Origin of the sequence: Dechloromonas denitrificans (genome assembly GCF_020510665.1) — a bacterium.
GTDB lineage: Bacteria > Pseudomonadota > Gammaproteobacteria > Burkholderiales > Rhodocyclaceae > Azonexus > Azonexus denitrificans_B.
In genome coordinates this window covers 230,687-692,059 of the sequence record NZ_CP075187.1, presented here as the reverse complement: position 1 = coordinate 692,059, position 461,373 = coordinate 230,687, and the positions used below count along the sequence as shown (strand labels likewise).

429 protein-coding genes, 8 tRNA genes, 1 other RNA gene, 1 pseudogene and 2 riboswitches (2 of these 441 only partly in view) are annotated in these 461,373 nt (G+C 58.9%); of the genes and pseudogenes, 158 read left to right on the top strand and 281 right to left on the bottom strand.

All coding sequences use genetic code 11. The features are described 5' to 3' along the window. Positions 1-142, top strand: partial view of an OsmC family protein gene (locus tag KI614_RS03290; RefSeq protein ID WP_226407867.1) — the 3' portion only. Its footprint begins 287 nt before the window's first position; the window shows 142 of its 429 coding nt (coding positions 288-429); its start codon lies off the left edge, out of view; the stop codon is at positions 140-142. 11 nt (positions 143-153) lie between these two features. Here KI614_RS03290 and coq7 read toward each other — a convergent pair whose 3' ends face one another. The 3 genes from coq7 to KI614_RS03275 are packed head-to-tail and all read right to left on the bottom strand — an operon-like array spanning position 154 to position 1,848. After that, entirely contained in the window at positions 154-777 is a 624-nt protein-coding gene (gene coq7 / locus KI614_RS03285) for a 2-polyprenyl-3-methyl-6-methoxy-1,4-benzoquinone monooxygenase (RefSeq protein ID WP_226407864.1), read from the bottom strand. 4 nt (positions 778-781) lie between these two features. Continuing rightward, complete coding sequence (locus KI614_RS03280; protein ID WP_226407862.1) at positions 782-1,300, bottom strand: CNP1-like family protein; 519 nt, start codon at positions 1,298-1,300, stop codon at positions 782-784. A 2-nt stretch (positions 1,301-1,302) separates the two neighbouring features. After that, positions 1,303-1,848 carry an RNA pyrophosphohydrolase gene (locus KI614_RS03275; RefSeq protein ID WP_226407860.1) on the bottom strand — a complete coding sequence of 182 codons (546 nt, stop codon included), beginning with the start codon at positions 1,846-1,848 and terminating at the stop codon, positions 1,303-1,305. A 111-nt stretch (positions 1,849-1,959) separates the two neighbouring features. Here KI614_RS03275 and KI614_RS03270 point away from each other — a divergent pair, with 111 nt between their 5' ends. Continuing rightward, positions 1,960-3,690: a proline--tRNA ligase gene (locus KI614_RS03270; protein WP_226407858.1), complete on the top strand. Its 1,731-nt coding sequence runs from the start codon at positions 1,960-1,962 to the stop codon at positions 3,688-3,690. Further along, the gene (locus tag KI614_RS03265) at positions 3,678-4,289 is read left to right on the top strand and encodes a lytic transglycosylase domain-containing protein (RefSeq protein WP_226407856.1); all 612 of its coding nucleotides are present in this window, start codon (positions 3,678-3,680) and stop codon (positions 4,287-4,289) included. The genes KI614_RS03270 and KI614_RS03265 overlap by 13 nt, the downstream gene beginning before the upstream one ends. On the opposite strand, the gene ffh is transcribed toward KI614_RS03265, so the two are convergent. Continuing rightward, the gene (ffh, locus tag KI614_RS03260) at positions 4,290-5,648 is read right to left on the bottom strand and encodes a signal recognition particle protein (protein ID WP_203468691.1); all 1,359 of its coding nucleotides are present in this window, start codon (positions 5,646-5,648) and stop codon (positions 4,290-4,292) included. It abuts the gene before it with no gap. Between the two features lie 29 nt (positions 5,649-5,677). Here ffh and KI614_RS03255 point away from each other — a divergent pair, with 29 nt between their 5' ends. The 14 genes from KI614_RS03255 (at position 5,678) to slmA (ending at position 17,957) form a co-directional block, all read left to right on the top strand. After that, positions 5,678-6,517, top strand: coding sequence for an inner membrane protein YpjD (locus KI614_RS03255; RefSeq protein WP_226407853.1), 840 nt, complete (start codon positions 5,678-5,680; stop codon positions 6,515-6,517). Between the two features lie 3 nt (positions 6,518-6,520). Continuing rightward, positions 6,521-7,792 carry an HlyC/CorC family transporter gene (locus KI614_RS03250; protein WP_226407851.1) on the top strand — a complete coding sequence of 424 codons (1,272 nt, stop codon included), beginning with the start codon at positions 6,521-6,523 and terminating at the stop codon, positions 7,790-7,792. Between the two features lie 78 nt (positions 7,793-7,870). Beyond that, on the top strand, positions 7,871-9,586 hold the full coding sequence (gene pilB, locus KI614_RS03245) for a type IV-A pilus assembly ATPase PilB (RefSeq protein WP_226407848.1): 1,716 nt from the start codon (positions 7,871-7,873) through the stop codon (positions 9,584-9,586). 15 nt (positions 9,587-9,601) lie between these two features. Next, complete coding sequence (locus tag KI614_RS03240) at positions 9,602-10,828, top strand: type II secretion system F family protein (RefSeq protein WP_226407846.1); 1,227 nt, start codon at positions 9,602-9,604, stop codon at positions 10,826-10,828. Beyond that, positions 10,828-11,676 carry a prepilin peptidase gene (locus KI614_RS03235; RefSeq protein ID WP_226407844.1) on the top strand — a complete coding sequence of 283 codons (849 nt, stop codon included), beginning with the start codon at positions 10,828-10,830 and terminating at the stop codon, positions 11,674-11,676. The genes KI614_RS03240 and KI614_RS03235 overlap by 1 nt, the downstream gene beginning before the upstream one ends. Before the next feature lie 70 nt (positions 11,677-11,746). Then, the gene (locus KI614_RS03230; RefSeq protein ID WP_226407842.1) at positions 11,747-12,001 is read left to right on the top strand and encodes an FmdB family zinc ribbon protein; all 255 of its coding nucleotides are present in this window, start codon (positions 11,747-11,749) and stop codon (positions 11,999-12,001) included. Continuing rightward, positions 12,001-12,615, top strand: coding sequence for a DUF502 domain-containing protein (locus tag KI614_RS03225; protein ID WP_203469305.1), 615 nt, complete (start codon positions 12,001-12,003; stop codon positions 12,613-12,615). The genes KI614_RS03230 and KI614_RS03225 overlap by 1 nt, the downstream gene beginning before the upstream one ends. Positions 12,616-12,632: 17 nt before the next feature. Next, entirely contained in the window at positions 12,633-14,432 is a 1,800-nt protein-coding gene (gene aspS, locus KI614_RS03220; RefSeq protein WP_226407840.1) for an aspartate--tRNA ligase, read from the top strand. Positions 14,433-14,438: 6 nt separating this feature from the next. Continuing rightward, the gene (locus KI614_RS03215) at positions 14,439-14,795 is read left to right on the top strand and encodes a ribonuclease domain-containing protein (RefSeq protein WP_226407838.1); all 357 of its coding nucleotides are present in this window, start codon (positions 14,439-14,441) and stop codon (positions 14,793-14,795) included. Positions 14,796-14,798: 3 nt separating this feature from the next. Further along, on the top strand, positions 14,799-15,227 hold the full coding sequence (locus KI614_RS03210; RefSeq protein WP_226407836.1) for a barstar family protein: 429 nt from the start codon (positions 14,799-14,801) through the stop codon (positions 15,225-15,227). Beyond that, complete coding sequence (nudB, locus tag KI614_RS03205; RefSeq protein WP_226407834.1) at positions 15,224-15,676, top strand: dihydroneopterin triphosphate diphosphatase; 453 nt, start codon at positions 15,224-15,226, stop codon at positions 15,674-15,676. Before KI614_RS03210 ends, nudB begins: the two co-directional genes overlap by 4 nt. Before the next feature lie 65 nt (positions 15,677-15,741). Further along, positions 15,742-16,629, top strand: coding sequence for an acetylglutamate kinase (gene argB / locus KI614_RS03200; RefSeq protein ID WP_226407832.1), 888 nt, complete (start codon positions 15,742-15,744; stop codon positions 16,627-16,629). A gap of 38 nt (positions 16,630-16,667) precedes the next feature. Next, on the top strand, positions 16,668-17,309 hold the full coding sequence (locus KI614_RS03195) for a pyrimidine 5'-nucleotidase (protein ID WP_226407830.1): 642 nt from the start codon (positions 16,668-16,670) through the stop codon (positions 17,307-17,309). A 39-nt stretch (positions 17,310-17,348) separates the two neighbouring features. Beyond that, positions 17,349-17,957 carry a nucleoid occlusion factor SlmA gene (slmA, locus tag KI614_RS03190; RefSeq protein ID WP_226407828.1) on the top strand — a complete coding sequence of 203 codons (609 nt, stop codon included), beginning with the start codon at positions 17,349-17,351 and terminating at the stop codon, positions 17,955-17,957. A 48-nt stretch (positions 17,958-18,005) separates the two neighbouring features. Here the strand turns inward: slmA and hemB are convergent, their stop codons facing one another. Then, the gene (gene hemB / locus KI614_RS03185) at positions 18,006-19,007 is read right to left on the bottom strand and encodes a porphobilinogen synthase (RefSeq protein WP_226407826.1); all 1,002 of its coding nucleotides are present in this window, start codon (positions 19,005-19,007) and stop codon (positions 18,006-18,008) included. 130 nt (positions 19,008-19,137) lie between these two features. Continuing rightward, positions 19,138-19,818, bottom strand: a complete 681-nt coding sequence (yihA, locus tag KI614_RS03180) for a ribosome biogenesis GTP-binding protein YihA/YsxC (RefSeq protein WP_226407824.1) — start codon at positions 19,816-19,818, stop codon at positions 19,138-19,140. 109 nt (positions 19,819-19,927) lie between these two features. Here yihA and KI614_RS03175 point away from each other — a divergent pair, with 109 nt between their 5' ends. The 4 genes from KI614_RS03175 to KI614_RS03160 all read left to right on the top strand — a co-directional run bounded on the left by KI614_RS03175 (position 19,928) and on the right by KI614_RS03160 (position 22,660). Then, positions 19,928-20,563, top strand: a complete 636-nt coding sequence (locus tag KI614_RS03175; RefSeq protein ID WP_226407822.1) for a c-type cytochrome — start codon at positions 19,928-19,930, stop codon at positions 20,561-20,563. 126 nt (positions 20,564-20,689) lie between these two features. After that, positions 20,690-21,121 carry a CBS domain-containing protein gene (locus KI614_RS03170; protein ID WP_226407820.1) on the top strand — a complete coding sequence of 144 codons (432 nt, stop codon included), beginning with the start codon at positions 20,690-20,692 and terminating at the stop codon, positions 21,119-21,121. After that, positions 21,090-21,965 carry an HDOD domain-containing protein gene (locus KI614_RS03165; RefSeq protein ID WP_226407818.1) on the top strand — a complete coding sequence of 292 codons (876 nt, stop codon included), beginning with the start codon at positions 21,090-21,092 and terminating at the stop codon, positions 21,963-21,965. Before KI614_RS03170 ends, KI614_RS03165 begins: the two co-directional genes overlap by 32 nt. A 5-nt stretch (positions 21,966-21,970) precedes the next feature. Beyond that, positions 21,971-22,660, top strand: a complete 690-nt coding sequence (locus tag KI614_RS03160; protein ID WP_226407816.1) for a sulfite oxidase heme-binding subunit YedZ — start codon at positions 21,971-21,973, stop codon at positions 22,658-22,660. On the opposite strand, the gene KI614_RS03155 is transcribed toward KI614_RS03160, so the two are convergent. Further along, positions 22,661-23,539: a methyltransferase domain-containing protein gene (locus KI614_RS03155; protein ID WP_226407813.1), complete on the bottom strand. Its 879-nt coding sequence runs from the start codon at positions 23,537-23,539 to the stop codon at positions 22,661-22,663. Further along, on the bottom strand, positions 23,536-24,519 hold the full coding sequence (gene bioB / locus KI614_RS03150) for a biotin synthase BioB (RefSeq protein ID WP_226407811.1): 984 nt from the start codon (positions 24,517-24,519) through the stop codon (positions 23,536-23,538). Before bioB ends, KI614_RS03155 begins: the two co-directional genes overlap by 4 nt. An 80-nt stretch (positions 24,520-24,599) precedes the next feature. On the opposite strand from bioB, the gene KI614_RS03145 reads away from it, so the two are divergent. Together KI614_RS03145 and trmL are read left to right on the top strand one after the other, a co-directional pair. Next, entirely contained in the window at positions 24,600-25,319 is a 720-nt protein-coding gene (locus KI614_RS03145) for a ComF family protein (protein ID WP_226407809.1), read from the top strand. Positions 25,320-25,372: 53 nt separating this feature from the next. Beyond that, entirely contained in the window at positions 25,373-25,837 is a 465-nt protein-coding gene (gene trmL / locus KI614_RS03140) for a tRNA (uridine(34)/cytosine(34)/5-carboxymethylaminomethyluridine(34)-2'-O)-methyltransferase TrmL (protein ID WP_226407806.1), read from the top strand. Here the strand turns inward: trmL and KI614_RS03135 are convergent. From KI614_RS03135 to KI614_RS03110, 6 genes are read right to left on the bottom strand one after another with little or no spacing between them, the layout of a single operon-like run. After that, positions 25,834-26,823, bottom strand: coding sequence for an NAD(P)H-dependent glycerol-3-phosphate dehydrogenase (locus KI614_RS03135; protein ID WP_226407804.1), 990 nt, complete (start codon positions 26,821-26,823; stop codon positions 25,834-25,836). The two genes, trmL and KI614_RS03135, sit on opposite strands and share 4 nt — an antisense overlap. After that, positions 26,820-27,266: an SH3 domain-containing protein gene (locus KI614_RS03130; RefSeq protein WP_226407802.1), complete on the bottom strand. Its 447-nt coding sequence runs from the start codon at positions 27,264-27,266 to the stop codon at positions 26,820-26,822. The genes KI614_RS03135 and KI614_RS03130 overlap by 4 nt, the downstream gene beginning before the upstream one ends. Before the next feature lie 3 nt (positions 27,267-27,269). Continuing rightward, complete coding sequence (gene secB / locus KI614_RS03125) at positions 27,270-27,731, bottom strand: protein-export chaperone SecB (RefSeq protein ID WP_226407801.1); 462 nt, start codon at positions 27,729-27,731, stop codon at positions 27,270-27,272. Between the two features lie 33 nt (positions 27,732-27,764). Beyond that, positions 27,765-28,025 carry a glutaredoxin 3 gene (grxC, locus tag KI614_RS03120; protein WP_226407800.1) on the bottom strand — a complete coding sequence of 87 codons (261 nt, stop codon included), beginning with the start codon at positions 28,023-28,025 and terminating at the stop codon, positions 27,765-27,767. Continuing rightward, positions 28,022-28,441: a rhodanese-like domain-containing protein gene (locus tag KI614_RS03115; RefSeq protein ID WP_226407799.1), complete on the bottom strand. Its 420-nt coding sequence runs from the start codon at positions 28,439-28,441 to the stop codon at positions 28,022-28,024. Before KI614_RS03115 ends, grxC begins: the two co-directional genes overlap by 4 nt. Positions 28,442-28,451: 10 nt before the next feature. Further along, a complete protein-coding gene (locus KI614_RS03110) occupies positions 28,452-28,721 on the bottom strand; it encodes an ArsR/SmtB family transcription factor (protein ID WP_371810513.1) in 270 nt (89 codons plus the stop codon). A gap of 195 nt (positions 28,722-28,916) precedes the next feature. Between KI614_RS03110 and KI614_RS03105 the strand changes: the two genes are divergently transcribed. The 4 genes from KI614_RS03105 to KI614_RS03090 are packed head-to-tail and all read left to right on the top strand — an operon-like array spanning position 28,917 to position 33,024. Beyond that, positions 28,917-30,290 (top strand): murein hydrolase activator EnvC family protein, encoded by a 1,374-nt coding sequence (locus KI614_RS03105; RefSeq protein ID WP_226407798.1) that lies wholly within the window; start codon positions 28,917-28,919, stop codon positions 30,288-30,290. Further along, a complete protein-coding gene (locus KI614_RS03100; RefSeq protein WP_226407797.1) occupies positions 30,287-31,714 on the top strand; it encodes a S41 family peptidase in 1,428 nt (475 codons plus the stop codon). The genes KI614_RS03105 and KI614_RS03100 overlap by 4 nt, the downstream gene beginning before the upstream one ends. A gap of 17 nt (positions 31,715-31,731) precedes the next feature. Next, a complete protein-coding gene (locus tag KI614_RS03095) occupies positions 31,732-32,136 on the top strand; it encodes a hypothetical protein (RefSeq protein ID WP_226407796.1) in 405 nt (134 codons plus the stop codon). A 60-nt stretch (positions 32,137-32,196) separates the two neighbouring features. Continuing rightward, positions 32,197-33,024 carry a HesA/MoeB/ThiF family protein gene (locus tag KI614_RS03090; protein ID WP_226407795.1) on the top strand — a complete coding sequence of 276 codons (828 nt, stop codon included), beginning with the start codon at positions 32,197-32,199 and terminating at the stop codon, positions 33,022-33,024. On the opposite strand, the gene ribD is transcribed toward KI614_RS03090, so the two are convergent. Genes ribD through KI614_RS03070 form a run of 4 tightly spaced genes read right to left on the bottom strand, consistent with a single transcriptional unit; the run spans position 32,939 to position 36,441 of the window. Continuing rightward, a complete protein-coding gene (gene ribD, locus KI614_RS03085) occupies positions 32,939-34,027 on the bottom strand; it encodes a bifunctional diaminohydroxyphosphoribosylaminopyrimidine deaminase/5-amino-6-(5-phosphoribosylamino)uracil reductase RibD (protein ID WP_226407794.1) in 1,089 nt (362 codons plus the stop codon). The two genes, KI614_RS03090 and ribD, sit on opposite strands and share 86 nt — an antisense overlap. Continuing rightward, positions 34,024-34,488 carry a transcriptional regulator NrdR gene (gene nrdR, locus KI614_RS03080; protein ID WP_203468657.1) on the bottom strand — a complete coding sequence of 155 codons (465 nt, stop codon included), beginning with the start codon at positions 34,486-34,488 and terminating at the stop codon, positions 34,024-34,026. Before nrdR ends, ribD begins: the two co-directional genes overlap by 4 nt. Positions 34,489-34,494: 6 nt before the next feature. Beyond that, complete coding sequence (glyA, locus tag KI614_RS03075; protein ID WP_226407793.1) at positions 34,495-35,745, bottom strand: serine hydroxymethyltransferase; 1,251 nt, start codon at positions 35,743-35,745, stop codon at positions 34,495-34,497. Positions 35,746-35,784: 39 nt separating this feature from the next. Beyond that, positions 35,785-36,441 carry a histidine phosphatase family protein gene (locus KI614_RS03070; protein ID WP_226407792.1) on the bottom strand — a complete coding sequence of 219 codons (657 nt, stop codon included), beginning with the start codon at positions 36,439-36,441 and terminating at the stop codon, positions 35,785-35,787. A 102-nt stretch (positions 36,442-36,543) separates the two neighbouring features. Here KI614_RS03070 and KI614_RS03065 point away from each other — a divergent pair, with 102 nt between their 5' ends. The 3 genes from KI614_RS03065 (at position 36,544) to KI614_RS03055 (ending at position 39,316) form a co-directional block, all read left to right on the top strand. Further along, complete coding sequence (locus KI614_RS03065) at positions 36,544-37,137, top strand: TRAP transporter small permease subunit (protein ID WP_226407790.1); 594 nt, start codon at positions 36,544-36,546, stop codon at positions 37,135-37,137. Beyond that, positions 37,134-38,627, top strand: a complete 1,494-nt coding sequence (locus tag KI614_RS03060) for a TRAP transporter large permease (RefSeq protein ID WP_226409216.1) — start codon at positions 37,134-37,136, stop codon at positions 38,625-38,627. The genes KI614_RS03065 and KI614_RS03060 overlap by 4 nt, the downstream gene beginning before the upstream one ends. 218 nt (positions 38,628-38,845) lie before the next feature. Continuing rightward, positions 38,846-39,316, top strand: coding sequence for a Dps family protein (locus tag KI614_RS03055; protein ID WP_226407788.1), 471 nt, complete (start codon positions 38,846-38,848; stop codon positions 39,314-39,316). Between the two features lie 99 nt (positions 39,317-39,415). Here the strand turns inward: KI614_RS03055 and KI614_RS03050 are convergent, their stop codons facing one another. Both KI614_RS03050 and pmbA read right to left on the bottom strand, forming a co-directional pair. Then, complete coding sequence (locus KI614_RS03050; RefSeq protein WP_226407786.1) at positions 39,416-40,504, bottom strand: TRAP transporter substrate-binding protein; 1,089 nt, start codon at positions 40,502-40,504, stop codon at positions 39,416-39,418. 96 nt (positions 40,505-40,600) lie between these two features. After that, positions 40,601-41,944: a metalloprotease PmbA gene (gene pmbA, locus KI614_RS03045; protein WP_226407785.1), complete on the bottom strand. Its 1,344-nt coding sequence runs from the start codon at positions 41,942-41,944 to the stop codon at positions 40,601-40,603. A gap of 61 nt (positions 41,945-42,005) precedes the next feature. Here pmbA and yjgA point away from each other — a divergent pair, with 61 nt between their 5' ends. Further along, on the top strand, positions 42,006-42,530 hold the full coding sequence (gene yjgA, locus KI614_RS03040; RefSeq protein WP_226407784.1) for a ribosome biogenesis factor YjgA: 525 nt from the start codon (positions 42,006-42,008) through the stop codon (positions 42,528-42,530). Then, positions 42,520-43,107: a molybdopterin adenylyltransferase gene (gene mog / locus KI614_RS03035; RefSeq protein ID WP_226407783.1), complete on the top strand. Its 588-nt coding sequence runs from the start codon at positions 42,520-42,522 to the stop codon at positions 43,105-43,107. Before yjgA ends, mog begins: the two co-directional genes overlap by 11 nt. 15 nt (positions 43,108-43,122) lie before the next feature. Here mog and KI614_RS03030 read toward each other — a convergent pair whose 3' ends face one another. Next, positions 43,123-44,652 carry a hypothetical protein gene (locus KI614_RS03030; RefSeq protein WP_226407782.1) on the bottom strand — a complete coding sequence of 510 codons (1,530 nt, stop codon included), beginning with the start codon at positions 44,650-44,652 and terminating at the stop codon, positions 43,123-43,125. A gap of 126 nt (positions 44,653-44,778) precedes the next feature. On the opposite strand from KI614_RS03030, the gene KI614_RS03025 reads away from it, so the two are divergent. From KI614_RS03025 to KI614_RS03015, 3 genes are read left to right on the top strand one after another with little or no spacing between them, the layout of a single operon-like run. Then, on the top strand, positions 44,779-45,573 hold the full coding sequence (locus KI614_RS03025) for a thymidylate synthase (RefSeq protein ID WP_226407781.1): 795 nt from the start codon (positions 44,779-44,781) through the stop codon (positions 45,571-45,573). A gap of 1 nt (position 45,574) precedes the next feature. Beyond that, positions 45,575-47,170, top strand: coding sequence for a glucose-6-phosphate isomerase (gene pgi, locus KI614_RS03020; RefSeq protein WP_226407780.1), 1,596 nt, complete (start codon positions 45,575-45,577; stop codon positions 47,168-47,170). A gap of 5 nt (positions 47,171-47,175) precedes the next feature. Then, on the top strand, positions 47,176-47,664 hold the full coding sequence (locus KI614_RS03015; RefSeq protein ID WP_226407779.1) for a dihydrofolate reductase: 489 nt from the start codon (positions 47,176-47,178) through the stop codon (positions 47,662-47,664). A 51-nt stretch (positions 47,665-47,715) separates the two neighbouring features. Here the strand turns inward: KI614_RS03015 and KI614_RS03010 are convergent, their stop codons facing one another. The 7 genes from KI614_RS03010 to KI614_RS02980 form a co-directional block, all read right to left on the bottom strand. Further along, complete coding sequence (locus KI614_RS03010) at positions 47,716-49,032, bottom strand: FecR domain-containing protein (RefSeq protein ID WP_226407778.1); 1,317 nt, start codon at positions 49,030-49,032, stop codon at positions 47,716-47,718. A 17-nt stretch (positions 49,033-49,049) separates the two neighbouring features. Continuing rightward, positions 49,050-50,366: a tetratricopeptide repeat protein gene (locus tag KI614_RS03005; protein ID WP_226407777.1), complete on the bottom strand. Its 1,317-nt coding sequence runs from the start codon at positions 50,364-50,366 to the stop codon at positions 49,050-49,052. A 30-nt stretch (positions 50,367-50,396) separates the two neighbouring features. Next, complete coding sequence (locus KI614_RS03000) at positions 50,397-51,158, bottom strand: FecR domain-containing protein (RefSeq protein WP_226407775.1); 762 nt, start codon at positions 51,156-51,158, stop codon at positions 50,397-50,399. 3 nt (positions 51,159-51,161) lie between these two features. Beyond that, a complete protein-coding gene (locus KI614_RS02995) occupies positions 51,162-53,393 on the bottom strand; it encodes an arginine/lysine/ornithine decarboxylase (protein WP_226407773.1) in 2,232 nt (743 codons plus the stop codon). Between the two features lie 71 nt (positions 53,394-53,464). Next, on the bottom strand, positions 53,465-54,031 hold the full coding sequence (gene dcd / locus KI614_RS02990; protein WP_226407771.1) for a dCTP deaminase: 567 nt from the start codon (positions 54,029-54,031) through the stop codon (positions 53,465-53,467). A 77-nt stretch (positions 54,032-54,108) separates the two neighbouring features. Further along, positions 54,109-55,200, bottom strand: a complete 1,092-nt coding sequence (gene apbC / locus KI614_RS02985; RefSeq protein WP_226407768.1) for an iron-sulfur cluster carrier protein ApbC — start codon at positions 55,198-55,200, stop codon at positions 54,109-54,111. Between the two features lie 79 nt (positions 55,201-55,279). Next, a complete protein-coding gene (locus tag KI614_RS02980) occupies positions 55,280-55,966 on the bottom strand; it encodes a response regulator transcription factor (protein ID WP_226407766.1) in 687 nt (228 codons plus the stop codon). Between the two features lie 164 nt (positions 55,967-56,130). Here KI614_RS02980 and metG point away from each other — a divergent pair, with 164 nt between their 5' ends. Both metG and KI614_RS02970 read left to right on the top strand, forming a co-directional pair. Next, positions 56,131-58,227, top strand: a complete 2,097-nt coding sequence (metG, locus tag KI614_RS02975; RefSeq protein ID WP_226407764.1) for a methionine--tRNA ligase — start codon at positions 56,131-56,133, stop codon at positions 58,225-58,227. 391 nt (positions 58,228-58,618) lie between these two features. Then, complete coding sequence (locus tag KI614_RS02970) at positions 58,619-59,890, top strand: FAD-dependent oxidoreductase (RefSeq protein ID WP_226407762.1); 1,272 nt, start codon at positions 58,619-58,621, stop codon at positions 59,888-59,890. On the opposite strand, the gene KI614_RS02965 is transcribed toward KI614_RS02970, so the two are convergent. Beyond that, positions 59,887-60,390, bottom strand: a complete 504-nt coding sequence (locus KI614_RS02965) for a DUF411 domain-containing protein (RefSeq protein ID WP_226407760.1) — start codon at positions 60,388-60,390, stop codon at positions 59,887-59,889. The genes KI614_RS02970 and KI614_RS02965 overlap by 4 nt on opposite strands. After that, positions 60,390-61,541 carry an ABC transporter substrate-binding protein gene (locus KI614_RS02960; protein ID WP_226407759.1) on the bottom strand — a complete coding sequence of 384 codons (1,152 nt, stop codon included), beginning with the start codon at positions 61,539-61,541 and terminating at the stop codon, positions 60,390-60,392. Before KI614_RS02960 ends, KI614_RS02965 begins: the two co-directional genes overlap by 1 nt. Before the next feature lie 52 nt (positions 61,542-61,593). Here KI614_RS02960 and KI614_RS02955 point away from each other — a divergent pair, with 52 nt between their 5' ends. Beyond that, positions 61,594-61,929: a hypothetical protein gene (locus KI614_RS02955; protein WP_203468634.1), complete on the top strand. Its 336-nt coding sequence runs from the start codon at positions 61,594-61,596 to the stop codon at positions 61,927-61,929. Here the strand turns inward: KI614_RS02955 and KI614_RS02950 are convergent. Continuing rightward, positions 61,926-62,120 carry a CopG family transcriptional regulator gene (locus KI614_RS02950; protein WP_226407758.1) on the bottom strand — a complete coding sequence of 65 codons (195 nt, stop codon included), beginning with the start codon at positions 62,118-62,120 and terminating at the stop codon, positions 61,926-61,928. The two genes, KI614_RS02955 and KI614_RS02950, sit on opposite strands and share 4 nt — an antisense overlap. 102 nt (positions 62,121-62,222) lie before the next feature. Between KI614_RS02950 and KI614_RS02945 the strand changes: the two genes are divergently transcribed. Together KI614_RS02945 and KI614_RS02940 are read left to right on the top strand one after the other, a co-directional pair. Beyond that, a complete protein-coding gene (locus tag KI614_RS02945; RefSeq protein WP_226407757.1) occupies positions 62,223-63,914 on the top strand; it encodes a SulP family inorganic anion transporter in 1,692 nt (563 codons plus the stop codon). A gap of 12 nt (positions 63,915-63,926) precedes the next feature. After that, positions 63,927-64,268: a zinc ribbon domain-containing protein YjdM gene (locus KI614_RS02940; RefSeq protein ID WP_203468631.1), complete on the top strand. Its 342-nt coding sequence runs from the start codon at positions 63,927-63,929 to the stop codon at positions 64,266-64,268. A 44-nt stretch (positions 64,269-64,312) separates the two neighbouring features. On the opposite strand, the gene KI614_RS02935 is transcribed toward KI614_RS02940, so the two are convergent. The 6 genes from KI614_RS02935 to KI614_RS02910 all read right to left on the bottom strand — a co-directional run bounded on the left by KI614_RS02935 (position 64,313) and on the right by KI614_RS02910 (position 74,459). Then, positions 64,313-65,413: an FIST signal transduction protein gene (locus KI614_RS02935; RefSeq protein WP_226407756.1), complete on the bottom strand. Its 1,101-nt coding sequence runs from the start codon at positions 65,411-65,413 to the stop codon at positions 64,313-64,315. An 86-nt stretch (positions 65,414-65,499) separates the two neighbouring features. Continuing rightward, positions 65,500-66,957, bottom strand: coding sequence for a complex I subunit 4 family protein (locus KI614_RS02930; RefSeq protein WP_226407755.1), 1,458 nt, complete (start codon positions 66,955-66,957; stop codon positions 65,500-65,502). Further along, entirely contained in the window at positions 66,954-68,453 is a 1,500-nt protein-coding gene (locus tag KI614_RS02925) for a complex I subunit 4 family protein (RefSeq protein ID WP_226407754.1), read from the bottom strand. The genes KI614_RS02930 and KI614_RS02925 overlap by 4 nt, the downstream gene beginning before the upstream one ends. Next, the gene (locus KI614_RS02920) at positions 68,453-69,991 is read right to left on the bottom strand and encodes a proton-conducting transporter membrane subunit (RefSeq protein WP_226407753.1); all 1,539 of its coding nucleotides are present in this window, start codon (positions 69,989-69,991) and stop codon (positions 68,453-68,455) included. Before KI614_RS02920 ends, KI614_RS02925 begins: the two co-directional genes overlap by 1 nt. Beyond that, complete coding sequence (locus tag KI614_RS02915; protein WP_226407752.1) at positions 69,988-72,996, bottom strand: DUF2309 domain-containing protein; 3,009 nt, start codon at positions 72,994-72,996, stop codon at positions 69,988-69,990. Before KI614_RS02915 ends, KI614_RS02920 begins: the two co-directional genes overlap by 4 nt. Positions 72,997-73,013: 17 nt before the next feature. Further along, the gene (locus KI614_RS02910; RefSeq protein WP_226407751.1) at positions 73,014-74,459 is read right to left on the bottom strand and encodes a complex I subunit 4 family protein; all 1,446 of its coding nucleotides are present in this window, start codon (positions 74,457-74,459) and stop codon (positions 73,014-73,016) included. 187 nt (positions 74,460-74,646) lie between these two features. Here KI614_RS02910 and KI614_RS02905 point away from each other — a divergent pair, with 187 nt between their 5' ends. The 3 genes from KI614_RS02905 to KI614_RS02895 all read left to right on the top strand — a co-directional run bounded on the left by KI614_RS02905 (position 74,647) and on the right by KI614_RS02895 (position 77,601). Then, positions 74,647-75,246 carry a peroxiredoxin gene (locus KI614_RS02905; RefSeq protein WP_203468624.1) on the top strand — a complete coding sequence of 200 codons (600 nt, stop codon included), beginning with the start codon at positions 74,647-74,649 and terminating at the stop codon, positions 75,244-75,246. A 138-nt stretch (positions 75,247-75,384) separates the two neighbouring features. Further along, positions 75,385-75,972 carry a response regulator gene (locus KI614_RS02900; protein WP_203468623.1) on the top strand — a complete coding sequence of 196 codons (588 nt, stop codon included), beginning with the start codon at positions 75,385-75,387 and terminating at the stop codon, positions 75,970-75,972. Between the two features lie 111 nt (positions 75,973-76,083). Then, the gene (locus KI614_RS02895; protein ID WP_226407749.1) at positions 76,084-77,601 is read left to right on the top strand and encodes a methyl-accepting chemotaxis protein; all 1,518 of its coding nucleotides are present in this window, start codon (positions 76,084-76,086) and stop codon (positions 77,599-77,601) included. Positions 77,602-77,653: 52 nt separating this feature from the next. Here the strand turns inward: KI614_RS02895 and dnaE are convergent, their stop codons facing one another. After that, entirely contained in the window at positions 77,654-81,127 is a 3,474-nt protein-coding gene (dnaE, locus tag KI614_RS02890; RefSeq protein WP_226407747.1) for a DNA polymerase III subunit alpha, read from the bottom strand. Positions 81,128-81,271: 144 nt separating this feature from the next. On the opposite strand from dnaE, the gene KI614_RS02885 reads away from it, so the two are divergent. The 5 genes from KI614_RS02885 to KI614_RS02865 all read left to right on the top strand — a co-directional run bounded on the left by KI614_RS02885 (position 81,272) and on the right by KI614_RS02865 (position 88,291). After that, positions 81,272-84,079 carry an ABC transporter substrate binding protein gene (locus tag KI614_RS02885; protein WP_226407745.1) on the top strand — a complete coding sequence of 936 codons (2,808 nt, stop codon included), beginning with the start codon at positions 81,272-81,274 and terminating at the stop codon, positions 84,077-84,079. A 47-nt stretch (positions 84,080-84,126) separates the two neighbouring features. Further along, a complete protein-coding gene (locus KI614_RS02880) occupies positions 84,127-84,930 on the top strand; it encodes an enoyl-CoA hydratase (RefSeq protein ID WP_226407743.1) in 804 nt (267 codons plus the stop codon). Between the two features lie 78 nt (positions 84,931-85,008). After that, on the top strand, positions 85,009-86,616 hold the full coding sequence (locus tag KI614_RS02875) for an ArnT family glycosyltransferase (RefSeq protein ID WP_226407741.1): 1,608 nt from the start codon (positions 85,009-85,011) through the stop codon (positions 86,614-86,616). Further along, on the top strand, positions 86,613-87,746 hold the full coding sequence (locus KI614_RS02870; RefSeq protein WP_226407739.1) for a sialidase family protein: 1,134 nt from the start codon (positions 86,613-86,615) through the stop codon (positions 87,744-87,746). The genes KI614_RS02875 and KI614_RS02870 overlap by 4 nt, the downstream gene beginning before the upstream one ends. Then, positions 87,743-88,291 carry a hypothetical protein gene (locus tag KI614_RS02865; protein WP_226407737.1) on the top strand — a complete coding sequence of 183 codons (549 nt, stop codon included), beginning with the start codon at positions 87,743-87,745 and terminating at the stop codon, positions 88,289-88,291. Before KI614_RS02870 ends, KI614_RS02865 begins: the two co-directional genes overlap by 4 nt. Here KI614_RS02865 and KI614_RS02860 read toward each other — a convergent pair. The 3 genes from KI614_RS02860 to KI614_RS02850 all read right to left on the bottom strand — a co-directional run bounded on the left by KI614_RS02860 (position 88,269) and on the right by KI614_RS02850 (position 90,475). Next, the gene (locus KI614_RS02860) at positions 88,269-89,072 is read right to left on the bottom strand and encodes a response regulator (RefSeq protein ID WP_226407735.1); all 804 of its coding nucleotides are present in this window, start codon (positions 89,070-89,072) and stop codon (positions 88,269-88,271) included. The genes KI614_RS02865 and KI614_RS02860 overlap by 23 nt on opposite strands. Positions 89,073-89,172: 100 nt before the next feature. Then, complete coding sequence (locus KI614_RS02855; protein ID WP_203468614.1) at positions 89,173-89,727, bottom strand: flavodoxin family protein; 555 nt, start codon at positions 89,725-89,727, stop codon at positions 89,173-89,175. 43 nt (positions 89,728-89,770) lie between these two features. Then, complete coding sequence (locus KI614_RS02850; RefSeq protein ID WP_226407733.1) at positions 89,771-90,475, bottom strand: pirin family protein; 705 nt, start codon at positions 90,473-90,475, stop codon at positions 89,771-89,773. Between the two features lie 104 nt (positions 90,476-90,579). Between KI614_RS02850 and KI614_RS02845 the strand changes: the two genes are divergently transcribed. Together KI614_RS02845 and KI614_RS02840 are read left to right on the top strand one after the other, a co-directional pair. Further along, entirely contained in the window at positions 90,580-91,491 is a 912-nt protein-coding gene (locus tag KI614_RS02845; RefSeq protein ID WP_226407731.1) for a LysR family transcriptional regulator, read from the top strand. A 102-nt stretch (positions 91,492-91,593) separates the two neighbouring features. Next, positions 91,594-94,788 carry an ABC transporter substrate-binding protein gene (locus KI614_RS02840; protein WP_226407729.1) on the top strand — a complete coding sequence of 1,065 codons (3,195 nt, stop codon included), beginning with the start codon at positions 91,594-91,596 and terminating at the stop codon, positions 94,786-94,788. Between the two features lie 42 nt (positions 94,789-94,830). Here KI614_RS02840 and KI614_RS02835 read toward each other — a convergent pair whose 3' ends face one another. From KI614_RS02835 to KI614_RS02820, 4 genes are all read right to left on the bottom strand, one after another. After that, complete coding sequence (locus KI614_RS02835; RefSeq protein WP_226407727.1) at positions 94,831-95,457, bottom strand: ParA family protein; 627 nt, start codon at positions 95,455-95,457, stop codon at positions 94,831-94,833. Next, positions 95,454-96,779 (bottom strand): TAXI family TRAP transporter solute-binding subunit, encoded by a 1,326-nt coding sequence (locus tag KI614_RS02830; RefSeq protein WP_226407725.1) that lies wholly within the window; start codon positions 96,777-96,779, stop codon positions 95,454-95,456. Before KI614_RS02830 ends, KI614_RS02835 begins: the two co-directional genes overlap by 4 nt. Then, positions 96,776-97,750 (bottom strand): quinone oxidoreductase family protein, encoded by a 975-nt coding sequence (locus tag KI614_RS02825; RefSeq protein ID WP_226407723.1) that lies wholly within the window; start codon positions 97,748-97,750, stop codon positions 96,776-96,778. Before KI614_RS02825 ends, KI614_RS02830 begins: the two co-directional genes overlap by 4 nt. 132 nt (positions 97,751-97,882) lie before the next feature. Then, on the bottom strand, positions 97,883-100,033 hold the full coding sequence (locus KI614_RS02820; protein WP_226407721.1) for a UvrD-helicase domain-containing protein: 2,151 nt from the start codon (positions 100,031-100,033) through the stop codon (positions 97,883-97,885). A 242-nt stretch (positions 100,034-100,275) separates the two neighbouring features. On the opposite strand from KI614_RS02820, the gene KI614_RS02815 reads away from it, so the two are divergent. After that, entirely contained in the window at positions 100,276-100,629 is a 354-nt protein-coding gene (locus KI614_RS02815; protein ID WP_226407719.1) for a hypothetical protein, read from the top strand. Between the two features lie 10 nt (positions 100,630-100,639). Here KI614_RS02815 and KI614_RS02810 read toward each other — a convergent pair whose 3' ends face one another. Next, complete coding sequence (locus KI614_RS02810; protein ID WP_226407718.1) at positions 100,640-101,515, bottom strand: FecR family protein; 876 nt, start codon at positions 101,513-101,515, stop codon at positions 100,640-100,642. Positions 101,516-101,581: 66 nt separating this feature from the next. Here KI614_RS02810 and leuS point away from each other — a divergent pair, with 66 nt between their 5' ends. From leuS to holA, 3 genes are read left to right on the top strand one after another with little or no spacing between them, the layout of a single operon-like run. Next, complete coding sequence (gene leuS / locus KI614_RS02805; protein WP_226407717.1) at positions 101,582-104,284, top strand: leucine--tRNA ligase; 2,703 nt, start codon at positions 101,582-101,584, stop codon at positions 104,282-104,284. A 12-nt stretch (positions 104,285-104,296) separates the two neighbouring features. Then, a complete protein-coding gene (gene lptE / locus KI614_RS02800; RefSeq protein WP_226407716.1) occupies positions 104,297-104,821 on the top strand; it encodes an LPS assembly lipoprotein LptE in 525 nt (174 codons plus the stop codon). Continuing rightward, complete coding sequence (gene holA / locus KI614_RS02795; RefSeq protein ID WP_226407715.1) at positions 104,821-105,828, top strand: DNA polymerase III subunit delta; 1,008 nt, start codon at positions 104,821-104,823, stop codon at positions 105,826-105,828. The genes lptE and holA overlap by 1 nt, the downstream gene beginning before the upstream one ends. On the opposite strand, the gene KI614_RS02790 is transcribed toward holA, so the two are convergent. Next, positions 105,829-105,996: a hypothetical protein gene (locus KI614_RS02790; RefSeq protein ID WP_226407714.1), complete on the bottom strand. Its 168-nt coding sequence runs from the start codon at positions 105,994-105,996 to the stop codon at positions 105,829-105,831. Between the two features lie 200 nt (positions 105,997-106,196). Between KI614_RS02790 and KI614_RS02785 the strand changes: the two genes are divergently transcribed. From KI614_RS02785 to KI614_RS02760, 6 genes are all read left to right on the top strand, one after another. Next, positions 106,197-107,453 (top strand): glutamate-5-semialdehyde dehydrogenase, encoded by a 1,257-nt coding sequence (locus KI614_RS02785; protein ID WP_226407713.1) that lies wholly within the window; start codon positions 106,197-106,199, stop codon positions 107,451-107,453. A gap of 64 nt (positions 107,454-107,517) precedes the next feature. Next, positions 107,518-108,009 carry a methylated-DNA--[protein]-cysteine S-methyltransferase gene (locus tag KI614_RS02780; RefSeq protein ID WP_226407712.1) on the top strand — a complete coding sequence of 164 codons (492 nt, stop codon included), beginning with the start codon at positions 107,518-107,520 and terminating at the stop codon, positions 108,007-108,009. After that, the gene (xerD, locus tag KI614_RS02775) at positions 107,975-108,895 is read left to right on the top strand and encodes a site-specific tyrosine recombinase XerD (RefSeq protein WP_226407711.1); all 921 of its coding nucleotides are present in this window, start codon (positions 107,975-107,977) and stop codon (positions 108,893-108,895) included. Before KI614_RS02780 ends, xerD begins: the two co-directional genes overlap by 35 nt. A 54-nt stretch (positions 108,896-108,949) precedes the next feature. Next, a complete protein-coding gene (locus KI614_RS02770) occupies positions 108,950-110,194 on the top strand; it encodes a porin (protein ID WP_226407710.1) in 1,245 nt (414 codons plus the stop codon). Between the two features lie 24 nt (positions 110,195-110,218). Then, positions 110,219-110,710 (top strand): Cys-tRNA(Pro) deacylase, encoded by a 492-nt coding sequence (ybaK, locus tag KI614_RS02765; RefSeq protein ID WP_226407708.1) that lies wholly within the window; start codon positions 110,219-110,221, stop codon positions 110,708-110,710. A 91-nt stretch (positions 110,711-110,801) separates the two neighbouring features. After that, positions 110,802-111,677, top strand: coding sequence for a ZIP family metal transporter (locus KI614_RS02760; protein WP_226407706.1), 876 nt, complete (start codon positions 110,802-110,804; stop codon positions 111,675-111,677). Between the two features lie 33 nt (positions 111,678-111,710). On the opposite strand, the gene KI614_RS02755 is transcribed toward KI614_RS02760, so the two are convergent. Beyond that, positions 111,711-112,061: a dihydroneopterin aldolase gene (locus tag KI614_RS02755; protein ID WP_203468595.1), complete on the bottom strand. Its 351-nt coding sequence runs from the start codon at positions 112,059-112,061 to the stop codon at positions 111,711-111,713. Positions 112,062-112,128: 67 nt separating this feature from the next. Between KI614_RS02755 and plsY the strand changes: the two genes are divergently transcribed. The 3 genes from plsY (at position 112,129) to KI614_RS02740 (ending at position 116,089) form a co-directional block, all read left to right on the top strand. Further along, positions 112,129-112,725 carry a glycerol-3-phosphate 1-O-acyltransferase PlsY gene (plsY, locus tag KI614_RS02750; RefSeq protein WP_226407704.1) on the top strand — a complete coding sequence of 199 codons (597 nt, stop codon included), beginning with the start codon at positions 112,129-112,131 and terminating at the stop codon, positions 112,723-112,725. A gap of 100 nt (positions 112,726-112,825) precedes the next feature. Then, the gene (locus tag KI614_RS02745) at positions 112,826-114,298 is read left to right on the top strand and encodes an IS1182 family transposase (protein ID WP_226406905.1); all 1,473 of its coding nucleotides are present in this window, start codon (positions 112,826-112,828) and stop codon (positions 114,296-114,298) included. 351 nt (positions 114,299-114,649) lie between these two features. Next, positions 114,650-116,089: a catalase gene (locus tag KI614_RS02740; RefSeq protein WP_226407702.1), complete on the top strand. Its 1,440-nt coding sequence runs from the start codon at positions 114,650-114,652 to the stop codon at positions 116,087-116,089. A 443-nt stretch (positions 116,090-116,532) separates the two neighbouring features. Here the strand turns inward: KI614_RS02740 and tsaD are convergent, their stop codons facing one another. Then, complete coding sequence (tsaD, locus tag KI614_RS02735; protein ID WP_226407700.1) at positions 116,533-117,567, bottom strand: tRNA (adenosine(37)-N6)-threonylcarbamoyltransferase complex transferase subunit TsaD; 1,035 nt, start codon at positions 117,565-117,567, stop codon at positions 116,533-116,535. A 138-nt stretch (positions 117,568-117,705) separates the two neighbouring features. On the opposite strand from tsaD, the gene rpsU reads away from it, so the two are divergent. The 6 genes from rpsU (at position 117,706) to KI614_RS02705 (ending at position 123,434) form a co-directional block, all read left to right on the top strand. Then, positions 117,706-117,918: a 30S ribosomal protein S21 gene (gene rpsU / locus KI614_RS02730; protein ID WP_011286295.1), complete on the top strand. Its 213-nt coding sequence runs from the start codon at positions 117,706-117,708 to the stop codon at positions 117,916-117,918. A gap of 93 nt (positions 117,919-118,011) precedes the next feature. Further along, positions 118,012-118,458 (top strand): GatB/YqeY domain-containing protein, encoded by a 447-nt coding sequence (locus tag KI614_RS02725; RefSeq protein ID WP_226407698.1) that lies wholly within the window; start codon positions 118,012-118,014, stop codon positions 118,456-118,458. A 6-nt stretch (positions 118,459-118,464) separates the two neighbouring features. Further along, positions 118,465-120,201 (top strand): DNA primase, encoded by a 1,737-nt coding sequence (gene dnaG / locus KI614_RS02720; protein ID WP_226407696.1) that lies wholly within the window; start codon positions 118,465-118,467, stop codon positions 120,199-120,201. Between the two features lie 46 nt (positions 120,202-120,247). Next, the gene (rpoD, locus tag KI614_RS02715) at positions 120,248-122,224 is read left to right on the top strand and encodes an RNA polymerase sigma factor RpoD (RefSeq protein WP_371810505.1); all 1,977 of its coding nucleotides are present in this window, start codon (positions 120,248-120,250) and stop codon (positions 122,222-122,224) included. Positions 122,225-122,230: 6 nt separating this feature from the next. Then, positions 122,231-122,307 (top strand) — tRNA-Ile (locus tag KI614_RS02710). An 89-nt stretch (positions 122,308-122,396) separates the two neighbouring features. Continuing rightward, positions 122,397-123,434 (top strand): IS630 family transposase, encoded by a 1,038-nt coding sequence (locus tag KI614_RS02705; RefSeq protein ID WP_226407694.1) that lies wholly within the window; start codon positions 122,397-122,399, stop codon positions 123,432-123,434. A 281-nt stretch (positions 123,435-123,715) separates the two neighbouring features. Here KI614_RS02705 and KI614_RS02700 read toward each other — a convergent pair whose 3' ends face one another. Further along, entirely contained in the window at positions 123,716-124,213 is a 498-nt protein-coding gene (locus tag KI614_RS02700; protein ID WP_226407692.1) for an RDD family protein, read from the bottom strand. A 235-nt stretch (positions 124,214-124,448) separates the two neighbouring features. Continuing rightward, positions 124,449-125,768, bottom strand: coding sequence for an IS4 family transposase (locus KI614_RS02695; protein WP_226405684.1), 1,320 nt, complete (start codon positions 125,766-125,768; stop codon positions 124,449-124,451). Positions 125,769-125,961: 193 nt separating this feature from the next. Here KI614_RS02695 and KI614_RS02690 point away from each other — a divergent pair, with 193 nt between their 5' ends. Beyond that, positions 125,962-126,180, top strand: a complete 219-nt coding sequence (locus KI614_RS02690; RefSeq protein ID WP_203468583.1) for a YdcH family protein — start codon at positions 125,962-125,964, stop codon at positions 126,178-126,180. Positions 126,181-126,285: 105 nt separating this feature from the next. Here the strand turns inward: KI614_RS02690 and KI614_RS02685 are convergent, their stop codons facing one another. Further along, on the bottom strand, positions 126,286-126,540 hold the full coding sequence (locus KI614_RS02685; protein ID WP_226407690.1) for a hypothetical protein: 255 nt from the start codon (positions 126,538-126,540) through the stop codon (positions 126,286-126,288). A gap of 121 nt (positions 126,541-126,661) precedes the next feature. On the opposite strand from KI614_RS02685, the gene KI614_RS02680 reads away from it, so the two are divergent. Next, positions 126,662-127,465 (top strand): substrate-binding periplasmic protein, encoded by an 804-nt coding sequence (locus KI614_RS02680; RefSeq protein ID WP_226407688.1) that lies wholly within the window; start codon positions 126,662-126,664, stop codon positions 127,463-127,465. A gap of 58 nt (positions 127,466-127,523) precedes the next feature. On the opposite strand, the gene KI614_RS02675 is transcribed toward KI614_RS02680, so the two are convergent. From KI614_RS02675 to KI614_RS02660, 4 genes are all read right to left on the bottom strand, one after another. Further along, entirely contained in the window at positions 127,524-128,327 is an 804-nt protein-coding gene (locus KI614_RS02675) for an anti-sigma factor family protein (protein WP_226407686.1), read from the bottom strand. Next, positions 128,324-128,824 carry an RNA polymerase sigma factor gene (locus KI614_RS02670; protein WP_226407684.1) on the bottom strand — a complete coding sequence of 167 codons (501 nt, stop codon included), beginning with the start codon at positions 128,822-128,824 and terminating at the stop codon, positions 128,324-128,326. Before KI614_RS02670 ends, KI614_RS02675 begins: the two co-directional genes overlap by 4 nt. A gap of 9 nt (positions 128,825-128,833) precedes the next feature. Then, positions 128,834-129,220: a hypothetical protein gene (locus KI614_RS02665; protein WP_226407683.1), complete on the bottom strand. Its 387-nt coding sequence runs from the start codon at positions 129,218-129,220 to the stop codon at positions 128,834-128,836. Between the two features lie 78 nt (positions 129,221-129,298). Then, positions 129,299-130,441: a 50S ribosomal protein L11 methyltransferase gene (locus KI614_RS02660; protein WP_226407682.1), complete on the bottom strand. Its 1,143-nt coding sequence runs from the start codon at positions 130,439-130,441 to the stop codon at positions 129,299-129,301. Positions 130,442-130,596: 155 nt separating this feature from the next. Here KI614_RS02660 and KI614_RS02655 point away from each other — a divergent pair, with 155 nt between their 5' ends. Then, positions 130,597-133,803, top strand: coding sequence for a Cache 3/Cache 2 fusion domain-containing protein (locus KI614_RS02655; RefSeq protein ID WP_226407681.1), 3,207 nt, complete (start codon positions 130,597-130,599; stop codon positions 133,801-133,803). 21 nt (positions 133,804-133,824) lie between these two features. Here KI614_RS02655 and rnpB read toward each other — a convergent pair. Continuing rightward, positions 133,825-134,221: RNase P RNA component class A (gene rnpB / locus KI614_RS02650), an RNA gene on the bottom strand. Between the two features lie 25 nt (positions 134,222-134,246). Further along, positions 134,247-134,714 carry an Lrp/AsnC family transcriptional regulator gene (locus tag KI614_RS02645; RefSeq protein ID WP_226407680.1) on the bottom strand — a complete coding sequence of 156 codons (468 nt, stop codon included), beginning with the start codon at positions 134,712-134,714 and terminating at the stop codon, positions 134,247-134,249. Positions 134,715-134,885: 171 nt separating this feature from the next. Here KI614_RS02645 and leuA point away from each other — a divergent pair, with 171 nt between their 5' ends. The 3 genes from leuA (at position 134,886) to infA (KI614_RS02630) (ending at position 138,043) form a co-directional block, all read left to right on the top strand. Further along, complete coding sequence (gene leuA, locus KI614_RS02640) at positions 134,886-136,580, top strand: 2-isopropylmalate synthase (RefSeq protein WP_226407679.1); 1,695 nt, start codon at positions 134,886-134,888, stop codon at positions 136,578-136,580. A 295-nt stretch (positions 136,581-136,875) separates the two neighbouring features. Next, positions 136,876-137,754, top strand: a complete 879-nt coding sequence (locus tag KI614_RS02635) for a transglutaminase-like domain-containing protein (RefSeq protein WP_226407678.1) — start codon at positions 136,876-136,878, stop codon at positions 137,752-137,754. A gap of 31 nt (positions 137,755-137,785) precedes the next feature. After that, on the top strand, positions 137,786-138,043 hold the full coding sequence (gene infA, locus KI614_RS02630; RefSeq protein ID WP_203468571.1) for a translation initiation factor IF-1: 258 nt from the start codon (positions 137,786-137,788) through the stop codon (positions 138,041-138,043). Here the strand turns inward: infA (KI614_RS02630) and KI614_RS02625 are convergent. From KI614_RS02625 to rsmI, 6 genes are all read right to left on the bottom strand, one after another. Then, entirely contained in the window at positions 138,040-138,666 is a 627-nt protein-coding gene (locus KI614_RS02625; protein ID WP_226407677.1) for a DUF1294 domain-containing protein, read from the bottom strand. The genes infA (KI614_RS02630) and KI614_RS02625 overlap by 4 nt on opposite strands. Positions 138,667-138,694: 28 nt before the next feature. Beyond that, entirely contained in the window at positions 138,695-139,492 is a 798-nt protein-coding gene (locus tag KI614_RS02620; protein WP_226407676.1) for a DUF3025 domain-containing protein, read from the bottom strand. Continuing rightward, positions 139,489-139,929, bottom strand: a complete 441-nt coding sequence (locus KI614_RS02615) for a hypothetical protein (RefSeq protein WP_226407675.1) — start codon at positions 139,927-139,929, stop codon at positions 139,489-139,491. Before KI614_RS02615 ends, KI614_RS02620 begins: the two co-directional genes overlap by 4 nt. 11 nt (positions 139,930-139,940) lie before the next feature. Continuing rightward, positions 139,941-140,972 carry a dihydroorotase gene (gene pyrC / locus KI614_RS02610; protein ID WP_226407673.1) on the bottom strand — a complete coding sequence of 344 codons (1,032 nt, stop codon included), beginning with the start codon at positions 140,970-140,972 and terminating at the stop codon, positions 139,941-139,943. A 99-nt stretch (positions 140,973-141,071) separates the two neighbouring features. Next, entirely contained in the window at positions 141,072-141,569 is a 498-nt protein-coding gene (locus KI614_RS02605; protein WP_226407671.1) for a hypothetical protein, read from the bottom strand. 106 nt (positions 141,570-141,675) lie between these two features. Further along, positions 141,676-142,527 carry a 16S rRNA (cytidine(1402)-2'-O)-methyltransferase gene (rsmI, locus tag KI614_RS02600; RefSeq protein ID WP_226407669.1) on the bottom strand — a complete coding sequence of 284 codons (852 nt, stop codon included), beginning with the start codon at positions 142,525-142,527 and terminating at the stop codon, positions 141,676-141,678. 9 nt (positions 142,528-142,536) lie between these two features. Between rsmI and KI614_RS02595 the strand changes: the two genes are divergently transcribed. From KI614_RS02595 to KI614_RS02580, 4 genes are read left to right on the top strand one after another with little or no spacing between them, the layout of a single operon-like run. After that, on the top strand, positions 142,537-142,908 hold the full coding sequence (locus KI614_RS02595) for a YraN family protein (protein WP_226407667.1): 372 nt from the start codon (positions 142,537-142,539) through the stop codon (positions 142,906-142,908). Beyond that, positions 142,886-143,248 (top strand): HIRAN domain-containing protein, encoded by a 363-nt coding sequence (locus tag KI614_RS02590; protein ID WP_226407665.1) that lies wholly within the window; start codon positions 142,886-142,888, stop codon positions 143,246-143,248. Before KI614_RS02595 ends, KI614_RS02590 begins: the two co-directional genes overlap by 23 nt. A gap of 40 nt (positions 143,249-143,288) precedes the next feature. Further along, positions 143,289-143,879 (top strand): phosphoheptose isomerase, encoded by a 591-nt coding sequence (locus KI614_RS02585; RefSeq protein WP_203468563.1) that lies wholly within the window; start codon positions 143,289-143,291, stop codon positions 143,877-143,879. Beyond that, positions 143,876-144,544, top strand: a complete 669-nt coding sequence (locus KI614_RS02580; RefSeq protein ID WP_226407663.1) for a BON domain-containing protein — start codon at positions 143,876-143,878, stop codon at positions 144,542-144,544. Before KI614_RS02585 ends, KI614_RS02580 begins: the two co-directional genes overlap by 4 nt. Before the next feature lie 87 nt (positions 144,545-144,631). Here the strand turns inward: KI614_RS02580 and KI614_RS02575 are convergent, their stop codons facing one another. The 3 genes from KI614_RS02575 to KI614_RS02565 are packed head-to-tail and all read right to left on the bottom strand — an operon-like array spanning position 144,632 to position 148,342. Next, positions 144,632-146,449, bottom strand: coding sequence for a TRAP transporter large permease subunit (locus KI614_RS02575; protein ID WP_226407661.1), 1,818 nt, complete (start codon positions 146,447-146,449; stop codon positions 144,632-144,634). Positions 146,450-146,452: 3 nt separating this feature from the next. Further along, on the bottom strand, positions 146,453-147,457 hold the full coding sequence (dctP, locus tag KI614_RS02570) for a TRAP transporter substrate-binding protein DctP (protein ID WP_226407659.1): 1,005 nt from the start codon (positions 147,455-147,457) through the stop codon (positions 146,453-146,455). A gap of 24 nt (positions 147,458-147,481) precedes the next feature. After that, positions 147,482-148,342 (bottom strand): TRAP transporter TatT component family protein, encoded by an 861-nt coding sequence (locus tag KI614_RS02565; RefSeq protein WP_226407657.1) that lies wholly within the window; start codon positions 148,340-148,342, stop codon positions 147,482-147,484. A 268-nt stretch (positions 148,343-148,610) separates the two neighbouring features. Here KI614_RS02565 and KI614_RS02560 point away from each other — a divergent pair, with 268 nt between their 5' ends. Then, positions 148,611-150,476, top strand: coding sequence for a potassium transporter Kup (locus KI614_RS02560; protein ID WP_226407655.1), 1,866 nt, complete (start codon positions 148,611-148,613; stop codon positions 150,474-150,476). Between the two features lie 14 nt (positions 150,477-150,490). On the opposite strand, the gene KI614_RS02555 is transcribed toward KI614_RS02560, so the two are convergent. The 12 genes from KI614_RS02555 to KI614_RS02500 form a co-directional block, all read right to left on the bottom strand. Continuing rightward, entirely contained in the window at positions 150,491-152,557 is a 2,067-nt protein-coding gene (locus KI614_RS02555) for an ATP-binding protein (protein WP_226407653.1), read from the bottom strand. A gap of 9 nt (positions 152,558-152,566) precedes the next feature. Continuing rightward, the gene (locus KI614_RS02550; RefSeq protein ID WP_226407651.1) at positions 152,567-153,418 is read right to left on the bottom strand and encodes a phosphate/phosphite/phosphonate ABC transporter substrate-binding protein; all 852 of its coding nucleotides are present in this window, start codon (positions 153,416-153,418) and stop codon (positions 152,567-152,569) included. 74 nt (positions 153,419-153,492) lie between these two features. After that, on the bottom strand, positions 153,493-153,915 hold the full coding sequence (locus tag KI614_RS02545; RefSeq protein ID WP_226407649.1) for a nuclear transport factor 2 family protein: 423 nt from the start codon (positions 153,913-153,915) through the stop codon (positions 153,493-153,495). Position 153,916: 1 nt separating this feature from the next. Further along, positions 153,917-154,672 (bottom strand): SDR family NAD(P)-dependent oxidoreductase, encoded by a 756-nt coding sequence (locus KI614_RS02540; RefSeq protein WP_226407647.1) that lies wholly within the window; start codon positions 154,670-154,672, stop codon positions 153,917-153,919. Further along, a complete protein-coding gene (locus KI614_RS02535; protein WP_226407644.1) occupies positions 154,669-155,202 on the bottom strand; it encodes a DUF3833 domain-containing protein in 534 nt (177 codons plus the stop codon). Before KI614_RS02535 ends, KI614_RS02540 begins: the two co-directional genes overlap by 4 nt. Further along, complete coding sequence (locus tag KI614_RS02530) at positions 155,199-156,422, bottom strand: MFS transporter (RefSeq protein WP_226407642.1); 1,224 nt, start codon at positions 156,420-156,422, stop codon at positions 155,199-155,201. The genes KI614_RS02535 and KI614_RS02530 overlap by 4 nt, the downstream gene beginning before the upstream one ends. 1 nt (position 156,423) lies before the next feature. After that, positions 156,424-157,029, bottom strand: coding sequence for a chalcone isomerase family protein (locus KI614_RS02525; RefSeq protein ID WP_226407640.1), 606 nt, complete (start codon positions 157,027-157,029; stop codon positions 156,424-156,426). Next, on the bottom strand, positions 156,998-158,191 hold the full coding sequence (locus KI614_RS02520) for an SAM-dependent methyltransferase (RefSeq protein ID WP_226407637.1): 1,194 nt from the start codon (positions 158,189-158,191) through the stop codon (positions 156,998-157,000). Before KI614_RS02520 ends, KI614_RS02525 begins: the two co-directional genes overlap by 32 nt. Then, positions 158,188-158,955 carry a DUF1365 domain-containing protein gene (locus KI614_RS02515; RefSeq protein WP_226407635.1) on the bottom strand — a complete coding sequence of 256 codons (768 nt, stop codon included), beginning with the start codon at positions 158,953-158,955 and terminating at the stop codon, positions 158,188-158,190. The genes KI614_RS02520 and KI614_RS02515 overlap by 4 nt, the downstream gene beginning before the upstream one ends. Positions 158,956-158,965: 10 nt before the next feature. Next, positions 158,966-160,276, bottom strand: coding sequence for an NAD(P)/FAD-dependent oxidoreductase (locus KI614_RS02510; RefSeq protein ID WP_226407633.1), 1,311 nt, complete (start codon positions 160,274-160,276; stop codon positions 158,966-158,968). A gap of 10 nt (positions 160,277-160,286) precedes the next feature. After that, on the bottom strand, positions 160,287-161,087 hold the full coding sequence (gene folE2 / locus KI614_RS02505) for a GTP cyclohydrolase FolE2 (protein ID WP_226407631.1): 801 nt from the start codon (positions 161,085-161,087) through the stop codon (positions 160,287-160,289). A gap of 30 nt (positions 161,088-161,117) precedes the next feature. Then, positions 161,118-161,675 carry a glutathione peroxidase gene (locus KI614_RS02500; RefSeq protein WP_226407629.1) on the bottom strand — a complete coding sequence of 186 codons (558 nt, stop codon included), beginning with the start codon at positions 161,673-161,675 and terminating at the stop codon, positions 161,118-161,120. A 104-nt stretch (positions 161,676-161,779) separates the two neighbouring features. Here KI614_RS02500 and KI614_RS02495 point away from each other — a divergent pair, with 104 nt between their 5' ends. Beyond that, positions 161,780-162,724, top strand: coding sequence for a MerR family transcriptional regulator (locus tag KI614_RS02495; protein ID WP_226407627.1), 945 nt, complete (start codon positions 161,780-161,782; stop codon positions 162,722-162,724). Here the strand turns inward: KI614_RS02495 and KI614_RS02490 are convergent. After that, positions 162,721-164,181 (bottom strand): metallophosphoesterase, encoded by a 1,461-nt coding sequence (locus KI614_RS02490; protein WP_226407625.1) that lies wholly within the window; start codon positions 164,179-164,181, stop codon positions 162,721-162,723. The two genes, KI614_RS02495 and KI614_RS02490, sit on opposite strands and share 4 nt — an antisense overlap. Positions 164,182-164,194: 13 nt before the next feature. Further along, positions 164,195-164,770 (bottom strand): DUF4337 domain-containing protein, encoded by a 576-nt coding sequence (locus KI614_RS02485; RefSeq protein WP_203468544.1) that lies wholly within the window; start codon positions 164,768-164,770, stop codon positions 164,195-164,197. A gap of 123 nt (positions 164,771-164,893) precedes the next feature. Here KI614_RS02485 and rfaE2 point away from each other — a divergent pair, with 123 nt between their 5' ends. Beyond that, entirely contained in the window at positions 164,894-165,382 is a 489-nt protein-coding gene (rfaE2, locus tag KI614_RS02480) for a D-glycero-beta-D-manno-heptose 1-phosphate adenylyltransferase (RefSeq protein WP_226407623.1), read from the top strand. 105 nt (positions 165,383-165,487) lie between these two features. On the opposite strand, the gene KI614_RS16355 is transcribed toward rfaE2, so the two are convergent. Next, entirely contained in the window at positions 165,488-165,622 is a 135-nt protein-coding gene (locus KI614_RS16355; RefSeq protein WP_256435914.1) for a hypothetical protein, read from the bottom strand. Positions 165,623-166,052: 430 nt separating this feature from the next. On the opposite strand from KI614_RS16355, the gene KI614_RS02475 reads away from it, so the two are divergent. Together KI614_RS02475 and KI614_RS02470 are read left to right on the top strand one after the other, a co-directional pair. Then, entirely contained in the window at positions 166,053-167,789 is a 1,737-nt protein-coding gene (locus KI614_RS02475) for an L-lactate permease (RefSeq protein WP_226407621.1), read from the top strand. 14 nt (positions 167,790-167,803) lie between these two features. Next, positions 167,804-168,253 carry a universal stress protein gene (locus KI614_RS02470; protein WP_226407619.1) on the top strand — a complete coding sequence of 150 codons (450 nt, stop codon included), beginning with the start codon at positions 167,804-167,806 and terminating at the stop codon, positions 168,251-168,253. Between the two features lie 100 nt (positions 168,254-168,353). On the opposite strand, the gene KI614_RS02465 is transcribed toward KI614_RS02470, so the two are convergent. The 12 genes from KI614_RS02465 to KI614_RS02410 all read right to left on the bottom strand — a co-directional run bounded on the left by KI614_RS02465 (position 168,354) and on the right by KI614_RS02410 (position 181,788). Then, a complete protein-coding gene (locus KI614_RS02465; protein WP_226407617.1) occupies positions 168,354-170,249 on the bottom strand; it encodes a potassium transporter Kup in 1,896 nt (631 codons plus the stop codon). 87 nt (positions 170,250-170,336) lie between these two features. Beyond that, positions 170,337-171,185, bottom strand: a complete 849-nt coding sequence (locus tag KI614_RS02460; RefSeq protein WP_226407615.1) for an HDOD domain-containing protein — start codon at positions 171,183-171,185, stop codon at positions 170,337-170,339. Positions 171,186-171,516: 331 nt separating this feature from the next. Beyond that, positions 171,517-172,284, bottom strand: a complete 768-nt coding sequence (locus KI614_RS02455) for a WecB/TagA/CpsF family glycosyltransferase (RefSeq protein WP_226407613.1) — start codon at positions 172,282-172,284, stop codon at positions 171,517-171,519. Continuing rightward, positions 172,277-173,440, bottom strand: coding sequence for a glycosyltransferase family 4 protein (locus KI614_RS02450; RefSeq protein ID WP_226407611.1), 1,164 nt, complete (start codon positions 173,438-173,440; stop codon positions 172,277-172,279). Before KI614_RS02450 ends, KI614_RS02455 begins: the two co-directional genes overlap by 8 nt. Further along, entirely contained in the window at positions 173,437-174,597 is a 1,161-nt protein-coding gene (locus KI614_RS02445) for a glycosyltransferase family 4 protein (RefSeq protein ID WP_226407609.1), read from the bottom strand. The genes KI614_RS02450 and KI614_RS02445 overlap by 4 nt, the downstream gene beginning before the upstream one ends. Before the next feature lie 40 nt (positions 174,598-174,637). Further along, positions 174,638-175,690: an alpha-2,8-polysialyltransferase family protein gene (locus tag KI614_RS02440; RefSeq protein WP_226407607.1), complete on the bottom strand. Its 1,053-nt coding sequence runs from the start codon at positions 175,688-175,690 to the stop codon at positions 174,638-174,640. Continuing rightward, positions 175,683-176,906 carry a hypothetical protein gene (locus KI614_RS02435; protein WP_226407605.1) on the bottom strand — a complete coding sequence of 408 codons (1,224 nt, stop codon included), beginning with the start codon at positions 176,904-176,906 and terminating at the stop codon, positions 175,683-175,685. Before KI614_RS02435 ends, KI614_RS02440 begins: the two co-directional genes overlap by 8 nt. Then, on the bottom strand, positions 176,899-178,098 hold the full coding sequence (locus tag KI614_RS02430) for a hypothetical protein (protein WP_226407603.1): 1,200 nt from the start codon (positions 178,096-178,098) through the stop codon (positions 176,899-176,901). The genes KI614_RS02435 and KI614_RS02430 overlap by 8 nt, the downstream gene beginning before the upstream one ends. Before the next feature lie 43 nt (positions 178,099-178,141). Next, on the bottom strand, positions 178,142-178,606 hold the full coding sequence (locus tag KI614_RS02425; RefSeq protein WP_226407602.1) for a serine O-acetyltransferase: 465 nt from the start codon (positions 178,604-178,606) through the stop codon (positions 178,142-178,144). 81 nt (positions 178,607-178,687) lie between these two features. Continuing rightward, positions 178,688-179,839 carry a GDP-mannose 4,6-dehydratase gene (gene gmd / locus KI614_RS02420; RefSeq protein WP_226407601.1) on the bottom strand — a complete coding sequence of 384 codons (1,152 nt, stop codon included), beginning with the start codon at positions 179,837-179,839 and terminating at the stop codon, positions 178,688-178,690. A 21-nt stretch (positions 179,840-179,860) separates the two neighbouring features. Then, the gene (locus tag KI614_RS02415) at positions 179,861-180,679 is read right to left on the bottom strand and encodes a KilA-N domain-containing protein (RefSeq protein WP_226407600.1); all 819 of its coding nucleotides are present in this window, start codon (positions 180,677-180,679) and stop codon (positions 179,861-179,863) included. Then, positions 180,676-181,788 carry a GDP-L-fucose synthase family protein gene (locus tag KI614_RS02410; protein ID WP_226407599.1) on the bottom strand — a complete coding sequence of 371 codons (1,113 nt, stop codon included), beginning with the start codon at positions 181,786-181,788 and terminating at the stop codon, positions 180,676-180,678. The genes KI614_RS02415 and KI614_RS02410 overlap by 4 nt, the downstream gene beginning before the upstream one ends. A gap of 423 nt (positions 181,789-182,211) precedes the next feature. Between KI614_RS02410 and KI614_RS02405 the strand changes: the two genes are divergently transcribed. Both KI614_RS02405 and KI614_RS02400 read left to right on the top strand, forming a co-directional pair. Next, the gene (locus KI614_RS02405; protein WP_226407598.1) at positions 182,212-182,832 is read left to right on the top strand and encodes a DUF6088 family protein; all 621 of its coding nucleotides are present in this window, start codon (positions 182,212-182,214) and stop codon (positions 182,830-182,832) included. Further along, positions 182,829-183,815: a nucleotidyl transferase AbiEii/AbiGii toxin family protein gene (locus tag KI614_RS02400; RefSeq protein ID WP_226407597.1), complete on the top strand. Its 987-nt coding sequence runs from the start codon at positions 182,829-182,831 to the stop codon at positions 183,813-183,815. The genes KI614_RS02405 and KI614_RS02400 overlap by 4 nt, the downstream gene beginning before the upstream one ends. A gap of 62 nt (positions 183,816-183,877) precedes the next feature. Here KI614_RS02400 and ssb read toward each other — a convergent pair whose 3' ends face one another. Then, on the bottom strand, positions 183,878-184,351 hold the full coding sequence (ssb, locus tag KI614_RS02395; RefSeq protein ID WP_203468522.1) for a single-stranded DNA-binding protein: 474 nt from the start codon (positions 184,349-184,351) through the stop codon (positions 183,878-183,880). A 12-nt stretch (positions 184,352-184,363) separates the two neighbouring features. Beyond that, positions 184,364-185,572 (bottom strand): MFS transporter, encoded by a 1,209-nt coding sequence (locus KI614_RS02390; RefSeq protein ID WP_226407596.1) that lies wholly within the window; start codon positions 185,570-185,572, stop codon positions 184,364-184,366. A 157-nt stretch (positions 185,573-185,729) separates the two neighbouring features. Between KI614_RS02390 and KI614_RS02385 the strand changes: the two genes are divergently transcribed. The 3 genes from KI614_RS02385 (at position 185,730) to KI614_RS02375 (ending at position 189,658) form a co-directional block, all read left to right on the top strand. After that, positions 185,730-186,347, top strand: a complete 618-nt coding sequence (locus tag KI614_RS02385) for a hypothetical protein (RefSeq protein ID WP_226407595.1) — start codon at positions 185,730-185,732, stop codon at positions 186,345-186,347. 105 nt (positions 186,348-186,452) lie between these two features. After that, the gene (gene uvrA, locus KI614_RS02380; RefSeq protein WP_226407594.1) at positions 186,453-189,281 is read left to right on the top strand and encodes an excinuclease ABC subunit UvrA; all 2,829 of its coding nucleotides are present in this window, start codon (positions 186,453-186,455) and stop codon (positions 189,279-189,281) included. Next, the gene (locus KI614_RS02375; protein WP_226407593.1) at positions 189,278-189,658 is read left to right on the top strand and encodes a diacylglycerol kinase; all 381 of its coding nucleotides are present in this window, start codon (positions 189,278-189,280) and stop codon (positions 189,656-189,658) included. The genes uvrA and KI614_RS02375 overlap by 4 nt, the downstream gene beginning before the upstream one ends. Here the strand turns inward: KI614_RS02375 and KI614_RS02370 are convergent. The 12 genes from KI614_RS02370 to KI614_RS02315 form a co-directional block, all read right to left on the bottom strand. Next, complete coding sequence (locus KI614_RS02370) at positions 189,599-190,333, bottom strand: phosphatase PAP2 family protein (protein ID WP_226407591.1); 735 nt, start codon at positions 190,331-190,333, stop codon at positions 189,599-189,601. The two genes, KI614_RS02375 and KI614_RS02370, sit on opposite strands and share 60 nt — an antisense overlap. Before the next feature lie 9 nt (positions 190,334-190,342). Then, positions 190,343-192,214 (bottom strand): LTA synthase family protein, encoded by a 1,872-nt coding sequence (locus KI614_RS02365; protein WP_226407589.1) that lies wholly within the window; start codon positions 192,212-192,214, stop codon positions 190,343-190,345. Positions 192,215-192,300: 86 nt separating this feature from the next. Beyond that, complete coding sequence (locus tag KI614_RS02360) at positions 192,301-193,611, bottom strand: sensor histidine kinase (RefSeq protein WP_226407587.1); 1,311 nt, start codon at positions 193,609-193,611, stop codon at positions 192,301-192,303. Further along, on the bottom strand, positions 193,598-194,266 hold the full coding sequence (locus KI614_RS02355) for a response regulator transcription factor (RefSeq protein WP_226407585.1): 669 nt from the start codon (positions 194,264-194,266) through the stop codon (positions 193,598-193,600). Before KI614_RS02355 ends, KI614_RS02360 begins: the two co-directional genes overlap by 14 nt. Before the next feature lie 3 nt (positions 194,267-194,269). After that, entirely contained in the window at positions 194,270-195,565 is a 1,296-nt protein-coding gene (locus KI614_RS02350) for a sensor domain-containing diguanylate cyclase (protein ID WP_226407582.1), read from the bottom strand. A 9-nt stretch (positions 195,566-195,574) separates the two neighbouring features. After that, the gene (locus KI614_RS02345; protein WP_226407580.1) at positions 195,575-196,342 is read right to left on the bottom strand and encodes a substrate-binding periplasmic protein; all 768 of its coding nucleotides are present in this window, start codon (positions 196,340-196,342) and stop codon (positions 195,575-195,577) included. Continuing rightward, positions 196,342-197,004, bottom strand: coding sequence for a substrate-binding periplasmic protein (locus KI614_RS02340; protein ID WP_226407578.1), 663 nt, complete (start codon positions 197,002-197,004; stop codon positions 196,342-196,344). Before KI614_RS02340 ends, KI614_RS02345 begins: the two co-directional genes overlap by 1 nt. 195 nt (positions 197,005-197,199) lie before the next feature. Next, positions 197,200-200,607, bottom strand: a complete 3,408-nt coding sequence (locus KI614_RS02335; protein WP_226407576.1) for a UvrD-helicase domain-containing protein — start codon at positions 200,605-200,607, stop codon at positions 197,200-197,202. After that, positions 200,604-203,279: a PD-(D/E)XK nuclease family protein gene (locus tag KI614_RS02330; protein ID WP_226407574.1), complete on the bottom strand. Its 2,676-nt coding sequence runs from the start codon at positions 203,277-203,279 to the stop codon at positions 200,604-200,606. The genes KI614_RS02335 and KI614_RS02330 overlap by 4 nt, the downstream gene beginning before the upstream one ends. Positions 203,280-203,305: 26 nt before the next feature. After that, positions 203,306-203,992, bottom strand: coding sequence for a ComEA family DNA-binding protein (locus tag KI614_RS02325; RefSeq protein WP_226407571.1), 687 nt, complete (start codon positions 203,990-203,992; stop codon positions 203,306-203,308). Positions 203,993-204,047: 55 nt separating this feature from the next. Beyond that, a complete protein-coding gene (locus KI614_RS02320) occupies positions 204,048-206,240 on the bottom strand; it encodes a patatin-like phospholipase family protein (protein WP_226407569.1) in 2,193 nt (730 codons plus the stop codon). A gap of 65 nt (positions 206,241-206,305) precedes the next feature. Then, a complete protein-coding gene (locus KI614_RS02315) occupies positions 206,306-206,959 on the bottom strand; it encodes an OmpA family protein (protein WP_203469296.1) in 654 nt (217 codons plus the stop codon). Positions 206,960-207,134: 175 nt separating this feature from the next. On the opposite strand from KI614_RS02315, the gene KI614_RS02310 reads away from it, so the two are divergent. From KI614_RS02310 to KI614_RS02300, 3 genes are read left to right on the top strand one after another with little or no spacing between them, the layout of a single operon-like run. Continuing rightward, entirely contained in the window at positions 207,135-209,198 is a 2,064-nt protein-coding gene (locus KI614_RS02310) for a site-specific recombinase (protein WP_226407567.1), read from the top strand. Positions 209,199-209,205: 7 nt separating this feature from the next. Beyond that, on the top strand, positions 209,206-210,900 hold the full coding sequence (locus tag KI614_RS02305; RefSeq protein ID WP_226407565.1) for an autotransporter assembly complex protein TamA: 1,695 nt from the start codon (positions 209,206-209,208) through the stop codon (positions 210,898-210,900). A 1-nt stretch (position 210,901) separates the two neighbouring features. Further along, positions 210,902-214,576, top strand: coding sequence for a translocation/assembly module TamB domain-containing protein (locus tag KI614_RS02300; protein WP_226407563.1), 3,675 nt, complete (start codon positions 210,902-210,904; stop codon positions 214,574-214,576). On the opposite strand, the gene KI614_RS02295 is transcribed toward KI614_RS02300, so the two are convergent. From KI614_RS02295 to KI614_RS02260, 8 genes are all read right to left on the bottom strand, one after another. Then, a complete protein-coding gene (locus KI614_RS02295) occupies positions 214,556-217,615 on the bottom strand; it encodes an efflux RND transporter permease subunit (protein WP_226407561.1) in 3,060 nt (1,019 codons plus the stop codon). The two genes, KI614_RS02300 and KI614_RS02295, sit on opposite strands and share 21 nt — an antisense overlap. After that, positions 217,612-218,748 (bottom strand): efflux RND transporter periplasmic adaptor subunit, encoded by a 1,137-nt coding sequence (locus tag KI614_RS02290; protein ID WP_226407559.1) that lies wholly within the window; start codon positions 218,746-218,748, stop codon positions 217,612-217,614. Before KI614_RS02290 ends, KI614_RS02295 begins: the two co-directional genes overlap by 4 nt. A 115-nt stretch (positions 218,749-218,863) precedes the next feature. Then, on the bottom strand, positions 218,864-220,867 hold the full coding sequence (locus KI614_RS02285; RefSeq protein ID WP_226407557.1) for an acyl CoA:acetate/3-ketoacid CoA transferase: 2,004 nt from the start codon (positions 220,865-220,867) through the stop codon (positions 218,864-218,866). A 33-nt stretch (positions 220,868-220,900) separates the two neighbouring features. Next, positions 220,901-222,298 (bottom strand): GntP family permease, encoded by a 1,398-nt coding sequence (locus tag KI614_RS02280; RefSeq protein ID WP_226407555.1) that lies wholly within the window; start codon positions 222,296-222,298, stop codon positions 220,901-220,903. A 160-nt stretch (positions 222,299-222,458) separates the two neighbouring features. Then, positions 222,459-223,895 (bottom strand): sigma-54 interaction domain-containing protein, encoded by a 1,437-nt coding sequence (locus KI614_RS02275; RefSeq protein WP_226407553.1) that lies wholly within the window; start codon positions 223,893-223,895, stop codon positions 222,459-222,461. Between the two features lies 1 nt (position 223,896). Then, positions 223,897-224,481, bottom strand: a complete 585-nt coding sequence (locus tag KI614_RS02270; protein WP_203468500.1) for a hypothetical protein — start codon at positions 224,479-224,481, stop codon at positions 223,897-223,899. A gap of 232 nt (positions 224,482-224,713) precedes the next feature. Beyond that, positions 224,714-224,971, bottom strand: coding sequence for a hypothetical protein (locus tag KI614_RS02265; RefSeq protein ID WP_226407551.1), 258 nt, complete (start codon positions 224,969-224,971; stop codon positions 224,714-224,716). Positions 224,972-225,562: 591 nt separating this feature from the next. Further along, positions 225,563-227,575: an MBL fold metallo-hydrolase gene (locus tag KI614_RS02260; RefSeq protein WP_226407549.1), complete on the bottom strand. Its 2,013-nt coding sequence runs from the start codon at positions 227,573-227,575 to the stop codon at positions 225,563-225,565. Between the two features lie 162 nt (positions 227,576-227,737). Between KI614_RS02260 and KI614_RS02255 the strand changes: the two genes are divergently transcribed. Then, the gene (locus tag KI614_RS02255; RefSeq protein WP_226407547.1) at positions 227,738-228,211 is read left to right on the top strand and encodes a phage regulatory CII family protein; all 474 of its coding nucleotides are present in this window, start codon (positions 227,738-227,740) and stop codon (positions 228,209-228,211) included. Positions 228,212-228,272: 61 nt separating this feature from the next. Here the strand turns inward: KI614_RS02255 and KI614_RS02250 are convergent, their stop codons facing one another. From KI614_RS02250 to KI614_RS02185, 15 genes and pseudogenes are all read right to left on the bottom strand, one after another. Then, positions 228,273-230,222 carry a PIN-like domain-containing protein gene (locus KI614_RS02250; protein WP_226407545.1) on the bottom strand — a complete coding sequence of 650 codons (1,950 nt, stop codon included), beginning with the start codon at positions 230,220-230,222 and terminating at the stop codon, positions 228,273-228,275. 73 nt (positions 230,223-230,295) lie between these two features. Further along, entirely contained in the window at positions 230,296-230,967 is a 672-nt protein-coding gene (locus tag KI614_RS02245; RefSeq protein WP_226409214.1) for a restriction endonuclease, read from the bottom strand. Positions 230,968-231,017: 50 nt separating this feature from the next. After that, a pseudogene (locus KI614_RS02240) lies at positions 231,018-231,227 on the bottom strand (transposase); the annotation flags it as partial. Between the two features lie 213 nt (positions 231,228-231,440). Further along, complete coding sequence (locus KI614_RS02235; RefSeq protein ID WP_226407543.1) at positions 231,441-233,174, bottom strand: DUF2326 domain-containing protein; 1,734 nt, start codon at positions 233,172-233,174, stop codon at positions 231,441-231,443. Continuing rightward, positions 233,165-233,392: an ABC-three component system middle component 6 gene (locus KI614_RS16430; RefSeq protein WP_413464169.1), complete on the bottom strand. Its 228-nt coding sequence runs from the start codon at positions 233,390-233,392 to the stop codon at positions 233,165-233,167. Before KI614_RS16430 ends, KI614_RS02235 begins: the two co-directional genes overlap by 10 nt. Next, complete coding sequence (locus KI614_RS02230) at positions 233,379-234,344, bottom strand: ABC-three component system protein (protein WP_226409212.1); 966 nt, start codon at positions 234,342-234,344, stop codon at positions 233,379-233,381. Before KI614_RS02230 ends, KI614_RS16430 begins: the two co-directional genes overlap by 14 nt. 250 nt (positions 234,345-234,594) lie before the next feature. Next, positions 234,595-234,670 (bottom strand) — tRNA-Phe (locus tag KI614_RS02225). Between the two features lie 88 nt (positions 234,671-234,758). After that, the gene (locus KI614_RS02220; protein WP_226407542.1) at positions 234,759-236,246 is read right to left on the bottom strand and encodes a sensor histidine kinase N-terminal domain-containing protein; all 1,488 of its coding nucleotides are present in this window, start codon (positions 236,244-236,246) and stop codon (positions 234,759-234,761) included. Next, positions 236,239-236,910 carry a response regulator transcription factor gene (locus KI614_RS02215; protein WP_203468498.1) on the bottom strand — a complete coding sequence of 224 codons (672 nt, stop codon included), beginning with the start codon at positions 236,908-236,910 and terminating at the stop codon, positions 236,239-236,241. The genes KI614_RS02220 and KI614_RS02215 overlap by 8 nt, the downstream gene beginning before the upstream one ends. A 302-nt stretch (positions 236,911-237,212) precedes the next feature. Then, complete coding sequence (locus KI614_RS02210; RefSeq protein ID WP_226407541.1) at positions 237,213-238,892, bottom strand: cation acetate symporter; 1,680 nt, start codon at positions 238,890-238,892, stop codon at positions 237,213-237,215. A gap of 1 nt (position 238,893) precedes the next feature. Beyond that, on the bottom strand, positions 238,894-239,202 hold the full coding sequence (locus KI614_RS02205; protein WP_226407540.1) for a DUF485 domain-containing protein: 309 nt from the start codon (positions 239,200-239,202) through the stop codon (positions 238,894-238,896). 179 nt (positions 239,203-239,381) lie between these two features. Further along, positions 239,382-241,034: a chaperonin GroEL gene (gene groL, locus KI614_RS02200; protein WP_226407539.1), complete on the bottom strand. Its 1,653-nt coding sequence runs from the start codon at positions 241,032-241,034 to the stop codon at positions 239,382-239,384. Between the two features lie 99 nt (positions 241,035-241,133). Then, a complete protein-coding gene (locus KI614_RS02195; RefSeq protein WP_028994852.1) occupies positions 241,134-241,424 on the bottom strand; it encodes a co-chaperone GroES in 291 nt (96 codons plus the stop codon). Positions 241,425-241,628: 204 nt separating this feature from the next. After that, the gene (locus KI614_RS02190; RefSeq protein WP_226407538.1) at positions 241,629-242,333 is read right to left on the bottom strand and encodes an EF-hand domain-containing protein; all 705 of its coding nucleotides are present in this window, start codon (positions 242,331-242,333) and stop codon (positions 241,629-241,631) included. Positions 242,334-242,524: 191 nt separating this feature from the next. Beyond that, positions 242,525-242,896 carry a Spy/CpxP family protein refolding chaperone gene (locus KI614_RS02185; RefSeq protein WP_226407537.1) on the bottom strand — a complete coding sequence of 124 codons (372 nt, stop codon included), beginning with the start codon at positions 242,894-242,896 and terminating at the stop codon, positions 242,525-242,527. Between the two features lie 263 nt (positions 242,897-243,159). Between KI614_RS02185 and KI614_RS02180 the strand changes: the two genes are divergently transcribed. The 5 genes from KI614_RS02180 (at position 243,160) to KI614_RS02160 (ending at position 246,997) form a co-directional block, all read left to right on the top strand. Continuing rightward, the gene (locus KI614_RS02180) at positions 243,160-243,843 is read left to right on the top strand and encodes a response regulator transcription factor (protein WP_226407536.1); all 684 of its coding nucleotides are present in this window, start codon (positions 243,160-243,162) and stop codon (positions 243,841-243,843) included. A gap of 3 nt (positions 243,844-243,846) precedes the next feature. Continuing rightward, complete coding sequence (locus tag KI614_RS02175; RefSeq protein ID WP_226407535.1) at positions 243,847-244,938, top strand: ATP-binding protein; 1,092 nt, start codon at positions 243,847-243,849, stop codon at positions 244,936-244,938. A gap of 93 nt (positions 244,939-245,031) precedes the next feature. Next, positions 245,032-245,406 (top strand): response regulator transcription factor, encoded by a 375-nt coding sequence (locus tag KI614_RS02170; RefSeq protein WP_226407533.1) that lies wholly within the window; start codon positions 245,032-245,034, stop codon positions 245,404-245,406. A 2-nt stretch (positions 245,407-245,408) separates the two neighbouring features. Next, a complete protein-coding gene (locus tag KI614_RS02165; RefSeq protein ID WP_226407531.1) occupies positions 245,409-246,023 on the top strand; it encodes a chemotaxis protein CheC in 615 nt (204 codons plus the stop codon). Further along, a complete protein-coding gene (locus tag KI614_RS02160) occupies positions 246,020-246,997 on the top strand; it encodes a diguanylate cyclase domain-containing protein (RefSeq protein WP_226407528.1) in 978 nt (325 codons plus the stop codon). The genes KI614_RS02165 and KI614_RS02160 overlap by 4 nt, the downstream gene beginning before the upstream one ends. Positions 246,998-247,007: 10 nt before the next feature. Here KI614_RS02160 and KI614_RS02155 read toward each other — a convergent pair whose 3' ends face one another. After that, positions 247,008-249,164 carry a diguanylate cyclase domain-containing protein gene (locus KI614_RS02155; RefSeq protein WP_226407526.1) on the bottom strand — a complete coding sequence of 719 codons (2,157 nt, stop codon included), beginning with the start codon at positions 249,162-249,164 and terminating at the stop codon, positions 247,008-247,010. A gap of 150 nt (positions 249,165-249,314) precedes the next feature. Here KI614_RS02155 and KI614_RS02150 point away from each other — a divergent pair, with 150 nt between their 5' ends. The 5 genes from KI614_RS02150 (at position 249,315) to KI614_RS02130 (ending at position 257,104) form a co-directional block, all read left to right on the top strand. Further along, entirely contained in the window at positions 249,315-251,399 is a 2,085-nt protein-coding gene (locus tag KI614_RS02150) for a methyl-accepting chemotaxis protein (protein ID WP_226407524.1), read from the top strand. Positions 251,400-251,482: 83 nt separating this feature from the next. Further along, positions 251,483-252,919: a D-alanyl-D-alanine carboxypeptidase/D-alanyl-D-alanine-endopeptidase gene (gene dacB / locus KI614_RS02145; protein WP_226407522.1), complete on the top strand. Its 1,437-nt coding sequence runs from the start codon at positions 251,483-251,485 to the stop codon at positions 252,917-252,919. Further along, complete coding sequence (locus KI614_RS02140; protein WP_226407520.1) at positions 252,916-253,638, top strand: hypothetical protein; 723 nt, start codon at positions 252,916-252,918, stop codon at positions 253,636-253,638. Before dacB ends, KI614_RS02140 begins: the two co-directional genes overlap by 4 nt. Before the next feature lie 32 nt (positions 253,639-253,670). Then, on the top strand, positions 253,671-254,279 hold the full coding sequence (locus KI614_RS02135; RefSeq protein WP_226407518.1) for a YitT family protein: 609 nt from the start codon (positions 253,671-253,673) through the stop codon (positions 254,277-254,279). A 101-nt stretch (positions 254,280-254,380) separates the two neighbouring features. After that, positions 254,381-257,104, top strand: coding sequence for a CHASE domain-containing protein (locus KI614_RS02130; RefSeq protein WP_226407516.1), 2,724 nt, complete (start codon positions 254,381-254,383; stop codon positions 257,102-257,104). Here KI614_RS02130 and KI614_RS02125 read toward each other — a convergent pair. From KI614_RS02125 to ubiA, 6 genes are all read right to left on the bottom strand, one after another. Beyond that, on the bottom strand, positions 257,101-257,505 hold the full coding sequence (locus tag KI614_RS02125) for a DUF4870 family protein (protein WP_226407514.1): 405 nt from the start codon (positions 257,503-257,505) through the stop codon (positions 257,101-257,103). The genes KI614_RS02130 and KI614_RS02125 overlap by 4 nt on opposite strands. A 3-nt stretch (positions 257,506-257,508) precedes the next feature. After that, positions 257,509-258,006: a GNAT family N-acetyltransferase gene (locus KI614_RS02120; protein ID WP_226407512.1), complete on the bottom strand. Its 498-nt coding sequence runs from the start codon at positions 258,004-258,006 to the stop codon at positions 257,509-257,511. A gap of 62 nt (positions 258,007-258,068) precedes the next feature. Further along, a complete protein-coding gene (cbpB, locus tag KI614_RS02115) occupies positions 258,069-259,442 on the bottom strand; it encodes a peptide-modifying radical SAM enzyme CbpB (protein WP_226407510.1) in 1,374 nt (457 codons plus the stop codon). Beyond that, positions 259,439-259,606 carry a modified peptide precursor CbpA gene (gene cbpA, locus KI614_RS02110; protein WP_226407508.1) on the bottom strand — a complete coding sequence of 56 codons (168 nt, stop codon included), beginning with the start codon at positions 259,604-259,606 and terminating at the stop codon, positions 259,439-259,441. Before cbpA ends, cbpB begins: the two co-directional genes overlap by 4 nt. 84 nt (positions 259,607-259,690) lie before the next feature. Further along, a riboswitch (cobalamin riboswitch) is annotated at positions 259,691-259,880 on the bottom strand. Between the two features lie 31 nt (positions 259,881-259,911). Continuing rightward, positions 259,912-261,387 (bottom strand): 4-hydroxy-3-polyprenylbenzoate decarboxylase, encoded by a 1,476-nt coding sequence (gene ubiD / locus KI614_RS02105; RefSeq protein ID WP_226407506.1) that lies wholly within the window; start codon positions 261,385-261,387, stop codon positions 259,912-259,914. After that, positions 261,384-262,268 (bottom strand): 4-hydroxybenzoate octaprenyltransferase, encoded by an 885-nt coding sequence (gene ubiA, locus KI614_RS02100; RefSeq protein WP_226407503.1) that lies wholly within the window; start codon positions 262,266-262,268, stop codon positions 261,384-261,386. Before ubiA ends, ubiD begins: the two co-directional genes overlap by 4 nt. Before the next feature lie 225 nt (positions 262,269-262,493). Between ubiA and KI614_RS02095 the strand changes: the two genes are divergently transcribed. Continuing rightward, positions 262,494-264,158: a methyl-accepting chemotaxis protein gene (locus tag KI614_RS02095; protein WP_226407501.1), complete on the top strand. Its 1,665-nt coding sequence runs from the start codon at positions 262,494-262,496 to the stop codon at positions 264,156-264,158. A 39-nt stretch (positions 264,159-264,197) separates the two neighbouring features. Here the strand turns inward: KI614_RS02095 and KI614_RS02090 are convergent, their stop codons facing one another. Beyond that, a complete protein-coding gene (locus KI614_RS02090; RefSeq protein WP_226407499.1) occupies positions 264,198-265,556 on the bottom strand; it encodes an MFS transporter in 1,359 nt (452 codons plus the stop codon). Between the two features lie 55 nt (positions 265,557-265,611). Here KI614_RS02090 and KI614_RS02085 point away from each other — a divergent pair, with 55 nt between their 5' ends. Together KI614_RS02085 and KI614_RS02080 are read left to right on the top strand one after the other, a co-directional pair. Next, positions 265,612-266,544: an alpha/beta fold hydrolase gene (locus KI614_RS02085; RefSeq protein ID WP_226407497.1), complete on the top strand. Its 933-nt coding sequence runs from the start codon at positions 265,612-265,614 to the stop codon at positions 266,542-266,544. Beyond that, the gene (locus KI614_RS02080; RefSeq protein WP_226407495.1) at positions 266,526-266,993 is read left to right on the top strand and encodes a glycine zipper 2TM domain-containing protein; all 468 of its coding nucleotides are present in this window, start codon (positions 266,526-266,528) and stop codon (positions 266,991-266,993) included. The genes KI614_RS02085 and KI614_RS02080 overlap by 19 nt, the downstream gene beginning before the upstream one ends. A 27-nt stretch (positions 266,994-267,020) precedes the next feature. Here the strand turns inward: KI614_RS02080 and recG are convergent, their stop codons facing one another. Together recG and KI614_RS02070 are read right to left on the bottom strand one after the other, a co-directional pair. Continuing rightward, complete coding sequence (recG, locus tag KI614_RS02075) at positions 267,021-269,045, bottom strand: ATP-dependent DNA helicase RecG (protein WP_226409209.1); 2,025 nt, start codon at positions 269,043-269,045, stop codon at positions 267,021-267,023. Between the two features lie 38 nt (positions 269,046-269,083). Next, positions 269,084-269,464: a RidA family protein gene (locus KI614_RS02070; protein WP_226407493.1), complete on the bottom strand. Its 381-nt coding sequence runs from the start codon at positions 269,462-269,464 to the stop codon at positions 269,084-269,086. A 53-nt stretch (positions 269,465-269,517) separates the two neighbouring features. On the opposite strand from KI614_RS02070, the gene KI614_RS02065 reads away from it, so the two are divergent. The 4 genes from KI614_RS02065 (at position 269,518) to KI614_RS02050 (ending at position 271,298) form a co-directional block, all read left to right on the top strand. Continuing rightward, on the top strand, positions 269,518-269,862 hold the full coding sequence (locus tag KI614_RS02065; RefSeq protein ID WP_226407491.1) for a hypothetical protein: 345 nt from the start codon (positions 269,518-269,520) through the stop codon (positions 269,860-269,862). Between the two features lie 69 nt (positions 269,863-269,931). Continuing rightward, positions 269,932-270,369: a hypothetical protein gene (locus KI614_RS02060; protein WP_226407489.1), complete on the top strand. Its 438-nt coding sequence runs from the start codon at positions 269,932-269,934 to the stop codon at positions 270,367-270,369. Then, on the top strand, positions 270,370-270,882 hold the full coding sequence (locus KI614_RS02055; protein ID WP_226407488.1) for a hypothetical protein: 513 nt from the start codon (positions 270,370-270,372) through the stop codon (positions 270,880-270,882). A gap of 89 nt (positions 270,883-270,971) precedes the next feature. Beyond that, on the top strand, positions 270,972-271,298 hold the full coding sequence (locus tag KI614_RS02050) for a hypothetical protein (protein WP_226407486.1): 327 nt from the start codon (positions 270,972-270,974) through the stop codon (positions 271,296-271,298). On the opposite strand, the gene KI614_RS02045 is transcribed toward KI614_RS02050, so the two are convergent. Genes KI614_RS02045 through KI614_RS02030 form a run of 4 tightly spaced genes read right to left on the bottom strand, consistent with a single transcriptional unit; the run spans position 271,299 to position 274,378 of the window. After that, positions 271,299-272,159 carry an SPOR domain-containing protein gene (locus KI614_RS02045; protein ID WP_226407484.1) on the bottom strand — a complete coding sequence of 287 codons (861 nt, stop codon included), beginning with the start codon at positions 272,157-272,159 and terminating at the stop codon, positions 271,299-271,301. It lies immediately after the preceding gene. 8 nt (positions 272,160-272,167) lie between these two features. After that, positions 272,168-272,692, bottom strand: coding sequence for a DUF2802 domain-containing protein (locus tag KI614_RS02040; protein WP_226407483.1), 525 nt, complete (start codon positions 272,690-272,692; stop codon positions 272,168-272,170). A gap of 21 nt (positions 272,693-272,713) precedes the next feature. Continuing rightward, positions 272,714-273,919 (bottom strand): OmpP1/FadL family transporter, encoded by a 1,206-nt coding sequence (locus tag KI614_RS02035; RefSeq protein WP_226407482.1) that lies wholly within the window; start codon positions 273,917-273,919, stop codon positions 272,714-272,716. Positions 273,920-273,979: 60 nt separating this feature from the next. After that, on the bottom strand, positions 273,980-274,378 hold the full coding sequence (locus tag KI614_RS02030) for an acyl-CoA thioesterase (RefSeq protein WP_203468466.1): 399 nt from the start codon (positions 274,376-274,378) through the stop codon (positions 273,980-273,982). A 93-nt stretch (positions 274,379-274,471) separates the two neighbouring features. On the opposite strand from KI614_RS02030, the gene KI614_RS02025 reads away from it, so the two are divergent. The 8 genes from KI614_RS02025 to KI614_RS01990 all read left to right on the top strand — a co-directional run bounded on the left by KI614_RS02025 (position 274,472) and on the right by KI614_RS01990 (position 285,401). Continuing rightward, positions 274,472-276,292 (top strand): ABCB family ABC transporter ATP-binding protein/permease, encoded by a 1,821-nt coding sequence (locus KI614_RS02025; protein ID WP_226407481.1) that lies wholly within the window; start codon positions 274,472-274,474, stop codon positions 276,290-276,292. Between the two features lie 24 nt (positions 276,293-276,316). Beyond that, positions 276,317-279,820 (top strand): PAS domain S-box protein, encoded by a 3,504-nt coding sequence (locus tag KI614_RS02020; RefSeq protein WP_226407480.1) that lies wholly within the window; start codon positions 276,317-276,319, stop codon positions 279,818-279,820. Further along, positions 279,813-280,721 (top strand): response regulator, encoded by a 909-nt coding sequence (locus tag KI614_RS02015; RefSeq protein WP_226407479.1) that lies wholly within the window; start codon positions 279,813-279,815, stop codon positions 280,719-280,721. The genes KI614_RS02020 and KI614_RS02015 overlap by 8 nt, the downstream gene beginning before the upstream one ends. Before the next feature lie 36 nt (positions 280,722-280,757). Further along, positions 280,758-282,278, top strand: a complete 1,521-nt coding sequence (locus KI614_RS02010) for a SpoIIE family protein phosphatase (protein WP_226407478.1) — start codon at positions 280,758-280,760, stop codon at positions 282,276-282,278. A gap of 20 nt (positions 282,279-282,298) precedes the next feature. Further along, entirely contained in the window at positions 282,299-283,195 is an 897-nt protein-coding gene (locus tag KI614_RS02005) for a glutamate/aspartate ABC transporter substrate-binding protein (RefSeq protein WP_226407477.1), read from the top strand. Positions 283,196-283,262: 67 nt separating this feature from the next. Next, positions 283,263-284,000, top strand: a complete 738-nt coding sequence (locus KI614_RS02000; RefSeq protein WP_226407476.1) for an amino acid ABC transporter permease — start codon at positions 283,263-283,265, stop codon at positions 283,998-284,000. A gap of 1 nt (position 284,001) precedes the next feature. Continuing rightward, positions 284,002-284,676, top strand: a complete 675-nt coding sequence (gene gltK / locus KI614_RS01995) for a glutamate/aspartate ABC transporter permease GltK (protein ID WP_226407475.1) — start codon at positions 284,002-284,004, stop codon at positions 284,674-284,676. After that, the gene (locus KI614_RS01990; RefSeq protein ID WP_226407474.1) at positions 284,673-285,401 is read left to right on the top strand and encodes an amino acid ABC transporter ATP-binding protein; all 729 of its coding nucleotides are present in this window, start codon (positions 284,673-284,675) and stop codon (positions 285,399-285,401) included. Before gltK ends, KI614_RS01990 begins: the two co-directional genes overlap by 4 nt. Positions 285,402-285,450: 49 nt before the next feature. On the opposite strand, the gene rplQ is transcribed toward KI614_RS01990, so the two are convergent. The 49 genes from rplQ to ilvD all read right to left on the bottom strand — a co-directional run bounded on the left by rplQ (position 285,451) and on the right by ilvD (position 320,635). Continuing rightward, the gene (rplQ, locus tag KI614_RS01985; RefSeq protein WP_226407472.1) at positions 285,451-285,849 is read right to left on the bottom strand and encodes a 50S ribosomal protein L17; all 399 of its coding nucleotides are present in this window, start codon (positions 285,847-285,849) and stop codon (positions 285,451-285,453) included. Positions 285,850-285,907: 58 nt separating this feature from the next. Next, positions 285,908-286,882 carry a DNA-directed RNA polymerase subunit alpha gene (locus tag KI614_RS01980; protein WP_203468457.1) on the bottom strand — a complete coding sequence of 325 codons (975 nt, stop codon included), beginning with the start codon at positions 286,880-286,882 and terminating at the stop codon, positions 285,908-285,910. Positions 286,883-286,906: 24 nt separating this feature from the next. Continuing rightward, entirely contained in the window at positions 286,907-287,536 is a 630-nt protein-coding gene (gene rpsD / locus KI614_RS01975) for a 30S ribosomal protein S4 (RefSeq protein ID WP_226407470.1), read from the bottom strand. A 12-nt stretch (positions 287,537-287,548) separates the two neighbouring features. After that, a complete protein-coding gene (rpsK, locus tag KI614_RS01970) occupies positions 287,549-287,938 on the bottom strand; it encodes a 30S ribosomal protein S11 (RefSeq protein ID WP_066880003.1) in 390 nt (129 codons plus the stop codon). 12 nt (positions 287,939-287,950) lie between these two features. Next, positions 287,951-288,313, bottom strand: a complete 363-nt coding sequence (rpsM, locus tag KI614_RS01965; RefSeq protein WP_203468455.1) for a 30S ribosomal protein S13 — start codon at positions 288,311-288,313, stop codon at positions 287,951-287,953. A gap of 48 nt (positions 288,314-288,361) precedes the next feature. Further along, complete coding sequence (gene rpmJ, locus KI614_RS01960) at positions 288,362-288,475, bottom strand: 50S ribosomal protein L36 (protein WP_028994206.1); 114 nt, start codon at positions 288,473-288,475, stop codon at positions 288,362-288,364. A 73-nt stretch (positions 288,476-288,548) separates the two neighbouring features. Next, positions 288,549-288,767, bottom strand: a complete 219-nt coding sequence (gene infA / locus KI614_RS01955; protein WP_226407468.1) for a translation initiation factor IF-1 — start codon at positions 288,765-288,767, stop codon at positions 288,549-288,551. A 14-nt stretch (positions 288,768-288,781) separates the two neighbouring features. Beyond that, complete coding sequence (gene secY, locus KI614_RS01950) at positions 288,782-290,095, bottom strand: preprotein translocase subunit SecY (RefSeq protein ID WP_226407466.1); 1,314 nt, start codon at positions 290,093-290,095, stop codon at positions 288,782-288,784. A 21-nt stretch (positions 290,096-290,116) separates the two neighbouring features. Then, on the bottom strand, positions 290,117-290,551 hold the full coding sequence (gene rplO / locus KI614_RS01945; RefSeq protein WP_226407464.1) for a 50S ribosomal protein L15: 435 nt from the start codon (positions 290,549-290,551) through the stop codon (positions 290,117-290,119). Positions 290,552-290,554: 3 nt separating this feature from the next. Next, positions 290,555-290,737: a 50S ribosomal protein L30 gene (rpmD, locus tag KI614_RS01940; RefSeq protein WP_203468451.1), complete on the bottom strand. Its 183-nt coding sequence runs from the start codon at positions 290,735-290,737 to the stop codon at positions 290,555-290,557. A gap of 3 nt (positions 290,738-290,740) precedes the next feature. Further along, positions 290,741-291,268 carry a 30S ribosomal protein S5 gene (rpsE, locus tag KI614_RS01935; protein ID WP_203468450.1) on the bottom strand — a complete coding sequence of 176 codons (528 nt, stop codon included), beginning with the start codon at positions 291,266-291,268 and terminating at the stop codon, positions 290,741-290,743. A gap of 26 nt (positions 291,269-291,294) precedes the next feature. Further along, the gene (gene rplR / locus KI614_RS01930) at positions 291,295-291,651 is read right to left on the bottom strand and encodes a 50S ribosomal protein L18 (protein ID WP_203468449.1); all 357 of its coding nucleotides are present in this window, start codon (positions 291,649-291,651) and stop codon (positions 291,295-291,297) included. A 9-nt stretch (positions 291,652-291,660) separates the two neighbouring features. Beyond that, a complete protein-coding gene (rplF, locus tag KI614_RS01925) occupies positions 291,661-292,191 on the bottom strand; it encodes a 50S ribosomal protein L6 (protein WP_226407463.1) in 531 nt (176 codons plus the stop codon). A gap of 10 nt (positions 292,192-292,201) precedes the next feature. Next, positions 292,202-292,597, bottom strand: coding sequence for a 30S ribosomal protein S8 (gene rpsH, locus KI614_RS01920; RefSeq protein ID WP_203468447.1), 396 nt, complete (start codon positions 292,595-292,597; stop codon positions 292,202-292,204). Between the two features lie 14 nt (positions 292,598-292,611). Then, on the bottom strand, positions 292,612-292,917 hold the full coding sequence (rpsN, locus tag KI614_RS01915; protein ID WP_203468446.1) for a 30S ribosomal protein S14: 306 nt from the start codon (positions 292,915-292,917) through the stop codon (positions 292,612-292,614). A 7-nt stretch (positions 292,918-292,924) separates the two neighbouring features. Then, a complete protein-coding gene (rplE, locus tag KI614_RS01910; RefSeq protein WP_226407462.1) occupies positions 292,925-293,464 on the bottom strand; it encodes a 50S ribosomal protein L5 in 540 nt (179 codons plus the stop codon). Positions 293,465-293,473: 9 nt separating this feature from the next. Then, entirely contained in the window at positions 293,474-293,794 is a 321-nt protein-coding gene (gene rplX / locus KI614_RS01905) for a 50S ribosomal protein L24 (protein WP_239003248.1), read from the bottom strand. An 8-nt stretch (positions 293,795-293,802) separates the two neighbouring features. After that, positions 293,803-294,171 carry a 50S ribosomal protein L14 gene (gene rplN / locus KI614_RS01900; RefSeq protein ID WP_028994194.1) on the bottom strand — a complete coding sequence of 123 codons (369 nt, stop codon included), beginning with the start codon at positions 294,169-294,171 and terminating at the stop codon, positions 293,803-293,805. A 152-nt stretch (positions 294,172-294,323) separates the two neighbouring features. After that, the gene (gene rpsQ, locus KI614_RS01895; protein ID WP_203468443.1) at positions 294,324-294,590 is read right to left on the bottom strand and encodes a 30S ribosomal protein S17; all 267 of its coding nucleotides are present in this window, start codon (positions 294,588-294,590) and stop codon (positions 294,324-294,326) included. Beyond that, positions 294,587-294,781 carry a 50S ribosomal protein L29 gene (rpmC, locus tag KI614_RS01890; RefSeq protein ID WP_203468442.1) on the bottom strand — a complete coding sequence of 65 codons (195 nt, stop codon included), beginning with the start codon at positions 294,779-294,781 and terminating at the stop codon, positions 294,587-294,589. The genes rpsQ and rpmC overlap by 4 nt, the downstream gene beginning before the upstream one ends. Before the next feature lie 2 nt (positions 294,782-294,783). Then, positions 294,784-295,197, bottom strand: a complete 414-nt coding sequence (gene rplP, locus KI614_RS01885; protein ID WP_226407461.1) for a 50S ribosomal protein L16 — start codon at positions 295,195-295,197, stop codon at positions 294,784-294,786. Then, on the bottom strand, positions 295,198-295,983 hold the full coding sequence (gene rpsC / locus KI614_RS01880) for a 30S ribosomal protein S3 (protein ID WP_226407460.1): 786 nt from the start codon (positions 295,981-295,983) through the stop codon (positions 295,198-295,200). A gap of 9 nt (positions 295,984-295,992) precedes the next feature. Next, a complete protein-coding gene (gene rplV / locus KI614_RS01875; RefSeq protein ID WP_203468440.1) occupies positions 295,993-296,322 on the bottom strand; it encodes a 50S ribosomal protein L22 in 330 nt (109 codons plus the stop codon). 9 nt (positions 296,323-296,331) lie between these two features. Beyond that, on the bottom strand, positions 296,332-296,607 hold the full coding sequence (gene rpsS, locus KI614_RS01870) for a 30S ribosomal protein S19 (protein ID WP_066879986.1): 276 nt from the start codon (positions 296,605-296,607) through the stop codon (positions 296,332-296,334). Positions 296,608-296,617: 10 nt separating this feature from the next. Further along, a complete protein-coding gene (gene rplB / locus KI614_RS01865; RefSeq protein WP_226407459.1) occupies positions 296,618-297,445 on the bottom strand; it encodes a 50S ribosomal protein L2 in 828 nt (275 codons plus the stop codon). Then, entirely contained in the window at positions 297,445-297,747 is a 303-nt protein-coding gene (gene rplW / locus KI614_RS01860; RefSeq protein ID WP_203468438.1) for a 50S ribosomal protein L23, read from the bottom strand. Before rplW ends, rplB begins: the two co-directional genes overlap by 1 nt. Then, positions 297,744-298,367, bottom strand: a complete 624-nt coding sequence (gene rplD / locus KI614_RS01855; RefSeq protein WP_226407458.1) for a 50S ribosomal protein L4 — start codon at positions 298,365-298,367, stop codon at positions 297,744-297,746. Before rplD ends, rplW begins: the two co-directional genes overlap by 4 nt. A 9-nt stretch (positions 298,368-298,376) precedes the next feature. Next, the gene (gene rplC, locus KI614_RS01850; protein ID WP_226407457.1) at positions 298,377-299,015 is read right to left on the bottom strand and encodes a 50S ribosomal protein L3; all 639 of its coding nucleotides are present in this window, start codon (positions 299,013-299,015) and stop codon (positions 298,377-298,379) included. Between the two features lie 110 nt (positions 299,016-299,125). Further along, positions 299,126-299,437 (bottom strand): 30S ribosomal protein S10, encoded by a 312-nt coding sequence (rpsJ, locus tag KI614_RS01845; protein ID WP_027456678.1) that lies wholly within the window; start codon positions 299,435-299,437, stop codon positions 299,126-299,128. 62 nt (positions 299,438-299,499) lie between these two features. Further along, positions 299,500-300,690, bottom strand: a complete 1,191-nt coding sequence (gene tuf / locus KI614_RS01840) for an elongation factor Tu (RefSeq protein WP_226407447.1) — start codon at positions 300,688-300,690, stop codon at positions 299,500-299,502. 17 nt (positions 300,691-300,707) lie between these two features. Continuing rightward, positions 300,708-302,801 carry an elongation factor G gene (gene fusA, locus KI614_RS01835; protein WP_226407456.1) on the bottom strand — a complete coding sequence of 698 codons (2,094 nt, stop codon included), beginning with the start codon at positions 302,799-302,801 and terminating at the stop codon, positions 300,708-300,710. A gap of 18 nt (positions 302,802-302,819) precedes the next feature. Next, positions 302,820-303,290 carry a 30S ribosomal protein S7 gene (gene rpsG, locus KI614_RS01830; RefSeq protein ID WP_226407454.1) on the bottom strand — a complete coding sequence of 157 codons (471 nt, stop codon included), beginning with the start codon at positions 303,288-303,290 and terminating at the stop codon, positions 302,820-302,822. A gap of 110 nt (positions 303,291-303,400) precedes the next feature. Then, on the bottom strand, positions 303,401-303,778 hold the full coding sequence (gene rpsL / locus KI614_RS01825; protein ID WP_066879509.1) for a 30S ribosomal protein S12: 378 nt from the start codon (positions 303,776-303,778) through the stop codon (positions 303,401-303,403). A gap of 158 nt (positions 303,779-303,936) precedes the next feature. Then, positions 303,937-308,148 (bottom strand): DNA-directed RNA polymerase subunit beta', encoded by a 4,212-nt coding sequence (rpoC, locus tag KI614_RS01820; protein ID WP_226407453.1) that lies wholly within the window; start codon positions 308,146-308,148, stop codon positions 303,937-303,939. A 22-nt stretch (positions 308,149-308,170) separates the two neighbouring features. Then, positions 308,171-312,454 carry a DNA-directed RNA polymerase subunit beta gene (gene rpoB / locus KI614_RS01815; protein WP_226407452.1) on the bottom strand — a complete coding sequence of 1,428 codons (4,284 nt, stop codon included), beginning with the start codon at positions 312,452-312,454 and terminating at the stop codon, positions 308,171-308,173. A 207-nt stretch (positions 312,455-312,661) separates the two neighbouring features. Continuing rightward, the gene (gene rplL / locus KI614_RS01810) at positions 312,662-313,033 is read right to left on the bottom strand and encodes a 50S ribosomal protein L7/L12 (protein ID WP_226407451.1); all 372 of its coding nucleotides are present in this window, start codon (positions 313,031-313,033) and stop codon (positions 312,662-312,664) included. Between the two features lie 37 nt (positions 313,034-313,070). After that, positions 313,071-313,568, bottom strand: coding sequence for a 50S ribosomal protein L10 (gene rplJ / locus KI614_RS01805; RefSeq protein ID WP_226407450.1), 498 nt, complete (start codon positions 313,566-313,568; stop codon positions 313,071-313,073). A gap of 227 nt (positions 313,569-313,795) precedes the next feature. After that, complete coding sequence (rplA, locus tag KI614_RS01800; RefSeq protein WP_226407449.1) at positions 313,796-314,491, bottom strand: 50S ribosomal protein L1; 696 nt, start codon at positions 314,489-314,491, stop codon at positions 313,796-313,798. 2 nt (positions 314,492-314,493) lie between these two features. Further along, on the bottom strand, positions 314,494-314,925 hold the full coding sequence (gene rplK, locus KI614_RS01795; RefSeq protein WP_203468428.1) for a 50S ribosomal protein L11: 432 nt from the start codon (positions 314,923-314,925) through the stop codon (positions 314,494-314,496). Positions 314,926-315,032: 107 nt separating this feature from the next. Continuing rightward, complete coding sequence (gene nusG, locus KI614_RS01790) at positions 315,033-315,566, bottom strand: transcription termination/antitermination protein NusG (RefSeq protein ID WP_203468427.1); 534 nt, start codon at positions 315,564-315,566, stop codon at positions 315,033-315,035. Beyond that, on the bottom strand, positions 315,563-315,916 hold the full coding sequence (secE, locus tag KI614_RS01785; protein WP_226407448.1) for a preprotein translocase subunit SecE: 354 nt from the start codon (positions 315,914-315,916) through the stop codon (positions 315,563-315,565). Before secE ends, nusG begins: the two co-directional genes overlap by 4 nt. Before the next feature lie 24 nt (positions 315,917-315,940). Then, a tRNA-Trp gene (locus KI614_RS01780) sits at positions 315,941-316,016 on the bottom strand. A gap of 62 nt (positions 316,017-316,078) precedes the next feature. Then, positions 316,079-317,269 carry an elongation factor Tu gene (gene tuf, locus KI614_RS01775; RefSeq protein WP_226407447.1) on the bottom strand — a complete coding sequence of 397 codons (1,191 nt, stop codon included), beginning with the start codon at positions 317,267-317,269 and terminating at the stop codon, positions 316,079-316,081. Positions 317,270-317,322: 53 nt separating this feature from the next. Beyond that, positions 317,323-317,397: transfer RNA gene (locus KI614_RS01770), tRNA-Thr, on the bottom strand. Between the two features lie 30 nt (positions 317,398-317,427). Beyond that, positions 317,428-317,501, bottom strand: a tRNA-Gly gene (locus tag KI614_RS01765). Between the two features lie 41 nt (positions 317,502-317,542). Then, positions 317,543-317,627, bottom strand: a tRNA-Tyr gene (locus KI614_RS01760). A gap of 99 nt (positions 317,628-317,726) precedes the next feature. Beyond that, entirely contained in the window at positions 317,727-318,035 is a 309-nt protein-coding gene (locus KI614_RS01755) for a c-type cytochrome (RefSeq protein ID WP_203468424.1), read from the bottom strand. Positions 318,036-318,158: 123 nt separating this feature from the next. Beyond that, positions 318,159-318,782 (bottom strand): LysE family transporter, encoded by a 624-nt coding sequence (locus KI614_RS01750; protein ID WP_226407446.1) that lies wholly within the window; start codon positions 318,780-318,782, stop codon positions 318,159-318,161. Continuing rightward, complete coding sequence (ilvD, locus tag KI614_RS01745) at positions 318,779-320,635, bottom strand: dihydroxy-acid dehydratase (protein ID WP_226407445.1); 1,857 nt, start codon at positions 320,633-320,635, stop codon at positions 318,779-318,781. The genes KI614_RS01750 and ilvD overlap by 4 nt, the downstream gene beginning before the upstream one ends. Before the next feature lie 87 nt (positions 320,636-320,722). On the opposite strand from ilvD, the gene lgt reads away from it, so the two are divergent. The 3 genes from lgt to KI614_RS01730 all read left to right on the top strand — a co-directional run bounded on the left by lgt (position 320,723) and on the right by KI614_RS01730 (position 322,814). After that, a complete protein-coding gene (gene lgt, locus KI614_RS01740) occupies positions 320,723-321,511 on the top strand; it encodes a prolipoprotein diacylglyceryl transferase (protein ID WP_226407444.1) in 789 nt (262 codons plus the stop codon). A gap of 71 nt (positions 321,512-321,582) precedes the next feature. Next, the gene (locus tag KI614_RS01735) at positions 321,583-322,059 is read left to right on the top strand and encodes a VOC family protein (RefSeq protein WP_203468420.1); all 477 of its coding nucleotides are present in this window, start codon (positions 321,583-321,585) and stop codon (positions 322,057-322,059) included. An 8-nt stretch (positions 322,060-322,067) separates the two neighbouring features. Then, positions 322,068-322,814: a hypothetical protein gene (locus KI614_RS01730; protein WP_226407442.1), complete on the top strand. Its 747-nt coding sequence runs from the start codon at positions 322,068-322,070 to the stop codon at positions 322,812-322,814. 23 nt (positions 322,815-322,837) lie between these two features. Here KI614_RS01730 and KI614_RS01725 read toward each other — a convergent pair whose 3' ends face one another. The 5 genes from KI614_RS01725 to htpX are packed head-to-tail and all read right to left on the bottom strand — an operon-like array spanning position 322,838 to position 329,593. Beyond that, positions 322,838-323,179: a P-II family nitrogen regulator gene (locus KI614_RS01725; protein WP_226407440.1), complete on the bottom strand. Its 342-nt coding sequence runs from the start codon at positions 323,177-323,179 to the stop codon at positions 322,838-322,840. Further along, positions 323,176-326,286, bottom strand: a complete 3,111-nt coding sequence (locus KI614_RS01720) for an efflux RND transporter permease subunit (protein ID WP_226407438.1) — start codon at positions 326,284-326,286, stop codon at positions 323,176-323,178. Before KI614_RS01720 ends, KI614_RS01725 begins: the two co-directional genes overlap by 4 nt. Continuing rightward, positions 326,283-327,422, bottom strand: a complete 1,140-nt coding sequence (locus tag KI614_RS01715; protein ID WP_226407436.1) for an efflux RND transporter periplasmic adaptor subunit — start codon at positions 327,420-327,422, stop codon at positions 326,283-326,285. The genes KI614_RS01720 and KI614_RS01715 overlap by 4 nt, the downstream gene beginning before the upstream one ends. Further along, positions 327,419-328,657: a TolC family protein gene (locus tag KI614_RS01710; protein ID WP_226407435.1), complete on the bottom strand. Its 1,239-nt coding sequence runs from the start codon at positions 328,655-328,657 to the stop codon at positions 327,419-327,421. The genes KI614_RS01715 and KI614_RS01710 overlap by 4 nt, the downstream gene beginning before the upstream one ends. 60 nt (positions 328,658-328,717) lie before the next feature. Beyond that, the gene (gene htpX, locus KI614_RS01705) at positions 328,718-329,593 is read right to left on the bottom strand and encodes a protease HtpX (protein ID WP_226407434.1); all 876 of its coding nucleotides are present in this window, start codon (positions 329,591-329,593) and stop codon (positions 328,718-328,720) included. Between the two features lie 103 nt (positions 329,594-329,696). On the opposite strand from htpX, the gene KI614_RS01700 reads away from it, so the two are divergent. Genes KI614_RS01700 through lipA form a run of 6 tightly spaced genes read left to right on the top strand, consistent with a single transcriptional unit; the run spans position 329,697 to position 334,510 of the window. Then, entirely contained in the window at positions 329,697-330,605 is a 909-nt protein-coding gene (locus KI614_RS01700) for a LysR family transcriptional regulator (RefSeq protein WP_226407433.1), read from the top strand. A gap of 39 nt (positions 330,606-330,644) precedes the next feature. Beyond that, positions 330,645-331,784, top strand: a complete 1,140-nt coding sequence (locus tag KI614_RS01695; protein ID WP_226407432.1) for a D-alanyl-D-alanine carboxypeptidase family protein — start codon at positions 330,645-330,647, stop codon at positions 331,782-331,784. A 4-nt stretch (positions 331,785-331,788) separates the two neighbouring features. Continuing rightward, the gene (locus tag KI614_RS01690) at positions 331,789-332,664 is read left to right on the top strand and encodes a D-amino acid aminotransferase (protein WP_226407431.1); all 876 of its coding nucleotides are present in this window, start codon (positions 331,789-331,791) and stop codon (positions 332,662-332,664) included. 1 nt (position 332,665) lies between these two features. Then, entirely contained in the window at positions 332,666-332,935 is a 270-nt protein-coding gene (locus KI614_RS01685) for a YbeD family protein (protein ID WP_203468410.1), read from the top strand. A gap of 2 nt (positions 332,936-332,937) precedes the next feature. Continuing rightward, complete coding sequence (gene lipB / locus KI614_RS01680; protein WP_413464187.1) at positions 332,938-333,549, top strand: lipoyl(octanoyl) transferase LipB; 612 nt, start codon at positions 332,938-332,940, stop codon at positions 333,547-333,549. Next, on the top strand, positions 333,542-334,510 hold the full coding sequence (lipA, locus tag KI614_RS01675; protein ID WP_226407429.1) for a lipoyl synthase: 969 nt from the start codon (positions 333,542-333,544) through the stop codon (positions 334,508-334,510). Before lipB ends, lipA begins: the two co-directional genes overlap by 8 nt. A 39-nt stretch (positions 334,511-334,549) precedes the next feature. Here lipA and KI614_RS01670 read toward each other — a convergent pair whose 3' ends face one another. The 7 genes from KI614_RS01670 to KI614_RS01640 all read right to left on the bottom strand — a co-directional run bounded on the left by KI614_RS01670 (position 334,550) and on the right by KI614_RS01640 (position 340,543). Next, positions 334,550-335,473 carry a diguanylate cyclase domain-containing protein gene (locus tag KI614_RS01670; RefSeq protein ID WP_226407428.1) on the bottom strand — a complete coding sequence of 308 codons (924 nt, stop codon included), beginning with the start codon at positions 335,471-335,473 and terminating at the stop codon, positions 334,550-334,552. Between the two features lie 95 nt (positions 335,474-335,568). Continuing rightward, positions 335,569-336,135, bottom strand: coding sequence for a YMGG-like glycine zipper-containing protein (locus KI614_RS01665; RefSeq protein ID WP_226407427.1), 567 nt, complete (start codon positions 336,133-336,135; stop codon positions 335,569-335,571). A 1-nt stretch (position 336,136) separates the two neighbouring features. Continuing rightward, complete coding sequence (locus KI614_RS01660; RefSeq protein WP_226407426.1) at positions 336,137-336,544, bottom strand: hypothetical protein; 408 nt, start codon at positions 336,542-336,544, stop codon at positions 336,137-336,139. A 146-nt stretch (positions 336,545-336,690) separates the two neighbouring features. Then, on the bottom strand, positions 336,691-337,986 hold the full coding sequence (locus tag KI614_RS01655) for an acetyl-CoA hydrolase/transferase family protein (RefSeq protein ID WP_226407425.1): 1,296 nt from the start codon (positions 337,984-337,986) through the stop codon (positions 336,691-336,693). Between the two features lie 120 nt (positions 337,987-338,106). Next, positions 338,107-339,252 (bottom strand): THUMP domain-containing class I SAM-dependent RNA methyltransferase, encoded by a 1,146-nt coding sequence (locus KI614_RS01650; RefSeq protein ID WP_226409207.1) that lies wholly within the window; start codon positions 339,250-339,252, stop codon positions 338,107-338,109. Further along, a complete protein-coding gene (locus KI614_RS01645; protein ID WP_226407424.1) occupies positions 339,249-339,665 on the bottom strand; it encodes a CopD family protein in 417 nt (138 codons plus the stop codon). Before KI614_RS01645 ends, KI614_RS01650 begins: the two co-directional genes overlap by 4 nt. Further along, a complete protein-coding gene (locus KI614_RS01640) occupies positions 339,659-340,543 on the bottom strand; it encodes an SDR family oxidoreductase (protein ID WP_226409204.1) in 885 nt (294 codons plus the stop codon). Before KI614_RS01640 ends, KI614_RS01645 begins: the two co-directional genes overlap by 7 nt. 33 nt (positions 340,544-340,576) lie before the next feature. On the opposite strand from KI614_RS01640, the gene KI614_RS01635 reads away from it, so the two are divergent. Continuing rightward, a complete protein-coding gene (locus KI614_RS01635; RefSeq protein WP_226407423.1) occupies positions 340,577-341,590 on the top strand; it encodes a CDP-6-deoxy-delta-3,4-glucoseen reductase in 1,014 nt (337 codons plus the stop codon). Here KI614_RS01635 and KI614_RS01630 read toward each other — a convergent pair whose 3' ends face one another. The 6 genes from KI614_RS01630 to KI614_RS01605 all read right to left on the bottom strand — a co-directional run bounded on the left by KI614_RS01630 (position 341,591) and on the right by KI614_RS01605 (position 347,173). Beyond that, positions 341,591-342,223 (bottom strand): COG3650 family protein, encoded by a 633-nt coding sequence (locus tag KI614_RS01630; RefSeq protein WP_226407422.1) that lies wholly within the window; start codon positions 342,221-342,223, stop codon positions 341,591-341,593. A 90-nt stretch (positions 342,224-342,313) separates the two neighbouring features. Beyond that, entirely contained in the window at positions 342,314-343,018 is a 705-nt protein-coding gene (locus tag KI614_RS01625; protein WP_226407421.1) for an ABC transporter ATP-binding protein, read from the bottom strand. Then, a complete protein-coding gene (locus KI614_RS01620; RefSeq protein WP_203469287.1) occupies positions 343,011-343,772 on the bottom strand; it encodes an ABC transporter ATP-binding protein in 762 nt (253 codons plus the stop codon). The genes KI614_RS01625 and KI614_RS01620 overlap by 8 nt, the downstream gene beginning before the upstream one ends. Next, positions 343,772-344,830 (bottom strand): ABC transporter permease subunit, encoded by a 1,059-nt coding sequence (locus tag KI614_RS01615; protein ID WP_203468400.1) that lies wholly within the window; start codon positions 344,828-344,830, stop codon positions 343,772-343,774. The genes KI614_RS01620 and KI614_RS01615 overlap by 1 nt, the downstream gene beginning before the upstream one ends. After that, positions 344,827-345,750: a branched-chain amino acid ABC transporter permease gene (locus KI614_RS01610; protein WP_203468399.1), complete on the bottom strand. Its 924-nt coding sequence runs from the start codon at positions 345,748-345,750 to the stop codon at positions 344,827-344,829. Before KI614_RS01610 ends, KI614_RS01615 begins: the two co-directional genes overlap by 4 nt. Positions 345,751-345,820: 70 nt before the next feature. Further along, positions 345,821-347,173: a branched-chain amino acid ABC transporter substrate-binding protein gene (locus tag KI614_RS01605; protein ID WP_319002681.1), complete on the bottom strand. Its 1,353-nt coding sequence runs from the start codon at positions 347,171-347,173 to the stop codon at positions 345,821-345,823. 113 nt (positions 347,174-347,286) lie between these two features. Between KI614_RS01605 and KI614_RS01600 the strand changes: the two genes are divergently transcribed. The 5 genes from KI614_RS01600 (at position 347,287) to KI614_RS01580 (ending at position 357,053) form a co-directional block, all read left to right on the top strand. Next, entirely contained in the window at positions 347,287-348,705 is a 1,419-nt protein-coding gene (locus KI614_RS01600; protein ID WP_226407420.1) for an FAD-binding oxidoreductase, read from the top strand. 30 nt (positions 348,706-348,735) lie between these two features. Beyond that, positions 348,736-350,604: an ATP-binding protein gene (locus KI614_RS01595; protein ID WP_226407419.1), complete on the top strand. Its 1,869-nt coding sequence runs from the start codon at positions 348,736-348,738 to the stop codon at positions 350,602-350,604. A 98-nt stretch (positions 350,605-350,702) separates the two neighbouring features. Beyond that, positions 350,703-354,197 carry an indolepyruvate ferredoxin oxidoreductase family protein gene (locus KI614_RS01590; RefSeq protein WP_226407418.1) on the top strand — a complete coding sequence of 1,165 codons (3,495 nt, stop codon included), beginning with the start codon at positions 350,703-350,705 and terminating at the stop codon, positions 354,195-354,197. Positions 354,198-354,221: 24 nt separating this feature from the next. Next, on the top strand, positions 354,222-354,956 hold the full coding sequence (locus KI614_RS01585; RefSeq protein ID WP_226407417.1) for a class I SAM-dependent methyltransferase: 735 nt from the start codon (positions 354,222-354,224) through the stop codon (positions 354,954-354,956). A gap of 6 nt (positions 354,957-354,962) precedes the next feature. Further along, positions 354,963-357,053 (top strand): ATP-binding protein, encoded by a 2,091-nt coding sequence (locus KI614_RS01580; RefSeq protein WP_226407416.1) that lies wholly within the window; start codon positions 354,963-354,965, stop codon positions 357,051-357,053. On the opposite strand, the gene KI614_RS01575 is transcribed toward KI614_RS01580, so the two are convergent. After that, positions 357,023-357,685: a response regulator gene (locus tag KI614_RS01575; protein WP_203468392.1), complete on the bottom strand. Its 663-nt coding sequence runs from the start codon at positions 357,683-357,685 to the stop codon at positions 357,023-357,025. The genes KI614_RS01580 and KI614_RS01575 overlap by 31 nt on opposite strands. An 89-nt stretch (positions 357,686-357,774) precedes the next feature. Here KI614_RS01575 and KI614_RS01570 point away from each other — a divergent pair, with 89 nt between their 5' ends. After that, on the top strand, positions 357,775-358,230 hold the full coding sequence (locus KI614_RS01570) for a PhaM family polyhydroxyalkanoate granule multifunctional regulatory protein (RefSeq protein ID WP_226407415.1): 456 nt from the start codon (positions 357,775-357,777) through the stop codon (positions 358,228-358,230). Here the strand turns inward: KI614_RS01570 and KI614_RS01565 are convergent, their stop codons facing one another. The 10 genes from KI614_RS01565 to KI614_RS01520 form a co-directional block, all read right to left on the bottom strand. Further along, positions 358,231-359,127: an AEC family transporter gene (locus KI614_RS01565; protein WP_203468390.1), complete on the bottom strand. Its 897-nt coding sequence runs from the start codon at positions 359,125-359,127 to the stop codon at positions 358,231-358,233. It abuts the gene before it with no gap. A gap of 53 nt (positions 359,128-359,180) precedes the next feature. Continuing rightward, positions 359,181-360,338, bottom strand: a complete 1,158-nt coding sequence (locus KI614_RS01560; RefSeq protein WP_226407414.1) for a CaiB/BaiF CoA transferase family protein — start codon at positions 360,336-360,338, stop codon at positions 359,181-359,183. Then, on the bottom strand, positions 360,335-360,835 hold the full coding sequence (locus KI614_RS01555; RefSeq protein WP_226407413.1) for a hypothetical protein: 501 nt from the start codon (positions 360,833-360,835) through the stop codon (positions 360,335-360,337). Before KI614_RS01555 ends, KI614_RS01560 begins: the two co-directional genes overlap by 4 nt. 14 nt (positions 360,836-360,849) lie before the next feature. Next, positions 360,850-362,079: a phenylacetate--CoA ligase family protein gene (locus KI614_RS01550; protein ID WP_226409202.1), complete on the bottom strand. Its 1,230-nt coding sequence runs from the start codon at positions 362,077-362,079 to the stop codon at positions 360,850-360,852. 155 nt (positions 362,080-362,234) lie between these two features. Next, positions 362,235-363,065: an ABC transporter ATP-binding protein gene (locus tag KI614_RS01545; protein ID WP_203468387.1), complete on the bottom strand. Its 831-nt coding sequence runs from the start codon at positions 363,063-363,065 to the stop codon at positions 362,235-362,237. A 69-nt stretch (positions 363,066-363,134) separates the two neighbouring features. After that, positions 363,135-364,457: an ABC transporter substrate-binding protein gene (locus KI614_RS01540; protein ID WP_226407412.1), complete on the bottom strand. Its 1,323-nt coding sequence runs from the start codon at positions 364,455-364,457 to the stop codon at positions 363,135-363,137. 45 nt (positions 364,458-364,502) lie between these two features. Further along, positions 364,503-365,579, bottom strand: a complete 1,077-nt coding sequence (locus KI614_RS01535; RefSeq protein WP_226407411.1) for a branched-chain amino acid ABC transporter permease — start codon at positions 365,577-365,579, stop codon at positions 364,503-364,505. 14 nt (positions 365,580-365,593) lie between these two features. Further along, positions 365,594-366,508, bottom strand: a complete 915-nt coding sequence (locus tag KI614_RS01530; RefSeq protein WP_226407410.1) for a branched-chain amino acid ABC transporter permease — start codon at positions 366,506-366,508, stop codon at positions 365,594-365,596. 12 nt (positions 366,509-366,520) lie between these two features. Further along, positions 366,521-367,303 (bottom strand): ABC transporter ATP-binding protein, encoded by a 783-nt coding sequence (locus KI614_RS01525; protein WP_226407409.1) that lies wholly within the window; start codon positions 367,301-367,303, stop codon positions 366,521-366,523. A 1-nt stretch (position 367,304) separates the two neighbouring features. Further along, the gene (locus KI614_RS01520) at positions 367,305-369,272 is read right to left on the bottom strand and encodes an AMP-dependent synthetase/ligase (protein ID WP_203468382.1); all 1,968 of its coding nucleotides are present in this window, start codon (positions 369,270-369,272) and stop codon (positions 367,305-367,307) included. A 185-nt stretch (positions 369,273-369,457) separates the two neighbouring features. On the opposite strand from KI614_RS01520, the gene KI614_RS01515 reads away from it, so the two are divergent. After that, the gene (locus KI614_RS01515; protein ID WP_203468381.1) at positions 369,458-370,132 is read left to right on the top strand and encodes a Crp/Fnr family transcriptional regulator; all 675 of its coding nucleotides are present in this window, start codon (positions 369,458-369,460) and stop codon (positions 370,130-370,132) included. 69 nt (positions 370,133-370,201) lie between these two features. Here KI614_RS01515 and KI614_RS01510 read toward each other — a convergent pair whose 3' ends face one another. The 3 genes from KI614_RS01510 to icmF form a co-directional block, all read right to left on the bottom strand. Then, positions 370,202-373,384 carry a cache domain-containing protein gene (locus tag KI614_RS01510; RefSeq protein WP_226407408.1) on the bottom strand — a complete coding sequence of 1,061 codons (3,183 nt, stop codon included), beginning with the start codon at positions 373,382-373,384 and terminating at the stop codon, positions 370,202-370,204. A 147-nt stretch (positions 373,385-373,531) separates the two neighbouring features. Further along, positions 373,532-374,875 (bottom strand): M48 family metalloprotease, encoded by a 1,344-nt coding sequence (locus tag KI614_RS01505; protein ID WP_226407406.1) that lies wholly within the window; start codon positions 374,873-374,875, stop codon positions 373,532-373,534. A 115-nt stretch (positions 374,876-374,990) separates the two neighbouring features. Beyond that, the gene (icmF, locus tag KI614_RS01500; RefSeq protein ID WP_226407404.1) at positions 374,991-378,254 is read right to left on the bottom strand and encodes a fused isobutyryl-CoA mutase/GTPase IcmF; all 3,264 of its coding nucleotides are present in this window, start codon (positions 378,252-378,254) and stop codon (positions 374,991-374,993) included. 194 nt (positions 378,255-378,448) lie between these two features. On the opposite strand from icmF, the gene KI614_RS01495 reads away from it, so the two are divergent. Next, positions 378,449-379,462: an AraC family transcriptional regulator gene (locus KI614_RS01495; protein WP_226407402.1), complete on the top strand. Its 1,014-nt coding sequence runs from the start codon at positions 378,449-378,451 to the stop codon at positions 379,460-379,462. 19 nt (positions 379,463-379,481) lie between these two features. Here the strand turns inward: KI614_RS01495 and KI614_RS01490 are convergent, their stop codons facing one another. From KI614_RS01490 to KI614_RS01475, 4 genes are all read right to left on the bottom strand, one after another. Then, positions 379,482-380,240, bottom strand: a complete 759-nt coding sequence (locus KI614_RS01490; protein ID WP_203468376.1) for a TerC family protein — start codon at positions 380,238-380,240, stop codon at positions 379,482-379,484. 129 nt (positions 380,241-380,369) lie between these two features. Next, on the bottom strand, positions 380,370-381,122 hold the full coding sequence (locus KI614_RS01485) for an amino acid ABC transporter ATP-binding protein (protein ID WP_226409200.1): 753 nt from the start codon (positions 381,120-381,122) through the stop codon (positions 380,370-380,372). 4 nt (positions 381,123-381,126) lie between these two features. Further along, entirely contained in the window at positions 381,127-381,780 is a 654-nt protein-coding gene (locus tag KI614_RS01480; RefSeq protein ID WP_226407400.1) for an amino acid ABC transporter permease, read from the bottom strand. 68 nt (positions 381,781-381,848) lie between these two features. Next, a complete protein-coding gene (locus KI614_RS01475; protein ID WP_226407398.1) occupies positions 381,849-382,646 on the bottom strand; it encodes an amino acid ABC transporter substrate-binding protein in 798 nt (265 codons plus the stop codon). Here KI614_RS01475 and KI614_RS01470 point away from each other — a divergent pair. Further along, positions 382,645-382,824: a hypothetical protein gene (locus tag KI614_RS01470; protein ID WP_226407396.1), complete on the top strand. Its 180-nt coding sequence runs from the start codon at positions 382,645-382,647 to the stop codon at positions 382,822-382,824. The two genes, KI614_RS01475 and KI614_RS01470, sit on opposite strands and share 2 nt — an antisense overlap. 1 nt (position 382,825) lies before the next feature. Here KI614_RS01470 and gpmI read toward each other — a convergent pair whose 3' ends face one another. Further along, complete coding sequence (gene gpmI, locus KI614_RS01465; protein ID WP_226407394.1) at positions 382,826-384,466, bottom strand: 2,3-bisphosphoglycerate-independent phosphoglycerate mutase; 1,641 nt, start codon at positions 384,464-384,466, stop codon at positions 382,826-382,828. 187 nt (positions 384,467-384,653) lie between these two features. Between gpmI and KI614_RS01460 the strand changes: the two genes are divergently transcribed. After that, positions 384,654-385,484, top strand: coding sequence for a substrate-binding periplasmic protein (locus KI614_RS01460; protein ID WP_226407392.1), 831 nt, complete (start codon positions 384,654-384,656; stop codon positions 385,482-385,484). A 24-nt stretch (positions 385,485-385,508) separates the two neighbouring features. On the opposite strand, the gene KI614_RS01455 is transcribed toward KI614_RS01460, so the two are convergent. Beyond that, the gene (locus KI614_RS01455; protein ID WP_226407390.1) at positions 385,509-387,494 is read right to left on the bottom strand and encodes an ATP-binding protein; all 1,986 of its coding nucleotides are present in this window, start codon (positions 387,492-387,494) and stop codon (positions 385,509-385,511) included. Between the two features lie 189 nt (positions 387,495-387,683). On the opposite strand from KI614_RS01455, the gene minC reads away from it, so the two are divergent. The 3 genes from minC to minE are packed head-to-tail and all read left to right on the top strand — an operon-like array spanning position 387,684 to position 389,586. Then, on the top strand, positions 387,684-388,478 hold the full coding sequence (gene minC, locus KI614_RS01450; protein ID WP_226407388.1) for a septum site-determining protein MinC: 795 nt from the start codon (positions 387,684-387,686) through the stop codon (positions 388,476-388,478). A 33-nt stretch (positions 388,479-388,511) separates the two neighbouring features. Next, positions 388,512-389,327 carry a septum site-determining protein MinD gene (minD, locus tag KI614_RS01445; protein WP_226407387.1) on the top strand — a complete coding sequence of 272 codons (816 nt, stop codon included), beginning with the start codon at positions 388,512-388,514 and terminating at the stop codon, positions 389,325-389,327. Between the two features lies 1 nt (position 389,328). Next, positions 389,329-389,586 carry a cell division topological specificity factor MinE gene (gene minE / locus KI614_RS01440; RefSeq protein ID WP_203468367.1) on the top strand — a complete coding sequence of 86 codons (258 nt, stop codon included), beginning with the start codon at positions 389,329-389,331 and terminating at the stop codon, positions 389,584-389,586. A gap of 61 nt (positions 389,587-389,647) precedes the next feature. Here the strand turns inward: minE and KI614_RS01435 are convergent. The 9 genes from KI614_RS01435 to KI614_RS01395 all read right to left on the bottom strand — a co-directional run bounded on the left by KI614_RS01435 (position 389,648) and on the right by KI614_RS01395 (position 401,160). Then, positions 389,648-390,891, bottom strand: a protein-coding gene (locus KI614_RS01435; protein WP_226407386.1) for an IS3 family transposase whose coding sequence is annotated in 2 segments (ribosomal slippage) — positions 389,648-390,535 and positions 390,538-390,891 — 1,242 coding nt in all. Because the reading frame shifts where the segments join, the coding sequence is not laid out codon by codon here. Between the two features lie 104 nt (positions 390,892-390,995). After that, the gene (locus tag KI614_RS01430) at positions 390,996-392,066 is read right to left on the bottom strand and encodes a GGDEF domain-containing protein (RefSeq protein ID WP_226407385.1); all 1,071 of its coding nucleotides are present in this window, start codon (positions 392,064-392,066) and stop codon (positions 390,996-390,998) included. 188 nt (positions 392,067-392,254) lie between these two features. Continuing rightward, entirely contained in the window at positions 392,255-393,922 is a 1,668-nt protein-coding gene (locus KI614_RS01425) for a cation acetate symporter (protein ID WP_226407384.1), read from the bottom strand. Continuing rightward, the gene (locus KI614_RS01420) at positions 393,919-394,233 is read right to left on the bottom strand and encodes a DUF485 domain-containing protein (protein WP_203468364.1); all 315 of its coding nucleotides are present in this window, start codon (positions 394,231-394,233) and stop codon (positions 393,919-393,921) included. The genes KI614_RS01425 and KI614_RS01420 overlap by 4 nt, the downstream gene beginning before the upstream one ends. A 97-nt stretch (positions 394,234-394,330) precedes the next feature. Continuing rightward, positions 394,331-395,974 carry an electron transfer flavoprotein-ubiquinone oxidoreductase gene (locus tag KI614_RS01415; protein ID WP_226407383.1) on the bottom strand — a complete coding sequence of 548 codons (1,644 nt, stop codon included), beginning with the start codon at positions 395,972-395,974 and terminating at the stop codon, positions 394,331-394,333. A gap of 2 nt (positions 395,975-395,976) precedes the next feature. Then, positions 395,977-397,755: an acyl-CoA dehydrogenase C-terminal domain-containing protein gene (locus KI614_RS01410; protein WP_226407382.1), complete on the bottom strand. Its 1,779-nt coding sequence runs from the start codon at positions 397,753-397,755 to the stop codon at positions 395,977-395,979. Positions 397,756-397,780: 25 nt separating this feature from the next. Beyond that, entirely contained in the window at positions 397,781-398,710 is a 930-nt protein-coding gene (locus KI614_RS01405; RefSeq protein ID WP_226407381.1) for an electron transfer flavoprotein subunit alpha/FixB family protein, read from the bottom strand. A gap of 2 nt (positions 398,711-398,712) precedes the next feature. Beyond that, positions 398,713-399,462, bottom strand: a complete 750-nt coding sequence (locus tag KI614_RS01400; protein WP_226407380.1) for an electron transfer flavoprotein subunit beta/FixA family protein — start codon at positions 399,460-399,462, stop codon at positions 398,713-398,715. Positions 399,463-399,519: 57 nt separating this feature from the next. Continuing rightward, a complete protein-coding gene (locus KI614_RS01395; protein ID WP_226407379.1) occupies positions 399,520-401,160 on the bottom strand; it encodes an acyl-CoA synthetase in 1,641 nt (546 codons plus the stop codon). Positions 401,161-401,317: 157 nt separating this feature from the next. Between KI614_RS01395 and KI614_RS01390 the strand changes: the two genes are divergently transcribed. Both KI614_RS01390 and KI614_RS01385 read left to right on the top strand, forming a co-directional pair. Beyond that, positions 401,318-403,339: a PAS-domain containing protein gene (locus tag KI614_RS01390; RefSeq protein ID WP_226407378.1), complete on the top strand. Its 2,022-nt coding sequence runs from the start codon at positions 401,318-401,320 to the stop codon at positions 403,337-403,339. Continuing rightward, positions 403,336-404,058 carry a response regulator transcription factor gene (locus KI614_RS01385; RefSeq protein WP_203468357.1) on the top strand — a complete coding sequence of 241 codons (723 nt, stop codon included), beginning with the start codon at positions 403,336-403,338 and terminating at the stop codon, positions 404,056-404,058. Before KI614_RS01390 ends, KI614_RS01385 begins: the two co-directional genes overlap by 4 nt. A 21-nt stretch (positions 404,059-404,079) precedes the next feature. Here the strand turns inward: KI614_RS01385 and KI614_RS01380 are convergent, their stop codons facing one another. The 16 genes from KI614_RS01380 to KI614_RS01305 all read right to left on the bottom strand — a co-directional run bounded on the left by KI614_RS01380 (position 404,080) and on the right by KI614_RS01305 (position 426,223). After that, entirely contained in the window at positions 404,080-405,636 is a 1,557-nt protein-coding gene (locus KI614_RS01380) for a response regulator (protein ID WP_226407376.1), read from the bottom strand. Then, positions 405,633-407,060 carry a hemerythrin domain-containing protein gene (locus KI614_RS01375; protein WP_226407374.1) on the bottom strand — a complete coding sequence of 476 codons (1,428 nt, stop codon included), beginning with the start codon at positions 407,058-407,060 and terminating at the stop codon, positions 405,633-405,635. Before KI614_RS01375 ends, KI614_RS01380 begins: the two co-directional genes overlap by 4 nt. Before the next feature lie 5 nt (positions 407,061-407,065). Beyond that, a complete protein-coding gene (locus KI614_RS01370) occupies positions 407,066-408,595 on the bottom strand; it encodes an ATP-binding protein (RefSeq protein WP_226407371.1) in 1,530 nt (509 codons plus the stop codon). Between the two features lie 48 nt (positions 408,596-408,643). Beyond that, positions 408,644-410,695, bottom strand: a complete 2,052-nt coding sequence (gene fusA, locus KI614_RS01365) for an elongation factor G (protein ID WP_226407369.1) — start codon at positions 410,693-410,695, stop codon at positions 408,644-408,646. Positions 410,696-410,732: 37 nt separating this feature from the next. Further along, positions 410,733-411,038: a hypothetical protein gene (locus tag KI614_RS01360; protein WP_226407367.1), complete on the bottom strand. Its 306-nt coding sequence runs from the start codon at positions 411,036-411,038 to the stop codon at positions 410,733-410,735. After that, positions 411,038-412,396: a bifunctional UDP-N-acetylglucosamine diphosphorylase/glucosamine-1-phosphate N-acetyltransferase GlmU gene (glmU, locus tag KI614_RS01355; RefSeq protein ID WP_226407365.1), complete on the bottom strand. Its 1,359-nt coding sequence runs from the start codon at positions 412,394-412,396 to the stop codon at positions 411,038-411,040. Before glmU ends, KI614_RS01360 begins: the two co-directional genes overlap by 1 nt. Before the next feature lie 39 nt (positions 412,397-412,435). After that, a complete protein-coding gene (locus KI614_RS01350) occupies positions 412,436-413,107 on the bottom strand; it encodes a YEATS-associated helix-containing protein (RefSeq protein WP_226407363.1) in 672 nt (223 codons plus the stop codon). A 199-nt stretch (positions 413,108-413,306) separates the two neighbouring features. Next, complete coding sequence (locus KI614_RS01345; protein ID WP_226407361.1) at positions 413,307-414,773, bottom strand: glutamate synthase subunit beta; 1,467 nt, start codon at positions 414,771-414,773, stop codon at positions 413,307-413,309. Next, positions 414,773-419,407 (bottom strand): glutamate synthase large subunit, encoded by a 4,635-nt coding sequence (gene gltB / locus KI614_RS01340; RefSeq protein ID WP_226407359.1) that lies wholly within the window; start codon positions 419,405-419,407, stop codon positions 414,773-414,775. The genes KI614_RS01345 and gltB overlap by 1 nt, the downstream gene beginning before the upstream one ends. A 183-nt stretch (positions 419,408-419,590) precedes the next feature. Continuing rightward, positions 419,591-420,685 carry a 3-dehydroquinate synthase gene (gene aroB / locus KI614_RS01335; protein ID WP_226407357.1) on the bottom strand — a complete coding sequence of 365 codons (1,095 nt, stop codon included), beginning with the start codon at positions 420,683-420,685 and terminating at the stop codon, positions 419,591-419,593. Continuing rightward, positions 420,673-421,164 carry a shikimate kinase gene (locus KI614_RS01330; RefSeq protein ID WP_264178090.1) on the bottom strand — a complete coding sequence of 164 codons (492 nt, stop codon included), beginning with the start codon at positions 421,162-421,164 and terminating at the stop codon, positions 420,673-420,675. The genes aroB and KI614_RS01330 overlap by 13 nt, the downstream gene beginning before the upstream one ends. A gap of 116 nt (positions 421,165-421,280) precedes the next feature. Then, positions 421,281-423,440, bottom strand: coding sequence for a type IV pilus secretin PilQ (locus KI614_RS01325; protein WP_226407353.1), 2,160 nt, complete (start codon positions 423,438-423,440; stop codon positions 421,281-421,283). Then, on the bottom strand, positions 423,437-423,901 hold the full coding sequence (locus KI614_RS01320; RefSeq protein WP_226407351.1) for a pilus assembly protein PilP: 465 nt from the start codon (positions 423,899-423,901) through the stop codon (positions 423,437-423,439). Before KI614_RS01320 ends, KI614_RS01325 begins: the two co-directional genes overlap by 4 nt. A gap of 77 nt (positions 423,902-423,978) precedes the next feature. Further along, entirely contained in the window at positions 423,979-424,653 is a 675-nt protein-coding gene (locus KI614_RS01315; RefSeq protein WP_226407349.1) for a type 4a pilus biogenesis protein PilO, read from the bottom strand. Next, positions 424,653-425,219, bottom strand: a complete 567-nt coding sequence (locus tag KI614_RS01310; RefSeq protein ID WP_226407348.1) for a PilN domain-containing protein — start codon at positions 425,217-425,219, stop codon at positions 424,653-424,655. The genes KI614_RS01315 and KI614_RS01310 overlap by 1 nt, the downstream gene beginning before the upstream one ends. Continuing rightward, on the bottom strand, positions 425,216-426,223 hold the full coding sequence (locus tag KI614_RS01305) for a pilus assembly protein PilM (protein WP_239003153.1): 1,008 nt from the start codon (positions 426,221-426,223) through the stop codon (positions 425,216-425,218). The genes KI614_RS01310 and KI614_RS01305 overlap by 4 nt, the downstream gene beginning before the upstream one ends. Positions 426,224-426,463: 240 nt before the next feature. Between KI614_RS01305 and KI614_RS01300 the strand changes: the two genes are divergently transcribed. Then, positions 426,464-428,779 (top strand): penicillin-binding protein 1A, encoded by a 2,316-nt coding sequence (locus KI614_RS01300; RefSeq protein ID WP_226407347.1) that lies wholly within the window; start codon positions 426,464-426,466, stop codon positions 428,777-428,779. Here KI614_RS01300 and cyaY read toward each other — a convergent pair whose 3' ends face one another. Next, on the bottom strand, positions 428,780-429,097 hold the full coding sequence (gene cyaY, locus KI614_RS01295; protein WP_226407346.1) for an iron donor protein CyaY: 318 nt from the start codon (positions 429,095-429,097) through the stop codon (positions 428,780-428,782). 224 nt (positions 429,098-429,321) lie between these two features. Between cyaY and lysA the strand changes: the two genes are divergently transcribed. The 3 genes from lysA to KI614_RS01280 are packed head-to-tail and all read left to right on the top strand — an operon-like array spanning position 429,322 to position 431,800. After that, positions 429,322-430,581, top strand: coding sequence for a diaminopimelate decarboxylase (gene lysA, locus KI614_RS01290; protein WP_226407345.1), 1,260 nt, complete (start codon positions 429,322-429,324; stop codon positions 430,579-430,581). 3 nt (positions 430,582-430,584) lie between these two features. Further along, positions 430,585-431,451 carry a metallophosphoesterase family protein gene (locus tag KI614_RS01285; protein ID WP_226407344.1) on the top strand — a complete coding sequence of 289 codons (867 nt, stop codon included), beginning with the start codon at positions 430,585-430,587 and terminating at the stop codon, positions 431,449-431,451. Then, positions 431,384-431,800, top strand: a complete 417-nt coding sequence (locus tag KI614_RS01280) for an RNA-binding S4 domain-containing protein (RefSeq protein ID WP_226407343.1) — start codon at positions 431,384-431,386, stop codon at positions 431,798-431,800. Before KI614_RS01285 ends, KI614_RS01280 begins: the two co-directional genes overlap by 68 nt. Before the next feature lie 29 nt (positions 431,801-431,829). On the opposite strand, the gene KI614_RS01275 is transcribed toward KI614_RS01280, so the two are convergent. The 17 genes from KI614_RS01275 to KI614_RS01195 all read right to left on the bottom strand — a co-directional run bounded on the left by KI614_RS01275 (position 431,830) and on the right by KI614_RS01195 (position 446,179). Further along, entirely contained in the window at positions 431,830-432,717 is an 888-nt protein-coding gene (locus tag KI614_RS01275) for an AEC family transporter (protein WP_226407342.1), read from the bottom strand. Positions 432,718-432,762: 45 nt separating this feature from the next. Next, on the bottom strand, positions 432,763-434,109 hold the full coding sequence (hslU, locus tag KI614_RS01270) for an ATP-dependent protease ATPase subunit HslU (RefSeq protein ID WP_413464168.1): 1,347 nt from the start codon (positions 434,107-434,109) through the stop codon (positions 432,763-432,765). Further along, complete coding sequence (gene hslV, locus KI614_RS01265; protein ID WP_226407341.1) at positions 434,106-434,642, bottom strand: ATP-dependent protease subunit HslV; 537 nt, start codon at positions 434,640-434,642, stop codon at positions 434,106-434,108. Before hslV ends, hslU begins: the two co-directional genes overlap by 4 nt. Positions 434,643-434,657: 15 nt before the next feature. Further along, a complete protein-coding gene (locus KI614_RS01260; RefSeq protein ID WP_226407340.1) occupies positions 434,658-435,944 on the bottom strand; it encodes an STAS domain-containing protein in 1,287 nt (428 codons plus the stop codon). 45 nt (positions 435,945-435,989) lie between these two features. Beyond that, complete coding sequence (locus KI614_RS01255; RefSeq protein ID WP_226407339.1) at positions 435,990-436,754, bottom strand: metal ABC transporter permease; 765 nt, start codon at positions 436,752-436,754, stop codon at positions 435,990-435,992. Beyond that, the gene (locus KI614_RS01250; RefSeq protein ID WP_226407337.1) at positions 436,744-437,292 is read right to left on the bottom strand and encodes an ATP-binding cassette domain-containing protein; all 549 of its coding nucleotides are present in this window, start codon (positions 437,290-437,292) and stop codon (positions 436,744-436,746) included. The genes KI614_RS01255 and KI614_RS01250 overlap by 11 nt, the downstream gene beginning before the upstream one ends. A 26-nt stretch (positions 437,293-437,318) precedes the next feature. After that, a complete protein-coding gene (locus KI614_RS01245; protein ID WP_226407334.1) occupies positions 437,319-438,212 on the bottom strand; it encodes a metal ABC transporter substrate-binding protein in 894 nt (297 codons plus the stop codon). Positions 438,213-438,221: 9 nt separating this feature from the next. Then, complete coding sequence (locus tag KI614_RS01240; protein ID WP_226407332.1) at positions 438,222-439,634, bottom strand: TonB-dependent receptor; 1,413 nt, start codon at positions 439,632-439,634, stop codon at positions 438,222-438,224. A gap of 86 nt (positions 439,635-439,720) precedes the next feature. Next, a complete protein-coding gene (locus KI614_RS01235) occupies positions 439,721-440,002 on the bottom strand; it encodes a hypothetical protein (RefSeq protein ID WP_226407330.1) in 282 nt (93 codons plus the stop codon). A 9-nt stretch (positions 440,003-440,011) separates the two neighbouring features. Continuing rightward, the gene (locus KI614_RS01230; protein ID WP_226407328.1) at positions 440,012-441,202 is read right to left on the bottom strand and encodes a class I SAM-dependent rRNA methyltransferase; all 1,191 of its coding nucleotides are present in this window, start codon (positions 441,200-441,202) and stop codon (positions 440,012-440,014) included. A gap of 73 nt (positions 441,203-441,275) precedes the next feature. Further along, complete coding sequence (locus KI614_RS01225) at positions 441,276-441,425, bottom strand: hypothetical protein (protein ID WP_226407327.1); 150 nt, start codon at positions 441,423-441,425, stop codon at positions 441,276-441,278. A 75-nt stretch (positions 441,426-441,500) separates the two neighbouring features. Next, positions 441,501-442,394, bottom strand: coding sequence for a tyrosine recombinase XerC (gene xerC / locus KI614_RS01220; RefSeq protein ID WP_226407326.1), 894 nt, complete (start codon positions 442,392-442,394; stop codon positions 441,501-441,503). After that, on the bottom strand, positions 442,391-443,062 hold the full coding sequence (locus KI614_RS01215) for a DUF484 family protein (RefSeq protein ID WP_203468328.1): 672 nt from the start codon (positions 443,060-443,062) through the stop codon (positions 442,391-442,393). The genes xerC and KI614_RS01215 overlap by 4 nt, the downstream gene beginning before the upstream one ends. After that, positions 443,059-443,889, bottom strand: coding sequence for a diaminopimelate epimerase (dapF, locus tag KI614_RS01210; RefSeq protein ID WP_226407325.1), 831 nt, complete (start codon positions 443,887-443,889; stop codon positions 443,059-443,061). The genes KI614_RS01215 and dapF overlap by 4 nt, the downstream gene beginning before the upstream one ends. 60 nt (positions 443,890-443,949) lie before the next feature. Beyond that, a complete protein-coding gene (locus KI614_RS01205; protein WP_203468326.1) occupies positions 443,950-444,456 on the bottom strand; it encodes a GNAT family N-acetyltransferase in 507 nt (168 codons plus the stop codon). Beyond that, positions 444,453-445,328 (bottom strand): lysophospholipid acyltransferase family protein, encoded by an 876-nt coding sequence (locus KI614_RS01200; RefSeq protein WP_226407324.1) that lies wholly within the window; start codon positions 445,326-445,328, stop codon positions 444,453-444,455. The genes KI614_RS01205 and KI614_RS01200 overlap by 4 nt, the downstream gene beginning before the upstream one ends. Further along, entirely contained in the window at positions 445,325-446,179 is an 855-nt protein-coding gene (locus tag KI614_RS01195) for a lysophospholipid acyltransferase family protein (RefSeq protein WP_226407323.1), read from the bottom strand. The genes KI614_RS01200 and KI614_RS01195 overlap by 4 nt, the downstream gene beginning before the upstream one ends. Before the next feature lie 159 nt (positions 446,180-446,338). Here KI614_RS01195 and metK point away from each other — a divergent pair, with 159 nt between their 5' ends. The 6 genes from metK to metF all read left to right on the top strand — a co-directional run bounded on the left by metK (position 446,339) and on the right by metF (position 452,277). Further along, positions 446,339-447,502: a methionine adenosyltransferase gene (gene metK / locus KI614_RS01190; protein ID WP_226407322.1), complete on the top strand. Its 1,164-nt coding sequence runs from the start codon at positions 446,339-446,341 to the stop codon at positions 447,500-447,502. A 64-nt stretch (positions 447,503-447,566) separates the two neighbouring features. Continuing rightward, a complete protein-coding gene (locus tag KI614_RS01185; RefSeq protein ID WP_226407321.1) occupies positions 447,567-448,772 on the top strand; it encodes an HD-GYP domain-containing protein in 1,206 nt (401 codons plus the stop codon). Positions 448,773-448,792: 20 nt separating this feature from the next. Continuing rightward, a riboswitch (S-adenosyl-L-homocysteine riboswitch) is annotated at positions 448,793-448,866 on the top strand. Between the two features lie 81 nt (positions 448,867-448,947). Continuing rightward, positions 448,948-450,360: an adenosylhomocysteinase gene (gene ahcY / locus KI614_RS01180; RefSeq protein WP_226407320.1), complete on the top strand. Its 1,413-nt coding sequence runs from the start codon at positions 448,948-448,950 to the stop codon at positions 450,358-450,360. Position 450,361: 1 nt separating this feature from the next. Next, positions 450,362-450,712, top strand: coding sequence for a phage holin family protein (locus KI614_RS01175; RefSeq protein ID WP_226407318.1), 351 nt, complete (start codon positions 450,362-450,364; stop codon positions 450,710-450,712). Next, entirely contained in the window at positions 450,713-451,456 is a 744-nt protein-coding gene (locus KI614_RS01170) for a TlyA family RNA methyltransferase (RefSeq protein WP_226407316.1), read from the top strand. Further along, positions 451,453-452,277 carry a methylenetetrahydrofolate reductase [NAD(P)H] gene (gene metF, locus KI614_RS01165; protein WP_226407314.1) on the top strand — a complete coding sequence of 275 codons (825 nt, stop codon included), beginning with the start codon at positions 451,453-451,455 and terminating at the stop codon, positions 452,275-452,277. The genes KI614_RS01170 and metF overlap by 4 nt, the downstream gene beginning before the upstream one ends. A 65-nt stretch (positions 452,278-452,342) precedes the next feature. Here metF and KI614_RS01160 read toward each other — a convergent pair whose 3' ends face one another. Continuing rightward, positions 452,343-453,167, bottom strand: coding sequence for a mechanosensitive ion channel family protein (locus KI614_RS01160; protein ID WP_226407312.1), 825 nt, complete (start codon positions 453,165-453,167; stop codon positions 452,343-452,345). Positions 453,168-453,345: 178 nt separating this feature from the next. On the opposite strand from KI614_RS01160, the gene KI614_RS01155 reads away from it, so the two are divergent. From KI614_RS01155 to KI614_RS01145, 3 genes are all read left to right on the top strand, one after another. Further along, a tRNA-Lys gene (locus tag KI614_RS01155) sits at positions 453,346-453,421 on the top strand. A 16-nt stretch (positions 453,422-453,437) separates the two neighbouring features. Then, positions 453,438-453,513: transfer RNA gene (locus tag KI614_RS01150), tRNA-Lys, on the top strand. A 120-nt stretch (positions 453,514-453,633) separates the two neighbouring features. After that, positions 453,634-453,882 (top strand): transcriptional regulator, encoded by a 249-nt coding sequence (locus KI614_RS01145; RefSeq protein ID WP_203468317.1) that lies wholly within the window; start codon positions 453,634-453,636, stop codon positions 453,880-453,882. A gap of 19 nt (positions 453,883-453,901) precedes the next feature. Here the strand turns inward: KI614_RS01145 and KI614_RS01140 are convergent, their stop codons facing one another. The 4 genes from KI614_RS01140 to rng all read right to left on the bottom strand — a co-directional run bounded on the left by KI614_RS01140 (position 453,902) and on the right by rng (position 457,576). Beyond that, positions 453,902-454,690, bottom strand: coding sequence for a class I SAM-dependent methyltransferase (locus tag KI614_RS01140; protein ID WP_226407310.1), 789 nt, complete (start codon positions 454,688-454,690; stop codon positions 453,902-453,904). Positions 454,691-454,715: 25 nt separating this feature from the next. Beyond that, positions 454,716-455,150 carry a ProQ/FINO family protein gene (locus KI614_RS01135; RefSeq protein WP_203468315.1) on the bottom strand — a complete coding sequence of 145 codons (435 nt, stop codon included), beginning with the start codon at positions 455,148-455,150 and terminating at the stop codon, positions 454,716-454,718. A 74-nt stretch (positions 455,151-455,224) separates the two neighbouring features. Next, the gene (locus KI614_RS01130; protein WP_226407308.1) at positions 455,225-456,103 is read right to left on the bottom strand and encodes a dienelactone hydrolase family protein; all 879 of its coding nucleotides are present in this window, start codon (positions 456,101-456,103) and stop codon (positions 455,225-455,227) included. 21 nt (positions 456,104-456,124) lie between these two features. Continuing rightward, positions 456,125-457,576, bottom strand: a complete 1,452-nt coding sequence (rng, locus tag KI614_RS01125) for a ribonuclease G (protein ID WP_203468285.1) — start codon at positions 457,574-457,576, stop codon at positions 456,125-456,127. A gap of 36 nt (positions 457,577-457,612) precedes the next feature. Between rng and yegQ the strand changes: the two genes are divergently transcribed. Together yegQ and KI614_RS01115 are read left to right on the top strand one after the other, a co-directional pair. Next, positions 457,613-458,884: a tRNA 5-hydroxyuridine modification protein YegQ gene (gene yegQ / locus KI614_RS01120; RefSeq protein ID WP_226407306.1), complete on the top strand. Its 1,272-nt coding sequence runs from the start codon at positions 457,613-457,615 to the stop codon at positions 458,882-458,884. Between the two features lie 69 nt (positions 458,885-458,953). Continuing rightward, positions 458,954-460,072 (top strand): acyltransferase family protein, encoded by a 1,119-nt coding sequence (locus KI614_RS01115; RefSeq protein ID WP_226407304.1) that lies wholly within the window; start codon positions 458,954-458,956, stop codon positions 460,070-460,072. Between the two features lie 15 nt (positions 460,073-460,087). Here the strand turns inward: KI614_RS01115 and KI614_RS01110 are convergent, their stop codons facing one another. Further along, positions 460,088-461,373, bottom strand: the 3' portion of a protein-coding gene (locus KI614_RS01110; protein ID WP_226407302.1) for an acetoacetate--CoA ligase. The gene runs 673 nt beyond the window's last position; the window shows 1,286 of its 1,959 coding nt (coding positions 674-1,959); the start codon falls outside the window, past its right edge — the gene reads right to left on this strand; it ends in the stop codon at positions 460,088-460,090.

The following is a 461,373-nucleotide window of genomic DNA, read 5'->3' as shown; positions in this document are numbered from 1 at the left end:
CCGGGTAAAAGGCAAAAACCTCAAGCCCGATGCGGTGGCACGGGCGATTGAACTATCCAAGGACAAATATTGTTCTGCCTCGATCATGGTCGGCAAAACCGCCACGATCACCCACGACTTTGAAATTATCGAAGAAGCCTGAGGCAGCCAGGCTTAGATTCGATAGGCAGCCGTAGTCATCACTTTGGCTGCCAATCGCATCGCACCTTTGACCGGCGCAGGCAGTTCTGCGGCACCAAGATTGACCGCCGCCTCGGCATGCCGGATTTCGTCGAGGCGCATTTGCGCAACAATGGCTCGCGACCGCTGATCCTGCGCCGGCAATTCACGCAAGTGACCATCAAGATGTGCCTCAACCTGGCGCTCGGTTTCAGCCAGGAAGCCAAGATTCCACTCATCTCCCAGGACTCCAGCCAACACACCAAAAGACAGTGCGCCTAGATACAACAAGGGATTGAGGGCACTCTTGGTACTCCCCAACTCAGCCAATCGCTGCTCGGTCCAGGCCAGGTGCTCGGTTTCCTCATGCGCCGCTTCGCGCAAGGACTCACGGATCAATGGATCGCGCGAGGTCAGCGACTGCCCCTGATAGAGCGCCTGGGCACACACTTCACCACAATGGTTGATCCGCATGAGGCCCGCAGCGTGGCTGCGCTCACTAGCATCAAGAGGCGCCTCGGACAAAGTCGCACCGGGGGTAGCCCGGACGCTTCGCGCCGATGCAAAGACCGTTTTTAATCCTCGATCAAACTCAACAATTGCCTGATCCAGAAACATGTCTTCAATATCCTCTTATATCGGTATGGCCGCCGCGCCGAAGCGCCCTTACTGCCTCATCTGCGTTGCGAACAATCGCTCCGTCAGGACAGAAATAATCGCCAAACAAGGCTGCGTACTGTCGATTGCTGGCCGCATCACGAATTGATGACCACTGGTTGTTGCGCGACTTCGACCACGATCCGTCGCTACGTCCGGAAGCATAGATTCGGCGCTCCCTGGTTTCACAGCGCATTCCTTCAAAACTGACCGTTACAGCCCCTTCTGAAGAAACCACCTTGAGGACATAACGCACCACACCGTCGCTTGCCACGGTCAACGTTGCTGCATCGACAAAAAACCGATTCTCGGTTGCGGCACTGACATAAAACGGCAACAAGGACTCACGCGCAGGGGCCGCAGGCAGGGCCACTTCTATTTCCTGCCACGGCTTTGCCTCGTAATCCTCCTCGAAGCTTGCCCCCGCTGCGCTGGCAAAAAGTAGCCCACACCCGACAGCAAACATTCTGAGCAGAAAAACCACGATTACTCCTCGTCGACCGCAGCGGACTCACCCTCGTCCGCCAGCGTACCCGGACGCTTATGTCGCACTCGCCGATCAAGATCGACAAAGCGCACAAGCTCGTTCAAAGCCTGCTCATACACCATGCGCTTGAACTCGATGACCGCATCAAGCGGAATCCAGTAGTCGTTCCAGCGCCAGGCATCGAACTCCGGCTTGTTGGTTGCACGCAAACTGATATCGCTGTCACGCCCAGCCAGGCGCAACAAAAACCATATCTGCTTCTGCCCCTTGTAAGACCCGCGCCATTCGCGCTTGATCCAGTGTGTCGGCACCTCATAACGCAGCCAGCCTTTGGTTCGCCCAAGGATACGCACATGCTCGGGACGCAGCCCGACCTCTTCATACAGCTCACGGTACATGGCCTCTTCGGGCGTTTCGCCACGCTTGATGCCACCTTGCGGAAACTGCCAGGAATGCTCCCGAATGCGCTTACCCCAGAAAACCTCGTTCTTTGCGTTACAGAGGATGATGCCGACGTTCGGGCGATAGCCTTCACGATCGAGCATAGAAATCCTGCAAAATTTTAAGTTGGCGCAATTCTTTCACAAAGGTGCCCCGCATGCAAAGAACACGCTGCGTGTAAAATCCGACTTTTGCAACGAATTCAAGAGCATCCCATGCGCACTTCGCAGTTCTTTTTCACCACTCTCAAAGAAGCCCCGTCCGACGCCGAAGTCATTAGCCAGAAAATGATGTTGCGCGCCGGCTATATCAAGCGCGCAGCAACCGGCATTTACACCTGGATGCCGCTCGGCCTGCGCGTTTTGCGCAAAGTTGAAAACATCGTCCGCGAAGAAATGAACAATGCCGGGGCGCTCGAATTGCTGATGCCGGCGGTACAGCCCGCCGAACTGTGGCAGGAATCCGGCCGCTGGGAGCAATACGGTCCGGAGCTGCTGCGCTTCAAGGATCGCCACCAGCGCGAATTCGTCATTGGCCCGACACACGAAGAAGTCATTACCGACGTGGTGCGCCGCGACGTAAAGAGCTATCGCCAGTTGCCGATTCATCTTTATCAGGTCCAAACCAAATTCCGCGATGAGATCCGTCCGCGCTTCGGCGTGATGCGTGGCCGCGAATTCCTGATGAAGGACGGCTACTCTTTCCATACGTCGTTCGATGACCTGAAGCGCGAATACGGCAATATGTACGCGACCTACAGCCGAATTTTCACCCGCCTCGGCCTGAAGTTCCGTGCCGTCGCCGCCGACACAGGCTCGATTGGCGGTACCGGATCGCATGAATTCCACGTTTTGGCCGATTCCGGTGAAGACGACATCGCCTTCTGCCCGAATTCGGATTACGCCGCCAACGTTGAACTGGCCGAAGCCCTGGCTCCGAGCACGCCCCGCGCAGCAGCCTCGGCCAGCTTGGCAAAGATTCACACCCCGGGCAAGATGGCTTGTGCCGATGTCGCCAAGTTTCTCGCGGCCGACATCAACAAAATCGTCAAAACGATTGCGGTCGTCAATGACAGCGAAGATGGCAAGCAAACCTTTGCCCTGCTGCTGGTTCGCGCCGACCACGAAATCAACGAAATCAAGGCGAGCAAGATTGCCGCCTTGAGCACCTTCCGCTTTGCAACGGAAGAAGAAGTCATTGCCCAACTGAACTGCAAACCAGGTTTTATCGGTCCTGTCGCGGTCGACCGCAGCAAGGTAGCGGTTTTTGCCGACCGTACCGTAGCCGCCATGAGCGACTTCATCTGCGGCGCCAACGAAGCCGGCTACCACCTGAGCGGCGTCAATTTCGGCCGTGACCTGCCGGAACCCGAAGTGTTCGATATCCGCAACGTTGTTGCCGGCGACCCGTCGCCTGATGGCCAAGGCCAACTCGGCATTTGCCGTGGCATCGAAGTCGGTCATATTTTCCAGCTGCGCCAGAAATACGCCGAAGCGCTCAACTGCAGCTACCTCGATGAAAACGGCAAGAGCCAGATCATGGAAATGGGCTGCTACGGTATCGGCGTGTCGCGCATCGTCGGCTCGGCGATCGAACAGGGCAACGATGAACGAGGCATCATCCTGCCGCCGGCCATCGCCCCCTTCGAGGTCTGCGTGGTGCCGATGGGCTACTTCAAGAATGATGCCGTCAAGGCGGCCGCCGACCAGTTGTACGCCGACCTCAAGACAGCCGGTATCGACGTTCTGCTGGACGATCGCAATGAACGCCCCGGCGTGATGTTTGCCGACATGGAACTGATCGGCATCCCGCACCGCCTGGTCATTGGCGAGCGCGGCCTGAAGGAAGGCCAGATCGAGTACAAGGGCCGCCAGGAAGCCGAAGCCAGCATGCTGCCGCAAGGCGAGGCGCTCAGCTTCATTCAAGGGAAACTGTGCACCGGTTAATCGCTGCACTGTATTTGCTCTGCGCGTCGGCCGCCTATGCCGGCGCGCAAAAATACGAGCCGCTTGCTGCCAGCGCGCAGGCGGCGCTGCACAAGGCGGTTTCAGACTCACGGCCGCCCGGCAGCTCCTTTCGCAACCCGATCGATGCCGCCGACTGGCTGGGAGAAATGTCCCGACGCTTGGAAAAACGTATTCCGAGCAGGGAGTATCGGATCGACCTGCTGCGCAGCGTGCACTATGAAGCGACGCGCGCCGGACTCGATCCGCAGCTGGTTTTAGGATTGATGCAGGTTGAATCCGGATTCCGGAAATATGCCGTGTCATCAGCCGGCGCACGCGGCTACATGCAGGTCATGCCATTTTGGCTGAAATTACTCGGTCGACCGGAAGACTCACTGTTCGACCTGCGCACCAACCTGCGCTATGGCTGCACCATTCTGCGCCACTACCTGGATATCGAGAAGGGCGACCTGTATCGCGCCCTTGGCCGCTATAACGGCAGCCTCGGCAAGCCCGAATACCCCAACATGGTCCGAGCTGCCTGGCAAAACCAGTGGGCTTACGACAAGCCCACCCGGCCGACCGAAACAGGACGCTGATCAGCGTCCCATACCGGGAATCATCCCCTTCATGCCGCGCATCAACTTGCCGATGCCGCCCTTGGTCATCATCTTCATCATTTTCTGCGACTGCTCGAACTGGGTCAGCAGACGATTCACTTCCTGAACCTGAACCCCCGCCCCCATGGCGATACGACGCTTGCGGCTGGCCTTGATCAGTTCCGGCTTCGAACGTTCGAGCGGCGTCATCGAGTTGATAATCCCCTCGACCCGCCCAACCATCTTGTTTTCTGCACCGGCCGGCAACTGACCCGCCATCTGGGCGATCTGGGCCGGCATCTTGTCCATCAATGCCGACAAGCCACCCATGTTACGCATCTGGCCGATCTGCTCCTTGAAGTCATTCAGATCGAAGCCCTTGCCGGATTTCAGCTTCTTGGCAAATGCCACCGCCTTTTCTTCGTCCAGCCCCTTGCGCGCATCCTCGATCAAGGACAGCACGTCGCCCATGCCAAGAATGCGGGAAGCCATCCGCTCCGGGTGGAAAGCTTCCAGCCCGGTCAGCTTTTCGCCGACACCGGAGAACTTGATCGGCTTGCCGGTGACATGACGCACCGACAAGGCCGCACCACCGCGCGAATCACCGTCCAGCTTGGTCAGCACAACGCCAGTCAGCGGCAAGGCTTCGTTGAAGGCCTTGGCCGTATTGACCGCATCCTGACCCAGCATCGCATCGACAACGAACAAGGTTTCGATCGGATTGATTGCCGCATGCAACTGCTTGATTTCGGCCATCATGGCCTCGTCGACCGCGAGACGACCGGCCGTATCGACCAGCAGTACATCATGGTAATGACGCTTGGCCCAGTCTAGGGCCGCCAGGGCGATCGCCTCCGGTTTCTCGCCAACAGCAGACGGGAAGAAATCAACGCCGGCCTGCCCTGCCACCGACTTCAACTGCTCGATTGCCGCTGGACGATAAACGTCACATGACACAACCAGCACTTTTTTCTTGAAATTCTCTTTCAGGAACTTGCCCAGCTTGCCAACCGTCGTCGTCTTGCCGGCGCCCTGCAAACCAGCCATCAGTACGATTGCCGGCGGCTGGGTGTTGAAATTGATGCCCTCATGAGCATCACCCATGATCTTGGTCAACTCGGCATGCACCACACCAACCAGCGCCTGCCCTGGGCTGAGTGAGCCGATCACTTCTTCGCCCACGGCCTTTTCTTTCACCGCCGCCACAAAATCCTTGACAACGGGCAAAGCCACATCGGCCTCAAGCAAGGCCATGCGCACTTCACGCAACGCATCGGCAATATTTGATTCAGTCAGGCGAGCTTCGCCCTTGAGCGTCTTCATTACGCGGGCAAGGCGATTGGTCAGGTTATCGAGCATGTGATGTAGGCTTCTAGTAGAATCATCGAATGGTCGACATTGTAATTCAGCTTATGCCGCACATTCTCGCCACCCTGATATATGGTGCGCTTGGATTTCATTTCTGGAACACCCGCTGGCGCGAGGGCGAGCATCAGTGCGTCGCCTGCCCGATGCAAGCCTGGGAACGCGGGGCCATTGCCGTCGCGCTGCTGATCCATGCAAGCGGGCTGTACAGCGCCCTCTTCTCAGAAGCCGGCATGCGCTTCTCTTTCAGTTTTGCGCTCTCGCTGATGATGTGGCTGGCCGTATTGATCTACTGGCTGGAAAGTTTCATGGCCCGCATGGAAGGCATGCAACCCATGGTCCTGCCGCTGGCAGCAGCCTGCGCCATTCTGCCGACGCTGTTCCCCCAGGTTCACCTCGTCGCTCACGCCGCAGCAACCGGCTTCAAACTTCATTTCCTGGCTGCGATGCTGGCCTACAGCCTGCTGACACTGTCTGCACTGCATGCAATTTTCATGGGCTTTACCGAAAACGCCCTGCACAAACGCTCACTGAAGCGCAGCCTGAACAGCCTGCCGCCACTTATGACGATGGAGCGGCTGCTTTTCCGCATGCTCCTTCTCGGATTTATTCTTCTGACACTCACCGTCGGCAGCGGCGTCCTGTTCTCCGAAGTCCTGTTTGGCAAGCCGCTCAGCATTGACCATAAAACACTCTTCGCATTTGCCTCCTGGGGCATTTTTGCGACATTGCTGGTTGGCCGCCACGCCTGGGGCTGGCGAGGCAAACGCGCCCTGCGCTGGACCCTGGCCGGTTTCTCCCTGCTGATTCTGGCTTATGTTGGCAGCCGCTTTGTGGCTGAAGTCATCCTCGGACGCGTTTAAGTCGTGAATGACATCCCTTTGTCAGCGATGCTGATAACACTGGTTGTACTGCTTGCCCTGTCCGCCTTTTTCTCGCTGAGCGAAACAGCGATGATGGCGTCAAACCGCTTCCGTCTGCGTCACCTGGCTCAGTCTGGCCACCGTGGCGCCCGAAAAGCACTCGACCTGCTCGCCAGAACCGACAAAATGCTGGGCGTGATCCTGCTCGGCAACAATCTGATCAACTCAGCAGCAGCCACGCTGGTCAGCCTGATTGCCATAGAGCTGTTCGGCGAAGAAAAATGGGCGCTTGGTGCAGGAACGCTCGGTGTCACCTTTGCCATTCTGGTTTTTTCCGAAATCACGCCGAAGATCATTGGTGCAAACCATGCTGACCGGCTAGCCCTTTTACTCGGCCATATATTGACGCCGCTGCTGCGCCTTTTTTATCCGATCGTCTGGTTCATCAATTTATTTGCCAGCGGACTACTGCGCCTGCTCCGACTCACGCCGCAAGAAACAGATGAGTCGGCCAAACTTTCTCCCGAAGAACTGCGCAGCCTGGTCCTCGAATCTGCGCGGCTGATGCCGCAAAAGCACCAGACCATTCTCTCCAGCCTGTTTGAGCTGAACAAGATCACGGTTGAAGATGTGATGACGCCACGCAGAAGCATCGAGATACTCGATATTGAGCGGCATTGGGAAGAGGTTCTGACGCAGCTCGCAACCAGCCATCACAGCCGCCTGCCTGTCTGCAGGGAGTCTCTCGACCAACTGGTCGGCGTGCTGCCGGTTCGGCGCCTGATTGGCGACATCGGATCTGCCGACTTTGGCGAAGCCACTTTGCTAAGTCAGCTTCAGTCCCCGTACTACATCCCCTCCGGCACCCCGGTGTTTTCGCAACTTGCCTTTTTTCAGGAAAATCGGCAGCGCATCGGTTTTGTCGTTGATGAATACGGTGAAATTCTTGGCCTGCTGACACTCGAGGACATCATTGAAGAATTTGTCGGCGATTTCACAACCTCCCTGCCAGGCTTGGGAACCTCCCTGACCTGGTCGCCAGAAGGTTTTGCGATTGTTGAAGGCTCACGCTCGTTGCGCGAAATCAACCGGATGCTTGAACTTGACTTTCCGCTGGATGGCCCAAAAACCTTGAACGGCCTGATTCTCGACTATTTGCAAGATATTCCTGAATCAGATTTGAGTCTGAAACTGGGCGGCATTCCTGTCGAGATACTTCAAACCCAGGACCGAAGTGTGGTCACTGCACGGATATACCGCCCGGAAACGCACTGACGAGAAGGCTCCAGCCTTTACAAAACCCGCTTCCTCGTAGCATTATCAGACGATCTATAAGGCATTTGACACTATCCAATGGCTGCAACTCCTCAAACACAACCCCTCAGTGGTCTGGCCCGCGCGCTGGTACAAGCCGGACGACTCAAGGAGGCGGAGGCAGAGCAACTGCTGGCCCAGGCGAATACTGAAAAACATTCGCTGATCGAACAAATCATTGCCAGCCAGAAGGCATCCGCCATTGAGATCGCACGATTTGTCGCTGACACATTCGGCTACCCGCTACTTGATCTTGCCGCCTTCGACGAAGCACACATTCCGGAAACAGCAATTGATCGCAAATTAATTGCGACCCACAAAGTCATTCCGCTCAACAAACGCGGCAATCGTCTTTCTGTGGCCATTGCCGACCCGACCAATTTACGTGCGCTGGACGAAATCCGCTTCCAGACCGGCCTGGCCGTCGACCCCATTGTTGTCGAACATCCCAAACTTGCACCGCTTGTCACGAAATACTCGGAGTCTGCGTCAGAAACCTTGAAAAATCTGGCCAGCGACGACATCAACCTCGATTTCCTCGACGAAGACACCAGCGCAAAAGCCGATGAGGCTGCAGGGCAAGAAATCGACGACGCCCCCGTTGTCAAATTCATCCAGAAAATGCTGCTTGATGCGATCAATGAGGGGGCGTCGGATATTCATTTCGAGCCCTATGAAAAGTACTACCGGATTCGTTTCCGGGTCGACGGCATACTCCGCGAAATCGCCACCCCCCCGTTGGCCATCAAGGAAAAGATCGCTTCACGCATCAAGGTCATTTCGCGTTTGAACATTGCAGAAAAGCGCGTCCCGCAAGACGGTCGCATGCGCTTGGTCCTGTCAAAAAATCGGGCCATCGACTTTCGGGTCAGCACGCTGCCCACCCTTCAGGGCGAGAAAATCGTCTTGCGTATTCTCGACCCAACGTCTGCCACGCTTGGTATTGAAGCACTGGGTTACGAGCCGGAGCAGAAAGCCGCTCTGCTTGATGCGGTCAACCGGCCATACGGCATGGTTTTGGTCACAGGTCCTACCGGCTCCGGCAAGACAGTCTCGCTATACACCTGCCTAAACATCCTCAACAAGGATGGCGTCAACATTTCCACGGCCGAGGACCCAGCTGAAATCAATTTGGCGGGTATCAATCAGGTCAATGTGGACGACAAAGCCGGACTCACCTTTCCTGTCGCCCTGAAAGCCTTTCTCCGCCAGGATCCGGACGTCATCATGGTGGGTGAAATTCGGGATCTCGAGACCGCTGAAATCGCCATCAAGGCCGCTCAGACAGGGCATATGGTGCTCTCGACGCTACACACCAACGATGCACCACAAACACTGACGCGACTGATGAATATGGGTGTTCCCACATTCAACATCGCGTCGAGCATCTTGTTGATTACCGCACAGCGCTTGGCACGCAGGCTTTGCACCTGCAAGAAACCAATGACCGTCCCCGAGCAGGCAATGCTCGATGCAGGCTTTAAGCCAGAAGAACTGGATGGTTCATGGACGCTTTATGGGCCGGGTGGCTGTGATCGCTGCAAAGGCAGCGGCTATAAAGGCCGGGTCGGCATTTATCAGGTCATGCCGGTCTCGGAGGCCATGCAGCGCTTGATCATGAGCGGTGCCACGGCGCTGGATCTGGCCCTCCTGGCTAAAAATGAGGGGGTCAAGGATTTGCGTCAGTCCGGACTGCTCAAGGTCAAGCAAGGAGTTACGTCGCTTGATGAAGTATTGACCACGACCAATTTATAAAAGGAACAGTGGATTATGGCTACCGCCGCCAAACCGAAAGCCTCGGCAGTCAAGGAGTCCCCTTTTTTATGGGAAGGCAAGAACCGGGACGGAAAAACCGTGCGCGGAGAAATGCGCGCAGCTAGCGAGTCGGTTGTCCAGACCACGCTGAGACGCCAAGGCATCACGAATGCCAAGATCAAAAAAGTCCGCTTCAAAAGTGGCGGCCGGATTACTGGCAAGGATATCGCGCTATTTACTCGGCAACTGGCGACCATGATGAAGTCAGGCGTCCCCCTGCTTCAGTCATTTGATATTGTCGGAAGAGGGCACACCAATCCAGCGGTTGGCAAATTGCTGCTCGACATTAAAGCAGATGTCGAAACGGGCAGCTCACTGTCACAAGCCTTTCGCAAGTATCCACTCCAATTCGATCCGCTCTACTGCAACCTAGTTGCAGCGGGCGAACAGGCTGGGATTCTTGACAGTCTTCTCGACCGCTTGGCGACCTACCAGGAAAAAATTATCGCGATCAAGAGCAAGATCAAGTCAGCCTTGTTCTATCCGATCGCAGTCATAGTCGTGGCATTCATTATTACTGCCGTGATTATGATTTTCGTCATTCCAGCATTTAAAGACGTTTTCAAAAGCTTCGGCGCAGACTTGCCGGCCCCTACGCTGGTCGTGATCTCCATTTCCGACTTTTTCGTTGCTTATTGGTGGGCAATATTCGGCATACTGGGTGGAGGAATTTATGGATTCCTGGAAAGCTGGCGCCGCTCCGAAAAAATCCAGATCGTCATGGACCGCCTGCTTTTACGCGCACCGGTTTTCGGGGAAATTGTCCGAAAATCGGTCATTGCCCGGTGGACCAGAACGTTGGCAACCATGTTTGCTGCAGGCGTTCCCTTGGTTGAGTCGCTCGAGTCGGTCGGTGGAGCAGCCGGGAATCATGTGTATAAAATTGCAACGAAACAAATTCAAAGTGAAGTCTCGACAGGCACCAGCCTGACTTCTGCGATGCAGAACGTGAACATTTTCCCGAACATGGTGACCCAGATGGTTGCGATCGGCGAAGAATCTGGTGCGCTTGACTCGATGCTTTCCAAGGTCGCCGACTTCTTCGAACAGGAAGTCGATGATGCAGTCGAGGCCATGTCCAGCCTGATGGAGCCGATAATCATGGTTGTTCTCGGCACGCTGATTGGCGGCATGGTTGTATCCATGTACCTGCCCATTTTCAAGATGGGCTCAGTCGTCTGATGCTTCCTGACTCACTTGTTGTTCTTGTCGGTATGGCGGCCGTATTGGGTCTGTGTATCGGCAGCTTCCTTAACGTCGTGATTCACCGACTCCCCAAGATGATGGAGCACGATTGGCACGCACAGTGTGCCGATTTGCAGGGGAAACCAGTGTCGACCGGGAAAACGCTCAGTTTGTCAAAACCAGGCTCCCGTTGCCCGGCCTGCGGTCATTGCATTACGGCCAGTCAAAACATTCCGGTTATCAGCTATCTGTTGCTCAAAGGAAAGTGCGCGTCCTGCCACACGAAAATCTCGATTCGCTATCCTGTTATTGAATTCATCACCGGAGCCCTTTCCGCCTTCGCGGTTTGGCACTTCGGCCCCAGCCTGCAGGCTCTGGGGGCTCTGTTTCTGATCTGGATGCTGATCGGGCTGGCCGCGATCGACTTTGATACACAACTGCTTCCTGATTCAATGACGCTTCCGCTGCTCTGGTGCGGACTGGCGCTGAATATCACAGGCACATTCACTGATCTGCCATCTGCCGTCATTGGCGCCATGGCTGGCTACCTGGCTCTCTGGTCTGTTTTCTGGCTATTCAAGCTGGCGACCGGCAAAGAAGGAATGGGATATGGCGACTTCAAACTGCTCGCCGCCCTCGGTGCTTGGCTTGGCTGGCAGATGCTGCCGACCATCATTCTTCTCTCCTCCGTGGTTGGCGCCGGCGTCGGCATTACCTTGATCATTGCAGCACGACATGGACGTAACGTCCCCATCCCATTCGGCCCTTACCTGGCCGCGGCTGGCGGCATCGCCCTGTTTTGGGGAACGGAGTTGACACACCGTTACCTTGAACTGATCTATTGAAATATCAGTCTCAGCCCTGACATTGGCACTAGCATCTCTCGGTTATAATTCAAGGTTTTGGAGGAATCACATGCCGATTTACGAGTATCGCTGCGACTCCTGCGGCGCCCAGAAAGAACATCTTCAAAAGATGAGCGATCCGCAGCTCACCACATGCCCGGCCTGCGGCAAGGAAAATTACAGCAAGCTGTTGTCAGCCGCTGGCTTTCAGCTCAAGGGCAGCGGCTGGTATGCCACAGACTTCAAGGGCGGCAGCAAGCCTGCTGACAGCACCCCACCCTGCCAGGGCGGGTCGGGAGCATGCACTCCGTGCGGGGCCAATTGATCAAACGTTACTTCATTACCGGGCTACTCATCTGGGTCCCCCTGGTTATTACCGGGTGGGTGCTGTCGACCATAGTCAGCGCACTCGACCAGTCACTGCGCCTCCTGCCTGAGTCAATTCACCCACAACACCTCTTCGGCTTCGCCATCCCTGGTGCTGGCGCGCTGTTGACGTTGGGCATGATCCTGCTGACCGGACTGCTGGCAGCCAATTTCATTGGCCAAAAACTAGTTGTCTGGTGGGAAAAGCTTCTGGCCCGCATCCCGGTCGTGAATTCGGTCTACAACAGCGTCAAGCAGGTTTCAGACACGCTCTTCTCGCCTAATGGCAATGCTTTCCGCAAGGCAGTCCTGGTTCGCTACCCGCACCAGGGAAGCTGGACCATTGCCTTTCTGACGGGGCAGCCCGGCGGTGACGTTGTCAATCACCTCGATGGCGACTATGTCAGCGTTTATGTCCCGACGACCCCCAACCCGACCTCCGGCTTCTTCCTGATGATGCCATCCAGCGAAGTGCAGGAACTCGACATGACGGTCGACGAAGCCCTGAAATACATTATCTCGATGGGGGTCGTGGCACCGCCACCAAACCCGCGCGTTATCACCAACACCTGAATCAACCGGAAAGCTTCATGCGTACCCATTACTGCGGACAACTCAATGCCGCCCTCGACGGGCAAATCGTCACCCTGTGCGGCTGGGCCCACCGTCGGCGCGACCACGGCGGCGTCATCTTCATCGACCTGCGCGACCGTGAAGGCCTGGCTCAGGTTGTTTGCGATCCGGATCGCCCCGAAATGTTCGCCATTGCCGAATCGGTGCGCAACGAGTTCTGCCTGAAAATTACCGGCAAGGTCCGTCCGCGCCCGGCCGGCACGACCAACGCCAACCTGGCATCCGGCGAAATCGAAATTCTCTGCCAGGAAATTGAAGTTCTGAACGCCTCGGTCACCCCACCGTTCCAACTCGACGAAGACAATCTGTCGGAAAACGTTCGCCTGACCCATCGCGTCATCGATCTGCGTCGTCCGCAGATGCAGAACAACCTGATGCTGCGCTACAAGACGGCTCGGGCTTTCCGCCGCTTCCTTGACGACAACGGTTTCATCGACATCGAAACCCCGATGCTGACCAAGTCGACCCCGGAAGGCGCCCGCGACTATCTCGTTCCGTCGCGCGTCCATGATGGCCAGTTTTTCGCACTGCCGCAGTCTCCGCAACTCTTCAAACAGCTGCTGATGGTCGCTGGTTACGACCGCTACTACCAGATCGTCAAGTGCTTCCGCGACGAAGATCTGCGTGCCGACCGCCAGCCCGAATTCACCCAGGTCGATATCGAAACCTCGTTCATGAGCGAGGCAGAAATCACCGCCCTGATGGAAAAGCTGATCCGCACCGTATTCAAGGAAGCGATCGACGTCGACCTGCCGGAATTCCCGCGCATGACCTACGCCGAAGCCATGCACCGCTTCGGTTCGGACAAGCCGGACCTGCGCGTCACACTTGAGCTGACCGAAGTCACCGACGCCTTCAAGGACGTCGCCTTCAAGGTCTTCGCCGGCGTCGCCAACAGCGCCGGTGGCCGTATCGCGGCCATGCGCATCCCCGGTGGCGCCACGCTGACGCGCGGCGAAATCGATGCCTACACCCAGTTCGTCGGCATCTACGGCGCTCGCGGCCTGGCCTACATCAAGATCAATGACGTTACCCAGATCAACGAAACCGGGTTGCAGTCGCCGATCGTCAAGAATCTCTCCGAAGCCTCGCTCAAAGCCGTCATCGAGCGCACCGGCGCACAATCCGGCGACCTGATCTTCTTCGGCGCCGACAAGGCCAAGATCGTCAACGACGCTCTTGGCGCACTGCGCATCAAGATCGGCCATGAAAAGGGCTTCGTCACCGGCGCTAAGTGGGCTCCGCTGTGGGTCATCGACTTCCCGATGTTCGAATACGACGACGAATCGAAGCGCTGGACTGCCTGTCACCACCCGTTCACCAGCCCGAAGGACGAGCACCTGCAGTTCCTCGAAACGGATCCGGGCAAGTGCCTTGCCAAGGCCTACGACCTGGCGCTGAACGGCTGGGAACTGGGTGGCGGCTCGGTACGTATCCACCGCTCCGAAGTGCAGGAGAAGGTTTTCTCGGCCCTCAACATCGGTCCAGAAGAACAGCAGGCCAAGTTCGGCTTCCTGCTCGACGCACTCAAGTACGGCGCCCCACCGCACGGCGGCCTGGCTTTCGGTTTGGACCGCATCGTCACAATGATGACCGGCGCCGAGTCGATCCGTGACGTGATCGCCTTCCCGAAAACCCAGCGCGCCCAATGCCTGCTGACCGACGCACCATCACCGGTCGACGAGAAGCAACTGCGCGAATTGCACATCCGCCTGCGTCAAAAGATGGAAACGCAAGTCGACGTCCCCAAGGCCTAAAGCAGCATGATGATCTGGATGCGCTTCCTGCTGGTTGCCTGGCTGGCCATTGGAAGCGCATTTGGTTTCACCTGGGGCAATACTGCGGTCGACAGTATTCCTGTTGGCGATTTGCCTATCGAGGCTCGCCAAACGCTGCGTCTGATCAAGGATGGGGGGCCTTTCCCCTTTCCCCGTGACGGCATTGTTTTCGGCAATTTCGAAAAACGCCTGCCGCTGCAAAAACGCGGTTATTACCGTGAATACACGGTCAAGACACCGGGCGTCCGCAGTCGCGGAGCACGCCGGATCATTGCCGGAAACAGCGACGAGTTCTACTACACCGAGGACCACTACGCGTCCTTCCGGCGCATACGGGAGTAAGCGATGACCCAGCCTCTCGCCCTGCGGGCCGAGCATAACGGGGTGTATTACCTCTCCGCCGAACGTCGCCCCGCCTTCGAAGCTCAGGCCCAAGCCGACCAGCAAAGCATCCAGACCATTGACCTGGCACGCCACGCAACGCTTTCCAGTGCACTCAAGAAAATCGGCAGCACCCTGCATTTTCCTGCCTGGTACGGCGCCAATCTGGATGCATTGTTCGACTGCCTGACCGACGCCGAGTGGCTGACAGAAAGTGGGCGGATCATCTCGATATCCGGCACGCAACGACTCAGCGCCGCCCAGCCGGAAGCTTTCGCGACACTACTCGAAGTACTGCAATCGGCCGCCGAAACGTTGCGTGCGGACAGCATTCTCTTCCGGGTTCTGCTCGACACCCCCAACCCGGCCCTGAATCCCCTGCCCGAGGCATGAGCGAGTACAAGCAACCGGTCTCGGTGCTCGTCGTCATCTACACCCCGGCGCTCGATGTACTGCTCCTTGAGCGGGCGGCTCACCCTGGCTTCTGGCAATCGGTAACCGGCAGCCGGGAAGGCGATGAAGCGCTGATCGACACCGCCCGCCGGGAAGTTGGCGAAGAAACCGGCATCAATACCGACCTTCACCAGCTGACCGACTGGCAACAGACCAACATCTTCGAGATTTTCCCGCAGTGGCGGCATCGCTATGCCCCTGGCGTCACCGAGAATACCGAACATGTCTTCGGCCTCCTGGTTGCCGGCAAACCGGACATCACCATTGCGCCGAATGAACACCGTGCCTGGACCTGGATGCCCTGGCAAGCCGCGGCCGAACGCTGCTTTTCGTGGACCAACCGCGACGCCATCCAGGCGCTGCCGACACGCCTCAACCTGAAACCCTGATTCGCCTTCCACCGCTGCGGCATTTTTCTTTGTACAATCCGCGGCGATTCCAACCGGAGCCCGCCATGAGCATTGAAAACCTCACCCCAGGCACCAAGGCCGCCGTCCTGGCCGAAGCCCTGCCTTATATCAAGCGTTTCCACGGCAAGACCATCGTCGTCAAATACGGTGGCAACGCGATGACCGACGAACACCTGAAAAGCTGTTTCGCACGCGATGTCGTGCTACTCGAACTGGTCGGCTTCAACATCGTCGTTGTCCATGGCGGAGGACCGCAAATCGAGAACCTGCTCGGCCGCGTCGGCAAGAAAGGCGAGTTCATCCAGGGCATGCGCGTCACCGATGCCGAGACCATGGAACTGGTTGAAATGGTCCTCGGCGGCCAGGTCAACAAAGACATCGTCAACCTGATCAACCAGCATGGCGGCAAAGCCGTCGGCCTGACCGGCAAGGATGGCAATTTCATCCGCGCCAAGAAGCTGATGCTGGAAAACAAGGATCATCCGGGCGACCTGATCGACGTCGGCCAGGTCGGCGAGATTACCTCGATCGATCCCTCGCTGATCGATCACCTCGACAAGGGCGCGTTCATTCCGGTCATCGCCCCGATCGGCGTTGGTAAGGATGGGGAGACCTACAACATCAATGCCGACGTTGTCGCCGGCAAGATTGCCGAAGTCCTCAAGGCCGAAAAACTGGTGCTGCTGACCAACACTCCTGGCGTACTCGACAAGGAAGGCAATTTGATCACCGGCATCACGCCGAAGCAGATCGATGAAATGGTCGATGATGGCACGCTGTCGGGCGGCATGCTGCCCAAAATCGGCTCGGCACTGGATGCCGCACGCAATGGTGTTAAAGGCGTGCACATCATCGATGGCCGCGTCGAACATGCCTTGCTGCTCGAAATCCTGACCGACCACGGCGTCGGAACAATGATCAAGTCGCACTGACCCCCAAGCCCGCCCAGCGGGCTTTTTTATTGCCTACCATGATGCACAACCCCGTTTGGCTGTTCGACCTCGACAACACGCTACACAACGCCTCGGCGCACATTTTCCCGCATATCAATCTGTCGATGCGGCAATACATTGAACGCCATCTGAGCGTCGATGAAGATGAAGCGAACCGCATTCGCCAGGACTACTGGACACGCTACGGCGCAACCATGCTCGGCATGATGCGACACCATGGCACCAACCCGCAGCACTTCCTGGCGGAAACCCACCAGTTTCCCGAACTTCAACGCCAACTTGTCTTTCAGCGCGCCACCTTGCACATGCTGCAGCGACTACCTGGCAAGAAAATTCTCTTCTCCAATGCTCCCGGGCAATACGCCCATCAAATCCTTCGCCTGACCGGGCTGGACAAGTATTTTGCTGCGGTCTACACGGTTGAGAACCTTAAATTCAAACCCAAACCGATGCTTCAGGGATTTCGCACCCTGCTGCGCCAGGAGCACCTGAATCCGCGTCGTTGCATCATGGTCGAAGACAGCCTGGCCAATCTGGTCAGCGCCAAAAAGCTGGGCATGAAGACGGTGTGGGTGAGTGCTGGCTCACGTCACTCACCTTTTGTTGACGTCAAGATTCGTTCCGTCCTGCAGTTGCCGCAACGTTGCGGTCGACTATAATTTCCGGACAAAAATCAAGGAATCGAGAGGGGATGATCGATGGCCGTCAAACCGGGCGAACGCCGCCTGCAAATTCTGCAAACACTCGCCGGGATGCTGGAAGTCCCCAAAGGCGAAAAGATCACCACGGCAGCACTGGCCGCCAGGCTTGACTGTTCGGAAGCGGCGCTTTACCGCCACTTCGCCAGCAAGGCTCAGATGTATGAAGGCCTGATCGAGTTCATTGAACAAAGCCTTTTTGGCGTCATCAACCAGATTACGGCCGAAGAAAGCCAGGGCTTCAACCAGGTGGAGCAGATTCTCAGCCTGCTGCTGCGCTTTGCCCAGAAAAACCGCGGCATGACCCGCGTCCTGATCGGTGATGCATTGGTCAATGAAAACGAACGCCTGCAACAACGGATCAATGCCCTGCTCGACAAACTGGAAGCAGCGCTCAAGCAGGCACTGCGCATTGCCGCCACCCAGGACAACCTGAAAGCCGATGCCGACTTCGCCTCATTGGCCAACCTGCTGCGCTGTTACGCGGTTGGCCGCTGGGAACAATACGCACGCAGCGGTTTCACCCGCGAACCGCTGGCCCAGTGGCAACAGCAGTGGCCAATGCTTTATTTCGCCTGCCTGTCGCAGTCAGGCGCACCTGGCGGGTAAACGCAAAAAGGGCGGCCCAGGCCGCCCTTTTTAAATGCTGCCGACCACTCAGCGCTGCAGATACTCTGCCGCATCCAGTGCAAAGTAGGTCAAGATGCCATCGGCACCGGCTCGCTTGAAAGCCAGCAAGCTTTCCAGTACACAAGCCTTCTCGTCCAGCCAGCCATTCTGGGCTGCCGCCTTGAGCATCGCGTACTCACCGCTGACCTGATAGGCATAGGTCGGCACCTTGAACTCCTCTTTGACCCGACGAACGATGTCGAGATACGGCATGCCAGGCTTGACCATGACCATATCGGCACCTTCCTCCAGATCCAGCGCCACTTCCTTGAGCGCCTCGTCGGTATTGGCCGGATCCATCTGGTAAGTGTACTTGTTGCCTTTGCCCAGATTGCCCGCCGAACCGACGGCATCGCGGAAGGGGCCATAGAAGGCCGAGGCATACTTGGCAGAATAAGCCAGGATGCGGGTATAGATTTGTCCGGCCTGATTCAACTCGGCACGAATACGGCCGATACGCCCATCCATCATGTCGGAAGGCGCAACCACATCAGCTCCAGCCTGGGCATGGCAAAGCGCCTGGCGCGCCAGCACCTCAAGCGTTTCATCATTGAGAACATAACCGCTCGCATCGATCAGACCATCCTGCCCGTGACTGGTGTAGGGATCGAGCGCCACGTCAGTAATGATGCCCAGTTCAGGGAATTCACGCTTGAGCGCCTGGACGACGCGCGGCACCAAGCCACTGTCGTTATAAGCCTCTTCGGCACCAAGTGACTTCAAGGATGCATCAATCACCGGGAACAGTGCCAGGGCGGGCACTCCCAGCTTGGCCGCACGTTCAGCCGTCTTCAGCAGGATATCCAGCGATTGACGCTCGACACCGGGCATCGAGCCGACCTTCTCGATCCGCCCTGCACCTTCCAGTACGAAAACAGGATAAATAAAGTCGTCGACCGTCAGAACAGACTCCCGCATCAAGCGGCGGGAAAAATCATCGCGCCGCATCCGGCGCATGCGTGTGGCAGGAAATTGTCCGGTAGCACTCATGTTTGAACCTCGAAAAAATCAGCAGATATTTTTTAACAGCGCGGAACTTTTAGCGTTGACCCACGTCAGAGTCTGCAGATAGCACGCGCTGTCTCCCGCTTCACCTCCCTGAGCGGGTGCCTTGACCACGTCAGTGCATTTTTGCCCCCGGCCCCCCCTTAGCCGGGGGCACTTTGTTTTGCGGTTTGGGCGCAACGACCGGGCGCTTGTATTCCATCCCCAGCCAGCCAGCCAGCACCTCCTCGGCATCCTCAACCCCCGTCTTCTTGAGACTGGAAAAGAGCTGCACGGAGTACAGGGCGGCATCGCCCCAGGTCGCCACTTCGGCCTTCACCGAACGCAGCACCTTGGTTTGCTCCTGCCGACTAAGCTTGTCTGCCTTGGAAAGCAGAATATGAATCGGGCGACCGGTCGGCCGGAACCAATCGATCAACTTCAGGTCGAGGTCCGTCATCGGACGACGGATATCCATGATGACCACCAAGCCAGCCAGTTGGTCGCGCTCGCTGAGATACGGCCCGATCAGCCCTTCCCACTGCGAACGAATCGCTTCAGGCGCCTTGGCATAGCCATAACCAGGCAAGTCGACAAAATACTTGCCCTCGGCCAAGGTAAAATAATTCAGGTGCTGGGTTCGCCCCGGCGTCTTGCTGACGAAAGCCAGACGCACGCGACCGGCCAGGGTGTTGATGGCAGAAGATTTACCGGCATTGGAACGGCCTGCGAAGGCTACTTCCCGAACAGAGTCGGCGGGTAAATCACGGAGATTGGCAACGGTGGTTAAGAAAACCGCCTTTTGGAACAGAGGCATAAAAAACTCGGAAGACCCGCCAACGCGGCGGAGAACTGCTATAGAATAGCAGGTTTGTAACTTCAGTCCCGGTCAAAAGCGCCTCGAGATGCGCACAAGGAGTTCGAAAATGATCCGTACAGCGGCAATGGCAGTCCTTCTCGCCACCAGTTTCATCGCCAACGCTTCCGAAGAAGCCAAAACCAAAGCCGACCCTGCCAAAGGCAAGGTTATTGCCGAGACCGTTTGTGTCGCCTGTCACGGCGCCGACGGCAACAGCGCCGCTTCAGCCAATCCGCATCTGGCTGGCCAGGTTGAAGAGTACATCTACAAGCAACTGAAGAATTTCAAGGCTGCCGATGGCAAGCCGGCTGCCCGTAACAACCCGATCATGGGTGGCATGGCCGCCCCGCTTTCTGACGAAGACATGAAAAATGTCGCCGCCTGGTTTGCCAGCCAGAAAGCCAAGCCGGCATCTGCCAAGGATGAAACCAAGATTGCTCTGGGCCAGAAACTGTGGCGCCAAGGCGACTACAAGAAGGGCGTTCCTGCCTGTGCAGGCTGTCACGGCCCGGCTGGCGCAGGTCTGCCGGCACAATATCCAAAGCTGGCCGGCCAGTTCCCGGAATACACCGAAGCCCAACTGAAGGCATTCCGCGCTGACGAACGCGCCAATGACCCGGAAAAGATGATGCGCACGATCGCCGCCAAGCTTTCGGACGTTGAAATCAAGGCTGTATCGGAATACGCCGCCGGCCTGCGTTAAGCCAAGGCAGAAAACCCAATGCAAAGGCAGCTTCGGCTGCCTTTTCTTTTTTGACCTTGGCAGGCAGAACACAGCGGGATAGACTGCAGAAGCAAAAACAAGCTCACCCGACAGAGGAGACACCCCGTGAAAACACTCAAGCAAATGCTCGCCAACAAAGACCGCCCTCTGGCTGTCGTAGCACCAAGCGATACTGTTTTTCACGCGCTCAGCGTGATGGCCAAGCACGATGTAGGCGCCCTCCTCGTTCTGGATGGCGAACAACTGGTCGGCATCTTCTCGGAACGCGACTACGCTCGAAAAATCATCCTCCAGGGCAAGACATCGAAAGACACCCAAGTACGCGAAATCATGAGCGACAAGGTGGCTTACGTGACACCAGCGGCGAGCCTGGATGAATGTATGGCCTTGATGACCGAGAAACATTTTCGGCATCTGCCCGTGCTGAATGACGATAGCAGCGTCGCCGGCATGATTTCGATTGGTGACCTGGTCAAGGAAACCATCAGTTCCCAGCAATTTCTGATTGCCGAACTGGAACGCTATATTTCAGGCTGAAATGGACGTCGACCGCAGCAAGCATTTCTCGATCCTGGACGAAATCGCCCGCAACCTTTGTGGGCACCTCAATTTCCCAACCTGCCTTGACGCTGCGGTACTCGTCCGCAATGTACTGAACGACCCGAATGCCACCACGGAACGGGTCGCTCAGGTGGTCAGTGTCGAGCCCCTGATTTCGAGCAAACTTCTGCGGCTGGCAAATTCGGCAAGCTACAACACCAGCGGCCGGCAAATCAGCGACCTGGCCAGCGCCATCAGCCGCCTGGGTTTTGAAGTTGTACGCACAACCTCGCTGGCCGTGGCACTGGACCAGATGCTGCGCTCGAGAAACCTGGCCAGCTTTACCGACATCGCCCGAAATGCCTGGGAACACTCGCTGCAGGTTGCAGCGATCGCCCGCGTACTGGCTCGCCGCCTTGGTCGCATCAATCCGGATCAGGCAATGCTGGCCGGGCTGGTACACGATATCGGGATTTTTTATCTCCTGTACTGCGCTGCGGAATTTCCCGAATACAGCAACGACAGAAGCCACATGATCGAATTGCTGATCGGCTGGCATGACAGCATTGGCGAAAGCCTGTTGCACGTTCTTGGCCTGCCAGAGACCATCACCACCGCTATCCGCGAGCATGATCGACTACAGAACGTCGAAAACCCCTGCACCGTCAGCGATGTCTTATATTTTGCCAACCTGCTTGCCGGCTGCGACCACGACTGGCTCGAAGCCGGCCTCCCCCCGGAGGAATCGGCACTCCGTAAAATCGACCGAGAACGCTTTGCCGATTTGATCGAAGATGCAGAAGAAGACATCAGGGAACTAAAACAGGCTCTTGCAGCCTGAACCGGATGACCGCAAGAGAACACCGGGCGATTGCCTGGCACCCCGATAGCCAACAACTCAGCTGGCTCAAAGCCCTGCTTTTTTCCCTCGCCCTGATCCCTTTTGGATGCTTGGCCCAGGCAGCATGGGCTGGCGACCTTGGCGCACAGCCGGCCGAATTTATCCAACGTCGCACCGGTTTCTGGACCTTCAGCTTCTTGCTGCTGACGCTAAGCATCTCGCCACTACGCAGCATGACACAGTGGCATTGGCTGCTTCGCTTGCGCCGCATGCTGGGCTTGTTCGTCTTTTTCTACGCAGTGCTGCACGCTCTTTCATTCGTCGGGTTTCAGCACGCTTTCGCGGTCGACGAGATCGCCGGGGATATTTTGAAGCGACCATTCATCGCCATTGGCTTCGCTGCCTTCGCATTGCTGATTCCTCTGGCCGCCACCTCAAACCAGCTGGCCATACGGCGACTGGGCGGTCGCCGCTGGCAGGAGTTGCACCGCAACATCTATCTGATCGGAATTCTGGCCGCCATCCATTACCTCTGGCAAAGCAAGGCAGACACCCTGATCTGGTCACTCGCCGGCAGTGCTACGCTGATCGCATTGCTTGGCTGGAGAATCAGGGAGCGACAGCGCAAGGCCATACCCGCGACTACGCCGATCACCAGCAAGCCGCTACATTTTTTCAGGCAGCGGCCCAAGTAGTCATTTAGTGCGTGGCAGGTCGAAGCGAACGATCGCACGGCCGTCCGGTGCCTGCTTGGGCTCCGGCTTCCACGCGTGGCCGTAAACCACCTCGAAAGTCGCCGGCAGCTTGCCATCCCGGCGCATTGTCTCGTACGCCTGACGCGCCTTACTCAAGACTTCCCGGCCAGTCAGGCCATGCCGCCGGGCTTTCATCGCACAACTGGAGCCAGCCGCCCTTAATTCGGCAAACATGGCATCGAGATCGTCATAAGTCAGCGTGATCACTTCCATGTCCATCACCGGGTCGCTAAAACCGCAGCCAACCAGCATGTCACCCAGATCATGCATGTCGATGAAACGCTGGGTGTGTGCGTAACCATCACCGAATGCCGTACGCAACTCCTTGAGCGAATCAGGCCCCAGCGTCGAAAACATCAGCAAGCCGCCCACTTCGAGCACACGGTGCGCTTCAGCCAGCGCCGGCAAAGGATCATCTAGCCAGTGGAGCAGCAGATTTGACCAGATCAGCGCGGTCGACCGCGACTTGATGGGCAAATGGGCTGCATCCGCCGCCAGAAGGGCTGGCTGATTCGATGCGCCCATCCCCAACCAGCGCTGCCAGCTCACGCGGCGCGGTTGGGCGGCCTGCAGCATGGCCGGCGAAAGATCCAGCCCGAGCAAATGCGCGTCCGGATAACGCGTCGCCAGAGCCGCGAAGCTGCCACCGCGACCGCAGCCGAGATCTAGGATTTGCCGGGGCGCAAGCTTGACGTAGTCAAGCCGGTCCTGCATCCGACGATCGATCTCGCGGACGAAAAAATCGGCCTGATCGTAATTCGCCGCAACGCGGGAAAACCGTCGACCGACTTGCTGCCGGTCGACGAAAGTGGCGCTCAAACCGCCTTGACGCCCAAGCGGGCAAACAATGCGTCGTCGCGGTCGGCTTCCGGGTTATCGGTAGTCAACAGACGGTCACCGTAGAACATTGAATTAGCGCCAGCCAGGAAGCACAGCGTCTGGAGTTCGTCGGTCATTTCCTGACGACCGGCCGAGAGGCGCACCCAGGAGGATGGCATGGCAATGCGGGCGGCGGCGATGGTCCGGACGAACTCGAATGGATCAAGACGCTCGTTGGCGGCCAGCGGCGTCCCCGGAATCGGTACCAGGTTGTTGATTGGCACAGACTCGGGCGGCTTCGGCAGATTGGCCAGCTGGACGATCAGTGCAGCGCGATTCTTGCGCGATTCGCCCATGCCGATAATCCCGCCGGAACAAACATTGATCCCGGCATCACGCACCTGCTCGAGCGTATCGAGACGATCGTCGTGCGTATGGCTCTTGATCACCTGACCGTAGAACTCCTTGTCCGTATCGAGATTGTGGTTGTAGTAATCCAGGCCGGCTTCTTTCAGCCTCTCAGCCTGACCGTCCTTGAGCATACCGAGCGTGACACACGTCTGCATGCCGAGAGCCTTGACCTCACGCACCATGTCGAGCACGCGGTCGAGATCGTTGTCTTTCGGCCCCTTCCAGGCGGCGCCCATGCAGAAACGGGAAGCGCCCTTGTCCTTGGCGGCCTTGGCAGCAGCAACGACCTCGTCGAGCGGCATCAGGCGTTCGCGCTGGGTATCGGTTTCATAGCGCGCCGACTGCGAGCAGTAGCTGCAATCCTCGGAACAGCCACCGGTCTTGACCGAAAGCAGCGTCGAGCGTTGAATGGCATTTGGATCGAAATTTTCACGATGCACGCCTTGGGCGCGCCAGATCAGGTCCATGAGCGGCAGCTCGTACAGGGCGAGCACCTCCTCGGCCGTCCAGCGACGGGCAGGAGCAGACTGCGGAGTGGAAGAAACGGCGGCGAGAGTGCTTGCTTGCATGAGTGGCCTTGCGAAAATAAACGATAAAAATCAGATACGAAAACAACGGTAATTATGGATTATCGAGGACGCTCTGAATCATGTCAATTTTACCCCAGCCCCTGCGGCAAGCGTTAAAGCATGTTGTGCAGGGACTTTCGAATGCACTTCCCGGCAGTTGCCTGCTCTGCGCAGAAGACAGCGGCAGCCGCGTGATCTGCGCCGACTGCCTTGCCGAACTGCCCGGCATGCCACCCCAATGCTGCCCATCCTGCGCCGAGCAGACCAGCTACGGCGAACGTTGCGGCGCCTGCCTCCACAAAGCACCGCACTTCGACAAGGTCGTCGCCGGATTTCGCTACGATTTCCCGGTCGACCGCATCATTCACAGCCTGAAATACGGCCACCAGTTATCTGTCGCGGAATGGCTCGGCGAGCGGCTATCCACGCAGCTGACAGCAAGCGACCACGACTTGATCATTCCTCTGCCACTGCATCCGGCCCGCTTGCTCGAACGCGGCTTCAATCAATCCATGGAAATAGCGCGCGCACTGGGCAAGGCGCTCAACCGACCGGTCGAATATCACCATCTGCAACGAACGCGCTCCACCCGGCCACAAGCCGATTTGCCGCACAAGGAGCGCCATAAAAACGTGGCCGGCGCGTTCGAATGCCGCAAAGACTACACCGGGCAGCGCATTCTGCTGGTTGATGACGTGATGACAACCGGCTCAACCCTGAACGAATGCGCTCGCATTCTGAAAATACATGGCGCGGAAACAGTCAGTGTCGCCGTTGCCGCGCGCACCCTGAAACACTAAGCGCAATCAATTCGTGCTTTAATCCGCCCCCTCCGAACCCAGCCAATTACATCGTGGTCGCCGTCGTCCTCTACCAGCCCGAAATTCCGCCCAATACCGGCAACATCATTCGTTTATGCGCCAATACCGGCGCCGAACTGCATCTTGTTGAACCGCTCGGCTTCAATATCGACGACAAGGGCTTGCGCCGGGCCGGACTGGACTATCACGAATACGCCCGCGTCGTTCGCCACCCCGACTGGGCAGCCTGTCGTCAGGCCCTGGGGCATCGCCGGATGTTTGCAATGACCACCAAGGGTCATGCCAGCCCGTTCTCAACCACACTGAATGACAATGACGTGTTTGTTTTTGGACGGGAAACCAGCGGCTTGCCGCCCGAGATACTGGCCGAATTCTTGCCGGAAAACAGACTCCGCCTGCCCATGCAGGCAGATCAGCGCAGCCTGAATTTATCGAATGCCGCTGCCGTGACCGTGTTTGAAGCCTGGCGTCAGAGCGGCTTCAAGGGCGCGACTTAAGCCAGCTCTTCCTTCGGGTCGCGCGCCATCAACTGCTCGACCGCCTGCGCAGCATTCAGGCGGCCATCAAGTACGGCAGCCACAGCGGCACTGATCGGCATATCGACCGAATACTGGCGAGCCAGACGATCGACTTCGCGTGCCGTATAGACCCCCTCGGCCACATGTCCGAGTTCTTCAAGAATTTGCGGCAGGGACTTGCCCTCCGCCAAGGCCAGCCCGACGCGGCGGTTGCGCGACAGGTCGCCGGTGCACGTCAGAATCAGATCCCCCATGCCGGCCAAGCCCATGAAAGTCTCGCGCCTGGCACCCAGCGCCAACCCAAGACGGGCAATTTCAGCCAGGCCACGCGTCATCAGCGCAGCGCGGGTATTCAGGCCCAGGCCCAAACCATCGCACGTCCCTGTCGCAATCGCCATCACATTCTTGACCGCCCCGCCGACTTCGACGCCCACCAGATCATCATTGGCATAAATGCGCAAACGACTGGTATGCAGCTGACGGGCTGCTTCGCGGGCAAACTCGGGGTGATTGGTGGCCAGCGCCACGGCGGTTGGCTGACCGGCAGCCACTTCCTCGGCAAAGCTGGGGCCGGACAGTGCGCCACAAACGGCCTCCTGCCCCAGCACATCAATGACGACTTGGTGCGGCAACAAGCCCGTCCCTGCCTCAAAGCCTTTGCACACCCACAGCAATGGCAGAGTGCAATTCAGGGTTTTGAGGCGCTCAGCCGTCGGACGCAAACCGGCAATCGGCGTCGAGACGACCAACAACTCGGCCGAGGCTACTGCCGCAGAAAAATCGGTCGACACAGCGACCGAGTCGGGCAAGCGATAGCCCGGAAAGAAGCGTTTGTTTTCACGGGTATCCAGCAAGTCGACCGCGACATCCTCTTCGCGCGACCACAACGTGACATCATGCTTGCCGGCAAAGGCAATCGCCAATGCCGTGCCCCAGGCGCCTGCGCCGAGCAACGTAATTTTCATAGACCCCAGACCTGCGTCGAACGAATATAGCCGGTCACGCCATCACGATGGCGCACCTTGGCCCATCCCGGCGAAGCCGGCTCGACCAGTTCAACCGCCACCCATTTGTCGAGTTCGAGCAAAACAGGAGCGTCAGCCTTGTCCGATTGACGGATTTCAGCCTTCAGCGCTGTGACGACGAGCGTCCGGCGATCACCGAGATAGCGCGACTCAACCCAGGCCAGCGAGCCTTCGGCATCGCGAATCTTGAACCATCCCTCAAGGCGGACAATCACCTCGACCGGCGTCTGCGCCTTGATCAGATAGAGCTTCTTGCCCTTCTGCGAAGGTGAATCGTAAAGCACGGCTGCCGGTACATCGACCGAACGATATTCGACAGCCGGTGCTGCACCTGCAGCACCGAGCAATGCAATGAAGGGCAGTGCCCGGCGCCAGATGGTCATGGCTTATTGCAGCGTTGCTTCTGGTTGCTCTGCAGCAGCCTGCTCTTGCAGACGCTGCATGTACATCGATTCGAAATTCACCGGCTGGAGCACGATCGGCGAGAAACCGGCGCGGGTTACCGCCGTCGAAATGGCTTCGCGGGCATACGGGAACAGCAGGTTCGGGCAAGCAACGGCAATCAGCGGCTCGATTTGCTCATCCGGCACATTCATGATGCGGAAAACACCGGCCTGACCGACTTCAACCAGGAAAACCGTCTTTTCGCCCAGCTTGGCAGTCACCGTCACCGTCAGCACGACTTCGAAAACACCTTCGCCAACGCCACGACCACCGGTATTCAGGCTGATTTCAACCTGCGGAGCTTCGCTCGCCAGGAAGATTTCCGGCGCATTCGGCACTTCGATGGAGAGATCCTTGACGTAGAGCTTTTCAATACCGAAGACGGGCTGTTCGTTTTGTTCCATGATTTTCTTTCAGTAAATTAATGGTTATCGGGTTCAGGCGCCAAGCAAGGGTTTGAGCTTGCCTGCCGCATCGAGCGCAATCAGGTCGTCACAACCACCGACATGCGTCTCGCCAATATAAATTTGCGGCACGGTACGCCGCTGCGTGCGCTGCATCATTTCCTCGCGACGCGCCGGATCGAGATCAACCCGAACCTCTTCGATGCCCGTCACACCCCGTGCCGCCAGCAATTGCTTGGCTCGCACGCAGTAAGGACAAACAGCGGTCGTATACATCAGGACATGCGCACTCATTTGTTGCGGTTACCCTTCTTGACCGGGTAACCGGCGCCCACCCAGGCATCAACCCCACCTGCCAGGCTGTACACCTTGGCAAAACCAAGCTTGCCCAGTTCGCCACACCCTTTGGCCGAACGCATACCGGCGGCACAGCAAATGATGAGCGGCTTGTCCTTGAATTTTTCGAGCTCGCCGGCCCGCTCAGCCAGTTTGGCCAGCGGAATGTGCCTGGCTTCCGGCAAGTGGCCGGCAGCAAATTCATCAGCCTCGCGCACATCGACGATATGCGCATCTTCCCGATTGATCAGCTGGGTCGCCTCGGCGGGACTCAACTCGTTGGCGCGACGCCCCTTGAGCAAGGGCATGAGCAAACCAAAGGCGCTCATGGCCACCAGCGAAATGAGCAGGATATTCTGATTAATAAAATCCATCGGCATTCAACTATTCCTCTACACCACAAAACACTTCGCGCATCATACCGACGAGCTGCAGGGTACGCTGATCGCCTACCCGATAAAAAACACGATTCGCATCCTTGCGCGTCAACAAAACGCCCTTCTCACGCAAAATCGCCAGATGCTGGGAAATATTGCTTTGCGAGGTTCCGACCGCTTCGACGATCTCCTGCACACAGGCTTCCTGATCCCCCAGGACACACAGAATTTTCAGACGCAGCGGATGCGCGATGGCTTTGAGCGCACGCGCAGCCATTTCGATGTGTTCCTGCTTGTCGATCAGATTGACGGAAGGAGCTTCCAAGATAAAACCTCGTTATCGGTGAATGGATCATTATAAAATAATGGTTTCGGTTTCGCCGACCTTAATCAACATCAATCAGGGAAATCCGTGCGTGCAAATTCGTTCGCTTCGCCCGCCCCAGACACCCACCCAAGGCCGTTGAAATATTTGCCGAAAAAAATCTCCATTTGCGCCCCGGCGCTGCGTGCTGCAGCGACATGCGTTCTGGCCTTGTCGGCACTGACCCTGACGCCAGCCCATGCTGCCAAGAAAGCCGCGCCATCGCCGACCGCCACGCCTGAAATCGCCGAGCGTCAGGCCGACCTTGGCGAACTGCGCGGCAGGATCGAGGGACTGCGCAAGGACCTCAACACCAGTGAAGAAAACAAGGCAGACGCTGCTGATCGCCTGCGCGAATCCGAACGCCAGATATCCCGGCTGCAACGCGAGCTTCACGAACTGACCGACCAGCGCGGTCGACTGCAAAAGAGACTCGAAAACCTTGAGCAGCAGTCAAAGGAACTGGCAGTCACACTCAACCAGCAACAAAGCCAGCTCGAAAAGCTGCTCTACAAGCAATACCTGCGCGGCACCCCGGACTCTCTCCAGCTACTGCTCAACGGCGACGACCCCAACCAGGTCGCGCGCGATCTCCATTATTTTTCGGCCATTGCCTTGACCCGGGCCGAGTTGATGGGCGAGATCAACGCCACACTCGACAAGAAGCGCGCCCTGGCAGCAGATGCCAAGGAACAAGCGGCAGAACTGAAAGAAGTTGAAGCACAGCAACAGGTTCGCGTCGCCGAACTCAACAAGCAGCGCGAAGAGCGCAAACGTCTGCACGCCCAGATATCGGACAAGGTAGCCGCCCAGCGCAAGGAAATCGGCAATCTTCAGCAGAATGAAAAACGCCTGACCAGCCTGATCGACCGACTGTCGAAAATACTCGCCGCACAGGCCGCCAAGGCAGCAGAAGCGGCTCGCGCGGCGGAGGCAGCAAAAATAGCCGAGGCGGCGCGCCAAAAAGCAAAACAGCGTACCGAGCCGGAATCGAAAACCCCGCCCCGCAGAGAAGAAACCGCCGAAGCGCCACGCCAGAAACCCGTCGAAGCCGAAAACAACTACGAACCGGTTGCCAGCAACGGTAATTTTGCCCGCCAGAAAGGCAGCCTCCGCCTGCCTGTGCGCGGCACGGTCAGCGGCCGCTTCGGCTCGCCGCGCGATGGCGGCGGCACCTGGCGCGGACTCTTCATTCGTGCCGCTGGCGGCAGCGAAGTCAAGGCCGTGGCCAGCGGCCGCGTGGTCTTTGCCGACTGGATGCGCGGTTTTGGCAATATCCTAATCGTCGACCACGGCGATGCCTACCTCTCGATCTATGGCAACAACGAGTCCTTGCTCAAACAGGTCGGCCAGAACATCAAGGGCGGAGAAACCATCGCCACCGCAGGCAACAGCGGAGGCAACCCGGAATCCGGTTTATACTTTGAACTCCGCCACCAAGGGCAACCGATCGACCCGATGAAATGGGCCAGTTTGAAATGAGCAAAACGAAAACAATCAGTTTGGTTGCGGGCGCCTTTGTCGCCGGCGCACTCATCAGCCTGAATCTCCCGGCCTTCGCCGACAAGGAGAGTAAAGCAGGCTTGCCGATCGACGAATTGCGCACCTTTGCGGAGGTGTACAGCGCAATCAAGCAAGGCTATGTCGAGCCGGTCGAAGACAAGAAGATGATCACCAATGCCATTTCCGGCATGCTTTCCAACCTCGACCCACACTCCACCTACCTTGATGCCGACGCATTCAAGGATCTCCAGGTCGGCACTCAAGGCGAATTCGGGGGGCTGGGCATCGAAGTCGGCATGGAAGACGGCCTGGTCAAGGTGGTTTCCCCCATCGAAGATACACCGGCTTACCGGGCCGGCCTGAAAGCGGGCGACCTGATCTTCAAACTCGATGACACCCCGGTCAAGGGCCTGACCCTGGCCGAAGCCGTAAAGAAAATGCGTGGCAAGCCGAAAACACCGCTCAAAATTTCGATTTTGCGCAAAGGCGAAACCAAGCCGATCGAAGTCACGCTGATCCGCGAAGTCATCAAGGTCCAGAGCGTCAAGTCGAAACTGGTTGAGCCGGGCTATGGCTGGGTACGCATCACCCAGTTCCAGGAAAACACAACGGCGGATATCGCCCGTCACGTTGCCGGCCTGTACAAGGAAAACGGCAACAAGCTGCAAGGCCTGGTCCTCGATTTGCGCAATGATCCGGGTGGTTTGCTGAACAGCGCCATTGGCGTCTCTGCAGCCTTCCTGCCACCCGATGTCAAAATCGTCTCGACAGACGGCCGCACTCCCGACGCCAAGCAGGAGTTCCGGGCCCGTCCGCAGGACTATCTGCGCGGCGGCAAGGAAGACCCGCTCAAGGTGATGCCGGTCGAGGCCAAAAAAGTAGCCATGGTTGTTCTGGTCAACAGCGGCTCGGCTTCGGCCTCTGAGATTGTTGCCGGCGCACTGCAGGACCACAAACGTGCAGTCATCCTCGGCACGCAGACCTTCGGCAAGGGCTCGGTCCAGTCAGTCCTGCCGCTGCCGGGCAACACGGCGATCAAGCTCACCACGGCGCGTTACTACACGCCGGATGGCCGTTCGATCCAAGCCAAGGGCATTGTTCCCGACATCCTCGTTGAAGAAACCGCGAACGGCAGTGGCGGCGGCATGCGTATCCGCGAAGCAGACCTTGACCGTCACCTGATCAACGACAAGGAAAAAGAGACGCCCAAGGAAGTGGCCAAGCCGGAACCCAAGCTCCAGCAAAAAGCCCCGGCCAAGACGACCAAGGACAAGAGCAGCAAGGACGAGAGCGACGAGGACATGCCGCCCCGCCTGGAATATGCCTCGAAGACCGACTATCAGTTCCAGCAAGCCCTGAATCTTCTCAAGGGGCTTCAGATCATGCAAAATAAGGCTCAGTAATTCAGCCACCGGGAGGGATGATGACTAACGCGGATCTCAAGAAAAAGCGCGAAATCCTGTTTGCAAAATTCCCCCCCGGCCAAGTGCCGGAAGCGGCTGACGACCTGCTGACTCTCGATGAGGTTGCCGTCGAACCAAAACATGAAAAACGGGTGGTCGGCGTCAGCTACGAGCTGACCCAACATACGCTGGAAGAGCTTGAAGGCCACCTGGAAGACAAGGGTTTCCACCTCGACAACACCTTGATGAGCAAGCTGACGCGTGCGCTCATCCACTACGTCGAAGATACTCAGCTACATAACATTGGCGCCCCCGAGCGGCGCATCAAGCGCTCCTCGCAGGAAGCCTACGTCAAGGCTTGGGAGCATCACCCGCACGGCGACCACGACGACACGCCGCCGGAGTGGCGGGAATATAAATAGAACGGGATGCCTCGTGTCGGCGCAAGTCGGCAGGTGGAAAGCCCCTTCACGCAAGCACGAATGAACGACAACCAACTTCTCCGCTACAGCCGCCACATCCTGCTTGATGCCATCGGCATAGATGGACAAGCCCGTATTCTTGCCAGCCACGTCCTGATCATCGGCGCTGGCGGCTTAGGCTCACCCGCCGCCCTTTATCTCGCCTCTGCCGGGATTGGAAAAATCACTCTGGTTGATGACGACACGGTTGATTTCACCAACCTGCAACGGCAGATCATGCACACCCAGGCCCGTGTCGGCACCGACAAAGTACGCTCTGGACAAGAGGCGCTGACGGCAATCAATCCCGAGATCGAGATCGTTCCCCTCAAGCAGCGTCTGTCAGGCAGCGATCTGGACAACCTTGTGGCCAAGGCTGACATCGTGCTCGACTGCACCGACAATTTCGCCACACGCCACGCGATCAATCGCGCCTGCGTACACCACAGGAAACCACTTGTTTCAGGTGCTGCCATCCGTTTTGACGGGCAGATCAGCGTCTACGACCTGAGAAGTGACGATGCACCGTGTTATCACTGCCTCTTCCCGGAAGGGGAAGATGTTGACGAAACCCGCTGCGCCATCATGGGAGTCTTTGCGCCGCTCACCGGGATCATCGGCACCATGCAGGCTGCCGAAGCACTCAAACTGGCAGCCGGCATCGGCCAGACGCTAGGCGGTCGCTTGCTGCTGCTCGACGCACTGGATATGGAATGGCGCACCATCAAGTTCAAGCAGGATGCCGCCTGCGCTGTTTGCGGCCCTAGCGGAAACGTGCGATCAGGCGAATATCTTCGCCAAGCTGACGCAGATCGCGCACCTGCAGCAAGCGTTTGCCGCTCAGGCTAGTCAATTCCGGCAAGTTGAACAGGCCGCTGGCTGCATCGCCAATCAGACAGGGCGCCAGGTAAAGCAGCAGCTCATCGACCAAGCCTTCGCGCACCAGGGACCCGTTGAGTTTGAAGCCCGCCTCGGCGTGCACCTCGTTGATGCCGCGTCGCCCCAGCTCTTCAAGCAAGGCCTTCAGCTCAACCTTGCCTGCCGGATTGGGCAAAATCACGACTTCTGCCCCGGTCGACCGCAGCAAAGCTGCTTTTTCCGGATTATCGACCGCGCCAGCCACAAGCACCGCGCCGCCTTGCAGAATACGCGCCGCAAGCGATATTTCCAGACGACTATCAACAATCACCCGCAAGGGCTGACGCGTCGTTGCCACCTCTCGCACATTGAGTTGCGGATCGTCATCGCGCACCGTACCGATGCCCGTCAGGATGGCACATGCCCTGGCCCGCCAGCAATGTCCGTCACGCCGCGCTTCCGGCCCGGTAATCCACTGGCTGACGCCGTTATTCAACGCTGTCTTGCCATCCAGACTAGCCGCCGCCTTGAGGCGCAACCACGGCCGGCCACGCGTCATGCGCGAGACAAAACCGATATTGAGTTCGCGCGCCTCGTTTTCCAGCAGGCCGCTCGCCGTTTCGATGCCTGCTGCCTGCAACATGGCCAGGCCCTTGCCGGCAACCAGCGGATTCGGATCGGTCATCGCCGCCACCACGCGCGACACGCCCGCGGCGATCAGCGCCTCGGCGCACGGCGGGGTACGCCCGTAATGACTGCACGGTTCAAGCGTGACATAGGCCGTCGCACCGCGCGCCTTGTCGCCAGCGGCGCGCAAGGCATGCACTTCGGCGTGCGGCTCACCGGCCTTTTGATGCCAGCCTTCACCGACAATCAGACCATCGCGCACCAGCACGCAGCCAACACGCGGATTGGGCGAAGTCGTCCACAAGCCCTGCTCGGCCAATTGGAGCGCACGGGCCATGTTGCCGTGGTCGACGGCAGAAAAACTCATTTTTTCTTTTCGTTGGGAGAAACTTCGCGGATAGCCCGGGAAAAGGCATCCACGTCTTCGAAGTTGCGATAAACCGAGGCAAAGCGAATATAAGCCACCTTGTCGAGCTTCTTCAGCTCGCGCATGACCAATTCACCGACCTGTTGCGAGGTAATTTCACGCTCACCGGCCGTCAGCAGTTTTTCTTCGATTTCAGCAATCGCCGCATCAACCGAATCGGTCGACACCGGACGCTTGCGCAACGCCAGCTCCAGGCTGGCGCGCAGCTTGTCGCGACTGAACTCTGTGCGCGAACCATTCTTCTTGACCACCTGCGGCAAGCGGATTTCCGCCCGCTCGTAGGTTGTAAAGCGTTTGTCGCAAACATTGCACTTCCTGCGGCGACGAACGAGATCGCCTTCGTCATTGAGACGGGTATCAGCGACCGCCGTTTCATCAGCACCGCAGAAAGGGCATTTCACGGCTGCTTACGCCCCGTAGACCGGGAAGCGCTTGCACAGCTCGGCCGCCTTGGCACGAACCGTTGCTGCCACCGCCTCATCGTTCGGCGCATCGAGCACGTCGGCGATCAGGTGAGCAATCTGCTCAGCTTCGATCTCGGTGAAACCACGCGTCGTCATGGCCGGCGAACCGATACGGATACCAGAGGTAACAAACGGCTTCTGCGGATCGTTCGGGATGCCGTTCTTGTTGACCGTGATGTGGGCACGACCCAGCGCAGCTTCGGCTTCCTTGCCGGTGATGTTCTTGGAACGCAGGTCGACCAGAAAAACGTGGCTTTCAGTGCGACCGGAAACAATGCGCAGACCGCGCTCTTCGCCCAACACACGCGCCATGACGCGGGCGTTGTTGATGACCTGTTCCTGGTAATCCTTGAACTCCGGCGTAGCGGCTTCCTTGAAAGCAACAGCCTTGGCTGCGATGACGTGCATCAGCGGACCACCTTGCAGGCCCGGGAAGATGGCGGAATTGATCGCTTTCTCATGCTCGGCCTTCATCAGCACCACGCCGCCGCGCGGACCACGCAGGGTCTTGTGGGTGGTGGTGGTGACGACATCGGCGAACGGCACCGGGTTCGGGTAGAAGCCAGCAGCGATCAAGCCGGCATAGTGGGCCATGTCGACCCAGAAAATGGCGCCGACTTCCTTGGCAATCTTGGCAAAACGCTCGAAATCGATGCGCAGGGCGTAAGCCGAGGCGCCAGCGACGATCAGGCGCGGCTTGTGCTCGCGGGCCAGCGCTTCCATCTTGTCGTAGTCGATTTCTTCCTTTTCGTTCAGGCCGTAGGAAACGACGTTGAACCACTTGCCGGACATATTGAGCGGCATGCCGTGGGTCAGGTGACCGCCTTCGGCCAGGCTCATGCCCATGATCGTGTCGCCCGGCTTGCAGAAAGCCATCAGCACGGCCTGGTTGGCCTGCGAACCGGAGTTCGGCTGGACATTGGCGGCATCGGCACCGAACAGTGACTTGATGCGATCGATGGCGATCTGCTCGGCGACGTCAACGTGCTCGCAGCCACCGTAGTAGCGCTTACCCGGATAGCCTTCGGCGTACTTGTTGGTCAGCTGGGAGCCTTGGGCTTCCATCACGGCCTTGCTCACGTAGTTTTCAGACGCGATCAGTTCGATGTGGTCTTCCTGGCGCTGGACTTCTGCCTGGACGGCCTGCCAGAGTTCGGAATCAACTTTTGCGAGGGTATCTTTCGCGGAAAACATGGGGATTGCCTCAAGCCATTGAAAAGGGCAGGAATTTTATCACGACGGGAGTTCATCAAGGGCACCGGCTTCAAGATGCCCGGTTTCGCCCCAGGTTTCGATGTGCCAATGGCCGTCGACCGTGGCAATCCAGTTCAAACCCGCGTTCGGAATGAGAAAGTCACGCTGGACGTCCAAGCCTCGCCCCCGAACAAATCGGTTGATGATGTCGAGTACGCCGCCATGCAACACGATGACGACTTCTTGCCCGACATGCGCCGCAGCAATCTCGACCAGCTTGCCGGTGACGCGGGCATACATCTCGCGCAGACTCTCCCCGTTTTCGAAGTTGTAATCGGCGTTACGCCCTTCGAACGCGGCATAGCCATCCGGGAATCGTGCCTGCGCCTCGGCATAGGTCAAACCTTCGAACACACCGTAGCGTCGCTCACGCATTTCCGGCAGCAGCGTCGGGACAAGCCCCAGATGTGCGCCGATCGCCTCCGCTGTCGTACGCGCACGCTTGAGGTCGCTGCTATAAAGCGCGGAGATACCGGCCGAGCCTAGCCACCGCCCTGCGGCCTCCGCCTGGCGCATGCCGGTTTGATTCAAGCCGATATCGATTTGCCCCTGAATCCGTCGCTCGGCATTCCACTCGGTTTCGCCGTGCCGGACAAGACAAATCCGGGTAGGCTGATTTGTAGGGATTTCCACCATGGATCAACGACTCCCTTCGTTGTAAATTTCAGTCAGTGGGATTTTCCATTGACCCCGGACATTTCAGAAGCCGGCATTTTATCAACCCGAGGAGGACTTTTCGTGACCCTTCTGCTCAAGCTATCGCAGCTTATCGACAGACTCATCGAGCGCGTCGGCAAAGGTGCATTCTGGCTGGTGCTGGTGATGACCATCATCAGCGCCAGCAATGCCGTGATTCGTTTCACTTTCAACTACAGTTCGAACGGCTTGCTGGAAATCCAGTGGTACCTGTTTGCTGCTGTCTTCCTGCTCTGCTCGCCCTACACCCTGCAACGCAACGAACACGTTCGCATCGACGTACTCTCGGGCAAACTTTCGCCGCGCGGTCTCGCTGTAATCGACATTATCGGCACCATTTTCTTCCTGCTGCCGATGGTTGTTCTGGTGCTCTGGCTGTCGATCCCGCTAGTTGCCGACTCGATGAAGATCAATGAAATGTCGGCCAATGCCGGTGGCCTGCTGCGCTGGCCGGTCAAGATCCTTCTGCCGATCGGCTTTGCCCTGCTGGCCCTGCAAGGGGTGTCCGAACTGATCAAGCGCATCGCCTTCCTGGCAGGCCTGATCGAAGACCCGAACAACAAGGAAAAGGGTCCGACGCCCGAAGAAGAACTGGCTGCCGCCATCGCTGCCGCCAAAGCCAAGGAGGCCAAATAATGGAATTTATTATCGCCAACATGGCGCCGCTGATGTTCGGCTCCCTGGTCCTTTTCCTGCTCTTCGGCTACCCGGTGGCATTTGCCCTGGCTGCCAACGGCATCGTCTTCGGCTTGATCGGCATGGAAGTCGGCCTGCTCACCCCGGCCATCTTCCAGGCACTTCCCGAGCGCATCTTCGGCATCATGGCCAACGACACGCTGCTCGCCATCCCCTTCTTCACCTTCATGGGGCTGATTCTTGAACGCTCCGGCATGGCCGAAGACCTGCTCGACACCATCGGCCAGCTGTTCGGCCCGATGCGTGGCGGCCTGGCCTACGCGGTCATCTTCGTCGGCGCACTGCTCGCAGCAACGACCGGCGTGGTTGCCGCATCGGTCATCTCGATGGGCCTGATCTCGCTGCCCATCATGCTGCGCTACGGCTACGACAAGCGACTGGCAGCAGGCGTCATTGCTGCCTCCGGGACATTGGCCCAGATCATCCCGCCATCACTGGTGCTGATCATCATGGCCGACCAACTCGGCAAGTCGGTTGGCGACATGTACGAAGGCGCCATGGTTCCAGGCCTTGTCCTGACCAGCCTCTACGTCGGCTATGTGGCCCTGCTCAGCATCATCAAGCCCAGCCACTGCCCGGCCCTGCCGCCGGAAGCACGCACCCTGCGCGGCGGCAAGCTGATGCTGCGCGTGCTGACCACCCTGGTTCCGCCGCTGGTCCTGATCTTCCTGGTACTTGGCACAATCTTCCTCGGCATCGCAACGCCGACCGAAGGTGGCGCCATGGGTGCAGCCGGCGCACTGATCCTGGCTCTTGGCCGCAAGCGGATCACCTTCAAGCTGCTCAAGCAGGCCATGGAAACCACCGGCAAGCTGTCCTCGTTCGTGGTCTTCATCCTGGTCGGCTCGACGGTATTCGGCCTGATCTTCCGCGCCGTGAATGGCGACCTCTGGGTTGAACACCTGCTGCTCGGCTTGCCGGGCGGTCAGTTGGGCTTCCTGATCGTGGTCAACATCCTGGTCTTCGTGCTCGCCTTCTTCCTCGACTTCTTCGAACTGTCCTTCATCATCGTACCGCTGCTTGCACCGGTCGCTGACAAGCTGGGCATCGATCTGGTCTGGTTCGGCGTCCTGCTCGCGGTCAACATGCAGACCTCGTTCATGCACCCACCGTTCGGCTTCGCGCTGTTCTACCTGCGCTCGGTGGCACCGGCCTCGGTCAAGACGACGGATATCTACTGGGGCGCCATCCCCTTCGTCTGCATCCAGATCATCATGGTGGCAATCATCATCATCTTCCCGGACATCGTCAGCTATGGCGACGAAGCCCAGAAGGCCCAAGCCCAGATGGAACGTGACGGCACCGCGCCGCCGGCCGTCGATCTGGACAGCCTGATGAAGCAGGATGAAGCCAGCAGCGACGCAGAAGACAAGGAACGCGAAGACAACACTGCCGCCAACCTGCTCAATAACCTGCAGAGCGACAAATAACCGAACACCTCTTCGACAAGGCCAAGGCGGGGTTTCGACCCCGCCTTTTTTATTGCCCTGAATTCAGTCGAGGCAAGAAAAAAGCAAAAAGATTAATCGAAGCGATGCACAGAATGCATTGGCACTGCCCCGACATTCACTGCAAAATAAAACCCTGTAGCGTTTGCTTCATCAACCACGATGAGCCTTTCAAACCCACACCACAGGGAGCATGCATCATGACCATGGATATCGGCATCAGCAAAAAAGATCGTGAAAAAATCGCCGAAGGACTGTCCCACCTTCTTGCCGACTCTTACACGCTGTACCTCAAAACACATAACTTCCACTGGAATGTGACAGGCCCGATGTTCAACACCTTGCACGTGATGTTCATGGACCAGTACACCGAACTGTGGAACGCCCTCGACCTGATCGCCGAGCGCATTCGGGCGCTTGGCTTCCCCGCTCCCGGCACCTATCGCGAGTTTTCCAAACTGACGGTCATCAAGGAAAGCGAAGGCGTGCCCAATGCGACCGAAATGCTCAAGCAACTCCTTGCCGGACAGGAAGCCGTAACCAAGACCGCACGCAGCATTCTGCCAATTGTGGACAAGGCCAGCGATGAGCCAACGGCCGACTTGCTGACTCAGCGCATGCAAGTCCACGAAAAAAATGCATGGATGCTGCGTAGCATGCTTGACGTTTAAGCCGAACAAATCCGGCCCATAAAAAAACCCGCGAAATTCGCGGGTTTTTTACTGTTGACCGCAGCACCGGCAAGCAGCCGGACTGCGCAACCAAACGACTTACTTGTGCGACTGCAGGAACGAGTCCATGCGTGCTTCAGCAACGCTGAACCAGGCATTTTGCGTTTTGCGATACTTGTCGTACTCGGTGTAAATCTTCTTGAACGCAGGATTCTTGCCAGCTTCATCGGCATAGAGCTCCTGGGCAGCCTTGTAGGCGGCTTCCATGACGTCCTTCGGGTAAGCCTGAAGCTTGACACCGTTTTGCAGCAGCTTGGAAAGCGCAGCCGGATTCTTGTGGTCGTATTCGGCCATCATCGTCACGTTGGCTTCATAAGCGGCCGCCTGGAAAGCTTCCTGGTATTCCTTCGGCAGCTTGTCCCATTCCTTCTTGTTCACGAAGAAGTTGATCATCGGGCCCGGTTCCCACCAACCCGGATAGTAGTAATGCTTGGCAACCTTGTAGAAGCCGAGCTTTTCGTCGTCGTACGGACCAACCCACTCTGCCGCATCGATCGTGCCTTTTTCCAGTGCCGGATAGATGTCGCCACCGGCGATCTGTTGCGGCACGGCGCCAAGCGCAGCAAAAACGTTACCGCCCAGACCGGCGATACGCATCTTCAGGCCCTTGACGTCTTCAAGGCTCTTCAGCTCCTTGCGGAACCAGCCACCCATCTGGGTACCCGTATTGCCACCCGGGAAATGAACGACGTTGTAATTGGCGTAAAAATCATTCAGCAGCTTGTCACCGCCGCCGTAGTAGACCCAGGCATTCATCTGGCGGGCATTCATGCCGAACGGAATCGAGGTGCCGAAACCGAAAGCCTTGTCCTTGCCAACGTAGTAGTAAGAACAGGTGTGGCAGCACTCGACGGTACCCTGCTGCACGGCATCCAGCGCCTGCAAGCCGGGAACGATTTCACCCCCCGGGAAAACACGAATATCGAACTTGCCGCCGGTCATCGCGCGCAGGCGGTTGGCCAGAACTTCAGCGCCACCGAAAATGGTATCCAGGCTCTTCGGGAAGCTGGAAGTCAGACGCCATTTGATGGTCGGCAGGGATTGGGCGATCGCCGGGGCGGCAACCGTAGCGGCAGCACCAGCAGCAGCACCGATAGATGCTTTTTTCAGGAAATCACGACGTTGCATATTGTCTCCTCCAAGTAGTTGGGCACGTCAGGCGGGTTACAGCTTTATTCTAACTAAAGGAATAGGTTTGACGAGTGGTGGAAAACCCTTAGAAAATCATTCGCCAGCCACGATCATTCGGTCCAGAAGAATTGAACCCGTCTGCTTTGAGCCACGAACCTGCACATCGTTCCCAACCGCAACGATACCGGCCAGCATGGCCTTGAGATTTCCGGCAATCGTGATCTCCTCGACCGGATAGGCGATTTTCCCGTTTTCCACCCAATAGCCCGCCGCACCGCGGGAATAATCCCCGGTGACATAGTTCACGCCGTGACCGAGCAGCTCCGTCACCAGCAGCCCCCGATCCATTTTGGCCAGCAGGGCGGTAAAATCGAGATCGCCCGGCTTGATCATCAGGTTGTGGCTGCCGCCAGCATTGGCGGTCGTCTGCATCCCCAGCTTGCGCGCCGTGTAGGTACTCAGGAAATAGGCCTGCAAAATACCGTCCGTCACCACATCTCGATCACGCGTTGCCACGCCGTCACTGTCGAAGGCCGAAGACCCCAGGCCACGCTTGATGTGCGGACGCTCACTGATCTGGACAAACTCCGGCATGACACGCTTGCCAAGATGATCCAGCAGGAAAGAAGCCTTGCGATACAAGGCGCCCCCACTCACGGCATGAACCAGGCTGCCCAGCAGGCCGGCGGCCAGAGGCGCCTCGAACAACACAGGAAACTCACCGGTTTTAACCTTGCGCCCACCCAGTCGGGCCACTGCACGCTCGGCAGCCATGCGCCCCACCAGTGCGGGGTCTTCCAGCTCATCGGCGCAGCGGCGAGTGGTATACCAGTCGTCACGCTGCATCGCATCCTGCTCCCCGGCGATCACCGAACAGGAAATGTAATGCCGCGAGGTGGGATAACCGCCCATGAAACCAAGGCTGTTGGCGGATACAAAATGAGCTTGCTGCGTAGACACCGAAGCGCCCTCGGAGTTACTGACCTGCGGGCTGCTGTCAAAGGCGGCCTGCTCACAACGGCGGGCCATCTCAATAGCGTCTTCCACGGTCAACGCCCAGGGATGATACAAATCCAGATCAGGAGAATCCTTGGCCATCAAGGCCGCATCAGCCAGGCCGGCGCAGTCATCTTCGGCCGTAAAGCGGGCGATGTTCAGCGCCGCCTCGACCGTTTCGCGCAACGCCTGCGCCGAAAAATCGGAGGTGCTGGCGTATCCCTTGCGCTGGCCGGAATAAACCGTGATGCCGATGCCCTTGTCGCGATTGAACTCAATGGTTTCAACCTCGTCGCAACGCACGCCGACCGACTGCCCGAAGCCCTCGGAAACATCAACCTCGCAGGCCGTGGCCCCTTTTGTACCTGCATGTTTGAGCACATCCTCGGCCAGTTGCTGCAAGGTGGCAAAGGGATAAGAAAAGCGTGCGACTTCAGGCATGAAAACGGCGTCCGGGGAGGAAAGCCGCTATCATAGCAGCCCCAAGCAAACGGCTTTTGACATGCACGACGAAGATTTTACAGAGAGTACCGGCCGCCCTTCCAAAACCAAGAAGAAGGAAGCGATGCACGCGCTTCAGGACCTTGGCGCAGAGCTGGTCGAGCTGACCGTGGGTCAGCTCAAGCGCATCAAGCTGGAAGAAAACATTTACGACGCTGTCCGCGAGTGCCAGAAAATCACGGCCCACGGCGCACGTCGCCGGCAAATGCAATACCTCGGCAAGCTGATGCGCAACGCCGACGAAGAACCCATTCGTGCCGGACTGGCTCTGCTGCGTGGCGAGTCGATGGCTGAAAACGCCCGCCTGCACCGCCTCGAACGCATGCGTGTTCGCCTGCTCGAAGATGAAACCGTGCTTAACGAGATCGCCACAACCTGGCCCGGCGTCGACCTTCAGCAACTCCGCCAGCTGCGTCGCAATGCGCTCAAGGAGCAGGAACAGAACAAGCCGCCGAAAAATTTCCGGGCTATTTTCCAGATCCTGCAGGACCTCGACAAAAACGGAGCACCGAAGATTGAAGAGTGAAGAACTCGTCATCGGCCTGGTTTCGATCAGCGACCGGGCATCGACCGGCGTTTATGAAGACAAGGGTATTCCAGCCTTGCAGGAGTGGCTAGCCAGCGCCCTGACGACCCCGTGGCGGGCGGAAACCCGCCTGATTGCCGACGACCAGCCAAGCATCGAAAACACCCTGATCGAGCTGGTCGACCGCAGCAACTGCCACCTGATCCTGACCACCGGCGGGACCGGCCCGGCTCTGCGCGATGTCACCCCAGAAGCCACCCTGGCAGTCGCCGACAAGGAAATGCCCGGCTTTAGCGAGGAAATGCGCCGGATCAGCCTGAATTTCGTCCCGACGGCCATTCTGTCGCGGCAGGTTGCCGTCATTCGCAAGCAAGCCTTGATCATCAACTTGCCGGGCCAACCGAAATCGATCAGGGAAACACTGGAAGGCGTCCGCAATAGCGCAGGCGAATGCACGCACCTCGGCATTTTTGCGGCAGTCCCCTACTGCATCGACCTGATTGGCGGCCCCTACGCCGAAACCAACGAAGCTGTGATCAAGGCCTTTCGGCCAAAATCCGCCATCCGCCCCCGCTAAAGCCGTACGGCAGGCTTACCCGACCTCGCTGATACGATAGCGAGCCAGTTCGTAGTCTGCCGTTTGCTCGACCAGGGCAATCGGCATCAACCTGATACGTTTGCCACCCCGGCTGTATTCGAGAGACTCATTCATGTCGAACGATGCCGGGGCACGCACCAGCCGCACCTCTCCGGCCAGATTGATTCCCTCGATCAGCAAACCGGGTTCGCCCGACAACGCAGCGTAACTCGATGCCATTCGCGGCTTCAGTTCGACCGCCGCCGCCTGATGCGCCAAGACCTGAATGCCGATGCGCGCTTCGTGCTCGGCTTCCCGGAAGTAACGCCGAATCACGCCCAGCACCCAATTGTCACCCCCTTGCGGCTGCATGGCGAGTAACGCCCCGACCTTGATCCACTCACCGGGAATGTTGTTCAACACGGCACCAAAGCCCCCCCGACTCACGTTCTCGACCACCCAGCTTTCGACCGGCAGCCCGGTCGTCCGCCCGGCAGACTCGCCTGGAAAAACCGCAAAAGCATTCGCCAGCCCACTCAATACCGCCATCCGGTGCTTGACCTGATGCCGATCGTGTTGACGCTGAGGCGGCACAGGGGCCAGATGCAAGGAAAGGTGACGCAAGACGGGAAGCAAGGTACGAGCGTAGTACTGGCCGCCTAGATTGAGCGCCGCCGGAATATCCCCGCCACGCTCCAGGTCTTCCAGCAAATCGATAAGCGCCACATGACTTGTTCCCGGCTTGTAGAAACGCTGGGAGTGCACGGCCTCCTCGGGCATCCAGAACAGGCGTTGCGGCGCATGATCCAGGGCCAGGTCAACCCAATAGACACTGTCTTCCATGACCTCGGCGGCAAAACTGAAGCCCGAGAGGAAATACGCAATCAGATGCTCGGCCAGATCAATCTCAAGCGGCAAAAGGCTATCCATCGAGGCAATCTGAAAAACCATGACCCGGAGATACTCCGCCCGTGGCGTGCCCAAGCCGGAAACAGCCTGATTGGCCACGCCCTGTTGCTCGGCGAGCAGCAAAGGCTGCCCGATGCGTCGCCAGAGCCCGGGGCTGGGCGGCCCATAATGAAACGCATCCCATTTCAACAAACCGCCCAAGGCAACGATGTTGCGAGCACACAGCTCGGCAAGCTCGCCTTTCAGCGCATCTGCACCGCGCCCCTTTTCCTGCACAGCCGCCAGGCAGCGCTCATAAGCTTCGGCTAACAAGGCCCAGAAAGCGCGATTGATCGACCAAAGACGGCGCTCGTCCGCCCGCGCCAGGCGAATATTGTGCAAATACTCTCGGGTCAGTCGTTTGAGATGCGGTTGCGCCGCCTCATCCAGCTGTCGTGCCGCCTCGAACAGACGCTCGGCAGAAAACTCATGCACCGTCTGCAAGGACTCAAGCCAGCCAACAATCTCGTCAAGCGCACGAAACGCGTTATCCTTGGGCAACTCGTTGATTGTCTTGCGTAACTCGCGTGCATCAAGCAAGGGATGGATGTCCTTCGGTGAAAAAACACCGCGCAGCACCCCTAGTTTCTCCAGCATTCCCCTCTCCTCTATAACCCGCCGATCGCAGCGACAGTGCAATAACGAACTGTTCGATAATGGATGCGGGATGTAAAATCCTACATCAAAAAATACCAATTTCATTTTTTAGCTGATCAAAATACCATGCAGCCTTACCTTGACCTGATGCGCCACGTGCTGGAAAACGGCAATGACAAATCCGACCGGACCGGCACCGGCACACGCTCGGTTTTTGGCTGGCAAATGCGCTTCAACCTTGCCGATGGTTTTCCGGTGGTTACCACCAAAAAACTACACCTGAAGTCGATCATCCACGAACTGCTGTGGTTCATTCAGGGCGATACCAACATCCGCTACCTGCAGGAAAACGGCGTCCGCATCTGGGACGAATGGGCCGATGAAAACGGCGATCTGGGGCCGGTATACGGCAAACAGTGGCGCCGCTGGGAATGCCCGGACGGACGGCTGATCGACCAACTCAGCCAATTGGTCGACAGTTTGAAAAATAATCCCGACTCACGCCGCCACATCGTTTCCGCTTGGAATCCGGGCGACGTCGACAACATGGCGCTACCGCCTTGCCATTGCCTGTTCCAGTTTTACGTCGCCGATGGAAAATTGTCGTGCCAGCTTTATCAGCGCAGCGCCGATATCTTTCTTGGCGTCCCGTTCAATATTGCCTCTTACGCACTGTTGACCGTGATGCTGGCCCAGGTTTGCGGTTATCAGCCGGGTGAGTTCATTCACACCTTTGGTGATGCCCACATTTACTCGAACCACTTCGAGCAAGCCAGATTGCAGCTTTCCCGCCCTCTCCGCCCCTTGCCAAAACTGTGGATCAATCCGGAGATCAAGGATCTGTTCGCCTTCCGTTTCGAGGATTTCCGCCTCGACGGATACGATCCGCATCCGCACATTCCTGCGCCGGTTGCCGTCTGATATGGATACGCGCCTGATCGACAGTACGGCATGGCGAGCGCTGACCCGCCATGCCGAGGCGATCAAGGATCGCCACTTGCGGGATTTGTTTGCCTCCAACCCGCAACGCTTTGACGACCTGTCGCTAAGCCACGGCTCGCTACTGGTCGACTTTTCCAAGCAACGCGTCACCGGCACCACCCTTCAACTGCTGCGTAACCTGGCAGAGCAGTCTGACATCGAGGGCTGGATGAAGCGAATGCAGGCTGGCGAAGCAATCAACCATACCGAAAACCGGGCAGTCCTGCACACCGCCTTGCGTGCCGGCAATGATGCGCCGGACGAAGTCAAAGACGTGCTCGCCCGGATGGCTGCATTCTGCGAACAGATTCATACCGGCCAATGGCGTGGCTACTCCGGCGAGCGGATCACCAATATCGTCAACATCGGCATCGGCGGGTCCGACCTCGGGCCGCGCATGGCGGTCCAGGCACTGGCTGGCAGCCAGCATCCCGACCTGAATGTGCACTTCGTCTCCAATCTGGATGGCGCAGACCTGGCCACGACACTCTCACGCCTTAATCCACGCAGCACCTTGTTTATTGTTGCCAGCAAGACATTTACCACGCTGGAAACCATCACCAACGCACGCACGGCCCGCCACTGGCTATTGGCCGCCGCCAATGATGAACGAGCCGTTGCGCAGCATTTTGCCGCGGCATCGAGCAACCTGACCGCAACCTGCGAATTCGGTATTGCCCCGGCCAATGTCTTCGAATTCCGCGACTGGGTCGGCGGCCGCTTCTCGCTCTGGTCGGCAATCGGCCTCCCGATTGCACTGGCGATCGGTTATCGTAATTTCGAACGTCTGCTGGCAGGCGCCCACGACATCGACACGCATTTCTTTACCTCCCCGGCCGAGAGCAACCTGCCACTGACCCTTGCCCTGCTCGCCGCCTGGAACACCAACTTCCTGAACGCGCACAGCCACGGTGTCTTCCCGTATAGCCACTCCCTGGCGCTGCTACCCGCCCATTTGCAGCAACTGGAGATGGAGAGCAACGGCAAGCGTGCCGATCGTCAGGGTCGCACGGTCGACATCGCCACCAACCCGATTTTGTGGGGCGCGGCCGGAACCAACGGACAACACTCCTTTTTCCAGCTGCTGCATCAGGGCGGTGCGCTGGTTGCCAGTGACTTCATTGCGCTGGGGCAATCCGACTTTGCACTCCCCGGCCATCACAGCGGCCTGCTCGCCAACTGCCTGGCCCAATCGTCGGCCCTGGCCTTCGGCCAGACCGAAGCCGAAGCACGTTCCGCCGGCATTCCGGATGCCCTGCTGCCCTATCGCAGCTTCCCCGGCAACCAGCCATCAACGACGATCATCCTGCCCGAACTGACCCCGTTCAGCCTCGGCCAGCTGATTGCACTCTATGAGCACAAGGTCTTCTGCCTCGGTGTCCTGTGGAACCTGAATTCCTTCGACCAGTGGGGCGTTGAACTCGGCAAGCAACTGGCTGGCCGGCTTGCCCCGTGCATCAAGGGCGAAGCCAGCAGCGAAGCACTGGACAGCTCGACGCGCGGACTGATCCACCATCTACGCCAGTTCAGAAACTGAAAACCATGTCAGAAATCATCATCATCGCGGCCGTTGCCAAGAATCGTGTCATCGGCCGCGACAACCAGCTGCTCTGGCACATCCCGGAAGACATGTCTCATTTCAAGGCATTGACGGCCGGCCATACGGTCATCATGGGACGTAAAACCTGGGAGTCGCTGCCCGAGCGTTTCAGACCACTGCCCAGCCGCAGGAATATTGTCATCAGTCGCCAGGCGGACTACCCAGCCACTGGTGCCGAACTGGCAGGTTCGCTGGAAGCAGGCCTGGCATTGTGCGCAGCGGACAGCAAAGCGTTTGTCATTGGCGGCGGAGAAATCTATCGCCAGGCCATGAGTTTCGCAGACCGCCTCGAACTGACCGAAGTAGATCTGGAACCCGCCGGAGATGCATGGTTTCCCGAATTTTCCCAGCAAGGCTGGCAGGAGTCAGCACAACGCCCCATGACCAACGCCGCCGGACGTTTCGTCACCTACCTCCGTAACTCGCATTAAAAAATCCGCGGGGCCTGCACCTCCGCGGATTTTTTCTGATGCTTGCGCTACTCAGCGCTTGAAGGCTGCTGTACCCGATATGTTGTTGCCACCAACGTAGTTATTGTACGAAGCCCCCGCATGCGAGGCGTTGGGACCGGAGAAGAACCCTGCGCCGGTAGAACCACTGGCCCACGTGAACGTTGACGACACCGGCACCGTGCCGGTAGAAGCATTAATGGCATAGTTAACGTTAGAGTAAGGCACTTGCAAAGCCATGGAAACATTCATGGTCGCAGCACCAAAAGAGGCTGTCAGCGTCCCTGTGACCGGGCCAGTCGAAGAGCCCGTCGAGGCAGTCGGTGTTGTATAGCCGATCAGCTGATAAGTTGCGGTAATGCCGCTCAAAGCGGACAGCTGACTCAGCGCTGTTTCGCGACCAACCACATAATGGAAGTTGGCCAATGGTCCACCGCCAGAAGCCGGCGGCACTACAACAGAAGTTCCCGTAGCCCAGCGGCCCCAGCCAATCACTCCATCCGCCGAAGCAGACTCTCCTAGCGTCTGACCATAAAACGTGCCGTTCGAATTGCTTGCCACAATCAACTGGCTCGAACTGCCAAATACCGTAGAAGCATTTGGAGCCAACCCTCCATTTACCCCATGGGCCCAGGCAAGCGCATAACCGGCCCCTGAAGTCAGTTGATTCCCATTCAGCAACAGACTACCATCCTGGTTGCGAAATTCACTGCTCGAAAACTGGGGCAGCAATTGCTCGCCAGGCTGCGCCGGCCGCAGTTGAGGCCGGAAATCGACGCGCTTCGGAGCGGCCTTTGGCCCTTCGACGACCGCTGAGTCACCACTGACCAATACCGTGCAACCTGAGCCATTACAGACCTCAATAGCCCCCTCTCCTGTCGCGATGACAACGGTCTCCGAATCAAGATAGGTGAGGGTATATTCGGTCCCGCGTATGCCTATGGTTGCGACCGAGGTTGTGACTTTGTAGTTACCCTTGTTAACCTTGCCAACCAGCCCGGTCAGCGTGCGCAGCCCGCCCCTCAGCAGGCTGAAAAAGCCGCGCTCCTTGCCATCCTGCTGACCGCTGAACTGGTAGTCGTCAATCCGGAAATCCGTATTCGGCTGCAGGGAAACCATCGCACCGTCGTCAAAACGCAATTGGGCGCGACCATCACCGACCCGCACGGTATCGCCGGCAACGATTCGCCCGCCTTTACCCAGCGAACGTGTACCGCCTGCCGCACTGACGGCCTGGACATCACCAATGACGAAGTCGAGACTGGCAGCGGCCAGTCCGGTGAGAGGAAAGGCTGCAACGAGCAACAACAGGAGTTTTGATGAATTATTGAAAGTATTGGAAACGGTCATCACGCGGGCTCCTGCGGTCAGAATTCACGGCGGATGGCCACTGAGACCATTTCACGGTGATAGTCGTTAAGGGCTGTATTCGACTCATTCAGGCTCAACGAAAGCTGAGGCGTGATTGTCCAGTCCTTTTCAAAAGCGTAGCTGGCGCCAAGCAGCAAAGCATATTGCTCATCGCGCCTTTTGGTCAGGAATGCAGGGTCGACCGCGACATGGCGGCGCTGCTCAAAAGAAAAATTCCCGAAAGCAATGGTCTTTTGAGTGACATTGGCCCGTGCACCGAAACGCACACCCAGACCATTGAAGCCGAGAAACTCGACGTGCGCGGTCTGCGGGCTTTCCCGAACGAGATAAACACTGGCATACCCGACCGCATTGTCGCGCCAGAGATGCGCATAGGCTGCGCCACCGACCCAGCGGTCCGCATCCCGGACATCCTGCGTCAAATAATGCAAATCGCTGTACTGGGTGTACAGGCTGAACTGATTGCGCGAATCATGGTTGTACTGCCACTGGCCGGTCAGGCCGGTCGCCATGCGATAGCGGTCCTTGTCGACGACAAGATGGCTGGACTGCCCCATCAACGTATAGACACTCTTGCCATCGGTCAGCACTGCGCCCAGATTGGCGTCGGCGTTGCCGAGATCGAACTGATCGGTGTGACCATTGAACCGCTCGGTACCTGAGACGCCGGCAAGAACAGCCACTTGCCTTGAAACGGGAATGCGTACATTCGCCCCGGCGCCCAGCTGGCCAAAATTATCCTTGTTGGCCTTGCTGTCCTTGGAAAGCGTTGCCGGGGCAGAACTGATGCCCGGAATCACTACCGTGCTCTTGTTTGGCCCGAGATTGAGATTGGTGTCGTAACCCAGGGTCAGTTCCAGATAGCCATTGGCCGATACCTTCGATTGATCCTGAACATTTCTGGCTGCCGCGATATAGCGCTCCAGCGTCAGCGAAACGTCGGCCGGCACGCCTTGCTTCTGGACAGTTTCGAACTCCTTGCGAGCCGTGTCTGCCTCCCCCAAAGCCAGATAGGCACGGGCAATCTCGGCACGCGCTCTGACGTGATTCGGATCCATCGCCAAAACACGCTCCAGCGCAAACACCGCTCGCGTATTCTGGCCAACATCAAGTGCTGCCAGGCCGAGCAGGAAGTCAAACAGCGGCTCCCCCGCCCGCGTGCTTTCCTGCGTATCCAGCAAGGCAAACGCCTGGGCCGATTTGCCGCGTTCAAGTAACTCTCTGGCCTGATCGGTCAATGTATCGGCGTGCGCGGCCGGCTGGAACGCCAGCATCAGCAGACTGGCAAGACAGATGGTTTTCTTGAAGTGCATGGGCGGCCTTCCCTCTCAAGCCTTGATTTTTTACCTGCCACTCGGACTCGTACTGGGCCCCTGGTTCACCGACATCGGACTGGCTGTGTTCGTTGGCAAATTCGACGCCGGCGTTGACGCTGCTGGCAATTGTACGGGCAAGCCAACATTTGTGGGGGGCTGAGGCAAATCCGGCTGCAGTTCTCCCCCCTGGATACCGAGCGAACGCGGCTGCATCTGCGGACGCTCGCCACGATCGTAAACCCAGACGGTCTGGCCTGGAGCGATCTGCTGGCAAGCCATGTCACTACACACTTCAACCAGTCCGGCATAGGTGGTAACCGACAACCCTGTACCGTCAAAAGTTGCCCCATATTCGGTCCCACGCACGCCGATGGTCGCCACCGTCGTACCAACCTTGTACTGGTTGTAATCCTCTTTGCCAAGCAAGCCGGTTACGGTGCGCAACGCCCCTTTGATCAGGGTCATCACCACACCATCACCGGGGGTGGCCCGGTTGCCACGGTCGACGAAGTCAAATGCATCAATCCTGAACTGGGTACCGGGCTGCAGCGACATGCTCGCTCCATCCGAAAAGCGCAGCTGGACCCGCCCATCCGCCGTATTGATCGAGTCGCCGGGGAACAGGTCGCCACCGCGCAGCAACGGCCGAGAAACACCGTTTACCGCGACGACTACCGGCGAACCGGTGGCAAAAACCACCTTGGCAGCAATTTCAGCCAAGGCAAGTGCCGGCCATAGCAAAAGCAGCAGCGCCCATAGACAGCTCCAGCGTTTCGCCATATCCGGCATGGTTTATTGCCTCACACAATCAACGTAGTAACGGCCATCGCCACCCTTGACCAAGCCATGGACATCCGTCTCGAAGCCGGGGAAGGCAGCATTGAATTCACGGGCAAACTTCAGATAGCTACAGATTGTCTTGTTAAACCGTTCCCCCGGAATAAGCAAGGGAATACCCGGCGGGTAAGGCGTCAGCAAGACTGCCGTTACACGGCCTTCAAGCTCGTCGACCGGGACACGCTCGATTTCCCGGTGCGCCATCTTGGCAAAGGCATCGGCCGGACGCATCGCCGGCACCATGTCCGAAAGATACATTTCGGTCGTTAGACGGGCGACGTCGTTTTGCTTGTAGACACTGTGAATCTGGGTGCACAACTCGCGCAGACCGACACGCTCATAACGCGGATTTTTCTGCACGAACTCGGGCAGAGCGCGCCACAGTGGCTGATTCTTGTCGTAATCATCCTTGAACTGCTGCAGTGCGGTAACCAGCGAATTCCAGCGGCCCTTGGTGATGCCGATGGTAAACATGATGAAGAAGCTGTACAGGCCGCACTTCTCGACGATCACACCGTGCTCGGCCAGGTACTTGGTAACGATGGCGGCGGGAATGCCGAATTCGTCGGCGAAGTCGCCATCGACGTCGAGGCCCGGGGTGATGATCGTCGCCTTGATCGGGTCGAGCATGTTGAAGCCGTCGGCCAGGTTGTTGAAACCGTGCCAGCGTTCACCCGGCTTGAGCATCCAGGCGTCACGCTCTTCGATACCTTCTTCGGACAGGTCGTCCGGCCCCCAGACCTTGAACCACCAGTCGGCGCCCCACTCTTCATCCACCTTGCGCATCGCGCGGCGAAAATCGAGCGCCTCGGTGATCGACTCTTCGACCAGCGCGGTACCGCCCGGTGCTTCCATCATCGCGGCAGCCACATCGCAGGACGCGATGATCGAGTATTGCGGCGAGGTCGAGGTGTGCATCAAGTAAGCCTCGTTGAACAGATCGCGGTCAAGCTTGCGGTTCTCACAATCCTGGACAAGAATTTGTGAGGCCTGCGACAAGCCGGCCAGCAGCTTGTGGGTTGATTGCGTCGAGAAGACCATCGACTCCTTGCAGCGCGGCCGATCGGCACCGATGGCGTGGTAATCGCCATAGAAATCATGGAAAGCAGCGTGCGGCAACCAGGCTTCGTCAAAATGCAGGGTGTCGATCTTGCCGTCCAGCTCTTCCTTGATGTCCTCGACGTTGTAGAGAATGCCGTCGTAGGTCGATTGCGTAATCGTCAACACGCGCGGCTTGGCCGTCTTGTCGGCAATGAAGGGATTGGCGGCAATCTTCTTCTGGATGCTTTCCCAGGCAAACTCGCTCTTCGGGATTGGCCCGATGATGCCGAAGTTGTTGCGCGTCGGCATCAGGAAGACCGGGATTGCGCCAGTCATCATGATGGCGTGCAGAATGGACTTGTGACAGTTGCGGTCGACCACCACGATATCACCGGGCGCCACCGTCGAGTGCCAGACGATCTTGTTCGACGTCGACGTACCGTTGGTCACGAAATAAAGATGATCGGCATTGAAAATGCGTGCCGCGTTGCGCTCGGAAGCGGCAACCGGGCCGGTGTGATCGAGCAGTTGACCCAGTTCTTCGACGGCATTGCAGACGTCGGCACGCAGCATGTTTTCACCGAAGAACTGGTGGAACATCTGACCGACCGGGCTCTTCAAAAAGGCGACGCCACCCGAATGGCCGGGGCAGTGCCAGGAATACGAACCGTCTGCGGCATAGTGGGTCAGCGCACGGAAGAAGGGTGGCGGCAGGGAATCGAGATAGGCCTTGGCTTCGCGCTTGATGTTGCGGGCGATGAATTCCGGCGTGTCCTCGAACATGTGGATGAAACCATGCAATTCGCGCAACACGTCGTTCGGGATATGACGCGAGGTCCGCGTCTCGCCATGCAGGAAGATCGGAATCTCGGCGTTGCGGTTGCGGATTTCAGAAACAAAGGCACGCAGTTCGGCCATCGTTTCTTCCGGCTCCAATGCCAGCTCTTCATCGTCGATCGACAAAACAAAGGCACTGGCCCGCGATTGCTGCTGGGCGAACGAGGTCAGGTCGCCGTAGCTGGTGACCCCCAGCACTTCCAGGCCTTCTTTCTCGATGGCTTCGGCGAGCGCCCGGATACCCAGGCCAGAGGTGTTCTCCGAGCGAAAATCTTCGTCGATGATGATGACGGGGAAGTGGAAGCGCATGTTGGATCCTTGAAAAGCGGCGACCCGCCGCAGCGGGTCACAGAATAAGACAGTTTTGTTTCAGTCTTGCGTCAGATCTTGGGGAGCGTCACGCCGACCTGCCCCTGGTATTTGCCACCGCGATCCTTGTACGACGTTTCACAAACTTCGTCGGACTCGAAGAACAGGACCTGGGCGCAACCTTCGCCAGCGTAGATCTTGGCCGGCAACGGGGTGGTATTGGAAAATTCCAGCGTCACGTAACCTTCCCATTCCGGCTCGAACGGCGTCACATTGACGATGATGCCGCAGCGGGCATAGGTCGATTTGCCGAGACAGACGGTCAACACTGAACGCGGAATGCGGAAGTACTCCATGGTGCGGGCCAGCGCAAAGGAATTGGGCGGAATGATGCAGACGTCGGACTCGATTTCGACAAAGGATTTCGGATCGAAATTTTTCGGATCCACCACCGTCGAATTGATGTTGGTAAACACCTTGAATTCGCGTGCACAGCGAATGTCGTAACCGTAGCTCGAAGTCCCGTAGGAGACGATTTTCTCGCCATTCGCCTCGCGGACCAGTTCCGGTTCGAACGGCTCGATCATGCCGTGCTCTGCCGCCATACGGCGAATCCACTTGTCTGATTTGATAGCCATTTTTCCCTGCTGCGGTCGACAAAAATAAAGGCGGGATTTTACCCGCCTTTGTGTGGGGTTTTGGCAAAAACTTGGGCTCAGGTGTTCTGCACAACGATGTTCGGGAACTTGGAGGTCATGTCCTTGGCCTTCTCGCCCACCTTGACCGCGACACGGCGGGCAATGCCGCGATAAATCTCGGCAGCGCGGGAATCGGGCGCCCCGACCACGGTCGGCTTGCCGCTATCGGCCATCTCGCGAATGGCCAGCTCAAGCGGCAGGCTGCCGAGAAACTCGACGTCGTAATCCTGGCACATCTTCTGGCCGCCGCCGGTGCCGAAGATATGCTCTTCGTGACCGCAGTTCGAACAAATGTGAATGCTCATGTTTTCAACGATACCGAGGATCGGCACATTGACCTTCTCGAACATTTTCAGCCCCTTGCGAGCATCGATCAGGGCAATATCCTGCGGTGTGGTCACCACGACTGCGCCGGTCAACGGGACTTTTTGCGACAGCGACAACTGGATGTCGCCAGTACCCGGCGGCATATCGACGATCAGATAATCGACATCGCGCCAGTTGGTCTGGCCGAGCAACTGGTCGAGCGCCTGGGCGACCATCGGACCACGCCAAACCATCGGAGTTTCGACATCGACCATGAAGCCGATCGACATGGCCTGTACGCCATAAGCTTCGAGCGGCTCCATGCTCTGCCCATCCTTGGATTCGGGCTGCTGCCCGGCCAGACCGAGCATTTGCGGCTGCGACGGGCCGTAGATATCGGCATCGAGAATGCCGACCGAGGCGCCTTCCTGGGCCAGCGCCAGGGCCAGGTTAACCGCAGTCGTGCTCTTGCCGACGCCGCCCTTGCCGGAAGCCACGGCGATGATGTTCTTCACGCCGGGCAGCAGCTTGACGCCCAGTTGCACCGAATGAGCAACAATCTTGGAATAAACATTGGCCGAAACATTGCCCACCCCGGGCACCGCACGCACGGCAGCAATCACCTGCTTGCGGATAGCATCGATCTGGGTTTTTGCCGGATAAGCAAGCTCGATATCGAAGGCAACATCATCACCATCGAACTTGATGTTCTTCACCGCCTTGCCGGCGACGAAATCCTTGCCTGTATTGGGGTCGACCGCAGCAGTGAGGGCCGTTTTGATCTGCTGTTCTGAGAGACTCATGGATACTCCGGTTGGGGTTGGGCTGCACAGGAATACCTGAGCAATTTTGTACAGTATACCCCAAACCGGAAAAGCGGAATCAGTTCGGCTGAACCGTATCCAGGCGATACCCCTGACCGTACACTGAGGTCAGCATCAAGCCACTTTCACCCGCCAGTCCGAGCTTCTTGCGCAAGCGGCTGGCGTGCGTATCGACCGTTCGCGTATCGACTTCGGTTTCCTTGACCCAGACGCTGGCCAGCAATTCTTCACGCGGCAAGACCCGGCCGACGTTGCGCAGAAAGATCACGGCGAGGTCGAACTCGCGCTGGGTCAGATCGATATCGAGGCCAGCCAGACGAATCCGTCGCCCATCGAGATCGACCTCGATGTTGCCGAAACGCATTGCTCGCGGGCGAACATGCTGGCGCCGCCGCAGCAGAACTTCGATGCGCGCCATGAACTCCATGTAGCGAATCGGCTTGGGAATGAAGTCATCGGCCCCCAGACGCAGAATATCCGCGGCATTCTCTTCCTCGGCACGAGCGGTACAGAAGAGGACAGGAACATCCCAGCCACACACTTCGCGTACGTGCCGGAGCACCTCGTCGCCACCGATGTCCGGCAGAGTCCAGTCAATGATGAAAAAGTCGAAGGTACGGGTTTTCAGCGCCTCGATACAAGCGCGGCCTTCGGCAAACACTTCGACCTGATACCCCTCGCTTTTGAGCAGGGCCTTGATGACTTCAGACTGGCTGCGACTGTCTTCCACGACTGCGAATAGCATATTGACTCCTTATTTGGGCGGATTCTCGCGCCTTCGCCCCAATCCGGCAATACAACCTTTGTCTATTTTACAAAGCCCACACACTCATCAACTTGTGCACACAAACGACGAAGCGCTTCCGCTCGCGGTAAAATTGCGTTTTATTTTCAAATTTGGCCACTGCGATGTCGCGCAAGATTCTCGTTACCTCTGCCCTGCCCTACGCCAACGGCGCCATCCACCTCGGCCACCTAGTCGAATACATTCAGACCGACATCTGGGTGCGCTACCAGAAAATGAGCGGCAACGAATGCTGGTACGTCTGCGCCGACGACACCCACGGCACGCCGATCATGCTGCGCGCCGAGAAGGAAGGCATCACCCCGGAGCAACTGATCGCCCGCGTGCATGGCGAGCATTTCCGCGACTTCACCGGCTTCCATGTCGGCTTCGACAATTACTACAGCACCCACTCCGATGAAACCCGCGAGTGCGCCAACACCATCTACGGTCGCCTGCGCGATGCCGGCCTGATCGAAACGCGGACCATCGAACAGTATTACGACCCGGTCAAGTCGATGTTCCTGCCTGACCGCTTCATCAAGGGCGAATGCCCGAAGTGCCACGCCAAGGACCAGTACGGCGACAACTGTGAAGTCTGCGGCGCCGCTTACGCACCGACCGACCTGATCGAACCGTTCTCCGCCGTTTCCGGCGCCAAGCCGGAACTGCGCACCTCGGAACATTATTTCTTCAAGCTTTCCGATCCGCGCTGTGAAGCTTTCCTGCGCCAGTACACCAGCCGCGACAACGGCGTGCTGCAAAGCGAAGCGGCCAACAAAATGCAGGAATGGCTGGGCGCACCGGGCGAAAACAAGCTGACCGACTGGGACATTTCGCGTGACGCGCCCTATTTCGGTTTCGAAATTCCGGACGCGCCGGGCAAGTACTTCTATGTCTGGCTCGACGCCCCGATCGGCTACATGGGTTCGTTCAAGAACCTGTGCGGCAAGAACGGGCTCGATTTCAACGAATACTTCAAGCCAGACTCGACCACCGAGCTCTACCACTTCATCGGCAAGGACATTCTCTACTTCCACGCACTGTTCTGGCCGGCCGAACTGGCGCATGCCGGCTACCGCACGCCGACCAAGATCTTCGCGCACGGCTTTCTCACGGTCGACGGCGCCAAAATGTCGAAATCGCGCGGCACTTTCATCACCGCCCAGAGCTATCTCGACACCGGCCTCAACCCGGAGTGGCTGCGTTACTACTATGCGGCCAAGCTGTCGGCCAGCATGGAAGACATCGACCTCAATCTCGAAGACTTCTGCGCCCGCGTCAATTCCGACCTGGTTGGCAAGTTCGTCAATATTGCCAGCCGCTCGGCTGGTTTCATTACCAAGCGCTTCAATGGCCAGCTCGCTCCGGCCGATGCAACATTGCCGGCGATCAAGGCCATCCAGGAAGCAGCAAGCCGGATTGCCGAGCTGTACGAAGCACGTGAGTTCGGCAAGGCGATGCGTGAAATCATGGCGCTGACCGACGGCGCCAACCAGTACGTCGATAGCGTCAAGCCATGGGAACTGGCCAAGCAGGAAGGCAAGGAAGTTGAACTGCATGCGGCCTGCAGCAATGCACTCAACCTGTTCCGCCTGCTCACCGTGCTGCTCAAGCCCATCCTGCCGATCATCGCCGGCAAAGTCGAAGCCTTCCTCAACATTGCGCCATTGACCTGGAACGACACCGGAAGCCTGCTCGCAGCCGGCCACGGCATCAACGCCTACGAACACCTGATGACCCGGGTCGATCCGAAGCAGATCGAAAAACTGATCGCCGCCAACAAGGAATCTCTCGCCCCCGCCGCCGAAGCAGCACCGGCCAAGGCGGCGGCCAAGCCTGCCGAGAAACCGGCCGCCAAGGTTGCCGAAGTGCCCGAGAGCGGCCTGTGCAACATCGACGACTTCATGAAGATCGACCTGCGCATCGCCCTGATCGCCAACGCCGAACATGTCGATGGCGCCGACAAGCTGATCCGCCTGACGCTCGACATCGGCGAAGAGAAACCGCGCCAGGTATTTGCCGGCATCAAGTCGGCCTACGATCCGGCCACGCTGATCGGCCGGCTGACCGTTATGGTCGCCAACCTGGCCCCACGCAAGATGAAATTCGGCCTGTCGGAAGGCATGGTCATGGCCGCCTCAGACCCGGCCGGAGAAACGCCGGGAATCTTCCTGCTGTCGCCTGACAGCGGCGCCCAGCCCGGCATGCGAGTCAAATAAATCCATGCCAACCGCAACGGCCTGCACTGCAGGCCGTTTTTTATTGCGCCGCAACAAAATGGCAGCAAACCTCATGTATTACATTAAGTTACACAGCCAATACACATCCCCGTTTCAGGCTTTTTGAACTATCCACAAAATCTGTGGATAAGTCTGTGAATGAAACCGGGGTTAAGTGGCTAAGTAGCCGTTCCACAAGGCTTTTTCTTACCCTGCCAGAACTTTGAGCTAAATCATAAGTCATTGATTTAACTAGTGATAAATTCAATTCGTCGAATTTGTCAAATCCATCAAGCAACATCCCGAAGAAACACGAAATAAAATGCTTACTGTGCATAAGTCAAGTCTTGACAGGCGCTTTTTTGCATTTTAAAACCCACAAGGTCAGCCAATGAAACGGCGCACATTATTCAAAGCCGCCCTCGCGCTGGGCGCGACAAGCCTTATTCCGCAAGCACACGCCGCGCGGGGACGCGCAATCATTGTCGGCGGCGGCTGGGGTGGCCTGGCGGCCGCTTTCCGGCTCCGGCAACTGGCCCCGGATATCGAGACCATCCTGATCGAGCGCAATGCAGCCTTCTGGTCGCGCCCGCTGTCGAATCGCTGGCTGGTCGGTCTGGCCGACGACAAGATGCTGACCCATGATTACCGGGCGGCAGCGCAAAGGCATGGCTATCAGTTTCTGCACAGCGAAGTCCACGAGATTGACCGCGAACGACGCACGCTGACCACTCAGGCCGGAACGCTGACCTACGACTGGCTGATTCTGGCGACCGGCATCCGCGAGGATTTTTCGGCCTGGTACGGCGTTGACCGCGACGCTGCCAATTTCACGCGCCAGCACTTCCCCAGCGCCTTCTGTGACAGCGATGGGCACCTGCGCCTGAAAGCCAAACTGGCTGCCTTCACGGGCGGCAACCTGGTGATGAGCGTACCGGCCGCCCCCTACCGATGCCCCCCAGCGCCCTACGAACGAGCCGGGATGATTGCCTGGTGGATGAAGACCCGCGGCATCAAGGGACGCCTGACCATCCTCGACCCCAACCTGCCGGCGCTGGGTTTTGACCGTGTCTTTCGGGACAGTTACCGCGACCAAGTGACGTATGTGCCGCAAGCCCAGGTCAAACAGGTCGATCCCTACAAAAAGCAGATCGTTACCGATTTCGACACCATCGACTTCACGGATGCCATCCTGATGCCGCCGCAACAGGCATCAGGCCTGATCTGGCAGGCCGGGCTGATCGCCCGGAACAAGGATGGAACACCCACGGGCTGGGCGGCGCATGACCCGGTCAACCTGCATGTGCCGGGCGATGAGCGGGTTTTCCTGGTTGGCGACCTGCTCGACAAAAGCTCGCCGCTCTTCGGCTATTACCCGAAAACCGGTCAGCTGGCGGCACGCCTGGGACAAATTGCAGCAGCCCAGATTGCCGCCCGGGCCAGCGGCTCGATGCCGGCCCAGATGCTGCCCGACAGCACCTGCCACGTACTGAACCGGGTCGAGCCGATGGAAATTGCCCGGCTCGATGCCAGCTTCCGCCTGCGCGGCGACGGACTGATCCAGCAAACCGTCAAGCAAGGCTATGACCCGCAGCCCGACAACAACGACGTTCGCTGGGCCAGTGCCATGTTCGCCGAACTCGGCTTGTCACCCAGCCTTTAGTGACGAGCCCAGATGCTGGTCGAACCATCGGGTTTGACCAGCATGGTGTTGTACAGATCACGCCGGACATCGCGCTCACCATTCGCCGTATCGAGCATCGTGCACGCCGTTTCGCAGGTCGGATTGGATAACTCCCGACCCGGCGCGCCGCGCGGCAAACCGGGCACCGCAATGCCGCGCGCCTTGGGTTTGTCACGCAACAGCTCGTGAATATCCTCGGCGTGGACATGCCCCTCGACGAAATAGCCGCCGACCACCGCAGTGTGAATCGACTCGACATCCTTCGGCACCTTCATCCGCCGCTTGAATCCGGCCATGTCGGCGGTTTCCTTGTAGCTGACGCGAAAGCCGTTGTCGGCCAGGTAGGAACCCCAGTCAAGACAGGCCAGACACGGGGACGGCATGTGAATCTCGACCAGCGGGGCCAGCCCCGGCTCCGCCGCCGCGAGCGAACTGACCAACCCGCAGCAGCCAAGCACCAGCCAGCGTCCCCGCCGCATCACTCCTTGAGCAAAACCCATTTTCCACCTCTGACAGTCATCATCACGCGCGCCCGCTGATCCATGCCGTTATGATTTTGCGCCGACATGTTGAAGACACCTTGCGCGCCCACGACCTCTTTCGAAGCCTCAAGAGCATCGCGCAAGGCAATGCGGAACTCGCTGGAACCCGGCTTGGCTTTTTTCAGCGCATCCGGAATCGCCTTCTGCAACAACAAGCCTGCATCATAAGTATTGGCGCCGAAGGTCGACATCGTGCCGGCGCCGTACCTGGCTTCGTAATTCTTGATATAGCCCTGAGCCACGGGCTTGATCGGATTGCCGGTCGCCAGATCGTCAGCCACCAGCATTGGCCCGCCGGCCATCAGGGTACCTTCCACCGTTTTTCCACCGAGGCGGATGAAATCGTTGGTCGCCACGCCATGCGTCTGGTAAATGCGGCCCTTGTAGCCTTTTTCCTGCAGTCCGGCCTGCGGCAAGACGGCGGGACCGCCGGTTGCGGCAATGAATACGGCATCCGGACGTGCCGCGATAACCTTGAGCACCTGGCCGGTGACCGACTGATCGGTACGATTGAAGCGCTCATTGGCCACCAGCTTGATGCCGGCCTTTTCGGCCATGGCACTGAACACCTTGAACCAGTTTTCGCCGTAAGGGTCGTTGAAACCAATGAAGCCCAGCGTCTTGATGCCAGCCGTTGCCATATTGGCGAGCACGGCCTCGGCAATCAGATCATCGTTCTGGGTAGTCTTGAAAACCCACTTTTTCTTGTCATCCATCGGCAAGACCACGGCGGACGAACCCACGGTCGTCAGCAATGGCGTTTTCGACTCAGCGACAAAATCAAGAATCGCCAGCGCTGCCGGCGTCGTGGTCGGCCCGATCAGGGCATCGATCCGGTGTTCGCCAAGCAGCTTCTTGACGCCCGTCACGGCATTGGTCGGATCCGAAGCATCATCGAGCACGATGTACTCGATTTTCTGGCCGGCGATTTCGCTCGGCAACAGTGCCACCGTATTTTTCTGGGGAATCCCGACCGCAGCCGTTGGCCCGGTCGACGAGGCAATCACGCCAATTTTGATCTCTGCACGGACCAGGCCGGCCGAGAGCAGCAAGACAGCAAGCAGGGAATACTTTGAAAAACGCGGCATGGACAAACCCCTTCAGGCAAAATGCAAACTTTCCGGATTATAGCGGCCTCCCATGCTCTCACCGATTCGCCCACCACGCCCCAGCCTGACAGGCCCGATTTTTCTTTTCGCCATGGTCGATGTCTTTGGCTTGTCCTGCGTCGGTATCGGTGCCAGCTGGTTCGCCGCCGGCAAGGGCGCCATTTTGGCCAATTTCCCGACGTCGACCGCGGAAGCCGTGGCCTGCACCGCAGGCGGTGCCGTGGTCATGGTCTGGGCCGTTGGTCGCATCCTGCGGGAAATCGCCAAACAGGCTCCGCAGATGCAAGCCAAATACGATGCCTATATCGCGGCACACCACCCGGACAAAGCCATTCCCCGGACCAGCGACGACGAAAGCCGGGGTTAATCGCCGGATCGACCGCCCGGCTTGAGCCATTCGGGCAACTCCCGATTTCCGGCATGCTCGATGATGTACTGGCGGATCATTTTGCGCACGACCTGCGATGGGGTCAGGTCATTGGCAGCACAGATTTCCTCGAAAATCTGCTTTTTCTGCGGGTCGATCAACAAGGTCAGACGTGCGGTTCGCTTTTCCATGCGGCCTCCTAGCACTCAGATCGCATCATATTAACATGTGATTAACATTGACGAATAAGCGCATGTTCATATAATCAAGGACTTCCCTCCCGAGCGAGCGCCATGAAGATCGCCTTCCGCCCCAAGCTGCTGGATTGCCTGCCGACTTACAACCGCACGCAATTCGGCAAGGATCTCGCCTCGGGCATTACCGTTGGTGTGCTCGCCCTGCCGCTCGCCATGGCCTTTGCCATCGCCTCGGGCTGCTCGCCGGCAGCCGGCATCTGGACAGCCATCATCGCCGGCTTGATCACCTCCGCCCTGGGTGGCTCCCGCGTTCAGATCGGCGGACCGACCGGCGCTTTCATCCCCATCGTCTACGGCATCGTCGCGATGCATGGCTTCGCCAACCTGATGGGCGCCACGATTCTGGCCGGCATTTTTCTGCTCGCCATGGGGCTGGCCCGCATGGGGCAACTGATCCGTTTCATTCCGGTCACGGTCGTCATCGGCTTTACCAACGGCATTGCCGTCGTCATCTTCCTCGCCCAGATCAAGGATTTTTTCGGGCTCAAGATCGACAACCTGCCGGCCGAGTTTTTCGGCCGGATCAAGACCCTGGCCGCCTACGCCCATACGGTCGACCTGCCGACGCTGGCACTGGCGACGGCCTGCTTCATCTTTCTGCTGTCCTACAACCGCCTGGCCCAGCACATCAGCGTGTTGCGCCGCGCCCCTGGGCCGCTCGTCGTGCTGCTGCTCGGCACGCTGATTTCTTTCATTTTCAGTCTGCCGGTCGAAACCATCGGCAGCCGCTTCAACGGCATCCCTCAGGAACTGCCGAATATCGGCCTGCCCAATCTGTCGATCCACGATTTCGGCAAGCTGATTTCCCCGGCGATCACCATCGCCCTGCTCGGCGCCATTGAGTCGCTGCTCTCGGCTCGGGTCGCCGATAGCCAGATTGATGACCGCCACGATCCGAACCAGGAGTTGATCGCCCAGGGGCTGGCCAATATTGCGGCGCCGATGTTTGGTGGTTTCGCCGCGACGGGCGCCATTGCCCGGACAACGACCAACGTCAAGACCGGCGGACGCACGCCGATCGCCGGCATCATCCATGCACTGGTCCTGCTCAGCATCGTTCTCGTCGCCGCCCCGCTGGCCTCCTACGTACCGCTCGCCACACTCTCGGCAATCGTCATGGTGGTCGCGGTCAACATGGGCGAATGGCATCATTTCAAGGAGCTGCGGCGCTACACCTACAACTACCGGGTGATCCTGCTGGCCACTTTTTTCGTCACCGTCGTTTTCGACCTGACCATCGCCGTCGAACTCGGCATGGTGCTGGCCAGCCTGTTCTTCATCTACCGCATGTCCGAACTGACCCGGATCGAGCGCCTGCCGCTCGGCGAACTGGCCGAAGAAGCCCACTACCTCTACCCGGATGGCACAATGCGCGTCGCCGCCTGGCAGCTGTTCGGTTCGCTGTTCTTTGGCGCGGTGAACAAGCTGGAAGAGCTGCTTGATCCGGCCGCCGGGCATCCGGAAGTTGTCATCCTCGACATGACCCGCCTGATCCAGCTCGACACGACCGGGCTGGAAGGACTGGAAAGCCTGCGCGACAAGCTCGACAAACGCGGTTGCAAACTGCTGCTCTGCGGCCTCAACTCACAACCCGGCTCGCTGCTGTTCCGTTCCGGCTTCATCGACCATCTGGGCGACGACAACGTCTGCGCCGATATGGACGAAGCCTTCCAGCGTGCCTACATTCTGCTGCCCAATCTGATGGGTAGTTTTGACGAAGATTACTAACAAGGAAACACCATGAGCAGCTTGCCCAAATGCCCCCAATGCACGTCCGAATACACCTACGAACAGGGAAACATGTATGTTTGCCCCGAATGCGCCCACGAATGGAGCCAGGACGGTGCCGCGGAAACGGCTGAAGAAACCAAGGTCTGGAAGGACGCCAACGGCAACATCCTGCAGGATGGCGATACCGTCACCGTGATCAAGGACCTGAAAATCAAGGGCTCGTCATCAGTCGTCAAGGTCGGCACCAAGGTCAAGAACATCCGCCTGATCGACGGCGATCACGACATCGACTGCAAGATCGACGGTATCGGTGCGATGCAGCTGAAAACCGAGTTCGTCAAAAAGGTATAAGCGGACAAGGCGCCGCCCATCTCCGTGCAGGCGTGAGCCTATGCTTACGCCTGCGACAGACAGACCAGCGCCGCGTTGTGAAAACGCGGAATGCTGAGATCTTCCAGCTGATCGATTTCGCCCAGCGACAAAGCGCCATAAACGAGCGGTGCTGCGGTCAACGCCTTCAAATGGGCGATTTCACGCTCGGCAGCTTCACCCAGATGCATGCGACGCCCTGCGCAGTAGAAAGTCAGCAAGGGCATCGGCTCGCTGCCCGCCTGGGGCAGGCCCAGTGACTGGGCAAGCCCGGTGACACAAGCCTCATCGCCCGCTTCCGCCGCTTTCAGCAGGCGCAGCATCGAATTGGGCGGCACTTCCCCGACGCAAAACAAAGAACCATCCGCATTGAAGGCGACCGGAATCCGCACCAGCACGTCCACGGCCGTCACCAGTCCAAAAGGAAAATGCACGGCATAGTCGTAGAAATTCTCCTGCGTCAGGGCAATGCCGTACTCGGCGGCGATCACGTCGCGGTAAACCTCGAAAGCCGGGCGATTATCAATTCGGTCGATCCGATTGCCCTGGGCAGACGTCGAACGCATCAAGGTTTTTGAGACGGGATAGGCATGCTTGACGGCCACCCGGCTCACCTCGGGCAGGAACAAGCCGAGCGCCCCCTGGCCGACCAACTGCGTGGCGTCGAACAGGCAGGGCATTGGCTGGAAGGTTTCGCTGCCGGCATTCACACCGGCATAGCCGACACAATTGCCAATGCTCTGGTGCAGGCGATGCAGAATGCTGGCGACATTTGGCTGCATGCTATCAAAAATGAGGAACAACGTCGGCTGCCCCTCCGGCCGGCCGGCCTTGATGGCTTGTGCCAGCTTGTCGACCGCAGCGGTCCCCAGATCGGGAATCAGGAAGTGATACGGCATGCGCGCGAAGCCAACCAACCAGACTCCCGTCGAAACAAAGCGGTCGTCGACGATCAGGGCGGGAAAAACAGCCCCAGCCAAGGTCACGGAGCGCTCCCGGCAAGCAGACTGCAGGACCGGCAAGGCGGCTCTCTCCGCCTCGGGCAGCAAGGCCAGCACACCCAGCGCCGGCCATTGCTCACGCCACGCTTCAAGCTGTTGAGAAACCGCATCGGGTGTCAGAGGCACCCATTTTTGACAGACAATCATCAGGCAGGACAAGGACGATTCATGGTGGCGCTTACTTTAGCATGGCCCGAACAACCCGGGCCGGCTCAACGCCCCAACCCGGCAGCCCAGGCTTCGGCCGAGGGACGCACGATTTCAATCCAGGGACCGGGGAAAATCCCGATCAGAACGACCATCGCAATCAAGGCGACCAGCACCAGCCATTCGCGCGGCCTGAGATCATCCGCCTGGGTCACCGCCGGCCAGCGGGCCGGACCGAAAAATGCCTGGCGATACAAGGCCAGAAAACCGGCCGCGGCAATCGACAAACCGAACAGCGCGGCCATCCCGGCGCCGGTATGCACCTGCAAGGCTGCAATGATCAACATGAACTCACCCGGAAAGCTGCTCGTTCCCGGCATGCCGACACCGGCCAGGCCGCAGATCAGAAAACCGGTCGCCAGCAGCGGCATGGTTTTCGCAGCGCCGCCCAGCGCGTGAATATCGGTCGAACCGGTGCGCTGGCGAAGAAATTCGAGCAACAGGAAGGCGCCACCGGTTGCCACTGAAAAGCTGAGCAACAAGGACACCGCTCCTTGCGCCCCCTGAGCGGTGAACGATGCCAGCCCGAGCACGGCGAGTCCGACATGGCAAATACTGGCCAACGCCAGGGCAACGCGCAGATTGCTTTGCGCCAGCATGCCGACCGCACCATAGAGGATGGCCAGCGTCCCCAGACCGGCCAGCAGCCAGTGCAAGTCCTGTGCCGCCTGCGGGGCCAGCGGCACGGCAAAGCGGATCAGGCCGAAAGCCCCGATCTTCAAGCCGACCAGCAGGGCCGTGAGCGAACCGGGGGCAGCCAGTGAAAACTGGACCAGCCAGGTATGCAGGGGAACCAGCGGCACCTTCAATCCGAAGCCGACCAGCAACAGCAGGAAAACCGTCGTCTGCGAGGCCCGCGGCAAAGGGGTCGCCAGCAGGGCGATCAGGTCAAACCCGGCAGCCGGCAGGCTACTTGCCAGCAGGATGAAGGCCAGTAGCAAAGGTACGCCGCCGGCCAGCATGATCAGACAGTAGCGCGCGGCCACCTGCGGACTGCCGGCATGCGCCCCCCAGCGGGCGAGCAGGAAATAAAGCGGGATGAGCGTCAGTTCCCAAAAGACGAAGAAAAGAATCGTATCCAGCGCGCAGAAAATACCCAGCGTTGCGCTCTGCAGCAGCAACAGCAAGCAGTAATGCAGACGTGCCGCCTCCCGCACGGCATTCCAGCCAGCCACCAGCGAACCGAGAAACAGCAGGGCCGTCGCCGGCAAAAAGAGCACGGATAGCCCGTCGACCGCGACAAGATACTGAATTTTCAATCCGGCAATCCAGGACCAACGCTCGACCATCTGGAAACGCTCTCCAGCCGGCAGGTAAACCAGCAGGACCGCCGTCGAAAGAATCAGCGTCACCAGCATGCTGCCGGCGACGGCAAAACGCACGCGTTGCAACGGTAGGAACCATAACAAGCCGGCCGCCAGCAAGGGCAGGAAAATCAACAGGGAAAGCAGCGGAAGATTCATCGGGCCAGCCTCTCGGCCATGCTTTGGCTCGCCGTTTCGGTCAGATAGAGCCAGGGTTCGGTGAAAAAGCCGATGGCCAGCATCGCCGCCAGCGCAATGCCGCAGACCAGGTACTCCATCGTCAGGGTGCGGTCGACCTCGTGCCCCCCCTGTTTTTGCTGCGACAGGAAGGCGCGCTGAAAAGCCCAGAGCAGGAAGCCGGCGGCGGCCACATTGCCAAGCGCGGCAGCGACGGTCGACAAGGCGCCGAAACTGTCGATCGAAGCTTCAAGGATCAGGTGCGCGGCATCGAATCCGGGGGTGCCTGGCATGCCGACGATGGCCAGGCCAAAACTGAGGAAAGCGATCGCCAGAAAAGGAATCCGCTCGAACAGACCGGAAAGCTCGTGCAGTTCGGTCGTTCCTGTCCGCCGAAAAACAAAACCGACGATGAACCACATGCCGGTCACGGCCAACCCGAAGTTGGCCGCCAGCAATACGGCTCCCTGGATGCCGGCCTGATGCAGGCTGAACACGCCGATGACCAACAGGCTGGTGTGGCTGACCACGGCAAAGGCCAGCAAACGACGCAGATTGGTTTGCTGGAAGGCCAGGGCCGCAGTGAAGAAGATGCCAGCCATGGCAAAACCGACGACATAGGGTTGCCAATAGTGCACCGCCCCCGGCGTCAGGGGCAGGACGAAACGCAACATGCCGTAGATGCCGACCTTGACCCCGACCATCAGGGCCGGAGCAACGGCGATCAAGCCGTGCTGGGCCATGTTCGGCAGCCAGCCATGCAGGGGGAAAAGCGGCGTGCGGACCGCCAGCCCATAGAACAGGAGATAGAAAGCTGCCGTCTGGAATTTGCCGACCGGGATAGCGCCCAGCAGATCGAACAGGTCGAAACTCCAGCGCCCGTTGTTCACATCGGCATGCCCCCAGCCGAGAACGACGCAGCCGGCGGCAAAGAGCAGCCAGCCAAAAGCCTGGTACTGGACAAAGCGGGCCAGCGCCTGAATTTCGGCGCGCGACGAGGCCCAGCGCCGCAAGAGAAAGACAACGGACCATAATTCCAGCGCCGAAAATGCAGCAAACCAGGCAATGTTCACCGTCACCAGCATCCCGACCAGCCCGGCCTCGGCAAGCAACAGCACGGCGAACAGGCGGCCTGGCGAGATCATCCCCCGGCTCATGCCGTACAAGGTCATCAGCAGAGTCAGCAAGGCGGCGAGTAGCAGGAAAACCAGGCTCAGGCCATCGACGGCGACGTGATAAGCCAACGGCGCAAATCGCTCGGCCAGCTGCAAAGCCGGAGAAAGTGGATCGATCCGGCTGGTAGCCAGCCCGGCCAGCAGCAACTCAAGCAGCGCAAAAATCTTTCCGGTCCAAACTGCGGTCGACCGCTCGCGCAGGGCAAAAACGACCGCAGCCCCGAGCAGCGGCAACAACTGCAACAGCAGCAGGAGCGGCGCGGCGGCCTGCTCGTCCCAAAAAATCTCGCTCAGCCCGCTCATCAGAGAATCACCACGAAAGTTGCCATCACCGCCATCATCAAATAACGCGGCTGCTCCAGCAGGTTTTCCAGCGTCCGCAAATAAGCACTGACGCGATGCAGCAGTTGCTCGGCCATGCCGCCGCGACCGCGCAGCAACAAACGGTTTTCGACCTGTTGCAGCAGCTCTGCCATCCCGGCCAGGGCTCGCCCCGGTAGACCATCGCCAACGATCAGCGGCCGCCCCTCGGCCAGCGACACGCCCCGCCCCGGCTCGCCCAGCGCCCGATCGATGAAATGTTCTTCCAGAGCGCGAACATCGCGGGCAAACGATTCGGTCGGATGGACAAACAAGGCATGCGCCAGCTTGTCGAGCCAGAAACGCTGCACCGCGGCGGTATATAACACTTGCCGGTCGCGCAGCCAGGCCGGTGGAGGTGCCGGCGCATGGCGGACCAGCGCCAGCCAGGAAGGCGCCAGCAAAAACTGCCAGGCACGCCAGCCGGCATGCAGGCAAAGGTGGATCAAGGCCAGCGTCGTCCAGCCCAGGCCGATGGCAACGAACATCAAGGCCACCTGAAACAGCGTGGCAAAGATCAGCGCCGACTTCACATCGGTCTGCACCAGCCCGCATAACCAGGCATAGGCCGCCGTCAAAAGACCGATCACGACCAGCGCCAGCATCAGATCGGGCACCTGGCTGAGCAACGGCGAGAGGCGCAGCATCAGATATACCCCGGCGTGAACCATGATCGCCCCATAAAAAACGGCCGACGAAGGCGTCGGCCCTTCAAGGGCGCGCAGTATCCACGGGCTGAAAGGCAACTGGGCCGATTTGGCCAACGCAGCCAGTACGAAACCGAGCAGCAACAGGCGCGCATGGACCTGCGCCAAAGCCCCCGGCGCAGTCATCGCCGACCATTCAAAGCTGCCCAGCCAGGCCAGCGCGAAGCCGAGCCCGAGCAGGAACCCGGCATCGCCCCCCCGATTAGTAACAAAGGCGAATAGCGCATTTCCGGTGGCCACCGGGCGATGCCAGGCGTAACCGATCAGCAGGAAGGACGCGACACCGCACATTTCCCAGCCAACAAAGGCCAGCAGCCCGTTGCCGGCCAGCAGGACGAGTTGCATGCCGGCCTGGAAGAAGCCGAGGATGATGAAAAAACGGTGGAAACCAGCCTCCCGGTGCAGGTAATTGGCCGAAAAACGCATCGCCAGCCAGCCGATCAGCGCGGTTAACGTCGCCAGCGGCAAGGAAACCCCGTCGAGCAGGAAGGAAACGTTGACCTGCCAGTTACCGCTGCCAAACCAGACACCCAGCACCCGGTGTCCCGGCACGACATCGAGCAGCGCGGCGGCATCGATCCCGATCAGCAGCAGCAGGCTGCCCAGTGCGGCCAGCGAAGACAACCCGGCGGTCAGCGGTTCGCTGGCATCGCCTTGGGCGCGGCCCAGCAAAACACGCGCCGCATTGAGCACGACCGCCAGCAGTGACAGCGCCGGAACCAGCCAGACCCAGTCAGCCAGTTGAACAAGAAACGAGAACGGGAATGGCGTCATTTCATCGCTCCGAGCAATTGGGCCGGCGCCAGCGCCTCGCTCTGCCCGGCAAACCAGTCGGCAGAGCGAGCCACCTGCGGCAGCACGCTGCTCCCCGACCACGGCAACCAGCCGCGGCGCGGGCAATATTGGGCCATTGCCCCGGTCGACGGGGCCTTGGCCACCAAAACGATCCAGGCATTGTTGATCAACTCCTGCAACGGCGGCTGGCGCTGCAGAATCTCGGCCAGAACCTTCGTACTCTGCTCGACGACGACCAGCAAACGCATCGGCTCGTGGATCTCGACCATCTGCCAGGGCAGGCCGGTGCGCAGATCGGAATCGGCCCCCTCCATCACCCCGAACTGGCCGGTGATGTTGTGCGTGACTTTCGACCCGCAGCCGAAATATTCGTTATTCACCGTCGAAAAATAGTACTCAAGCGCAATGCCGGCCCCCACCGGTCCGGCAGCGAGCAGGATGCCCTCGGCAATGCTGCCGGCCGGGTCGTTCAGCGGATCGTAGGAGATCAGGAAAACACGTCGATCGAGAAACAATCCGCGGCTCATTGCGCGCCGACCGATGAAAGCGGCCGCATTGGTCGCGTGCCCAAGCTCCGGGCGCACCTGTGAAAGATCCTGGGCACGCCCGCCGACATGCTGCCGCCCCTGCCAAGGCGTCGGATTGCGCGGGGCCGACACCAGGCGGCGGCAACGTTCGGCCGCATGCGCCCGACAGGCCTCGCTCAACTGCACGACCAGACGATCAAGTGCCGGTTGCCAGTTGGCCGGCACCGCCTCAAGGTCATACCAGGCGATGCTGTCATCGCAGGTATTGTGCTCCGCGGCGACAAACCAGACGGAGTCGGGAATCGTCAATCCGCGCTCGGCCAAACCAGCACGGACCTCACGACGATTGGCCATGGCGGCGAAAACCCGCGCATTGGGGCCGCCGTGCCGACCAGAGCAGGCGCCACAATCGTAGGCCGACAAATGCGGATTATTCAGGCTGCCCGAACCATGGCCGAACATCAGGATCAGCGGCGCAAAGTCCTGCGTCAGGCCGATCATGCGCAGGAATGCAGCGACGCGGTCGACCTGCTCCTCATCGGTAAATCCATGCTGCGGGTTTTGCCCTGTCGCCAGCGCCGGCGCTTCGGCCGTCAACGCAAGACGGCTGGGCAAAGCGCCATCGAACCATTGGCGCCAGCGCTGCAATGTTCGGCCGAACCCATTAGGCGACAGGCTGGCTGCGCACAGGGCAAGCAGGGCCGGCAATCCGGCCAGTGCGGTCAGCAACGGGCCGGCCAGCACGCTGCTCGCGGTTTTCTGGAACAGGCTTTCGCGCCAGCCAAGACGCTGCCTGTGCCGAGCGGCGTGGGCGGCCAAGGCAGCCTCCTGGCCGAACGCCGGCTGTTCGCGAACCAGGTGTTCCGGCGTCACGACAACCGGGCACAGCGCCGTCGGGGTCGCATCATTCAGGCCCTGCCAGTACATCGCCACGCCAAAGAATCCGGCCGCGCCATAGGTCACGACATCCGGGGCAATTTCCTCCAGGTGACGGCGCGTCCCCTCCTCGCGGTCATCCATGCACATGATGACCTGGGCCGATGGCCGGGTGACGGCTTGCTGGCGTGAATGGTTGGCCGCCAGCGCCGTCAGCAGTTGTTCCCGATAGTGCCGCTCGTAAGCCTCCAGCCAGATTTGACCACGCTGCGGGGGACTCAAGCCGCCTGCACAGTCAAGCAACTGCGCAGCCTCTGCCGCACTGGGCGCCGCCTGGTCGGCGCCGCCCAAGTCCAGTTCAAGCAGCAAACCGGCCAAATACCAGACCTTCGAGTCATCGGCCTGCGCTGAATCGGCAATCGCCTCGGCCAGCGTAATCCATTCGCTTTCATCCACTCGAATACTCTCGGCCGGTGCGCTCAAATAGGCCGCACGATTTTGCAAATCTTCGGGCAAATTTCCGCGCCGCAGGGCATCGCGTACGAAAAACTCAGCCGGACAAGCGGCGAAATAACCGACCAGTTCAGCGAAATTCAGCGGCGAGCCGGTCAGACGACGAATCAGGTCGTCAGCCAGCAGACGCTCAAGCACCACGCGGACGGCCAGGTAATCCAGCATGGCAACCGGCGTTCCATCGCCGCCTGCCGGGTGATCGTCGCGCCACAGGAACATGCCGGACCAGCCGGGCATGTCGAGTGCCAGTCTTTCCAGATAGGCCGGCCATCGCGTTTCATCCGGCAACAAGCGCGGCAGTTCATCGAGCAAGGTATCGAGCGGGTCGGAAGGCAGATGTACGATCTCTTCGTGCACGGCCGGCAAGTCATCGAGTTCCCAGCCGACATCCAGACCAGCACTGGCTCGCCAGGCCGCATAAAAGCCATCGGCCCGGGCCGGGTTGCGCCAGGCGGCGATACCGAGATCGAGATGTGCCGCGACATGGCGCTGCAGCATCGAGCGCACGCGTTCGAGAATATTTTCGCCGCTCAGATGTTCAAGCAACTGACGCAAAGTCCAGTCACCGCCGACCCGCTGACAAAGCACCGACCAGCGCTGGCTGGCAACGTTCTGCCACGCCGCGTCAGCCATCGGCGATGCCACGGTCAACGTCCGGCACAAGGCCAGAATCGCTGCTTCGGGCGGCTGCGTTTCCCGACGCAGCCAGGCCTGGCGTTGGGCGGAAATCTCTTCGGGTGGCACAAGCAGGCTGGCCCGCAAAATCTCGCGACGACGGCACCGTCCCACCAGAGGCTGATCGAGTTGATCCAGCCCCGCAGCATCGAGCGCCGCATCGAGATCGTCGCGGTTGATCCGGCCCTGTTCAAACGCAGCCCGAAAACGCGCCTCCGGCCAGTAGGTCGCCGCACCGGTCAGTTGCGTTGCCGCAGTCAGCGCATCGGCAAAAGGGAGATGCTGGAAACCATGCAGGGTATTGTGATGGACGAAATCGCGAATCGGCGCCTGGGCTGGCAAGACATGGCGCAAATGCGCCACCAGTTCGCCCAGGCGCTGACGGAGGGGCATGTCGCGCTCAGCCATCATCACGAACCGAACCACTGGCTGACCTGAGCGACGCTGCCGGCAACCAGATCAAGCAAGGGAGCCGGCCACAGCCCCAACCCCAGGATAACCAGCACCAGAATGGCAGCAGCAACCGTTTCGGTACGCGTCATGTCGACCAGTTCCATTGGTCGACCAGGCAGACACAGCCGACCGATCACCCGAAAGCTGTATGCCGCACCGATCAGCATGCCGAGACAGACCAGGGCAACCCAGCCCCCCCACCGTCCGAAACCACCGACGACGGCATGCAATTCAGCCACAAAACCAGCGCTACCCGGCAGGCCGATCGCCGCCAGCAAGCCGAAAGCACAAAAAAAGGCAAAGCGCGGCGCCTTGCCGAGCAAGGAGCCATAATCCGCCAAATCGCGCTGGTGCGTCCGCTGGTAGAGCAAGCCAACCACCAGGAAAAGTAAGCCGGCCGTCAAACCATGCGCCACCATCTGCATCACGGCACCGGTCAGGCCGGTGACATTCAAGGTGGCGATACCGAGCAGGACGACGCCCATGTGCGAAATCGACGAGTAGGCGACCATCGCTTTCAGGTCCTGCTGACGCCAGGCCAGAATGCCACCGTAAAGCAGGCTGATGAAAGCCAGCAAGGCCAGCCAGTCCTGCGTGGCCAGCAAGGCCGCCGGCAAGGTTTCGGCTGCCCGGATCAGGCCGTAGGCTCCCATTTTCAGCAACACGCCGGAAAGCAGGATAGAAACCGGGCTCGGCGCTTCGACATGAGCCAGCGGCAGCCAGCCATGCAGGGGAAAAACCGGCATCTTGACGCCAAAGCCAATGAAAAACCCGGCAAAGATCAACAACTGGGTATGCAGCGGCAAGCCACGCCCGCCTTCCGCCATATCGGCCATCGCAAAGCTGTGGCCTGGTGCCGCATCGTACAAAAACAGCAGCGACACCAGCATGAATACCGAGCCACCCAGCGTATACAGGAAGAAATTGAGTGCCGCTTTCTGCCGATTGGCGCCCCCCAGGCGCTCGATCAGGAAGAACAGCGGGAGCAGCGTAGCTTCCCAGAAAACGTAGAACAACGACCAGTCCCTTGCGGTGAACACGCCAAACATGGCCGATTCGAGGAGCAGCACCAATGGAAAGTAAAGCCGGGCGCCGCTTTCCATCCGGCGTGATACCAATACTGCAATCAGGCTGAGCAGCGCGGTCAACAGCACCATGGCCAGCGAAATGCCATCCATCCCGAGGGAAAAATAAGAGCCCAGCCGAACGTTCCAGGCCCGGCTTTCGGCCATCTGGATCGCCGCACCGGCCGGCTCGAACTGACCAGCCAGCCACAGCGCATAGCCCAGGGCGGCGACCGAAAAAAGCATCGCCACCTGCCAAAGGTGTACAGGACGGCGGGCAGGTAACACCGCCAACACGGCAGCCCCCACGACAGGCATGAAAACCAGCACTTTCAGCATGTCCCGACCCCTCCGCCGGCTAGCCAAATCATTGTTATTTTCATACTGCGATTATGCCAGCCAGAATGAGATTCATGGCAAGCCTGCCCAATCCGTGAAGCACGGACTCCGGTTTGACAGTCCCTGCCCGCTTGGTTAAATTCCGCCTTTACCCCAACCTTCAGATAAACATTAAAAGGAGCACACCATGGCCGTTCTCGTTGGTAAACAAGCCCCCGACTTCACCGCAACCGCTGTCTATGGCAACAATGAAATCAAGGACCTGAAGCTATCCGATTTCAAGGGCAAGCCGGTTGTCCTGTTCTTCTACCCGCTCGACTTCACCTTTGTCTGCCCGTCCGAACTGATCGCCTTCGATCATCGCCTGGCTGAATTCAAGGAACGCGGCGTCGAAGTCATCGGTGTTTCGATCGACTCCCAGTTCACCCACCTGGCCTGGAAGAACACCGCCATCAAGGACGGTGGTATCGGCCAGGTCGGCTACCCGCTGGTTGCCGACATCAAGCACGACATCTGCCGCGCTTACGACGTTGAACTCGAAGGCGCCGGTGTGGCTCTGCGTGGCTCGTTCCTGATCGACAAGAACGGCGTGGTCATGCACCAGGTCGTCAACATGCTGCCGCTCGGTCGCAACATCGACGAAATGCTGCGCATGGTCGACGCTCTCCAGTTCTTCGAAGAACACGGCGAAGTCTGCCCGGCAGGCTGGAACAAGGGCAAACCAGGGATGGTTGCCTCGACGGAAGGTGTTGCCGCCTATCTCTCGAAAAACGCCAAAAAGCTGTAATCCGGCTCACTGCCTGCCTTGTGCAGGCAAACCCCAAGAAATCCCGGCCCCTTGCGGATAGCCGGGATTTTTTATTTTACAAATCCCATTGATTACCCTGCTAAAATTTAACGAATTTGTTATTTCTCAGAAACAACCATGGCAGACTCAGAATTTCTCAGCACTCGTCAAGCCGCCGTCAAATTGGGTGTATCGCTCGGCACGGTCCAGAACATGGTCGAAAGCGGTGCGCTTGAAGCCTGGAAGACAACCGGCGGTCATCGTCGCATTCCGCTTGCTTCGGTCGAAGCCCTGCTCAACCGACGGAAGAATCTGATCCCCAGCGCCAGCGAAGCAGGCGGCCAGATCAACCTGCTGATCGCCGAAGACGACCCGACACTGCAGAAACTCTACGAACTGACCATCGAAAGCTGGAATCTGCCGATCAAGGTCCGCATGGTTGCCAATGGCTTTGACGGCCTGCTGCAAGTCGGACAATCAACACCCGATATCCTGATTGCCGACCTGATGATGCCCGGCATGGATGGTTTCGAAATGATCCGTCGCCTGCGCGCCAACCCGGAACTGGCCCGCATGGACATTATCGTGGTCAGCGCCATCGAGGACGACGAAATCGCCCAGCGCGGCCTGCCGCCCGATGTCACCGTATTCGGCAAACCGATTCCGTTCCACGAAATCAAGGGCTTCCTTCTGGGCCGACTTGCGGCCCGCCAGCGCACGACCTGAGTTTTCGTAAGCAAGGCGTAAGGGGTGCCATAGTTAATTTCACGGCGTACTATCTGCCCACCCCTTGCCCTATCCCGGTAAGTCATAAGAACTAGATGCAGGAGACATCTGATGGGATTTTTCGGAAATAACAACGCTCTCGACAAAATCGACCGTGACATTGCCGCCATTGCCGATGGCAATGCCGACCTGTCGCACTCGGTCGGCACATCCGGCGGTGATGCTGCAGGCCGGATTTCGTCGAACATCAACCGTTTCTTCAGCCGGGTTCGCGGCCTGATCTCGCACGCACGGGAACGCAGCGTCAGCATTGCGGCCGATGCGGCAAAGATGAATCACCTGGTCCAGCTCACCGGCGACGCCGTGCGCCGGCAGGAATCGCTGGCCAGCGACGTATTCGAGTCGAGCAACCGGGTAAACCAGGCGGTCGGCGAAGTGGCGATGAACTCCGACGCCATCCAGGCATCCACCCGGAACAATCTCGATCTGGCCCAGCGCTCGCTGGAGCAAATGGAAACCGTTGCCTCGACCATGCGCTCGACCAACCAGCACATCGAGCATTTCTCCTCGACGGTCAGCGAGTTGCATACCAGTTCGATGAAGATCAACGAGATCGTTTCGCTGATCAACGACATTTCCGACCAGACCAATCTGCTGGCCCTCAACGCAGCCATCGAAGCTGCCCGTGCCGGCGAAGCCGGGCGTGGTTTTGCCGTCGTTGCCGACGAAGTCCGCAAGCTGGCAGAAAAGGTAAAGACGGCCACCCAGGTCATCGGGCAGAACACCCAGTCGATGATCAACCTGGTTTCAGACACCTCGGCCAAGACGCAGACCATTGTCGGCGAGGTCACCAAGGCCAACGAATACATCGAAACCTCGGCCAGCGACCTGAGCACCATGGTTGGCGACTTCAAGCAGACCACCGAGCAATTGAGCACCATTTCCGGGGCCATCTACAACCTGCGCGAGAGCAATCAGTCGATTCACCGCGAAGTTGAAGAAATTCGCAATCACTCGGTGGACATTTCAGGGCGCATGAAACAGTGCCTGGACTCCGCCAAGACACTGCGCGAATCGACCGAGGACCTGCAATGCACGCTGGCCGACTTCCGTACCGGCAACAGTGCATTCGACAACCTGCACGACAAATGCATCGGCTTCCGCAACAGCGTCGCAGCGGTATTCCAGAAAATGGCCGACCGCGGGGTTAACGTTTTCGATCAAGCCTACAAGGACATCCCCGGCTCGAACCCGAAGCGCTTCACGACGGCCTATGACGGCCAGTGCGACGCCGAACTGACACGCATCTACGACGACCTGTTGCGCGACGTCCCCGGGCTGACCTACTCGCTGTCAGTCGATACCAATGGTTATGCGCCGGCCCACAATGGCGTGTTCTCGAATGCCCCAAGCGGCGATCCTGCGGTCGACCTGCTCAAATGCCGCCATAAGCGGATCTTCAACGATCCGGTCGGCCTCAAGCTGGCCAAGAACCAGAAATCTTCGCTCTTCCAGACCTACGTCCGGGATACCGGTGAAATCCTCAACGACCTGTCGATGCCGATCATCATCAATGGCCGTCACTGGGGTGCCGTGCGGATTGGTTTCAAGACCGACATGGTGGTCTGAAGGCGGCCGGGATAGCGCCGCATGGCGCTATCCGCCTGGCCTCAGCCCCTGCCTAATAGATGATTTCGACGTTTTCCGGCTGCAGCCAGCCGGTCAGCGCCTCAAGTAGCAGATCATCGAGCCTGACGCGGAATTTCTCACCCAGCACCAGTTCGCACTCAGCGTCCTTGTTGCGATAGCGGATACGAACCTGAGCCGTTCCCGGCACAAACGGCTGCAGCAGTGACTTCAACTTGCGGGCATCTGCCGCCGCGCCCATCCGCAACTGCAAGTGTTTGGCAAAACGCGCCCGCGCCTCGCCCAAAGTCATCAGCTTGTCGGCCGTCACGCTGTTGCTGCCTGAAAACTCGTCGTAGCGCACGCGCCCCTCGATGATCAGCACCTCATCGGTAACGATCTTGGCTCGTTCAGCCTCGAACAATTCGTTGAAGACGGTGACTTCGATCATCCCGGTACCATCATCCAGCTGAACGAACAGCATCTTGCCGCGCCGGGTCATCTGGGTCCGCACGCCAACCACCACACCGGCCAGCGCCGTCGTTTCCTTGGCCGGTTCCAGACGGTTCAGCGGCCGGCGGATGAAGCGCGACAACTCTTTTTTGCAGGTGTTGTAGGGATGACCGGAGAAGAAGAAGCCAAGCGCTGTCTTCTCCTGCATCAGCTTTTCCTTTTCATCCCACGGCTTGACAGTGAGATATTGCGGCGCGTGCTCCTCGGCCACATTCCCGATATCAAACAAACTCGTCTGCATTGCATTGCGTTCGGCCTGATCGGCGAACTCCATCGCCACACCGACGGAGGCCAGCAAGCGATAGCGATCCGGCACTTCGCTGCCGGCAACCTTCGGAGCGATACCATCGAAGGCCCCGGCCTTGATCAGCGCCTCGGTTGTTCGGCGATTGACCATGCGCTTGTCGCAACGCTTGCAGAAATCGAACAGATCCTTGAACGGCCCGCCCTCTTCGCGAGCCTTCAAAATAACGTTCACGGCCTGCTCGCCAGTACCTTTCACGGCCCCGAGACCATAGCGGATCGTGCTGCGGTCGACCGGCTCGAAACGGTAATTCGAGGCATTGACGTCCGGCCCGAGCATCTTGAGCTTGTTGGCCGGCCCGACGGCATCTTCGTAGAAGATCTTGACCGAATCGGTGTTGTCCATGTCGGACGACATGGTCGCGGCCATGAAGGCGGCGCAGTGGTGCGCCTTGAGCCAGGCGGTGTGGTAAGTGACGACGGCATAGGCAGCGGTGTGCGACTTGTTGAAGCCGTATTCCGCAAACTTGGTCATCAGGTCGAACAGTTGCTCGGCCAGCGCCGGATCGTAACCTTTCTTCTTGGCACCTTCGGCAATCGTCGCCCGGTGAGCGGCCATTTCCTCGGCCTTCTTTTTGCCCATCGCGCGACGCAGCATGTCGGCACCACCGAGCGTGTAGCCGCCGATGATCTGCGAAATCTGCATCACCTGTTCCTGATACACGATAACGCCGTAGGTCGGCGACAGGCAGGCGGTCAGGTCGGGGTGGAAATAGTCGATTTTCTGCTGGCCTTTTTTCCGCAGAATGAAGTCATCGACCATCCCGGAACCCAAGGGACCGGGACGATAGAGCGCCAGCACAGCGATGATGTCTTCGAAACGGTCGGGCGCCAGCTTCTTGAGCAGCTTCTTCATGCCCTCCGATTCAACCTGGAAGATTGCCGTCGTATTGGCATCTTTCAGAATCTGGTAGGCCGCCGGGTCCTTGAAGCCGAGCGACATGAGGTCGAGCTTCTCGCCGGTCATCCGGCGGATGTACTCGACGGCCAGCTCGATAATGGTCAGATTTCGCAGACCGAGGAAGTCGAACTTGACCAGCCCGGCCTTTTCGACGTCATCCTTGTCGAACTGCGACACGGGCGAAGCGTCAGCACCGGTCGCCTGGTAAATCGGGCAGAAATCGGTGATTTTGCCCGGTGCGATCAAAACGCCCCCGGCGTGCATGCCGACATTTCGGGTCAAATCTTCGAGTCGACCGGCGAGGTCGAACAGTTCGCGCACGGTTTCACCGTCGCCGTCGCCTTCCATCATTTCCTTGAGCTGCGGCTCCTGCTCCAGCGCCTCGGCCAGCGACACCGGCTTGTTCTGGACGATAGGAATCAGCTTGGAAATGCGGTCGCACATCGAATACGGCAGGCCGAAGACGCGGCCGACGTCGCGGATTACCGCCTTCGACGACATCGTACCGAAGGTGGCAATCTGCGAAACCGCCTGCGGGCCATAGTGTTCGCGCACGTATTCGATAACGCGCCAGCGGTTGTCCTGACAAAAGTCGATATCGAAGTCGGGCATGGAAACCCGTTCCGGATTCAGGAAGCGCTCGAACAGCAGCGCGTATTCCAACGGGTCGATGTCGGTAATGCGCAGCGAGTAGGCGACCAGCGAACCGGCACCGGAACCCCGGCCCGGGCCGACCGGCACGCCGTTCTGCTTGCCCCAGTTGATGAAGTCCGCGACGATCAGGAAGTAACCGGGGAAGCCCATCTGGAGAATGGTTTTACACTCAAAAACCAGACGCTCATCGTATTCCGGCCTGCGCTGCTGGCGTACCTCCGGGTCCGGATATAGCTCGGCAAGACGGACTTCCAGCCCCTTCTTTGCTTCTTCAACCAAATATTCACCGTCGGTCATACCCGGCGGAATCGGGAAGTCAGGCAGAAAATTCTTGCCCAGCGTCATCTCGATATTGCAGCGCCGGGCGATTTCCAGGGTGTTTTCCAGCGCCTCCGGCAGGTCGGCAAACAGCTCGACCATTTCGGCCTGGTTCTTGAAATATTGCTGGTCGGTATAGATTTTCGGCCGGCGGTGATCGCCGAGTACATAGCCCTCGGCAATGCAAACCCGCGCCTCGTGCGCCTGGAAGTCATCCTGATCGAGAAACTGGATGGGATGCGTTGCCACCAGCGGCAGCCCCAACTCGCCAGCCAGATCGGCTGTTGCCTGAACAACGGCCTCTTGCTGCGGTTGACCGTAGCGCTGCACTTCGAGGTAGAAAGCCCCGGGGAAAATCGCTTCCCAGGCTCTGGCCCGCTCACCCGCCAGTTCAAAATTGCCGTTAACCAGGGCTTCCCCGACATCGCCGAGATGCGCGCCGGACAAAGCAATCAAGCCATCGCAACCCAGTTCGGCAAACCACTCACGCCGAATTTCGGCACGATCGCGCCGGCCTTCGACCAGGTAAGCCCGCGTCAACAACTCGCACAACTGCTGATAACCGGTGCGGTTTCTGACCAGCAGCAGCAAGCGCGAGGCATCATCCGGCGCTTCCGGGTTGGTAATCCAGACATCGGCACCGGCAATCGGCTTGACGCCCTTGCCCCGCGCCCCGGAATAAAACTTGACCAGCCCGAAGAGATTGCCAAGGTCGGTCACTGCCATCGCCGGCATGCCATCGCCGGCTGCACGTTTGACGGCATCACCGATCCGGACGATGCCGTCGGTCACTGAATATTCGGAATGGAGGCGAAGAGGAACGTAGCGCGGGGGAGTCATGGGCGCAATTTTACCTTTTGCCGCGAGCGCCCGCTCGGCCCGCGTTGCTTCGATCAGGAAAACAGCAGCCAACAAAGCCGTGCGAGCTTAGACAAAGTATGTCGGGCGCGTTAATCTAGCCAAAAACCAGAATGGAACGAGACAATGAGCCTACCGGCAAAGCGACGGGGAATGAGCGTTACGCGCTTCGCGCTTCCCATCGCAACCTGGGCACAGCTTGCAGTCGCCTGCCTGTGCCTGGCCGGATTATGGCAAACCGCATTTGCGGCCGCCGAAACACGGCAGGATATCCTGGTCATCTCGTCCTACCACACCGGCCTGCCATGGACGGATGGCCAAGTGGCCGGTTTGCGCGACGGCTTTGCCAATGCCTCGCCGCCGCTTGAACTGCATATCGAATTTCTCGACACCAAGCGGACGCCCCCGAGTCCAGCCTACCTCGCCCAGACGGCGCGCCTGTTCGACGGGAAATACCGCCAGAGCAAACCGGTACTGATCGTTGCGCAGGATGATGACGCGCTCGACTTCGCTCTTCAGTTGCGCAAGCCCGGTCAGCTATTCCACGGCATTCCGCTGGTGTTCAGTGGCGTTGCCGGTGAGAGGGCAGCATCGCTGAAAACGGAAAGCGGCATTACCGGCGTATTCGACGATGCCGACATCAGCAGCAACATTGCGCTGCTACGCCGACTGATTCCCGGATTGCAACGGGTCGTTTTCATTCACGACCAGAGTCGCACCGGCCAGGCACAAGCACGCGGCGCAGCCATGCTGGCGGCGGAGAACAGCGATCTGGCCTTTGAATTCCTGACCGACCAACCGGTGCCGTCGATTCAACATCGGCTGGCACAACTCGATGCACGCAGCGGTGTTTTCCTGCTCACGTTCAACCGCGACAGTGAAGAGCGCAACCTGACACATGCCGAAGCCTCGCAGTTGTGGGCGGCAGCCTCAGCTGCACCGGTGCTGGCCAAGGAAGATGGCATGGTCGTACCCGGCATCCTGGGTGGGCAGGTGGTCAGCAGTCATCGTCAGGGCTTCCAGGCGGCCACCTTGGCACAGCGCATCCTGGCTGGAGAAAATCCGGCGACCATTCCGCCCGCCGGAGGCCAGACGGAAGCCATTTTTGAATATCCGGCACTCGTCCGTTTCGGGATTGACGAACAAAACCTGCCGCCCGGTGCCGAAATCAGAAACAGGCCACAATCCCTGCGCGAGACGCACCCGCGTGAATTCTGGCTGAGCACCGCCCTGATCGGCAGCCTGGGGCTGATCGTCATTTTGCTGATCAGCCTGACCCGTCGCTCGCATCGCGCCCAACTCGCCCTGGCCCGCAGCGAACGGAATTACCGGGAAATCCTGGCGGCGACCAATGAAGCCATCATCATCCAGGCCGCCGATGGCCGCCTGATTGAAGCCAACGAAAGTTTTTGCCGGCTTTACGGCTACTCGACCAATGAGGCGCATCAACTCAGCATCGGCGACCTCAGCAGCAACGCACCACCCTACACCCAGACTGATGCCGCCCGCTGCCTTGAACAAGCACGGCACAACGGCGTGCATATTTTCGAATGGCACGCCCGGCACAAAAATGGCCATTTGTTTTGGGTTGAAGTTGCCTTGCGCACCGCCGAGATCGGTGGCGAATTCCGTCTCGTTGCTGCGGTACGCGATATTGAAGAGCGAAAACAGGCCGAATCCGCCCTGCGTGCCAGCGAAGAACGCTACCGGCTCTTGCTCCGCCACTCGCCGGTCGGCATTGTGCACTTCGATCTCGATCTCAAGATCACCTACGCCAACGACCGCTTTTCCGACATCCTGCAGGCCCAGCGCGACCGGATGATCGGGCTGAATCTCAATCTGGTACGCGACCAGTCGCCCATCCCGGCCTGCCGGAAAGCGACGACCGGCATTCCCGGTTACTACGAGGGCGAATACCAAAGCACCTTGTCCGGCCACACCACCTGGGTTTCCTTCCGCACCGCACCTGCCATCAACTCGCGCGGCACCGTCATCGGCGGCATCGGGATTGTCGAGGATATTTCCGCCCGGATTGCCGCCGAAAAAGCAGTCTTGCGCTTGAACGAAGATCTCGAACAACGCGTCGTGGAGCGGACCAATGCCTTGCTCAAGGCCAATGCCGACATCCAGGCAGCGATGAAACAACTGGCCCAGTCGGAACGGCTTGCCGCCCTTGGCAATCTGGTTGCCGGCGTCGCCCATGAACTGAACACGCCCCTGGGCAATGCCAATACGGTCGCCAGCACCTTGCGCGACCGGATCAAGGAATTGGGCGCAAGCATCGACAGCGCCAAACTGACCAAAAACGGACTGCAACGCTTCATGAGCGACAGCAGCGATGCCGCCGCCCTGATCGAACGCAACATCGAGCGTGCCGCTGAATTGATCAACAGTTTCAAGCAGGTGGCCGTAGACCAGACCAGCATCCGCCGCCGGCGATTCGATCTGGCCCAGGCCATGGAGGAAATGCTGTCGACACTGCGCCCGCGCATCAAGCGCACTGCACATCGGGTGCAGGTCGATATTCCGACCGGCATCATGCTCGACAGCTACCCCGGGCCACTCGAACAGATTGTCTCGAACCTGGTACTCAACTCGCTGATCCATGCATTCGGCGACCAGCCAGACGGCAAAATCCACCTCGCCGCCCATTGCGACGGCGATCAAGTGATCATCGAATATCGCGACAATGGGCGCGGCATGGACGAAGCAGAAGCATCGCGTGCCTTCGATCCATTTTTCACCACTCGCCTGGGTACCGGCGGTAGTGGGCTGGGCCTGTACATCACACGCAACCTGGCCAGCGACGTACTAGGCGGCAGCATCGAACTGGAAACGGCGCGCGGCAGCGGCATCCATTTCACGCTGCGCCTGCCGCTGATTGCCCCCTTCGCGCTCAGCGAACCCGGCGCCGACAGCCCGGACAGGCAGTGAACGCGGTACATTAACAAGCCCTAATAAAACCATAGAGGAGACTGCCGATGACACTACCCGCCGCTACCGATTTTGCCCCGCTGGTCCTGCGCGACGACCGGGCCGATGGCCTGACCACGCTGACCCTGAACCGGCCCGGCCAGTTCAATTCCCTGTCCAGGGACATGTTGACCGCGCTGAAGGCCGAACTCGATGCGATTGCTGCCTGCGACGAGATCCGTGTCGTCGTCATTGCCGGGGCCGGCAAGGCTTTCTGCGCCGGGCACGACCTCAAGGAAATGCGCGGCAATCACAGCAAGGAATTCATGCAGGCGCTGTTCAGGCAATGCGGCGAACTGATGCTCGCCATCACGCAGATGCCGCAACCGGTCATCGCCCGCGTGCACGGCATCGCCACCGCGGCCGGTTGCCAGCTGGTCTCGATGTGCGACCTGGCGGTCGCCGCCGATGTCGCCAAGTTTGCCGTCTCGGGAATCAACGTCGGATTGTTCTGCTCAACCCCGGCCGTCGGACTGGCGCGCAACCTCGGCCGCAAGACGGCGCTCGAAATGCTGCTCACCGGCGACTTCATCGACGCGCTGGAAGCCAAGGCCAAGGGCCTGGTCAACCGCGTGGTCCCGGCCGATGCCCTGGATGCCGAAGTGGAACGTCTCGCCCAATCCATCCTCGCCAAGAGCGCGGTCGCCATCCGCATGGGCAAAGGCATGTTCTACCGGCAACTGGAGATGGGGCTGAGCGAGGCGTATGACTACGCCGGTGAAGTCATGGCCTGCAACATGATGAGCGAAGATGCCGGCGAAGGAATCGATGCCTTCATGCAAAAACGGAAACCGGCTTACAAAGGCTGTTGACCGCAGCACGGCCAAGCTCGGCGAAAGGCCGGACCAAACTCCGGCCAGCCGACCTGAAGCGGGTTAAAATCCCGCCCCATGCACGCCCACTCACCTGCTCGCCAGACCCTGCTGCTTTTCTTGCTCGCCCTTGCCGTGCTGCTGCCCGGCATCTGGGAAGCGACCGGCCTGAGCGGCAAGGACGAGTTTTTCCTCGGCCTGCGCACGCCGATGGAAATGATCGAAGGCAATCACTGGCTGGTTCCCTTTCTTGACGGTGCGCCGCGCATCCGCAAACCGCCGATGCTTTACTGGCTGGGCCGGGCCAGCTATGAACTGTTCGGCATTTCGATCGTCAGCACGCGTCTGGTCGGCGCTCTTTTTGCCGCCCTCCTGGTGGTCTCGGCCGCCGGGATTGCCCGGCGCCTGTCCGGACGCCACGAAAGCGGCTGGCTGGCCGGCTGCATCCTGCTCGGCTGCCTCGGCATGGCGACAGAAGGCCGGCGGTTCATGCTCGACGTACCGGTTGCCGCACTGTCGAGTGCCGCCTTCTGGACTTTCCTGATCTGGTTCGATTCCCGTCGTCTGGCCTGGTTGACCGCGACAACGCTGCTGCTCGCCGCCGGCTTCATGACCAAAGGCCCGATCGTCGCGCTGGTTTTCGGCGGCGGCGCACTGGCGCTGTGGCTCAACGGACGGCTGCGCCTCGCCGAACTATCCCGGCACCGGCTGGCCCTGTTCGGCCACGCAGCACTCTGGGCAGCCCTCTCGCTCCCCTGGTTTTTCATCGTCCGGGCGCTTTACCCCGAAGCGGCCAACCTGGTGCTGGCCGATGAGCTGGAGTCGCGCCAGTTTTTCAACCTGTCGCCCGGCATCTTCCTCGGCCTGCTCAACATTGCGCTGCCCTGGGTCATCGTATTTATCTACGCTGCCTGGAAAATGCGCCACGAAAATGGTGCACCGCGCGTCGCCCTGCTCTGGTTCGCCGCCACTTTCCTGCCATTTCTGCTGATCAAGAGTTTCGATCGCTACCTGATCGGCTCGCTCGTGCCCCTGGCCATCTTTCTCGCCCTGGCGCTGCCGCAGGTCAAGGCTCGCTGGCCATTCCGGGTCGGCGCCTTGCTCGCGCTCCTGTTTGGCACTTTGCTGGCCGGTTTCTGCTTCTGGTTCAAGCTGGGCGGCTGGTACTGGCTGCTGCTGCCGGCCACCTACCTCACCTGGGCCTGGTGGCAGGAACGTGGCCGCGGCCACACGCTGGCGGCCCCCGCCATTTTCTGGATCGCCGTGCTGTGGGGCGTTTTCCCGGCAATCGGCGTCAACGCCGTACCGGGCGATGTGGTCGCCCTCGGCAAGAGCCGCCCGGTCGCCATGTTCGACGGCCCGCAACCGGCCATGCTGCCGACCCTCAGTGCCCAGGCACATCGTCACCATGCTCGTCTGGATGCAGCCGACCTGGCCGAAATCAGCGCCCAGAAAACACCCGTTTTCGTTGAAGACAAAGACATTTCGCGCTTCCAGCAAGCGTTGACCGCAGCAGGCTACAGCGCAAGGGAACTCGGCCGCTACGAGACGCTGGCTTCGCACGGCTCCGGCCTACGCTTCGCCCGCGTCGGCAGCAACCGGGCCGACTGGCAAAATGCATTCGCCAGCCGCAGTCTCACCCCCTTGCTCACTCGTGTTTTCTGGTTCGAGATCAGCCGGCCATGAGCAAGGAGTCACCCGCCCTGCCACGCTGGCTGCCTGTTCTGCTCTTTGCGCTCGCACTGAGCGCCGCATTCTGGCGCATCCCCAAACCCGAGATGCCGGCCTTCGTCCCGCCGCCGCCCGCGGCAGCTTCAACGCTGCCGGCCACGTTCTCGGCTGAAATGCTGCCGAGCGCCGGCGAATCGGCACATGCCGCCGCGCTGGCCCAATTGCCCGACGGCCGCCTGGTTGCCGCCTGGTTTGCCGGTAGCCGCGAAGGCGCCGCCGACGTCGCCGTCTGGTTCAGCACGCAGGGCAAAGAGGGCTGGAGCCGACCACAAGCCATTGCCACCCGTGAAACAACCGCTGGCGGCACTTTCGCTTACGTACGCAAGGTCGGCAACCCGGTACTTTACGCAGAAGGCGGCTGGCTACACCTTTGGTATGTCAGCGTAGCCGTTGGCGGCTGGGCCGGCAGCTCGCTGAATCACAGCGTGTCGACCGATCACGGCAAAAGCTGGTCGAAACCGGAAAAACTGCAGACTTCGCCATTCGCCAACATCAGCACACTGGGCCGCACATCGCCGATGGCGCTGGCCGATGGCGGCCTCGGTCTGCCGGTCTACCATGAATTCATTGCCAAACACGGCGAATGGCTGCGCCTTTCGGCCACCGGACAAATCATCGACAAAGTGCGCATGAAGCACGATGTCCGCACCTTGCAACCGGCGGTCGTGGCGTTCGATGCACAACGAGCCATCGCTTTTTTACGCGATGCCGGCTCCGGCAACAACAAGGTTCAGGTGGCGCAAACAGACAATGGCGGCCTGTCATGGCAAGCCGGCGAGGCTTTGAACGTGCCCAATCCGAACGCCTCGGTCGCCGCACTGCGCCTGCGCAGCGGTCGCCTGTTGCTGGCCGGCAACCCACCGAATGGTCGGGAAGCGCTGTTGCTCTGGATTTCAGCCGATGACGGCAAGACCTGGCAAGCCAGCCGAACAATAGAAACCGCACCGGATGCCGGTGCCGAATTCTCCTACCCGGCCCTGCTGCTCGGGCGCGATGGACGAATTCACCTGGCCTACACCTGGCGCCGCCTGGGCATCAAGCATGCCGCCTTCAGCGAAGCCTGGCTGGACGAGGAAAAACCATGAACCCGGTGGCTTCCTACGGTCTACTCGCCCACAGCCTGATTTTTGGTGCGCTGATTGCCCTGCTCCCACTCGGCCCGCTGCGCGCCCGTGCTGCGCTGGCCGCAACGGCGCTGGCCTTGCTCACCGGCATTGCGCCGGCCATGCACGGTTTTTTCGGTACGCCCTCGGTCACCCTGCTGCAACTGGCCATCCTCCAGCTGGCAGGCAGAACGCCATCGCCACTCGGCGACCGCCCGGCGCTGGGCCTGGTGATTTTTGCCCTGTTTTTCTATCCAGCCGCACTCGGCTGGGGGCCATTCGACCCGTACGCCAGCGGTTACCAGCCATGGATGCTGCTCGCAGCCTGCATCCCGGTGGCAGCAGCGTTGAGCTGGCGACGACTTGATCGCTGGCTGCTGATCCTGGCCATCGATCTGGCTGCTTACGCCAGCGGAATCTTTGCCAACCTCTGGGATGTGTTGATCGACCCGCTGCTGGTCCTCGGCGCGCTGGTCGTCGTCCTGCTGAATGTCCGGCGACGGTTTACCGGACCAGGGAATCGCTGATCAGCTTGCGAATGCTGCCAGCCTCGAAAGGCTTGTCGCAAATGGCCGACACCCCGGCCCGCTCGACGGCCGCCAGACGCCCCATGTTTTGCTCGCTGGTCACCATCAGCACCGGCACATTGTTCTGCCAGCTTTGCGTGCGGATATATTCGGTCAATTCACGACCATCCATTTCCGGCATGTTGTAATCGGTAATCACCAGATCGACCATGGTGTCCTGCAGCAAGGCGACGGCCTGTTTGCCGTCGGCTGCTTCGGTAATGCGCTCGATGCCCAGCTCGCTCAGCAAGCGGTGCAGATGGCGACGTGAGGCAAAACTGTCATCGACCAGCAGGACCCGGAGATTTTCGATTTCCGACACATCCATGTCGTCCGGTGGATTCAGGTAATCCGCCGCGGCATAAAGCGCCCGGGACAATTGCTGCTCATTGAACGGCTTGGTGACGATACTGCAGGCACCGGACTGGCGAACCGGCTCGAGCACCTGGGGACGCGTCTCGCTGGAAACCAGAATGAAGGGAATCGATTCCAGCTCGGGATCGTCACGCATGGCAGCGACCAGCTCGGTCCCGGCCATGTCCGGCAGGTAAAGGCTGCTGATCACGATCTGACCACCGGCCGCCTTGCAGGTCAGGGCCTGCAGCGCAGCGCTCCCGGTATCGACCGTTTCGATCGACTGGATGCCCTGATGCTGAAGCATGCGTCCGACCAGATTGGCCTGCATGCTCGAAGGTTCGACGAGCAGGACGGAAAGATCAGCCAGCGAGGTAGTCAGGGCCATGCGGTCACTCCGGATTGAGCAGTAATAACCGCACTATAGCAGTGCACCGCGATTCCGTAAGGCGATGCACTGCGAATGGACCTTTCGGCCCATCTCGGGCTTAGCCGCGCAGGCGGGAAGCGACCTCGGCAACACGTTGACCGTAACGCTTGGCGGTATCCAGATCGCCTTGCGGAATTTCATCGACACTGGCGTCGGACGGCGACTGAACCAGCAGGCCGACCGAGCCGCCCAGGTTGTTGATGTCGGTACGCGCGGCCGCCTTGCTGTTGCTCGGCAACAGGCCGAGGCTGACCCAGATGCCGCCATGCTGCGAAGCCAGGGTCTGCAGGCCGATCAGCGTGACCTGCTTGTCGCCGTTCAGGCTGGCGCTGTTGGTGAAACCGCCGAACACCTTGTCCTGCCAGGCGCGCGTAAACCATGCCTTGGACGAGGCATCGGCAAATTTCTTGAACTGCCAGCTGGCACCGCCCATATAGGTCGGCGTGCCAAAGATGATGGCATCGGCCGCTGCCAGTGCGTTCCAGTCGGATTCGCCGATATTGCCTTCAGCATCAATGGCGATCAGCTGGGCGGCGGCGCCTTCGGCAACTTGTTGGGCAACGCGCTGGGTATGGCCGTAACCGGAGTGATAGACAACAACAACTTTGCTCATGGTCTTTCCTTTCAAAGGCTTGAATAAAAATTGAGGGTAAAAATCAGAAGGGTGGCAAATCGAAAAGCAGGAATTCGGTGTCGGCCGTCGCCTGGAAAAGCAGCTGGCTTTCATCGGCAATCTTGGCGGCATCGCCGCCTGCCAGGGATTGGTCGTTCAGGGTCAGTTGACCGCGAACAACATGCACATAGGCCGCACGTCCGGTCGCCAGCCGATAATCAATCGACTCGCCGGCGGCCAGCACCGAGGCGTACAAGCAGGCGTCCTGGCCGATCGTCGTGCTGCCCTCGGCGCCATCCGGCGAAGCAACCAGGCGCCAGCGGCCCCGCATTTCATCGACCGGCAAAGGCTGCTGCTCGTAACTGGCCGAGGTACCGCGCACCGCCGGCTCGATCCAGATCTGCAGCAGATGCGTCTCGACGTCGGGCGAAGGATTGAACTCGCTGTGCATGATGCCCTTGCCGGCACTCATGCGCTGCACCTCGCCACGCCGGATGACGCCGCCGTTACCGAGGCTGTCCTTGTGTTCGAGCGAACCGGCCAGAATATAGGTCACGATCTCCATGTCGCGATGGCCGTGCATGCCAAAGCCCATGCCCGGCGCCACACGATCTTCATTGATCACACGCAGCGCACCCCAGCCCATTTCGGCCGGATCGTAGTAATCGCCGAAAGAAAAACTGTGCAGTGCCTTAAGCCAGCCGTGATCGGCCCGACCCCGCTCGGCAGATAATCTTGGAACAATCATGGCAACTCCTTGTGAACAATCGGTATGGCTTTGTCAGCATACTAGGCGTAGAGTTCAGGCATATCCAGCGAATTATTCCGGCACTATCGTTCAATAAAATTCACATGAAAATATCGCTCGAATTACTGCACATTCTCGATGCCATCGACTGCCACGGCAGCTTCACTGCCGCAGCCAGCGCGCTGCACCGCGTTCCCTCGGCGCTGTCACACGCCGTCGCCAAGCTGGAAAGCGACCTGAATGTTGCGCTGTTCATCCGCGAAGGGCGACGCGCCAGCCTTACCCCGGCAGGACGAACCTTGCTTGACGAAGGGCGCCACCTGCTGCGCGCCGCCGCCGAACTGGAGCGCCGCGTCCAGCGCATTGCCACCGGTTGGGAAGCCGAACTGCGCATCGCGGTCGACATGATCATTCCGGTCGAACGCCTGTTCCCATTGCTTGAACGCTTTTATGCCGATTGCCCGGTGACACAAATCCGCCTGTCCACCGAAGTGCTGGGCGGCAGCTGGGATGCGCTGGCCACCGACCGGGCCGATCTTGTGATTGGCGCACCGGGCGACATGCCGGCGCGCAGCGGGATCAACAGCCGCCTGCTCTGCATGCGCACCCAGCAACTTTTTGTCGTTGCGCCGACCCACCCGCTGGCCAGTCACCCAACCCCGATCCCCAGCAGCGAGTTGCGCCGTCATCGGGCCGTGGTCATCGCCGACACCTCCCGCGAACTGGCCGCACGGACCATTGGCCTGCTCGAAGGGCAGGACATCCTGCGCGTGCCGAACATGGCCGCCAAGGCTGGAGCGCAGATTGCCGGCCTGGGCGTCGGGCACCTGCCGGTCTGGCTGGCCGGACCGGAAATCGCTGCCGGCCGGCTGGTCGAAAAAACACTGGCCGACCCACGCTCGCCGATGCCCTGCCACATTGCCTGGCGAACCCGGCAGGTCGGCAAGGCGCTCGGCTGGTTTCTCGCCGAACTTGAGAAAAATGAACAAATCGACCTGTTGACCGCAGGACTGTAGGGCGCGAAAAGCCGGACTGGAGACAAAACCGGCAAACATGCGTTTTTCGCCCTAGACTGTCGTTACCTGTCTAGCCAAGATGTTTTCGTAGCCCGACAAATCATGCCCACCAAACTCATCCGCGCCTTTGCCTTTCTCGCTGCACTGATCCTGCTTTCACCAACTCAGGCCGCAGAAAACGTCACCCTGCAACTGAAATGGACGCACGCCTTCCAGTTCGCCGGCTATTACGCCGCCAAGGAGCTGGGTTACTACGAAGAGGCGGGGCTCAACGTCGAGATCAAGGAAGCGCGGCCCGGGCTTGATGTAGTCGATGAAGTCGTTTCCGGCCGAGCCGAATTCGGCGTGGGCACCAGCAGTCTGCTGCTCGAACGCAAAGCCGGCAAACCGGTCGTCGCCCTGGCAGTCATATTCCAGCACTCGCCGCAGATCATCATCGCGGCCCAGCAAAGCCGGACGCAAAGCGTGCACGACATCAGCGGCAAGCGCGTGATGATCGAACCACTGGCCGAGGAGCTGTTCACCTACCTCAAGCGCGAGGGCGTTCCGCTCGATAACATCAAGCAGCTCGAACACAGTTTTTCACCCGGCGACCTGTTGACCGGGAAAGTCGACGCGATTTCGGCCTACATCACCAGCGAGCCTTATTTTCTCGACAAAGCTGGCTTCGATTATCAAATCCTGACGCCACGCTCGGCAGGTATCGATTTCTACGGCGACAACCTGTTCACCCGCAGCCAGGAGGTGGAGCAGCACCCGGCCCGCGTCCGTGCCTTCCGCGATGCCAGCCTGCGCGGCTGGCAGTACGCCATGGCTCACCCGCAGGAAATCATCGAGCTGATCACCCGCCAATACAGCTCGCCGACGATGGCAGAATTCCTGCGCTTCGAACACGCCCGGATGGAGCCACTGATCCGGGCAGATTTGTTGCCCATTGGCTATATGAACAACGGCCGCTGGCAACACATTGCCGACACTTACGCTGAAAGCAGGATGCTGCCGAAGGATTTCAGCCTCAACGGTTTCATCTACGAAACCAATCCCAAAATAGATCTTGAGCGCCTGTACACCTACCTCGCGCTGGCGCTTGGCATCATCGCCCTGATTACCGGCGCGGCACTGCACGCCATCCGGACCAACCGGCAACTGAAACACAGCAAATCCGAACTGATGGTGCACAACCAGGTACTGCACCTGATCAGCCAGGGAACCCCGTTGCCCAGAGTGCTCGACGAACTGGCCCGGCGCGTCGAAATACTTCACCCCGGTGCGCTCTGCTCCATTCTCCTGCTCGATGAAAGTGGCAAGCACCTGCAGCACGGCGGAGCGCCCAGCCTGCCTGATTTCTACAACGCAGCGGTCAACGGCCTCGCCATCGGCGATGGCATCGGCTCATGCGGCACTGCGGCTTTCCGTGGCGAACGGGTGATTGCCGAGGATCTTCAACAGCACCCGTACTGGAAGAATTTCCGTGAAATCACGCGCCGTGCGAACTTGCACTCCTGCTGGTCGCAACCATTCCTTGACCGCAACGCCAAGGTACTGGGCACCTTTGCGATTTACCACCGTCACCCGAGCAAACCCTCAGAGACAGAAATCCAGCTGATCCAGGACTATGCCAGCCTGGCCAAAATCGCGGTCGAACGAAAACAGACCGAAACGACCCTGGCACAAACCGAGGCCAACTACCGGCTGATTGCCGACAACAGCAGCGATGTCATCTGGCTGATGAATCTTGACGATCTCCGTTTCACCTACATCAGCCCCTCGATTGAGCGCCTGCGTGGCTGGACGGCCGCCGAAGTGATGGCACAACCACTTGCCGCGGCACTGACCCCCGAATCGGCCGAGCGGGTCAACGCCACGCTGCGCCACAGCCTGCAGCGTATCGCCGAAGGTGACCTGCAAGCCCGTTTCGCCACCACCGAAGTCGACCAGCCCTGCAAGGATGGCCGGATCGTCAGCACCGAAGTTGTCACCAGCATCCTGCTCGATGCCGCCGGACAACCGCACCAGATCCTCGGCATTACCCGCGACATTACCGAACGCAAGCGCAATGAAGCCGAACTGGCGCGACATCGGGACCACCTCGAAGCGATGGTCAGGGAGCGTACCGTCGCCCTGTCGATTGCCAAGGAAGCTGCCGAAGCAGCCAGCCGGGCAAAGAGCACCTTCCTGGCCAACATGAGCCACGAACTGCGCACCCCGATGAACGCCATCATGGGGATGACCGACCTGGCGTTGCGCCGGGCCAGCGATGCCAAGCAAAGCGACCAGTTGAACAAGGTGGCCCAGGCATCGCAGCACCTGCTGGCCGTGATCAATGACATTCTCGACATTTCGAAAATCGAAGCCGAACAGCTCAGCCTCGACAATATCGATTTCTCGCTCGACAGCGTAATGAGCAACCTGCGCGGCCTGGTCGCGCCACTGTTCAGCCGCAAGGGACTCGAATTCCTGATCGACCTGCCCGATGAACTCAACCATCTGCCGCTCAAGGGCGATCCCTTGCGCCTGGGCCAGATCCTGCTCAACCTGAGCAGCAATGCGATCAAGTTCACCGACCAGGGCAGCATCGTCGTGCGGGCCCATGTCGCCTATTCGGACGATGAGGGAGTCCTGGTCCATTTCTCGGTCAAGGACACCGGCATCGGCATTTCGCTGGAAGATCAGCAGCGCCTGTTCATGGCTTTTGAACAGGCCGACAGCTCGACCACACGTCACTACGGCGGCACCGGCCTGGGACTGGCGATCAGCAAGCGCCTGGCCCAGATGATGGGCGGCACGATCGGCGTCGAAAGCAAACCCGGCGCGGGTAGCCTGTTCTGGTTCTCGGCCCGCTTCGCCAAAGTCGACCGGCTTTCCGGGCAAATGCCTGCGGCACCGGCAATGCCTGCAGAAATGGTGCTGCGCACGCGTTATGCCGGCAAACGCGTGCTGCTCGCCGAGGACGAACCGATCAACCAGGAAGTCTCACGCGGCCTGCTCGAAGAAGCCGGCTTGCAGGTTGATCTGGCTGAAAACGGGATGATCGCGGTCGCCCTCGCCGAGCAAACCCCTTACGCCCTGATCCTGATGGACATGCAAATGCCGGAACTGAACGGGCTCGACGCCACCAAGGCCATCCGCAGCCAGCCCGGCCACGCCAAGACGCCGATTATTGCCATGACCGCCAACGCTTTCGGCGAAGATCGCCAGCGCTGCCTGATGGCCGGCATGAACGATCACATCGGCAAGCCGGTGGATCCCGACCTGCTGTTTGCCACCTTGCTGCGATGGCTGCAGGCATCATCCTGAGCAAAAAGGCCTGAATGTCGCGGTCGACCGCGCAAGCGGGGATTATTCGGCTTCCGCCCAGTCAATGATCGCCCGCCACTGCTCAAGATCGCGCTCGGCGCGCGAGGGTGGCAAATCGAAAATCGTCATTCCCGCCGCAGTTGCCTGGACATAGGTTTGCGTATCGCGCAAATAGGCCAGGACAGGCAGATCGAAGGTTGCAAAGAACCTCTCCAGTTCGCCGGCGGCCCGTGTCCTGGCATCAACCCGCATGCCAATTACGGCAACGTCGGCCTTGCCCTTGCGGACCGCCTTCTCGGAAAGCAGCTCGGTCAGGAAATGACGCGTCGCCAGCATATCGAACATCGATGGCTGGACAGGGACGATAACGCGGGTTGATAACTTGAGTACCTTCTCAAGCATCTTGCCGTGCAGGCCGGCCGGGGTATCGAGGACGACGTGCGTCGTCCCCTTGGGCGGCCGCGCGATATTGTCATGGCCGATATCCCAGGTATCGATGCTGGGCAACTCAAACGGCCGGATCGCCAACCATTCGCGTGAAGATTGCTGACGATCGATATCCCCCAGCATCACATCGTGACGTTTCGAGGCGAAATACCCGGCCAGATTGGTGGCGAGCGTACTTTTCCCCGAGCCGCCCTTCGGATTGGCGACGAGAAAGGCTTTCATGCGGATTGTTCCAGTTTACTCAAGGTCCGGCGCACCAGATTGACGTGTTCCCGCAAGGTATAAACCAGATCGGTAAAACCAAGCGGCACATGCAACTGGCTGGCTTCATCATCGAGGGCATCAAGACGGCTGCGATACTCTCCCAGCAAGGCCATGTCGAAATGGTTCTTGAGATCATCCTCAAGAAACTTCAGCTCGCCGTAACAACGGAAAATCTTGGAGCGCACCCGCCACGTATAAATTGCCGGCGCAATCTTGAGCAAGGGAATAAGCAAGGCAACAATCGGGACAAGCAGGACGATCAGACGATCAATCAGGACCGCCAGCCAGAACGGCAGGTAGCGTTGCAGGAAAGGCGAGCCGGACTTGAAATAACGGGTTGCCTCGGAGGAGGCCGGCAGCATGTGATCCTTGTAGGCAGGAAATTCGCCCGCCCGCTGGAAAAAGCCCGATTTGCCATGCACTTCGCTGGCCGCCTGGAGCAGCAGCGTCTGCAAGGCCGGATGCAGGTCGTCGCGGACAATCAGGTTGGCAGTCGGCGCCAGCAAGGTGACATCGGCCGGCGGAAAATCACGAACCAGATCAGCCACGCCGTGCGGCATGGTCAGCTTGGTCAGGAAACCAAAGCGCCGCTGATAAGCATCGGCCTGCGCAAAGCTCATCACCTTGATGCCCGGCGAACGGAGCAGCAACTGGACCACAGGAGCCTTCTCGGAAGCGATGACAAAAACAGCGTCGACCCGCCCCTGCTGCAATTCCTCTGCCGCCTTCAGGCCAGAGAGTGGAACCAGGTGATCCCCAGCCGGAATTTCATTGGCTTTCAGCAATTGCTGCGCCAATTGACGAACGCCCGACCCTTCCTGACCAATGGCCAGACGCTTGCCCCGCAGATCGGTCAAGCGATCGAGGTGCTTCTCGCCACGATAAAAGACCCAGACCGGCTCGTAAAACATGCTGCCGAGCGAAAGCAGACCGGAATCGTCTTCGGCATCGGGATCATCCTTCGGCTCGACAACGCCGCCCTGGACAAACCCGAGTTGTGCCTCATCCTTTTTCAAGCGCTCGAGATTCTCCAGCGAACCGGCAGAAGCCCTGACTTCAAGCGTCACGCCATCTCTGGCCAGAATGGCCGCGTAGCGTTGCGCAAACTGGTAGTACGCCCCGCTTTCGCTGCCGGTTGTGATGACGATCTTCTTGGGCGGCGCCGGTTCGACAAACTGGTAGGCAACCACAAAACCGATGCCGACAATCAGGAATATCCACCAGGCGGTGGCAAAGAGATCGCGTAGAGAGAGTAGCCCTGCCTTGATCTTGGCCATCATGGAATCAGAATCGTCGAACCGGTGGTTTTGCGCGCTTCCAGATCGCGGTGCGCCTGGATGGCATCTTTCAGGGCATAACTCTGATTCACCTCGATGCGCACCTTGCCGGAAGCCACGACCTCAAACAACTCAGCCCCGAGCGCCTCCAGATCGGCCCGTTTCGCGGTGTAATTCATCAGTGTCGGCCGGGTCACGAAAAGCGAGCCTTTTTGCGACAACAACAGCAAGTCGAGCGGCTCGACCGGGCCGGATGCATTGCCGTAGCTGACCAGCAAGCCCATCGGCCGAAGGCTGTCGAGCGAGCCCATGAAAGTATCCTTGCCAACGCCGTCATACACCACCGGCACCCCCTCGCCACCGGTAATCTCGCGCACACGCGCAACAAAGTCTTCGCTGCTGTAATTGATCACGTGATCGCAACCATGAGCACGGGCGATATCGGCCTTGGCCGCCGAGCCGACCGTACCGATCACCGTCGCCCCCAGTGCCTTGGCCCACTGACAGGCAATCAGGCCGACACCGCCGGCGGCGGCATGGATCAGCACAGCATCGCCGGCCTGCACACGGTAAGTACGCCGCAACAGGTAGGCCGTGGTCAGCCCTTGAAGCATCATTGCAGCCGCCGTATTGAACGCAATACTGGCCGGCAGTTGCAGCAGACGGTGCGCCGGAATGTTGCGAACTTCAGCATATGCCCCGACCGGGCCACCAGCATAGGCAACACGGTCGCCTACCTTGACTTCGGTCACGCCGGCCCCGACCGCTTCGACGACACCGGCGCCTTCCAACCCGATACCACTGGGCAAGGCCAGCGGATACAAGCCGGTCCGGTGATAGGTATCGATGAAATTCAGGCCAACCGCATGATGGCGAACCGTTGCCTCACCGGCGGCAGGAGAGGGAAGATCGACCGTTTCCCAGGCAAGCACCTCTGGCCCCCCGGTTTTATTAAGACGAATCGCGTGAACCATCAGAGTCTCCTGTCAGCCGTGATCAGTGGTCGTAAAAACCTGAGCGTACCATCTGCCCGGCATTTCGATCCACCGTATCGCGCGATCCCGGCGGGCTTCCGTACTTCAGCCCACCTCAAACCCTCCCGGTCGCTAGACCGGCGTCAACTTGGCATATTCCAGTGCCAGCCATTTCATCCCGGCACCGCCAAAGTTGACCTGGACGCGAGCGTCGGCGCCGCGCCCCTCGGTTGACACGATGACGCCCAGACCAAACTTGGCATGCTCGACACTTTGTCCGATGCGCAATCCCCCGGCCACTGGCGCAGCGGCATAACCGCCGCCCCCGAAGGACGAAACAGCGGGCGCCGCAGCCACCTTCTTGTTCAGCCGAAGCAGCAACTCCGGTGGAATTTCCTCGAAGAAGCCGGACGGCACGCAATAGCGGGTCTGGCCGTGCAACATGCGGGTCTGGGCCGATGAAAGATAAAGCCGCTGACGCGCCCGGGTTACCGCGACATACATCAGCCGACGCTCTTCCTCCAACCCTTCGCGCCCTTGATTCACCGAATTTTCATGCGGGAACAACCCCTGCTCCAGGCCGCTGATGAAAACCACATCGAACTCCAGGCCCTTGGCGGCGTGCACCGACATCAGCTGGACAGCCTCCTGGCCTTCGCCAGCCTGATGCTCACCGGCTTCGAGCGAGGCATGGGTCAGGAAGGAAACCAGCGCCCCACCTTCCGCCTGATGACCGAGCACCACACCGTCGTCATCGACGAAGGTCGCTGCGGCATTGATCAGCTCATCGAGATTTTCCAGCCGCTCCTGCCCCTCTTTCTCGGTCCGGTAATGCTGGGCCAGCCCAGATTTCTCAACGATATGCTCGACAATTTCCGGCAGCGGCAGATTTTCCGTTTTCTGACGCAGGGTTTCGATCAGGCGGATAAATGCACCGACCGTCTGCCCGGCCTTGCCAGTCAGCGAAGCTGCTGCGTTGTAGAGGCTGGAATTGAACTGATGCGCGGTCGCCTGGAGATTCTCCAGCGAGCGCGCCCCGATGCCGCGCGTCGGGAAGTTGACGACGCGCAGGAAAGCCGTGTCGTCATCCGGATTGCCGAGCAGGCGCAGATAGGCCAGCGCATGCTTGATTTCCTGCCGCTCGAAGAAGCGCAAGCCGCCATAGACCTTGTACGGCACGCCCTTGGCGAACAGTTCGTGTTCCAGCACGCGGGACTGGGCGTTCGAGCGATAAAGGATGGCGCACTGCGTTGGCGCCGTGCCTTCGCGCACCAGATCGCGGATTTCATCAACCACGAAACGCGCCTCGTCGAGGTCGGAATAGCCTTCGAAAATGCGAATCGGCTGACCTTCGCCGGCATCGGTCCACAGATTCTTGCCGAGGCGTTCGCGGTTGTGCTTGATCAGCGCATTGGCGGCAGCCAGGATATTGCCGTGCGAACGATAGTTTTGCTCCAGCCGGATGATGTTGTCGCCGGCGTAGTCGCGCTCGAAATCGCGCATATTGCCAACTTCCGCACCGCGAAAGGCGTAAATGCTCTGGTCGTCGTCGCCCACCGCAAAGACCTTGGCACCGCCGCCGGCCAGCAACTGCAGCCAGGCATACTGGAGCTTGTTGGTGTCCTGCACCTCATCGACCAGCACGTAGCGGAAACGCTCCTGATAATGCTTGCGCAGCGGCTCGTTGCGCTGCAGCAGCTCATAGCAACGTAACAGCAGCTCGGCAAAATCGACCACGCCTTCACGATTGCACTGGTTTTCGTACTCGGCGTACAGCTCGACACGCTTCTGCGTGTAGTTGTCGTAAGCCTCGGCCTGTGCCGCACGGACGCCCTGCTCCTTGTGCGCGTTGATGAAATGGCAAAGCTCGCGGGGCGGATATTTTTCGTCGTCGATATTCAGGTTTTTCAACAGGCGCTTGATCATCGCCAGCTGGTCGGCCGTATCGAGAATCTGGAAAGTCTGCGGCAACCCGGCTTCGCGGTAATGTGCCCGGAGCATGCGGTTGCACAGGCCGTGAAAGGTGCCAATCCACATGCCACGCGTGTTGATCGGCACCAGCGACGAGAGACGAGCCGTCATTTCCTTGGCCGCCTTGTTGGTGAAGGTGACGGCCAGGATGCCGTGCGGCCCGACCTGCCCGGTCGACATCAGCCAGGCGATGCGCGTCGTCAGCACCCGGGTTTTGCCGCTACCGGCACCGGCGAGGATCAGGGCATGCACATGCGGCAACGTGACCGCCTGTAATTGCGGAGGATTCAGATTGGCAAGCAGATCAGACATGGACTCTCGACGATAAAAAACAGGGCGTCATATGACCCCGGCAAAACAGGAAAAATGGTCAGACCAATCTGTTGCAATGATGCAACGCAGCAATTGGTTTTGAACATTTATTTACAAGCGGGCAAATGGCTCAGCAGTATACTTCCCAAAAAATATATTGCGGTGCACAAAACTTTTTGCCCACAAGGCAGTCATAGCATTCGAGTGGTTACCACCACCCGGTACCAAAACGGAGAAACAGCATGAAAAACAATATGTCAGCCCCAAAGATCCTGCCCTGGATTGCCCGGAAAGCAGGCATCAGTGACGAACTGGCCCTTAAACTCTGGCGCCGCGCCGTATCGGAAGCCGAGCATCTGACCGGTAACGCCAGCGGTGCCGAATACTATGGCCTGGCCGTCGAACGCTTCCTCGCCATCGTGGAAGATGAAGTGGGCGGCACCCCGGCTTACCGCCTGGACCCAGCCCCCCGCATTTCCTGGATGTGGCACCACCAGACCCGGATGTCGCTGCTTTCCCTGATGGCTGCCCAGAACGCTTACCGCTACTGGCAAACAACCTGGGAAAACATGAATCCGGCAAAAAAAGCCGCGTGACCGGGCAACGCTAATGCCGACGAACGGTCGGTGCGGGCAAGAGCAGATCCCGCGCCAACCGGTCGGCCAGCGCCAGCGCCTCGCGCTCAGTCACAAGACCTCCCAGGCGCAATCCGTAGCGATACTCGCCTGAAACACGGACAGGCACAATCCGGCTCGCGTAACCGGCCGCAACCAGCTGGTCGTAGAGCGCCAAGGCATCATCCTTGCCATGCTGCCCGAAATGCAAAGCCCAGCGGCCATCCCGCCGCTGGCTGGGCATGCCGTAAGCCAGTTCGGTTTCCAGTGCCCACAAAGCGACCTGCGCCTTGTCAGCAAAAGCCACTGCGCCCGGCGCCATTCCCTTTTCCGCGCCATAAAACTGCAACGGCTCGCTCAACTCGGCCGGCTCACCCAGCGGATGAGTGACCGAAATACGGCCTTCAAGCAGGCAGACAAAATCCTTTTCATCGCTCGCCCGGCCCCACAAGTCGGTGCCACGAATGCCGATCGTCACCGTCCCGCTGCGCACATTGATCGCGCGCTTTGTCTGGTGCTTGCGAAAGATATCGGTCGTCAGCCGGAAAGCCCCTTTGGCGATATCGAGGGCGGCTGTGAAAACACCATTTTCAGGCTGCTTGAGGGCGTTGACCGCGACATTCGTGTTCTCGCCCAATTTGATGGCACTGCCATCGGCCAGTTGAACGATGGCTCGCGCCTGCTTGCCGGTCAGGATGCGATCCCGGTTTTCCAGCACCATCCCCGGCGCCATGGCCAGTCGACGCCCGTCGCGCTCAACCCAGGCCGGCGCCTGAACGACATCGACCACGGCATTCGGCACAGCGGCTGCGGTCAACGTCGAAAACAGGCCCAAAATCGCCAGCGCCACACCAAGCTTTGTTCTCATCGCCTCTCCAGACAGGTTCAACCGGTATAATTCCGGGCTCATTTCACGATTTTTCAGCGGAATCCCATGCAGGACAAATACACCCCGGCCGACATCGAACGCGCAGCCCAGAGCCACTGGGACAAAACCGGTGCCGCGCGCGCCGTGGAAGACGCCACCAAGCCGAAATACTATTGCCTTTCCATGTTCCCTTACCCCTCGGGCAAGCTGCACATGGGGCACGTCAGAAACTATACCATCGGCGACGTCCTCTCCCGCTTCCACAAGATGCAGGGCTTCAATGTCCTGCAACCGATGGGCTGGGACGCTTTCGGCATGCCGGCCGAGAATGCCGCGCTGCAGAACAACGTGCCGCCGGCCGGGTGGACTTATTCGAACATCGACTACATGCGCAAACAGCTGCAGTCGCTCGGCTTCGCCATCGACTGGGAACGCGAATTCGCGACCTGCACGCCCGAGTACTACCGCTGGGAGCAATGGCTGTTCACCCGCCTCTATGAAAAGGGCCTGGTGTACAAGAAGCTCGGCACCGTGAACTGGGACCCGGTCGATCACACCGTTCTTGCCAACGAACAGGTCATCGACGGCCGCGGCTGGCGTTCCGGCGCGCTGATCGAGAAGCGCGAGATCCCCATGTATTACATGAAGATCACCGCTTACGCCGAAGAACTGCTGACCGAACTCGACAACCTGCCGGGCTGGCCCGAGCAGGTTCGCCTGATGCAGAAAAACTGGATCGGCAAGAGCACCGGCGTACGCTTCGCCTTCCCGCTGGCCGACAATCCGGATGAAAAGCTGTGGGTCTTCACCACCCGCGCCGACACCATCATGGGCGTCACCTTCGTTGCCGTCGCCGCCGAACACCCGCTGGCCACGCGTGCTGCGGTCAACAACCCGGAACTGGCCAATTTCATCGAGGAATGCAAGAAGGGCGGCGTCGCCGAAGCCGACATTGCAACGATGGAAAAGAAGGGCCTGCCGACCGGCATTTTCGTCACGCATCCGCTGACCGGCGAACAGGTCGAAGTCTGGGTCGGCAACTACGTGCTGATGAGCTATGGCGACGGTGCCGTGATGGCCGTGCCGGCGCACGACGAGCGCGATTTCGCGTTTGCGCTGAAGTACAACTTGCCGATCAAGCAGGTAATCCAAGAGTACTTGCCACAGGAAACAATTTCCGCAATGGAAGCCGGCATACGCCGATTGGTACCCGACCTTTCAGAAGCGCAAATTGCAGAGGAAGCAAGCAATTGGAATAATGTTTTCGTCGACGCCATCTGGAACGAATGGTACGCAACTAAAAATGGCGTTTGCGTAAACTCTGGCAAATACGATGGCCTCGGCTACGAAGCCGCCGTCGACGCCATCGCCGCCGACCTCGCCGCCAAGGATCTCGGCGACAAGAAAGTCCAGTTCCGCCTGCGCGACTGGGGCATTTCCCGCCAGCGTTACTGGGGCTGCCCGATTCCGATCATCCACTGCAAGACCTGCGGCGACGTGCCGGTGCCGGACGAGCAACTGCCGGTCGTGCTACCCGAGAATGTCGAGATCACCGGCGCTGGCTCGCCGCTGGCCAAGATGCCCGAGTTCTACGAGTGCAAGTGCCCGAAGTGCGGCGGCGACGCCCGGCGCGAAACCGACACCATGGACACCTTCTTCGAGTCGTCCTGGTACTTCCTGCGCTACGCCTGCCCGGACAACACCACTGCCATGGTCGACGAGCGCGTCGCCTACTGGTGCAAGGGCGGCATCGACCAGTACATCGGCGGTATCGAGCACGCCATCCTGCACCTGCTGTACTCGCGCTTCTTCACCAAGCTGATGCGCGACGTCGGCCTGATCGGCGATCTTGGCGAACCGTTCGCCAACCTGCTGACCCAGGGCATGGTCGTCGCCCCGACCTTCTACCGCGAACTCGACGGCGGCAAGAAGCAGTGGCTCAACCCGGCCGATGTCGATGTCGTGACCGACGAAAAGGGCCGCCCGACCGGCGCCACCTTGAAGGCCGACGGCCTGCCGGTGGTGATCGGCGGTACCGAGAAGATGTCGAAGTCGAAGAACAACGGTGTCGATCCGCAGGCCCTGATCGACCAGTACGGCGCCGACACGGCACGTCTGTTCATCATGTTCGCCTCGCCACCTGACCAATCACTGGAATGGTCGGATGCCGGCGTCGAAGGCGCTTACCGTTTCCTGCGTCGTTTGTGGAAGACGACCTACGATCACGTTCAGGCCGGTCTTGTGCCCGCCTTTTCGGGCACCGGCAGCCTGTCGACCGCGCAAGCCGACCTGCGCCGCAAACTGCACCAGACGATGGGCAAGGTGGCCGACGACTACGGCCGCCGCAAGCAGTTCAACACCGCCATCGCCGCCGTGATGGAGCTGTTGAACGCCTACGACAAGTGCGACCTCGCCGACGCTACCGGCCGTGCGCTCGCCCAGGAAACCCTGGAAAGCGTCGCGCTGCTGCTCTTCCCGATCGTGCCGCACATCGGCCAGGCGCTTTACGCCGAACTGAAACCGGGCCTTGATGCCGGCAACCAGGCCTTCCCGAAAGCCGATCCGGCTGCCCTCAAGCAAGATGAAATCGAGCTGATGGTGCAGGTTAACGGCAAGCTGCGCGGCTCCATCCGCGTCTCGGCCGAAGCCGACAAGGCGAGCATCGAAGCCGCTGCGCTGGCCTCGGAAGGCGCCGTCAAGTTCATGGAAGGCAAGCCGGCCAAGAAGGTTGTCGTCGTGCCGGGCCGCCTGGTCAACATCGTCGTTTAAGGAAAAACCGCCATGCGCGTCCCGTTCAAGCTATTGCTCGCAGTGATCTTCGCCGCCGCCCTGACCGGTTGCGGCTTCCATCTGCGCGGGACGCTCAGCGGCAGCCTGCCGTACAAGACGATGCACATCGCCCTGCCCGAGACGGCTGAAGTCCGGATCTGGCTGGAGCGTTACATCAATGCGGCAGGCAGCACCGAAATCATCGAAGAGGCGGGCCAGGCCGATGCCACCTTCCAGCAACTGACCGATGGTCGCCAGAAGACCATTCTCAGCGTCAACGCCCAGGGCCGGGTGCGCGAATACCGCCTGCAACTGACCTACACTTTCCGTGTGGTCAACAAGAAAGGGCAGGTCCTGGTTCCGCCAAATGAAATCAGCCTGACCCGCGACATCACCTTCGATGATTCGAACGTGCTCGCCAAGGATCTCGAAGAAGGCCTGCTCTGGCGCGACATGAATAATGACCTGGTGAACCAGATCATGCGCCGGCTGAGCATCATCAAGCCGAAGAACCCCGACGCCGAAGAAGACGAGTAATGCTGCTCAAGGGCGAACAGCTGGCCGCGCATCTCGACCGCGAGTTGCGCCCGCTCTACGTGCTCTACGGCGATGAACCCTTGCTGGTCATCGAGGCGGCCGATGCCATTCGGGCCAAAGCCAGAAAACAGGGCTATAGCGAACGTGAAGTACTGACGGTTTTGCCGCAATTCGACTGGGGCACGCTGCTCGCCGCTGGCGGCAACATGTCACTGTTCGGCGACAAGAAGCTGATCGACCTGCGCATTCCGACCGGCAAACCCGGCAAGGAAGGCAGCAGCGCCCTGCAGCAGTGGTGCCAGAACCTGTCGCTGGACAACCTGCTGCTGATCACGCTGCCCGAGCTCGATTGGCGCGAGGAAAAAGCCGCCTGGTTCACGGCGCTGGTCAATGCTGGCGTGGCGATCAAACTGATGGCACCGCCGCTGGCCGAACTCCCCGGCTGGATCGCCGGTCGGCTGCGTCGCCAGCAGCAAAGTGCCGACATCGACAGCCTGAAATTCATCGCCGAGCGGGTTGAAGGCAACCTGCTTGCCGCGCATCAGGAAATCCAGAAACTGGGCCTGCTTTATCCGGCCGGCCAGCTCACCGAGGCCCAGGTCCGCGATGCGGTGCTCAATGTCGCCCGCTACGACATCGATGGTCTGCGCGAAGCCCTGCTCTCCGGCGATATCGCCCGGCTGACGCGCACATTGGATGGCCTGATGCAGGAAGGCGAAGCGCCGCCGCTGGTACTCTGGGCGATGAGTGAGGAAATCCGGACGCTGACCTTGATCCGCGCCGGCATGGATGCCGGCCGCCCGATGGATCAGTTGCTCAAGGATGCCAAAGTCTGGGGGCCGCGCCAGAGCCCGGTGAAAAAAGCCTTGCAACGGATGTCGACCGCGAAACTCGAAGCCGCGCTGCAGCATGCCGGAAAAATCGACCGACTGGCCAAGGGCATCGGCCAGGGCAATATCTGGGAAGAATTCCTGCGGCTCGGCCTGCGCCTCACCGCCGCCGGCTGATCAACTGCCGGCAGATTCACCAGCGGATTCGTCGGCCGGTGGCGCGTCCGGTTCGAGGTCTTCCCACAGGCAGACGCACTCGTTGCGAATATCGTGCAGGCAGTGTTTTGGCGTTTCCTGAACCAGGCATTCACCCTGACATTCTTCGGAAACCACTACCAGTTTCATCTCTGCATCCACGTGACGTTCGCCGTCCCAATAGCTGCATGTTGCGCAGACCTTAACCTCGGTCGGCAATATCAATTTTTCTGCCATCTTGTCCTCGATGGAAAACCCTGTTTTCGTTGTGGATCAGAGTTTACCCGCTTCCGGAAGTTCCCTGTAAATTTGCTGGCTATAATGTTTCTTTAAGTTGAAGCGCACCGATCATGGATATCAAGAGTTACATGCAGACCGTCGGCCGTCAGGCACGTGCCGCGTCGCGCCGCCTGGCCACCGCCAGCACGGCTGAAAAGAACGCCGCCCTGCTGGCCATTGCCGCCGCCATCCGCCGCGAATCGGCCACGCTGGTCGCCGCCAACCAGGAAGACCTGGCTGCCGCCCGTGCCGCCGGCCTCGAACCGGCCATGCTCGACCGCCTGACGCTGTCGGCCAAGGGCGTTGAAAACATGGCTGAAGGCGTCGAACAGGTCGCCAAGCTGCCGGACCCGATCGGAGAAATGGGCGAGTTCAAGTTCCGCCCGTCCGGCATCCAGGTCGGCAAGATGCGTGTTCCGCTCGGCGTTATCGGCATCATTTACGAAGCACGCCCGAACGTTACGGCCGATGCTGCAGCGCTGTGCCTGAAATCCGGCAACGCCGCCATCCTGCGTGGCGGCTCGGAAGCCATCCGGTCGAATCGCGCCATTGCGGCGCTGGTCCAGGAAGGTTTGCAAACGGCCGGTTTGCCGGCTGAGAGTGTCCAGGTCATCGAGACGACCGACCGCGCAGCGGTTGGCGAACTGATCACCATGCGCGAATTTGTCGACGTCATCGTACCGCGCGGCGGCAAGGGCCTGATCTCGCGCCTGCTGGCCGAATGCCGTGTGCCGATGATCCAGCACCTCGACGGCAACTGTCACGTCTACATCGACGACCAGGCCGATGCGGCCAAGGCCCTGAAGATTGTCGAAAATGCCAAGACTCAGCGCTACGGCACCTGCAACACCACCGAATCGCTGCTCGTCGCACGCTCGGTTGCGGCGACGCAGTTGCCGGCCATCGCGGCAATGTTGAGCGAAAAGGGCGTCGAAATCCGCGGTTGCGCCGAAACCCGGGCCATCCTGCCGAATGCCGTTGCGGCCACGGAGGAGGACTATTTCACCGAATTCCTCGCGCCGATCATCTCGGTCAAGGTGGTCGCCGATATTGATGAAGCGATTGCCCACATCAACCACTATTCGTCGCACCACACCGAAGCCATCGTCACGGAAAATCATCCGAAGGCCATGCGCTTCCTGCGCGAAGTCGACTCGGCTGCGGTGATGATCAATGCCTCGACCCGTTTTGCCGACGGTTTCGAATTTGGTCTGGGCGCTGAAATCGGCATCTCGACCGACAAGATCCACGCTCGTGGCCCGGTCGGTCTGGACGGGCTGACCAGCCAGAAATGGATCGTGCTCGGCGACGGCCACGTGCGCGCCTGACCCGGATAGCCCCGGAGCAATTTCCGGGGTTTTTTCATGTTGACCGCAGCAAGGAGGAATTGCCATGTCGAACGCTGATTATCAGGCTATCGTCGCCGCCCCCGGTTTCGCGCTGGGCGTGCGCTGTTCGGCCGATGACGTGATTGCCGTCGAGTTCCTGCCAGCGCAGGCCGAGCAAGCCCCCGAACTGCCCCTGGCGGCTGAAACCTGCCGCCAGATCAGGGCTTACCTGAACGATCCCGATTTCACGTTCGGCCTGCCGCTGCGCCCGGTCGGCACGCTTTTCCAGCGCCGGGTCTGGGAACAGATTTCCGCCATTCCACGCGGCCGGACAGAAACCTACGGTCAACTGGCCAAAAACATCAAAAACGCCCCACGTGCCGTCGGCCAGGCCTGCGGTGCCAACCATTTTCCGCTGATCATTCCCTGCCACCGGGTGATCGCCACCGGCGGCGGCCTTGGCGGCTTCAACCGCCAGGGCGGCGGCTTCCTGCTCGATATCAAACGCTGGCTACTGACCCATGAAGGCTGCGCCCCCGCTGCTCCGGCCGGCTGATCTCGGCGAAATCGACAATTTCTGCGACGCACTGTGGCTTGAGGACGGTCTCGCCAAGGCAACGCTGGACAGCTACCGCTCCGACCTCGGGCGTTTTGCGCGATGGCTGGCCGAGCAGAACGCCGAGCCGCTGCTCGACGTCCGCGAAACAACGCTGACGGCGTTTATCGCCAAGATTTCCCGCGAAATCCGTGCCAGTTCGCAAGCCCGACACTTGTCGACGCTGCGCCGCTTCTACCGCTGGCAGGTGACGCGCGGCCGGCTGGTCGTCGATCCGACCCAAAAACTGCTCAGCCCCAGCCTGCCTTCGCGCCTGCCCAAGGTGATGTCCGAAAAACAGGTCGACGCCCTGCTCAATGCGCCGAATCTCGATCATCCGCTCGGCCTGCGCGACCGGGCCATGCTCGAAACGCTTTACGCCACCGGCCTGCGCGTTTCGGAACTGGTCAATCTCAAGCAGCATGAGATCGGCTTCAACGAAGGGGTGCTGCGCGTCATGGGCAAGGGCAGCAAGGAGCGCCTCGTGCCGCTCGGCGAAGTGGCACTCGACTGGCTTGGCGAGTATCTGAAAAACGCCCGGCCGGAAATCATCAAGGGCCAGTTGAGCGATGCCATGTTCGTCACCGCCCGGGGCGGCGCAATGACTCGTCAGGCGTTCTGGCAGTTGATCAAGCGCTACGCCGCGCTGGCCGGCATCGATCCGGCCCGCCTGTCGCCGCACGTGCTGCGCCATGCCTTTGCGACGCACCTGCTCAACCACGGCGCCGATTTGCGTGTTGTTCAGCTGTTGCTCGGCCATTCAGACATCTCGACCACGCAGATCTACACCCACGTCGCCCGCGAGCGGCTGAAAACCCTGCATGCGATTCACCATCCGCGCGGCTAAGATAGCGATTCGACGCGCCCATTTATCCACCCAGGCCTTCAACGGGATATCGCCATGCTCAGGACCCGCCTCGCCCCTTCGCTGATTTTCGCCCTGTTGATGCCGTTGACCGCGCCAAGCCAGGCCGGCGAACTGGAGGAAATGCGCGCCACCCTCGGCGAAATGCAGAAACTGCTCCAGCAACAGCAAGCACGTATCGAACAACTCGAAAAACAGGCAAGCACCAAGCCGGAAACGAGCCGCACGGATAGCGGGCCAACTGGCGGGCCGATTGTTCTTGTGCCGGCGACACCGTCCGGTGCGACGCAGAACGAACCTCCGCTGGCCACGCTTTACGGCCGGTTGGACCTATTTGCCGAAACCAACTGGGGCGGCTCGAAAGGCTCCCGCGTCTCGATCGAATCAGGCGGCATGAATGGCAGCCGGCTCGGCCTCAAGGGCGGCAAGGCAATCGCGCCGGAAACCAATTTCATCTACCAGATGGAAGCCGGCTTTTTCGCCAACAACGGCAAGCTCGGCCAATCCGACAGCAACAACACCCGTCTTTTCGGCCGCCAGATGTATGCCGGGGTCGAAGGACGCTACGGTCGACTGACCGTTGGACGCCAATATTCGCCCTTCTTCATGGGCATGATTCAGTTCGACGCCTTTGAAAACGGCTATGGCTCGCCGACCAATTACGGCACGGTCGAACCCGGCCCGGTGCGCTACGACAATGCCGTGGTCTACGCCACGCCCCGCCTGTACGGCCTGACCAGCACACTGTTCGCGGCCCTTGGCGGGAGAACCGGCGGCGCCGAGCAGAACACGCTGGGGCTCAATCTCGACTACAGCAACGGCCCGCTCGGCCTTGGCCTGGCTTATCAGTACGACAACCACAACGCCGTGCTCGACAAAACCACGCGCCACCTGTTCACCGGTGCCAGCTACCAGCTTGGCCCGGTCAAGCTGATGGGCGGACTGGCGGGTTACGACCGACAGCCGGATGTTGGGCCGCTGGTCGAATGGCGCAGCTGGTTCCTCGGCTCGCGCATCGACGTGACGCCGAGCGGCCAACTCCGCCTCAACTACGGCGAAGGCCACAGCCTGGCAAGCAGCAACGACCGCGGCCGGATTTTCTCGGCGGCCTGGATGGAAACGATCAACGCCCAGTTCAAGGCCTACCTCGCCTGGTCGCGCAACCTGAATCAACCGGCCTCGGCCCTGGCGCCCTCCGGCACCAGTGCCAGCGGCTATTACACGATCAACCCCGGCGATACGGCGAATGGCCTGGCCGCCGGTATCCAGTACGTCTTCTGACCCGAAACTGCCAGCACATCGACCATGAGTAAAAACGAACACGCCCCCGAAACCCAGGCCACCAAATTCCTCAAGGCACAGAAAATAGCCTTTTCCAGCCACCTCTATGCTTATGAGGAACATGGTGGAACCAAGGTCTCGGCCCGCGAACTCAACGTCGACGAACACGCCGTGGTCAAGACGCTGATTTTCGAAGACGAGAATGCCAAGCCGCTGGTCGTGCTGATGCACGGCGACCGCAAGGTGTCGACCAAGGAACTGGCCCGCCAGATCGGCTGCAAGAAAGTCGAGCCTTGCAAACCGGAAGTTGCCAACCGCCATACCGGCTTTCTGGTTGGCGGAACCAGCCCGTTCGGCACCAAAAAAGCCATGCCGGTCTACCTTGAAAAGAGCATCCTCGATTTGCCGCTGATCTATATCAATGGCGGCAGGCGCGGCTATCTGGTCGGCGTGCACCCGCACGATATCGTGCATAGCCTGCATCCCAAGGTCGTCGAAGCGGCGCTCAAGGACTGATTGATCAAAACAATCGGTACGATCCGATCAATCAATTAGCCCTATTTAAAGCCTCCCCGTAAAGTGGGCTCCAGATACAAGGAGAGCCCACATGACCCAACTCGTCATCCACCACTACGCCAAACCGGCAGCCCGCCGCCACCTCTGGGCCGGCGTGATCATGAGCATCGTCGCCGCAGCCTTCGTGGTCGATCTGGCCACGGCATGGCTGGCGGCCAACCCGATGGCCGCCCAAGGCTTGCAGGCCAGCCTACTGGCCGGACTGGCAACCGGCATCGGCGCAATTCCGGTGCTTTTCATGCGTCGACCGGCGGAACGCCTGATGGCCCCGATGCTCGGCCTGGCTGGCGGCATGATGCTGGCAGCCAGCCTGTTTTCGCTCCTCGCCCCGGCGCTCCAGCATGTTGCGGCAAGCCCTGCACCGTGGGCGCTCGGCATCCTGACGGCTGCGGCACTCCTTGCCGGTAGCCAGTTCATGCAGCAGATGGATCGCCAATGGCCGCATCACCACGTTGAAAGCATCGAGGCCGACCCGATGTTGCCCAGGGTCAGTCTCGTGGTAGCGGCCATTGCCTTGCACAATCTGCCGGAAGGGCTGGCGGTGGGAGTCGCGGCGGCATCGGGCGCCGATCACGGGATGACACTTGGCATCGCTTTGCAGAACATTCCGGAAGGCTGGATCGTGGCCAGTGCCATGGTCGCGCTCGGTGCCGCACCGTTACGTGCCACAGTGATCGCCCTGGGGACCGGGTTGGTCGAGCCGGTTGGCGGCTTTATCGGCGTCATCGCCAGCAGCCTTGCCGGCCCGGCACTCCCGCTGGCCTTGGCGGCGGCGGCCGGGGCGATGCTCTGGGTCGTCAGTCATGAGCTGATTCCGGCCTCGCACAAGGCTGGACGGGAAGCCGCCGGCACGACGGGCCTGGCGAGTGGCTTCGCAATCATGACGCTGCTCGCGGCACTGGCCTGATCCGGGTGCCCGGCAAAGCAGCGCCGGGCGAGCTTACACGGAGCGTTCGATGATCACGCCAACGCGCTTGACGCCGGGCATCATCCCCAACTTGGCAATTGAGACGCGGACCCACTGCGCCGCAAAATTCTCAAGCAACCAGGTGGCGACATGCTCGGCCAGCTTTTCAAGCAGATTGAAATGGCTGCCCGACAGATCACGGCGCAGGCGCTCGACCACGACGGCGTAATCCACGGTATCGCGAATATCGTCGCTGGCGCCGGCCGATGCGGTCGACACGCCAATTTGCAGGGAAATCTCGACCACCTGCGACATGGCTTTCTCACGCGGATAAATGCCAATCCACGTTTCTGCACGCAGTTCTTCGATGAAAATGATGTCCATAAGGCGGTCGACCGTAGTCCGGGGTGTAAAATTCGCCGCGATTGTACTCCAGCCGGAATAAAGCCCCATGCAAACTGTCCTCGCTATCCTTGCCGCCTACCTGCTCGGCTCGCTGCCCTTTGCCGTGATCGTCTCCAAAGCCTTCGGCCTGGCTGATCCGCGCACTTTCGGCTCAGGCAATCCCGGCGCCACCAATGTGTTGCGCAGCGGCAACAAAAAGGCCGCCTTGCTGACGCTGCTGGGAGATGCGCTGAAAGGTTGGGTCGCCGTTTTCATCGCCCAGCAATTTGGATTCGCCGACAAGGTGATCGGCCTGATTGCCCTGGCGGTCTTTCTGGGCCATCTTTACCCCGTCTTCCTCAAATTCAAGGGCGGCAAAGGCGTTGCCACGGCCGCCGGCGTGCTGATTGCACTTTCCCCACTGCTCGGCCTGGCCGTGCTCGGCACCTGGTTGCTGGTTGCCTACGTTTCGCGCTACTCCTCGCTGGCCGCCGTCATTGCGGCGGCACTGGCCCCGGTTTACCAAGTGCTGATGGCAGGCGGCAACAGCCAGACCCTGGTTGTCGGCCTGATTGCCATGGCCCTGGTCGGCAAGCATTGGCAAAACATTCAGCGCCTGATGGCCGGACAGGAATCAAAAATCGGCAGTAAAAAGAAAGCCTGACCCCGTCTTTTTGCTCCAATTAAACGACGCCGGTTTGCCGGCGTCAGACTGCTGACAAAGCCTCCAAGCGATTGGGGGCTTTATTTTTTATAATGCAGGCATGCTCAAGCCTGTCTACCCCGCCCAAACGGAACTGGAGATGGTGACGTTGGAGCAATTGGTCCCGAAAGACCACTTGCTCCGGCTGCTCGACCAGCACATCCGGTTTGATTTCATTCGTGAAGCGACCCAGCACCTGTATTGCGAGAACAATGGCCGACCAGCGATTGATCCGGTGGTGTTGTTCAAGATGTTGTTCATTGGCTACCTGTTCGGGATTCGCTCCGAGCGACGGCTGGTGAAGGAAATCGAGGTCAATGTGGCTTACCGCTGGTTTCTCGGCTTTCGACTGACGGACAAAGTGCCGGATGCCTCGACGCTGTCGCAGAATCGGCGTCGCCGCTTTGTCGGGACGGACATTGAGCAACGCATCTTCGACGGGATTGTCGAGCAAGCCATTGAGCATAAGCTGATTGGCGGGCGGGTGCTTTACACGGACAGCACGCATCTGAAGGCGAATGCCAACAAACGGCATTTTGAGGTGCATCAGGTCGAGCAAACCCCTGCGGCCTACCTGGCCGAACTGGATGCAGCCATCGAAACGGACCGAGCCGCCGCGGGCAAGAAGCCGCTCAAGCGTGATGACGATGATTCGACACCGCCGATGAAGGAGGTCAAGGTCAGCACGGTCGATCCCGACGCAGGTTTCATGGCCCGCGACAACAAGCCGACCGGCTTCTTCTATCTGGATCACCGGACTGTCGATGGCGTGCATGCTTTGATCGTCGATACCCATGTCACGCCGGGCAATGTCCATGACAGCCAGCCCTACCTTGCCCGCCTGGATCGGGTCATGGAGCGCTTTGATCTGGCCGTGGGCGCCGTCGGGCTGGATGCCGGGTATTTCACCCCGCAAGTCTGCAAGGGCCTCCTCGAGCGGGCACTGTTCGGGGTGATGGGCTACAAGCGACCCACACACCGCGATGGCTATTTCTACAAACGGGACTATCTCTACGATGCGGTCCAGGACTGCTACCGCTGCCCGGCCGGGGAGGTTCTACCGTACCGGACGACCAACCGGCTGGGTTATCGCGAATACGCCTCGAACCCGGCGCGGTGTGCCGATTGCGGCGTGCGCGGGCAATGCACGCAGAGCCGGAACCATCAGAAGCTCGTGACCCGACATCTCTGGGAAGGTTTCAAGGAAGCGATCAACGCCAATCGCCTGAGCGACCTGGGCAAACGGCTGTACGCCCGGCGCAAGGAAACGGTGGAGCGCAGTTTTGCCGATGCCAAGGAGTTGCACGGCCACCGTTACGCCCGTTTCCGTGGCTTGGCCAAGGTGCAAGCGCAGTGCCTGCTCTCGGCGGCCTGTCAGAACATGAAGAAGATGGCCCTGTTGCTGGCCCGCAAGGCGGCAGCCTTATTGGCCAAAATCCTCGCACGAACCCGTTTTGCCGCCCCATTCGCCCGCCATCTTTGGCAGATCGGGGTTCCTAACCTGAATTTCAGAATCCGCCTCGCTTCGGCTTGAAGCCAGGAGTCTCCCTGATTTCCAACCAGAAAAACAAAACCCCCGAAAAATCGGGGGTTCGTCAGCAGTCTGACGCCGGCTTGCCGGCGTTTTTTTTTGGCCAAAGCGATAGCAAAAAGGTATTCGTTACATTTGTTTAGTTGATTGGATAAATCGGCCTGCGCTGCCTACACTGCCTTCATCAGGTCAGCACGACCTGCTTTGAGACAGAGGAGGCAAGGCATGATTTCCCGCTTCATTGATCGCTGGTTTGATGAACTGGTCGCATGGGATTCCTGCATCGACGTTCTGGCCAACCTGCCCGACAACTTTTGAATCGCCCATTAGCAAACTAACGAAGGAGCAATCTCCATGAACGGCAAAAAACTGACTACTGCCGCCGGCTGCCCGGTGGTCGACAACCAGAACACGATGACCGCCGGTCCACGCGGCCCGGTTTTACTGCAGGATGTCTGGCTGCTTGAAAAGCTCGCCCACTTCGACCGCGAGGTCATCCCGGAGCGCCGCATGCATGCCAAGGGATCGGCCGCCTACGGCACCTTCACCGTCACCCACGACATCACGAAATACACGCGTGCCAAGTTGTTCAGCCAGATCGGCAAGCAGACGCCGCTGTTTGCACGCTTCACCACCGTTGCCGGCGAACGCGGCGCGGCGGATGCGGAGCGCGACATCCGCGGCTTTGCGCTCAAGTTCTATACCGAGGAAGGCAACTGGGACATGGTTGGCAACAACACCCCGGTCTTCTTCCTGCGCGACCCGCTGAAATTCCCGGACCTCAACCATGCCGTCAAACGCGACCCGCGCACCAACATGCGTTCGGCCAAGAACAACTGGGATTTCTGGACTTCGCTGCCGGAAGCGCTGCACCAGGTCACCATCGTCATGTCCGACCGCGGCATCCCCGCCAGCTATCGCCACATGCATGGTTTCGGCTCGCACACCTTCAGCCTGATTAACGCGGTCAACGAGCGTTTTTGGGTCAAATTCCATTTCCGCAGCCAGCAAGGCATCAAGAATCTGAGCGATGCCGAAGCAACGGATATCATCGGCCGGGATCGTGAATCGCATCAGCGCGACTTGCTTGAAGCCATCGACCGGGGCGATTACCCGAAATGGACGATGTTCATCCAGGTCATGCCGGAAGCCGATGCCTCGAAAGTGCCCTACAACCCGTTCGACCTGACCAAGATCTGGCCGCACAAGGATTACCCCTTGATCGAGGTCGGCCAGTTCGAGTTGAACCGCAACCCGGAAAACTTCTTTGCGGAAGTCGAGCAATCCGCATTCAACCCGGCAGCCGTCGTTCCCGGCATCAGCTTTTCGCCGGACAAGATGCTGCAGGCACGGCTGTTCTCCTACGGCGATGCGCAACGCTACCGGCTCGGCGTCAATCACCACCAGATTCCGGTCAATGCCCCGCGCTGCCCGGTGCACAGCTATCACCGCGACGGCGCCATGCGCATCGATGGCAACCACGGCGCCACGCTCGGTTATGAGCCGAACAGCGAGGGTCAATGGCAGGAGCAACCTGATTTCCGCGAACCGCCGCTGTCGATCGAAGGCATGGCCGATCACTGGAATCATCGGGAAGACACCGACTACTACTCACAACCTGGCGCCCTCTTCCGTCTGATGACGCCGGCCCAGCAGCAGATTCTGTTCGACAACACCGCCCGTGCCATGGGCGATGCGCCGGATGAAATCAAACGCCGCCACATCTGCAACTGCTCGCGTGCCGATGCAGCTTACGGTGCCGGTGTCGCCAAAGCACTGGGGGTTGCGATCTAAACACAAGCCATTGATTATTAATCAAACAAAATCCATCAACGCAAAATAACGAGGCTTGTTACAGAACGATACAAATAAATTGCTGCAATGCAGCAAGTTTTTTGGCAGAATGGAATCTGTCTCCTCCATCTCCTCCAAGAAATGGATTTAAGCCCGCCTTGTGCGGGCTTTTTTTTGCCCTGAATTTGCGCTGAATACAGGCTGCCCCGACTTGGCGCCGCTGATTTTTCGGGCAAAAAACAAGCCCGTCTGAGCGGGCTTTGTTTTTTTATTCGGGTTGTCTCCTCCCCCACCTCGGTGAGTTCGGTTTGGTGCATTCGCAACCAATGCTGCAAATCATAGCATAGTGAATTGATTACGGCTTGTTAAATTTAAATCCTGGCGGATGCATTCAGCCCGCCGTCTTCCTGGCCCCCGGATGACAGCACTTTCCCGATCAACGACTATCCGTTGGCGTGGGTCGAAATATCCATCAATGGCCAGCGCGGTTGAACGGCAAAGGAACCCGCCGGTTTCGCCAAGGCCCCCGACTGCAGACGCAAACAACCCGCCAGGGCAATCATCGCGCCGTTATCGGTACAAAACTCCAGCTCCGGGTAATAGACACGGAAACGCTTTCGTTTTGCCTCGTCATCGAGCGTCGACCGCAACTGCTTGTTGGCACCGACGCCCCCCGCCACGACCAACTGCTTGAGGCCGGTCTGCTTCATTGCCTTGAGCGACTTCTTGACCAGCACCTCGACAATGGCTTCCTGAAAAGCCCGGGCTGCATCTTTTCTGAACGCATCGCTGAGCGGCTGCGGCTGCTCGCGAACCAGCGTCAAGACCGCTGTTTTCAGGCCGGAAAAACTGAAACTGAGGTCGCCAGAATGCAGCATCGGCCGAGGTAGCTTGTACTTTTCCGGATCCCCCTGCTCAGCCAGCTTCGAGAGTAAGGAGCCACCGGGATAAGGCAGACCGAGCAGTTTGGCGCTTTTATCGAAGGCCTCACCGGCCGCGTCATCCAGCGTTTCGCCAAGCAATTCGTACTCACCAACAGCGGTCACCTTCATCAATTGCGTGTGCCCGCCGGAAACCAGCAGGGCGACAAACGGGAAGGTCGGCGGGGTGCTGGACAGCAGCGGTGACAGCAAATGCCCTTCCAGGTGGTGCACCGGAACGGTCGGCCTATCAATCGCCAGCGCCAGCGCTTCGGCAAAGGCGCAGCCGACCAGCAGCGCACCGGACAGCCCCGGACCGCGCGTATAAGCTACGGCATCGACTGCATCGAGACTGCGCCCGGCACGAGCCAGGGCCTCGTGCAACAAGGGAACGACGCGGCGAATGTGGTCACGTGAAGCCAACTCGGGAACAACGCCACCGTACTCGGCGTGCATGGCGACCTGCGAGTGGAGAGCGTGCGACAACAAGCCGGCTTCGCTGTCGTAGAGCGCAATGCCGGTTTCGTCGCAGGAGGATTCAATACCAAGGATCAGCATGGGATCGATTTTAACACTTGGAACTAAAAGGTTTTTTGCAATATACTGGCTGGCTACCCGCAAGCATGCGGAAACAAAATTTGCGCGCACTGCCTTTTACTTGACCTGGCAGGCGCCTTACGGAAGGGGGTGATTTATATGCCGAACATTCGTGTCAAGGAAAATGAGCCGTTCGAAGTTGCTATCCGCCGCTTCAAGCGCACGGTTGAGAAGACTGGTCTCCTGACCGAACTGCGTGCCCGTGAGTTTTACGAAAAGCCCACGACCGAACGCAAGCGCAAGGCTGCCGCTGCCGTCAAACGCCAGCACAAGCGCCTCCGTAGCCTGACCCTGCCGCCGAAACTGTACTAATCCAGTACACTTCGCCGCAGAATAAAAGCCGCCCGCCCTCAAAAGCTGGCGGCTTTGTCTTTTTTCCACAGCATTTCTCCTGATGAAAACACCATGAGCCTCAAAGCACGTATCTCGGAAGACATGAAAGCGGCCATGAAGGCCAAGGAAGCAGCCAAGCTTTCGGCCATTCGCCTGCTGCTCGCTGCCATCAAGCAGAAGGAAGTCGACGAGCGCGTCGAACTCGACGACACAGCGGTCATCGCCGTCATCGACAAGCTGACCAAGCAACGTAAGGACAGCGTCACTCAATACGAAGCCGCCGGCCGCCAGGAACTGGCCGATGCCGAGAAATTCGAAATCGGCGTACTGGCCGTGTACTTGCCGGAAAAAATGGGCGCCGATGAAATGGCTGCCGCCGTTGCCACCGCCGTCGCCGAAACCGGCGCCAAGGGCCCGGCCGACATGGGCAAGCTGATGGCCGTGCTCAAGCCGATGCTGGCCGGCAAGGCCGACATGGCGGAAGTGTCGAAACTGGTCAAGGCCGCGCTGGCCGGCTAAAGCACCTTGATCCCTGATTCATTCATTCAGGATCTGCTCGCCCGGGTCGACATTGTCGACCTGGTCGATGGCTATGTGCCGCTCAAAAAAGCGGGCGCCAATTACGCGGCCTGCTGTCCGTTCCATAACGAAAAATCGCCTTCGTTCACCGTCAGTCCGACCAAGCAGTTCTATCACTGCTTCGGCTGCGGCGCCCACGGCACGGCGATCAGTTTTGTCATGGAATACCAGGGCATGGGTTTCGTCGACGCGATCAAGGAGTTGGCCAGCCGCGCCGGCATGCAGGTGCCGGAAAGCGACAACCGTGGCTTCAGCGACGAAAAGCCGGGACAAACGCGGACGCTGATCGAAATCATGGCGCGCGCCGCCCAGTACTACAAAGACCAGCTCAAACGCTCGCCCAAAGCCATCGAATATTGCAAAAAGCGCGGGTTGACCGGGGAAGTGGCTGCCCGCTACGGCATGGGCTACGCCCCTGATGGCTGGCAAAACCTGCAGGAAATTTTCCCGGACTACAACGCCGACGAACTGAAAGTCGCCGGACTGGTGATCGAGAATGAAGCCGGCCGTCGTTACGACCGCTTCCGCGACCGACTGATGATCCCGATCATCAACCAGAAGGGCGACATCATCGCCTTCGGCGGGCGCGTCATCGACCAGGGCGAACCGAAATACCTCAACTCGCCGGAAACACCGCTGTTCGAAAAGGGACGCGAACTGTTCGGCCTGCCGCAAGCCCGCCAGGCACTGCGCGAAACCGACACAGCCATCGTCACCGAAGGCTACATGGACGTCATCGCGCTGGCTCAGAACGGTGTCGGCAACGCCGTCGCCACGCTCGGCACGGCAACCACGGCAACCCATGTCAGCAAACTACTCAAGCAGGTCGACCGCATCGTTTTCTGCTTCGACGGCGACAATGCAGGCCGCAAGGCCGCCTGGCGTGCGCTGGAAAATTCGCTTGAGGCACTGGCCGACAACAAACGCCTCGGCTTTATCTTCTTGCCGCAGGAAGACGACCCGGACAGCTACATCCGCGCCAATGGCAAAGCCGAGTTCGACAAGCTGGTCGTCCAGGCCATGCCGCTCTCCGACTTCCTGCTGCGCGAACTGGCCCAGCGCTGCGACCTGACCAGTTCGGAAGGCAAGGCGCAGCTGATCTACGAAGCCAAGCCCCTGCTGCTCAAACTGCCGACCCCGCTGCTCCGCCTGCAACTGGTCAAGCGCCTGGCCGAGGCCAGCGGTTTTGCCCAGAGCGAAGTCGAACGCCTGTGCGAGTTGAAATCCTACACCCCCGCCGCCCCGGCGCGTGCCAAGCGCACCGCCCCCTCGCTGACCCGCAACCTGCTGCGCCTGGTATTGCAAAAGCCACAACTGGCCGCATCGGTACCCATCGACTTGTTGCCGGACACCCCGGAGCAACCAGCCCTGGCCAGACTTCACCAGTTGGTCAGCGCCAATCCGGAAGCAAGCACTTACGCTTCGCTGCGCGAACGTCTACGCGGCCTGCCGGAAGAAAGCCTGATTGAAACAGCAGCGGCGGAACTTCTGGGCTTGCCATCGGACGAAGCAGAGTCCGCCGCCGAATTCCGCGACACCCTGGAAAAACTCCAGGCCGGCGGACAGAAAAAGCTGTTTGACGAACTACAAATCAAAGCCCAGAGACTGGGCGTCGCCGGCCTGACCCCGGAAGAGAAGCTGGCCTACATACAGCTCCTCGCCAAACGGGGAAATCGTGGCTAAGTTATGGTAGAATTTGAGGTTTTCCGCAATTCAAGGGATCGTGTTCATGGCCAAGGCAAAAGATACTGCTAAGGAAGCCCCCAAGGCTCGCACCAGCAAAGCCAAGGAGAAGGCCGCCGAAAAGGCGCTGCTCGAAGGCGCAATGGCAGAAACTCCGGAACCGCTCGACGCCGAAGCGCGCAAGATGCGCCTCAAGAGCCTGATCAAGCTCGGCAAGGAGCGCGGTTACCTGACCTACGCCGAAATCAACGACCATCTGCCGGATGATGTGGTCGATGCCGAAAGTATCGAAGCCATCATTTCGACTTTCAGCGAAATGAGCATCCAGGTTTTCGACGAAGCCCCGGCTGCCGAAGACCTGCTGATGTCCGACACCGCCGCCGCTGCGACGGATGACGAAGAAGTCGAAGCCCAGGCCGAACAGGCACTGTCCACCGTCGATTCCGAATTCGGCCGCACCACCGACCCGGTCCGCATGTACATGCGTGAAATGGGCACGGTCGAGTTGCTGACCCGCGAAGGCGAAATCGAGATCGCCAAGCGCATCGAAGAAGGCCTCAAGCACATGGTCCAGGCAATTTCCGCCTGCCCGACCACGATTGACGACATTCTCGAAACGGTTGCCAAGGTCGAAGCCGACGAAATGCGCATCGACGAACTGATCGATGGCCTGATCGACCCGAATGCCGTCGAAGCCGCACCGCAAGCCGATCTTCCCGAAGAAGAGGAAGAAGAAGACGAGGATGCCGACGACGACGCAGACGGCGACGCCGGTGGCGCAGCCGTTTCCGCTTCGCTGCTGCAACTGAAGGTTGACGCCCTGGAGCGCTTCGCGACCATTCGCGCACTTCACGTCAAGATGCAGAAGGCGCTGTCGAGCAAAGGCTCGCAGGACAAGGCCTACCTCAAGCTGCAACAGCAGATTTCCGACGAGCTGATGAACATCCGCTTCACTTCGCGCACCATCGAGCGCCTGTGTGACAGCGTGCGCGGCATGGTTGAATTGATCCGCAGCTCCGAGCGAAAAATCCAGCAAATCTGCGTCGACCGCGTCAAGATGCCGCGTCCGCACTTCATCCAGTCCTTCCCGGGCAACGAAGTCAATCTTGAATGGGCCGACGCAGAAATCGCCGCCGCCCCCAAGACCTACGTCGCCATCCTGACCCGCAACGGCCCGGCCATCAAGGAAGAACAGAAGAAGCTGATCGCCCTCCAGGACCGCACCGGCATTCCGCTCAAGGACCTGAAGGACATCAACAAGCAGATGTCCACCGGCGAAGCCAAGGCCCGTCGCGCCAAGCGCGAAATGACCGAAGCCAACCTGCGTCTGGTTATCTCGATCGCCAAGAAATACACCAACCGCGGCCTGCAGTTCCTCGACTTGATCCAGGAAGGCAACATCGGTCTGATGAAGGCGGTGGACAAGTTCGAATATCGTCGTGGCTACAAGTTCTCGACCTACGCTACGTGGTGGATTCGTCAGGCCATCACCCGCTCGATCGCCGACCAGGCACGCACCATCCGTATTCCGGTTCACATGATCGAAACGATCAACAAGATGAACCGGATCAGCCGCCAGATCCTGCAGGAAACGGGTGCCGAACCCGATCCGGCAACGCTGGCCAAGAAGATGGACATGCCGGAAGACAAGATCCGCAAGATCATGAAGATTTCCAAGGAACCCATCTCCATGGAAACCCCGATCGGCGACGACGACGACTCCCACCTCGGTGATTTCATCGAAGACCAGACCACCCTGGCCCCGGCTGACGCAGCGATGTACTCCAGCCTGCGCGGCGTAACCAAGGAAATCCTGGACACGCTGACCACGAGGGAAGCCAAGGTCCTGCGCATGCGTTTCGGTATCGAAATGAATACCGACCACACGCTGGAAGAAGTCGGCAAGCAATTCGACGTTACCCGCGAACGTATCCGCCAGATCGAAGCCAAGGCCCTGCGTAAGCTGCGTCACCCGAGCCGTTCCGACAAGCTGCGCAGCTTCATCGACAGCAACGGCAACTAAGCTTTCGGGCCCGTAGCTCAGTTGGTTAGAGCAGAGGACTCATAATCCTTTGGTCCACGGTTCAAGTCCGTGCGGGCCCACCAATAAAACAATAGGTTACTGGGAATACCCAGTAACCTATTTTTACTATTAACCCGGCAAATTGATAGGGCGTTTGTGGTATGATATTGACATGAACAAAGAAGATGCCCGCAAGCTCAAGCCAGAGCAACAGAAGGAGAAGCGCAAGATAGCGCTTCGGATGAGAATGAACGGACGCGAATTTGCCGAAATTGGAGAAACGGTCGGGGTGCATCCCCGCACGGTCCAATACTGGTGGTCGCGCTATCAGGCAGAAGGCCTCAAGTCAGCGGTAGAGGGCGGCAAGCGTGGCACCGAGGTGGGCGAGCGACGCACGCTGAGTGTGGAACAGGAGTGGGTGGTGCAGCAGTTGATCAGCGAGAAGATGCCCGACCAACTCAAGCTGTCATTTGCGCTCTGGACACGGGCCGCCGTTCAGGAGTTGATCTATCGTCGTTTCAAGGTCGACATGCCGATTCGGACGGTAGGTGAGTATCTCAAGCGCTGGGGTTTTACGCCGCAGAAGCCACTGAAGAAGGCGTACGAGCAGAAACCTGAATTGGTGGATGCCTGGCTCAAGGAGAGCTACCCAGGCATTGCGCAGCGCGCCAAGGAAGAAGGGGCAGAGATTCACTGGGGCGATGAAACGGGCATCCGTAGCGATTGCCAGCACGGTCGAAGCTATGCGCCGGCAGGGAAGACGCCTGTTCAACGAATGCCCGGGAGTCGATTCGCCACGAACATGATCTCGACGGTCACCAATCAGGGGAAAGTTCGCTTCATGCTCTACCAGGAAACGATGACGGCCCCGGTGCTGATTCGCTTCCTGGCACGCCTGGTTCGGGAGGCCGGGCGCAAGGTGTTTTTGATTCTGGACAACCTGCGTGTGCATCACAGCAACAAGGTTCGGGACTGGCTGAAAAAGCACAGCGAACACATTGAGGTGTTCTTTTTGCCCGCCTATTCTCCAGAACTCAATCCGGACGAATATCTTAACTGTGACTTGAAGGCATTGGTCCATGGCGGGAAACCAGCCAAGAATCGGGATGAACTGGAATCAAAGGTGCGAGGCGCAATGATGAAAATACAGAATCGTCCAAAACGGGTTATGTTCTATTTTAGACATCGGAAAATCCAATATGCTGCCTAATGAACCTATTGTATTGCCGGGTTAATAATCGGTATTAAACCAAGAAACTGCTGTGCACTCAAAATGCATTTAACACAAAATCCGCACGCTCAATTTTTCTCATAAATTCTCACAAAAACATGGACAAGGCCAGTTTTCAGTTTAATGGGCCTTTATCGAAGCAATTCGGCCAGAACTTGGAGAGCGTTCACCAAGCCGGCTTAAACAATCAGCGGTCAAAACGTTTTCGCCCCCTAAGCGAACATTAGAAATACTATTCATCGGGTTCAATGTTGCGCGTATCAGAAGATTTTACGCTTGCACTGAGCAGCACAAAAGAGGGGACTAAGCTGAACAACCATTGTGCCAGCAACCAAGTCATGTAAGCAGCGACGGTTTTTATTAAGAATAAAAAGGCAATCAGCTACCCCAAATGCCCAGCCAAGGTAGGGGATAAGATAGAGCAAGCTTGGCAACCACCATCGCTTAAAGACAGCCCTAGCGAACCCTGCATTGCTTGCATTGGGAAAAGTCACGACTCGCAACTTCAGCATTTTTTTCCCGATAGTCTGCCCTGTCAATGAGAGCGACACTGCTTGATAAACAGACACCCCTAGCACTATCGCAATAGCTACGAAGATACCAAAAATGGATAGAAGATTTGTAGGATCCAAGGTTTTAATAATTTGAGCACTTAGAAACAAGGCAGCGATTGCGACCAATAAATCAATTAAATAGGCAAGCACTCTTGATTTTATGGGTGCAAGGCAATTTGATGCAGGCAATATAGGGGGTGCCATTAACTACTCCTCTGCTATTGCGTAAAATTATATGGCATATAAAACCAAAAGCACCTGGCTGATTGGAGAATGTGACAAAAAAACCGCCTTTCGGCGGCTCCTAGCGAGCATTGGCGAGCTAATTTGTTGATTAAATTGGTTATTTATACAAACTCACAATCCTTTGGTCCACGGTTCAAGTCCGTGCGGGCCCACCAAGTTCAAAAAGCCATCCTTCGGGGTTAATGCAGTTCAGTTAAGGCTCTTTTAGGTGACGAACGGCGTAACGAGCCGGTCTGGCTTTGACGACACGGGGGCATTTTCGCCCCCGTCGTTTTTCCACGATAGCCATCTGCAACTGCAAACGCAGGCGCGCCAGATGGGACGGCAGTTTCCCCGGACTCATTCCCGCCGCCCAGATCAGTTCGTGCTGGATGATGTGCAGTGCGCGCAGGAAGCTCAGATCGGTCGGAGCGACGCGCGCTTCAGTGGCCGCCTTGGCGATTTCAAGTCTGATCAGGTTGTAGGCAATTAAGGCCCCCCAGATTTCCTGATTGACCCCTTCGGGCAAACGCGAGCGCAAGGTCAGCGCTTCGCCCAGCATCGATTGCTTGAGCTCGCGGTAGCTGGTTTCAATTTCCCAGCGCCGGCGATAGCAGTCCGCCAGATCCTGCGCTTTGAAGCGGCGGCGATCGAACAATGAGGTCAGCAGTACCCGGCTTTGACCATTGGCCGACTCGACTCGAATGGCACGGGCCTCCCAGGCCTCGGGCAGATCAGGGGCCTTGACGCGCGCTTGAGGAGATATACGCAAACGAACCCGACAATCCTCGGGCGTTCCCGACAGGACTTCGTATTGCGTGTTGGACTTGGCGGGGATCAGGTAATGCCGCTCGGTGCCCGCAGCACTCAAGCCCAACAATATTTCCGCAGAAACAAAGCCCTTGTCGAAGACGGTCAGGGAATGGTCCTCGATCCGACCGATCAGCGCCTTGGCGTAAAGCATTTCGTTCTGGCCGTATTGGCCAAACTCGATGGCCGAGACCAGATGGGTGGGCAGTGCCGTCAGGCTGACGGCACGCACCTGAGGATAGGAGGCCACTTTGCCGCTGGCGTAGCGTTGGGCACCAAAGAATTCGCGGTTCTCGGGGCTGTCCGGCACCCGAAAGGTGGTGCCATCGACCGCCCATAGCGAAAGTCCCTTCCACTGATTCGCGACCTTCTCCTGTGCGCACCAGGCTTGGGCCGTTTGCTCGAACAACCATTGCAGCGGGGCTTGGCCAAGGCGAGCCCGCGCCTGCGTGATCGCACTCTTGCAGACCGCCTCGATTCGGGTGTCGGGCAAGGCCAGATCCAGGGTGCTGAGTACTTCTTCCATCGACTGGCGACGAAACAACGCCAGGGCGATCACCAGCCAGACCACTTGCTCCGCCGGCAAACGACGGCGGCGAACACTCGCCACCCCATGCGCGCTGAGCGCCTGCTCAATCCACTCATACGGCAAATGAGCCGCCAGACGATCGAATCCGATCGTCGGCATGACATCTGTCGTAATGGAGAGCTGGCTGGACAACATCGTTCGCCACGTTAACCATTCGGCGAACTGTCCACAAGCCCCAAAATGAAAAATGCCGCTCACCTAAGTGAACGGCATTAATCCTTCGGGGTGGCTTTTTGCTGCCTGCAAACCGCTGGAGACTGGAGTCGCTCCTGCATTGCTCGTACAATCGAGTGGCAAGTTATTAAGAAGTCACTTTTGGAGTAAGAACATGTTTCCCGAATACCGCGATCTGATTACCCAACTCAAGACGACTGACCGCCACTTCCTCAACGTCTTCGACAAGCACAACGAGCTGGATCAGAAGATCAAGAATATGGAAGCTCGCCTGGAGCCGGCGACGCACGATGAAATCGAAGTACTGAAGAAGGAAAAGCTGTCGCTCAAGGATGAGGTTTACGGCTTGTTGCGTAAAGCCAGCGCCGCCTGAAACACAGCTTCTGCGGTCGTCGACCGCAACACGTCGCACACTGTAGCCCCGGCCACGATGCCGGGGTTTTTCATGGGTGGCCAGAAGAAGTTCGAAGGGTCGAGCCTAGTCCTGAACCTTGCGCCAGCCCCGGCTTTCCATGCAGGAAAACATGCGGCGCACGGTTTCGTTGGTCACTGCGCCGGATGATCCGGCATAAGTCTTGGCCTTGCATTGCTGCAGGTCGAACTCATAAAGCTCATTGCTGGCCCCGGCCTTTTCCCAATGCCACGACTGGCGCAAGGCACACGCCCCCGGCGCGAGCAATACGATGCACAGCATGCCGAACAATATCGGTTGATGGCGGTTGAGCGAAGGCACGAACAGCTCCATGAATAGTTGAGGCGACGAATAATAGCTGACCGGCAAAGCAAACCCGCCCTTTGACCTGGCAAGCCGTTTGTGCAACATTGAGCAATCGATTGCATCAGATGCCCGCGCCTTGAAACCTCTCTCTGCCGCTATCTGCACTTTCCGCAAGCAACTGGCCAATGTTGTGCTGGCACTGGCATGCGTCAGCGGCGCCATGGCGAGCGAACTGACGATTCTCAGCGAGGAATGGCCGCCAATCACGTTTTCAAACAACAAAGTCCCTGACGGCATGGCCGTCGAGGTCGTCAACGCAATTCAAGCGCGGCTTGGCAATCCGCAAGCCATCGCCATGGTGCCATTTGCCCGGGCTTACTCACTGCTGCTTTCAACCCCCAACATCATGCAGTTCACGATCGGGCGCAGCGATGAACGGGAAAAGCTGATGACCCTGCTTGGCCCGATTGCCATTGCCAAGACACAAGTATTCACGCGCAAGGGCAATGCCGCCCGACTGATCGCCCTGGGCGATGCCATTCACAAACTGCCGATCGGCACCTACCGCCACAGCATTTTCTCCAAAACAGCGGAAAGCCAGGGGTTTACGGCCATTGAACTGGCTGCGACACCGCAAATCACGGCCAACATGCTGATGCGCGGACGCGTCGAAATGTGGGTCGACGGCAGTCTGGCGATCCCGGCCATACTCAAGGAAGCCGGCTATTCGATCGACGATGTCGAACCGGTGATGACGCTCGACAGCCTTGAGCTCTATCTGGCTTTCTCACCCGGCACCAACGGCCAGACAATCAACGCCTGGGAAAAGGCCCTACGTGACATGAAGCAGGATGGCACCTTCGGGCGCATTCACCAGAAATGGCTGGGCCGCGAACCGGTGCCGCTGGAAACCCGACGTCTCGGCCTGAACCCACGCTGAAAGACTGCCGCGGTCAACGGGGCCGCAACCCCCAAAACCACCGCCCGCATCAGCAACCCTATTTTTTCTCCAGCTGATCATAAACAGCCGTCGCAACGCGGGCCAGATCGCCCTTGGCAATCCCACCCGACAAGGCATAACCGAACTGTCCATCAACCCAGTAAAAGACGTTGACCGCGCCCTCCTCGGCAAAGCGGAAACCGGTGTCGTGCCGGGCCTGGCTTTCGGTCGTGACATACAAGGTCAGACGCTGGCCGCTGGCCTCCTGGTACATGAACTGGGCGACCGGCCCGCTATTCCCCGGCAACAGACGTCCGCCAATCAATTCGTAACCCAGACTGCCCAGCTTCGGGGGCTGGACCGGCTGGCCCAAGCGCTTCGACAGCCACTTGACCAGTTGCTCCTCCTGCTCAGCCGCAACCTCGACCGGACGCCGCACATCCGGGCTGTAAACAACGTGGGCAACGGCCGCCTGACGTGGCAACGGCACCATCTGAGCACTTAATTCCGGCGCCCGGTACTGGGCATGCCCCAGCCAGCCGCCAAGACCGCCGAGCGCAGCAATCAGCAAGCCGGCCGCAATGCGATCGAGCGACCAGCGCGTCAAAAACGAGGGTTTGGCGAGGTCGACCGCGACAACCGCCGGCGCGCTCAAAGCCTGCAAATGTGCCGGCACGGGCTCGTCGAGTAGCGGATCAAACAAGGCCTTGAGCGCCTGGTTCTGAGCCCGATAGAGCCGCACACGCTCGGCCTCCTCCGGGCTGGCCGCCAGATACGCCTCGACCGCCTGACGCCGGGACTCGGGTAAAGCACCGTCGACATAAGCGTGCACTTCGCTTTCGTGTATTGAATCCGTCTTCATCGCACCAGCCTCAAGGCCCCTCCCGGCATATCGCCGGCCATCAGCAAGCGCAGACGCTCGCGACCACGCGACAAACGCGACATGACCGTGCCCAATGGAATGTTGAGCGACGCAGAAATCTCGGCATAACTCATCTCCTCCAGAGCGACGAGCAGCAGGATTTCACGCTGTTCGTCAGGCAACAGTTGCAGTGCCGCGGCAATATCCATCACTTCCAGCTTGTCGGTCTGAGTCGGGCGCGTCGCCACCTCATGCGCCGCATCGTCGATCGAATCGGTCGGCAATCCGGGCCGGCGCAACTGATCGACCCGCAAGTTGTGCATGATGCTGAACAGCCAGGCCCGCAAATCACTGCCGGAACGCCACTGCGCCAGCCGCGACCAGGCGCGTTCCAGCGTGTCCTGCACCAGATCATCGGCGGCCGCACGATCACGCAACATGGCCCGCGCGTAACGGCGCAGACGGGGCAGTTCGGCAAGGATCGCGCGGCTATCCACGAAATTGACTCAGGGCCGGGCAACACGCCAGACGTTGTTGAAACCATCGCCGGTCATATCTCCCGGCTTCTGGTCCTTGACCCAGTAGTAAAGCGGCTTGCCTTTCACGGCCCACTGCTTCTTTCCGTCATCGCGATTGATCAGGGTGTAGTCACCACCGGCGACTTCACCCTCGGCGGCATACAGCGGCGGCCAATTGCCGGCGCAGGGACCATTGCAGACCGACTTGCCGCTCCCGACCTGATCTTTGTCGAAGGTATAAAGCGTCATGCCCGTGCTGCCAGTCAACACGCCATTGGCCACCATCACCGGCGCGCCAGGACGAGCGTCGAGAACCGAGCAAGCCGTCAACCAGATCGGGACGGATAAGGCGCACATCAGTTTTTTCGTGTTCATGATCATCTCCGTGTGTTTTTTGGGGGCTACACCGGGATAAACGGCAGGCGGGCAGCTTTTATTCCCGCCGGCACAAAATCATGCGGCCCCCAGCCGCCACAGCGAAGTAATCTCGGCTGCGCGAGCCGCATGCAAAGGATCATTCGGGTCACGCGCCTTGGGGTGCTTTGGGCGGGTATCCAGGCGGCCGAGCACTTTCAGCCCGGCGGCGGCAATCCAGCCCAGCAACTGCTCGCGAGAACGCAGGCCAAGATGCTCCGCCAGATCGGAAATGATCAACCACCCCTCGCCGCCCGGCGCCAGATACGCGGCCAACCCGTTCAGGAAACCGCGCAACATCTGCGAATCGGGATCGTAAACCGCATACTCGACCGGCGAACTCGGCTGGGCCGGCACCCAGGGCGGATTGCAGACAATCAGCGGCGCACGTCCGGCCGGGAAAAGATCGGCCTTCAACACCTCGATGGCTGCGGTCAACCCGAGATTTTGGGCATTTTCGCTGGCACAGGCCAACGCCCGCTCATCCATGTCGGTGGCGACAACGCGCGCAATGCCGCGTCGGGCCAGCACGCAAGCCAGAACGCCGGAGCCGGTACCAATATCGAAGGCCAGCTGACACCCGGCCGGCAGCGGCGCTTTGGCCAGCAAGTCGACGTACTCGCCACGCACCGGCGAAAAAACACCAAAATGCGGATGAATCCGGGCCCCGAGCGCCGGCACCAGCGCGCCTTTCTTGCGCCACTCCCAGGCGCTGACCAGCGCCAGCAGGCCGCGCAGGGAAATCAGCGAATCGACGCTTTCCGGCCCCAGTGCGGCGCGGCAAGCGTCACGCACATCCTGCCCGCGGCGCAGCGCAATTGAATAATCGGCCCGCAAGGGGACCAGCACGGAAGCCAGAATGGCAGCTCGCCGCCCCTGGTTCTGCCGATGCTGTTCAAATGCCTCGGCCAAGGTCGGCGGTTTTTTCGTTGCCCCTTCACGCGGTTTACGGTCAGCCCGCCGGGCAAGCGCCTGCAGCAAATTACGCGCATTCTGGTAATCGCCCCGCCAGAGAATCGCCGTTCCCTGAAGCGCAAGGCGATAGGCTGCATCGGCCGTCATCGTATCGTCTCCCGGCACGATGCATTCAGGGGGAGGTAAGGCCGCCTCGGAACGCCAGCGGGCTGCGTGTTCAACACCGTCCTCAAGCCAGCGCGCGACAGGAAAATTAGTCTCGGTCATGCCGCATTGTAGGGGAGAAAACAAACGGCCGCGCAGCCTTGGCCGAAAGCTGCCAACAATCTGGTGGCGGCGATTCACGGAACTTCAACAAGAGTATTGAATTGCCCAAAACTCAGGTAACCTGTGCCAGCCCGATTCATTCCAACTCGATAAAAATGCGCACCAATCTTCCGGTCACCCACAGAGAAATCGCGATTACCGATCAGCATCGGATTGTTTCCAAGACTGACCTGAAAGGGCGAATTACTTACATCAACAAAGATTTTGTCGAGATCAGCGGCTTTTCAGAGCAGGAGCTGATCGGGCAAGCCCACAATATCGTTCGCCACCCCGACATGCCGGAGGCCGCCTTTGCCGATCTCTGGCGCGACCTGAAAGCCGGGCGCCCATGGATCGGACTGGTCAAAAACCGCTGCAAGAACGGCGATCACTACTGGGTCGAAGCACATGTATCCCCGGTACTTGAGGATGGGCAAGTCACCGGCTACCTGTCGGTACGCCGCCGGGCCAGCCAGGCGGCAATTGAAGCAAGCCACCAGGCTTACCAGGCACTCCGCGAAGGGCGCATGCCGGGCAAGACGATTGCGCACGGCAAACTGGCCGGCACCGGCCTGCTCGCAGCCTGGAAAGACCGCTTGTCGCACATGCCGATCTCCCTGCGTTTCCTGCTCCCGAGCATTGCCGCACTACTCCTTGTGATGGCCGCGACGACCTTCTTTGTCGGCCAGCAAATCCGGCAGCAACTCAGCGCAGCCGGTGAAGATGATTTGAAGCAACGCGTCCAACTGGTGCATGCCATGATGGAAAGTACGGTCGATGCCGTCGAACGCGAGGCAAGTCGCCTGCTCGACATCTATGCCGCGCGCTATAGCGGAAGTTTCACGGTCGACGAGGGCAACGGCACGGTTCCGCTGTTGCGCCACAACAAGATCGTGGTCAATGACCGCCATGACGAAGAAGATGCCTTCGCCAGAATTACTAACGGCCCGACCGCCACGGTACTGGTCCGGCGCGGTAACGAATTTGTCCGGATCGCCACCTCGCAGAAAAACGACAAGGGCGAACGGATGATTCTTACCGCGCTCGACAAGGAAAGCCCAGTCACCGAAAAACTCCTTGCCGGCAAAACCTATATCGGGCGCACGACCAGCCAGGGCAAGGACCGTGTTTCCGCCCTGAAACCGATCAAGGATGAAAACGGAAAAGTCATCGGGGCATTCGGCATCGGCTATTTCATCACCCAGGAAATGACCACCCTGCGCGATCGCATCAAGGCGATCAGGATCGGTCAATCCGGTTACGTCTACGTCATCGACGCCCAGCCCGGAAAACGCCAGGGCGAACTGTTCATCCACCCGGCCAAGGAAGGCAGCAATGTGCTGGACGCCAAGGATGCCGGCGGCCATGCCTTCATCCGTGAAATGCTGGAGCGCCGCGAAGGGACGATTCGCTATCCATGGCAAAACACCGAACTGGGTGAAACATCAACGCGCGAAAAGATCGTTGCCTTCCAGACCCTGTCCAAATGGAACCTGCTGATCGGCGGCGGCACCTATCTCGACGAATTCGACCAGGTTTCGAAGCGGCTCTACATCAGCCTGATCATCGCCGGCGCTCTGGTCGTCACGGCACTGACCCTGATCATGCTCTGGATTTCGCGCCAGGTCATTGTCCGCCGCCTCAACGCCTCGCTCGATTGCCTGCACGCCCTGTCCACCGGCCGCTACGACTCGGTCATCGACATTTCGACCAATGACGAACTGGGCAAGGTCATGCAGGGCCTGGAAAGCATGCAAAACCGGATGGGCTTCGAAGTCTCCGAGGCGCGTCGCCAGGCCGATGAAATGACACGCATCAAGATCGGCCTGGACAACGTCGCGACCAATGTCCGCATTGCCGATAACGAAGGCACCGTCCTTTATATCAACCATGCGCTGCACAAGACCTTCAGCGCCGATGCGGCTGCCTTCAGGAAGATGGACCCGACCTTTGACCCGGAAAAACTGATCGGCTACGACGTCTGCCGTCTTTATGCCGACCCGCAGGCTGCCCGGCAACGGCTGCGCAACCTGTCAAGCAGCACCCAGGCACAAATGGTACTGGGCAGCCGGACCTATCGGGTAACCACGACCCCGGTCATCAGCGATGCCGGCGATCGTCTTGGCTCGGTCGGCGAATGGCTGGACATTACGGATCAGTTGAATGCCGAGACCAAACTGACCGAAGTCATCCAGCAGGCAGCCGACGGCAATTTCTCGGTGCGCCTCGACCTGGCCAGCAAGGAAGCCTTCTTCACCCAGGTCGAAGCCCTGATCAACAAGCTGCTGAGCAATGGCGAAAGTGCCTTGAACGAACTTTCCTCGGTGCTCTCATCGATTGCCGCGGGCGATCTGACCCGCCAGATCGCGTCGGACTACCACGGCGTTTTTGGCGAACTGAAAACCGACACCAACACGACTGTCAGCCGACTGAAAGAGATCGTCGGGCAAATCAAGGAGGCTGGCGACGCGATCAATCTGGCCTCGCAGGAAATCGCCAGCGGCAACAACGATCTTTCGCGCCGTACCGAAGAGCAAGCCAGCAGCCTGGAAGAAACCGCCAGCTCGATGGAGGAACTCAACACCACCGTCCGGCAAAATGCCGACAGTGCCAACCAGGCCCACCGACTGGCCAGCAACGCCAACCAGATTGCGTCGCAGAGCGGTGAGATGGTCGGTCGAGTGGTTGCCACCATGAGCGACATCCAGAAAAGTTCGCACAAGATTGCCGACATCATCGGCGTCATCGACAGCATCGCCTTTCAAACCAACATTCTGGCGCTCAACGCAGCGGTCGAGGCAGCTCGCGCCGGCGAACAAGGGCGCGGCTTTGCCGTCGTGGCCACCGAAGTGCGCAACCTGGCCCAACGCAGCGGACAAGCCGCCAAGGAAATTCGCGGCCTCATTTCGGAATCGGTCGCCAAGGTCGATGGCGGCGTCAGCCTGGTACGGGAAACCGGCGAAACGATGAACAGCATGGTCACCTCGTTCCAGCAGGTTGCAGACCTGGTGACCAACATCGCCGAGGCCAGCAAGGAGCAAAGCACCGGGATCGATCAGGTAACCAACGCCGTGAGCCAGATGGACGAAGCCACCCAGCAGAATGCGGCGCTCGTTGAGCAAGCGGCAGCGGCGGCCGAGGCGCTTGAAGAGCAAGCCGGTGTCCTGGCCGGCACGCTCGGTCGCTTCAAGCTTTCTGCCGCCGACGGCAAGCCGAGTCCCAAACTGGCTCATGTACAACGGGCGCCGGTAGCGGCACCTCGCCGTCCGACCGTTCGCGCCCTGCCCGCCGCCCTCCAGGAAGATGAATGGGCCGAGTTCTGAGCAGATAAAACAGGGGTGTGAGTGGAAAGCCGGCCGATAAGCCGGGTTCTGTTCCCCCCTTGCGGGGTTCGGCAATCATTCCTCTAGGCCTGCCGTTACCGACAGGCTCAAGCAACCTACCCGGAAGCAGCGCGGGCCACGCCTCAGCTTCCCTATTTGGTCTTGCTCCGGATGGGGTTTGCCATGCCGCTGAACGTTACCGCCAGCGCGGTGAGCTCTTACCTCGCCGTTTCGCCCTTACCTGATCCCCTTGCGGGGCCATCGGCGGTTTATTTTCTGTTGCACTTTCCGTTGCCTTGAGTCGCTCGACTTTCGTCTCGCGACCGTATAGCACCCAGCCGTTAGCTGGCATCCTGCCCAATGGAGCCCGGACTTTCCTCCCGATACTTGCGTATCCAGCGATTGCCTGGCCGACTTTCCGGGGCGGATTATACGCTGCGTTTTCAGGGCGCGACGGGAAGGCTGCTGCGGTCGACCACCTTGCGCAGCACAAAACTGGTGTGCACCCCGGTCACGCCCTGGATTCGGGTAATTTTATTGAGCAGCAAATCCTGATAGGCGTCCATGTCGCGCACCACCACTTTCAACTGGTAGTCGGATTGCTGGCCGGTAATCAGCAGGCATTCGAGGATTTCCGGTATTTCCCCAATGGCCGCTTCGAGATTGGCAAAACGCTCCGGCGTGTGCTGATCCATTGAAATACCAATCAGCGCCATCAGCGACAAGCCCAGCTTTTTGGCATCGAGCATGGCCCGGTAGCCGGTAATCAAGCCCGACTCCTCCAGCACACGCACCCGGCGCAGACAAGGCGAGGCGGACAAGCCGATACGGTCGGCCAGGTCCTGGTTGCTGATCCGGCCATCCTGCTGCAGCACCCCCAGAATCAGGCGGTCATAACGGTCGATTTCCATTAAATTTCTCGAAAAATTAATACCCGGAAATTTTACGCCACAAACCGAACAAAAGACGGCATAAAATTGCTAAATCAACGCATTTCAAAGACAAATACGCAAGCACCTGCCGGCCATCTTTGCGTAATATTCGTCCATCGAATCAACGCCGTCTGCCCAGGAGTCCGCATCATGTCGCAAGCATCCACCGCCAAGTACACGCCCTTCCCGCCCGTGCAAATCACCGACCGCCAATGGCCGGGCCGCACCATCACGCAGGCGCCGATCTGGATGAGTACCGACCTGCGCGACGGCAATCAGGCGCTTTTCGAGCCGATGAATGGCGAAAAGAAGATGCGCATGTTCAAGACGCTCTGCACCATCGGCTTCAAGGAAATCGAAATCGCCTTTCCGTCAGCCTCCGAAACCGAATTCGGCTTCGTTCGCGGCTTGATCGAAGGCGGCCACATTCCCGATGACGTCACCATCGAGGTTCTCACTCAGGCTCGCGAGCACCTCATCCGCCGCACCATGGAGTCGATCAAGGGCGCCAAGACGGCCATCGTCCATGTCTACAACGCGACGTGCAAAACCTTCCGCGAAAACGTTTTCGGCATGAGCAAGGCCGAAGTCGTCGCCATGGCAACCGACGCTGTGCGCCTCATCCGCACGCTTGCCGACGAAATGCCGGAAACGAAGATCACGCTCGAATACAGCCCGGAGCTTTTCACCGCGACCGAGCTCGATTTCGCCAAGGAAGTTTGCGATGCCGTCACCGCCGCCTGGGGTGCGACGCCGGAGCGCAAGGTCATCCTCAATCTCCCGACCACCGTCGAAATCGCCACGCCCAACATCTACGCCGACCAGATCGAGTGGATGCACAAGAATCTTGCCCGCCGCGACAGCGTCCTCATCAGTCTCCACCCGCACAACGACCGCGGCACCGCGGTCGCCGCCGCCGAACTCGGTCTCATGGCCGGCGCCGACCGCGTCGAGGGCTGCCTCTTCGGCAATGGCGAACGGACCGGCAACGTCGACCTCGTCACCCTCGCCCTCAACATGCACACGCAAGGCGTCGATCCGCAGCTCGATTTCTCGGACATCAACGCTGTTGCCCGCACCTACGAACACTGTACCCAGCTCCCGATCCATCCACGCCACCCGTACGTTGGGGATCTCGTTTTCACGGCCTTCTCCGGCTCCCACCAGGACGCCATCAAGAAGGGGTTTGCCGCTCAAAAGGCGGATGAGCAGTGGGCGGTGCCTTACCTTCCGATCGACCCGGCCGACGTTGGCCGCAGCTACGATTCGGTCATTCGGGTAAACAGCCAGTCGGGCAAGGGCGGCATTGCCTACCTTATGGAAACCGAGCACGGTATCGTCATGCCGCGCCGACTCCAGGTGGAATTCTCGGGCGTTGTCCAGCGACACACCGACACCCACGGCGGCGAAATGAGTGCCGACGACATCTGGGGCTTGTTCTCGAAGACCTACCTCGAAGCCGGCAGCCCGATTCTTTACCGCGAACACCATCTCTTCGAGCACGGCGGCGCCCAGGGCATCCGCATCAGTCTCGACATCGGCGGTACGTCGCACATCCTCAGCGGCGAAGGCAACGGCCCGATCAATGCTGCGGTCCACGCCTTCCAGAGTGCCGGAATCAATATCCAGGTCCGCAGCTATGAAGAACGCTCGATGGTGCCGATGGGCGAAGACGGCAATGCCCGGGCCTGCGCCTTCATGGAAATTGCCAGTACCGGGCGCGGTGAATGCTACGGTGTCGGGGTCGACAGCAACATCGTCACCGCCTCGATCAAAGCCTTGATCAGCGGCGCCAACCGCATCGGTGCCGCACAGGCCGACGCGCCGGGCGAGCAGGCTGCCTGAGCCGGAAAACCCGCTTCAACCCCTTGCGGCCAATACCACAAAAAAGCAGGCAAGGGGTTGAATATCCGGACATTTTCCTTGCCACACCGAAACTGCCCGCGTAAGATGCGGGCAGCGTTGAACCGCAAGGTTTCAGCCTAATCGTTCTGCCCGCGTAAATGCTGTCTCCCTGCCGTGCCTTCGACTGACGAACTGCCGGCATCCCGAACTGCTCATTTCCCCGTCGCAAAGCGCCTTAAACGGTCAGCAGACCGGCCTCGCCGAGGCTGTATGCTGGCCACACCACAGGGAATTCATGGTTCGCATCCAGTTCGCAATCGATCTTCAATATGAACTGAGCTATCCCGGCGCCGATTTTGTCTTCAATATCCACGCCGCCCAGACGAAATCCCAGTCCATCGTCAGCGAGCAGCTGCAAATCAGCCAGCCGGTTGCCAGCGACATCCAGACCGACCCGGTCACCCGCGCCCGCTACCTTCGCCTGAACGCAGCCCCCGGCCCGTTGCACATCAGCTACCAGGCCACCGTCGATATCGACCAGCATGTCGGCGATCCGGCAAATATTCCGGAAATCCCCATCGCGCAACTGCCGCTTTCAGCACTGGCCTACATCTACCCCAGCCGCTATTGCCAGTCCGATCGCCTGGCCAATCTCGCGATGCGCGAATTCGGCCTGCTCGACAAGGGCTACCGCCGCGTCGAAGCGATCCGCAACTGGGTTAACCAGCAGGTCACTTTCCGTGGCAACACCAGCAACTCGGCCACGTCGGCGCTCGACACCCTGACCGACCGCGTCGGCGTCTGCCGCGACTTTGCCCACCTGATGATCGCCATCTGCCGAGCCCTGAGCATTCCGGCACGCTTTACGACCGGCATCGACTACGGTGCCGATCCGGCACTCGGCCCGACCGATTTCCATGCCTACGTCGAGGTCTTCCTCGGCGACCGCTGGTATCTGTTCGACCCCTCCGGCACGGCCATGCCGATGGGCTTCATCCGTCTCGGTACCGGACGCGATGCAGCCGACGTTTCCTTCGCCACCATTTTTGGCGGCGTCACCTCACTGCCGCCGCTCATCGCGGTGAGCGCCATTACCGAACCCGGCCAGGCATGGGAACTACCCCGCCACCGTCCGGAAGCCTTGTCGACCGATAGCGCGGTCGACGCCGGCTGAAACCCGAATCACATTTACAGGAGAACTACCCTTGGCAAAAGAAGAACTGCTTGAAATGCAAGGCGTCGTCAATGACGTGCTACCCGACACCCGCTTCCGCGTCACGCTGGAAAACGGTCACGAACTGATCGCCTACACCTCCGGCAAGATGAAGAAGAACCACATCCGCATCCTGGTCGGTGACAAGGTCACGCTCGAACTCTCGCCTTACGATCTGTCCAAAGGCCGCATCACCTTCCGTCACATCGAAAACCGCGGCGCACCGGCTCCGCAGCGCCGCCGCTACTAAGCGCCGGTCAGACGTGACAGAAAGGCCCGCCCGAACGGCGAGGCCAGCCAGACCAAACCTGCCACGTTGAACAGTACTGTTGCCCAGAATGCCGAGCGAAACTCGGCTTTCACCGATTTATGGCGCAGCAGTTGCTGGGCGAGCAAGGCCCCCGGCCAGCCGCCGATCAAAGCCAGGATGTGCAGCGTATCCTCGGGCGTGCGTCGCCCGCCGCGTCCGGCTGCCTGTTTGTCGGCGGCGTAAGCCACAAAGCAAACCAAACTGGCGACAAGATAGAAACCTGCAACCTTCCCCGACAAGCGCAAGAAGAAGGTTAACCCGGCGAAAAGCAAGATCAGGGCGACAATGGCTAACAGGGAAAATCCCCCCCACTGAGCAGCTTCTGGCGCCCGAACACCACGCCCAAGCCGTGCCGCTGCCTGCCGGCGAACATTGACCGCCCGCTTTCGGCCATCCGAAGCAAGCTGTATTGAAAATGTGAGCCGTTCATTTAATTCAGGACGACGCACTGCACCTTCAAAAGCCTTGATATGGACAAATATCTCAGCACCACCATCATGAGGCGAAATAAAACCGAAACCGCGATCATCATTCCAACGCGTAAGCCTGCCTTCGATTCTCATTGCGCACCTCAAAAAAATGAAGTTGGCATTATATAGAGGATTCGGTCATACCTGAGCGCAGTCGCCCCGGCCGGAATTGCCAGGTATCGTCGTAGTAAGCCGGATCTTCACTCTCGGCGGTTACTCCGGGAATGCCGAGCAGCGGAAGGGGCTGGAAGTCGCGCGGGCGGGTGTAGCGGCTGCTGGCCAAATCGGCCGCCAGACGCGTGTCGACCGCAGCAATCAAGTCTTCCGAGTGATATTGAAGCCAGTCCTCACTCACCTCGTAAAGCACGGCCTTGGCGGTCAGGCCACGAAATGGCTGGAGCAATTGCTCGTAAGTCGCATGGCCGAAAATAACGAAGCGCATGTACTTTTCAACGTCGGCACGATGCTCGACAAACAATGCCTTCCAGGAAAACTGGCGGAGCATTTCGAGCAAGGCCGGCCGAGTCGACAGCACGACAATGCCGCACTCGTCGAAGTGCGTCAGTGCATCGCGCATCGTGCCGCGCAACTCGCCAACCGGCGTCATCGCCTGGACGTGCGAAGCACTGACCGCATTCTTGGTTTTCGGGAAAGTCAGCCAGACCAGGGCGTTGAAGAAGTCATGCCAGTGATTGACGCGCGTCGCGACCTGTCCGGTTTCCCAGATGCGGCATTCGTAGACCGCGCCATCCATCGGCGGCGGGACGAAGCGCACCGGATGCGAACAACCGTCGACCAACACCGGAAAACGTTCTGCCAACTCAGCAACCGCGGCGGTATCCGGGGCGGAAGGCAGGAGATCGAGCCAGCGCCGCACGGGAAAAAAGAGCGGCGAGGCACAAGGGTGGCGCTCGCTCACTCGGCCGGCTTGTCTTCCGCCTCGGCCTCTTCCTTGACGAAGACCAGCTGGCCATTTTTCGGACGGAAAGTCCCGATGAACTTGCCCATGCCTTCTGGCGGTTCGGCATCCATCTTGATGAAGTTTTCGCAGGTTTGCGTTTCGGTCACATAGAGGCGCTTGCCGACCTTGACGATGAACGCGCCGGACGGCACCTGATAAATTTCGACCTTGCCGTTCGGCGAACCGCTGCCCATCGGGTGGCGCCGCATGCAGGTCGGCATGCGCGAGACGACCAGATAGAAATTGACCTTGTTTTCCCAGAAATAGGGCTGCTCGCGAATCAGCGACAGGACATGCTCGCGGGTATTGTCGATCTCATAGGTCGCGCCATCATTGACGCAGGCGCTCAGCAAGGGAACGGCCAACAGCGGCAGGAGAAGATGGCGCAGACGCATGATGATTTTCCTCAGAGCATTTTCCAGGGCAGCGTTTCACCGGCCCGCAGGGGCACGATGCTGTCGCTGCTGATGTACGGATAGCTGTCCGGCACCAGCCAGTCCTGCCTGGCCAGCGTAATTTTCTCGCTGTTGCGCGGCAGACCGTACCAGTCCGGGCCGTTGAAGCTGGCGAATGCCTCCAGTTGGTCGAGCGCCCCGGCCTGCTCGAAGGCTTCGGCATAGAGTTCGATCGCGGCATAAGCGGTGTAGCAACCGGCACAGCCGCAGGCCGCTTCCTTGGCGCCCTTGGCATGTGGCGCCGAATCGGTGCCGAGGAAGAATTTCGGACTGCCCGAAATCGCGGCGGCAAGCAGCGCCTCGCGATGCGTTTCGCGCTTGAGCACCGGCAGGCAATACCAGTGCGGCCGCACGCCGCCCTGGAAAATGGCATTGCGGTTGTAGAGCAGATGATGCGCCGTGATCGTGGCGGCCACGGTCGACGGTGCTGCCGCGACAAATTCGGCGGCATCCTGGGTGGTGATGTGCTCCATCACGACCTTCAATTTCGGAAAACGCTGGGTCAGCGGCAGAAGCACTGTGTCGATGAACATTTTCTCGCGATCGAACAGGTCGACCGCAGGATCGGTCACTTCGCCATGCACGAGCAACGGCAAACCGACGCGCTCCATTTCGGCCAGCGTGTCGTAAGCCTTGGCAATATCGGTCAGGCCGGCATCGGAATTGGTCGTGGCCCCGGCCGGGTACAGCTTAACCGCCTTGACGAAGCCGGAAGCCGCGGCTTTGGCGACTTCAGCGGCGGGCGTGTTATCCGTCAGATAAAGCGTCATCAGCGGCTCGAAGTTCATGCCGGCCGGCACAGCAGCCAGAATGCGCTGGCGATAGGCCGCCGCCTGCTCGACCGTCGTAACCGGCGGTTTCAAATTGGGCATGACGATGGCGCGGCCGAACTGGCGGGCGGTATGCGGCAGCACGGCGGCAAGCGCCTCGCCATCGCGCAGATGAAGGTGCCAGTCGTCGGGTCGGGTGAGGGTAATTTGCATGCTTTTTCTCGATGGCTATTTACAGGATTTTAACAGGGAGAAGAAAAAGCCACCGCGACATTCTGGCTTTGCCGCGGCCCATCGCCCCCGGGATTGCGCTTAATTGAGGCGTTTGGCCGACTGCATCAAGGCGGGAGGCACATCCTCAAGCAAGACGATATTCAGGCGCCCCTCGGCGGCACTTTGATCGCCTCCCCAAGGCGGCAGTTTTTCGTCGATCTGCTCAGGCAACAAGGTATACATCGCACCGGTCAGAGGATCGATGATCAACATCCCCCAGAAACCGCCAAACATCGCAAAATTGGCGAAGAACCAGCCACTGACGCGCGGCGTCAGATAAATCTCGGTCGTCTCGCAATATTCTTTTTCAATCCTGACCTTGTAGACCTCGGACTTGAAATAGCCCCGGCCTCTTGCCAGGGTTACGCTACCGGGACTCCTGCCGGCATACACCTGCTTGCCGGCTCGATTGGTAATCGTGATCCTGGCGTCGCTTGGCGTTGTATTGATCGCGAACGTCTGTGTCGACCCGTTGAAAATACTGGCACACCCCTGCAGCAGGATGGCGGCAAAACAAGCGATAAAAAACGATTTCACGGGCGGCATCCCTTGCAAAAGGGCTCCAGGCAAACAAAACCGAATTATACCGAATGAATTTCCGTCTCCGGACTCAGTCGCTCAGTGCAAAGCCGAGGTCAGGAAATCAGGTATCAGCCGCCGCTTGCTTGAGCGCCAGCGCACGTTCATAGAGCGCGTTCTTGGCGGCGCCGGTGATCGCCGCAGCCAGTTTGCTGGCCTGCTTGACCGGCAGCCCTTCGGCCAGCAGCAGGCCGAGAACCCGCTCACCTTCGCCGTCATCGGCATCGGCCGGCGCCCCGGAGACCATCAAGACGAATTCACCGCGCTGCCGATTGCTATCTTCCTTCAGCCAGTCGAGTGCTGCGGTCAACGGGCCGGAATGGATCGATTCGAACATCTTGGTCAGCTCACGGCCAATCACCAGCGTCCGCTCGCCGAGCACGGCCGCGAGGTCGGCCACCGTTTCGAGGATGCGATGCGGTGCCTCGTAAAAGACCAGCGCACAAGGATATTCGCGCAGCGCCTCGATGGCCTGGCGGCGCTGACCGCCCTTGCTGGGCAGAAATCCGTAAAACAAAAAATGCTCATCAAGCAGGCCGGATGCCGACAGCGCGGTCGTCGCCGCGCACGGCCCCGGCAAAGGCACGACCTTGCACCCCGCTGCCCGCACTGCCGCAACGACGCGAGCCCCCGGATCGGAAATACCTGGCGTGCCGGCGTCGGAAATCAGCGCCACGGCTTCGCCGGCCTGCAAGCGTTCGACAATCCGGGCGGCAGCCTCATGTTCATTGTGCTGGTGCGCTGGCAACGTCCGGGCCTGCGAGCCCAGTTGCTTGAGCAGGGGGCCGCTGTGCCGGGTATCTTCGGCGGCAACCCAGGGCACCGTGCGCAAAATCTCTTCGGCTCGACGCGTCAGATCGGCAAGGTTCCCAAGCGGGGTCGGGACGACATACAATGCGGCATATTCTTTTGTCATTTTTCCGGCATGCGGGCAAAAACAGACGATACCACCACCCAGCGAGGGCGCGAAGCCGAAACACTGGCGGCGCGCGTGCTGGAACGCCGCGGTCTACGCGTTCTCGAACGCAATTTCCGGATTCGCGGCGGCGAAATCGACCTGATCTGCCGCGACGGTTCGACACTGGTCTTTGTCGAAGTCCGCCTGCGCAGCCGCAGCGATTTCGGCGGCGCCGGTGCCAGCATCACCCCCAGCAAGCAGCGGCGCATCATTCTGGCGGCCCGGCATTACCTCGCCGGCAAGCCCGAGTGCGACTGCCGCTTCGACTGCATCCTGCTCGACCGGCTCGACGAGAGCCATCTTGAATGGATCCGCCATGCGTTTTCTGCTGACGCTTAACCTCCTCTGGCTTGGCATGGCGCATGCCGACCCACTGCACATGCTGATCCAGAGCTCGCCGCTGGCCGGCAGCCAGTATTACGCGGTCGACGAACGCTGGCGCGAGATGAAGATCGGCGACCGACTGTCCCTGATCCGCGAACCGGGCAACCGGCACGACCCCAACGCCATTCGGGTTGAATGGCGCGGCCACAAGCTGGGCTACGTCCCGCGAGCCGAAAACCGTCCGGTCGCTGCGGCGATGGACCAGGGTGATTCGCTGACTGCCCGCATTTCGCGCCTGCGCGACGAAGCCGATCCATGGCGCCGGGTCGAGTTCGAGGTCTTCGTCGAGCTGTGATGTAGAATGAGCCGGTTACCAGCCCCAACCAGCTAAAAATATGGATCTCATCGCCCGCGTTGCCAAGCATTTCGAAGACAGTGCCCACACCAAGCTCGACGCCATCGAGATGATGGCCGCCCCGATTGCTGCCGGCATCGAAACCCTGTTCAACAGCCTGATCAACGGCGGCAAGATTCTCGCCTGCGGCAACGGCGGCTCGGCGGGAGACTCCCAGCATTTCGCAGCCGAACTGATCGGACGTTTTGAAGCGGAGCGCCAGGAGCTGGCAGCCATCGCACTGACCACCGACAGCTCGATCCTGACGGCCGTCGGCAACGATTATTCGTTCAACCAGATTTTCTCCAAGCAAGTACGCGGTCTCGGCCATGCCGGCGACGTGCTGCTCGCCATTTCCACCTCCGGCAATTCGGCCAACGTGATCGAAGCGATCAAGGCGGCACACGATGCCGACATGATCGTCGTCGCACTGACCGGCAAAGGCGGCGGCCTGATCGGCGAAATGCTGCGCGACGACGACATCCATCTGTGCGTTCCGGCCGACCGGACGGCACGCATCCAGGAAACCCACCTGCTGGTCATCCATTGCCTGTGCGATGGGATCGACGCCCTGCTCCTCGGAGGTGAATGATGCATAAATTCAAACTCGGCCTCGGCGCCGCCGCCCTGATTCTGGCCCTGCCGATGCTCCAGGGCTGCATTCCGGCGGTCATCGCCACCGGTGCTGCAGCCAGCGTGATGAGCGCCCACGACCGCCGCTCGACCGGCACCCAGACAGACGACGAAACGACCGAATGGAAGGCCGCCCAAGCCGTTCCCGAAAAGTACAAGGCCCTGGCCCACATCAACTACACGGCCTACAACCGCCGTGTGCTGATTACCGGTGAAGTTTCAAGCGAAGAAGCCAAGGCCATCGTCGGAGAACAGACCGGCAAGCTCGAAGGTGTGCGCGAAGTCTTCAACGAACTGGCCATCGCACCGGCCTCGGCCCTCGGCAATCGCAGCAACGACGCCTACATCACCTCCAAGCTGAAAGCTCGCCTGGTCGACTCGAACCAGCTCTCGGCCAACCACATCAAGGTTGTCACCGAAGCCGGCGTCGCCTACCTGATGGGCATCGTCACCGAACGTGAAGCCAAGGTTGCCGTCGCCATCGCCCGCACGACCGACGGCGTACGCAAGGTGGTCAATGTGATGGAAGTCGTCAGCGATGCCGACGTACGCAGGATCGACAGCAGCGCCCCCGGCGGCGCCCGCACGGCACCGGCCCAGACGGCGCCGGTTGAAACGCGTTAATCAACCGTAGAAACTCATTGCGAGCCGCGCGCGGCAATCGGGCAAGCCCCTTGCCGCGCAGTTCGCAATGAAGACCCCGGCCTTGCGCTAACGCATGCCGGCCAGCCCCGGCAGCCAGGTTGCCAGCCCTGGCACCAGCGAAATCAGCAGCGCCCCGGCAAACATGGCAGCAACAGCCGGCAGGACGGAAGCCGCCACGTAGCGAATCGGCTTGTCGAACATGGCCGAAGCAAAATAAAGATTCATCCCGGCCGGCGGACAGAGAAAACCCATCTCGATATTGGCCAGGAAAATCACCCCGAAGTGCACCGGGTCAATCCCGTAAGCCAGCGCAACCGGCAAGAGCAGCGGGACCAGCACGATAATCGCGGCATAGATTTCCATCAACGCCCCGGCCAGCAACAGGAACAGGTTCAGCGCCACCAGAAAGGCCAGCTTGTTCGGCAGCATCGATTGAACCCAGTCGATCGCCGCATCGGGAACGCCGGCATCAACCAGGAAATTGGTCAGCCCCAGGGCCATGCCCAGAATCAGCATGATGCCGCCGATCACTTCGGCACAATGGGCCAGCGCCTGGCGCAAGAGCGGCCAATCAAGCTCGCGATGCGCCAGCGATTGGGTCAACAAGGCGTAAAGCGCTGTCAGGGCAGCACTTTCGGTCGGTGTAGCCACCCCACCGACGAGCGAACCGATCGCCACGAAGGGAGCCAGGATTTCCCATTTGGCGGCCCAGGCCGCGGCTCGAATTTCTGCGAAACCGGCACGCGGAACGGCGTTGACCGCGACAGTCCCGGTTTTCAGATAACCGCCAATCAACAACAGGCAGCCGACCATCACGACCGCCGGCAACAGACCGGCGAGAAACAGGGTGTTGATCGGTACACGGGCGATAATGGCGTACATGATCAACGGCACCGATGGCGCCAGCAGGACACCCAGCGCACTGGCGCTGGTCACCAGGCTGATGCCCCGGCGCTCGGGGAATCCAGCCTGGTTGAGCAAGGGCAAGAGCAAGCCGCCTAGCGCCAGGATGGTCACCCCGCTACCGCCGGTAAAGGCGGTGAAAAACGAGCAGAGGACCGCCGCCGCAATGGCCGTACCACTGACCCCGCTACCGAACAGCGAGCGGAACAGATGACCGAGCCGCCCGGCCGCACCGGTCCGGGCGAAGAGCAAGCCGGCCAGCGTAAACAGGGGCAGCGCCGGCAACGACGGATTGACGGTAATCTGATAATGACTCAGCGGGACCGAGGCCAGCGGCTGGCCATCCATCCAGAAAAGTGCCAGCGCCAGCCCACCCAGCACGGCAAAGACGGGAGCTCCGCACCAGAGAATCGCCAGCAGCCAGCAGACAAACGGCCAGACCGGCAGGGTCGTGCCGTCAAAATAGCGGGCGAAGCAGAAGCCGGCGAGTGGCAGAAGCACCGCCCCCAGGGCGCGCGGAACGGTTTTTGACGACAGGCGCGCGGCCATTCTCAAACCGAGCCAGGCAAAGCCGAACGGCATCGCCAGCTGAACCAGCCAGCCGGGAATGCCGTATGCCAGGTCGCGGGGCGCCTCCATTTCGCTTGCCACGAAACGCCAGCACGCTTCGCTCAGCATCCCGCAAAGGAGCGCAGAACTGACCCGGGCAAAAGCCTGTGCGGAGGCCTGCACGCGGCGGTTGCCCGAAGCCGCCAGTCCGCTGCCGAGCGTACTGAGATGTCCACCGCGTTCGGCCAGCAAGGCGCCGAACATGGCCAGCACCAGGCCCAGATGCTGGACCAGCGAAGGCGCATTCTCGATCCCCTGGCCGAAAACCGGGCGCAGCCCCATTTCGAGCAGGGGAATCAGCAACATCAAGCCGAGCGCAGCCGAGGCCAGCCATTCGTCAAAACGCCCCAGGCGAGGCAAGATGCCGGGCATCGCTTACTTGCCCTTACTGTTGCGATAGGTTTTAAGGTGGCCAACGACCTCATCGAAAGTCTCGGCCGGCACCATCTTGCCCCGCACCTTGGGATACAACTGGGCCGCCAGCGCCTGCCATTCCTTCATTTGTTCCGGATTCGGGGTGTTGACCGCAAGACCCCGCTTTTTCATCGCCTCGACCGCCTCATCAACCTCCTGACGCGCCCGGGCCCGGATTTGCGCACCGGCCTTTTCACCGGCCTCACGCACCTGGGCCTGCACCTCGGGCGACATTTCATCCCAGGATTTGCGAGTCACCACCAAGGCCCCGACAATCGGCGCCCAGTTGAGGTCGAGCATGTTCGGCGCGCTGTTATAGATCTGGGTCGCCAGCGCGAAATAAGGCGTCGATGGCACCGCGTTGATCATGCCCGTCTGGATGGCCGGCAAGATATCGCCGGTTTCCAGCGGCACCGGCGTATAGCCGAGATTTTTCATGATCTCCTGCTGCTCCAGTTCGCTGCCCCAGGCAAAGAACTTCATCTTCTTGTAGTCATCCGGACGCAACCCCGGCGCCTTCGAGAAAAACCTGACCCAGCCGGCATCGCCCCAGGCCAGGACGACAAATCCTTTGTCGAAAAACTTTTTCTCCATCGACGGGCGCATTTTTTCGCGCACATAATCGACCTCATCCCAACTGTTGAACATCAGCGGCATGGCCTGCAGCGCAGCAATCGACGGCTCGATCTCGCGCAACCCCACCACCGACAGCAGCCCGCCCTGCAACTGGCCGATGCGCATCCGGCGCACCATGTCGGTTTCCCCACCCTGACTGCCATCGGGATAAACCAGATACTTCGCCCCGCCGCCCTGGGCCGCCCGCCAGGTTTCGCCCAAAGTCATCAACTGGCGGTGATAGAGCGAATTCTTCGGCGCCAAAGTGCCGATTTTCAACTGTTTGTCGGCCGCCCATGCATGGCATGCCAGCAATCCGCCCAGAAGCAGCGCAATCCATTTGTTGTTCATTTTCTCTCCGCTTGTTTTCGTCATTCAGAACAGATCGTCAGCCTTGCTCAACAACCAGGCTGCCCGCTGCCGCATCACTTCGTTTTGCACGGCCAGCGGGCTGCCCGCAGCCTCCCGGATGGCCAGCGCCTGCCGGAGCAAGGTTTCGAACATCGGACGATCGCCGCCCGGCAAGGCATAGCCCTCGGCTTTGGCGACCAGCGCCGCCGCACCGGCGCCGCCGGAATCGCGAATGGCCTGATCGAAATAGCGCAAGGCCAGCGCCGGGCTCCCACCCGGACGGGCCGCCTCGAAGCTGCCCATCAGACCGCTCAGCGCCCCCTGCCCCCAGGCGGGATCGACACGCCAGGCGGCCTCGGCCAGACGAATGGCGAGCGGCAAATCAGCTACGACATCAGGCTCATCCTTGCTCAAGGAAATCCAGCCGCCCCAGGAAGCCGCCGCCCAATAGGCCAGGCCGACCTGGGCCGGCTCGATGCGCAAGGGGCTGCCCGGCGTACTGCCAGCCAATGCCGCAGCCAAACCGGGCTGGCTGGTTTCAAGCGCCGTCATCGCATGGCGATGGGCTCGAGCATAAAGCCCGGCGGCCCGACGGCGCAGTCGCTCGGCGGCAGCGGCATCGGTCGCCTCGATCCGGTCGGCGTCAAACGCCAGGAATGCATAGGCGTATTGCGTGAATCCGGCCGCCACGGCTTCGGCCAGGGCGCGATGCCCGGGTTGCTGGCGTAAAACCGTTTCCGACAACTTGAGATGAAACGGCGCCGCATCGCGCAGCAGGATCAGGTCGGTTTCATTGCCCAGCGCCGGGCTGGCCAGTTCATCCGCCAGGCTGCCAACGACCAGCTGGCGCGGCGAGCAGGCAGAAAGCCCGATCCCGACCAGCACCGCAAGCACTCCCCGCCTGAACCAAGGTGTCTGTAAGCGCACTTTCATCCCGCCGTAACATGCCAATGGGCAGGCACACTAGCCGGCCGATGTTACAACGCCGTGAAAGCTGCGTTTTACGCAAATCCGCTCACTTTAATGCCCCGTCATAGCCGCCCGGCGATATCAAACATTCCGGCAAAGTGCTAGATTCTTTGACTGACCTGAAAGCCGGCAGAAGCGGGCGGACGGGCAGCAAAAATAGCGCCCAAGGCGCATCGGGGAAATCATGACAGCACATTCAAAAGCAGCACTTCCGGCAATCACCGTTGCCGCCATCGGCGTGGTCTTCGGCGACATCGGCACCAGTCCGCTCTATGCCCTGAAAGAAATCTTCAACGGCCACCACCCGATTCCAGTCACCCCGGAAAACATCCTCGGCATCCTGTCGATGGTCTTCTGGTCAATCGTTGCGCTGGTCTCGGTCAAATACGTCGCGATCATCATGCGGGCCGACAACCGGGGCGAAGGCGGCTCACTCGCCTTGCTGGCGCTGATTACCGAACGGGCGAAAAATCCCCGCGTCTCCTGGGTGATTACCCTGCTCGGCATTTTTGCCGCCGCACTGTTTTACGGCGACAGCATGATCACCCCGGCCATTTCAGTACTTTCTGCGGTCGAAGGAATGGAACTGATCACGCCGAAACTGACCCCTTATGTCATCCCGATCACGCTGACCATCATCACCGTCCTGTTCTTCATCCAGAAACGCGGCACCGGCACTGTCGGCATGTTCTTCGGCCCGATCATGGTCGCCTGGTTCGGCATTCTCGGCGTGCTCGGCGCGCTGGAAATCCTGCACAACCCAAGCGTGCTGCTGGCCCTGCTGCCAACCTACGCTTTCCACTTCATCCAGACCCACCCGGCCCTGGCCTTCCTCGCCCTCGGTTCAGTCGTGCTGGCCGTCACCGGCGGCGAAGCGCTGTATACCGACATGGGGCATTTCGGGCGCTTCCCGATTCGCCTGGCCTGGTTTGGTTTCGTCATGCCGGCCCTGGTCCTCAACTACTTCGGCCAGGGCGCACTGCTGCTTGCCGAACCGGAAGCGATCGCCAGCCCCTTCTTCCACCTGGCACCCGACTGGGCCTTGATCCCGATGGTCATTCTGGCCACGGCAGCCACCGTCATTGCCTCGCAGGCCGTCATTTCAGGCGCCTTCTCGGTCGCCCGCCAATCGATCCAGATGGGGCTGCTGCCACGCATGCAGATCGTGCACACCTCAGGCCAGGAAGAAGGCCAGATCTACGTTCCGTTCACCAACTGGACGCTCTATCTCGCCGTCGTCGCCCTGGTCATCGGCTTCAAGAACTCGTCCAACCTGGCTGCGGCGTACGGCATTGCCGTCACCGGCACCATGCTGATCGACACCATTCTCGTCGCTTTCGTGATGGTCCTGATGTGGCGCTGGAACATGCTGGTCGTCGGCCTGGTCGCCGGCCTGATGCTGGCCGTCGATATCGCCTTCTTCGCCGCCAACGCCATCAAGATTCCCGAAGGCGGCTGGTTCCCGATTGCCATGGGCATCATCTCCTTTACCGTGCTGACCACCTGGCGTCGCGGTCGACGCCTGGTTTCGCTGGAAATGGCCAAGCAAAGCATCCCGATGGACGATTTCATCAATGCCATCGACGATGTGCACCGGATCAACGGCACCGCCGTCTTCATGACCAGCTCCAAGGAAGGCGTGCCGGCTGCCCTGCTGCACAACCTGAAGCACAACCAGGTACTGCACGACCGCGTCATCCTGCTGACCATCCAGACCACCGACACGCCTTACGTCAACGACCTGGACCGCATCTTCATCCACGACATGAGCAAGGGCTTCAAGCGCCTGATCGTGCGCTACGGCTTCATGGAAAGCCCGGATGTACCGGGCGCGCTGGAGCAGTGCAAACGCTTTGGAGAGCGCTTCGACCTGATGGAAACGACCTTCTACCTGTCGCGTGAAACCATCGTCCCGGCACTGACCCGGAAATTCTCCCAGCCACGGGCGCGCCTGTTTGCCGTGATGTCGAAGAATGCGACCAGCGCCAGCGACTTTTTCAAGATCCCGACCAATCGTGTCGTCGAACTCGGTACGCAGCTGGTGATCTGAGCGCCGCCCGGCGCTCAGGACGATGCGCCGGGTCGCGTCCAGTGACTCAGGCGCTCGAACAACTGCTCGGCCCTGATCGGCTTGGTAATGTAGTCATCCATGCCGGCCTCGATACAACGCTCCCGGTCGCCCTGCATGGCATTGGCCGTCATCGCGATGATCGGCACCGGCGGGCGATGCCCGGCACGCTCGGCCGCCCGAATCAGGCGAGCCGCTTCAATGCCGTCCATCACCGGCATCTGCATGTCCATCAGGACCGCTGCGAACGATTGCCCGGCCAGCGTTTCAATCGCCTGCAAGCCGTTTTCGGCCAGCGTCACGCAGTACCCCCGGCGCTCAAGCAACATGATCGCCAGCTTCTGGTTAACCGGATTGTCCTCGACCAGCAGCACCGCCAGCCCAGGCAAATCCGGCGCCCCGACCTGCGGCTCGGATGCCACCGCCAGCTCGGGCAAGGCCGGTGACGACACACTCGCCCCTTCCCTGGCTGGTGCCGGCAAGGTGAAATAAAAACGACTGCCGACCCCGGGCGTACTCTCCACCGCCAGCTCGCCGCCGAGCAACTCGACCAGGCGGCGCGTAATGCTCAGGCCCAGCCCCGTCCCGCCATACTTGCGTGTTATCGAACCATCCGCCTGGGTAAAGGGATCAAAGACATGCGCCACTCTTTCCGGCGCAATCCCGATCCCGGTATCGCGCACGGCAAAACACCACAGACGCGGCGCACCGGCCGGTTCAAGCATCGAAACCGAGAGGACAACCTCGCCCTGCTCGGTGAACTTGATGGCATTGCCCAGCAAATTGACGACGATCTGGCGAAAACGACCCGGGTCGGACACGAAATCCTCCGGCAACTGCGGGCTGAGCTCGGTCCGCAAGACCAGCCGCTTTTCACTGGCGCGCAAGGCCATCGACTGAATCGTCTCCTGCACCGCCTGCTGCAAATTGCAGGGAATCAGTTCAACCGACAGCATGCCGGCCTCGATTTTCGAAAAGTCGAGAATGTCGTTGATGATGGTCAGCAGCGACTCGGAAGAAGCCTTGACGATATCGAGCAACTCCCGCTGCTCGGCATCCAGCCGCGACTCAAGCACCAGGCCGGTCATCCCGATGATGCCGTTCATCGGCGTGCGGATTTCGTGACTCATGTTGGCGAGGAACTCGCTCTTCGCCCGATTGGCGAACTCGGCCGCCTCCTTCGCCTGCTCCAGCTCCAGGCGGCTGACTTCGCGCTCGGCAATCACCCGGGCAATGACACGCGACAGCGCGGCAATATCCTCCGAACCATCCCGCCCCTCCACTTCGCTGACATGCAGCAGGCTGGCCACAATTTCCCGCAGCGACTTCAAAGCCTGTTCCCGAGCCGCCAACTCACTGCGCAAGCTGTTCGCCGTCCGCTGCAGCAACTCGAACGCGGGGCGGAATTCAAGCGGCACATCATCGATCAAAGCCGCCTCCGCCGCATTGCCGGCAGCATTACCCGCCGACGGAAAGTCGCGTTCGAAAGTACCGACCCGCTTCAACGCCCCGAGCCAATGGCGAAGCGGAAACCAGATCAGCAACAAGCCGCCCAGCAAGCTGACCAGGGCAAGTCCCATGGCCGCCTGAATCAAGTGCCACAAGCCATCGGCGATCAAATCGACGGAAAACGCCAGGCGCAACACGCCGTAATCCGCCCCGCCGACTGAAATGGTCCGATTGACATCGTAAAGCTGCTCGGCAATCCCCTGCTGCAGCCAGCCCGGCGCATGCGTCGGCGGAATCGAGGTGTTTTCACTCTTGATCACCCCGCCCTCCAGATCGATGAACTTGGCGAAAGAAAACTGCGAACGCATGATCGATTTATCCAGCGTACGCTGGATGGTGTCGTAATCGCCGATCACCACGCTGTCCGAGACAACCTGCGCCGCCACCTCGATCAGCATCGTCGCCGAACGCTGCGCCTCTTCGATGGCCTCGTTGTACTGGTATTGATAGAACAGGATCAGCCCGCTGCCGACAAAAAGCAGCAAGGTCGCCGAATACAAGGCATAGACCCGCGCAATCAGCGATCTCGGCAAGCAGTAGCGCAGCAGCTTCATGATCCGAACTCAGCGCGGGGTGGCTGGCACCGTCTGATAGAACCGGCGGTAGGAGGCATAGTCGGCGCCCGTGGCAGGCAGGAAATAGGCTTGCGGATCAAGCCCGACCTCCTGCGAAGACTTGAGCAAAATCGCCTTGCCGACCGGGTCGCGGTGCATGCCGATGAAGGCCGAGGCAACCGCCTTGAGATCTTTCTCCGGCACCTTGCTCGAAGCCATCAGAGCCAGGTCGTGATAGCTGTCGGAGGTCCACAAAACGCGGAATTTCTTGCCTTCCTTGGCGGCATAGCCATCGATCAAGGCTGAATTGCTCCCGACCGCCTTGGCCTTGCCGGCAAACATCTGGGCGAACGCCGCATTCTGGTTACCGGCAAAAAGCGCCTTGACCTCGATATTCCGGGCCTGCAGATAACCCTGCGTCACCTTGTAGCCGATGAACGCCTCCGGCCCGGCAAACGCAACCTCCTGGCCTTTTAGTTCTTCCACCCGGGTGATCGGCGAATCGGCCGGCACCGCAATCTGCCCTTGCAGCGGCGGCGTCCAGCGCCGGCCGAAAACCTTCCAGCCCAATTTCTCGCGTTCTGGGCTGAACAAGTGGTTGGAAAAGACGAATTCAACTTCCTTGGCCAGCACATAAGCCGTCGTATCAGCCGATGTCCGGCCGATTTTCAGCTCAAGCCTGACCCCGCTTTGCTCGCTGACATACTTGATGATCGGATTCCAATATGCTGCCGTCTTGTTGATATCCCACTGATTGACCGGAGAAAATCGATAAACCGCATTTTGCGCCAAGGCCAATGCCGGAAGCAGACCGATAAGCGCCACAAGCAGGGAGCGACCGAACATGTTGGAACTTTCCATGAAAATGGATGATTTGTAGATTTTACAACATTGTCGTCGTTTCATCCTGACAGCATTTCATGGCCGCTCACCGCTCAGGCCGCCAGCGCCCGCCGCAAACCGCGCATCAGCAGGCCGATGGCCGGCAATTTGACATACAGCTCTTCGGCCGTATCCCAGTAGTCGCGGTGGTAATTGACCCGCCCATCCGGATCGAAACGCAGATGTGAAACACCGCGCATCATCTGCGTTTCACCCTTGCCCCAGAGACGCACCCGAAAGCAGAATTCCCAGACCAACATCGCGCCACCTTCATCAACCACCTGCTCGGTGACCACGAAACGAGGCTCATCAACCTGCGTGAACATGTGGCTGAAAATGTGCTGGATGGCCGGTAGACCGCGCACTTCGTTGAACGGGTCCTTGAAAAAGGCGTTCTCGGTGTAGAACGCCGGAAAATCGGCCACGCTTTCCGGCGACAGCGTCTGGAAAAAGGCAATCAAGGCCTCGTGTTTCATTTCAACCTCCGGTCAAGCGGCGAATCAGCGGGAAATACCAGCAGTAAGGCAAATGGGCCAAAAACTTCATGATCAGGGTGAAGCGTTTCGGGAAATGGATTTCGAAATGTCCGCTACGAAACCCGTCGACCGCGGCAATCGCGGCTTGTTCCGGCGTCAGCAAGGCGGGCATGGCGAAATCGTTTTGGGCCGTCAATGGGGTGGCGACAAAGCCCGGATTGATCAGCCAGACGCCGATACCCCGCGCCAGCAGGTCGAGATGCAGCACCTCGGCAAAATGGATCAAGGCGGCCTTGCCCGGCCCGTAGCACAAAGCCTTGGGCAAGCCGCGATAACCGGCCACACTGGCGACGAAGGCGATCCCGCCGCCAGCGCGGAGATCCGGCAAGACCGTCGCCGCGAGGCGCAGCGCGGCGTTGAAATTGACCGCCAGCACCCGCTCGGCAACCGCCAGATCGAAATTATCGACCCGCATCGGCACATAATCACCGGCCAGATAAACCACCAGATCGACGCCGCCCCAGCGCTCGATCAGTGTTTGCCGGGCCTGGGCCAGCGCCTCCCGGTCGGTCGCATCGCACGGCAGCAGCAGCGCACCGGCCACGCCGAGCGCCGTCAGTTTATCGAGGCTGCGGGACGAGACGGCAAGCTGCGCCCCCCGCCGCGCCAGCTCATGCGCCATGGCCGCCCCGATACCGCTCGACGCGCCGACCAGCCAGACGCGCTTGCCCTGCCACTGGCTGATTTTCGGGTTCATTGCCGGGCCTGCCGCTTGACGAAACTGAGCGTCACCTCACCGAGGTTGAAGCCCCATTTCGTCATGTAGGAACGGTTGAGCATCACCGTGTCGTCGATCAGGAACATCCAGTCGTCAAAATCGACGTGGATCACCTTGCCATCGACCGGCAAGGCCAGCACATAGCGCCAGCGCAAGGCGTTGCCGGCCAGCTCGCCGATTGCCTCGCCAACGACATCGTCAGCCGTGCCGCGATAACTGCCATCCGGCTGCCGCTTCAAGGTCCACACCCGGCGCGAGACGGTGCCGTCCGACCACGTGAAATTTTCATCGAGCACACCGGTATCGCCGCGCCACTGGGCGTCGATCACCACATGGAAGCGTTTCTTGACCTCGCCGGAGCGCCCCTGAAAGACACCCCAGGCATCGAGCGTGCCGTTGAGGTAGGTTTTCAGGTCGAGCACCGGCTGTTCGCTGCGGTATTGCTCGACACCGGTCGAGGCGCAGCCGCTCAGGCCGAGGGAAAGAAAAAGGGCGGCCAGTAGTTTCATGATGCGATCTCCAGTGAATGACGCCAGCGCCACAACAGCAGCCCGGCCAGTGATTTGAAAGCCAGCGGCAGCAGCGCATAGGCAAGGCTCAGGGCGGCAAGCCCGGTGCCGCGGCCCGGTTGATAACCCAGCATTGCCAGCAGGGGCAGGGAAAGGCCGGCGGCCAGTGCGAGATTCAGCTTGGCAACAAAATTCCAGACGCCGAAGCAAGCGCCCGCCTGCCCCTGGCGTTCGCCGAGATCGGCCGCCATCGCCGCCGGCAAAGCCAGGTCGGCACCCAGCGCCAGCCCGGAGGCAACGCAGATCACGGCAAAGCCGGCCAGGTCGCCCGGCCCGATCAGGCTGGCCCCGGCAAAAGCCAGGATCGACAACAGCATCGCCCCCAGCCAGGCGGCAACCCGTCCGAAATGGGCGGCCAGCCGGACCCACAGGGGCAAGGAAAGCGCCCCGGCAACGAAATAAACGGCCAGCAAAGGGCCGCCCGCCTGGGGCTGCTGCAGGATATCGGCGACGAAAAACAGGAACAGCGTGGCCGGCAAGGCGGCGGCAATGCCATTGGCGACAAAGACCAGCAGCAAGCGACGGAAAGGCTGATCGGCAAAGACACGGCGCAGGCTGGGCAGCAAGGGCTGCGCGGCAGCGGGTTGCGGACGGGCCGCCGCATGCGTGGCAAAGGTGATCGCGGCGGCGACCAGTAACAGCGGCAGAAAAACCCAGACCAGCCGGGCAACGCCCTGGCTCGAATCACTGGCCAGCAGTGCCGGCAGCGCCGCCGCCAGGACAACGCCGAGCAGGCCGAATCCCTCGCGTGCTGCGGTCAACCGGGTACGCAGCGCAGAATCGGTCCCGACATCCGTCCCCCACGCCTGGTAGGCCACGCTGGCCGCCGAAAAACCCAGGTAGGTCAGGGCCAGCGATGCGAGCAGCCATAAGGCCGGGGCGATGCCCGGCGGATTGAGCAAGGCGACGAAGCCGAGGGCGAAAGGCAGCAGCGCGATAGCCACCATGCGCGGCCGCGAAACACGGTCGGCCAGCCAGCCGAGCCAGGGATCGATGCCGGCATCGAGCAAGCGGGCGGCCAGCAGGATGGCGCCGAGCATGGCGAGCGACAGCCCGGTTGTCTCGGCATAGAAATGCGGCACATGGACATAAACCGGCAAGGCGGCAAAGGCCAGCGGCAGGCCGAGCAGACCGTACGACAGGACGCGGCCGCCATGCATCTCAGTCAGCCGGCGGCTTGAGCAACGCCGTGCGCAGTTCCGGCGCGCTGGTTCCGGCATCCAGCCAGATACCGAAAAAGGCACGCGCGAAGAGCGGCTCATCGATTTTCCCGATCAGGCGTTCGTTGAAATAGAAGCGGGCCGCATCCGGCTGGTAATGGCCGACAATCCGGTCGCCCGGTTTGACATCGGGGAACAGCGCGGCCAGTTGCTCGCCCCAGCGTTTCAGGGTCGGCACATCGCCGATGCCGAGATTGCGGATTTCCTTGATGCTCGCTTCGGCAATCGCCAACCCGGCGATATTGCGCTTGTAGGTCAGGCGCAAGGCGAGCGGCGGCTGGAGCGGATCGGCGGCGGCCCACAAGGTAGCCTCGTAGACCAGGAAACCGAAGCGGCGGAACTCCCCGCTTCCCCAGCGCTTCAGCCCGGCCGTCGGATCGCTCGCGGCAAAACCGGCCAGCGGCGCGGCGGCCAGCGCGAGCAGCAGGCTGCGCCGCACGGCCGAGAAGCTGCGGTTTTGCCGGCTAACCAGCAGTTGACCGCGACAGGACATGTCAGCCATGACCGGCGGCGGCTCAGCGATGGGCCAGTTCAAACTGGACGACATCGACATTCCCGGCCAGGAAACCGGCCTCGCAATAGCAGAGATACATCCGCCACAAACGACGGAAAGGCTCGTCGAAACCGAGTGCGGCAATCTGCGGCCAGTGGGCTTCGAAGGCATGACGCCACTCGGCCAGGGTTCGGGCGTAATCCTCGCCGAACGCGTATTCACCGCGCACGACCAGCCCGGCACGCGCCGCCGCGCGACGAAAAGCGCTGCGCGAGGGCAGCATGCCGCCGGGGAAAACGTACTGCTGGATGAAATCGGTCCCCTTGCGGTAGCTGGCAAACAAGTCGTCGCGAATCGTGATGCTCTGGATCACCGCCCGGCCACCCGGCTTGAGCGCAGCGGCCACGGTTTTGAAATAGCCCGGCCAGAAACGCTCGCCGACGGCCTCGAACATTTCGATCGACACGACATGATCGAAACACTCATTCGTATCGCGGTAATCCTGCAGCCGGAGATCGGCCTGCGGCACGCGCTTTTGCGCCCACGCCAACTGGGCCGGCGACAGCGTCAGGCCGGTCACGGCCAAGCCGTCAGCCACGGCCATCTCGGCAAAACCGCCCCAACCGCAGCCGATTTCGAGCACCCGCTGGCCGGGTTCGGCATGCAGGTGCTGCAGGATGCGGCGGTACTTGGCCTCCTGCGCCGCTTCGAGATCATCGATGCGGTCGACCTCACCGGCCCGGAACAATGCGCTCGAATAGCTCATGCTCGGGTCGAGCCAGAGCTTGTAGAAATCGTTGCCGAGATCGTAATGCGCCATGATGTTGCGCTTGCTGCCCGCCTTGCTGTTACGGTTCAGCCAATGCCGGATACGCGCCGCCGCCAGACCGCGCCACGAGCCGTAAACCGCCTTCTTGAGCACATCGCGGTTGCGCGCCAGCAGGCCGAGCAGGCCGGTGATGTCGGGCGAATCCCAGGCGCCGTCGAGATAGGCTTCGGCCAGCCCGATATCGCCCCTTGCCAGAATCTGACCGAACATCGCTTCATCGTGCACCTGCATCGTCACACCCGGCTCGCCCTCGCCGAACAGGGCGCAGGAGCCGTCCGGCAAACGGATTTCAAGCAAGCCGCCGCTGATCTTTTCGAGCAATTCGAAAACCAGTCGGGTATCGCGGTTCAGGCTGCTGCTGCGGCCCAGCGTCAGGGTTTGGTTCATTTCAGCGGCTCCTGCAAGGGAGGTTGGACAGGATGGGCGCCAAGGAAAGGCACCCCTTTCAACCAGAGTTTCAAGGCTTGCCAGTGGATGCGCAGCATCACGCCCAGCGTCAGAAAAGGCATGCGCAGACAGGCCCCGAGCAAAGCCGGGGCAGACCAGCCACGCGACTTGCCGGAAATCGAGGTGAGCAGCAATTCACCCTCGGCATCGTCGTAATCGATGCGTATCAGCGGCACCGGACGGTCGAGATGAAAACGGAAGCGATAAGCGCCTTCGATATCGCAGAAAGGCGACACATGAAACGCCTTGCTCGCCGTGATTTCCTGGCCATCGAGCAAGGGCGAGCCATCCGCGTTGTGCAGCAGGTATTCATGGCGCCCGCCGAAGGTATTGCGCACCTCGGCCAGAACGGCAACCAGCGCCCCACTGCGGTCGCGGCAAAACCAGAAACTGACCGGATTGAAGACATAGCCCATCAGGCGCGGGAAACATTGCAGCGTGATCTCGCCGTCATCCGGCAAACCGCGCTGACGCAGCAATTGCTGAATCCACGGCAGCAGCTCGCTGCCATCGCGCGGGCCATGGTCCTGGCGCCGGAAACTGAGCAGATTGCTGCGGTCGACCGCGAAAAACCGGCTATTTGCCGCCGCCAGGTCGCGCACCGGCAACTGCACGTAGAACACCGGATAGACGAAGGCATTGACTGCCGGACGCAAGCGCCGGTGCATCACGTGGCCGATGAACAATTGCGGAAGCGGTGCCATGGTCGTCAGCTCAAACCGTATCGAGTTCGCGCTCGACCGTTTGCGGCGCCATCTGCCACGGCGCGGCAATGCCCATGCTGTTGGCGACCCGCAAGGCCGATCTCAAACCGTCTTCATGGAAGCCGTAGCTGCCCCAGGCACCGGCCAGCCAGATTCCGTTTTCACCCTGGACATGCGTCAGGCGCTGCTGGGCGGCAATCGCCGGCCCATCGAAAATCGGGTGGGCATAATCGAACTCGGCAATGATTTTGGCCGGATCGGGCTCGCGCGCCGGATTGAGCGTCACGACAACCGGCGTCTTGAACGGCAGGGGCTGCAGCTTGTTGATCAGGTAGGAAACGCCCACCGGCTGCTCGCCCGGCGCACCGCTGCCGGAAAAATAATTCCACGCCGACCACAGCTTTTCATCGCGCGGCAGCAAGGCGCGGTCGGTATGCAACACGGCGCGGTTCGGCTGGTAACGAATCGCCGACAATATTTCGCGCTGCATGTCGCTCGCCGCCATGCCGAGAATGGCCAGCGCCTGGTCGCTGTGACAGGCCATCACCACCCGGTCGAACAACTCGCTGCCGCCGGCATGCACAACGCGCAACTGGCCGGCCTCGCGACTGACGGCGCTGACCGGGCAGGCCAGGCGCACATCGTCGAGTTGTTCGGCCACTTTCCTGACGTAAGCCCGCCCGCCACCCTGCACCGTGCGCCACGCCGGGCGGTCGAAGACCTGCAGCAAGCCGTGGTTGCGACAAAAACGGATGAAGGTGGACAACGGCATGTCGAGCATCTGACCGGTCGGACACGACCAGATCGCCGCGGCCATCGGCAGCAGATACCAATCCGAAAAAGCCGACGAATAACGGCCTTCGGTCAAAAAATCGCGCAGGCTGCGTTGTTCGCCCTGGAACGAGACAAGCCAGGCCTGGCTCTCGCGGTTGAAGCGCAGAATATCGGCCAGCATGGTCCAGAAAGAGCGTCGGAGCAGATTGCGCTTCTGCCCGAAAACGGTCGCCAGATTGCTCCCGGCCCATTCCAGATCCGGCGTTTCCAGACTGACCGCAAACGACATTTCAGTTTCGACGCTCTCCACCCCCAGCAACTCGAACATGGCGATCAGGTTGGGATAGGTCTTGTCGTTGAAGACCAGGAAACCGGTATCGACCGGATGCGTTTTACCCTCCAGCGTCACGTCGACCGTGTTGGTGTGACCGCCGAGGTAGTCCGCGGCCTCGAACAGGGTCACTTCATGCTTCTGGCTGAGCAGCCAGGCGCTGGCCAGGCCGGAAATGCCGGCGCCGACCACGGCGATACGATGCTTGCGGGTCATGGCGCGCCTCTCAGTCGTTCGTGCCGGACAACTCGGCATAGGCCGAATGGTTGTGGATCGATTCGAAGTTCTCGGAAATCACCTTCCACTGCCCGATGCGCGGCTCGCGCATCAAGCGCAGCGCGATGTCGCGCACCAGATCTTCGACAAACTTCGGATTGTCGTAGGCCCGTTCAGTCACCCACTTTTCATCCGGCCGCTTGAGCAAGCCGAAAACCTCGCAGGAAGCCTCCTCTTCGGCCAGGCGAACCAGTTCCTCGATCGCCATCGGCGTCCGCAAACGCGTCTCCAGCGTGATGTGCGAACGCTGGTTATGCGCGCCGTAATCCGAAATCTTGCGCGAACACGGACACAGGCTGGTCACCGCCGCAACGACCCGCAGCGTCAGGCTTGGCGGCTGCCCGGCCAGTTGCTCGGCAATCAGCGTCGCATCGTAATCAAGCAGGCTTTCAACGCCGGAAACCGGCGCTTTCTTCTTGATGAAATACGGGAAAGCCAGTTCGATGCGACCGCTCGCGGCATCGAGCCGGAGCAGCATTTCGTCGAGCATGCCGAACAAGCCGGCCTGGGTCAGCGCGCTACTGCGGCTTTCAAGCAGTTCGACGAAGCGCGACATGTGCGTGCCCTTGACCTCGGGCGGCAAGCCGACCGTCATCGTCAGGTTGGCGACGGTGCTCTGCGTTTCGCCGCTGGCCGTTTCCAGTTGCAGCGGATAGCGCAAACCCTTGACGCCGACGCTCTGAATGGCCAAACGGCGCGTGTCTGCGGTCGACTGCACGTCGGGCAGGAAAAAGTTATCGGGGGCATTCATGGTCGGGGCTCCGGGAAAGGATGGGGATGCTTATTTGAGAAATGCGTCGATTCTGGCCAGCAGTTCCTTGTCATCCGGCGTGGTCATGCTGCCGAAGGAAAGCACCTGCGTCGCATCGCGGTTGATCAGGTATTTATGGAAATTCCAGCGCGGCCGGCTGCCGGTGATTTCAGCCAGCTTCAAATAAAAGGGATTGGCCGCCTTGCCCTTGACCGACGACTTGGCCAGCATCGGGAAATCGACGCCATAAGTCAGGCGGCAAAAATCGGCAATCTCCTTGCTGCCGCCCGGCTCCTGCTCGCCAAAATCGTTCGACGGAAAGCCCAGCACGACCAGCCCCTTGTCCTTCAGCCGGGCATAGAGTTTTTCCAGGCCGTCGTACTGGCTGGTGAAACCGCAGTAACTGGCGGTATTGACCACCAGGATGACCTTGCCCTGATACTGGCAAAGCGACTGCGGCTTGCCATCCTGCAGGCCGGCGAAACTGTGGTTGAGCAAATCAGGGCACTGGCCGGCACCCGCCGCGGGCACCACACCAACCGACAACAAGCCGGCAATACCCATCCAGCGCTTGAGAACTGAGATCATCGACAACTCCTTGCTTTGTCCTAGACAAAATTAAGATTTGTTCGTAAGATAGGGCCGAAAATTTGATTTGTCAATGCTTTGTCTAACATTTGTTCAGGACAAATATGAATCCCCTGGATTTCAATATCGCCGCCGTCGAGCGCGAAACCGGCCTCTCCAAAGATGTTCTGCGGATGTGGGAAAGACGCTATGGCTTCCCGACGCCGAGCCGTGACGGAAACGGCGAACGCTGCTATCCGGGCGAACAGGTCGAACGCCTGCGCCTGATAAAACGCCTGATGGATCAAGGGCATCGCCCCGGCAAGCTGATTCCGGCGAGCAGCGAAGAGCTGGCCACGCTAAGCCCGCGCCGGGCCAAGGAACAGCACCGGACGACGCAGGCCGACAGCGCGGAGCTGGCCGAACTGCTCGCCCTGATCAAACAGCACGACGGTATCGCCTATCAGCAGGCGATGCAGCAGCGCCTCGGGCGGCAAGGTTTACAGCGTTTTGTCCAGGACACGGTGGCACCGCTCACCTGTCGCGTCGGCGAAGCCTGGGAAGACGGCAGCTTCGAGGTCTTCGAGGAACACCTGTTCACCGAACTGACCAAGCGCCTGTTGCGCCAGGCCATCGCCGGCCTGCCGAGCAGCCGGCTGGCACCGCGCGTGCTGCTGACCAGCGTGCCCGAGGAGCAGCATGTGCTCGGCCTGCTCATGGTTGAAGCCCTGCTCGCGCTGGAAGGGGCCGAATGCATTCCGCTCGGCACCGAAATGCCGCTTTCCGAAATCAGCCGTGCGGCGGCGGCCCATCGGGCCGATATCGTGGCGCTGTCGTTTTCGATTGCCTATCCGGCCCGCCAGACGCCCGCCCTGCTGCAGCAACTGCGCCATCTGCTGCCCGGCACGACGGCGCTCTGGGCCGGTGGTGCGGGCGTTGCCCGATTACCGAGCCAGGCGGGGATCGAACTGCTGGCCAGCCTGGAAGCTGCCGTGCTTGCGCTCCAGGCATGGCGGGCGGCGAATTCAGCGGCGAATTCAGCGGCGAATCTGGCGCCGAATTCGGCTTAATTCGCCGGTTGACCGGGGAAATTGCAAGCCACTTCCTTGCCCCCGCCGCTCAAGCGGCAACGGCTGATCAGGCCGCCCTGCGTATCCAGCACGCGCCCGGCCCAGCCCTCGGCATCGCGTTCGAGCACCAGAAAGCTGTAACGGTTGAGCAGGATGCCGCTTTGCGCCGGCACCCCGTCGTAGGTACGGCCATCCGGCCGCATCCGTTCCCGGCTGCCAGCCCCGCTGCGCCCCTCGAAAAACGGGGACTGCGGATCGAGCGCTTCGAGTTGCGTGCCGCCGCCCCCGACAATCACCTGTGCCGGTCGCCCGGCTGGATATTGCGGATCGCTGGCCGGCGCAAAGTTGTAGGTCGCAAAAGCATGCTGGTGGCCGGCAAAAGAAACCTGCAGATTGGCCGGCAAGCTGTTCTTGAGCACCGTCTGGAAAGCATTCGGCTGCACCGCCGGGCCGAGCAGGTCGTACCACACCGGCTTGTGCGAAAGCAGCCAGATTTTCTGGTCGACCGGGGCAGCCCGCAGCACCTTGAGCGTCTGCTCGAAAGTTGCCACATCTTCCGGCGTGGCACTGGCCGGGCGGTAATCCTCATGGCCCGAATTGTCGGCCACGACCAGCGCCAGCTCGGGCGACAGCGGAATCCGGTAAGCCTCGGCCGTGAAATTATTGCCCAGCACCGAGCGCGAGGCCGAGCGGAAACGCTGGTTGGCGCAGGCGACATAAGGCAACGGCGAAAGAAAACGCATCCAGCCCTCACCGGCCCGATCGCAATTTTCGTGGTTGCCACGCACAAAGACCCACGGCGCCGCCGCCAGCAAAGGCGCCGCCGGCTTGAAGAAATCGGCATTCCAGCCGGCCCAGCCGTAGGTCACGACCACACCCTTGTCGCGCAGGGGCTGGCAACGTTCCGGGTCATCGCAGACTTCGCGGTAATGGTAATCGCCGACGTGAATCACCAGATCCGGCCGGGTGGCAGCCGCTGCGGCAGCAATATCGGCCCACGGCCAGGCCTGCGGATCGGTGCAATCCTGGATCGGATCACCCTTGCCGTTGGCCGGTACCTTGATCCGGCAACCGGTATCGCCGAGCACGACAATGCGCTGCGGCGAAGCAACGGGCAAGGCAACCGCCTGCCCGGCGACCCGCACCTGGCGCGCCCCCGGCGGCAAGACCAGCTCGCAGGCCGCAACGGCAAACGGCGGATCGAACGCCGGATTCGCCGCATCGCCCTGCCCACCGCCGGGACGCGCCCGCCAGTGCATAGTGCGGATGCTGCGGTCGACCTCGGCTGAAGGGCAATTTTCATTCGCCGCGACAATCGCCCGCAACGAAACCTCGCCCTCCGGCCCCAACTGCGTCCAGACACGCGGCAAGCCGCCCGCCCCCTCGCCCGGCAAACTGGCACAGCCGCCGAGCGCAAGCAGCGCAACGGCCCCCAGGGACAACAACGTCCGGCGCATCGGCATCACGCCGTCAAAGGTGGAGATAACCCATCACCCCGACCACCAGCCCGAGCGCGGTCGAGCCATAAACGCCGACCAGCAGCCAGCGCTTGCGCGTCAGCAGGGTAATGGCCGACAGCGCGATGGCGATCTGGAGCAGCGTCGTGGCCAGCGCCCAGCGCTCATGCACGTGCATTTCGGCCTCGCTCTTCTTGTCGGCTTCCTTGGCGGCATCTTCCAGCTTGTCGGCCTCGGCCTTGATCTCTTCCTTTTCCTTCTTGTAACGCTCGACCGCCGCCTTGAACTTCTCCTGATTCTCGCCGGTCGTCAACGTGATCGAAAGCTCGGCCAGATTCTGCTTGTTGCTCTTGGCCTGGTAATAGTTCCACTGGTTCGAGGCCGAGGTTTTCTGGATCGCCGCCTCATTCTTGTAGAGCAGCGCCGAATTCTGCGAATGCCCGCCCATATAGCCAAAAATGGCACCCACCGTAGACAGCAGCGCGGTCAACACCGCCAGCCGGGAAGTAAAGCTGTCGCCGCCATGCTGGGCAACGTGTTCGACTTCGTGATCGTGCGGGCCGTGAACATGAAAACCATGACCGGACATAGATGAACCTCCTTCAAAACAAGGAACTGCCGTTAAAAATGATGCGCGATTCTAACGTGACTCTGCGCCGCAGCGGGGTCGAAGCCTCTAAAATGGCGGCCTGTTCACACTGCCGGACTCGCCATGACCTACGCCGCCCCGAATTTCGAATCGAAAATCTGCCCGCCCGGCGAGTTGACCGCGCGAGCCGCCCAAATCGCCCGCCCGCTCGTCTTCACCAACGGCTGCTTCGACATCCTGCACCGCGGCCATGTCACCTATCTGGCGCAAGCCGCAGCCCTCGGCACCAGCATGATCGTCGCACTGAACAGCGACGCCTCGGTCAAGCGCCTCGGCAAAGGCGACGACCGCCCGGTCAACGCGCTGGAAGACCGCCTCGCGGTAATGGCCTCGCTCGGCTGTGTCGCACTGGTCACCTGGTTCGACGAAGACACCCCGCTCCAGCGCATCCTCGAATGCCGCCCGGAAATCCTGGTCAAGGGCGGCGACTGGCCGGTCGACAAAATCGTCGGCTGCAACGAAGTTCGCGGCTGGGGCGGCAGCGTCCACTCGATTCCCTTCATTCACCAGAAATCGACCACCGCCCTGCTCGAAAAGATTCGCCGGCTGTAAGCCTGGAGGGCGATTGGGCGATGGTGGGTGACTGACCCACCGACCTGCCGGGCGGCGGCTAGATGGCCCGGTAGGGCATGGCCGGGGTGCGGCCATGCTGCTGGCTCAGGGCTTGCGAGCGGAGTGCGGCGCGGGCCTTGGCGTATCCAGCGGCGCGCGCAGTTTTTTGTCGCGCAACGATAGCCAGACAATGGCAACCACGACGACAACGCCGGCCAGCGTAATTAAAACAATATTCATGATGAATTGAACCTAAAGCCCGGTAACGCTCAAGCAGCAAGCATTCGCGCACTTTAGACCAATTGCTGACGCACTCCACGTGGGGTTTTCCCGCAAGGGTTTCCCCTCCTGCGTCGCAACCATTCGGGCCGGATCGGTCGCCCGCCAGCATCGCCGCCCCATGCCTCCCCTGCGGGTTCCGCCGACGATCAAAACATCGGGCAATCCCTAATTCAAAGCCTGGCCAACCTTCGGTAAGCTTCTGGTCGCCCGGATTATTGGTATGACCAATTTACCGTTTTCCGAATTCGCAGGTAGCAGATAAAGATTCTTTCGTAGCAAATTTTTGAAACACCCGCAGCAGCCAATAAAAACGGGTGATTTTATTTAATGCACACATACCAGGATGGCTTTCACAACAGCCGATTGGTATGACCAAAGGGGTTAAAGAATGGTTTGGCAACAAATTTACGATCCATTGGGCAGCATCGGGCTGTCCGCGCTTCTGGCGTCCGTTCCGGTCGTCGTCATGCTCGCCGCACTGGCTTTCTTCCACGTCAAGGCGCACGTCGCCGCCATCCTTGCGCTGGTTTCTGCGCTGCTCATCGCCGTTTTCGGCTTCCACATGCCGGCCAACATGGCGGGCGATGCCGCGCTGTTCGGCGCTGTTAACGGCCTCGTGCCGATTGGCTGGATCGTCCTCAACATCATCTTCCTGCACCGTCTGACCACGGAAAACGGCTCCTTCAAGGTGCTGCAGGATTCGATCGCCGGCATCACCGACGACCGTCGCCTGCAACTGCTGCTGATCGCCTTCTGCTTCGGCGCCTTCTTCGAAGGTGCGGCCGGCTTCGGCACCCCGGTTGCCGTGACCGGCGCCGTGCTGATCGGCCTCGGCTTTTCGCCGCTCGCCGCCTCCGGCCTGGCCCTGATCGCCAATACCGCACCGGTGGCCTACGGCGCGCTCGGCACGCCGATCATCACGCTGGCCAAGGTGACCGGCCTCGATGAAATGCTGCTCTCCTCGATGGTTGGCCGTCAGTTGCCCTTCTTCTCGCTGCTCGTTCCGTTCTGGCTGATCTGGGCCTTTGCCGGTCGCAAGGGCATGATGCAGATCTGGCCGGCGATTTTCGTGGCTGGCGGCTCCTTCGCCATCACCCAGTTCCTGGTTTCCAACTACCACGGCCCGATGCTGGTCGACGTGATCGCCTCGCTGGTTTCGATGGGCGCCCTGGTCAGCTTCCTCAAGGTATGGAAGCCGAAGAAGGTCTGGACCTCCGCCAAGCTGGTCGGTCACGAAGATGACGGCGGCGAAGCCCACCCGGAAGCCGGCGACATCCCGCAAACGCATGCCGCCGCCGCTGTTCGCCGCGCCTGGATGCCGTGGATCGTGCTCACCGTGTTCGTCTTCATCTGGGGCCTGCCGGAATTCAAGAAAGCGGTCGACACCGTGCCGGTGCTTGAAAACGGCCAGCAAGTGCTCGACGCCAAGGGCTTGCCCAAGGTAGCCAACAACAACTTCCTGGCCCCGATCTTCAAGTTCGAGGACATTCACGAGAAGATTGAAAAAGTGCCGCCGGTCGTCCCGAAAGTGAAGAAGGAAGAAGCCGCCTACAAACTGAACTGGTTCACCACCACCGGCTCCGGCATTTTCCTCTCCGCCATCCTGGCTGGCCTGCTGATGGGCTACGGGCCGCTGCAACTGGCCAAGCAATACGGCAAGACAATCTGGATGGTGCGCTACTCGCTGACCACCATCGTCGCCATGCTCTCGCTCGGCTACCTGACCCGCTTCGCCGGCATCGACGCCTCGCTCGGCCTGGCCTTCGCCTTCACCGGCGTGTTCTACCCCTTCTTCGGCACCTTCCTGGGCTGGCTGGGTGTAGCGCTGACCGGTTCTGACACCGCCTCCAACGTGCTCTTCGGCGGCCTGCAACGGACCACCGCCGAACAACTCGGCATCTCGCCGGTCCTGATGGCAGCTGCCAACACCTCCGGCGGCGTGATGGGCAAGATGGTCGACGCACAATCCATCGTCGTCGCCTCCACCGCCACCCACTGGTACGGCCATGAAGGCGAGATCCTGCGCTACGTCTTCTTCCACTCCATTGCACTGGCAGGCCTGATGGGCATCTTCATCACCCTGCAAGCCTACGTCTGGCCCTTCACGGCCATGATTCCCCACTGATCCGGAGACGCAACATGTATCAGAAAATCTTCGTCGCCATCGACGACAGCCCGACCTCGCAAAAGGCGCTGGACGAAGCCATCCAGTTGGCCAAGACCAGCAACGCCGCGCTGTGCATTGCCCACGCGGCCGATGAAAGCCTGCTCGCCCAGCACGGCATGGGATTAGGCAGCTATATCGACGTCGACCGCACCAAGCAAGCCATTCGCGACAGCTCGCAAGCCCTGCTCGACAACGCCGGCAAACAAGCTGCCGCCGCCGGCGTCAACAGCGAAACCCGCCTGCTGGAAGCAACCGACCTGCGCGTAGCCGAACAAATCGCGCATGGCGCCGAAGCCTTCGGTGCCGACCTGATCGTTGTCGGCACCCACGGCCGGCGCGGCTTTGCCCGCCTGCTGGTCGGCTCGGTGGCTGAAAACCTGGTACGGATTGCCCACACCTCGCTACTGATGGTGCGGCTGTAATCCTGTAGCCAGATGCTAAAAATCAAAAAGGCGCCGCAAGGCGCCTTTTTGTTGTGCTGCGAACGGTCATCGTCCTGAAGCAGCTCCGCGAAAGACAGAACTACAAAACCACCTGCGTTCCCAGTTCGACCACCCGGTTGCTCGGTATCTTGAAGAAGGCGGTTGCCGAGCCGGCGTTGCGGAACATGGCGATGAAGATCTTTTCGCGCCAGAAGGCCATTTCGGAGCCCAGGCGCGGGATCAGCGTTTCGCGGCCGATGAAATACGAGGTTTCGAGCGAATTGAACTCCAGCCCGGAATCGGCACAGAGCAGCAGCGCCTCGGGAATATCCGGCTCATCCTTGAAGCCGTACTGGATCACCACGCTCCAGAAATTCTCCTTCAACTGGCGCACTTCGATCCGGTCGATATCCGGCACGTAAGGCACATCGAAGAACTGCACCGAAACGAGCACCACGCGCTCATGCAGCACCTTGTTGTGCATCAGGTTGTGGAGCAAGGCATGCGGCACGCCCTTGGGGTCGGCATTGAGAAAGACCGATGTGCCAGCGACACGCGTTGGCATTGACGATGCCAGCGACTCGATGAACATCGACAGCTCCAGCCGCTCGCCCTTGAGGCGGTCGGCCAGCAACTGACGGCCGCGCTTCCAGGTGGTCATCAGGATGAACACGCCCATCCCGGCAACCAGCGGGAACCAGCCGCCATCGGGAATCTTGAGGATATTGGCCGCCAGGAACACCAGCTCAACCGCCAGAAAGCACGAGAACAGCAGCACGGCGCGCGTCCAGCCCCACTTCCACGAGCGGGCGACGACCACCGTGGCGAGCAGCGAGGTGATCACCATGTCGCCGGTCACCGCAATGCCGTAGGCTGCGGCCAGATTGTTCGACGACTTGAAGCCGAGCACGAGGATCATCACCGCCGCCATCAAGCCCCAGTTCACCGCCGGCAGGTAGATCTGGCCGGCTTCCTTGTCGGACGTATGCTGAACCTCCATGCGCGGCACGAAGCCCAGCTGCATGGCCTGGCGCGTCACCGAGAAGGCGCCGGAAATCACCGCCTGCGAAGCAATCACCGTGGCCACCGTGGCCAGGCCGACCAAAGGCACCAGCGCCCAATCCGGCGCGAGGTGGAAGAACGGGTTGGCGGCGGCTTCCGGCTCGGCCAGGATCAGCGCGCCCTGACCAAAATAATTGATCACCAGCGCCGGCAGCACAAAGGCAAACCAGGCACGCTGGATAGGCTTGCGGCCAAAATGCCCCATGTCGGCATACAAAGCCTCGGCGCCGGTCACCGCCAGCACCACATTACCCATCGCCACCAGCGCCATCGCCTTGTTGGCGAACAGGAACTCCAGCCCGTAAGCCGGATTCATTGCCGAGAGAATGGCCGGATGATCAACGATGCTGTTGAGGCCGAGCAAAGCCAGCGTTGAGAACCACAGCACCATGATCGGCCCGAAAAACGCGCCGACCACCGCCGTACCGCTGCGCTGGACAAAAAACAGGCCGAATAGCACCAGCATGGTGATCGGAATCACAAAAGACTTGAGCGCCGGGGTAATCACCTCCAGCCCCTCGACCGCCGAAAGCACCGACATGGCCGGCGTGACCATGCCGTCGCCGTAGAACATTGCCGCCCCGAGAATGCCAACGATCATGATCGCCTTCATCTGCCACGGTTTGCCCTGCGCATCGTGCAAGGCCAGCGCGATCATCGCCATCACCCCGCCTTCACCCCGGTTGTCGGCCCGCATGATGAAGATGACGTACTTGATCGAAACAATGATGATCAGCGCCCAGAAGAAGAGCGACAGACTGCCGAAGATGTTGGCCTCGGTGACCGGAATCGGATGATTGCCGGCAAAAACCTCTTTTACGGCATACAACGGGCTGGTGCCGATGTCGCCATAAACCACACCCAGGGCGGCCAGCGCCAGTACGGCAAGGCGCTTGCCGGTCGCATCGACGGCGGAATCGTGACTGCTGCTCATAAAACCCCTTGAAACACCGGCGACTCAAGTCGCTCTGAACATGGTGCAAACTGCGGCCCGCCGAAGATCGACAGTGCCGCCAAAACGTTAACCACCCAGCGCCGACTTCAGCGACTGAACTTCTTCCTGCGACTCTTCGATAATCTCGGCCAGCATGGCCGGATCGAAGATTTCATCCAGCATCGAGGTGTCGACCGCGCCACTCAGCGAAGTATCGCGCCAGCACGCCGAGCGATTGGCGATCTTGTTGGCGACATACAGCACCTCGGACAAAGTCTTGATCTCGGTGATCGGCCGATCCGTTTCGTGTTCCTGCACCGCCGTCACCACCGATTCCGGCAGACCCAGCGCCGAAAGCAGCGCGTGGCCGATGTTGTCGTGCCAATCGACCAGCAGCGCGTGCAGCTCGGGGCGATCGTTGGCGATCTCGGGGAAATTGGCCGCCCGCGACATCAAATAGAAGACGCCGAGGTCATGCACCAGGCCGGCGAACATTGCCTCGTCACCATTGATCTTGGCCAGCTTGCGCGCCAGCACGCGGCACAGCGCCGCAACATGCGAAGAATGCTCCCAGAGCTTCTTCGAAATATCCTCAAAGGGATGCATCTGCTTGGACTTGAGTAACTGCTCCATGGCCACCGCAAACGACACCGTACGCACCGCCTCCATCCCCACCCGGACAATTGCGCTCTTCACATCGGCGATCTCGCGCCCGGAAGGATTGAGCGCCACCGAATTGGACATGCGAATGATCTTGGCGCTCATCAGCGGCTCGGCCCCGACCAGCTTGGCCAGTTGCTCGACACTCAGATTCTGATCCTTCAGCGCGGTGCGCACCTGGAAGGTGATATCGAGAAAAGTCGGGAAGGTAATTTCATCCCCCGACAAATCGCGGGCGATGTCTTCGAGAATCTTGAAAGTAGTAGCGTTGGACATGTCTTTATCCTTGACGGCAATCGGTGCGATGCAAGCTGCATCGGCAGCTTGACCCTGAGCCACCCGCAAAGAACGCGGGCGCAGGATCAGGGCGCATTTTAGCCCGAAAATTTCTCCGGGCAGGCCACAGAATCGGCGGCGGAACACCCCGCCGCCCAAGCCACACACAACGCGCGGCACAACGATATGCCGCAGTATTTCATTCCAACAGAGCCGGCTTGCGGTTTTTAGCCGATTGCTGCGGTCGACCGCGACTTTTGGGCCAATTTGATCAACTCGGCCTCGAAGCGGCGCAGGACGGTTCTGTATTCAAACCAATTAGAAGACCGGGCTAACGATCAATACGCTTTGCCTTGAACCCGCTTTTAGCCATACCAATGATAAAGAGCGTGTTCGTAACCAGATAACGCTTCCACAAGCGCCGTGGCTCGGAACATAGGCGATGGAACCACTCCAGTCCGTAACGCTGCATCCATAGTGGAGCACGCTTGATCGTTCCTGCGTGGTAATCAAATGCCGCACCCACACCAACCATAACAGCCTGAACAGCCCCTTTATGAGCAGCCATCCATTTTTCCTGCTTAGGGCACCCTAAACCAACAAATAACACAGCCGTATTTGCCGAGTTAATTTGATTGACGAAATCTGCATCCTCTTCGGGGGTCAGATCACGAAATGGCGGTGAGATCATTCCACCAATTTTCAAATTTGGATAAGTAGCCAACATTGCTTGTCGCAGTCGGTTCAGTGTTTCTTCTTGACCGCCATAGAAGAACACAACCTGTCCCAAACGTTCGGCTTCAGCCAAGTACCGCCACATCAAATCAGGGCCATTAATTCGCTCTTGAGAAGTAAACCCAGCACGTCGAATTGCCCATGCAATAGGCGCACCGTCCGGAGTAACTATGTCAGCATCCTCGAGAACGCCAGCCAAATCTGAATCCTGCCCTGCGGTCACAGTCATGTGCACATTACAAATGCACACAACAGAACTTCTTCTTTGGTATCCCCACTCAATCAAACGTGCGATCACTTCATCCCAAGCCATCAATCCAAGAGGGACATCTAATATTCGCACTCCACCTTTTAAATTAGGCACCCATATCTCCAATTGCCGAATTATATATATCAATAAGCTTTGAATAATTTTTTTCTGCTGTTAAATCGCGTAAATAGACTTGGCGCGCCTCTAGCCCCATACGTGCCATTTCTTCAGGATGCTCACTGGCCCAACGCATTTTTTCAGCAAGATCACTTGGGTTATTTGGCTCAAATAACAACCCAGTCACCCCATCAATTACCAATTCCTCCAATGCACCAATACGACTCGCTATCACAGGCAATCCGCACGCATAGGCCTCCACAATAGTCCTAGGAAAGTTTTCATACCAAATACTAGGAACAATTAAGGCCATTGCTGCATTCATTTCCGCATGAACACGGCCACTATCCAGCAACCCCAACAAAGTCACACCCGAGACACCATCAAGTTCACTGCGCAACGGACCATCACCAGCTATGCGTATTAAAGGCAATCTAAAACTGGTTAAGGCTTTTGCTAAAACAGAAATCCCCTTTTCAAGTGACAAGCGCCCAACAAATAAAAATCCGGACCTAGAACAATTACTCAATGTAGGTTCATCAATAAAATTGGGCTTAACTGTTATTTTATTTCCAGGCAACCCACCCTCAATAAATTTATTTCTACAAAAATCATTAAGAGCAATATATTTTGTTACTTTATTCTGAAACGTTCCAATCTTACGATGTAACGCAAGCATGCCCGTTAAAACGACAGAAGCGGCAGTTGAATTTCTGTAACACTTTCTGAGCACCCCGCGCCAAGGCAAAGTACCTACACAATCCTCACATACCGCACTATCTCTTAAGTAAAGAGCACTTAAACATGACAGACGAAAATTATGAAGTGTTTGTACCACGGGAATTTTTAAAGAATCAATAGCCCAATACAAAGACGGCGAAATAAGAGGAAAGGTGTTATGCACATGAACAACATCAGGCCGAACTGAAATGATTAATTTTGAAATGTCATCTACAGTTTTTACGGACCACAAGGTTTGTCTCGCGACACTAAATTTATCAGCATTCAGGATCTCATTATTACTTCGAAAATAAGTGACAACCTCATGACCATGCGACTGTAGAAGCTTTATTTCAGAGTCCACAACCGAGTCTTCGCCACCATGACTTTGATAAGAATTATGAACAATCAAAATACGAATTTTATAACTCATCCCAGAACCACTGCTTTAAAATAACAAGCTATTTTTTGAGCAACAATATCTGAGCTAAAATTATTTAAAAACCGGCCTCTGGAAGACACTTTGATTTCACTCATGAAATCATTGTTATCAAGTGATTCAATAATCAGCTTTGCTGCCACACCTGGATCATCAAGTGGTATAAATCGACCTTGAACTTCATCAATGAAGACCTCAGGTATTCCACCTGTAGCAGGGGCAAAAACAGGTAATCCTTTCGCAAGAGCCTCAATGAGTGTCAAAGGCAAATTCTCGATATGTGCCACATGTAAATAGGCTTGATGACCATCTAATAGATCAATTGCATTTTTCCTAAATCCAAGAAAAACAATTTGGTTCTCAACACCAAGACTTACTGCGTATTCTTCGAGCATTTTTCTATCGGGCCCATCACCTACAACAGTCAACTTTAAAATTCGATCTAATTTTTTGGCAGCAGAAATAATCTCCAATGCAAATTTTTGGTTTTTCCTATATTCCAATGTCCCAATAGTTATTAAATCAGCTGAAGTGCAACTTGCTTCACAAACACCTGGATCAAAAATAAAATTTGGAATAACTTTTGATTGCACATTAGTTAATTCTGGAATTCTACCTTCCAAGATACGTTTCATAAAATCAGAAACATAAATTAATGCATCAACTTTTGGAAGGATATCGTTCTCAAATTTCTTAATGGACAGATACAAAGACTCGCCTTTGACAATCTCGCCTCGATCTGACCACTCATCTGCTTGTGAAATATTAAAATGCACCACCATTATTATTTTTTGTGCAGCAGAAACCCTTGCACTCAGTGCAGCCTTAACTGACAAAGGGCATTGCGCATATATAATGCACGGAAGCCCATCGGCCAATTTTTTCTTCAAGTTAACAAAAAGAAAAACTGCGTGCCAATATCTATACCACCAAACACTAAGTGGCTTGCTAAATAGCAATATTAGCCTACGCAACCCGAAAACCGGATAAACAATCCACAAAAATGCCCCGAATGGCGTAATCAAATCAATCTGCATTCCCGCTTTTGAAAACCATTCATAAATCGCTCGAAAATGAGTTTGAACGCCTGTCTCTCCTTCTGGCCTCATAATGGTCGCAATAATTACGGGGGGATTTATGTCTTTTTTCATATAAGCTCAACCATAAAATCAATAGCAAAATAAGTAATTATTAAGCATGAAATTTATTTCGCAGAAATTCCTCAAAAACCCACAATTCCGAATTTATCTGTGGTGTCGAAACATTAAAATATTTAAAAACCTTATAAATATCTGCCACATCGCCAGACTCATCTGGCGGATTAACTAAAAATGGAGCGAAAGCAACAACAGAAACATCAGAAGCACACATTCGTCGAGCATTTAGCAATGCAGTACTGCGGTACCCTAATACAACCTTTGGCGCACTTTCGACGAGTAATTCTTCAAGAGTACTTTTTGAATCACAGACTTCAAAACCCGCACGACTTGCAAAAACACTGAACCTCTTTGGTTCAAAATGATGTGTTTTATATAGTATTTTGCAGCGATAGGTATCGAATAAAACCCGATAAAGCCTATCAAAATAAGATTGACAATCACCCACATCTACGAAATGACCCTGACCTAAAACCCATACCTCATCAAGTTTTCGATGAGATAAAGGAACTGGCTCACCAATTTCTGAACTTATATCCACTATTGGCTTGCCGTGTTCAGCCAATAGCTCTGGATATTGTGAAATTAATGCAGAAACATTCGGCATATTCAAACCGTACGAATGACCGACGATTTTGCATCCAATCCCTCCCCCAAATAGTGGTGGAATCAGTCTCAAAATTGAAAATTTTAAGTTCCAAAAAAACGGGGTTTTTATATTAAGGTACGAACTTAAGCCTTCCGCATATATTGTTACTAATACATTTTTATTCAGAGAGTATTTTGAGTATATCCAATTAAATATTGGATATGCCAACCCTGGAAAACACAGTTCGATTGTTACATCATGCCGAATAGTCTCGAACTGTTTTTTGAAAAACTTGTATGAGTCAATATTCAGCCGTGACAACCTACCTGTCTTGCCTTTTAAACAGCAAATCTCTTTAAATAGAGATTTAACCAACCGATCTGTATCCCTCTCAGCTCCAAAGTAATAAACATGCATCTCACTTCCATTGCTCTTCTTTGCATATTCATTTACATAAAAAAGCTGAGGGCGCGTAAAAGCAAAAAAAACCTTAAGCATTATTTCGCCCGATTCTCCAAAAATACAAATCTACAAGACTACCAAGCATGACAACAATTTCATACACACATCTCAGCACTACGATACTTACTGCGCTCACAAAAATATGATCGAAAAACATAAGTGGCAATACTGAAACAATAGAAGCCGTCAAAACAGACCTAAGAAGCCATTTTGATCGAGCAACTGATATTGCCCAAAATCTCAACGTGGTTGCAATTGCCAAAGCAATTCCAAAAACAGCAAATGAAACGATCAATCGCTTATCTGAAACATACTCTGGCGAAATAAGAATTTTATCAAATCCAAATATTTCGAAATATACACTTGCGCACACAATTAAAAACGGAATCAAAATTACAAAAAAAACACCTAGTAAAATAGTGCTTCCCCCTTTTCCGTTAGCTTCATTTGCAGCAACCAAACGTCGCAAAACAATAGGTTCTATCGCCTGCACTATAAAGAAAATTGGGAAAAGCAATATATCCAAAGCTCTTAGTGACGAATACTGAAAGTCACTCAAATAAAACGGCGAAACAAACAACAATAATTGGCTAAGAAATATATTTACTCCTGAAACAAAGAGCAATTTTCTTCCTGCCTCACCAATTGCAAATACTGATTTTGCAGTGCAATCACACCACGCTTTAAAACCATTAATATTTTTTTTATAAACGCCAAAAATATAAATTCCAGGAAACACTATTGACACAATTACCGTCACTGAAAGTGACTGAATGTCTAGTTTGAAATTACTGGCTAGAGCGATCCCTGCAAACACGCCTAATAGACGCAACATATCCGCTAACGAAGCCTTTGCCACATTTCCACCAAGCAAAAATCCGCGCCGCAACAGGTTGTAACCAACGAACAAAAAACACGCAACCACGGAAACAACTAGGGACATGCCGAACTCTGATTTTTTGATTACATATCCAGACCAGACAACTGAAGCCAAAAGACCTGTAATTAAAAATATCCATAGAGCAGAACACTGATCAGAATTCCCGACCCGCCATAATTGAGTTTTCCAAGAAAGTAAGATTGATGAAAATGAATTGATAATTAAAAAATAAATTGCAATCAAAGAAAAATCTGCTGACGCAGAAAATCTTGAGTAGAAAAAAAGCAGAAAAAAACTGCCGATGCTATATGCGGACTGCGACAACAGCGAATACAGAAACTCTCGCCCCTGTGCACGATTATTACTACTCATCTCTCAAATTTTGCCGATAAAACTTGGCACCTATAATCACAATCCAAAAACACAATGCTCCATGTGGCGACTCAAGTGCGACTTCAAAAAATGCATAATTCACAGCCAAAACAAGGCTTGCTATATAAAACCCGTAATCTCTACTTTGAAGTTTTTTCCGAAAATCAGTCACTTGATACAAGTGAACGACAAGCAAAACAATCCCAATCAAACCATACCTGTAAAAAAACCCCAAAAACGAGTTATGTGGTTCAAGTAACTCCAAATCAACAAAATCTGAATATGGAAATATTCTTTCAAAAAATGATAGATAGTGGCCATTGCCTAACAAAAGCACGCTTTCATCGCTAAAAGCATGATTAATAATTCCGGTCCAGAACATTGTTCTTGTTTCTGCAGTACCAGAGCTATCGCCACGCTCTCTCGTGGCAACATCACCGCCCACGTCATATTCGATACCTAATAAGCCAGCAGCACCTGAAATAAACTGATTGACGACTGGATGGTCTTTAAATACCAAAATACACACCACAAAAAACAAACCTCCGCCATAAAGAACAAACGATGATTTTTTCCTTACTGCGGCATCAGTCGATTTAAAACTAAGAAACGCACTTGATACAAACATTGCTCCAAACAAACCAACAATTGGTGTTCTATACGAGCTTTCCCCTGTAAAAATCCCCAACCCAACACCAAGAAACAAAACAAGAATCACAGACAATTTAATTACATCTATTTTTTCACGATAATATTCTGCAACAAACAAAAAGCTAAGCACTAATGCACTTAATGTTGGCCGTATATCCTCCCCACTAATAACCACGGCAGAAACACTTACCATCACCGCTATTATCATGGCATTATCGAAAATTATTCGATACAACCGCTCTCCGTAAACAAACACAATTATAGGTATAACCATATATACGGACATTGCAAATCTTCTAATATTATTTTCAGAGAACTCGCCTGAAAAAAGTTCGTATATCAACCACGATATAGAAAACCCCATCATTAATACAAACTGGATATATTTACCACGAAACTTATACAAATATGAAACCACAACAAAAAAGTTTGCCAACACCAAAATATCAAATAAATATATCGGCCCCAAAGAAATCTTAGAGGCCGCTCTATTGAATATAAATATAAGCAAAACTAAACTAACACTCGGCAATGCCAACATTATTTAATGTCTTTTAAATTCAAACAAGTTAAAACAACGGACTTTAGTACGCAGGCCCTTCCCGCATAATTTCTTTTGCAGGATTTCCTGCAACAACAGATCCTTCCGAAACATTTTTTGTGACAACCGCCCCTGCTCCAATAACTGCACGGTGCCCAATCACTACACCACCAACAATTACTGCATTTGGGTACACAATCACATCATCGCCCAACGTTGGAACACCTTTACTTGTCCCAAAAATTTTCTCGCCTATTGTTACACCATGGTACAGAGTTACATTTTTACCAATAATTGCATGGCTGTTAACCACCACGGAAAATGGGTGCCCCATCCTTATATCGTCATTTTTTGATGGCAACTCAACGTGAAATACACATTTTGCAAAAATTCTAAGAAATGGGATTTTTGTCCTACAACACCAAAGAACAAATCTATTTATCAAACCAAGCTTAATATTTCTTACTTTTTGCAAAGCCAAATAATCTTCTTTGGAAATTATTTTCATATAAACGGGCCACCTCAAACAACAAAAAGCATTAAATGCACTGCCGCCAAACAACAATTAAACATTAACAATATTTAATTATTAGTGCTCTGCACTAACCGCCACCTCAAACCCATGCTTCTTCAACAGCGCATGGCGCTTGGCAGACTCCAGATCGTTGGCAACCATTTCTTCGCACATTTCCTGCACCGTAATTTCCGGCACCCAGCCGAGTTTCTGCTTGGCCTTGCTTGGGTCGCCGAGCAGGGTTTCCACTTCTGCCGGGCGGAAGTAGCGCGGGTCGATCTTCACAATCACGTCGCCCACCTTGAGTGCGGGTGCGTTATCGCCCTTGATGGCGGCCACGATGGCCACTTCATCGACACCCGTGCCTTCAAAGCGCAGCGTGATGCCGAGGTGTTCGGCTGACCAGCTGATGAACTGGCGCACGGTGTATTGCACGCCGGTGGCGATCACGAAGTCTTCCGGGGTGTCTTGCTGCAGCATCATCCACTGCATGCGCACGTAGTCCTTGGCGTGGCCCCAGTCGCGCAGCGAATCGATGTTGCCCATGTACAGGCAGCTTTCCAGCCCCTGGGCAATGTTGGCCAGGCCGCGGGTGATCTTGCGGGTCACAAAGGTTTCGCCACGGCGCGGTGATTCGTGGTTGAACAGAATGCCGTTACAGGCATACATGCCATAGGCTTCGCGGTAGTTAACGGTGATCCAGTAGGCGTACATCTTGGCAACAGCGTAGGGGCTGCGCGGGTAGAACGGCGTGGTTTCCTTCTGCGGGGTTTCCTGCACCAGGCCGTAAAGCTCGGAGGTGGATGCCTGGTAGAACCGGGTTTTCTTCTCCAGCCCCAGGAAGCGGATGGCTTCAAGCAGGCGCAGCGTGCCGATGGCGTCTACGTCGGCAGTGTATTCCGGTGCTTCAAAGCTGACAGCCACGTGCGATTGGGCGCCCAGGTTGTAAACCTCGTCCGGCTGCACCTCCTGCAGGATGCGCGTCAGGTTGGAGGTGTCGGAAAGATCGCCGTAGTGCAGCTTGAAGCGGCTGTTTTCGATGTGTGGATCTTCGTAGATGTGGTCAACGCGCTGGGTGTTGAACAGCGAGGCGCGGCGCTTGATGCCGTGCACCACATAGCCCTTTTCGAGCAGGAATTCAGCAAGGTAGGAACCGTCCTGGCCGGTAACACCAGTAATGAGGGCGACTTTGGGTTGTTGTGTGGTCATGGTTGTTTGATTGGTCATGGTTTCTTTCGAATTGCTGGATTATTTGAGCTTCTTGGTTGCACCGTAGACGATTAAGGTTTGCATCTGGTGAATAGCCGTCGTGTTTAATGCTTTGAGGCGCTCTGCTTGCGCCATGCCTTGGCGTATGTACTCAGCGTTTAGACTCTCAAGGTTGGCGAGTACCAGTAGTTGCTCAACTGCTGAGTGATCCCGCATGTTCCCTTCTTTGTTGGGGTTCATTTCCCGCCACTGGCGGGCTGTAACGCCAAACAAAGCAACATTGAGCACATCAGCTTCTGTGGCGTACAGGAGGTTTGCTTGTTGAGGCGTTACGCTGTTGGGCACAAGTACCTTGGCGATCGCGTCGGTATGAATCCGGTAATTGATCTTTGCGAGACTGCGAGTCAGGTTCCATTCTTGAGCCCGTAAGGTGATTTCCTCATCCTTGAGTCTCTGGAATTCTTTGATCAGGAAGAGTTTGAATTTCGGGCTGATCCAGCTCGCAAACTCGAAGGCAATGTCCTTGTGGGCGTAGGTTCCGCCATATCGGCCGGTCTTGGCAATCAGGCCAATCGCGCCGGTTTTTGCAACCCATTGTTTGATCGAAATAGCAAAGCGGTTGAAACCAGCCTCACTTTTAATTCCCTCGAATTCGAGGGAATTAAAACCCGGGTTGTACATTTCTTCCCAAATGGACAGAAATTCCAGCGTATTTTTATTGCGCAACCAATTTTCAATCACGGCAGAGCCACCATCCAACCCTTTGACCATGTCAGTCAGAGAGATGAAGTCGAGTTCCCGATGTTCGACGACTGTCACAGGAACATCCTGCACAACGATCACCTGGTTCTTGGTCATCTTTGCTGCCCATGGAACGAAAAGGCGTCGAATTCGACCCCTCTCTCGGCGAGGTAATCCGCATAGGCTTGCTGCAAGCCTTGCTTGAGATCGATGCGGGCTTTCCAGCCCAGTGTTTCGAGACGGCTGCTGTCCATCAGTTTGCGGAAGGTGCCGTCCGGCTTGCTGGTGTCGAATTCGATATTGCCGGTATAGCCCACCACTTCGGCGACCAGTTGGGCGGCTTCCCTGATCGTCAGGTCGCTGCCGTAGCCCACGTTGATGTGGCTGAGCATGGGCTGGGTGTTGGCGTCGTAACCGGCTTTGTCCAGGTTCATCACGAAGATGCTGGCGGCGGCCATGTCGTCCACGTGCAGAAACTCGCGGTACGGCGTGCCGGTGCCCCAGAGCGTTACGCTGGTTTTGGGGCTGATGCTGCGGTCGACCGCGTCAAAGCCGATCATTTGGCAAATATCAGCCGGGATTTCGCCCTTGCGCTGCTGGTCGGCCTCAATGCCGGCAAGGTCGCCGGCCCGCGCCAGTTTGGCCAGGTGAAACTTGCGGATCATCGCCGGCAGCACGTGGCTGTTGGCCAGGTGGTAGTTGTCGCCGGGGCCGTAGAGGTTGGTCGGCATCACGCTGCGGTAGTCGCGGCCGTATTGGCGGTTGTAGCTTTCGCACAGCTTGATGCCGGCAATCTTGGCAATGGCGTAAGGCTCGTTGGTGGCTTCAAGCACGCCGGTCAGCAGCGCGTCTTCACGCATCGGCTGGGCAACGGCCTTGGGGTAGATGCAGCTGGAGCCAAGAAAGAGCAGCTTTTGCACGCCGTGGGCGTGGGCCGACTGAATGATGTTGGCCTGGATCATCAGGTTTTCGTAGATGAACTGGGCCGGGTAGGTATTGTTGGCGTAGATGCCGCCCACCTTGGCCGCCGCAAGGTACACCTGCGTCGGCTTTTCTGCGGCAAAAAAGGCGTCGACCGCAGCCTGGCTGGTCAGGTCGAGCTCGGCGTGGGTGCGGGTGACAATGCTCTGCTGCCCGGCTGCCTTGAGTTGGCGAACAATGGCCGAGCCGACCATGCCGCGATGACCGGCTACGTAGATTTTGGTTTGTGCGTTGGATGACGACATGAATTCAGCAAGTTTTTGAGTTGTGTGCTCGATGTGAGCGTCGACCTTCCCCTTAAAAACAGCTGATTAGCGCGGTCGACCGCGCGATTTTCCCATTTCCCGCCACAATGATAAAGAAATATCGTGCAGCGCAGCATTGGGGCATAAACCCCTATCACCATGGTGATATTTCATATGCTTTTCAGGGGAACAACGGGTAATCGAGCGGTTGAAACTTGCCGGGCAACGAGGGCTGATTTCGGGGTGAGTGGTCGCGTTATTGTAAAAATAGGTATTCAACGAGATATCTTGGCAGAAAAACATCGCACCGGGAGATCGCCCGTCGTATCACGCCACGCCTGGTCACCAAACAAGCCGACTCGAATTGCTTTATTTTTCAGGAAAACACTGGTTTTTTCCTGAAAAATAACTATCCTTCGATGAATGCAAGCCATTGAACAAAAGATACTTTCAAGGATATATGGGCGCGGTAGGGGTTGGGCATTTACAAAAACAGATTTTATTGCTGGTTTTGGTGAAACCAATATCCATCAGGCGCTATCCACGCTGGCCCGCTCGGGGCGGATTCGTCGCGTCTGCCATGGGGTTTATGATTACCCGCGCTACAGCGATCTACTCGGCCAGAACTTGAGCCCGGATATCGATCAAGTTGCGGAGGCGCTGTCGCGCAAGTTCAATTGGCGAATTCAGCCCTCAGGCGAGGCGGCTCTTAACATGCTCGGCCTGTCGACACAGGTGCCAGGCCGCTGGGTCTATCTTTCCGACGGGCCAAGCCGAGAGTATCCGGTTGGCAAAGATAGCCTACAGGTACTGGCTTTTCGCAAGGCGCCGCTCAAGGATGTCGGTTTCAAATTTCGCGAGAGCGGCCTTCTGGTTCAGGCACTGAAGGCGCTCGGCAAGGAACGGGTAGATGCAGCAGTTATCGATACACTGCGCCGCTGGCTGCCAACCAGGCTACACCATGCCGTGCTCAACGATACGCGAACTGTTAGCGGCTGGATCTTGCAGATTATCAAGCAGGTTTGCGAGGAGGTCGGCGAATGAAGAAAGTTGCTCAACTTTCGGCCAAGCAACGCCGCGAGCTCTTTTCTGAAGCAGCGGCCCGGCTTCGCATGACACCAGCAGTGGTTGAAAAGGATTTCTGGGTAACCTGGGTCCTCGACCGCCTGTTTTCCACACCGAACTTGGCTCGCTTGCTGATGTTCAAGGGCGGCACCAGCCTGTCCAAGGTCTATGGCTTGATCGAGCGGTTTTCAGAAGATATCGACCTGATTCTTGACTGGCGGGTGCTCGGCAACGACGATCCGCTGGCCGAACGTTCGAAAAGCCGCCAAACGGCATTCAACGAAGCAATCAATGAGCAGGCCAAGGCTTACATTGCCGGCCCCTTGCTGACTGAACTATCGACGGCATTGGCTGGTATCGCCGAATGCCGGATCGGCGACGATGATCCGCATGTGATCGAGGTTCGCTATCCGGCGGCTTTTGCCGATACCTACTTGCGCCCCGAAGTAAGGCTGGAAATTGGCCCACTGGCCGCTTGGCTGCCACATGAAAATCGTACGATTACGGCTTATGCAGCAGAAGCGTTTCCCAGTTTGTTTGACCGGCGCGAAGTGGCGGTGCGGGTGATCAGTGCAGAGCGAACTTTCTGGGAGAAGGCAACCATACTGCATCAGGAAGCGCATCGCCCTGATGGTACGCCGCAGCCATCCCGCTATTCACGCCATTACTACGACCTGGCCCGGATGGCAGATTCACCGGTACAGGTGACAGCCCTCGCCAATCGAGCCTTATTGGCCAACGTTGTCGAGTTCAAGCAACGGTTCTATCCACGCGCCTGGGCGCGCTACGATCTCGCCACACTAGGCAGCTTGCGCTTGTTGCCCGGTGATGCTGTATTGGCAACGGTATCAGCTGATTACCGCGCAATGGCCAACATGATCTTCGGCCAAATTCCACTTTTTGCAGACATTGTGGAGCAACTGGATACCCTTGAAAAAGCCATCAATGGCAAGGTTCCATAGCAAAAAGCCCGGTAACCACTACGGTTACCGGGCTTTATTTACTTTTTAAAACCAGGTGTATTTCAAAACGGGATGTCGTCGCCGAGATCGTCGAACGAAGGTTTCGGCTTGTTGGCACGGGCCGGTGCCGGCGAGTAATCCGGTTCGTTGTCGTAACCGCCGCCACCGCCGCCGCCCGAAGAGGCCGGGGCGCCCATGCCTTGACGCGAGCCGAGCATGGTCATTTCAGCACCGCGAATTTCGGTGGTGTAACGCTCCTGGCCGTCCTTGTCGGTCCATTTGCGGGTGCGCAGGCTGCCTTCGACATAAACCTGCGAACCTTTCTTGAGGTATTGGCCGGCGATTTCAGCCAGCTTGCCGAAGAAGGAAATGCGGTGCCATTCGGTCAGTTCCTTCTTTTCGCCGCTCGCCTTGTCGCGCCAGGATTCGGTCGTGGCCAGGGTGAAGTTGCACATGGCTTCGCCGCTGGCGGTGTAGCGAACTTCCGGGTCCTTGCCCAGGTTACCGACGAGAATCACCTTGTTTACCGATGCCATTACCCTTTTCTCCTAAACAGTTTGGGTCGCTGCCGGCGCTGTGCGCGGCCGCGGAAAATTCATTGAGTTTGCAACGACCAGCCAGATAACAACCAGGACGGCGGCGGTTGCAAAAACCGCATTATCACCGAAATTTTGAGCCACATAACCGCCGGCTGCGCCGCCGATGAACAGGCCGATGGCCTGCGTCGTGTTGTAAACGCCCAGGGCAGCGCCTTTGGCCGCAGCCGGCGCAGTGCGCGAAACAAGCGACGGCAGCGTGGCTTCCAGCACATTGAAGGCAACAAAAAAGAGCAGCAGCCAGAGCGAGAGCGTCCACAAGCTCTGGCCGAAAAACAGCAGGCCGAGTTGAACGATGGCCAGCAGGCCGATGGCAGCGCGGAAGATCGGGCGCATTTTGTCTTTGCGCTCGGCGGCGATGATCGCCGGAATCATCACGGCAAACGAAACCAGCACGGCGGGCAGATAAACCTTCCAGTGCGAGGCGGCTTCCAGCCCGCCGTGGTCGACCAGCGCATGCGGCAAAACGACGAACATGGCCATTTGCACCATGTGCAGCACGAAGATGCCGAGGTTGAGGCGCAGCAGATCCTTGTCGAAAATCACCCGGCGCAGCGGCAGTTTTTCATGGCCGTTGACCGGCGGCGCGGGCGGCACGGCCTTGAGCAGCAGGATGATGGCGGCCAGCGCCAGCCCACCGGTCATGCAGAACAGGCCGCCCATGCCGATCCAGCCGTAAAGAATCGGCGCGCCGACCAGCGAGAGGGCAAAAACCAGGCCGATCGACGAGCCGATCATGGCCATCACCTTGGTGCGGTGTTCTTCCCGCGTCAGGTCGGCGGCCAGCGCGGTGACGGCAGCAGAAATCGCCCCGGCGCCCTGCAACACGCGCCCGACGATGATCCAGTTCATGTCCGGCGCCCAGGCGGCGACGAAGCTGCCGAAGGCAAAGATCAGCAGGCCGACGACGATGACCTGCTTACGCCCGAAGATGTCGGAGGCAATGCCGTAGGGAATCTGGAAAATGGCCTGGGTCAGGCCGTAGGCGCCCAGCGCAAAACCAACCAGTGCCAGGTTGTCGCCGCCCGGCAGGGTCTTGGCATAAACGGAGAAGACCGGCAGGATCAGGAACAACCCAAGCATGCGCAGGGCGAAGATGGAAGCCAGCGAAGCACCGGCGCGGCGCTCTTCGGGACTCATGCGGTCAGCGGGAATGGACATCAGCGGAACAACCTTTGTTGCATTGCAGCGAAGGCGGCAATATTAGCAGGTTTGAATCGCGCTTCCGGCATAAAGACACGGCGCGCGGCACGGCGTTCTGCCGAAAATATCCTGATCGTATATGCTGCAAGCCTCACACGGAATGGGGGGTGACACCATGGGACAGTCTTCACAGAAAAATCGCAGCGCACTGCTCGCCGCTTTGCTGCTGGTCGTAGCCGGCATGAGTGGCTGTAGCAGCACGCGTTCCTACTTGTTCGACGCGCCGGAAGCACCGGCCTCGACACGCACGCAGATCAAGCCGCCGCCCGAAATGCCGGGCGAGGCGCCACCGAAAGCTACCTTCACCGCACCGCCCCCGGCCCGCGCCAGCGAAGCGCCGGCAGCAATGCCGCAAACCCGCGCCGCGCCAGCCGCCATGCCCGATCCGCAAGAGGCGGTTCGCAGCCAGTTGGCCGCCTGGCGGCAAGCCTGGGCCAGCCGCGATGTGCCGGCTTACCTGGCGTTCTACGCGCCGGGTTTCAAGGCCGGCGAAAGCAGCCCGGCCCGCTGGCAGGCGACGCGCCAGCGCGTGATCGGCAAGGCTGGCGAAATCGAACTGACGCTTGGCCGGGCCGATATTCGCCAACTCGATGCGCAGCGGGTCAGCGCCAGCTTCACGCAGCAATATCGCTCGAACAGCAAGACCGACAGCGGGGTCAAGACCTTGCAGTTCCGCCTGATCGACGGCCAGTGGCTGATCGAGCAGGAAAGTTTCAGCGCCGCGCAGCGTTGATCGTCCGGCGGCACCGCCAAGCTGTATGTTCATACAGTTTGACGGTGCAATCGCCGGCTGTTTTGCGTATAGTTCCCGCTTTCACCCCAGCCGGTTAGAACAGCGATGGAAACCATCCGCATTCGTGGTGCGCGCACCCACAATCTGAAGAACATCAACCTCGACCTGCCGCGCGATCAGCTGATCGTGATCACCGGGCTTTCCGGCTCAGGCAAATCGTCGCTGGCCTTCGATACCTTGTATGCCGAGGGGCAGCGCCGCTACGTCGAATCGCTCTCGGCCTACGCCCGGCAATTTCTGCAGTTGATGGAAAAGCCGGATGTCGATCTGATCGAAGGCTTGTCGCCGGCCATTTCCATCGAGCAGAAGGCCACCTCGCACAACCCGCGTTCAACCGTCGGCACGGTGACCGAAATCCACGATTACCTGCGCCTGCTGTTCGCCCGCGCCGGTACGCCGTATTGCCCGGACCACAACCAGCCGCTCGAAGCGCAGACGGTGTCGCAGATGGTCGATACCGTGCTGGCCCTGCCGGCTGAAACCAAGCTGATGATCCTGGCGCCGGTGGTGGCCAATCGCAAGGGCGAGCAGGTCGATCTGTTTGCCGAACTGCGCGCCCAGGGTTTTGCGCGGGTGCGGGTCGACGGCACGGTTTATGAGATCGACGATGTGCCGAAGCTGGCCAAGTCGCAGAAACACAATGTCGATGTCGTGGTCGACCGCCTCAAGGTGCGCGACGACATGCGCCAGCGTCTGGCCGAGTCGTTCGAAACCGCCTTGCGCCATGCCGAGGGCCGGGCCATGGCGCTGGAAATGGACAGCGGCACGGAACACATGTTCTCCGCCAAGTTTGCCTGCCCGGTCTGCTCGTTTGCCTTGCAGGAGCTGGAGCCGCGTCTTTTCTCGTTCAACAATCCGATGGGCGCCTGCCCGAAGTGCGACGGACTGGGCGTAATCCAGTTTTTCGATCCCAAGCGGGTCGTCACCAATCCGGCGCTGTCGCTGGCCGGCGGCGCCATTCGCGGCTGGGACAAGAAGAACCAGTTTTATTTCCAGATCATCGAGTCGATTGCCGCGCATTACGATTTCTCGGTCGACACGCCTTTCGAGCAACTTCCCGAGGCGGTGCGCCAGTTGATCCTGTACGGTTCCGGCGCGACTGAAATCAATTTCCGCTACCTCAACGACAAGGGCACGCGCTTCGACCGCAGCCACACTTTCGAAGGCATCATCCCCAATCTTGAGCGACGTTATCGCGGCAGCGATTCGCAGGCGGTGCGCGAAGAACTGTCGAAATACATCAGCAACACCGGCTGCCCGCAATGTGGCGGCACGCGCCTGCGGGTTGAGGCACGCCACGTCCGGGTCGGCGCCAAGACGCTGCACGAAATCAGTCGCCTGCCGCTCGGCGAGGCGCGCAATTACTTCAATTGCCTGACGCTGACCGGCGCCAAGGCGCAGGTCGCCGACAAGATTCTCAAGGAAATCACCGCCCGCCTCTCCTTCCTGATCAATGTCGGCCTCGATTACCTGTGCCTCGAACGTTCGGCCGAAACGCTGTCGGGCGGCGAGGCGCAGCGCATTCGGCTGGCTTCGCAGATCGGCTCGGGGCTGACCGGCGTGATGTATGTGCTCGATGAACCGTCGATCGGCCTGCATCAGCGCGACAACGACCGACTGCTCGAAACGCTGAAGAACCTGCGCGACATGGGCAATACCGTGCTCGTCGTCGAGCATGACGAAGACGCGATCCGCGCCGCCGATTACGTGATCGACATCGGCCCCGGCGCCGGGGTGCATGGCGGTTCCATCGTCGCCGAAGGCACACCGGCCGAGGTGGCGGCCAATCCGCTGTCGATGACCGGCGATTACCTGTCCGGACGCCGCTCGATTTCGCTCCCGAAATCGCGTCGACCGCAAAATCCCGATAAGCAGCTGAAAGTGGTCGGTGCCTACGGCAACAACCTGAAAGATGTCACGCTGGAGATTCCCGGCGGCCTGCTGACCTGCATTACCGGCGTTTCCGGCTCGGGCAAGTCGACGCTGATCAACGACACGCTGTACGCCGCGGCGGCCCGCCATCTTTACGGCTCGACCAGCGAACCGGCGCCGCACCAGGAAATTTCCGGGCTGGAGCTGTTCGACAAGGTGATCAACGTCGATCAGGCGCCGATTGGACGCACGCCGCGTTCCAACCCGGCGACCTACACCGGCTTGCTGACGCCGATCCGCGATCTTTTTTCGCAGGTGCCGGAATCGCGCGCCCGCGGCTACGGGCCGGGCCGCTTCAGTTTCAACGTCAAGGGCGGGCGCTGCGAGGCGTGCCAGGGCGACGGCATGATCAAGGTTGAGATGCATTTCCTGCCCGACATCTACGTGCCGTGCGACGTTTGCCACGGCAAGCGCTACAACCGCGAAACGCTGGAAATCAACTACAAGGGCAAGAACATCCACGACATTCTCGGCATGACGGTCGAGCAGGCGCGTGAGTTCTTCGATGCCGTGCCGGTCATCGCCCGCAAGTTGCAGACGCTGGTCGATGTCGGCCTCAGTTACATCACGCTCGGCCAGAGCGCAACGACGCTCTCGGGCGGCGAAGCGCAGCGCGTCAAGCTGGCGCTCGAACTCTCCAAGCGCGACACCGGACGGACGCTGTACATTCTTGACGAGCCGACCACCGGCCTGCATTTCCAGGATATCGAGATGCTGCTCAGCGTGCTGCAGCGGCTGGCGACCAACGGCAATACCATCGTCGTCATCGAGCACAATCTCGACGTGATCAAGACGGCCGACTGGATTGTCGATCTCGGGCCGGAAGGCGGCGACGGCGGCGGGCGGATTCTGGCTGCCGGCACGCCAGAGCAGGTTGCCAAGTGCAAGGCCAGCCATACCGGCCGCTTCCTCAAACCATTACTCGACAAGAAAAAATCATGAGCGACGCCAGTCAATTCAAGGGGAAAAAAGGCTTTGTCCGGCTGTGGAACGCCCTCGGCTATTCGCGCGACGGCCTCGGGGCGGCGTGGAAGAACGAGGCGGCTTTTCGGGAAGAAGTGCTGCTCGCCATCGTGGCCGTGCCGCTGGCCCTTTTTCTGGCCAAAACCGGTGTCGACCGCGCCCTTTTGATCGGCAGCATCATCCTGATCCTGATTGTCGAAATCCTGAACTCGGCCGTCGAGGCGGTGGTGGACAAGGCCTCGCCGGAAAAGCACGAGCTGGCCAAGCGTGCCAAGGATATGGGCAGTGCGGCGGTGTTACTGAGCCTGTTCAACGCCGCGGCGGTCTGGGCCTGCGTGCTCTGGCCGAGCAGTTGAGGCACGGCCGAGGCCAAGCCCGGCGGCCAGGACCAGCGTGATCGCCCAGGCCAGCCAGGCCGACCACAAGGTATGTGAAATGAAATGCCCGCCCTGGGCCTGACGGGTCAGGCCCATCACCGTGCCAAGCAACAAGGCCAGCCAGATGGCACGGCGTGACCAAAGCGGCGATACGGTCTGCAGGGCCAGCGCGGGGGCCAGCCACATGAAGCCGGTGGCCGCATGCGAGGCCGGAAAACAGACGCCGCGCACGATATCGCCCGGCATGTCGGCGAGCAGCCCGAGGTAGGGGGCAAACCCGCCGAACTCGGCCAGATCCCACGGGCAATGCCGGTTGGTGTTGAGTTTGAGCAAGGCCACCGCCGAGGGAATCAGGACCAGCCCGAGCAGGGCCAGCGCGGCCGCGCGTTTCGGCAGCCAGTCGGCCTTGCCGCTCAGGCAGAGCAGACACCCGACAGCGGCAAAGACGGCGCTCGACAGTACGGCGAACTTGAAACCGTAGTAAAAAACCGGCGCGAACAGCCAGTGCTGGCGCAGCGGAAAATCATGCAGGGCGGCGTCGTAGAACGGACGCGCCAGGGTCAGGTCCAGCCCGGTTTGCTCGAATACGGCGAGCAGCACCAGGGCGCTGCCCGCCAGCCATGCTGCATGACCGAGAAACCAGCGCCGCGACATGCCGCAACCCTAGCGGGCGCTGCCGTTGGTGCCGTGCTTTTCCATCAACAGGGCGGCGCCCTGAAAGTAGGCGACGGCTTCGCTGGCCTGCTGCGCATCGGTCGGGATCAATTGCGCTTCCTTGCCGTCGGCACTGATCCGGAAAGTCTCGATCTTGCGCTTGGGCTGCAGCACGGTCATCGTGTCACCCTTGAGATAACCCAGGTTCTGATAGGTCGACAGCAGGGCACGGCCTTCTGCCGGCGGCGTGCTCAGGATGTCGCGCCCGATGAAATGGTCGTCGCCTTGCAGGCCGAGCATGGCCAGCAGCGTCGGGGCCAGATCGATCTGGCTGGCCAGCGTATCGACCTTCTTGGCGGCAACCAGCTTGGGCGCATAGACGATGGCCGGAATATGGTAGCGATGAACGGGTATCTTGCTCTTGCCGGCGCTACTGGCGCAGTGGTCGGCGACAAACAGGAAGAGGGTGTTGTCGAACCAGTCTTTCTTGCGCGCCATTTCCATGAAGCGACCGACCGCGAAGTCGGCGTACTTGACGCCACCGTTGCGCTTGCCCGGCGAGGGAATGTCGATCCGGCCATCCGGGTAGGTGAAGGGAATGTGGTTGGAGGCGGTCATGATGTGGGCGTAGAACGGCTTGCCGGCGGCAGCATCCTTGTCCATGTCGATCAGCACCTGGTCGAACAGATGTTCATCGGCGACGCCCCAGATGTTCTCGAATTGGACCAGGCCATCCTGAAAATTGGTCCGGTCGGTCACCTTGTAGCCCTGCGCGCCGAAGAAACCGTTCATGTTGTCGAACATGCCGTAGCCGCCGTAGAGAAAGTGCGGTGCCCAGCCACGCGCGGCGAGCACGCTGCCCAGCGTGTTGAGGCGGGTGATGTCCGGCCAACGCACGACCGATTTGCCGGGCAACGGCGGCAAGGCGGCCGACAGCGCTTCCAGGCCGCGAACCGTCCGGGTGCCGGCGGCGTAGAGATGTGTGAACAACAGCCCTTCGCCAGCCAGACGGTCGAGGTTCGGGGTCAGGTTTTCGGTGTTGCCGAAAGTCGCCATGTACTCGGCGGACATGCTTTCCATCATCACGACGACGACGTTCGGCTGCTTGCCGCCGGCTTTCAGCGGTTTGTAGGCGGTCTTTTGCCCGGCATCGAGTGTCGCGCTGACCTGGCTGTGGCCGGACAGGCGCTGCAGGTCGGCCATCACTTCGGCATCCGGCCGGGTGGCGTAGAACTGGCGGTAATCCAGCTTGTTCTGGCGTGCCGCCCAGAGGAAGCTGCGCCAGCCGTTATCGGCCAGTTCGTTGGCAAAGTTGTTCGGTGAAAATTCGGGCGGCGCCATCTTGTAGGCCACGACCCAGACCAGCACCAGCAGGCTGAAGCCCCAGGCAAACTGGCTGCCGCGCGGCGCTTCGGCGGCCACGGCGGATTTGAACGGACGACGCAGCGCCCAGAAGATCAGCGCCGAGAGGGCGAGCAGTGCGGCGACGATCTTGCCGACCGGGTAGGACTCGCGGATATTGCCGATGACTTCGGTGGTGAAGACCAGATAGTCGAGCGCGATGAAATTGAAGCGGACGCTGAATTCGTCCCAGAAGATGCCTTCGGATACGCCGACGAAAAGCAGCGTGAAGATGTACAGCCCGAACAGCGGGCGACGCAGGCGGTCGCGCCAGCTTGGCTTGAGCAGCAGTTCGAACAGCAGCCACGGCGAAGCGACGACAGCCGCCGCCGGAATATCGCGCCACGAGCCCAGCGCCAGGCCGCCGAGCAGGACACCCAGCGGCTGGTCGCTGACCAGCATGGACTGGGCCAGTAGTACGCAGCGGGTGACAAGGAATACGGCCATGGCCAGCAGGGTCGTCAGACCCCAAAGTCGCATGGCAGATCCGTTCAGGGCTCGAAACATCATGGTTGGTAGGCGTCGGCAAAAAGATGCCGCCACTCTAGCCAAACGGGCGTGATGTTTTAGTGAGCTGGCGGCCAGCGCCCCGGTGGCCCACTTCGATCGAGGGCGGCCCCGAAATCGATGGTGACTTCGCCCCCGCCTCCCGCTGTGTTTTGTGCCGTTACCTGCCAGCCGGTGGCCCGGCAGACATGATCGACCAGCGCCAGGCCGAGACCGTGCCCGCCCTGCACACCTTTGTAGAAACGTTCGAAAACATGCGCCAGCTCGCCGGGCGCAAAACCGTCGCCGCAATCGACAATCGACAAGCGCATGCCGTCCAGCCGGCAGGCAATGCGCCCGCCTGCCGCCGCCCGGCTATGGCGCAGCGCGTTGTCGAGCACATTGCGCAGGACCAGATCGAGCAGCGATGGATCGGCCAGTACGACACATTCCGCCGGCACATCGAGGGTCAATTCCAGCGTGCTCGGCGTGGCCCGCTGCAAGGCATCCCAAACGCCCTGCACGGCTTCGTGCAGCAGCACCTTTTCCGGCAGGGCCGGCTGCGCTTCGCGGGCCAGCAGCAACAGACTGCCGGCCAGCGCGGTGACGCGGTCGACGCTGCCCATCATGCGTAAAGCGCGCTTGCCGACCCCGGCCGGCAGGTCCGGCTGGCTGGCCAGCATTTCGGCATCGGTACGAATCGCGGTGAGCGGCGTCCGCAGTTCGTGCGACAGGTGTGCGGCGAAATCCCTTTCGCGCTCAAGCTGCGCTTCCTGCTGCGCCCGGTAACCGTCGATGGCATGGGCAATGGCCAGCAACTCGCGCTCCATGCCCGGTTCGACCAGCGACCCCGGGGAGCCGTTGGCCACCCGCCGGGCAAGGTGTTCCAGGCGGACAACCACGCGCCCGGCCAGCACGTAGGTCACCAGCAAAACGAGCAAGGCGAGCAGGACGGCGGCGGTCAGGGTGATCAGGCGCAGGCCGCGCAAGCGGTTTTCGTGATCTTCCACGTCGTAGACCAGAATGAATCTGGCCAGCGGGTCGTCGCGCACCGCCACGTGAAACTCGCGTCCATCAAGGTAGAGCTCATGATTGCCGACCGCCAGTTGCCTGATCGGACCGGGCAAGCCGGCCGGCAGGGCATCGCCCTTGGCAATGCGGAACAACTGCATGTCCGGTGTCTGCGGATAGGCCGCTTCCGGGGCGCTGGCCCAGACTTCCATGCTGTGTGCGATTTGCTGGGTGACCAGGCTTTCGATGAATTCCTCTTCTTTTTCCTCGAACAGGCTGAACATCGCCACCGACTGGGCCAGGATGACCAGCAAGGCCAGTGCCGCCACCGCCGCGGCGACCCGGAAACGCATGCTCGGCACCGATTCAGTGGCAAACAAGCTTGTAGCCTAATCCGTGCATATTGATGATTTCAACGGCACCGCTCGTACCCAGCGCCTTGCGGATCGTGTGCAGGATGCTGCGCAGGTTGTCGCTCGATTCCTGCGCTTGCCCCCAGACGGCGATCTCCAGTTCGCGCCGCGAAAAGACCCGATTCGGCTGTTGCAGCAGCATCGTGACCAGACGGATCGCCTTGGGCGGCAGGCGGAGCGCCACCTGATCGATGCTGACTTCCTGCGCCGCCGGATCGAAACTCAGCCGCCCCTGCTGCAAGCGCTCACTCTCGTTACGTGGCGCACGGCGACGTTGCAGGGCCAGCAAACGGGCCTCGACTTCCTTGAGGGCGAACGGCTTGATCAGATAGTCATCGGCCCCGGCATCGAAGCCATCGAGCTTGTCGTCCAGCGTGTCTCTCGCGGTCAACAGCAAAACCGGCAGCATTTCGCCGGCAGCCCGCAGGCTGCGCACCAGATCGGCACCATCGCCATCCGGCAGGTTGCGGTCGAGCAGGACAACATCGATGGTCGATTCGGCGATGATGCGCCGGGCCTCGGCCAGCGAGGCGGCGAAATCGCACTGGTGACCGCGCGCTTCCAGAAAATCGTACAGGTTCTCGGCGATCGGACGATCGTCTTCGACAATCAGCACTTGCATCAGTCAGGCACCGGATTCCGGGGGCATGGCCTGGGCCAGTACGACCTGGTTCCGGCCCAGGCGCTTGGCTTCATAGAGGGCTGCATCGGCCCGCCGCAAGGCGTCTTCGAGCGACGATTCGCTGGCATCGGCCAGACCGATGCTGGTCGTGACGCAGATTTCACGACCGTCCGGCAGGAGAATATCGAAGGAAGCGCAGCGCCGGCGGAAACGCTCGGATAACACATGCGCCTCGGCCAGCGAACTTTCCGGGAAGACGAAGGCGAACTCCTCCCCGCCGTAGCGGCAGACCAGATCGGACTGCCGGACGCTGTCGCGCATCAGGGCGGCCAGCGCCCGCAGCACGGCGTCACCGGCAGCATGCCCGTAGGTGTCGTTGAGCTTCTTGAAGTTATCCAGATCGGCCATGCCGACCACCACCGAGCGCTGGTAGCGCTGTGCCCGAACCACTTCGGCTTCGGCCAGCGACATGAAATGACGCCGGTTGTAGAGCCCGGTCAGGCCGTCCTGGTTGGCCAGCAGTTCAAGCGACACCCTGGCCGTTTCGTTTTCGAGCAGCGAGGCGTGCAACTCGCCGATAGCCTCTTCGACAGCCTGGATTTCGCTCATGGCCGAGGGAACGAAAACCGGTGGCGGCGAATCGACATTCAGGGTGGACAAGGTGCGGTCGATGACTTGCAGGGGATGAATCAGATGCTGGCGCAGCAGGATCAGGAAGATCAGCAGGAACAGGCCGACCAGCCCGAGCGCCGCCGCCAGTTTGTAGCGCGCCAGACGCATCGTGGCGGCCACTTCGTTCAAGTCGGTGTTGACCAGATTGACGCCCTGGATCGAGACATCATCGACCAGTACGCTGAGCCGGGCGGCGTAACGCCCCCACTCTTCGTAATAGGCGCCGAGGATGGCCGCGTTATCGGTCGATTGCGACAGGGCGTTGCTCAGGAACATTTCTGTCTGGCGGGCCAGTTCGGCCGATTTCGGGTGCTCAAGCACGCTCGGATGGCTGGCGACCAGCGCCACGACGAACATCGCGCGCTGCCGGGCTTGCGGCGTACTGGCGGCAAAGACGCGCTCGCCTTCCTGGCGCAGCTGTTCAAGATTGCGCGCCAGACGCTGGTGGCGAATGATTTCGGACACCGTCTGATCCTGCAAGCGCATCGTGGCATCGAGCACGCGTTGCTGATCCATGCCGACGAGCAGCACCATCCCGCCAAAACTGAAGACGAAAAAGACGGCCAGCAAGGCGAAGAATCGCCCGGCGCGGAATCCTCTGAAACGATGATCGGGACCAAAAATCACGAACCCACCCTAATCGAGACTGAAGGGGAACGAGCGCCGCACGATGCGGTGATAGCTCCCGTCGGAACGCATGGCTGCCATGGCTTGATTGACCGCCAGGCGCAATGCTTCATTTCCCTTGGGCAAAGCGATATGCACACTGCCCCCCAAACCCTGCTCATGCATCGGCGGACCGACGAATGCCAGTTTTTCACTGCCTTGCTCGGTCAGGTAAGCATAGACGATGAGTGTGACAAACAGACCGAAATCCGCCTCGCCTTTGCGCAACATGGCCACCCCATCGGCCTGCGAAAGCACGCCTTTGACCTTCAGTTTCTGGGCTGCGGCGATGCGTTCGAGGTAGGCCATCTGGCGACTTCCCTCGACGGCGACAACCGTCGCCCCGTGCAGCGTATCGAGCGAGAACTCTGTGCCCGCTGGCGGGGCAAAACGGCGGTAAGCCTTCGGCTTGCCGACCAGCCGGGAGGAAGCCCGCCAGATGCTGTCGGAAAAACCGACCTGCGTCTCGCGCTCCGGGGTTTTCAGGTAATTGCCGAAACCCAGCTGGATGTCGCCCTGCACGACAGCCGGCAAAATCTGCTTGAACGGCATGTCGACCGTGACACAGCTATAGCGGATGCGACGACACAGTTCCTGCGCCAGATCGCGGTTGAACGTCATCACCCCCGGTTGCGCACGCCCCGTCGTATCCTGGGCGGAAATGCCGACGCGCAATTCGGCGGCCTGAAGCAGGCTGGCGGAACAGAGAAAGCAGCACAGTAAGAAGATGAAACGCATCAATTGATCCTGAAAGGCAAAAACCGGGAATTGATCCGATCATAAGCGCCATTGCGCTTGATGCGCTCAAGCGCCGCATCGATTTCTTCCTTCAACTCGGCCCGCCGCGGGGAAATACCAAACGAGGCATCACCGCCCAGTTCAGGCTCGTTCATCACGGTGGTCGACAGGGCCAGGGCCGACATTTCCGGCTGCTTGACCAGATTCAGCCCGGAACTCATCGGCACAATCGCGGCATTCGCCTGACCCGCCCGCAAGGGGGCCAGCAGTTCGACGTTGCTGCGCACCGGGTGGACCGGCCAGTGCCGCGCCAGGGCGAAACGTTCCTGGGCCGACCCACTGACCACCGCGACACGGGCGGCAGGGTTTCCCGGCACAATGCCGGGTTTGGCGAACCACAGTGATACCGAACGAAAATAAGGCTTGGCGAAGAGGATCCGGCGCCGGCGCTCCGGCGTATCCAGCAGGCTGATTGCCGCGATATCGGCCTCGCCGTTGGCCAGCACATCGAGTGTCTGGTCGAGGGAAATTACCTGCAGGAGGCATTTGGCGTGCATTTCTTCGCAAATGGCCTGGATGATCCCGATGCTGAAACCGGTCAGTTCGCCGTGTTCGTCCCGATAGGCCATCGGCGGGGAGTTGTCGAGGACAGCAACACGCAAGACTCGCTCCCCCGCTGCCTGCCCGGTCAAAGACCAACAGACCGTCAACAGTACGATCACGAAGAAACTGCGCATCCGGAAAAACACCACGCCCCCTTTGGCTGGATTAACGGGCAAGTTACCACAAGCTCATCGCGACGAACATGGCTCATTGCCGGCACATTCACCAAAATAGCAAACCGGTTCGCAGCAGTTTCAGCCGGAATACGGAATTTCGACCAGGCAATCCTGCAGCGGGAAATAAATCGCCAGTTTCAGCGGGATAGCCTGTCCGGCGAACAGGGCTGCGTAACGCTCCAGCTGGGGCCGGAATCCCTCGGCCCGGCGGATCAGGCTGTCCGGCCCTTCGTTCTCGGCCAGGCGAACCGTTTTGTAGTCGATGATCCAGCGCCAGCCGTCGGCCACGAAAATCCGGTCGATCACGTGGTTGACCGTGACAGGCCGGGCCGGGCCGGGGCCAGCGGCAGCCAGACTGCTCCACGCCTGTTCGGCGGCCGACTCGGGATGGTCGCCGAGCAGCCAGCGACCGGTTGCGCTTTGCAGGGTACGCTGCAAACCGGCCAGCACTTGCGCCACGCCGTTCTCGACCTCTTCGCCGGCGTGCCCCTGCTGCGCCAGCCAGCGACGGTAGGCCGGTGCCAGGCGGGCAACCCGCTCGGCCGACCAGGCCGGCAATCCCTGATCGACGATCAGGGCCAGCACCCGGTGAATCAGGGTGCCGACCGACGCTTCGAGCGATACCGTGCTGTCCGCCACATCGCTGTCGAGCGGATTGAGCGCCGGCTGGCGGACATGCGCAGTATCGTCGGCCAGCTGCGGCGGCATTTCCGGACGGGGCAGACGCAGCAGATCGGGGATGAAACCGGCCGGATCGAAGGTGCTGCCGGGCGCCTCGCTGGCCGGCAAGGACTGCAGGGCGGCGGCGAAGACGGGTTGCGCCACGCCGGACCAGAGCAGTTTCAGCAGGGTGCTGGCGGCCGGCGGCTTGAGTCCGTCGTCCGCGGCACCATCCGGCTCGGCGACGCCGAACAGGTGCAGGCTGCGAATGGCCCGGGTCGCCGCGACGTAGAGCAGGCGTTCGGTTTCGTGGGCCGCCCGTTCGCTTTCCAGCTTCTTGAGAAAATCGTAGGCTGTGGCGCCCTCCCGACCGGCGCCCTTGGCCTTGATCGGCGCAACCAGCAAGTGCTCGCGACCATCGACATCGGCCACCTCGTCCCACAGCAGCAGGCTGCTTTCATTGACCTTGGGCGTGCGATGCAGGCCGGGCAGGATGACGGTTTCGAATTCCAGCCCCTTCGACTTGTGGATGGTCATCATCTGCAGACTCTCGCCCGCTTCGCTGTCGGGCGGCGCAAAAAGCTCGGCGACCTGGACGGCCAGCGTCTCCGGCGACAGGCTGCGGGCAGCGACCAGTTGATCGACCAGGCCGAAGAAGGCGGCGACATCGGCCAGTGCCTCGCTGCGCTCCAGGCAACGCGGCCCGCCCAGCATCAGCCAGACACTTTCCAGCCAGCGCCGGGGATGCTGCCGGCCCTGCCCGGCAAAAGCCTCGGCCAGCACGCTGCGCACGTGGCGCAGGCGCTGCTGCCCATCCTCCGACAAGGTCGACAGGCGAGCCTCGTCGAGCATCAATTGCCAGATCGTGGACTGGGCATCGTCGGCTGCCAGCCGATGCAGGTCGGCCAGCGTCAGGCCACACCACGGCGCACGCAGCACGGCCAGCCAATGAACCCGGTCGGCCCGGTGCGACAGGGCATGGAACAGGGTCAGCAGATCCTGAATGTGCTGGCGACCGTCCAGCTGTTCGATTTCGACCGCCTGGAACGGCAAGCCCGGTGCATGGCGACGAATTTCGGCAACCAGGCGGGTCAGGTGGCTGCGCGCCCTCACCAGCACGGCGATGCGTTCGCCCGGCCGCGCCTGTTGCGTCTGGCGGATCAGCGCCAGCACCTGGGCGGCTTCGACCTCATGGGGATCGACGCCCGCTTGTTCGATGACCGGATGCACGACCACCGCGCTGCCCGGCTCGGCCGGACGGGTGGCCGCCGACTCGGCATAGCGCACGGCTCCCGAGGCCGGATTGTCCTGCGGCGGAAAAATGTGGGGAAAACTGGCATTGACCCAATCGACAATGCCGGGGAAAGAGCGGTTGTTGCGGAACAGGCGCAGGTGGCTCAGGCGGATGTCGCCGATGCCGCCTTCGCGGACACGCAGGAAAAGCCCGACATCGGCCTTGCGGAAGCGGTAGATCGACTGCATCGGATCGCCGACGACAAACAGCGTCCGTCCGTCATCCGGCATCCAGCCGCGGGTCAATTTGCGGATCAGGCTGACCTGGCCCGGACTGGTGTCCTGGAATTCATCGACCAGCAAATGCTGGATCCGGTAATCGAGTGCCTGGGCCAGATCGGTCGGCGCTTCATCCTCGCCCAGCGCCAGACCGGCCCGGGCGGCGATCTCGATGAAATCGACTTCGCCGGATTCCTGGAAAACCAGCCACAGCTGCCCGGCGGCCAGCCGGAGCAGGCGCGAGAAGCATTCCACGGTCGACCACTCGGCATCGCTCAATTCCGGCTGCGGCAAATCGACCAGCAAGCCGAGCTTTTCCTCAAGGCCGGCCAGCGCGGAAAGATCACCGAGCAACTCGGCCATCGCCTCTTTTTGCGGCTTGAACGGCTTGTCGGCCGGGAAGCCGATGTTCTTGGTCAGCGATTTGCGCCAGGTGCCGCCGCCGGTCAGCAGCAAACCGGCCAGCGCCTGCCAGCCCGCCAGGTCGTCGATGACGGCCTCAAGCGGCACCTGCCAGTCGGCGAGCGGCGCAAGCAGCTCGGGGACATTGGCGGCGGCAAAACGGGCCAGCGGCATCAGGCGTTGTTGCCAGCCGGCATCGAGCAATTCGGCGACGCTTTGCAGATCGCGCTCGACCAGTGCGGCAAACCCGGCTTCAACCTCGGCCTTCATCGCGCCGCTCTCGATCCGCGAAGCATGATGCAGCCATTGATCGCGCCGGCTGAGCATGGCGATCAGCAGCTTTTCCAGCCGACCGGCATTGTTGTCCATGAACGCCAGCGCCACGGCGACCACCTCGGCATCGGCGTTGCCGGCTTCGACCATTTCCAGCGTCCGGCGCACCGCCGTCGCATAGTGCGCCTCGGCCTCGCCACTGACGCCGGGCTGGGCGCCGAAGCGGCTGAGATAGGGCATTTGCCGGGCCAGGCTGGCGCACAAGGCATCGATCGTCGTGATGCGCAAACGACCGGGGTGACCGAGCAGGCCCCAGGCCCGCTGGCGATCATGCTGGAGCACCGCGCTGGCCAGCTCATAAGTCAGCTGTTTGTGCGGCTGGCTGGGCCATTCGCCGTTCGCCGCGCGCTCCAGGCTGCCGAGAATGCGGTCGCGCATTTCGGTCGCGGCCTTGTTGGTGAAGGTCAGCGCCAGGACTTCTTCCGGGTTGTCGACCACCGCCAGCAGACGCAGGTAACGCTGCGTCAGCAATTCGGTTTTGCCGGCTCCGGCCGGGGCTTCGACAATGAACGAGGCCAGGGCCAGCGCCCGTTGCCGGGCGATATCGTCTTCTTGCAGGCGGTCGACCGCGCTATTCATGGTTGTTCTCCGGCCTGTGCCTCGGCCAGCAGGCGACGCCGTTCCGGCAAGCGCAGCAGCGGCAGGACATCGCAATATTGCAGCGCTTTTTCATCGGCCAGCATGACGCCGGCGCGCCCTTCCCTGACCTCGCGGGCGATGGCATGCAGGCGTTCGCGCCAGTGCGTGACAACGGCCACCCAATCGGGAAACTCGGCGGGATCGAAGATTTTCTGCTTGTCGTCGCCAACCCCCTGGACGCCGGGCAGGATGTCCTTTTCTTCGGCCACGCCGGCAAACGCCGGCTTGTCGAGCAGGACCTTGGCAAAGACGACGGCCGCCACTTCGTCGTTGATCAGCGCGGCATAAATCGGCAGTTGCGGTTCGGTGATGCGTTGCGCTGCCCAGTTCTTGGTGTCGATGCCGGCGCCGGTCTTGTAGTCGATGATCACCTGCCGGCCGTCGGCCAGCCGGTCGATGCGGTCGACGACCATTTTGACCCGGATTTGCTCGATCTCGACTTCGGCCGGCTGCTCGCAGGCCAGCACCTCGAAATCAACGCCGCGCCGGGCTTCGACGGCCAGCCACAGGTCGAGCAGACGAACCAGGCGCGCCGCCTCCAGTTCACGGAAACGAGCCGGCAAGGTGATGCGCCGCGCCAGTTCGAAATTTTGCAGGGCGGCGCGCACGGCATCGGCCATCGCCTGCTCTCGGCCACGCTCATCCAGCGCCGCCAGCGCCTGCGAGTTCGGCACATTCGTCCAGAACGCTTCGAGGGCCTCATGGACCAGCGTGCCGCGGGCCGCCGGATCAAGCCCTTCGACCGGCGTTTCCATCGCCTGTGCCGCGAGCCGGAACTGAAAATAGGCCCAGGCCGGGCAAATCGCCTGCGCCCGCAAAATCCAGCTGCCGCCGGAAACCTTTTCGCCCGCCGCAACCGGTGGCGCATCGGCATCGGCCAGACGAGCCAGCGCCCCGGCCTGTTGTGCCATTTGCGCCAGCAGGCTCGGCTGCACGACCGGGCAGACGGCCGTGCGCGGCACCTCGGCGATCAGCGGGCTGGGCCGCAGGATGCGGTTGCCGCTGGCCTGCGAAAAGGAAAAAGTGACGTCCGGGGCGGCGGTGATCAGCCGGGCCTGCACACGGCGGGCAAAATCGAGTTCGACTTCGGCGCTGGCGTGCGCCGCACCGGCGGCCCGCAGCATTTCGGCCGGAAGCAAGGGATTCGGGCGCGGCGCGGGCGGCCAGACGTCGTCATTCATCCCCATCACCCACAGCGCATCGAACGCCAGCCCGGCGCTCTCCAGCACGCCCAGTACCTGGATCGACGGCTCGCCCTGCGTTTCCGGCTGGAAGATGCGCTGCCGGCACAGCTGGGTCAAACGCCGCACCGCTTCATGCAAGGCCAGCGGGCCGAGCAATCCGTCGAGCCGGGCAAAGGCGTCGAGCACTTCGCCAAACGCTCGCCGGGCCTGGAATTCGTGACTCGACAAGGCTCGGTCGCCCGGCCAGCCGGCGGCTTTGAGGCAAGCGCGGAAGGCGCCGGACCACTGGCCGGGAAGCTGCTTGCGCGCCAGATGATCGGTCGTTTCAATGAAAGCCTGCAGCGACTGAATGGTCTGCGGGCAGAGTGGCGCGGCATTTTCGGCCAGCCGCTCAGCCAGCCGGACAAGCGACGGCAGGTTGGTGAAGTACGGCAGGTCGCGGCGCATCGCCACGTCGAGCCGGGCGCGGCCATCCGCTTCGGCTTCGGCCGCTGACCAGCCGCCGGCCAGCAGCAAGGCACTGAGCCGCTGCTGCTCGACCTTGACCCGGCTGCTGCCGAGCGCGAGCAGATCGAGCCCGACACGGATCAGCGGCAGATCGGCCAGCGTGCGGCCGAGCGAGAAATTGAAACAACGCGGTACTTCGCTGGCCGCCGGGCGAATCAACGCCGGATGCAGGGCATCATCCAGCTGAAAGGCCAGCGTGTCGCGCAGGCTGGCCAGGTCGGGGGCCACGATACCCAGCCGGGCCGTCGGGCTGGCGGCCAGCCGGGTGCGCGCCCAGGCGGCCACGGCGGCACATTCGGCCTCGGCATCGAGACAGGGCAAAGCCTCGACCTTGCTGCGGTCGACCGGCGGGAGAGCCTCGTTTTCAACAAGGACCCCGCGCCCGCGCAAGGCGGCCATCAGGCTCAGCTCAAGCGGCGTGTAGCGATCGAACCCGGCGAAGGCAACGGCCTCGGGCAAGACGAAATGCCCGGCTTTGATCAGGCCGATCAACTGCCAGTGCAACCCCGCCTGGTCGATCCAGCCGCCTGCCGCGCAGGCCTGCAGAAAAGCCTGGCGCCAGCCGAGAAAGAGGCGGGCCTCGTCCGACAGCTCGCCTTCGGCCGGCGCCAGTTGCCAGATGCGCACCAGGGCATGGGCTTCGGCCGCCGATGCGGCCATGCCGGGCAAATCGAATAGCGGCGCGGCTTCGGTCAGCGATTCGCCGATCACCTGTTCCCAGAGCAGGCGTTCGGCGAAAGGGTCCAGCACCTCCGGCACATCGGCGATCCCGGCCAGCAGGGCTTCATCGGCCAGCGTCGCCAGCCACTGGCCGGGCGTCAAGGCCGGGCGGGTCGGCCAGACCGATTGGCCGGCGGGCTGTTCGGCACGTCGGGTCTGAGCCAGGCGTGTCGTTGCACAAAGCAGCAGGGAACGCGTCAAACGAACCTCGAATTCGACCAAAAAACTCAGTTGACCGCAGCAGGCCGGGCCGGCTGCGCCGGACGAGCCGGTGATGCCGGTGCGGCGGGCGTACGGACCGGCGCGGTTTCGGGCGATGGCGGCAAATGCCCGGCCGGCGCAGCCGGTGCGGCCGGCCGAGCCGGCATGGCGGCACCGGGTCTGGCCGGGGCTGCGACGGTGGCGGGCTTGGCGAGCGGGGGCATGGCCGGACGGGCCGGCTCGGCTTTGCCGGCTGCGGCAGACGGAGCAGGCATGGCCGGCTGCGCACGTTCAGCAGCCGGTTTGGCCGGTGCCGCGGGATGGGGCAGGCCAGCCGCCTGGGGCCGGGCCGGCGCACTGACCGGCGAGGCCGGACGCGCCGGGGCTGCCGGTGCAACCGGACGCTGGGCGGCGGGGGCAGGCGATGCCTCGGCCATGGCAGCCGGTGCGGAACGGCCACGTTCAGGGCCGACACTGACATCGCTGCGCAGGGCCTTGAGCGTCGACGGACCGATGCCCGGCACATTCTGCAGTTCATCGACTGAGCGGAAAGGGCCATTTTTACGGCGATAGTCGATGATCGCCTGCGCCTTGGCCGGCCCGACGCCCTTCAGGCTGTCGAGCGCTTCCTTGTCGGCAGTGTTGATATTGACCTGGGCCGACGCCCAGCTCGAACAGCACAGCCAGACGAGCATGATCAGCAGTTTTTTCACGAGTTGCTCCAGTCGCGGGGAAATGGCTGAGAGTATGCCAGCATCACCCACCGTTTCAGGGGGTTCCGATGAACAGGAACATGTTGGAAACGCCCTGCGTCGAGACGCCCAGCCCGAGGTAAGTCGGGCCGATCGGCGTTTCGCCGCCAAAATAGAGGGCCAGGGAGTTGAGCACCCGGCTGCTGTTCGTTTCGGTGTAGCGGCGGCTGACTTCGGCAAACTCCAGCGCCATGCCCATCCGCATGTCGCCGCGCAGCCCGAGCGGCAAACGCCCGACGATGCGCTCGGCGCGCAGGCCGGCGTAGCGGATGTCGTCGGCCAGCACCTGATTGTTGGCATAGGCCGACAGATTCAGGAAACCGCCCAGCGTGCCGGAATCGTAGTACGGCAGGCGCCCGGCCGGCGATCCGGTGTAGCGCAGACGACCGTTGAATACCGTGCGGCCGAATGCATAAGCGCCCTGCAACGACACGTCGGTCCGGTCATAGCCCTGCTCCGGCGAGTGGAAATAACTCATCTGCGATGCCCAGCCCCGGGTCGGGAAATACATCCGGTCGAACTGATCGAAATCGACCATCGCTTTCCAGCCACCGAAGCGCTGGTTGGCCGCCGGCAGCCATGGCGCGCCGATTTCGACACTGTCGCTGCGCTGCCGCTCGATCCAGCCGAGCTTGAGCTGGCCGAGCAAGCCGACCTGCGCCCCGGCCCACAGCCCGAAGAAGGTTTCGTTGTTACGATACTGGGCGATCCGTTTGTCGTCCTGGTAGATATTCATCCGCTCGGAGGTGTAACCGAGCGCCGTTTCGACAAAAAAGCGCTGGCGGGCATCGAGTGGCTGGTAGTAATTGACGCCGATCCGGCTGGCCGTGCCGATTTCCCCGGTCAACAGCAATTCCGCGCCCAAATCGTTGAGCAGGGTCTTGTGGTAAGCGCCGCGCAAGGCGAAGTTCGACCCCTGGCTGGTGTCGGCATTCAGATTCATCGCAAAGCGGATGTAATCCGGCCCCCAGTTCTTTTCGACCGGCATGACGCGCAAAAGCGTCTTGTCGCGCTGGTTGAGCACGGTGTAATCGACGTGTTCGTAATAACCGTCGCCGTACATGCGCAGAATGTCGCGATTCAGTTCAGTCCGCTTCAGCGGCTCGCCGGAGAGCATGTGCAAATGGCGTTCGACAGCGGCCGGATTGACGTTTTTCAGGCCGACCACTTCAATCGTGTCGATGACCGGCGACGGCTGCTCGGCCATGGCGATCGTTGCCCACCAGCCGGCATAAGCCGCTTCCGGCACCGACAACGCCGCGAGGCGCTGGCTCAGGGCTTCAGCGGCACGCCGCCCCAGTTCGGCCGTCTCGGCATTGCGCTCGAAATCGCCGGCGGTGATGCCGTCGAGCTCGGGCTTGATATACACGTCGGTCGGCTTCAGCGTGGCCAGCGAGCGCGTCACATTCTGCTCGGTGAGGATATTCACCATCTGGGCTGAAACAGTCAGCAAGGAGCCGACGTTGTCGGCCTTGAGCAAGGGCGAACCGACATTGACGACGATCACTACATCGGCCTGGCACAGATTGCGCACTTCGCCGATCGGAACGTTGTCGACCAGGCCGCCATCGACCAGTTTGCGGCCCTGGTGCTCGATCGGCGCCATCAGGCCGGGCACCGACATGCTGGCACGCATCGCCTTGGTCAGGCTCCCATCGCGAAAGACAACGCGCTCGCCACTGCCGATATCGGTGGCGATGATCGCCAGCGGCAGCGGTAACTGCTCGATGATCCGCTCGCCCTGATTGGCACGCACCAGCTCATTGAAAAAGAGTTTGATTTTCTGCCCGGCCACCACGCCCGGCTGATAGCGCACGCCATCGGCCACCACCCCGGTTTCCGAACCCGGCTGGAAACGGCGCGAAATGACCTTGTTGCGATAACTCATCTCCGAGTATTCGGGGTTATCGAGGAACATATCGCTCCAGTCGGCCGCCGCCATCTGCTGGCGCATGCTGCCCGGCGACACCCCGGCCGCATAAGCGCCGGCAACCAGCGCCCCCATGCTCGTCCCGGCGATGCAATCGACCGGCACGCGCATTTTCTCCAGCACTTCAAGCACGCCAATATGTGCCGCTCCGCGCGCCCCGCCGCCGCCAAGCACCAGACCGATTTTCGGACGGACCGGCGGCTCTGCGGCCTGCAGCAGACAAGGGACAAGCAATGCAGCGAGCACCAGACGACGGCACCCAACGGAAAAACTCAGCATGACGAGAAATCCTGTGTCACAAAAAAGCCCCGCTGGGCGGGGCTTTTTGTTGAAGCTTCGGCAGATTACTTGGTGCCGATCACTTCGATGTCAACGCGACGATCCGGCTGCAGGCAGTCGATCAGGGCCTTGGACTTGCCGTTACCCTTGCACTTGTCGCCGGTAACCGGCTGCTTCTCGCCCTTGCCTTCGGTGTAAACACGGTTGGCTTCGATACCCTTGGAAACCAGGTATTCCTTGACGGCAGCAGCACGCTTTTCAGACAGCTTCTGGTTGTAGGCATCGCCACCGATACGGTCGGTGTGGCCAACGGCCAGGATCACTTCCAGCTTGATGGCCTTGGCCTTGGAAACCAGCTCGTCGAGCTTGGCTTTACCAGCCGGACGCAGAACAGCCTTGTTGAAGTCGAACAGGGCGTCGGCAGCGACGGTGATCTTTTCACCGGACGGCTTCGGACCAGCAACGGCAGCACCGCCAGCAGCGCCCTTGGCAGCAGCTTCACAGGCTTCCTTCGGCAGCAGGTCCTTGTCGCATTCGCAACCGGCAGCGTCCTTGGCGGCAGCAGCCGGGGTCCAGTAACCGGTGCGCCAGCACAGGCCGAAACCGGACTTGGCGACGACGTCGCGCTGGTCGATCACGTAAACGCGTTCTTGAGCAGTAGCAGCGAAACCGATACCGGCCAGCAAGGCGAGAACCAGTGTTTTCTTGGCGATATTCATCATGAGGGGGTCCCTGTCAAAAAATTTAGACGGCGTATTGTATGTTAATCCGATTGATTCTATTACGAATCGTATGACGACGATTACATAACAACCATACAAAATGGCCTGATTTTGACCATCTGTCAGTTAACATGGCTATTCACTGTCAGGACAGAATCCTTCAGGCGCAGCCATGCAACAGATCAAACCGTTTATCAACTGGCTACTCGGCAAGCCACAGCCGGCCAGCGATCCGCTGGGCGATGCACTGGCTGCCTTTCGTGACCCTCTGGCCGACTCGCTTGAACTGAGCCGCCGCCTGGTTGTCTGTTTGCGCCCGAAAAACCGGCGTGACGACAGTTTCCTCGAACGCTACGACAGCATGCTGACCCGCCTGGAAAACGACCCCGGTCTGCAGGCGGCTTTCCGCAGCCACATCATTCACTTCATCGCCACCCGCCGGCTGGTCACGTTTTTTACCGATAGCGGGATTCTGCCGGGCACCGGTTTTTTCTCGGAGTGGTGGCGCATCCTGTGGAACCGCATCCTGCCGGAGGCGCCGGATGAACGGCGGCTGAAGGATTGCCTGCACGTCGTCTATGACCGGCCCGACGACTGGCGCTGGCTGGAACGCGTACCGCACGAATACACGCAACGTTTCTGGGCCATTGCGGCACCGACTGAAGCCCTGCACAACCTTGACTGGCGCGACATCCAGGAACAGATGCTCGATGCCGTGATGCTGCTCGCCCACCGCGTCAGCGGCCTCGGCGCGGAATCCGAACTGATGCGTGCCTCGCCCGATTTCGATGACGACTCACCCCGTTTCATCGCCCTTTCGGCCGAGGCGCTCGAATTTGTCCGCGAAATGCGCAGCGCGCTGGCCGACCCGGCAGCCCCGCCGGCCGACGGCAGCCAGTTGCTGGTGATTGCCGATCAGTGCCGCGACACCCTGCAGCGCATTCGCAAGCGGGCGCTGACCATCGGTACCAGCCTGCATCTCAGCTACCTGCTGGCCCGCAGCGAACAAAGCCTGGCACGGATTGAAGACCTGATCGCCATTTTGACCGCCAGCCAGGCGTCGACCGCGCGAGAAGGGGCGGTTGATGCCTGGGGCGATTTTGCCCGGTCGGCCTTTCTGGCCGAAAACCGGCGCAACAGCCTGCGCTTTTACATGACCCAGCTATCGCGCCTGCTGGCCGTGCGCGTCACCGAAAATGCCGCCCGTTCCGGCGAGCACTATATTTGCGAAACGAAAAGCGATTACCGCCACATGTGGCATTCGGCCGCCGGTGCCGGCCTGCTGATCGGCGGCATGGCGCTGCTCAAGATTTTTGCCGCCGGCCTGCATGCACCGCTGTTTGTCGAAGCTTTCCTGTTCAGCATGGTCTATGGCCTCGGCTTCGTGCTGATTTACCTGCTCGGCATGACCGTGGCCACCAAGCAACCGGCGATGACCGCCCAGACGCTGGCCAGCGCGCTGGGCGACATCAAGCCGACGCGCCAGGCCGACCTCGAACGCATGGTCGATCTCGTCGCCGCCGTGTTCCGCAGCCAGCTCGCCGCCATTGCCGGCAATGTGATGATCGCCCTGCCGGTAGCCATCGGCCTGGCTTACGGTCTTGGTCATTTGCTCGGCGAACCGGTCATCGCGCTGGGCAAAGGTGCGCATCTGCTGGCCGATCTGGACATTTTCAGCTGGGCCCTGCCGCACGCGGCGATTGCCGGTTTCTATCTTTTTCTCTCCGGCCTGCTGACCGGCTACTTCGACAACCATGCCGCCTACAGCGATATCGGCATCCGCATTGCCCGGCTGCGCTGGCTGCGCCGGTTGCTGGGCAAAAACCGCGCCGAACGTTTTGGCAGCTATATCCAGGAACGCCTGGGCGGGATCATGGGCAATTTCCTGTTCGGCTGCATGCTCGGTTCGACCGGCGTCATCGGTACCATTCTCGGCTTGCCGCTCGACATCCGGCACATCGCCTTTTCGTCGGCCAATCTCGGCTATGCCCTGGTCGGCTTTCAGTTCGAACTGCCGGTCAAGGCCATTCTCTGGGCGGCACTGGGGATTGCTGCGATCGGTTTTACCAACCTGGCAGTCAGCTTCGCCCTCGCCCTGCGTACCGCACTCGGCGCCCGGCGCATTCAGTTCGAACATTGGGGACCCTTGCTCCGGGCCATTGGCCGCCGCTTCCGGCAAGCCCCGAAAAGTTTCCTGATGCCGCCGCCAGATGCGCCGGAAGGCCAACACGGCTAGGCGTAAGGTGTTGCATCTGCGCCGGCTTCCGTTCGCCCTGCTGCCACTCGTCCTGCTGCTCACTATCCAGGGCGCGCAGGCGGTCACGCTCGAAGTTCAGGCGCCCGACGAGATCGGCGAACTGCTCGACCCCTATCTGCCGCACGACGAGCAAGCCAGCCCGACACGCATCCATCAACTGAGCAGCGAAATCCTGGCAACCGAAGGCTATTTTTCACCGCAGATCGACGTCGAGTCGCGCGACGAGGTTTTGCATCTGCGTATCGACCCCGGCCAGCGCACGCGGGTCGACCGTGTCGATGTCGCGGTCGACGGCCCGCTTGACCCGAAAACCAGGGAAAGCCTGCTCGCCGCCTGGGGTTTGCCATCCGGCCAGCCGTTTCGCCAGAACGACTGGAACGATGCCAAGCAGCACCTGCTCGCCGCCCTGCTGGCCGAAAATCATGCCGCCGCACGCCTGATCGACAGCCAGGCCGAGATCGATCCGGAAACGCATCGCGCCGACCTCAAAGCGCATTACGATGCCGGCCCGCGCTACCGTTTCGGCGAATTGCGCATCGAAGGATTGCAGCGTTACTCGCCGGCGCTGATCGCCCGCTACAACCGTGAGGTCACTCCCGGCACGCCCTATAGCGAAGCTCGGCTGGGCAGCTTGCAAAACACCCTGCAAGCGACGCCTTATTTCAGTTCGATCCAGATCGATATCGAGCGCGATACCGCGCCCGACGCCGACGGCGAAGTCAGTGCGCCGGTCATCCTGCGCGTCCGCGAACGGCCGGCCCACCGGCTGGCCTTCGGGGTCGGCGCCAGTTCGAATACCGGCGCCCGGGTCGAAGCCAACTATCACACACCGGATCTCTTCCGGCAGGCCTGGGAGTTCGATACCGGCTTGCGGCTCGAACAAAAAAAGCAGACGGCTTACAGCGACATTTTCTTTCCACCCGACGACAAGGCCCGCCGCCACAGCGTCGGCCTGATGGCGGAAGGCACCGACATCCAGGGCTTGCGCACCGAACGCTACGGCTTTGGCGTGCAACGCGTCGAGCAACGCGGCAGCATCGAACAACGCCTCTCGCTCAACTGGCAGGAAGAGCGTCGCCAGCCCGACGGCGCACTCGAAACGCGGAGCCAGGCGCTGGTCCCGAATGTGATGTGGACCTGGCGTCAGGTGGATAACCTGCTCGACCCGCATCGCGGCATCGTCCTGCAGATGCAGGTCGGCGGCGCCAGCAAGGCGGTGCTGGCCGACCGTGATTTTGTCCGGCTGCATTCGCGCGTCCAGTATTTTATTCCGCTCGGCAAGGTCGATACGCTGACCTTGCGCGGTGAGATCGGCTACACCCTGGCCGATTCGCGCCAGGGCATTCCGCAGGATTACCTGTTCCGCACCGGCGGCACCGGCTCGGTACGCGGTTACGCCTACCAAAGCCTGGGCGTCCGCGAAGGCTCGGCGGTGGTCGGCGGGCGCTATCTCGGCGTGCTCAGCGCCGAGGCGACCCACTGGCTCAACGAAAGCTGGGGCATCGCCGCCTTTGTCGATGCCGGTGACGCGGTCGACGCCTTGCAGAAGGCCAAAATGGCGCTCGGTTACGGGCTGGGCGCGCGCTGGCGCAGCCCGGCCGGACCCCTCGGCGTCGATCTGGCTTATGGCCAACGCACGGCCGACATCCAGCTGCATTTCGCACTGGCCATTCCTTTCTGACATGCGCCGCCGGCTGATCCTCCTGACACTGCTGCTCGCGCCGGGGCTGGCCCTGTGGTGGCTGGTCAACAGCCAGAGCGGCCTGCAGGCCGGCAGTGCGCTGCTGGTTCAGGCCAGCGGCGGCCATCTCGTGCTGAACGGTCTGCACGGCCGGCTGAGCGGCCCGCTGCAAATCGACGAACTGCGCTGGCAGACTCCCGACCTGCAGATCGAGGCGAAGGGCCTGCACATCGACTGGTCGCCGCGGCAATTACTCGAACGCCGCCTGCAGGTTGGCGAACTGAGCATCGACCGCCTGACGATAGACAGCGCGGCAAGCGATACGCCGGCCCAGCCACCGGCCGACCTCGGCCTGCCTGTCGCGGTCGACCTCGAACGGATCGCCATTTCCACCTTGCGCTACGGCACGCTGCCGGCCGTGCGGCAGATCGAAGCCCGGCTGCACAGCGATGGCACCGAGCACCGACTTGAAGCATTCAGCGCCCGCAGCGGCGACACCCGGCTCGACGCTCGACTGAGGCTGGCCGGCAACGCCCCCTTTGTGCTGTCGGGCGAGGCCGTTCTCAACGGACAACTTGACGCGCATCCACTACAACTCAGGCTGAGCGTTGCCGGCCAACTGGCCGCGATCAGCCTCGACGCCCGTGCCGAGGCCGGGCTGCAGGGCAAGGCGGCAGCCACGCTCACGCCATTCGCGCCGGCCCTGTTGCAACAGGCCAGCCTGGCGCTCGACGAACTCGATCCAGCCGCCTGGCAAGCCGGCGCACCCTCGGCCCGCCTCGCCCTGCGCGGCGAACTGCGGCCGGAAGCAGGCGACACCCAACGCCTGAGCGGCCATTTCCGCATCGACAATGCGCGCCCCGGCCCGCTCGACCGGCAGCAACTACCGCTGGAAAACCTGGGCAGCCGCTTTGCCTGGCAAGCCGGGGTCCTGACTTTCAGCCAAATCGAAGCCCGCCTGCCCGGTCGGGCAACGCTGGCCGGCGAAGCCCGACTGGCCTCCGGCATCCTCGACCTCGATCTGCAGGCACGCCAGGTCGATGCGGCAAGAGTTTTCTCGATGCTGCGGTCTACCCGGCTTGCCGGGCCGATTTCGGCGCGCCTGGCCCCAACGCAACAAGACCTCAAGCTCGACTTGCGCGACCCGCTGTCCCAGATCAGCGCCGAAGCCCGCCATGCCGACCGCCGACTGGTTGTGCAGCGACTGTCATTGCAACACGGCACGGCCCGCCTGAATGCCGAAGGCTGGCTCGATCTCGGGCCGGCCATGAGTTTCAACGGGCAGGGTGAATTGCACGGCTTTGACCCGAGCCGCTTTGCCCGGCTGCCGGAAGCGCAGATCAATGCCCGCTTCTCGGCCGACGGCCGACTTGAGCCGCAAGCCACGATCAACGCCCGTTTCGACCTCGACAATAGCCGTCTTGCCGGCCAGCCCTTGAGCGGCAAAGGCAACCTGAACATCGCCTGGCCACGCATCCCGAATCTTGATCTGCAACTGGTCGCCGGCCCCAACCGACTGACCGGCAGCGGCGCTTTCGGCCGCCCTGGCGACCATCTCAAGATCAGGCTCGACGCCCCCAGACTCGATCCCTACGGCATTGAAGGCAGCCTCAACGGACAGTTCGGCCTGAGCAGCGAACGCGACCAGAACCTGCTTTCGGCCACGCTGGAGACGCCCGGCCTTGCCCGTCGCGGCCTTGGACGACTCAAGGGACTGAACCTTGCCGCCACGCTGGGCAGCGCCCCGAGTGCGCCGCTTCGCGTGACGATGGCGCTCGCCGCGCTGGATAGCGCCGAGCAGCGCGACATCGTCCGCAATATCAAGCTGCAACTGGATGGCAGCCAGCAAGCGCACCGCCTGACGGCCAGCGCCCAGGGTTTCGGGCGTGACGAGATCAAACTGGCGCTGAATGGCGCGCTGGGCGGCAACAAGGCGCAGCCAGACTGGCGCGGGCAACTGACTGAGTTGACGCTGAACAGTGAAGAAAAGCAGCGCAACTTCCACCTGACCCAGCCGGCACCACTGACGGCCAACCCGGCGGCATGGCAGCTGGGTCCGCTGCAACTGGGCGGCGACGGCAGCGGCCAGCAGCGCTGGCAGCTCAACCTGCAAGCCGGCGCCGACCGCCAGCATCTGAAGGCAAGCGTGCACGGCCAGGGCGAGCGCCTCGGACAACTCGACGGGCAGCTTGATGCAACGATGCGCAGCGCCTGGCAGATCGATCCGGATGCCCGCTGGCTGGGCGAACTACAAACCGACAGCAAGGACCTCGGTTGGCTGGGTGAATGGCTGGGCGAACGGATTCACATCGCCGGGCGGCTCAAAGGTCGCCTCAAGCTGGCCGGCAGCCCGGCGCAGCCGCTCGTTTCCGGTCAATTCAAGGGCGATTCGCTGAGTCTCAAAGTGGCCGATCAGGGGCTGGCGCTGGCCAACGGCGAACTCGACGTGAGCATGACCGACAATCTGCTGCGCGTCACCCGCCTGAGCTTCGACAGCGTGCTGCAAGCCCTGCCGCGCGCGCTGCAACGGAGCGATGACGCAACGCTGCAACAACTTGTCCGGCGCCCCGGGCGGCTTGAAATTAGCGGCGAAATGCGCGTCGACCGCAGCACGGCAGCAGACAAGGCATTCCTCGATGTCCATCTCGACCGCTTCGGCCTCTACCAGTTGCCCGACCAGTGGGTGGCCATTTCCGGCGACGGCCGACTGACGCTGCAAGACGCGGCACTCTCGGTACGCGGCAAGCTGGCGGTCGATGCCGGTTACTGGCAGCTGGCCCAGATGGGTACGCCGCGCCTGTCCGACGACGTCGTGATCAAGTCGAAATACGCCGACCCGGCGGCCAGCAAACCCCGGCCGCGGCTCGATCTCGACCTCGGCGCCGATTTCGGCCAGCACTTCCTGTTCCGCGGCGCCGGCCTGTCCACCCGCCTGAGCGGCGATCTCCGCCTGCGTGCCGAAGGGCGCGACCTGCCGCGGGCAAGCGGCAATATCCGGATGCGGGATGGACGTTTCGACGCCTACGGCCAGCAACTCAGCATCGAGCGCGGCGTACTCAGCTTTCAGGGGCTGCTCGACAATCCGACACTCGATGTGCGTGCCGTACGGACCGGACTCGCCGTCGAGCCCGGCGTCCAGATCAGCGGCAGCGCCCGTAAACCGGTCATCCGGCTGATTTCCGACCCGGAACTGCCGGAAGCCGAAAAGCTGGCCTGGCTGGTTCTCGGTCACGGTCCGGAACAGGTCGGGGCCGGCGACGCCAGCGTCTTGCTGTCGGCCGCCAGCGGGCTGCTCGGCAACGATTCGGGCAACGTCATCCAGCAACTCAAGAGCAGTTTCGGGATCGACGAATTCGGTGTGCGCAGCGGACAAGTCGGCGATGCCGGCGGCCGTCAGCGAACCAGCCGTGTCGCCGCCAGTAGCGTGGATACAGCCAGCACAACGGGCAACCAGATTCTCAGCGTCGGCAAGCGACTATCGTCGAATGCCGTGCTGAGTTACGAGCAGGCGCTCGGCAAGGCCGAGAGCGTCGTCAAGCTGACGGTCAACCTGAACCGCCAGATTTCGGTCATCGGCCGGGCCGGCAGCGACAATGCGCTCGACCTGTTCTACACCCTGACCTTCGGGCGCCCGGCCAGACCGCTGAACGGCCGCTCAGCGACGACGGCCCAGTGATCGCCCGAGCAGGGCAATCAGGTCATCGACATAGGTAAAGACAACCGGCACGACGAGCAGGCTGAGGAAGGTCGAGGTGATCAGGCCGCCGATCACGACAATCGCCATCGGTGCGCGGAAGCTCGGATCGGTGCCGATGCCCAGCGCAATCGGCATCATCCCGGCGCCCATCGCCACCGTCGTCATGACAATCGGCCGGGCGCGCTTGCGACAGGCATCGAGCAGCGCGCTCCAGCGGTCGAGGCCGTGATCGCGCCGGGCCAAAATGACGTAGTCGATAAGCAGGATGGAGTTTTTCGTGGCGATGCCCATCAGCATGATCAAGCCGATCATCGACGGCATCGACAGCGCCGTATGCGTCACGAACAACGCGAGGAAAGCGCCCGGCACCGACAGAACCAGCGCGGCGAGAATGGTCACCGGCTGGACGAAATCCTTGAACAGCAGGACCAGCACGACGTAGATGCACAGCACACCGGTCAGCATGGCCAGCCCGAAACTCTGGAACAGCTCGCCCATCGCCTCGGCATCGCCGACCGTCGTCTGGAGTACGCCGGGCGGCAGTTCGCGCAGGCTGGGCAAGGCCAGTGCCTGTTTCTCGACTTCACCGAGCGGCTGGCCGTTCAACTCGATTTCAAAGTTGATGTTGCGCAGACGGTCGTAGCGATCGATCTCGGCCGGGCCGCCGGCAATGCTCAGCGACGCAACATTGGCGATCATCACCGGGCCATGCTTGCCTGGCACGGTCAACCGCTCCAGCAGGCTCAAATCCTGACGCGCATCGGGCGGCAATTTGACGATGATCGGAATCTGGCGCTGGGCCAGATTGAGCTTGGCCAGCCCCTGATCGTAATCACCGGCCGTGGCAATGCGCAGCACTTCGGCAATCGCCGCCGAGGTCACGCCGAGATCGGCGGCACGGGCAAAATCGGGGCGCACCACCAGTTCTGGGCGGACCAGGCTGGCGGTTGAAGTAATCGCCCCGACACCGGGAATGCCGCGCAATTCGCGCTCGACCAGACGGGCATGCTCGGCCAGCAACGGCCCGTTTTCGCTGGCCAGCACCAGCACGTATTTTTCATTCGAGCCGCCCAACCCGACCTTGACCTGGACGCCGGGCAAATCAGCCAGGCCCTCGCGCAGATCGCGCTCGACCGACTGTTTGGTTACACCGCCACGCTGCTGGCGCGGCGTCAGATTGATCGTCAGCGTTGCCTTGCGCACCTCCGCCGCACCACGCGGCGCAAAGGGATCGCTACCGGCAGCACCGCCACCGATCGCCGTGTAGACCAGTTTCACATGCGGGTTTTTCTCGACGATCAAGCGTGCCTTTTCAGCCATTGCACGGCTCTCCTCGAAGGTACTGCCCGGCGCCAGCGAGAGGTAAACCTGCGTTTGCGACAGGTCATCCGGCGGCAGAAAGCCGGTCGGCAAATAGGGCACCAGCGCAAAGGAACCGAAGAAAAAGACGGTCGTGGCAAGCAGCGTCACGATCCGGTGTTTCAGGCACCACGCGGCCCAGCCGGCGTAGACGGTCATCCAGCGCGGCTCGTGTTCGTCCTTGCTCGGCGGTTTGAGGATGTAGGCCGCCATCATCGGCGTCAGCATACGGGCAACAACGAGCGAGAAGAAAACGGCGATTGCCGCGGTCCACCCGAACTGGACGAAGAATTTGCCCGGCACGCCGCTCATGAAGGCAGTCGGCAGGAATACGGCAATCAGCGTGAAGGTCGTCGCAATCACCGCCAGGCCGATCTCATCCGCCGCCTCCATCGCCGCCTGGAACGGTGTCTTGCCCATGCGCAGGTGGCGCATGATGTTTTCGATCTCGACAATCGCGTCATCGACCAGGATGCCGACGACCAGCGACATCGACAGCAAGGTCACGACATTGAGCGAGAAACCCATCAGGTACATCACGCCGAAGGCCGGAATGATCGACAGCGGCAGTGCCGTCGCCGAGACCAGCGTCGCCCGCCAGTCGCGCAGGAAAAGCAGCACGACGATGACGGCGAGTACCGCGCCCTCGATCAGCAAGGACATCGAGCCGGTGAAGTTTTCCTCGACCGGATCGACGAAATTGAAAGCTTCGGTGATCGTGATGTCGGGGTAATCAGCTTTCAAACGGTCGAGCATCAGCCGCACGTTGCTGGCCAGTTCCACCTCGCCGGCCCCCCGGCTGCGCACGATCTCGAAGCCGACCACCGGCTGGCCGTTGAGCAGTGCCGCCGAACGCTGCTCGCCGACCGTATCGCTGATCCGCGCTACCTGATCGAGACGAATCTGCCGGCCATCCGACAGGGTGATATCCATCGACGCCAACTCTGCAGCCGACTGCACCGTGGCGATGGTACGCACCGACTGTTCGATGCCGCCGACGTCGGAACGTCCGCCCGAAGCTTCCTGCTGGATGCGCCGCAACTGCCGCGAAATATCGGCCGCCGTCGCTTTCAGGGCGAGCAGCTTGGCCGGATCGAGTTCGACATGCACCTCGCGCGTCACGCCGCCGACGCGCGATACGGCACCGACACCACGCACACTGAGAATGGCCTTGGTCACGGTGTTATCGACGAACCACGACAGCGCTTCGTCATCCATCCGGCTGGAAGCCACGGTATAGGTCAGGATGGGCGCACCGGCAAGATTCATCTTGCTGATCACCGGATCCTTCAGATCGCCCGGCAAATCAGAGCGGATGCGCGAAACGGCGTCGCGCACGTCGTCGACCGCCTCCTGCGTTCCCTTTTCGAGGCGGAACTCGACGGTCACGATGGCCGTCCCATCCTGCACCTTGGTGTAGATGTGCTTGATGCCCTGCAGCGTGGCCACCGAATTCTCGATCTTGCGCGCCACCTCGGTTTCCATCTGGGCCGGCGCGGCACCGGGCAGGCTGGCCGTGACCGTCACAGTCGGCAGGTCGATATCCATGAACTGCTGGATCTTCATCGCCCGGAACGCCATGCTGCCGAACAGCGTCAGCATGATGAACAGCAGGATGGCCGGAATCGGGTTCCGGATGGACCAGGAAGAAACGTTCATTGCGCTTTGCCGTCGGCAGGGCTGATCTTGACCGTGTCTCCATCGGCCAGGAAGCCGGCGCCGCGCTCGACCACACGGGCCGAGGCATCCAGCCCCGAAACGATTTCAACCCGCTCGCCCTGACGCCTGCCGGTCAGCACCTTGGTCTGGGCAACGCGGCTTTCGCCATCGAAGCGGAAAACATAGGCAAAACCTTCGCGCAGAACCAAGGCGGTTTGCGGCAGGGTCAATGCCGGGCTGGCCGCCAGCGCAAACTCGCCGCGCGCGAACATGCCGGCCCGTACTGCCGGGCTGGCCGGCAGATCAACATAGACCAGGCCGTTGCGCGTTTGCGCATCGACGCTCGGCGCCACCGTCCGGACTTGACCCTGGACAATTTCACCGGCCGGATTGCTCAGACGGGCCGGCACGCCCGGCTGAATCCGGGCCAGATCGGCCGCCGGCACTTCAGCGCGCCATTCCAGACGCCCGCCCCGAATCAGGCGAAACAACTCCTGGCCGCTTTGCGTCAATGAACCGACCACCGCGCCGCTGGCCGAAATCACGCCATCGTCCGGCGCCAGCACCGCCGTCTTGCCCATTTTCAACTCGGCCGCCTGCAAACGGGCGCGAGCGGCTGCAAGACGGGCCTGCGCCGTGTGATCGGCGGTCTGATACTGGGTGTGCAACTGGGTGCTGTAAAACCCCTTGGTTTTCAACTCCGTCGCCCGCTCGCTGTTGCTTTTCGCCTCGGCGGCACTGGCCTCGATTTCGGCCACCGCAGCACGAACCTCGGCCAGTTCGCTGGCGACGGTATCGCTGGCAATGCGCGCCAGCACCTGGCCTTTCTTGACCCGCTCACCGACCTGGACCTTGACCTCGGCAATCCGGTAATTGCTGATTTCCGGGCCGATCACGGCTTCCTGCCAGGCCACCACGTTGCCATTGGCCGGAATCAACTGGGCCCAATCCTGCTGCTGCGGCGCAACCAGGCTGACGGTCAAGGCCGGCTTGGCCGCTTTCGCCGGGAGCGCGGCCTGCGGTGCAGGCTGGCCGCCGGAAAAAACGACAAAACCGGCGCCGGCCAGCAAGGCCACCCCAGCCACCCAAAGAAATTTGCGCCCGGAAAGGGCTGCCGGTAAATTGATTTTCATGCCAAAACCTGTGTCGACCGCAGTAAGTCCGGCATGATACCGCGAGCATGCGCGCTCATGGCAGCCAGCAACCGGGTCATTGAGTTTTACGCCGATGCCCCGGTCGCGATCCAGCTCAAATGCTGTCGAAATGCCCTTGGGCCTGGTCGGCACTTTCATAAAGATGCGGCTCGATCTGCTGCTTTTCGAGTGCTTCGCCGAGTTGCATGCGCATGAAGGTGCTTGAGGTATAGCGCGTCACGTCGTGGTAATGCCGGCTCATGATGCCTTTGACGATGCCGATGTAGTCATCGACCAGCTCGGGGACAATCGAAAACCGGTCGTAATTGACGATGGCGTTGACCTTGTGGCCCAGCGGCGCAAGCTGCGCCTCGACGGCGTCGAGAATACGCCCGATGTCAGCCTCGCTGCGCACGCTCATGCCGGCAAAATTGACGAAGAACAGGTTCTTCTCGGCATCGTAGGACAGCCGCTCGGCCATCGGAATTTCCAGCATGTCGGGCCGGATATTCATCGGCTCGTCGCTGAAAATCCGGGCATCCATCAAGGCCGGCTGGCCATTGATGATCGGCATGAAATCCATCTTGTCGAGAATGTCCTTCTGCAGATCAACACCCGGCGCAATTTCGATCAGCTCCAGCCCTTCAGGCCGCAACTGGAAAACGCAGCGTTCGGTGATGTAGAGCACGCGCTTGCCCCACTTCGCCGCCTGCGGGCCACTGAAGGTGCGATGTTCGACCTCTTCGACAAATTTCTTCGCCTTGCCATCTTCAAGAATGGCCAGTTTTCCCTCGTTGACCGCAACATCGAGATTGCCGGCCGTGAAAGTACCGACGAAGACGACGGTCTTGGCATTTTGCGAAATATTGATGAAGCCGCCCGCCCCGGCCAGGCGCGGACCGAATTTGGAGACATTGAGATTGCCCTGACGGTCGGCCTGGGCCAGACCGAGGAAGGCGATGTCCAGCCCACCGCCGTCGTAGAAATCGAACTGGCTGGGCTGATCGATGATCGCCTGGGCATTGGTTGCCGCGCCGAAGCTCAGGCCGCCGGCCGGCACACCGCCAATCACGCCGGGCTCGGCGGTCAGCGTCATCAGGTCGATCACCTGTTCCTCGGCAGCAACGTTAGCCACGCCTTCCGGCATGCCGATGCCGAGATTGACGATGGCGTTGGCCTTGAGTTCCAGCGCCGCCCGACGGGCGATGATCTTGCGCTCGCTCATCGGCATCGCGGCAATGGCCGACATCGGCACCTTGATCTCGCCGGCGTAGGCCGGGCTGTATTGTTCGACGAAGGTCTGCATGTGGAATTCCGGCTTCTCGGCGACCACGACGCAGTCGACCAGGATGCCGGGAATCTTGACCTGACGCGGGTTGAGCGTACCGCGCTCGGCAATCCGTTCAACCTGCACAATGACGATGCCGCCGGAGTTGCGTGCAGCCATCGCAATGGCTTGCGCCTCCAGCGTCAGCGCCTCCTTTTCCATTGTGATGTTGCCATCCGGATCGGCTGTCGTGCCACGGATGATCCCGACATTGATCGGAAATGCCTTGTAGAACAGGTATTCTTGCTCGTCGATTTCCATCAGGCGAACAAGATCAAGCGTCGTTTTCTCATTCAGTTTGCCGCCCCCAAAACGCGGATCGACAAAGGTGCCGAGACCGACATGGGTAATCGTCCCCGGCTTGCCGGCGGCGATATCGCGAAACAGGTGCGAGATCACGCCTTGCGGCAGGTTGTAGGCTTCGATCCGGTTGGCCACGGCCAGTTGCTGCAACTTGGGCACCAGGCCCCAGTGACCACCGATCACCCGACTGACCAGTCCGTCGTGGCCGAGATGATTCAGGCCCCGCTCCTTGCCGTCACCCTGCCCGGCCGCATAAACCAGCGTCAGGTTACGCGGGCTGCCGAGGCCATGCACATCGGCCTCCTCACCTTCGAGAAAGCGCTGTTCAAGCGCAACAGCGATATTTTCCGGGAATCCGATACCGACGAAACCGCCGGTTGCCAATGTGTCGCCATCCTTGATCAGGCGGACAGCATCACGGGCAGAAACGATCTTGCCGGTATCGGAAGCACGCAATGAAGCGGCTATCGGGTGACGGGAAAGGGCCATGGTCAGTCTCCGTTTATTATTTTGTGATCTGGTTCAGACAATGCCGGTCGCGTAGAACACCGCGATGACGACAAAGACAGCCAGCGTCTTGATGCAGGTAATGGCGAAAATATCCTTGTACGCCTGACGATGGGTCAGACCGGTCACCGCCAGCAAGGTGATGACGGCGCCGTTGTGCGGCAGCGTATCCATGCCGCCCGAGGCCATCGAGGCAACGCGGTGGAAGACTTCAAGCGGAATACCGGCGGCATTGGCATTGGCAATGAAGGTTTCAGCCATGGCAGCCAGCGCAATGCCCATGCCGCCGGAGGCCGAACCGGTAATCCCGGCCAGGGCCGTGACGGTAATCGCTTCGTTGATCAGCGGATTCGGAATCGAACTCAGCGCATTGGCCACCACCAGGAAACCCGGCAAGGCTGCGATCACGGCACCAAAGCCGTATTCGGAAGCCGTATTCATCGTCGCCAGCAGCGCACCGCCGATGGCGCCCTTGCTGCCTTCGGCAAACTTGGCGAAAACCGTCTTCCAGGCAAAGATGAAAACCGTCGCAATGCCGACCAGCAGCGCACCTTCAACCGCCCAGATGGCAGCAATGGCCTTGGTCTGCTGGACAACCGGAGCAGCCTTGCCGATCACCGCCGGAATAAACGAAACCTTGTCGCCGTAAAGTGCCGGAATCAGGTTGGTAAATACCTTGTTCATCACACCGACCATGATCAGCGGCAGGATGGCGATCATCGGATGGGCCAGCTTTTCATGCTCGAAGGCTTCCGGCTCATTGCTGTGGCCTTCGCCATAACCTTCACCGGCAGCAATGGCCTTGCGACGGCACCATTCGAGGTAGGACAAGCCGCAGATGAGAATGAAGACGCCACCGATCAGGCCAAGCCAGGGCGCGGCATAGATATCGGTCTTGAAAAACGTCGTCGGGATGATGTTCTGGATCTGCGGCGTACCGGGCAGCGAATCCATCGTGAAGGTAAAGGCGCCGAGCGCGATGGTGCCGGGAATCAGGCGCTTCGGGATGCCGCCCTGGCGGAACATTTCGGCGGCAAACGGGTAAACCGCGAAAACCACCACGAAGAGCGATACGCCGCCATAGGTCAGCAGCGCACAGACGATGACGATGGAGAGCATGGCGCGTTCGCGCCCGATCATCTTGATCACCGAGGCGACAATGGCTTTGGAGAAACCGGACAGTTCGATCACCTTGCCGAAGACGGCGCCGAGCAGGAAGACCGGGAAGAAGTTCTTCACGAAGCCGACCATCTTGTCCATGAACAAGCCGGTGAACATCGGGGCAACCAGTGTTGGATCGACGAAAAGCACGGCGCCGAGTGCGGCAATCGGTGCAAAGAGAATGACGCTGTAGCCGCGATAAGCGACGAACATCAAGAATGCCAGCGATGCCAGCACAATCAAAAAGTCCATTGTTGTCTCCTAAGAATTAGATTTGCCCGAAGGCTATCGCACGCCTCGTGCCATGGAGAACAAACCATTGAAACCAATGAGAAAAGGCAAAAATCAGCGGTCGACCGCAGGAGACATTCCGTCTGCACTGGCTGACACACTGTCCAGCCCGGCAGACACATCAAGGCGACGCTGCATCAACGCCCAGCACAGCAATTTTTTCGTACAAGGCGGCCCGCGAGATGCCCAGCAGACGAGCGGCCTGCGCCTTGTTTCCCCCCGCTGCGCGCAAGGCATTACCGATCGCGTCACGCTTGGCCTGGGCAATCGCTTCGGCAATATCCAGACTGCCAGCCACCGCCTGCTGAACAGCGGGTGGCATCACGGCATCGAGATCTTCCACCTCCAGACAATCGCCGTCCGACATCAGCAAGGCGCGCTCAAGCACGTTGGCCAGTTCGCGGACATTGCCGGGCCAGGCATGCTGCGTCAACCGGGCGAGCCCGGCAGTCGAAATACTGCGTACCGGCTCACCTTGTTCGCGACAAATGTGATCGATCAGGAAATCGGCCAGCAGCGGCATGTCCTCGAAGCGCTGGCGCAACGGCGGTGTTTTCAGGGTAATGACATTGAGTCGGTAATACAGGTCGGCACGAAAACGACCTTCGGCAACCATCTGCTCAAGATCGCGGCTGGTCGCCGCAATGATCCGCACATCGACCGGAATCAGGCGGTTCGAGCCGACCGGTTCGACTTCACCTTCCTGCAAGGTCCGCAGCAATTTGGCCTGCAGCGCCAGAGACATGTCGCCGATTTCATCGAGAAAAAGCGTACCGCCATCGGCCAGCTTGAACTTGCCGTCGCGCCCATGCTTGTCAGCCCCGGTATAGGCGCCGGGCGCGACGCCAAAAAACTCGGCCTCAAGCAGCGTTTCGGGCACGGCGGCGATGTTGACCGCGACAAAGGGCTGATGCGCCCTCGGCCCGGCGGCATGCATCGCCTGGGCCAGCAACTCCTTGCCGGTCCCGGTTTCACCGAGCACCAGTACCGGCGCCGCAGTCCGTGCCGCCCGGCGAGCCAGTTGCTTGACGGCCATGCAGGCTTTGCCGGCGCCGATGAAACAGGAAAAACTGTAGCGGGTGCGTCGGGCATCGGCCAGTTTACGCTGGGTATCGGCGAGGTCCGTACGCAAACGCTGGTAGCGGGAAACGACCGGCGCCAGATGGCGCGGATCGTCGTAGAGCATGAAGCCGACGGCACCAATCACGACGCCGTTTTTATCGCGCAACGGAAGGCGGCTGACGACAAAGGATTCATCGGCGAAATCCATGATGTCGAGCATGATCGGCCGACCGCTTTCAACAACCTCACGCAGCAGGCTGTTGGGAATGATCGTTTCGATTGGCTGGCCGATGACGGTTGCCGGATCGGCAATGCCGAGACGATCCGGATATTGCCCGTTCATCCAGACAACGCGCGCATCCGCATCGACAATGACGGCCCCCTGACAGAGATCGACAAAGTAAGTGGACAACGCACGCGTCGCCAATTCACGCAGGTCTTCGCGTGGCCCGCTGGCTGCGTCGTCCCGCGTCATCGGCACTACGCGCAGCGACATCTCAGTTGGCCAGCGCGGCCTCGATCTCGGCAAAGGTCTGGGGCAGGTCGAAACCGAGTACCGGCACACCAAGCAGACGACCGATCTGGGTGGCCGAGAAAATACCGCGCACACGCGGCAAGCCCGTGACCGGATCGATATCTTCAACCAGGATGTGCTGACGCCCTTTGTTCTTGAGCGCTTCGAGGATATCAATCACGCGGGCATGCATGACTTCATTGAGATACAGGGTATCGATATTACCGACCGGGCACATCAGGTCGCGCACCGCCAGTTCAGCCGGCTTGACGCCGCGCCCCTGGGCGATCTGCATAGGACGCTCACCCAACGTATCACGCGCCGTGATCAGACCTTCGACTTCGCCATCGGACGCCGTCACCATCAGCAAACGGACGCCACGCGAAATCATCGTTGCATTGGCTTCGGCCAGCAGCGCCGCCGCACCGATCGTCACCGTATGGACACGCGAAAAGTCGGTCATCGCTTCAATGGCCGGCGAATCGGCACCGATCTGGTTGTAACCGGAAAGACAGAGCGAGGCATTCTGGGAAAGCTTGTGCGTACGCACTTTGGCAGCAAGAGTCATAACCTTTTCCTCCTTAGGGGTTTTCAGTCTGAAACAGCACGGGGAAAACGTGTTTTTGTTTCTTCTCAAGCCGCTTTCCCGTAGTCAAGTATTGTGAGAATACGAGATATTTGCAATAGCCCCAGGGGAAAACCCCTAGATGCAATCGTTGCGCGCCCGAGAAAAGCAAAGCCCCTTGCTTCCCGACCCGAGGAAATGGATGGTCAGCACCCGCAGCACCCGATCAAGGGAACTACGGCTTCCTGACCAGTTGCCGGGCAAAGGCTTCGTCGTTCTTCGAGACCCGGCGCACGACTTGCGGGCCAAGGGCATCAACAAAGCGGACAAAATCGTCCTGCGTCATCGCTTCACCAAGCTCACGGGTTTCGCCTGCAATTTGTTCACGCAACTTGAACAACCCGTCTCCGGTCACGACCATTTGATAAAGAGGCCCATCGCTCCGACGATTAAGGCGTGCAACAGCGGCCGCCGCGCGAGTCGAGCGGGTCATTCGACACTCCAAAGCAGTGGTACACGGCAATGCTGGATCAAAATGAATCTCCCGCTTGTTTGGCATCGGCCCCTTGAGAAGATGACCGAACAGTCGATGCAGAAAAAGTGCCAAAACGCATTCTACAAAGCAAAACGCCAACCGGTTAGGGTTGGCGTTTTATCCTTGCAAACCAAGGCTATGTTCTGGTGGCCAATCGCGGAATCGAACCACGGACACGCGGATTTTCAAGACAAGACACCTGTTAAATCAGCACCTTGAGATCAAATCCATCAACGACTTTCTCGACACCCACGACGACGACCGTATAACTAAGGAAGATACTTGAGATAACGCTCTTATCGTTTTCTCCAAGAACCTTCCCCTAAAAGCCACGGGGCGAAGACTACCAGATACAGCCAATCGGCGCAGCACTTTCCCCTGATGAACCGGCTGCGGACAGGCCGTTTCAGAGCGACCAACCATTTTTTCAGGGGAAAGTTGCCCAGACAATCTTGGGCAACACCCTTTGCCATGTTGAAATCGCAAGCGTCTAGCCAGGGCACGGACAGTCCACTTCGTGCCAAGCCTACAAAAACAGAAAGAAGCAAGCTACTTCTTCAACGGCTTCCCACCTTTTTTGAACGCCGGATTTGACATACCACTCCTGTGATCGACTAGTCGCTGAAGTAGTTGATTGGTTTTCCGCTGCTCAAACAACAGCTCACGGAGAAGCGTATCCGTTTTTGACTCCTGCTCTGGCTCAAGCCACTGCTTGGTATTTAGGTCATACCAGCGCCCCCTGTTATCTGGGACCTCTACACCACTTATTGTACGGTCACCCTCTCGTTGAGATGCCCCTCTAGCTTCGATTACTTCCTTCAATGCTTTACGAGCTGCGTGCTGCCCATGGTTAAGGAAAACAGTGGCGGCTTTACGAGGTACTCCCGCCTTCTCCTCACCAATCTCACGAAACACATAATCAAGCAGACCATCCTGGTCAGCATGACCGGAGTAATAGCCCTGAATTTCAATAACGTTAGCAGTAACCTCAGATGGAGAAATCGTTTTTTCCCCTATTACCAAGCTCTCGCTAGGTAACGGACGGCCTTCATCCCGCGCCTTGCAAATACTAACCAAGCTATCCCCCAGAGATCCTTTGGCCATGTAGCCGGTCACCAGAATTGTTGCCTGCCGCTTGGAGGCAGCAATTTTTTCAAGGTGCTTAACTACCGGGCCACCTTCGCACATACCGCCCCCTGTAATGACGATACACCCTCGCTCCTGAGCCTCGATTGGCCTAGGCATCTTGAAACCCGACTCATACCGAATCTGATGAATTCCGACTGGAATCGTTACTGTTTCACCATTGGCCGGGGGGAAAAGGGAATGGATTACCGCATCGACCTCCTCCTCGTTTGCCAAGCCCAATCTATCGGCCATTTTCCGGTTACGACATATCGTTTCTTCTGGATATTTTTTTTGCCGACGACAAAGTTCGTCACGGAACACCCCGCTCATTTCCCTTGCTAAAGCCGAATCAAGGACGATATCTACTGGGTAAGCATGGCGGGTTGAAATGAGCTCCTGAATATCGGCAGACGAATATTCAGCGCCTTCACGGAAGGTGCAAATCGTGTTTCCCGGCTCACCGCCTTTAACAACGGCCGCCTTCCATCGATTGGCCTCATTCGGCTCCAACGAATCAATGGCCCGTATTAAGGCGCTGTGAAGGGGGTAGCCCCAAGACTCACCATCAAAGTCATTAATCCAAGGATTCGACGGATAAAAAGGTGCCTGGGATTTTTCAGGCGATGAGAAATACTTAGAAAAAACAAAGTGAAGATCAAAAAGCAATTCTTGTGTCCGCTGCAGTGAGAATGCGGGGACAACCAGTACCGACTTCTTGTCGAACACCTCTCGCTGAACGATATCGCGAAGAGTCTCGATCCTGGCATCGAAATCGGAGAAGTGCGTTTCACGAGAACGTGCCCCATAAGTCGACTCAACTACGATTGCTTCTGGCCATCCGAAAACCCCCTGCCTCCCGGCCAACAGCGGTTGAAACGGATTTTCTTTGGTGTTGTTGCCAAGGTCACCGCTCATGACCATGTAAACACGTTCATCTGCCTCGTTCATCCAGCCAAGAGCAATTGAGCATGCACCCAAAATATGTGCGGATCGAGTAAACGAAGCGAACAAGTCAGGTGCGATCGGCAGGATACGCGACAGCCCAAACCCATCTCTTTCGTCGATGTACTCAAACTTAATCCGATTTACGTCCTCCTCGGAGTAAAGCCCCTTTACATGGCGCGCAGCATCGATCAAAGAAATTCGCGCCAAACGGCCTGTCGCCTTCGTACAGATCACCCGCCCCGAAAAACCTTCGCGATACAGCTTGGGAATTAGTCCGCAATGATCCTGGTGAGCGTGCGTAAGCAACACAAACTTGATCTCTGATGGGGAGAATGGAAACGGTTTGCCATTGGCAGCCTCATCATTACCCTCTCCTTGAACCAAACCGCAATCGACCAAGAACTCGATGTTTTGCCGCTCATAGGAAAAATGAGTGCATGAACCTGTTACATGCCCATCAGTTGCACCCAAAAATCTAACCTTCATCATCAACTCCCTATTTATTTAGCTTTACCGGCACAACCACCGGCGTGCCGGTAAAATCTTTACCCGTAACTGACTGTGACATCGCTAGATCGCCAGTCAGCGCACAGGAAGCACTATCTATCCCATCTGAATTTTGGAATACGTTTTAATCGACGAGGAAAAAACGTGAGAGTTTTGGAAGCTGCATATCGAACAGTCCATGAAAGCGCCGGAGGTGCAGCGGCCGTTGCCGATGGCATTGGCGTTGGTAAGCAGGTGTTGGTCAACAAGGTCAATCCCAACAACAACTCTCATCACCTTGGCCTTGAAGAGGCCGTCAAACTAATGGAGTTCACAGGCGACATCCAAATACTCCATGCGCTAGCACAGGAATTCTCAGGAATATTCGTCCCTCTCCCCGGTTCTCCCTTAATTACAGATAACGCGGTAATTACTGATATCAGTGAGATGTCAGTCAAGTTTGGCCGACTGGTTCAGGAAGTTGTAGAAGATGCAAAAGACGGTGAAATTACCGGTACAGAACTTAACCGGATCGAAGGTGAAGCAATGCGTTTGAGAACGACCCTTGAGACATTGCTTTCCCATGTGAGAGCAATGTATGAAAAATCACCTTCCGCAAAGCAAACCAGAACGGCGTAGTGGCACCATACCCAGCATCGACAGGGGGCAACCTCAACATGGATGCCCCCAATTGGCCCTGCTAGGCAGCAATTCCCCAGGCCACTGAATCAAAACTTAACCGCTTCTGCTCCGGAATCACGAATATAACGTCCGGACGAACCCCCGGAGAATATTCGCTTGCAATTGCCCAACGGGGTATAGCGAGGGTTCGGGAAATATCTTGAACCACATCATCAGGAGTGAACTTCTGAGGCAAGTATCCCCCCCATACACTGGGCGTTTCCGCCTCAACCTCCACCAATAGTTCTCTTCCTTCAATCTGTAGCGATTGAAGGACGCGTATCTTTTCTTCATCACTTGCCTCGGGGATCGACTCGGAAAAATACTGAAGAGCTATTCGACCGACATCTCCCGGCAGAAACATCAACCGATTCTGGTGTGCCATCAAGTGAAATCGAATGAAGTCTTTAACTTCAACGTAAGCCTCTTGCGCCACTACCGACAAGGGCTTCTCTATGAAATGGGCCTTCGGCTTTTGCCTAAACTCGCCATTCGAATTGAAGTATATTTCGAACAGCATGCCAGCCAAAACATGCTTAGCCGTTTCATCATGGAAACGTGACAATTGAATATCCAGATTTGCCATGAAATCCATGGCTTTCTGTGCATTACCACAAGCAGCCTGATAAATATTCCGCCCTAGAACAAACCAAGCTGATGCACTAAACGATTCTTCACGAATTGACCTTATCTTGGCAATCGCTGGGTTTTGTATGTACCAGTTGCATGACTTGATTGCCCGAATGATTTCGTTAATTTCTAACGGTACATCTAATTCGTACGCGCTATCGCGCAGTGCATCAACGTCGTATTGAAGTCGGGGCGCCACAATTCCAGGAGTGGCTACAGCCACTGCTTCGGGCTCACTTGGCCCAACAGTTACGTCAGTGTCGACCACGACCTCATCAGCTACCACGCCCCCTGTTTCAGGCGAAGTTTGGTCATTTACTTCTTCTGTCGCATTGCTCCCAGAAGCAGAGTCCATTGCCGCCGCCCCATTCGACAATGCCGATATGTCACTTGAATTTATCTGAATAGCAGCTGCAATTTGCGCATATTCATGAGCATTATCCTTAGAGAGGCCTTCAATTAAAGCAGCCAAACTGCAAATAACAACATTGGCTAGACCTGTGGCTCTTTTGAATTCAGACACTAATCTTGGGTCAGCCAACTTCACCTCTGGCTGACTATTTGCAACAGCCTTACGAGCCCCCCTTCTCGTTACATCCATCCGTCGCTGCGGAGAATAAACCCAATCTGATTTTTCGTCATTTGTCACAAATAGTACTTGCGAAAAATCATCGCTCCGAGCAGCAGAATGCTGGAGAATTTCAAACCAAATGATTAAATCACCGAAGCGATTTTCTTCCTTGTCATCGTCTCGAAAGGCAGGAGGAAGACGGTGTTCGATTCTTACATCCCCCTCACGAGCAGCACGTGCGCACAACTCCGTGAGATCCGAATTTAGGATGGCAGGAGAAAGGTGCGTTTGAATTTCTTCATGCACCGCTTCCGGATCAAACTGATGTTTGAATGCCCTTGTAAACTTTGGAAGGCCTTCTACGGCGGCCCGGAAATCAGTCAAGAATGCCGATCTATCCCCGTCAAAATTAATCGCCCTTAGCACCGTATCATCGACAAACAATGCAGCTGTCTCAAGCATCACCTCCAATGCCTTCTTTGGCTGGTCCGGATCCCTGCTTTTGGGAGTGTATGAATGTAGCATCCGGTTTCTTACACGTGACAAATACTCCCCGGCAGACCAAGCAGGCACACACAAACGACTCTGAGACAACACAGCATCTGCCCAAGCGAAAAACTCCTGCCTCGCTCCCGCGTGGAGCTTGTACATATAGGCAAGAATATTTGTATCAATAAATATTAATGTCTTAGGATCGCGCGCCATCGTGGCGATATCCCTCAGATGCTCGTCCTTCGTCTTATTTATAACATTTAAGCCAAACAGCATTGTTTCCCCCTTAGGTTTTTTCTGTAACCCACTAGCGATGTGCGCATTAGATGATGTAATTCCATCGCAATGGCTACCGCCTCATCGTTCCCTTAACATCAAAAAACGTCGCTCCGCCCAAGACCACAACATGGCTACCATTCAGCGACAACTGCGCATATTTCTGCGCTTGAATCACGAAGAGCGTGCCCGAAAATCGGCGATTTAGTCCTTTGTAGTGGCAGCCAGTGAAGGTCACATCCAAGTTGACCGAAACAGGCATGATGCCAGGTGCAGCGATACCTTTCAGGCTGCATCCATTTTCCGGGCTACTACCTTTTACTTTGCCCTGAGGGTCGATATCGATCGTCATTGGTACAACGGCCATTGCCTCTTGGACAACCCCACCAGCACCTGTGCCCTGGTACTGCACCTGTCCACGCCACGTCCCCGACGGTGATGCGTTGTTACCGATCATGCTCAGCAACGACAGGGTTGCAACCAATTGAATAGACCGCCCTTCAGCAAAACTACGAGCATCATCGGTGAACTCGCCTGAAGCAACAACGAAACCACCGACTGCCCGTTCAGCAGTCATCACGCCGTACAACTCACGCACAGTCGCGACACCAACTTTGGCTACCTTCCACTGTTTGCACTGGACGAGGTATTTGTCCTGTCCCATATACAACTCAAGATCGACACCACCGTCAGGGCCATCGCCACCGCGCTCTACGACCCTGTAAACAAGGGTAGAAAACGGGATTTTCCTTCTTCATATATCGCAGACAGATCCGCAATCATCACCGACAAAGCTAACCGTTTGAGCTTGGCATTATCGACTTCGAGATCCTTCAAACTTTTGGCATCCGGAACTGACATACCGCCAAACTTCGCTCGCCAGTTATAGAACGATCCGTCACTGAAGCGATTTTGCCGACACAGTCCATTGAACGGTATGCCGGCTTCCGCCTGCTGTAAAAAACCGATGATCTGCTCTTCTGAAAACCACTTCTTCAAGTCCATTCTCTCTCTCGAAAACGGACTATCGATGGCACTGTTTATGGGGGGCACCTCACCTGAGGGATGAAGGTTTCGCGGATGGCCGTAGGCAGGGAATTGCTGAGGGTAACTGGTGACATCGAATTTCCTGAGTCTAGAAAATGAAAAAGCCCGAGACAGTTTCCTGACTCGGGCTTATGGGATGAGGCTGTTTAAATTATAAATCTGCGAATTTATTCAGCTTACAGACGATTCAATTCGGAACAGCATGTCGTTCTGAGAGAGCTTGACGACAATATACTTATCTTGATTCAACTCGGCTGGAAGTTTATCGCGAAGAATTGATGCAACAAATTGAACGTGTTTATTCTGTCGCTCGACAAGGCGTGCAATCTTTGTCAATTGATTATCATGCATCAATTCTTTTTTGTCGTTCAATAGAAAATGAAGGCAAGGAATATTTTCTTCGTCTGCGAACAACGTATAGGCGATGTCAAAACAAGAAATTTCCCCCTGTTTCTTGCCTGAACTCATGTTCATATTGAAGGTATTAAATTTATAGATACGCTGACCGGAACGTGACTTAACGACGTCAAACTTGAGTACATATTGCTCATCGTAAAGTTCTTTTGAAATCTCTGAGAAATATTTATTAAATTTATTAACCTGCGCCTGTATAGCTGCTTGCGTATTCAAAGAAAAAAGATCATCGTCGATATCAGCAAGCGACCTATTTATTTGATCTATTACGCCCTCAACACCAGTCACTTGCTGAATAATCGTTTCATACTCACCACGAAGTCGATGCTTTTCATTCAATGCACCAACTACGATTTCGAGCTCTTCCAAGGAACCGCTCTTTGAAACCTTAGCAACCAGATCCCGCTCTTGCTCTAGCAACAGATTGAGATCACTTTTTCTACGAACGATTTCACTATTAAGCTGCGGAATTTCTTTAGAGATATAGCGAGCTTTCTCTTCAACCATCCTGTTATGAAACATCAAAAGATCATCAAAAGATTTTTGAACACCGGAAAGTCGAGTTGAAACCTCTTCGTACAGTGCCTTTAATTGTGACACATCAATTTTAGCCGAATTATTATTAATATCCTGAACAGCTTCCATTATTAGGTTATGCCGAAGAGTAGCTCGGCCAAGTGCTGCAGTTTCGATACTGATTTTATATTTAACTTCGTCAAGTGCCCCAAGGTCACTTTCAAAATTCTGATTGATATGAAATGCCGCTTTTTTAACATTAAGGGCATCAATTTCGCGCATTAACACAGCAAGAGAAGCCTCATAGGCCGAACGTGTTTGTGCTGCCTCAAGCCGAGTTTTAAAGGTATTCTCAACACGAAGTTCTGCCAAAAGCTTCTGCCTCTCACTGCCCTGTGAGAATTCACAGCCAAGCATGTAGAGATGGAGCGCTTCGTACTCTTCGTCCTTAGTCATCGGATGAACGTTTCTCAACGTGTTTGAAAGTCCGATATCTTTGTAACGAATGTTATGGGCAATTATTTGTGCCAAAGTGGGCTTCTTTCCATACTGCCCTGGAAAAAGCTCTTCGGTCAAAGTTTCCATAAACTCGTCTTCCGTCATTTGTCTTCCATTAATTCGACGGATCATTCCCTTTCGCGGAATGAAATTCCTCTCAATACAAATTTCTTTTGCTAATGGATCATCGAGATCTGCGGTAAGGGTCAAGGTGACGAGTACATTGGTAGTCTGTAAGAAATCTTTAACCACCTGATGTTCGCTCTTGCGATTTTCAGGATCAGTATAGATATCCCGAGGGCTTCCACCGAAACAAAAATCAATCAACCGCAATACTGTGGTCTTGCCGACATTATTACCCGTTGCACCAGAGGTGCCAGAAGGGGTCTCATCAACAATCAAATTCAGCCCACTATGAAAAGGGATGCTACGAATAATCCCCTCATCATTCTCAAGGCGAAGATATTTTAAAAACATGGCACGATATTTCCATGATCATTAAACGAGACCAAGTCAGCGAGAAATAGCCAATCCAATGAAAGCACAAATATTGGCATTTGAATATCTCTCAAATTTCGGGTTTCCGCAAACAAGTCAAGCATGCCAACTTCACCTGTTTTCTTCAATGCCTGAAGAACGAGAGAGCCGTTGTAATATAAGCTATTCGACGGGCTAATATTTTCAGGAAGCAGCACATTTCACCTCGTTCGGATTCTTGAAAATCTTACACCGAATAAAAGCATCCACTGATAATACATTAACGTACTGCTCAAGCTCGTCTAGCGGAATTTCTATAAAATTTGCACTATTCTGGATTCTTTGAATCACTTGCTCGACGACATTAAAAAACAACTCGTCTCCAGAAAACTTAGTGCTTAACTTGGCATAAATAGTTCGCAACGCATGAAGAACTGAATTGCTTTTATTCTTCCCTGCAGTATCGAATTCTTCGTAAATTCGAGCAACACGATGATGATGTGTCTTGTAATCCTCAATTATCATCGCAGCCGACTCTAGATTATTTACCTCTAATTTAGTATCAACATTAAAAGGTATTGGTCTATCTGCAGCATAACCATCGGTAAGATCTTCGTTCGCTATAAGATTAATAACCGCCGCCAGATTAGTTTCTGTAAACCGCTCCCTAATATTAGGATCGAGCTCATCTTCTAGAAACCTCGATATCGCTTGTTGCTCAACAATTTTTAACCCTTGGATTTTACTCAACAACGAAGGAACATCAAGAATATCTTTAGCTGGATTGAAAATAAGATTATGTGGATTTTCGTAACTATTTGCTCGTAACGAACTTGCATCCTTACAGATCGAAACAAACTTGAACGAGTAATCTTTATAAGACGACAAATCCTTTGCTAATGCCGAATTGATCTTTGATTTCGTAGCTGTAGATGAGACCTGAATCACGATCTTGTTTTCTTTATCTACAAGATCAATTCCTTCGACATTTTGCTGCACTTCATTCATGTTTGTAAGCTTATACCCGTAAAGCTCGTTAAGAAAATGAAGATAAAAATTCTCGGAGTGATTATGGAAATTTAGAATATTAAGTTTCCCACGAACTTCGATTCGTGTGCACAAGACCGAAAGTCTATATTCGCAAAGATCCCAATATTTAGAACGTTCCATACCCATGGTCTCTAGATTTTCAGCAGTTTTTTTCGTCGAGCTCAACTCACGCGAACAGCGATAAGCCATTTTCATAAATTGTACTACTTGCTGATGATCTTCAGGGATCGACGAGGCCTCTATGCTCTACTACTCTATTTAGGCTGCCATCAGCCGAGTTTTTCCCGGCAATAGACCGGCACGCGAACTTTGCGCCCGACAAAACAAAAACGGCAACCTGTGATGGTTGCCGTTTTTGCTTGGAATGCTTTGGTGGCCAATCGCGGAATCGAACCACGGACACGCGGATTTTCAATCCGCTGCTCTACCAACTGAGCTAATTGGCCAAAACGAGGCCGAATTATAGCGAGGTGCCGGAGGCCGCGCAACAGGATTGTGCAATTTTCTGCAGTCCACCGCGGGATTGATCCTCGATCACGAGCCAATCGGCGGCGACTGGCGATACAACTCCGAGAAATCATCCGGTGTGGGCGGTGGCGGCGGCGGTGGGTGCCAGGCGACGAACACGACACGAGCCAACGCTCCCCGCCCCTGTGGATTGGGCTTCAAAGTAGCGCGCGAATCATGCTGCATGGCGATCTCCTGGACAATCGCCAACCCCAGGCCACTGCCTTCACTCGCCGCATCATCGACGCGGTAAAAACGCTCAAAGACCAGTTCGGACTGTTCCTCGCTGATCCCGACGCCATCATCATCAACCTCAAAAACAACATGCTGCTGATCATGCAGCACACGACAGGTTACATGCCCACCGCTGGGGGTGTAGCGCAGGGCATTATCGATCAGGTTCTTGGCCAGCTCACGCAGCAGGAACGCATTTCCGGTAATCATCGCCCCCTTTTCTGCCTCGAACCCGAGATCGATCCCCTTGTCGATGGCAATCATCACCCAGTCCTCGACGGTGTCGCGAACCAGTTGCGACATATCGAGCACTTCGTGCTGCTGCTGCGCCACCTCGCCGCCCTCCGTTCTCGCCAGCGTGAGCAACTGGTTGACCAGACGCCCGGCCCGGTCGACTCCCGAAGCAATTTGACGCAGCGCGTGCCGCAAGGCATCGGGGTTGGTTTCGCGGATGGCAAACTGGGCTTGCGTTTTCAGCCCGGTCAGCGGGGTACGCATTTGATGGGCTGCATCGGCGACAAAGCGCTGCTGTGCTTCGACATTCTTCTTCATGCGCTCGAGCATTTCGTTGAATGCCTCGACCAGCGGCTCCAGTTCCTCGGGAACGCGGCGCGTAGCAATTGGCGACAGGTCGCCAGGGTCGCGTGCCTCGATGGTCTGTCGCAGGCGTGTCAGCGGACGCAAGCCGCGCGAAAGACCGAACCAGACGAGCATCACGGCAAGCGGAATGATGATGAATTGCGGAAGAATGACGCTGGCGACGATTTTGTTAGCCAACTGCGTGCGCTTTTCGGTTGTTTCAGCCACCTCGACGACAATCCAGCGCTCACGGGACATCTGCGGTTCGGCCAGATAGGTATAGGCAATACGCAGATCCTGGCCGTTGAATTCGGTATCTCGCAGATAGATTTCCCCGGCCAGAGGTGCCTCGTCACCAGACGAGGGAGGCATGGGCAATTCCTTGTCGCCCGCCAACAGTTTGCCATCCTGGGTGACGACATGAAAATAGACATTGTCGGTTTCATCGGCACGCAACAGGGCACGTGCCGAGGCAGGCAAATTCAGAACCGGCTTGCCGCCAACCAGTTTGACTTGGCGCGTGATTGCGGCAACATGCTCGCGCAGCGCCTGATCGTAGGGGTAGTTGGCAACGTTGTTGGCAAAATAGTGGGTAAAAGCAATACTGAGCGGCCAGACAAACAAGAGGGGCGCCAACATCCAGTCGAGAATCTCACCGAAGAGTGAGCGCTCGGTATCCCCCCCCTGCAGCGGATTACTCACTGGGCGGCCGCTCCAGACAGTAACCCAGGCCACGCACTGTCGCTATCTTGACGCCGCCGGATTCCAGTTTCTTGCGCAAGCGGTGCACATAAACCTCGATGGCGTTATGGCTGACCTCTTCTCCCCAGCCACAAAGATGATCGACCAGCTGATCCTTGCTGACCAGTCGCCCCATTCGCGTCAGCAGCACCTCAAGCAAACCGATCTCACGCGCCGAAAGGTCCAGCGTCTGCCCTTGTATTTGCGCAACCCTGCCGACTTGGTCGTAGCTCAGGCTACCGCATTGAATCACCGGCGTAGTCCCGGCCGAACGCCGGGTCAAGGCACGGACACGGGCCTCAAGCTCAGCCAGCTCAAACGGCTTGACCATGTAATCGTCAGCCCCGAGATCCAGCCCCTTGACACGGTCACCCGTCCCGTCAAGCGCTGTCAGAATCAGGACGGGAACCTGCGAACTGCGCGTCCGCAAGCGTTTCAGAACATCCAGACCTGGCAATTTCGGAAGACCCAAATCAAGAATCAGCAGATCGTAGGAAACCGTCATCAGGGCCGTATCGGCCTCAAGACCATTGGCTGCCCAATCGACCGCATAACCACCCTGTCGGAGGGAACGGGCCAGGCCATCGGCAATGATGGCATCGTCTTCAGCAATAAGAATGCGCATTTAGGATATGTAAGCTGTGCCTGCGTAAGATTTTTGTAAGCCTGCCGCCGTATTCTACTCGGGCTGTTCTCCTTTTATGGTCTTCGGAGTCCGTGGCTCAAGCCGCGACTCAGGGGGTGGCCCGATCCTGCACTGGGCACCCCCTACCGTTTTTTTCTCCCAAAGCCCGAATAGTTTAACAAACTCCAGCTACTGCCATCTTCGCAGTGTTTTTCTGCGTCCACATTTTCTGCGGTCGACCGCACCGTAGACGCAAAAAAGCCCGGGTCGAAACCCGGGCTTTGCGGTAATTGCTTTTCGGCTTAGTGACCGGAGGCGCCGGAAGCACCCAGACCGGTTTCCGAACGCAGTTGCTGCGACGGATACAGGGCACGTTCCTTCTGAGCCTGCTCGGAGTTGTCCAGGATGGACACCAACCAGATGGTCACGAAAGCTGCAGTCATCGAGAAGATAGCGGCAGAGTTGTACGGGAACCAGGCAGAGCCCTTCGGATTCTGGAGTACAGCTTCCCAGACCGAGGCGGAACCAACGGTCAGCACGGCAGCCATAACCAGGCCGACGAAACCGCCAACCACGGCGCCACGCGTCGTGCAGTTCTTCCACAACACGGACATGAACAACACCGGGAAGTTGGACGAACAAGCGATCGTGAAGGCCAGCATCACCATGTAGGCAACGTTTTCCTTTTCGAAGGCAATACCCAGCACCATGGCCAGCAGACCAAGAGCAATGGTTGCCATCTTGGAGACGCGCAGTTCCTGTTCGGAAGAACAGTTCTTGTTGAACACCGAAGCGTACAAGTCATGCGACACGGCAGAAGCACCGGACAGGGTCAGACCGGCAACCACAGCCAGGATGGTTGCGAAGGCCACGGCAGAGATGAAGCCGAGGAACAGGTCGCCACCGACAGCCTTGGCCAGATGCACAGCAGCCATGTTGCCGCCGCCCTTCAGGCCCTTGGCCAGTTCGCCACCGACATAGAAGTCAGCCGGATTCTGAACCAGGTTGGTGATAGCACCGAAGCCGATGATGAAGGTCAGGATGTAGAAGTAACCGATCCAAGTGGTTGCCCAGGCAACCGACTTACGAGCTTCCTTGGCATTCGGCACGGTGAAGAAGCGCATCAGGATGTGCGGCAGACCAGCGGTACCGAACATCAGCGCCATACCGACGGAGATGGCGGAGATCGGATCCTTGATCAGTGCGCCCGGACCCATGATGGCATCCTTCTTGGAGTGCACTTCAACCGCCTTGGCAAACAGCGCTTCCGGCGAGAAACCAAACTGCAGCAACACGGAAACGGCCATGAAGGTTGCGCCTGCCAGCAGCATCACAGCCTTGATGATCTGCACCCAGGTCGTTGCGGTCATACCGCCGAACAGTACGTACATCAGCATCACGACACCGACGAGCACTTCAGCGTAGACATATTCCATGCCGAAGAGCACCTTGATCAGCTGACCGGCACCGACCATCTGCGCAATCATGTAGAAAGCGACGATGACCAGGGAAGCGGAAGCGGCGAAGATGCGAACCGGTGTTTGCGAGAAGCGGTAGGAAGCCACGTCAGCAAACGTGAACTTGCCCAGGTTACGCAGACGCTCGGCCATCAGGAAGGTGATGACCGGCCAGCCGACCAGCCAGCCGATCGAGAAGATCAGGCCGTCGAAGCCGTTGGCGAACACGAGGCCGGAAATACCCAGGAAGGATGCGGCAGACATGTAGTCACCCGCGATGGCCAGGCCGTTCTGGAAGCCGGTGATACCGCCGCCACCGGTGTAGAAGTCAGCAGCAGACTTGGTTTTGCCTGCGGCCCACTTGGTGATGTAAAGCGTACCGCCGACGAACAGGCCAAACATGACGATGGCCGTCCAGTTGGTTGCCTGCTTCTGGGTATTGCCGAGATCGGCACCCGCAGCGATGGCCGCGCCTGCGGCGAGCAGGGCAACGAGGCCAGCAAGAATTTTTGTGAACTTAGTCATCTTACTTCTGTGCCTCCTTGATGATGGCTTCGTTAATCGCGTCGAATTCGGTATTGGCGCGACGGACATAAATCCAGGTCAGGAGAATGGTGAAAGCGATAACGCCGACACCAATCGGAACGCCAACGCTCATCGTCATGCCGGCACCCATTTTCACTGCCAAAAACTCTTTGTTGTAGGCAACGAGCAGGATGAAGCCGTAATAGGCTGCGGCACTGACGATGGCCATAATGATCGAGTACTTACTGCGCATGGCAATAAACTCGTGGAATTTCGGATTAGCTGTAATCCGATCGAGTACGTTTTGCATTGATTTGCTCCTCAGACTTTTTGTTTATAGAGGCATTGCTGCGGAGCCTAATTTAGGCGCAGCTACTTACAAAGAGCTTACAGAGCGTTACAAAAATCCAGCCTTGCGCCTTGATATGGCGCAAAAAAGCCCCGCACTCGGCGGGGCTTTGATCAAGCGGTAAAACCTGGACGGGGCAATTACATGCCCATGCCGCCCATACCACCCATGCCGCCCATACCACCCATGTCAGGCATGCCGCCAGCCGGCTTGTCTTCAGCCAGTTCAGCAACCATGCACTCGGTGGTCAGCATCAGGCCGGCCACAGAAGCAGCGTTCTGCAGTGCGGTGCGGGTCACCTTGGTCGGATCGAGCACGCCCATTTCAACCATGTCGCCGTACTCGCCGGTGGAAGCGTTGTAACCGTAGTTACCCTTGCCACGCTGCACCTTGTCGACCACGACAGACGGCTCGTCGCCTGCATTGGCAACGATTTCGCGGAGCGGCTGCTCCATGGCGCGCAGGACGATCTTGATACCGGCGTCCTGGTCATGGTTGTCACCCTTCAGCTTGCCGATGGCAGCGCGGGCACGGATCAGGGCAACGCCGCCGCCGGCGACGATACCTTCTTCCACAGCAGCGCGGGTAGCGTGCAGGGCATCTTCAACGCGAGCCTTCTTTTCCTTCATTTCAACTTCGGTCGCTGCGCCAACCTTGATGACGGCAACGCCGCCAGCCAGCTTGGCCACACGTTCCTGCAGCTTTTCCTTGTCGTAATCAGAAGTCGCTTCGTCGATCTGGATGCGGATCTGCTTGACGCGGGCTTCGATGGCAGCAGCTTCGCCGGCGCCGTCGATGATGGTGGTGTTTTCCTTGGAAACTTCGATGCGCTTGGCCTGGCCCAGATCCTTCAGGACAGCCTTTTCCAGCGTCAGGCCGGTCTCTTCGGCGATCACGGTACCGCCAGTCAGGATGGCGATATCTTCCAGCATGGCCTTGCGACGGTCACCAAAGCCCGGGGCCTTGACGGCAACGGTCTTCAGGATGCCGCGGATGTTGTTGACGACCAGAGTCGCCAGGGCTTCGCCATCGACATCTTCAGCGATGATCAGCAGCGGACGGCCAGCCTTGGCAACTTGTTCCAGGATCGGCAGCAGGTCGCGGATGTTGGAGATCTTCTTGTCGAAGAGCAGAACAAACGGGTTTTCCATCAGGGCTTGCTGCTTGTCGCCGTTGTTGATGAAGTACGGGGACAGGTAGCCGCGGTCGAATTGCATGCCTTCGACAACGTCGAGTTCGTTTTCCAGGGACTTGCCATCTTCAACGGTGATGACGCCTTCCTTGCCGACCTTGGCCATCGCGTTAGCGATGATTTCACCGATGTTGAAATCGGAGTTGGCGGAAATGGCGCCAACCTGGGCGATTTCCTTGTTGGTCGTACAGGGCTTGGAGAAAGCTTTCAGCTCGGCCAGGGTAGCAACCACAGCCTTGTCAATGCCGCGCTTCAGATCCATCGGGTTCATGCCGGCAGCAACGTACTTCATGCCTTCGCGAACAATGGATTGAGCCAGCACGGTGGCGGTGGTGGTGCCGTCACCGGCGATGTCGGAGGTCTTGGAAGCAACTTCCTTGACCATCTGGGCGCCCATGTTGGCGAACTTGTCTTTCAGTTCGATTTCCTTGGCGACGGAAACGCCGTCCTTGGTGACGGTCGGGCCGCCGAAGGAACGTTCGAGTACGACATTGCGACCTTTCGGGCCAAGGGTAACCTTGACTGCGTCGGCCAGGACATTGATGCCTTCGACCATACGGGCGCGGGCGGAATCACCAAACTTGACTTCTTTAGCTGCCATTTAAAACTCCTGAATTTTGATCAATTTTCCGGTTGACCGCGCCCCGTAGGAAGCACCCTTGGGGTGTGGGATCAACCGTCATTTCGAGGGATGCAGAAATTACTTCTGCAGAACGCCCATGATGTCTTCTTCACGCATGACCAGGACTTCCTGACCATCGACCTTGACGGCCTGGCCGGCGTACTTGCCGAACAGAACGCGATCGCCGACTTTGACGTCGAGAGCGATTTGCTTGCCGTTGTCGTCACGCTTGCCCGGGCCAACGGCCAGGATTTCGCCCTGATCCGGCTTTTCGCCAGCGGAATCAGGAATGACGATGCCGGAGGCAGTGGTGCGCTCGGCTTCAACACGCTTGACGATCACACGGTCGTGCAAAGGACGGATATTCATAAAGCTACTCCTAGTAGTTCACAGACATTGAAATTGGCCGGCTTGCAACAAAGGGCATCCGGGATCGGGGGAGGCAAATCGTTAGCACTCACCCGGGTCGAGTGCTAATAATAGGGGTGACCCCAGCCGATTTCAAGAGCACTCAGCAAAGGCAGGACGAAAAAAAGCCGGCCCGAGGCCGGCTGATCCGCTCGCAACAGTGCTTCAGGCAGTCACCGAGAGCAAGCTGGAAACGGCCGAGTTCTCGCCAGAGTGGGCGGGATTACCGTAAGCGTGCATCAATTGCATGATCTTGAGCATGATCTGAGCATCGCTATTGCTAGCGCTGCTGCTTGCCGCGGAAGAGGTGCTGGCCGACGACGTATCGGAGGAATCGCTCGTTCCCGTTTGCTGTGTAGACTGGTCGTATGCCATGGCCTCGCTAAAGCTGACCTTGCCATCCTGATCCGTATCGGCAGCCTCGAAATTATCGACCACTTTCGAAATCAGGCTTGAACGCTGCGAATCGGACGAGCCGATCTCTTCAAGCTGGCTACTCAGTTCATCCTTGGTAAATCCCGCATCATTGCCCTGCGGTGGCGGCGGAGGCATGCCACCCATGCCTCCGCCGCCATGCCCACCCTGGCCCTGCATGCGCATCTGGTTGAACTGTCCATCGAGTTCTTCCTGCAGCTTGGACAAGGTACTGGCAAATTCGCTTTCGGTAACCTTGCCATCGCTATCGCTATCCAGTGCGGAGAAAACGTCGTCAACACTGGTGCTACTGGAACTGCTGCTATTGCTGCTATTCGAAATCTTGCTGAAAGCCGAAACAAAGTCGCTTTTCTCGAGATAGCCCTGACTTTTCGTATCGAGTGCCGAGAACAGCCGACTACTCATTTGTGATGCATTACCGATGCCACCGATCATGATTGGCTCCTTGAAACAGGTTGAATGAAGATCAGGAGTCTCCTGACCGTTCCTTTCGAGCAATTTATCGGCCCAAAACGGCCAGAATGGGCGGTGGTTGGCGTTAAGCAGGGTAAAAGTTTGTTAAGAAAAATCCCCCGCAATCCGACATCCGGCAAGCTTGCAGGGAAACATTCCGGCGTAAAACCAGCTTAAAGCGGCAAATCCGGACGGCTGGCAATTTTTGCCGCCAGCTGTTTACGCTGATCCGCGCTCAATAAAGCGAGCACCTTTCGATCCAGCTGAACCTTCAACAACGCCATTTCAGTTTGCGAGCTAGCCGCGGACTGCGCCAGCGCCTGGGCTCGTGTTTCGTCGAATCGCTCATCGAGCGCCAGCTGGCGGAGGGCATCAAGAGATTTCCGCAGCTGTTTTTCCTGCTGACGCATGGCCGGCACCTGGGCGTGCATGAGTTCAAAAACCTGATCCTGCTGCCGTTCACTGAGTTTCATGCCATGCAGGAACGGGGGCAGTGCGCCCCCCGGCCCACTGGCAGCATGTTCATGTCGGCCCATTTTTGCCATGCAGGGCTGGTCGACCGGAGCAGATGGCTGGGCGTGCACAGAAAAGGAAGCAGCAAGCAAGACAGCAATAAAAAGACGGGATTTCATGGGTTCTCCTGTTGAATGGGATGCGTCCGGCCACTGCGGCCAGTCGAGGCATGAATTGTTTGCCGACCCACGGTTAACCGCCGTTAGCAGCCGGTAAAAGTCTGTAAATTCAGTGCCGAATTGAAAAAGCCTTGGCTATGATCCCAACCCATGCGAACCCAGCAACGGAAAGTGCAATGACAGCAGTTTTGCTGATTGACGATGATGTCGAACTGGCCGAAATGCTCGGTGACTACCTGGCCCAGGATGGCTTTACCGTCGCCACCGAGCATGACGGCGAAAGCGGCGTCCAGGCCGCACTGAGCGGCAATTATGCGATTGCTGTGCTCGACGTGATGATGCCCCGCCTTTCCGGAATCGAAGTCCTGCGTCAAATCCGGGCGGCCAGCACGATGCCGATCCTGATGCTGACCGCTCGTGGCGACGACATGGATCGCATCGTCGGACTTGAGCTCGGCGCCGACGATTACGTCCCCAAGCCCTGCCTGCCCCGCGAACTGGCGGCCCGGCTGCGCGCCATTCTCAGGCGAAGCGCCGCCTCCGCCGAAAGCAGCAGCGCCCCGCTGGTTTTTGGCGCCCTCTGCGTCCGCCCCGAGCAACGGCGCGTCGAATGGAATGGAGACGCCGTCGAGCTGACCGGCACTGAATACAATCTGCTCGAAACACTCGCCCGTCACGCCGGCCGACCGGTCAGCAAGGAAGAGCTTTCCGAACAAGCCTTGGGCCGCGCCCTGAGCCGCTTCGATCGCAGCATCGACGTCCATCTTTCCAGCATCCGTCAGAAACTTGGCCGACTGGCGGATGGCCGTTCATGCATCCAGACGGTTTATCGCCAGGGCTACCAGCTGATCCGCGAATAACTCATGGGCCGTCTTTTCTGGAAATTTTTCCTGTTCGTCTGGCTGGCCCAGATGGTCGGCGTCGTCGCCACCGGCACACTCTTCTGGCTTGAACATCAGCACCACGATGCCCGCCCGGACGCTTCGCACCGGGAGCGCATGCCGCCCCCTCACCTGCCACCACCGAACGATTTCAGGCCGCCCCCGCCGCCCGAACATCGCGGCCCGATCATCCCCTACATCCACATCGCCGCCGGGCTGTTCGCCAGCCTGCTCTGTGCTGCCGGTCTCGCCTGGTATATCGCCAAACCGATCCGCCACCTGCGCGAAGCCTTCGAAGCGGCGGCTGAGGGCAATCTGGATCTCAGGATCGGACAAAGCATGGGGCGCAGAAGAGACGAGCTGGCTGACCTCGGTCAAGGTTTTGATCGCATGAGCGACCATGTACGCGCCCTGATGGAAGGACAAAAACGGCTGCTGCACGACGTTTCGCACGAATTGCGCTCACCGATCGCCCGACTGCACGCCGCCATCGGACTGGCCCGCCAGCAACCTGCCCGGATTGACGACAGCCTGCTGCGCATCGAACGCGAAGGCGAGCGGATGAACCGGCTGGTCGGCGAACTGCTGACGCTTTCGCGCCTGGAAGCCGGGGTCGGCACGCATATCGACACGCTGGACCTGGCCGATCTGCTGGGTGATCTGATTGAAGACACGCGTTTTGAAGCCACGGCACGGCATATCGCGGTCGACTGCCCGACACTGCCCGATTTCACCTTGCGCGCCAACGCCGAACTGCTCCACCGGGCAATCGAGAACGTCCTGCGCAACGGCTTGCGATTTTCGCCGGAGGGCGGCACCCTGAGTATCGAAGCTCGCATCCTGGAAAACCGCCATTGCCTGATCGCCATCACCGATCAGGGGCCGGGCGTCCCCGACGATCAACTGGAAGCTATCTTTACCCCATTTTTCCGTGGCACCAATCCCGGCGAAGGCTATGGGCTGGGCCTGGCCATCGCCCGCCGCGTCCTTGCTGCGGTCAACGGCCAGATCATGGCCAAAAACACGCCCAAAGGCGGTTTGCGCGTCGAAATCACCATCCCGCCAGGACCCTGATCAAACAAAAGTCGCCGCTACGGTACGAAAGCAGGCCCAGCGATATTTGATTTGAGTTGACGACACCGGCCCAACTTTAGTCATAATTACGCGATGAACATCGAAAATTCCCCGCTGCTTCTGATCGTCGACGACAGCCGCATGTCACGCATGCTGATCAGGGCCATCATTGCCGACAGTCGCCCGAACTGGCGGATCATCGAAGCAGTCAACGGTGACGAAGCCATCGCACTGGCCAACGAGACACCGCCTGACTTTGTCAGCATGGATGTCAACATGCCCGGCATCAGCGGGCTTGAAGCGGCTGGACGCATCCGCATCCGTCATCCGGATACCCGGATTACCCTATGTACAGCCAACATTCAGGAAAGCACCCGTGAAGCAGCCAGCCGAGCCGGTGTACACTTCGTCGCCAAGCCGATCACGGCGCAATCGGTGGCTGACGCCATCGCGTTTTTCGAGTCTTGAGCATGACCGAGCTGAGCGAACTGCAGTGCGATGCGCTGGGTGAAATTTTCAACATCGGCGTCGGCCGTGCCGCCTCAAGCCTGAGCCAGATCGTCAATGACGAAGTGCTGCTCAGCGCGCCGGGCGTCATGGTGGTGCCACGCGAAAAAGCCGCCGAAATTCTGCTCGGCACGGAGTTCCGCCAGTTCAGCACGGTCAGCCAGACATTCAGCGGCCCGTTCGATGCGGAAGCGATGCTCGTCTTCCCCGAGTCGAACGCCCTGGAAATCGTCCGCCTGATGGTCGGGCCGCACATGTCGGTCGAGGAACTGTCCGAATTCGAACAGGAAGCCATGTGCGAAGTCGGCAACATTATTCTCAACGCCTGCATGAGCTCGCTGGCCGACCTGCTGCACATCAGTTTTGACAGCACCTTGCCCCTGCACCGTTTCGGCGATACCAACTCGATCGAAATCCTGGAGGGCGACGAAGATCACATGGTCGTCCTGCTCCAGGTCGACATGAAAATCAGCCAGCAATGCATCCAGGGACACATCCTGTTTCTGCTCAGCGTAACGTCGATGGCCAATCTGCTGTCCTGCCTGACCCAATATCTGCACGACCAGGGACTGGCATGATCAATCTGCCGACCAGTGCCTTGTGCGCTGTCATCGACAGCCTTGAATCCGGTGTCGTGATTCTCGATCACGAGCAGCGCGTACTTTACTGGAATCAATGGTTTGCCACCCGCTGCGGCCAAACGGCGGCCTTGGCCAACGGCCAGATGCTGGCCGAGGCACTGACCGGAATCACCAACAACCGACTGCAGCAAGCCGTCGTCCAGGCAATCCGGCACCGCCTGCCGGCACTGCTCTCTCCGGCCCTGCACGGCGCCATTCTGCCGCTTTATCAGACCGAACAGGATCGGCGGCGGGAACGCCGGATTCAGCAACTGATCCACATCATCCCGCTGCGGGACGATCCCAGGGCGGCATGCCTGATCCAGATCAGCGACGTCACGGCCAATATTTCACGCGAGCGCCTGCTGCGCCAGCAAACCGACATGCTGCGCCGAAGCACCACCCAGGATGAAGTTACCGGCTTGCCCAATCGCCGCACCTTCGATGCGGCGCTTGCCCAGGAGTTCGACAAGGCCAGGAAAGCCGGCCGACCACTTGCCCTGCTGGTCGGCGACCTAGATCAGTTCAGTCACTTCAATGCAGTACACAGCCGCGACATTGGCGATGCCTGCCTGAAACAGGTCGGCGAACTGTTTTCCGGCACATTGCGACCGGTCGGCGGGCTGGCGGCACGCTACGGCGGCGATGAGTTTGCACTGGTCTTGCCGGGCTACAACGAAGACAATGCCTGCCAGCTGGCCGGCAAGATTTGCCGACAAGTCGATGCGCTGCAGATTGCCCATCCGGACACAGCTCCGACCCCATTCCTCAGTCTCAGCATCGGTGTCGCGGTGATGACCCCAACCGAGGATGCCGACACCGACACCTTGCTCTCGTCGGCCGATGTTGCGCTCTATCAGGCCAAACACGAAGGTCGCAACCGGGCGGTTTATTTTTCGGTGGAAGACGGCAGTTTCCGCGCCTGCGAGTAGCCGGCGCGCTTCAGTCGGCCTTGAGCGCCGGCCCTGGCAGATAAACCTGATAGCCATTCCGGCCGGCCCGCTTGACGGCGTAGAGCGCCATGTCGGCATGCTGCTTGAGCACATCCAGATCTTCACCATGCACCGGAAAAAGGGCGATGCCGACACTGGCCGAGATGCGCGCCACATCGACTTCCAGGTGGAATTCCCGTGCCATTTCGAGCACGATCCGCTGCGCCACCTCTTCCACCTCACCCTGCCCCGAAATTTTCGGCAGGATGACGGCAAACTCGTCGCCGCCCAGACGCGCTACGGTATCCGAATCGCGCACCGCCAGGACCAGGCGTCGCGCCGCCTCGATCAAGAGGGCATCACCGGCGGCATGGCCGAGCGTGTCATTCACATTCTTGAAGTAATCCAGGTCGAGATAAAGCAGACCGAACTGTTCGCCATAGCGGCGAGCCTGGGTCTGGACCATTTGCAGGCGATCGTAGAACAGCGCCCGATTCGGCAGATTGGTCAGCGGGTCGCTGTGCGCCTTGTGGCGTAGCAACTCTTCCATTTCCTTGCGCTGGGTAATGTCGATGAAGGTCGCGACATGTCGTCCGCCGCTTTCCAGCGCGCCGCCGTGGATCGAGGAAATTGCCAGCCAGACGACGTAGACCGTGCCATCCGGACGCTTGTTCCAGACTTCGCCGGCCCAGTGTCCTTCGCTCGCCAACCGCGCCCACATGTCCTTGAAGAACCCGTCGGAGTGACGCCCTGCACCGAGCAAGCGCGGATCCTTGCCAAGGACCTCCTGCGGCCGGTAGCCGGAAATGGCCGTAAATGCCGGATTAACCTGGATGATATGGTTATCGACATCGGTGACCACAATCCCTTCCGTTGCGCTTTCCATCACCGCGGCAGAAATCTGCAGGGCTCGCTCGCTGGCCAGACGGTCCGTCACATCCTGCACGCTGACCACCCATTGCAACAACCCGGCATCGCTTTCGATGCGAGCAATATGGACATCGCAAACGCGTACCCGGCCAACCTCCGGATCGGCAAAACGACAACGGGCTGCGGCAGAAACCGGTAAGCCGCGCAAGCGCTGGCCAAGGCGCTCGGCCACCATCGGCCGGTCAGGCTCGAAGACAAAATCGATCACCGGCCGCCCAAGCAGGCGCTCGGGCAGCAAACCGAGCATGGCCGCTGCGCGTTCGTTGGCAAACACGATCTCGAAGGTCGGCGCCTGCATGATCAGGATGCCGTCCTGGCTGGTTTCGATCACGGAACGGTAGCGCGCCTCGCTTTCGGCAATCAGCGCCTCATTGCGCCTGCGTTCGGCAATTTCATCGATCAATTGGCTATTCGCGCTGGACAGCGCTTGCGTACGTTCGACGATCAAATTTTCCTGTCCTGCGGTCAACTCGTGCAGACGCAGGAAATGGCGACGCGAGCGCCAGATCGCAAAATGCATCAGGAGCCCGATGATCAATCCGGCGGCACCGTAAGTCAGCATCGTCCGCAGGCGTTGCTCGTGGCGAATTTCAAGCACCTCGCGGGCAGGCATGGTGATGCTGATCCCGCCGCGCACCTGCCCCAGCTGATACCCCTGTTTCTTGTGGCACGGCAAACAGGCTTCCTTGACCAGCAGCGGCGCCATGAACCGATGCACCGGACCCGTTTCAAGATTGATCAAGGACAGCACTTCGCGCTGGCTGTGTGCCTCGAACGCACGCAAAGCCTCCGCCTCCCACGCATCCGGCATATTGGCCGGGCGAATCGGATTCAGGCTGGTAATGTGATATTTGACCCCGTTCGCCTTTTCGGCGATTTCTGCAATCTGGCGCGTCATGTAGGCCGGATTGATCATGGTCAAGCGGACCCCATCCGTCGTTTCCAGATCGCGCTGCGGGTGCGACAGATAAGGATTGGGTTGTGTGTGCTCGGAAACCCGGACATACACGCCGCCATGCAGCGCATTCCAGTCCCGCGTCAACTCGACCAGGCGAAACAGCACATTGCCGCGCTCGCGGGCCAGCGTGGTTACATTTTCATCAATATGGCCGAATTCGTTCGACATACCGAGTCCGCAAACAATCGCCAGAAAGAGATAGGCCAAGACAACCGATGCCCGATAACTGACGGTCGGCTGCAAGGAATTTTTGGCGAAAAAATCGATCCCACTGCTCATTGTTTAATCATACCCACGATCCCGGCCAAAAAACAATGACAAAAACATCGAAAGTCGCAAAAACCAAGACAACAAAAACTAAGACTTTATGGATAGAATTGCCCGCGTAACAAATTCGTACAATCCAGATTCCCCCAGCCAGGTCAAACAATGAAAAATAATCAGCCGGTCACTCAGCGGGAAGTTCCTTTCCCACCCAATACCTATCTGGTCTCACGCACTGACCTCAAAGGCATCATCGTTTACGCGAACGATGCCTTTGTCGACATCAGTGGCTTCAGTCGTGATGAACTGATCGGCAAGAACCATAACCTGGTCCGTCACCCGGACATGCCCGAAGCAGCCTTCCGCGATCTGTGGGCCACGGTCAAATCCGGCCTGCCCTGGCGCGGTCTGGTCAAGAATCGCTGCAAGAATGGAGATTTCTACTGGGTTGAAGCCTTCGTTGTCCCGCTCAAGAAAAATGGCGAAGTCACCGGCTACATGTCGGTTCGCACACCGGCAGACAGCAGCAAGCGCGCCATGGCCGAAGCCGCTTACGCGGCAGCGGGGCAAAAGGGCAGCCTGCCGACAACCGGCAAACGTACGCTGTCGTTGCAAACCAGGCTCTGGAGCGCAATTGCCGCGATTCTCGCAGTCATCACCCTGATCGGCATTTTTGGCCTGCAAGGCATTGCCGAAAGCAACGCACAACTCGATCGCATGTATCGGGAAAAACTGCTGCCGTCGAACACGACCAACCGGATGATGGCTTTGCTGGCCGACAACCGCGCCCAAATCATGCTCGGGCTGCAGCACGACAGCGGCAATCCGAATTCAAAACTGCACGATCACCCGCTCGGCATGCACATCGATGCCACACTGAAAAACCGCGAGGAGATCAACGCACTGCTCGAAGAGCTCAAGAAGCTGCCGCTCAACAGCAAAGAGCAGGAATTGCTCGGCAAATTCTCGGAAACACGCGAGCGTTTCTCGAAAGAGGGCATCAACCTGGCGCGCGGCATGCTGGCAGAAGGCAAATTCCTGCAAACCAACGAGTTGCTGCTGCTCAAGATCAACCCGCTGTACAACGAAATGCGCCAGGCCAGTGAAACCCTGATCAAGGAGTTTGCCAAGACCGCCGAAAGCAACTTTGCGGCGGCCGAAGAGCGCTACCAGACGACCCGCAACATCACGATCGGCGCACTGGTTTTCCTGTTGCTGCTGACGCTGGGCGGCGGGGCCTTGTTGATCAACGCCATCATCCGTCCGGTTCGCAAGGCGATCGTCCACTTCGAGCGCATTGCCGAAGGTCGCCTGACCGATGAAATCGACATCGGCGGCCGCGACGAGACCGGGCTGTTGCTGTGTAACCTGGCCTCGATGCAAGGCACGCTGAAAGCCATGCTCGACGATATCAATGCCGCCTCGAAAGCGATCGATACGCGCTGCAACCTGCTCGGCACCCAGATGAGCCAGGTTGCCGAACAATCGGTTCAGCAACAATCCAGCGCCGAAGGCGTGGCAGCGGCGACTGAAGAATTCAGCCAGTCGGTCCAGGAAGTGGCCAGCAATGCCCGCGATGCGGCTACTGCCGCCCACGCCTCGCAGAACCAGGTTCGGGAAAGCAATGCCAGCATCAACCAGAGCATGGCGGCGACCACCCGCGTGGTCGATGCAGTGCAGTCGTCCAACGCAACCATCGACCAGTTGAATCAGTCGATTGCCAAGATTGGCGATATCACCCGGGTCATCGCCGATATTGCCGGCCAGACCAACCTGCTGGCGCTCAATGCCGCGATCGAAGCTGCCCGCGCCGGCGAGCAAGGCCGAGGCTTTGCCGTCGTCGCCGATGAAGTGCGCAAACTGGCTGAACGGACCACGGTGTCGACCGCCGACATCAACCAGACGGTCAACGAGATCCAGTCGGTCACGGCACGCGCCGTCGCCAGCATGGATGTCGCTGCCAAGGAAGTCGATACCGGAATCGGCATGCTGCGTCAGAGCGTTGCCGGGCTGGAAGGCATTACGCAATCGTCCAGCCAGGTTTCCGAAATGGCCGAGCAGATTTCCGAAGCGGCGCGCCAGCAAGGCATCGCCAGCGAGGAAGTTGCGGTCAGCATGCAGCAGATCACCGACCTGGTTGAACAAAACACGGCATCGGCCCGCCTGGCCAAATCCGCCGCCGACGAACTGCTCGATACGGCACGTCAGCTCGACCAGTTGATTGCCGGCTTCGAGCTTTACCGCAAGTAAGCAGCAGACACGTAGAATGGGGCGCTTTCCTGCCCCATTCTACGATCATGATTCAGCCCCAGCCCAGCCCGCTTGCCTTGGGCATGCGATACCTCGCCCCCCTGCTGCTGGCGGCAGTCCTCACCCAAAGCGCACAGGCCGACGGCCTGCCGCCCAATGTTCTGAAGGCGCTGAAAAGCGCGCAGATTCCGGCAACCAACGTTGCCGTCGTCGTTCAGCCGGTAGACAGCAATACGCCGCTGGTCGCCCACAACGCTGGCCAGGCGATGAATCCCGCCTCGGTCATGAAGCTGGTCACGACCTATGCCGCACTCGACCTGCTCGGCCCGGCCTATACCTGGAAAACCACGGCATGGATCGAGAATGCTGCGGTCGACGGCATCCTGAACGGCAATTTGTATCTCAAAGGCAGCGGCGACCCGCACTTCGCCATCGAACATCTGGGGTCGCTGCTGCGCCAGTTGCGCGTCCGCGGCATCCAGCAGATCAACGGCGATGTCGTGCTCGACCGGACGGTATTCAATGTCCCGGCGATCGACCCCGGCGCTTTCGATGACAAGCCGATGCGACCGTACAACGTCGGCCCGGACGGGCTTTTGCTCAATTTCCGGGCGCTGCGCTTCACCTTGCAGCCGGACAACGGCAAGCCGCGCATCCTGCTGGAAACACCCAGCGAAGGGCTGCGCGTCGACAACCAGTTGCGCGCCGGCGAAGGCGGTTGCAGCAGCAACTGGAAAGACCTGATCAATGCCCGCCTGATCCCGGAAAACAACGGCAACCGTCTTGAATTCACCGGCACCTACAACGCCCTGTGCGGCGAAAGATCGCTCAATCTTTCGCCGTTACCGGCCGACGCCCAGGCCGGCGGGCTGATCCGCAGCCTGTGGAAGGAACTGGGCGGCAGCCTGAGCGGCCAGATTCGCGGCGGCACCGTGCCGGTCGGCGCCAAACTGCTGACCCAGCACGATTCGGCACCGCTCACCGCGGCGGTCAGCGACATCAACAAATACAGCAATAACGTCATGGCCCGCCAGGTTTTCCTCAGCCTCGGCAACAGCGATGTCCCAGCGACAGCCGAACGCGCTCGCCAGCGCATCGGCGAGTGGCTGAACAGTCGCGGTCTACGCTTCGCCGAGCTGGAAATCGAAAATGGCTCCGGCCTGTCGCGCCGCGAACGGATCAGCGCCGACAGCCTCAACAAACTGCTGCTCGACGCCTGGAAAAACCCGGTCATGCCGGAATTCATCGCCAGCCTGCCGATTGTCGGCATCGACGGGACGATGAAGAAACGCCTGAGCGGCTCCGATGCCACCGGTCGCGCCCACATCAAGACCGGCACGCTCGACGGCGTCAAGACCGGCGCCGGCTATGCCCTGGATGCGCAGGGGCGGCGCTATGCGGTGACCTTCCTGATCAACCACCCGAAAGCCCAGGCCGGCAGCGCGGCAATCGACGCGCTGCTGCTCTGGGTTGCCCAGCGCAGGCCGGGCGAAAAAACGCCGCTGCTGGAAAACGAATGAAGCCAGCCCTTTTCCCGGTCGACCGGCTGAATGCGGCAGGATTGAATCGCCAGGCGGTGTTCAACCTGGCGGACCTGCCGGCCGAGATTCGCCAGAAGCTGATGCCGCAAGCAGGTGAAACACAGCTCATCCTGCTCGGTCACGGCGGGCGACGCCTGTGGGAGTGTGTTGTGCCAACGGCCGGGGAGCGCAAGGATCCGATCGACGATCACTGCGTGGCAACGCTCCGGCAACTGTTTGCCGACGAACTGCCGGAACATCGCTATCGCATCCTCTACCCCGGCGAGCAGATCATCGGCCTGCAGGCGCTCGGCCAACTGGCCGGCTGGCATCATCCATCACCGTTCATGATCGGGGTCGATGCCCGCTGGGGGAGTTGGTATGCGTACCGCGCCGTGGTCTTGAGCGACACGGATTTTCCGGCCCAAACACCGGTCGACCGTGACAAACCGGCCGATCCGCCCTCGCCTTGCCTGTCATGTGTCGAACGCCCCTGCATCACGGCCTGCCCGGCCAGCGCACTGCTCGACGGCCACTTCGACCTGGCGCGCTGCAGCAGCTATCGCCTGCATGCCGATTCGCCTTGCGCCTTCACCTGCCTCGCCCGACTGGCCTGCCCGGTGGGTAGCGAACATCGCTACGATGCGGCGCAACTACATCACACGTATGGCCGCTCGCTACAGATGATCAGGCACTATCGCGCCCAGGCTTTCCGGTAGACTGCCGGCTTGATTTTCCCTGCCTGCCCAGCATGTCCCAGCAATCCGCCGTTCGCCATACCCTTTTCGAAGATGCCCAAGCCATTCTTGTTGCGCCGCTGTTCGTCGCCCTGGCCGTCCTGCTCTTTCGCCATGCCGGCCTGCTCACCGGCGGGACGATCGGCATTGCCTTCCTGATCCACTACATCAGCCACTGGCCGATCGGCTGGCTTCTGTTCATCATCAACCTGCCGTTTTATTACCTCGCCGTGCGCTCGATGGGCTGGCCTTTTGCCCTCAAGACACTGCTCTCGGTCAGCCTGCTGGCAATCTATACCGAAGTGCTGCCCTCGCTGATCAGCCTCAATTCGGTTGATCGCCTGTTCGCTGCCGTGATGGCCGGCTTCATGGCCGGTGTCGGGCTGCTCATCCTGATTCGCCACAAGGCCAGTCTCGGCGGCCTCGGGATTCTCGTCATTCATCTGCAAAACACCCGTGGCTGGCGGGCCGGCAAGCTGCAGATGGCGGCCGATGTGCTGATTCTTGCTGCCGCCGCCTTCATCCGCGACCCACTCAGCGTGGGCCTGTCGATCATCGGTGCGCTGGCGCTCAACCTGGTTATCGCGGTCAACCACAAATCCGGCCGATATATGGGTATCTGAGAGAGCCTCGGTAAGCGGGCTGAACAGGCGTTACAATGTAACAAATGGCGCAGCCCCCGGTTCGGCGAGGGCAAACAGACAGTCGTCCCGGAAAACTCCGCATGCATTCCAGTAACCAAAGCAAGGCGCCACAGCGCGACAAGAGCTTCCTTTCGAATCGGCAGCTCCCCTGGCTTGTCCTGGTCGTCGGACTGCTGACTACCTACATTTCCCAACGCGCCGCCCTGGACGATGCCAACCAGGCCTTGCAGGCCCGCTTCGATGCCCAGGCACAAAACATCGTCTTGCGCATCGAGCAGCGCCTGAATGCCTACAAACAGGTCTTGCGCGGCACCGCCGGCCTTTTTGCCGCGTCCCGCTCGGTCGAGCGCGACGAGTTTCGCGACTACGTCACAACCCTGCATCTGCAAGAAAGCTACATCGGCCTTCAAGGCATCGGCTATGCGCAACTGGTGCCCGCCCGAGACAAGGAGCGCCACATTGAAAATGTCCGCAAGGAAGGTTTTCCCGACTTCAGGATTCATCCCGAAGGAGAGCGCCCGGTCTATACCTCGATCATTTTTCTCGAGCCATTCAACGACCGGAATCTGCGGGCCTTCGGCTACGACATGTATGCCGAACCGGTTCGCCGTGCGGCACTCGACATCGCGCGCGAGACCGGGCGCCCGACCATTTCGGGGAAGGTTCGGCTGATCCAGGAAGATGGCCAGAAAACCCAGCCCGGCTTCCTGATGTTTTTCCCGGTCTACCTCAATGGCAGCAATCTGGATAGCGTCGAAGAACGACGGGTCAGCGCCGTCGGCTGGGTCTATTCGGCCTTTCGCATGGACGACATGATGCGCGGTCTGCTGGGCGATCAGGCCAAGGACATCGACATTGAAATCTTCGATGGCGAAGAAGCCGACCCGGATCACCTGATGTACGACAGCAACAGCAAACTCTCGCTGGCCAACCCTCATGTTTCGCATTACTCGGCCAGCCAGAAACTCTCGATCAACGGCCACGCCTGGGTGATTCGCCAGGAATCCCTACCATCGTTCGAAGCCATGATCGACACCGGGCGGGCAGTCGACATCAGGATTGCCGGCACACTGGGCAGCCTGCTCCTGAGCTTGATTCTCTGGGGCATGGTCAATAGCCGCGAACAGGCGATCCGGCGCGCCCAGAAAATCTCCGGCGACTACCAGGACAGCGAGGACCGCTGGAAATTTGCCATTGAAGGCAGCGGCGATGGCCTGTGGGACTGGAATATTGTCGGTGGCTCGGCGTTCTTCAGCCGGCGCTGGAAGGAAATGCTCGGTTTTGACGAGCACGAAATCGGTGACGGGCTTGAAGAATGGAGCCAGCGCGTACATCCGGACGACATGCCGGCTACCCTGGCGATCCTGCACGATTACCTGGATGGCAAGACAAGCCACTACCTCAGTGAACACCGCGTCAAATGCAAGGATGGCCGCTGGAAGTGGATACTCGATCGCGGCATGATCGTCAGCCGCAACGTTGATGGCAAACCCCTGCGCATGATCGGCACGCATACCGACATCACCCGCGAGAAAGAAGCGGCGCTGGCCCTGGAAGTGAGCAAGATTGCTGCCGAGAAAGCCTCCCGCCTGTTGATCGAGTCAATCAGCAGCATCACGCAGGGCTTCACTGTGTACGACGAAGAAGATCGCCTGCTGATCTGCAACGAAACCTATCGCCAGATTTACGAAACCAGCCGCGACCTGCTGGTCACCGGCACACGCTTCGAAGACATTCTGCGCCAGGGAATTGCACGCGGACAATATCCGGAGGCGCAGGCCGATCCTGAAGCATGGCTCAGAGAACGCATGCACCAGCACCAGAATGCCTGCGGCAAGATGCTCGAACAGCGCCTCGACGATGGCCGCTGGCTGTTGATCACCGAACAGCGCACACCAAGCGGCTATATTGCCGGTAGCCGGATCGATATCACCGAGCGAAAACTGGTCGAAATCGAACTGGAAAACCACCGCAACCATTTGCAGGAACTGGTCGAAATGCGCACGGCTGATGCAATTCAGGCCAAGGAAGCGGCCGAAGCCGCGAATCGTGCCAAGAGCACCTTCCTGACCAACATTTCCCATGAGTTGCGCACACCGATGCACGCCATCCTGTCGTTCGGCGGGCTGGGCCTGCAAAAATCCGTAGGGGATTCGGCGCCACTGCCGAAACTGAATGCCTATTTCGAGCACATCGTCGGCAGTGCATCGCGGCTGATGGTGCTGATCAACGACCTGCTCGATCTATCCAAGCTCGAGGCGGGCAAAATGTCCTTCAACATGCAACGGACAACACTCGAACAGATCATTCGCGATGCTGTGCGCGACATCGAAGTCCTGCGCCAGACAAAAGACATCGAACTCACCATTCACCCCTTGCCCGAAGGGCTTGCGCTGGTTTGCGACGCCTTCAAGCTCGGCCAGGTCCTGCGCAACATCCTGAGCAATGCCGTCAAGTTCTCGTCGGCCGGCAGCATGATCGAATTAACGGCGAAACCGGGCGAGCTTCCTGGCAAAGACCCGGGCGATCCGCCCGTAGCCGGCTTGACGATCGAAATCAGCGATCAAGGGATCGGCATACCACCGGAAGAACTGGAAGCCGTTTTCGATGAGTTCATCCAAAGCAGCAAGACTCGCACGGGCGCCGGCGGTACCGGCCTCGGCCTGGCAATTTGCCGGCAGATTCTCCATGCCCACGGCGGCAATATTTGCGCCTTGAACCAAGCCGAGGGCGGCACCAGAATTCGCTTCACGCTACCACTGGAACAAACCGGCCAGCCGGCTGCTGCGGTCGACCCGGTCTAGCCTAGCGAACGCTCGCCAAACAGGGCAACCCAGCCACGAATAACGCGATAGCCGACCCACAGACCCAGCACGGCAATCAGGATCCAGGCGAGCGGAATACCGATAATCGTCACGATCAACAGGCCATAGACCACCAGCCAGAGCAGCGTGAACCAGAAGGTTCGGATCTGCCACAGGAAATGGCTTTCCAGCCATGTACCACGCACCTCGCCACGTTTCAGGTAGTTGAGGAAGACGGCACAGAGCGAAGGCAAGCCAAAGACGAAACCGCCGGCCACCGTTGCCGCCGAGGTGATGCCGACAAAAACGGCGATGGCGTGCAAACCATAGATGAAGTGGGTTAATTGGACGAGCGAGGCGCGCACGCCATTCACTTCAACGACGGCAACGGGTTCCGACATGACTCAAACCTCCTGAAGATATTTCTGCATAAGCAAGGCCTGGCCCGCAGCCGGGTCCAGCACATAGGGCGCGAAACCGGCGCGCTCATACGACCGCATGGCCGGGCGATTATTCGCAAGAATTTCCAGCGTCAGCTTGCAGCAGCCAAGTTGCCGAGCCTGCATTTCGGCCCATTGTAGCAGCGCCTGGCCGATGCCCTGGCCACGCAGATCAGCATGGACGACGAGATCGTGAATATTGAGCAGCGGCTTGGCAGAAAAGGTGGAAAAGCCGGTAAAGCAGTTGATCAGGCCAACCGGTTTTTTGCCCAAAAACGCCAGTGCACCGTGGAAAGTCGGCAAGTTTTTCAGTTGTTCGACCAGATGCGTCCTGGCGTAATCGGCAAGCCCCTCGCCGCCGCCCATCGGGTCACGGGCGTAGTGTTCGAGCAAGTCGATGAAGGCTAGAGCATGCTGCGGCGAGGTCAGATCGGTCGGATAAATGGCAAGCGGGGAAGTCATCGACAGCAGCACCAGCGAAAAAGGGAGAGTACGCCATCTTAAAGCGCCCTCCCCCTTCGGACTCAACTCAGCGCAAAAACGGTTTCCGTCCCCTCGTCCCAGCCGTCCCACAGATAGTCATCGGCCTTGCCGTCGGCGATCAGGCGCAGGGCGTAATTGACCTGCTCCTTGTAGAAATCGCAGAAGGCACCGATCTTGTCCATGCCGCCGTTCATCTCGACCGCTTCAGCCGGGCACGGCGAGCCGCAGAAGTGGCGGATCGCGCAGTCGCCGCACGGGCTGAACCGGTCGACGTCACGCGTCGTCACCTCCTTGAAGGCAGCCGAAGCTAGCGCCGCCTCGACGCCGCCGGTCAGCAGGCTGCCGCCGTTGAAGCGCGGCAGGCCGATGAACTCGCTGCACGGGTAGAGGCTGCCGTCGGCGGCCAGCGCGAAGAAGGCACGGCCGCCGCCGCAGGGCGAGATGTCGCACATCAGCCGACGCGCCGTCGGGGCCAGAATGCCGATCAGGATATTGGCGAAATTGGCCACCATCAGCTTGCGCCCGGTTTCCTGGTAGAGCTCATAGGTCCGGTCCATCGCGGCGAAGAAGGCTTTGGCCATGTCGCCGTCGGCCGGCTTGACCCCACGGGCACCGGGCAAGGTGCAGCGCAGGGTGTTGAGCATGCAGGTCGGCACTTCATAGGCATGGAACAGTTCGACCATGCGCGTCAGGTAGGGCAGGTTTTCGGTCGTGCAGGTCGTGATGACGCTCCACGAGCCGTAGCCGCGCAGCTTCTCCATCGCCCGCAGCACCTTGGCGTGCACGCTCTTGCCGCCCCAGGTCCGCCGGGTGGCGTCGGTAATGTCCGCCACCGGACCATCCAGCGACAGGCCGATGCTGACATTGCGCGAGGTCAGGAAGTCGAGCGCCTTGTCGTCGAGCAAGGTGCCGTTGGTCTGCAGACCGAAGACGAAATCGTCGGCGAAGGCATCAATGGCTTCGAAGACGGCCGGCGCGTTCATCAGCGGCTCGGCGCCGTGGAAAATGGCCCGTGGCTTGCGGTCGGGCGGCATCACCGAACGGAAGTAGTCGCGCAGCTTGCCGAGCGAGGCGAGCAGCGTCTCGACCGGCATGTGGCTGCCGCCGCTGCGCTGGGTATCGGGCAGGTAGCAGTAGGTGCAGTTGAGATTGCAGCGCTCGGTCGGGTTCAAATAAACGCCGGAAGGTTTGAGGCCGAAGCGCAAGGCATGCAGCTCCTGCGCGAACTGTTCGGCCTTGGCGCCGTAGGCGGCAAGCAGCGCCGGATCGCGGCCGGCTTCGTGGGCCCGGGTCTTGTCGACCAGCGCCCAGAAGGCGGTTTGCGGATCGGTCACCGCAGCATAGACCGGGTGGCCGATATCGACCGGCTGGAAAAGCGTGCCGCGGGCGGCACGCTCGGTGAGCACTGCGTTCATTTGGCCGCCTTCCGGTCCATCAGCACATAGTGCGACAGGCCGATACCGTCCGGATTGCAGCTCTTGCGGATGGCGATGGTCGGGGCGACAGGCTGCGCTTGCTGCGCAGTGGCCGGCTGGGTTTCAACGGCGTTGGACGCGACTTGAGAGACGATCTGGGACATTTTCCACTCCTCGGGAAGACAAAAACAAAAAGGGCCCCGGCTGACCACACGTTTTTCGCATGCGGTCAGCCGGAGCCCTTGCCTTGGCTCCAGTCAGGAATCGAATCGTCTTCTGGCTTCCGGATCAGCCGAAGCGCTGCGCCTTCCCGGCGAGGTAAGCCTCGCAAGTGGCTGGTCTGGCGACCATGCAGTCTTCGTCCCCGGTTACAGCGGCGGGCCCGCCACGGATTTGCACCGTGTTCCGTATTTCGATTCCAACAGGAGCGCGGATTCTCTCAAGGCGGTGCGCTGTGGGTCAATCCATCCTAAAGGCCTAGTTCCTGCCACATTGAATCGACTCGCTTCTTGACGCCGTCGTCCATGACAATCGGCCGCCCCCATTCGCGCGTCGTTTCACCCGGCCACTTGTTGGTGGCATCCAGGCCCATCTTGGAGCCGAGGCCGGCCACCGGCGATGCGAAGTCGAGGTAGTCGATCGGCGTGTTGTCGACCAGCGTCGTGTCGCGCGTCGCGTCCATGCGCGTCGTCATCGCCCAGATCACTTCCTTCCAGTCGCGGATGTCGATGTCGTCATCCACCACGATGATCGTCTTGGTGTACATGAACTGGCGCAGGAAGGACCAGATGCCGAACATGATGCGCTTGGCGTGGCCGGGGTAAGCCTTCTTGATGCTGACGATGGCCATCCGGTACGAGCAGCCTTCCGGCGGCAGGTAGAAATCGACGATTTCCGGGTACTGCTTCTGGAGCAGGGGCACGAACACTTCGTTCAGCGCAACGCCGAGCACGGCCGGCTCGTCGGGCGGCTTGCCGGTGTAGGTGCTGTGGTAGATCGGCTTTTTGCGCATCGTGATGCGGTCGACCGTAAAGACCGGGAATTCGGCCTGCTCATTGTAGTAACCGGTGTGGTCGCCATACGGCCCTTCGAGCGCCATTTCATCGGGATGAATCACGCCCTCCAGCACGATTTCGGCCGAGGCCGGCACCTGCAGAGCCGAGCCGATGCATTTGACCAGTTCGGTCTTGCCGCCGCGCAGCAGGCCGGCGAACTGGTATTCCGACAGCGAATCCGGCACCGGCGTTACCGCGCCAAGAATGGTCGCCGGATCGCAGCCGAGCACGACGGCGACCGGGAAAGGCTGGCCGGGATTGGCCAGCTGGTGCTCGCGAAAATCGAGTGCGCCGCCGCGATGCGCCAGCCAGCGCATGATCACCTTGTTCGGGCCGAGCACCTGCTGGCGGTAGATGCCGAGATTCTGCCGGTTCTTGTGCGGCCCCTTGGTGACGACCAGGCCCCAGGTGATCAGCGGTGCGATGTCACCCGGCCAGCAATGCTGGATCGGCAGGCGCGCCAGATCGACATCCTTGCCTTCCCAGACGATTTCCTGGCACGGCGCGGTCGACACCGTTTTCGGTGCCATATTCAAAACCTGCTTGAGGATGGGCAGCTTGTCCCAGGCATCCTTGAGGCCTTTCGGCGGCTCCGGCTCCTTCAGGTAGGCGAGCAGCTTGCCGACCTCGCGCAAGGCCTGCACCGACTCCTCGCCCATGCCGAGCGCAACGCGTTTGGGCGTGCCGAACAGGTTGGCGAGGACCGGAATGTCGTGCCGGGTCGAACCGCTGACCGGCTGCTCGAAGAGAATGGCCGGCCCCTCGGCGCGCAACACGCGGTCGCAGATCTCGGTCATTTCGAGGCGCGTATCGACGTCGACCGTGACACGCTTCAATTCACCGGTCTTTTCCAGTTGCGACATGAAGTCGCGCAAGTCGTGATATTTCATTTGAGCCAGAAATCCAGTGCAATGCCGACAAAAATCACCGCGCCGACATAGTTGTTATGCAAGAAAGCCTTGAAGCACGCCATGCGCTCGCGCCGACGAATCCAGCGGTAATGAACCGCCATGATCCCGGCAGCAATGCCCAGCGCCAGAAAGAAAACCGGGCCACAACCCCGCCCATGGCCAATCCAGCCAAGCAGCAGCAAGGTCATGCCGTAGCAGGCCATGACCGCTGCCACATCGAACCGGCCAAAAGTAATCGCCGACGTCTTGATGCCGATTTTCAGGTCATCGTCACGGTCGACCATGGCATATTCGGTATCGTAGGCGACCGCCCAGAAAACATTGGCCAGCAGCAGCCACCAGGCTTCGGCCGGCACCTGACCGAGTTGTGCGGCGTAGGCCATCGGGATGCCGAAACCAAAGGCAATCCCCAGATACGCTTGCGGAATGGCCAGGAAGCGCTTGGTAAAAGGATAGCTCGCAGCCAGGAAGACGGCCGGGATCGACAAGGCGATTACCAGCGGATTGCCGAGCATCAGGACGAGCGCAAAAGCCAGCAGGGAAAGACCGGCAAACAGGGCCATGGCTTCTCGAACCGTCACCCGCCCAGCCGTCAGGGGACGCTCCCGGGTACGCTCGACATGCTTGTCGAAATCACGGTCGGCATAATCGTTGATCACGCATCCGGCCGAACGCATCAGCACGGTGCCAAGCACGAATACCGACAGGACCGTCCAGTCAGGCCAGGCCGCCGCGGCCAGCCACAACCCCCAGAGGGTCGGCCAAAGCAACAGCAGGATGCCGATCGGCTTGTCGAGCCGCATCAGCTTTGTATAAAGATCGAGTTTTTCAATCACAAATCGAATATTTGTCACAACCATGTCGGAACATGTCCCTTGAACAAGCCGACAGTATGGCGGCGATATAGCAAAGACGCGAGTTTTCGAGGGAAAGAGATGATTCTATTAAAGTGCCGCCAAAGTGGGTAAAAGTGCAATTGCAGTTCCATTACAACTAGAACAGAATAAGCTGTCAGTAATAAGCCGACCATGGAGACTGATCGGCTGATCGGCCATAAACCCAAAAACAACCAAGGGGCTTCAACCATGAACATCAAACAAAGACTCGTCTTGCTGCTGGCTTTATCAGTCATTGCCTTGTTGGCAGTCGGCGGATTCGGACTGCGCGGCATCATCATCGAACAAGATGCGATCGAAGACATCGGTGGCAACAGAATGCCTTCAGTCATGGCTTTGCTGACCTTCAAGGAAGCCATTACCAATCTCTCGAGAAGCACCTACCAGACAATGACGCTGCACAGCGGCATCAGTGCGGAAAAAAAACGCACCGAGATGGAAGTAATCAGGCAACGGAAGCAAGATGCGAACAAGACATTGGCCGAATCAAGTAAGGCTTATGAAGCGACCTATGCCGATGCAACAGAACAAGCCTTGTGGAATGAAGCCAAACGACACTTGGGCCAATGGCTGGAGGCCGAAGGCCAGATTGTTCGTGCCGAGGAAAAACTCAGCAAGGCCACAACAGATGAAGCCTTCAATAGCCAAACCAACGAAATACGTGAATTAATTGCACAGCGTCGGACGCTGACCAAAATGCTGAACGACAGCTTGCAAAAGGTTATCGACCTCAATCTGACAGAAGGTCAGAAATCTTTCAAAATGGCTCAGCAAGCAGCCAGCGATGCCAAGCAGGCGGCAATTATCGTGATCACGCTGTCGGCGATACTGATCGTCGGGTTCGGTCTGTCCATCCTGCGTGCCATCATGCGTCCGATCGACATTGCCCGCGACACGGTGGTCGAGATTGCTGCGACCAACGACCTGACCAAACGCGTCGCATACACCGCCAGCGATGAAATCGGCAGCATGGTCAGCGCGCTCAACCGAATGCTGGAAAAGGTGCAAACCTCGATGCACAGCATTCAAGACAGTATGGGAGAGGTCAAGGGAGCTGTCTCGGCCCTCTCGATCGCCTCGAACGAGGTTGCCACCAGTTCAGCCAGCCAAAGCTCTGCCGCTGCCTCGATGGCAGCCAACATCGAGGAACTGACGGTTAGCATCAACACCGTCAGCGACAGCGCCGGCGACGCCCGGAAACTGGCCACCGAATCGGCCGATATTTCCGAAGAAGGTGGTCAGATCATTCAGCGGACAGTCGATGAAATGGGCACGATCAGTGAAACAGTGTCTCGTGCCTCATCCGTCATCGAGTCGCTCGGCAAGGATGCCGACCAGATTTCTGCCGTTGTTCAGGTAATCAAGGATGTGGCCGACCAGACCAACCTGCTTGCACTCAATGCGGCGATCGAGGCCGCCCGTGCCGGCGAACAGGGTCGCGGTTTTGCCGTGGTGGCGGATGAGGTCCGGAAACTGGCCGAGCGGACGACCAAGTCCACCCTGGACATTGCCGGCATGGTCAATACCATCCAGCAATCAGCTAACAAAGCCGTGGGCGAAATGCAGCAAGTGGTCGGCCAGGTGGCACAAGGCCGCGAACTGGCCAACAACGCCGGGCTGCGGATGAACAATATCCAGCAATCGGCCCAGCACGTCACGGCAGCCATCGTCGACATCAGCAGCGCGCTCAAGGAACAGAGCATTGCCAGCCAGGATATCGCCCGCCACGTCGAGAACATCGCCCAGATGACCGATGAAAACCATGCGGCAGCGGATCACACGGCGGATAGCGCCCGTCGCCTCGATACGCTGTCACAGGACGTCGCGCAGGTTATTTCCAGCTTCCGCGTATAAAGCAGGGATGCTGGCCGCTCCCGGCGGCCAGCATCGCAACTAGCCGGCCCGTCGGCGCAACCAGCGAACCATGGCCGCGCCGTATTCGGGCTGCAAACGGTGAATCACCCCGGCCAGCAGCGCATTGGCCAGCGCCGCGATGGCAAACAGTCCGGCCAGCGACAAACCGGCACTCAATGCCGCAGCCGCGCTCAAGGCACCAAAAACCATGAAGGCAGCGTTCAGGATATTGTTTGCCGCAACAATACGGGCCCGCTGCTCGACCGGGCTACGTAATTGCATCAAGGCGTAGAGCGGCACGATGAACAATCCGCCGAATCCGCCGAGCATCAGCAAGTCGAATAGTGCGCGCCAGACAGCGGGCGTTTGCAGCAGTTGGACGAGCGCTTGCCCGGTGGCTGCGGTCGACGCCGAAATTTCGGCCAATTCGTGGGTAACCCAGGCAAAATCCAGCCCGAACACGGTCAGGCCGATTGCCCCGAGCGGCACCAGCCCCGGTTCGAGATGTCGCCCGGAAAGGCGCTCGCACAGCATCGAACCAACGCCGATACCGATCGTGAAGGTGGCCAGCAGCAGCGTTACGGTAGACTCGCTGCCACTCAGCACGCTGCGCGCATAGGCCGGAAACTGGGCGAGGAAAAGCGCGCCATAGAGCCAGAACCATGAGATGGCGATCAAGGCGATGAAAATCACCCGATCATTTCTTGCCAGACGCAGGTTACGCACCGTTTCGCTCAATGGATTGAGGTTGACCGCAAGATTGGGCACCGGCGCCGGCGCTGCCGGAATCTGACGACTCGCCAGGTAGCCGGCCCCAGCCACGAGCAGGCCGCCGACGGCAATCCAGGCCGGCGCATCGACGGCCCCTGCCAGCAAGGCGCCGATCAGCGTTCCGGCCAGAATGGCGACAAAGGTTCCGGCTTCGATCCAGGCATTGCCGCCGATCAATTCATCCTCGCGCAAATGCTGGGGCAGGATGGCGTACTTCACCGGGCCGAAAAGCGTCGAGTGCATGCCGAGCAAGAACAAGGCACCCATCAGCACCACCAGGCTGTGTAGCCAAAAACCAAGGGCTGCAACCAGCATGATCAGCATTTCAAGCAACTTGACGGCACGCGCCAGCAGCGCCTTGTCGTATTTGTCGGCCAGTTGCCCCGCCGTTGCAGAGAACAGGAAAAAGGGCAGCATGAAAATGCCGGCCGCCAGATTGGCCAGCAGGCCGGGAGAAAGCGTGCTCCAGCCTGTCGCATGAAAGGTCAGCAAGACAACCAGCGCATTCTTGAACAGGTTATCGTTGAAGGCACCGAGAAACTGGGTGACAAAAAAGGGGGCAAAACGGCGTGTGCCAAGCAGGTGGAATTGCCCGCCAACCTCTTCCTGCTGTGCGCTTTGCGTCATTTCTGCGCTACCCTTTCATCTCAAAATTCAGAACAAGCTGCATTATCCCCGACCTATGCTTAATTCCCGCTCCGAATATCTCGACACCACGGGCTGCCGCCTGCACATCCGCCGCTGGGGCAATCCCGACGCCCCGACACTGTTCCTGCTGCATGGCTGGATGGATGTTTCCGCCGGTTTCCAGTTTGTCATCGACCAGCTGAAAGAGGACTGGAACATCATCGCCCCCGACTGGCGGGGTTTTGGTCCGAGCCAATGGCTGGAGCGCCCCTATTTCTTCGTCGAACACCTCGGCGACCTCGATGCCATTCTCGACCACTACGCCCCCAACGAAGCGGTCCGCCTGGCCGGCCACAGCATGGGCGGCATTCTCGCTTGCCTCTACGCCGGCATCCGTCCGGAGCGCGTCGCCCGCGTGATGACATTGGAGGGTTTCGGGATTGCTCCTACCACCCCGGAGATGGCGCCGGAACGCTACGAAAAATGGCTTGAAACGCTGAAAAAGCCACCGCGCATGCATGTTTACGCCGACCGGCCGGCCTTTGCCAGCCGCTTGCTGCGCGACAACCGTTTCCTGGCTGCCGAACGAGCCGAATTCCTCTCGCACCATCTCGCCCGCGAAGGTGACGGCGATGACCGGCATGGCATCAGGAAGCATGGCATCGTCTGGAATGGCGACCCATGGCACAAGGCTTCCGGCCCTTATCTTTTCCGCCTGGAAGAGTCGATGGCGGTCTGGAAACAAGTCACTTGCCCGGTACGCTGGGTGGCCGGATGCCAGTCGTGGGTAATCAAGGAATACGCCACCCGGCCGGGTGACTGGGAGGCCCGCCAACAGTGCTTTGCCACGGTCGACGAAGTCTGGATCGACCAGGCTGATCACATGCTGCATTATGATCAGCCGGAAGAAGTCGCACGACAGATCGAAGCGTGGTTCAAACAAGCAGCAAAAAATGAGGGAATGCCACCATGTCCACCATCAGAATGACGACGCCTGCCCTGGCCTTGCTCGGCGCGCTGACACTCAGCGCCTGCATGCCGATGTACGGGCCGGGCTGGGAAAACGAACACCCGCCGGTTGCCTATTCGCGTGACTTGTATCCCGGCTATGGCCAGGTGCAATCCATCGAGCCGGTACGTCACGAATCGGGCAACAGCATCGGCATCGGGGCGATTGCCGGTGCCGTGGTCGGAGGACTGATCGGCCATCAGGTCGGTGAAGGCAAGGGCAATACGGCGGCAACCGTGATCGGAGCAGCCGGCGGTGCGCTGATTGGACACCAGCTCGAAAAGCAGACGCAAAGCGAACAACTGCGCATTGGCATCCGCATGGAAAACGGGGCCTATCAGCAGTTGATCGCCAACGACGAACGGATCGACCTGCGCCCGGGCGACCGGATTCATATCGATCGCGACGGGGCGATCCGGCGCTATTGAAGCCGGCTTGGGTCTGGCAGCGAAAGCCTAGGACTTCAGCAGTTCTTCGCGCGAGCCAAGCCAGCGTTTGAGATGGCGCTCGGCCTGAGCGGGGTGCCGGGTCAGCATGTCTTCGGCGACGGTTCGTGCCATTTCAACCAGATCGGCATCCATTTCCAGATCGGCATAGCGCAGCAACGGCACGCCGCTTTGCCGGCTGCCGACGAACTCGCCCGGCCCGCGTATCTGCAGGTCCTGACGGGCAATCTCAAAACCGTCGGTATTCTCGTAGATGATCTTGAGACGCTGCCGGGCGATTTCACCGAGTGGCCCGGCATAGATCAGCACACAGCTTGATTCGTACTGGCCGCGCCCGACCCGCCCGCGCAACTGGTGCAGCTGCGACAAGCCGAAACGCTCGGCATGCTCGATCACCATCAGGCTGGCATTCGGCACATCGACCCCAACCTCGATCACCGTCGTCGCGACCAGCACATCGATCTCGCCCGCAGCAAAGGCGAGCATCACCGCCTGCTTTTCATCGGCCTTCATCCGGCCATGCACCAATCCCACGGTCAACGCCGGCAAATCGGCCAAAAGCTGCGTATAGGTATCCTGCGCCGTCTGCAACTGCAACGCTTCCGACTCCTCGATCAGGGGACAGACCCAATACGCCTGGCGGCCTTCCTCAACCAGTTTCTTGACGAAACCGACGACATCCTCACGCCGGCTGTCGGCCACCAGCCGGGTCTTGATCGGCGTGCGCCCGGGCGGCAATTCGTCGAGTACGGTGACATCGAGATCGGCGTAATAGCTCATTGCCAGCGTGCGCGGAATCGGTGTCGCCGACATCATCAACTGGTGCGGATTGTTGCCCTTGTTGCGCAGGGCCAGCCGCTGCGCCACGCCGAAACGATGTTGTTCATCGACAATCGCCAGACCGAGCTTGGCAAAATCGACGCCGTCCTGAATCAGCGCATGGGTGCCAACGACCAGTTGCGCCTCGGCTGCCGTCGCGGCAAGTTGCTCACGCTTGGCCTTGCTCTTCAGGCTGCCCGAAAGCCAGGCGACCCGGACACCCAGCGGCGCCAGCCAGTCTTTCAATTTCAGATAATGCTGTTCGGCCAGAATTTCGGTCGGCGCCATGAACGCCGCCTGCCAGCCGGCCGAGATCGCCTGACAAGCCGCCAGAGCCGCAACAATGGTTTTGCCGGCCCCGACATCGCCTTGCAGCAAACGCTGCATCGGATAAGGCTGGGCCAGATCACCGGCAATTTCGGCCATCGCCCGTAACTGCGCGCCAGTCAGCCCGAAAGGCAGTTGATCGAGCAGGCGGGCACCCAGATTGTCGCGCGCCACCAGCACCGGGGCGCCTTTCTCGCGGCGCGCCAGGTAGGCCCGGCGCAGGCACATCTGCTGGGCCAGTACTTCATCGAACTTGACGCGCCGCCAGGCCGGGTGATTGCGCGCATGCAAAGTGTCAAGATCGGTCCCCGGCGGCGGCTTGTGCAGAAAGCGCAGACTGCGCGCCAGGCCGGGCAGCTTCAACTGCTGGCGCAGTTCGTCCGGCAGGGTGTCGGACAGATCGCCAACGGCCAGCGCCTTGCCGATCAGCTTCTGCAATGCCGAATTGGCGACGCCTGCGGTCGACGGATAAACCGGGGTCATTTCGGTCGGCAGGGCATCATCTTCGGCAACCTTGCGGAAACGCGGATGCACCATCTCGGCCCCGAAAAACCCGCCGCGCACCTCGCCAAAAGCCCTGACTCTCGCCCCCGCCGACAGTGCCGCCTGCTGGCTGGGATAAAAGCTGAAAAACCGCATGGTCAGTTCGCCGCTCTCATCCCGGGCATGGACGACCATCTGCCGGCGCGGTCTGAACTGCACCTCGCAGGAGCTGACCTCGACCTCGACCTGTACCGCTTCACCCCAGGGCGCCCGGGCAACCGGAACGATCCGGGTTTCATCCTCGTAGCGCAGCGGCAGATGAACCAGCAAATCGGCCTCGCTGTGGAGGCCGATCTTTGCCAGTTTCTTGCGCAAGGCCTCCGGAGCACGAATCGGTGGCGACATGGCCGGAGAAACGGGGAGCGAACTCCCGGTTTCGTTCATCAGCCGATAAACATCACGGCATCGGCCTCAACCAGCGCGCCACGCGGCAGCTCCTTGACACCGACCGCGGCACGGGCCGGAAACGGTTCGCTGAAATAACGTGCCATGGTTTCATTAACTTTGGCGAAATTGGCCAGATCGGTTAGGAAGACATTGAGCTTGACGACATCGGCCAGTGAGCCGCCGGCCGCTTCGGCCACGGCCTTGAGATTGTCGAAAACGCGAACGATTTGTGCGTCGATGCCGTCTACCATCTGCATGGAAGCCGGATCGAGGCCGATCTGCCCGGACATGTAAACGGTATCGCCAACCCGAACGGCTTGCGAATAAGTGCCGATGGCGGCGGGAGCGTTGGACGTGGCAATGATGGTTTTGGCCATGAGTAGCTTTCTGTATCCGGATTGGAAAAACCTTATTTTAGCCTTGGAGCACCATGAATCCACGTATCGAATCCCTCGAAAAAATGCTCGGCGGCCCGCGCGACGGTGCCCTGCTCCGTTTTTCCCTGGGCAATGAATATCTCAAGGAAGGCAATGCCGCTGAAGCTGGAAAATGCTTCCAGGCCGCCGTCGACCGCGACAAAAACTACTCGGCCGCCTGGAAGGCACTCGGCAAGGCACGCAGCGAAACAGGCGACCATCAAGGCGCCCTGGATGCTTACGAACAAGGCATTGCCGTCGCCGAAGCACGCGGTGACATACAAGCCGCCAAGGAAATGACCGTCTTTGCCCGCCGCCTGAAGATCGCGCTGGCAGAACGATCAATCAGCATTTCATGAGCCAGATCAATACCTGACAAAGCCAGTTGGCATACGCTCCGCCCTCCAATAAACCAAGGGGAGCGTCTCATGAACAAACTGATCAAACTGCTTGCCGTACTCGGCGTCATCACCAGCCTGAGCACAGGTTGCGCAGTCAACCGGGCAACCGGCAGCGTCGATCCGTCGACCAACCTGTCGGCCCTGAAAACCATGTACGTCAAGAAGATTCCGGCTGAAGATGGCGGCACCAATGAGCTGATCGCCGAGAAACTGCGCAGCAAGGGTGTGACCGTCACCACCGGAACGGACACGCCGCCGAGCAACATCGATGCAGTCGTCACCTATGTCGACCGCTGGATGTGGGATATCACCATGTACATGCTTGAGTTGACCGTCACTATCCGTGATCCGAAAACAGATTTCCCGATGGCCACCGGCAACTCTTATCACACCTCCCTGACCCGGCTTTCGCCCAAGGAAATGGTCAACGAAGTGGTCGACAACATTTACAAGGGAGCCAAGTAAATGCGTCGCCATACCGCGCTGATCGCCTCACTGCTGCTTGCCCTTGCGCTAACCGGCTGCTCTTCGCAAGCGACACGCGAAGCAATGACCCCGCAAGGCTTCACGGTGGCAAAACACCACCCGCAGTCGCTTCTGGTGAAAACGGCTGGCGGCTCTGACGACAGCATTGCCGATGCCGACCTGAAGTCGGCCATCGAGGACGCAGTCACCCAGAGCCGGGTTTTCAAAAGCATCATCCAGGGAAATGCCGGCGACTACGAATTGAATGTCCGGATCACCAGCCTGCAAAAGCCGATCTTTGGTGCGACATTTACTGTCGAGATGGAAACCGCATGGTCGCTGATCAAGACAGCCGACCGTAGCGTCGTAATGCGCAAATCGGTCAAGTCGAGCGGCACCGCGACCATGGGCGATGCTTTTGCGGCCATCGCACGGGTACGCATGGCGGTCGAAAGAGCAGCACAAGCCAATATCAAGGATGGACTGAAGGCCGTCGCTGAACTCACGCTTTAATATTTGCTTACAAAACAGCCGGGCGGATGAGTCAGCCCGGCTTCTCCCCGCTGCGTTATATGGACATGCTCACCCATCCAGTGAAAACCATGTCCGCCATCAAAACCATCCGTCGCGCTGTTCTGGCCTTGACGCTACTCGCCAGCCTGGGCGCCTGCACCGTCATTCCGGCACAACACGGTTATTACCGGCCGGCACCGGTTTATGTCGAAACCTACCCGGCCTATGGCTACGGTAGTTCGCGCGGCTATTACGGTGACGATCACTACTACGACCGTCGTGGCTACGGTGGCTATCGTGAGCAACGCAACTATCAGGAACCCCGTCGGATCGAATCCCCGCTGGAGAATGCCGCACGGGTCCACCGGGATATACGCCGCAGTCTCGGGTTGCCGAGACTGCCCGGCATGCCCTGATCAGGGTTTGGCGCCTTTCGGGGCAAGCAGCACCGTTTCCACACCCAGTTCCCGAAGTTTTTCCTGAGCCATTTCAGCCTCCTGGCGCGAGCGGAAAGGCCCCACCTGGACACGCGTTTCGAGCGTCGATGGCAAGCCGCTCAACGTCAGCTTGGCATGCAACTCCTCGGCTCTCTGCGTGCTGGCAAATACGCCGGCCTGCAACGAAAAACCCGAGAACAGGCGCGCCATGCTTGAGGGCGGAACGACCTGCGGTGTGCTACGCCGAATCTCGGTAACACGCGCCGAAGGACTGGTCGCCGGCTGAGCCGCCAATGGTGCGGGCGGCGGCATGCTTGGCGGATAAGTCGGCTCTTCGACAACCGGCCGAGCCGGCCTGGCTGTCGGCGTGGCCGATGCGCTGACCGGCGGACTGCCCGTCATTTTGGCCGGCCCGCGAACGACGGCTGCGGTCGACGTCGCTGCAGGCCGTTTTTCGACCGGCGTTTCTGCCGCCTTTTCCGTAACCTTTTCTATTACCTTTTCCGGCTTCACTTCAGGCACCGGCTGCACCGCGGCAACCTGCGGAGGCGGCGGTGGTGTTTCGACCACCGGTTCCGGCGTCGGCTGGGCAGGTGGCTCGGGCAAGCTGTCGGTAGTCTTGACCGGCTGGGAAACCTCTTTGCGGGGCGCAACAGGAACCGGCTCAGTGAAAATCCGGGTTTCACTATCATCCGGCGGAGATGACAGATAATCGAAGAAAGTCAGGGTCCCCAAGAGCAGCGCAACCAGTACCCCGGCAAAAGCCAGTCGCTTGACCAGTTTGCTGCGTAGTTCGCCAGCCTCGTCCTCAGTTTGTGAAGTCTGTGGTGTTTCTGCCATCGTTTTTCTCACTGCGCCTGACTTTTTGCCAGCGCCACGACCAGTTCTGCTTCGGCCCTGGCAATACCGCAACGCTCGGCGATCATCGCCGGCTCATAGCCTGATGCGGCCATTTGCATGGCATCGCCGTAAATTGGTGAAACACTCTGCGTCGCCCGCATGTGCGCCAACTCCTGCAACATGTCGGCACGCAGTGCGGCAAGCTCACCGCGCATGGCATCCACCTCTTCACGCAACTGGGCGAACTCCTGCTCCAGGCCTTGCCGCAGGATACCCTCAGCCATTCTGGCCGGCGGCTTTTCCCAACTTTCTTCCAGGGTTAACTCTGGCTCATCGTCCGCCAGGCGGGATGGCGATGCCGCTTGCGAATCAAGCGTCGGTGCAACCGACGGTGCTATTACCGGAGTCGGTTTGCTGCGCAGGTAGAACATGCGCAGCAAGACAAAGCCCATATAAAAAGCGACCAGCACGATCAGAGCGATCACACCCTCACGAATACCCAGCGTCAATCCACCGAGTTCGAGAACAGGCAAGCTCGCTCCAGACACGAACGTTTAGAACCCGACCGAATATTGCAGGCCGACCACGTGAGCGCTGTCGTCGTAACGACCGCGCAAGGTGCTGGCACCGTTCAGCTTGGACTGGTTGATCGTCGGATCCTTCAGGTACAGATAGGAGTAGCCGAGATCAAACGTTCCGGTCTTGCCGGTATTCCACTGGCCACCCAGCGAGAACCAGACGCGGTCATTGTCCGGTACGCGGGCCGAGCGGTCGTTATTGGTCGTCGGCGTCTTGTCGTAGGCGATGCCGAACTTCAGCTTGGTGGACTCGGTTGCGCGGTAGGCCGCGCCCCAGGCAAAGCGCCAGGAATCCTTGTAGTTGAAGGCTTCGACATCGGTTCCGGTGCTGTGATTGATCTTCAGCTTGTCGAGCGTGCTCCAGTTGGTATACGACAGATCACCCATCGCCTCCCAGCGGTCTGAAACCTGCTGCCAGACGGAGAGGATGAAAGTGTCGGGCAACTTGATGTCGGCCTTCGCCGCCGATGAAGTTGCACCCAGAGCGCGCGTTCCCTCAAGCGTATAGCTGACCGCGGAGCGATAGGAAATACCGACGCGCATGGCTGGCGAAAGTGTGAACAATGCCCCTGCATTCCAGCCCCAGGCACTGTCATCGCCTTTGAGGGCGTAGAGGCCAAGCGGCGTCGCATTGGTCATCTCGGCATTGATAGTCTGGTAATTGACGCCGAAGCCGAGCGATACCTTGTCGTTGACCTTGTAGGCGACGGACGGGTTGTAATTGACGGTTTTGATTTCAGACTTGATCGACTGGTTTTTCCCGATCCAGTTGCTGTTGTTGTACTCGGTCGACAAGCCAAAAGGTGCCGAAACACCGAAGCCGAGATACCAGTTCGGCGAAAGCTGCCACGAGAAATAGGCATTCGGCACGGCAGCCCAGCCACCGGCATTGCCACCGTTGCCACTACCGCCGAGCAAACCGCTGGAACCCTCGTTATTGAATTCGAAGCGCGGCCCGACGCCATTGACGCCTGCCGACAACTGGAAGCCTGTCAGCTGGGTCATGCCGGCTGGATTGAAAAATACCGTGCTGGCATTATCGGCAACAGCGGCCGAACCGGCATAGGCCGTTCCCAGCCCGCTGGCATTTTGCTCCCAGAGTTGAAAGGCGGCAGCCGAAGCGGTGCCGGAGAAAGCAATCAGGATCAGGGCAGGCAGGGTACGCAAGGTCATCTTATTCATCACTTCGCTCCATCAACGGCGGACCAATTTATTAACTGCGTGATTTTATGTCATTTCTGCCTATTTTTCGGCTGGAACCTCACGCTTGTTTCCATCAATATCAATTGCCACATAGGTCAGTTGCGCCTCCGTCACCTTGACCGTGATCGGATTGGCGTAGTTGCGCTCGGCATAGACCTCGACATTGACCGTGATCGACGTCTTTCCGATGCGCACGATTTCGGCATAAAGACTGACCACATCGCCGACGGAAACCGGCTGCTTGAACAGGAAGGAATTAACCGAGACCGTCGCTACCCGGCCACGGGCACGACGCATGGCTGGAATCGCGCCGGCCACGTCGACCTGGGCCATCACCCAGCCGCCAAAAACATCGCCGTTCTGATTGAGATCGGCCGGCATCGGAACGACACGCAGCGTGGAGTGCTTGTTGGGAAGATTGATGCGGTCGACAGTCATGGGATGCCCGAATTCAAATAAAGCCTGATTTTCCCGGAATCAGGCCAGTTTTCATATACTGGCGAAAACACCATAACAAAAGGCAATATCCCGATGCGTCGCTCGACCGCCCTGCCCAAGCCGCCTGCCGGCCAGCCTCTGCCGGAAACCCATGTCTGGCTGACCCTCAAGACCCTGTTCCCTTACCTCTGGCGCTATCGTTTGCGGGTTTTGGCCGCCTTGAGCTGCCTGGTAGCCGCCAAAGTCGCCAATGTCGGCGTGCCGATGGTCTTCAAGGGGATGATCGACGAACTGTCGGGTCCGCAGCAAGCCTTGGCCATGCCCATTCTGCTGCTCCTGCTTTATGGCGCACTGCGTTTTTCAACCGGCCTGTTCACCGAACTACGTGAAATCCTCTTCGCCCGCGTCACCCAGCGCGCCGTGCGCCAGGTTGCGCTGGAAGTTTTCCGCCATCTGCACTCACTGAGCCTGCGCTTTCACCTCGAACGCCAGACCGGCGGCGTCTCGCGCGATGTCGAACGCGGCACCCGCTCGATCTCCAGCCTGATTTCCTACACGCTCTATTCGATTCTCCCGACGCTGGTTGAAATCGGCTTGGTGCTCGGCATCCTGTTCGTCAAATACGATCTCGGCTTTGTCATCATTACGCTGGTCTCGCTGGTCAGCTACATTGTCTTCACCGTCAAGGTCAGCAACTGGCGCATCGATATCCGTCGGGCGGTGAATGAAAACGACTCGGCCGCCAACACTCGCGCGGTCGACAGCCTGCTCAACTACGAAACGGTCAAATACTTCAACAACGAAGCCTGGGAAGCCCGCCGTTACGACGAACAGTTGATCAAGTGGGAAGATGCCGCGACGCGCAGCCAGACCACCCTCGCCTTCCTCAATCTGGGCCAGCAGATGATCATCGTGCTCGGCGTGACGGCGATGATGTGGCGCGCCGCCAGCGGGGTAGTAGACGGCACGATGACCATCGGCGACCTGGTACTGGTCAATGCCTTCCTGATCCAGCTTTACATTCCGCTCAATTTCCTCGGCGTGGTTTACCGTGAAATCCGTCAGGCGATGACCGACATCGAGCGCATGTTCAAGTTGATGCAGGAAAACCGGGAAATTGCCGACGCCCCCGATGCGCGCGATTTGCCGAATGGGCCGCTGCAGGTCAACTTTGACACGGTCGACTTCGCCTACGACCCGGAAAGGCTGATTCTCAAGAACCTCAGCTTCGCCATCCCGCCGGGCAAGGCCGTCGCCGTAGTCGGCCACTCCGGCGCCGGAAAATCGACGCTTTCGCGCCTGCTTTACCGTTTCTACGACGTCACCGGCGGCTCTGTCCGGATCAACGGCCATGACCTGCGGACCTTGAAGCAAAGCAGTTTGCGCGCCGCCATCGGCATCGTGCCGCAAGACACCGTGCTGTTCAATGACAGCATTTTCTACAACATCAATTACGGACGCCCGGAAGCCAGCAGGGAGGAAGTCTTCGCAGCCGCCCGCGCCGCACAATTGCATGACTTCATTGAAACCCTGCCGCAGAAATATGAAACCCGTGTCGGAGAACGTGGCCTGAAACTGTCCGGAGGCGAAAAGCAGCGTGTCGCCATCGCTCGCGCCCTGCTCAAAAACCCGCCCATCCTGATTTTTGACGAAGCGACCTCGGCGCTTGATTCAAGCACGGAAAGAGCCATTCAAAGCCAACTCGAACAGGCAGCGATCGGCCGTACCACATTAACCATCGCCCATCGACTGTCGACCGTGATGAACGCCGATGAAATCCTGGTCATGCACGAGGGCCACATCATCGAACGCGGCACGCACCAGGCACTCCTCGCTGCAGCCGGCAGCTACGCCCGAATGTGGACTTTGCAGCAACAGGAAAACAGCAACATGACCGAGCCGGAAAAACTATAACTTTAGTTTTATACTGAATGGCTTATGCCCATAACCGATCGCACGCCTCATCTGAACAGCCGCAATCCCCGGTTTTTCCGCTGGATATTGCCGTCGATCATTTTTGGTGCGCTGGTGATCGCCACCTGGGCTGGATGGCAGTGGCAACTGCAGGTACAAGCCGACAACCTGAACGAAACCCATAATCAGGAAAGTGCGGCCATTACTGCGGAAATCCGCGAACGGCTGCACCTCCACGCCCATTTCCTGCGCTCGCTGCAGGCCTTTGCCTCAACCACGCCCGGCCAGGATCTCAAAAACTGGCGTCGCTATACCCAGGAAATCAACCTCGGCAGCAACCTGTCCGGCCTGTTCGCCTTCGCTTATGCACCAGCCGTCCGCCCTGCCGAACTGGAGCGTTTTGTTTCCGACACCCGGCGCCAGGTCGACCGCAGCGATTTCAATATTTTTCCGGCGATTGATGGCGATGTCCTGACGCCGGTCACGTTCATTGCTCCTGACAACAACACGCTGCGCAGCAGCATCGGCTTCAACCTGCTCTCTGAAACCACACGCCGCCAAGCAATCGAGAATGCAATCACCAGACGCGATGTCGCCATGTCCGGGCCGATTGTGCTGCTGTTCGACAAGGGGAGCCGACGCCCGGGATTTCTTCTGGTGCATACGCTTTATCACCAGGGCATGCCCTTGAACAATGTGCAGGAACGACAACAGGCTTTTTCCGGGCTCGTCCTGACGGCCTATCGTACTGATGAATTCCTGAGCGCGCTGAAAAAGGGAGGCAACACCCGCTTCTCCCTGCAAATCTTTGATGAGAACCTGAGCAGCCTGCAAAACACAGCCTCCTCACCGACGCTCATCTATGATTCCGACCCGGAGTTAAAGCCCTCTCCAGACAGCCCGATTTTTCACCACGAAATCGATTTCGGCGGCCGCAACTGGATTCTCAGTTACCGACCGCGTCACGATGAAAGCAAGCAGAGTGCGCTCAACCCAGCCAGCCTGATTCTGGTCGGCGGACTGATCGGCAGCAGCCTGCTGGCATTACTGGTTTTTTACCTGACCACCCATCGCGAACGCGCGCTGCGTTACGCCAACCAACTGACGGGTGAATTAAGCACATCCGAGGAACGTTTGCGCCTGGCCATGGCCGCAAGCAACGACGGCATATGGGACCAGAATCTGCAAACCCATCAGGACTACATCAGCCCCCGCATGGCGCAGATATTCGGCTTCAGCGAAGCAACAGCACCTGACAGCATTAGTCCATATCTGGCCTGCATCATTCCGGAAGACCTCGCCCTGCAACGATCGGCGCTGCGCCGCCACCTCAAGACCAACGCCCCGTACGATGTCGAACTGCGCATTCACAAACAGGGTGGCGAAATAACCTGGGTTCGGGTGCGTGGAGAAGCCTTGCGTAATCAGCATGGACACCCCATCAGGCTGGCTGGCTCAGTCTCCGACATCACCGAAAACAAGCAGGTTGAAGTGCGCCTAGAACGCCTGCGCGGCTTGCTCAGCACCTCAGTCGCAGCCATTCCCTTGCCTGTTTTCGTTCAGGATGAACGCCATAGCCTGCTGATGGTCAACCATGCCTGCTGCCGCCTTTTCGGTTGTGCCGAAAGTGAGTTGCTGGGGCGCCACTGGCCGACGATCGGCAATATTCCAGCAGAAGATCAGCGATTGTTGTTGAGCAACAGCGAGCGCACACTCAGCACCGGACGCAGCAATCCGCTGGAGTTCCGCCTTTCCCTGGAGAATGGCGACAGCCGCCTGATCGTTGCACACACCGCACGCGCCCAGGGGCCGGAAGGACACCCGCTCCTGATCAGCACGCTGACCGACATGACGGAACTGCGGCGGGCTGAGTCAGCCATCCAGGCTGCGGACCATCTGAAACAATCGGTACTCGATGCGGCCACCGAAATCGCCATCATCGCCACGGACCCGCAGGGTGTGATTACCGTATTCAATCGTGGCGCCGAAAAAATGCTGGGTTACACGGCCGCAGAAATGGTCGGCCGCCTCACCCCGGCAGTCATTCACCAAGAAGTTGAAGTGACGGCTCGCGCCGAAGAATTGAGTCATCAATTCCGCCGGGAAATTTCCGGCTTTGCAACCTTTACAACGCTGCCTCAGATCAACGGGGCTGAGCAACGCGAATGGACTTATATCCGCAAGGACGGGGCTTGCCTGACAGTCAGCCTGGTCGTCACGGCGCAACGTGGGACCGGTGGAGAAACGATAGGCTACCTGGGTACGGCGATCGATATTACCGAGCAAAAACGTGCAGAACACAACTTGCGGCAAAAGCACGAGCTACTGCAAACCGTGTTGGAACACATTCCGGGAGGCGTTTCGATGATCGACGCCGAGCTCAACTTCTCGATGGCCAACAGTGCGCTGAAGACCGTACTCGACTTCCCGGATGAACTGTTCGCTGGCAAGACCCCGACATTGCACGAAGTTGCCCTGTTCAATGCCAGGCGTGGTGAATACGGCCCGGGTGACCCGGAGTTGATTGCCGCCGAAATTGTCGCCAAGGCCCGCAACCCGGAGCCGCACTGCTTCGAAAGAACCCGGCCCAATGGCAAGACTATCGAAGTTCGTGGCGCTCCGTTGCCCGATGGCGGCTTTGTCACCATTTATACCGACATCACCAAACGCCGGCAAACCGATGAAGAGCTGCTCCAGCACCGCAATCATTTGCAGGAGCTGGTCACCGAACGAACTGCACGACTGGCCGAAGCCCTGCACCAGGCACAGGCTGCCAGCCAGGCAAAGTCGGAGTTCCTGGCCAACATGTCGCATGAACTGAGGACACCGATGCATGCGATCCTCAGCTTTTCCGAACTTGGCACGGAACGCGCGGGAAATGGTGGAGAAGCCAAGCTGCTTCAGTACTTTCAGCGCATCGAGCAAAGTGCACAGCGCCTGCTGGGCCTGATTAACGAGTTGCTTGATCTGTCGAAGCTTGAAGCCGGGCGCATGGAACTGTCGCTCGAAAAAACAGAAGTGATGCAATTGCTGCAGCAAGTTGAGGCGCAACTGGAACCCTTACTGCTGGCACACCGGCAAACCCTGACGCTGGAAGGCAAACTGCCACAAACCGAAATAATGGCTGATCCAAACCGGATCACCCAGGTGATCTACAACCTGTTATCGAATGCCATCAAATTTTCGCCTGATGGCGGCCGGATCAGGATCTGCCTTGACGCTGCCGTACTGGCCACGGGCAGACGCAGCGAAGACCGAGGCGTCGAACCTGCCATCGCCATACAGTTCATTGATGACGGCGTAGGCGTGCCGGAAGAAGAACTGGAAAGCATCTTTGACAAATTTGTTCAGAGCAGCACGACCAAAAACGGGGCGGGTGGAACAGGCCTGGGTTTGGCCATCACCAGGGCAATTGTTTTACAGCACCGTGGTACGATTGTTGCCACAAACAATGTCGGGGGCGGCGCATGCTTCACCGTCACCCTGCCGCTCAACAATGGGACAGTAAAGGTGGAATCGCATGAGTGACGTGCGCATCCTGATTGTCGATGACGAAGCGCTCAATCTTGAAATATTGACCGAATATTTCGAAGCCGAGCCGTCATTCTCTGTTCGTGCGGCAAATAGCGGGGAAGCAGCCTGGGCATTGCTGCAGGAACCGGATAGCCGGTTCAACGTCATTCTGCTTGATCGCATGATGCCAGGCATGGATGGCATTGCACTGCTCCGCTACATCAAGGCCGATCCCCGCCTGGCCGGCACACCGATCATCCTCCAGACTGCCGCCATTTCTGCCGGACAGATTCGCGAGGGACTTGAAGCAGGCGCGTACTATTACCTGACCAAACCCTATCGGCGCGACGCTTTGCTGGCGATTGTGCATGCTGCACTTGCCGAAGCCGAGGGGCATGAATCACTGCGCCAGGCACTAAACCAGCACATCAACACCCTGCAATTCCTCGACCGTGGCGAATTTTCCATCCGGACAATCGAAGAAGCGGGCCAACTAGCTTCCTTTATCGCGCAGGCTTGCCCCAACCCGGATAACGCCGTACTCGGGATATCGGAATTGCTGGTCAACGGGGTTGAACACGGCAATCTTGGCTTGAGTTACGAAGAGAAATCCGAACTCAAGCGTACCGATGGCTGGAAAGCTGAAATTGAACGCCGCAGCACCCTGCCTGAAAACAGGGACAAGCGAGTCACACTCAATTTCCAGAGGGATAGCAGCGGCATCACCCTGACTGTCTCAGACCAAGGCAAAGGCTTTCCTTGGCAGAATTTCCTTGAAATTGATCCATCCCGTGCGTTTGACCCAAATGGGCGTGGTATTGCCCTGGCTCGACTGCTCAGCTTTTCGAGCATTCAGTACCAGGGGTGCGGCAACGTTGCGATTGCCACCATTGCTTGTAGCAATAACGAAAACTAAGACCAACTGTCGATCATGGCTGCTAATTTTACAAAGATGAAAGTTCTGGCTGTCGATGACAACCGGACCAATCTGCACATTCTTCAAGTTTTCCTGAAAAAGCTCGGGCATGAAGTGATTCTTGCAGAAAACGGCGAAGAGGCTGTTCACCGCTTTGAACACGATGCCCCGGACCTCGTCCTGCTGGATATCATGATGCCGATCATGGATGGCTTCGAAGCAGCTCGACGCATCAAGGCAACCAGTACCGAGCGATGGACACCGATCATTTTCCTCTCGGCTCTCAACCGTGACGAAAACCTGGTCGAAGGGCTGGACTCCGGCGCGGATGACTATCTGACCAAACCGATCAATTTTGTCGTTCTGGAAGCCAAGTTGCGCTCAATGCAGCGAGCGCTCGGCATGCAGCAGGAATCGATCGACTCCCTGCGCCGCGTTCAGGCAATTTCAGACAATGTGATCGACGCCATCATCACGATCAATGAGTTGGGGCTGATTGCCTCGGTCAACCGTGCGGCAGAGCGTATTTTCGGCTGGCGCTCGGATGAGTTGCTGGGCCAGAACATCAAGATGCTGATGCCTGAGCCGTACCACAGTGAACACGACGGCTACCTGAGCAATTACATGGGCGGCAAACCAGCCAAAATCATTGGACAGGAACGTGAAGTAGAGGCACTGCGTAAAAATGGGGAGCGCTTCCCGGTCACGCTCGGAGTTACGGAAGTCCTGCTGGAAAACAAGCGGATGTTCATCGGGGTCGTACGCGACATTTCCGAACAAAAGGCCGCCCAACAAAAGTTGCGTGAAAATGCCGGGTTGCTGCAAGCCTATTACGATCAGAACCAGTCGGAACAGCAACTGGCGATGCGTCTGATGGAGCAACAACTCCACCGCAAGGGACTGCAGGATTCTCGTTTGCACTACAAAGTCATCCCTGCAGAAAACTTCAGCGGTGACGTCGTGGCCGCCAGCCGGTCGCCCGAAGGACGTTTCTACGCCTTGCTCGCCGATGCCACAGGGCATGGTCTGACTGCCGCCATCAGCGTACTGCCCGTGCTGGCCTTGTTTTACCGCATGACCAAGCTGAACCGCTCGGTCAAGGAAATCATTCAGGAACTCAACCTTCAACTGAAAGAGTCGATGCCGCTTGGCCGTTTTGTTGCGGCCACCTTGCTGTGTCTGGACGAGGTTCAGTCAAATGGTGAAATCTGGGTTGGTGGAACACCCGAAGCCTTCATGTTTGACCGCTGGGGGCGGACTACCCGGATTTTTCCTTCAGAGAATCTGGCGCTCGGGATTGTCGATAATGACTTCATCGAATGCAAACCAGTTCAGTTTTCCTGGGAGAAGGAAAGTCAGCTGGTACTTTGTTCCGACGGTCTGCTGGAGGCCGCCAACAAGGAAGGCGTCCAGTTCGGCGCACAAGGACTGGCCGCCGCGACAGCCAACACCTCGCCGATTACCCGCTTCAACCACATTGAATCAGCCTTGACCCGCCACCTCGAAGGAGGCGTTGCGGCCGATGATATTTCGTTGATGATTATTGATTGCCCTTAACTCACCCCACGGAGACGAAAATGCATTTCATGAAGATCGCTTCTGCTGCAATTCTTGCTGGCGCCTTTGCTTCGACACCACTCCTGGCACAGGAATCGGCGACCCTGAAAAAGATCAAGGAAACGGGCAGTATTACACTCGGGCACCGCGAGTCATCGATTCCTTTCTCGTATTACGACGACAAACAGCAGGTGATCGGCTATTCGCATGAACTGATGCTGAAAGCCGTTGAAGGAATCAAGGAACAGCTCAAGTTGAGCAAGCTGGATACCAAGTTGATGCCGGTCACTTCGGCAAATCGCATCACGCTCGTTCAGAATGGAACGATCGATATCGAATGTGGCTCAACCACCAACAATCTTGAACGCCAAAAGCAGGTTGGCTTCTCGACCACTATTTTTGTGATCGGCACTCGCTTGATGGCAAAGAAGGATTCCGGCATCAAGGATTTCGCTGACCTGGCCGGCAAGAACGTCGTCACGACAGCCGGGACAACGTCCGAACGCCTGCTGCGCAAGATGAACGAAGACAAGCAGATGAAGATGAATGTCATCTCGGCCAAGGATCACGGCGAGTCATTCCTGACGCTCGAAACGGGTCGGGCCATTGCATTCATGATGGACGATGCCCTGCTCTATGGTGAAATGGCCAAGGCCAAGCGTGCCTCCGACTGGATTGTGACCGGCACGGCCCAATCGAAAGAGGCTTATGGCTGCATGCTGCGCAAGGACGATCCCGAGTTCAAGAAAGTCGTTGATGCTGCGCTGACCAAAGCGATGACCTCTGGTGAGGCCGAGAAGATTTACAGCAAGTGGTTCATGAATCCGATTCCCCCCAAAGGCCTGAATCTCGCCATGCCACTTTCCGACGAAATGAAAGCCGCCTTCAAGAACCCGAACGACAAAGCATTCGAATAAGCAAATCTTGCGGTCAACCATCTGCGGTGCCTGAAAATGGCACCGCAGACTCACCGGAGGTTGTCCCATGTCATACCACTGGAACTGGCAGGTCTTTCTCCAGCCAAGCGCCACCGGAGAAGGCAGTTATCTCGCCTGGCTCGGCGAAGGTCTTCAATGGACGATCCTGCTCTCTCTCAGCGCCTGGGTGATTGCCCTGGTCACCGGCTCGATTATCGGCATCCTCAGGACGGCGCCAAACCGGTGGCTTTCAGGAATTGCCACCGCCTACGTTGAGATATTCCGCAACATCCCCCTGCTGGTACAACTTTTCATCTGGTACTTTGTCTTGCCAGAACTTTTGCCAGTCGAACTTGGCAATGCCTTCAAGCAAACCCATCCACTGATTCAGCAATTCTTTGCGGCCATGCTCTGCCTTGGCTTGTTCACCTCAGCCCGCGTGGCCGAACAAGTCCGCTCAGGGATCAACGCTCTTCCGCAGGGTCAAACGGCGGCGGGGCTAGCAATGGGCCTGACCTTGCCCCAGGTTTATCGCTACATTCTGCTGCCTGTTGCGTACCGCATTATTGTTCCGCCGCTCACCTCGGAGTTCTTGAATATTTTCAAAAACTCGGCCGTAGCAACCACCATCGGTCTGATTGAACTGTCACGCCAAGCTCAACAGCTCGTTGACTACACGGCTCAACCGTACGAGGCCTTCATTGCTGTCACATTGCTGTACGTGCTTATCAATGCGACTGTGATGTACCTGATGCGGCGCTTGGAAATGCGGGTCAGGGTTCCTGGCTACATCGGAGGGAAGTGACATGTATGAATTCGATTGGTCATCGATCCCCGGCGCTGTACCGCTGCTCGCCAAAGGCATGCTCATTTCCCTTGAAGTAACGCTGACGGCAATCATCGTCGGCATTCTATGGGGAACCATCCTCGCTGTTCTCAGGATGAGCAATACCCGCTGGATTGCCTGGATCAGCGCAGGCTACGTCAATCTGTTCCGCTCAGTCCCACTGGTCATGGTCATTTTATGGTTTTACCTGATCGTTCCACAGGCATTGAAAAGTATTTTCGGTTCAGGAATCGGAGATATTCGCCTGACTTCGGCGCTGATCGCCTTTGCCTTGTTTGAAGCGGCGTACTACTCCGAAATCATCCGCGCCGGCATTCAAAGCATCCCCCGGGGGCAGATTGCCGCAGGGCAGGCCCTCGGCCTGACACAAAACCAAACCATGCGCCTGATCATACTTCCCCAGGCATTTCGCAATATGCTCCCACTGCTGCTAACCCAGGCAATCATTCTTTTTCAGGACACATCGCTCGTTTACGTCATCGGCCTGTCAGACTTTTTCGGAACCGCCTATAAAGTAGGCGACCGCGACGGTCGACTGGTCGAAATGCTGCTTTTTGCCGGCGCAATTTACTTCGTCATCTGTTTCTCGATTTCGCGAATCGTCAAAACCCTTCAGCAGAGGTACGCCCGATGATTGATATCCGCTCGGTATCAAAGTGGTATGGCAACTTCCAGGTGCTTTCCGAGTGCACTACCTCGGTTGCCAAAGGCGAAGTCATCGTCGTTTGCGGCCCATCCGGCTCAGGCAAATCGACCCTGATCAAATGCGTCAATGGGCTGGAGGCCTTCCAGCAGGGCGATATTGTGGTGAATGGAACGTCGGTCGGCGATCCACGCACGAATCTCTCGAAACTCCGTTCCCATGTCGGGATGGTATTTCAGCATTTCGAGCTTTTCCCGCACATGAGTATCATCGAAAACCTGAGCATCGGTCAGACCAAGGTTCTCGGCCGAAGAAAGGATGAGGCCGTTGACCGCGGATTCAAACTTCTGGATAGAGTCGGTCTAAAAGTGCAGGCTGAAAAATTCCCGGGCCAACTTTCAGGCGGCCAGCAACAGCGTGTAGCAATTGCACGGGCATTGGCCATGGACCCGATTTGCATGCTTTTCGATGAGCCAACATCGGCTCTGGACCCTGAGATGATCAACGAAGTACTCGACGTCATGGTCGAGTTGGCTCATGAAGGGATGACGATGATGTGCGTCACCCACGAGATGGGATTTGCACGCAAGGTTGCTCACCGGGTTATCTTCATGGACCAGGGAAAAATTATCGAAGATGCCCCGAAAGATACTTTTTTCGGCACACCGCGCTCGGCCAGAGCGCAACAATTTCTCTCAAAGATACTGCAGCACTAAAAAAGAAAAAGGCCGGAATATCCGGCCTTTTTCATGGGAACAAAACAGCTTATTCAGCGGCTTCGTCCACTTCCACAGCTTCGGTAACTTCCGGACGATCGACCAGCTCAACGAAAGCCATCGGTGCGTTGTCGCCATTGCGGAAACCACACTTCAGGATACGAAGGTAGCCGCCCGGACGAGCGTTGTAACGCGGACCAAGTTCGGCAAACAGCTTGACGACGATCTCGCGATCACGCAGGCGGTCAAAGGCCAGACGCTTGTTAGCCAGCGTCGGGGTTTTGCCGAGGGTAATCATTGGTTCAACAACACGGCGCAGTTCCTTGGCCTTCGGCACGGTGGTCTTGATAGCCTCGTGACGGAGAAGAGAAACAGTCATGTTGCGCAGCATCGCGAGGCGATGGCTGCTGGTACGGTTCAGTTTGCGAAGTCCATTGCGGTGACGCATGGTTAATCCTTTCTATATTCTGCAGGCGTCCCTTGACGACCCGTGCTGAAAAAGGTCCTTAGACCTTTTCCAGACCGGCGGGCGGCCAATTTTCCAGTTTCATGCCGAGGGTCAGACCACGTGCAGCAAGCACTTCCTTGATCTCGTTCAGCGACTTGCGACCCAGATTCGGGGTCTTGAGAAGTTCATTCTCGGTACGCTGAATAAGATCGCCGATGTAATAAATGTTCTCAGCCTTGAGGCAGTTCGCAGAACGAACCGTCAATTCGAGATCATCCACCGGGCGGAGGAGAACCGGGTCAACCTGAGCCGGCTTGGAGGCTTCCACAGCGGGGGCCGTGCCTTCGAGATCGGCAAACACGGAGAGCTGTTCCATCAGCACGCGAGCTGCGTAGCGAATGGCCTCTTCCGGCTCGACAACACCGTTGGTCTCAATGTCGACAATCAGCTTGTCCAAGTCGGTACGCTGTTCAACGCGGGCGCTTTCAACAGAGTAGGCAACACGGCGGATCGGGCTGAATGAAGCATCCAGCACGAGCTTGCCGATCGTCTTGGAATCACCGAGGTTGCGAACGTTACCCGGCACATAGCCGCGTCCCTTTTCGACCTTGATTTCCATCGCCAGCTTGCCGCCAGGCGACAAGTGAGCCACGACATGTTCCGGATTGATGATTTCGACGTCGTGCGGCAAATCAATATCGCCAGCACGGACAACGCCCTCACCTTCCTTGACCAGATTGAGCGTGACAGAGTCGCGATTATGCAACTTGAACACGATGCCTTTGAGGTTCAGAAGGATATCAACGACATCTTCCTGAACGCCATCAACGGTGGAGTACTCGTGGAGCACACCCTCAATGCCGACTTCGGTCGGCGCATAACCCGGCATGGAGGACAGCAGGATACGACGCAATGCATTACCCAGGGTGTGACCGTAGCCGCGTTCAAACGGCTCCATCACAACCTTGGCTTGCACGGGCGAAACGCTCTGCACATCAATAATGCGGGGTTTCAGAAGTCCACTGCTTTGCATGGGCTAAATTCCTCTGCTCAGTGATTACTTCGAGTAAAGTTCGATGACGAGACCTTCGTTCAGGGTAGACGGCAGCTCGGAGCGCTGCGGCATAGCCTTGAACGTTCCCTTGCCTTCCTTGACGTCAACAGCAACCCACTCGGGGAAACCGCGGGACTCGGCAGCTTCCAGAGCGGCCTTGCAACGCAGCGATGCACGAGCACGATCGGTCAGCTGAACAACATCGCCCGGCTTCACAAGGAAAGACGGAATGTTGACGCGCTTGCCGTTCACCAGAACGCCGTTGTGACGAACGATCTGACGGGATTCAACGCGGGAAGCGCCAAAACCCATGCGGTAAGCAACGGAGTCCAGACGGGCTTCGAGCAATTGCAGGAGGTTCTCACCGGTCTGACCCTTGCGGCGATCAGCTTCGGCGAAGGTCTTGCGGAACTGGCCTTCGAGCACGCCATAGACGCGACGGATCTTCTGCTTGGCACGAAGATGGACGCCGTAGTCGGACAGACGGGCACCAGACTTCTGGCCGTGCTGGCCAGGAGCGTAGGAACGGCGCTCAATGGCGCACTTGTCGGTAAAGCACTTTTCACCCTTGAGGAAAAGCTTTTCGCCTTCGCGGCGACACTGACGGCACTTCGGATCGAGATTACGAGCCACTTGTCTTTCTCCTTAGATGCGGCGCTTTTTAGGCGGACGGCAACCGTTATGCGGTACCGGCGTCACGTCGGAAATAGCGGTGATCTTCATACCGAGTGCATTAAGAGCACGGACGGAAGATTCACGGCCAGGACCGGGGCCTTTGATGCGAACTTCAAGGTTCTTGACGCCGCATTCTTGAGCCGCCTTGCCAGCAGCTTCAGCAGCCACCTGAGCAGCAAACGGGGTGGACTTACGCGAACCGCGGAAGCCAGCACCACCGGAAGTTGCCCAGGACAGTGCATTGCCCTGACGGTCGGTAATGGTAATGATGGTGTTATTGAACGAAGCGTGGATGTGGGCGATGCCCTCAGCAACGTTCTTTTTAACCTTTTTACGAACTTTGGTAGCAGTCTTTGCCATGTTCTGTCCCTATTACTTCTTGCCAGCGATGGCCTTGCGCGGACCCTTGCGAGTACGAGCATTGGTACGGGTGCGCTGACCACGGCAAGGCAAGCCCTTGCGATGGCGCAGGCCACGGTAGCAACCGAGGTCCATCAAACGCTTGATGTTCATCGTCACTTCGCGGCGCAGGTCACCTTCAACGGTGAACTTACCGACTTCGTCACGCAAGCGATCCATGTCCGCATCGGACAGGTCTTTCATTTTAGTCGTACGACCAACGCCAGCCGCATCGCAAATCTTCTGCGAGCGGGTACGGCCGATGCCGTAAATCGCGGTAAGAGCGATTTCAGCATGCTGATGGTTCGGAATGTTTACCCCTGCAATACGGGCCATCGAGTCACTCCAATATTTCGAAAATTAACGTATGCCGAATCGAGGCTATTAGCCTTGACGCTGCTTATGACGCGGGTCCTTGCAAATAACGCGCACGACACCCTTGCGACGGATGACTTTGCAATTGCGACACACGCGCTTTACTGAAGGTTGCACTTTCATGTTTACTCCTCGTCTGCGAGGGCTTGGAAGCAGCCGTGATTCCTTGCCCTGCGGTTTATTGCGTAGAGAATCTTTACTTAACCCGGAAAACGATCCGGGCTTTACTTAAATCGTATGGCGTCAGCTGGATGGTAACCTTGTCGCCAGGAAGAATTCGAATGTAATGCATCCGCATTTTCCCGGAGATAAAGGCATGAAGCACGTGCCCATTTTCCAGTTTGACCTTGAAGGTCGCATTGGGAAGGTTTTCTAAAACCTCCCCTTGCATTTCAATATAGTCTTCCTTCGCCATACTCAGTTATTTGATCAATTGGTACCTTTGAAATTTGCCTTTTTGAGCAAACTTTCATATTGGTGCGACATTACGTAAGCCTGAACCTGCGACATGAAGTCCATAGTCACCACAACGATAATCAGCAGCGATGTACCGCCAAAATAGAATGGGACGTTCCACTTCAAAATCAAAAACTCAGGGAGCAGACAGACTACGGTGATATAAGCAGCCCCAATTAAAGTGAGGCGCATCAAAATCTTGTCAATGTAGCGAGAGGTTTGTTCGCCGGGACGAATACCTGGAACGAAGGCCCCACTCTTTTTCAAATTTTCTGCCGTTTCCTTGGAGTTAAACACAAGAGCGGTGTAGAAAAAACAAAAGAAGATAATTGCTGCAGCATAGAGCATCACGTAAATCGGCTGCCCAGGAGACAACGTGCCAGCGATATCCTTCAACCAGCGCATCGACTCGCTTGAACCAAACCAGCCAGCAACAGTTGCCGGAAAAAGAATGATCGAGGAAGCAAAAATGGGGGGGATAACACCAGCCATATTCAGCTTCAATGGCAAGTGTGAACTTTGCCCGCCATAAACCTTGTTACCGACCTGACGCTTCGCGTAATTAACCAGGATCTTGCGCTGGCCGCGTTCAACAAACACAACAAATGCGGTAACCGCAACAATTAGAACGCAAATAACCAAAGCAGAGAGCGGATGCATTGCGCCAGTACGTACCAACTCAAGCAGACCACCAATAGCATTCGGCAGACCAGCCGCGATACCGGCAAAAATAATGATGGAAATACCGTTACCCAGACCGCGCTCAGTAACCTGTTCTCCCAGCCACATCAGGAACATCGTTCCGGTCAGCAGGGTGGATACAGTCGTCAGGCGGAACAGGAAGCCAGGGTCTGCGACGAGACCTGCCTGCGCTTCGAGGGCAACAGCAATACCCAGGCCCTGGAACAGTGCCAAAGCAACCGTGCCATAGCGGGTATATTGAGTAATCTTGCGACGACCGGCTTCGCCCTCTTTCTTGAGTGCTTCAAGTTGAGGACTTGCAACGCTCATCAACTGCATGATGATCGATGCCGAAATGTAAGGCATGATCCCAAGCGCAAAAATAGTGAAACGCGACAGAGCGCCACCTGAGAACATGTTGAACATGCCCAGGATGCCGCCCTGCTGCGAATTGAACAGATCAGCAAGGACGTTGGGGTCAATACCCGGAACCGGAATATGCGCACCAATGCGATACACCACGAGCGCACCCAGCAAGAACCACAAACGACGCTTTAGATCGCCGAATTTTCCGCCCTTGCCTACGGTATTAGGATTTGCCGCCAACGTTCTTACCTTTCTTAGTTCTTACTCAGCGACCGAGCCGCCGACTGCTTCGATGGCCGCCTTGGCACCCTTCGTTGCACCAACACCTTTGAGAACGACTTTGCGGGTAATGGCACCAGAAAGAATAACCTTGGCAGACAAGGCATCACCCGGCACAACACCAGCGGCTTGCAGAGCAAGCAGATCGATCTCATCAAGCGGCATGCGCTCAATGTCGGTCAGACGGATTTCGTAGTTACGAGCACGCGTCAGCGAGTTGAAACCACGCTTCGGCAAGCGACGCTGCAAAGGCATTTGACCGCCTTCGAAACCCACTTTGTGGAAACCGCCGGAACGGGACTTCTGGCCCTTGTGACCACGGCCACAGGTCTTGCCGAGGCCAGAACCGATACCGCGACCGACACGCTTGGCGGCTTTTTTGGAACCTTCAGCAGGCTTGATGGTATTCAAACGCATGGCTTAACCCTCAACCTTGACGAGATACTGGACCTTTTGGATCATGCCGCGAACTGCCGGCGTATCTTCCAGGACAGCGGAACTGTTCAGCTTGCGCAGACCCAGGCCACGCACGGTGGCGCGGTGGTCCTGCTTGGTGCCGATGATGCTCTTGACGAGCTTCACTGTGATTTTTTTGTCAGCCATGACTTACCCCAGGATCTTTTCAACAGACAGGCCACGCTTTGCAGCGATCTCTGCTGGCGTATTGACCTTCGACAGACCGTCGATCGTCGCACGCACGATGTTGTAAGGATTGGTCGAACCGTGAGCCTTGGCAACGACGTTGGTCACACCAACAACTTCGAAGACAGCGCGCATTGCACCGCCAGCGATGATGCCGGTACCATCCGGAGCCGGCTGGATCATCACAGTGGTAGCACCATGGCGCCCCATAACCGTATGATGAACCGTACCGCTCTTCAGGCTGACCTTGGCCATCTTGCGACGAGCCTCTTCCATAGCCTTCTGGACTGCAACCGGCACTTCGCGGGACTTACCCTTACCCATGCCGATGCCGCCATCGCCGTCACCAACGACAGTCAGAGCTGCGAAACCGAGAATACGGCCGCCCTTAACCACCTTGGTAACACGATTAACCGCGACCATCTTTTCGCGCATGCCATCATCACGCTCTTCAGCTTGCTGCGGCTTCTTGTTTCTTTCAGGTTTAGCCATTTCTTAACCTATTCCTTTCGCGGCGATCAGAACTGCAGACCGGCTTCACGCGCAGCTTCCGCCAACGCCTGAACACGACCATGGTACTGAAGACCGGAACGATCAAAAGCCACGCGTTCGATACCAGCGGCCTTCGCACGCTCAGCAATCAACTTGCCCACAGACGTGGCAGCAGCCTTGTTACCGCCGTTCGGGATGTCCTTGCGAACATCGACGTCGAGCGTGGAAGCCGAAGCCAGAACCTTACCGCCGCAAGGCGAAATGATTTGGGCGTAAATGTGGCAGTTCGTGCGATTAACGCACAGGCGCACAGCTTTGAGCTCGGCGATTTTTGCTCGCGTTTGGCGAGCACGGCGCAGACGCGCTTCTTTCCTGTTAAACATATGCCACCCTTACTTCTTCTTGGTTTCCTTGATAACCACCACTTCGTCGGCATAACGCACGCCCTTGCCTTTATAAGGCTCTGGCTTACGATACGCACGAACTTCGGCGGCGACCTGGCCGACCTGCTGCTTGTCGGAACCCTTGATCAGGATTTCCGTCTGGGTCGGGCACTCAACTTTCACACCGGCCGGCATTTTGTGCGCAACCGGGTGAGAGAAGCCGAGCGACAGATTCAGGACTTCGCCCTGAGCCTGAGCGCGGTAACCCACGCCAACCAACTGCAGCTTCTTTTCAAAACCTTTGGAAACGCCGGTAACCATGTTATTCAGGTTAGCCCGCATAGTGCCCCACATGGCAGCACCGGCGGAAGCGCCTTCAACTTTGGAAACGACGACATTTTGCCCTTCAACAACCACCTTGACTGCCGGGTGAGCGGCGGCCTTCAGGGAACCCAGCGGCCCCTTGACGATGATTTGCTGGCCAACGGTGACTTCAACACCTGCCGGCAGGACAATCGGATTCTTACCAACACGAGACATGATTTCTCCCTTATGCCACGATGCACAGGACTTCGCCGCCGATCTTGCTGGCGCGAGCCTTGCGATCGGTCATGACACCCTTGGGCGTGGAGACGATCGCCACACCAAGACCATTCATGACACGGGGAATATCTTCACAGCCCTTGTAGATACGCAAACCAGGCTTGGAAACACGCTCGATGCGCTCAATAACCGGACGACCGGCGTAATACTTGAGTTCAATTTCGAGAGTGGCTTTGCCATCGGCTTGACGCACTGCAAAGTTATCTACGTAACCTTCGTCCTTCAGTACAGCGGCAATAGCCACTTTTACCTTGGAAGAAGGCATGGAGACAGACGCCTTTTCGGCGAGCTGGGCGTTGCGGATGCGAGTCAGCATGTCCGCGATCGGATCGCTCATAGCCATTTCTGAATCTCCTCTTACCAGCTGGCCTTAACAACACCCGGAATTTCGCCATTGAAAGCGAGCTCACGGATCTTGTTACGGCACAGACCGAACTTACGGAAAACACCACGCGGACGACCTGTCAGCTGGCAACGGTTGCGCAATCGCGACGGGCTTGAGTTGCGCGGAAGAGCCTGAATTTTCAGACGAGCTTCATAACGCTCCGCGTCCGAAAGGCCTTCGTTATTGATAATCGCCTCGAGGGCCGCACGCTTCTTGGCGTACTGCGCGACCAGCTTGCGGCGCTTCTCTTCACGGTTGATCAGAGCAAGTTTTGCCATGATTGCCTCAATTCTTGAACGGGAACTTGAACGCGGCGAGCAGCGCTTTTGCTTCTGCGTCGGTCTTCGCCGTGGTCGTGATGCTGATATTCATACCCCGAAGAGCATCGATCTTGTCGTACTCGATTTCCGGGAAAATGATCTGCTCTTTAACACCCATGTTGTAGTTACCCTGGCCGTCAAAACCCTTGCCAGAAATACCACGGAAGTCGCGAACACGCGGCAGAGCGATGGTCACCAGGCGATCCAGGAACTCAAACATGCGCGGACCACGCAGGGTAACCATACAACCGATCGGGTAGCCATCACGAATCTTGAAGCCAGCAATAGACTTGCGAGCCTTGGTCGTGACCGGCTTCTGACCTGCGATTTTCTGCATGTCGCCAACGGCGTTCTCGAGAACTTTCTTGTCAGCCACTGCCTCACCAACACCCATATTCAGAGTGATCTTGGTGATACGCGGCACTTCCATCACCGACTTGTAACCAAAGCTCTTGGTCATATCGCCGACGACGGTTTCCTTGTAAAACTGCTGCAAACGCGCCATGACTGCTCCTTATGCGTTCACCAGTTCGCCGTTCGACTTGAACACGCGAACCTTGCGACCATCTTCGAGCGACTTGATGCCGACACGGTCAGCCTTTTGAGTCGCAGGATTGAACAGCGCAACATTGGAGAGATGAATCGGCATGTCTTTATCAACAATGCCACCAGCCACACCCTTGACCGGGTTCGGCTTCACATGCTTTTTGGCGCGATTAACACCCTCAACCAGCACATGATCTTCATCGACACGACGGAGCACGGTACCGCGCTTGCCCTTGTCTTTACCAGTAATAACGACGACTTCGTCGCCTTTACGAATTTTTTCCATCAGTCGCTCCTTTACAGCACTTCAGGCGCCAGGGACACGATCTTCATGAATCGCTCGGTACGCAGTTCGCGGGTTACCGGGCCAAAGATACGAGTGCCAATGGGCTCAAGTTTGTTGTTGAGAAGAACTGCGGCATTGCCATCAAAGCGAACGAGCGAGCCATCCGGACGACGAACACCTTTGGCGGTACGAACCACCACGGCATTGTATACATCACCCTTCTTGACGCGACCACGCGGAGCAGCATCCTTGATGCTGACCTTGATGATGTCGCCAATGCCAGCGTAACGGCGCTTGGATCCACCGAGCACTTTGATACACATTACTGAACGGGCACCGGTATTATCGGCGACGTCCAGAGTTGTCTGCATCTGAATCATTTAAATTAACTCCAACTTAATCCGCATTGCGGTCAGTCTTGGAACCCGTACGGGTCGAACACCTTTGCATCAGCCAGAATGGCCAATAGCAAAAAAGAAGCCGGATTATACCGGCTTCTTTTAAGCTTGACAAGAACTGTCAAAGAATTTCGTCAAACGACGATAGCCTTTTCCAGAACACTGGTCACAGCCCAGGTCTTTGTACGGGAAACAGGACGGGTTTCGACGATCTCGACGAGATCACCGGTCTTGGCCGTGTTGCCTTCGTTGTGGGCATGGTACTTCTTGGAACGCACCATAACCTTGCCGTACATCGGGTGCTTGACCTTACGTTCGACGAGGACGGTAACCGTCTTCTCCATCTTGTCGCTAACAACGCGACCGACGAGAGTACGCTTGATGCTGGTGGTTTCGCTCATTGCTGCACCGCCTTTTCACGGATAAGCGTGCGAACGCGAGCGATGTCGCGACGCACCTTGGACATTTGGCTGGTATTGGACAGCTGCTGGGTAGCAAGCTGCATACGCAGACCGAACTGGGCCCGCAACAGGTCCAGCAATTCCTTGTTGAGCTCGTCCACGCTCTTGGTTCTCAGTTCACTAGCTTTCATGATTACCCCAGATGACGAGTCACAAAGGTGGTAGCGATCGGCAGCTTGGCGGCGGCAAGTGCAAATGCCTCGCGAGCGATAGCCTCGTTAACACCATCCATTTCGTAAAGCACTTTACCCGGCTGGATTTCAGCAACCCAGTACTCCGGATTACCCTTACCATTACCCATACGAACTTCTGCCGGCTTCTTGGAAATCGGCTTGTCCGGGAAGATACGGATCCAGATACGGCCACCGCGCTTGATGTGACGGGTCATGGCACGACGAGCGGCTTCGATCTGACGAGCAGTCAAACGGCCACGACCAGTAGCCTTGAGACCCCACTCACCAAAGGAAACCTTCGTACCACGGGTCGCCAGACCTTCATTACGGCCCTTGTGTTCCTTGCGGAACTTGCGACGATTAGGTTGCAACATTTAGGCACCTGCCTTTCTTACTCGCTTGGCCGGTGCGCCTTCACCTTCAGGCTTCTTCACCGTACGGGTACGCGGCTTTTCGCCATCCGGACGAGCCGGAGCGCGACGCGGGCGACGATCATCAGCGGCCGGCTCTTCAACTGCCGGCTGTTCGTTGCGATCAAGCATGTCACCCTTGTAAACCCAGACCTTGATACCGATGATGCCGTAGGTAGTCAGCGCTTCCGAGGTAGCGTAATCGATGTTCGCACGCAGCGTATGAAGCGGCACGCGACCTTCGCGGTACCACTCGCTACGGGCAATTTCAGCACCGTTCAGACGCCCTGCACTCATGACCTTGATACCCTGAGCACCAAGGCGCATTGCGTTTTGCATTGCGCGCTTCATGGCACGACGGAACATGATGCGCTTTTCCAGTTGCTGAGCAATTGAATCAGCGATCAGTTGTGCATCAATTTCCGGCTTGCGGATTTCTTCGATCGACACATGGACAGGAACGCCCATGATGCGCTGAAGATCACCACGCAGCTGCTCGATATCCTCACCCTTTTTGCCGATAACAACACCCGGACGAGCCGAGTAAATCGTTACACGGGCATTCTTGGCCGGACGCTCGATCAGAACGCGACCAACGGATGCGTGGGCCAGCTTGCGCTTGAGATACTCGCGAACCCTGATGTCTTCGTTGAGCATTCCCGGGAAGTCCTTGCTGGTAGCATACCAGCGCGAACTCCAGTTCTTGGTGACGGCTAGGCGGAAGCCAGTCGGATGAATTTTCTGTCCCATGGCTCTTCCTTAGTTACCAACGGTCAGATAGATATGGCAGGTCGGCTTGACGATCCGATTGCCACGACCCTTGGCGCGAGCGGTGAAACGCTTGAGCACCATGCCTTTTTCGACGTAGATGATCTTAACCATCAGTTCGTCGATATCAGCGCCGTCATTGTGTTCCGCGTTGGCAATAGCCGACTCGAGAACTTTTTTAACGATACCGGCCCCTTTTTTAGGGGAGAAAGCCAGGATATTGAGAGCCTGACCAACCGGCTTGCCACGCACCAGATCAGCCACGAGGCGACCTTTTTGCGCAGAGAGGCGTACGCCCCGCAGACTTGCACGAGTTTCCATGTCAGCTCCTTACTTCTTGGCCTTCTTGCCGGCGGTGTGACCCTTGAACGTCCGGGTCAGCGAAAACTCGCCGAGCTTGTGACCGACCATATTTTCGGTGACGAACACCGGAATATGCTGCTTGCCATTGTGTACAGCGATCGTCAAACCGATAAACTCGGGGAGGATCGTCGAACGACGTGACCAGGTCTTGATCGGGCGCTTGTCGCTTGTAGCGCGAACTGCTTCGACTTTGTCGATCAGATACGCATCAACAAACGGGCCCTTTTTCAGAGAACGTCCCATTTCCTACCCCTTAACGCTTGTAACGACGCTGAACGATCATGCTGTTCGTGCGCTTGTTATTCCGGGTGCGATAACCCTTGGTCGGCTGACCCCAAGGATTGACTGGCACACGACCTTCGCCGGTACGGCCTTCGCCACCACCGTGCGGGTGATCAACCGGGTTCATGGCAACACCACGAACGGTCGGACGGATACCACGCCAACGCTGAGCACCGGCTTTACCGATCTTGCGGAGGCTGTGCTCTTCATTGCCAACTTCACCGATAGTTGCGCGGCACTCCACGTGCACACGACGAACCTCACCGGAGCGCAGGCGAATCTGAGCGTAGGTACCTTCACGAGCCAGCAGCTGAGCGGAAGCACCAGCGGAACGAGCCAACTGAGCACCCTTACCAGGCAGCATTTCAACGCAGCAAATGGTCGTACCAACCGGAATGTTGCGGATCGGCAGTGCATTACCCGACTTGATCGGCGCTTCCGAACCACTCATGATCGGCTGACCGACAACCATACCTTTATTGGCGATGATGTAACGACGCTCACCGTCGGCATAACACAGCAGAGCAATGTTTGCGGTACGGTTCGGGTCGTATTCAAGACGCTCAACCTTGGCCGGAACACCGTCCTTGGTACGCTTGAAGTCGATCACGCGGTACGATTGCTTATGGCCACCACCTTGGTGACGAACAGTAATACGACCGTTGTTGTTACGGCCAGCCTGGCTGCTCTTGCTCTCGACGAGCGCAGCAAACGGCTTGCCCTTGTGCAGATTGGCATTAACAACCTGAACAACAGCGCGACGACCAGGGGAGGTCGGCTTGACTTTAACGAGCGCCATTAGACATTCCCCCCTTCAACGAAATTGATTTCCTGGCCCGGCTTCAGGCTTACATAAGCCTTTTTCCAGCCCTTGCGGCGGCCAACTGCACCCTTGAAGCGCTTGACCTTGCCTTTGACGTTGGCGACCTGAACGGACTCAACTTCAACCTTGAACAGCAGCTCAACGGCAGCCTTGATTTCCGGCTTGGTCGCATCAGTTGCAACACGGAAGATCACCTGCTCATGCTTTTCAGCAATGTAGGTGGCCTTTTCGGAGATCTGCGGTGCAAGCAGCACCTGCATCAGACGTTCTTGATTCATCCCCACATCTCCTCGAACTTGGCCACAGCAGCCTTGGTGACGAGCACCTTGGTGAAGCGAACCAGAGAAACCGGATCAGCCTCCTGGGCTTCGAGCACCAGAACATTGGGCAGGTTGCGCGACGAGAGGTACAGATTTTCGTTCAGCGCATCGGTGATGACCAGCAGATTACCCTCAAGACCCATGTCCTTCAGCTTCTGAGAGAACAGCTTGGTCTTCGGGGCATCAACAGAGATGTCATCAACCACGACCAGACGATCCTGACGGGCCAACTCGGAGAGAATCGCAGCCATACCGGCGCGGAACATCTTCTTGTTAACTTTCTGGCTGTAGTTTTGCTCGGGCGAATTCGGGAAAATCCGACCGCCGCCACGCCACAACGGGCTACCGTTCGAACCAGCACGAGCACGACCGGTGCCCTTCTGACGCCACGGCTTGGTGGTGGTGTGACGGACTTCAGAGCGATCCTTCTGCTGGCTGTCGCCAGAGCGGGCATTTGCCTGATATGCAACAACGATCTGGTGAACCAGAGCTTCGTTGAAGTCACGACCAAAAAGCATATCAGAAGCCTGCAGCGTCGCAGCTTCCTGACCTTGCTGATTAATTACCTTGAGTTCCATGTTGCCCCCTTATGCCTTGACTGCCGGACGCACAACGACGTCAGCACCCTTGGCGCCCGGTACGGCACCACGAACCAGAAGAAGCTGGCGCTCGGCATCGACGCGAACAACCGTCAGACCCTGCATCGTGGACTGCACGTCACCCATATGACCGGCCATGCGCTTACCCGGAAAAACACGACCCGGATCCTGCGCCATACCGATGGAACCCGGCGCGTTATGCGACAGCGAGTTACCGTGGGTAGCACGATTGGAACTGAAGTTATGACGCTTAATGCCGCCCTGAAAACCCTTACCTATCGAGGTACCGGTCACATCAACCTTTTGCCCTTCGGCAAAAATGGTGACAGCAACCTGATCACCGGCCTTGAAAGTGGCCAGCTGCTCGGAATCAATACGGAATTCCTTGAGGACATGCCCGGCTTCCACGCCCGCCTTGGCCAGATGGCCAGCGATGGGCTTGGAGACGCGCGAGGCACGGCGCTTGCCGAATGCGACCTGAATGGCTGCGTAGCCATCGATCTCCGGCGTTTTGACTTGGGTCACGCGATTGTTGGACACGTCAAGCACAGTTACCGGAATGGACGCGCCATCCTCAGCAAAAATGCGAGTCATGCCAACCTTGCGACCAACAAGGCCTAGACTCATGGTTATTCTCCTCATCGCCGGCTGCGATTGGCCGGTCGATGTAAAACAACAAATGGGCAGCCGAAATTGGCCACCCCCGAAAACAGCGGATTATATCCGCAAAACTACAATTACTGCAACTTGATCTCGACGTCCACACCAGCCGGCAGATCCAGCTTCATCAGTGCATCAACAGTCTTGTCAGTCGGATCAACGATATCCATCAGACGCAGATGGGTACGAATTTCCAGCTGATCACGGGAAGCCTTGTTGACGTGCGGCGAACGCAGGATGTCGAAACGCTGCTTGCGGGTCGGCAACGGCACCGGACCACGAACAACAGCGCCGGTACGCTTGGCGGTTTCAACGATTTCCTGAGCCGATTGATCGATCAGGCGATAGTCGAAGGCCTTGAGGCGGATACGGATTTTCTGGTTTTGCATTTTTGGCTTCCAAAGAACGATGGGGCAGGTAGTAACCCACCCCAGATTTCACAAAGAACGAATTACTCGATGATTTTGGCAACAACACCAGCGCCGACGGTACGACCGCCTTCACGGATGGCGAAGCGCAGACCTTCTTCCATGGCGATCGGAGCGATCAACTTGATGGTCATGGCGATGTTGTCGCCAGGCATAACCATCTCGACGCCTTCCGGCAGATCGATTGCACCGGTCACGTCGGTCGTGCGGAAATAGAACTGCGGACGATAACCGTTGAAGAACGGGGTGTGACGACCACCTTCATCCTTGGACAGAATGTACACTTCGGAGGAGAAGTGGGTGTGCGGCTTCACAGAACCCGGCTTGCACAAAACCTGACCACGCTCAACGTCTTCACGCTTGGTGCCGCGCAGCAGCGCGCCAACGTTGTCGCCAGCCTGACCCTGGTCAAGCAGCTTGCGGAACATTTCAACACCGGTACAGATGGTCTTGACGGTCGGGCGAATACCGACGATTTCGATTTCTTCGCCAACCTTGACCACACCGCGTTCGATACGACCGGTCACAACGGTACCGCGACCAGAGATCGAGAAGACGTCTTCAACCGGCATCAGGAACGGCTGATCAACAGCGCGCTCAGGCGTCGGGATGTAGGAGTCCAGCGCATCAGCCAGACGGAAGATCGACGGCTCGCCGATTTCGGACTGGTCGCCTTCAAGGGCCTTCAGTGCGGAACCGTGAACGATCGGGGTGTCGTCGCCAGGGAAGTCGTACTTGGACAGCAGCTCGCGCAGTTCCATTTCAACCAGCTCGAGCAACTCGGCGTCGTCAACCATGTCGCACTTGTTCATGTACACCAGAACGTACGGCACACCAACCTGGCGAGCAAGCAGGATGTGTTCGCGGGTCTGCGGCATCGGGCCGTCAGCAGCGGAACAAACCAGAATCGCGCCGTCCATCTGGGCAGCACCGGTAATCATGTTCTTGACGTAGTCAGCGTGACCCGGGCAATCAACGTGGGCGTAGTGACGATTGGCGGTTTCGTATTCGACGTGCGCGGTATTGATCGTGATACCACGAGCCTTTTCTTCCGGCGCTGCGTCAATCTGGTCATACGCCTTGGCAGCACCACCGAACTTGGCAGCCAGCACGGTCGTGATGGCAGCAGTCAGCGTGGTCTTGCCGTGGTCAACGTGACCGATGGTGCCGACGTTTACGTGCGGCTTGGTACGGTTGAATTTTTCCTTAGCCATTATCAGCTCTCCAGCAATTACTTCTTGTTAATGACAGCCTCGGCGACGTTCTTCGGCGCTTCGGTGTAGTGTTTGAATTCCATCGAGTAGGTAGCACGACCTTGCGACAGGGAGCGCAGGGAGGTCGAGTAACCGAACATCTCGGACAGCGGGACTTCAGCCTTGACGAGCTTGATGCCGCCAACCTGATCTTCCATGCCCTGAACGATGCCGCGACGCGACGACAGATCGCCCATCACGTTACCCATGTAATCTTCCGGCGTTTCGACTTCGACAGCCATCATCGGCTCGAGCAGCGTCGGGCTAGCCTTCTTCATGCCTTCCTTGAAAGCCATGGAAGCGGCCATGCGGAACGCGTTTTCGTTCGAGTCAACGTCGTGGTACGAACCGTCAAACAGCGTGAACTTGACGTCAACCACCGGGAAGCCAGCCAGAACGCCACTGGTCACTGCATCGCGCAGACCCTTGTCGACTGCCGGGATGAATTCGCGTGGAACCACGCCACCCTTGATGGCATCGACGAATTCGTAACCCTTGCCAGCTTCGTTCGGCTCGATCTTGAGCCAGACGTGACCGAATTGACCGCGACCACCCGACTGCTTGACGAACTTGCCTTCTTGCTCGACAGCCTTCTTGATGCATTCACGGTAAGCAACCTGCGGCGCGCCGACAGATGCTTCAACGTTGAATTCACGACGCATGCGATCGACAATAATTTCCAGGTGCAGTTCGCCCATACCGGAAATGATGGTCTGACCGGACTCTTCATCGGTACGGACGCGGAAGGACGGATCTTCCTGAGCCAGACGACCCAGTGCCAGACCCATCTTTTCCTGGTCAGCCTTGGTCTTCGGCTCGACGGCAACGTGAATCACCGGCTCCGGGAAAACCATGCGCTCCAGGGTAATGACCTTTTGCGGATCACACAGCGTATCGCCGGTGGTCGCTTCTTTCAGGCCCACGGCAGCGGCGATGTCACCAGCGCGCACTTCCTTGATTTCTTCACGTTGATTGGCGTGCATCTGCAGGATGCGACCCAGACGCTCCTTACGACCCTTGACCGGGTTGTAAATGGTATCGCCAGAGTTAACAACGCCGGAATAAACGCGGAAGAAGATCAACTGACCGACGAACGGGTCGGTCATGATCTTGAATGCCAAAGCGGAAAACGCTTCGTCATCAGCGGCACGACGCTCGCCTTCCGTTTCGTTCTCGAGAATACCCTTGACCGGCGGAATATCAACCGGCGACGGGAGCAGCTCGATCACGGCGTCAAGCATGCGCTGCACACCCTTGTTCTTGAAGGCAGTACCGCACAGCATCGGCTGGATCTCGCAAGCCAGGGTACGCATACGCAGACCAAGAATGATGTCGGCCTCCGACAACTCACCCTCTTCCAGGTACTTGTTCATCAGCTCTTCAGAGGCCTCGGCCGCAGCTTCAACCATCTGCTCGCGCCAGGTCTGAGCATCGTCAGCCAGGTCAGCCGGGATATCACGGGCGTCATATTTCATACCCTGGGAAGCTTCGTCCCAGTAGATCGCCTTCATACGAACGAGGTCAACCACGCCTTCGAACTTGTCTTCAGCACCAATAGGAATGACGATTGGCACCGGATTGGCCTTGAGGCGCAACTTGAGCTGCTCGACGACGCGGAAGAAGTTGGCGCCGGAGCGGTCCATCTTGTTCACGAAGGCCAGACGCGGCACGCCGTACTTGTTGGCTTGACGCCAAACAGTTTCAGACTGCGGCTGCACGCCACCCACGGCGCAATACACCATACAGGCAGCATCCAGAACACGCATGGAACGCTCAACTTCGATAGTGAAGTCAACGTGACCCGGGGTGTCGATGATGTTGATATGGTGCGATGGGAACTGCTTGTCCATCCCGCTCCAGAAACAGGTGGTCGCAGCCGAGGTAATGGTAATACCGCGCTCTTGCTCCTGCTCCATCCAGTCCATGGTGGCGGCGCCGTCATGAACTTCACCGATCTTGTGATTAACACCGGTGTAATAGAGGATGCGTTCGGTCGTCGTCGTTTTACCGGCGTCGATGTGGGCGCTGATACCGATATTGCGGTAGCGCTCGATGGGTGTTTTACGTGCCACGATAGGTACCTTTGAAAATTAGAAGCGGAAGTGAGCAAAAGCCTTGTTGGCTTCAGCCATGCGGTGCACTTCGTCACGCTTCTTGACAGCGCCGCCGCGATTTTCAGCAGCTTCCATCATCTCGGCAGCCAGACGCTGCCCCATGGACTTTTCCGAACGCTTGCGGGCAGACTCACGCAGCCAGCGCATAGCCAGCGCGGCGCGACGAGCCGGACGAACTTCAACCGGCACCTGGTAGTTGGCACCACCAACGCGACGGGACTTCACTTCGACCATCGGCTTGACGTTACCCATGGCAGAACCAAAAACTTCGAGCGGATCCTTGCCACCCTTGGTGGTGATGATCTCGAAGGCGCCGTACACGATGCGCTCGGCAACAGACTTCTTGCCGCTTTGCATGATGGCATTAACGAACTTGGAAACTTCAACGCTACCGAACTTCGGATCCGGCAGGATGTCACGCTTTGGTACTTCACGACGACGGGGCATATTGACCTCAAATAAACACGATTCAGTTGAAAAGCCGGGCTAGGGTTTCACCCTCCCGGCCTCTCCCGACCGCCCAAGGGGACGGCCACTTACTTAAGCAACCTAATGGATCAGGCTGCCTTCGGACGCTTGGCCCCGTACTTGGAACGGGACTGCTTACGATCCTTGACACCCTGGGTATCCAGGGAGCCACGCACGGTGTGGTAACGCACACCAGGCAAATCCTTGACACGACCACCACGAATCAGGACCACAGAGTGTTCCTGCAGGTTATGGCCTTCACCACCGATATAGGAGATGACTTCAAAGCCATTGGTCAAACGAACCTTGCAAACCTTACGCAGAGCGGAGTTTGGCTTCTTCGGGGTCGTCGTATAAACGCGGGTGCAGACACCACGCTTTTGCGGGCATTTCTCAAGAGCGGGAACCTTGCTCTTGGTAACCTCGGCCACACGCGGCTTGCGCACGAGCTGGTTGATGGTCGGCATATCAAACTTCCTTCAACGGCCGGGCACCGGACTAGCGGTGCGCGACGGCTATTTTGTTATCCAAAGCAGAGACAATGATTAGCCTCTGCCGACAAAGACCATAGATTTTATGGTTGATCAACCCCCATGTCAACGAGACGCGGGGGTCGGGTACCGCATCAGGATGCCTGATCAGCGTCCTGTACAACAGTTTCGACTGCCGGCACTTCACTGACAGACGATACAGATGCGTTGCCACCGGCAGCTTGAGCCTTGCGGCTGCGGTGGTAAGCCAGACCGGTACCAGCCGGGATGAGACGCCCGACGATAACGTTTTCCTTGAGACCACGCAGTTCGTCGCGCTTGCCCATGATGGCAGCCTCGGTGAGAACACGCGTCGTTTCCTGGAAGGAAGCGGCCGAGATGAACGAGTCGGTCGACAACGAGGCCTTGGTAATACCCAGCAGCATGTTGTCGAACGTAGCCGGCAAACGACCTTCGGCATTGGCCCGGTCGTTTTCGGCCAGCAGCTCGGCGCGTTCAACCTGTTCGGACTTGATGAACTTGGTATCACCCGGCTCAACGATGGTCACGCGGCGCAGCATCTGGCGAACAATCACTTCAATGTGCTTGTCGTTGATCTTCACGCCTTGCAGACGGTAGACGTCCTGAACTTCGTCGGTAATATAGCGGGCCAGCGCCTCGATACCCTGCAGACGCAGGATGTCGTGCGGATCCGGTGCACCTTCGACGACCTTTTCACCCTTGTTCACCACTTGACCATCGTGCACCAGGACATGCTTGTCCTTGGAGATGAGGTTTTCGTGCTGCACGCCCTCAAGATCGGTGATCACCAGACGCTGCTTGCCCTTGGTGTCCTTACCGAAGCTGATCGTGCCAGTGACTTCGGCCAGAACCGAAGCGTCCTTCGGCGTACGGGCTTCAAACAGTTCGGCAACGCGCGGCAGACCGCCGGTAATGTCGCGGGTCTTGGCAGACTCCTGCGGCATACGGGCAAGCACATCGCCCACACCAACTTGCTGGCCGTCGAGCACGGAAATAATCGAACCGACCTGGAAGGCGATGGAAACCGGGTGATCACTACCGGCAATCTTGACCTCCTGACCGTTCTGATCAAGCAGCTTGACGACCGGGCGGATACCCTTGGTGGCAGCCTTGCCGCCGCGCTTGTTGTCGATCACGACGAGCGTGGACAAACCGGTCACATCGTCGACCTGCTTGGCAACAGTCACGCCTTCTTCGACATTTTCGAAACGCACGATACCGGCGTATTCGGTGACGATCGGACGGGTGTGCGGATCCCAGGTAGCGAGCTTGGCACCGGCCTTGACGGACTTGCCGTCATCCGCCGCCAGCGTTGCACCGTACGGTACCTTGTGACGCTCACGCTCACGACCATGGTCGTCGGTGATCAACACTTCGCCCGAGCGGGAAATGACAACCTTCTCGCCCTTGGCGCTGGTGACATAGCGCATGTTGGCAGTAAAGCGAACGGTACCTGCCGACTTGGACTCAACCTGCGAGGCAACAGCCGCACGGGATGCCGCGCCACCGACGTGGAAGGTACGCATGGTCAGCTGGGTGCCCGGCTCACCGATCGACTGGGCGGCAATGACGCCGACAGCTTCACCGGCATTGACCATCGTGCCGCGACCAAGGTCACGACCATAACACTGGGCACACAGGCCATAACGCGTGTCACAGGTCAGCGGGGTGCGAACCTTAACTTCATCGATACCGAGCTTGTCGATCAGATCAACCAGGTCTTCGTCGAGCATGGTGCCGCCGAAAATGACGGTTTCCTGCGTTTCCGGGTCAATCAGGTCGTCGACCGTGACACGACCGAGAATACGCTCGCGCAACGGTTCGATAACCTCACCGCCTTCAACCAGCGCCTTGACGGCAAAGCCGTTGGTCGTACCGCAATCATCTTCGGTAATGACCAAGTCCTGGGTCACGTCGACCAGACGGCGGGTCAAGTAGCCGGAGTTAGCAGTCTTCAGTGCCGTATCGGCCAGACCCTTACGAGCACCGTGGGTCGAGATGAAGTACTGGAGAACGTTCAGACCTTCGCGGAAGTTGGTCGTGATTGGCGTTTCGATAATCGAGCCATCCGGCTTAGCCATCAGGCCGCGCATACCGGCCAGCTGACGAATCTGGGCTGCGGAACCGCGCGCGCCGGAGTCGGCCATCATGTAGATCGAATTGAACGAATCCTGCTTGACCTTCTTGCCGTGGCGATCGATCGTTTCTTCGTGACCAAGTTCGTCCATCATGACCTTGGCGACCTGGTCACCGGTACGACCCCAGATATCAACGACCTTGTTATAGCGTTCGCCGTTGGTTACCAGACCGTTGGTGTACTGGATTTCGATTTCTTTCACTTCCGCTTCGGCGGCAGCAATGATCTCGTGCTTCTTGGCCGGAACGAGCATGTCGTCCGAGCAGAAGGAGATACCGGCGCGCGTTGCGAGTGCGTAACCGTTCTGCATCAGCTTGTCGGCGAAGACGACGGTTTCCTTCAGGCCGCAACGACGGAAGGACTCGTCGATCAGCTTGGAGATTTCCTTCTTCTTCAGCGCACGGTCCAACACCTTGAAAGGCAGACCCTTCGGCAGAATCTTGGACAACAGGGCACGACCGGCCGTGGTTTCGATCCGGACGATTTTCTCTTCCCATTCGCCGTCGACCGCAGAAATCTCGTATTGCGGCAAACGCACGGAGATGCGCGAATGAACGTCCAGCTCCTTGGCCGCCATGGCGCGTTCGATTTCGTTGGTATCGGCGAAGTACATGCCCTCGCCCTTGCCGTTGATCTTCTCGCGGGTGGCGTAGTACAGACCCAACACGATGTCCTGCGACGGCACGATGATCGGCTGGCCGTTGGCTGGCGACAGCACGTTGTTCGAGGCCAGCATCAGGGTGCGGGCTTCCATCTGCGCTTCGAGCGACAGCGGCACGTGAACAGCCATCTGGTCACCGTCGAAGTCGGCATTGAATGCCGCACAAACCAGCGGGTGCAGCTGGATGGCCTTGCCTTCGATCAGGGTCGGTTCGAATGCCTGGATACCGAGGCGGTGCAGGGTCGGCGCACGGTTCAGCATGACCGGATGTTCACGGATGACATCTTCAAGGATGTCCCACACCACCGGTTCCTGACCTTCGACCATCTTCTTGGCTTGCTTGATGGTGGTGGCGTAGCCGAGCACTTCGAGCTTGTGGAAGATGAAGGGCTTGAACAATTCCAGCGCCATCAACTTAGGCAGGCCGCATTGATGCAGCTTGAGTTGCGGACCAACCACAATGACCGAACGGCCAGAGTAGTCGACGCGCTTACCCAGCAAGTTCTGACGGAAACGACCGCCCTTGCCCTTGATCATGTCGGCCAGCGACTTGAGCGGACGCTTGTTGGCGCCGGTCATGGCCTTGCCGCGACGACCGTTGTCGAGCAGCGAGTCGACCGATTCCTGCAGCATGCGCTTTTCGTTACGCACGATGATTTCCGGAGCCTTCAGCTCAAGCAGGCGCTTGAGACGATTGTTCCGGTTGATCACACGGCGATACAGGTCGTTCAGGTCGGAGGTGGCGAAGCGACCACCGTCGAGCGGAACCAGCGGACGCAGGTCCGGCGGCAGCACCGGCAGGACTTCGAGGATCATCCAGTCCGGCTTGATGCCCGACTTCATGAAACCTTCGAGAATCTTCAGACGCTTGGCCAGCTTCTTGTTCTTGGCTTCGGAACCGGTCACTTCCAGTTCGGCACGGAGCGATTCAACTTCGCTCGGCACGTCCAGATTGCGCAGCAATTCGCGAATACCTTCAGCGCCCATCAGCGCCTGGAATTCGTCGCCATGCTCTTCCATCATGTCCAGATACTGCTCTTCGGTCAGCAACTGGGCGCGCTGGAGGCTGCTCACCATACCAGGATCGCAAACCACATAGGCTTCGAAGTACAGGACGCGTTCGATATCGCGCAGCGTCATGTCGAGCACCATGCCGAGACGGGATGGCAGGGACTTCAGGAACCAGATGTGAGCGGTCGGCGAGGCCAGTTCGATGTGACCCATGCGGTCACGGCGAACTTTGGCCAGCGTGACTTCAACGCCGCACTTCTCGCAGATCACACCACGATGCTTGAGGCGCTTGTACTTGCCGCACAGGCACTCATAATCCTTGATCGGGCCAAAGATCTTGGCGCAGAACAGACCATCGCGCTCCGGTTTGAAGGTGCGGTAATTGATCGTTTCCGGCTTCTTGACTTCGCCATACGACCAGGAACGGATCTTTTCGGGCGAGGCGAGACCAATGGTAATCGCGTCGAATTCCTCTTCGGCGGTTACCTGCTTGAATAGATCGAGCAATGCTTTCATCGTTTAACTCCTAAGCCCTGAATCAGTAACGTTCCAGATCGATATCGATCGCCAGCGAACGAATTTCCTTGACCAGCACATTGAAGGATTCCGGCATGCCGGCTTCGATCTTGTGCTCGCCCTTGACGATGTTTTCGTACACCTTGGTACGGCCATTCACGTCGTCGGACTTCACGGTCAACATTTCCTGCAGCACATAAGATGCACCGTAGGCTTCGAGTGCCCACACTTCCATTTCACCGAAGCGCTGACCACCGAACTGCGCCTTGCCGCCCAGCGGCTGCTGGGTAACCAGCGAGTACGGGCCGGTCGAACGAGCATGCATCTTGTCATCGACCAAGTGATGCAGCTTCAGGTAGTGCATGTAACCAACCGTCACCTGGCGCTCGAATGCTTCGCCGGTACGACCATCAAACAGGGTCATCTGACCGGACGAAGGCATACCAGCCAAAGCCAGCATGGCCTTGATTTCGCTATCCTTTGCGCCATCGAAAACCGGCGTTGCGAACGGCACGCCTGACGTCAGGTTACCGGCCATTTCGACGATTTCACCATCCGTCAGCTCTTCAAGATTTTCAGCCTTGCCGCTGGCGTTGTAGATCTGATCGAGGAACGGACGCAGTTCCTTGGCGGTCGCCTGAGCACGCAACATGGCGCCAATCTTGTGGCCAAGACCCTTGGCGGCAAGACCGAGGTGAACTTCGAGAATCTGACCGACGTTCATCCGGGACGGCACACCAAGCGGGTTCAACACGATATCGACCGGGCTGCCATCTTCCATGTGCGGCATATCTTCGACCGGCAGGATGCGGGAAACAACACCCTTGTTACCGTGACGACCGGCCATCTTGTCACCAGGCTGCAGGCGACGCTTGACGGCGACATAGACCTTGACCATCTTCTGGACGCCCGGCGGCAGTTCGTCACCCTGGGTCAGCTTCTTGCGCTTGCCTTCGAAAGCAATATCGAAGTCCTTGCGAGCTTGCTCGAGACCTTCCTTGACCTGCTCGAGTTGCTGGGCAACTTCTTCGTCAGCAACGCGGATATCGAACCAGTGATGCGGGTCCATGCCATCCAAGTAGGACTGCTCGATCAAGGAACCCTTGGCCAATTTCTTCGGGCCGCCATTGGCCTTCTTGCCAACGATCAGACGACCGACACGCTCGAACGCATCGCGCTCGACGATACGCATCTGGTCAGCCAAGTCGAGCTTGTAGTGACGCAGGTGCTCGTCGATGATCGACTGGGCACGCTTGTCGCGCTCGATGCCTTCGCGGGTGAACACCTGAACGTCGATAACGGTCCCGGCGATACCTGACGGCACACGCAGCGAGGTGTCCTTAACGTCGGAAGCCTTTTCGCCGAAAATGGCACGCAGCAGCTTTTCTTCTGGTGTCAGCTGGGTTTCGCCCTTCGGCGTAACCTTGCCAACCAGCACGTCAGCAGCAACCACTTCGGCACCGATGTAGACGATGCCGGACTCATCCAGGCGGGAAAGCTGGGTTTCGCCAAGAGAAGCGATGTCGCGGGTAATTTCTTCAGGACCAAGCTTCGTGTCGCGCGCAACAACCGTCAGTTCCTCGATGTGGATCGAGGTGTAGCGGTCTTCGGCAACGACGCGTTCGGAGATCAGAATCGAGTCTTCGAAGTTGTAGCCGTTCCACGGCATGAAGGCGATCAGCATGTTCTGACCCAGAGCGAGTTCGCCCTTGTCGGTCGATGCGCCATCAGCCACAACATCGCCACGAGCGATCTTGTCGCCGACGCGAACCAGCGGACGCTGGTTGATGTTGGTGTTCTGGTTGGAACGGGTGTACTTGACCAGATTGTAGATATCGACACCGACTTCGCCGGCAACGGTTTCGTTGTCGTTCACGCGGACCACAACACGGCCGGCATCAACGTAATCAACCATACCGCCACGGCGGGCAACGACGGCCGTACCGGAGTCGACCGCGACAGTGCGTTCAATGCCGGTACCAACCAGCGCCTTTTCCGGACGCAGGCAAGGAACAGCCTGACGCTGCATGTTGGCGCCCATCAATGCGCGGTTCGCGTCATCGTGTTCAAGGAACGGAATCAGCGAGGCAGCAACGGAAACGATCTGACCCGGTGCAACGTCCATGTACTGGACGCGTGACGGTTCGGCCAGGATGGTTTCACCCTTTTCACGGCAAGTCACCAGGTCGTCGCTCAGGCAGCCAGCATCATCGAGACCAGCATTGGCCTGGGCAACCACGTAGTTACCTTCTTCAATTGCCGAGAGATACTCGATTTCGTTGGTTACCTTGGAATCGACCACCTTGCGGTAAGCCGTTTCGATGAAGCCGTAATCATTGACGCGTGCAAAGAGAGCCAGCGAATTGATCAGACCGATGTTCGGACCTTCCGGCGTTTCGATCGGGCAAACACGACCGTAGTGGGTCGGATGCACGTCGCGCACTTCGAAGCCGGCACGCTCACGGGTCAAACCGCCCGGGCCAAGTGCGGAAACACGACGCTTGTGCGTGATTTCCGACAGCGGGTTGGTCTGGTCCATAAACTGCGACAACTGGCTGGAGCCAAAGAATTCCTTGATCGCAGCACTGATCGGCTTGGCATTGATCAGGTCGTGCGGCATCAGGTTGTCGGACTCAGCTTGCGACAGACGCTCCTTGACGGCGCGCTCAACGCGAACCAGACCGGCACGGAACTGGTTTTCAGCCAGTTCGCCAACGGAACGAACACGACGGTTGCCAAGGTGGTCGATGTCGTCGATTTCACCACGGCCATTGCGCAGTTCGACCAGAATCTTGATGACTTCAACGATATCGCGCGGCGACAACGTCAGTTGCTCGCGAACTTCGGCATTGGCACCGAGCGGCTTGATCTTGGCGGCCAGTGCATTGGCATCGGCTTCGGTCATGTTTTCGCACAGTGCACGAGCACCATACGGCATCAGGCTGACCAGATCCTGGATCGCCGGCAACGAGAAACCCGAGCCTTCGGCCAGATTCTTCAACGCAGCTTCAGCCTTGGAGGCCAGACTCTTGACCATGACCTTGAACTCGGTCACATCCTGACGCGACAGGCGACGATTGAACTTCATCCGGCCAACGCCGGAGAGGTCGTAGCGTTCGTCAGAGTAGAACAAGCCGTTGAAGAGGATTTCGACAGACTCTTCGGTCGGCGGCTCACCCGGGCGCATCATGCGGTAGATGGCCACGCGGGCAGCCTGGCGGGAAGCCGTTTCGTCGGCACGCAAGGTGTTGGAAATGAATGCACCGCGGTCGAGCTCGTTTGTGTAGAGCGTCTCAAGCGTGGTGATATCTGCTTCGCGCAGATTGGCCAACAGCGTTTCGGTGATTTCATCATTGGCATTGGCAACAACCTCGCCGGTTGCCTTGTCGATGATGTTCTTGGCGATGACGCGACCAAGAATGAACTCTTCCGGGACGGCGATCTGGTTCAGACCTGCTGCAGCGATATCACGGATGTGCTTGGCGGTAATCCGCTTGTCCTTGGCGACAATGACCTTGCCATCCGGAGCGACGAAATCGAAGCGGGCGATTTCGCCACGCAGACGCTCAGGAACGAGCGTGAACTCAACCTTCTCTTTGCCGAGCAGGAAGGTGTCAAAATCAAAGAATTGATCAAGAATTTCTTCCGAGCTCATGCCGATGGCCTTGAGCAGCGTGGTCACCGGCATCTTGCGACGACGGTCAACACGGAAGAACAGCGTGTCCTTCGGGTCGAATTCGAAGTCCAGCCACGAACCGCGATACGGGATGATCCGAGCAGAGAAAAGCAGCTTGCCGGAACTGTGCGTCTTGCCCCGGTCGTGCTCGAAGAACACGCCTGGCGAACGATGCAACTGAGAAACGATAACGCGTTCCGTACCGTTGATCACGAAAGAGCCATTCGTGGTCATGAGCGGAATTTCGCCCATGTACACTTCCTGCTCCTTCACTTCCTTCACGGTATCCGGTGCTTCGCGGTCCATGATGACCAAGCGCACTTTGGCGCGCAGCGACGAGGCGTAGGTCAGGCCGCGCTGGTGACATTCAGTAACGTCGAACGCCGGCTCGCCGAGCATGAAGCTGACGAATTCGAGGCGGGCATTACCAGAATGGGAAACGATCGGGAAAATCGAGGTAAACGCAGCCTGCAGGCCCTCGTTCTTGCGCTTTTCGGCGGGCACGTCGGCTTGCAGGAAAGCAGTGAAGGACTCGAGCTGGGTCGCAAGCAGGAAAGGTACGTCGAGCACATTGGCGCGCTTGGCGAAACTTTTACGGATGCGTTTCTTCTCGGTGAAGGAGTAAGTCATGGTAACTCCGGAAGGAAAAAATCAAAGGTTGAACCTGTCGAAACAGGCAAACGCAAACAGGCTCGCCTCCCTGGTTGGGATAAGGAGAGCACGGTTTGCGTTTGCCGGTTGGCGTTATTCAAGTTCGTTGCTGGGTTCTGTCAGGCCTGTCATACAAAGCACAAAAGGGCTGGCGACATCGCCGCCAGCCCACTCGCACTCAGTCGATTACTTAACTTCGACCTTGGCGCCTGCGTCTTCAAGTTGCTTCTTGAGGGCTTCAGCATCAGCCTTGGAAACACCTTCCTTAACAGCCTTCGGAGCGCCATCAACCAGATCCTTGGCTTCCTTGAGGCCCAGGCCGGTCACTGCACGAACGACCTTGATGACTTCAACCTTCTTGTCACCAGCGCCCGTCAGCATGACGGTGAATTCAGTCTGCTCTTCAGCAGCAGCAGCACCAGCGCCAGCCGGGCCGGCAACGGCGACAGCAGCGGCGGAAACGCCAAACTTCTCTTCGAACGCCTTAACCAGGTCGTTCAGTTCCATAACGGTCAGGGCGCCAACGGCTTCCAGAATGTCTTCTTTGCTAATTGCCATTTCAAATAACTCCTAAATCAGTTCGTAAGCGGTACGGTTAAGCAGTGGCTTCTTCGCGCTGTGCAGCCAGTGCGGCCAGGCCGCGGACAAAGCCGGCAACCGGAGCTTGCATGACGTACAGCAGCTTGGAGAGCAGCTCTTCGCGGCTCGGGACGGACGCAAGCGCCTGCACACCAGCCTTGTCGAGCACCTGACCGGCGTAAGAGCCAGCCTTCAGCACGAGCTTGTCGTTGGTTTTTGCGAAGTCGTTGAGAACCTTCGCGGCAGCGACCGGGTCGGTGGAGACGCTGTAAATCAGCGGCCCGACCATTTGGTCAGCCAGGCCAGCGAACGAAGTGTCCGCGACCGCGCGACGTACCAAGGTATTCTTCAACACACGCAGGTAAACGCCAGATTCGCGTGCCTTCTTACGCAGTACGGTGAGGTCGGTGACCTCGATACCACGGTATTCGGCAATCACGATGGTCTGTGCGTTGGCCACTTGTGCCGACACCTCAGCTACAACCGCTTTTTTGTCGTTCAGATTGAGACCCACAGGTCTTTCCTCCTTTCAAGTCATAACACGACGGGAAAAATTCCCGCCGCACCTACGGCGACCTGAACCAGAAGCTATGCCTTGTGTTTTCACTCAGCAGAAAATCTTGTTCTGGGACACCGTCTGCGCAGGTTGCTTTCGCGATTAAGCACCGGAAACCGGGGCGCCTGCGGTCTTTGACGATCCGCCGACCCTGCCGAAACAGGAATCAGCGGCCCAAAGTACTTTTAGCCAGCCAGCGTGGACTGATCGACGCGAACGCCGGGGCCCATTGTGGAAGCAACGGCCACCTTGCGCAGGTATTGACCCTTGGAGGAGGCCGGCTTGGCCTTCGTCAGGGCTTCAACCAGTGCCTTCAGGTTGCGCTCGAGATCTTCAACAGCAAAGGAGGCGCGACCGATGGTAGCGTGGATGATGCCGGCCTTGTCGGTGCGATACTGCACCTGACCAGCCTTGGCGTTCTTGACGGCGGTGGTGACATCCATCGTCACGGTACCGACCTTCGGATTAGGCATCAGGCCGCGCGGACCAAGGATCTGACCGAGCTGACCAACGATGCGCATGGCATCCGGCGTAGCGATAACGATGTCGAAATCCATCTTGCCAGCCTTGATGTCGGCAGCCAGATCGTCGAAACCGACGACTTCGGCACCAGCAGCTTTGGCAGCTTCAGCTTTTTCACCCTGGGCGAAAACAGCAACGCGAACCGACTTGCCGGTACCGGCAGGCAGAACGACGGAACCACGCACGACCTGGTCGGATTTACGTGCATCAACACCCAGGTTCACAGCAACGTCGATCGACTCGTCGAATTTGGCAGTTGCGGTTTCCTTGGCCAGGACCAGGGCTTCCTGAACCGGGTAAGGCTTCTGGGCAACGATCTTGCCCTGCAGGGCCTTTTGTTTCTTGGTGAGCTTAGCCATGATTACAGACCCTCTACGGTGATACCCATCGAGCGGGCGGAACCAGCAATCGTACGCACCGCCGCATCCATGTCGGAGGCAGTCAGGTCGGGCAACTTGGCCTTGGCGATGTCTTCAGCCTGGGCACGGGTGATTTTGCCAACCTTGTCGGTGTGCGGCTTGGCTGAACCGGACTTGATACCAGCAGCCTTCTTGATCAGAATCGTTGCCGGCGGAGTCTTCATCACAAAAGTGAAAGACTTGTCGGCAAACGCGGTGATCACAACCGGAATCGGCAGACCCGGCTCAACACCTTGAGTCTGGGCATTGAATGCCTTGCAGAACTCCATGATGTTCAGACCGCGCTGACCCAGTGCAGGACCAATCGGGGGTGACGGATTTGCTTTGCCGGCTGGCACTTGCAATTTGATGTAGCCAATAATTTTCTTGGCCATAGTAGCTCCTCAATGATGAGTATTAACGCGTCTTCAGGCAGAAACCACCTTACCAACACTCCTCTTGCCGAAAAAACGGGCTTTCGACTAACCCTTGAAACTCAAGCTCAGGCTTTTTCGACCTGGGCAAATTCCAACTCAACCGGCGTTGCACGACCGAAGATGGTCACAGAAACACGCAGGCGATTTTTTTCGTAATTGACGTCTTCGACAGCACCATGAAAGTCGGTAAATGGACCTTCCTTGACACGAACCACCTCGCCAACTTCAAACAGCACTTTCGGACGCGGCTTCTCAACGCCCTCTTGCATTTGCTGCATGATTTTTTCGACTTCCTTTTCAGAAATCGGCGTCGGGCGATTTGCTGTACCACCAACAAAACCCGTTACTTTCGGCGTGTTCTTGACGAGATGCCAAGAGTCGTCATCCATTTCCATTTCGCACAGGACATAGCCCGGGAAAAATTTACGCTCGGAAATAGCCTTCTGACCACCCTTCATTTCAACCACTTCTTCGACCGGCACCAGAATGCGACCGAATTTTTCTTCCATTCCCAAACGCGTAATACGCTCCATGATGGCGCGCATTACACTTTTCTCGAAGCCGGAATAGGCATGTACGACGTACCAGCGTTTGCTCATGATTTCTTCCAGCCCAGCACGATATCGTAAAGAAGCCACTCAAGGCTCTTATCGGTCAAATAAAGGAAAATCGCCATAACCACAACAAACGCAAAAACTGCAGCAGTGGTTTGAACGGTTTCCTTGCGGGTCGGCCAAACAACCTTCTTGGCCTCAATCACCGCTTCATTTGCAAACGCAAAAAAGCGCTGACCCGGCTCAGTTTTCCAAGCCACAGTCACCGCAAGCGCAAACCCGACGAGAACCGCCAGGACACGCAAAATCATTGCCTGCTCGGATAGCAGGTAAAAACCAGCCACACCAGACACCAGAACCAGCAGTGCCAGCGTGAACTTGACCTTGTCAGCCATGACGTTCGCGATCTTTAAAGAGAGTGGCAGGGGCGGAGGGAATCGAACCCCCGACCTTCGGTTTTGGAAACCGGCGCTCTACCAATTGAGCTACACCCCTGCGGCAGAAACATCAAGGCGCCCCGGTTGCCCGCGGCGCCCTAACTACAAAACTACTTTCGATTACTCGATGATTTTGGCAACGACACCAGCGCCGACGGTACGACCGCCTTCACGGATGGCGAAGCGCAGACCTTCTTCCATAGCGATCGGAGCGATCAACTTGATGGTCATGGCGATGTTGTCGCCAGGCATAACCATCTCGACGCCTTCCGGCAGATCGATTGCACCGGTCACGTCGGTCGTGCGGAAATAGAACTGCGGACGATAACCGTTGAAGAACGGGGTGTGACGACCACCTTCATCCTTGGACAGAATGTACACTTCGGAGGAGAAGTGGGTGTGCGGCTTCACAGAACCCGGCTTGCACAAAACCTGACCACGCTCAACGTCTTCACGCTTGGTGCCGCGCAGCAGCGCGCCAACGTTGTCGCCAGCCTGACCCTGGTCAAGCAGCTTGCGGAACATTTCAACACCGGTACAGATGGTCTTGACGGTCGGGCGAATACCGACGATTTCGATTTCTTCGCCAACCTTGACCACACCGCGTTCGATACGACCGGTCACAACGGTACCGCGACCAGAGATCGAGAAGACGTCTTCAACCGGCATCAGGAACGGCTGATCAACAGCGCGCTCAGGCGTCGGGATGTAGGAGTCCAGCGCATCAGCCAGGCGGAAGATCGACGGCTCGCCGATTTCGGACTGGTCGCCTTCAAGGGCCTTCAGTGCGGAACCGTGAACGATCGGGGTGTCGTCGCCAGGGAAGTCATACTTGGACAGCAGCTCGCGCAGTTCCATTTCAACCAGCTCGAGCAACTCGGCGTCGTCAACCATGTCGCACTTGTTCATGTACACCAGAACGTACGGCACACCAACCTGGCGAGCAAGCAGGATGTGTTCGCGGGTCTGCGGCATCGGGCCGTCAGCAGCGGAACAAACCAGAATCGCGCCGTCCATCTGGGCAGCACCGGTAATCATGTTCTTGACGTAGTCAGCGTGACCCGGGCAATCAACGTGGGCGTAGTGACGATTGGCGGTTTCGTATTCGACGTGCGCGGTATTGATCGTGATACCACGAGCCTTTTCTTCCGGCGCTGCGTCAATCTGGTCATACGCCTTGGCAGCACCACCGAACTTGGCAGCCAGCACGGTCGTGATGGCAGCAGTCAGCGTGGTCTTGCCGTGGTCAACGTGACCGATGGTGCCGACGTTTACGTGCGGCTTGGTACGGTTGAATTTTTCCTTAGCCATTCCAGTTCCTCAATAATCAAATAAGCAAAAAAGCCAGAATCCAAGCTAATCGGTGGTGCCCATGGGCAGGATCGAACTGCCGACCTCTCCCTTACCAAGGGAGTGCTCTACCACTGAGCCACATGGGCCTACCTTAAAACTTCAGCCGTACCGCGTCGTGGAGCGGGTGAAGGGAATCGAACCCTCGTCTTAAGCTTGGAAGGCTTCAGCTCTACCATTGAGCTACACCCGCTTAACCCTTGCCCGCAGCACAGGCCGCTACAGCATTAAATCTGGTGGAGGGGGAAGGATTCGAACCTTCGAAGGCAGAGCCGACAGATTTACAGTCTGTTCCCGTTGACCGCTTGGGTACCCCTCCGGGAGAACGCAGGATTATCCACACTCTAAAACAAACTGTCAACACCCTGACAAAGAAAAAGCCGACCTAAGTCGGCTTTTTTGTACTGCGGCCAGCGAATTACTTCTGGGCCAGAATCCAGGCAACCAGTTTCTTGGCTTCGTCATCGGTAACGTTGTTCGGCGGCATCGGGATTTCGCCCCAGGCGCCCTTGCCACCAGCCTTGACCTTTGCGGCAAGCATGGCCGGAGCCTTGGCATCACCCTTGTACTTTGCAGCCACATCCTTATAAGCCGGGCCAACTACTTTTTTGTCGATGGTGTGGCAGGCCATGCAGTTCTTGGCCTTGGCAAGGGCTTCATCAGCCTGGGCCTGGCCGGCCATCACGATACCTGCAGCAGCCATCATGGCAACATAAACAGCTTTCATTATCTCGCTCCATTACGGGTTAGGGACACATCAGCGACAGATGATAAGACCCTTTTTCGTCGCACGCAAACGGTGACCACGGGAAAAGTAAACACTCCGGCATTCCTTGCAGCAAGCGCCAAGTCATCTTGTCACACGGGAAGCAAAAGCCAGCAAGCCTCCCGCACAAACAAATAACGCACCAAACAGCCGGTTCTGGTGCCGCAGCGCCCCGGGATCCTGCATCCAGCCACCCAGCCTGGCCGCCGCGATGGCATAAGCCGACATCACAAGAATATCAGTCAGGCACAGGGTCGCTGCAATCGTCAGATACTGGGGCAACTGGGCACTCGCCGGATCAATAAACTGGGGAACCAGTGCTCCGACAAAAATAACCGCTTTCGGGTTGGTCAAATTGACCAGCAAGCCCTGCAAGAAGAGCTTGTCACCCCGAACAGACTGCGCCATTTGACCGACCGGCGTTGGCGGTGCGCGCCATTTCTGCACACCTAGCCAAACGAGATAGCCCGCCCCGACACTCTTGACCAGCCCGAACGCCAGCTCCGAACCTGCCAGCAGCGCACCCACACCAACAGCGATGACTGCAATGTGCGTCAAGATCGCTACCTGCAAACCCATAATCACAAGCAGCGCCCGCCGATACCCCAGAAGCATTCCCGTACTCATGCTGATAACCGCACCAGGGCCGGGCGTGACGGCGATCAGTATCGCCGCCAGCAAAAAGCCGATCCAGACAGTAAAAGTCACTTCCGGCGCTGAATCTGCTTTACATCACGCACCGCACCCTTGTCGGCCGAGGTTGCCATCAACGCATACGCCTGCAACGCAGCTGATACAACGCGCTGGCGATCCGCCGGCTTCCAGGCGGCTTCGCCCTTGGCTTCCATGGCTGCACGACGCCCGGCCAACTCGCCATCAGAAACGAGCAACTGAATACGCCGGTTTGGAATATCGATCTCGATGCGATCACCCTCCTCGACCAGGCCAATCGCACCGCCATCCGCCGCTTCTGGCGAAGCATGGCCAATCGACAGACCTGACGTACCGCCGGAAAAACGACCATCAGTGAGCAATGCACATTCCTTGCCCAAGCCCATCGACTTCAGATAGGAAGTCGGATAAAGCATTTCCTGCATGCCCGGCCCCCCTTTGGGGCCTTCATAACGAATGACGACAACGTCACCTGCCACCACTTTGCCGGCCAGAATGTTGTCGACCGCGGCATCCTGACTTTCAAAGACCCGTGCCCGACCATTGAACTTCCAGATCGACTCATCGACCCCAGCTGTTTTCACGATACAACCGTCCGCTGCAATATTGCCGTAGAGCACCGCCAGGCCGCCGTCTTGCGAATAGGCATTGGCCTTGTTGCGGATACAACCCTTGGTCCGGTCCAGGTCCAGCTCGTTGAAGCGACGATCCTGCGAAAAAGCCGTCTGGGTAGGGACGCCACCTGGCGCAGCCTTGAAAAACTCATGCACCTTGACATCGTGTTCGCGCACGACATCCCAACGATCAATCGCTTCACCCAGCGTACGCGCATGGACATTCGGCACATCACGATGAATCAGGCCGGCACGGTCGAGCTCACCGAGAATCCCCATGATGCCACCGGCCCGATGCACATCTTCAATATGGTATTTGTCAGTCATCGGCGCGACCTTGCACAAGCAAGGCACAGAGCGGGAAATGCGATCGATGTCGGCCATCGTGAAATCGACGCCTGCTTCCTGTGCTGCAGCCAGGATGTGCAGCACGGTGTTGGTCGACCCGCCCATCGCCACATCAAGGGTCATGGCATTCTCAAAGGCGGCCTTCGGGGCAATCGAACGCGGCAGGACCGAAGCATCATCCTGTTCGTAGTAACGCTTGCACAACTCGACAATCTGACGACCGGCCCGCAGGAACAGTTGCTTGCGATCCGCATGGGTAGCGACCACCGTGCCGTTGCCCGGCAGGCTGAAGCCCAGGGCCTCGGTCAGGCAATTCATCGAATTGGCAGTAAACATGCCGGAGCACGAACCGCAAGTCGGGCAAGCAGAGCGCTCAATCTCATCCAGATCGGCCTGGGAAACGGAGCTATCGGCCGCCTTGACCATGGCATCGACCAGATCAAGGTGGACCACCTGACCCTGCAGCTTGGTCTTGCCGGCTTCCATCGGGCCGCCGGACACGAAAATCACCGGGATATTGAGGCGCATGGCGGCCATCAACATGCCCGGGGTAATCTTGTCGCAGTTGGAGATGCAGACCATCGCATCGGCGCAGTGGGCGTTAACCATGTACTCGACCGAGTCGGCGATCAAATCGCGGCTCGGCAGCGAGTAAAGCATGCCGCTATGCCCCATGGCGATACCATCGTCGATTGCGATGGTATTGAATTCCTTGGCAACACCGCCCGCTGCTTCGATTTCGCGGGCCACCAGCTGCCCCATATCCTTCAGATGGACGTGACCCGGAACGAACTGGGTGAAGCTGTTGACCACGGCAATGATCGGCTTGCCGAAGTCGCCATCCTTCATGCCGGTTGCGCGCCACAGCGAGCGGGCACCAGCCATGTTGCGGCCGTGGGTGGAAGTGCGGGAACGATACTGGGGCATGAATCTCTCCGTCTAAAACTGTGCGCTGACTCGATGTCATGGCGCGCGAACTATAATCAGCTAATTCTAGCCCACTCTGCGCCTTCGATGCTTCTCCATCCCCAGTTCGACCCCGTCGCTTTTTCGCTTGGGCCGCTCTCGGTACGCTGGTACGGTTTGATGTACCTCGTCGCCTTCGTTCAATTTATTTTGCTCGGTCGCTACCGAATCGGCACCCGTCGCTCGATTCTCACGGTCGACCAGCTCGACGACCTGCTTTTCTACGGCATGCTCGGTGTCATTCTGGGAGGCAGGCTCGGACAAGTCCTGTTTTACGAGCCGGGTTACTATTTTTCACACCCGCTTGAAATCATCGCCGTCTGGAAAGGCGGCATGAGTTTTCACGGAGGCTTCCTCGGCGTCGTCATCGCCCTGGGCTTATGGGCCCGCAAAAATTCACTGGCCTGGCTGGCCGTGACCGACTTCGTCGCGCCCCTCGTCCCGCTCGGTCTCGCTGCGGGGCGCATCGGCAACTTCATCAACGGCGAGCTTTGGGGCCGGGTGGCCGACCCAAGCCTGCTGTGGGCCATGGCCTTTCCGCAATCCGGCGACCTGCAGGCCCGCCATCCCTCGCAGCTTTATCACGTGGGCCTGGAAGGCCTGGCACTGTTCATTATCCTGTGGGTCTTTGCCCGGCACGAGCGGCCACGCGGCGCCCTGACCGGCGCAGGACTGGCCGGCTACGGTTTTTTCCGTTTCATTACCGAATACTTCCGCGAACCGGATGCCGGCATCTTTGGCCAGTCCTACACCATCAGCATGGGCCAGTGGTTGTCGTTGCCGATGCTGGCCGTCGGCCTGCTACTGCTTTGGAACGCCTACCGCCGACGCGCCTGAGGGCGCAAGCATCCTGCGAAGGCTTTATAATTATGAATTACCTCGCTTAATCAACGACAGGAATCACGCTCATGCAACGTCCCTTCAAGGTTCTCGGTATTCAGCAAATCGCCATCGGCGGCCCATCCAAGGAAAAGCTGCGCACCCTGTGGGTCGAGAAATTCGGCCTCGAAATCACCAGCACCTTCGTCTCCGAACGTGAAAATGTGGACGAAGACATCTGCGCCATGGGTACCGGCCCGTTCAAGGTTGAAGTCGACCTGATGCAGCCGCTCGACCCGGAAAAGAAACCCGCCGTACACACCACACCGCTCAACCACGTTGGCCTGTGGATCGATGACCTGCCCAAGGCGGTCGAATGGCTTTCAGCCAACGGCGTGCGTTTTGCCCCAGGCGGCATCCGCAAGGGCGCTGCCGGCTTTGACATCACTTTCCTGCATCCGAAGGGCAACGAAGAATTCCCGATCGGTGGCGAAGGCGTGCTGATCGAACTGGTGCAAGCCCCGCCGGAAGTCGTTTCGGCTTTTGCAAAACTGGCTGCCCAGTAAGGTAGACCGTGGCGGACAACCCGGACGACAGTCTCGAGGAAACACGGGCAGCACTGGCACCGACGCTGGATGCAACGGCTGCCATCCTGCCCTTGCTTGTCCGCCCGAAACCGCCACGCTTCGACCCCGGCCTGAACGAACGCTGGCAAGCCGCCTGCAAACGGCTGAGCAGCGCATGGTCCGAGCGCCACACGGGCGACATGGATGCCATCCGCTCAGCGATTTTCTCGCTGCTCGCAATCGCACTCGAAAGCAAGGACACCAACGTTCTGCGCCTGAGCGAAGCTCTGGCCAGCGCCTGCGACCGCCTTGAAGACCCGACGCCGCCCTTGCGCACGATTGCCGCCCTGAGCGCCTGCATCGAGTGCCTGGGCGACTACGGCGGACTGGAGCACGACGCCTTCATGGAACGCGCCAGTCATTTCGCCGGACGCCTCGAGGCCAGTGCCGTAGCGGCGGTGTACACCCGCTCGGCCATCCTTGACCGGCTTTTTGTCAGCGAAGCCCGCGACAAGATCGAGCGCCTGCATGATGCGCTCTCGGCTTTACCGCCCGACGCCTATGCCCTGAAGACAGAAACCGAGGACCTGATCCAGCAGGCAGAGCATCTCGAACTGTGGGGCATCGTGCAAATGGGCCACCAACTGCTACGCCTGGTTACCGAACATAACGATCTGGACAACGATCAGACACGTGCAGCGACCCTCGATCTACTGCACGCACTCGACACGGCGATTGACGCGGTCGACGTCTGAAAACAGCCATATTCGACGCTGAATCAGACATCCGTCCCGGGGGTCGTCTTGAAGACAAACGCCGCCCGTTCGACATCGCAGACCCAGACCAGGCCATCACCGTAATGCCCGGTTCTGGCCACTTCGGTAATGCAGTTGAACAAGCTTTCGGCAATCTCGTCGGGCGCCACGATTTCGACCCTGACCTTCGATGTGTAATCGGTCAGCTCATCCCGGATCTTGACCCGGGCCGAGACATGGCGGACGGGTGCGCTGCACCCTTCCACCTTGGTCACCGTCATGCCGGGAAAGCCGGGCATGGCCATCAGCGCATCGCGCAAAGCCGCTAGTTTATTGGGGCGAATCACCGCCTTGATCTCTTTCATGCTTCGATTTTCTCCTCGTCAAACCAGCGGTAAATGGTTGGCAGGACCAGCAAGGTCAGCAACGTACAGGTAATCAGGCCGCCAATCACGACAATGGCCAGCGGTCGCTGAACTTCAGAGCCCGGCCCGCTCGAGAACAGGAAGGGAATCAGGCCAAGCATGGCGACGGTCGCCGTCATCATGACTGGACGGAAACGCAAGGTCGCACCTTCGATCACGGCTTCCTGCACCGTTCGCCCGTCTTCGCGCAAACCGCGGATATACGAGACCAGCACGACACCGTTCAGCACGGCAATGCCCCACAGTGCGATGAAACCGACCGACGCTGGCACCGACAGGTACTCGCCGGAAACGAACAGGCCGATGATCCCGCCGATCGAGGCGAAGGGCAGCACGGTGATGATCAGCGTGGCAAAGCGCAGCGAATTGAACAGCAGGAAAAGCAGGAAGAAGATGGCGGCGATGGTGATCGGGATAATCACCGTCAAATGGCCGAGCGCCCGCTCCATGTTCTGGAACTGCCCGCCCCATTCAAGGTAATAGCCTTCCGGCAACTTGATCTGGGCCCCGACCTTCTGTTGCAACTCGGCCACGAAACTGCCCAGGTCGCGATCCTTGACGTTCACACCGATCACGATGCGACGCTTGCCCAACTCACGCGAAATCTGCGCCGGACCATCCTGAACCCGAATCCGGGCAACATCGGTGAGGCGCACCTGCGCACCGTTCGGCGAGGTAATCAGGACATTCGAGATCGCTTCGACATTATTGCGGAAGCGCTCGGGCAAGCGAACCACGCCGGGAAAACGTCGTTCTCCTTCGAAAATCTCGGTGACCACCTTGCCGCCGATGGCGGTTTCCAGCACATCGTTCACATCGGACACATTCAAGCCAAGCCGGGCAATCGCCTGGCGATCGATATCAACCGACAAATACTGCTGGCCGCTGACCCGCTCGATGCGCAAATCCTGGGCGCCCTGCAAGGACTGGGCAACCTTGCCGATTTGTCCGGCCACTTTCTTGAGTTGATCCAGGTCATCGCCAAAAACCTTGACGGCGATATCGGAACGCACCCCGGTGACCATTTCATCAACCCGGTCGGAAATCGGCTGGGCCATGACCACCTGCACGCCGGGCAACACCTTCAGCTTTTCACGCATTGCATCCTGGATATCGTCCTGCGACCAGCCAGACGGCCATTCGCTGCGCGGCTTCAAACTGACAATCGGCGTCGACTCGTTCGGCCCCTGCGGATCAGCCGGCGATTCGCCGCGCCCGACACCCGACACGGCCGATTTGACGCCCGGCACCTGCATGACCAGACGCATCGCCTCCATTTCCATCTTGATCGACTCTTCAAGCGAAATATTGGGAACGCGATTGATCCCCGGCACAACCGAGCCTTCCTTCATTTCAGGAATAAACGCCGTGCCGAGAAAAGGCAGGGTCGCCACCGTCAGGCCGAAAGCGACCACGGCGGCCGCAACAGTCTTGCGCTCGTTGGCCAGCGCCCAGTGCAACATCTTGAGATAGCGCTGCTTCATCGCCGCAATCAGGCGAGTGTCATGATCACCATCATGGGCCGGCGGCTTGAGCAGATAGGTGGACATGACCGGCGTCAGCGTCAGCGACAGGGCCAGCGAAATGGCCAGCGCAATCGCGATCGTATAAGCCAGCGGGGCAAACATCTTGCCTTCCATGCCCTGCAAGGTCATCAATGGCAGGAACACCAGGATGATGATCCCGACACCGAAAATGACCGGCGTCGCCACTTCGACCACGGCATGCAGGATGACGCGCAACTGACTTTCCCCGGTTTTCGCCTTGCGACCGAGTTGCAGGAAAGCATTTTCAACCACCACCACGGAGCCATCCACCATCAAGCCGATGGCGATGGCCAAACCGCCGAGCGACATCAGGTTGGCCGAAATACCCAGCTGATTCATTGCCACAAAGGTGAGCAACGGCGTCAGCACCAGTGTCGCGACGACAATCAGCGAAGAACGCACGTCGCCGAGGAACAGGAAAAGTACGACGACAACCAGCAAAACGCCTTCGAGCAGCACCTTTGTCACGGTCCACAGCGCGGCATCGACCAATTCCGAACGATCGTAGTAATCGACGATCTTCAGGCCATCCGGCAACATGCCCTTGGCGTTGATTTCAGCCACCCGCTCCTTGATCTTGCCGACGACCGCCTTGGCGTTACCGCCGGAGAGCATCATCACCACGCCACCGACTGCTTCCGTCGTGCCGTTCTTGATCACCGCCCCCTGCCGTACCTCGTGCCCGATCTGGACTTCAGCCACATCGCGCACGTAGACCGGGACACCGTCCTTCTCGCGCAAGACGATGACGCGCAAGTCTTCCAGATCCTTGACCAGACCAACGCCGCGAATCAGATACTGCTCGGCATACTGCGGCAGCACGCCGCCACCGGCATTGGCATTGTTGCGCCCGACCGCCTGATAAACGTCGGCAATGCTCAAGCCGAAATGACGCAGCCGGTCAGGATTGACCAACACCTGATACTGCTTGGCGAAACCACCCTGCGAGTTGATCTCGGCAACCCCGGGAATCGAACGCAACAGCGGACGCACAACCCAATCCTGGGCCGTCCGGCGCTGCATCAACTCTTCCTCGGTCAACGCCCGGTCACCATCATCGGGGCGTTCAAGCGTGTATTGGTAAACCTCGCCCAAGCCGGTCGATACCGGGCCCAGCACCGGTGAAATACCGGGCGGCAAGCGCGTGCCGACTTCAAGCAAGCGCTCCATGACCAGCTGGCGGGCAAAATACAAATCGGTCTTGTCGGTGAAAACCAGGGTAATCAGCGACAACCCCGGCTTGTTCAACGAACGCATTTCCTCCAGGCCGGGCAAACCCGTCATTGCCACTTCCAGCGGCACCGTGGCAAAACGTTCGACCTCCTCCGGCGAACGGCCCGGTGCTTCGGTAGCGATCTGAACCTGGATATTGGTTACATCCGGAAAAGCATCGACCGACAACTTGCGCGCTGCATCAAGGCCGAAAAACAGCATGACAGCCGCAATGACTGCCACCACCAGGCGCTGAGCCAGCGCTCCACGAACCAGGGATTCGATCACGAGCCCTCCATTTCCTTGCGATTACGCTCGTTATTGAGATGGAAGGCGCCATCGACGACGACTTTTTCCTCCCCCTTCAGGCCGGAAGCAACAACTCGCTGGCCGCCCTGTTCCGGGCCCAGCTTGACCTTGAGCAAGCGGAATGCGGCATTGCCCTCGGCGACAAAAACATGATCCTCATCGTTTTCGCGCACAACGGCGCTGGCCGGCACAACGAGACGTTCAACCGACTTGGCTTCGATCAGCATGGTGGCCAGCATCGCCGGTTTCAAACGCCCATCCCGGTTATCCAGTTCGGTGCGAACCAACACGGTTCGCGTCTCCGGATTGATCGTCTGACCGACATAAATCAGCTTGCCGACCAGTTTTTCATGCCCCAGCGCCGGCACTTCGATACTCACCGACTGACCTTCCCTGACCTGGCTGACCTGCTGTTCGGGCACTTGGGCCACAGCCCACAAGCGCGACAGATCGGCGACGACGAACAATGCATCGGCCGGTTGCACTACCTGCCCCTGAGCCAGCTTGCGTTCGACCACCACGCCATTGAGCGTCGCCACGACAGGCGTCAGCGAGTTGACCGCGCCCTGCTTGCCAAGCCGATCGATTGCAGCGGCCGTCACACCCAGCAACTGCAACTGGTCGGATGCCGCGCGCGTTTCGGCGACGGAAATCTGATATTCGCTTTCACGACGCTGCAACTCGGCCGCACCAATCACGTCGGCTTCGTAAAGCGCCTTGGCCCGCTCGGCATTGCGCCGATTCAGTTCCAGCTGCGCCCGGGCCCGCAGATACGCCAGTTGCTGCGTGGACAATTCGCTGCTGTTCAGGCGAGCCAGCACATCGCCCTTGCGGACAGTCTGCCCCAGCATTGCATCGATATCCGTCACCCGACCGGTGATGGTCGCACCGATACGCGCCAGACGCTGCTCATCAAAATCGATCCGCCCGGCCACACGCAGGGTTTCCGCCACAGGCTGCCGTTTCACCGGCTCAATCTTGAGCTGGGCCAGCAGTTCGCTGGCTGGAGAGACCAGCGCCGGATCGGCCGATGACTGAACAACCGCCTTGTCGCTTTCTTTATTGCAGCCGGCGAGCAATGCCGCGGTCAACAACAGACACAATACTTTTTTCATTCCTTGTTCCCTCCGGGAGCAGCCCGCAGTCGTTCAATATCCACCCAGGCCGCCGCCAGTTCATAGCGGGCCGCAATCAGTTCGGCCCGTGCCGCCCGAAAAACGCGCTGAGCATCGAGGACTTCAAGGAAGCCACGTTCTCCGAAGCGATAAGCCGCCTCGGCCACTTTCAAAGCCGCCTCGGACTGGCGGACGATGCCTGATTCAAGCGCTGTTACCTGCGTCAGCGCAATTTCATACTGCTGGTAAGCAATCTCCAGCCCCTGCGACAGGGAAAACTGTTGCGCCTCAAGCTCGTTTTTTGCCCGGGCAAGCTGAGCCGCTGCTTCGCCAACCGGCCCAGAACGACGATCCCAAAGCGGAATCGAGACGACCAGCCCCAACTTGGAAACACGCGTATCCGGATCCTCATCCATGCCGGCCTTCAAGGCCAGGCCCGGCCAGCGCTGGGCACGCTCAAGCGCCAGTTGCCGTTCGGCTCGCACCACTTCAGCGCGTGAGCGCGCCAAATCGGGGCTGCCGCCATCCATTTGCTGACGCACGCTATCGAGCGGGATCAAGGCCGGCACATCGCGCAAACGACTGGTCAGCTTGAATTCGGCCGGTAATGCCGCACCGACCACCTGCCGGAGCAGGGTTCGCGCCTGCTCCACCCGAAAACCGGCAGCCTGCGCTGTTTTCTGGGCATTCAATGTCTCGGCTTCGGACTTGATCAATTCGAAACGGGCCGCTTCACCGGTCTGGACACGCAGGGCAATACGCGAGCGCACACCTTCCATCAGCGCCGCATCTTCACGCGCATTCTTCATTTCAGCCTCGCGCCTCAGGACGTCGAAATAGCGCAGGCGCAGGCGGGCCAGCAAATCAGCCTCGAACATCTGCGATCCGGCAACGGCCGCATCCAGCCCGGCCTCCGCCGCGCCGATCCGGGCCGAACGGCGCCACGGCAGATCGATCGGCTGAGTCAGCGCCACACTGCGCGCATCGCCGGGATTTCCGGCGGGACCGCGCGCCCGCGCCGTGCCGCTCAGATATTCAAGCTCAGGATTCGGGAAGGCAGCCGCACCGTCCACCGCGTAGCGAGCGGCATTGACCTGCTCACGGGCCGCCTGAACAGAGCGGCTCGATGACATGGCCAGGCTTTCTAGCGTCGGCAAGTCGAACTCGGGCTGGGCGAATGCCAGAGTGGCACTCAAACCCAGGCCGAGAAAAGCAATTTTATGTAGTCGCATCATGGATATGATTCAGCAAAGGCCATGCCACGGAAATTTTGGACAATTCCCGGGGCACCGCGGTCAACGTCCGGCCAGGGCCGCAATTCGTTCTTCAAGCGGCGGATGCGATGAGAACAGAGCCATCCAGCCTTGTCCGCCGGCAATCCCGGAGGCTGCCATGGCTTGCGGCAGCGGTTCGGTATGCAGGCTTCCCAGGCGACGCAAGGCGTTCTGCATCGGCAGAGGCGAACGCATCAACTGGGCAGCACCGGCATCGGCCTTGAATTCACGCTGACGCGAGAACCACGCAACGATGATGCTGGCCAGCACGCCAAAGGCAATTTCACAAACAATGCTGGTGGCCATATAGGCCATGCCCGGACCGCTCGACTCTTCATCGCCCTTTTTCAGGAAACTATCGACGGCATAGGCGATGACGCGCGACAGGAAGACGACGAAGGTATTGACCACCCCCTGGATCAGCGTCAGCGTCACCATGTCGCCATTGGCAATGTGGGCCACTTCATGTGCCAACACGGCCTCGACCTCTTCACGCGTCATGCTCTGCAACAGACCGGTCGATACGGCAACCAGCGAACTGTTCTTGCTGGCCCCCGTGGCAAAAGCGTTCGGCTCGCCATCGTAGATCGCCACTTCCGGCATCGGCAGCGCAGCGCGTTCAGCCAGACGGGCAACCGTATCAACCAGCCAGACCTCGGTCGACGAACTCGGCGCCTCGATCACGCGGGCGCCAGTGGTCCACTTGGCCATGGGTTTGGACATGAGCAGCGAAATGAAGGCGCCACCGAAACCGATCACACCGGCAAAGGCCAGCAACATGCCGAGATTCAGACCGTTAGCGGTGAGGAATTTATTGACCCCGAGCAGGCTGGTCACCAGCCCCAGCACAAGCATGACCGCCAGGTTGGTCGCAAGGAAAAGCAGCACGCGTTTCATGATGAACTCCATGAGTTGAAAACGGCGCGAGTATATGGCCTTGTACAAACCAGAAAAACAGGAGCAAAATTGACCAATACTTCGGTTTTTTCTGAAAGCGGACATGAGCACGCTGAATTACAAGCACCTTCATTATTTCTGGGTCGTTGCGCAGGAAGGCAGCATCACCCGAGCGGCCGAGCGGCTGGATGTCGCCGTCCAGACGATCAGCGGCCAACTTTCGCTGCTTGAACGACAGCTCGGCAAGGCGCTGTTCAACAGCCAGGGACGCGGCCTGGTCCTGAGCGATGCGGGACGGCTGGCGCTTGGCTATGCCGACCAGATTTTCCAGCTCGGCGACGCCCTGGTCGACGCACTGGAAAGCAGCGACAGCGAATCAACCTTGCGTCTGCGGGCCGGCATTACCGACGGCATTCCGAAACTGCTGGCCTATCGTTTGTTGTCATCGGTCACCAGCATGCCGGCCGAAGTCCGGCTGATCTGCGAAGAAGGTGAATTCGAGCCATTGCTGGCCGATCTCGCGCTGCATCGCCTCGATGTCGTCCTGACCGACCGGGCCGCCCCCGTCGGCGGCAACCTCAAAGTCTTCAGCACCCGCCTGGGCGACTTCGAGACCGGGCTGTTCGGCAATTCCGCGTTGGTCGAGCGCTACAAGCAGGATTTCCCACACAGCCTGAACGGCGCACCGATGCTGCTGCCTACCCGGCACAATGCGCTGCGAGGACGAATCGATCGCTGGCTGGAACAAGGCAATATCCGCCCCAAAATCGTTGCCGAATTTGAAGACAGCGCACTACTCACCACCTTTGGTCGCGGCGGCCTTGGCTTGTTCCCCGCCCCGCTGGCGCTGGCCGAACAGGTTGCCAGCCAGCTCGATGCCATACCGCTCGGCGCCATGCCCGGTGTCAGCGAGCAAATCTACGCCATCTCGAATGAACGCCGGATTCGTCACCCGGCCATTGAAGTCCTGTGCAATGCATCACCGCAAGGCGCCGCAGAGCCAAGGGTATAATCCCGCCTCCCCAACGCCCATAAAAAAAGTATCCACTCCATGTTGCCGTTTCGCTATTTGTTTCTTTCCCTGCTGAGCCTGTTGATCGCCACCCAGGCCCTGGCCCAGCAACTTCCCGTCCCGCCAGCCCTGGCGGCAAAATCCTGGCTGCTGCTCGAAATGGGCTCCGGCCAGGTGTTGACCGCGGAAAAGCCGGACGATCGCCTCGAACCGGCCTCGCTGACCAAGCTGATGACGGCTTACCTGACTTTCAAGGCGATTCGCCAGAAAACCATCGGCCTGAACCAGGCTTTGCCGGTTTCGCCCAAAGCCTGGAAAACCGGGGGGTCGAAAATGTTCATCAAGGTCGACACGCAAGTACCGGTTGAAGACCTGATCAAGGGCATGATTGTGCAATCCGGCAACGACGCCTGCGTGACGCTGGCCGAAGGTATCGCCGGCAGCGAGGAAAGCTTCGCCCAGTTGATGAACCGCGAAGCCCAGCGTCTCGGCATGAAGTCGTCGAGCTTCCGCAACTCGACCGGCCTGCCCGACCCGGAACATTTCACCACGGCGCGCGATCTGTCGATCCTCGCTTCAGCCCTGATCCGCGACTTCCCCGAGGAATACAAGAAGTATTACTCGATGAAGGAATTCCGCTACAACAACATCACCCAGCCGAACCGCAACCGCCTGCTGTTCATCGATGCCACGGTCGACGGCGTCAAGACCGGCCATACCGATGCGGCCGGTTACTGCCTGATTTCGTCGGCGCTGCGCGACAAGCGCCGCCTGCTTTCCGTCGTCCTCGGCACCGCCTCCGACTCGGCGCGCGCCACTGAATCGCTCAAGCTGCTCAACTGGGGCTTCCTCTCTTACGACGCCGTGCCGCTGTTCAGCGCCAACCAGGCGGTGTCCACCTTGCGCGTCTGGAAGGGCAGCCAGAATCAGGTCAAGGCCGGCTTTGCCGCCGACCTGAGCATCGCCGTACCGCGCGGTTACAGCGACAAGGTGATGACCCAGTTCTTCCCGCAGGGACGCCTGATTGCACCAGTCCAGGCCGGCCAGCACCTGGGCACGCTGAAAGTCACGGTCGACGGCAAACTTTATGGCGAATATCCGGTCGCCACTCTTGAAACTGTCGAAATCGCCGGCATCTTTGGTCGTGCCATCGACACCGTCAAACTCTGGTTCAACTAAGCCCATGTCCCCCTACGTCGCCGATCCCGTTTACCTGAACGGCCAGTTCCTGCCTCTTGCCGAGGCTGGCATCTCGCCGCTCGACCGCGGGTTTCTCTACGGCGACGGGGTTTATGAACTGATCCCGGTTTATTCGCGACGCGCTTTCCGCATCGACGAGCACCTGCACCGCCTGGCCGCCACGCTGGCCGGCATCAAGCTGGCCAACCCGCTGGACATCGCCGGCTGGAAAGCGGTCGTCGAAAAGTTGATTGCCGATGCCCCATGGGACGACCAGTCGATTTACCTGCAAGTGACGCGCGGCGCCGACAACAAGCGGGACCACGCCTTTCCGGCAACGCCCGTACCGGCAACGGCCTTTGCCTTCGCCGGGCCGCTGGTCACCACGCCGCCGGATGTCCGGGCGCGCGGCGTCAGTGCGATCAGCGTTGCCGACCAGCGCTGGGCGCGCTGCGACCTCAAGGTAATTTCCCTGCTGGCCAACGTGCTGGCTCGCCAGCAAGCCGTCGAGGATGGCTGCGCTGAAGCGCTGTTGATCCGTGACGGCTGGCTCAAGGAAGGGGCTGCCTCGAATATTTTTGTCGTCAAGAACGGCGTGCTGCTGGCGCCGCCCAAGACACACCTGATGCTGCCCGGCATCACTTACGACATCATTCTCGAATTGGCCGAATCCCGCGGTCTACCGCTCGAAATCCGCGAAATTCATGAAACGGAACTTCGCAGCGCCGACGAGGTCTGGATGACCTCATCGACCAAGGAAGTCCTGGCCATCACGCAGATTGACGGCCAGCCTGTCGGCAATGGGCAACCCGGCCCGGTCGGCGAACAGATGTGGCAGTGGTACCAGGACTTCAAGCAATCCGTTATGCGCAAAGGCTGACATGGCTTCATACAAGGACACCCTCCTCGAATTTCCCTGCGATTTCCCGCTCAAGATCATGGGCAAGGCGGAAGAAACGCTGACCCAGGTCGTCGTCGAAATCGTCACCCGTCACGCGCCGGATTTCGACAGTGCAACCATGGAAATGCGTGCCAGTTCGGGCGGCAACTATCTGAGCCTGACGTGCACCGTGATCGCCACCTCGAAGCCGCAGCTCGATGCGCTCTATACCGACCTGAGTGGTCACCCGCTGATCAAAGTCGTGCTGTGAACCTGCACGTCAAACGTCTCGGCCGGGTCGAATACGAACCGACCTGGCAGGCCATGCAGGACTTCACCGCCAGCCGAACCCCGGATACCGCCGATGAAATCTGGATCGTCGAACATCCGCCGGTATTCACGCTCGGCCAGGCCGGCAAGCCGGAACACCTGCTCAACGATGTCGGCATTCCCGTCGTCAAGATCGACCGCGGCGGCCAGGTCACCTACCACGGCCCCGGCCAGGTCGTAATCTACCTGCTGCTCGACCTGCACCGGCTAAAAATCAAGGTGCGCGAACTGGTCACCACGATCGAGCAAGCCGTGATCGATGCACTGGCCGACTACGGCGTCAACGCCGAGCGGCACAGCGGCGCACCCGGCGTTTATGTCGGCGATGCCAAGATCGCCGCACTCGGCCTCAAGATCAAGAACGGCTGCAGCTACCACGGGCTGTCGCTCAATGTCGATATGGATCTTTCCCCCTTTGCCGCGATCAATCCCTGCGGCTATGCTGGCCTGAAAGTGATCCAGACCAAGGATCTGAACATTCCGCTCACCGCCCACGAGGCCGGCGAGCATCTCTGCAAACACTTGCTGCAGCAACTGGACAAACAACATGGCTGACAACGCAAACACCGCAGGCGCAAAGCAAAAAGGCGTCAAACAAAAGGGCGAACTGAAGACAGCGCGCATTCCGATCAAGATCGTGCCGGTCGACACCCCGCTCAAGAAACCGGACTGGATTCGCGTCAAGGCCGGCAACAGCGCCGGCCGCTTCGGCGAAATCAAGTCGATGCTGCGCGAAAAGAAGCTGCATACGGTCTGTGAAGAGGCGACCTGCCCGAATATCGGCGAATGCTTCGGTCGCGGCACGGCGACCTTCATGATCCTCGGCGACATCTGCACCCGCCGCTGCCCGTTCTGCGACGTCGGCCACGGCCAGCCGCTGCCGCCCAACCCGGATGAGCCGCGCGAACTGGCCGATTCCGTGGCTGCGCTCAAACTGCGTTATGTCGTGATTACCAGCGTCGACCGCGACGATCTGCGTGACGGCGGCGCCCAGCATTTTGTCGACGTAATCGGTGCCGTTCGCGCATCGTCGCCAACGACGACCATCGAAACACTGGTGCCCGACTTCCGCGGCCGCATGGATGTGGCGCTCGACGTACTCGGCCAAGCATTGCCGGACGTCCTCAACCACAACATGGAAACCGTGCCGCGCCTGTACAAGCAGGCTCGTCCGGGTGCCGACTACGCTCATTCGCTTGAATTCCTCAAGCAATTCAAGCTGCGTTATCCGAAGGTTTCAAGCAAGTCCGGCCTGATGGTCGGCCTGGGCGAAACCGATGAGGAAATCCTCGAAGTGATGCGCGACCTGCGCGCCCACGGCGTCGAGATGCTGACCATCGGCCAGTATCTGGCACCGAGCGGCCACCACTTGCCGGTGACGCGCTATGTTCATCCTGACACCTTCAAGATGTACGAGGAAGAGGCCAAGAAAATGGGCTTCAGCGGCGCCGCCTGTGCGCCGATGGTACGTTCCAGCTACTGGGCCGACCAGCAGGCCCACGCCGCCGGCGTCTAGTCCTGAGTCGATTCAACAGCCTTTGACTGGCCGGATGGCTCAGTCAAAGGCCAGTTGATTGCGACCGGCTTCCTTGGCCCGATACAGGGCCACGTCGGCCTGGCGGAACAGGGAAACGATCTTGCCGGTTGCCGAGTTTTGCCAGGCCCCGCCGACTGAAATCGTTACGACCCCCCAGGCTGCATTCCGCTCATGCGGAATCTGCCGATGGCGAACAGCCTCGACCAGGACCTGACCTATCGTCTGGCAGCTTGCCGCATCGATGCCCGGCAGGACCAACGCAAACTCCTCCCCGCCATAACGGGCAAGAATGACATCCGGCCCCAGTTCATCACAAACTTCGCTCAGTGCCGCAGCAACCGAACGCAGGCAATCGTCGCCCGCCTGATGGCCGTAGTGATCGTTGTATTTCTTGAAATTATCGACATCGAGCATCAACAATCCGAAGGCATGCCCCGAGCGAATCGCCTCTTCCCAGGCAACGTCGGTGCGCAAATCCATGTGCCGACGATTGAACAAACCCGTCAAGCCATCACGATTGGCCATTTCTTCAAGCTTGCGATTGGCCAGGGCGAGGCGCGCCCGCAATAGCGCAATCCGGCTGAGTGCCTTCATTTTGGCTTGCAGAACCGTTTCCGGAACGGTTTTGGCCAGGAAGTCATCGCCCCCGGCCTCGATGGCGGTGACGATATTTTCCGGCGTATCGGACGCCGTCAGAAAGATGATCGGGGTCCAGGCCCATTGCTGGGTGCTTTCAAATGCGCGGATACGGTTCGTCGCTTCAAACCCGTTCATCACCGGCATTTCGATATCCATCAGGACCAGATCAGGCGGTGCGGCCTGATACATCTCAACGGCGACCTGACCATTCTCGGCCAGCTGGACATCGTAACCAAACGCACTTAGCCGTGCTGCCATCAAGGCAGCGACGGCCTTGGCATCCTCCACCAGCAATATCTTCATCGAACCCCACCCTCAAGAATCAAGTGACTATTACTTTAGGGATACGATAAGCGAGAACGAGTCCGGCAGGAAGCTCGGCGGGGTGAAAAGACCGTTTATTTTGCCGACGGCGGTGGCGGCGGCGGAGAACCGGGGGGTGGCGGTGGCGGCGTTCCCGGCGGTGGCGGAGGAATCCCGACATCGCTGTGCTTGACCGCCTTGCTCTGGGCCGTTGCCATGCTGGCCGGCACAGGGACGCGATGCCCCTTGGCATACATGCACTGGATGAAAGCATCGTCGTATTGGCGTTGCGTGCCGATCCGCGAGGAGCGGGCACTACCACTCCCGACCGCTGAACCGACAAGCAATCCGGCGCCGGCACCGACCGCAGCACCTTCACGCCCACCGCCAATTGCCGCACCCGCGACAGCCCCGATGGCAGTCCCCACGGCAGCACTTGTTGCCAAAGATTCTCCCGAAGCCTGGCCCGGGGTTTTGCCACCAATCTGAATCAACGAGAAATCGCGGCAGTAAGCGTCATCCTGACGAAAACGCTCGATACTCTGCCCGGTCCCGGGCAAAACCATGACGCTCGGCCCGGTCGGCACGATGGCACACGCCCCCAGGGCAAGCGCCCCGACCAGAACACTCAGGCGCCGGAGAGAAGAATTCACATTCGACATGTCATTTCCCCGGCGGCACAGGCAGCACTTTCTGCCAGCCACCCGGACATTCCTTGATATAGGGGTAATAGCCTTTGGCACTGGCACAGTAATACCAGTACTGCTGTGCCGGGGCCGCTTGCGGTGCCGATGGTGGCGCAGGAACGATTTGCGGAGGCGGCTCGGCCGGCACATCGGCTTGTTCGATGTAAACCTGCGGCTCAGGGGGCGGCACGACGATGACCTGCGGCGGGTAATACACCGGTGGCGGGTAATAGTAGGGCGGCGGATAGTAATAGCGATGCGATGGGTAGTAGCGCGGCCCCCAGACAGGTCCGACATAAACATCGAAATGACCACCTGCCCAGACGTTGCCCAGGCCCGAGAAGAGCAGGACAAGTACTGCCAGTAATGTTTTTTTCAAATTCATGGGAAGCCATCCTGCAGAAATGCACGGCTGCCACGATAACGAAAAAGCAGCCGCTTCGGCGCAGGAAATTGCTACAAGATGTAAGCCGAAACGACCCCCTGCACTGCCCCGCTTAAAACCGAGGGGCAATGCAGGGGGTGAAGTGCTTAGAGGATACGCATCTTCTTGGCGGCTTCACGCAGCTCGCCACGGAAATTCGGATGAGCGATGTTGATCAGCGCTTCGGCACGCTGTTTCGCCGTCTTGCCCCGCAATTGGGCAACACCGAATTCAGTAACCACATAGTTGATGTCGTTCTTGCTGGTCGACACGTGTGTTCCTGCGGTCAACGTCGGCACGATGCGCGAAATGGTGTCGTCCTTGGCGGTCGACGGCAACACGATGAACGCCTTGCCGCCATTCGAACGGTTGGCCGCCCGAACGAAATCGGATTGGCCGCCCGTCCCGGAGTACGGCGAAAAGCCCAGGCTTTCAGAACCGCATTGCCCCATGAAGTCGATCTGCATCGTCGCGTTGATCGCGTGCAGATTGTCGTTCTGACCCGCCAGATAGGGGTCATTCGTGAAGTCGACCGGATGCATTTCGAGCGAGGGATTGCGATCCATGAACTGATACAGTTTCTTCGAACCCAGTGCGAAAGTAGCCACCATCTTGCCCGGCAGGTAGTTCTTCTTGCGGTTGGTCACCACGCCCGCTTCGACCAGCGTCATGATGCCGTCGCCGACCATCTCGGTATGAATGCCCAGATCGTGCTTGTCGGTCAGTTGCATCACGACTGCATCGGGAATACCGCCGTAGCCGATCTGCAGGGTTGCGCCATCAGGAATCATTTCGGCAACGTACTTGCCGATGGCTTGCTGCACAGGACCGATCTTCGGCAGGCCGACTTCAAGAATCGGATCGTTGCTTTCAGTCAGTGCGGTGACCTGGGAAACGTGGATATGGCAATTGCCATTGGCAAACGGCACGTTCGGGTTGACCTCAAGCACGACGGCGCGGGCCTTGGCGATCGCCGCCATGGTGTAGTCAGGCCCCAGGGACAGCGAGAAGAAACCGTGGCTGTCCATCGGCGAAGCCATGGCAAAAACAATATCAGCCGGCGTCTGGCCGCGCTGGATCAGCGCAGGCAGCTCGGAAAAGTAGGCCGGCACGAAATCGATCCAGCCTTCCTGACCGCCGGGACGCGTTGCGCCACCGAAGAAATAGGCGGTATGACGGACATTCTCGGTCGTTTCCGGATCGATGTAGCCATACTTGCGCAAGGGCAGAATCTGCGAAATCTGGACACCGCGATATTCGCGGCGCACATCGGACAGCGCGGTAAGCAGCGCCGGCGGTTCACCCACCCCCGTGGGAACCACGATGGTGTCGCCATTCTTGACGACACGAATGGCATCCAGTGGTGCCATTTTCTTCTGTTGATACAAGGCCTGTACTGACATTGCTTTCTCCTCTGACAATTTATTGTTTATAAAAAATCGGATGCTCTCATATTGGTCAGACCAAAAGGCTGACCGAGATCAAAAGACCATGCTTATTGCATTGCAACAAAAATCGGGGATTTACGGCTTGCGATTGCTCCCGGCCACCATCCGAATCTCGAACAGGCGGCATTCCAGCGGGCCGTTGAATAGCGGTGTTTTGCGACTTGGGCGCAAACCGACCAGCTTGGGCAGGCGCAGATCGGCGGTAAAGAAGAAGCAATTCCAGCCAGCCCAGTGTTTCTTGAGGGCGGACCCCAGTTGCGGATAGAACTCGGCCAGCTCGTCCTGTTCGCCAATCCGCTCGCCATACGGCGGATTGGTCACCAGCATGCCATGCTCGGTCAGCGGCTCGGTTTCCAGCATATCGGCGCGGTCGACCGTGACAATGCCGCCAAAACCGGCTTCCTGCAAATTCTTGCGGGTGGCCCGCACGGCCTTGTCGTCAATGTCGTAACCGCGAATCTCAAGCGGCTCCGGGTCCTTGCAACGCGCTTCGGCAGCCTGCCGGATCTGCGCCCAGTTCATCGCCTCGAACTTGGCCAGCAACTCGAAGGCAAAGCCGCGATCGAGGCCCGGTGCACGATCAAGCGCCACCTGGATGGCCTCAAGGAGGAAGGTTCCGCTGCCGCACATCGGGTCGACCAGCGACATACCCGGCTGCCAGCCGGAAAGCTTGAGAATGCCGGCGGCCAGATTTTCCTTGAGCGGCGCATCCACGCTGGCCTTGCGAAAACCGCGCTGCCACAGCGGTTGACCGGAAGTATCGAGATACAGCGTGCATTCGTTTTCAGTCAGGAAAACATGCACGCTGACATCCGGATTGCGCGTTTCGATATTTGGGCGCTCGCCGAGATCCTCGCGGAAACGGTCGCAGACGGCATCCTTGACACGCAGCGTGACGAAATCGAGCGACTTGAGCGGACATTTGATTGCCGTCGTCACAACCCGCATGGTGCGCGAGACGGAGAAATGATTCGGCCAGAGCTGGCGTACGGCCAGCCGGTAAATATCCTCTTCCTTCTGGTAAGGCCCCTTGACGATATGCCAGAGGATGCGCGTCGCGATGCGCGACTCCAGATTGGCGCGGTAGCAGGTACTCCAGTCACCGGAAAAGAAGACCCCGCCAGAAATCGGTTTGACCTCATCGGCACCGATGGCATTCAGTTCATCAGCCAGCAGGGGTTCGAGGCCGCGTGGGCAAATAGCAAAATATTTATTCATCAGAAGGGCTTCAGGACAACGAGAAAGACCACGGCAAACAGAACCAGCACCGGCATTTCATTATAAAAACGGAACCACACGTGGCTGCGCAGATTGCCGCCCGTCTGGAAAGCCTTGAGCACCCGGCCACAGTGCCAGTGATAGGCAACCAGCAGGGCAACCAGCGTCGTCTTGGCATGCAGCCAGCCGCCGCTGAAACCATAACCCAACCACAGCCAGAGGCCAAGCAGGACGGCGAGAATGCCGAGCGGGGTCATGAAACGGAATAGCTTGTTCGCCATCAACAGCAGGCGCTCGCGTTCGGCCACGCTGTCAGCCGGCACCATGGCCAGATTGACGAAAATGCGCGGCAAATAGAACAACCCGGCAAACCAGGCGACAACCAGCGAGATATGCAGAGCCTTGATGACTAGCATGCGTCATTTCCTTTCAGTGCTGCACGAATCCCATCATCCACCGATGGATAGGCCAGACGCAGCTTGAGTTCTTGTTTCAGACGACGATTGCCGATACGCCGCGACTCGCGCATGAAGGACATCTGCATCGGTGACAGGCGTTGCTCGGCCTCGGCCCGTGAAATCCGGGGCGGGCGCGGCAAGGCAAAGGCATCGGCCACGCGGTCGAAATAATCGGCCATGCGCAGATCGGAATCATCGACCACATTGTAGGCGCGGTTGGCGGCGCCATGTGTCATCGCAGCGACACAGGCGGCCGCCAGATCATCGGCATGGATGTGGTTGGTAAACACATCGTCAGCTTCATTCAGGGCCGGCATGCCACGTTGCAAACGTTCGACCGGCAGGCGATCCGCCGCATAAATGCCCGGTGCGCGCAGAATCGAGATGGCGACACCAGTCTGTTTGCCCCAGGAACGCAGGGACCGCTCGGCATCGACCCGACGCGCAGCACGCGGACTTTCCGCGGCAAGACGGCGAGTCTCATCGATTTGCTGCCCCTGACAATCGCCATAAATGCCTGTCGTACTAACGTAAATCAGGCGCCGTGGTAGACTTTTGCCCTTGCCCAAAGCAGCCAGCAAATGGCGGGTTCGGGTGTCGAACTGCCCTTCGCCGGGCGGCGGCGCAAGGTGCAGGACCACATCGGCCAGACCGGCCAGACGATCCAGACTCGCCCGATCATCAAGATCGGCGAGCAGCGGAATCGCCCCGGCCTCGCGCCATTGCCCGGCACGACTGGCATCGCGCAGCAAGGCGTAGACGCGGTAGCGGCGGGCAAGGCGGGAGAGGATGCGGCGGGCAACGTCCCCGCTGCCGACGATCAGTATATTTTGCACGGCGGCATTGTAGCCGACGATGAAGGGGAACTCATGAGCCACCAGATTACAGTCCAGCCGAGCGGCCGCCAATTTGCGGCTGAAACCGGCGAAACCATTCTCGATGCCGCACTGCGCCAGGGCCTGACCCTGCCCTATGGCTGCAAGGATGGCGCTTGTGGTGCCTGCAAGGGAAAAGTGCTGTGCGGCGAGGTTGACCACGGCAAAGCCCAGCCACATGCCTTGAAAGACGAAGAGAAGGCTGGCGGACTGACGCTTTATTGCTGCGCAACGGCGCTCTCCGATCTGAGCATCGAATGCAAGCAGCTCGGTGCCATCACCGACATTCCGGTCAAGACGCTGCCTTCCCGGATCGAGAAACTGGAACGCCTGGCGCCCGATGTCATCGAACTCCAATTGCGCCTGCCAGCCAACGAACGCCTGCAATTCCGGGCCGGCCAATATATCGACATCCTGCTCAAGGATGGCAAGAAGCGCAGCTTCTCACTGGCCAACGCCCCGCACGATGATGCCCTGCTGCAGTTACATATCAGGCATGTCCCGGGCGGCGTATTTACCGACCAGGTTTTCTCAAGCATGAAAGTGCGCGACATCCTGCGTTTCAATGGCCCGCACGGCAGCTTCCATCTGCGCGAAGAGTCGAACAAACCGATGATCCTGCTGGCCGGCGGCACCGGCTTTGCACCGATCAAGGCCATCGTCGAATACACGCTGGCGACCAATAGCCAGCGGCCGATATACATCTATTGGGGCGCCAAGGCACGCGTCGACCTGTATCAACATGCCTTGCCGGCACAATGGGCGGCCGAGCACCCGCACATTCAATACATCCCCGTTCTTTCCGAGGCGGCGGCCGGTGATGAATGGCCCGGCCGCAGCGGACTGGTGCATCAGGCTGTCACGGTCGACTTCCCGAATCTGGCCGATTTCGAGGTTTACGCTTGCGGTTCGCCTGGCATGATCGAGGCCGCGAAACGTGACTTCATCAGCGCCGGCCTGCCTGAAGAAGCATTCTTTGCCGACGCCTTCACATTTGCTGCCCAGTAATCAACGCTGCCAGGCACAGCCTTTCAGTACCTGACCGTTGCTGGTCACCGTGGCGCGCCAACCGAAAACCGAATCGGCCACCGCGTCACGGCACAGGCCCTGCTCGAAGCGCAGGCTGAGTTTCTGGTTATCCTTGCTGACTTCATAGCTGGCCACGCCCCCTTCGGCCTTGACCGGTGCTGCCGGCAAAATCACATCCGGCTTGCCTTGGCGCTTGAGCACGACATGCTCGTTGCCGACGGCCAGCAGCCAGCCCGGCTCCTTGCCTGCGGCACGCCAGCTTTCCTCGCTGCCGCCAGGTAGCTGGCAACGTCCTTCGGTATGCGCCATGTTCAGGCCCGAAGCCTTCAGCATGCCGTTTTCGATGTAGCCGACCAGCTCGACATACAGCTTTTTGCCACTATCCAGGCCGACCATGGACAGCGCCTTGCCGACGCCACGATCCGGCGAGATATCCTCGACCATCGCATAACTGCGATCGCGACAAGGAGCGAAAACAAGCTTGTCGCCCTGTTTCATCATCTGGCCAAAGGTCAGCTTCGGCGTGGTATCGACCGGCTTGGCTTCCTGAGCGTAAGCACCTGCGACCGAAAAACCGGCAAGCAGCGCAAGGAGGGAGATCGTTTTTTTCATGGCCGGACACATTCGCTAGACGTTAAGGACTGCATTCTCGCTGCCTGCCGGCGCAAAGAGTTTGATGCAGTTGAAAAACCCGGCAAGTATTCACTCACCCAGATAGGCCGCTCGCACCTTGGGATCATTCAGCAACTTGGCGGCTTCACCATTCAGCGTAATCACGCCACTCTCCATGACGTAAGCACGCTGGCTGCTTTCGAGGGCCAGCTTGGCGTTCTGCTCGATCAGCAAGATGGTCATGCCTTCTGCTGCCACAGCACGAATCACTTCGAAAATTTTCTGGACCATGATCGGCGCCAGGCCCATCGACGGCTCATCCAGCAACAGCAACTTGGGACGGCTCATCAATGCCCGGCCAATCGCCAGCATCTGCTGTTCGCCACCGGACAAAGTCCCGGCCAACTGCGTCTCGCGCTCCTTGAGACGCGGGAAGTAGGCGTAGATCTTGGCCAGGTCGGCGGCAATTTCAGGCTTGTCGTTGCGCAGGAAAGCGCCCATGGCAAGATTCTCGGCCACGGTCAGGCGCGGGAAAACGCCACGCCCTTCCGGCACCAGGGCAATGCCCTTGGAGATCATGTCGTGCGGTGCAATACGGGTAATTTTCTCGCCGCAAAAATGCACATCTCCCCCAGCCGCGTCGATGACCCGTGAAATCGCTTTCAGGGTGCTGGTCTTGCCGGCGCCGTTGGCACCGATCAGGGCGACCATTTCGCCTTCGTTGACGTGGAAGGTAATGCTGCGTACAGCCTGAATGCCGCCATAAGCGACGCGGAGTCCGGTAACTTCAAGCACCTAGGTATGCCTCAATAACGCGTTGATCTTTCTGGACAATGGCCGGCACATCTTCGATGACCAGCGCACCGTAATCGAGCACGGCGACGCGGTCGCACAAGCCCATCACCAGCTTTACATCATGCTCGATCAGCAGGATGGTCGTGCCGTCAGCCCGAATCCCCTCGATCAGCTCGCGCAAGCCTTCGGTTTCGGTCGCATTCATCCCGGCAGCCGGTTCGTCGAGGCAAAGCAGTTTCGGATTTGTCGCCAGCGCCCGGGCAATTTCCAGGCGACGCTGGTCGCCGTAGGAAAGATTGCGCGCCAGATCGTCGGCCCGCTCTTCGATGCGAACGTAGTGCAGCAAATCGATCGCACGCTGGCGAATCGCCGCCTCTTCCGCCCGGGTGGCGCGGGTCTGCAGGACAGCACCCAGCACACCGGCTTTTGTCCGGACATGACAACCAACCATCACGTTTTCCAGCGCCGTCATGTTGGAAAACAGACGAATATTCTGGAATGTCCGGGCGATGCCGCGCTCGGCAGCCTGGTGCGGGGCATCGGCAACCAGCGGCACACCGTCAAAGACAAAACCACCGCCATCCGGCACATAAAGCCCGGTCATGCAGTTAAAAAACGTGGTCTTGCCGGCTCCATTCGGGCCAATCAAACCATAAACTTCACCTTTGCGGATGGTCAGCGAAACGTCGCGTAGCGCCTTGACGCCGCCAAAGTGCTTGGCTACCGCATTGGCCGCAAGCAGTACCTCAGCCATCATGCTTCTCCCGTCAGTTCACGTTTGCGCTCGGGCGAGGGCCACAGGCCCGCCGGCTTGAAGCGCATGACAAGCACGAGCGCCAGGCCAAACACCAGCATGCGCAAGCTTTCGGGATCGATCAGCATCTTGCCGAAAACAGCCATTTGCAACGGCCCGACGCCGTAACGCAGGGCTTCCGGCAAAATCGAGAGCAGCACAGCCCCGAGGATGACGCCGGGAATATGCCCCATGCCGCCGAGCACGACCATCGCCAGAATCATGATCGACTCGATCAGCGAAAAGCTTTCCGGCGAAACGAAGCCCTGCATGGCCGAGAAGATACCGCCGGCCACGCCGCCAAAGCTGGCACCCATCGCAAACGCCAGCAACTTGACGTTGCGCGTGTTGATACCAACCGCCTTGGCGGCAATCTCGTCTTCACGGATCGCCTGCCAGGCACGACCGATGCGGGAGTTTTGCAGACGCAGGTTGATGATGATGATCAGGATCGCCAGCGCGAGTAGCAGGAAATAGTATTTCTGCGGTCCACTCAGCGAATAGCCCAGAATCTGCGTGGTCCCGGAAAACTTGAAGTCACCGATGGCAACCGGGTCGATCAGCGTGATGCCTTGTGCGCCATTGGTGATGTTGATCGGTGCATTCAGATTGTTCATGAAGATGCGGACGATTTCGCCAAAGCCAAGCGTGACGATCGCCAGGTAATCGCCGCGCAGCTTGAGCGTCGGTGAGCCAAGCAGCACACCAAAGACACAAGCGACCATCGCCCCAATCGGCAAAATCACCCAGAACGGCAGGTGCAAGCCGAAATGCGGGCTGGCCAGCAAGGCATAGACGTAAGCACCGACCGCGTAGAACGCGATGTAGCCCAGGTCGAGCAGACCGGCAAAACCGACGACGATATTCAGACCAAGCGCCAGGAAAACGTACAGGATGGCGAAGTTGATGATCCGTACCCAAGCCTGGCCGCCCATGGCGGCAACGAACGGCAGGGCGATCAGGGCGGTCGAAATCAGGGCAATGCCCAGCGCCGAACGCGGATTGAGCCACTTGTTCATGCGCGATCTCCCGTCTTTTCACCAAACAAGCCGGACGGCTTGAACATCAGCACGACAATCAGCACGACAAAAGCAAAGATATCCTGATAGTGGCTACCGAGGAAACCGCCGGTCAGGTCGCCGATGTAGCCGGCACCGAGCGCCTCGATCAGGCCGAGCAGCACACCGCCGAGCATGGCCCCGGCGAGATTGCCGATACCGCCCAGCACCGCCGCCGTGAAGGCTTTCAGACCAAGCATGAAGCCCATCTGGTAATGGGCGATTTCGTAATAGGTGCCGACCATCACGCCAGCAACCGCGCCCAGCGCCGAGCCGATGATGAAAGCCGAGGCGATGACACGGTTGATATTCACCCCCATCAGGCTGGCGACCGCAGGATTCTGTGCTGTGGCACGCATCGCCATGCCGAGCTTGGTGCGATAGACGAGGAACAGCAGGCCACCCATGGTGATCGCCGAGGTCAGCACAATCACGATCTGAACCAGCGTGAAATTAGCCCCGGCGAATTCGAAATCGATTTTCGGCAGCAAGGGCGGAAAAGTCATGTAGTTGCGGCCCCAGATGATCATCGCCAGATTCTGCAGGACGATGGACATGCCGATGGCCGTAATCAGCGGCGTCAGCCGCGGCGCATTGCGCAAAGGACGGTAAGCGATGCGCTCGAGCCCCCAGCCCAGCGCCATGCAGACCAGCATCGAACAGATCAGGCCGCCCATCCCGGCGAGCATGACCGGCATGCCGGCCTTGAGTAAAAGACTGGAGACGGTAATGGTGACCAGCGTACCGATCATGACCACTTCACCATGGGCAAAATTGATCAGCCCCATGATGCCGTACACCATCGTGTAGCCCAGTGCGACCAGGGCATAAATGCTGCCCTGGACAAGGCCGTTGATGATTTGTTGAAGAAAAATATCCATTACGACTAAACAACCTCAGCATGTAGAAACGGCACCTCTCGGTGCCGTTTTATCTCAGTCAAATGACTGCTTACTTCTTCTCGACAGCCGCCTTGGTGGCTTCGGCCGCGTTCTTGACTGCGTCCGCACCTACCTTGACGGCCTCTTTACCTACTTCCGTTGCTGCACCGGCAACCGCCTTGGCAGCATCCTTCACTTCAGCCACAGCTTCCTTGACTTCAGCCTTGGCTGCAGCCACGGCACTGCCGCCGAGCGTCGAAACATACTCCAGTTTACCGCCCTTGTACTGGTAGATCGAAATCGCGCCACCCTTGAGGTCGCCGAATTCATCAAACGCAATTTGAGCCGTCAAACCGTCGTAGTTGGTCTTGCCGATTTCAGCCAGGTACTTGGCCGGCTCGACCGAGTCGGCACGCTTCATCGAATCGGCCATGACCATCACTGCATCATAGACATACGGTGCGTACAGCTGGATTTCAGTACCGAACTTCTTGACGAACTTGTCCTTGAATTCCGGGCCCTTGGCCAGTTTTTCAAGCGGCATGCCCGGCAGCGAGCAGTAGTGACCTTCGGTCGCTTCGCCGCCCAGCTTCATGAATTCCGGAGTACAGACGCCATCGCCACCAAGGAACTTGGCCTTGATACCGAGTTCCTTCATCTGCTTGGCCATCGGGCCGCCCTGAGCGTCCATGCCGCCATAAAACACCAGATCGGCCTTGGTAGATTTGATCTTGGTCAGGATGGCCTTGAAATCGGTGGCCTTGTCGTTGGTGTATTCATTGGCAACGACTTTCAGACCGGCCGCTTCGGCGGCCTTTTTGAACTCGTCGGCCAGCCCCTGGCCGTAGGCGGTGCGGTCATCGACGATGGCCACGGTCTTGACACCCTGGGTTACGGCAAACTCACCCAGCACCTTGCCCTGCTGGACGTCGTTGGCCATCACGCGGAAAGCCGTCTTGAAACCTTGCTGGGTGTATTTCGGGTTGGTTGCCGAACCGGAAATCTGCGGAATGCCGGCGTCGGAATAAAGCTTGGAAGCCGGGATGGTGGTCCCGGAATTGAGGTGACCTATCACCCCGAGAACCTTGGCATCGACCAGCTTCTGGGCGACGATGGAACCCTGCTTTGGATCGGCCTGGTCATCTTCGCCGAGCAATTCGAACTTGACCTTGGCACCACCGATTTCCAGGCCCTTGGCATTGAGTTCCTCGATCGCCAGGCGGGCGCCGTTTTCATTATCTTTACCCAAATGCGCCTGCGGGCCGGTCATTGGTGCGACATGGCCCAGCTTGACGACCATTTCCGGCTTGGCGGCTGGCGCGGCCGGTGCTGCAGCGGGTTTCGGTTCTTCCTTCTGACCGCAGGCGGACAGGGCGAAAGCAGCGGCAACGGAGAGAGCAACTACGGAAATCTTGGCTTGCATCGGTGATTCTCCTGATCTCTGGTGGGTAGAAACTAAGTGCCGCGATTCTCCCGATGCATGACGCATCCGTCAATAAGCCTGCGTTATAGTGCGGCCCATTCGAGGAGTATTTAATGCAAAACGACCTTTTTCCCTTGCCAGAGACGTTGACCGCAGCACTGAGCGGGCAATTCGGCCCCCGTTTTTCCCAGGGCGAATCAACCCGGCTGCAACACGGCCGCGATGAATCGGTGCATCAACCCATGCTGCCGCAAGGCGTCGTCATGGCCGAAAACAGCGAAGAAGTGGCGTTGACCGTGAAACTCTGCGCCGAACACGGCGTTGCCATCATTCCCTACGGCGTCGGCAGCTCGGTTGAAGGCCATGTACTGGCACCGCACGGCGGCATTTCGCTCGATCTCTCCGGAATGAACCGGATTATCGACATCCATGCCGAAGACGGCGATGCCACCGTGCAAGCCGGGGTCACCCGCATGCAATTGAACAATGCGCTGAAAGGCACCGGACTCTTCTTCCCGATCGACCCCGGTGCCGACGCGACGCTCGGCGGCATGGCCGCGACCCGCGCCTCGGGGACCAATGCCGTGCGCTACGGGACGATGCGCGACAACGTGATGGCCACGACCACCGTGCTGGCCGATGGCCGGATCATGAAAACCGGTGGCCGGGCCCGCAAATCCTCGGCCGGCTACGACCTGACCCGACTGCTGGTCGGCTCGGAAGGGACGCTCGGCATCATGACCGAACTGACCGTCAAGCTTTACCCGATCCCGGAAGCGATCACTGCGGCTGTCTGCACCTTCCCGGACATTGATTCGGCGGTCCAGACCGTCATCCAGACCATCCAGTTGGGCGTGCCGGTGGCGCGTATCGAATTGCTCGATCCCTTGTCGCTGTCGGCCATCAACCAGTTCAGCAAGACCTCGCTGGCGGAAGCGCCGACCCTCTTTTTCGAATTCCACGGCAGCCCCGCTTCGGCGGCCGAGCAGGCTGAAACGGTCCAGGCCATCGCCGGCGAACTGGGCGGCACCGATTTCGAATGGGCGACCCGGCCGGAAGACCGTACCCGCCTCTGGCAAGCCCGGCACGATGCCTATTTCGCCTGCCTGCAACTCAAACCCGGCTGCCGCTGCTTCCCGACCGATGTCTGCGTCCCGATTTCACGCCTGGCCGAATGCATTGCCGCAACCAACGCGGACATCGCGCAAGTCAGCATCCCGATCGCGCTGTTCGGCCACGTTGGCGATGGCAACTTCCATCTCGTTGTCCTGGTCGACCCCGAAAATCAGGCAGAAATGGACGAAGCCGCCTGGATCAGCTCGCGTGTTGTCGAACGAGCCATCGCCATGGAAGGCACCTGTACCGGGGAACACGGCATCGGCCTCGGCAAACGGAAATACCTGGCTCAGGAACACGGCGATGTCGCGGTCGACACGATGCGCGCCCTGAAAATGGCCCTCGACCCGCACAACCTGCTCAATCCGGGAAAAATTCTGCCCGCCGCCAAGGCCGGGTGTGCTGCATCGGCATAGAATTAAGCGAATTTCGCCCAACGTTTATTGATGCCCTCGCTCAGCCTTAAATTCAAACTGACCCTCAGCGCCATTTCGATGGCGCTGCTGCTCTTGCTCGTCCAGTCGATCAGCCAGTTCTACATGCTGCGCAGCGAACTCTCGGCCCGCATCGAAAGCGAGCAGTTCACGCTGCTCACCGAACTGGCCGGGCACCTTGACGACAAGATGGACGAGCGGCTCAACGCCCTCAGTCACGCCGCCGGCTCGATCCCGCAAAACAGGCTGGCCGACATCAAGGCACTCGAAGAACACCTCAAGGGCGAAACGGCCCTGCTGACGCTGTTCGACGATCTCTACATCTTCGACGCACAAGGCATCCTGCTCGCCGACTGGCCGTTCAAGGCCGGACGACGCGGCCTCGACATGGCCGCCCGGGACTACATACAGGGCGTGCGCAAAACGCTGAAGCCAGTTATTTCTCAGCCCATTCTCGGCAAGGCGACACACCAGCCCATCGTCGTGCTGGCTGCGCCTGTCCTCAACCCGAAAGGCGAACTGGTGGCCATTACCGGTGGCGTGCTCAATCTCTACAAACCCAATTTGATCGGTTCGCTCGGCACCCGGCAAATTGGCGAAAACGGCTATTTCTACATGGTCTCGCAGGAACGCCTGGTCATTTCGCATCCGGACCGCACGCGGATCATGCAAAAGACACCGCCGGCCAAAGACAGCCCGGCGCTGGAGCGGGCCCTGCAGGGCTTCGAAGGGACGCTGGAAGGAACCAATAGCCGCGGCTTACGCGGTTTGTTCACCTTCAAACGGCTCGACAGTACCGGTTGGCTGCTCGCCTCGGTCATCCCCAGCGAAGAGGCTTTCCGCCCCGTTGCCCGCGTCCAGGAAAACATGGCGCTGCTCACCGTGCTGTTGATGATCCTCGTCACGCCACTGCTCTGGTTCATTTCCCGGCGCCTCGTCGAGCCGCTCAGTGCGCTGGCAGGCACCATGCGCCAACGCGCCGCGGCGATGCAACCCCAGCAGCCGGCCGAACCGGTTTCCGAACAGGGCAGCAGCGAAATCCGCACGGTCGCCGCTGCCTTCAACGAATTTCTCGATGCCCGCAACCAGGCCGAAACGGCACTTGCGGTGAGCGAACAGCAACGCTCGAAAATCATGGAAAACCTGGCGCAAGCCAAGGATGAAGCCGAAGCTGCCAGCCGGGCAAAGAGCGAATTCCTGGCCAACATGAGCCATGAAATCCGTACGCCGATGAACGGCATCATCGGCATGATCGAACTGGCCCAGATGAACCCGCTCGACGACGAGACGCGCGATCATTTGAAAATCGCCCATCAATCCGCCTTCAGTCTGCTCGGCATTCTCAACGACGTCCTCGACGTTTCAAAAATCGAAGCCGGCAAGCTGGAAATCGACCACACGCTTTTCGCCCCGCGCGAGCTGATCAGCGAAATCCTGTGCCTGATGGAACCGGGCATGCGGGAAAAAGGACTCAAGCACGCCTGCCATTTCCCGCCTGAGCTGCCGCCACTGCTGATCGGCGACCCGCTGCGCATCCGTCAGGTGCTGCTCAACCTGATCGGCAATGCGATCAAATTCACGCCGAGCGGGAGTATCGCGGTCGACATCGCCTGCACGACCATTTCGCCACAACAACTTGGCCTGACCATCGCGGTGACCGACACCGGCATTGGCATCCCGCAAGATCGCCAGGAAGCGATTTTCCATGCTTTCTCGCAGGCAGATGGCTCAACCACCCGCCACTACGGCGGCACAGGTCTGGGCCTGACCATCTCCAGCCAGCTGGTCGAACTGATGGGCGGCCGGCTGACGCTGCACAGCGAGCTTGGCGTCGGCAGCACCTTCCGCTTCACCCTCAAACTTTCCTTGCCGGAACAATAAGGCCGCGGCACACTCCAATCTCCCATCCACGCATCGCCACCACCCCCGGCGATGACGTGGCAAACAGCGCCCACAAAGCGCAATAACAGGAGACAAAAATGAGCGCATCCGCTCGACCGGCGTCACACGCCGAGCCGTCCATTGTTCTGGACGACAAATACACCCGCACGACTGGCCGCATTTTCCTGACCGGCACCCAGGCACTGATCCGCCTGCCGATGCTGCAACGCGAACGCGACCTTGCTGCCGGCCTGAACACCGCCGGCTTCATCTCAGGCTACCGCGGCAGCCCGCTCGGCAATCTCGATCTCGGCCTGTGGAAAGCGAAGGAACATCTCGCCAGCCACCACATCAGCTTCCAACCCGGCATCAACGAAGACATGGCCGCCACCGCCGTCTGGGGCAGCCAGCAGGTCGGCCTCTTCCCCGGTGCAAGATACGACGGCGTGTTCGGCCTGTGGTACGGCAAGGGGCCGGGCGTGGACCGCTGCGGCGACGTCTTCCGTCACGCCAACGCCGCCGGCACAGCCCAACACGGCGGCGTACTGGTCATCGCCGGCGACGACCATGCCGCCAAGTCTTCCACCCTGCCGCACCAGACCGAGCACGTCTTCAAGGCGGTGATGATGCCGGTGCTCTACCCGGCCAACGTCCAGGAATATCTCGACTTCGGCCTGCACGGCTGGGCGATGAGCCGCTATTCCGGCTGCTGGGTCGCCTTCAAGGCGCTGGCCGACACGGTCGAGACTTCGGCCTCGGTGAATATCGACCATGCCGCGGTCGACATCAGGATGCCGAGCGATTTCACCTTGCCGCCCGACGGCCTCAACATCCGCTGGCCGGACCCGCCGCTGGTCCAGGAAGCGCGCCTGCTCAACCACAAGCTCTACGCCGCGCTGGCTTATTGCCGAGCCAACCGGCTCGACCGTGTGATCATCGATTCGCCGGCACCCAGGCTCGGCATCCTGACGGCGGGGAAAAGCTATCTCGACGTGCGCCAAGCGTTGGACGAGCTCGGCATCGACGCGACGCTGGCCGCGCAGATCGGCATTCGCCTGTACAAGGTCGGCATGGTCTGGCCGCTCGAACCGGAAGGCGTGCGCCACTTCGCCGAAGGGCTGGAGGAAATCCTGGTCGTCGAGGAGAAGCGCCAGCTACTCGAATACCAGTTGAAGGAAGAACTGTATAACTGGCGCGATGACGTGCGCCCGCGCATCGTCGGCAAATTCGACGAAAAAGGCGAGTGGACCGCGGGTGATGCCGGCTACCTGGCGCACAGCGACTGGCTGTTGCCGGCCGCTGGCGAACTGCCGGTGGCGAGCATCGCACGCGTCATCGCCCAACGCATCGGACGTTTCTTCACCTCGCCGGCCATCGCGGCACGGCTGAAGATGCTGGAAGCCAAGCAACAGGCGGCAAAGATGCCCATCGTGCTGGCCGAGCGCAAACCTCATTTCTGCTCCGGCTGCCCGCACAACACGTCCACCAAAGTCCCGGAAGGCTCGCGCGCCGTCGCCGGCATCGGCTGCCATTACATGGTGACCTGGATGGACCGCTCGACCTCGACTTTCACCCACATGGGCGGCGAAGGCGTGCCCTGGGTCGGCCAGGCGCCATTCACCGAGGAAAAGCACATCTTCGCCAACCTCGGCGACGGCACTTACTTCCACAGCGGCCTGCTCGCCATCCGCCAATCCATCGCGGCGAAAGTGCCGATCACCTACAAGATCCTCTACAACGACGCCGTCGCGATGACCGGCGGCCAGCCGGTAGACGGCATTTTGAGCGTCGCCCGCATCACCCGCCAGCTGGAAGCCGAAGGTGTCGGCAAGATGGTCATCGTCGCCGCCGAGCCGGAGAAATACGCCGAGATTACCGATCTCGCCCCCAACGTACCGGTCCGCCATCGCGATGAACTCGACGCCGTGCAGCGCGAACTGCGCACCTGGCCCGGCGTCTCGGTACTGATTTACGACCAGGTCTGCGCGACGGAAGCCCGCCGCCGCCGCAAGCGCGGCAAAATGCCGGCGATCCAGCAGCGCCTGGTGATCAACGAGGCTGTCTGCGAAGGCTGTGGCGATTGTTCGGTGCAATCCAACTGCCTTTCCATCGTGCCGGTCGAAACGGCTTTCGGCACCAAGCGCCAGATCGATCAGTCATCCTGCAACCAGGATTTTTCCTGCCTCAAGGGTTTTTGCCCAAGTTTTGTCAGCATCGAGGGAGGGCAACTCAAAAAAGGCACGAAACTCGCGGTCGACCGCGACAACTGGCCGGTTTTGCCCGAACCGACGCTACCGGCCACGCATCGCCCCTACAATCTGCTGCTCAACGGGGTCGGCGGCATGGGCGTCACCACGCTAGGTGCCCTGCTCGGCATGGCCGCCCACCTCGACGGCAAAGGCGTCTCGACGCTCGACATGACCGGTCTGGCGCAAAAATACGGCGCCGTTTTTTCGCATCTGCGCATTGCTGACCGGCCAGAGGACATTCACGCTGCCCGCATTGCAACCGGTGAAGCACATGCCCTGATCGGCGGCGACCTGGTGGTCAGCGCCAGCAATGAAGCACGATCGAAAATGCTGGATGGACGAACCCGTGCCGTCGTCAGTTGCACGGCAACGCCGACCGCCGAATTCACCCGCAATCGTGACTGGCAATTCCCGCAAAACGGCCTTGAGCAACAACTGCGCGACACGCTGGGTGAAAGTGCCGTCACCTTCATCGACGCGCAGCACCTGGCCACCGTCCTGATGGGCGATGCGCTCTACGCCAACATGCTGCTCCTCGGCCATGCCTGGCAACAGGGTCTGGTGCCGGTTTCAGCCGATGCGCTGGACAAGGCCATTGAACTGAACGGCACCGCCGTCGAGGCCAATCGCCAGGCTTTCCTCTGGGGCAGGCGCAGCGCCGTGCACGGCGAACAGCTCAGGCGCGCGGTCGACGCCCAGAAAAACACTGAAACGGGCCATACCAGCCAACCGCAAACGCTGGATGAACTGATTGCAAGCCGCAGCGCCCACCTCGCGGCCTATCAGGATGAGAAGCTGGCCGAAACCTACCGCCAGCGCATCGGCCGTATTCGTGCTCTGGGCGACGATACACTGAGCCGCAGCATCGCCGTCCAATATGCCCGGCTCCTGGCGCCGAAGGATGAGTACGAGGTGGCCCGCTTGTACACCGAGAGCGACTTCATTGAGCGGCTGAGTGAAAAATTCGATGGCGAACTCCGTCTCAACTTCCATTTTTCACCGCCCATTTTTCAGCAACGTGGACTGGATGGCCGCCCCGCCAAACGCAGTTTCGGCCCACGCTGGATAGTTCTGCTGAAATGGCTGGCCAAGGCACGGACATGGCGCAACACCTGGCTCGATCCATTCCGTTTCAGCCCGGACAGGGCCGTCGACCGCGAACTGCTCAGGGACTATGAGGCCGACCTCGATCTGATCATCAGCCATCACGGCAAAGCTAATACGCTGGCCCGCCAGCTGGCTGACTGGCCAGCGGCCGTCCGCGGCTTCGGCTACGTGCGTCACCAGGCGGCCGAGCAGACTAAAAAACAACGAGAAAGCATCAGAAGTGAGCTAATGGCATAAAATCGGCGGATGTCAAAAACACCGATGCGACAGTTCGCCCTGCAAGGGGCGGCTGTCATTCTCGTTCTCTCGATCGCCTGGCCGTACTTCGGCTGGAAAGCCGAAGCCATGCCCTGGCTGCAAACCTGCCTGGCGATTGGCAGCGTGGCGCTGGTTTTCGCCACGCTTTCCCGCCAGCCGTGGTGGTGGCGCGTCATCCACGCAGCCTTCATGCCACTGATCTGGCTGACACACAGCTTTGCGATCGATCCGGGCTGGTTCCTGCTGGCTTTCGTGCTCCTGCTGCTGGTTTACCGCGGCGCACTCAGCGGCCAGGTGCCGCTCTACCTCTCGAACAAGCAAACCGTTGTCGCCCTCGCTGAATTGCTGGCCGAACGCGAAGCCCCCCATTTTCTCGATCTGGGTGCCGGTGTCGGCAGCACCACCGTCCCGCTGGCCGACCTGTTGCCGGACGGCCACTTCACCGGCTACGAAAATGCGCCGCTGACCTGGCTGCTGGGCCGCATTCTCAGTCTCGGCCGCCACAATATCCACTGGCGCTGGGAAGATCTCTGGCAAGCAAATCTGGCTGAATACGATGTGGTTTACGCCTTTCTCTCGCCCACCCCGATGCCCGATCTATGGGCCAAGGTACAAGCCGAAATGCAGCCGGGCAGCCTGTTCGTCAGCAACAGCTTTCCGGTGCCAGGAGCAACGCCCAACCGCATCATCGAGGTCGACTGCCAGCCTCCGCGACCGCTTTACTGCTATCAGATCTGACGACGGATGCTGAAAAGGAAGCCGGAAACCCTTGCTCTGTTCGTCGCGCTGATCAGTACGCTGACGGTGCTTGGGGGATTTCTGGCCGACCTGCTGGTTGCCCGGCATCGCGACATCGAGGCTGGCGAACAACGCTTGCAGCATTTCGGCATCATGATGGCCGAACACACGGCGCGCGCCTTCGAGGCGGTCGACGTCACCCTGCGCGAAATTTCAACCGACCTGGCCGGCAACCGGCGCAACTGGGAAACCTGGGAGGCGAGCAGCGGCTGGGAATATGTCGCCCAGCGCCACTCGCGCGCCATGCCTCAATTGCGCGACCTGATTGTTTTCGACCGCCAAGGCAATCAGCGATTCATTTCAACGCAATTTCCGCCGCCGCCAATCAACATCCGCGACCGCCCCTACTTCACGATTCTCGAAAATGGTGCCGAAGGAGCAACCTACGGCCCCTACATCGACCGCAACAACGGCCGCTACAGCTATGCCATCGCCCGCCGCATCAGCAGCGATGGCAAACAGTTGTCGGGCATCACGCTTGGGGCGATCGAACCAGGCTACCTGCAGGACTTCTGCTGGCCCAACCGTCTGGCCGATGATTTTGAAGCCGTCCTGATCAACGCGGCGGGCCAGATCGTCGCCTCTTGCCGGCCCACCGATCTGAGCCGGCAATCCCCCGTCCTCGGCATGCCCGCCAGCGATATCCTGTTCAATGGCAAGCTGCGCGGCCACTCATTCAGCAGCGGCCTGAGTACCGCTGACGGCCTGTTGCTTTCGGTCTCGCCGGTTCCCGGATTCCCCGACCTGCGTATTCTGACGGTCATTCCGGAAAGCACCTTGCTGGCCAACTGGCAAACCCGTCTGCTTGAACTCAGCATCCTCGGCCTGCTGGTCACCGTTGTCCTGCTGGTCGGTGCGCTGCTCGTGCGCCGGCAAGTCCGTGACATGACGACAATGACCGGCGCCCTGGCCGCCAGTCACGAAACCCTGGAAGAGCGGATCAAGGAAGCCACGCTCGAACTGGCGGCACAAAAAGACGAGGCTGAGCGCGCCAACAAGGCCAAAAGCCGCTTCCTGGCTGCTGCCAGCCACGATTTGCGCCAACCGCTGCACGCCCTTTCGCTTTTTGCCACCGATCTGCTGCGTCAGGTGCGCAGCGGCACAGCCCATGAATTACCCCGCCTGGCCGAGCAAATCGCCACATCGACCAGCGTCCTCGGCGAGCTGCTCGATTCCTTGCTCGACATCTCCCGCCTCGACGTAGCCGGGATCAAACCCGACATCCGCAGTTTCCCCCTCGGCCCGACATTTGAGCGCCTGGCCAACTCATATCGGCGTGCTGCGGTCGACCGCAAACTCAAGCTGCGTTTCAAAACGAACAACCTGTGGGTCGAATCCGATCCGGTCATGGTCGAGCGGATACTGGCCAACCTGGTGTCCAATTCATTGCGCTACACCCCGCCGGGCGGACGCATTCTGGTCACCGCCAGAAAACGCGGCACCCATGTCCTGGTCGAAGTGCGGGATAGCGGCATGGGCATTGCGCCAGAACATCAGGCCGCAATTTTTGCCGAGTTTTATCAGGTCGGCAATTCGGCTCGCGAGCAAAACAAGGGATTGGGACTGGGACTGTCGATCGTTGACCGGTTGACACGGGCGCTTGGCATCACCGTCAATCTGAAATCGCGCCTCGGTGACGGCACCACCTTCGCCCTGCAGCTGAAAGCCAGCCAGGCACTGCAACACAAGGTAGCGGAAGCGCCGCAGGCGTCACTCGGCAAAGTGCATCTGATCGGTGATTCGCAAGCCATCATCGATTGCGCCGAACAAATCAGGAACTGGCACTACAGCGTGACGACCGACCCCGGCAACGGGACCGAATACCTGCCGCACGGCAGCGTTCTCATCTGTGCCGGCACGGTTGCCACCAGCGTGGCATCCCGCCTGACGCAGGACACACCGCTGATCGTGGTTCACGAAGCAGGACAAAGTGAACTGCCACCGGGCGCCCACAGCCTGCAAACGCCGATTCGACCGGCCCGGCTGCGGGCTTTACTGACCCAGCTTCAAAAAACGCTTTCGAAATCGATCCCGTAACGGGCAACGGCGACCAGCGCCTGTGTCCGGCTATTGACGTCAAGCGCCCGAAAGATCGCGGTCACGTGAATCTTGACCGTACCTTCGGAAAGCTGAAGCTGCTCGGCGATATCGCGATTCGATAAACCGCGCACCATCAGGGCAAGCACCTGGGCCTGACGGTCGGTCAGACCAACTTCTTCGGGCCTGACGCTGACCTTCGAAGGCACGACCGGAATCGCGTCATCGAGACGCGCACCGGGTTGGGCAACCGGCTTGAAGATATTGCCAGCCAGAATTTCACGGACGGCAGAGAGCAACTCCTCGCCGGAATAAGCCTTGGGAATGAAACCGGAAGCCCCCAGATTCAGCACGCGGGTAATCGTCGGCAGATCATCGAAGGCTGAAACAACCGCAACAGGCATGGCCGGATAGCGACGGCGCAGGATATCCAGGCCGGCAAAACCATCGATGCCCGGCAGGGCAAGGTCGAGCAGAACGAGATCGAATTCGCCTTCATTATCGAGCAGGGTCAAGGCCGACTCGAAATCTTCGCTTTCACAAACCCGGGTTCCTTCTTCGACCAATGCAAGCAGGCGAACCAAGCCTTCGCGCACCAGCCCATGGTCTTCAACCACAAGCAATTTCAGCATTCTCATCCCCTCTAAGACAGGGTGCTAATTTAGCACTTTGTACTATGGATTGGTTTAAGATGGAGCAATACAAACGAAGGAGACGAATCATGAGCGGCGATCAAGGTAACGATCCACTGAACTTTATGCGCAGCATGTGGGGCAACATGGGATTCTCTCTGCCTGGCATGGTTGCGCCGACGTTTGACATCGAGGAACTCGACAAGCGCATCAAGGACATGAAGGCCGTCGAAGGCTGGTTGCGGATGAATCTTTCGATGCTCCAGATGACCATTCAGGGCCTGGAAATGCAGCGCACGACAGTCTCTGCCGTCCAGACCATGGGCAAGATGGCCAGCGAGGCCGCACAGTCCGCAGCACCGTCAAACGAACCGGCTGCGCCGGTCGACACAGCACCGGGCGCACTTTCCGAAGCGGCCATGTGGCCCTGGCAGATGATGCAGCAAATGCGCGAACAGCTTCAGCATGGTGCCGAAGCAGCGATGCAGGCCGCCGGTGAGAGCACCCCGCCAGCAAAACCTTCCGCCCGTCGCAACAAGAAATAATCAGATGTGCAGCCACGCTGCCCAGAGCGGCAGCGTGAGCATCGACCCGAGCGTCGTTGCCGAAATCAGCCAGGCTACGCTCCGCCCATCGCCCCCCATGCGCATCGCCAGGATGTACGCCGATGATGCGGTGGGCAAGGCGGCAAACAACACCGCAATTTGATAATTGAGCCCACTCAGGCCCAACTGGTAGCCGACGACGGCTGCAATCAGCGGCAGGGCCAGCAGCTTGACGCCCAGCAACCAGATGGAAACGCCCCGGACGCCGGGTGCATTGTCGAGCCGCAGTGCAGCACCGACCGTAATCAGGCCAAGCGCAATCGAAGCGTCGGCCAGCCGGCCAAGGAATGCCTGCAATGGTGCCGGCGGAATGAATCCGGCCAGATTCAGCAGGAAGCCCAGCGTCGTCCCCCAAATCAACGGATTGCGGGCCACTTCCCGCCACAAGCCGACCTCGCCATGCCGCGCCAGCATCCAGACGGATACCAGATTGGCCAGCGGTACGGCAGCACCGACAATGAGACCCATCGTTGCAATGCCGGGCGACCCGAACAACATACCGGCGACAGCCAGTGCAATGTACGAGTTGAAACGGTAGGCGCACTGGAACACAGAGGCGAACGTCAGCGGCGGCAGACGGACAAAAAGCCGGGGAAGCAAACCAAGCAACATGCCCCCAAGCATGGCAGTCAAGGCTGTTGCCAGGAGCGGCAGGGCCGCACCGAAATCAAGCCGGGTCTTGATGATGGCGTTGATCAGCAGGGCGGGGAAGAGGATGAAATAAACCAGCTTCTCGACACCCTGCCAGAAATGGTCGCCCAGATGCATCCAGCGGCGGATGGCAGCGCCGAGCAGGATGAGGGCAAAATCGGGAAGCAGCAGCCAGACGGTATTCATGGCTGCATTTTATGTCAGCTGGAGCATCCGCCACGCCCTCATGTCCGACAGGCTCAGCCCAGTGCGCCGCTTTCCTGCAAACGCTGGATATCGGCTGCGCCATACCCGGCCGCCTGGAGAATCGGGAGATTGTGCTCACCGGCGGCTGGCGCGTTCTGCCGCACGTCAAATTGAAAACCGGACATCTTGAGCGGTGGTGCAAACTGGGTCAGCCCCTGCGATTCAATGATCATCCCGCGAGCCGTCAATTGCTCATTCGACAAGGCTTCCTCTGGCGTCAGAATCGGCGTGACACAGCAGTCGACCGCAGCAAACAGGGCCTGCCACTGATCGCGCGAACGCGTTGCAAACAACGCCTCCATCTCTGCCCGCAACGTACTGTCCCATTGCCGCTTGACCCACTCCGGCCGCGCCAGGACTGTGCAACAGGACTGCCAGAACTTGCCTTCGAGCGCGCCGACGGCCATGTACTTGCCATCGGCACAGCGATAGGTCGCATAGCAAGGCAGCCCGCCCGAAAGTAAATCAGTACCACGCGGTGCCGAGCGGCCGGCATCGTTCAGCCGCAGCATGGCGAAATAGGTGTGCGCCAGCACACTGTCGGTCATCGACACATCGATATAACGCCCCTGCCCGGTTTTCCCGGCGTCGATCACGGCCGCGAGAATCCCCATCACACCAGTCAATGCACCGCCCAGCAGGTCGGCAATCTGGAAATTTGGAATAGCCGGCTTGCTGCCTTCCAGCCCGATTTGCTCAAGCACCCCGGCATAACCGAGGTAGTTGATATCGTGGCCGGCCAGATCCTTGTAGGGACCATCCTGGCCGTAACCACTGATCGAGCAGTAGGTAATCTTGGGATTCAGGGCCGCAACGGTTGCGTAACCAATCCCCAGCTTGTCGACCACACCGGGACGAAAGCTCTCGACAATCACATCGGCCTCGCTGGCCAGGCGGAGAAAGATTTCGACGCCCTCCGGCTTCTTCAGATCAAGCCGCAAGCCCTGCTTGTTGCGATTGATCATCTTGAAGTAGGCGCTATCCTCACCGGCCCCCGTCCCCAGCGTACGGGCGTAATCCCCCACCTGTGGATCTTCGATCTTGATGACTTCAGCCCCGAGATCGGCCAGATGCAAGGTCGCAACCGGCCCCGGCAGCAAGCGGGTCAGATCGAGAACGCGAATGCCGGTCAGCGGCGCAGGCCGGCTCATTGCTCGCACACGCCGAGCAAGTCGGCTTCCAGTTCGATATCCATATCTTTTTTCAATGCCTGATCGATGAACATGCCGCGATAGAGACGCCCGGCATTCGCCGCTTTTCGTGCATGCGGTGTTTCCCATTGGCTGACACGCAGGCGGACGATGCCGATCTGCTCGTCGCGTTCCGGCACATCGGTACTGACGCAGGGGTATGCCAGCGCCTGCCGGTTGAATTCTTCACGGCTGTATTGCTCGATGTTCTTGCCCGGCACGGCCGGACATTTGCCGAGATGGCGCGTCCGGACCTCAGCCGCCACAACCTTGCCCTTCAGGTAATAAACCGGATCAGTCATGACCCAGCCACTGCCGCCTTCCTCGTAGACCACACACTGGCCTGTCTGCAACATCGCCGGATATTTGAACACCAGGCGGGCCGAAGGACGCAGCACAGGCTCATCGGCTAGCGCCGGCACTGCCAGCGCAGCCAGAATCAACAGGAAAACTCGCATGAAAACAGTCCGGATCAATAGACCCGGCTATCTTCGATCACCTTGCCATCGTTGGGCAAGCCCCCTGGCGTGGTAAATGCCACATCGCCACGCAGCTTGGTCACCTCACGCAAACTGGCAACCAGCGCCTTGTCGAGGGCCTCGCTGCCGGAGCCGATTTCACAATGCAGCACCATCCGATCCTGGCCGCCCGGATTGTCCACCACCAGACGCATGCGCTGGATTTCGGGGTGACGCCGGGCAATATCGGCCACTTGTTCAGGATGAACGAACATTCCCTTGACCTTGGTTGTCTGGTCGGCCCGCCCCATCCAGCCCTTGAGGCGGATATTGCTGCGCCCGCAAGGCGAACGCCCGGCCATCACGGCCGACAAATCGCCGGTCGCAAAGCGGATCAGCGGATAGTCGGGGTTGAAACTGGTGACGACGATTTCACCGACCTCACCCGGCGCGACCGGATCGCCCGTTCCGGGCCGGACAATCTCGACCAGCAACTCTTCTTCGACAATCAATCCTTCTTCGGCATCCGTTTCGTAGCCGATCGCACCAATATCCGCCGTGGCGTAACACTGACGCACCGTAATACCGCGCTCCTTGAGCCAGTTACGCGTAATCCCCGGCAAGGCTTCACCAGAGACGCAGGCTTTCTTCAGCGAACTGATATCGGCCCCCATTTCCTCGGCCTTCTCAACGATGATGCGCAAAAACGAAGGCGTACCGACATAGCCTTCCGGCTGCAAATCGACGATGGCCTGCACCTGCTGTTCGGTCTGCCCGACGCCACCTGGGAAAACTGAGCAGCCCAGCTTGCGTGCGCCGCCTTCAAAAATGAAAGCGCCCGGCGTGAAGTGGTAGGAAAAGCAGTTGTGCACCAGATCGCCGCTCCTGAACCCCGCGGCATAAAGCACCCGGGCCATGCGCCACGGATCAATCTCCTTGCCCTGCAATTCATAGATCGGGCCGGGCGACGAAAAAACCCGCTTGGCCTTGCTCCGCGGCAAGGCGTTCAATCCACCAAATGGCGGGGCTTTTTTCTGCAACTCGATCAGGTCGCGCTTGCGGGTCAGCGGTAGTTTGGCCAGCGCCTCACGCGTCACGCAATCGAACGGATTGACGCCAGCCAGCGCCTGGAAATAGTAATGCGTCGTTTCCTTGGCATGCGCCACCTGGCGCGCCAGTTTGTCCATCAGATCGGCCTCGCGCTCATCCGGGTCGCGGGTTTCGAGCGGATCGTAATAACTCATCTTGGTTTTCTCCGTTTTTTCGCGGTCGACCGTGGCAACGTTCATTTATACCTAGCGGAATGGCAAAGTAGCCGCGCAGGGCAAGGCGGAGACGAGCACCGTTGGCTCCTGCCAACAAGCTCGCCAACAACGCCGCCGTGCGCGGCGCACTGCCATTACGACAGCCAGCGTTTACGGCGTCTGTAGTGTTTGACGTCCTTGAAGGATTTACGCCCAGCCGAACTCAGCCCCAAATAGAACTCCTTGACGTCCTCGTTGGTCCGCAGATCCTCGGCCTCGCCTTCCATCACGACCCGGCCGTTTTCAAGGATGTAGCCAAAATCGGCATATTTCAGCGCGACCATGGTGTTCTGTTCGGCCAGCAAGAAACTGACGTTTTCGCGAGAATTCAGGTCTTTGACGATCTCGAAGATTTCCTCGACGATCTGTGGCGCCAGGCCCATCGATGGTTCGTCAAGCAGGATCATTTCCGGCTTGGCCATCAAGGCCCGGCCAATGGCGCACATCTGCTGCTCGCCGCCGGAGGTATAGCCGGCCTGCGAAGTGCGCCGCGTCTTGAGACGCGGAAAATAGTGATAAACCTTGTCGAGACTGTCCTTCAGCTCGGCACGCGAGATCGAGCGCGTATAGGCGCCGGTCAGCAGGTTTTCCTCGATGGTCAGGTGACCGAAACAATGCCGGCCCTCCATGACCTGGATGACGCCGCGCTTGACCAGCTCGTTCGGCGTCAGCTGGTCGATGCGCTCGCCCTTGTATTCGACCGAACCCTTGGTGACATCGCCGCGTTCGGCGTGCAGCAGGTTCGAAATGGCTTTCAGCGTGGTCGATTTACCCGCCCCGTTGGCACCCAGCAGGGCAACGATCTTGCCCTTGGGAACGTTGAGCGAAACGCCCTTGAGCACCAGAATCACGTGGTCGTAGATGACCTCGATGTTATTGATGCTCAGATAGTGGTCGACCGCAGCAGCGGCAGTTTGTGTACTCATAGCTGTTCCTGAAGAATGGCCGGCGGCAAGGAACAGGAAGTCACCTTCCCGTTCCTGCGCTGTGGCTTCTTACTTTTCCTTGGAGCAATCGCGCGGCGTGATGCCCTTTTCCTTGGCGTACTGCTTGGCAGAGGCCTGGAAAAGCGGGTGGATCAATGCCTTGTTACCCTCGATCCAGTCAGAGGCAGAAACCCACTTGGCACCGTCCCACTGCTGAATCTTCACCTTGCCGGAACCTTCGTGGTTATCGCAGGAAGTCTTGATTTCCGGCAGCAGGTTGGTCGCACCCAGTGTCTTCAGGCGGGCTTCGGTAATGTTCAGGTTTTCCAGCGCCCAGCGCACCTGCTCACCGGTCATCGCTTTGCCCTTGCCATACTTTTCCTGCGCCTTGCGGATCGACTCGACCGACAGCACGGCAGCCGAAACGCCACGGTTATAAAGAATGGTGCCGATTTTGGCCTTGTCCTGCAGGTTGCCCTTGCCGGCGCCATAGACCACCTTTTCGATGTCGGCGATAACCGGCACATCCTTGCCAGCCACATTCCAGGTCGCAGCCATGTAACCCTTGGCGGCATCACCGGCTGGCACGACATCTTCTTCGGAACCGGTCCACCATGAGCCGATCATCTTTTCACGCGGATAACCGACCTTCTGGGCAGCCTTCAGCGCGGTCTGGTTCATCACCCCCCAGCCCCAGAAAATCACGTAATCCGGCTTTTCCTGGCGAATCTTCAGCCACTGGGCGCCTTGCTCGTTACCCGGATGGGCGACCGGAATCTGGACCAGATCAAACTTGTTCAGACCAGCCTCTGCCTGCAGTGCAACGATGGCTTCCTTGCCATAAGCAGAGTCGTGATAGAGGTAAACGATCTTCTTGCCGGCCAGATTGCCGCCGTTCTTTTCCTTGATGAACTTGACGATGGCAGACGCCTGCATCTGATAAGTCGTCACCAGCGGGAAGGCATACGGAAATACCGAGCCGTCGACCGCGTCGGTCCGGCCATAGCCCATCATCGCCAGCGGCAGCTTGTCCTGGGCCGACTTCTCGATCAGCGCATAGGAAATGCCGGTAGACATCGTGTGGATCGGACCGGAGGAAACCTTGGCCTTGGATTTCAGACGCTCATAGCACTCGACGCCTTTGGCGTTGTTGTACTCGGTTTCGCACTCTTCGGAAGTCAGCTGGACGCCATTGACGCCCTTTTCCTTGATGTTGATGTAATTCAGGTAGTCGACGAAGCCACCGTAGAAAGACTGGCCATTCGCACCATAAGGACCAACGCGATAGCTGATCGTCGGAAAGAACTGCTCTTCTGCGGCCACGGCAGACTGCGACAGCATGGCCAGGGATACCGCAATCGCGGTCAGGGCGGGCTTGAAGCTTTTGATCATTTATGTCTCCTCTTTTTTATGAAAAACACCAATTCCGGACACGTATCAGTGCGGGAACGGCCACAGACGCAGTTTCTCCTTGGCGATTTGCCACAGACGGGCCAACCCGTGCGGCTCGACGATCAGGAAGAACATGATCAGCGCACCGAACACCGTAATCTGGATGTGCGACACGGTAGCGCTGGAAAACGGCAGGCCAAACAATCCGGCCAGGAAAGGCAAGGCAATATCAAGGAAGACCGGGAGCAGCAGAATGAAAGCTGCCCCGAGGAAGCTGCCCATGATCGAACCGACACCACCGATGATGATCATGAACAGGATCTTGAACGACATTTCGAGCGAGAAACCATCCGGCTCGACCGAGCCGAGGTAACAGAAGGCGTACAACGCACCGGCCACACCGCAGTAGAAGGAACTGACGGCGAAGGCGAGCAGCTTGGTCGGCATCAGGCGGATACCGATGACCGAGGCCGCCACGTCCATGTCGCGGACTGCCATCCAGGCCCGGCCGGTTGTCGAGCGCACCATGTTCTTGGCCGCCAGGGCCAGGAAAACGACGATCGACAGCACAAGCAGATATTTTTCGGTCGGCGTGGTCAGTTCGTGGCCAAAGATGATCAGTTTCTGGGTCGAGATCACGCCGGACGACGAGTTGTTCGACAACCAGGGAAACTTGGTCAGGCACCAGACGATGAAGAACTGTGCCGCCAGTGTCGCCACCGCCAGGTAGAAGCCCTTGATGCGCAAGCTGGGCAAGCCGAACAGGATACCGACCCCTGCTGCGGTCAACCCGCCGCAGATGAAGGAAACGATCAGCGGAATACCTTCGATGCGCAACTGGAAGTTGTACGCGGCGTACGCCCCGACCGCCATGAAAGCGGCCGAACCTAGCGACAACTGGCCGGCATAGCCAGTCAGGATATTCAGGCCCAGTGCGGCCAGCGAAAAAATCAGGAAGGGAATCAGGATGGCCGAGAACCAGTATTCGCTGGCAAACAGCGGCACGCCGATGAAAGCAACGAGCAGCAGGGTAATGACCCCGATGCGATCCTGGCGGATGGGAAAGAGCTGCTGGTCGGCAGCATAGGTCGTCTTGAACTGACCGGCTTCACGATAAAGCATGTTTTTATCCTCTCTTACACGCGGTCGATGTGTTTCTCGCCGAACAAGCCTTCCGGCCTGACGAGAAGGAACAGCAAGGCCAGCACGTAAGGGAACCAGCCCTCGATGCCACCGAAATTGCCACCGAATAAATCCTGCATGACCGGCGGAATGTAGATTTCAGCCAGTTTCTCCGAGGCACCGATGATCAGGCCACCGACGATCGCCCCCGGCACCGAGGTGAATCCCCCGAGAATCAGAACAGGCAAAGCCTTCAATGCCGTGAAAGTAAGCGCAAACTGCACACCATTGCGCGCGCCCCACATCATGCCGGCGACCAGCGCGACAAAGCCGGCGACGCCCCAGACAATCGCCCAGATGTTCTGCAACGGAATACCGATCGACAGAGCGGCCTGGTGATCGTCTGCCACAGCGCGCAAAGCACGGCCAACGCGGGTGTATTGGAAAAACAGGGCCAGCGTGGCAACCAGGATGGCACCGACACCGGAAGCCACCAGATCGAACTTGGAAATGACCATGTTCCAGTTGTCGAGCACCCAGGGAATCGGCTCATCGACAATACCCAGATCCAGCGCACGCGGCTCGCTGCCGAAAATCATCGGGGCCAGACCTTCAATGAAAAAGGCCAGGCCGATGGTCGCCATGAACAAGGCGATGGGCGGCTGGTTGACCAGTTTGCGCAGCACGTATTTTTCCGTGGCGATACCGAACAGCGTCATCACGACAAAGGCCAGGATGATCGCCAACCAGAGTGGCGCGCCCTTTTCCATGCAGCCGACGACCGACAGTGCGGCCAGGTAAACCATCGCACCCTGGGCAAAGTTGAACACCCCGGATGCCTTGTAGATCATGACGAAGCCCAGTGCGACAAGGGCATACATCACCCCTGACAACAGGCCGCCAATCAGGACTTCCAAAAAGAAATTCATGTCCCCGTCTCCTTAGTGACCAGCGCCCAGATAGGCTTTGATCACTTCTTCATTATTTTTGACATCTTCCGGCACACCGTCGCCGATCTTCTTGCCGTAGTCGAGCACCACGACGCGGTCGGAAATATCCATGACGACGCCCATATCGTGCTCGATCAGCACGATGGTGGTACCGAACTGGTCGTTCACATCGAGGATGAAGCGGCACATGTCCTGCTTTTCCTCGACATTCATGCCGGCCATCGGCTCATCGAGCAGCAGCATCGAAGGCTCGGCAGCGAGTGCCCGACCGAGTTCAACCCGCTTTTGCAGGCCGTAGGGCAGTCGTCCGACGGGGGTCTTGCGGATATGCTGGATTTCAAGGAAGTCGATCACCTCCTCAACCTTCTTGCGATGTTCCAACTCCTCATTCTTGGCCCGGCCGAACCACAGCGCATGTTCGATGAAGTTGGCCTTCATCTTGGTGATGCGCCCGGTCATGATGTTATCGAGCACGCTCATGCCTTTGAACAAGGCGATGTTCTGGAAGGTGCGTGCGATGTTCTGCTGCGCCGCCATGTGCGGCTCCATTTTCTGGCGCTCCTTGCCGTGCCAGAAAATCTTACCGTCCTGCGGGTGGTACACCCCGTTGATGACATTGAGCATCGAGCTCTTGCCGGCGCCGTTCGGGCCGATGATGGCGCGGATTTCGTGCTGGCGGACATTAAAGGAAATATCGGTCAGCGCCTTGACGCCGCCGAAGCGCAGGGAAATGTTTTGCAAGTCGAGAATGACGTCGCCTATTTTCTTGGACATGTCAGGCAGCCTTTTTCACGATCGGGAAGGTCTTGACGTCGATGATCCGGAGATCGGCAGAAATCTTGCCGCGCCGGCCATCCTCGAACTTGACCTCGGTTTCAATGAACTGGTTTGACTTGCCGCCATAGAGCGCGTCGATCAGCACCTTGTATTTTTCGGCGACGAAATTACGTCGCACCTTGCGTGTCCGGGTCAGTTCGTCGTCGTCCGGATCAAGCTCCTTGTGCAGCACCAGGAAACGATGGATTTGCGAGTCAGCCACCATCGTGTCATGTACCAGGCCTTCGTTGATCTGCTCGATACATTCGCGGATCAGCTCAAGCACCTCCGGCTTGCCGGCCAGATCGGCATAACCGGCATAGGAAATGCCGCGCCGCTCGGCCCAGTTGCCGACCGCACCGACGTCGATATTGACGAAAGCCGTCACCATGTCGCGGTCGTGGCCAAAACAGACGACTTCCTTGATGTGCTGGAAGAATTTGAGCTTGTTTTCGATGTAGTTGGGCGCGAACATCGCGCCGTTCGACAGCTTGCCGACGTCCTTGGCGCGGTCGATGATCTTGAGGTGACCGTCTTCGTCGAGGAAGCCGGCATCGCCGGTCATGAACCAGCCGTCGGCGTTGATCGTTTCGGCCGTCGCATCCGGGCGCTTGTAGTATTCCTTGAGCAGCATCGGCCCCTTGACCAGCACCTCGCCGTTGTCGGCGATCTTGATTTCGACGCCGGGCGCAGGTTGACCGACGGAATCGAACTTGATTGCACCATCCGGCTGCATACAGACATAGGCGCAGGTTTCGGTCTGGCCATAGAACTGCTTGAGGTTGATGCCCATCGAGCGATAGAACTTGAACAACTCCGGCCCAATCGCGGCACCGGCCGTATAGGCGACGCGCACCCGGCTCAAACCGAGCACATTGCGCAGAGGACCATAAATCAGCAGGTTGCCCAGCCAATACTGCATGCGATCACCGAGGCCAACCGGCTTGCCATCGAGAATATCCGTGCCGCACCGTTTGGCAACGGCCATGAAATGATGAAAAACCTTCTGTTTCAGCTTGCCGGCGTCTTCCATCCGGATCATCACCGAAGTCAGCAGGCTTTCAAAAACGCGCGGCGGAGCAAAGTAGTAAGTCGGCCCGATTTCACGCAGGTCACTCATCACCGTATCGCCGGACTCCGGGCAATTGATCGTGAAGCCGGCGACCAGCGCCTGGGCATAGGAGAACAGGTGATCGCCCACCCAGGCCATCGGCAGGTAGCAGAGGATGTCACCGTCGGCCTGCATGTTGTCGACCGCGACACCGCCCTGGGCTGCCGCGATAAAGGCTGCATGGGTCTGGCAGACGCCTTTCGGCTTGCCGGTCGTACCCGAGGTGTACAACATCACCGAAACATCGTCGAAATGCCCCTGCTCGACCTCGGCATTGAGAAAATCAGGGTGATTACGGTCGTGAATCCGGCCCATTTCCATCAGTTCGTGGATGTCGTGCAGGAAAGGCTGGGTGTAATGCCGCATGCCGCGTGGATCGTCATACAGAATGTGCTCGAGCGCACCGATCTGCTCCTTGACCTCAAGCAGCTTGTCGACCTGCTCCTGGTCCTCGACGATGGCAAAGCGAATCGATGCATCCTGCAGCACGAACAGCATTTCATTGGCCACGGCATCCTGATACAGCGGCACCGGAACGCCGCCCAGGCACTGGGCAGCCGTCATCATCATGTAGAGATGCGGGCGGTTATCGCCGATGATTGCCAGATTGTCGCCGCGCTTGAAGCCCAGGGCGGCAAGGCCGCAAGCCAGGGCGCGCACGCGTTCACCGACTTCGGACCACGTCCACGTCTGCCAGATGCCGAGATATTTCTCGCGCATGGCCGGGGCATTCGGACGCGTACGGGCGTGATGGAAAAGCAGTCGCGGAAAGGTGTGCAACCCATCCAGCGACGAAAAATTCGCCTGCTCTGGCATTTCCTTAGTCTCCTCATTGCCGCGCTTTTAGGTACGCGGTCTAACGTTCGTTTGGTGCATTGTGTCCATTGCCGACCGCCGCGTAAACCTTGCAGTGCAGCACAGGCAATGAGTCACTGTTGTCACAGAGTTTATTGTTCGCCCAGGCTTATAATTGTCGTCCGGCAGACAATCCAGGAAATAAATTGAAAACCGCAGAGGAACTGCTGCGCACCTCCCTTTGGGGCCAGGCGCTGACCGAAGAGGAAATGCTCAAGGCATTGAGCGGAACAACCGAGCGAACCTTTGCCGCAGGCGCCTTCATCTGCATGAAAGGCGAGCCGGTTGAATACTGGATGGGCATCATCGATGGCCTGGGCAAGATGGCCAGCCACTGGACGACGGGGAAAACCACGTCGCTGACGGGCATCAGCACCGGCGCCTGGATCGGCGAGGGATCGATGCTCAAGAAGGAACCGCGCCGCTACGACGTGATGGCGCTACGCGAGACCCGCGTTGCCTTCATGAACCGCAACACGTTCAACTGGCTGCTCGATCACAGCATTCCCTTCAACCGCTACATGATTGCCCAGTTGAACGAACGCCTTGGGCAATTCATCGGGATGATCGAAAACGAGCGCATGCTCGATACCGATGCGCGGATTGCCCGCGGCCTCGCTGCCTTGTTCAATCCGGTGCTTTATCCCGGCACCAACCGGCTGCTGCAGATTTCCCAGGAAGAACTGGGCTACCTGGCGGGCGTTTCCCGCCAGCGCGCCAACCAGGCCCTCAAGGTGTTGGAGGATGCCGGCCTGGTGCGCAGCGAATACGGCGGCATCAATGTGCTGGACCTGGAAGGACTGCGCAGCTTCGGGGACTGACGTCGGTTTCTCGTTCCGGTTTTGGCCGCCCTGCTGCGGTCGACCGCGACAGCGGCCTAAATCGGCAACTCAGCGCCCGGCCGCCTGTTCAAGCCAGTGCAGCAAAGCGGCATACAACCGATCAGGATCAACCGGTTTGCCGATATGGTCGTTCATGCCGGCCGCCAGGCAAGCCAGCCGGTCTTCATCAAAGGCATTGGCCGTCATGGCCAGAATCGGCAGCCCGGCCTTGTCCGGCATCTGGCGTATCGCCCGGGTGGCATCGATACCATTCATGACCGGCATCTGCATATCCATCAGGATCAGGGCGTAGTTGCCATGACGGACGCGCTCAACCGCCTCGGCGCCATCGGCGGCAACCTCGGCCACCAGACCGGCAATCGACAGCAACTCGGTCCCGACCTCCTGATTGATCGGCTCATCCTCGACCAGAAGAATGCGCGCTCCGCCAAAACGCTGGGCGATCTGCTCTTCAACCGGCAGGCTTGTTTTCTCGGCTTCGACCGGCGGCACCTGATCCTGCACGGTTTCAAGGCAGGCCGTCAGCCAGAAAGTGCTTCCGGCACCCACGACACTTTCCACACCGACTTCGCCGCCCATCATCTGTGCCAGATGGCGATTGATCGCCAAACCCAGGCCCGTTCCGCCATATTTGCGGGTCGTCGAATTGTCTGCCTGGGCAAAGGCCTCAAACAGGCGTGCCTGCTGCTCCGCACTCATGCCGATACCCTGGTCGCGAACTTCGAGGCGCAACAGAACCCGGCCAGCCTCAAGTGGCGTGGTACTCATGGCGACGGTAATCACGCCACGCTCGGAGAACTTGATCGCATTGCCGATGAAGTTGAGCAGCGCCTGCCCCAGCCGGACCGAATCGCCACGCAGCAAGGAGGGAACATCGTCGGCCATCTGGCCCTTCAAGACCAGGCCCTTGGCATGCGCCCGCTCTTCAAGAATGCTGATCGACTGGTCAAGCACTTCGGCCGGCACAAATTCGCGTGACTCTAGCGCCAGCCGGCCAGCTTCGATCTTCGACAGGTCCAGGATATCGTTGATCACATTGAGCAGGTGGCGTGCCGAATCGCTGATTTTCAGCAATTGCCCGCTCGATTTGGGATCCGTGATTTCCTTTTTGAGCAAATGAGCCAAGCCGATGATTGCATTCATCGGTGTCCGGATTTCATGGCTCATATTCGCCAGGAAAGTGCTCTTTGCACGGCTGGCCGCTTCGGCCGCCTCCTTGGCTTCGGCCAGTTCGGCCGTACGCGACTGAACCAGCAGTTCGAGATGCTGACGGTAGTGTTCCAGCTCCGCCTCGGCCTGCTTGCGCGTTGAAATGTCGGTCGAAATACCGCACAGGGCATAAATTTTCCCGTCCTTCTCGCGCAGCGGAATCTTGATCGACAGAAAGGCGCTGCTCACCTTGCCATCAAACGTCGTATTGACCTCTTCCTCGACGACGCGCTGGCCCTCTTCAAGCACACGGCGATCATTCAGCCGGATATTCTCAGCCGTCGCTGCATCGAAGAATGCGGCATCCTCCTGCCCGACGATTTCTTCGAGCGGCCGGCCAAACAGTTCGCGCACCGGGCGATTGGCATACTGGTAGCGATAGTCCAGCCCCTTGATGTAAATACAGGCTTCGACGCTATCGAGAATGACCCCCTGGCGGTACTCGTTCTCGCGCAAAGCATCTTCCGCCAGCTTGCGCTCCGTGATGTCCTCCTTGACGGCCAGGAATTCGAGCAAGGTGCCGGATGCATCGAGGATGGGTGAAATCGATGCCTGTTCCCAGAACAGCGAGCCATCCTTGCGTCGATTATGAAACACGCCATGCCAGGTTTTTCCGGCACTGATCGTTTCCCACAGATGCCGGTACTCTTCAGCCGACTTTTCTCCGGAACTCAAAATCCGCGAGTTCTGGCCAATCACCTCCACGCTCTGATAACCCGTAACTTGCTCGAACTTCGGATTCACATACTTGATCCGACCGCTCGTATCGGCAATCACGATCGAGGCCGGGCTCTGCTCGACGGCGCGTGACAAGACCCTCAACTCTTCCGCCTGACGCCGCAAGGCACCTTCCTGCAAACGGTTTTGCTGGTGATAACTCTGAAATAGCCGATTGGACCAGCGCGAAAAAATAAACGAACCGAGCAGACCGAGCGCCAGCGCCCCCAGGGTCACCAGAATCAGCTTGAGCAGGCGCCGGGTACTGCCAGCCTCGTACTGATCGTTTTCGGAGCCGATCACCGCCTGTAATTCATCGTTGAACATGGTTGCAACAAGAATCCAGCCCCAGGGTTCGACTGTTTTGACCAACGCAGTTTTGGTCGAGACGCTCGCGGTTCCGGGGCGCATCCATTCGTAGCTGACCAAGCCACCGCCGCTCCTCGCCCGGTCGAACATTTTCGCCAGACCTTCACGCTCCAGTGGCTGCATCTCACTGAAATGCAGCCCCTCCAGCCGGATATCGGCCGGCGAGAGCAGGCTGCGCCCCGACTTGTCCATCAAACCAAGATAGCCGCTGTTGCCGAAACGCAAGGCACGGAGACGGGCAATGGCTTCTTTCTGCTGAAGCGCTTCCCATTTGTAGGTGTAATCCCCCGTCCCGATCAGCCAGCCATAAGGCTCGAAATAGCGGACATAAGCCAACTTGTCGGCCATTTGCTTCGGATTGTCCGGCATGTACCAGCGGTAGCGCGAGAATCCCTCGCCACGAGGCTTGCCAGCGGCTTCGATCAAGCCACGCATGATGTAGTGACCGGTATCGTCCCGATTGTCGAGATTGGTCTTGCCTTCGAGTTGCGGCGCCGTCGGCAACAGGATGAACTGGCCATTCATGTCATCGATGAAGTAATAGCCGCGTCCATCGTAAAACCGGACCGGACGCAGGGCTTCGACGATCAGGCGCTTGACCTCCGCGGCAGGCAGTCTTTTTGATTCCTTGGCATGAATTGCCTCGACGATCTGCATCGCCGTATCCACCTGCTCGACCAGGCTTTTGCGCAGCACGTCTTCAGTCCGCGAACGGGTAAAGTCGATGAAACTGGCTGCGCTGGCCATCTCGGCATTCAGCCGGGCGGCCATCTGCTCGCGTGCGACCTGCTCGATACGGGCAAAGGAGGCGCGCTGCTCCGCCAGATGCTGCCACGAAAAGAAAGCGCCCAGACCCAGCGTCAATACCAGAACGACCAACAGCGTTCCCAGCAAATGGATGCGCGGTACAGTCTTCTCGTCAGCAGTCAGTTGCACCTTTTCTCCACGGCCTTACTTTAGTCATAGCTGTTATGGATTGTATGCCCAATCCAGTGCAACAGAAATAATGAAAATAGCAATTCCGGTTGATTTTCGCGGTCGACCGCGAAAATTCGGCAAAATCGACGCCTTGCCCCGAATCGATTACCTGAGGTAACCCCAGCCCTGCAAACGGCTCTGGGCATACTCCGCCGCCTTGCCCTGGCGGGTCTGGCGCAAGTAAGTCGAGTAGTGACGGGCAGCCTCCTGCTTATTGCCCATGCCTTCGAGCGAAACGCCCTTGAGGAAGGTCACGCCGGCATCGCCCGGCATCAATCGGTCATACTGGTCGAGATGGTTGTAGGCTGCGCCCGGATCACGCAAACCGAGCGAAAGAACGCCGGCCAGCTTGTGCGACTGCGCTTCCTGCGGATAAATCTTCTTCGCCGCCTCGGCATAGCCCAGCGCATCACGATTTTTATCCTGGGCCTGAAGGCACTGGGCCATGCGCACATTCGCGGCATAGTCGCGAGGCGTTTGCTTCAACGCCGAACGAAACTGCTCCTCGGCCTTGCCGTATTGCTTGCCGCCCATCGCCGACTCGCCGTTCTGGCAGGCATCGATGGTCGGCTTGATGCGCCTCAGGCTAGCTGTATTGTCCATGAACCGTTCGCGTCCGGGCGGCGCATTGCGGCTTGCCGCATAACGGTTTTCAGCCAGCTGGACGGCGGTATCACGTCGCTCACGACTCATCGGGTGGGTCGAGAACATCGTCTGCAACATGCTCGGTGAACTTTTTTCCTGATCAACCAGCAACTGGTGCAGGCCGACCATGCCGCTGGCCGGATAACCGGCACGCACCATGTATTCCTGCCCCAGCGCATCCGCTTCGCGCTCGTTGTCACGCGAATAGCTGGACAGCAGGACACTGGCCCCGAACTGGCTACCCATCGAAATCAGCCCGCCCCATTCAGTCGCCGATCCGACCAGACTGGCGCCTGCCACTGCCACCTGGGCAACCTTGGCCTGCCCCTGGCGCTGCGCGGCATGCCGTGCATTAACGTGGCCCAGCTCGTGGCCGAGCAAGGCCGCCAGTTCTGCCTCGTTATCGAGATCGACGAGGATGCCGCGCGTCACCCCCATGGCTCCGCCAGGAAAGGTGTAGGCGTTGACGTAATTGGCGTTGAGTACGCGGTAGGAGTACGGCATTTGGGGGCGATGCGTATTGGCGTCGAGACGCTGGCCGATTTCACTGACATAGCGGTTGACCGCAGCATCCTGAATCGGCCCGAGATCCTGTGAAAACTGCTGCGGCGAGACTTGCGCATCAACGCGCTTTTCCTCTTCCTCACTCATGCCGACCAGAATCGAGCCGCCACCAACCGGCGAAGTGGCACACCCGGAAAGGCTGGTCAGGCCAATACTTCCAGCGCCAAGCAGCCATAGCATCTGACGACGGCTGACCCGGTTGTGTTGCAGGCTGCAAGCCAGTTCATCGTGCTCGTTCATTACATTTTCCTCGGTTGGCGAAAGAACAAAAATACCATCATCCTGAGATTTCCGGGCATGAAAAAGGCGGGGTACATAGCCCCGCCGTTCTTTTCTGCTCTCCTCCGGCCTTCAATTACATACTGCGCCGGTACTGCCCGCCTACTTCGTACAATGCCGAGCTGATCTGACCCAGCGAGCAATATTTGACGGCATCGACCAGCACCGCGAAAACGTTGCCGTCCTCGATGACTGTCTGCTTCAACTTGGCCAGCATGGCCGGCGCCTGACCGGAATTACGGGCCTGGAAGTCACGCAGGCGCTTGATTTGCGACTGCTTTTCTTCATCACTCGAACGCGCCAGCTCGATTTCCTGCTGGGCCATGCCCTTCGGATTCAGGAAGGTATTGACGCCGATGATCGGGTACGAGCCATCATGCTTCATGTGCTCGTAGTACATCGACTCTTCCTGGATCTTGCCACGCTGGTAGCCGGTTTCCATGGCGCCGAGCACGCCGCCGCGCGAGGCGATGGCTTCGAATTCCTTGAGCACGGCTTCTTCGACCAGATCGGTCAGTTCGTCGATGACGAAAGCGCCCTGGTTCGGGTTCTCGTTCTTGGCGACGCCCCACTCGCGGTTGATGATCAGCTGGATGGCCATGGCACGACGCACGGATTCCTCGGTCGGCGTGGTGATCGCTTCGTCGTAGGCGTTGGTGTGCAGCGAATTGCAGTTGTCGTAGATGGCGATCAGCGCCTGCAGCGTCGTGCGGATGTCGTTGAAGTCCATTTCCTGGGCGTGCAGCGAACGACCGGACGTCTGGATGTGGTACTTCAGCTTCTGGCTGCGTTCGTTGGCACCGTACTTGTTCTTCATCGCCACCGCCCAGATGCGGCGGGCGACGCGGCCGATCACCGAGTATTCCGGATCCATGCCGTTGCTGAAGAAGAAGGACAGGTTGGGCGCGAAATCGTCGATCTTCATGCCGCGTGCCAGATAGCTCTCGACATAGGTGAAGCCGTTCGACAGCGTGAAGGCGAGCTGGCTGATCGGGTTGGCGCCGGCTTCGGCGATGTGATAGCCGGAGATCGAAACCGAGTAGAAATTCTGCACCTGGTTATGGACAAAGAATTCCTGGATATCGCCCATCATCTTGAGTGCGAATTCGGTCGAGAAAATGCAGGTATTCTGACCCTGGTCTTCCTTCAGGATGTCGGCCTGAACAGTGCCGCGCACCGTTGCCAGCGCCCATTCGCGAATCTTTTCGGCTTCGTCTTCGGTCGGACGGCGACCGTTGTCTTTCTCGAACTTGGCCAGTTGCTGATCGATCGCGGTATTGAAGAAACAGGCCAGGATGATCGGCGCCGGGCCGTTGATCGTCATCGACACCGAGGTGGTCGGGGCGAGCAGGTCGAAACCGTCGTAAAGCACCTTGAGGTCGTCGAGCGTAGCGATCGAAACACCGGAATTACCGATCTTGCCGTAGATGTCCGGACGCTCGTCAGGATCGCAGCCGTACAGCGTCACCGAGTCGAAAGCGGTGGAAAGACGGTGGGCCGGCATGCCTTCAGAGACGCGCTTGAAGCGGCGGTTGGTGCGGAAGGCGTCGCCTTCGCCAGCGAACATCCGGGTCGGGTCTTCACCCTCGCGCTTGAAGGCGAAGACGCCGGCGGTGTAGGGGAAAGAGCCGGGCACGTTCTCGCGCATCAGGAAGCGCAGGGTTTCGCCATCGTCGCCGAACTTGGGCAGGATGACCTTGCGGATCTTGGTGCCGGACAGCGACTGGGAAACCAGCTTGGTACGGATTTCCTTGTCGCGAATCTTGACGACGTATTCGTCGCCCGAGTAAGCGGCAACGGTATCCGGCCACATGTCGAGCAGCTTCTTGGCCTTCGGATCCTGCTCGCCATCCTTCCAGGCGATCAGTTCATCGAAATCCGCGGTCGACTTGTCGCAACCCTTGAAAATGGATGCCGAAACACGCAGCGACTGGCGCTCGCGGGCAATCTGCACCTGGGCGTCGGTATGGGCATGGTAACCGCGTACGGCGTCGGCAATTTCGGCCAGATAGCGGACGCGGGCCGCCGGCACGATAGCGCGCTGGCTGGATGACTGCTTGACGGTGACCAGCGGCAGCTGGCCTTCCTTCAACTTCAGGCCCTTTTCCAGCAGTTGCGGAACCAGCGCCTGGTACAGCGCGGTGACGCCATCGTCGTTGAAACGGGCGGCCATCGTGCCGTAGACCGGCATGTCGTCGGTCGGCTGGGTAAACAACTCACGGTTGCGCTGATACTGTTTTCGCACATCGCGCAGCGCATCTTCGGCGCCCTTGCGGTCGAACTTGTTGATCGCGACGAAATCAGCGAAGTCGAGCATGTCGATCTTCTCCAGCTGCGAGGCAGCGCCGAACTCCGGCGTCATGACGTAGAGCGACAGATCGACGAAAGGCACGATGGCCGCATTGCCCTGGCCGATGCCGGAGGTTTCGACGATCACCAGATCGAAGCCGGCCAGCTTGCAGGCGGCGATGACTTCCGGCAAGGCGGCGGAAATTTCGCTACCGGTATCGCGCGTCGCCAGCGAGCGCATGAAAATATTCGGATGTTCGATGGCGTTCATCCGGATGCGGTCGCCGAGCAGCGCGCCGCCGGTCCGTTTGCGTGACGGGTCGATCGAAACCAGGCCGATCTTGACGCTGTCGTCCTGATCGAGCCGGAAGCGGCGGACCAGTTCGTCGGTCAGCGACGACTTGCCGGCGCCGCCGGTACCGGTAATGCCGAGCACCGGCACGTTCAGTTCGGCCGCCGCCTTGAGGATAGGCTCCTTGAGTGCGGGCGCAACACCATTTTCCAGCAGCGTGATGACGCGCGACAGCAAACGCTTGTCGCCCGCTTTGAGCCCGGCCAGCACCTGCTCGGCACTCGGCACACCGTCAGCTGCGACATCGTAGTCGGCATTCTGGACAACTTCATTGATCATGCCCTGCAGGCCCATATGCACGCCATCTTCCGGGGCATAAATGCGGGTCACGCCGTAAGCATGCAGTTCCTTGATTTCCGAAGGAACGATCACGCCGCCACCGCCGCCGAAGACCTTGATGTTCTCGCCACCATTGGCCTTGAGCAGGTCGATCATGTACTTGAAGAACTCGACGTGACCGCCCTGATAGGAAGTGATGCAGATGCCCTGGGCGTCTTCCTGCAATGCGGCATTGACGATTTCCTGCACCGAGCGGTTGTGACCGAGGTGGATCACTTCCGAACCGGTCGACTGCAGGATCCGGCGCATGATGTTGATCGAGGCGTCATGGCCGTCGAACAGCGAGGCGGCCGTCACGAAGCGGACCTTGTTCTTGGGCTTGTACGGGGACAATTTCTTGGCGACGGAAAGATCGGTCATGACAACAGCCTCATCGGGAAGATGGAAAGGCGCCTATCTTATGCCCCTTTAACCATTCGGCCATTGTGGCGAACGACGACAATCATGCAAATTCCGCCAAGGTGATACAGTACTGCGGTCGACTACCAAAAATTGGCAAAATGCTGCATCGCACCAATCAAAAATCAAACGCACGCACGCAAACCACTGTTGCAATGGGATTTGTTACCGGAATGCTGGCCGGACTGGCACGTCACGACATCAACCCGGCGCCGCTACTGGCCACACTGGAGATTGATATTGCAGACACCGCCAGTCGCATTCCGGTCGATCGTTATGCGGCGCTTTACAACCGACTGAACCAGGAACTCGACGACGAAGGCTTCGGACTCTTTGCCCAGCCCATGCGTCTCGGCAGCTTCGAGTTTCTTTGCCGGGCCTGCCTCAGTGCACCGACCCTGGCCGAAGCGCTGACCCGGGCCTGTCGCTTCCTGCACATCGTGCTGCCCGATCTGGCGGTCAGCGTGCGCCGCACCCAAGGGCGTGCCGAGTTGGTCATCAGCGAAACCCGAAGGCTTTCCGACAATCCTGAAAACGCAGGCCGCATCTTTGCCTTCGAATGGCTGCTGCGTTTGCTGCACGGTCTTTCCTGTTGGCTGGCCGGACGCGGTATCGGCCTCGACAGCGTGATATTTCCCTACCGCAAGCCGGCCCACTTTGCCGACTACGCACTCATTTTCACCGAAGACTCCCGCTTTGCACCGACGGTTCCGGGCGGCAACGGCACGCTGGTCGCCAGCTTCAATGCCAATCTTCTCGACCTGCCGGTACGGCGGGATGAAGCGGCACTGACCACTTTTCTGAACGGCGCACCGGGCAAGATCACGACGCTGTACCGCCGCGACCGTGAAATGGTCATCCGCGTTCGCGACCTGTTGCGCGCGGCGCTACCCGACACCCTGAGCCTGGAAAATATTGCGGACCGCCTGCATTTATCGCCCCGCACCATTCACCGCCGACTGGACGAAGAAGGTTCCAGTTTCCGAGGCATCAAGGATGCATTGCGCCGCGACATGGCCTTGGCCCGCCTGACCAAGACCCGTGACTCAATTGCCCAGGTTGCCGCCGATCTGGGTTATGCCGACACATCGGCGTTTTATCGTGCTTTTGTCGAGTGGACCGGGATGGCACCGGTCCACTATCGTCGGCACTGGGCCGGCCGCGACTAGGCTGCCGGCCGTTGCAGGCTCAGTGCTCGCCAGTCTGGCGGGCGTAAGGTTCGCGCAGATCAACCGGAGCAACGGTTTTCTTGCGCATCCGGATATTCAGCATCTCGACACCCACCGAGAAAGCCATCGCGAAATAGATGTAACCCTTCGGTACGTGGTGCCCGAAACCATCGGCAATCAGCACGACGCCCACAACCACCAGGAAGGAAAGAGCCAGCATCTTGATGGTCGGGTGATTCGAGACGAATTCGCCAATCGAGCGGGCAAAAAGCATCATCAAGCCGACCGATGCGACCACGGCGGCAATCATCACGCCCACCTGGCTGACCATGCCGACGGCAGTGATGATCGAATCAAGGGAGAAGACCAGGTCGATGACCATGATCTGGGCGATCACGCCGGCAAAACTCGAAGCCACCTTGTGCGACTCGCTGCCCTCCTCACCCTCCAGCAACTGGTGCACTTCGCCGGTACTCTTCCAGATCAGGAACAGGCCGCCGCCGACCAGAATCAGGTCGCGTCCGGAAAAGCCGGTACCGAACAGCGTAAGCACCGGCTCGGTCAGGCCGACGATCCACGACAGCACCAGCAGCAATGCGATACGCATGAACATCGCCAGGAACAGACCGATACGGCGAGCCGTTTCCTGCTGCGCCTTGGGCAACTTGTCGACCAGGATGGAAATGAAAATGATGTTGTCGATGCCAAGCACCAGCTCCAGTGCGGTCAACGTCAAAAAAGCTATCCAGATTTCGGGCGAGAGCAGGAGTTCAAACATGGGATCAGTCCTGAAAACGATTCAAGGGGGCGATTGTAGTCATGTAGACACACATCGTTACAGTCTGATTAATATCACCCAGCCTTCGAAAAAACCGAAGTATTTGCAGACCAGCCAGCGGCCAGAGTCTCAACCGAGGTGATTGAGAAAAGCGCGTGTCCGGGCCTGCTGCGGATTGGCAAAAAACTCACCGGGCGGCCCCTGTTCGACGATATGACCGCCATCCATGAAGATCACCCGGCTCGACACATCGCGGGCGAATGCCATTTCGTGCGTCACCACCAGCATCGTCATGTGCTCATCGGCCAGTTGCCGGATCGTGCGCAGCACTTCCCCGGTCAACTCCGGATCAAGGGCCGAAGTCGGTTCGTCGAACAACATGATGTCCGGCTCCATCGCCAGCGCACGGGCAATCGCCACACGCTGTTTCTGGCCGCCGGAAAGACGCGAGGGATAGCTGTCGCGCTTGTCGAGCAAACCGACCTTGCGGAGCAGCGCCTCGGCCAGCGGGACGACCGCATCGCGGGGCATGCCCTTGACGGTCAGCGGTGCCTCGATGATGTTCTGCAACACGGTCAGATGCGGAAAAAGGTTGAACTGCTGGAAAACCATGCCCATCTTGCGACAGATGCGTCGCGCCTCGGCTTCCGGAACATAGCGGCAAAGCCCTTGCGCATCGGTGCTGGCCAGCATTTCGCCTTCGATGACCAGTTGACCGCGATCAATCGTCTCAAGTTGATTCATGCACCGCAGGAAGGTGCTTTTGCCCGAACCGGAAGGGCCGATCACGGCAACGACTTCACCCTTCCCCAGTTCCAGCGAAACGCCCTTGAGCACCTCGACACCCGCAAACTGCTTGTGGATATCAAGCGCCGAAATCATCGGCTCAGTCGTCATAGACGGCATATTTTTTCTCCAGGCGCATGAAGCCCCAGGTCAGGATCAATGTCATGACCAGATAAAAAGCAGCGGCGACGACGAAAGGCATGGTCGTGAAATCGCGCTGGACAATACCGCGCGCCGCACGCAGCAGATCATTCATGGCCAACACGTAAATCAGCGACGTATCCTTGACCAGCGTAATGGTCTCGTTGCTCATCGGCGGCAGGATGCGCTTGACCATCTGCGGCAGGATGATGCGCCGCATCGTCTGCCAGTACGTCAGCCCGAGCACTTGCCCGGCCTCATACTGGCCGCGACCGATCGACTGGATGCCGGCCCGGAAAATTTCCGCGAAATAAGCCGCGTAGTTCAGCACGAAAGCAACAATCGCAGCCGGAAAATCAGGCAGCCGAATGCCGACGTAAGGCACGAATGGCAAGGCGAAGTAGATGAACAGCATCTGCAGCATCAGCGGCGTACCGCGCATCAGCCAGATGTAACCGCTGACCAGGCCGCTGGCCAGGCGCCAGTGCGACAGACGGATCAGGGCCAGCCCCAGACCGAGCGGAACGGCGAGCACCAGGGTCGCGAAGAAGACCTGGAGGGTCACTACCGTCCCCTGGAGCAGGGGGCCGAGAATTTGAATGATGTAGTCCATGGACCGGCCTTGTCATCGGGGCAGCCGACGGCCACCCCGAAAAAACCCTGCGTACGGCGGGTGAAAAATTACTTGACGATGTTCTTGCCGAACCACTGCGTCGAGATACGGGCAGCAGAACCGTCCTGCTTCATCTCGCTCATGGCTTTCTGCAATTTGGCGAGCAAGTCGGCATCATCCTTGCGAACACCGACACCGTATTCTTCGGTACCGAAATGATCGTCCAGCACCAGATAATCACCCGGCTTCTTGGCGGTGTAATAGCGGCCGACGACTTCATCAACGACCAGCGCTTCGAGGCGACCGGCCGTCAGATCCATCAACGCCGTAACGTTGTCGCCGAACTTCTTCAGTTCCTTGACGGTTTTGCCGGCGGCATCCTTCTCGATGGCTTCGACCGCACTGCTGCCTTCCTGGACGCCGACAATCTTGCCGGCCAGGTCAGCTTTGGTCTTGATCGGCGAATTGGCCACGACAACGATGATCTGGCGATTTTCCAGATAAGGCGCGGTGAAGGCGATCTGTTCCTTGCGCTTGTCGGTGATCGTCAAACCATTCCACAGCACATCGACGCGCTTGCCGCCCAACTCGGCTTCCTTGGCATTCCAGTCGATCGGCTTGAATTCGACTTCGGCACCAAGACGCTTGGCCGCTTCACGGGCCAGATCGATATCGAAACCGACCAAGGCGTTTTTCTCGTCACGGAAGCCCATCGGCGGGAAATTGTCATCCAGGCCGACCACAATCTTGCTCAGCGCCGGCGGTGCCGGAATGGCGGCCGGGGCAGCCTCTTCTTTCTTGCCGCAACCGACCAACAGGGCGCTGGCAGCGAAGGCCAGCATCAAACCGGAAATCTGCTTTTTCATGCTTTATCCACCCAAAAAGGACCTGAAAGCGCGGCAAAAACACCACAGACAGGCGAAGGGCGGAATTGTCACCCTAAAGCATGGCCAATTCAACCTGAAAAAGGTTTTTTTGCAGTCGCAAAAACAAAAAGGGCGTGCGCCGTTCGGCCACACGCCCCTGATGGCTGCAAAAACCTGAATCAGCGCACGTCGAGCAGGCTTTCATCCCATGCGGCATGCTTTTCCAGCCCCAGCAGGTTGGCTACCGTTGCCGCAATATTCGACAGGCCGGCCTTGTCCACCGGCTTCAGGCCCAGCTTGCCGCCCGTGGCATAGTCAGCCAGGATGAGCGGCACGGGGTTCAGGGTGTGCGCGGTCTTGGCCTGGAAGGAGCCATCGGGATTCTGCGCCGGCTGCTTGGTCTTTTTATCAAGTTCGTACATTTCGTCGGCATTGCCGTGGTCAGCCGTAATCAACGCCACGCCTCCGGCCGCTTCAAGCGCTTGCAAAACACGGCCAAGCGCCAGGTCGACCGCCTCGACCGCCATGGTCGCCGCACGGAAATTCCCGGTATGTCCGACCATGTCGCCATTGGCGAAGTTGCACCGCAGGGTCCGGTACTGACCGGACTGGATCGCCGCCACCATGGCATCGGCGATTTCAGCGGCCTTCATCCACGGACGCTGCTCAAAGGGCACCACATCGCTCGGCACTTCCAGCCAGGTTTCGCCGTCGAACTTGCCGGAGCGATTGCCGTTCCAGAAATAAGTCACGTGGCCGAATTTCTGCGTTTCGGAACAGGCGAACTGGCTGATCCCGGATTTGGCGAACCACTCGCCAGTGGTGTCCTTGATCGCTGGAGGCGCAACCAGGAAGCGGGCAGGCAACTTCAGGTCACCGTCGTATTGCAGCATGCCGGCGTAGGTCACCTTGGGCCAGCGGATACGGTCGAATTTATCGAAGGCGGCTTCTTCGAAGGCACGGGTGATTTCAATCGCGCGATCGCCGCGGAAATTGAAGAAAACGACCGAATCACCATCTTCGACACGACCGATCGGCTGGCCATTTTCACCGATGACAAAGGCCGGCAGATCCTGGTCGATCGTGCCCGGATTTTGCTCGCGCAGGCCGTTGACCGCAGCAAGCGCGTTGGTGAACTGCTGGCCCTCGCCCAGCACATGCGTTTTCCAGCCGGCCTCGACCATCGCCCAATTGGCATCGTAACGATCCATCGTGATGTGCTGACGCCCGCCACCAGAAGCAATGCGCGCATCGAAATCGGCACCATTCAGGCCGGCCAGGAAACTTTCGAAGGGTACGACGTAGTCCAGCGCACTGGTTTCCGGCACATCGCGCCCGTCCAGCAGAGCATGGATACGAACCGTGCGCACACCTTCAGCCCGAGCTTGCACGACCATCGCCTTGAGATGGTCGATATGACTGTGCACATTGCCATCCGAGAACAGGCCGATCAGATGGAGCACACCACGCCCGGCCTTGGCGCCGGCAATGATCTGTTGCCACGCCTCACCTTGCCAGATGGCACCGGAAGCAATCGCCCCGGCGACCAGTGCCGCCCCCTGGCTATACACCTGACCGGCACCGATGGCGTTGTGGCCGACTTCGGAATTCCCCATGTCATCGTCGGACGGCATGCCGACGGCGGTGCCGTGTGCCCGCAGGCTGATATTCGGGCAGGTGGCGAACAAGCGATCGAGAACCGGCTTGCGTGCCGCGGCGATGGCACTGCCGACTTCAGATTTCGGGATGCCGTAACCGTCCATCACGATAGTCACGACCGGACCTTGAACACCGGCGAACGAGGAGAGCTTTTGTAGCATGGGAAAATTCCAGCAAGAATTGGCAGAAACCAGGGCTGACTCGTCGTCAAATCCGAGAAGACTGGTGAATTTTTGATTAATTTGACATTTTACCTGCGATCGCCCAACAATCGAACAACACCGCTGCGTGGCTAGTCGGCAAGCATTTCCCCCGAACAAACCCAGATCCAACCCAGAGCAGGACACCATGGCACTCCGCCCGTCCGGATTCATTCCCTTCGTTTTAGCCTGCTCGCTGGCGTCGACCGCAGCAGAAGCAGCAGGCGCGCCCTGCGGCAAAAACATCAGCCTCGCCTACTACGAGCTGGGTGCGCTCTACCAACGGATGCCCAATGGCCAACACACCGGCATCGACAGAGATGTAGTCGATGAACTGGCCAAACGCAGCGGGTGCACCTTCGATACCCGCCTTGAATCGCGGGTCCGCATCTGGACTCTGCTTGAAACCGGAAAGCTTGATGCCACCGTCTCCGGCATCGCCAGCCCCGAACGACTCAAATTTGCCCAGTTCATTCCTTATTTCACGGCACGCAACCGCCTCATCCTGCATCGCGAACAGGCGGCAGGAATCGTCGATTTGAATGCATTTCTGAACAATCCGGCACTCAGGATCGGGGTCGTCAAGGGATTCAGACACGGCCCGACCTATGATGCCTGGCTGGATCGCCTGAGAACCATGGGGCGAGTCCAGGAAATCGCCGACATCGACGAGGTGTACCGCCTTTTCCGGCACCAGCGCATCGACGCCATGCTCTCCCTGCCCACCGCGTTTGTCCCCTTGCTCAAACGCTATGCGCTCGAAGACAAGGTGGTCACCCTGGACTGGGTCCCCAACGAACAATTGGTTCATGAACTGGTACTGTCCCGCAGCCAGGTTTCGTCCCAGAGCTTCCAACTGCTCAATGTCACGCTGCACAAAATGCGCAGCGACGGAACGCTGCTCCGCATCTACAACCGGCATATCGGTGCAGATTACGCCCGCCAGATGCTCAACGACCTGCCTGATTCGCCCCAATAAACCAAGAGCAGGCCTTGCTGCGGTCTACAGGCTGCAATCGCTTGTTTCCTGCCCGACACGTTGCAACTGCAGGGTGAATGTGGTTCCGACGGTAGGCGTGCTGCTCACTGAAATACTGCCGCGCAAAGGTCCGCTGACCAGATTGTGGACAATGTTCAGCCCCAGTCCGCTGCCGCCCTGACCCAGCCGCGTGGTGAAAAATGGATCGAAAATCCGCGGCAGGTCCTGCTCGGCGATTCCCTTGCCATCATCGCTCACCGTAATCCGGATATGTTCTGCATCGATCGCTTGTGCCGCAATCAGGACGTGCCCCTCACCTTTACCTTCAAAAGCGTGCACCAGGGCATTGTTGACCAGGTTGATCAGCACTTGCCCGAGATGTCCGGGAAAACTGTCGAGCACGATATCGAGCGGAATATCGCTACTCACGGTATGCGGGGTCTTGCGAATGCTCGGCCCGAGCGTCAGCACGATTTCGTGGACCAGTTCAGCCAGCTTGAAAACCCGGCGCTGGGCGCTGGTCTGGTCAACGGCAACCTGCTTGAAACTGCTGATCAGCTCAGCCGCACGCCCCAGGCTGCGCATCAGCAAATCGCTCGCCGTGCGCGTCTTGTCGACAAACTGATTCAGTCTTGAACGGCTCAAGCCTTCGTTCGCCGCACGGGCAAAGGCAAGGCTGTCTTCCTGCAGCGTACTGGCCACGGTGACACCGATGCCGATCGGCGTATTCAACTCATGTGCCACACCGGCCACCAGCGAGCCAAGCGCCGCCAGCTTTTCCGAGCGCAGCAACTCGCCTTGCGCCCGCTGCAAGGTCTGCAATGTTTCATTCAGTTCATCGTTGGCTTTCTGCAAAGCCTGCGTCCGCTCGGCCACCCGGTCCTCAAGACGCGCATTCAGCATGCGTACCTCAAGCTCGTTGCGACGCTTTTCAGTAATGTCCTCAACGGCCAGGATCAGGAGCGCATCGCCAACGATCTCGATTTTCCGGCCAGAAATCGAGCACAGCCGATAATCATCCTCATCGGCCCGGCGCAACATGGCTTCGTGATCGTGCACCTCGTTGTGCTGCTCGATTCGTGTCATCACCTCCTGGCGCTCATCCGGCACCTGCCACAAGGCCCGCCACTGGGCGGCCTGCACCCCGGCATCGTCGTGCGACCAGTGAAACTGCCGGAGCCAGGCATCATTCACATCTACCTTGGCATAGTCCTCAGATGCTCTGGCAACCAGGATAGGCACCGGCGAGGATTGGAAAATAACGGCGAATTTGGCCTGACTGACCCGCAGCTCGTCTTCCACCCGCTGTCGCTCGGCCAACTCCCTTTGCAGCGCAAGGTTCTGGATCTGGCGCTCGGAAAAAAGCCCCCCCAGTTTTTCCCGCATGTCGTCCAGTCCCTTAGCCAGCACGCCCAGTTCATCGGCACGCTGCCAGACAACCGGCTGGTCAAGCTCGCCCCGCGCCAGACGGGCGGCCCCTTTGAGCAGTTGACGGAGTGGCGCCATCATCCGGCGCTCGAAAAGCAGGAGGATGAAGACAAAGGAAAAGACAATCTGGGCAAATACGGCGAAAGCAAAACGCAGCGCATCCTCAAGCAACTGTGCTTCGATGCGGCTCGTCGTCAATTCGATCCTGACCTGGCCGATGACTTTGTCGTTGTGCATCACATCGCGCCGGGCCTGCACATTTCCGCCGATACGTCGTTCCGGATGTTCGCTATACACAAAATGGCCGAGCGCCTGGTCATCCACCGAAATACTGACCACATCCGGATTGCTCAGGATGGCATTGACCAAGGGCAGGGCCGAAGGCGCATCGACGTTCCACAACGGGCCGCTCATCGCATGCGAGAGCATGTCGGCATACTGTGCCAGCGGCGCATGAATGCGCAGTTCAAGTTCCTGGTGATAACGGTTATGGACGAACCATGGGGCGAGGAAAAGCACCGGCAAGAAAATGCCGAGACCGACCCCCAGAATCATCACCTGCCGCAACGACAGCTTGCTCACCGGATCATCCCTGCCCTGAACGATAAGATCATTTTGCCTCATTTTGAAATGTGGCAACCGAGAATCTGGCAATGCCGGCAGGCCGTTTTCGGCAGACGGCTGCGGTCGACCGCGGGAATCAGCCAATTTTCATTATTCGGTGCGCTGCTGTGGGATAATTTCGCCCCGTTCGCACCCCCTTCGCAAGGCATGGCAAAAGACTCACCGATTCAGTTCAAGGGCACATCGCTCAAGATCATTCAGACCCTTCTGCGGACCACCGATCCGGCGGATATTCACGCCGCACTCGAAGAACTTACGGGCAACGCCCCGGATTTCTTCGAAAACGAACTGGCGATTCTCGACTTCAGCCAGGCCGGCGATCTTCCGGATAACGCAGACTGGGACCACATCCGTCGCCTGTTGCGCGGCTCTGGCCTGCATGCCGTAGCAACCCGCGGCTTGCCGGATGCCCAGGCCGCTGCAGCGGCCAGCGCCGGCCTGCCGACACTGGCCGGCGACGCACTGGGGCGAGCCTCGCGGCCAGCCAGGGTCGAACCCGAAGCCACGCCCCCGGCCCCTGTTTCTGCACCGGCACCGGCACCTGCGGTTGAAACGCCGGCGGCCGCCGCTGTCAGCGAGGCTGCCCCGGCCATTCGCACCATCATTCTCGACAAACCCTTGCGCTCGGGACAACGTTATTACGCACGAGGCTGCGATCTGGTCATCATGGCCATGGTCAGCGCCGGTGCCGAAGTCATTGCCGATGGCAACATCCACGTCTATGCGCCGTTGCGCGGACGCGCCCTGGCCGGCGCCAGCGGCGACAAGGATGCCCGTATTTTCACGACCAGCCTGGAAGCCGAACTGGTTTCCGTCGCCGGTCTGTACCGCACTTTCGAAGCCGGCGTTCCAGCTGAACTGGCACGTCAGCCCGCCACTGTCAGCCTGGTTGGCGAAGGCAACGAATCACGACTCAATATCGCCCCACTGGCGCTCCGATAAACCCATTCCAACAAAACCCAGCGAGAAATCACCGTGACCAGAATCGTCGTCGTAACTTCCGGCAAAGGCGGGGTCGGCAAGACCACCACCAGTGCCAGCTTTTCCACCGGCCTCGCCATGCGCGGCTTCAAGACTGCCGTGATCGACTTCGACGTCGGTCTGCGCAACCTCGACCTGATCATGGGCTGCGAACGCCGCGTCGTTTATGACCTGATCAATGTAATCAACGGCGAAGCCACGCTGACCCAGGCGCTGATCAAGGACAAGCACTGCGAAAACCTCTACGTGCTGCCCGCCTCGCAAACGCGCGACAAGGATGCGCTGTCCGAAGAAGGCGTCGAAAAGGTCATCAAGGAACTGACCCACCAGGGCTTCGACTACATCGTCTGCGATTCACCGGCCGGTATTGAATCGGGCGCCGTGATGGCCCTGACCTTTGCCGACGAGGCACTGGTCGTGACCAATCCGGAAGTCTCGTCCGTACGCGACTCCGACCGCATTCTCGGTATCCTGCAAGCCAAGTCGCGCCGCGCCATCGAAGGTCGCGAACCGGTCAAGGAACACCTGCTGATCACCCGCTACAACCCGAACCGCGTCGAAGCCGGTGAAATGCTGTCGTACAAGGACATCCAGGAAATCCTGCGGGTGCCAATCATCGGCGTGATTCCGGAATCGGAAGAAGTCCTGCAAGCCTCCAATCAAGGCTCGCCGGTCATCCACCAGAAGGAAACCGACGCCGCCGAAGCTTACAACGACGTGATTGCCCGCTTCCTGGGCGAAGACAAGCCGCTGCGCTTTGTCGACTACGTCAAGCCGGGCCTGCTCAAGCGCCTGTTCGGAGGCAAGTAAGATGTCCTGGCTCCAGAAACTATTCGGCAACCAGCCCAAGACGGCTCAGGTTGCCAAGGAGCGCCTGCAATTGATCATCGCCCATGAACGCGATGGCGGCGGCAGCAGCGCCAATTTCCTGCCCGATTTGCAGCGCGAACTGGTCGCGGTCATCTCCAAGTACGTCAAGGTCAACACCGACGACATCCGCGTTTCGCTCGAAAAGCAGGGCAATTACGAGGTACTTGAAGTGAATATCGTGCTGCCTGAAAAGGCCTGAGCGCTGTCATGCCTGACCCGTCCTAATCTAGGTTGACACCTGTTGCGACGGATTGGCCAGCTTAATTGCTGGCCTTCAAAGACGCCCGATGAACCTCATCGGGCGTCTTCAATTGTAGCGAGAAATGCGGTCTCTCCTGGTTGTAGATGGCGATGGATTGACTGACCATGCGGCGTGCCTGATCGAGATCGTCGGGCTGCTGGAGTAGAAACTCCTGCTTGAGAATGCCATTAACCCGCTCTGCCAAGGCGTTCTGATAGCAATCATAGCCGTCCGTCATTGAGCAGATCACCCCGTGTTTCTGATGAATAGCTTGGTACTCATTGGCGCAGTATTGGACTCCACGGTCTGAATGATGGATCAGCAGCCCATTTCCCTGACGCCCCTTTAACGCCATCTTCAAAGCCTGGCTCACCTCAGTCGTGTGCAGGCGGTCATGGACGTGGTAACCCACAATCTTGCGTGAATAGGCATCGGTAATCAGACTCAGATAGGCACAGCGCTCACGGGTAGGCAAATAGGTGATATCGGCAACCCAAACCTGCTCGCTCGCCTCGGCGCTAACCTGATCCGGTCCCGCTTTCAGCAAATTGGGATGGCGCCGGAAATGGTGGTGGCTGTCGGTCGTCTTGTGATACGCCCGCTTGGTTGGCACCAACAGGCGATTCCAACGCAACAGATCGAACAAGGCATCGCGCCCAAGGCCACGCCCTTCGGCCGCTAGCGTCGGGCCAAGCAGGTGATGTAGCTTGCGCGTCCCCAGTCGGGGCTGATGCAAGCGCTTGGCCTTTACCAACTCAAGAGCCCGTTCGTACTTGACCTCATCGTGCACTCGACGCTGCTGCCACTGGTAATGTGCCTGCCGGCTGATGCCCATATAGCGGCAAGCCCTCGATACACTCAGTCCTTCGACGGACTTTTGCGCGAGGACTTGCCCACAGGCTTTTTTACCACACGAACTCCATAGTCCTTCTTCAAAACGTCAATGACCGCTTCGAAGAATTGGGATTTCTCTCGGGCTTCCTTGAGTTGGACTTCCAGCTCCTTGATCCGCTGTTCCGGCGTCTGGCCCTGGCTGCTCGCTGATGTTCGGGTTGGCTCACTCATGCGGCCGTATGATGCCATCGGCCCCCAGTTCTGGCGACCATGCTTGCGTAACCAAACCAAGACCGTCGATCTGCCCTGGATACCGTAACGCTGCTGGGCTTGCTTGTAGCTCAGTTCGCCTTTTTCTACCTGCTCAACAACGGCCCGTTTAAAAGCCAGCGTGTAGTCTCGCTGTGTCCTCTTAACCCCTGACTCCATCTGACAGCCCCTTTCGTTCTAGAAAAGGTGTCAACTTCATTCAGGACGGGTCAGCCCAAGAAAAAAGGCATCCGGATGGATGCCTTTTTTGCATTCGGGCCGGCTCAGAAGAATTCGGCCTCGCTATATACCGTTTCAGTAAATATCCCTGCCGCCAGCAGTTCCTGGTGATCGTAAATCCTGTTTCGCCCATCCTGCTTGGCCCGATACAAACTGCGGTCGGCACGGCTCAGTACCTCTTGCGGCAAGATGTTTGGATCCGCCCGACAATAACCGATGCTGATCGTCAGCCCGCCAATCCGCGGGAAGGAATGCGCCTCGATCGCCAGGCGCAGTCGCTCAAAGATGTTGCGGGCGATCTTCTCGTTCTCGGCAGCGGCAATCGCGACGAACTCTTCTCCGCCATAGCGGTAAAGCAGATCCGAACCACGGAAAGTGGCAGACATCAGGCGGGAAACAAGCAACAGGATTTCGTCCCCGACCATGTGGCCGTGCGTATCGTTAACCTGCTTGAAGTGATCGATATCAATCAGCGCCAGATAGTATTGGCCGCCAGGGATGCTCCGCCGTCCCTCCAGTTTTTCGGTAAAACTGTCGGGCTGGCCAAGCAGGCTCCAGATGCGATCAAAGCTGTTTTCCAGCGCCTGCCGGTTGAACAAGCCCGTCAGGCGATCACGCAGGCTGATATCCAGCAGGGCGTAGTAATTGGAAAAAACCTCCAGAACCCCGCGTATCGTTGCATCCTCGACCGGAGAAACCTCACGGTCACGCTGAAATACGAAATAGCCGCAAACCTCGTTCCCGCCAAACAGGGGATAAGCCACCAGCACCTCATGCCCCAGTGTTCGGGTACAGGGCTTGGCCAGCAGGCGAACATTCTCGGTCAATGAAATGACTTCTTTCGGCAGTTCGGCCAGATTGAGCACTTCTTCAACGCGCTCGACCATCCGTGCCTCACCGTCGGATTCGACCACCTTGGAGCGGTGGTAGTGCAGTACGCGAGCCAGGACCTGCTTTTCATCTGTCCGGTACAACGAGGTATTGAGAATCCCAAGTAGCGGACCCAGCGAACGCAACAGACTTTGCTCAAGCAATTCCGTATCGCGGATCGAAGTCATCTTGCCGAGTTTGCCAAGCAAACCCGGTAACTGGCTCTGGTTTAACTCTTTCGCCATTTTGCTCTCCAAGGCTCTCTGCCTTTAGTAATACTTTTAATGCGTTTTGATCATATCCCATGAAAACATCGAATTTGCTAATTTTTGTAAAGACAGGCCATTTGATGGGCAAAAAAAGGGGCCCGAAGGCCCCAAAAAGGATGAGATCACCAGGTTGCTGTTCTCCCTGAGTCTCTCCCGCAGAGTGTTTAGTGAGCCGATGCGGCAGATGCACCCAGCCCGGTCTGGGCGCGAATGTACTGCTCTTCAAATGCCTCGGCTTCCTTGGCGGCACGCTCGCTCTTGTCGGTCACCGAGCCCAGCCAGGTCACCAGGAAGGCGGCGGTCATCGAGATGATGGCCGGGTGGTCGTACGGGAAGATGGCTTGGGCATTGCCCAGCACCTTGACCCAGACGGCCGGGGAAAGAATGACCAGACCAACGGCGGAAACCAGACCGGCAATGCCGCCCCAGAGCGCGCCGCGCGTCGTCAAACCCTTCCAGTACATCGACAGAATCAGAATCGGGAAATTGACCGACGCAGCCACGCCGAAAGTCAGCGCAACGAGGAAGGCGATGTTCTGATCCTTGAAGAGCAGACCGAGCAGAATGGCGACGATACCGATACCGACCGAAGCGATCTTGGTAACGCGCATTTCTTCTGCACTGGTTGCCTGGTTCTTCTTGATCACGCGGGCATACAGGTCATGGGCGATAGCCGAAGCACCGGCCAGTGCCAGCCCCGAAACCACCGCCAGAATGGTGGCGAAAGCAACGGCGGAAAGGAAGCCTAGGAAGATATCGCCGCCCACCGACTTGGCCAGGTGCATGACCGGCATGTTGCCACCGCCAATGATCTTGCCGCCAACCACGCCACCCTCGAAGAATTGCGGATCCTGACCAACGATGACGATGGCCGAAATACCGAGGATGATCACGACGAGGAAGAAGAAACCAATGAAACCGGTGGCGTAGAAAACCGATTTGCGGGCTTCCTTGGCATTCGGCACGGTGAAGAAACGCATCATGATGTGCGGCAGGCCGGCGGTACCAAAAAGCAGGGCCAGCGACAGGGACACGGCGGAGATCGGGTCAGCCATCAGCGAACCCGGCGCCATGATCTTGATACCAGCTTTATGCACGGCAACGGCCTGGTTGAACATCGCATCGAACGAGAAACCGAACTTGGCGAAGGACAGGAACATCAGCAGCGTACCGCCGCCAAGCAGCAGGCATGCCTTGATGATCTGCACCCAGGTCGTTGCGACCATGCCGCCGAAGGTGACGTACACCATCATCAGCAGACCAACGCAGATCACAGCCATGGTGTAGTCCAGCCCGAACAGCAACTGGATCAACTGACCGGCACCGACCATCTGGACGATCAGGTAGAAGCACACCACGGTCAACGAGCCAAAAGCGGCAAAAGTGCGGATCCGGTTTTGGTCGAGACGGTAGGAAGCGATATCGGCAAAGGTGAATTTACCGAGGTTGCGCAGACGCTCAGCCATCAGGAACAGGATGATCGGCCAGCCGACAAAGAAACTGATGGTGTAGATGAAACCATCGAAACCCTTGGAATAAACCAGGGAAGTCAGACCCAGCAGGGTCGCCGCCGACATGTAGTCACCGGCAATGGCCAGACCGTTCTGGAAGCCGGTGATACCGCCGCCAGCCGTGTAGAAATCGGAAGTCGACTTGGTGCGTGCCGAGGCCCAGTAAGTAATGCCCAGCGTGGCCAGCACGAAGACCATGAACATGGCGATGGCGCTGACATTGACCGGCTGCTTCTGGACGCCTTCGATGGCGCCCGGCGCGGCAACGGCGGCAAAGGCAATCAGGCCGCCGGCGATAAGTGCAATCAGGGAACGCTTCATTTGGCCGACTCCTTGAGAATCTGCTCGTTCAGCGTATCGAATTCGCCATTGGCACGGCTGATGTAGATACCGGTGGTCAACCACGAGCCGACGACGAGAATCACACCGATCGGCCAGCCGATGGTGATGATGTTGCCTTCGCTGATCGGCTGAGCCAGGAAGCCCGGATTGAAGGCGGTGAGCATCATGAAGGTGTAATAAGGCACCAGCACGGTAAGCGACAGGATGATCGCGAAGCGCGTACGCTTGCTGACCATTTCGGCAAATTTCGGATTGCTCCGGATTCTTGCCTGAATGTTGTTTTGAGACATGACCCCTCCTGGGAACATAGATGGATGAAACTGCTGTGTGCTGTTCTCTATTTTTTTCGCCGGTGCAGTCATTGCCGCACCGGTCGTGGTAATTCACTTACATGTTTGGATAGGTCGGGCCGCCGCCCCCTTCCGGAACCGTCCAGGTGATGTTCTGGGTCGGATCCTTGATATCGCAGGTCTTGCAGTGCAGGCAGTTCTGACCGTTGATCTGGAGCCGTGGCGAGCCTTCCTCTTCGCCGACGATTTCATAGACACCCGCCGGGCAGTAGCGCGTTTCCGGCGCACCGTAGCGGGCATAGTTGACGCTGATCGCCACGCTTTCATTCTTCAATTGAAGATGACAACGCTGGTTTTCCTCGTGGTTGGTCCCCGACAGGAAAACCGACGACAGGCGGTCGAAAGTCAGCTTGCCGTCCGGCTTGGGATAGTCGATCTTGGGCTGGCTGTTCTTGTCGGCCAATTGGCTGTGATCGTCGTGATGACGCATGGTCCACGGCGCATTTCCGCGGAACAGGAAGGTGTCGACCGCGCCATAAGCCAGCGCACCCCACAGCCCCCATTTGAAGGCCGGGCGAATGTTGCGCACCTTGTACAGCTCGCTCCACAGCCAGCTTTGCTTGATCTGCTCACCGTATTCGGTCGCTTCCGGCCCGGCATTTTCCTTGCCGAGATGCTCGAAAATTGCCTCGGCAGCGATCATCCCGGACTTCATGGCCATGTGCGTGCCCTTGATCTTCGGCACATTCAGGAAACCAGCCGTGTCACCGACCAGCACACCGCCCGGGAAATTCAGCTTGGGCACTGACTGGTAGCCGCCTTCCGACAGCGCACGGGCGCCATAGGAAATACGCCGGCCGCCTTCGAAATAACCGCGAATCGACGGATGCGTCTTGTAGCGCTGGAATTCCTCGTAAGGCGACAACCACGGATTTTTATAATCCAGGCCGACAACCATGCCGACTGCCACCAGATTGTTCTCCAGGTGGTAGAGGAATGAACCGCCATAGGTGTCGCTCTGCAGCGGCCAGCCCACTGTGTGCACGATCAGGCCGGGCTGATGCTTGGCCGGATCGATTTCCCACAATTCCTTGATACCGATACCGTAAGTTTGCGGGTCGACACCATCGCGCAAGTTGAATTTTGCCCACAGTTCCTTGGTCAGCGAACCACGGCAACCTTCGGCAAAAATCGTCTGTCGGGCATGGAGTTCCATCCCCGGCTGGAAGTTGTGCGTTTGCTCGCCGTTCTTGCCGATACCGAGGTCACCGGTCGCAACGCCCTTGACCGAACCATCTGCGTGATAAAGCAGTTCAGCCGCAGCGAAACCGGGATAAATCTCGACACCCAGCGCTTCGGCCTGCTCACCCAGCCAGCGACAAAGGTTACCCAGGCTGATGATGTAATTGCCGTGATTGCCCATCTGCGGCGGCGTCGGCAACTTGTGCGAACCACCTTCAGTCAGGAAAAGCAGGCGATCCTCACCCGCCGGGGTATTCAGGGGCGCGCCACGCTCTTTCCAGTCGGGGAAAAGTTCGGCCAGCGCATGCGGCTCCAGCACGGCACCGGACAGAATGTGCGCCCCGATTTCGCCCCCTTTTTCCAGCAGGCAAACCGACACTTCCCGACCGGCCTGCTCGGCCAGCTGCTTGACGCGGATCGCCGCCGACAGCCCCGAAGGGCCGCCGCCGATGATTACGACGTCGTATTCCATCGCATCGCGATCTGTACGCATGTTCATGCTCAGAACAGGTTTTCAGGCAGGCCGAAGACCGAGTCCGCACCGCCGATGATTTCAGCCGCGTAAGCCGCGGCAAACGGCAGCTGGTGAGCGGCAAAGTAATTCGCCGTGGCCAGCTTGGCCTTGTAGAAATCGTCGGTCGTGCCAGCAGCGATATGTTGAGCGGCAATACCGGCCGACTTGGCCATCAGCCAGCCGCCGACCACGATGCCGGTCAGCTTGAGGAAAGGCACGGAACCGGCATGCACAGCCTGCGGCGCACTCTCGTAGTTGGCGAGAATCCACTCTGCTGCGGTCGACAAGGCGGCAATGCCGTTTTTCAGATTGGCGGCGATACCGGCCAGTTGTGCATTGCCGGCCAGTTCGTCGGCCGTGGCGGTCATTTCGGCGATCAGCGCCTTCATCCCGGCACCCGGCACTTTTTCACGGGCCAGCTTGCGGCCAACCAGGTCATTCGCCTGAATAGCCGTCGTACCTTCGTAAATAGTGGTGATGCGGGAATCGCGGTAGTACTGCGCAGCGCCCGTTTCCTCGACGAAACCGACCCCACCGAAAACTTGCAGCGCGGTGGACGACAGCTCGACGCCCTGTTCGGTGCTCCAGCCCTTGACGACCGGGGTCAGCAGGTCGATGCGGGCCTGCGCGACGGCGTCGCCGGCATGTGCCTTGTCAATCTGGGCGGCGGCGTAATAAGCCAGCGTACGCATGGCTTCGGTCCGCGACTTCACTTCCATCAGCAGACGACGGACATCCGGATGGTGCAGAATGGTCTTCTTCTCATCGGACTTGTCGCCGATGATCTTGCCCTGAACGCGTTCGCGGGCGTACCACAGTGCGTGCTGGTAAGCGCGTTCGGCAATACCGACACCTTCCAGACCGACATTGACGCGGGCGTGGTTCATCATCGTGAACATGTAGCCGACGCCCTTGTTTTCTTCGCCAATCAGGTAGCCGACGCAGTTGTCGTTGTCGCCGTAGGACATGACGGCGGTCGGGCTGCCGTGGATGCCGAGCTTGTGTTCGATCGAGGAACAGATCAGGTCATTGCGCTTGCCGAGCGAGCCGTCTTCATTGACCAGGAACTTCGGCACGAGGAACAGCGAAATACCCTTCAGACCGGACGGCGCATCCGGCAGGCGAGCCAGCACGAGGTGGATGATGTTTTCGGCGCAGTCGTTTTCACCCCAGGTGATGAAGATCTTGGTGCCGGAAACCAGGTAGGTACCGTCGCCCACGGCCTTGGCCTTCGAGCTGATCGCGGCCAGATCGGAGCCGGCATTCGGCTCGGTCAGGTTCATCGTGCCGGACCAGACACCTTCGACCATCTTCGGTAGGTATTTCTGCTTCAGTTCGTCGGAAGCGTGGTGAGCGATGGCTTCGATGGCGCCACCGGTCAGCATCGGGCACAGGGCGAATGCCATGTTGGACGACTTCCACATTTCATTGACCGCCATCGTGACCACAGCCGGCAAGCCCTGGCCGCCGAATTCCGGCGAGAAAGGCATGGCGTTCCAGCCGGTTTCACAGAACAGCTTGTAGGCTTCCTGGAAGCCCGGCGCCGTCGTGACAACGCCATCCTTGCAGGAAGAGCCGACGGTGTCGCCACCGCGGTTGATCGGGTCGAGTACGCCGCTGGCGAACTTGGAGGCTTCGTCAAGAATCGATTCGACGAGATCGACGGAACATTCCTCATTGCCTGGCAGGGCACAAACGTCGGCGAGGCCGGCCACTTCGTTGAGGACGAACTGCATGTCGCGAATCGGTGCGATGTAATTACTCATGTTTTATCTCCGGAATGTTTTTGATTTAAATGGCTGCAACAAGGGCGGGAACGGTTTCGAACAAATCGGCGACCAGGCCGTAATCGGCGATCTGGAAGATCGGGGCATCGGGGTCCTTGTTGATCGCCACGATCACCTTGGAATCCTTCATCCCGGCCAGATGCTGGATCGCACCGGAAATACCGACCGCCAGGTAGAGCTGCGGCGCGACGATCTTGCCGGTCTGGCCCACCTGGTAGTCATTCGGCACAAAACCGGCGTCGACCGCAGCACGGCTGGCGCCGAGCGCAGCACCGAGCTTGTCGGCCAGCGGTTCGAGCAGTTGCTGATAGTTTTCACCGCTGCCCAGACCTCGACCGCCAGAGACGATGATCTTGGCGGCGCCGAGTTCAGGACGGGCCGATTTGGTCAGTTCGCGATGGGTCAGCGTGCTTTGGGCGGTGTCGGCGGCGGCGCCGAGCGTTTCGATTTCGGCATTGTTGCCAGCGTCGACCACGTCAAAGGCGGTGGTACGCACGGTGATCACCTTGACCGCATCGGCGCTCTTGACCGTGGCCAGCGCATTGCCGGCGTAGATCGGGCGAACGAAGGTGTCGGCAGATTCAACACCGGTGATTTCGGAAATCTGCGCGACGTCGAGCAGTGCGGCAACGCGCGGCAGCAGGTTTTTGCCGAAGGTCGTGGCCGGGGCCAGGATGTGGCTGTAGCCGGCGGCGTTGGCGATGACCAGTGCGCTCAGGTTTTCTGCGGTCTGGCTTTGGTAGTGGGCCGCGTCGGCCACTTTGACTTTGCTCACGCCTTGCAGGCCGGCAGCTTGCTGGGCGGCGCCGCTGCAGGCGGTGCCGGCAACGAGGACGTGAATGTCGCCACCGATTTTCGCGGCTGCAGCAACGGTGTTGAGCGTGGCGGCCTTGAGGCTGGCGTGGTCGTGTTCTGCGATAACGAGGATGGTCATGATCAGATCACCTTGGCTTCGTTTTTGAGTTTGTTGACGAGTTCGGCCACATCCGCGACCTTGACGCCGGCGGAGCGCTTGGCCGGTTCGGCGACTTTCAGCGTGCTCAGGCGCGGGGCAACGTCAACGCCGAGATCGGCTGGCTTGACGGTGTCGAGCGGCTTTTTCTTGGCTTTCATGATGTTCGGCAGCGTGGCGTAGCGCGGTTCGTTCAGGCGCAGGTCGGTCGAGACAACGGCCGGCAGGGTGATCGCCAGGGTTTCCAGACCCCCGTCGATTTCGCGGGTGACTTCTGCCTTGCCGCCGGCGATGACAACCTTGGAGGCGAAGGTGGCTTGCGGCCAGTTCTGCAGCGCAGCCAGCATCTGGCCGGTCTGGTTGGCATCGTCGTCAATCGCTTGCTTGCCACAGATGACGAGTTGCGGTTGTTCCTTGTCGCACAGTGCCTTGAGCAGCTTGGCGACAGCCAGCGGCTGAAGTTCAACGTCGGTTTCAACCAGGATGCCGCGGTCGGCACCAATCGCCATCGCGGTGCGCAGGGTTTCCTGGCAGGCGGCCACGCCGCAGGAAACAGCGATCACTTCAGTCGCAATGCCGGCTTCCTTCAGACGCACGGCTTCTTCCACCGCGATTTCGTCGAACGGGTTCATGCTCATCTTGACGTTGGCCAGGTCTACCCCTGAACCATCCGCCTTCACGCGTACCTTGACGTTGTAGTCCACTACCCGCTTCACGGGGACGAGAATTTTCATGTTTGTTTCCTTTGAAAAACGAAGCCCCCACCGGCATCAGCACGGCAGGGGCTGCGATCATTCGATGGCGAGCGCCGAATTGGCGTGCTGACGCAGGACGTATTTCTGGATCTTGCCGGTCGAGGTCTTGGGTAATTCGCCAAAGACAATGACCTTCGGTACCTTGAAGCGGGCCAGATGGCTGCGGCAGTGTTCGATGATCTCGGTTTCTGTCGTTTTCACCCCATCCTTCAACTCGATGAAGGCAGCCGGCACCTCGCCCCACTTTTCGTCGGGCTTGGCCACCACGGCGGCAGCAATCACGGACGGATGGCGATACAGCACATCCTCGACCTCAAGCGATGAAATGTTCTCGCCGCCGGAAATGATGATGTCTTTGGAACGATCCTTGATCTTGACGTAACCATCGCTATGCACGACGGCCAGGTCACCAGTGTGGAACCAGCCGCCGGCAAAAGCCTCTTCCGTCGCTTTCGGGTTTTTCAGGTAGCCCTTCATCACCAGATTGCCGCGGAACATGATCTCGCCCATCGTTTCGCCATCCCAGGGCACCGGCTGCATGGTCACCGGGTCGAGCACGGTAATCGCTTCCTGCATGTGGTAATTGACGCCCTGGCGGCCATTGCGGGCGGCCCGCAGATCGATCGGCAACTTGTCCCATTCCGGGTGCTTGGCACAGACGGCAGCCGGACCGTATGTCTCGGTCAACCCGTAAACATGGGTGATATTGAACCCCATCTGTTCCGCCCCCTCGATAATCGCGGCAGGTGGCGCAGCGCCGGCGATCAGGCCGTTGACCTGATGCGTGATGCCTTCCTTGAGCGCGGCCGGGGCATTGATCATCATGCCGTACACGATGGGCGCACCGCACATGTGGCTGACCTTGTGTTCCTTGATCAAGCCGAAGATCAGTGCCGGGTCGACCTTGCGCAGACAGACGCTGGTCCCGGCATTGGCTGCCAGCGTCCAGGGGAAACACCAGCCGTTGCAATGGAACATCGGCAGCGTCCAGAGATAGACCGCGTGCGGCGGCATGCCCCAGGAAATGATGTTGCTGGCCGAATTGAGATAGGCACCACGATGGTGATACACCACGCCCTTTGGATTACCTGTCGTACCCGAGGTGTAGTTCAGGGCAATGGCATCCCATTCGCTGTCCGGCAACTGCCAGACGAAATCGGGATCGCCTTCATTGATGAAGGCCTCGTAGTCTTTTTCACCGAGCCGTTCAGCGCCCGGATAGTCGGCATCGACGATATCGATGACCAGCGGCTTCGGGCCCTCGATCAAGGCCAGCGCTGCCTTGACCGTCTTGAGGAACTCAGGATCGGTGATCAGCACCTTGGCTTCGCCGTGTTGCAGCATGAAGGCAATGGCTTCGGCGTCAAGACGGGTATTCAGGGTATTGAGTACGGCACCGGTCATCGGCACGCCGAAATGACACTCGAACATCGGCGCCGTATTCGGCAGCATGACGGCAACGGTATCGCCCTTGCCGATACCGCGCCCCTTGAGTGCCGAGGCCAGTTGGCGACAACGGTCGTAGCTTTCTTTCCAGGTATATTGACGCTCGCCCTGGATGACGGAAATACGCTTCGGGTAAACGAAGGCTGACCGCTCGATAAAACTCAGCGGTGAAAGCGCAACGTAGTTCGCCGGGTTCTGATCGAGCCCGACGGCATAGGGATGACTTGCCACAAATATCTCCTCACGATTCTTTCGAAAAGCGCTGTTCTCTTTTTGGGCTTCTAATTTTTTAGTGAGGATGTCAAAACACTCTTGCACAACTATTGGCAGAATGTAACGAATCGTTACACGCCCGAAGCCGACCAACCGTCTGCACTAGAATCGCCCCATGGACAGTTCGCTCCCCTCCCCCGACACCACCCAGCGCTACGAAATGCTGCAAGCTGGCCTGGACCTGCTCGACCAGGGAATTACCGTCTTCGACGCCAACCTGCGTCTTGTCGCATGGAACGAGCCCTTTCTCCGCCTGCTCGATTTTCCGGAGGATCTGGCTCAGGTCGGCACACCGTTCGAACGCTTCATTCGCTTCAATGCCGAACGCGGCGAATACGGCCCCGGCGATCTTGAAAGCCAGATCACCGAGCGCGTAAGCGCAGCGGCAAGTTTTGCGCCGCACATCACGGAGCGCCAGCGACCAAACGGCCGGGTTCTGCTGTTACGCGGGGAGCCGCTGCTCGACAAGGGTTTCGTCACCCTGTACAGCGACGTGACCGAGCAGCGGTACATCGAGAACCTGACCGAACACCAGAACATCCAGCTCGAAGAGCGTGTTCGCCGCCGTACCGCCCAGCTCGAAAATGCCAATGCCAACCTGACCCGCGCCAACACCGAGAACACGCGCATCGCTGCCGCCCTGAGGCGCAGCGAAGAACGCCTGCGCCTGATCAACGACACCATTCCCATCCTGATCGGTTACGTCGACAAGCATGAGGTTTACCGTTACGCCAACAAGGGCTACTCCGACTGGTTCGGTTTGCCGGAAGGCTCGGTCATCGGCAGCGCCGTCCCCGATGTGATCGGGGCCAAGGTCTATGGCGCCGTGCGCGACTCGGTCAAGAAAGCGCTTTCCGGCCATCAGGTTACTTACGAATATCAGGTCGACCGTCACGGAAAGGCCTTCTTTGCCCGCAGCACGCTGGTTCCCGAAATCAGCCCGGAAGGCGAAACACTCGGTTTCTTTGTCTTTTCTTACGACATCACCGAACAAAAACGGATGCAGGCAGCACTCGTCCAGGCCCAGAAAATGGAGGCAATCGGACAGTTGACCGGGGGATTGGCCCACGACTTCAACAACCTCCTGACCGTCATCATCGGCAATCTGGCAGCCCTCCAGGACCATCGCCCGGACGATGCCGGCGTCAACGAATTCGTCGAGCCCGCGCTGCAATCCGCCCGGCGCGGCGTGCAGTTGATCAAGCGGCTGCTGACCTTTTCGCGCCAGCAACCGCTTGAGCCGCAAGCGGTGGACATCGGCCACCTGATCGGCAACCTCGGCAAGCTGGTTCGTCGCTCACTGCCGGAATCGGTCGCCGTCTCGACTGACCTGTCGAGTATTTCGGTCCACGCGCTGGTCGACCCGGGGCAACTTGAAAGCGCCCTGCTCAATTTCGCGCTCAATGCGCGCGATGCCATGCCGGATGGCGGCCGGCTGCACATTGCTGCCCGCCCGGTCGAGCTAACCACCGATGCGGCCGCTTTCGATGTCACGCCTGGCCGCTACGCCATGATCGAAGTGGCCGACAACGGTACAGGCATGGATGCAGCGACGCTGGCGCGTGTGTTCGAACCGTTTTTCACGACCAAACGCTTTGGTCTGGGCAGCGGGCTGGGCTTGTCGATGGCTTATGGCTTCGTCAAGCAGTCCGGCGGCGGCATTTCGATCCAGAGCCAGCCCGGCCAGGGAACGACGGTCCTGATGGTCCTGCCACTAACCACGCCGGAAGAGGAACTCGATCTGCCGGACGACGATGTACCGCTGACGCATGGCGGAGAACTGGTGCTGCTCGTTGAAGATGAACCGAATGTCCGGCGCGTCGTTCGCCAGCAGTTGATCGATCTCGGCTACCCGGTGATTGAAGCCGAAAACGGTGCGCAAGCCCTTGAAATGATCACCCACATTCCCGACATCGCCATCGTCGTCAGCGACGTCATCATGCCCGGCGGGCTCAATGGCCGGCAGCTGGCAAGCCGTATCGGTGCGGATCATCCATGGATACGCATTGTGCTGATGAGTGGCTATACCGATGAAATCGACGAAGCCGCCGACAGCACCATCCCCCTGCTCGGCAAACCCTTTGTCCGTCAGGATCTGGCTCGGGCACTGCAACGCATCAATAAAGGCAAGTCATGAAAGAGGCAGAATCCCCAAAGCTGATCGCCATTGTCGAAGATGACCCGGACGTCGCCCGGATCATCGAGCAGGTCCTTGGCGATTTCTCGTTTCGCACCGTCTGGTGCCGCAGCGCCAGCGATCTGTTGCGTCGCCTGCGCACCCTGCAGCCCGACCTGTGCATCATCGATCTCGGCCTGCCCGACATGGATGGTCTGGAGGTCATGCAGCGCGTCCGGGCAATTACGGCCTGCGGCATTGTCATCCTGACCGGCCGCGCCCACGTCAGCGACCGGGTGATGGGGCTCGAACTCGGGGCCGATGATTATGTTCTCAAACCTTTCGAACCACGCGAACTGGTTGCCCGCGTTCGCAGCATTCTGCGCCGGCGGGAAACCGGTGGTCAGGAAAACGGCACGGGCCGGCAGATTGCCGAATTCGGTGGCTGGCGCTTCAACCTGGCCAACAATGCACTGCTTTCACCGAATGGCGAGGAGCAACTACTCAGCACGACCGAAGCCGAATTGCTCAAGGTTTTCATCAACCATCCGAACCGCATCCTGCAACGCGAGCAGCTGATGGGCATGCGCGATCTGTCACCGACCGACCGCAGCATCGACGTACGGATTTCGCGCCTGCGACGCAAATTGGAGCCCAATGCCGAAAGCCCGGCCTTCATCAAGACGGTCTACGGGGCCGGCTATCTTTTTCTGGCCAGCATCAACTGGCTGACCAGCTGAGCGAGCGATCCGGATCAGCGGCTAGTGCCCGGAACCACTCTCGTTATCGGCATGCACCGAAGCGATCAGTTCGGCCAGATCACCTCGGCGCAACAGCTTGAGAAAAGCCGCCACCACCGTCGGATCGAACTGCTGCCCTGCCGCTGCCTCGATATTGGCCGCCGCCTCTTCGAGCGACCACGGCGCCTTGTAGGGACGACGGCTGATCAGGGCATCGAAGACATCGACCACCGAGACTATGCGGGTGAGCAGCGACGCCTCGCGTGAGGGCTTGCCGGCGGGATAACCGCTGCCATCCCAGCGTTCGTGGTGCGACTGGGCAACTTCGCGCGCCATGGCCAGCGATTTGTCGTGCGACAGAATGCTGGCGCCGATCGTCACATGGGTTTTCATGACCTCGAACTCTTCCGCGGTCAACTTGCCTCTTTTGCGCAAAATTTCATCCGGAATCCCGATTTTCCCGACATCGTGCAGTCGGCTGGCCTTGCCATAAAGGGCGGCCTCATCTTCCGCCACGCCCAACTCGACGGCGACCAGCCGAGTGTAACTGTCGATGCGCTGAATGTGCTGGCCGGTGGTTTTGTCCTTGAACTCGGCAATTTCAGCCAGCATGTCGATGGCGTTATCGTAGGCGGTCCGCAAATCGAGATGCAGGCGCAGATTTTCCAGTGCGCTCGAACATTGCTGTGCCATGACCTTGAGCAGGTCGAGATCGCTGCTCGACAATTCGCGCGTCGGCTCGACATAGACAAAGCCAACCGGCTGGACACCGACCGTCAGGGGAATGACGATGCCGCGCTGGCGGATTTTCTCGGGAACGTTGCCGTGCGTCACGGCCTGGATGCACTGCTGGCGAATCTCGTCAAAACGCTGCTGGTCGCTGACCGGCCCGGTGGTTGCCTGAATCATCACCTCACGCCCGTCGAAGGTGGCGATCAGGCCATCGATCGTCGAGATGAAGCTCATGTCGGCCAGGTGGCACAGGCCGACGATCTGGGTCAGCACCCCTTCGAAGAAATTATTCAGTGACGAACTGGAAATCCGGTACAACTCGGGCGCTGCCGCAAGCACCTGCGCCAGGCCAACCCGGTTGAGGTCGATGGTCTTGAGATCGCGATAGGCTTTGATCGACGAACGCACCGTGGTGTACAGGCGTGTCGCGGTCAACTCGGTTTTATCCTTGTAATCATCGATATCGAAGTTGTCGATGACATAGCGCTCAGGCGCCACACCCGGCTGACCGGTGCGAATGACCAGCCGGATCATGGCGTTGTTCAGCGTCTTGCGGATGTATTCGACCAGTTTCAGACCGGCATCGTCGGTTTCCATGACCACGTCGATCAAGGCAATCGCAATGTCGTCATGGGCTTCAAGAAGCTGACGGGCTTCGTATGCCGAAGCCGCTTCGAGAAACTCGATCTCTCGCCCGTCAAAGCTGAAACCCTTCAGGTTAAGCCGGGTCAGGGTCCGGATATCGGCCTCGTCATCGACCACCAGGACTTTCCACGAATGTCGCGAACTTCCCGGCTCCCGGACCAGGGATACGTCATCCACCGCCTTGCTGCGAATCAGTTTCATTTTTTTGTCTCCCCCGTGGCGGTGGGCAATATCACCTGAATGGTGGTTCCCTGCCCTTGCACACTGGCGCAATCGATGGTTCCGCCAAGCCGCGACACCACCAAGTTATAGCACAAATACATGCCCAGCCCGAGACGGCCATGTGCCCGCTGGGTGGTAAAAAACGGCTCGAAAACATGAGCCAGCACATCGGGCGGCATGCCGACGCCATTATCAATACAGCAGAGCTGCAGCTGGCCATCGCCGCGAAGCACGGCAGAAACCCGCAGCGTCGCCGGGCGGCCCTCGATCGGGAACGCATGGCGCAAGGCATTGCCCACCAGCGTTGTCAGCAACTGCTCAAAGAATCCGGGAATGCCGTCCAGCAGCAGGTCGACCGCGCAATCGACGCTGACGCTGACTTGGCCCAGCTCAATCCGCTCTTTCATCCCGAGCAACACGTCGTCAATCACTTCCCGCAAGCGGAAGGCACGACGCTCCATGACTTCCAGATCGATTGAGCTGCGCTTCAAGCGGCTCACCAGATCGGCGGCCCGCTGCAGATTATTCAGCGCCAGGCGGCTGCCCTCGCGGAGCTGGGCAAAATTGGCCAGCAAGGCATCGGCACTGACTTCCTCGGCATCCAGTAAATGTTCGGTGGCCGAAATGACTTGCTCGCTGTTGCTCACGGCACCGATGGCGATGCCGACCGGCGTATTCAGCTGATGGGCAAAACCGGCCACCATCCGGCCGAGCGAGGCCATTTTTTCGCTGCTCAGCAATTGCTCCTGCGTCGCTTCGAGATGAGCCAGTGCATGGCGCAGATCATCCTGTTCCTTCTGCAGACAGGCATTGCTTTGGGCCAGCATCCGGGTGCGCTCGGCCACCTTGTCTTCGAGCGACTGATTGGCATCCGCCAGTTCACGGTTCTGGACTGAAAGAACGTGATAAAGCTTGTGCAGGGCATCAAGCAGGGCCGAAACGCTGTGGTCGCGCGACTCGGCCTGGGCTTCAAAAGCCGTTGCCGGGTCGTTCCCCTGGCTGATCGACTCGATCATCCGGGCCATGACCTGATCTTCGCCCAGAATATGCACCGTCAACCATGAGGCCAGATAGCCATGCAGCATCGCCGCCGGGTCAGCCGTCCGGGCACGCCGCTCCCACATGCTGACCAGTTGCCGGACAAAGTCCTGATGATGTCGGGCATGTCGCTCGCGATGGCGGACGTCGACACCCGCTTCGGCCATCAAGCGCTCCTCTTCGGCAAAATGCTCACGGGCGTAATCGGCCAGTTCAGCAAAAACGCTTTCCAGTCGCGCCTCATTCCCTGAGCTAAAAAGCAGGTAATCACCTACCTGGTTGACCAGTTCAACCAGGTGGCGGTGCTGACGATCGACCGTTGCCAGGCCGGTTTCAAAACGTGTATCCCAGACAAAAGCATCCATGGCGTTTACTCCACGAAGCGGGCCGGCAGATCGATCAGGAAATGCACGCCTTCACCCGCTTTGCTCTGGCAGGCAATCGTCCCGCCCAGCTTGGCCTTGACGATGTTGTGGCAGATGTACATGCCCAGCCCCGAGCCGCCCTGCCCGCGCCGGGTGGTGAAAAAGGGTTCGAAAAGATGAGACAGCACTTCCGGCGTCATGCCGGCACCGGTATCGGCATAGCTCAGGATCAGCCGCTCGCCCTGACGCTTTGCCTGGATCGAGATCTTGCCGGACTGGGTTCCCTGATCGAAGCCGTGGGTCACGCTGTTCATCAGCAGGTTGGTCATCAATTGTTCGAGCAGCCCCGGCAAGCCATCGATTTTGAGGTTTTCGGGACAGTCGACCGTGACGCTGACCGGCAGACGCTTGAGCTGGTTCTGCAAACTGTGCAGGACATCCTCGATCAACTCACGCAGTGAAAAGATACGTTCATGATCGGCACTCTGGTCGATCGAGGTCCGCTTGAAACTCTGGACCAGCGCCGCCGCCCGACGCAGATTGCTCATCGCCAGTTCGTCGCCCTGTCGCAAGGTGGCCAGTGCCGCCCGCAAATCATCCTCGCTGACCTCTTCACTGCCCAGCAAACGGTCGATTTCATCGAGCGTATGTTCGCTGTTGGTCACCGCCCCGACGGCCACGCCGATTGGCGTATTTATTTCATGGGCAAAGCCGGCCACCATCCGGCCAAGCGAGGCCAGCTTTTCACTCTGCACCAGCTCGTCGCGCGCGGTTTCGACTTCGGCAATCTTGCCAAGCAAATCTTCCCAGCGACGGCGGAGTTGCTCAAGCAACCACCAGACGCCCCCCGTCACCAGAATGAAAATCAGGCCGTGGATGATCCAGGCTTGCCGCTCGCTTGGCCGGGCCGCCGCCAGGAAAGGCTCATAACGCTGTGTCACGCTGATGCCGCCGCGCACATCGCCGACTTGATAGCCTTGTGCCGCATGGCATTTGAGGCAGGCATCGACCACCAGGAGCGGGGCCATGTAGCGGTGCTTGAGACCGTCACTGCCATTCGACTCGAAACCGCTGACCTCGGGAACGCCACGTTCGAAGGCTTCCAGCGCATTGCGCTCCCAGTCATCCGCCGCATTGCGCGGATTGACCGGCTTGAGACTGGTAATGCGGAAAACGACGCCTTCGTCCTGCCGGGCCAGTTCGCTGATCAGGCGCGTCATGTAGGCCGGATTGATCAGCGTCAGTTGTCGCCCGTGATTATCCGAAATATCGCGCAACGGATGCTTGAGGTAGGGATTCGGCTTGGTTTGCTCGTCGACCGCAACATAGACGCCGCCATGTTGCGAATTCCACAGCCGGGTCAGCACCACCATGCGGAACATGTTGCGTGCGCCCTCCGTCACGACATCCTGATTGTGGCGGCGGATATCGTCGATCGAACTATGCAGCGACCAGCCGACCGCGCCGACCCAGAGCGCCAGGAGAACCAGCCAGCGGGCGCGCTGGCTCATGAAGCGTGGAATATTCGTTGGCATGCTGCCTCCACGGAAAAAGGGCAACCCTCCGGCTGCCCTCTTGCTGTTTCAGTCGTCTTCGTCGTGCAACTGGAATTTGCTGGCCAGTTGCTGCTGCACATTGGCCGGCACAGCCGAGTAACGGGCAAACTCGATGCGATAGCTGCCCTGGCCGCCGGTCAGCGACTTGAGACGCGACTGGTAGTCGTTCAGTTCGGCCAGCGGCACCTCGCCGGAAATGGCAGCCATGCCGCGGCCACGCCCGTCAGTACCGGTAATGTGGCCACGTCGTCCGGCCAGATCGCCGCTCAGATCGCCAATGGCCGATTCGGGCACCATGATTTCAATGTTGACGATCGGTTCGAGAACAATCGGTCTGGCGGCCCGGATGGCCTCGACGACCGCCTTGCGGCCCGCCGTCACGAAAGCCACTTCCTTGCCATCGACCGCATGGGTTTTCCCGTCGAAAACGGTGACTTTCAAGTCGTCGACCGCGTAACCGGCAACAACACCGCCGGCCAGGCCCTGACGCACCCCTTTTTCAACCGCCGCCATGAACACACCGGGAATGACGCCGCCTTTGACGGCATCAACAAATTCAAAACCTTCACCACGCCCTTTCGGCTCGATCCGCAGATGGACTTCACCGAACTGGCCGGCACCGCCGCTTTGCTTCTTGTGGCGATGAATCCCCTCGGCCGGGCCGGTAATCGTTTCACGGTAGGGAATGCGCGGCGGCTTGGTATCGACATCGAGCTTGTACTGGCTGGCCATCTTCTCCAGCTTGGCCTTGAGATGAATCTCGCCCAGGCCGCGAATCACGGTTTCATTGCTGGTCGGATGGCGCTCGATCAGGAAAGTCGGATCTTCCATCGCCAGCTTGCCGAGAATATCGAACAAGCGCTGTTCATCGCCCTTCTTCTTTGTCTCGACCGCCAGCCCAACCATCGGCTTCGGGAACTCCAGCGGAACAAGGTGGATGTGATCTTCATCATGCGAATCGTGCAGCACGGCGTCGAAATCCACTTCCTCGACCTTGGCAATCGCCCCGATGTCACCGGGCAGCAGTTGGTCGACTTCAAGCACATCCTTGCCCTGAAGTTGATACAGATGGGCCACCTTGAATGGCCGCTTGCTGTCACCGACAAAGAGTTGGGCATCCTTGCGGATCGTTCCCTGGTGCACGCGGAAAATACCGATCTTGCCCATGTAAGGATCGGCAACGACTTTGAAAACATGGGCCAGCACATGCTTGTCCGGGTCCGGCACAGCCTGGAACGACTCACGCTGATCACCCGGCAGCCCCTTGTAGAACGGCGGCGGATTGCCTTCCGCCGGATTGGGCGCCAGCGAAGCCAGCACATGCAGCAAGGCCTTGATGCCGGCCCCCGTTTTGGCCGAGGTAAACAAAATCGGAATCAGGTGGCCTTCACGCAAAGCCTTCTCGAATGGCGCGTGCAACGCCGCCAGATCGGGATCGGCACCATCCTCAAGGTACTGGGCCAGCAGGCTCTCGTCTTCTTCGACAATCTGGTCGATCAAGGCACGATGAACGGCGGCGACCGACTCGAAATCAACCTCCCCGGCCGTCCCCTCAAGGACTTCGACAACATCGGCCGCGCCGTGTGACGGCAAATCCAGCAGCATGCACTGCTTGCCGAAGCGGTCGCGAATATCGGCGACCAGGGCTGGCAAATCAAGATTGTCGGCATCGATCTTATTGATCACGATCATCCGGCACAACTTGCGCTCGGCCGCCAGCGCCATCATGCGCTCGGTCATCAGTTCGATGCCGGTCTGGGCATTGATCACGATCAGCGCACTATCGACCCCCGCCAGGGCGGCAATCGACTGACCGGAGAAATCCGGGTAACCCGGTGTGTCGATCAGGTGAACATGCGTATTTTCGTAGCCAAAATTGATGATGGCTGAATTCAGGGAGTGTCCGGTTTCCTTCTCCTGGCTATCGAAGTCGCAGACAGTGCTGCCTTTTTCGACACTGCCGCGGGAGGGAATGGCCCCTGCCGCGTGGAGTAAAGCTTCGGCCAGTGTGGTCTTGCCAACAGCGCCATGACCAACCAGAGCAACGGAACGAATGGCCTCGGTAGTGTACTTGGACATCTTATTCTCCCTGAGCTTTGCAGAATTCAGCGGGGGTTCATTTCACACCCGCTGCCAAACGATCAACAAAATGCGGCCCGAAGCCGTAGAGCAGCGCAACAGCCGCGACAATCAACACCACCCCGGCAATCAACTGTTTGCCCGGGCGAGAAAAATCCTGCCAGTGAGTTGCTGAAAACCAGAGCGGCCCGATCACGGGCAGGGTCAGGGTCGGCACCCAGCGTTGCCAGCCAAAGGCAAAGGACGCCGGCAAGGTGCCGACATAGCCCACCAGAAGCAGCGAGCCACCGACAGCAACCAGAATGGCGACCGCAAAAACGAAGGCGGTAAACCAGAAATCCATTATTTCTTCACCTTTTGCGGACGAACCCAGCCGGTCAAGGTCACTTGCTTGGCGCGTGACACGGTCAACGAATCCGGCGGGGCATTTTTGGTCAGGGTCGTACCGGCGCCCAATGTCGCCCCACGCCCGACCGTCACCGGCGCGACCAGCTGGCTGTCCGAGCCGATGAATGCATCGTCCTCGATAATCGTCTTGAACTTGTTGGCGCCGTCGTAATTGCAGGTAATCGTGCCGGCACCGACATTGACCCGCTGACCGATTTCGGCATCACCGATATAGGCCAGGTGATTGGCCTTGGATTGCGCACCGAGCGTGCTTTTCTTGATTTCGACGAAGTTGCCGACATGCACTTCCGGCCCCAATTCGGTACCGGGACGCAGGCGGGCATAAGGGCCAAGGATGCCATCCGGACCGATCATCGCATCCTCAAAATGACAGAAGGCGGCAATGCGCGTCCCCGCCCCGACCTTGACGTTTTTCAGCACGCAGTACGGCCCGACTTCGACCGCATCGGCCAATTCGACCCGGCCCTCGAAAACACAACCGACATCGATTGAAACATCGCGCCCGTAAGCTAGCTCGCCCCGCACATCGATACGATTCGGGTCGGCCAGACGCACGCCGCCGACCAGCATGGCATCGGCGATGTTGCGTTGATGCACGCGTTCCAGTTCGGCCAGTTGAACCTTGCTGTTCACCCCCAGCACTTCCCATTCACCATCCGGCTGGGCGGTGTGTACCGGCACGCCTTCGGCAACAGCCAGCGCCACGATGTCTGTCAGGTAATACTCGCCTTGCGCATTGCTGTTCGACAGTTTGCTCAGCCATTCAGCCAGACGTGCTGACGGAATCGACATGATGCCGGTATTCACTTCGCGTATGGTTTTTTCGGCCGCCGTCGCATCCTTCTCCTCGACAATGCGCAAGACCTTGCCCGTCGCATCGCGGACGATACGCCCGTAACCGGTCGAGTTCTCAAGCTCGACGGTCAGGATCGCCAGGCCATCCTTGCCGGCCTGAAGCAGGCGTTTCAAGGTAGATGCCAGGGTCAGTGGTACGTCGCCGTAAAGAACCAGTGTCTGCCCGCTATCGCCCAACGCCGGAACAGCCTGCATCACAGCATGGCCAGTCCCGAGTTGCGGCTCCTGCAGTGCCCAGGAAATATCGTCGGCGGCAAGGGTAGACCGCACCACATCGCCGCCATGACCGTAGATCACCACCAACTTGCTCGGCGACAAACTGCGGGCAGTATCAATGACGTGCTGGGCGAGTGCCTTGCCGGCAACCGGATGCAGCACCTTGGGAAGATTGGAATGCATGCGCTTGCCTTGGCCGGCAGCGAGAATGACGATGTTCATAGTGTATTCAAAGGATAAACCCGGCAAAGCGGGTGTGGTTCATGCCGTTTTCTTTTCATCCTGCCCGTTCAGGATATCGCCCAGCACGGCTTTGCCGCGCGACGAAACACCCCAGTGCAGAACATTCTTGTCATTGATCCGGGTTTCAATGACGCCCATTGTTTTCATGACGGTCAAACGCTGACTGACAAAATCACGGGCCAGCCCGGTACGCTCGCAGATCGCCGCCAGATTGCCATAGACAAAACTCTCTTCGGCCAAAGCCCGAAGTATTTCAACGTCGTTGTACGACAGGACTTCCCGTGGCTCAAGCTTGACCTCGGGGAGCGGAGCCGGCTCCTCACGAACCGGCATGACGATGGGTTCGGCCTGCTTTTGCTGCTTGAGCTGGCCGACTTCGCGCTTCACCTGCTCCAGTTGCCCGCCCAGCCGTTGTGCCACGTTATCGACAACACGCCGTGAGGCGACGACATAAATCAGGCAAAAACCGGCAAAAGCAAAGAAATCGACGGGTTTGGTCCGCGCACCTTCGAGCAAGGTGCTGGAAATCATGTTCAGGAACAATGGCACGGTCAACGCCGCCACAATGCCCAAAATGGTGTATTTGAGCCACTCTCGCCGGCTCGGCTCAACCTGCCGGTCAACCATGAAGGCATTGGCCAGTCCGCCCAAGGCACCGGCCAGAATCATGATTGCCAGAATGAGCAGCATATGCCCGTCCAGTGCCCCCCCAGGCATTGTTACCAGCAGTGCTGGCTGCAATTCAGACGACATGCTCATCCCCTTATTGGTCTATTTCACATTTTTACACGATTGTCCGGCGCTGTCGAAGAAAGCGCATTGTTTTGAGGCGATAAAAAAGCCCCGGGATCGGGAAGATCCGCGGGGCTTTTTGTATTGCCTGAGGCGCTTAGCGTGGCAGGGTCGTCGAACCCATCAGGAATGCGTCGACTTCACGTGCAGCCTGGCGACCTTCGCGGATCGCCCAGACGACCAGCGACTGACCACGGCGCACGTCACCGGCAGCAAAGACCCTGGCGACGTTGGTTGCATAGCAACCTTCGCCATCCGTCGTTGCCTTGGCATTACCGCGGTTGTCCTTGTCGACGCCAAAGGCCTCGAGCAGCTTGCCCACCGGATTGGTAAAGCCCATGGCGAGGAAGGCGTTGTCGCAAGGCAGTTCGAATTCCGAACCGGCCACCTCGGTCATCTTGCCATCCGTCCATTCAAGGCGAACAGCCTTCAGTGCCTTGACGTTACCCTTGCCATCATCGACGAAGCCCTTGGTGGCCACGGCGAAATCGCGCGTACAACCTTCGTCGTGCGAAGAAGAAGTGCGCAGCTTGTACGGCCAGTACGGCCAGGTCAGCGCCTTGTTTTCCTGCTCTGGCGGCATCGGCATCAGTTCGAACTGGGTTACCGAAGCAGCACCATGGCGATTCGAAGTACCAACGCAATCGGAACCGGTATCGCCGCCACCGATGACGATGACGTGCTTGCCCTTGACGTTGATCGGGTTGGCCTTGCCCTGCTGGACTTCCTTGTTCTGCGGAATCAGGAATTCCAGAGCGGCGTAGATACCCTTCAACTCGCGGCCCGGCACCGGCAGATCGCGCGGCACTTCGGAACCGGCAGCCAGGATCACAGCATCAAATGCTGCGGTCAACTGCTCGGCAGAGACAAATTCCTTGGCATCGTTGTTGATTCCGGCCGGCACGTCCTTCGAACCGATCACCACCTTGGTCTTGAACGTAACGCCTTCGGCTTCCATCTGGGCAACCCGGCGATCGATCACCGTTTTTTCCAGCTTGAAGTCGGGGATGCCATAGCCAAGCAGACCACCGATACGGTCGCTCTTCTCGAACACCGTCACGTCATGACCGACGCGCGCCAGTTGCTGGGCGGCAGCCATACCGGCCGGCCCGGAGCCAACGATGGCGATTTTCTTGCCCGTCTTGGTCTTGGCTGGCTGCGGCACAACCCAGCCAGATTCCCAGCCTTTGTCGATGATGAAATGCTCGATCGACTTGATACCCACCGGCGCCGCGTTAATACCCAGCGTACAGGCAGCCTCGCAAGGAGCCGGGCAGATGCGGCCGGTAAAGTCCGGGAAATTGTTGGTGGAGTGAAGTACTTCCAGCGCCTGCTTCCAGTTGCCGCGGAAAACCAGATCATTCCAGTCCGGAATGATGTTGTTCACCGGGCAACCGTTGTTGCAGAACGGAATGCCGCAATCCATGCAACGCGCGCCCTGAGTCTTGGCATCCTCGTCGTTGAGGGTATGCACAAACTCCTTGTAGTGCTTCAAACGGTGCTCAACCGGGTCGTAAGACTCGGAAAGACGCTCGAACTCCATGAAACCAGTCGGCTTGCCCATTATGCGGCCTCCTTCTGTGCAGCGGCCATCTCGGTGAGGGCGCGCTTGTATTCGTGCGGATAAACTTTGACGAACTTCTCGCGGTAGGCATCCCAGTTAGCCAGAATGGCCTTGGCTGTCTCACTGCCAGCAAATTCGGCATGGCGGGTGATCAATTCCTTGAGCAGGGTTTCGTCAGCCAGACCCAGATGGAGCGGCTCACCAGCAGCCTGACGGCTGGCCGGCAAAACCTTCTCAAGTGCAACCTGGGCCAGATTGGCGCGCTGCTTGAAGCTGCCATCCTCGTCGAGCACATAGGCGATACCGCCCGACATGCCGGCTGCAAAATTACGCCCCGTCAGGCCAAGCACGACAACCGTACCACCGGTCATGTACTCGCAGCCGTGATCGCCAACACCTTCGACCACTGCCGTACCTCCGGAATTGCGGACGCAGAAACGTTCGCCACCAACACCGGCCAGATAGGCTTCACCATCGGTCGCACCGTACATGACGGTATTGCCGACAATGATGTTTTCCTGGGTATTGCCACGGAAATCCGGGCTCGGCTTGATGATGATGCGGCCACCCGACAAGCCCTTGCCAACGTAGTCATTGCCTTCGCCAGTCAGTTCCAAGGTCACGCCACGGGCCAGGAAGGCACCAAAAGCCTGACCAGCAGTACCGGTCAGTTTGACGTGGATGGTATCGTCCGGCAGGCCGGCGTTACCGTAACGGCGGGCAACTTCGCCCGACAGCATGGTGCCGCAGGTGCGATTGACGTTGATGATCTTCGTTTCGATCTGGACCTTCTGGCCCTTTTCGAGGGCCGGCTTGGCCTGTTCGATCAGTTGATGATCAAGCGCCTTGTCGAGACCATGGTCCTGGACTTCGGTATGACGACGCGGCACATCGGCCGGCACGGCAGGCTGGAAGAAGACCTTGGTGAAATCGAGACCCTTGGCCTTCCAGTGCTCGATACCACTACGCATGTCCAGCAAATCGGCCCGGCCAACGAGATCGTCAAACTTGCGGATACCCAGCTGGGCCATGATTTCGCGCACTTCTTCAGCGATGAAGAAGAAGTAGTTCACGACGTGTTCCGGCTGACCGGTAAAGCGCTTGCGCAGTTCCGGATCCTGGGTGGCAACGCCGACCGGGCAGGTGTTCAGATGACATTTGCGCATCATGACGCAACCTTCGACAACCAGCGGAGCGGTCGCGAAGCCAAACTCATCAGCGCCGAGCAGCGCACCAACCACAACGTCACGGCCAGTCTTGAGCTGACCATCGACCTGAACACGAATGCGCGAACGCAGGCGGTTCAACACCAGGGTCTGCTGGGTTTCGGCCAGGCCGAGTTCCCACGGCGTACCGGCGTGCTTGATCGAGGATTGCGGCGAAGCACCGGTACCACCGTCAAAACCGGCGATCACGACGTGATCGGCCTTGGCCTTGGCGACACCGGCAGCAACCGTACCGACACCGACTTCGGAAACCAGCTTGACCGAGATGGAAGCACGGTCATTGGCGTTCTTCAGATCGTGAATCAGCTGTGCCAGATCTTCGATCGAGTAGATGTCATGGTGCGGCGGCGGCGAAATCAGGCCAACGCCCGGTACAGAGTGACGCAGGAAACCGATGTATTCGGAAACCTTGTGCCCCGGCAACTGACCACCTTCGCCCGGCTTGGCGCCCTGAGCCATCTTGATCTGGATTTGGTCAGCATTGACCAGATACTCGGTCGTTACACCGAAACGCCCCGAAGCGACCTGCTTGATGGCAGAACGCAGTGAATCGCCTTCCTTCATCTCGATATCGCGTTCGATACGCCCCTTGCCGATGATGTCGGAGAGCATCGTACCGGCCTTGACCGGTGCAAAACGCTTGGCATCCTCACCACCTTCGCCGGTATTCGATTTACCGCCAATGCGGTTCATCGCCAGGGCGAGCGTGGTGTGCGCTTCGGTCGAAATCGAACCGAGCGACATGGCGCCAGTCGCAAAGCGCTTGACGATTTCCTTGGCGGACTCGACTTCTTCGAGCGGCACGGCAGCGCCGGTCGGCTTGAAATCGAACAGGCCGCGCAGGGTCAGGTGACGCTTGGTCTGATCGTTGATCAGCTTGGCGTATTCCTTGTAGGTCTCGGTTTTGCCCGAACGCGTTGCGTGCTGCAGCTTGGCGATCGAATCCGGCGTCCAGGTGTGCTCTTCGCCACGCGTGCGGTAGGCGTATTCGCCCCCGGCATCGAGCATGCTGGCCAGAACCGGGTCGGCCGAGAAGGCTTCGTCGTGCAGACGAATCGCTTCTTCGGCAACTTCAAACAGGCCGATACCTTCAATGTTGGAAGGTGTGCCGGTGAAGTACTTCTCGACGAATTCCTTCTGCAGACCGATGGCTTCGAAAATCTGCGCGCCGGTGTAGGACATATAGGTCGAGATGCCCATCTTGGACATGACCTTGCACAGACCCTTGCCGATAGCCTTGACGAAGTTCTTGACGTACTTCTCGGCCTTTTCGGCGTCGCCCTTGGCAAAGCTCTCGATGGTTTCGAGGGCCAAGTACGGGTGAACCGCTTCGGCGCCAAAACCGCCGAGCAATGCGAAGTGATGCGTCTCGCGAGCCGAACCGGTTTCGACCACCAGACCAGTACTGGTCCGCAGGCCCTTCTTGACCAGATGCTGATGGATCGCCGAAGTAGCGAGCAGCGCCGGAATGGCAACCTGCTCGGCATCCAGTTTGCGATCGGAAACGATCAGCACATTGGCACCGGAACGAACGGCATCTTCGGCATCCGCCGCCAGGGAGGCCAGGCGTGCTTCGATGCCGGCCTTGCCCCAAGCCACCGGATAGCAGATATCCAGCTCGAAGGACTTGAACTTGCCTGAGGTGTACTTGCCAATATGGCGCAGCTTCTCGATATCGCCCTTGGTCAGGACCGGCTGGGAAACTTCGAGACGGATTGGCGGATTGATATCGGCAGTGTTCAGCAGATTCGGCTTCGGACCGACGAAGGACACCAGCGACATGACCAGCTCTTCGCGAATCGGGTCGATCGGCGGGTTGGTCACCTGGGCGAACAACTGCTTGAAGTAGGTATAGAGCGTCTTGTTCTTGCTCGACAACACCGGCAATGCGGAGTCGGTACCCATCGAACCCGTGGCTTCTTCACCGTTCTGGACCATCGGCTCAAGGATGACCTTGATGTCTTCCTGGGTGTAACCGAAAGCCTGCTGGCGATCGAGCAGAGATGCCGTAGCAGCGGCACAGTCTTCGGCCGGTGCAGCGACTTCATCCAGCTTGATGCGGATCTTGTCGATCCACTCGCGGTAAGGCTTGGCGTTGGCCAGCGAGTTTTTCAGTTCCTGGTCGTCGATGATGCGGCCTTGCTCCATGTCGATCAGGAACATCTTGCCCGGCTGCAGACGCCATTTCTTGACGATCTTCTTTTCCGGAATCGGCAGCACGCCGGATTCGGAAGCCATGACCACGAGGTCATCGTCGGTCACCAGGTAACGCGCCGGACGCAGACCGTTACGGTCGAGCGTCGCGCCGATCTGGCGGCCATCGGTGAAGGCCACAGCGGCAGGACCGTCCCATGGTTCCATCATCGCGGCATGGTATTCGTAGAAGGCGCGACGGTTCTCGTCCATCGTCGTGTGCTTTTCCCAGGCTTCCGGGATCATCAGCATCACGGCCTGAGCCAGCGAGTAGCCGCCGCCCATGACCAGCAGTTCGAGCGCATTATCGAACGAAGCCGAGTCGGATTGACCTGGGTAATGCAGCGGCCAGACCTTCTTCAGGTCATCGCCAAGAATCGGCGAAGAAATGGCTTGTTCGCGCGCCTTGAACCAGTTGACGTTACCGCGCACCGTATTGATTTCGCCGTTGTGGGCGATATAACGGAACGGGTGAGCCAGGTCCCAGGTTGGGAAGGTATTGGTCGAGAAACGCTGGTGCACGAGCGCCAGGGCGGAAACAGTGCGCTTGTCCTGCAGGTCGTCGTAGTACACGCCAACCTGATCGGCCAGCAGCAGGCCCTTGTAGTTCACGGTACGAGCCGAGAAGGACGGCACGTAAAACTCTTGGCCGTGTTTGAGCTTCAACGACTTGATGGCGTTGGCAGCGCGACGACGGATAATGTACAGCTTGCGCTCGAGGGCGTCGGTCACGAAAACATCGGGACCACGGCCGACGAAAACCTGACGGATTACCGGCTCTTTGGCGCGCACGGTCGGCGACATTGGCATGTCGCGATTGACCGGCACATCACGCCAGCCAAGGATAACCTGGCCTTCGGCGATGACAGAACGTTCGATCTCTTCGATACAGGCGTAACGCGAAGCAGCTTCTTGCGGCAGGAAGACCATGCCGACGCCGTACTCGCCCAGAGGCGGGAGTTCAACGCCTTGCTTGGCCATTTCCTCGCGATAGAACTGGTCGGGAATCTGGATAAGAATGCCGGCGCCGTCGCCCTGCAGGGGGTCGGCACCAACAGCACCGCGGTGATCGAGATTTTTCAGGATCAACAAACCCTGCTCGACGATGCTATGACTTTTCTGGCCTTTGAAATGGGCTACAAAACCCACGCCGCAAGCGTCGTGCTCGTTGGCTGGGTCGTACAAACCCTGCCGCTCAGGTACTGCCGGTTCCATCACACGCATTCCTTCAAATAACTTGGCCAAGAACATTCGGCCAATGATGAAAAAAGCCGGGCGCAATTGGGCGCCGGCCTGTACGAAATTTTGAGGCAACCATTAAATATACTGGTAAACCCCTGTCAATTCAAGATGCTGCAACGCACCAATCTGCAGCACATCGCTGCGAACACGCCCTTTTCAGGTGCTGCGTGACTCGATGGCAGCAATGATCTGGGATTCGGTAGCCACATCAGACATCACCGCGCGCCCTATTTTTTCCAGCAAAACAAGCCGCAGCTTGCCGTCCAGCACTTTTTTGTCGTGCCGCATCAATTCAAGGTAGCGCCCAGCCCCCAGCGCAGGCCCCACAACAGGCAAACCAGCCCGCACAAACAGTTTTTCAATTCGAGAAACATCTTCCGCGGTCAACCACCCGAGCAGACGAGAAAGCTCAGCAGCAATTAACGTGCCGGCAGCAACAGCCTCTCCGTGCAACCACTCGCCGTATCCCAGGCCGGTTTCGATGGCATGACCGAAGGTGTGTCCCAAGTTGAGCAATGCACGCTCGCCGGTTTCACGTTCGTCCGCCACAACCACTTCCGCCTTGTTGGCACACGAGCGATGCACCGCAAAAGCCAGCGCATCCTTATCACGCGCCATCAGTTTCTCGATGTTGCTTTCAAGCCAGACAAAAAATTCGCCATCACGAATCAGGCCATACTTGATTACCTCGGCCAAGCCGGCCTTTAATTCCCGATCGGGGAGCGTATCCAGCGTTGAAATATCGGCCAAAACCAGCTTGGGCTGGTAAAACGCCCCGATCATGTTTTTGCCCAGCGGATGATTGATCGCAGTTTTGCCGCCGACCGATGAATCAACCAGCGAAAGGAGTGTGGTTGGTACCTGGATGAAAGGCATGCCGCGTTGGTAACAAGATGCTGCAAAGCCACCCATGTCACCGATGACGCCGCCACCCAACGCAATCAGCATCGTATTTCGTTCGCAATGCGCCCCGAGCAGCGCATCAAAAACCAGGTTCAATGTTTCCCAGTTTTTGAATGCCTCACCGTCGGGCAAGACAACGGGCAATACCGAAATACCCGCATTTTCAAGCGTAGACCGCAGCATTCCAAGATAGAGCGGCGCGACGGTCGTGTTACTGACGATTACCGCCTTTTTTTGCTTGATGTGCGGCAGCAGCAACTCCGGCCTGGACAGTACGCCACAACCAATGTGAATCGAATAGGCGCGCTCATCCAGAGCGACATTCAACGTATGCGTCAGGTCTTGCATAAACGGGTGTACTCTCGCAGTAAATGCTGAACAATTCCGGCAGCAACCAGATGCGACCCCTCGACAACCAGATGTGCCGCATCACGATAAAGGGGATCACGAAGCGTGTGAAGTTCCTCCAGGCGCGCCAAGGGATCAGGGACCCGCAATAACGGCCGGTTCCTGTCGTGCTTGGTGCGCTCATAGAGCATGGCGGGAGGAACGTTCAGGTAAACCACCCAACCTGAGTCATGCAAACAGCGACGATTTTCGGGATTCAACACAACCCCGCCTCCGGTTGCCATGACTACATTGGATTGCTCACAGAGCTCGGCGATGGTCTGTGCCTCACGACGGCGAAAACCTTCTTCGCCCTCGATTTCAAAAATAGTGGGGATAGGAACGCCTGTACGCTCGACAATTTCGTGGTCCGAGTCATAGAACGGACGCCCAAGACGCCGGGCCAACTGCCGCCCCACGGTCGTCTTTCCGGCCCCCATCAGGCCCACAAGGTAAATATTTCGACAATTATCCACAACCGAATTTTATCCGCTATCCGCCAAACCGACAAAAAAAGGGCCGGCAATGCCGGCCCTGCAATCAGAGAACCAAGTATTTAGTCGAATCGCATTTTGTCGGAAATAACGCGAGGGGTGATGAAGACCAACAACTCCCGGCGCTTGCCAATGTCATTTTTGTATTTGAAAAGCCACCCAACAAATGGAATATCACCAAGCAAAGGCACTTTCTGAACTGCCTCTGTGTTATCTGTAATATAGACGCCGCCAACAACAACTGTTCCACCATTCTCAACGACGACATTAGTCTCAACAATAGAACTCTTGATTGGAGGATTGCCCAAAATAGCCCTCGTCCAATCTGGGTCTTCCTTTTTGATGACCAATGCCATTTTCACCGTTCCTTCCGGTGTAATTTGCGGCGTAGCCTCCAAAGTCAACTTGGCCGGCTTGAAACTCACTGTTTGTGTTGTCACACCACCTGAACTTGACGTTGTGACATAAGGAATTTCAGTACCATCTTCAATCTTTGCTTTAACGTTATTTGCAGTAACAACCCGGGGGCTTGATATCACCTTCCCGACTCCATCCGACTCCATCGCTGCAATCTCCAAATTCAAGATGCGTGTTGCCGCGGAGTTAAAGAGCGACAAAGCCAGCGTCCCTCCTGTTGAAGTAAAGTTGGGCAGATTAACACCAACCGTTTGTGCCGTTGTCTGAGTTGCGGGGGTAGATGATGTCGATGTTTTGCCATCGGTCGTTGATGAGGTATACGTACCCGGCTTGACTGCTCCACCAGTAAATCCCAAACCACTTCCACCCAATCCGGTAGTTACCTGATTGAGAAAATTCATCTTTACACCAAGACTTTTATTAAATTCGTCACTGGCTTCAAGAACACGAGCTTCAATCAGCACTTGCTTGGCCCCAAAATCAATTGCTTTGATGAACGCAGCAATTTCTTCAAGCTTTGCCGGGGTATCACTCACAAAAAGTATGTTTGAACGCTCATCGGCAATAACACTCCCGCGCTTACCTAGCATGCGCAACGCCGTGTTTGCCGAAGCACCAGGCAGAGGCGACATACCCGCCAACAACTTTGCGACATCAGCCGCCTTTTGGTAGTTGAGATTGAACTGTTCCGATTTCAATGGCTCCAATTCGCCAATCTGCTGCTTTGATTCAAAGTCGAGTTTTTCTCTAGTGGCAATTTCGTCACGCGGGGCAATCATGATGATATTGCCCTTCTTTCGCATGTCTAAACCTTTTTGCTGGAAAATAATATCGATGACCTGATCTGCCGGCACATCCTTCAATACTAATGTCGTTGTTCCTGTAACCGTTTCACTAATTACAGCATTGAGGCCGAGCTCCTCTGCCATCAAACGCAACAAGGCACGAACATCGCCATTTTGGTAATTGATGCTTACTCGCGGCCCCTGATATCCAATTTTTGTACCTTGAACCAATTTATTTGGGTCTTCAATAATCCGTTTTACTTCAATCACAAATTGGTTATCGCTTTGATAGGCGTTATGCTCCCACTGCCCTTTTGGCGTAATCACCATACGCACATTTTCACCTTGCGACTTTGTCTCTACAAATGTCACAGGCGTTGCAAAGTCAGTAACATCAAGCTTTCGCCGCAAACTATCCGGCAATGATGTTTTCATAAAATCAACAACCAAGCCAGCACCTTGCTGACGAATATCAATACCAGTACCTGCATCGCTCAAATCAACAACAATACGACCTTCTCCATCCTTACCTCGACGGAAAACGACATCCCTTATTGCGTGCTTGCTTGAAACAGTATTTTCCTCAGTAAATCGGGTCACACGCTGAGCAACAGAATCACTAGCCCGACCAATCGGAGCCAGAGTGACGTAAAGCGACTTTCCATCAAGCCTTGTTGAATAGTTCATGCCACGAACCAGATTCAGAACCAAACGCGTCCTGTCGCCGACCTGCACTATATTCATGCTGCGCAAGTCCCCTTCATTAAGGGCCTGGCTATTCTTGCCAAGTGCATTTGCGGTAGAAGGAAAATCCAGAGCGATTTTTGCGGGACTAGCCACGCTAAAACCCGTAGGCACGCTACTAAGCGGCTCTTTCAAATCAATTTTTACTGCGATTTCATTACCGTGTTGTACAACATTGATAGCTTCAATTGCATTATTTGCATCTTGTGCAAAAGCGGATGAACCCAAGGCCAAGCAAGCCGAAACAGCAATCACGATATAGTTGATAAATTTCATTTCCTGCTTCCCTCCGTACTCTGCAGATACAGCGAACTTTTTCGCTCACTCCAATCACCCGCAGAATCCTGAATCAATTCTCGGAGCTCAATTTCCTTGTCAGAAATTTGTGTCACCATTCCAAAGTCTAAGCCGATATAGTCGCCGACCTTAACCTGTTTGATTTTTTCATCCACCAAAATTACTGCCATAGGACGTTTATTAACATTCATATAGCCGATCATTTTCAGCGACTCCAGCGGGTATTTCTCAAGCAGACTATTACGCAATTCCCTTGCCTCAAAATCTGGCTGGAATGCACCGCCTTTACCGGACGCCTGTTTATATTTTGACTCTGGCTCTATTTTTCCTGGCTTGAATGGATCAAGAATTGATTCAACATCATAAGGAACCGGTTGGTAAGGCAGAACTTCAGGCAGCTTTGCAACATTCCCACGTAAATCTTTTGTGTTGTCAGCCATCCACTGCTTCAATCCCTCATGATCCTCCGCTGAGCAGGCACTCAACAAAACACATAGAACAAAAAGTAGTAAACGCATCACTTTTTAGCTCCCTGCTGTGCCTTTTTCTGCTTGGCCAACTCATCTTCGTCAAGATAACGAAATGTCTTTGTCGTTGCATCAAGCGACAGAACACCTGATGCCAGAGGTGTAATCGAAATATTATTCAGCGTAACAATGCGTGGCAATTTTGCGATATCCGCCGCAAAAGCACCAAAGTCATGGTAATTCCCATTTATTTTTACTGAAATAGGCAACTCTGCATAAAAATCTTTTACTTGCTCCTGGCCTGGACGAAAGAACTCAAACTGAAGCCCACGCCCAAGCCCTGCCTGATTAACCTCAATCAGCAACGCCTCAATTTCGGACTTGTTTGGCAGTTGCTTAAGCAACGCTCCAAATGACCGATCAATATCAGCCAATTGTTGCGTGTACAAATCGAGATTGACTGCCTGACGCTTTTTATCGATGTACTGTTGTTTGAGTTGTGACTCTTCCTGCTCTTTTATTTCCAGATCAGTGAGTTGATCGCTCCAGACAAACCACCAGCCAGCAAGCAAGATAGAAACAAAAACACCTAACAGAACTGCAATCTTTGGCACAACAGGCCAAGCCCCAGGGTCCTGGGGATTCATGTAACGAAAATCGTCAAGAATTGCCTGGAAATTAATTTCAGACAGGGCCTTGGGTAATGAAACAGCCTTCGCGTCCATTATTTCCCCTTAACTTCTTCAGACTTGACTCGCGTCAACACAAAAGTCATGCCAAATTCATTGATTCGACGCCCGTTTAATACGGAAGCCTTAACTTCAATGAGCTGTGGATTTTCAAGCCAGGGCGATGCCTCGATTGTCCGCATCAAGGCTGACACGCGTGCATTTGACTGGGCATATCCGGTGATGCTGACTTTCAGGCCATCCTGCTTGAGCGACTTCAGATAGACGCCCTCAGGGACCTGCTTGACCAATTCGCTCAATAGATAAACAGTTTCACCGCGGTCTCGCTGCAGGTTTTCGATGACTTGCTTACGGGACAGCAGCGCTTGGGTTTGCTCCTTGAGGCGCTTGATCTGATCTAGTTGCTTATCGAGAGTGCTGATTTCTTTTTTCAGAAAATCGTTACTGCTCTCCTGATTGCTTACATAACCGGCAATCAAGGTGTAAACCGCAAAAACGATCAAGGTCGCCAAGACGGTGACCAAGCCAGCCAGAACAAAAAACTGCTCGCGCCGTTCCTTGCGTGCGGCTTCGCGGTGGGGCAGGAGGTTGATGCGGATCATGATGGATCAAACCTCCGCAAAGCCAAGCCACAAGCAACCATCAGCGAAGAGGAATCAACAAGCAGGCTCTTGGCCCTGACCCGATCAGAAATTGACATGTTGGCAAATGGATTGGCCAACAGCGTATTGACCTGGGTCCTGGTTGCGACGACCTCATCGATACCAGGAATTACCGCACACCCCCCAGCCAGGACGATGTGATCCACCTGATTGTATTGGGTCGAGGTAAAGAAAAACTGCAGGGCGCGTGAGACTTCAAGTGCCAACCCCTCCATGAAGGGGTTGAGCAACTCAGCTTCATAACCCTCAGGAAGTTTGCCAGCCCGCTTGGCAGCCTCGGCATCTTCATGCGTCATGCCGTAATGCCGAACAATATCTGAAGTCAGTTGAGCGCCACCGAAAGCCTGCTCACGCGCATAGACCTGCTGCCCATTCCGGAGAACGGTCAAATTCATGACATGAGCACCAGCGTCGATCAAGGCGATGACTTGGTTTTTACCGGCGGCAGGCAGTTGTTGCTCAATCAACTCGAATGCCGACAAGGCTGCCAGCGTATCCACATCAAGCACTACCGCTTTCAGGCCCGCCGCATCGGCGACAGCCACCCGGTCTTCGACACGCTCTTTCTTTGATGCAGCAATCAGCACCTCAAGCTCTTCTGGCGCGGAAGGCGCCGGCCCAAGAACCTGATAGTCCAGATTGACTTCATCGATCGAAAACGGGATGTACTGATTGGCTTCCAGCTCAACCTGAGCCTCAAGCTCTTCGTCACGCAAACCGGCCGGGACAATGATTTTTTTCGAAATGACGGCAGAACTGGGCAAGGCCATCGCGACGTTGCGCGTCGAGGTTCCCAAGCGCTTCCAGGCACGTCTGACAGAGTCGACCACGGCATCCAGATTGGCAATGTTGCCATCCAGCACAGCATCTTTCGGCAACACCTCTATCGTGTAGCGCTCGACGCGGTAACCATCCTTCTTCCCGTTCGAGGCCAACTCAACCATTTTCACAGCAGACGAACTGATGTCCAATCCGAGCAGGGAGCGAGCCTTGGGATTTAATAATGTGGAGATATCGAAGCCCACCAGACCCCCAAAAAGTCCTTACGGAATGCGAAGTTAGCTTAAAAACCAATAATTCACTTCAGATGCTAGCAACAACGTATAGGCATGTAAAGCACTTTAACGGCGCACCTTGGCGTCAGCGTATAATCGCTTCAAGACCAATTTGATCATCAAGCCATCTTGCCCTCATCTCTCAGCCCGACGCTTCGTGTCCTCCTTTATCCGCTGATTCTCGCAGTTGGTTTTATTGCCATTGGCATTGCCATCGCCATGATCATGCTGGTTCTCACCTACCCGAACCTCCCTTCGCTGGAAGTTCTGACCGACTACCGCCCCAAGATTCCGCTGCGCATTTACACCGCGGATGGCTACCTGATCGGCGAATTCGGCGAGGAGCGGCGCGCGGTCGTGACTATCCGTGAAGTCCCCGACGTGATGAAGCACGCCATTCTGTCGGCAGAAGATGATCGCTTTTATCAACACGGCGGGATTGATTACCTCGGCGTTTTGCGCGCCGCCGGCAGCAATTTTTTGGGTGGCGGAAAACGCCAAGGTGCGTCAACAATCACCCAGCAAGTCGCCCGCAACTTCTTCCTGACCGCCGAAAAAACCTACACCCGCAAGCTTTACGAGGTGCTGCTTTCTTTCAAGATTGAAAGCAATCTGTCCAAGGACCAGATTTTCGAGTTGTACATCAACCAGATTTTTCTCGGCCAGCGAGCCTATGGTTTTGCTGCTGCAGCCCAGATTTACTTTGGCAAACCGCTGAAAGACATTTCGATTGCCGAGGCTGCGATGCTGGCCGGGTTGCCTAAGGCGCCGTCTGCCTACAATCCGATCGTCAATCCGAAGCGGGCCAAACTGCGCCAGCAATATGTATTGCGCCGGATGCATGAACTGGGACATATCACTGCCAGCGAACACGAAGCCGCACTCAAGGAGCCGCTCGTCGTCAAACGTGAACTGGGCGATTACGCGGTCCACGCCGAATTCGTTGCCGAAATGGCTCGACAGATCACCGCCGAACGCTTCCCCGAGGACATTTACTCGCGCGGCATGAAGGTCTACACGACGATCATCAAAGCCGAGCAGGAAGCCGCCTATACCAGCCTGCGCAAGGGCGTCATGGCCTATGACCGACGCCACGGATATCGCGGCGCAGAATCCTATCTGGACATGAAGGACATCAAGTTGGACCAGGATGAAGCCATTGATGAAGCCTTGCAGGACATTGCCGATGCCGGCGACCTGTTCCCGGCACTGGTTCTGTCGGCCGACACAAAGCAAGTCAAGGTTTATCGCAAGGGCGGCGAAATCGTCACACTGACCGGTGATGCGATCAAGTTTGCCACCAAGATGCTCGACGACAAGGCTCCGCCGACCAAGCGACTCAAGCGCGGAGCCGTCATCCGTCTGCAGAAGGATGAAAAAGCCGCCTGGCAAATCAGCCAGCTGCCTGAAGTGGAATCCGCCTTTGTCGCGGTCGACCCAAAAGATGGGGCGATTCGTGCGCTGGTCGGCGGGTTTGATTTCAATCGCAACAAATTCAACCATGTCACCCAGGCTTGGCGCCAACCTGGCTCAAGCTTCAAGCCCTTCATTTACTCGGCATCGCTTGAAAAAGGCTACAACCCAGGCAGCGTCATTGCCGACGAGCCGATTGTCATTCCGGCCAGCCAGACGGGCTCTCAGGCCTGGGAACCGCACAATTACGATGGCAAGTACGAAGGCCCGATGAAAATGCGTACGGCCCTGGCCAAATCGAAAAACATGGTGTCAATCCGCCTGCTACAATCGATTGGCACCCAATACGCCCAGGATTATGCCGGGCGCTTCGGTTTTGATCCGGCCAAACACCCGCCCTACCTGACGATGGCGCTGGGTGCCGGCTCAGTGACGCCGTGGCAGATGGTGACGGGCTATGCCGTCTTTGCCAACGGCGGCTTCAAGGTCAATCCCTACGTCGTCCGTGAAATCCGCGACGAGAAAAATACGGTGCTGGCTCAATCAGCTGAAATCCCGGCCGGCGATGAGTCGATTCGCGCCATCGATCCACGCAATGCCTTCATGATGGATTCGATGCTCCGTGACGTAACGATCTACGGCACGGCGGCGCGTGCTTCAGCCACACTCAAACGCCAGGACCTGGCAGGCAAAACCGGCACCACGAACGAATATGTCGATGCCTGGTTCTGCGGCTACCAGATGACGGCTGCCGGTTGTGCCTGGATTGGTTTTGACACACCGAAAAAGCTGGGCGACAAGGAAACAGGCGGAACGGCTGCACTGCCGATCTGGATTGGCTACATGGCGCGCGCCCTCAAGGATGTACCCATCCAAACGCCACAGATGCCGGAAGGATTGGCCAGCTACGGCGAAGGGCGCAACCGGAATTACGTGTACAGCGAGAATGTCGGTGGCGAACACGCCCCGGGCGACAGCGACGCAAACACGCCGGAACCAAAGCCTGAACTGGACAAACCGCCGAGCGACTGATCAGCCGAGAACGACGGCCTCGCCAGCCTGCTGACTGGCGAGCGCCGAAAGTTTTTGCATCAGTTCGGTGCCATCGCGGGTATCGACCCAGGCACGACCGTCCCAGCGGAAGTGAAATCCGCCGGCACGAGCCGCAACCCAGATTTCCCGCGCCACCCCGTGGCGATTGACGATGATCTTGCTGCCATCCTCAAATTCGATTTCCAGCACGCCACCCGCGGCGAGTTCGAAGTCGATATCTGCCTCGCAAACATCCAGCGCAGCGTCGATCCGGGCGAGCGCAGCATCGGCCAAGCCGTTGAATTCCTTGTCATCCATCGTGTGCTACCATCCTGTTCTTTGCTGACCGGTCCGTCACTCATGTCCCGAACTGCCGCTATTTTACTGACTCTCTGCCTTGCCGGCTGCGGCATGAAAGGCCCCGGACTTGAACTGCCGCCGGGCCCGCCGCCGAGCCCGCTGCTCGGCAACTCAAAACCAACAAAACCAGCCCCCAAACCCAGCGCGCCGGATGTTAACACGGACGCCAAATCAAATACCCAATGAGCTCATTTACCCTGAAAAACGGCGTCCTGCACGCCGAATCCGTCGCCCTGCCCGCCATTGCAGAACAATTCGGCACGCCAGCCTACGTCTATTCGCGCGCGGCACTTGAAGCTTCGCTCGGCGAGTTTCATGACGTACTGGGCGCCCACCCGGCCGGCCAGGGTTCGCTCGTCTGCTTTGCCGTCAAAGCCAACTCCAACCTCGCCATCCTGAATGTCTTCGCCCGCCTCGGCGCCGGTTTCGACATTGTCTCCGGCGGCGAGTTGCAGCGCGTTCTGGCGGCCGGCGCCGATCCGAAAAAGGTCGTTTTCTCCGGCGTCGGAAAAACCGCAGCCGAAATGAAGCTGGCGCTGGATGTCGGCATTTTCTGCTTTAACATCGAATCGGCTGCCGAACTCGAGCGCTTGAACGAAGTCGCCGGCCAATGCGGCAAAAAAGCGCCGATCAGCCTGCGGGTCAATCCCAACGTTGATCCGAAAACCCACCCGTATATCTCGACCGGCCTGAAGGAAGCCAAGTTCGGCGTGGCCTACGATGACGCGCTCGGCATTTACCGCCGCGCCGCCGCCCTGCCGAATATCGAAGTAGCCGGCATCGACTGCCACATTGGTTCGCAGTTGCTCGACCCTTCGCCCTTTGTCGAAGCCCTTGAGCGCATTTTGGCTCTGATTGACCAGTTGACCGCAGAAGGCATCGCCATTCACCACCTTGATCTCGGTGGCGGCCTGGGCATCAAGTACAAGGACGATCAGGTTCAGCCAACCGTCGACGCCTACCTGACGCCACTGCTCGACAAGCTGGCAGGCCGCGGCCTGCAGATCGTGCTCGAACCGGGTCGTCGCCTGGTCGGCAATGCCGGCCTGCTGCTGACTCGCGTCGAATATCTCAAGCCCGGCGAAGGCAAGAGCTTTGCAATCATCGATGCGGCGATGAACGACCTGATGCGTCCGGCGCTCTACGAAGCCTGGCACGACATCCTGCCGGTCGTCCCGCGTGACGGTGAAAGCCGGGCCTATGACGTGGTCGGTCCGGTGTGCGAAACCGGCGATTTCCTCGGCCAGGCACGCCCGCTGACCATCGCACCGGGCGACCTGCTGGCCGTGATGTCAGCCGGCGCCTATGGCATGGCAATGAGCTCCAACTACAACACCCGGCCGCGCGCAGTAGAAGTCATGGTCGATGGCGACAAGGTTCATCTGATTCGCCAGCGTGAAACGGTTGAGCAACTCTACGCCGGCGAACAACTGCTGCCGTAAGTCATGAAACGACGCTGGAGGCATGCCCTGCTGGCCGCACTGCTTGGTGCTGCCAGCCTTGCGGTCAACGCCGAAAACCGGGTGTTTTTCGTGATCGGCGATACCGGCGATTGCGAGCTGGAAGGGACCGCGCAAGTGGCGCGAGCGCTGCAGCAGCAAGCCGACTGGACCAAGGCCAGCCTGATCGAGGTCGGCGATCTGGGCTACCCGGTCGCAACTCATGAGCAACTGCAAGCTTGTCACGAAAAGCATTACGCGCCCTTCAAAACCCGGTTTGCCGTCCCCGGCAACCATGATTGGCACGCCGGCGAACAAAGCGGATTTTTCAGTGTATTTCCCGGCCCGGTGCCGCGCATCGAATCGCTGGGCGGGCCGTGGCGCCTGCTCATGCTCAACAGCAATCTGCGCGATGACGCATGGGAAAAGCAATTGGGCTGGCTCGACAAGCAACTGCCGGCACAAGCCGGGCTATGCCTGATCGCCGCCTGGCATCACCCGCGCTGGTCATCCGGCAAGCACGGCGACAACCGCTTTACCCAGCCGCTGTGGGAGCGCCTGCAAGGTCAGGCCAGCTTCACGCTGCATGGGCACGACCATCATTTCGAAGCCTTGCCGGCCGTCGACCGCGACGGTAAACCCTCGCCCTTCGGCGTCGCCTCATTCATCAGCGGCAATGCCGGAGCCGTCCTTTATGGCGCAGGCTGGAGCAACGCCCGCTCAAACCGGGCGCACTACGGCAACTGGGGCTTCATGCGCCTGGAACTGGATGAACAGCGTTATCGCTGGCAGGCAATCAGCGTCGATGGCCAGATCATCGACCGGGGCGAAGGCCAGTGCCAACCTGCAGGAGCCCGAGTTGCGCCTCGATAAGTGGCTGTGGGCAGGGCGTTTCTTCAAGACACGCTCCCTCGCCAGCGAAGCGATCAACGGCGGCAAGGTTCAAGTCAATGGCGCCCGAGTCAAGGCGGCTCGCGAAATCAGGATCGACGACCGGCTTGAAATCAGCAACGGCGAAGTTTGCTGGCAGGTCAGCGTCAAGGCGCTGTCCGACAAACGCGGCCCCGCCCCCGAAGCCCGGCTGCTTTATGAAGAAAGCGCCGAGAGCATTGCTGCCCGTGAAGCTCGGCAGGAAATGCGCAAGTATCAGGCCGATCCGGCAGCCGACCTGCACGGCCGCCCGACCAAGCGCGACCGTCGCCAACTCGGACGACTAGGCTGATTCACGCCAGCCAAGCCTGGTAACGCCGTCTAAAGCACCAGCACCAGGGCCAGCGGCAGGAAAAACAAGGCGCCAAGGTTGCCGATCAATACGATAGAAGCAACGCGATGTGGCTCCTGCTTGTAGCGTTCGGCAAACAGAAAATTAAGCACAGCCGGCGGCAAAGCGCCAAAAACCAGCAACATCGCGGCATCCCGCCCTTGCAAACCAAGCAGTTGAATCGCGCCGGCGGCAATCAGCATCCCGGCCAGCGGGCGGAGAATGGCACTGCCGGTCGCCACTTTCCATTCGCTGAACGACACATCGGTCATCCGCACACCGAGTGAAAACAGCAGCAGCGGTACGGAAACATCGCCGAGCATCTTGATGGCGATGATCAGCGGCGGCCAGATGGCGATATTGAGCAACGCCACGGTCAACCCTGCAATTGCGGCAAAAACCACGGGGATGCGCCACAAGGTCAGAATTCGGGTCGTCGGATCGAGCAGGCGGGCGCCGAAGGAAAAATGCAGCGTATTCTCGACCATGAACAAGATGACCGCCGCCGGCAAAGCGGCTTCTCCCCAGGCCAGCACGGCAAGCGGCAGGCCGATGTTGCCGGAGTTGTTGAACATCATCGGCGGCGCCAACGTTTTCGGCTGGCTGCCAACCAATCCGGCAATACCCCAAGCCAGAATGCCGCAGGTAGCCAGGACGATGAAGCCGCCCAGGGCAAGCGGGGCGTACGCCTGCAGATCGAAGGACTTGCCGGCCATCGCCGCAAAAACCAGGGCTGGAACGAAAATATCCATATTCAGGCGATTCGCCACCGCCATTTCCGGCTTGTGTTTGCGGGCATAAAAGAACCCGGCTGCGACAATCCCGAAAATGGGGAAAAGAATCGCCAACAAGCGGAAGGTCAAACTCTGATCGGCCAACTCATGCCCCGAAAATAATTGATGAAAATGGCCGGAAGCGACCGTTTACAGCACGTAGCGCGACAAATCCTCGTCAGCCGCCAATTCACCGAGCCGCTGATTGACCACCGCCGCATCGATCAGGATCGTTTCTACCCCAGCCTTGCCGGCGTCGAAGGAAATCTCTTCCAGCAGCTTTTCCATCACGGTATGCAGGCGACGGGCACCGATATTCTCGGTTTTCTCATTAACCTGGTAAGCAATCTCGGCCAAGCGGCGAATACCGTCGGCGGCAAATTCGAGATGCACGCCCTCGGTTTCGAGCAGGGCCTGATACTGGCGCGTCAGGCAAGCATCGGTCTGGGTCAGGATGCATTCAAAATCGGCCACTGACAGCGAATCCAGCTCGACACGAATCGGGAAACGGCCCTGCAGTTCCGGGATCAGGTCGGACGGCTTCGACAAATGGAAGGCACCGGAAGCAATGAACAGGATATGGTCGGTCTTGATCATGCCGTACTTGGTCGACACCGTGGTTCCTTCGACCAGCGGCAACAGGTCACGCTGCACGCCCTGGCGCGAGACATCGGCACCGTGGCTGTCGGAGCGGCTGGCTATCTTGTCGAGCTCATCGAGAAAAACGATACCGTTCTGCTCGACCGCCTTGACCGCCTCCAGCTTGACCTCTTCATCATTGACCAGCTTGGCCGCCTCTTCATCAGTCAGCAGCCTGAGCGCCTCCTTGACCTTCAGCTTGCGCGATTTTTTCTTGCCGCCGCCCATGTTCTGGAACATCCCCTGAATCTGCTGGGTCAGCTCCTCCATGCCTGGCGGCGCAAAGATTTCAGCCTGCATCGATGGCGCCGCGAGATCGACATCGATTTCCTTGTCGTCCAGTTCACCTTCGCGCAGCTTCTTGCGGAATTTCTGGCGCGTCGTGTTATCCGTCGCGGTCGACTCGCTGTTTTCGGCAAAAAAGCCGGGGCTGCGTGCCGGCGGCAGCAGCACGTCGAGGATACGATCTTCGGCAGCATCCTCGGCCCGGGCACGCATGCTCTTCATCGCCCGCTCACGGTGCGATTTGATGGCCATTTCGACCAGATCGCGGATGATCGTCTCGACATCGCGGCCGACATAGCCGACTTCGGTAAATTTCGTCGCTTCGATCTTGATGAATGGCGCGTTGGCCAAACGGGCCAGACGACGCGCAATTTCAGTCTTGCCGACACCGGTCGGCCCGATCATCAAAATGTTTTTCGGCGTGATTTCCTGGCGCAGCGGCTCCGCCACCTGAGCGCGGCGCCAGCGGTTACGCAGCGCAATTGCGACGGATTTTTTGGCGTTGTGCTGGCCAACGATATGCTTGTCCAGTTCGGAGACAATTTCCTGCGGCGTCATCTCTGCACCACTCATTCGAGCGCCTCGATCGTAAAGTTGCGGTTGGTATAGATACAAATATCGCCGGCAATCTCCAGCGACTTGGTCACGATGTCGCGCGGCGACAGCTCGGTATTTTCAAGCAGCGCACGCGCTGCGCTCTGGGCGTAGGAACCGCCTGAACCAATGGCGACGATACCGTGTTCCGGTTCAAGCACATCCCCGTTGCCGGTGATGATCAGCGAGACCTCCTTGTCGGCGACCGAAAGCATCGCTTCCAGACGGCGCAGGGCGCGATCGGAGCGCCAGTCCTTGGCCAGCTCGACAGCCGAACGCAGCAGATTGCCCTGATGCTTCTCCAGCTTGGCTTCAAAACGCTCGAAAAGCGTGAAGGCATCGGCCGTACCACCGGCAAAGCCGGCCAGGATCCGGCCTTGGTAAAGCCGGCGCACCTTGCGCGCGGTCGATTTGATCACCACATTGCCCAGCGTGACCTGACCGTCGCCGCCCATGGCCACCGAATTGCCGCGGCGCACGGACAGGATGGTCGTGCCGTGATATTGCTCCATGCTATTTCCTAAGATTCAAGATTTGGGAACGATGATGCGGGCTACCTTGTTCAGTCCGACCAGGGCCATCAGTTCAGCCACCAGATGATGCGGACTGCGGATCACCACCTCACGCCCGGCCGCCTTCAAGGGGGTCAGGCAATTGGCCAGCTGGCTGGCCGAGAAAAAGTCCATCCGGCTGACACCGGAAAAATCGATCACCGGCAGCTCGACCTGGGCAAGTGCGGCAGACAATTCGGTAAACCGCTGATCGCGCAAATCGCCGTGCAGGAAGTGCGCATCATCGAGCACGGGAGGACGGGCAGGCGGGGTACCGCGAACAATCGGCGAGCTTTCCCAGGAAGGGGGAGAACGTTCGAAGGTGATCGCATAATCGACCGCCCGCTCTTCAAAAGCATCCTGCGCCGCATAGCGTTGCAGCAGCTCCAGCAGCAGCAGCCATGCCGGTTCATGACTGGCCGTTCCGGTCTGCAGGCGTTCATTCAGGCGGACCAGAAAAGCCTCGACACCGTCGACGGCAACCGCAACACCTTCGCGGCGCGCCTGAGCCAGCATGGCCGCCAATTGCCCGGCCACCTCATCGTCGCAACCGATCAGACGACTGCAATCGATCCGGACCGGCTGGCGTTTGGCCAGCACCCCGGCGATGTTGGCCACACTTTTCAGATCTTCCGCGGTCAACACACCCTGCAAGGTAAAAACGCCGGACAGGGTGGTGGTAGCCAACGCTTCACCCACGGCCTCGCGCCAGGCCGGTGGCGATGTTTCACAGGCCTCGGCAAATTCAATGCCGAGTTGCTCGAAGGCAGGCCGGTCGCCGATGACTTGCAGGAGATCGAACAGCAGCATCCAGAAACGCCGCCCTTCGCTACCCTGGTAGTGACGGATCAGGGTTTCAAGAACGCTGCGGGCTGCCGCATCCTGGCGGTTGGCAAACAACAGGACGATACGCTCGACCTCGCCCTGCGCCGGATCAAGATCGTGCTCGACATTGATGGCCATGACGCTGGAGTCGGTAAAATCGCGCTCGAACTGCGAAATGGTGAAATCCAGATCGTCGTTCGGCTCCGGCGAACGCGGCAGTGGCTTTGCCGCCGCAGCGACCGGCGGAGCGGCTGGCTGGGCCGCTACCGGCTTGGGCAAGGGTGTTACGGTAAATTCAAGATCCGGCAGAGGCTCGCTCAACGCCTCGGGTGCGGGCGGCGGCGAAAAAGGCGGCACAACCGGCTCTTGGGCTCGAGGCTGGGCAGCCGGGCGCTTCGGCATTTGCTGAGGCTGCTTCTTGAAAAAGGAAAAAACCATGACGACTCCGCGTACAGAGCCGGTGTTTTAGCATGCTCCCCGGCCTCACGCAATCACCAGCCCGACAAGGATCAGCAAGACCGCCAAAACAGGCCCGAAAGGCTGGTCCAGCCCGAGGGCGAGCAGGAAGGCGGCGACATAGGCCAGCACCCCGCTCAACACGGCCATGCGCAAGCCTGCCGCCCAGCGCGGTGCGCGCCGGAAAGCCAGCCAGGGGGGAATGAAGACCAGCGCGAAAGCGCCCATCACGCCCATGCTCATGGTGGCCAACGCCAGGCACAAAGCGGCCAGCACATCGAACCCGGTCTGGACAGGCCAGGTCTTGAGACGACGAATCCGGAAGAAATCAGGATAGACATGCGCCAACAGGAGATGGGACGATAGCTTGCGAAGCAGGATCATGACCAGCAAGCCACCACCGGCGGCCAGCCAGAACTGCTCGGTGGCAGCGAAATAAAGCTGGCCATCGAACAACGCATGGCCGAGACGCTCGGCCATCGGATGATTGGCGGCGAGCAGGACGGAGACGGCCCAGCCGCCGATCAGCAGCAAGGCAAAGCTGGCTCCCCCGTCGAGCCGTCTGGCAAACAGGCGCTTGGCCGCACCTGCCAGACCGGCGGCGGCAACACCACCGATCATCGGCACCATTCCGCAAACCAACGCCAGCAAAGCGCCGGCAGCGGCCACGTGCGAATAGGCCAAGGCAGCCAGCCACTCGTCACGCAAACGCAGGTAGCAACCGAGCAGCGGCAGGACGATAGCCAGCACCAACCCGGTCAGGAAGGGAATCAGGAACAGTTCATTCCACATCACGACCTCCCAGCGTCACGATACGATCGCAAGCCGCCTCGACAAATGCCGCATCGTGGCTGACAACAATCATGCCGACGCCTTCGCGGGCGCGATCGTGCAGATGGGCCGTCAAATGCCGTACCCCTGCCGCATCGAGATTATTGGTCGGCTCATCGAGCAGGATCAGGTCGGCCGGGGCATGCAGAATGGCCCACAAGGCAAGATAGTGGCGCTGCCCGCCGGACAATCGATCAAGCCGCAGGTCGAGCCGTTCGCTCAGCCAGGACGGCAGCCCCGCGGGGCTGGCCGCTGTCAGGGCAAGCAGTTCGCGCCCCGACAAAGGCAAACCATCAACCGGTGGTACATCCTGCGTTTGCAGGGCAAGCCGCAAGCCGGGCGGTTGCACGATGCGGCCTGAAAAAACTTTCGCCCGGCCGGCCAGCGCAGCGAGGACCGTGCTCTTTCCTGCCCCATTGGGTCCGGTCAGGCCGACGATTTCACCGGCCGCCAGACTCAGGTCGAGCGCCGGCGTAACAGGCTGTTGCCAGCCTGCCACCAGATTTTCAACAGTCAATAAAATCGTCAACGGACAGCTTTCTGCAAACGCTGGAGGGTGTCATCGAACAAACCGAAAAGGTCCTTCGCTTCGTTCGTCCCGCCCACCGTATAAGGCAACAGCACCGCCGGAATGCCGGTCTTTCCGGCAATCCACTGGCTGGGCCCCTCTTGGTTGTAGGCGGTGCGCAGGACCATTTTTGCCGGCGCACTCTGCTGGCGTGCCAGCAAATTCCCGAGATGTCCGCTGCTTGGCTCAACGCCAGGCTTCGGTTCAAGCATCCCGACTTCTTTCAAGCCCAGCCATGCGGACAGATAAACGAAGGACGAGTGATGCACCAGCACCGGCACACCGCGCAATCCAGCGGCCTCCTTTTCCCAGCGCCCGATGGCTGCCTGCCATTTTCCGGCGAACAGCTTGTAGGCCGCCTGGTAAGCCGCGGCATTCGGTGCATCGAGTTCGGCCATGCGGGCAGCCAGCGCCTCGCCCACCTTGAGCACATTACGCGGATCAAGGTGAATATGCGGGTTGCCGGCGGCATGCACATCGCCATGCGCCCGATCCAGTACCGTCGGGATATCAAGGCGCGAGACGTAATTGGCCGCTTCGAAATACCCCGGTCGACCAACCTGGATGGCCGAATTTCCCGAATCACGAATAACCAGCGGCAGCCAGCCGATTTCCAGATCGGCGCCCGCCGCGACAAGCAGGTTCGCCTGCCGCGCCTGCGCCAGCAGCGATGGCTTGGCTTCAATCCGGTGCGGGTCCTGGAACGCATTGGTCGCACTGTAGACCTTGACCTTGTCGCCGCCGATCTCACGCGCCAGGCTGGCCCACTCCGGCACCGTGGCAAAAACGTTGAGACTGGCCCAGGCCGGCAGTGCCGCCAGCATCAGCAGCAGGGAGAATAATCGTTTCATCGTCCGCTCCTAGAACTTGTGTGCGCCATGCGCACCCAGGCTCATGATGTACTGCATGGTGATCTGGTTGTCGGTCACGCCCTGCATCGATTTATCCTGGGCGAACTGCAAACGGACGCGGGAAAACTCGCTCCAACTGTAATCGACCATGGCCGTCGATTTCTTCGGTTTGTAGGCGTCGACCGCGAGATTCGCCGCATTGATCCCGAAATCACGCGTTCCGCTGTCCAGTTGCTCATAGCGCAGACCAGCCCGCCAGTTCGGCGTGAATTGATAAATCCCTTGCGCGTACCAGCCCGACTGCCGGGTCCGATAAGTCCCCGTCACCTCGGCAGCACAGGCATTGCCGACCGCATTCTCATCCTTGCAGGTCATGTTGCCATCTTCGCGCCGGACGAAATACTCGCTCTGGAACTTGAAATTCTGATATTTCGGATTGCCGTTCGGCGCCCACTTCCAGACAAAATCAGCCAGCCAGGTCGCCGAGTCGCCGGCAAAGAAGCCTTGCGCCTCAAGCCCGCCAACATCGCGGAACACCGACTCACGCTCACGGGCCGACGTTTTCAGGTAAGACACGCCGGCGCGCCAGTTGTTAGCCTCACCCACGTCTCCACCAAGATGGGCAAAGACCGCACCGCCGCCGCTGCCGTTCTTGTTGCGGTCGCTGCCGGGGAAATTGGCACCGCGTCCGAATTCGGCACCGAACTCAAGAAATAGCGGCGTCGGCGCCAGCCATTTCAACTGGATACCATCCTGCGCATAACCGCCCTCGGTACCAAACATCGCCTGATACATCAGCGGTGCGTCAGCAAAATCCCAGGTATGCGGATGCTGCTCGTTGAGATAGCCGATGCCGGAACGGAAACGACCGCCCTTCAGACCGATGCCCTGGCCGAGACCCAGCGACTGGAACCACGCCTCCTCGACTTCGGCTTTGCCGTCGACCGCCGCGATGATCGCCTGGCCGCGCCAGTTCGGATCAATGTTGGCTGCAAAGACCAACTCGGTGTGATCGACCGAGAAGCCGCGCTTGTTGATCCCCTCGATCGCGCCCGTGCCATGGTCATGGCCTCCGGCCGGGACGAAGCCGGTGATGCCGCGTCCGGCACCATTCTTCATGTCCTTGTACTGGCCTTGCAGAATCAGCGACACCTCGGGATTGAAGCTGCTGGCGGTGTTTTCGGCGCGATTGCCGGTGACCGTTTCTGCTACGGCAGACTTGCTTGTCACCGGTGCAGCAGTGCGGACTTCATCCCTGGCTTCGGCCTGGGCCAGCTTTTGTTCGAGCGACGCAATACGCTGCTCGTAGGTTTTTTTCATCTCATCGATCTGGCTGCGAATGGCCGCAAGATCGCTGTCGGTAGCCGCCTGTGCGCCGCAGGAAGCGGCAAGCAGAGCAGCCATGGCAAATGGCTTGTGCATGGAATTCTCCTGAAAATGCGTTTCGCGACCGCGCACGCACAGGAATACCCCGGCGGCTGCGGTCGACTGTCAAAAACGAACGATTTTCAGGAAATGGGCGGGTCGCGCTGACGGGTCAGCGGAGGGGGAAACGCAGTTCGCCCGGGATGCGGCACCTGTTCGGGACGAACATATTGAGCCAGCACCGGCGGCAAGGCGGTGAGCGAGGGCAAGGCGGCACCCAGATCGTGCGCCGCCAGGCACAACTCGCACACATGATTCGGCAACGCCCCTTCCTTGTCGACCGCATGGTCGATCGCATGCGCTCCCGCCGCCAGTTGGGCGAAGAAGAGAACAGCAACAAGAAGGAGATGGCGCAGCGGATTCACTGGGTAAGTTTAATCGACTTGAACGAGCAGGCCTTTGAGATATTCGCCTTCGGAAAAGTTCAATGCCACCGGATGATCGGCCGAACCGGCCAGGCGTCGCACGATGCGCGCCTCGCGCCCGGCATCAAGCGCCGCCGCGGCAACGATCTTCTGGAACAATTCCAGGCCGATACCGCCGGAACAGGAATAAGTCATCAGCAGCCCGCCCGGTTTGAGCAAACGGCAGCCGAGGATATTGATGTCCTTGTAGGCCCGCGCAGCACGATCGGCGTGCGATGCCGAGGGTGCGAACTTGGGCGGATCGAGCACGATCACGTCGAACAACTTGCCCTCCTTGCGGAAATCGCGCAGCGCCTGGAACACGTCCGCTTCCTGCCATTGCGCCCGTTCGGCCGACAATTGCGGGTTCAGTGCCAGATTGGCCCGCGCCTGAACCAGCGCCGGACCGGACGAATCGATCGACAGCACGCTGCTCGCCCCGCCGGCCAGCGCCTGCAGCGAGAAGCCGCCGGTGTAGCAGAAACAGTTGAGCACATCCTTGCCGGCCGACAACTGGCCAAGCAACTGACGGTTGTCGCGCTGATCGAGATAGAAACCGGTTTTGTGCCCGCCAGCCACGTCGACCGCAAGACGCACACCGTTTTCCAGAATGCTCAGCGGCTCATCACGCGCTTCGCCGAGCAACCAGCCGGTCGCCGACTCCAGGCCTTCCAGGCCGCGCACATCAGAATCCGAACGCTCGTAAATACGCTGGCAGCCGGTCGCCTGGATCAAGGCAGCAACAATCGCCTTGCGCCATTTGTCAGCCCCGGCCGAGGTCAGCTGGATAACCACGGTATCGCCATACTGATCGGCGATGACGCCAGGCAGGCCATCGGATTCGGCATGGATCAGGCGCAGGCCTTCTTGACCGCGCAATTCTGGCAAGGCCTGGCGACGCGCCACGGCCGCAGCAACCCGGCGCTTGAAGAAACCGTCATCAACCGACTCTTCGGCATCGAAAGTCCAGAAACGGGCGCGAATCTGCGATTTCGGACTGTAGGCCGCACGGCCCAGCGGACGCAGATTGTCAGCCAGCACTTCGACCGTATCACCCGGACGGGCGCGGCCTTCCAGACGGCCGACCGAACCGGCGAACAACCACGGGTGGCGCTTGAACGCGGAGCGTTCCTTGCCGGGCATAAGAATCAACTGGGCCATGTTTTTCTCGACAGTCAAAGCAAGAAGCCCCGGTTACCTTGCGGCAACCGGGGCTTCGGAATTCAGCGAATGATTAACCCAGTGCCTTGCGGTTACGGGCGTGGCATTCAGCAGCGTAGATGACCTTGAACATGGTCTTGCCCGTGCTCTTGAACAGACGCTTGGTGGACTTGGAAACGCAGCGGCGTTCCAGGGAAGAACGGCGGGTACGGTTGATGGCCATGACTAACTCCTTGATTCCGGCTATTTTTCGAAACCACTAATCATAGGACGAAGGCGCACCGCCGTCAATCAAACATCAGCGTTTCGCACGCGGATGGGCCGAATCGTAGACTTTTGCCAGATGCTGGAAGTCGAGATGGGTATAAACCTGGGTCGAGGTAATGCTGGCATGACCGAGCATTTCCTGTACGGCACGCAAATCGCCCGAAGACTGCAGCACATGCGAAGCAAAGGAATGCCGCAACATGTGCGGATGAACATGGCGCGACAAACCGGCCAGTTGGGCTTGACGCGACAGGCGCAACTGAATCATCCGCTGACCGAGACGTCGACCGCGCTGACCGACAAACAGTGCCGTTTCTTCGGGCCCCGCCAGGGAGTCACGCACCTGTGCCCACGCGGCCAGCGCCTCGCGCGCCTTGCTGCCAACGGGAACCAGCCGCATCTTGCTGCGCTTGCCAAGCACGCGAATCTCGCCTTCATGCAAGGCACTGTCGAGCGCATCGCAATCCAGCGCCGCCAGCTCGGCCAGACGCAGACCTGAGGAGTAAAACAACTCGAACATCGCGATATCGCGAGTTGCCAGAACGCTATCCCCCTCATCTACCGGATCGAGTAATCGAGCAGCCTCATCAACCAACAGGGCATTCGGCAAATGCCTGGGCGACTTGGGAGGCCGAAGTCCTTCACAGGGATTGGCCGGCACCGCATCGTGCTGCCCCAGCCAGGAGAAAAATCCGCGCCAGGCAGACAGCAGGCGGGCAATTGAGCGGCCGGACAAGCCTTGGGCGTGCAACTGCCCGATAAAACGCCGAACGTGATGCAGGCGAATGTCCGCCAAGGGCAGTTCGCCGGCCAGCATCACCAGCCGCCGCAAATCACGGCCGTAATTGCTGATGGTATGCGGTGACTGCCGCCGTTGCTCGGCCAACTCGGCCAGGTAAGCATCGACGGCAGAAAGCGCTGTCACAGCACGCTCTTGGTGACCCGAGCCAGCGCGGCAGAGACCATTTCGCCGAGACGCTCCAGATAAAGCGTCCCCATGTCAGCGTAGAAGCGTTGTGCCTCTTCGCTACCCAGGGCAATCATGCCGATCGTTCCGCCACCGTTACGCAAGGCGATCAGCGCCTGCGACCGAATATGGCTGGCATGTTCGCCGAACCAGGAGGCCGTTCCGAACCCGGCGGTCGAGCCGCAGTAAGGGCGCGCCAGCGTTTCGGCAAACACCTGCAACTCTTCGCTCACTGCCGCAAATTCGGGCAAATCATCGATGTCGGCCGGCTTGTTCCACAGGCGCAAGGCAACGTGCGGCACGGAGAAATCATCGCGCAGGTGAAAATTGAGCAGGTGGATCACCGCCTGAAAAGTTTCAGCCGCCACCAGGCCCACGGCAAGGCGATGCACTTTCTCGCTAATTGCATCGTTTTCCTCGCCGAAAGCAATCAGTTCGGCCAGTTTGGTTTCCGTCTGGCGATTTTTCTCGCGCAGGGTCAGCATTTGCCGCTCGACCAGCGAAACAGCCCGCCCGCCGTGTGGATGTGGGACGAAAATCTGCGCCATCAGATCGGCATAGTGCTCAAAAAAGCCCGGGTTATCTTTTAGATACTCGGCAATTTCCTCAGGAAACAAGGCGCTCATAATTCAATTTCTCCAGAGAAGACCGTCACCGCAGGGCCGGTCATCAAAACAGCTTGGCCGGGACCGCCCCAGGCAATGCTCAGATCGCCGCCACGCGTCGTCACCTGAACCGGCGAGACCAGCAGACCACGACGGATACCGGCCACCACGGCAGCACAGGCACCGGTGCCGCAAGCCAGTGTTTCGCCAGAACCACGCTCATAAACGCGCAGCTTGATCGCATGTTCGCCGAGCACCTGCATGAAGCCAGCGTTAACCCGTTGCGGAAAAAGCTCATGGTTTTCGATCAAGGGACCATGATCGCCGACCGGCGCGCTGTCGACGCTATCAACGACCTGCACGGCATGTGGATTGCCCATCGAAACAACACTGATTTCCAGCGTTTCATCGGCCACGTCGAGCGAATAGATCACGACATCATCGTCGTGCAAAAAGGGAATTTCTTTCGGCAAAAACCGGGGAATTCCCATGTCGACCGTGACATCGCCGTTTTCTTCCAGGCGCGGCGAAATCAGGCCTTTTTGCGTTTCAACACGGATTTCGCGCTTGTCGGTCAGGCCGACATCGTGCACAAAGCGGACGAAACAACGAGCGCCGTTGCCACATTGCTCAACTTCGCTGCCATCGGCATTGAAGATGCGATAGCGGAAATCGACGCCGGGCTGTCCCGGCTTTTCGACCAGCAAAATCTGGTCGCAACCGACCCCGAAATTGCGATCGGCAAGGAAACGTAACTGCGCCGGTGAAAGATCGACGTGCTGACGAATACCGTCCAGGACAACGAAATCGTTGCCCAGACCATGCATCTTCGAGAATTTGAGTTTCACGGCCTGCCCCGCTAATTGACTACAAAAAGCATAGCAGAGACAGAGGTTTGTCTCAAATTCCTAAAGTTTTTTCTCCATCACGTAGTCGTCCATGACGAAGCCACGGCCAATGTCATCAACAATCATTTCACGCACCGTGAAACCGTATTTTTTGTAGGAAGCAATGGCTTTCTCGTTACGCTTGTTAACCGCCAGCACCACGCAGGAATGGCCCAGCTTGGCAGCTCGCCTTGCGACGTGGTCAATCAGCTCACCGCCGACGCCCTGACGTTGCACGTCGGGATGGATATAGAGCTTGTCGAGCTTGAATTCACCTTTGTAGAGCTCGCTGAACGCGAAGCCGACACGACGGCCATTATGAAATGCCTGATCGAGCCATTTATCGGCATCTTCGATATCGTCATACAGACGCTCGTGGCCATAACGCTGCTCGAGCATGAAGTCGATCTGCTCCTGCGTGATGATGCCAGGGTAAGTTGCCTGCCAGATTTCGCGGGCCAGCGCGGAAATGGCCGGTACATCGGGCGGCGTGACGGGACGAATCTCGATAGTCAGGTTACAGCTCATTTGTAGAACCTCTGCTCTCCGGGTGGCCGGGTTTTGAAACGCTTGTGCAACCAGAAATACTGCTCCGGCATGGTCAGTACCTGGCTTTCAATAAAACGATTCACGCTGGCCGTATCGGCTTCGACGCTCTCCCCCGGAAAATCACTCCAGGCCGGCATCACCTCGACTTCGTAGCCATCTGCCACCTGACGGGTAATGCACGCCACAACCTTGGCTCCCGTCAGACGCACCAACCGGGAAACGCCGGGAATGGTCGCAGCCTGCACGCCGAAAAACGGCACGAAAATCGACTCTTTGGGACCGAAATCCATGTCCGGCAGATAGTAGAACTTGTACCCGTCCTTCATCGCCTTGATGATTTTGCGCATCCCATCCTGCCTTGAAAGCAGCACGGCATCGGTAAATCGAATCCGGCCATCATAAAGCAACTTGTTGAAAACCGGATTTTTCTGGTTCGAGTACACGCTGCAGCCGCGAACAAACATCGAGATGCGCGTTGCACCGGCATCCAGGCCGACAAAGTGCGGCGAAAGCATGATCACGGGTTTGCCTTCCGGATCATTCAGGTGTTCGACCCCTTTGATCCGGATAATCCGCTCCAGACGTTCCTTCGAAGCCCACCAGCCAAGCGTTCGATCAATCACCGCGCAACTGAACGCGACAAAATGACGACGGGCGATATCCTCGCGCTCGGCTTCGCTTTTTTCAGGAAAACACAGTCGTAAATTGATCAGCGCCACTTTTCGCCGGTCACGCCCGACGGCATACAGCAGTTTTCCAAGCAAGGTGCCAATGGCCCGCAAAACAGGCAAAGGCAGCCAGTGCAACAGCCACAGGAAGCCCACAAGAATGTAAGTCAGGAAAATCTTCACGGCAGCTTGACCTCGGCCGGCGGCGGCTCGGCGCCTCCCGGATGTTTATAACGGTTGTAACCCCAGAGATATTGCGTTGGACACTGACGAATCAGCGTTTCGATTTCAGAATTGATCTGCTGGGCGCGGTCGACCGTGCCACCCGTCAAAGCCTGTTGCGGTGGGCCAAAATGCAAGCGATAACCGCGTCCGCCAGGCAAGCGTTCACCCCAGGCCATCAGGGTCGTCGCATCGGTTTCGGTCAGACGCGCCGCCAAAGTCATCGTATAAGCCGGCTTGCCGAAGAAATCGAGCCAGACACCTTCCCCAACTTTCGGCGCTTGATCGGGCAACATGCCGACCGCCTGGCCTTTTTTCAACGCCTTGATCAGCGAACGAACGCCGGACAGGTCGGCCGGCGCCAGGTGCAGGCGCTCACGCTTGCGACCATCGAGGATCATCCGCTGAATTGATGCCTGGCGAGGCGGACGATAAAGCACGGTGACATCGCCGAAGGCCGAGTAATACTGGGCTGTAATTTCAAAGCACCCCAGGTGCGGCGTCAGGAAAACGATCCCCTTGCCCGCCTGCTGGGCCGCTTCAACATGCTCCCAGCCGACCACCTCCGCCACCTGAGCGTTGGTTTGCTCCAGCGTACGCAGCCAGATACGCGCCAGTTCAAGCATCTGCTTGCCGGCTTCGGCGCTGGCCGCTCCGCGCAAAGATGGATCAATGCCGGCCTGCGCCATGTTCTCGCGTACATGCCGGCGATAGGTTGGCGAAAGCAGATAGGTCAGCCGTCCGAGCAAACCACCCAGCGCATGAACGATGCACAAGGGCAACTTGCTTAATATTCGAAAAATGAAAACCATGCGACTCCGGGGGTTGAAACCCGCCGTGAAAAGATTAATATTATGAGATCGCCGAGTTAAACAGACAACTTGCGGGGCGATTAATAAATGCCGCTAAAGCGTCACCCGCTCGTGGTCCGAAGCCGGTAACGCCGGACCCAAGGACCAACAGGAGTTACCATGAGCGAGTTTTTCTTTACCTCGGAATCCGTTTCCGAAGGCCACCCGGACAAGGTTGCCGACCAGATTTCCGATGCCATCCTCGACGCCATTCTGGCTCAGGACAAGCATTCCCGCGTTGCTGCCGAAACCCTGTGCAATACCGGCCTGGTCGTGCTGGCGGGTGAAATCACCACCAACGCCAACGTCGATTACATCCAGGTTGCCCGCGATACCATCAAGCGCATCGGCTACGACAATACCGATTACGGCATCGATTACAAGGGTTGTGCTGTGCTCGTCGCCTACGACAAGCAGAGCCCGGACATCGCCCAAGGTGTGGACAAGGCCTACGACGACAACCTCAACCAGGGCGCCGGCGACCAGGGCCTGATGTTTGGCTACGCCTGCGACGAAACCCCATCGCTGATGCCGCTGCCGATCTACCTGTCGCACCGCCTGGTCGAACGCCAGGCCATGCTGCGCAAGGACGGTCGCCTACCGTGGGCCCGCCCGGACGCCAAGTCCCAAGTCACCATCAAGTACGTCGATGGCAAGCCGTTCTCGATCGATACCGTCGTCCTGTCGACCCAGCACTCGCCGGACATCAGCCTCAACGACCTGCGTGAAGCAACCATCGAAGAAATCATCAAGCCGGTGCTTCCGAAGGAACTGATCAAGGGCGATATCAAGTTCCTGGTCAATCCGACGGGCCGTTTCGTGGTTGGTGGCCCGCAGGGTGACTGCGGCCTGACCGGCCGCAAGATCATCGTCGACACCTACGGCGGGGCCGCCCCGCACGGCGGCGGCGCATTCTCCGGCAAGGATCCCTCCAAGGTCGACCGTTCCGCCGCCTACGCTGGCCGCTACGTCGCCAAGAACATCGTTGCTGCCGGCCTGGCCTCGCGCTGCCTGGTGCAGGTTTCCTACGCCATCGGCGTGGCCGAACCGACCTCGATCATGGTCGACACGTTCGGCACGGGCAAAGTCAGCAACGAAACCCTGACCGCACTGATCAAGAAGCACTTCGACCTGCGCCCGAAGGGCATCGTCAACATGCTCGATCTGCTCCGCCCGATTTACCAGAAGACCGCCGCCTACGGCCATTTCGGCCGCGACGAACCGGAATTCACCTGGGAAGCAGTCGACCGCGCCAATCTGCTGAAGGCAGACGCCGGCCTGTAAATAAGTACAAGCGAATTAAAAAGGGAGCCACGACGGCTCCCTTTTTTCGTTAAAATCAACAAATATGCTCAAAAAAATTGCCGTCGAACACCTGCGCCTCGGCATGCACCTGCAAGCTTTTTGCGGCGCCTGGCTGGATCATCCGTTCTGGCGGACCCAGTTCGTCCTGTCAGACCCGAACGACATCAGCCTGATTCTCGAAAGCCCAATCCGGGAAGTCTGGATCGACGTTTCAAGAGGACTCGATCTGGCCAGCGGAGAGGCAGTGACCGAAGCCGAGATGATTCTGGTTGAAGAAATACCGCCAGCGCCCCCCGCCATTCAGGAAAAAACCTCGTTTGGCGACGAAGTGAAGCGCGCGGCAAAAATATGCGCCAAAGGCAAGGAAGCCGTCGTTTCGATGTTTCAGGAAGCGCGCATGGGGAAAGCCATTGAGGCAGAAGCGGCGGCTCCGCTGGTCGAGGAAATCTCGAATTCCGTCTTGCGCAACCCTGGCGCGCTGATCAGTCTCGCACGCCTGAAAACAGCCGACGATTACACCTTCATGCACTCTGTCGCGGTTTGCGCCCTGATGATTGCGCTAGCCCGCCAACTGGGGCTTGATGAGCAACAAACCCGCGACGCCGGAATGGCCGGCCTGCTGCATGATCTTGGCAAGGCCATGATCCCGATGGAAATCCTCAATAAACCGGGGAAATTGACCGACGAGGAGTTCGCCATCGTCAAGGCGCACCCCGCCGAAGGCTACAAGCTGTTGCTCTCCGGCAACGGAGTCAGCCAGATGACGCTGGATGTCTGCCTGCACCATCACGAAAAAGTCGATGGCAGCGGCTATCCCGAAGGACTGAACAGCGAAAGCATGAGCCTGTTTGCCAAAATGGGGGCCGTCTGCGATGTCTATGATGCCGTCACCTCGAACCGCCCTTACAAGGCCGGCTGGGACCCGGCCGAGTCGATCAAGCGAATGGCCGAATGGAAAGACCATTTCGATCCGGTCATTTTTCAGGCTTTCGTCAAGAGTCTCGGCATCTACCCGGTGGGTTCATTCGTTCGCCTGGAGTCGGGCAAGCTAGGCGTCGTCACCGAGCAAGGCGAGCAATCCTTGCTCAAACCGAAAGTCAAAGTTTTTTTCTCGACCAAGTCGCAAGCCTACATCAACCCTGAAACCATTGATCTGGCGCGTAGCGCCGAGAAAATTGCCGGCCGTGAAGATGCCGCAAAATGGGGCATCAAGGATATCGATCGCTACTGGGCCGGCGACAAAGTTTAAAACCGGTTTATAATCCGCAACCTACCGAGGGGCGCTGCAGGAGCGCGGTGACACCATCGCTCCCAGGCTCGGTTTAAAACGGCGCTCACTGATCAACCCTGCCGGGCGCAGGGGGCCGCCGGTGAGCAACAACGCCGTTATTCCCCTCCCCGTCACAGTTATTTAGGAGCTTACTGTGGCTGAATTCAAAGACTACGTTATTGCCGATCTTTCCCTTGCCGACTGGGGTCGCAAGGAAATCCTCATTGCCGAAGGCGAAATGCCGGGCCTGATGGCCATTCGCGAAGAATTCGCGAAGACCCAGCCGCTCAAGGGCGCGCGCATCACCGGTTCGCTGCACATGACCATCCAGACCGCCGTGCTGATCGAGACGCTGACCGCGCTCGGCGCCGAAGTCCGCTGGGCTTCCTGCAACATCTTCTCGACCCAGGATCACGCTGCCGCCGCCATCGCCGCGCAGAACATCCCGGTCTTCGCCGTCAAGGGCGAAACCCTGGTCGATTACTGGGATTACACCCACCGTATCTTCGAATGGGCCGACGGTGGCTTCTCCAACATGATCCTCGACGACGGCGGCGATGCCACGCTGCTGCTGCACCTCGGCGCCCGTGCCGAGAAGGACATCTCCGTACTGGCCAAGCCGGGTTCCGAAGAAGAAACCATCCTGTTCGCCGCCATCAAGGCTAAGCTGGCCGTCGATCCAACCTGGTATTCCGTTCGTCTCGCCGCCGTCAAGGGCGTCACCGAAGAAACCACCACCGGCGTTCATCGCCTGTACCAGATGCACCAGCGCGGCGAACTCAAGTTCCCGGGCATCAACGTCAATGACTCGGTCACCAAGTCCAAGTTCGACAACCTCTACGGTTGCCGCGAATCGCTGGTCGACGGCATCAAGCGCGCCACCGACGTGATGATCGCAGGCAAGATCGCCGTCATCGCCGGCTATGGCGATGTGGGCAAGGGTTCCGCCCAGGCCATGCGCGCCCTGTCCGCTCAAGTGTGGGTTACCGAAATCGACCCGATCTGCGCCCTGCAGGCCGCGATGGAAGGCTATCGCGTCGTCACCATGGAATACGCTGCCGACAAGGCCGATATCTTCGTCACCACGACCGGCAACTTCCACGTCATCACGCATGACCATATGGCCGCGATGAAGAACAACGCCATCGTCTGCAACATCGGGCACTTCGACAACGAAATCGACGTCGCCTCGATCGAGAAGTACCAGTGGGAAGAGATCAAGCCGCAAGTCGACCACGTGATCTTCCCGGACGGCAAGCGCATCATCCTGCTCGCCAAGGGTCGTTTGGTTAACCTCGGCTGCGGCACCGGCCATCCGTCCTACGTGATGTCCTCCTCCTTCGCCAACCAGACGATCGCCCAGATCGAGCTGTGGACGGAAGCCGTCAAGGGTTCCAACAAGTACCCGGTCGGCGTCTACACGCTGCCCAAGCACCTCGACGAAAAGGTCGCCCGTCTGCAGTTGAAGACGCTGAATGCCCAGTTGTCCGAACTGACCGACGAGCAAGCTGCTTACATCAGCGTGCCGAAGGAAGGTCCGTACAAGGCTGATCACTACCGTTACTAAGATGCGCCTGCTCGCCATCTGGATCATCAACGCGCTCGCCCTGCTGGCCTTGCCGTATGTCGTGCCGTCGGTCCAGGTGGCTAGTTTTGGTACGGCGCTGATCGTCGCCCTTGTTTTAGGGCTGATCAATGCCGTACTGCGTCCCGTACTGGTTTTGCTGACCTTGCCGGTCACGCTGCTGACGCTGGGCCTGTTCATTTTCGTGATCAACGCCCTGCTCTTCCAACTGGCCGGCAACCTCGTCGATGGCTTCAATGTTGGCGGCTTCTGGCCGGCACTGTTCGGCTCGATTGCCTACAGCCTGATGTCCTGGGCGCTCAGCGCCCTGCTTTTCCGCCAAGGCAAGCGCTGAATGCCGCGCGCTGATCAACTGCTCGTCGAATCCGGCCAGGCTTCGTCCAGAACCGTTGCCCAACGCATTATTGCTGCGGGTCGCGTCAGCTGGTCAGGCGGCGTGATCAAGAAGCCGGCACTGGATTTGCCCCTTGAAACAGTGTTGACCGTAGCAAGCGACCCGGAAGACCGTTTCGTCTCGCGCGGAGGCTTGAAACTGGCCGGCGCTCTGGCGGAAAGCGGCGTCTCGGCGACCGGCAAGATCTGTCTTGATGTCGGGCAGTCGACCGGCGGCTTCACCGATTGCCTGTTGCAATCGGGTGCTACTCAGGTGGTCGGGGTCGATGTCGGCCACGGCCAACTGCATCAAAAGCTGATCGGCGACACCCGCATTAACGCCATCGAAGGCATCAACTGCCGGGCCCTGAGCGCAAGCGATCTGGGTGCCGCTTACCCAGCCCAAGGCTTCGATCTGATCGTCGGCGACGTGTCATTCATTTCGATGACGCTGATCCTGCCGCAACTCCCTGCCTTGCTGGCCGATGGCGGCGACATGCTGCTGCTGGTCAAGCCACAGTTTGAAGTCGGCCCGGGCAATGTCGGGAAAAGCGGTATCGTCCGTGACCCGTCGCTTTACCGCGAAGTCGAGAACAAACTGCGCCAATCTGCCGCCAGCCTGGGCCTCAAGGTCCGCGCCTGGCTGGACAGCCCAATTACCGGCGGTGATGGCAACCGCGAATTCTTCATCTGGTTGAACACATGAATACTGAAATTTCCATCGAATTTTTCCCGCCGCAAACGCCGGAAGGAATCGAAAAGCTGCGGTCGACCCGCGCCGAACTGGCAAAACTGAAACCCGAATTTTTCTCGGTGACCTACGGTGCCGGCGGCTCGACGCGTGAACGCACCTTCAATGTCGTCAAGGAAATCGCCGCCGAAGGCTTCGATGCTGCACCGCACCTGTCGTGCATCGGCTCGACGCGTGAAAGCATTCGCGAAATCCTCAACGAATACAAATCGGCCGGTATCAAGCGCACCGTCGCCCTGCGCGGCGACCTGCCCTCCGGCATGGCCGAAACCGGCGAATTCCGCTACGCCAACGAACTGGTCGAATTCATCCGCGCTGAAACCGGTGATCATTTCAGCATCGAAGTGGCCGCCTACCCGGAATGGCACCCGCAGGCCCGCAGCCCGAAGGACGACATGGATGCCTTCGTGCGCAAGGTCAAGGCCGGCGCCAATTCGGCGATTACCCAGTATTTCTACAATGCCGACGCCTACTTCCATTTCGTCGATGAAGCCAAGGCGAAAGGCGTCGATCTCCCGATCGTTCCCGGCATCATGCCCATCGTCGGTTTCACCAAGCTGGCGCGCTTCTCGGATGCCTGCGGCGCCGAACTGCCGCGCTGGATGCGCAAGAAATTTGAGAGCTTTGGCGATGACACCGACTCGATCCGCGCTTTCGGCCTGGATGTCGTGACCGAACTGTGCGAGCGCCTGCTCAAGGGGGGCGCACCGGGCCTGCACTTCTATTGCATGAACCAGTCAGCCTTGACCACCGAGATCATGCGAAGACTCGGCTAAGGCCAATGCCGCGGTCGACGTTAAAAAACCCGCGATTTCGCGGGTTTTTTAACGTCCGGAAAAACTCAGGCCGCTTGCGTGACAACCACGCTCTGCGCCGGCATGGGTGCCGGAAAACCAGCCTCGGCAAGCGCCTCGCGGATCACTTTATTGGTATCGAAATAAACCTGCCAATAGTGATCATTGTGGCAATAGGGACGAATGGCCAGCACCGGACCCACCAGCGTGAAATCGAGAATTTCAACATCGACTTTCGGCTCGGCCAGCACATTCGGAATGGCCGCTACTTTATCGCGCAACAAAACCATCGCCGCCCGATGATCGGCCGCTCCAGCCAACTGGCATTTCAAATCAACCCGGCGAAACGGGTTGACCGTGAAATTCTGGATCGTGTCGCTAAATACCTTGTTGTTGCCAATCACCGTCTGGACGTTATCCGGCGTATTGATCGTCGTGGCAAACAGGCCCAGCTCCATCACCGTCCCGGTGACGCCGCCGACCGTCACGAAATCACCGACTTTCATCGGGCGCAGAACGACCAGAAAGGCACCGGCCGCAAAATGCGCCAGCAAACCCGACCAGGCCATACCAATCGCTACACCAGCAGCGGCGATCAAGGCGGCAAATGTCGTGGTCTGGATACCGAAGTAGCCAAGGATACCGACCACCAGCAGTACATTCAGCGTCACCGTAATCACCGAACCGAGATAACGTAGCACGGTCGGATCGACTTTCTGGCGCTCAAGCGACGCACGAACCATGTTCAGGACAAGACCAATCAGCCAGCGACCGATCACCCAGAAAGCAATGGCAGCCAGAATTTTCAAACCAACATCGGTTGCCGTAGCGATAAAAATATCCTGATAACGTGAAACATCCTGCTCTGTCATTTTGCTTCTCCTGAAATAGGCGTTTACCGACAAAAATCGGCAAAAAGCCGGGAAATTCGATTCTATCCAGCCTTTCAACGACGGTAACGATCTGCCCCCGTGATTAAACAATTCTTCACATTGATGAAAATCCGTTGACGAATCTCCGACACCTCACTATAATTCGCGCTCCCTCGGCGGGTCGGTAGCTCAGTCGGTAGAGCAGCGGACTTTTAATCCGTTGGTCGCGAGTTCGAATCTCGCCCGACCCACCAGTCGTAAAGGTACCTTGGGGCGTTAGCTCAGTTGGTAGAGCAGCGGACTCTTAATCCGTAGGTCCACAGTTCGAATCTGTGACGCCCCACCAAGGAATTATTGCAAAAAGCCTCGGTCGCAAACCGAGGCTTTTTGCTTTATGTCTTGCATCAGCGTACCTTGCAAGTGAACTTCATCCATGTACGAGCCTTGTTTACATAAAGGATTCTGAATGCACACCACTCAAGTCTGGGAACTCCTGAAAAAACACGGGCAATTGCTCGATCTGGAAATCGCAGTTGCAACCGGCATTTCGATCGAGGATGTCCGGGCATCGCTGTCCACCCTCTCTTCGCAGGGCGACATCTCGAAATGCAGCGTGACCAGCTACGTCAAGGGCAAGCCGATCGAAGGTTTCCAGTGCCGCGTAGCCGGCTATTTCCCGAAACCGGCGCCCGGCCGCAAGCCTGCCGCAAAATAAGCCAGCCGAAACAGGCTCGTCAGAGCACTTTGGCCTTCAGCGTTTTTTTCGGATAAATATCGAAGCGACTTGAGCTCCCCTCAAGCGCATAGCCCGGTTTCGCCCCTTCAATACAAGGCGCCTTGCGCGGCCGCTTGACCACGACACGATGTGTCGCCAGGTCAAGCGCTGCCGCCAGCAACCCGGCCGCATCGTCATCATCGCCCACCAAGGGCCGGAACAGACGCATCTCTTTCTTGACCAGCGCCGTCTTTTCCCGATGGGGAAACATCGGATCAAGATAGATCACTTGCGGCAACTCGTCCTTCCACGCCAGCATTTCGGCAATCGCGTTGGCGTGCATGAGTTGCATCCGGCCGACAATCGGCCCTACCTCAGGATCGGCCGCCGCACGTCGCAGACCGTCTTCCAACAAGGCGGCAACAACAGGATGACGCTCAATCAGGGTGAGCGAACACCCCAGGCTTGCCAGCACAAAGGCATCGCGCCCCAAACCAGCCGTTGCATCCAGCACTGCCGGGCGTATGCCGGGCTGGACACCGACTGCCTTGGCGATCATTTGCCCGCTACCGCCCCCGAACAAGCGCCGATGAGCCACGGCACCTTCGACAAAATCAATGCGTAACGCCCCGGGAGCCTGGGGAGCAAGTTCAACGAATTGCAGACCACTCGCCCCGAATTGCAATGCAAATTCGGCGTCGCCCTGCACCGGCAGGGCAAGTCGCTCAGCCCAAAGCGACGCTTGCGCAGCAAATGCCGGCTCCAGCGCCTCCACACGGATCAAAGCAGACTGCGGCTCGCCACTCATGCCATCGCGCCGGTAAACAACGCAGTTAGCGGTCTTTACGACCGAATTTCTCTGCCAGCTCGTTGAGCTTTTCCGTCCGGCGCTGCTCTGCCTTGGCCGCAGCCTCGACCGCCTTGCGCTGCTCGACCTGCTTCTTGAAGCGTTCACGCAACAGTTCGGAAGCGTGCGTACGCTGCTCTTCGCTGACCTCGCCAGCAGGCGTGCCATCCAGATTGAAGCGCTGCGTCGCCTTTTCCATTTCCTTCAGGTAGCGGGTTGCCATCGTGTGGCTACGCATCGCCAGGCGCAGGGCTTTCTTTTCCAGCGTCGGCTGATCTGCCAGCACCTGACGGTCAATGCCGATCGCCAACGGGCTGTAATTGCGAAAAACGTCGTAGCGCACTTGCAGTTCCTTGAGCAACGCACGTGCATCGATGGTTTTTTCAGGCGTCGCCTGGGGGGTCGTTTCAGCAGTAGTCATGTTCGGGCAGCAAATTCTGATCAAGGCGCGAAGCGTAGCACGAAGCCCGCCCCGCCCCGCTGGATAACAAGGTTTTATACAAGGTTTTTGCGGAACCAGGCCAACATGCGCAACCAGCCATCTTCCGCTTCAGCCTTGCGATAGCTCGGCCGGTAATCGGCGTGGAAGGCATGCGGCGCATTATCGTAAAGGTGAATCTGTGACGCACGTGCGACAGGACTACCTTTCTCCAACGCTTTTTCCATCTTTTCGACTGTTTCCAGCGGGATGCCGGTATCCAGCCCCCCATAAAGCCCCAGTACCGGCGCTTTCAGTTCACCAACCAGATCGGTGGGATGCGTAGGGGTAAATTCATTGACGGCGCCAACCAGACGGCCATACCAGGCAACCCCGGCCTTGACGCGGGGATTGTGCGCACTGTACAGCCAGGTAATGCGCCCTCCCCAGCAGAAACCGGTGATCGCCAGCCGGTCGGTATCCGCCCCTTGCTGCGCCGCCCAGTCAACGCAGGCATCAAGATCACTCATCACCTGCGCATCCGGCGTTTTGCCGGTGATATTGGCCATCAGTTCCGGAATGCCGGCATAACTGCGCGGATCGCCCTGACGTGCGAAAAGCTCCGGGGCAATGGCGCAGTAACCGAGCTTGGCCAGCCGCCGGCAGGTATCCTTGATGTATTCATGGACACCGAATATTTCGGAAACCACCAGTACCACCGGCGCCTTGGCAACGCCCTGCGGCGTGGCACGGTAGGCGACCATTTCGCCCCCCTTGACCGGCACCTTGACCTCACCGGCCAGCAGCCCGGCGACATCGGTGCTGATCGCGGTTTGCGCCATCACTGGCTGAACCGCCAGAGCGAACCCCGCCCCCAGGCTGGTCACGATGAAACTCCGCCGATCAAAGGACTGGGCAGGAACAAGGCTGTCGAATTCCGGGGGCGTGTCTGGCATGGATGGGCTCCTGAAAAAGCATTACATCAAAACGATGTCGTACTGCTCGGGTGAGTAGCTCGGCTCCGACTGTAGCGAAACCGGCTTTTCGATGAAGTCGGAAAGCATGGCGAGGGATTGCGATTCTTCATCCAGGAACAGGTCGACCACGGCAGGGCCGGCCAGGATGCGATATTCGCGGGCATTGAACTGACGCGCTTCGCGCAGCAGTTCGCGCAGGATTTCGTAGGCCACGGTACGCGCCGTCTTGACCTCGCCGCGCCCACCACAGGTCGGACAGGGCTGACACAACACGTGGGCCAGCGATTCGCGCGTCCGCTTGCGGGTCATTTCGACCAAACCAAGGGCCGTGAAGCCGTTGACCGTGAGACGCGTGTGATCGTGCGCCAGCGCCTTGTTGAACTCATCGAGCACGGCACGTTTGTGTTCTTCGTTTTCCATGTCGATGAAATCGACAATGATGATGCCGCCCAGATTGCGCAGGCGCAGCTGGCGGGCGATGGTCACCGCCGCTTCGAGATTGGTCTTGAAAATGGTGTCATCGAAGTTGCGCACGCCGACAAAGCCACCGGTATTGACGTCGATGGTCGTCATCGCTTCGGTCTGGTCGATGATCAGGTAGCCGCCCGATTTCAGATCGACGCGCCGGGCCAGCGCCTTCTGGATTTCCTCTTCCACCCCGTGCAGGTCGAACAGCGGTCGCTGGCCGGTGTAGTGATCGAGCAAAGGCAGCACCGCCGGCGTGTATTCCTCGGCAAAGGCGGTCAGTTTCTGGAAGTTCTCCCGCGAGTCGATGACCATGCGGCTGGTTTCCGGATTGACGAAATCGCGCAACACCCGCTGGCCGAGCGACAGCTCCTGATACAGCACGCTGGGTGGCGCCGAAGTTCTGGCCTTGTCGCGAATATCGGCCCAGGTCTTGCGCAGGTAGGCGATGTCGGTGGCGAACTCGGCATCGCAGGCATTTTCAGCCATGGTCCGGACGATGAAACCACCCGGCTCGTCAGCCGGCACCAGGCGTGTAATTCGCTCGCGCAAGGCTTCGCGCTCGGCCTCGGCCTCGATGCGCTGGGAAATCCCGATGTGCTTTTCCTGCGGCAGATAAACCAGCATCCGGCCGGCAATCGAAATCTGCGTCGACAAACGCGCGCCCTTGGTGCCGATCGGATCCTTGACGACCTGGACAACGATGCTCTGCCCATCGTGCAGGATTTTCTCGATCGGTCGTTCGGTCGTCGTCTCACGCGGCTGCCAGATATCGGCCACATGGAGGAAGGCCGTGCGATCCAGGCCGACATCGATGAATGCCGACTGCATGCCCGGCAAAATACGGCAAACCCGTCCGAGATAGACATTGCCGACCAGACCGCGGCTGGCGGTACGCTCGATATGCAGTTCCTGGACAACACCCTGTTGCATAACGGCAACGCGTGTCTCCTGCGGGGTGAAATTGATCAGTATTTCTTCGGACATACACTCTACAATTCGCGGTTTTTTCTGGATTCTACTATGCACAAGGCGCCCGAACTTCTCGCCCCAGCCGGCTCGCTCGAAATGATGCGTACCGCCTTCGATTTTGGCGCCGATGCGATCTATGCCGGCCAGCCCCGCTACAGCCTGCGCGTGCGCAACAACAGCTTCGGGACGATCGATGCGCTGAAGGAAGGGATCGATGAAGCCCACGCCCGCGGCAAGCAGTTTTTCGTCGTCAGCAACATCTTCCCGCACAACGCCAAGCTGACCACCTACCTGGCCGACATGGCACCAGTCATCGCGCTCAAGCCCGACGCACTGATCATGTCCGACCCCGGCCTCATCGACATGGTGCGCGAAGCTTGGCCGGATCAGGCAATCCACCTTTCCGTACAATCGAATACCGTGAACTGGGCCGCCGTACGTTTCTGGAAGAAGCTGGGGCTGACCCGCATCATCCTGTCGCGCGAACTGTCGCTCGAAGAAGTCGCCGAAATCCGTCAGCAATGCCCGGATATCGAACTTGAAGTCTTCGTCCATGGCGCGCTGTGCATCGCCTATTCCGGCCGCTGCCTGCTCTCCGGCTATTTCAACCACCGCGATCCGAACCAGGGCAGTTGCACCAACTCCTGCCGCTGGGATTACAAAGTCAGCACTTCCGACGGCAAGCCGGCCCAACTACTCAAGCAGGAACAGGAAATCCTGCTCGAAGAACGCCAGCGCCCCGGCGAGTTGATGCCGATCGAGGAAGACGAGCACGGCACCTACATCATGAACTCCAAGGACCTGCGGGCCATCGAGCACGTCCAGCGCCTGGTCGAGATCGGCGTCGACTCGCTGAAGATCGAAGGCCGCACCAAGAGCCCCTACTACGTCGCGCGCACCGCGCAGACCTATCGCCAGGCCATTGACGACGCTGTCGCCGGACGCCCGCTCGACCCGAACCTACTGCGCGAACTCGACGGCTTGGCCAATCGCGGCTACACCGACGGTTTCCTGCAACGCCACCACGACGCCGACTATCAAAACTATCTGCGCGGCCATTCGGAATCGGACCGCAGCCTTTATGTCGGCGATGCCGTGCAATTCGACAAGGCTCGCGGCCTGATGGAAATCGAGGTGAAAAACAAGTTCACCGTGGGAGACCGCCTCGAATGCGTGCACCCGAGCGGCAACACCAGCTGGACACTGGCACGCATGGAAAACAAGGCCGGCGAACCGGTGACGGTAGCCTCAGGCAGCGGCCACCGGGTTTGGGTCGAGTTGCCGGAAGCGCAGAACGGCGCCTTCATCGCACGCTTCGTTTAATCAATTTATCTATAAAAAACAAGGCGGTGCCGCTTGTGCACCGCAGCAATTCAGTGTAATATGCGCGCCATGAGTACGACCTCCAACCGTATGCCGCTAATCGATGCCCTCAAGGCAGTTGCGGCCCTGCTTGTCCTGTTGAACCATTTCTCGTCCTACGGCCCGCTGGCCGCCGCCGTACGCGAAGCTTTTCCGGCAACCGTCGGCTGGTTCTACGAATATGGCCGGATGGCAGTTCAGGTCTTTCTCGTCGTCGCCGGCTTCCTGGCCGCACGCGCCCTTTCCCCGGAAGGGCAGGCACTCCGCATCTCGCCATTGCCTCTGATCTGGAAGCGCTACCTGCGCCTGGTCGTCCCGTACCTCGCCGCCATCGGCCTGGCCATTGCCGCTGCAGCCATCGCCGACCAGTGGATGGACGACGAGGCCGTTCCGGCCCGCGCCACGTTCAACCAGTGGCTGGCACACGCTTTCCTGCTTCAAGGCCTGCTCGGTTTTGATGCCCTGTCAGCCGGGGTCTGGTACATCGCCATCGATTTCCAGCTCTTTGCACTGATTGCCGTTCTGCTGTGGTCCGGGCGCACCCGTCTGCTGGCACCGGCGCTGGTTCTGGGCCTGGCGACGGTGTCGCTGTTCTGGCTCAACCGCGACGCCAGCTGGGACAACTGGGCCATCTACTTCTTTGGTTCCTACGGCCTCGGCGCCGCAGCCTGGTGGGCTTCGGACCGCCGGCAAATGTCGGCCTGGCTGGGCGTCATCGCAACCATCGCCATTGCGGCACTGGTCGTCGATTTCCGCATGCGCATCGCGCTGGCCCTCGTCGTTGCCCTGACGCTCGGCTTCAGCCGCCGGACCGGCCTGCTCGAAAGCTGGCCGACGATTCGTCCGCTCGCCTTTTTGGGCCAGATTTCCTACTCCCTGTTCCTGGTCCATTTCCCGGTGCTGCTGCTGGCCAACGGCTTGTATAACAAACTGGAATTCAGCTCGACCGGCGCCGCCGTTTCGGGCCTCGTGCTGGCGTTGACCGCGAGCATCATCTCGGCCACGCTGTTTTATCGCTGGATCGAAAGCCCGGCTGCCAGCAAGCGCATTACTGCCGCACTCAGCTGGATTTTCAGCAAAGCCCTGGAAATGGCACGCAAGGTGCCGGGCCTGACGGCCCTGATCACCCTGCTCGCACGCCGCGCCTGAGGCGCGGCAAGCAACTCAGTCGGCCAGTTCGGCCCGACCACGGAAGAACTCAAGCGCCTCCGGATTGGCCAGCGCTTCGACATTCTTGACCGGCTGCTCATGCACCACATTGCGCACGGCCAGTTCGACGATCTTGCCTGACTTGGTACGCGGAATATCCGCTACCTGAACCACCTTGGCCGGTACGTGACGCGGCGTGGTGTTGGCCTTGATCTGCTGCTTGACCCGCTCGATCAGCCCGGCATCGAGCTCCAGCCCTTCCTGCAGCTTGACGAAGAGCACGACGCGCACGTCGTCGTTCTTGCCCGGTGGCCAGTCCTGGCCGATGACCAGCGATTCGAGAATTTCCGGCAACTGCTCGACCTGGCGGTAGATTTCTGCCGTACCGATCCGCACACCGCCGGGATTCAGCGTCGCATCCGAACGGCCGTAGATGATCACGCCGTCGTGCGCGGTGATTTCGGAAAAATCGCCGTGGCACCAGATGTTGTCGAAACGCTCGAAATACGCTGCGCGGTACTTGCTGCCATCCGTGTCGTTCCAGAATCCGACCGGCATCACCGGGAAGGGCTTGGCGCAGACCAGCTCGCCCTTTTCCGAACGCACCGGACGGCCGGCATCGTCGTACACATCAACCGCCATGCCCAGGCCACGACACTGGATTTCGCCGCGATAGACCGGCAACACCGGGTTGCCGAGCACGAAGCAGGAGACGATATCGGTGCCGCCGGAAATCGAGGCGAGCAGGATGTCGGCCTTGATTTCGCGATAGACCCAGTCGAAACCTTCCGGACTGAGCGGACTGCCGGTCGAGAACATGGCGCGCAAGGCCGCCAGATTGTGCGTCTTGCCCGGCGTCAGGCCTAGCTTGGCGGCGGCATCGATGAACTTGGCCGAGGTACCGAAATGCGTCATTTGCTCGGCTTCGGCATAGTCGAACAGTACCTTGCCCTTGGCGGCAAACGGCGAGCCGTCATAAAGCAGCAGCGTCGCACCGCAAGCCAGACCGGAAATCAGCCAGTTCCACATCATCCAGCCGCAAGTCGTGAAATAAAACAGACGGTCGCCCGGCCGCACATCGCTGTGCAGTTGATGTTCCTTCAGATGCTGCAGTAGCACGCCGCCGTGGCAATGAACGATGCACTTCGGCACACCGGTGGTGCCGCTGGAGAACATGATGAACAGCGGGTGATTGAACGCAACGCGATTGAAAATCACCGATTTTCCGGCGTCGACCGCAGGCAAGTCACTCCAGCACAAGGCATTGGCCATGCCCCCGATCGCCGGCTGCGTGGCCAGAT

What these genes read in the sequence shown, in the direction of transcription:
- coq7 (WP_226407864.1), bottom strand. Translation starts at nt 777, where the DNA reads ATGTTTCTGGATCAGGCAATTGTTGAGTTTGATCGAGGATTAAAAACG.
- KI614_RS03275 (WP_226407860.1), bottom strand. Translation starts at nt 1,848, where the DNA reads ATGCTCGATCGTGAAGGCTATCGCCCGAACGTCGGCATCATCCTCTGT.
- KI614_RS03270 (WP_226407858.1), top strand. Translation starts at nt 1,960, where the DNA reads ATGCGCACTTCGCAGTTCTTTTTCACCACTCTCAAAGAAGCCCCGTCC.
- ffh (WP_203468691.1), bottom strand. Translation starts at nt 5,648, where the DNA reads ATGCTCGATAACCTGACCAATCGCCTTGCCCGCGTAATGAAGACGCTC.
- KI614_RS03255 (WP_226407853.1), top strand. Translation starts at nt 5,678, where the DNA reads ATGGTCGACATTGTAATTCAGCTTATGCCGCACATTCTCGCCACCCTG.
- pilB (WP_226407848.1), top strand. Translation starts at nt 7,871, where the DNA reads ATGGCTGCAACTCCTCAAACACAACCCCTCAGTGGTCTGGCCCGCGCG.
- KI614_RS03240 (WP_226407846.1), top strand. Translation starts at nt 9,602, where the DNA reads ATGGCTACCGCCGCCAAACCGAAAGCCTCGGCAGTCAAGGAGTCCCCT.
- KI614_RS03235 (WP_226407844.1), top strand. Translation starts at nt 10,828, where the DNA reads ATGCTTCCTGACTCACTTGTTGTTCTTGTCGGTATGGCGGCCGTATTG.
- KI614_RS03230 (WP_226407842.1), top strand. Translation starts at nt 11,747, where the DNA reads ATGCCGATTTACGAGTATCGCTGCGACTCCTGCGGCGCCCAGAAAGAA.
- aspS (WP_226407840.1), top strand. Translation starts at nt 12,633, where the DNA reads ATGCGTACCCATTACTGCGGACAACTCAATGCCGCCCTCGACGGGCAA.
- KI614_RS03215 (WP_226407838.1), top strand. Translation starts at nt 14,439, where the DNA reads ATGATGATCTGGATGCGCTTCCTGCTGGTTGCCTGGCTGGCCATTGGA.
- KI614_RS03210 (WP_226407836.1), top strand. Translation starts at nt 14,799, where the DNA reads ATGACCCAGCCTCTCGCCCTGCGGGCCGAGCATAACGGGGTGTATTAC.
- nudB (WP_226407834.1), top strand. Translation starts at nt 15,224, where the DNA reads ATGAGCGAGTACAAGCAACCGGTCTCGGTGCTCGTCGTCATCTACACC.
- argB (WP_226407832.1), top strand. Translation starts at nt 15,742, where the DNA reads ATGAGCATTGAAAACCTCACCCCAGGCACCAAGGCCGCCGTCCTGGCC.
- KI614_RS03195 (WP_226407830.1), top strand. Translation starts at nt 16,668, where the DNA reads ATGATGCACAACCCCGTTTGGCTGTTCGACCTCGACAACACGCTACAC.
- slmA (WP_226407828.1), top strand. Translation starts at nt 17,349, where the DNA reads ATGGCCGTCAAACCGGGCGAACGCCGCCTGCAAATTCTGCAAACACTC.
- hemB (WP_226407826.1), bottom strand. Translation starts at nt 19,007, where the DNA reads ATGAGTGCTACCGGACAATTTCCTGCCACACGCATGCGCCGGATGCGG.
- yihA (WP_226407824.1), bottom strand. Translation starts at nt 19,818, where the DNA reads ATGCCTCTGTTCCAAAAGGCGGTTTTCTTAACCACCGTTGCCAATCTC.
- KI614_RS03175 (WP_226407822.1), top strand. Translation starts at nt 19,928, where the DNA reads ATGATCCGTACAGCGGCAATGGCAGTCCTTCTCGCCACCAGTTTCATC.
- KI614_RS03160 (WP_226407816.1), top strand. Translation starts at nt 21,971, where the DNA reads ATGACCGCAAGAGAACACCGGGCGATTGCCTGGCACCCCGATAGCCAA.
- bioB (WP_226407811.1), bottom strand. Translation starts at nt 24,519, where the DNA reads ATGCAAGCAAGCACTCTCGCCGCCGTTTCTTCCACTCCGCAGTCTGCT.
- KI614_RS03145 (WP_226407809.1), top strand. Translation starts at nt 24,600, where the DNA reads ATGTCAATTTTACCCCAGCCCCTGCGGCAAGCGTTAAAGCATGTTGTG.
- KI614_RS03135 (WP_226407804.1), bottom strand. Translation starts at nt 26,823, where the DNA reads ATGAAAATTACGTTGCTCGGCGCAGGCGCCTGGGGCACGGCATTGGCG.
- KI614_RS03130 (WP_226407802.1), bottom strand. Translation starts at nt 27,266, where the DNA reads ATGACCATCTGGCGCCGGGCACTGCCCTTCATTGCATTGCTCGGTGCT.
- secB (WP_226407801.1), bottom strand. Translation starts at nt 27,731, where the DNA reads ATGGAACAAAACGAACAGCCCGTCTTCGGTATTGAAAAGCTCTACGTC.
- grxC (WP_226407800.1), bottom strand. Translation starts at nt 28,025, where the DNA reads ATGAGTGCGCATGTCCTGATGTATACGACCGCTGTTTGTCCTTACTGC.
- KI614_RS03115 (WP_226407799.1), bottom strand. Translation starts at nt 28,441, where the DNA reads ATGGATTTTATTAATCAGAATATCCTGCTCATTTCGCTGGTGGCCATG.
- KI614_RS03110 (WP_371810513.1), bottom strand. Translation starts at nt 28,721, where the DNA reads ATGGCTGCGCGTGCGCTCAAAGCCATCGCGCATCCGCTGCGTCTGAAA.
- KI614_RS03100 (WP_226407797.1), top strand. Translation starts at nt 30,287, where the DNA reads ATGAGCAAAACGAAAACAATCAGTTTGGTTGCGGGCGCCTTTGTCGCC.
- KI614_RS03095 (WP_226407796.1), top strand. Translation starts at nt 31,732, where the DNA reads ATGATGACTAACGCGGATCTCAAGAAAAAGCGCGAAATCCTGTTTGCA.
- KI614_RS03090 (WP_226407795.1), top strand. Translation starts at nt 32,197, where the DNA reads ATGAACGACAACCAACTTCTCCGCTACAGCCGCCACATCCTGCTTGAT.
- ribD (WP_226407794.1), bottom strand. Translation starts at nt 34,027, where the DNA reads ATGAGTTTTTCTGCCGTCGACCACGGCAACATGGCCCGTGCGCTCCAA.
- glyA (WP_226407793.1), bottom strand. Translation starts at nt 35,745, where the DNA reads ATGTTTTCCGCGAAAGATACCCTCGCAAAAGTTGATTCCGAACTCTGG.
- KI614_RS03070 (WP_226407792.1), bottom strand. Translation starts at nt 36,441, where the DNA reads ATGGTGGAAATCCCTACAAATCAGCCTACCCGGATTTGTCTTGTCCGG.
- KI614_RS03055 (WP_226407788.1), top strand. Translation starts at nt 38,846, where the DNA reads ATGACCATGGATATCGGCATCAGCAAAAAAGATCGTGAAAAAATCGCC.
- KI614_RS03050 (WP_226407786.1), bottom strand. Translation starts at nt 40,504, where the DNA reads ATGCAACGTCGTGATTTCCTGAAAAAAGCATCTATCGGTGCTGCTGCT.
- pmbA (WP_226407785.1), bottom strand. Translation starts at nt 41,944, where the DNA reads ATGCCTGAAGTCGCACGCTTTTCTTATCCCTTTGCCACCTTGCAGCAA.
- yjgA (WP_226407784.1), top strand. Translation starts at nt 42,006, where the DNA reads ATGCACGACGAAGATTTTACAGAGAGTACCGGCCGCCCTTCCAAAACC.
- KI614_RS03030 (WP_226407782.1), bottom strand. Translation starts at nt 44,652, where the DNA reads ATGCTGGAGAAACTAGGGGTGCTGCGCGGTGTTTTTTCACCGAAGGAC.
- KI614_RS03025 (WP_226407781.1), top strand. Translation starts at nt 44,779, where the DNA reads ATGCAGCCTTACCTTGACCTGATGCGCCACGTGCTGGAAAACGGCAAT.
- pgi (WP_226407780.1), top strand. Translation starts at nt 45,575, where the DNA reads ATGGATACGCGCCTGATCGACAGTACGGCATGGCGAGCGCTGACCCGC.
- KI614_RS03015 (WP_226407779.1), top strand. Translation starts at nt 47,176, where the DNA reads ATGTCAGAAATCATCATCATCGCGGCCGTTGCCAAGAATCGTGTCATC.
- KI614_RS03010 (WP_226407778.1), bottom strand. Translation starts at nt 49,032, where the DNA reads ATGACCGTTTCCAATACTTTCAATAATTCATCAAAACTCCTGTTGTTG.
- KI614_RS03005 (WP_226407777.1), bottom strand. Translation starts at nt 50,366, where the DNA reads ATGCACTTCAAGAAAACCATCTGTCTTGCCAGTCTGCTGATGCTGGCG.
- KI614_RS03000 (WP_226407775.1), bottom strand. Translation starts at nt 51,158, where the DNA reads ATGCCGGATATGGCGAAACGCTGGAGCTGTCTATGGGCGCTGCTGCTT.
- KI614_RS02995 (WP_226407773.1), bottom strand. Translation starts at nt 53,393, where the DNA reads ATGCGCTTCCACTTCCCCGTCATCATCATCGACGAAGATTTTCGCTCG.
- dcd (WP_226407771.1), bottom strand. Translation starts at nt 54,031, where the DNA reads ATGGCTATCAAATCAGACAAGTGGATTCGCCGTATGGCGGCAGAGCAC.
- apbC (WP_226407768.1), bottom strand. Translation starts at nt 55,200, where the DNA reads ATGAGTCTCTCAGAACAGCAGATCAAAACGGCCCTCACTGCTGCGGTC.
- KI614_RS02980 (WP_226407766.1), bottom strand. Translation starts at nt 55,966, where the DNA reads ATGCTATTCGCAGTCGTGGAAGACAGTCGCAGCCAGTCTGAAGTCATC.
- metG (WP_226407764.1), top strand. Translation starts at nt 56,131, where the DNA reads ATGTCGCGCAAGATTCTCGTTACCTCTGCCCTGCCCTACGCCAACGGC.
- KI614_RS02970 (WP_226407762.1), top strand. Translation starts at nt 58,619, where the DNA reads ATGAAACGGCGCACATTATTCAAAGCCGCCCTCGCGCTGGGCGCGACA.
- KI614_RS02965 (WP_226407760.1), bottom strand. Translation starts at nt 60,390, where the DNA reads ATGCGGCGGGGACGCTGGCTGGTGCTTGGCTGCTGCGGGTTGGTCAGT.
- KI614_RS02960 (WP_226407759.1), bottom strand. Translation starts at nt 61,541, where the DNA reads ATGCCGCGTTTTTCAAAGTATTCCCTGCTTGCTGTCTTGCTGCTCTCG.
- KI614_RS02955 (WP_203468634.1), top strand. Translation starts at nt 61,594, where the DNA reads ATGCTCTCACCGATTCGCCCACCACGCCCCAGCCTGACAGGCCCGATT.
- KI614_RS02950 (WP_226407758.1), bottom strand. Translation starts at nt 62,120, where the DNA reads ATGGAAAAGCGAACCGCACGTCTGACCTTGTTGATCGACCCGCAGAAA.
- KI614_RS02945 (WP_226407757.1), top strand. Translation starts at nt 62,223, where the DNA reads ATGAAGATCGCCTTCCGCCCCAAGCTGCTGGATTGCCTGCCGACTTAC.
- KI614_RS02940 (WP_203468631.1), top strand. Translation starts at nt 63,927, where the DNA reads ATGAGCAGCTTGCCCAAATGCCCCCAATGCACGTCCGAATACACCTAC.
- KI614_RS02930 (WP_226407755.1), bottom strand. Translation starts at nt 66,957, where the DNA reads ATGAATCTTCCGCTGCTTTCCCTGTTGATTTTCCTGCCCTTGCTGGCG.
- KI614_RS02925 (WP_226407754.1), bottom strand. Translation starts at nt 68,453, where the DNA reads ATGAGCGGGCTGAGCGAGATTTTTTGGGACGAGCAGGCCGCCGCGCCG.
- KI614_RS02920 (WP_226407753.1), bottom strand. Translation starts at nt 69,991, where the DNA reads ATGACGCCATTCCCGTTCTCGTTTCTTGTTCAACTGGCTGACTGGGTC.
- KI614_RS02915 (WP_226407752.1), bottom strand. Translation starts at nt 72,996, where the DNA reads ATGCCCCTCCGTCAGCGCCTGGGCGAACTGGTGGCGCATTTGCGCCAT.
- KI614_RS02910 (WP_226407751.1), bottom strand. Translation starts at nt 74,459, where the DNA reads ATGCTGAAAGTGCTGGTTTTCATGCCTGTCGTGGGGGCTGCCGTGTTG.
- KI614_RS02905 (WP_203468624.1), top strand. Translation starts at nt 74,647, where the DNA reads ATGGCCGTTCTCGTTGGTAAACAAGCCCCCGACTTCACCGCAACCGCT.
- KI614_RS02900 (WP_203468623.1), top strand. Translation starts at nt 75,385, where the DNA reads ATGGCAGACTCAGAATTTCTCAGCACTCGTCAAGCCGCCGTCAAATTG.
- KI614_RS02895 (WP_226407749.1), top strand. Translation starts at nt 76,084, where the DNA reads ATGGGATTTTTCGGAAATAACAACGCTCTCGACAAAATCGACCGTGAC.
- dnaE (WP_226407747.1), bottom strand. Translation starts at nt 81,127, where the DNA reads ATGACTCCCCCGCGCTACGTTCCTCTTCGCCTCCATTCCGAATATTCA.
- KI614_RS02885 (WP_226407745.1), top strand. Translation starts at nt 81,272, where the DNA reads ATGAGCCTACCGGCAAAGCGACGGGGAATGAGCGTTACGCGCTTCGCG.
- KI614_RS02880 (WP_226407743.1), top strand. Translation starts at nt 84,127, where the DNA reads ATGACACTACCCGCCGCTACCGATTTTGCCCCGCTGGTCCTGCGCGAC.
- KI614_RS02875 (WP_226407741.1), top strand. Translation starts at nt 85,009, where the DNA reads ATGCACGCCCACTCACCTGCTCGCCAGACCCTGCTGCTTTTCTTGCTC.
- KI614_RS02870 (WP_226407739.1), top strand. Translation starts at nt 86,613, where the DNA reads ATGAGCAAGGAGTCACCCGCCCTGCCACGCTGGCTGCCTGTTCTGCTC.
- KI614_RS02865 (WP_226407737.1), top strand. Translation starts at nt 87,743, where the DNA reads ATGAACCCGGTGGCTTCCTACGGTCTACTCGCCCACAGCCTGATTTTT.
- KI614_RS02860 (WP_226407735.1), bottom strand. Translation starts at nt 89,072, where the DNA reads ATGGCCCTGACTACCTCGCTGGCTGATCTTTCCGTCCTGCTCGTCGAA.
- KI614_RS02855 (WP_203468614.1), bottom strand. Translation starts at nt 89,727, where the DNA reads ATGAGCAAAGTTGTTGTTGTCTATCACTCCGGTTACGGCCATACCCAG.
- KI614_RS02850 (WP_226407733.1), bottom strand. Translation starts at nt 90,475, where the DNA reads ATGATTGTTCCAAGATTATCTGCCGAGCGGGGTCGGGCCGATCACGGC.
- KI614_RS02845 (WP_226407731.1), top strand. Translation starts at nt 90,580, where the DNA reads ATGAAAATATCGCTCGAATTACTGCACATTCTCGATGCCATCGACTGC.
- KI614_RS02840 (WP_226407729.1), top strand. Translation starts at nt 91,594, where the DNA reads ATGCCCACCAAACTCATCCGCGCCTTTGCCTTTCTCGCTGCACTGATC.
- KI614_RS02835 (WP_226407727.1), bottom strand. Translation starts at nt 95,457, where the DNA reads ATGAAAGCCTTTCTCGTCGCCAATCCGAAGGGCGGCTCGGGGAAAAGT.
- KI614_RS02830 (WP_226407725.1), bottom strand. Translation starts at nt 96,779, where the DNA reads ATGATGGCCAAGATCAAGGCAGGGCTACTCTCTCTACGCGATCTCTTT.
- KI614_RS02825 (WP_226407723.1), bottom strand. Translation starts at nt 97,750, where the DNA reads ATGGTTCACGCGATTCGTCTTAATAAAACCGGGGGGCCAGAGGTGCTT.
- KI614_RS02820 (WP_226407721.1), bottom strand. Translation starts at nt 100,033, where the DNA reads ATGTCTGATCTGCTTGCCAATCTGAATCCTCCGCAATTACAGGCGGTC.
- KI614_RS02815 (WP_226407719.1), top strand. Translation starts at nt 100,276, where the DNA reads ATGAAAAACAATATGTCAGCCCCAAAGATCCTGCCCTGGATTGCCCGG.
- KI614_RS02810 (WP_226407718.1), bottom strand. Translation starts at nt 101,515, where the DNA reads ATGAGAACAAAGCTTGGTGTGGCGCTGGCGATTTTGGGCCTGTTTTCG.
- leuS (WP_226407717.1), top strand. Translation starts at nt 101,582, where the DNA reads ATGCAGGACAAATACACCCCGGCCGACATCGAACGCGCAGCCCAGAGC.
- lptE (WP_226407716.1), top strand. Translation starts at nt 104,297, where the DNA reads ATGCGCGTCCCGTTCAAGCTATTGCTCGCAGTGATCTTCGCCGCCGCC.
- holA (WP_226407715.1), top strand. Translation starts at nt 104,821, where the DNA reads ATGCTGCTCAAGGGCGAACAGCTGGCCGCGCATCTCGACCGCGAGTTG.
- KI614_RS02790 (WP_226407714.1), bottom strand. Translation starts at nt 105,996, where the DNA reads ATGAAACTGGTAGTGGTTTCCGAAGAATGTCAGGGTGAATGCCTGGTT.
- KI614_RS02785 (WP_226407713.1), top strand. Translation starts at nt 106,197, where the DNA reads ATGGATATCAAGAGTTACATGCAGACCGTCGGCCGTCAGGCACGTGCC.
- KI614_RS02780 (WP_226407712.1), top strand. Translation starts at nt 107,518, where the DNA reads ATGTCGAACGCTGATTATCAGGCTATCGTCGCCGCCCCCGGTTTCGCG.
- xerD (WP_226407711.1), top strand. Translation starts at nt 107,975, where the DNA reads ATGAAGGCTGCGCCCCCGCTGCTCCGGCCGGCTGATCTCGGCGAAATC.
- KI614_RS02770 (WP_226407710.1), top strand. Translation starts at nt 108,950, where the DNA reads ATGCTCAGGACCCGCCTCGCCCCTTCGCTGATTTTCGCCCTGTTGATG.
- ybaK (WP_226407708.1), top strand. Translation starts at nt 110,219, where the DNA reads ATGAGTAAAAACGAACACGCCCCCGAAACCCAGGCCACCAAATTCCTC.
- KI614_RS02760 (WP_226407706.1), top strand. Translation starts at nt 110,802, where the DNA reads ATGACCCAACTCGTCATCCACCACTACGCCAAACCGGCAGCCCGCCGC.
- KI614_RS02755 (WP_203468595.1), bottom strand. Translation starts at nt 112,061, where the DNA reads ATGGACATCATTTTCATCGAAGAACTGCGTGCAGAAACGTGGATTGGC.
- plsY (WP_226407704.1), top strand. Translation starts at nt 112,129, where the DNA reads ATGCAAACTGTCCTCGCTATCCTTGCCGCCTACCTGCTCGGCTCGCTG.
- KI614_RS02745 (WP_226406905.1), top strand. Translation starts at nt 112,826, where the DNA reads ATGCTCAAGCCTGTCTACCCCGCCCAAACGGAACTGGAGATGGTGACG.
- KI614_RS02740 (WP_226407702.1), top strand. Translation starts at nt 114,650, where the DNA reads ATGAACGGCAAAAAACTGACTACTGCCGCCGGCTGCCCGGTGGTCGAC.
- tsaD (WP_226407700.1), bottom strand. Translation starts at nt 117,567, where the DNA reads ATGCTGATCCTTGGTATTGAATCCTCCTGCGACGAAACCGGCATTGCG.
- rpsU (WP_011286295.1), top strand. Translation starts at nt 117,706, where the DNA reads ATGCCGAACATTCGTGTCAAGGAAAATGAGCCGTTCGAAGTTGCTATC.
- KI614_RS02725 (WP_226407698.1), top strand. Translation starts at nt 118,012, where the DNA reads ATGAGCCTCAAAGCACGTATCTCGGAAGACATGAAAGCGGCCATGAAG.
- rpoD (WP_371810505.1), top strand. Translation starts at nt 120,248, where the DNA reads ATGGCCAAGGCAAAAGATACTGCTAAGGAAGCCCCCAAGGCTCGCACC.
- KI614_RS02705 (WP_226407694.1), top strand. Translation starts at nt 122,397, where the DNA reads ATGAACAAAGAAGATGCCCGCAAGCTCAAGCCAGAGCAACAGAAGGAG.
- KI614_RS02700 (WP_226407692.1), bottom strand. Translation starts at nt 124,213, where the DNA reads ATGGCACCCCCTATATTGCCTGCATCAAATTGCCTTGCACCCATAAAA.
- KI614_RS02695 (WP_226405684.1), bottom strand. Translation starts at nt 125,768, where the DNA reads ATGTTGTCCAGCCAGCTCTCCATTACGACAGATGTCATGCCGACGATC.
- KI614_RS02690 (WP_203468583.1), top strand. Translation starts at nt 125,962, where the DNA reads ATGTTTCCCGAATACCGCGATCTGATTACCCAACTCAAGACGACTGAC.
- KI614_RS02675 (WP_226407686.1), bottom strand. Translation starts at nt 128,327, where the DNA reads ATGAAGACGGATTCAATACACGAAAGCGAAGTGCACGCTTATGTCGAC.
- KI614_RS02665 (WP_226407683.1), bottom strand. Translation starts at nt 129,220, where the DNA reads ATGAACACGAAAAAACTGATGTGCGCCTTATCCGTCCCGATCTGGTTG.
- KI614_RS02660 (WP_226407682.1), bottom strand. Translation starts at nt 130,441, where the DNA reads ATGACCGAGACTAATTTTCCTGTCGCGCGCTGGCTTGAGGACGGTGTT.
- KI614_RS02655 (WP_226407681.1), top strand. Translation starts at nt 130,597, where the DNA reads ATGCGCACCAATCTTCCGGTCACCCACAGAGAAATCGCGATTACCGAT.
- KI614_RS02645 (WP_226407680.1), bottom strand. Translation starts at nt 134,714, where the DNA reads ATGGAAATCGACCGTTATGACCGCCTGATTCTGGGGGTGCTGCAGCAG.
- leuA (WP_226407679.1), top strand. Translation starts at nt 134,886, where the DNA reads ATGTCGCAAGCATCCACCGCCAAGTACACGCCCTTCCCGCCCGTGCAA.
- KI614_RS02635 (WP_226407678.1), top strand. Translation starts at nt 136,876, where the DNA reads ATGGTTCGCATCCAGTTCGCAATCGATCTTCAATATGAACTGAGCTAT.
- KI614_RS02625 (WP_226407677.1), bottom strand. Translation starts at nt 138,666, where the DNA reads ATGAGAATCGAAGGCAGGCTTACGCGTTGGAATGATGATCGCGGTTTC.
- KI614_RS02615 (WP_226407675.1), bottom strand. Translation starts at nt 139,929, where the DNA reads ATGCGTCTGCGCCATCTTCTCCTGCCGCTGTTGGCCGTTCCCTTGCTG.
- pyrC (WP_226407673.1), bottom strand. Translation starts at nt 140,972, where the DNA reads ATGCAAATTACCCTCACCCGACCCGACGACTGGCACCTTCATCTGCGC.
- rsmI (WP_226407669.1), bottom strand. Translation starts at nt 142,527, where the DNA reads ATGACAAAAGAATATGCCGCATTGTATGTCGTCCCGACCCCGCTTGGG.
- KI614_RS02595 (WP_226407667.1), top strand. Translation starts at nt 142,537, where the DNA reads ATGCGGGCAAAAACAGACGATACCACCACCCAGCGAGGGCGCGAAGCC.
- KI614_RS02590 (WP_226407665.1), top strand. Translation starts at nt 142,886, where the DNA reads ATGCGTTTTCTGCTGACGCTTAACCTCCTCTGGCTTGGCATGGCGCAT.
- KI614_RS02585 (WP_203468563.1), top strand. Translation starts at nt 143,289, where the DNA reads ATGGATCTCATCGCCCGCGTTGCCAAGCATTTCGAAGACAGTGCCCAC.
- KI614_RS02580 (WP_226407663.1), top strand. Translation starts at nt 143,876, where the DNA reads ATGATGCATAAATTCAAACTCGGCCTCGGCGCCGCCGCCCTGATTCTG.
- KI614_RS02575 (WP_226407661.1), bottom strand. Translation starts at nt 146,449, where the DNA reads ATGCCCGGCATCTTGCCTCGCCTGGGGCGTTTTGACGAATGGCTGGCC.
- dctP (WP_226407659.1), bottom strand. Translation starts at nt 147,457, where the DNA reads ATGAACAACAAATGGATTGCGCTGCTTCTGGGCGGATTGCTGGCATGC.
- KI614_RS02560 (WP_226407655.1), top strand. Translation starts at nt 148,611, where the DNA reads ATGACAGCACATTCAAAAGCAGCACTTCCGGCAATCACCGTTGCCGCC.
- KI614_RS02555 (WP_226407653.1), bottom strand. Translation starts at nt 152,557, where the DNA reads ATGAAGCTGCTGCGCTACTGCTTGCCGAGATCGCTGATTGCGCGGGTC.
- KI614_RS02550 (WP_226407651.1), bottom strand. Translation starts at nt 153,418, where the DNA reads ATGGAAAGTTCCAACATGTTCGGTCGCTCCCTGCTTGTGGCGCTTATC.
- KI614_RS02545 (WP_226407649.1), bottom strand. Translation starts at nt 153,915, where the DNA reads ATGAAACACGAGGCCTTGATTGCCTTTTTCCAGACGCTGTCGCCGGAA.
- KI614_RS02540 (WP_226407647.1), bottom strand. Translation starts at nt 154,672, where the DNA reads ATGAACCCGAAAATCAGCCAGTGGCAGGGCAAGCGCGTCTGGCTGGTC.
- KI614_RS02535 (WP_226407644.1), bottom strand. Translation starts at nt 155,202, where the DNA reads ATGAAACTACTGGCCGCCCTTTTTCTTTCCCTCGGCCTGAGCGGCTGC.
- KI614_RS02530 (WP_226407642.1), bottom strand. Translation starts at nt 156,422, where the DNA reads ATGCATGGCGGCCGCGTCCTGTCGTACGGTCTGCTCGGCCTGCCGCTG.
- KI614_RS02525 (WP_226407640.1), bottom strand. Translation starts at nt 157,029, where the DNA reads ATGTCGTCCAGTTTGAACTGGCCCATCGCTGAGCCGCCGCCGGTCATG.
- KI614_RS02520 (WP_226407637.1), bottom strand. Translation starts at nt 158,191, where the DNA reads ATGAACCAAACCCTGACGCTGGGCCGCAGCAGCAGCCTGAACCGCGAT.
- KI614_RS02515 (WP_226407635.1), bottom strand. Translation starts at nt 158,955, where the DNA reads ATGGCACCGCTTCCGCAATTGTTCATCGGCCACGTGATGCACCGGCGC.
- KI614_RS02510 (WP_226407633.1), bottom strand. Translation starts at nt 160,276, where the DNA reads ATGACCCGCAAGCATCGTATCGCCGTGGTCGGCGCCGGCATTTCCGGC.
- folE2 (WP_226407631.1), bottom strand. Translation starts at nt 161,087, where the DNA reads ATGAATGCCCCCGATAACTTTTTCCTGCCCGACGTGCAGTCGACCGCA.
- KI614_RS02500 (WP_226407629.1), bottom strand. Translation starts at nt 161,675, where the DNA reads ATGATCTCAGTTCTCAAGCGCTGGATGGGTATTGCCGGCTTGTTGTCG.
- KI614_RS02495 (WP_226407627.1), top strand. Translation starts at nt 161,780, where the DNA reads ATGAATCCCCTGGATTTCAATATCGCCGCCGTCGAGCGCGAAACCGGC.
- KI614_RS02490 (WP_226407625.1), bottom strand. Translation starts at nt 164,181, where the DNA reads ATGCGCCGGACGTTGTTGTCCCTGGGGGCCGTTGCGCTGCTTGCGCTC.
- KI614_RS02485 (WP_203468544.1), bottom strand. Translation starts at nt 164,770, where the DNA reads ATGTCCGGTCATGGTTTTCATGTTCACGGCCCGCACGATCACGAAGTC.
- rfaE2 (WP_226407623.1), top strand. Translation starts at nt 164,894, where the DNA reads ATGACCTACGCCGCCCCGAATTTCGAATCGAAAATCTGCCCGCCCGGC.
- KI614_RS16355 (WP_256435914.1), bottom strand. Translation starts at nt 165,622, where the DNA reads ATGAATATTGTTTTAATTACGCTGGCCGGCGTTGTCGTCGTGGTTGCC.
- KI614_RS02475 (WP_226407621.1), top strand. Translation starts at nt 166,053, where the DNA reads ATGGTTTGGCAACAAATTTACGATCCATTGGGCAGCATCGGGCTGTCC.
- KI614_RS02470 (WP_226407619.1), top strand. Translation starts at nt 167,804, where the DNA reads ATGTATCAGAAAATCTTCGTCGCCATCGACGACAGCCCGACCTCGCAA.
- KI614_RS02465 (WP_226407617.1), bottom strand. Translation starts at nt 170,249, where the DNA reads ATGAGCAGCAGTCACGATTCCGCCGTCGATGCGACCGGCAAGCGCCTT.
- KI614_RS02460 (WP_226407615.1), bottom strand. Translation starts at nt 171,185, where the DNA reads ATGTCCAACGCTACTACTTTCAAGATTCTCGAAGACATCGCCCGCGAT.
- KI614_RS02450 (WP_226407611.1), bottom strand. Translation starts at nt 173,440, where the DNA reads ATGAGTTATAAAATTCGTATTTTGATTGTTCATAATTCTTATCAAAGT.
- KI614_RS02445 (WP_226407609.1), bottom strand. Translation starts at nt 174,597, where the DNA reads ATGAAAAAAGACATAAATCCCCCCGTAATTATTGCGACCATTATGAGG.
- KI614_RS02440 (WP_226407607.1), bottom strand. Translation starts at nt 175,690, where the DNA reads ATGCTTAAGGTTTTTTTTGCTTTTACGCGCCCTCAGCTTTTTTATGTA.
- KI614_RS02435 (WP_226407605.1), bottom strand. Translation starts at nt 176,906, where the DNA reads ATGAGTAGTAATAATCGTGCACAGGGGCGAGAGTTTCTGTATTCGCTG.
- KI614_RS02430 (WP_226407603.1), bottom strand. Translation starts at nt 178,098, where the DNA reads ATGTTGGCATTGCCGAGTGTTAGTTTAGTTTTGCTTATATTTATATTC.
- KI614_RS02425 (WP_226407602.1), bottom strand. Translation starts at nt 178,606, where the DNA reads ATGAAAATAATTTCCAAAGAAGATTATTTGGCTTTGCAAAAAGTAAGA.
- gmd (WP_226407601.1), bottom strand. Translation starts at nt 179,839, where the DNA reads ATGACCAATCAAACAACCATGACCACACAACAACCCAAAGTCGCCCTC.
- KI614_RS02415 (WP_226407600.1), bottom strand. Translation starts at nt 180,679, where the DNA reads ATGACCAAGAACCAGGTGATCGTTGTGCAGGATGTTCCTGTGACAGTC.
- KI614_RS02410 (WP_226407599.1), bottom strand. Translation starts at nt 181,788, where the DNA reads ATGTCGTCATCCAACGCACAAACCAAAATCTACGTAGCCGGTCATCGC.
- KI614_RS02405 (WP_226407598.1), top strand. Translation starts at nt 182,212, where the DNA reads ATGCAAGCCATTGAACAAAAGATACTTTCAAGGATATATGGGCGCGGT.
- KI614_RS02400 (WP_226407597.1), top strand. Translation starts at nt 182,829, where the DNA reads ATGAAGAAAGTTGCTCAACTTTCGGCCAAGCAACGCCGCGAGCTCTTT.
- ssb (WP_203468522.1), bottom strand. Translation starts at nt 184,351, where the DNA reads ATGGCATCGGTAAACAAGGTGATTCTCGTCGGTAACCTGGGCAAGGAC.
- KI614_RS02390 (WP_226407596.1), bottom strand. Translation starts at nt 185,572, where the DNA reads ATGTCCATTCCCGCTGACCGCATGAGTCCCGAAGAGCGCCGCGCCGGT.
- KI614_RS02385 (WP_226407595.1), top strand. Translation starts at nt 185,730, where the DNA reads ATGGGACAGTCTTCACAGAAAAATCGCAGCGCACTGCTCGCCGCTTTG.
- uvrA (WP_226407594.1), top strand. Translation starts at nt 186,453, where the DNA reads ATGGAAACCATCCGCATTCGTGGTGCGCGCACCCACAATCTGAAGAAC.
- KI614_RS02375 (WP_226407593.1), top strand. Translation starts at nt 189,278, where the DNA reads ATGAGCGACGCCAGTCAATTCAAGGGGAAAAAAGGCTTTGTCCGGCTG.
- KI614_RS02370 (WP_226407591.1), bottom strand. Translation starts at nt 190,333, where the DNA reads ATGTCGCGGCGCTGGTTTCTCGGTCATGCAGCATGGCTGGCGGGCAGC.
- KI614_RS02365 (WP_226407589.1), bottom strand. Translation starts at nt 192,214, where the DNA reads ATGCGACTTTGGGGTCTGACGACCCTGCTGGCCATGGCCGTATTCCTT.
- KI614_RS02355 (WP_226407585.1), bottom strand. Translation starts at nt 194,266, where the DNA reads ATGCAAGTGCTGATTGTCGAAGACGATCGTCCGATCGCCGAGAACCTG.
- KI614_RS02345 (WP_226407580.1), bottom strand. Translation starts at nt 196,342, where the DNA reads ATGCGTTTCATCTTCTTACTGTGCTGCTTTCTCTGTTCCGCCAGCCTG.
- KI614_RS02335 (WP_226407576.1), bottom strand. Translation starts at nt 200,607, where the DNA reads ATGAATAGCGCGGTCGACCGCCTGCAAGAAGACGATATCGCCCGGCAA.
- KI614_RS02320 (WP_226407569.1), bottom strand. Translation starts at nt 206,240, where the DNA reads ATGCTGAGTTTTTCCGTTGGGTGCCGTCGTCTGGTGCTCGCTGCATTG.
- KI614_RS02315 (WP_203469296.1), bottom strand. Translation starts at nt 206,959, where the DNA reads ATGAATATCGCCAAGAAAACACTGGTTCTCGCCTTGCTGGCCGGTATC.
- KI614_RS02310 (WP_226407567.1), top strand. Translation starts at nt 207,135, where the DNA reads ATGCAACAGATCAAACCGTTTATCAACTGGCTACTCGGCAAGCCACAG.
- KI614_RS02300 (WP_226407563.1), top strand. Translation starts at nt 210,902, where the DNA reads ATGCGCCGCCGGCTGATCCTCCTGACACTGCTGCTCGCGCCGGGGCTG.
- KI614_RS02295 (WP_226407561.1), bottom strand. Translation starts at nt 217,615, where the DNA reads ATGAACGTTTCTTCCTGGTCCATCCGGAACCCGATTCCGGCCATCCTG.
- KI614_RS02290 (WP_226407559.1), bottom strand. Translation starts at nt 218,748, where the DNA reads ATGAAAATCAATTTACCGGCAGCCCTTTCCGGGCGCAAATTTCTTTGG.
- KI614_RS02285 (WP_226407557.1), bottom strand. Translation starts at nt 220,867, where the DNA reads ATGGCCCTTTCCCGTCACCCGATAGCCGCTTCATTGCGTGCTTCCGAT.
- KI614_RS02280 (WP_226407555.1), bottom strand. Translation starts at nt 222,298, where the DNA reads ATGGACTTTTTGATTGTGCTGGCATCGCTGGCATTCTTGATGTTCGTC.
- KI614_RS02275 (WP_226407553.1), bottom strand. Translation starts at nt 223,895, where the DNA reads ATGTCGCTGCGCGTAGTGCCGATGACGCGGGACGACGCAGCCAGCGGG.
- KI614_RS02270 (WP_203468500.1), bottom strand. Translation starts at nt 224,481, where the DNA reads ATGACTCTTGCTGCCAAAGTGCGTACGCACAAGCTTTCCCAGAATGCC.
- KI614_RS02265 (WP_226407551.1), bottom strand. Translation starts at nt 224,971, where the DNA reads ATGACCCGCTCGACTCGCGCGGCGGCCGCTGTTGCACGCCTTAATCGT.
- KI614_RS02260 (WP_226407549.1), bottom strand. Translation starts at nt 227,575, where the DNA reads ATGATGAAGGTTAGATTTTTGGGTGCAACTGATGGGCATGTAACAGGT.
- KI614_RS02250 (WP_226407545.1), bottom strand. Translation starts at nt 230,222, where the DNA reads ATGCTGTTTGGCTTAAATGTTATAAATAAGACGAAGGACGAGCATCTG.
- KI614_RS02235 (WP_226407543.1), bottom strand. Translation starts at nt 233,174, where the DNA reads ATGTTTTTAAAATATCTTCGCCTTGAGAATGATGAGGGGATTATTCGT.
- KI614_RS02230 (WP_226409212.1), bottom strand. Translation starts at nt 234,344, where the DNA reads ATGGAACGTTCTAAATATTGGGATCTTTGCGAATATAGACTTTCGGTC.
- KI614_RS02215 (WP_203468498.1), bottom strand. Translation starts at nt 236,910, where the DNA reads ATGCGCATTCTTATTGCTGAAGACGATGCCATCATTGCCGATGGCCTG.
- KI614_RS02210 (WP_226407541.1), bottom strand. Translation starts at nt 238,892, where the DNA reads ATGACTAAGTTCACAAAAATTCTTGCTGGCCTCGTTGCCCTGCTCGCC.
- KI614_RS02205 (WP_226407540.1), bottom strand. Translation starts at nt 239,202, where the DNA reads ATGCAAAACGTACTCGATCGGATTACAGCTAATCCGAAATTCCACGAG.
- groL (WP_226407539.1), bottom strand. Translation starts at nt 241,034, where the DNA reads ATGGCAGCTAAAGAAGTCAAGTTTGGTGATTCCGCCCGCGCCCGTATG.
- KI614_RS02195 (WP_028994852.1), bottom strand. Translation starts at nt 241,424, where the DNA reads ATGAATATCCGTCCTTTGCACGACCGTGTGATCGTCAAGCGTGTTGAA.
- KI614_RS02190 (WP_226407538.1), bottom strand. Translation starts at nt 242,333, where the DNA reads ATGATCGGTGGCATCGGTAATGCATCACAAATGAGTAGTCGGCTGTTC.
- KI614_RS02185 (WP_226407537.1), bottom strand. Translation starts at nt 242,896, where the DNA reads ATGGCAAAAATGGGCCGACATGAACATGCTGCCAGTGGGCCGGGGGGC.
- KI614_RS02180 (WP_226407536.1), top strand. Translation starts at nt 243,160, where the DNA reads ATGACAGCAGTTTTGCTGATTGACGATGATGTCGAACTGGCCGAAATG.
- KI614_RS02175 (WP_226407535.1), top strand. Translation starts at nt 243,847, where the DNA reads ATGGGCCGTCTTTTCTGGAAATTTTTCCTGTTCGTCTGGCTGGCCCAG.
- KI614_RS02170 (WP_226407533.1), top strand. Translation starts at nt 245,032, where the DNA reads ATGAACATCGAAAATTCCCCGCTGCTTCTGATCGTCGACGACAGCCGC.
- KI614_RS02165 (WP_226407531.1), top strand. Translation starts at nt 245,409, where the DNA reads ATGACCGAGCTGAGCGAACTGCAGTGCGATGCGCTGGGTGAAATTTTC.
- KI614_RS02160 (WP_226407528.1), top strand. Translation starts at nt 246,020, where the DNA reads ATGATCAATCTGCCGACCAGTGCCTTGTGCGCTGTCATCGACAGCCTT.
- KI614_RS02155 (WP_226407526.1), bottom strand. Translation starts at nt 249,164, where the DNA reads ATGAGCAGTGGGATCGATTTTTTCGCCAAAAATTCCTTGCAGCCGACC.
- KI614_RS02150 (WP_226407524.1), top strand. Translation starts at nt 249,315, where the DNA reads ATGAAAAATAATCAGCCGGTCACTCAGCGGGAAGTTCCTTTCCCACCC.
- dacB (WP_226407522.1), top strand. Translation starts at nt 251,483, where the DNA reads ATGCGATACCTCGCCCCCCTGCTGCTGGCGGCAGTCCTCACCCAAAGC.
- KI614_RS02140 (WP_226407520.1), top strand. Translation starts at nt 252,916, where the DNA reads ATGAAGCCAGCCCTTTTCCCGGTCGACCGGCTGAATGCGGCAGGATTG.
- KI614_RS02135 (WP_226407518.1), top strand. Translation starts at nt 253,671, where the DNA reads ATGTCCCAGCAATCCGCCGTTCGCCATACCCTTTTCGAAGATGCCCAA.
- KI614_RS02130 (WP_226407516.1), top strand. Translation starts at nt 254,381, where the DNA reads ATGCATTCCAGTAACCAAAGCAAGGCGCCACAGCGCGACAAGAGCTTC.
- KI614_RS02125 (WP_226407514.1), bottom strand. Translation starts at nt 257,505, where the DNA reads ATGTCGGAACCCGTTGCCGTCGTTGAAGTGAATGGCGTGCGCGCCTCG.
- KI614_RS02120 (WP_226407512.1), bottom strand. Translation starts at nt 258,006, where the DNA reads ATGACTTCCCCGCTTGCCATTTATCCGACCGATCTGACCTCGCCGCAG.
- cbpB (WP_226407510.1), bottom strand. Translation starts at nt 259,442, where the DNA reads ATGAACGCAGTGCTCACCGAGCGTGCCGCCCGCGGCACGCTTTTCCAG.
- cbpA (WP_226407508.1), bottom strand. Translation starts at nt 259,606, where the DNA reads ATGTCCCAGATCGTCTCTCAAGTCGCGTCCAACGCCGTTGAAACCCAG.
- ubiD (WP_226407506.1), bottom strand. Translation starts at nt 261,387, where the DNA reads ATGAAATATCACGACTTGCGCGACTTCATGTCGCAACTGGAAAAGACC.
- ubiA (WP_226407503.1), bottom strand. Translation starts at nt 262,268, where the DNA reads ATGGTTGTGACAAATATTCGATTTGTGATTGAAAAACTCGATCTTTAT.
- KI614_RS02095 (WP_226407501.1), top strand. Translation starts at nt 262,494, where the DNA reads ATGAACATCAAACAAAGACTCGTCTTGCTGCTGGCTTTATCAGTCATT.
- KI614_RS02090 (WP_226407499.1), bottom strand. Translation starts at nt 265,556, where the DNA reads ATGACGCAAAGCGCACAGCAGGAAGAGGTTGGCGGGCAATTCCACCTG.
- KI614_RS02085 (WP_226407497.1), top strand. Translation starts at nt 265,612, where the DNA reads ATGCTTAATTCCCGCTCCGAATATCTCGACACCACGGGCTGCCGCCTG.
- KI614_RS02080 (WP_226407495.1), top strand. Translation starts at nt 266,526, where the DNA reads ATGTCCACCATCAGAATGACGACGCCTGCCCTGGCCTTGCTCGGCGCG.
- recG (WP_226409209.1), bottom strand. Translation starts at nt 269,045, where the DNA reads ATGTCGCCACCGATTCGTGCTCCGGAGGCCTTGCGCAAGAAACTGGCA.
- KI614_RS02070 (WP_226407493.1), bottom strand. Translation starts at nt 269,464, where the DNA reads ATGGCCAAAACCATCATTGCCACGTCCAACGCTCCCGCCGCCATCGGC.
- KI614_RS02065 (WP_226407491.1), top strand. Translation starts at nt 269,518, where the DNA reads ATGAATCCACGTATCGAATCCCTCGAAAAAATGCTCGGCGGCCCGCGC.
- KI614_RS02060 (WP_226407489.1), top strand. Translation starts at nt 269,932, where the DNA reads ATGAACAAACTGATCAAACTGCTTGCCGTACTCGGCGTCATCACCAGC.
- KI614_RS02055 (WP_226407488.1), top strand. Translation starts at nt 270,370, where the DNA reads ATGCGTCGCCATACCGCGCTGATCGCCTCACTGCTGCTTGCCCTTGCG.
- KI614_RS02050 (WP_226407486.1), top strand. Translation starts at nt 270,972, where the DNA reads ATGTCCGCCATCAAAACCATCCGTCGCGCTGTTCTGGCCTTGACGCTA.
- KI614_RS02045 (WP_226407484.1), bottom strand. Translation starts at nt 272,159, where the DNA reads ATGGCAGAAACACCACAGACTTCACAAACTGAGGACGAGGCTGGCGAA.
- KI614_RS02035 (WP_226407482.1), bottom strand. Translation starts at nt 273,919, where the DNA reads ATGAATAAGATGACCTTGCGTACCCTGCCTGCCCTGATCCTGATTGCT.
- KI614_RS02030 (WP_203468466.1), bottom strand. Translation starts at nt 274,378, where the DNA reads ATGACTGTCGACCGCATCAATCTTCCCAACAAGCACTCCACGCTGCGT.
- KI614_RS02025 (WP_226407481.1), top strand. Translation starts at nt 274,472, where the DNA reads ATGCGTCGCTCGACCGCCCTGCCCAAGCCGCCTGCCGGCCAGCCTCTG.
- KI614_RS02020 (WP_226407480.1), top strand. Translation starts at nt 276,317, where the DNA reads ATGCCCATAACCGATCGCACGCCTCATCTGAACAGCCGCAATCCCCGG.
- KI614_RS02015 (WP_226407479.1), top strand. Translation starts at nt 279,813, where the DNA reads ATGAGTGACGTGCGCATCCTGATTGTCGATGACGAAGCGCTCAATCTT.
- KI614_RS02010 (WP_226407478.1), top strand. Translation starts at nt 280,758, where the DNA reads ATGAAAGTTCTGGCTGTCGATGACAACCGGACCAATCTGCACATTCTT.
- KI614_RS02005 (WP_226407477.1), top strand. Translation starts at nt 282,299, where the DNA reads ATGCATTTCATGAAGATCGCTTCTGCTGCAATTCTTGCTGGCGCCTTT.
- KI614_RS02000 (WP_226407476.1), top strand. Translation starts at nt 283,263, where the DNA reads ATGTCATACCACTGGAACTGGCAGGTCTTTCTCCAGCCAAGCGCCACC.
- gltK (WP_226407475.1), top strand. Translation starts at nt 284,002, where the DNA reads ATGTATGAATTCGATTGGTCATCGATCCCCGGCGCTGTACCGCTGCTC.
- KI614_RS01990 (WP_226407474.1), top strand. Translation starts at nt 284,673, where the DNA reads ATGATTGATATCCGCTCGGTATCAAAGTGGTATGGCAACTTCCAGGTG.
- rplQ (WP_226407472.1), bottom strand. Translation starts at nt 285,849, where the DNA reads ATGCGTCACCGCAATGGACTTCGCAAACTGAACCGTACCAGCAGCCAT.
- KI614_RS01980 (WP_203468457.1), bottom strand. Translation starts at nt 286,882, where the DNA reads ATGCAAAGCAGTGGACTTCTGAAACCCCGCATTATTGATGTGCAGAGC.
- rpsK (WP_066880003.1), bottom strand. Translation starts at nt 287,938, where the DNA reads ATGGCAAAGACTGCTACCAAAGTTCGTAAAAAGGTTAAAAAGAACGTT.
- rpsM (WP_203468455.1), bottom strand. Translation starts at nt 288,313, where the DNA reads ATGGCCCGTATTGCAGGGGTAAACATTCCGAACCATCAGCATGCTGAA.
- rpmJ (WP_028994206.1), bottom strand. Translation starts at nt 288,475, where the DNA reads ATGAAAGTGCAACCTTCAGTAAAGCGCGTGTGTCGCAATTGCAAAGTC.
- infA (WP_226407468.1), bottom strand. Translation starts at nt 288,767, where the DNA reads ATGGCGAAGGAAGACTATATTGAAATGCAAGGGGAGGTTTTAGAAAAC.
- rplO (WP_226407464.1), bottom strand. Translation starts at nt 290,551, where the DNA reads ATGCGTTTGAATACCATCAAGCCTGCTGAAGGTTCCAAAAAAGCCGCC.
- rpmD (WP_203468451.1), bottom strand. Translation starts at nt 290,737, where the DNA reads ATGGCTGACAAAAAAATCACAGTGAAGCTCGTCAAGAGCATCATCGGC.
- rpsE (WP_203468450.1), bottom strand. Translation starts at nt 291,268, where the DNA reads ATGGCTAAACCTGAAAGAAACAAGAAGCCGCAGCAAGCTGAAGAGCGT.
- rplR (WP_203468449.1), bottom strand. Translation starts at nt 291,651, where the DNA reads ATGTTTAACAGGAAAGAAGCGCGTCTGCGCCGTGCTCGCCAAACGCGA.
- rplF (WP_226407463.1), bottom strand. Translation starts at nt 292,191, where the DNA reads ATGTCTCGTGTTGGTAAGAATCCGATTGTCCTGCCGGCAGGTGTTGAA.
- rpsH (WP_203468447.1), bottom strand. Translation starts at nt 292,597, where the DNA reads ATGGCTATGAGCGATCCGATCGCGGACATGCTGACTCGCATCCGCAAC.
- rpsN (WP_203468446.1), bottom strand. Translation starts at nt 292,917, where the DNA reads ATGGCAAAACTTGCTCTGATCAACCGTGAAGAGAAGCGCCGCAAGCTG.
- rplE (WP_226407462.1), bottom strand. Translation starts at nt 293,464, where the DNA reads ATGGCGCGTTTGCAGCAGTTTTACAAGGAAACCGTCGTCGGCGATATG.
- rplN (WP_028994194.1), bottom strand. Translation starts at nt 294,171, where the DNA reads ATGATTCAGATGCAGACAACTCTGGACGTCGCCGATAATACCGGTGCC.
- rpsQ (WP_203468443.1), bottom strand. Translation starts at nt 294,590, where the DNA reads ATGAGCGAAACCACCAGCATCAAGCGTACTCTCGTCGGTCGCGTTGTT.
- rpmC (WP_203468442.1), bottom strand. Translation starts at nt 294,781, where the DNA reads ATGAAAGCTAGTGAACTGAGAACCAAGAGCGTGGACGAGCTCAACAAG.
- rplP (WP_226407461.1), bottom strand. Translation starts at nt 295,197, where the DNA reads ATGTTGCAACCTAATCGTCGCAAGTTCCGCAAGGAACACAAGGGCCGT.
- rpsC (WP_226407460.1), bottom strand. Translation starts at nt 295,983, where the DNA reads ATGGGACAGAAAATTCATCCGACTGGCTTCCGCCTAGCCGTCACCAAG.
- rplV (WP_203468440.1), bottom strand. Translation starts at nt 296,322, where the DNA reads ATGGAAACTCGTGCAAGTCTGCGGGGCGTACGCCTCTCTGCGCAAAAA.
- rpsS (WP_066879986.1), bottom strand. Translation starts at nt 296,607, where the DNA reads ATGGGACGTTCTCTGAAAAAGGGCCCGTTTGTTGATGCGTATCTGATC.
- rplB (WP_226407459.1), bottom strand. Translation starts at nt 297,445, where the DNA reads ATGGCGCTCGTTAAAGTCAAGCCGACCTCCCCTGGTCGTCGCGCTGTT.
- rplW (WP_203468438.1), bottom strand. Translation starts at nt 297,747, where the DNA reads ATGAATCAAGAACGTCTGATGCAGGTGCTGCTTGCACCGCAGATCTCC.
- rplD (WP_226407458.1), bottom strand. Translation starts at nt 298,367, where the DNA reads ATGGAACTCAAGGTAATTAATCAGCAAGGTCAGGAAGCTGCGACGCTG.
- rplC (WP_226407457.1), bottom strand. Translation starts at nt 299,015, where the DNA reads ATGAGTCTAGGCCTTGTTGGTCGCAAGGTTGGCATGACTCGCATTTTT.
- rpsJ (WP_027456678.1), bottom strand. Translation starts at nt 299,437, where the DNA reads ATGCAAAACCAGAAAATCCGTATCCGCCTCAAGGCCTTCGACTATCGC.
- tuf (WP_226407447.1), bottom strand. Translation starts at nt 300,690, where the DNA reads ATGGCTAAGGAAAAATTCAACCGTACCAAGCCGCACGTAAACGTCGGC.
- rpsG (WP_226407454.1), bottom strand. Translation starts at nt 303,290, where the DNA reads ATGCCCCGTCGTCGTGAAGTACCAAAGCGTGACATCCTGCCGGATCCG.
- rpsL (WP_066879509.1), bottom strand. Translation starts at nt 303,778, where the DNA reads ATGCCGACCATCAACCAGCTCGTGCGCAAGCCGCGTGTGGCCGAGGTT.
- rpoC (WP_226407453.1), bottom strand. Translation starts at nt 308,148, where the DNA reads ATGAAAGCATTGCTCGATCTATTCAAGCAGGTAACCGCCGAAGAGGAA.
- rpoB (WP_226407452.1), bottom strand. Translation starts at nt 312,454, where the DNA reads ATGACTTACTCCTTCACCGAGAAGAAACGCATCCGTAAAAGTTTCGCC.
- rplL (WP_226407451.1), bottom strand. Translation starts at nt 313,033, where the DNA reads ATGGCAATTAGCAAAGAAGACATTCTGGAAGCCGTTGGCGCCCTGACC.
- rplA (WP_226407449.1), bottom strand. Translation starts at nt 314,491, where the DNA reads ATGGCTAAGCTCACCAAGAAACAAAAGGCCCTGCAGGGCAAGATCGTT.
- rplK (WP_203468428.1), bottom strand. Translation starts at nt 314,925, where the DNA reads ATGGCCAAGAAAATTATTGGCTACATCAAATTGCAAGTGCCAGCCGGC.
- nusG (WP_203468427.1), bottom strand. Translation starts at nt 315,566, where the DNA reads ATGAGCAAACGCTGGTACGTCGTACATGCCTATTCCGGCTTCGAGAAA.
- secE (WP_226407448.1), bottom strand. Translation starts at nt 315,916, where the DNA reads ATGGCTGACAAGGTCAAGTTCACGCTGGCACTGCTGGTTCTGGTGTCT.
- tuf (WP_226407447.1), bottom strand. Translation starts at nt 317,269, where the DNA reads ATGGCTAAGGAAAAATTCAACCGTACCAAGCCGCACGTAAACGTCGGC.
- KI614_RS01755 (WP_203468424.1), bottom strand. Translation starts at nt 318,035, where the DNA reads ATGAAAGCTGTTTATGTTGCCATGATGGCTGCTGCAGGTATCGTGATG.
- ilvD (WP_226407445.1), bottom strand. Translation starts at nt 320,635, where the DNA reads ATGCCCCAGTATCGTTCCCGCACTTCCACCCACGGCCGCAACATGGCT.
- lgt (WP_226407444.1), top strand. Translation starts at nt 320,723, where the DNA reads ATGCTTCTCCATCCCCAGTTCGACCCCGTCGCTTTTTCGCTTGGGCCG.
- KI614_RS01735 (WP_203468420.1), top strand. Translation starts at nt 321,583, where the DNA reads ATGCAACGTCCCTTCAAGGTTCTCGGTATTCAGCAAATCGCCATCGGC.
- KI614_RS01725 (WP_226407440.1), bottom strand. Translation starts at nt 323,179, where the DNA reads ATGAAAGAGATCAAGGCGGTGATTCGCCCCAATAAACTAGCGGCTTTG.
- KI614_RS01715 (WP_226407436.1), bottom strand. Translation starts at nt 327,422, where the DNA reads ATGAAAAAAGTATTGTGTCTGTTGTTGACCGCGGCATTGCTCGCCGGC.
- KI614_RS01710 (WP_226407435.1), bottom strand. Translation starts at nt 328,657, where the DNA reads ATGATGCGACTACATAAAATTGCTTTTCTCGGCCTGGGTTTGAGTGCC.
- htpX (WP_226407434.1), bottom strand. Translation starts at nt 329,593, where the DNA reads ATGAAACGCGTGCTGCTTTTCCTTGCGACCAACCTGGCGGTCATGCTT.
- KI614_RS01700 (WP_226407433.1), top strand. Translation starts at nt 329,697, where the DNA reads ATGAGCACGCTGAATTACAAGCACCTTCATTATTTCTGGGTCGTTGCG.
- KI614_RS01695 (WP_226407432.1), top strand. Translation starts at nt 330,645, where the DNA reads ATGTTGCCGTTTCGCTATTTGTTTCTTTCCCTGCTGAGCCTGTTGATC.
- KI614_RS01690 (WP_226407431.1), top strand. Translation starts at nt 331,789, where the DNA reads ATGTCCCCCTACGTCGCCGATCCCGTTTACCTGAACGGCCAGTTCCTG.
- KI614_RS01685 (WP_203468410.1), top strand. Translation starts at nt 332,666, where the DNA reads ATGGCTTCATACAAGGACACCCTCCTCGAATTTCCCTGCGATTTCCCG.
- lipA (WP_226407429.1), top strand. Translation starts at nt 333,542, where the DNA reads ATGGCTGACAACGCAAACACCGCAGGCGCAAAGCAAAAAGGCGTCAAA.
- KI614_RS01670 (WP_226407428.1), bottom strand. Translation starts at nt 335,473, where the DNA reads ATGAAGATATTGCTGGTGGAGGATGCCAAGGCCGTCGCTGCCTTGATG.
- KI614_RS01665 (WP_226407427.1), bottom strand. Translation starts at nt 336,135, where the DNA reads ATGTCGAATGTGAATTCTTCTCTCCGGCGCCTGAGTGTTCTGGTCGGG.
- KI614_RS01660 (WP_226407426.1), bottom strand. Translation starts at nt 336,544, where the DNA reads ATGAATTTGAAAAAAACATTACTGGCAGTACTTGTCCTGCTCTTCTCG.
- KI614_RS01655 (WP_226407425.1), bottom strand. Translation starts at nt 337,986, where the DNA reads ATGTCAGTACAGGCCTTGTATCAACAGAAGAAAATGGCACCACTGGAT.
- KI614_RS01645 (WP_226407424.1), bottom strand. Translation starts at nt 339,665, where the DNA reads ATGCTAGTCATCAAGGCTCTGCATATCTCGCTGGTTGTCGCCTGGTTT.
- KI614_RS01635 (WP_226407423.1), top strand. Translation starts at nt 340,577, where the DNA reads ATGAGCCACCAGATTACAGTCCAGCCGAGCGGCCGCCAATTTGCGGCT.
- KI614_RS01630 (WP_226407422.1), bottom strand. Translation starts at nt 342,223, where the DNA reads ATGAAAAAAACGATCTCCCTCCTTGCGCTGCTTGCCGGTTTTTCGGTC.
- KI614_RS01620 (WP_203469287.1), bottom strand. Translation starts at nt 343,772, where the DNA reads ATGGCTGAGGTACTGCTTGCGGCCAATGCGGTAGCCAAGCACTTTGGC.
- KI614_RS01615 (WP_203468400.1), bottom strand. Translation starts at nt 344,830, where the DNA reads ATGAACAAGTGGCTCAATCCGCGTTCGGCGCTGGGCATTGCCCTGATT.
- KI614_RS01610 (WP_203468399.1), bottom strand. Translation starts at nt 345,750, where the DNA reads ATGGATATTTTTCTTCAACAAATCATCAACGGCCTTGTCCAGGGCAGC.
- KI614_RS01605 (WP_319002681.1), bottom strand. Translation starts at nt 347,173, where the DNA reads ATGCAAGCCAAGATTTCCGTAGTTGCTCTCTCCGTTGCCGCTGCTTTC.
- KI614_RS01600 (WP_226407420.1), top strand. Translation starts at nt 347,287, where the DNA reads ATGCAAAACGACCTTTTTCCCTTGCCAGAGACGTTGACCGCAGCACTG.
- KI614_RS01595 (WP_226407419.1), top strand. Translation starts at nt 348,736, where the DNA reads ATGCCCTCGCTCAGCCTTAAATTCAAACTGACCCTCAGCGCCATTTCG.
- KI614_RS01590 (WP_226407418.1), top strand. Translation starts at nt 350,703, where the DNA reads ATGAGCGCATCCGCTCGACCGGCGTCACACGCCGAGCCGTCCATTGTT.
- KI614_RS01585 (WP_226407417.1), top strand. Translation starts at nt 354,222, where the DNA reads ATGCGACAGTTCGCCCTGCAAGGGGCGGCTGTCATTCTCGTTCTCTCG.
- KI614_RS01580 (WP_226407416.1), top strand. Translation starts at nt 354,963, where the DNA reads ATGCTGAAAAGGAAGCCGGAAACCCTTGCTCTGTTCGTCGCGCTGATC.
- KI614_RS01575 (WP_203468392.1), bottom strand. Translation starts at nt 357,685, where the DNA reads ATGCTGAAATTGCTTGTGGTTGAAGACCATGGGCTGGTGCGCGAAGGC.
- KI614_RS01570 (WP_226407415.1), top strand. Translation starts at nt 357,775, where the DNA reads ATGAGCGGCGATCAAGGTAACGATCCACTGAACTTTATGCGCAGCATG.
- KI614_RS01565 (WP_203468390.1), bottom strand. Translation starts at nt 359,127, where the DNA reads ATGAATACCGTCTGGCTGCTGCTTCCCGATTTTGCCCTCATCCTGCTC.
- KI614_RS01560 (WP_226407414.1), bottom strand. Translation starts at nt 360,338, where the DNA reads ATGAGCCGGCCTGCGCCGCTGACCGGCATTCGCGTTCTCGATCTGACC.
- KI614_RS01555 (WP_226407413.1), bottom strand. Translation starts at nt 360,835, where the DNA reads ATGCGAGTTTTCCTGTTGATTCTGGCTGCGCTGGCAGTGCCGGCGCTA.
- KI614_RS01550 (WP_226409202.1), bottom strand. Translation starts at nt 362,079, where the DNA reads ATGAGTTATTACGATCCGCTCGAAACCCGCGACCCGGATGAGCGCGAG.
- KI614_RS01545 (WP_203468387.1), bottom strand. Translation starts at nt 363,065, where the DNA reads ATGAGTACACAAACTGCCGCTGCTGCGGTCGACCACTATCTGAGCATC.
- KI614_RS01540 (WP_226407412.1), bottom strand. Translation starts at nt 364,457, where the DNA reads ATGATCAAAAGCTTCAAGCCCGCCCTGACCGCGATTGCGGTATCCCTG.
- KI614_RS01535 (WP_226407411.1), bottom strand. Translation starts at nt 365,579, where the DNA reads ATGCTTTATCGTGAAGCCGGTCAGTTCAAGACGACCTATGCTGCCGAC.
- KI614_RS01530 (WP_226407410.1), bottom strand. Translation starts at nt 366,508, where the DNA reads ATGAATTTCTTTTTGGAAGTCCTGATTGGCGGCCTGTTGTCAGGGGTG.
- KI614_RS01525 (WP_226407409.1), bottom strand. Translation starts at nt 367,303, where the DNA reads ATGTCCAAGAAAATAGGCGACGTCATTCTCGACTTGCAAAACATTTCC.
- KI614_RS01520 (WP_203468382.1), bottom strand. Translation starts at nt 369,272, where the DNA reads ATGCCAGAGCAGGCGAATTTTTCGTCGCTGGATGGGTTGCACACCTTT.
- KI614_RS01505 (WP_226407406.1), bottom strand. Translation starts at nt 374,875, where the DNA reads ATGAACGAGCACGATGAACTGGCTTGCAGCCTGCAACACAACCGGGTC.
- icmF (WP_226407404.1), bottom strand. Translation starts at nt 378,254, where the DNA reads ATGACCGATCTTTCCGTCGCCAAGAAATTGTCCCCGTACAAGCCCAAG.
- KI614_RS01495 (WP_226407402.1), top strand. Translation starts at nt 378,449, where the DNA reads ATGGGATTTGTTACCGGAATGCTGGCCGGACTGGCACGTCACGACATC.
- KI614_RS01490 (WP_203468376.1), bottom strand. Translation starts at nt 380,240, where the DNA reads ATGTTTGAACTCCTGCTCTCGCCCGAAATCTGGATAGCTTTTTTGACG.
- KI614_RS01485 (WP_226409200.1), bottom strand. Translation starts at nt 381,122, where the DNA reads ATGATTTCGGCGCTTGATATCCACAAGCAGTTTGCGGGTGTCGAGGTG.
- KI614_RS01480 (WP_226407400.1), bottom strand. Translation starts at nt 381,780, where the DNA reads ATGGACTACATCATTCAAATTCTCGGCCCCCTGCTCCAGGGGACGGTA.
- KI614_RS01470 (WP_226407396.1), top strand. Translation starts at nt 382,645, where the DNA reads ATGCTTTATCCACCCAAAAAGGACCTGAAAGCGCGGCAAAAACACCAC.
- KI614_RS01475 (WP_226407398.1), bottom strand. Translation starts at nt 382,646, where the DNA reads ATGAAAAAGCAGATTTCCGGTTTGATGCTGGCCTTCGCTGCCAGCGCC.
- gpmI (WP_226407394.1), bottom strand. Translation starts at nt 384,466, where the DNA reads ATGCTACAAAAGCTCTCCTCGTTCGCCGGTGTTCAAGGTCCGGTCGTG.
- KI614_RS01460 (WP_226407392.1), top strand. Translation starts at nt 384,654, where the DNA reads ATGGCACTCCGCCCGTCCGGATTCATTCCCTTCGTTTTAGCCTGCTCG.
- minC (WP_226407388.1), top strand. Translation starts at nt 387,684, where the DNA reads ATGGCAAAAGACTCACCGATTCAGTTCAAGGGCACATCGCTCAAGATC.
- minE (WP_203468367.1), top strand. Translation starts at nt 389,329, where the DNA reads ATGTCCTGGCTCCAGAAACTATTCGGCAACCAGCCCAAGACGGCTCAG.
- KI614_RS01430 (WP_226407385.1), bottom strand. Translation starts at nt 392,066, where the DNA reads ATGGCGAAAGAGTTAAACCAGAGCCAGTTACCGGGTTTGCTTGGCAAA.
- KI614_RS01425 (WP_226407384.1), bottom strand. Translation starts at nt 393,922, where the DNA reads ATGAAGCGTTCCCTGATTGCACTTATCGCCGGCGGCCTGATTGCCTTT.
- KI614_RS01420 (WP_203468364.1), bottom strand. Translation starts at nt 394,233, where the DNA reads ATGTCTCAAAACAACATTCAGGCAAGAATCCGGAGCAATCCGAAATTT.
- KI614_RS01415 (WP_226407383.1), bottom strand. Translation starts at nt 395,974, where the DNA reads ATGAACATGCGTACAGATCGCGATGCGATGGAATACGACGTCGTAATC.
- KI614_RS01410 (WP_226407382.1), bottom strand. Translation starts at nt 397,755, where the DNA reads ATGAGTAATTACATCGCACCGATTCGCGACATGCAGTTCGTCCTCAAC.
- KI614_RS01405 (WP_226407381.1), bottom strand. Translation starts at nt 398,710, where the DNA reads ATGACCATCCTCGTTATCGCAGAACACGACCACGCCAGCCTCAAGGCC.
- KI614_RS01400 (WP_226407380.1), bottom strand. Translation starts at nt 399,462, where the DNA reads ATGAAAATTCTCGTCCCCGTGAAGCGGGTAGTGGACTACAACGTCAAG.
- KI614_RS01390 (WP_226407378.1), top strand. Translation starts at nt 401,318, where the DNA reads ATGGACAGTTCGCTCCCCTCCCCCGACACCACCCAGCGCTACGAAATG.
- KI614_RS01385 (WP_203468357.1), top strand. Translation starts at nt 403,336, where the DNA reads ATGAAAGAGGCAGAATCCCCAAAGCTGATCGCCATTGTCGAAGATGAC.
- KI614_RS01380 (WP_226407376.1), bottom strand. Translation starts at nt 405,636, where the DNA reads ATGAAACTGATTCGCAGCAAGGCGGTGGATGACGTATCCCTGGTCCGG.
- KI614_RS01375 (WP_226407374.1), bottom strand. Translation starts at nt 407,060, where the DNA reads ATGGATGCTTTTGTCTGGGATACACGTTTTGAAACCGGCCTGGCAACG.
- KI614_RS01370 (WP_226407371.1), bottom strand. Translation starts at nt 408,595, where the DNA reads ATGCCAACGAATATTCCACGCTTCATGAGCCAGCGCGCCCGCTGGCTG.
- fusA (WP_226407369.1), bottom strand. Translation starts at nt 410,695, where the DNA reads ATGTCCAAGTACACTACCGAGGCCATTCGTTCCGTTGCTCTGGTTGGT.
- KI614_RS01360 (WP_226407367.1), bottom strand. Translation starts at nt 411,038, where the DNA reads ATGGATTTCTGGTTTACCGCCTTCGTTTTTGCGGTCGCCATTCTGGTT.
- glmU (WP_226407365.1), bottom strand. Translation starts at nt 412,396, where the DNA reads ATGAACATCGTCATTCTCGCTGCCGGCCAAGGCAAGCGCATGCATTCC.
- KI614_RS01350 (WP_226407363.1), bottom strand. Translation starts at nt 413,107, where the DNA reads ATGCTGCTCATTCTGGCAATCATGATTCTGGCCGGTGCCTTGGGCGGA.
- KI614_RS01345 (WP_226407361.1), bottom strand. Translation starts at nt 414,773, where the DNA reads ATGGGCAAGCCGACTGGTTTCATGGAGTTCGAGCGTCTTTCCGAGTCT.
- gltB (WP_226407359.1), bottom strand. Translation starts at nt 419,407, where the DNA reads ATGGAACCGGCAGTACCTGAGCGGCAGGGTTTGTACGACCCAGCCAAC.
- aroB (WP_226407357.1), bottom strand. Translation starts at nt 420,685, where the DNA reads ATGCAAGACCTGACGCATACGTTGAATGTCGCTCTGGATGAGCGCGCC.
- KI614_RS01330 (WP_264178090.1), bottom strand. Translation starts at nt 421,164, where the DNA reads ATGGGGGCCGGAAAGACGACCGTGGGGCGGCAGTTGGCCCGGCGTCTT.
- KI614_RS01325 (WP_226407353.1), bottom strand. Translation starts at nt 423,440, where the DNA reads ATGAAATTTATCAACTATATCGTGATTGCTGTTTCGGCTTGCTTGGCC.
- KI614_RS01320 (WP_226407351.1), bottom strand. Translation starts at nt 423,901, where the DNA reads ATGGCTGACAACACAAAAGATTTACGTGGGAATGTTGCAAAGCTGCCT.
- KI614_RS01315 (WP_226407349.1), bottom strand. Translation starts at nt 424,653, where the DNA reads ATGGACGCGAAGGCTGTTTCATTACCCAAGGCCCTGTCTGAAATTAAT.
- KI614_RS01310 (WP_226407348.1), bottom strand. Translation starts at nt 425,219, where the DNA reads ATGATCCGCATCAACCTCCTGCCCCACCGCGAAGCCGCACGCAAGGAA.
- KI614_RS01305 (WP_239003153.1), bottom strand. Translation starts at nt 426,223, where the DNA reads ATGGTTGAGTTGGCCTCGAACGGGAAGAAGGATGGTTACCGCGTCGAG.
- cyaY (WP_226407346.1), bottom strand. Translation starts at nt 429,097, where the DNA reads ATGGATGACAAGGAATTCAACGGCTTGGCCGATGCTGCGCTCGCCCGG.
- lysA (WP_226407345.1), top strand. Translation starts at nt 429,322, where the DNA reads ATGAGCTCATTTACCCTGAAAAACGGCGTCCTGCACGCCGAATCCGTC.
- KI614_RS01285 (WP_226407344.1), top strand. Translation starts at nt 430,585, where the DNA reads ATGAAACGACGCTGGAGGCATGCCCTGCTGGCCGCACTGCTTGGTGCT.
- KI614_RS01280 (WP_226407343.1), top strand. Translation starts at nt 431,384, where the DNA reads ATGGCCAGATCATCGACCGGGGCGAAGGCCAGTGCCAACCTGCAGGAG.
- hslU (WP_413464168.1), bottom strand. Translation starts at nt 434,109, where the DNA reads ATGAGTGGTGCAGAGATGACGCCGCAGGAAATTGTCTCCGAACTGGAC.
- hslV (WP_226407341.1), bottom strand. Translation starts at nt 434,642, where the DNA reads ATGGAGCAATATCACGGCACGACCATCCTGTCCGTGCGCCGCGGCAAT.
- KI614_RS01260 (WP_226407340.1), bottom strand. Translation starts at nt 435,944, where the DNA reads ATGGTTTTTTCCTTTTTCAAGAAGCAGCCTCAGCAAATGCCGAAGCGC.
- KI614_RS01255 (WP_226407339.1), bottom strand. Translation starts at nt 436,754, where the DNA reads ATGTGGAATGAACTGTTCCTGATTCCCTTCCTGACCGGGTTGGTGCTG.
- KI614_RS01245 (WP_226407334.1), bottom strand. Translation starts at nt 438,212, where the DNA reads ATGAAACGATTATTCTCCCTGCTGCTGATGCTGGCGGCACTGCCGGCC.
- KI614_RS01240 (WP_226407332.1), bottom strand. Translation starts at nt 439,634, where the DNA reads ATGCACAAGCCATTTGCCATGGCTGCTCTGCTTGCCGCTTCCTGCGGC.
- KI614_RS01230 (WP_226407328.1), bottom strand. Translation starts at nt 441,202, where the DNA reads ATGGCCCAGTTGATTCTTATGCCCGGCAAGGAACGCTCCGCGTTCAAG.
- KI614_RS01225 (WP_226407327.1), bottom strand. Translation starts at nt 441,425, where the DNA reads ATGGCCATCAACCGTACCCGCCGTTCTTCCCTGGAACGCCGCTGCGTT.
- KI614_RS01215 (WP_203468328.1), bottom strand. Translation starts at nt 443,062, where the DNA reads ATGAGCGCCTTGTTTCCTGAGGAAATTGCCGAGTATCTAAAAGATAAC.
- KI614_RS01205 (WP_203468326.1), bottom strand. Translation starts at nt 444,456, where the DNA reads ATGAGCTGTAACCTGACTATCGAGATTCGTCCCGTCACGCCGCCCGAT.
- KI614_RS01195 (WP_226407323.1), bottom strand. Translation starts at nt 446,179, where the DNA reads ATGGTTTTCATTTTTCGAATATTAAGCAAGTTGCCCTTGTGCATCGTT.
- metK (WP_226407322.1), top strand. Translation starts at nt 446,339, where the DNA reads ATGAGCGAGTTTTTCTTTACCTCGGAATCCGTTTCCGAAGGCCACCCG.
- KI614_RS01185 (WP_226407321.1), top strand. Translation starts at nt 447,567, where the DNA reads ATGCTCAAAAAAATTGCCGTCGAACACCTGCGCCTCGGCATGCACCTG.
- KI614_RS01175 (WP_226407318.1), top strand. Translation starts at nt 450,362, where the DNA reads ATGCGCCTGCTCGCCATCTGGATCATCAACGCGCTCGCCCTGCTGGCC.
- KI614_RS01170 (WP_226407316.1), top strand. Translation starts at nt 450,713, where the DNA reads ATGCCGCGCGCTGATCAACTGCTCGTCGAATCCGGCCAGGCTTCGTCC.
- metF (WP_226407314.1), top strand. Translation starts at nt 451,453, where the DNA reads ATGAATACTGAAATTTCCATCGAATTTTTCCCGCCGCAAACGCCGGAA.
- KI614_RS01160 (WP_226407312.1), bottom strand. Translation starts at nt 453,167, where the DNA reads ATGACAGAGCAGGATGTTTCACGTTATCAGGATATTTTTATCGCTACG.
- KI614_RS01145 (WP_203468317.1), top strand. Translation starts at nt 453,634, where the DNA reads ATGCACACCACTCAAGTCTGGGAACTCCTGAAAAAACACGGGCAATTG.
- KI614_RS01140 (WP_226407310.1), bottom strand. Translation starts at nt 454,690, where the DNA reads ATGAGTGGCGAGCCGCAGTCTGCTTTGATCCGTGTGGAGGCGCTGGAG.
- KI614_RS01135 (WP_203468315.1), bottom strand. Translation starts at nt 455,150, where the DNA reads ATGACTACTGCTGAAACGACCCCCCAGGCGACGCCTGAAAAAACCATC.
- KI614_RS01130 (WP_226407308.1), bottom strand. Translation starts at nt 456,103, where the DNA reads ATGCCAGACACGCCCCCGGAATTCGACAGCCTTGTTCCTGCCCAGTCC.
- rng (WP_203468285.1), bottom strand. Translation starts at nt 457,576, where the DNA reads ATGTCCGAAGAAATACTGATCAATTTCACCCCGCAGGAGACACGCGTT.
- yegQ (WP_226407306.1), top strand. Translation starts at nt 457,613, where the DNA reads ATGCACAAGGCGCCCGAACTTCTCGCCCCAGCCGGCTCGCTCGAAATG.
- KI614_RS01115 (WP_226407304.1), top strand. Translation starts at nt 458,954, where the DNA reads ATGAGTACGACCTCCAACCGTATGCCGCTAATCGATGCCCTCAAGGCA.